General features: G+C 59.1%; 331 protein-coding genes, 2 tRNA genes and 17 pseudogenes. 167 read left to right on the forward strand and 183 right to left on the reverse strand.

Going from position 1 to position 343,412, the window contains the following annotated elements; translation table 11 throughout:
- Window positions 1–186, reverse strand: a 186-nt coding sequence (tnpB, locus tag AACY36_RS10720; RefSeq protein ID WP_275958949.1) for an IS66 family insertion sequence element accessory protein TnpB, incomplete at its 3' end; no start/stop codon positions are given.
- Window positions 187–229: 43 nt separating this feature from the next.
- Window positions 230–460 carry a hypothetical protein gene (locus AACY36_RS10725; RefSeq protein WP_339415035.1) on the reverse strand — a complete coding sequence of 77 codons (231 nt, stop codon included), beginning with the start codon at window positions 458–460 and terminating at the stop codon, window positions 230–232.
- Window positions 461–617: 157 nt separating this feature from the next.
- Between AACY36_RS10725 and AACY36_RS10730 the strand changes: the two genes are divergently transcribed.
- The gene (locus AACY36_RS10730; protein ID WP_003189251.1) at window positions 618–1,082 is read left to right on the forward strand and encodes an outer membrane lipoprotein; all 465 of its coding nucleotides are present in this window, start codon (window positions 618–620) and stop codon (window positions 1,080–1,082) included.
- A gap of 405 nt (window positions 1,083–1,487) precedes the next feature.
- Here the strand turns inward: AACY36_RS10730 and nhaA are convergent, their stop codons facing one another.
- Entirely contained in the window at window positions 1,488–2,681 is a 1,194-nt protein-coding gene (gene nhaA, locus AACY36_RS10735) for a Na+/H+ antiporter NhaA (RefSeq protein ID WP_339415034.1), read from the reverse strand.
- A gap of 216 nt (window positions 2,682–2,897) precedes the next feature.
- On the opposite strand from nhaA, the gene AACY36_RS10740 reads away from it, so the two are divergent.
- Window positions 2,898–3,992, forward strand: coding sequence for a PLP-dependent cysteine synthase family protein (locus AACY36_RS10740; protein ID WP_339497061.1), 1,095 nt, complete (start codon window positions 2,898–2,900; stop codon window positions 3,990–3,992).
- A gap of 93 nt (window positions 3,993–4,085) precedes the next feature.
- Here AACY36_RS10740 and AACY36_RS10745 read toward each other — a convergent pair whose 3' ends face one another.
- The 3 genes from AACY36_RS10745 to AACY36_RS10755 all read right to left on the reverse strand — a co-directional run bounded on the left by AACY36_RS10745 (window position 4,086) and on the right by AACY36_RS10755 (window position 7,172).
- Complete coding sequence (locus AACY36_RS10745) at window positions 4,086–5,699, reverse strand: NAD(P)/FAD-dependent oxidoreductase (RefSeq protein WP_339415032.1); 1,614 nt, start codon at window positions 5,697–5,699, stop codon at window positions 4,086–4,088.
- Between the two features lie 106 nt (window positions 5,700–5,805).
- Complete coding sequence (locus tag AACY36_RS10750) at window positions 5,806–6,477, reverse strand: COG3650 family protein (protein WP_339415031.1); 672 nt, start codon at window positions 6,475–6,477, stop codon at window positions 5,806–5,808.
- A 95-nt stretch (window positions 6,478–6,572) separates the two neighbouring features.
- Window positions 6,573–7,172: a short chain dehydrogenase gene (locus AACY36_RS10755; RefSeq protein WP_339435908.1), complete on the reverse strand. Its 600-nt coding sequence runs from the start codon at window positions 7,170–7,172 to the stop codon at window positions 6,573–6,575.
- Between the two features lie 103 nt (window positions 7,173–7,275).
- Here AACY36_RS10755 and AACY36_RS10760 point away from each other — a divergent pair, with 103 nt between their 5' ends.
- Entirely contained in the window at window positions 7,276–8,184 is a 909-nt protein-coding gene (locus AACY36_RS10760; protein ID WP_339415029.1) for a LysR family transcriptional regulator, read from the forward strand.
- Here AACY36_RS10760 and AACY36_RS10765 read toward each other — a convergent pair.
- The 9 genes from AACY36_RS10765 to AACY36_RS10805 all read right to left on the reverse strand — a co-directional run bounded on the left by AACY36_RS10765 (window position 8,181) and on the right by AACY36_RS10805 (window position 15,837).
- Window positions 8,181–8,666 (reverse strand): DoxX family protein, encoded by a 486-nt coding sequence (locus tag AACY36_RS10765; RefSeq protein ID WP_339435909.1) that lies wholly within the window; start codon window positions 8,664–8,666, stop codon window positions 8,181–8,183. The genes AACY36_RS10760 and AACY36_RS10765 overlap by 4 nt on opposite strands.
- Window positions 8,663–9,439: a DNA-binding domain-containing protein gene (locus AACY36_RS10770; RefSeq protein ID WP_339415027.1), complete on the reverse strand. Its 777-nt coding sequence runs from the start codon at window positions 9,437–9,439 to the stop codon at window positions 8,663–8,665. Before AACY36_RS10770 ends, AACY36_RS10765 begins: the two co-directional genes overlap by 4 nt.
- Window positions 9,436–10,314: an MNIO family bufferin maturase gene (gene bufB / locus AACY36_RS10775; protein WP_339497063.1), complete on the reverse strand. Its 879-nt coding sequence runs from the start codon at window positions 10,312–10,314 to the stop codon at window positions 9,436–9,438. The genes AACY36_RS10770 and bufB overlap by 4 nt, the downstream gene beginning before the upstream one ends.
- Window positions 10,315–10,336: 22 nt before the next feature.
- Entirely contained in the window at window positions 10,337–10,633 is a 297-nt protein-coding gene (locus AACY36_RS10780; protein ID WP_339435910.1) for a BufA1 family periplasmic bufferin-type metallophore, read from the reverse strand.
- Window positions 10,634–10,842: 209 nt separating this feature from the next.
- Complete coding sequence (locus AACY36_RS10785) at window positions 10,843–11,544, reverse strand: ATP-binding cassette domain-containing protein (RefSeq protein WP_122540346.1); 702 nt, start codon at window positions 11,542–11,544, stop codon at window positions 10,843–10,845.
- A 1-nt stretch (window position 11,545) separates the two neighbouring features.
- A complete protein-coding gene (gene livG, locus AACY36_RS10790) occupies window positions 11,546–12,313 on the reverse strand; it encodes a high-affinity branched-chain amino acid ABC transporter ATP-binding protein LivG (RefSeq protein WP_339415024.1) in 768 nt (255 codons plus the stop codon).
- Window positions 12,310–13,563, reverse strand: a complete 1,254-nt coding sequence (locus tag AACY36_RS10795) for a high-affinity branched-chain amino acid ABC transporter permease LivM (protein ID WP_339415023.1) — start codon at window positions 13,561–13,563, stop codon at window positions 12,310–12,312. The genes livG and AACY36_RS10795 overlap by 4 nt, the downstream gene beginning before the upstream one ends.
- Window positions 13,560–14,483 carry a high-affinity branched-chain amino acid ABC transporter permease LivH gene (livH, locus tag AACY36_RS10800; RefSeq protein ID WP_339415022.1) on the reverse strand — a complete coding sequence of 308 codons (924 nt, stop codon included), beginning with the start codon at window positions 14,481–14,483 and terminating at the stop codon, window positions 13,560–13,562. Before livH ends, AACY36_RS10795 begins: the two co-directional genes overlap by 4 nt.
- A 226-nt stretch (window positions 14,484–14,709) precedes the next feature.
- Window positions 14,710–15,837 carry a branched-chain amino acid ABC transporter substrate-binding protein gene (locus AACY36_RS10805; RefSeq protein ID WP_339415021.1) on the reverse strand — a complete coding sequence of 376 codons (1,128 nt, stop codon included), beginning with the start codon at window positions 15,835–15,837 and terminating at the stop codon, window positions 14,710–14,712.
- Window positions 15,838–16,178: 341 nt separating this feature from the next.
- On the opposite strand from AACY36_RS10805, the gene AACY36_RS10810 reads away from it, so the two are divergent.
- Together AACY36_RS10810 and AACY36_RS10815 are read left to right on the forward strand one after the other, a co-directional pair.
- The gene (locus tag AACY36_RS10810) at window positions 16,179–16,490 is read left to right on the forward strand and encodes a DUF2288 domain-containing protein (protein WP_339415020.1); all 312 of its coding nucleotides are present in this window, start codon (window positions 16,179–16,181) and stop codon (window positions 16,488–16,490) included.
- A 251-nt stretch (window positions 16,491–16,741) separates the two neighbouring features.
- Window positions 16,742–17,830: a hypothetical protein gene (locus tag AACY36_RS10815; RefSeq protein ID WP_339497065.1), complete on the forward strand. Its 1,089-nt coding sequence runs from the start codon at window positions 16,742–16,744 to the stop codon at window positions 17,828–17,830.
- 39 nt (window positions 17,831–17,869) lie between these two features.
- On the opposite strand, the gene AACY36_RS10820 is transcribed toward AACY36_RS10815, so the two are convergent.
- The 3 genes from AACY36_RS10820 to AACY36_RS10830 form a co-directional block, all read right to left on the reverse strand.
- Window positions 17,870–20,047, reverse strand: coding sequence for a hypothetical protein (locus AACY36_RS10820; protein ID WP_339437991.1), 2,178 nt, complete (start codon window positions 20,045–20,047; stop codon window positions 17,870–17,872).
- Between the two features lie 204 nt (window positions 20,048–20,251).
- On the reverse strand, window positions 20,252–22,516 hold the full coding sequence (locus AACY36_RS10825; protein ID WP_339415017.1) for a putative bifunctional diguanylate cyclase/phosphodiesterase: 2,265 nt from the start codon (window positions 22,514–22,516) through the stop codon (window positions 20,252–20,254).
- Window positions 22,517–22,654: 138 nt separating this feature from the next.
- Window positions 22,655–23,020, reverse strand: coding sequence for a YkgJ family cysteine cluster protein (locus tag AACY36_RS10830; protein WP_339415016.1), 366 nt, complete (start codon window positions 23,018–23,020; stop codon window positions 22,655–22,657).
- 250 nt (window positions 23,021–23,270) lie between these two features.
- Between AACY36_RS10830 and AACY36_RS10835 the strand changes: the two genes are divergently transcribed.
- A complete protein-coding gene (locus tag AACY36_RS10835) occupies window positions 23,271–24,617 on the forward strand; it encodes a spinster family MFS transporter (RefSeq protein ID WP_339415015.1) in 1,347 nt (448 codons plus the stop codon).
- A gap of 175 nt (window positions 24,618–24,792) precedes the next feature.
- Here the strand turns inward: AACY36_RS10835 and rapA are convergent, their stop codons facing one another.
- On the reverse strand, window positions 24,793–27,639 hold the full coding sequence (rapA, locus tag AACY36_RS10840) for an RNA polymerase-associated protein RapA (RefSeq protein ID WP_339415014.1): 2,847 nt from the start codon (window positions 27,637–27,639) through the stop codon (window positions 24,793–24,795).
- A gap of 219 nt (window positions 27,640–27,858) precedes the next feature.
- Here rapA and AACY36_RS10845 point away from each other — a divergent pair, with 219 nt between their 5' ends.
- Entirely contained in the window at window positions 27,859–28,200 is a 342-nt protein-coding gene (locus AACY36_RS10845; protein ID WP_339415013.1) for an aspartate-semialdehyde dehydrogenase, read from the forward strand.
- Here AACY36_RS10845 and AACY36_RS10850 read toward each other — a convergent pair.
- The 3 genes from AACY36_RS10850 to AACY36_RS10860 form a co-directional block, all read right to left on the reverse strand.
- The gene (locus AACY36_RS10850) at window positions 28,197–29,378 is read right to left on the reverse strand and encodes an aminotransferase class V-fold PLP-dependent enzyme (protein WP_339415012.1); all 1,182 of its coding nucleotides are present in this window, start codon (window positions 29,376–29,378) and stop codon (window positions 28,197–28,199) included. The two genes, AACY36_RS10845 and AACY36_RS10850, sit on opposite strands and share 4 nt — an antisense overlap.
- Window positions 29,375–29,845 (reverse strand): RidA family protein, encoded by a 471-nt coding sequence (locus tag AACY36_RS10855; RefSeq protein ID WP_339415011.1) that lies wholly within the window; start codon window positions 29,843–29,845, stop codon window positions 29,375–29,377. The genes AACY36_RS10850 and AACY36_RS10855 overlap by 4 nt, the downstream gene beginning before the upstream one ends.
- Window positions 29,846–29,935: 90 nt before the next feature.
- Window positions 29,936–30,802: a LysR substrate-binding domain-containing protein gene (locus AACY36_RS10860; RefSeq protein ID WP_339415010.1), complete on the reverse strand. Its 867-nt coding sequence runs from the start codon at window positions 30,800–30,802 to the stop codon at window positions 29,936–29,938.
- 130 nt (window positions 30,803–30,932) lie between these two features.
- On the opposite strand from AACY36_RS10860, the gene AACY36_RS10865 reads away from it, so the two are divergent.
- Both AACY36_RS10865 and ccoM read left to right on the forward strand, forming a co-directional pair.
- The gene (locus tag AACY36_RS10865; RefSeq protein WP_017137225.1) at window positions 30,933–31,094 is read left to right on the forward strand and encodes a hypothetical protein; all 162 of its coding nucleotides are present in this window, start codon (window positions 30,933–30,935) and stop codon (window positions 31,092–31,094) included.
- Window positions 31,095–31,237: 143 nt separating this feature from the next.
- A complete protein-coding gene (ccoM, locus tag AACY36_RS10870; RefSeq protein ID WP_305884516.1) occupies window positions 31,238–31,354 on the forward strand; it encodes a cytochrome c oxidase subunit CcoM in 117 nt (38 codons plus the stop codon).
- Window positions 31,355–31,516: 162 nt separating this feature from the next.
- On the opposite strand, the gene AACY36_RS10875 is transcribed toward ccoM, so the two are convergent.
- Both AACY36_RS10875 and AACY36_RS10880 read right to left on the reverse strand, forming a co-directional pair.
- Window positions 31,517–32,992, reverse strand: coding sequence for an inorganic phosphate transporter (locus tag AACY36_RS10875; RefSeq protein WP_049709598.1), 1,476 nt, complete (start codon window positions 32,990–32,992; stop codon window positions 31,517–31,519).
- Between the two features lie 314 nt (window positions 32,993–33,306).
- On the reverse strand, window positions 33,307–33,507 hold the full coding sequence (locus AACY36_RS10880) for a hypothetical protein (protein WP_003189295.1): 201 nt from the start codon (window positions 33,505–33,507) through the stop codon (window positions 33,307–33,309).
- A gap of 556 nt (window positions 33,508–34,063) precedes the next feature.
- Between AACY36_RS10880 and pcaR the strand changes: the two genes are divergently transcribed.
- From pcaR to pcaC, 11 genes are all read left to right on the forward strand, one after another.
- Window positions 34,064–34,906: a pca regulon transcriptional regulator PcaR gene (gene pcaR / locus AACY36_RS10885; protein WP_314564805.1), complete on the forward strand. Its 843-nt coding sequence runs from the start codon at window positions 34,064–34,066 to the stop codon at window positions 34,904–34,906.
- A gap of 142 nt (window positions 34,907–35,048) precedes the next feature.
- Window positions 35,049–36,389 carry an MFS transporter gene (locus tag AACY36_RS10890; RefSeq protein ID WP_339427812.1) on the forward strand — a complete coding sequence of 447 codons (1,341 nt, stop codon included), beginning with the start codon at window positions 35,049–35,051 and terminating at the stop codon, window positions 36,387–36,389.
- A 186-nt stretch (window positions 36,390–36,575) separates the two neighbouring features.
- Window positions 36,576–37,433, forward strand: a complete 858-nt coding sequence (locus tag AACY36_RS10895) for a CoA transferase subunit A (protein WP_339435923.1) — start codon at window positions 36,576–36,578, stop codon at window positions 37,431–37,433.
- On the forward strand, window positions 37,433–38,212 hold the full coding sequence (locus AACY36_RS10900; RefSeq protein WP_339415008.1) for a CoA-transferase subunit beta: 780 nt from the start codon (window positions 37,433–37,435) through the stop codon (window positions 38,210–38,212). The genes AACY36_RS10895 and AACY36_RS10900 overlap by 1 nt, the downstream gene beginning before the upstream one ends.
- On the forward strand, window positions 38,209–39,411 hold the full coding sequence (gene pcaF / locus AACY36_RS10905; RefSeq protein WP_339415053.1) for a 3-oxoadipyl-CoA thiolase: 1,203 nt from the start codon (window positions 38,209–38,211) through the stop codon (window positions 39,409–39,411). Before AACY36_RS10900 ends, pcaF begins: the two co-directional genes overlap by 4 nt.
- A gap of 17 nt (window positions 39,412–39,428) precedes the next feature.
- Entirely contained in the window at window positions 39,429–40,133 is a 705-nt protein-coding gene (gene pcaH / locus AACY36_RS10910) for a protocatechuate 3,4-dioxygenase subunit beta (RefSeq protein ID WP_339415007.1), read from the forward strand.
- Window position 40,134: 1 nt separating this feature from the next.
- Complete coding sequence (gene pcaG / locus AACY36_RS10915) at window positions 40,135–40,701, forward strand: protocatechuate 3,4-dioxygenase subunit alpha (protein ID WP_339415006.1); 567 nt, start codon at window positions 40,135–40,137, stop codon at window positions 40,699–40,701.
- Between the two features lie 168 nt (window positions 40,702–40,869).
- Window positions 40,870–42,165 (forward strand): MFS family transporter, encoded by a 1,296-nt coding sequence (locus AACY36_RS10920; RefSeq protein WP_339415005.1) that lies wholly within the window; start codon window positions 40,870–40,872, stop codon window positions 42,163–42,165.
- A 10-nt stretch (window positions 42,166–42,175) separates the two neighbouring features.
- A complete protein-coding gene (locus tag AACY36_RS10925) occupies window positions 42,176–43,531 on the forward strand; it encodes a 3-carboxy-cis,cis-muconate cycloisomerase (RefSeq protein ID WP_339497066.1) in 1,356 nt (451 codons plus the stop codon).
- Window positions 43,532–43,541: 10 nt separating this feature from the next.
- Window positions 43,542–44,345, forward strand: a complete 804-nt coding sequence (gene pcaD, locus AACY36_RS10930) for a 3-oxoadipate enol-lactonase (RefSeq protein ID WP_339415003.1) — start codon at window positions 43,542–43,544, stop codon at window positions 44,343–44,345.
- Between the two features lie 17 nt (window positions 44,346–44,362).
- Entirely contained in the window at window positions 44,363–44,761 is a 399-nt protein-coding gene (gene pcaC, locus AACY36_RS10935; RefSeq protein ID WP_339415002.1) for a 4-carboxymuconolactone decarboxylase, read from the forward strand.
- Between the two features lie 48 nt (window positions 44,762–44,809).
- Here pcaC and AACY36_RS10940 read toward each other — a convergent pair whose 3' ends face one another.
- The 7 genes from AACY36_RS10940 to AACY36_RS10970 all read right to left on the reverse strand — a co-directional run bounded on the left by AACY36_RS10940 (window position 44,810) and on the right by AACY36_RS10970 (window position 56,710).
- Window positions 44,810–45,709, reverse strand: coding sequence for a polysaccharide deacetylase family protein (locus AACY36_RS10940; protein WP_339415001.1), 900 nt, complete (start codon window positions 45,707–45,709; stop codon window positions 44,810–44,812).
- A gap of 321 nt (window positions 45,710–46,030) precedes the next feature.
- On the reverse strand, window positions 46,031–47,281 hold the full coding sequence (locus tag AACY36_RS10945; RefSeq protein ID WP_339415000.1) for an OprD family porin: 1,251 nt from the start codon (window positions 47,279–47,281) through the stop codon (window positions 46,031–46,033).
- Between the two features lie 142 nt (window positions 47,282–47,423).
- Window positions 47,424–49,040, reverse strand: a complete 1,617-nt coding sequence (locus tag AACY36_RS10950) for a J domain-containing protein (protein WP_339414999.1) — start codon at window positions 49,038–49,040, stop codon at window positions 47,424–47,426.
- An 11-nt stretch (window positions 49,041–49,051) separates the two neighbouring features.
- Window positions 49,052–50,749 carry a molecular chaperone HscC gene (locus AACY36_RS10955; RefSeq protein WP_339414998.1) on the reverse strand — a complete coding sequence of 566 codons (1,698 nt, stop codon included), beginning with the start codon at window positions 50,747–50,749 and terminating at the stop codon, window positions 49,052–49,054.
- 193 nt (window positions 50,750–50,942) lie between these two features.
- Window positions 50,943–52,400: an AdeC/AdeK/OprM family multidrug efflux complex outer membrane factor gene (gene adeC / locus AACY36_RS10960; protein WP_339414997.1), complete on the reverse strand. Its 1,458-nt coding sequence runs from the start codon at window positions 52,398–52,400 to the stop codon at window positions 50,943–50,945.
- Window positions 52,397–55,558: an efflux RND transporter permease subunit gene (locus AACY36_RS10965; protein ID WP_339414996.1), complete on the reverse strand. Its 3,162-nt coding sequence runs from the start codon at window positions 55,556–55,558 to the stop codon at window positions 52,397–52,399. Before AACY36_RS10965 ends, adeC begins: the two co-directional genes overlap by 4 nt.
- A gap of 3 nt (window positions 55,559–55,561) precedes the next feature.
- The gene (locus tag AACY36_RS10970) at window positions 55,562–56,710 is read right to left on the reverse strand and encodes an efflux RND transporter periplasmic adaptor subunit (RefSeq protein WP_339414995.1); all 1,149 of its coding nucleotides are present in this window, start codon (window positions 56,708–56,710) and stop codon (window positions 55,562–55,564) included.
- A 286-nt stretch (window positions 56,711–56,996) separates the two neighbouring features.
- On the opposite strand from AACY36_RS10970, the gene AACY36_RS10975 reads away from it, so the two are divergent.
- Window positions 56,997–57,629, forward strand: a complete 633-nt coding sequence (locus AACY36_RS10975; RefSeq protein WP_339414994.1) for a TetR family transcriptional regulator — start codon at window positions 56,997–56,999, stop codon at window positions 57,627–57,629.
- 362 nt (window positions 57,630–57,991) lie between these two features.
- Here AACY36_RS10975 and AACY36_RS10980 read toward each other — a convergent pair whose 3' ends face one another.
- The 3 genes from AACY36_RS10980 to AACY36_RS10990 are packed head-to-tail and all read right to left on the reverse strand — an operon-like array spanning window position 57,992 to window position 60,583.
- Complete coding sequence (locus tag AACY36_RS10980) at window positions 57,992–59,047, reverse strand: alkene reductase (protein WP_339414993.1); 1,056 nt, start codon at window positions 59,045–59,047, stop codon at window positions 57,992–57,994.
- Between the two features lie 29 nt (window positions 59,048–59,076).
- Window positions 59,077–60,243, reverse strand: coding sequence for an MFS transporter (locus AACY36_RS10985; RefSeq protein ID WP_339414992.1), 1,167 nt, complete (start codon window positions 60,241–60,243; stop codon window positions 59,077–59,079).
- 13 nt (window positions 60,244–60,256) lie between these two features.
- Window positions 60,257–60,583: an ArsR/SmtB family transcription factor gene (locus AACY36_RS10990; RefSeq protein ID WP_339414991.1), complete on the reverse strand. Its 327-nt coding sequence runs from the start codon at window positions 60,581–60,583 to the stop codon at window positions 60,257–60,259.
- Window positions 60,584–60,737: 154 nt separating this feature from the next.
- Here AACY36_RS10990 and AACY36_RS10995 point away from each other — a divergent pair, with 154 nt between their 5' ends.
- The gene (locus AACY36_RS10995) at window positions 60,738–61,322 is read left to right on the forward strand and encodes an acyl carrier protein phosphodiesterase (protein WP_339414990.1); all 585 of its coding nucleotides are present in this window, start codon (window positions 60,738–60,740) and stop codon (window positions 61,320–61,322) included.
- Window positions 61,323–61,367: 45 nt separating this feature from the next.
- On the opposite strand, the gene AACY36_RS11000 is transcribed toward AACY36_RS10995, so the two are convergent.
- Together AACY36_RS11000 and olsB are read right to left on the reverse strand one after the other, a co-directional pair.
- Window positions 61,368–62,159, reverse strand: coding sequence for a lysophospholipid acyltransferase family protein (locus AACY36_RS11000; protein ID WP_339497181.1), 792 nt, complete (start codon window positions 62,157–62,159; stop codon window positions 61,368–61,370).
- Window positions 62,159–62,914: an L-ornithine N(alpha)-acyltransferase gene (olsB, locus tag AACY36_RS11005; RefSeq protein ID WP_044272710.1), complete on the reverse strand. Its 756-nt coding sequence runs from the start codon at window positions 62,912–62,914 to the stop codon at window positions 62,159–62,161. Before olsB ends, AACY36_RS11000 begins: the two co-directional genes overlap by 1 nt.
- 185 nt (window positions 62,915–63,099) lie before the next feature.
- Here olsB and AACY36_RS11010 point away from each other — a divergent pair, with 185 nt between their 5' ends.
- Together AACY36_RS11010 and AACY36_RS11015 are read left to right on the forward strand one after the other, a co-directional pair.
- Window positions 63,100–64,173, forward strand: coding sequence for a serine hydrolase domain-containing protein (locus AACY36_RS11010; RefSeq protein ID WP_339415051.1), 1,074 nt, complete (start codon window positions 63,100–63,102; stop codon window positions 64,171–64,173).
- The gene (locus tag AACY36_RS11015) at window positions 64,170–64,484 is read left to right on the forward strand and encodes an amidase (RefSeq protein WP_339414989.1); all 315 of its coding nucleotides are present in this window, start codon (window positions 64,170–64,172) and stop codon (window positions 64,482–64,484) included. Before AACY36_RS11010 ends, AACY36_RS11015 begins: the two co-directional genes overlap by 4 nt.
- 125 nt (window positions 64,485–64,609) lie before the next feature.
- Here AACY36_RS11015 and AACY36_RS11020 read toward each other — a convergent pair whose 3' ends face one another.
- The 4 genes and pseudogenes from AACY36_RS11020 to AACY36_RS11035 form a co-directional block, all read right to left on the reverse strand.
- A complete protein-coding gene (locus AACY36_RS11020; protein WP_339414988.1) occupies window positions 64,610–64,999 on the reverse strand; it encodes a hypothetical protein in 390 nt (129 codons plus the stop codon).
- Entirely contained in the window at window positions 64,996–66,489 is a 1,494-nt protein-coding gene (locus tag AACY36_RS11025; protein WP_339497067.1) for a PAAR domain-containing protein, read from the reverse strand. Before AACY36_RS11025 ends, AACY36_RS11020 begins: the two co-directional genes overlap by 4 nt.
- Window positions 66,490–66,602: 113 nt before the next feature.
- Entirely contained in the window at window positions 66,603–66,896 is a 294-nt protein-coding gene (locus tag AACY36_RS11030; RefSeq protein ID WP_339497068.1) for a DUF3077 domain-containing protein, read from the reverse strand.
- A 292-nt stretch (window positions 66,897–67,188) separates the two neighbouring features.
- A pseudogene (locus AACY36_RS11035) lies at window positions 67,189–67,275 on the reverse strand (outer membrane lipoprotein carrier protein LolA); the annotation flags it as partial.
- Between the two features lie 59 nt (window positions 67,276–67,334).
- Here AACY36_RS11035 and AACY36_RS11040 point away from each other — a divergent pair.
- Window positions 67,335–67,925 (forward strand): YceI family protein, encoded by a 591-nt coding sequence (locus tag AACY36_RS11040; protein WP_339414985.1) that lies wholly within the window; start codon window positions 67,335–67,337, stop codon window positions 67,923–67,925.
- A 1-nt stretch (window position 67,926) separates the two neighbouring features.
- Window positions 67,927–69,084, forward strand: a complete 1,158-nt coding sequence (locus AACY36_RS11045; protein ID WP_339414984.1) for a phospholipase D-like domain-containing protein — start codon at window positions 67,927–67,929, stop codon at window positions 69,082–69,084.
- A 64-nt stretch (window positions 69,085–69,148) separates the two neighbouring features.
- On the opposite strand, the gene bglX is transcribed toward AACY36_RS11045, so the two are convergent.
- Window positions 69,149–71,440, reverse strand: coding sequence for a beta-glucosidase BglX (gene bglX / locus AACY36_RS11050; RefSeq protein ID WP_339497069.1), 2,292 nt, complete (start codon window positions 71,438–71,440; stop codon window positions 69,149–69,151).
- A 244-nt stretch (window positions 71,441–71,684) separates the two neighbouring features.
- Here bglX and AACY36_RS11055 point away from each other — a divergent pair, with 244 nt between their 5' ends.
- From AACY36_RS11055 to AACY36_RS11070, 4 genes are all read left to right on the forward strand, one after another.
- Complete coding sequence (locus AACY36_RS11055) at window positions 71,685–72,296, forward strand: LemA family protein (protein WP_049709565.1); 612 nt, start codon at window positions 71,685–71,687, stop codon at window positions 72,294–72,296.
- 18 nt (window positions 72,297–72,314) lie between these two features.
- Window positions 72,315–73,034 (forward strand): TPM domain-containing protein, encoded by a 720-nt coding sequence (locus AACY36_RS11060; RefSeq protein ID WP_339414982.1) that lies wholly within the window; start codon window positions 72,315–72,317, stop codon window positions 73,032–73,034.
- Window positions 73,035–73,062: 28 nt separating this feature from the next.
- Window positions 73,063–73,680: a TPM domain-containing protein gene (locus tag AACY36_RS11065; RefSeq protein ID WP_339414981.1), complete on the forward strand. Its 618-nt coding sequence runs from the start codon at window positions 73,063–73,065 to the stop codon at window positions 73,678–73,680.
- A 215-nt stretch (window positions 73,681–73,895) separates the two neighbouring features.
- On the forward strand, window positions 73,896–75,113 hold the full coding sequence (locus AACY36_RS11070) for a class I SAM-dependent methyltransferase (protein ID WP_339414980.1): 1,218 nt from the start codon (window positions 73,896–73,898) through the stop codon (window positions 75,111–75,113).
- A gap of 33 nt (window positions 75,114–75,146) precedes the next feature.
- Here AACY36_RS11070 and AACY36_RS11075 read toward each other — a convergent pair whose 3' ends face one another.
- The 6 genes and pseudogenes from AACY36_RS11075 to AACY36_RS11100 all read right to left on the reverse strand — a co-directional run bounded on the left by AACY36_RS11075 (window position 75,147) and on the right by AACY36_RS11100 (window position 81,945).
- The gene (locus AACY36_RS11075; protein ID WP_339414979.1) at window positions 75,147–76,046 is read right to left on the reverse strand and encodes a DMT family transporter; all 900 of its coding nucleotides are present in this window, start codon (window positions 76,044–76,046) and stop codon (window positions 75,147–75,149) included.
- A gap of 207 nt (window positions 76,047–76,253) precedes the next feature.
- A complete protein-coding gene (locus AACY36_RS11080; RefSeq protein ID WP_339414978.1) occupies window positions 76,254–78,818 on the reverse strand; it encodes a TonB-dependent receptor in 2,565 nt (854 codons plus the stop codon).
- Between the two features lie 127 nt (window positions 78,819–78,945).
- Window positions 78,946–79,914 carry a FecR family protein gene (locus AACY36_RS11085; RefSeq protein ID WP_339414977.1) on the reverse strand — a complete coding sequence of 323 codons (969 nt, stop codon included), beginning with the start codon at window positions 79,912–79,914 and terminating at the stop codon, window positions 78,946–78,948.
- Complete coding sequence (locus AACY36_RS11090; RefSeq protein ID WP_339414976.1) at window positions 79,911–80,450, reverse strand: RNA polymerase sigma factor; 540 nt, start codon at window positions 80,448–80,450, stop codon at window positions 79,911–79,913. The genes AACY36_RS11085 and AACY36_RS11090 overlap by 4 nt, the downstream gene beginning before the upstream one ends.
- Window positions 80,451–80,571: 121 nt before the next feature.
- A pseudogene (locus AACY36_RS11095) lies at window positions 80,572–80,757 on the reverse strand (dihydrodipicolinate synthase family protein); the annotation flags it as partial.
- Window positions 80,758–80,928: 171 nt separating this feature from the next.
- Complete coding sequence (locus AACY36_RS11100; RefSeq protein ID WP_339414975.1) at window positions 80,929–81,945, reverse strand: DUF4917 family protein; 1,017 nt, start codon at window positions 81,943–81,945, stop codon at window positions 80,929–80,931.
- A 125-nt stretch (window positions 81,946–82,070) separates the two neighbouring features.
- Here AACY36_RS11100 and yiaY point away from each other — a divergent pair, with 125 nt between their 5' ends.
- The 6 genes and pseudogenes from yiaY to AACY36_RS11130 all read left to right on the forward strand — a co-directional run.
- Window positions 82,071–83,219: an L-threonine dehydrogenase gene (gene yiaY / locus AACY36_RS11105; RefSeq protein WP_339414974.1), complete on the forward strand. Its 1,149-nt coding sequence runs from the start codon at window positions 82,071–82,073 to the stop codon at window positions 83,217–83,219.
- A 92-nt stretch (window positions 83,220–83,311) separates the two neighbouring features.
- Window positions 83,312–83,986 carry an NAD(P)H-binding protein gene (locus AACY36_RS11110; protein ID WP_339414973.1) on the forward strand — a complete coding sequence of 225 codons (675 nt, stop codon included), beginning with the start codon at window positions 83,312–83,314 and terminating at the stop codon, window positions 83,984–83,986.
- Window positions 83,986–84,898, forward strand: a pseudogene (locus tag AACY36_RS11115) (LysR family transcriptional regulator). The gene AACY36_RS11110 and the pseudogene AACY36_RS11115 overlap by 1 nt, the downstream one beginning before the upstream one ends.
- 113 nt (window positions 84,899–85,011) lie before the next feature.
- Window positions 85,012–86,205: a CaiB/BaiF CoA transferase family protein gene (locus AACY36_RS11120; RefSeq protein ID WP_339497071.1), complete on the forward strand. Its 1,194-nt coding sequence runs from the start codon at window positions 85,012–85,014 to the stop codon at window positions 86,203–86,205.
- Window positions 86,202–87,143, forward strand: a complete 942-nt coding sequence (locus AACY36_RS11125; RefSeq protein ID WP_339494982.1) for a hydroxymethylglutaryl-CoA lyase — start codon at window positions 86,202–86,204, stop codon at window positions 87,141–87,143. The genes AACY36_RS11120 and AACY36_RS11125 overlap by 4 nt, the downstream gene beginning before the upstream one ends.
- A gap of 136 nt (window positions 87,144–87,279) precedes the next feature.
- Window positions 87,280–87,819 (forward strand): annotated as a pseudogene (locus AACY36_RS11130) (MFS transporter); the annotation flags it as partial.
- Here the strand turns inward: AACY36_RS11130 and AACY36_RS11135 are convergent.
- Window positions 87,820–88,308 carry a DMT family transporter gene (locus AACY36_RS11135; RefSeq protein WP_339414970.1) on the reverse strand — a complete coding sequence of 163 codons (489 nt, stop codon included), beginning with the start codon at window positions 88,306–88,308 and terminating at the stop codon, window positions 87,820–87,822.
- Window positions 88,309–88,385: 77 nt separating this feature from the next.
- Here AACY36_RS11135 and AACY36_RS11140 point away from each other — a divergent pair, with 77 nt between their 5' ends.
- From AACY36_RS11140 to AACY36_RS11150, 3 genes are all read left to right on the forward strand, one after another.
- Window positions 88,386–89,303, forward strand: a complete 918-nt coding sequence (locus AACY36_RS11140; protein ID WP_445261136.1) for a LysR substrate-binding domain-containing protein — start codon at window positions 88,386–88,388, stop codon at window positions 89,301–89,303.
- A 13-nt stretch (window positions 89,304–89,316) separates the two neighbouring features.
- A complete protein-coding gene (fos, locus tag AACY36_RS11145; RefSeq protein ID WP_339414969.1) occupies window positions 89,317–89,727 on the forward strand; it encodes a fosfomycin resistance glutathione transferase in 411 nt (136 codons plus the stop codon).
- A gap of 186 nt (window positions 89,728–89,913) precedes the next feature.
- Entirely contained in the window at window positions 89,914–90,441 is a 528-nt protein-coding gene (locus AACY36_RS11150; protein ID WP_339494980.1) for a DUF4142 domain-containing protein, read from the forward strand.
- Between the two features lie 52 nt (window positions 90,442–90,493).
- Here AACY36_RS11150 and AACY36_RS11155 read toward each other — a convergent pair whose 3' ends face one another.
- From AACY36_RS11155 to AACY36_RS11165, 3 genes and pseudogenes are all read right to left on the reverse strand, one after another.
- Window positions 90,494–90,919 (reverse strand): low affinity iron permease family protein, encoded by a 426-nt coding sequence (locus tag AACY36_RS11155; protein WP_339414967.1) that lies wholly within the window; start codon window positions 90,917–90,919, stop codon window positions 90,494–90,496.
- A gap of 113 nt (window positions 90,920–91,032) precedes the next feature.
- Window positions 91,033–91,533: a methylated-DNA--[protein]-cysteine S-methyltransferase gene (locus tag AACY36_RS11160; protein WP_065874719.1), complete on the reverse strand. Its 501-nt coding sequence runs from the start codon at window positions 91,531–91,533 to the stop codon at window positions 91,033–91,035.
- A gap of 694 nt (window positions 91,534–92,227) precedes the next feature.
- Window positions 92,228–92,835, reverse strand: a pseudogene (locus tag AACY36_RS11165) (LysR family transcriptional regulator).
- A 95-nt stretch (window positions 92,836–92,930) separates the two neighbouring features.
- Here AACY36_RS11165 and AACY36_RS11170 point away from each other — a divergent pair.
- Window positions 92,931–94,094, forward strand: a complete 1,164-nt coding sequence (locus AACY36_RS11170) for an MFS transporter (RefSeq protein ID WP_339414966.1) — start codon at window positions 92,931–92,933, stop codon at window positions 94,092–94,094.
- A pseudogene (locus AACY36_RS11175) lies at window positions 94,091–94,551 on the forward strand (MFS transporter); the annotation flags it as partial. The gene AACY36_RS11170 and the pseudogene AACY36_RS11175, both read left to right, overlap by 4 nt.
- Before the next feature lie 203 nt (window positions 94,552–94,754).
- Here AACY36_RS11175 and AACY36_RS11180 read toward each other — a convergent pair.
- The 7 genes from AACY36_RS11180 to AACY36_RS11210 all read right to left on the reverse strand — a co-directional run bounded on the left by AACY36_RS11180 (window position 94,755) and on the right by AACY36_RS11210 (window position 99,886).
- Window positions 94,755–95,060 carry a DUF6482 family protein gene (locus AACY36_RS11180; protein WP_049709535.1) on the reverse strand — a complete coding sequence of 102 codons (306 nt, stop codon included), beginning with the start codon at window positions 95,058–95,060 and terminating at the stop codon, window positions 94,755–94,757.
- A gap of 23 nt (window positions 95,061–95,083) precedes the next feature.
- On the reverse strand, window positions 95,084–95,608 hold the full coding sequence (locus tag AACY36_RS11185) for a DUF3833 domain-containing protein (RefSeq protein ID WP_339497073.1): 525 nt from the start codon (window positions 95,606–95,608) through the stop codon (window positions 95,084–95,086).
- Between the two features lie 195 nt (window positions 95,609–95,803).
- Window positions 95,804–95,877, reverse strand: a tRNA-Gly gene (locus AACY36_RS11190).
- A 188-nt stretch (window positions 95,878–96,065) separates the two neighbouring features.
- The gene (locus AACY36_RS11195) at window positions 96,066–96,950 is read right to left on the reverse strand and encodes an alpha/beta fold hydrolase (RefSeq protein WP_339427819.1); all 885 of its coding nucleotides are present in this window, start codon (window positions 96,948–96,950) and stop codon (window positions 96,066–96,068) included.
- A gap of 305 nt (window positions 96,951–97,255) precedes the next feature.
- Complete coding sequence (locus tag AACY36_RS11200) at window positions 97,256–97,948, reverse strand: 16S rRNA pseudouridine(516) synthase (RefSeq protein ID WP_339414963.1); 693 nt, start codon at window positions 97,946–97,948, stop codon at window positions 97,256–97,258.
- Window positions 97,948–98,160 (reverse strand): cysteine-rich CWC family protein, encoded by a 213-nt coding sequence (locus AACY36_RS11205; RefSeq protein WP_339415050.1) that lies wholly within the window; start codon window positions 98,158–98,160, stop codon window positions 97,948–97,950. The genes AACY36_RS11200 and AACY36_RS11205 overlap by 1 nt, the downstream gene beginning before the upstream one ends.
- A gap of 85 nt (window positions 98,161–98,245) precedes the next feature.
- Window positions 98,246–99,886 carry a methyl-accepting chemotaxis protein gene (locus AACY36_RS11210; RefSeq protein WP_339414962.1) on the reverse strand — a complete coding sequence of 547 codons (1,641 nt, stop codon included), beginning with the start codon at window positions 99,884–99,886 and terminating at the stop codon, window positions 98,246–98,248.
- A gap of 245 nt (window positions 99,887–100,131) precedes the next feature.
- Here AACY36_RS11210 and AACY36_RS11215 point away from each other — a divergent pair, with 245 nt between their 5' ends.
- Complete coding sequence (locus tag AACY36_RS11215; protein ID WP_339414961.1) at window positions 100,132–100,494, forward strand: hypothetical protein; 363 nt, start codon at window positions 100,132–100,134, stop codon at window positions 100,492–100,494.
- Window positions 100,495–100,549: 55 nt separating this feature from the next.
- On the opposite strand, the gene AACY36_RS11220 is transcribed toward AACY36_RS11215, so the two are convergent.
- Window positions 100,550–101,662, reverse strand: coding sequence for an enoyl-CoA hydratase/isomerase family protein (locus AACY36_RS11220; protein ID WP_339414960.1), 1,113 nt, complete (start codon window positions 101,660–101,662; stop codon window positions 100,550–100,552).
- A 136-nt stretch (window positions 101,663–101,798) separates the two neighbouring features.
- On the opposite strand from AACY36_RS11220, the gene ung reads away from it, so the two are divergent.
- On the forward strand, window positions 101,799–102,491 hold the full coding sequence (ung, locus tag AACY36_RS11225) for a uracil-DNA glycosylase (protein WP_339414959.1): 693 nt from the start codon (window positions 101,799–101,801) through the stop codon (window positions 102,489–102,491).
- An 11-nt stretch (window positions 102,492–102,502) separates the two neighbouring features.
- Here the strand turns inward: ung and AACY36_RS11230 are convergent, their stop codons facing one another.
- The 5 genes from AACY36_RS11230 to AACY36_RS11250 form a co-directional block, all read right to left on the reverse strand.
- A complete protein-coding gene (locus AACY36_RS11230; RefSeq protein WP_339414958.1) occupies window positions 102,503–103,441 on the reverse strand; it encodes a YncE family protein in 939 nt (312 codons plus the stop codon).
- Window positions 103,442–103,603: 162 nt separating this feature from the next.
- Window positions 103,604–104,632: an AbrB family transcriptional regulator gene (locus AACY36_RS11235; protein WP_339414957.1), complete on the reverse strand. Its 1,029-nt coding sequence runs from the start codon at window positions 104,630–104,632 to the stop codon at window positions 103,604–103,606.
- Complete coding sequence (locus tag AACY36_RS11240) at window positions 104,625–106,139, reverse strand: tripartite tricarboxylate transporter permease (protein ID WP_339414956.1); 1,515 nt, start codon at window positions 106,137–106,139, stop codon at window positions 104,625–104,627. The genes AACY36_RS11235 and AACY36_RS11240 overlap by 8 nt, the downstream gene beginning before the upstream one ends.
- Before the next feature lies 1 nt (window position 106,140).
- The gene (locus AACY36_RS11245) at window positions 106,141–106,599 is read right to left on the reverse strand and encodes a tripartite tricarboxylate transporter TctB family protein (protein WP_339414955.1); all 459 of its coding nucleotides are present in this window, start codon (window positions 106,597–106,599) and stop codon (window positions 106,141–106,143) included.
- 60 nt (window positions 106,600–106,659) lie between these two features.
- Complete coding sequence (locus tag AACY36_RS11250) at window positions 106,660–107,643, reverse strand: Bug family tripartite tricarboxylate transporter substrate binding protein (RefSeq protein WP_339414954.1); 984 nt, start codon at window positions 107,641–107,643, stop codon at window positions 106,660–106,662.
- 232 nt (window positions 107,644–107,875) lie between these two features.
- On the opposite strand from AACY36_RS11250, the gene AACY36_RS11255 reads away from it, so the two are divergent.
- Window positions 107,876–108,547, forward strand: a complete 672-nt coding sequence (locus AACY36_RS11255) for a response regulator (protein ID WP_010212220.1) — start codon at window positions 107,876–107,878, stop codon at window positions 108,545–108,547.
- Window positions 108,540–109,925, forward strand: coding sequence for a sensor histidine kinase (locus AACY36_RS11260; RefSeq protein ID WP_339414953.1), 1,386 nt, complete (start codon window positions 108,540–108,542; stop codon window positions 109,923–109,925). Before AACY36_RS11255 ends, AACY36_RS11260 begins: the two co-directional genes overlap by 8 nt.
- Before the next feature lie 3 nt (window positions 109,926–109,928).
- On the opposite strand, the gene AACY36_RS11265 is transcribed toward AACY36_RS11260, so the two are convergent.
- Window positions 109,929–110,747 carry an HDOD domain-containing protein gene (locus tag AACY36_RS11265; RefSeq protein ID WP_339414952.1) on the reverse strand — a complete coding sequence of 273 codons (819 nt, stop codon included), beginning with the start codon at window positions 110,745–110,747 and terminating at the stop codon, window positions 109,929–109,931.
- A 36-nt stretch (window positions 110,748–110,783) separates the two neighbouring features.
- Entirely contained in the window at window positions 110,784–111,725 is a 942-nt protein-coding gene (gene ygfZ, locus AACY36_RS11270) for a CAF17-like 4Fe-4S cluster assembly/insertion protein YgfZ (RefSeq protein ID WP_339414951.1), read from the reverse strand.
- Between the two features lie 139 nt (window positions 111,726–111,864).
- On the opposite strand from ygfZ, the gene AACY36_RS11275 reads away from it, so the two are divergent.
- A complete protein-coding gene (locus tag AACY36_RS11275; RefSeq protein WP_339414950.1) occupies window positions 111,865–112,119 on the forward strand; it encodes an FAD assembly factor SdhE in 255 nt (84 codons plus the stop codon).
- Window positions 112,103–112,549 (forward strand): hypothetical protein, encoded by a 447-nt coding sequence (locus tag AACY36_RS11280; protein WP_339414949.1) that lies wholly within the window; start codon window positions 112,103–112,105, stop codon window positions 112,547–112,549. Before AACY36_RS11275 ends, AACY36_RS11280 begins: the two co-directional genes overlap by 17 nt.
- On the opposite strand, the gene nadB is transcribed toward AACY36_RS11280, so the two are convergent.
- Entirely contained in the window at window positions 112,518–114,134 is a 1,617-nt protein-coding gene (gene nadB / locus AACY36_RS11285; RefSeq protein WP_339414948.1) for an L-aspartate oxidase, read from the reverse strand. The genes AACY36_RS11280 and nadB overlap by 32 nt on opposite strands.
- 459 nt (window positions 114,135–114,593) lie before the next feature.
- On the opposite strand from nadB, the gene rpoE reads away from it, so the two are divergent.
- The 4 genes from rpoE to AACY36_RS11305 all read left to right on the forward strand — a co-directional run bounded on the left by rpoE (window position 114,594) and on the right by AACY36_RS11305 (window position 118,448).
- Entirely contained in the window at window positions 114,594–115,175 is a 582-nt protein-coding gene (gene rpoE, locus AACY36_RS11290) for an RNA polymerase sigma factor RpoE (protein ID WP_003172477.1), read from the forward strand.
- Window positions 115,176–115,207: 32 nt separating this feature from the next.
- Entirely contained in the window at window positions 115,208–115,795 is a 588-nt protein-coding gene (locus AACY36_RS11295; protein ID WP_339414947.1) for a sigma-E factor negative regulatory protein, read from the forward strand.
- A 15-nt stretch (window positions 115,796–115,810) separates the two neighbouring features.
- Entirely contained in the window at window positions 115,811–116,773 is a 963-nt protein-coding gene (locus AACY36_RS11300; protein WP_339414946.1) for a MucB/RseB C-terminal domain-containing protein, read from the forward strand.
- A gap of 235 nt (window positions 116,774–117,008) precedes the next feature.
- Window positions 117,009–118,448 (forward strand): DegQ family serine endoprotease, encoded by a 1,440-nt coding sequence (locus tag AACY36_RS11305; RefSeq protein WP_339414945.1) that lies wholly within the window; start codon window positions 117,009–117,011, stop codon window positions 118,446–118,448.
- A gap of 66 nt (window positions 118,449–118,514) precedes the next feature.
- Here AACY36_RS11305 and AACY36_RS11310 read toward each other — a convergent pair whose 3' ends face one another.
- Window positions 118,515–119,948 (reverse strand): M48 family metalloprotease, encoded by a 1,434-nt coding sequence (locus tag AACY36_RS11310; RefSeq protein WP_339414944.1) that lies wholly within the window; start codon window positions 119,946–119,948, stop codon window positions 118,515–118,517.
- Between the two features lie 94 nt (window positions 119,949–120,042).
- On the opposite strand from AACY36_RS11310, the gene AACY36_RS11315 reads away from it, so the two are divergent.
- Entirely contained in the window at window positions 120,043–120,282 is a 240-nt protein-coding gene (locus AACY36_RS11315; protein WP_010212198.1) for a sulfurtransferase TusA family protein, read from the forward strand.
- A gap of 31 nt (window positions 120,283–120,313) precedes the next feature.
- Window positions 120,314–121,384, forward strand: coding sequence for an AI-2E family transporter (locus tag AACY36_RS11320; RefSeq protein WP_339427824.1), 1,071 nt, complete (start codon window positions 120,314–120,316; stop codon window positions 121,382–121,384).
- Window positions 121,385–121,538: 154 nt separating this feature from the next.
- On the opposite strand, the gene AACY36_RS11325 is transcribed toward AACY36_RS11320, so the two are convergent.
- The gene (locus tag AACY36_RS11325) at window positions 121,539–122,012 is read right to left on the reverse strand and encodes a peroxiredoxin (protein ID WP_339414942.1); all 474 of its coding nucleotides are present in this window, start codon (window positions 122,010–122,012) and stop codon (window positions 121,539–121,541) included.
- Between the two features lie 10 nt (window positions 122,013–122,022).
- Window positions 122,023–122,583 (reverse strand): glycine cleavage system protein R, encoded by a 561-nt coding sequence (locus tag AACY36_RS11330; RefSeq protein ID WP_003172487.1) that lies wholly within the window; start codon window positions 122,581–122,583, stop codon window positions 122,023–122,025.
- 273 nt (window positions 122,584–122,856) lie between these two features.
- Between AACY36_RS11330 and dapA the strand changes: the two genes are divergently transcribed.
- The 10 genes and pseudogenes from dapA to AACY36_RS11380 all read left to right on the forward strand — a co-directional run bounded on the left by dapA (window position 122,857) and on the right by AACY36_RS11380 (window position 130,946).
- Window positions 122,857–123,735 (forward strand): 4-hydroxy-tetrahydrodipicolinate synthase, encoded by an 879-nt coding sequence (gene dapA / locus AACY36_RS11335; RefSeq protein ID WP_339414941.1) that lies wholly within the window; start codon window positions 122,857–122,859, stop codon window positions 123,733–123,735.
- A 17-nt stretch (window positions 123,736–123,752) separates the two neighbouring features.
- Window positions 123,753–124,868, forward strand: a complete 1,116-nt coding sequence (gene bamC, locus AACY36_RS11340) for an outer membrane protein assembly factor BamC (protein WP_339414940.1) — start codon at window positions 123,753–123,755, stop codon at window positions 124,866–124,868.
- 4 nt (window positions 124,869–124,872) lie between these two features.
- Window positions 124,873–125,631, forward strand: a complete 759-nt coding sequence (locus AACY36_RS11345) for an MBL fold metallo-hydrolase (RefSeq protein WP_339414939.1) — start codon at window positions 124,873–124,875, stop codon at window positions 125,629–125,631.
- Between the two features lie 27 nt (window positions 125,632–125,658).
- On the forward strand, window positions 125,659–126,372 hold the full coding sequence (purC, locus tag AACY36_RS11350; protein ID WP_339414938.1) for a phosphoribosylaminoimidazolesuccinocarboxamide synthase: 714 nt from the start codon (window positions 125,659–125,661) through the stop codon (window positions 126,370–126,372).
- An 83-nt stretch (window positions 126,373–126,455) separates the two neighbouring features.
- Window positions 126,456–126,545 (forward strand) — tRNA-Ser (locus AACY36_RS11355).
- A 116-nt stretch (window positions 126,546–126,661) separates the two neighbouring features.
- Window positions 126,662–126,832 (forward strand): annotated as a pseudogene (locus AACY36_RS11360) (type VII toxin-antitoxin system MntA family adenylyltransferase antitoxin); the annotation flags it as partial.
- Window positions 126,822–127,176 (forward strand): annotated as a pseudogene (locus AACY36_RS11365) (DUF86 domain-containing protein). The pseudogenes AACY36_RS11360 and AACY36_RS11365, both read left to right, overlap by 11 nt.
- Before the next feature lie 380 nt (window positions 127,177–127,556).
- Entirely contained in the window at window positions 127,557–128,477 is a 921-nt protein-coding gene (gene rbsK / locus AACY36_RS11370) for a ribokinase (protein ID WP_339414933.1), read from the forward strand.
- Between the two features lie 67 nt (window positions 128,478–128,544).
- A complete protein-coding gene (fucP, locus tag AACY36_RS11375) occupies window positions 128,545–129,876 on the forward strand; it encodes an L-fucose:H+ symporter permease (protein ID WP_339497075.1) in 1,332 nt (443 codons plus the stop codon).
- On the forward strand, window positions 129,873–130,946 hold the full coding sequence (locus AACY36_RS11380) for an aldose 1-epimerase family protein (protein WP_339414931.1): 1,074 nt from the start codon (window positions 129,873–129,875) through the stop codon (window positions 130,944–130,946). Before fucP ends, AACY36_RS11380 begins: the two co-directional genes overlap by 4 nt.
- A 20-nt stretch (window positions 130,947–130,966) precedes the next feature.
- On the opposite strand, the gene deoR is transcribed toward AACY36_RS11380, so the two are convergent.
- Window positions 130,967–131,731, reverse strand: a complete 765-nt coding sequence (deoR, locus tag AACY36_RS11385) for a DNA-binding transcriptional repressor DeoR (protein WP_370467916.1) — start codon at window positions 131,729–131,731, stop codon at window positions 130,967–130,969.
- 120 nt (window positions 131,732–131,851) lie between these two features.
- Here deoR and deoC point away from each other — a divergent pair, with 120 nt between their 5' ends.
- A complete protein-coding gene (gene deoC / locus AACY36_RS11390) occupies window positions 131,852–132,535 on the forward strand; it encodes a deoxyribose-phosphate aldolase (RefSeq protein WP_339414930.1) in 684 nt (227 codons plus the stop codon).
- A 76-nt stretch (window positions 132,536–132,611) separates the two neighbouring features.
- Here deoC and AACY36_RS11395 read toward each other — a convergent pair whose 3' ends face one another.
- On the reverse strand, window positions 132,612–133,838 hold the full coding sequence (locus tag AACY36_RS11395; protein ID WP_339414929.1) for an MFS transporter: 1,227 nt from the start codon (window positions 133,836–133,838) through the stop codon (window positions 132,612–132,614).
- Window positions 133,839–134,118: 280 nt separating this feature from the next.
- On the opposite strand from AACY36_RS11395, the pseudogene AACY36_RS11400 reads away from it, so the two are divergent.
- Window positions 134,119–134,371 (forward strand): annotated as a pseudogene (locus AACY36_RS11400) (hypothetical protein).
- A gap of 54 nt (window positions 134,372–134,425) precedes the next feature.
- Here the strand turns inward: AACY36_RS11400 and AACY36_RS11405 are convergent.
- Window positions 134,426–134,671, reverse strand: a pseudogene (locus AACY36_RS11405) (LysR substrate-binding domain-containing protein); the annotation flags it as partial.
- A gap of 1 nt (window position 134,672) precedes the next feature.
- Here AACY36_RS11405 and AACY36_RS11410 point away from each other — a divergent pair.
- Window positions 134,673–136,109: pseudogene (locus tag AACY36_RS11410) on the forward strand (methyl-accepting chemotaxis protein); the annotation flags it as partial.
- Window positions 136,110–136,231: 122 nt separating this feature from the next.
- On the opposite strand, the gene AACY36_RS11415 reads toward AACY36_RS11410, so the two are convergent.
- Window positions 136,232–136,549 (reverse strand): type II toxin-antitoxin system RelE/ParE family toxin, encoded by a 318-nt coding sequence (locus AACY36_RS11415; protein WP_339414927.1) that lies wholly within the window; start codon window positions 136,547–136,549, stop codon window positions 136,232–136,234.
- A 345-nt stretch (window positions 136,550–136,894) separates the two neighbouring features.
- On the opposite strand from AACY36_RS11415, the pseudogene AACY36_RS11420 reads away from it, so the two are divergent.
- Window positions 136,895–137,014, forward strand: a pseudogene (locus AACY36_RS11420) (LysR family transcriptional regulator); the annotation flags it as partial.
- Here AACY36_RS11420 and AACY36_RS11425 read toward each other — a convergent pair.
- Both AACY36_RS11425 and AACY36_RS11430 read right to left on the reverse strand, forming a co-directional pair.
- Window positions 137,006–137,092 (reverse strand): annotated as a pseudogene (locus tag AACY36_RS11425) (ABC transporter substrate-binding protein); the annotation flags it as partial. The pseudogenes AACY36_RS11420 and AACY36_RS11425 sit on opposite strands and share 9 nt — an antisense overlap.
- 56 nt (window positions 137,093–137,148) lie before the next feature.
- Window positions 137,149–138,456, reverse strand: coding sequence for an MFS transporter (locus tag AACY36_RS11430; protein WP_339414926.1), 1,308 nt, complete (start codon window positions 138,454–138,456; stop codon window positions 137,149–137,151).
- Between the two features lie 236 nt (window positions 138,457–138,692).
- Between AACY36_RS11430 and AACY36_RS11435 the strand changes: the two genes are divergently transcribed.
- From AACY36_RS11435 to AACY36_RS11460, 6 genes are all read left to right on the forward strand, one after another.
- On the forward strand, window positions 138,693–139,415 hold the full coding sequence (locus tag AACY36_RS11435) for a GntR family transcriptional regulator (protein ID WP_339414925.1): 723 nt from the start codon (window positions 138,693–138,695) through the stop codon (window positions 139,413–139,415).
- A complete protein-coding gene (locus tag AACY36_RS11440; RefSeq protein ID WP_339414924.1) occupies window positions 139,412–140,200 on the forward strand; it encodes an SDR family oxidoreductase in 789 nt (262 codons plus the stop codon). Before AACY36_RS11435 ends, AACY36_RS11440 begins: the two co-directional genes overlap by 4 nt.
- A gap of 67 nt (window positions 140,201–140,267) precedes the next feature.
- On the forward strand, window positions 140,268–141,200 hold the full coding sequence (locus tag AACY36_RS11445; RefSeq protein WP_339414923.1) for a 3-keto-5-aminohexanoate cleavage protein: 933 nt from the start codon (window positions 140,268–140,270) through the stop codon (window positions 141,198–141,200).
- Between the two features lie 67 nt (window positions 141,201–141,267).
- The gene (locus AACY36_RS11450) at window positions 141,268–142,146 is read left to right on the forward strand and encodes an SMP-30/gluconolactonase/LRE family protein (RefSeq protein WP_339414922.1); all 879 of its coding nucleotides are present in this window, start codon (window positions 141,268–141,270) and stop codon (window positions 142,144–142,146) included.
- 73 nt (window positions 142,147–142,219) lie between these two features.
- On the forward strand, window positions 142,220–143,542 hold the full coding sequence (locus AACY36_RS11455; RefSeq protein WP_339414921.1) for an MFS transporter: 1,323 nt from the start codon (window positions 142,220–142,222) through the stop codon (window positions 143,540–143,542).
- A 55-nt stretch (window positions 143,543–143,597) separates the two neighbouring features.
- The gene (locus AACY36_RS11460; protein ID WP_339414920.1) at window positions 143,598–144,917 is read left to right on the forward strand and encodes an MFS transporter; all 1,320 of its coding nucleotides are present in this window, start codon (window positions 143,598–143,600) and stop codon (window positions 144,915–144,917) included.
- Here the strand turns inward: AACY36_RS11460 and AACY36_RS11465 are convergent.
- Complete coding sequence (locus AACY36_RS11465; RefSeq protein WP_339497079.1) at window positions 144,895–145,074, reverse strand: hypothetical protein; 180 nt, start codon at window positions 145,072–145,074, stop codon at window positions 144,895–144,897. The two genes, AACY36_RS11460 and AACY36_RS11465, sit on opposite strands and share 23 nt — an antisense overlap.
- Window positions 145,075–145,203: 129 nt before the next feature.
- Between AACY36_RS11465 and AACY36_RS11470 the strand changes: the two genes are divergently transcribed.
- Together AACY36_RS11470 and AACY36_RS11475 are read left to right on the forward strand one after the other, a co-directional pair.
- Entirely contained in the window at window positions 145,204–146,127 is a 924-nt protein-coding gene (locus tag AACY36_RS11470) for a LysR substrate-binding domain-containing protein (protein WP_065874789.1), read from the forward strand.
- Between the two features lie 49 nt (window positions 146,128–146,176).
- Entirely contained in the window at window positions 146,177–146,539 is a 363-nt protein-coding gene (locus AACY36_RS11475; protein ID WP_339414918.1) for a 5-carboxymethyl-2-hydroxymuconate Delta-isomerase, read from the forward strand.
- 32 nt (window positions 146,540–146,571) lie between these two features.
- Here AACY36_RS11475 and AACY36_RS11480 read toward each other — a convergent pair whose 3' ends face one another.
- From AACY36_RS11480 to AACY36_RS11495, 4 genes are all read right to left on the reverse strand, one after another.
- Window positions 146,572–147,507, reverse strand: a complete 936-nt coding sequence (locus AACY36_RS11480) for a LysR family transcriptional regulator (protein WP_339414917.1) — start codon at window positions 147,505–147,507, stop codon at window positions 146,572–146,574.
- 137 nt (window positions 147,508–147,644) lie between these two features.
- The gene (locus AACY36_RS11485) at window positions 147,645–148,832 is read right to left on the reverse strand and encodes a cyanate transporter (protein ID WP_339414916.1); all 1,188 of its coding nucleotides are present in this window, start codon (window positions 148,830–148,832) and stop codon (window positions 147,645–147,647) included.
- A 163-nt stretch (window positions 148,833–148,995) separates the two neighbouring features.
- A complete protein-coding gene (locus AACY36_RS11490; protein WP_339414915.1) occupies window positions 148,996–149,610 on the reverse strand; it encodes an NAD(P)-dependent oxidoreductase in 615 nt (204 codons plus the stop codon).
- Window positions 149,611–149,644: 34 nt separating this feature from the next.
- Window positions 149,645–150,511: an MBL fold metallo-hydrolase gene (locus AACY36_RS11495; protein ID WP_339414914.1), complete on the reverse strand. Its 867-nt coding sequence runs from the start codon at window positions 150,509–150,511 to the stop codon at window positions 149,645–149,647.
- Window positions 150,512–150,615: 104 nt separating this feature from the next.
- Between AACY36_RS11495 and AACY36_RS11500 the strand changes: the two genes are divergently transcribed.
- Window positions 150,616–151,521 carry a LysR family transcriptional regulator gene (locus tag AACY36_RS11500; RefSeq protein WP_339497080.1) on the forward strand — a complete coding sequence of 302 codons (906 nt, stop codon included), beginning with the start codon at window positions 150,616–150,618 and terminating at the stop codon, window positions 151,519–151,521.
- Between the two features lie 100 nt (window positions 151,522–151,621).
- Window positions 151,622–151,798, forward strand: coding sequence for a hypothetical protein (locus AACY36_RS11505; protein WP_339414912.1), 177 nt, complete (start codon window positions 151,622–151,624; stop codon window positions 151,796–151,798).
- A gap of 34 nt (window positions 151,799–151,832) precedes the next feature.
- Here the strand turns inward: AACY36_RS11505 and AACY36_RS11510 are convergent, their stop codons facing one another.
- Together AACY36_RS11510 and AACY36_RS11515 are read right to left on the reverse strand one after the other, a co-directional pair.
- The gene (locus AACY36_RS11510) at window positions 151,833–152,711 is read right to left on the reverse strand and encodes a helix-turn-helix domain-containing protein (protein ID WP_339414911.1); all 879 of its coding nucleotides are present in this window, start codon (window positions 152,709–152,711) and stop codon (window positions 151,833–151,835) included.
- On the reverse strand, window positions 152,708–152,923 hold the full coding sequence (locus AACY36_RS11515) for a hypothetical protein (RefSeq protein ID WP_339414910.1): 216 nt from the start codon (window positions 152,921–152,923) through the stop codon (window positions 152,708–152,710). Before AACY36_RS11515 ends, AACY36_RS11510 begins: the two co-directional genes overlap by 4 nt.
- On the opposite strand from AACY36_RS11515, the gene pobA reads away from it, so the two are divergent.
- Complete coding sequence (gene pobA / locus AACY36_RS11520) at window positions 152,901–154,085, forward strand: 4-hydroxybenzoate 3-monooxygenase (protein ID WP_339415047.1); 1,185 nt, start codon at window positions 152,901–152,903, stop codon at window positions 154,083–154,085. The genes AACY36_RS11515 and pobA overlap by 23 nt on opposite strands.
- Window positions 154,086–154,150: 65 nt before the next feature.
- Window positions 154,151–155,668, forward strand: a complete 1,518-nt coding sequence (locus AACY36_RS11525) for an MDR family MFS transporter (protein WP_339414909.1) — start codon at window positions 154,151–154,153, stop codon at window positions 155,666–155,668.
- A 132-nt stretch (window positions 155,669–155,800) separates the two neighbouring features.
- Here the strand turns inward: AACY36_RS11525 and AACY36_RS11530 are convergent, their stop codons facing one another.
- The gene (locus AACY36_RS11530) at window positions 155,801–156,640 is read right to left on the reverse strand and encodes a cache domain-containing protein (protein ID WP_339414908.1); all 840 of its coding nucleotides are present in this window, start codon (window positions 156,638–156,640) and stop codon (window positions 155,801–155,803) included.
- A 40-nt stretch (window positions 156,641–156,680) separates the two neighbouring features.
- Window positions 156,681–157,451 carry a transporter substrate-binding domain-containing protein gene (locus AACY36_RS11535; RefSeq protein ID WP_339414907.1) on the reverse strand — a complete coding sequence of 257 codons (771 nt, stop codon included), beginning with the start codon at window positions 157,449–157,451 and terminating at the stop codon, window positions 156,681–156,683.
- 344 nt (window positions 157,452–157,795) lie between these two features.
- On the opposite strand from AACY36_RS11535, the gene AACY36_RS11540 reads away from it, so the two are divergent.
- From AACY36_RS11540 to AACY36_RS11570, 7 genes are all read left to right on the forward strand, one after another.
- Window positions 157,796–159,166, forward strand: a complete 1,371-nt coding sequence (locus AACY36_RS11540; RefSeq protein WP_339456439.1) for a glutamine synthetase family protein — start codon at window positions 157,796–157,798, stop codon at window positions 159,164–159,166.
- A 102-nt stretch (window positions 159,167–159,268) separates the two neighbouring features.
- On the forward strand, window positions 159,269–159,868 hold the full coding sequence (locus tag AACY36_RS11545) for a class I SAM-dependent methyltransferase (RefSeq protein WP_339438721.1): 600 nt from the start codon (window positions 159,269–159,271) through the stop codon (window positions 159,866–159,868).
- A 122-nt stretch (window positions 159,869–159,990) separates the two neighbouring features.
- The gene (rnd, locus tag AACY36_RS11550) at window positions 159,991–161,124 is read left to right on the forward strand and encodes a ribonuclease D (RefSeq protein WP_339493333.1); all 1,134 of its coding nucleotides are present in this window, start codon (window positions 159,991–159,993) and stop codon (window positions 161,122–161,124) included.
- Window positions 161,121–161,414 (forward strand): YcgL domain-containing protein, encoded by a 294-nt coding sequence (locus tag AACY36_RS11555; RefSeq protein WP_069022347.1) that lies wholly within the window; start codon window positions 161,121–161,123, stop codon window positions 161,412–161,414. Before rnd ends, AACY36_RS11555 begins: the two co-directional genes overlap by 4 nt.
- A gap of 107 nt (window positions 161,415–161,521) precedes the next feature.
- Entirely contained in the window at window positions 161,522–162,454 is a 933-nt protein-coding gene (locus tag AACY36_RS11560) for a D-2-hydroxyacid dehydrogenase (RefSeq protein ID WP_339493334.1), read from the forward strand.
- A gap of 164 nt (window positions 162,455–162,618) precedes the next feature.
- A complete protein-coding gene (locus AACY36_RS11565) occupies window positions 162,619–165,837 on the forward strand; it encodes an OspG family effector kinase (RefSeq protein ID WP_339493335.1) in 3,219 nt (1,072 codons plus the stop codon).
- Window positions 165,838–165,842: 5 nt separating this feature from the next.
- The gene (locus tag AACY36_RS11570) at window positions 165,843–170,147 is read left to right on the forward strand and encodes an SET domain-containing protein-lysine N-methyltransferase (protein ID WP_339414901.1); all 4,305 of its coding nucleotides are present in this window, start codon (window positions 165,843–165,845) and stop codon (window positions 170,145–170,147) included.
- Between the two features lie 49 nt (window positions 170,148–170,196).
- Here AACY36_RS11570 and AACY36_RS11575 read toward each other — a convergent pair whose 3' ends face one another.
- The gene (locus AACY36_RS11575) at window positions 170,197–170,781 is read right to left on the reverse strand and encodes a nitroreductase family protein (protein ID WP_339414900.1); all 585 of its coding nucleotides are present in this window, start codon (window positions 170,779–170,781) and stop codon (window positions 170,197–170,199) included.
- Window positions 170,782–170,935: 154 nt separating this feature from the next.
- Here AACY36_RS11575 and AACY36_RS11580 point away from each other — a divergent pair, with 154 nt between their 5' ends.
- Both AACY36_RS11580 and AACY36_RS11585 read left to right on the forward strand, forming a co-directional pair.
- Window positions 170,936–171,385, forward strand: a complete 450-nt coding sequence (locus tag AACY36_RS11580; RefSeq protein ID WP_049709459.1) for a YcgN family cysteine cluster protein — start codon at window positions 170,936–170,938, stop codon at window positions 171,383–171,385.
- A gap of 12 nt (window positions 171,386–171,397) precedes the next feature.
- Complete coding sequence (locus AACY36_RS11585) at window positions 171,398–172,615, forward strand: hypothetical protein (RefSeq protein ID WP_339414899.1); 1,218 nt, start codon at window positions 171,398–171,400, stop codon at window positions 172,613–172,615.
- Between the two features lie 120 nt (window positions 172,616–172,735).
- On the opposite strand, the gene AACY36_RS11590 is transcribed toward AACY36_RS11585, so the two are convergent.
- The 3 genes from AACY36_RS11590 to AACY36_RS11600 form a co-directional block, all read right to left on the reverse strand.
- Window positions 172,736–173,077 carry a YgaP family membrane protein gene (locus AACY36_RS11590; RefSeq protein WP_339414898.1) on the reverse strand — a complete coding sequence of 114 codons (342 nt, stop codon included), beginning with the start codon at window positions 173,075–173,077 and terminating at the stop codon, window positions 172,736–172,738.
- Window positions 173,078–173,145: 68 nt separating this feature from the next.
- Complete coding sequence (locus tag AACY36_RS11595) at window positions 173,146–173,613, reverse strand: RNA methyltransferase (protein WP_339414897.1); 468 nt, start codon at window positions 173,611–173,613, stop codon at window positions 173,146–173,148.
- A gap of 92 nt (window positions 173,614–173,705) precedes the next feature.
- Window positions 173,706–174,080, reverse strand: coding sequence for a YajD family HNH nuclease (locus AACY36_RS11600; protein ID WP_057723014.1), 375 nt, complete (start codon window positions 174,078–174,080; stop codon window positions 173,706–173,708).
- A gap of 98 nt (window positions 174,081–174,178) precedes the next feature.
- Between AACY36_RS11600 and AACY36_RS11605 the strand changes: the two genes are divergently transcribed.
- Window positions 174,179–175,099, forward strand: coding sequence for a ParB/Srx family N-terminal domain-containing protein (locus tag AACY36_RS11605; protein ID WP_339497082.1), 921 nt, complete (start codon window positions 174,179–174,181; stop codon window positions 175,097–175,099).
- A gap of 58 nt (window positions 175,100–175,157) precedes the next feature.
- Here AACY36_RS11605 and AACY36_RS11610 read toward each other — a convergent pair whose 3' ends face one another.
- Window positions 175,158–175,844, reverse strand: a complete 687-nt coding sequence (locus AACY36_RS11610; RefSeq protein WP_339414895.1) for a spermidine synthase — start codon at window positions 175,842–175,844, stop codon at window positions 175,158–175,160.
- A 78-nt stretch (window positions 175,845–175,922) separates the two neighbouring features.
- Between AACY36_RS11610 and AACY36_RS11615 the strand changes: the two genes are divergently transcribed.
- Window positions 175,923–176,201 (forward strand): hypothetical protein, encoded by a 279-nt coding sequence (locus tag AACY36_RS11615; protein WP_339414894.1) that lies wholly within the window; start codon window positions 175,923–175,925, stop codon window positions 176,199–176,201.
- Here AACY36_RS11615 and AACY36_RS11620 read toward each other — a convergent pair.
- Window positions 176,198–176,671, reverse strand: coding sequence for a cyclic nucleotide-binding domain-containing protein (locus AACY36_RS11620; RefSeq protein ID WP_339414893.1), 474 nt, complete (start codon window positions 176,669–176,671; stop codon window positions 176,198–176,200). The genes AACY36_RS11615 and AACY36_RS11620 overlap by 4 nt on opposite strands.
- Window positions 176,672–176,741: 70 nt before the next feature.
- A complete protein-coding gene (locus tag AACY36_RS11625) occupies window positions 176,742–178,784 on the reverse strand; it encodes a S9 family peptidase (RefSeq protein ID WP_339414892.1) in 2,043 nt (680 codons plus the stop codon).
- A 24-nt stretch (window positions 178,785–178,808) separates the two neighbouring features.
- Between AACY36_RS11625 and AACY36_RS11630 the strand changes: the two genes are divergently transcribed.
- Genes AACY36_RS11630 through AACY36_RS11640 form a run of 3 tightly spaced genes read left to right on the forward strand, consistent with a single transcriptional unit; the run spans window position 178,809 to window position 180,697 of the window.
- Window positions 178,809–179,345: an MFS transporter gene (locus AACY36_RS11630; protein WP_339414891.1), complete on the forward strand. Its 537-nt coding sequence runs from the start codon at window positions 178,809–178,811 to the stop codon at window positions 179,343–179,345.
- 21 nt (window positions 179,346–179,366) lie between these two features.
- The gene (locus tag AACY36_RS11635; RefSeq protein ID WP_339414890.1) at window positions 179,367–180,143 is read left to right on the forward strand and encodes a class II glutamine amidotransferase; all 777 of its coding nucleotides are present in this window, start codon (window positions 179,367–179,369) and stop codon (window positions 180,141–180,143) included.
- Between the two features lie 11 nt (window positions 180,144–180,154).
- Window positions 180,155–180,697, forward strand: a complete 543-nt coding sequence (locus tag AACY36_RS11640; RefSeq protein ID WP_049709451.1) for a DUF2937 family protein — start codon at window positions 180,155–180,157, stop codon at window positions 180,695–180,697.
- A 165-nt stretch (window positions 180,698–180,862) separates the two neighbouring features.
- Here AACY36_RS11640 and AACY36_RS11645 read toward each other — a convergent pair whose 3' ends face one another.
- Window positions 180,863–181,783 carry a LysR family transcriptional regulator gene (locus AACY36_RS11645; protein ID WP_339414889.1) on the reverse strand — a complete coding sequence of 307 codons (921 nt, stop codon included), beginning with the start codon at window positions 181,781–181,783 and terminating at the stop codon, window positions 180,863–180,865.
- A 175-nt stretch (window positions 181,784–181,958) separates the two neighbouring features.
- On the opposite strand from AACY36_RS11645, the gene AACY36_RS11650 reads away from it, so the two are divergent.
- From AACY36_RS11650 to AACY36_RS11660, 3 genes are read left to right on the forward strand one after another with little or no spacing between them, the layout of a single operon-like run.
- Entirely contained in the window at window positions 181,959–182,699 is a 741-nt protein-coding gene (locus AACY36_RS11650; protein WP_339414888.1) for a 5-oxoprolinase subunit PxpA, read from the forward strand.
- Window positions 182,696–183,400: a 5-oxoprolinase subunit B family protein gene (locus AACY36_RS11655; protein WP_339414887.1), complete on the forward strand. Its 705-nt coding sequence runs from the start codon at window positions 182,696–182,698 to the stop codon at window positions 183,398–183,400. The genes AACY36_RS11650 and AACY36_RS11655 overlap by 4 nt, the downstream gene beginning before the upstream one ends.
- A complete protein-coding gene (locus AACY36_RS11660) occupies window positions 183,397–184,305 on the forward strand; it encodes a 5-oxoprolinase subunit C family protein (RefSeq protein WP_339414886.1) in 909 nt (302 codons plus the stop codon). Before AACY36_RS11655 ends, AACY36_RS11660 begins: the two co-directional genes overlap by 4 nt.
- A 29-nt stretch (window positions 184,306–184,334) precedes the next feature.
- On the opposite strand, the gene AACY36_RS11665 is transcribed toward AACY36_RS11660, so the two are convergent.
- From AACY36_RS11665 to AACY36_RS11675, 3 genes are all read right to left on the reverse strand, one after another.
- Window positions 184,335–185,513, reverse strand: coding sequence for a vWA domain-containing protein (locus tag AACY36_RS11665; RefSeq protein ID WP_049709446.1), 1,179 nt, complete (start codon window positions 185,511–185,513; stop codon window positions 184,335–184,337).
- A complete protein-coding gene (locus AACY36_RS11670; RefSeq protein ID WP_339414885.1) occupies window positions 185,513–186,358 on the reverse strand; it encodes an AAA family ATPase in 846 nt (281 codons plus the stop codon). The genes AACY36_RS11665 and AACY36_RS11670 overlap by 1 nt, the downstream gene beginning before the upstream one ends.
- Window positions 186,359–186,457: 99 nt before the next feature.
- Window positions 186,458–187,534 (reverse strand): DUF748 domain-containing protein, encoded by a 1,077-nt coding sequence (locus AACY36_RS11675; protein WP_339414884.1) that lies wholly within the window; start codon window positions 187,532–187,534, stop codon window positions 186,458–186,460.
- Window positions 187,535–187,659: 125 nt separating this feature from the next.
- On the opposite strand from AACY36_RS11675, the gene cysK reads away from it, so the two are divergent.
- On the forward strand, window positions 187,660–188,634 hold the full coding sequence (cysK, locus tag AACY36_RS11680) for a cysteine synthase A (protein WP_339414883.1): 975 nt from the start codon (window positions 187,660–187,662) through the stop codon (window positions 188,632–188,634).
- Window positions 188,635–188,743: 109 nt separating this feature from the next.
- Complete coding sequence (locus AACY36_RS11685; RefSeq protein WP_339414882.1) at window positions 188,744–189,679, forward strand: aspartyl/asparaginyl beta-hydroxylase domain-containing protein; 936 nt, start codon at window positions 188,744–188,746, stop codon at window positions 189,677–189,679.
- 64 nt (window positions 189,680–189,743) lie between these two features.
- Here AACY36_RS11685 and acnA read toward each other — a convergent pair whose 3' ends face one another.
- Window positions 189,744–192,485, reverse strand: a complete 2,742-nt coding sequence (gene acnA / locus AACY36_RS11690) for an aconitate hydratase AcnA (RefSeq protein ID WP_339414881.1) — start codon at window positions 192,483–192,485, stop codon at window positions 189,744–189,746.
- Window positions 192,486–192,681: 196 nt separating this feature from the next.
- On the opposite strand from acnA, the gene rlmM reads away from it, so the two are divergent.
- Complete coding sequence (gene rlmM / locus AACY36_RS11695; RefSeq protein WP_339414880.1) at window positions 192,682–193,758, forward strand: 23S rRNA (cytidine(2498)-2'-O)-methyltransferase RlmM; 1,077 nt, start codon at window positions 192,682–192,684, stop codon at window positions 193,756–193,758.
- A 156-nt stretch (window positions 193,759–193,914) separates the two neighbouring features.
- Entirely contained in the window at window positions 193,915–194,166 is a 252-nt protein-coding gene (gene tusA / locus AACY36_RS11700) for a sulfurtransferase TusA (RefSeq protein WP_339414879.1), read from the forward strand.
- Here the strand turns inward: tusA and AACY36_RS11705 are convergent.
- A complete protein-coding gene (locus AACY36_RS11705) occupies window positions 194,163–195,557 on the reverse strand; it encodes an MATE family efflux transporter (protein ID WP_339414878.1) in 1,395 nt (464 codons plus the stop codon). The two genes, tusA and AACY36_RS11705, sit on opposite strands and share 4 nt — an antisense overlap.
- A gap of 296 nt (window positions 195,558–195,853) precedes the next feature.
- On the opposite strand from AACY36_RS11705, the gene pdxB reads away from it, so the two are divergent.
- Window positions 195,854–196,996 (forward strand): 4-phosphoerythronate dehydrogenase PdxB, encoded by a 1,143-nt coding sequence (pdxB, locus tag AACY36_RS11710; protein WP_339497084.1) that lies wholly within the window; start codon window positions 195,854–195,856, stop codon window positions 196,994–196,996.
- 52 nt (window positions 196,997–197,048) lie between these two features.
- Here pdxB and AACY36_RS11715 read toward each other — a convergent pair whose 3' ends face one another.
- Window positions 197,049–197,222, reverse strand: a complete 174-nt coding sequence (locus AACY36_RS11715) for a PA1571 family protein (RefSeq protein WP_339414876.1) — start codon at window positions 197,220–197,222, stop codon at window positions 197,049–197,051.
- 245 nt (window positions 197,223–197,467) lie between these two features.
- Here AACY36_RS11715 and AACY36_RS11720 point away from each other — a divergent pair, with 245 nt between their 5' ends.
- The gene (locus AACY36_RS11720) at window positions 197,468–199,252 is read left to right on the forward strand and encodes an ABC transporter transmembrane domain-containing protein (protein WP_339414875.1); all 1,785 of its coding nucleotides are present in this window, start codon (window positions 197,468–197,470) and stop codon (window positions 199,250–199,252) included.
- A 112-nt stretch (window positions 199,253–199,364) separates the two neighbouring features.
- Here the strand turns inward: AACY36_RS11720 and AACY36_RS11725 are convergent, their stop codons facing one another.
- Window positions 199,365–201,293 (reverse strand): transglycosylase SLT domain-containing protein, encoded by a 1,929-nt coding sequence (locus AACY36_RS11725; protein ID WP_339414874.1) that lies wholly within the window; start codon window positions 201,291–201,293, stop codon window positions 199,365–199,367.
- 213 nt (window positions 201,294–201,506) lie between these two features.
- Between AACY36_RS11725 and AACY36_RS11730 the strand changes: the two genes are divergently transcribed.
- Window positions 201,507–203,426, forward strand: coding sequence for an ATP-binding cassette domain-containing protein (locus tag AACY36_RS11730; protein WP_314563559.1), 1,920 nt, complete (start codon window positions 201,507–201,509; stop codon window positions 203,424–203,426).
- Between the two features lie 182 nt (window positions 203,427–203,608).
- On the opposite strand, the gene AACY36_RS11735 is transcribed toward AACY36_RS11730, so the two are convergent.
- On the reverse strand, window positions 203,609–204,049 hold the full coding sequence (locus AACY36_RS11735) for a universal stress protein (protein WP_049709433.1): 441 nt from the start codon (window positions 204,047–204,049) through the stop codon (window positions 203,609–203,611).
- A gap of 103 nt (window positions 204,050–204,152) precedes the next feature.
- Between AACY36_RS11735 and AACY36_RS11740 the strand changes: the two genes are divergently transcribed.
- The 7 genes from AACY36_RS11740 (at window position 204,153) to AACY36_RS11770 (ending at window position 212,540) form a co-directional block, all read left to right on the forward strand.
- Window positions 204,153–204,590 carry a hypothetical protein gene (locus tag AACY36_RS11740; RefSeq protein ID WP_339414873.1) on the forward strand — a complete coding sequence of 146 codons (438 nt, stop codon included), beginning with the start codon at window positions 204,153–204,155 and terminating at the stop codon, window positions 204,588–204,590.
- A gap of 484 nt (window positions 204,591–205,074) precedes the next feature.
- The gene (gene fadB, locus AACY36_RS11745) at window positions 205,075–207,222 is read left to right on the forward strand and encodes a fatty acid oxidation complex subunit alpha FadB (protein WP_339414872.1); all 2,148 of its coding nucleotides are present in this window, start codon (window positions 205,075–205,077) and stop codon (window positions 207,220–207,222) included.
- A gap of 29 nt (window positions 207,223–207,251) precedes the next feature.
- Window positions 207,252–208,427, forward strand: a complete 1,176-nt coding sequence (gene fadA / locus AACY36_RS11750; protein WP_026136849.1) for an acetyl-CoA C-acyltransferase FadA — start codon at window positions 207,252–207,254, stop codon at window positions 208,425–208,427.
- Window positions 208,428–208,524: 97 nt separating this feature from the next.
- On the forward strand, window positions 208,525–208,761 hold the full coding sequence (locus tag AACY36_RS11755; protein ID WP_339414871.1) for a DUF1653 domain-containing protein: 237 nt from the start codon (window positions 208,525–208,527) through the stop codon (window positions 208,759–208,761).
- Between the two features lie 114 nt (window positions 208,762–208,875).
- Window positions 208,876–211,497, forward strand: coding sequence for a type I DNA topoisomerase (gene topA / locus AACY36_RS11760; RefSeq protein WP_065874836.1), 2,622 nt, complete (start codon window positions 208,876–208,878; stop codon window positions 211,495–211,497).
- A gap of 125 nt (window positions 211,498–211,622) precedes the next feature.
- Window positions 211,623–212,144, forward strand: coding sequence for a DUF6586 family protein (locus AACY36_RS11765; RefSeq protein WP_339414870.1), 522 nt, complete (start codon window positions 211,623–211,625; stop codon window positions 212,142–212,144).
- A gap of 162 nt (window positions 212,145–212,306) precedes the next feature.
- The gene (locus tag AACY36_RS11770) at window positions 212,307–212,540 is read left to right on the forward strand and encodes a hypothetical protein (protein ID WP_010212068.1); all 234 of its coding nucleotides are present in this window, start codon (window positions 212,307–212,309) and stop codon (window positions 212,538–212,540) included.
- A gap of 189 nt (window positions 212,541–212,729) precedes the next feature.
- Here the strand turns inward: AACY36_RS11770 and sulA are convergent, their stop codons facing one another.
- Together sulA and lexA are read right to left on the reverse strand one after the other, a co-directional pair.
- Complete coding sequence (sulA, locus tag AACY36_RS11775) at window positions 212,730–213,203, reverse strand: SOS-induced cell division inhibitor SulA (RefSeq protein WP_339414869.1); 474 nt, start codon at window positions 213,201–213,203, stop codon at window positions 212,730–212,732.
- A gap of 10 nt (window positions 213,204–213,213) precedes the next feature.
- The gene (gene lexA / locus AACY36_RS11780; RefSeq protein WP_003172575.1) at window positions 213,214–213,822 is read right to left on the reverse strand and encodes a transcriptional repressor LexA; all 609 of its coding nucleotides are present in this window, start codon (window positions 213,820–213,822) and stop codon (window positions 213,214–213,216) included.
- A 263-nt stretch (window positions 213,823–214,085) separates the two neighbouring features.
- Here lexA and AACY36_RS11785 point away from each other — a divergent pair, with 263 nt between their 5' ends.
- Window positions 214,086–214,793 (forward strand): TetR/AcrR family transcriptional regulator, encoded by a 708-nt coding sequence (locus tag AACY36_RS11785; protein ID WP_339414868.1) that lies wholly within the window; start codon window positions 214,086–214,088, stop codon window positions 214,791–214,793.
- A 156-nt stretch (window positions 214,794–214,949) separates the two neighbouring features.
- Window positions 214,950–215,948 (forward strand): beta-N-acetylhexosaminidase, encoded by a 999-nt coding sequence (nagZ, locus tag AACY36_RS11790; RefSeq protein ID WP_339415046.1) that lies wholly within the window; start codon window positions 214,950–214,952, stop codon window positions 215,946–215,948.
- 94 nt (window positions 215,949–216,042) lie between these two features.
- Here the strand turns inward: nagZ and AACY36_RS11795 are convergent, their stop codons facing one another.
- Genes AACY36_RS11795 through mfd form a run of 3 tightly spaced genes read right to left on the reverse strand, consistent with a single transcriptional unit; the run spans window position 216,043 to window position 222,770 of the window.
- The gene (locus tag AACY36_RS11795; RefSeq protein WP_339414867.1) at window positions 216,043–218,733 is read right to left on the reverse strand and encodes a DEAD/DEAH box helicase; all 2,691 of its coding nucleotides are present in this window, start codon (window positions 218,731–218,733) and stop codon (window positions 216,043–216,045) included.
- Between the two features lie 9 nt (window positions 218,734–218,742).
- The gene (locus AACY36_RS11800) at window positions 218,743–219,309 is read right to left on the reverse strand and encodes a CsiV family protein (protein ID WP_339414866.1); all 567 of its coding nucleotides are present in this window, start codon (window positions 219,307–219,309) and stop codon (window positions 218,743–218,745) included.
- An 11-nt stretch (window positions 219,310–219,320) separates the two neighbouring features.
- Entirely contained in the window at window positions 219,321–222,770 is a 3,450-nt protein-coding gene (gene mfd / locus AACY36_RS11805) for a transcription-repair coupling factor (protein ID WP_339414865.1), read from the reverse strand.
- 340 nt (window positions 222,771–223,110) lie between these two features.
- Between mfd and AACY36_RS11810 the strand changes: the two genes are divergently transcribed.
- A complete protein-coding gene (locus AACY36_RS11810; RefSeq protein WP_339414864.1) occupies window positions 223,111–224,574 on the forward strand; it encodes a glyceraldehyde-3-phosphate dehydrogenase in 1,464 nt (487 codons plus the stop codon).
- A gap of 206 nt (window positions 224,575–224,780) precedes the next feature.
- Here the strand turns inward: AACY36_RS11810 and AACY36_RS11815 are convergent, their stop codons facing one another.
- Complete coding sequence (locus AACY36_RS11815; RefSeq protein ID WP_339414863.1) at window positions 224,781–225,314, reverse strand: chalcone isomerase family protein; 534 nt, start codon at window positions 225,312–225,314, stop codon at window positions 224,781–224,783.
- Between the two features lie 260 nt (window positions 225,315–225,574).
- On the opposite strand from AACY36_RS11815, the gene sthA reads away from it, so the two are divergent.
- A complete protein-coding gene (gene sthA / locus AACY36_RS11820) occupies window positions 225,575–226,969 on the forward strand; it encodes a Si-specific NAD(P)(+) transhydrogenase (RefSeq protein WP_049709420.1) in 1,395 nt (464 codons plus the stop codon).
- A gap of 42 nt (window positions 226,970–227,011) precedes the next feature.
- On the opposite strand, the gene AACY36_RS11825 is transcribed toward sthA, so the two are convergent.
- Together AACY36_RS11825 and AACY36_RS11830 are read right to left on the reverse strand one after the other, a co-directional pair.
- Window positions 227,012–227,734, reverse strand: a complete 723-nt coding sequence (locus AACY36_RS11825; protein WP_339497085.1) for a glycerophosphodiester phosphodiesterase — start codon at window positions 227,732–227,734, stop codon at window positions 227,012–227,014.
- A 44-nt stretch (window positions 227,735–227,778) separates the two neighbouring features.
- Window positions 227,779–228,357: a PilZ domain-containing protein gene (locus AACY36_RS11830; RefSeq protein WP_065889487.1), complete on the reverse strand. Its 579-nt coding sequence runs from the start codon at window positions 228,355–228,357 to the stop codon at window positions 227,779–227,781.
- A gap of 94 nt (window positions 228,358–228,451) precedes the next feature.
- On the opposite strand from AACY36_RS11830, the gene AACY36_RS11835 reads away from it, so the two are divergent.
- From AACY36_RS11835 to AACY36_RS11845, 3 genes are all read left to right on the forward strand, one after another.
- The gene (locus AACY36_RS11835; protein WP_339414861.1) at window positions 228,452–229,702 is read left to right on the forward strand and encodes a lipoprotein-releasing ABC transporter permease subunit; all 1,251 of its coding nucleotides are present in this window, start codon (window positions 228,452–228,454) and stop codon (window positions 229,700–229,702) included.
- Between the two features lie 7 nt (window positions 229,703–229,709).
- Window positions 229,710–230,393 (forward strand): lipoprotein-releasing ABC transporter ATP-binding protein LolD, encoded by a 684-nt coding sequence (gene lolD, locus AACY36_RS11840; protein ID WP_164487915.1) that lies wholly within the window; start codon window positions 229,710–229,712, stop codon window positions 230,391–230,393.
- Window positions 230,394–230,455: 62 nt separating this feature from the next.
- A complete protein-coding gene (locus AACY36_RS11845; protein ID WP_339414860.1) occupies window positions 230,456–231,700 on the forward strand; it encodes a lipoprotein-releasing ABC transporter permease subunit in 1,245 nt (414 codons plus the stop codon).
- Window positions 231,701–231,815: 115 nt separating this feature from the next.
- On the opposite strand, the gene AACY36_RS11850 is transcribed toward AACY36_RS11845, so the two are convergent.
- Window positions 231,816–233,162 (reverse strand): heavy metal sensor histidine kinase, encoded by a 1,347-nt coding sequence (locus AACY36_RS11850; RefSeq protein ID WP_339414859.1) that lies wholly within the window; start codon window positions 233,160–233,162, stop codon window positions 231,816–231,818.
- Window positions 233,159–233,839 (reverse strand): heavy metal response regulator transcription factor, encoded by a 681-nt coding sequence (locus tag AACY36_RS11855; RefSeq protein WP_339414858.1) that lies wholly within the window; start codon window positions 233,837–233,839, stop codon window positions 233,159–233,161. Before AACY36_RS11855 ends, AACY36_RS11850 begins: the two co-directional genes overlap by 4 nt.
- Window positions 233,840–233,994: 155 nt before the next feature.
- Here AACY36_RS11855 and copI point away from each other — a divergent pair, with 155 nt between their 5' ends.
- Both copI and queF read left to right on the forward strand, forming a co-directional pair.
- Window positions 233,995–234,507 carry a copper-resistant cuproprotein CopI gene (gene copI, locus AACY36_RS11860; protein WP_339414857.1) on the forward strand — a complete coding sequence of 171 codons (513 nt, stop codon included), beginning with the start codon at window positions 233,995–233,997 and terminating at the stop codon, window positions 234,505–234,507.
- A 135-nt stretch (window positions 234,508–234,642) separates the two neighbouring features.
- The gene (gene queF, locus AACY36_RS11865) at window positions 234,643–235,473 is read left to right on the forward strand and encodes an NADPH-dependent 7-cyano-7-deazaguanine reductase QueF (RefSeq protein WP_339414856.1); all 831 of its coding nucleotides are present in this window, start codon (window positions 234,643–234,645) and stop codon (window positions 235,471–235,473) included.
- Window positions 235,474–235,609: 136 nt separating this feature from the next.
- On the opposite strand, the gene AACY36_RS11870 is transcribed toward queF, so the two are convergent.
- Together AACY36_RS11870 and AACY36_RS11875 are read right to left on the reverse strand one after the other, a co-directional pair.
- On the reverse strand, window positions 235,610–235,876 hold the full coding sequence (locus AACY36_RS11870; protein ID WP_339414855.1) for a DUF4404 family protein: 267 nt from the start codon (window positions 235,874–235,876) through the stop codon (window positions 235,610–235,612).
- Window positions 235,877–235,986: 110 nt separating this feature from the next.
- Window positions 235,987–236,595: an HAD family phosphatase gene (locus AACY36_RS11875; RefSeq protein WP_339414854.1), complete on the reverse strand. Its 609-nt coding sequence runs from the start codon at window positions 236,593–236,595 to the stop codon at window positions 235,987–235,989.
- A gap of 196 nt (window positions 236,596–236,791) precedes the next feature.
- Here AACY36_RS11875 and AACY36_RS11880 point away from each other — a divergent pair, with 196 nt between their 5' ends.
- Window positions 236,792–237,481, forward strand: a complete 690-nt coding sequence (locus tag AACY36_RS11880; RefSeq protein ID WP_339497086.1) for an MlaA family lipoprotein — start codon at window positions 236,792–236,794, stop codon at window positions 237,479–237,481.
- Window positions 237,482–237,542: 61 nt separating this feature from the next.
- Here the strand turns inward: AACY36_RS11880 and AACY36_RS11885 are convergent, their stop codons facing one another.
- Window positions 237,543–237,839 (reverse strand): PilZ domain-containing protein, encoded by a 297-nt coding sequence (locus AACY36_RS11885; protein WP_339414853.1) that lies wholly within the window; start codon window positions 237,837–237,839, stop codon window positions 237,543–237,545.
- A gap of 276 nt (window positions 237,840–238,115) precedes the next feature.
- Between AACY36_RS11885 and rssB the strand changes: the two genes are divergently transcribed.
- Together rssB and rssC are read left to right on the forward strand one after the other, a co-directional pair.
- Window positions 238,116–239,297, forward strand: coding sequence for a two-component system response regulator RssB (gene rssB / locus AACY36_RS11890; protein WP_339414852.1), 1,182 nt, complete (start codon window positions 238,116–238,118; stop codon window positions 239,295–239,297).
- On the forward strand, window positions 239,297–239,779 hold the full coding sequence (rssC, locus tag AACY36_RS11895) for an anti-sigma factor antagonist RssC (protein ID WP_029293846.1): 483 nt from the start codon (window positions 239,297–239,299) through the stop codon (window positions 239,777–239,779). The genes rssB and rssC overlap by 1 nt, the downstream gene beginning before the upstream one ends.
- Window positions 239,780–239,882: 103 nt before the next feature.
- Here rssC and tal read toward each other — a convergent pair whose 3' ends face one another.
- Window positions 239,883–240,809 (reverse strand): transaldolase, encoded by a 927-nt coding sequence (gene tal / locus AACY36_RS11900; protein WP_339414851.1) that lies wholly within the window; start codon window positions 240,807–240,809, stop codon window positions 239,883–239,885.
- Window positions 240,810–241,140: 331 nt separating this feature from the next.
- Window positions 241,141–242,151: a tRNA dihydrouridine(20/20a) synthase DusA gene (gene dusA, locus AACY36_RS11905; RefSeq protein ID WP_339497088.1), complete on the reverse strand. Its 1,011-nt coding sequence runs from the start codon at window positions 242,149–242,151 to the stop codon at window positions 241,141–241,143.
- Window positions 242,152–242,254: 103 nt separating this feature from the next.
- Here dusA and AACY36_RS11910 point away from each other — a divergent pair, with 103 nt between their 5' ends.
- A complete protein-coding gene (locus AACY36_RS11910; RefSeq protein WP_339497183.1) occupies window positions 242,255–243,406 on the forward strand; it encodes a site-specific integrase in 1,152 nt (383 codons plus the stop codon).
- Here AACY36_RS11910 and AACY36_RS11915 read toward each other — a convergent pair.
- The 10 genes from AACY36_RS11915 to AACY36_RS11965 all read right to left on the reverse strand — a co-directional run bounded on the left by AACY36_RS11915 (window position 243,381) and on the right by AACY36_RS11965 (window position 249,934).
- Window positions 243,381–243,656 carry a pyocin activator PrtN family protein gene (locus tag AACY36_RS11915; protein WP_065932309.1) on the reverse strand — a complete coding sequence of 92 codons (276 nt, stop codon included), beginning with the start codon at window positions 243,654–243,656 and terminating at the stop codon, window positions 243,381–243,383. The genes AACY36_RS11910 and AACY36_RS11915 overlap by 26 nt on opposite strands.
- A gap of 193 nt (window positions 243,657–243,849) precedes the next feature.
- Entirely contained in the window at window positions 243,850–244,395 is a 546-nt protein-coding gene (locus tag AACY36_RS11920; protein WP_339497089.1) for a DUF2786 domain-containing protein, read from the reverse strand.
- A gap of 284 nt (window positions 244,396–244,679) precedes the next feature.
- A complete protein-coding gene (locus AACY36_RS11930) occupies window positions 244,680–244,943 on the reverse strand; it encodes a hypothetical protein (RefSeq protein ID WP_339497092.1) in 264 nt (87 codons plus the stop codon).
- Window positions 244,944–245,001: 58 nt separating this feature from the next.
- Window positions 245,002–245,313 carry a hypothetical protein gene (locus tag AACY36_RS11935; RefSeq protein ID WP_339497094.1) on the reverse strand — a complete coding sequence of 104 codons (312 nt, stop codon included), beginning with the start codon at window positions 245,311–245,313 and terminating at the stop codon, window positions 245,002–245,004.
- Window positions 245,314–245,375: 62 nt separating this feature from the next.
- Window positions 245,376–248,174, reverse strand: coding sequence for a toprim domain-containing protein (locus tag AACY36_RS11940; RefSeq protein WP_339497096.1), 2,799 nt, complete (start codon window positions 248,172–248,174; stop codon window positions 245,376–245,378).
- An 11-nt stretch (window positions 248,175–248,185) separates the two neighbouring features.
- Window positions 248,186–248,431: a hypothetical protein gene (locus AACY36_RS11945; protein WP_065932303.1), complete on the reverse strand. Its 246-nt coding sequence runs from the start codon at window positions 248,429–248,431 to the stop codon at window positions 248,186–248,188.
- A 70-nt stretch (window positions 248,432–248,501) separates the two neighbouring features.
- Window positions 248,502–248,876 (reverse strand): hypothetical protein, encoded by a 375-nt coding sequence (locus tag AACY36_RS11950; RefSeq protein ID WP_339497097.1) that lies wholly within the window; start codon window positions 248,874–248,876, stop codon window positions 248,502–248,504.
- Window positions 248,873–249,175, reverse strand: a complete 303-nt coding sequence (locus AACY36_RS11955; RefSeq protein ID WP_339497098.1) for an ogr/Delta-like zinc finger family protein — start codon at window positions 249,173–249,175, stop codon at window positions 248,873–248,875. The genes AACY36_RS11950 and AACY36_RS11955 overlap by 4 nt, the downstream gene beginning before the upstream one ends.
- Entirely contained in the window at window positions 249,175–249,645 is a 471-nt protein-coding gene (locus tag AACY36_RS11960) for a YmfL family putative regulatory protein (protein WP_339497099.1), read from the reverse strand. Before AACY36_RS11960 ends, AACY36_RS11955 begins: the two co-directional genes overlap by 1 nt.
- Window positions 249,646–249,685: 40 nt before the next feature.
- Window positions 249,686–249,934: a hypothetical protein gene (locus tag AACY36_RS11965; RefSeq protein WP_339497184.1), complete on the reverse strand. Its 249-nt coding sequence runs from the start codon at window positions 249,932–249,934 to the stop codon at window positions 249,686–249,688.
- Window positions 249,935–250,035: 101 nt separating this feature from the next.
- Here AACY36_RS11965 and AACY36_RS11970 point away from each other — a divergent pair, with 101 nt between their 5' ends.
- From AACY36_RS11970 to AACY36_RS11980, 3 genes are all read left to right on the forward strand, one after another.
- On the forward strand, window positions 250,036–250,452 hold the full coding sequence (locus AACY36_RS11970; protein ID WP_339497100.1) for a helix-turn-helix domain-containing protein: 417 nt from the start codon (window positions 250,036–250,038) through the stop codon (window positions 250,450–250,452).
- Window positions 250,453–250,587: 135 nt separating this feature from the next.
- Window positions 250,588–251,682: a ParB N-terminal domain-containing protein gene (locus tag AACY36_RS11975; protein ID WP_339497102.1), complete on the forward strand. Its 1,095-nt coding sequence runs from the start codon at window positions 250,588–250,590 to the stop codon at window positions 251,680–251,682.
- Window positions 251,683–251,684: 2 nt separating this feature from the next.
- Window positions 251,685–252,569 carry a hypothetical protein gene (locus AACY36_RS11980; protein WP_339497103.1) on the forward strand — a complete coding sequence of 295 codons (885 nt, stop codon included), beginning with the start codon at window positions 251,685–251,687 and terminating at the stop codon, window positions 252,567–252,569.
- Here the strand turns inward: AACY36_RS11980 and AACY36_RS11985 are convergent, their stop codons facing one another.
- The 29 genes from AACY36_RS11985 to AACY36_RS12125 form a co-directional block, all read right to left on the reverse strand.
- Window positions 252,570–253,511, reverse strand: coding sequence for a DNA cytosine methyltransferase (locus AACY36_RS11985; RefSeq protein WP_339497104.1), 942 nt, complete (start codon window positions 253,509–253,511; stop codon window positions 252,570–252,572).
- 66 nt (window positions 253,512–253,577) lie between these two features.
- Complete coding sequence (locus AACY36_RS11990; protein ID WP_339497105.1) at window positions 253,578–254,861, reverse strand: phage late control D family protein; 1,284 nt, start codon at window positions 254,859–254,861, stop codon at window positions 253,578–253,580.
- Complete coding sequence (locus AACY36_RS11995; RefSeq protein WP_339497107.1) at window positions 254,858–255,298, reverse strand: phage tail protein; 441 nt, start codon at window positions 255,296–255,298, stop codon at window positions 254,858–254,860. The genes AACY36_RS11990 and AACY36_RS11995 overlap by 4 nt, the downstream gene beginning before the upstream one ends.
- Before the next feature lie 5 nt (window positions 255,299–255,303).
- Entirely contained in the window at window positions 255,304–258,984 is a 3,681-nt protein-coding gene (locus tag AACY36_RS12000) for a phage tail tape measure protein (protein WP_339497109.1), read from the reverse strand.
- Window positions 258,974–259,093 carry a GpE family phage tail protein gene (locus AACY36_RS12005; RefSeq protein WP_082430453.1) on the reverse strand — a complete coding sequence of 40 codons (120 nt, stop codon included), beginning with the start codon at window positions 259,091–259,093 and terminating at the stop codon, window positions 258,974–258,976. The genes AACY36_RS12000 and AACY36_RS12005 overlap by 11 nt, the downstream gene beginning before the upstream one ends.
- Before the next feature lie 8 nt (window positions 259,094–259,101).
- Window positions 259,102–259,437: a phage tail assembly protein gene (locus AACY36_RS12010; RefSeq protein ID WP_339434536.1), complete on the reverse strand. Its 336-nt coding sequence runs from the start codon at window positions 259,435–259,437 to the stop codon at window positions 259,102–259,104.
- A 49-nt stretch (window positions 259,438–259,486) separates the two neighbouring features.
- Window positions 259,487–260,002, reverse strand: a complete 516-nt coding sequence (locus tag AACY36_RS12015; protein ID WP_339497111.1) for a phage major tail tube protein — start codon at window positions 260,000–260,002, stop codon at window positions 259,487–259,489.
- A 57-nt stretch (window positions 260,003–260,059) separates the two neighbouring features.
- A complete protein-coding gene (locus AACY36_RS12020; RefSeq protein WP_339497113.1) occupies window positions 260,060–261,229 on the reverse strand; it encodes a phage tail sheath protein in 1,170 nt (389 codons plus the stop codon).
- Window positions 261,230–261,334: 105 nt separating this feature from the next.
- Window positions 261,335–261,724: a phage tail assembly chaperone gene (locus AACY36_RS12025; RefSeq protein ID WP_339497115.1), complete on the reverse strand. Its 390-nt coding sequence runs from the start codon at window positions 261,722–261,724 to the stop codon at window positions 261,335–261,337.
- Between the two features lie 10 nt (window positions 261,725–261,734).
- On the reverse strand, window positions 261,735–263,621 hold the full coding sequence (locus AACY36_RS12030; protein ID WP_339497116.1) for a phage tail protein: 1,887 nt from the start codon (window positions 263,619–263,621) through the stop codon (window positions 261,735–261,737).
- A complete protein-coding gene (locus AACY36_RS12035) occupies window positions 263,618–264,319 on the reverse strand; it encodes a phage tail protein I (RefSeq protein WP_339434531.1) in 702 nt (233 codons plus the stop codon). Before AACY36_RS12035 ends, AACY36_RS12030 begins: the two co-directional genes overlap by 4 nt.
- A complete protein-coding gene (locus AACY36_RS12040; RefSeq protein WP_339497118.1) occupies window positions 264,319–265,230 on the reverse strand; it encodes a baseplate assembly protein in 912 nt (303 codons plus the stop codon). Before AACY36_RS12040 ends, AACY36_RS12035 begins: the two co-directional genes overlap by 1 nt.
- A complete protein-coding gene (locus tag AACY36_RS12045; protein ID WP_014717558.1) occupies window positions 265,227–265,571 on the reverse strand; it encodes a GPW/gp25 family protein in 345 nt (114 codons plus the stop codon). Before AACY36_RS12045 ends, AACY36_RS12040 begins: the two co-directional genes overlap by 4 nt.
- Entirely contained in the window at window positions 265,568–266,146 is a 579-nt protein-coding gene (locus AACY36_RS12050) for a phage baseplate assembly protein V (protein ID WP_339497120.1), read from the reverse strand. The genes AACY36_RS12045 and AACY36_RS12050 overlap by 4 nt, the downstream gene beginning before the upstream one ends.
- Window positions 266,147–266,227: 81 nt before the next feature.
- Window positions 266,228–266,782 carry a hypothetical protein gene (locus AACY36_RS12055; protein ID WP_339497121.1) on the reverse strand — a complete coding sequence of 185 codons (555 nt, stop codon included), beginning with the start codon at window positions 266,780–266,782 and terminating at the stop codon, window positions 266,228–266,230.
- A 51-nt stretch (window positions 266,783–266,833) separates the two neighbouring features.
- Window positions 266,834–267,292: a phage virion morphogenesis protein gene (locus tag AACY36_RS12060; RefSeq protein ID WP_339497123.1), complete on the reverse strand. Its 459-nt coding sequence runs from the start codon at window positions 267,290–267,292 to the stop codon at window positions 266,834–266,836.
- On the reverse strand, window positions 267,282–267,764 hold the full coding sequence (locus AACY36_RS12065) for a phage tail protein (RefSeq protein WP_339497125.1): 483 nt from the start codon (window positions 267,762–267,764) through the stop codon (window positions 267,282–267,284). Before AACY36_RS12065 ends, AACY36_RS12060 begins: the two co-directional genes overlap by 11 nt.
- The gene (lysC, locus tag AACY36_RS12070) at window positions 267,761–267,955 is read right to left on the reverse strand and encodes an Rz1-like lysis system protein LysC (protein ID WP_339497127.1); all 195 of its coding nucleotides are present in this window, start codon (window positions 267,953–267,955) and stop codon (window positions 267,761–267,763) included. The genes AACY36_RS12065 and lysC overlap by 4 nt, the downstream gene beginning before the upstream one ends.
- A complete protein-coding gene (lysB, locus tag AACY36_RS12075; RefSeq protein WP_339497129.1) occupies window positions 267,861–268,310 on the reverse strand; it encodes an Rz-like lysis system protein LysB in 450 nt (149 codons plus the stop codon). The genes lysC and lysB overlap by 95 nt, the downstream gene beginning before the upstream one ends.
- Window positions 268,307–268,510, reverse strand: a complete 204-nt coding sequence (locus AACY36_RS12080; RefSeq protein ID WP_057704552.1) for a hypothetical protein — start codon at window positions 268,508–268,510, stop codon at window positions 268,307–268,309. The genes lysB and AACY36_RS12080 overlap by 4 nt, the downstream gene beginning before the upstream one ends.
- Window positions 268,507–269,352: an N-acetylmuramidase family protein gene (locus AACY36_RS12085; protein ID WP_339497131.1), complete on the reverse strand. Its 846-nt coding sequence runs from the start codon at window positions 269,350–269,352 to the stop codon at window positions 268,507–268,509. The genes AACY36_RS12080 and AACY36_RS12085 overlap by 4 nt, the downstream gene beginning before the upstream one ends.
- Complete coding sequence (locus AACY36_RS12090) at window positions 269,349–269,627, reverse strand: phage holin family protein (protein WP_065932284.1); 279 nt, start codon at window positions 269,625–269,627, stop codon at window positions 269,349–269,351. The genes AACY36_RS12085 and AACY36_RS12090 overlap by 4 nt, the downstream gene beginning before the upstream one ends.
- 1 nt (window position 269,628) lies before the next feature.
- On the reverse strand, window positions 269,629–269,982 hold the full coding sequence (locus tag AACY36_RS12095) for a putative holin (RefSeq protein WP_019818195.1): 354 nt from the start codon (window positions 269,980–269,982) through the stop codon (window positions 269,629–269,631).
- A 27-nt stretch (window positions 269,983–270,009) separates the two neighbouring features.
- Window positions 270,010–270,222 (reverse strand): tail protein X, encoded by a 213-nt coding sequence (locus AACY36_RS12100; RefSeq protein ID WP_339497136.1) that lies wholly within the window; start codon window positions 270,220–270,222, stop codon window positions 270,010–270,012.
- Window positions 270,222–270,425, reverse strand: a complete 204-nt coding sequence (locus AACY36_RS12105; protein WP_339497139.1) for a DUF7415 domain-containing protein — start codon at window positions 270,423–270,425, stop codon at window positions 270,222–270,224. The genes AACY36_RS12100 and AACY36_RS12105 overlap by 1 nt, the downstream gene beginning before the upstream one ends.
- The gene (locus tag AACY36_RS12110) at window positions 270,425–270,886 is read right to left on the reverse strand and encodes a head completion/stabilization protein (protein ID WP_339497142.1); all 462 of its coding nucleotides are present in this window, start codon (window positions 270,884–270,886) and stop codon (window positions 270,425–270,427) included. The genes AACY36_RS12105 and AACY36_RS12110 overlap by 1 nt, the downstream gene beginning before the upstream one ends.
- Before the next feature lie 104 nt (window positions 270,887–270,990).
- The gene (locus AACY36_RS12115) at window positions 270,991–271,692 is read right to left on the reverse strand and encodes a phage terminase small subunit (RefSeq protein WP_057704546.1); all 702 of its coding nucleotides are present in this window, start codon (window positions 271,690–271,692) and stop codon (window positions 270,991–270,993) included.
- A 4-nt stretch (window positions 271,693–271,696) separates the two neighbouring features.
- Window positions 271,697–272,719, reverse strand: coding sequence for a phage major capsid protein, P2 family (locus AACY36_RS12120; protein WP_122484442.1), 1,023 nt, complete (start codon window positions 272,717–272,719; stop codon window positions 271,697–271,699).
- A 40-nt stretch (window positions 272,720–272,759) separates the two neighbouring features.
- A complete protein-coding gene (locus AACY36_RS12125) occupies window positions 272,760–273,590 on the reverse strand; it encodes a GPO family capsid scaffolding protein (RefSeq protein WP_303198972.1) in 831 nt (276 codons plus the stop codon).
- Window positions 273,591–273,745: 155 nt separating this feature from the next.
- On the opposite strand from AACY36_RS12125, the gene AACY36_RS12130 reads away from it, so the two are divergent.
- The 3 genes from AACY36_RS12130 (at window position 273,746) to AACY36_RS12140 (ending at window position 277,504) form a co-directional block, all read left to right on the forward strand.
- Window positions 273,746–275,503: a terminase ATPase subunit family protein gene (locus AACY36_RS12130; protein ID WP_303198974.1), complete on the forward strand. Its 1,758-nt coding sequence runs from the start codon at window positions 273,746–273,748 to the stop codon at window positions 275,501–275,503.
- The gene (locus AACY36_RS12135) at window positions 275,503–276,552 is read left to right on the forward strand and encodes a phage portal protein (protein ID WP_339497145.1); all 1,050 of its coding nucleotides are present in this window, start codon (window positions 275,503–275,505) and stop codon (window positions 276,550–276,552) included. The genes AACY36_RS12130 and AACY36_RS12135 overlap by 1 nt, the downstream gene beginning before the upstream one ends.
- Window positions 276,553–276,709: 157 nt before the next feature.
- Window positions 276,710–277,504: a DNA adenine methylase gene (locus tag AACY36_RS12140; protein WP_054919850.1), complete on the forward strand. Its 795-nt coding sequence runs from the start codon at window positions 276,710–276,712 to the stop codon at window positions 277,502–277,504.
- Here the strand turns inward: AACY36_RS12140 and AACY36_RS12145 are convergent.
- On the reverse strand, window positions 277,501–278,181 hold the full coding sequence (locus tag AACY36_RS12145) for an SOS response-associated peptidase family protein (RefSeq protein WP_339497148.1): 681 nt from the start codon (window positions 278,179–278,181) through the stop codon (window positions 277,501–277,503). The genes AACY36_RS12140 and AACY36_RS12145 overlap by 4 nt on opposite strands.
- Window positions 278,182–278,264: 83 nt before the next feature.
- Here AACY36_RS12145 and AACY36_RS12150 point away from each other — a divergent pair, with 83 nt between their 5' ends.
- The gene (locus tag AACY36_RS12150; protein ID WP_339497149.1) at window positions 278,265–278,474 is read left to right on the forward strand and encodes a hypothetical protein; all 210 of its coding nucleotides are present in this window, start codon (window positions 278,265–278,267) and stop codon (window positions 278,472–278,474) included.
- Here the strand turns inward: AACY36_RS12150 and AACY36_RS12155 are convergent.
- The 6 genes from AACY36_RS12155 to AACY36_RS12180 all read right to left on the reverse strand — a co-directional run bounded on the left by AACY36_RS12155 (window position 278,453) and on the right by AACY36_RS12180 (window position 282,886).
- Window positions 278,453–279,178, reverse strand: a complete 726-nt coding sequence (locus AACY36_RS12155) for a hypothetical protein (RefSeq protein WP_339497151.1) — start codon at window positions 279,176–279,178, stop codon at window positions 278,453–278,455. The genes AACY36_RS12150 and AACY36_RS12155 overlap by 22 nt on opposite strands.
- Window positions 279,179–280,329: 1,151 nt before the next feature.
- Complete coding sequence (locus AACY36_RS12160; RefSeq protein ID WP_236326985.1) at window positions 280,330–280,536, reverse strand: hypothetical protein; 207 nt, start codon at window positions 280,534–280,536, stop codon at window positions 280,330–280,332.
- Window positions 280,537–280,724: 188 nt separating this feature from the next.
- A complete protein-coding gene (locus AACY36_RS12165) occupies window positions 280,725–281,270 on the reverse strand; it encodes an arsinothricin resistance N-acetyltransferase ArsN1 family B (protein ID WP_339497153.1) in 546 nt (181 codons plus the stop codon).
- Window positions 281,271–281,278: 8 nt separating this feature from the next.
- The gene (gene arsH / locus AACY36_RS12170) at window positions 281,279–281,980 is read right to left on the reverse strand and encodes an arsenical resistance protein ArsH (protein ID WP_236326796.1); all 702 of its coding nucleotides are present in this window, start codon (window positions 281,978–281,980) and stop codon (window positions 281,279–281,281) included.
- Between the two features lie 12 nt (window positions 281,981–281,992).
- Window positions 281,993–282,463, reverse strand: a complete 471-nt coding sequence (locus AACY36_RS12175; protein WP_339497155.1) for an arsenate reductase ArsC — start codon at window positions 282,461–282,463, stop codon at window positions 281,993–281,995.
- Between the two features lie 75 nt (window positions 282,464–282,538).
- A complete protein-coding gene (locus tag AACY36_RS12180; protein ID WP_339497157.1) occupies window positions 282,539–282,886 on the reverse strand; it encodes a metalloregulator ArsR/SmtB family transcription factor in 348 nt (115 codons plus the stop codon).
- 419 nt (window positions 282,887–283,305) lie between these two features.
- On the opposite strand from AACY36_RS12180, the pseudogene AACY36_RS12185 reads away from it, so the two are divergent.
- A pseudogene (locus tag AACY36_RS12185) lies at window positions 283,306–283,521 on the forward strand (phage portal protein); the annotation flags it as partial.
- Window positions 283,522–283,638: 117 nt separating this feature from the next.
- Here the strand turns inward: AACY36_RS12185 and AACY36_RS12190 are convergent.
- From AACY36_RS12190 to AACY36_RS12215, 6 genes are all read right to left on the reverse strand, one after another.
- Window positions 283,639–284,040: a hypothetical protein gene (locus tag AACY36_RS12190; RefSeq protein WP_339428386.1), complete on the reverse strand. Its 402-nt coding sequence runs from the start codon at window positions 284,038–284,040 to the stop codon at window positions 283,639–283,641.
- On the reverse strand, window positions 284,033–284,638 hold the full coding sequence (locus tag AACY36_RS12195) for a hypothetical protein (RefSeq protein WP_339428387.1): 606 nt from the start codon (window positions 284,636–284,638) through the stop codon (window positions 284,033–284,035). The genes AACY36_RS12190 and AACY36_RS12195 overlap by 8 nt, the downstream gene beginning before the upstream one ends.
- Window positions 284,639–284,660: 22 nt before the next feature.
- Window positions 284,661–285,092 (reverse strand): hypothetical protein, encoded by a 432-nt coding sequence (locus AACY36_RS12200; protein WP_339428388.1) that lies wholly within the window; start codon window positions 285,090–285,092, stop codon window positions 284,661–284,663.
- Window positions 285,093–285,153: 61 nt separating this feature from the next.
- Window positions 285,154–285,882 (reverse strand): hypothetical protein, encoded by a 729-nt coding sequence (locus AACY36_RS12205; RefSeq protein ID WP_339428389.1) that lies wholly within the window; start codon window positions 285,880–285,882, stop codon window positions 285,154–285,156.
- A gap of 496 nt (window positions 285,883–286,378) precedes the next feature.
- Entirely contained in the window at window positions 286,379–286,645 is a 267-nt protein-coding gene (locus AACY36_RS12210) for a hypothetical protein (RefSeq protein WP_339428390.1), read from the reverse strand.
- A complete protein-coding gene (locus tag AACY36_RS12215) occupies window positions 286,635–287,822 on the reverse strand; it encodes an MFS transporter (RefSeq protein ID WP_339428391.1) in 1,188 nt (395 codons plus the stop codon). The genes AACY36_RS12210 and AACY36_RS12215 overlap by 11 nt, the downstream gene beginning before the upstream one ends.
- A 424-nt stretch (window positions 287,823–288,246) precedes the next feature.
- On the opposite strand from AACY36_RS12215, the gene mqo reads away from it, so the two are divergent.
- Entirely contained in the window at window positions 288,247–289,893 is a 1,647-nt protein-coding gene (gene mqo, locus AACY36_RS12220) for a malate dehydrogenase (quinone) (RefSeq protein WP_339428392.1), read from the forward strand.
- 64 nt (window positions 289,894–289,957) lie between these two features.
- Here mqo and AACY36_RS12225 read toward each other — a convergent pair whose 3' ends face one another.
- Window positions 289,958–290,629, reverse strand: a complete 672-nt coding sequence (locus tag AACY36_RS12225; RefSeq protein ID WP_339428393.1) for an NADPH-dependent F420 reductase — start codon at window positions 290,627–290,629, stop codon at window positions 289,958–289,960.
- A 31-nt stretch (window positions 290,630–290,660) separates the two neighbouring features.
- Between AACY36_RS12225 and AACY36_RS12230 the strand changes: the two are divergent.
- Both AACY36_RS12230 and AACY36_RS12235 read left to right on the forward strand, forming a co-directional pair.
- Window positions 290,661–290,951, forward strand: a pseudogene (locus AACY36_RS12230) (LysR substrate-binding domain-containing protein); the annotation flags it as partial.
- 177 nt (window positions 290,952–291,128) lie between these two features.
- The gene (locus tag AACY36_RS12235; protein ID WP_339414846.1) at window positions 291,129–291,458 is read left to right on the forward strand and encodes a hypothetical protein; all 330 of its coding nucleotides are present in this window, start codon (window positions 291,129–291,131) and stop codon (window positions 291,456–291,458) included.
- A gap of 124 nt (window positions 291,459–291,582) precedes the next feature.
- On the opposite strand, the pseudogene AACY36_RS12240 reads toward AACY36_RS12235, so the two are convergent.
- The 5 genes and pseudogenes from AACY36_RS12240 to AACY36_RS28285 form a co-directional block, all read right to left on the reverse strand.
- Window positions 291,583–291,978, reverse strand: a pseudogene (locus AACY36_RS12240) (PIN domain-containing protein).
- Window positions 291,975–292,232, reverse strand: coding sequence for an AbrB/MazE/SpoVT family DNA-binding domain-containing protein (locus AACY36_RS12245; RefSeq protein WP_339414845.1), 258 nt, complete (start codon window positions 292,230–292,232; stop codon window positions 291,975–291,977). Before AACY36_RS12245 ends, AACY36_RS12240 begins: the two are co-directional and overlap by 4 nt.
- 173 nt (window positions 292,233–292,405) lie before the next feature.
- Complete coding sequence (ppnN, locus tag AACY36_RS12250) at window positions 292,406–293,779, reverse strand: nucleotide 5'-monophosphate nucleosidase PpnN (RefSeq protein WP_339414844.1); 1,374 nt, start codon at window positions 293,777–293,779, stop codon at window positions 292,406–292,408.
- Window positions 293,780–293,929: 150 nt separating this feature from the next.
- A pseudogene (locus AACY36_RS28280) lies at window positions 293,930–294,109 on the reverse strand (aspartyl/asparaginyl beta-hydroxylase domain-containing protein); the annotation flags it as partial.
- Entirely contained in the window at window positions 294,097–294,273 is a 177-nt protein-coding gene (locus AACY36_RS28285) for a hypothetical protein (RefSeq protein WP_370467911.1), read from the reverse strand. The pseudogene AACY36_RS28280 and the gene AACY36_RS28285, both read right to left, overlap by 13 nt.
- Before the next feature lie 308 nt (window positions 294,274–294,581).
- Here AACY36_RS28285 and fabV point away from each other — a divergent pair, with 308 nt between their 5' ends.
- Both fabV and AACY36_RS12265 read left to right on the forward strand, forming a co-directional pair.
- Window positions 294,582–295,775 carry an enoyl-ACP reductase FabV gene (gene fabV, locus AACY36_RS12260; protein WP_065874890.1) on the forward strand — a complete coding sequence of 398 codons (1,194 nt, stop codon included), beginning with the start codon at window positions 294,582–294,584 and terminating at the stop codon, window positions 295,773–295,775.
- 320 nt (window positions 295,776–296,095) lie between these two features.
- The gene (locus tag AACY36_RS12265) at window positions 296,096–296,719 is read left to right on the forward strand and encodes an HAD family hydrolase (protein WP_339428394.1); all 624 of its coding nucleotides are present in this window, start codon (window positions 296,096–296,098) and stop codon (window positions 296,717–296,719) included.
- Here AACY36_RS12265 and AACY36_RS12270 read toward each other — a convergent pair.
- A complete protein-coding gene (locus tag AACY36_RS12270; RefSeq protein WP_339414841.1) occupies window positions 296,716–297,621 on the reverse strand; it encodes a LysR family transcriptional regulator in 906 nt (301 codons plus the stop codon). The genes AACY36_RS12265 and AACY36_RS12270 overlap by 4 nt on opposite strands.
- A 102-nt stretch (window positions 297,622–297,723) precedes the next feature.
- Between AACY36_RS12270 and AACY36_RS12275 the strand changes: the two genes are divergently transcribed.
- Complete coding sequence (locus tag AACY36_RS12275; protein WP_339414840.1) at window positions 297,724–298,902, forward strand: aspartate aminotransferase family protein; 1,179 nt, start codon at window positions 297,724–297,726, stop codon at window positions 298,900–298,902.
- On the opposite strand, the gene punR is transcribed toward AACY36_RS12275, so the two are convergent.
- Window positions 298,874–299,797 (reverse strand): DNA-binding transcriptional activator PunR, encoded by a 924-nt coding sequence (gene punR / locus AACY36_RS12280; RefSeq protein ID WP_339414839.1) that lies wholly within the window; start codon window positions 299,795–299,797, stop codon window positions 298,874–298,876. The two genes, AACY36_RS12275 and punR, sit on opposite strands and share 29 nt — an antisense overlap.
- A gap of 122 nt (window positions 299,798–299,919) precedes the next feature.
- Between punR and punC the strand changes: the two genes are divergently transcribed.
- Entirely contained in the window at window positions 299,920–301,104 is a 1,185-nt protein-coding gene (gene punC / locus AACY36_RS12285; protein ID WP_339414838.1) for a purine nucleoside transporter PunC, read from the forward strand.
- 42 nt (window positions 301,105–301,146) lie between these two features.
- On the opposite strand, the gene AACY36_RS12290 is transcribed toward punC, so the two are convergent.
- Window positions 301,147–301,980 carry a nucleoside-binding protein gene (locus AACY36_RS12290; RefSeq protein ID WP_339428397.1) on the reverse strand — a complete coding sequence of 278 codons (834 nt, stop codon included), beginning with the start codon at window positions 301,978–301,980 and terminating at the stop codon, window positions 301,147–301,149.
- A 158-nt stretch (window positions 301,981–302,138) separates the two neighbouring features.
- Here AACY36_RS12290 and AACY36_RS12295 point away from each other — a divergent pair, with 158 nt between their 5' ends.
- Window positions 302,139–303,641, forward strand: a complete 1,503-nt coding sequence (locus AACY36_RS12295) for a nucleobase:cation symporter-2 family protein (RefSeq protein ID WP_339428398.1) — start codon at window positions 302,139–302,141, stop codon at window positions 303,639–303,641.
- A gap of 625 nt (window positions 303,642–304,266) precedes the next feature.
- Here the strand turns inward: AACY36_RS12295 and AACY36_RS12300 are convergent.
- Entirely contained in the window at window positions 304,267–305,199 is a 933-nt protein-coding gene (locus AACY36_RS12300; protein WP_339414835.1) for a proline iminopeptidase-family hydrolase, read from the reverse strand.
- Between the two features lie 91 nt (window positions 305,200–305,290).
- The gene (locus AACY36_RS12305; protein ID WP_065889502.1) at window positions 305,291–306,055 is read right to left on the reverse strand and encodes a LuxR family transcriptional regulator; all 765 of its coding nucleotides are present in this window, start codon (window positions 306,053–306,055) and stop codon (window positions 305,291–305,293) included.
- Window positions 306,056–306,239: 184 nt separating this feature from the next.
- On the opposite strand from AACY36_RS12305, the gene AACY36_RS12310 reads away from it, so the two are divergent.
- The 6 genes from AACY36_RS12310 to AACY36_RS12335 are packed head-to-tail and all read left to right on the forward strand — an operon-like array spanning window position 306,240 to window position 312,403.
- Complete coding sequence (locus tag AACY36_RS12310; RefSeq protein WP_339414834.1) at window positions 306,240–307,127, forward strand: proline iminopeptidase-family hydrolase; 888 nt, start codon at window positions 306,240–306,242, stop codon at window positions 307,125–307,127.
- A gap of 3 nt (window positions 307,128–307,130) precedes the next feature.
- Complete coding sequence (locus AACY36_RS12315; RefSeq protein ID WP_339497159.1) at window positions 307,131–308,078, forward strand: ABC transporter permease; 948 nt, start codon at window positions 307,131–307,133, stop codon at window positions 308,076–308,078.
- Window positions 308,075–308,932 (forward strand): ABC transporter permease, encoded by an 858-nt coding sequence (locus AACY36_RS12320; RefSeq protein ID WP_339414832.1) that lies wholly within the window; start codon window positions 308,075–308,077, stop codon window positions 308,930–308,932. Before AACY36_RS12315 ends, AACY36_RS12320 begins: the two co-directional genes overlap by 4 nt.
- Window positions 308,929–309,885: an ABC transporter ATP-binding protein gene (locus AACY36_RS12325; protein WP_339414831.1), complete on the forward strand. Its 957-nt coding sequence runs from the start codon at window positions 308,929–308,931 to the stop codon at window positions 309,883–309,885. Before AACY36_RS12320 ends, AACY36_RS12325 begins: the two co-directional genes overlap by 4 nt.
- Entirely contained in the window at window positions 309,882–310,853 is a 972-nt protein-coding gene (locus AACY36_RS12330; protein WP_339414830.1) for an ABC transporter ATP-binding protein, read from the forward strand. Before AACY36_RS12325 ends, AACY36_RS12330 begins: the two co-directional genes overlap by 4 nt.
- Window positions 310,854–310,888: 35 nt before the next feature.
- On the forward strand, window positions 310,889–312,403 hold the full coding sequence (locus AACY36_RS12335) for an ABC transporter substrate-binding protein (RefSeq protein ID WP_339493346.1): 1,515 nt from the start codon (window positions 310,889–310,891) through the stop codon (window positions 312,401–312,403).
- 75 nt (window positions 312,404–312,478) lie between these two features.
- On the opposite strand, the gene AACY36_RS12340 is transcribed toward AACY36_RS12335, so the two are convergent.
- The 4 genes from AACY36_RS12340 to AACY36_RS12355 form a co-directional block, all read right to left on the reverse strand.
- A complete protein-coding gene (locus AACY36_RS12340; protein WP_339497161.1) occupies window positions 312,479–313,219 on the reverse strand; it encodes a YciK family oxidoreductase in 741 nt (246 codons plus the stop codon).
- Window positions 313,220–313,314: 95 nt separating this feature from the next.
- Window positions 313,315–313,986 carry an N-acetylmuramic acid 6-phosphate phosphatase MupP gene (gene mupP / locus AACY36_RS12345; RefSeq protein WP_339414827.1) on the reverse strand — a complete coding sequence of 224 codons (672 nt, stop codon included), beginning with the start codon at window positions 313,984–313,986 and terminating at the stop codon, window positions 313,315–313,317.
- Window positions 313,987–313,990: 4 nt separating this feature from the next.
- Window positions 313,991–314,689: a bifunctional 2-polyprenyl-6-hydroxyphenol methylase/3-demethylubiquinol 3-O-methyltransferase UbiG gene (ubiG, locus tag AACY36_RS12350; RefSeq protein ID WP_017734479.1), complete on the reverse strand. Its 699-nt coding sequence runs from the start codon at window positions 314,687–314,689 to the stop codon at window positions 313,991–313,993.
- Window positions 314,690–314,753: 64 nt separating this feature from the next.
- The gene (locus AACY36_RS12355; RefSeq protein ID WP_339497162.1) at window positions 314,754–316,085 is read right to left on the reverse strand and encodes a TRZ/ATZ family hydrolase; all 1,332 of its coding nucleotides are present in this window, start codon (window positions 316,083–316,085) and stop codon (window positions 314,754–314,756) included.
- A gap of 108 nt (window positions 316,086–316,193) precedes the next feature.
- Here AACY36_RS12355 and mtnA point away from each other — a divergent pair, with 108 nt between their 5' ends.
- From mtnA to AACY36_RS12465, 22 genes are all read left to right on the forward strand, one after another.
- Window positions 316,194–317,270 carry an S-methyl-5-thioribose-1-phosphate isomerase gene (mtnA, locus tag AACY36_RS12360; protein ID WP_339497163.1) on the forward strand — a complete coding sequence of 359 codons (1,077 nt, stop codon included), beginning with the start codon at window positions 316,194–316,196 and terminating at the stop codon, window positions 317,268–317,270.
- A gap of 424 nt (window positions 317,271–317,694) precedes the next feature.
- Window positions 317,695–320,364 carry a DNA gyrase subunit A gene (gene gyrA, locus AACY36_RS12365; protein ID WP_339414824.1) on the forward strand — a complete coding sequence of 890 codons (2,670 nt, stop codon included), beginning with the start codon at window positions 317,695–317,697 and terminating at the stop codon, window positions 320,362–320,364.
- 231 nt (window positions 320,365–320,595) lie between these two features.
- Window positions 320,596–321,681: a 3-phosphoserine/phosphohydroxythreonine transaminase gene (gene serC / locus AACY36_RS12370; RefSeq protein WP_339414823.1), complete on the forward strand. Its 1,086-nt coding sequence runs from the start codon at window positions 320,596–320,598 to the stop codon at window positions 321,679–321,681.
- Entirely contained in the window at window positions 321,681–322,775 is a 1,095-nt protein-coding gene (gene pheA, locus AACY36_RS12375) for a prephenate dehydratase (RefSeq protein ID WP_053132458.1), read from the forward strand. Before serC ends, pheA begins: the two co-directional genes overlap by 1 nt.
- A gap of 9 nt (window positions 322,776–322,784) precedes the next feature.
- The gene (gene hisC / locus AACY36_RS12380; RefSeq protein ID WP_339456484.1) at window positions 322,785–323,897 is read left to right on the forward strand and encodes a histidinol-phosphate transaminase; all 1,113 of its coding nucleotides are present in this window, start codon (window positions 322,785–322,787) and stop codon (window positions 323,895–323,897) included.
- Between the two features lie 28 nt (window positions 323,898–323,925).
- Entirely contained in the window at window positions 323,926–326,136 is a 2,211-nt protein-coding gene (locus tag AACY36_RS12385; RefSeq protein WP_339497185.1) for a bifunctional prephenate dehydrogenase/3-phosphoshikimate 1-carboxyvinyltransferase, read from the forward strand.
- Window positions 326,133–326,822 (forward strand): (d)CMP kinase, encoded by a 690-nt coding sequence (gene cmk, locus AACY36_RS12390; protein WP_012722932.1) that lies wholly within the window; start codon window positions 326,133–326,135, stop codon window positions 326,820–326,822. Before AACY36_RS12385 ends, cmk begins: the two co-directional genes overlap by 4 nt.
- A 119-nt stretch (window positions 326,823–326,941) precedes the next feature.
- A complete protein-coding gene (gene rpsA / locus AACY36_RS12395) occupies window positions 326,942–328,633 on the forward strand; it encodes a 30S ribosomal protein S1 (RefSeq protein ID WP_012722933.1) in 1,692 nt (563 codons plus the stop codon).
- Window positions 328,634–328,792: 159 nt separating this feature from the next.
- Window positions 328,793–329,077: a hypothetical protein gene (locus AACY36_RS12400; RefSeq protein ID WP_339497164.1), complete on the forward strand. Its 285-nt coding sequence runs from the start codon at window positions 328,793–328,795 to the stop codon at window positions 329,075–329,077.
- 132 nt (window positions 329,078–329,209) lie between these two features.
- Window positions 329,210–329,506 carry an integration host factor subunit beta gene (ihfB, locus tag AACY36_RS12405; protein ID WP_003189779.1) on the forward strand — a complete coding sequence of 99 codons (297 nt, stop codon included), beginning with the start codon at window positions 329,210–329,212 and terminating at the stop codon, window positions 329,504–329,506.
- Window positions 329,507–329,530: 24 nt separating this feature from the next.
- Window positions 329,531–329,761, forward strand: coding sequence for a LapA family protein (locus AACY36_RS12410; protein ID WP_339497165.1), 231 nt, complete (start codon window positions 329,531–329,533; stop codon window positions 329,759–329,761).
- Between the two features lie 499 nt (window positions 329,762–330,260).
- Window positions 330,261–331,373 (forward strand): chain-length determining protein, encoded by a 1,113-nt coding sequence (locus AACY36_RS12415; protein ID WP_339497167.1) that lies wholly within the window; start codon window positions 330,261–330,263, stop codon window positions 331,371–331,373.
- Window positions 331,374–331,673: 300 nt separating this feature from the next.
- Complete coding sequence (locus tag AACY36_RS12420; RefSeq protein WP_339497168.1) at window positions 331,674–332,894, forward strand: hypothetical protein; 1,221 nt, start codon at window positions 331,674–331,676, stop codon at window positions 332,892–332,894.
- Between the two features lies 1 nt (window position 332,895).
- The gene (locus AACY36_RS12425) at window positions 332,896–334,143 is read left to right on the forward strand and encodes an oligosaccharide flippase family protein (protein ID WP_339497169.1); all 1,248 of its coding nucleotides are present in this window, start codon (window positions 332,896–332,898) and stop codon (window positions 334,141–334,143) included.
- On the forward strand, window positions 334,140–334,928 hold the full coding sequence (locus AACY36_RS12430) for a glycosyltransferase family 2 protein (protein ID WP_339497170.1): 789 nt from the start codon (window positions 334,140–334,142) through the stop codon (window positions 334,926–334,928). Before AACY36_RS12425 ends, AACY36_RS12430 begins: the two co-directional genes overlap by 4 nt.
- Complete coding sequence (locus AACY36_RS12435) at window positions 334,925–336,022, forward strand: glycosyltransferase (protein ID WP_339497172.1); 1,098 nt, start codon at window positions 334,925–334,927, stop codon at window positions 336,020–336,022. Before AACY36_RS12430 ends, AACY36_RS12435 begins: the two co-directional genes overlap by 4 nt.
- A gap of 118 nt (window positions 336,023–336,140) precedes the next feature.
- The gene (locus tag AACY36_RS12440) at window positions 336,141–337,247 is read left to right on the forward strand and encodes a glycosyltransferase family 4 protein (protein WP_339497173.1); all 1,107 of its coding nucleotides are present in this window, start codon (window positions 336,141–336,143) and stop codon (window positions 337,245–337,247) included.
- Complete coding sequence (locus tag AACY36_RS12445; protein WP_339497175.1) at window positions 337,244–338,197, forward strand: NAD-dependent epimerase/dehydratase family protein; 954 nt, start codon at window positions 337,244–337,246, stop codon at window positions 338,195–338,197. Before AACY36_RS12440 ends, AACY36_RS12445 begins: the two co-directional genes overlap by 4 nt.
- Window positions 338,198–338,232: 35 nt before the next feature.
- Window positions 338,233–339,240, forward strand: a complete 1,008-nt coding sequence (locus tag AACY36_RS12450) for an MraY family glycosyltransferase (RefSeq protein ID WP_339497177.1) — start codon at window positions 338,233–338,235, stop codon at window positions 339,238–339,240.
- A 91-nt stretch (window positions 339,241–339,331) separates the two neighbouring features.
- Window positions 339,332–341,320, forward strand: coding sequence for a polysaccharide biosynthesis protein (locus AACY36_RS12455; RefSeq protein WP_339497178.1), 1,989 nt, complete (start codon window positions 339,332–339,334; stop codon window positions 341,318–341,320).
- A 421-nt stretch (window positions 341,321–341,741) separates the two neighbouring features.
- Window positions 341,742–342,920: an acyltransferase family protein gene (locus AACY36_RS12460; protein ID WP_339497179.1), complete on the forward strand. Its 1,179-nt coding sequence runs from the start codon at window positions 341,742–341,744 to the stop codon at window positions 342,918–342,920.
- A gap of 248 nt (window positions 342,921–343,168) precedes the next feature.
- Window positions 343,169–343,412, forward strand: a 244-nt coding sequence (locus AACY36_RS12465; RefSeq protein WP_339497186.1) for a hypothetical protein, incomplete at its 3' end; no start/stop codon positions are given.

Here is a 343,412-nt window from a genome sequence, read left to right on the forward strand (position 1 = left end):
GCGCTCCCAATAAAGTATTTTCACCCGATTACGGGGGCGATTCAGAAAAACAAAAAGCACGGGGTCGAACACCGCCACTTTGATATCCAATTCGACCAAGGCGGCGAGGCCGTCGATGGATTTTCGGAAGTCGACAGGCTTGGGGTAGAGGTAGACTTTTTCAACTTTGGCGTCGGGGCGCATCATAACTGCGGGCTCCTGATGGGAATCGGGAGCACAGCATCAGGCTTCAACGGGCAGTTTTGAATGTGTACATGGTGGATCGCTTACAATCGGACCGCCTGATTTTCAGCGCGCGAGCCTGTTCCAGCTGTCGCAGCATAAATGCGCGCTTGTGCAGATCATTGCCCGCCAGTGATAGCGCCAGGTCACGGTCGATCCAGCGCCTGATACGCAGGTACAGCCAGCCGTGAAAATACAGGCCGGCAAGCGTTGTGACTACAATGATGAAGTAATCCATGGAGGTCCTGGCTAGGCGTGGAGTGCTACCGTTCGTCGAGTTTTCTGGTACGGGCTGTCTGTACTCAGGCTGAATGAAAGCAATTTTCTGCGGCGCTTGCCGTGACAGGCGTCAAGCTGCAGCGTTTAATGAACACCTGTCCTTTGGAGTTGATGCTATGCGTAAGTCCGTTTTACTGGTTGCCTGCTTTACCACCCTGTCGTTGCTGCTGGGTGGCTGCGCCTCGAGTCTGACCGGTGACTCGTACTCCCGCGACGAAGCGCGTCGTGTTCAGACCGTGCGCATGGGGACCATCGAATCCCTGCGCCCCGTGAAAATCGAAGGCACCAAGACCCCAATCGGCGGCGCTGCTGGCGCAGTCATCGGCGGCGTTGGCGGCAGCGCTATCGGTGGCGGTCGTGGCAGCATCGTGACTGCCGTGATCGGTGCCGTTGCTGGTGGGTTGCTGGGCTCGGCCACCGAAGAAGGCCTGACCCGCACCCAGGGTGTGGAAATCACCGTACGCGAAGACGACGGCAGCATGCGCGCCTATGTGCAGGCTGTGCAGGAGAATGAAATCTTCCGCATTGGCGACCGTGTACGCATCATGACCGTTGATGGTACTAGCCGCGTTACGCGCTAAGCGCTGGTTGTAGAAATACAAAACCCCAGCCGCGTGACCGGTTGGGGTTTTTTGGTTTTATGGGGGGTGGCCGGTTTGAACTGCAAAAAATGCAGGCAATAAAAAACCGCCTTAGTAGGGCGGTTTTTTATTGCAAACCCAATTATCGACTGGGCTGCGACTTCAAAGATGCATTGACCTGCATTCAAAGGCCCACGTGTTCCGTTAAGTGCGCTGGAGGAAAGGCCTGACTTTAGGAGGGCCGAGTCTGTCGATGTTTGCACAACGTACGTGGAACCTCGTAGTGAATATCCTGCGTTTCTACCACGTGTGGGTATTTCTGCGGGACAGCTTCGATGACCTGTAGGTCTGAGAAGTGGCGCCGCCTCGGTTTAAGCCGAGGCGGCTTTTTGGTTTTCAGGGCTGTCAGTTCAAACCTGACGTTACGGCCTTCTTGCGACTCGCCATCGCTGTCACCGCATAACCAATACACGCCGCCAATATCGAACCGGTCAAAATCCCCATGCGGTCCTCACCCGCGAACTCACTGGCACCCGGCACGAATGCCAGCGAGCCCACAAACAAACTCATGGTGAAGCCGATGCCGCACAGGATCGACACACCAAACACCTGACCCCAGTTTGCGCCGTTGGGCAGGGCAGCGATGCCGGTCTTGATGGCCAGCCAAGTGAGCCCGAACACACCAACGGTCTTGCCGATCAACAGGCCCGTGGCGATGCCCATAGGCACATGGTGAGTGAAGCTTTCCAGGCTGACACCCGTCAGCGAGACCCCGGCGTTGGCGAAGGCGAACAGCGGCAGGATGGCGTAGGCCACCCACGGGTGCAGGGCGTGCTCCAGCGTGAGCAATGGCGACGACTCGGCGTACTTGGTGCGCATCGGGATGCAGAATGCCAACGTTACACCGGCGAGCGTCGCGTGCACGCCGCTCTTGAGTACACACACCCACAGGATCAGGCCAATAATCAGATACGGTCCGAGTTTGATAACACCCAAGCGGTTCATCGCAACCAAGGCGATCAAGCAGGCACCTGCACCTGCCAGGGCGGCGCCGGACAGGTCGGCGGAATAGAAAATGGCGATCACGATGATCGCGCCCAGGTCGTCAATAATCGCCAGGGTCATCAGGAACAGCTTCAGCGACACCGGCACACGTTTGCCCAGCAGGGCCAGCACGCCGAGGGCGAAGGCAATGTCGGTGGCCATCGGGATCGCCCAACCCGAAAGGGCCGCGGGATAGTCCTTGTTGATCGCCCAGTAGATCAGCGCTGGCACCACCATGCCGCCGATGGCCGCTGCGCCGGGCAGCACCACTTGCGAGGGCTTGGACAGGTGGCCGTCGAGCAGCTCGCGCTTGACCTCAAGGCCGATCAGCAGGAAGAACAAGGCCATCAGGCCATCGTTGATCCAAAGCAAGGCGGGCTTGGCGATTTTCAACGCGCCAATCTGCGCCACTACCGGTACGTCGAGAAACGCGCTGTACAGGTGCGACAAAGGCGAATTATTGATGATCAGGGCCAGGGCGGCTGCCGCGATCAACATCAGACCGCTGGCGGCTTCCAGCTGGAAGAAACGGGTGAAAGTGCTACGCAGAGGCAAGGGACGCTCTCCAATCCAAGTTCAATAGGTGGGTACCCTAACCCGTACCGTTAGCTGTTAAAACAAAATTTATATTCTTATTTGTTATAAACGGTGGTTCGCGATGACGTTACGTCGAACCCTCGCAATTGTGTCCTCAATTGAGCCGGTACTGTATCTGTGTGGTGTGTAGGAAACCCCATAAAATCAGGGCTTACACCATCAGAGAAACTCTCCATGAGCGACCAACGTCCCTGGGCCCGCGAAGCCATTCGTATCATTGAAGCAGACTTCCAGCGCAGCGCCGACACGCACCTGATTCCCTTGCCATTGCCGGGGTTGCCGGGTATCGAGTTGTACTTCAAGGACGAGTCCAGCCACCCCACGGGCAGCCTCAAGCATCGGCTGGCTCGCTCGCTGTTCCTGTATGCGCTGTGCAACGGTTGGCTCAAGCCTGGCGCGCCGGTGATCGAAGCGTCCAGCGGGTCGACGGCGATTTCCGAAGCTTACTTCGCCCGTCTGCTCGGCTTGCCATTTATTGCGGTGATGCCGGCCACCACCTCCCAGGAAAAAATCGCGCAGATTGCTTTCTACGGCGGTAAAAGCCACCTGGTACAGGACCCGACGCAGATCTACGCGGAGTCCGAGCGCCTGGCACTGGAAAGCGGTGGCCATTTCATGGACCAGTTCACCTACGCCGAGCGCGCCACCGACTGGCGTGCGAACAACAACATCGCCGAATCGATCTTCCAGCAGATGCGTTTCGAGCAGCATCCGGAACCGAACTGGCTGATCTCCAGCCCCGGCACTGGTGGCACCACAGCAACTCTCGGCCGTTATGTGCGCTATCGCCAGCATTGCACCCGTGTGTTGTGTGCTGATGCCGAGCGCTCCGTGTTCTTTGATTTCTATCAGAGTGGCGACGCGAGTTTGCGCCTGGACTGTGGCTCGCGCATCGAAGGGATTGGTCGGCCTCGGGTCGAGGCATCCTTTTTGCCAAAGGTGATTGATGCGATGGTCAAGGTGCCGGATGCGCTCTCGCTGGCGGCCATGCATTACCTTGCTGCACGGCTTGGACGGCGGGTCGGCGGTTCCAGCGGGACCAACCTGATTGGCGCGCTGGTGGCGGCCCAGCAGATGAAAGCGTCGGGGGAGTCGGGCTCGATCGTGGCGATCTTGTGTGATGGGGGTGAGCGGTATGCCACCACCTATTACGATCAAGCGTGGCTGGCGGGGCAGGGCTATGAATTGGGCGGGCTGATTGCGGCCGTTGCGGCCAGTGTGGAGCGGGGTGAGCCGTTACCGGACAGCATCCTGCGCGCAAATATCTAAGTCGCAGCGGCAAGTTGTAAGCGCCAAGCTACAAGAAAAAGCAGGTTACCTATCCGCTTTTAGCTTGCAGCTTGAGGCTTACAACGCGAAGCTTCAGCCCTGGCTGCCCAACATATCCCGCGCCAACGCCTCAGCAATCCGAATCCCATCCACACCCGCCGACAGAATCCCCCCGGCATAACCGGCGCCTTCACCGGCCGGGAACAGGCCTTTTACGTTCAAGCTCTGCATCGATTCGTTACGGGTTATCCGCAGCGGCGACGAGGTGCGCGTCTCGATACCGGTCAACACCGCGTCGTGCAGCGAATAGCCCTTGATCTGTTTCTCGAACGCTGGCAACGCTTCGCGGATCGCCTCGATGGCGAAGTCCGGCAACGCCAGGGCCAGGTCACCGAGAGCAACGCCAGGCTTGTAGGAAGGTTGCACACTGCCGATAGCGGTAGACGGCTTGCCGGCGATGAAATCGCCCACCAATTGCGCCGGGGCCTCGTAGTTGCTGCCGCCGAGGATGTAGGCGTGGGACTCCAGACGTTCCTGCAACTCGATACCCGCCAGCGGGCCACCTGGGTAATCCACTTCAGGCGTGATGCCGACCACGATGCCGGAGTTGGCATTACGTTCGTTACGCGAGTACTGGCTCATGCCGTTGGTGACGACGCGGCCCGGCTCGGAGGTCGCAGCAACCACGGTACCGCCTGGACACATGCAGAAGCTGTAGACCGAGCGGCCGTTCTTGGCGTGGTACACCAGCTTGTAGTCGGCGGCGCCGAGTTTTGGGTGCCCGGCGTATTTGCCCAGGCGCGCAGCGTCGATCAGCGACTGCGGGTGTTCAATACGGAATCCCACCGAGAACGGCTTGGCTTCCATGTAAACCCCACGGCTGTGGAGCATGCGGAAGGTATCGCGGGCGCTGTGGCCGAGGGCCAGGATCACATGCCTGGACGGGATCTGCTCGCCGCCATCGACGACCACGCCGTTCAACTGGCCGTCTTCGATCAGCACGTCGGTAACCCGCTGCTCGAAGCGCACTTCACCGCCCAGGGCGATGATCTGCTCGCGCATGTTCTCCACCACGCCGGTCAGGCGGAACGTACCGATATGCGGCTTGCTGACGTAGAGAATTTCTGCCGGCGCACCGGCCTTGACGAACTCGTGCAGGACTTTGCGGCCGTGGAATTTCGAGTCCTTGATCTGGCTGTATAGCTTGCCATCGGAAAAGGTCCCGGCGCCGCCTTCACCGAATTGCACGTTGGATTCGGGGTTGAGCACATTTTTGCGCCACAGGCCCCAGGTGTCCTTGGTGCGCTGGCGCACTTCCTTGCCGCGTTCGAGGATGATCGGCTTGAAGCCCATCTGCGCCAGCAACAGCCCGGCGAAAATGCCGCACGGGCCAAAGCCGACGACGATTGGACGTTCTGTCAGGCCTTCCGGCGCCTGGCCGACCACTGTGTAGCTGACATCCGGCGCCGGGTTGACGTTGCGGTCATCGGCGAACTTGAGCAACAGCGCCGCTTCGCCCTTCACGTTCAAGTCGATGGTGTAGATGAAACACAGCTCCGACGATTTCTTGCGGGCGTCGTAGCTGCGCTTGAACAGGGTGAAATCGAGCAGGTCATCACTGGCGATGCCCAGGCGCTGCACGATGGCGGGCCGCAGGTCTTCTTCGGGATGGTCGATAGGCAGCTTGAGTTCGGTGATTCGTAACATGACAGGATCCGGTAGGCGGCTGGCTGATTGGCCGGCTGTTTTGCAAACCGGCGATTATAAGCCCCAATGGCCGATTCCCGTCATGTTAAAACAACGCAGTGCCGAGTCAGTCGTCGCGCGAGCCGCCAAACGAGGCGCAACCGCGCTGTACCTGACCGTTGACGCGCAACTCGGCGGTCATGTGTTGCAGGCTGCCGCTCACGCTGTCGATGCAACGTTGCGGGGCCACCCACAGTTCGACGTGCTGGTTGTTGGCTTCAGTCATCAGGTTGAAGCGGCCGTCACCGATCTGCTCTTCCACATAAGGCACTGCCAGTGGCGGCTGGCCTTCACGTTCCAGCACCATGCCCTTGGCCGTCACGTTCATTGCCCAGGCCGGTTTGTGGCCGTTGGCGCGCAGGATCATGCGCTTGAAGTCCGGATCGTCGCAGGCCGAGGTCGAACGTTCAACACGATACAGTTGTTGCAGGTCCACGCTGCCTTGGGTGCCGCTGGCAACCCCCGAGAACTTGCCGCGCAGGTCGGCAAACAACGCGCCTTGCTGGCCGGCCAGGGAGGCCGCTTCCTGCAGGATGCTGGTGCCGCCGGTGTCGTTGACCACGTAGTTGCGTTTGTCGTTGCACGGCTGGAACAGCAGTTTGTCGCCGACTGCCGTGAGTTCGCCCTGCATACGGGTCAGCCCGGCGAGAGACGGCTTGGCCGGGTCGCTGTCGAACATCTGGCAGGCGGCGAACAGGGGAAGCAAGGCAAGTAGAGTTAGGGTGTGGGCGGCGCGCATTATCGGTCTCCAGACAAGTGCCGCCACGTTACGCACGCCGGCGTTGCACCACAACCCCGGCTGCCAGATTCAGTCAAATCTGACAGGTATCCGATTCAACCCACCATAAAGGTCTGACCTGTCTGTAAACCTTCAACACTTTTTGCGTAGGCCAGCGCTACGTCGGCGGCTGGAGCTGGTTTGTAGCCGCGAAAATATGGCGCGTAACTGTCCATGGCTTCGAGCAGGACCGTCGGGCTCACGGCGTTGATACGCAGGCCGCGCGGCAATTCAATTGCCGTCGCTTTGACAAAGGCGTCAATGGCGCCGTTGACCAGCGCAGCCGAGGCGCCGGTGGGGATGGGGTCGCGATTCAGAATGCCACTGGTGAAGGTAAACGAGGCGCCATCGTTGGCGTATTCACGACCGATCAACAGCAGGTTGACCTGGCCCATCAGCTTGTCACGCAGGCCCAGCTCGAAATCGCTTTCGCTCATGTCGCCCAGCGCGACGAAGTTCACGCTGCCGGCTGCGCAGACCAGGGCATCGAATGTGCCGGTCTGCTCGAACAGTTTGCGGATTGACGCGCTGTCGCTGATATCCACCTGGAAGTCGCCGCTGCTGCGGCCGATGCTGATCACTTCGTGGCGCTGAGCCAGTTCCGCCTTGACTGCCGAGCCGACGGTGCCACTGGCGCCAATCAATAGGATTTTCATGGTGCTGTTCCTCCAAGGGTAAGTGAAGGTTCAGTGTAGAGTGGCTTTTTAAGCGGATAAACGCACTAATGGGCAACCTTTGGTTTTCAAATGGAAACAATCCATGAGCGAAATGGATGACTTGGCGGCCTTCGCCGTGCTGATCGACGCCGGCAGTTTTACCGTGGCCGCGGAGAAACTGGGCTGTAGCAAAGGGCAGTTGTCCAAGCGAATCAGCCAGTTGGAAGCACAGCATTGTGTGGTGCTGCTGCACCGCACGACGCGCAAGCTCAGCCTGACTGCAGCCGGTGCGGCATTGCTGCCCCAGGCTCAGGCATTGGTGGTGCAGGTGGATCGCGCCCGTCAGGCGTTGGCCCGGCTAAAGGACGATCTGGCCGGGCCGGTGCGTATGACGGTTCCGGTCTCCTTGGGCGAAACCTTCTTTGATGGCTTGTTGCTGGAGTTTTCCAAACAGTACCCGCAGGTGCAGATCGAGCTGGAGCTCAACAACAGTTACCGGGACCTGGCGCGGGATGGTTTTGACTTGGGGGTACGCTCAGGCGCGATTGAAAACGAGCGCCTGGTGGTCAAGCCTCTGCTGGCCTGGCATGAAATGACCTGCGCCAGCCCGGCGTACCTTGAGAAGCATGGCGAACCGGAGACACCGGCCGACTTGGCCGCCCACACCTGCCTGCTCAACAGCCACTACAGCGGCCGTGAAGAGTGGTTGTACCACCAGCAGCACGAACTGCTGCGGGTGCGGGTGAGCGGTACCTTTGCCTCCAATCACTACAACTTGTTGAAAAAGGCTGCGTTAGTGGGCGCAGGTATCGCACGCTTGCCGTCCTACGTTCTGCCCGCAGAATTGGCTGACGGCCGCTTGCGCTGGCTCCTGCGTGATTATCAGACGCGAAGCATGCCGATGTACCTCGTGCATCCCTATCAGGGCGGTCTGCCGCGTCGCACCCAGGTGCTGGCTGACTACTTGGTGGACGGGTTCAAGCGCAGCGGCAAGGCCCTCGACCGACTCTAAGCGTAGCGACGCGCGATCAAGTGATCGATGGACAGGCGCCCCGGTCCTTTGGCTACGAGTATCAACAGCAGCGCAATCCAGGTGCCATGGGTCGGGTAGGCGTCCGGGTAGACGAACAGCTGAATCACCAGGGTCATGCCGATCAGGGCCAAGGCCGAGAAGCGCGTAGCGAAGCCTACCAGGATCAACACCGGGAAGAAGTGCTCGGCAAACGCCGCCATATGCGCCGCCACCTCCGGTGATAGCAGCGGCACGTGGTATTCGCTGCGAAACAACGGCAATGTCGAGGCGGCCAGTTTCGGTTCGCCCAGTTGGAAGGTGCCGCTGACCAAATCAATAACGAATCCTTCGACCTTGGTTTGCCCGGATTTCCAGAACACTGCGGCAATCGAAAAACGCGCGACAAAGGCAATCAGGCTGTAAGGGATTTGTTCGAAAAGCGCGATGACCCGATTGATCAGGCCTGATGGACGAGTGTTCATGGCGATACCTTTTGTTCTAGATGCAAATGAGTAATGGCGTTGTGGCTGATCAGCAGCGTGAGGCATTGGTGCAGGTCGAACTCGGCCGCTGCGTCAAGCGCATGCTCCACGGCTTTTTCCAAGGCATTGCCATGGGCCAGGCTGTTGATAAACGCCACTGAGCCACTGTCGGTAGCAAATACCCTGACCTCCAGCCCCTGACGTACTACCAGCGCACTCTGGGCGTGCCAGGGATTCAGGGTGGCCAGGCCGCCTTCGGTCTGGTGCGCGGCCCATACCGCCACCACCGCGTAGGCAGAATTCAAGGTGGCAAGGGATGGATGCAGTTGCAGGCGCAATTTCCCCAGGTCTGTTTGGCCTTGCAGTGCTTGAAGAACAGTCGGTTGGTCGAGTGGCTGGGTGTCCGCCGCGTGATAGGCGCGCACACGCAGTCGTTCCAAACGCGCCATATCGGCCAGGTAGGGCACGCTGGCGGCTGGCTCAAAGTCCTGGATAAATGCGGCGAGCGCACTGCCGTACTCGCTGATCAGCGGGCTGGTGGGTGGGCAAGCCCGGATAAACAGGCCGGCCATCGCACGGAAGAAGTCCTCGCCCACCAATTGCAATGTCACGGGGTAGGCCGTTGCGAGTGCGTTGATCAACGAACTGTGCACATTGTTGCGATACACCGCAAAACGGCTGGCCGGGTCGGCACCGTTGCTGCTGAACAGGCCATTGGGGCATGCCTGGTCCGGCGCCAGCAGCGCTGCGGCAAACTCGTCATGAAGGCTCATGGGCTCACCTGCGACAGACGCAGTTCGGCCTGTTGAGCCTCAGCCAGCAATACGCTGAACGCCGGCACTTGGTTGTCCCGTTCGATCAGCGTGGCTATCGGGCCTACGTGCGCCAATACTTTTTCGTAGAGCTGCCACACGGCGTTGTCGATAGGTGCGCCGTGATCGTCGATCAACAAGCGATCACCGAGGCTGTCAGTGTCTTCGGCAAAACCGGCCAGATGAATCTCGCCCACCGCATGCATCGGCAGGCCGTCGATGTAGGCAACCGGATCGCGTTGATGGTTGATGCACGACACATAGACGTTATTCACGTCCAGCAGCAAACCGCAGCCCGTACGGCGGATGATCTCACTGATGAAGTCGGTCTCATCCAGGGTTGAGCGCTGGAATTGCAGGTAAGTCGACGGGTTCTCCAGCAGCATTGGCCGCTTGAGGGTATTTTGCACGTGGTCAATGTGTTCGCACACCCGTTGCAGGGTCGCGCTGTCATAGGCCAGGGGCAGCAGGTCATTGAGAAACACCGGGCCGTGGCTTGACCAGGCCAGGTGTTCAGAAAAAGAGTGGGGTTGATAGCGTTCGATCAGCGTTGCCAACCGCGCCAGGTGCTCACGGTCCGGCGGGCCTTCTCCGCCGATGGACAGGCCTACGCCGTGCAATGACAGCGGGTACTGTTCGCGGATCAACCCAAGGTAGTGATGAAACGGGCCGCCGTCCACCATGTAGTTTTCGGCGTGCACTTCAAAAAAACCGATGTCGGGTGAGGTCTCCAGCACTGCAGTGAAGTGCTCATGCTTGAGCCCCAGCCCGACCCGGCGTGGGAGGCCGGGCGCCTGAGCCTGGGAGACGGCTTGCAGGGATGAAAGAGTCATCATCAGTACTCAGGTTTTATGAGGTTCAGGACTTGGCGGTGAAGGCCGCTTCCTGGCCGAAACCGGTCGGCGAGGTGGAGCTTGGGGTTTGGAGGCAGGTGCCGGTTGGAACCAGTTGCCAGGCGTTGGCCTGGTCCTTGGTTTTCGAGGTGCCGGCGCAGGAAGTGCCAGCGCCTGCGGCGCAATCGTTCTTGCCGGCTTCGGCGACACCGAAGCACTTTTGCATGTCGTCGGCGGCGTGGGCGGTGGTGGTCAGGGCAGACAGGCTCAGCGCGGAACCGAGGGCCAGGACGAGGGTGGCAGCGGACAGTTTGGTGGTCATGGTGTATCTCCTAGTGGGGTGGGTTGGCGGGCTTGAATGCCTGCTTGTAGCACTAGAGAGAGGGGCGTGGGGTTCGTTACAAATCAGCCGAAAATAGTTTCAAACAACGTAATTCCAGGGATCACACAAAGCAAATGTGGGAGCGGCGGTGCGACTTGCTCGCACCGCCGCTCCCACGTTTTTGATCCGGTTCATCCAGCAACCGTTTTTTAACCGCCGAGGTAGGCCTCGCGCACCTTCGGATCGGTCAACAACTGCTCGCCCGTACCCTGCATCACCACCCGGCCGTTTTCCAGCACGTAGGCCCGGTCAGCAATCTTCAGGGCCTGGTTGGCGTTCTGCTCCACCAGGAACACCGTCACACCGTCCTTGCGCAGTTGTTCGATGATGTCGAAGATCTGCTGGATGATGATCGGCGCCAGGCCAAGCGAAGGTTCGTCCAGCAGCAACAGCTTGGGCTTGCTCATCAGCGCCCGGCCGATGGCGAGCATTTGCTGCTCGCCGCCGGACATGGTGCCGCCGCGCTGGCTGAAGCGTTCCTTGAGTCGTGGGAACAGGTGCAGCACCTTGTCCATCTGCTCCTGGTAGTCGCCCTTGTCGGTGAAGAACCCGCCCATCGCGAGGTTCTCTTCCACGGTCAGGCGGGCAAACACCCGACGGCCTTCCGGCACCACGGCAATGCTCTTGCGCATGATCTCGGAAGAGGCCTGGCCCACCAGTTCCTCACCCATGTAGCGGATGCTGCCGCTGTGAGCCTGGGGCGAACCGCACAGGGTCATCAGCAGCGTGGATTTACCGGCACCGTTGGCGCCGATCAGCGTAACGATCTCGCCTTGGCGCACTTCCACGTTGACGCTGTGCAGGGCCTGGATCTTGCCGTAGAAAGTGGAAACGTTTTCGAATTGCAGCATTTTACGCTTCCCCCAAATAGGCTTTGATCACTTCAGGATTGTCGCGGATCTGCTCCGGCGTGCCGTTGGCCAACGGCGTGCCCTGGTTGATCACCACGATGTGGTCGGAAATGCTCATGACCAGTTTCATGTCGTGTTCGATCAACAGCACGGTGGCGTTGTTTTCTTCACGCAACACGCTGATCAGCGCCTTGAGGTCTTCGGTTTCCTTGGGGTTCAGACCCGCGGCCGGTTCGTCGAGCATCAGGATCCGCGGGCGGGTCATCATGCAGCGGGCGATTTCCAGGCGACGTTGCTGGCCATAAGCCAAGGTGCCGGCAGGGCGGTTGGCAAACTCGGTGAGGTTGACCTTGTCCAGCCAGTACTCCGCGTATTCCATGGCCTCGCTCTCGCTTTTGCGGAACGCCGGGGTCTTGAACAAGCCTGCGAAGAAGTTGGTGTTCAGGTGACGGTGCTGGGCAATCAGCAGGTTTTCGACCGCCGTCATGTCCTTGAACAACCGCACGTTCTGGAAGGTCCGCACCACGCCCTTGCGGGCGATCTCGTGACCGGCCAAACCCTGGATCGGCTGGCCATCCAGCAGGATGCTGCCACCACTCGGCTTGTAGAAACCGGTGAGGCAGTTGAACACCGTGGTCTTGCCGGCGCCGTTCGGGCCAATCAGCGCCACAACCTGTTTCTCTTTCACGGTCAGGGCCACGCCGTTGACCGCCAGCAAGCCGCCGAAGCGCATGCTCAGATTTTCGACTTTCAGGATCTCGCGGCTCATTTGCGCAGCTCCATGTGTGGACGTTGCATGGGCAGCAGGCCTTGAGGACGCCAGATCATCATCAGCACCATCATGGCGCCGAACATCAACATGCGGTATTCGCTGAACTCACGCATCATTTCCGGCAGCAGGATCATCACGATCGCCGCCAGGATCACGCCCAGTTGCGAGCCCATGCCACCCAGTACCACGATGGCGAGGATGATCGCCGACTCGATAAAGGTGAACGACTCCGGCGTCACCAGACCTTGGCGAGCGGCGAAGAAGCTGCCGGCGAAACCGGCGAATGTTGCCCCGAGGGTGAAGGCCGAAAGCTTGATGATTGTCGGGTTCATGCCCAGTGCACGGCAGGCAATTTCATCTTCGCGCAGTGCTTCCCACGCGCGGCCGATCGGCATGCGCAGCAGGCGGTTGATCACGAACAGTGCGGCCAGTGCCAGCAACAGCGCCACCAGGTACAGGAACACCACTTTGCTCACCGGGTTGTAGTCGATCCCGAAGTATTCGTGGAAGGTCTGCATGCCCTCTGCTGCGGTGCGGTCGAACGACAGCCCGAAGAAGGTGGGCTTGGGGATGCTGCTGATGCCGTTGGGGCCGCCGGTAATATCGGTGAGGTTACGCAGGAACAGACGGATGATTTCACCGAAGCCCAGGGTCACGATCGCCAGGTAGTCACCGCGCAAACGCAGCACCGGGAAGCCCAGCAGGAAGCCGAACGTCGCCGCCGCCATGCCCGCCAACGGCAGGCAGATCCAGAAGCCCCAACCCAGGTAGTGCGAGAGCAGCGCGTAGGTGTAGGCACCCACTGCGTAAAAGCCCACATAACCCAGGTCGAGCAGGCCGGCCAGGCCCACCACGATGTTCAGGCCAAGGCCCAGCAACACGTAGATCAGGATCAGGGTGGCGATGTCGACCGCGCCGCGCGAGCCAAAGAACGGCCAGATCAACGCGGCCACGATCAGGCCGATGATGATGTAGCGCTGGGTGCGTGGAAGGGTCAGGAATTGACTGACCTTAGGCGACACCAACGGACCACGGTTGCCCTTGAGCAAGGCGCTGACCTGCTGGGTGAACAGCACGCGCAGGAACAACAGTACCGAACACAGGGCGATGATGGTGAGGGTCACGGGACCGGTACCATGCACTTCCAGGTTGATGCCGACAATGCTCAGCTTGAGGCCGAGTACCGGGAAGGCCACTGCCCATACCAGCAAGGCGCTGAAAAACGCCGATTTAAGATATTTGCTCATACTTTCTCAACCTCCGGACGGCCCAGGATGCCGGTCGGACGGAACAACAGGACCAGAACCAACAGGCTGAACGCTACGACGTCCTTGTACTGGTCGCCGAAGATATCGGCACCAAAGGCTTCGGCCACACCCAGCACCAGGCCACCGAGCATGGCGCCCGGAATGCTGCCGATGCCGCCCAATACCGCTGCGGTAAAGGCTTTGAGACCTACCAGGAAACCGGCGTTGGGGTTGATCACGCCGTACTGCATGCTCAGCAGCACGGCCGCGACGGCCGCCAATGCGGCGCCGATCACGAAGGTCAGGGCGATGATGTTGTTGGTGTTGATGCCCAACAGGTTGGCCATCTTGATGTCTTCGGCACAGGCCCGGCAGGCGCGCCCCAGACGGGAACGGGAGATGAACAGGGTCAGGCCCAGCATGGCCACCAGGGTAACGACGAAGACCAGGACCTGCATGTACGAAATCAGCACTTCTTGTGCGCCGCCTGGGCCGAAGGAGAAGCTCCCCGGGATCAGGTTGGGAATGGACTTGTCCTTGGAGTCCTGGGACAGCAATACGGTGTTCTGCAGGAAAATCGACATGCCGATAGCAGAAATCAGCGGGATCAAACGGTTGCTGCCACGCAAGGGACGGTAGGCAACGCGCTCGATACTGTAGCCATAGGCACTGGTCACGACGATCGACGCCAGGAACGCGGCGGTCATCAACAGCGGCAGGGAGTGGATACCCAGCATGGCCAGCCCGGCAAGGGCGATGAAGGCCACGTAGGAACCAATCATGTAGACCTCGCCATGGGCGAAGTTAATCATTCCAATGATGCCGTAAACCATTGTGTAGCCAATGGCTATCAAGGCATAGGTGCTGCCAACGGTCATGCCGTTAACCAGCGTTTGGAAAAAATGATAGATCTCAGGCATTACAGCGCTCCTAAAAACCCGATACGCATTTCACTGGTGGAGTCATTTCCGGCCCGTGCCCTGTTCTGTGAGCAGGTTGCACAAAGCGTTTGCCAGCGAACCGCTGGTGACGGTTTTAAGATTTTCAGGTGAGCCAGCACCCGGATCGCGAGTGACAGGCCCATAAACCTCGTAAAACAAAGCCCACTGCTCTCACAGTGGGCTTGTTGGACCAGTAACGCCTGGCTTACTGAGGGGAAACTTCGGTTTTTGGTTTACCGAAGTGCCATTCGTAGACCACGAATTTGAAGTCCTTCAGGTCGCCCTTGGCGTCAAACGTCAGCTCGCCGGTAGGGGTCTTGAACGTGCCTGCGTGGATGGCTGCAGCCACTTTGGCGGTGTCTTCAGACTTCGCGGCAGCGATACCGCCGGCGATGACTTCAACAGCCGAGTAGGCCGGGAACACGAACGGACCGGTTGGGTCCTGCTTGTTCTTGGCGAACTCTTCAACGATTGCCTTGTTGGCCGGATCGGTGTCGAAAGACTTCGGCAGGGTGACCAGCAGGCCTTCGGAAGCGCCCTGGGCGATTTGCGAGATGGAGTCGTTACCGACACCTTCAGGGCCCATGAACTTGGCGTTTACGCCTTTTTCCTTGGCTTGGCGAAGGATCAGGCCCAGCTCAGGGTGGTAACCGCCGTAGTAGACGAAGTCGACGTTGGCTTGCTTGAGCTTCTGGATGAGGGAACCGAAGTCTTTGTCGCCAGCGTTGATGCCTTCAAAGAGGGCAACCTTGACGCCTTTTTTCTCGAGAGTCTGTTTAACGGCGGTAGCGATGCCTTCACCGTATTGCTGTTTGTCGTGAATCACAGCAACGACTTTCGGCTTCACGTGGTCGGCAATGTAGTTGCCAGCCGCAGGCCCCTGAGCGCTGTCCAGGCCGATAGTGCGGAAGATCAGCTTGTAGCCACGGGCAGTGATTTCCGGGCTGGTAGCCGCCGGGGTAATCATGATCACGCCTTCGTCTTCATAGATGTCGGAGGCGGGCTGAGTGGAGCTGGAGCAGAGGTGGCCGACCACGAACTTGACGCCGTCGTTGACCACTTTGTTGGCTACGGCAACGGCTTGTTTAGGATCGCAAGCGTCGTCGTATTCCTTGGCTTCGAGCATTTTGCCATCTACGCCGCCTTTGGCGTTGATGTCGGCGATGGCTTGCTTGGCACCCATGAATTGCATGTCGCCGTATTGCGTCACTGGGCCGGTTTTAGGGCCCGCAATACCGATCTTGATGGTATCGGCTGCGAACGAATGGCCGGCAACCCCAGCCAGGACCATAGCGGCAAACAGTTTGGAAATCTGCTTAGTAGCCTTATTCATAGTGCTCCACTCTTACTGTTGTATTTTTTATAGTTCTAGCGGCCTTGTGAGCTGCAGAACCGGATCAGATATCTCGGATATCCCCCCGGCAGTGCCCTGGCAACTGTACCGGTACAGTGTAGAGCGCCGGTTGATCGCTTGAAAAGCTGGCTGCTGGGGGCAAAACCCGGGTGTGTCGCATAAATGAAAGAAAAAGACAGAATTGCGGCGGGGTGATGCCAGAGTTCCGGGCAATCCTTGGCTTTCCTGACACTTTCAATCGGTAACTCATTTGCAACTGGGTTTTTCTACCTGATGCGTGACGTTATGATTGCGCCGATTTTTTCTTCAGGTGAAGTCCCATGACGCAAGAACCTAGCACCCTCTATGCCAAGCTGCTCGGCGAAACCGCCGAAATATCCTGGAAGGAGCTTGAACCGTTCTTTGCCAAGGGTGCCCTATTGTGGGTCGATGCCGGCCTGGATTTGATCGAGGCCGCCGAAGGCATGGCCGAAGATAACCGCGACAAAGTCTCTGCCTGGCTGGCTGCCGGGAGCCTTGGCGAAGTGTCTGCGACGCGGGCGCTGGACCTGGTGGAGCGTGATCCAGGCTTGTGGGCGGTGGTGGTTTCGCCTTGGATCCTGATCCAGGAAAGGGCAGCGCCTAGGAGGTGAGCACTAAAACGGTGCGCGTTTTGCCCGTTTAAAAGTGTGTAGCGGGGTAACCGCTGGCGTCGTGATGGCATCTTGCCGTGAAGAAAGGTCACAGCCCAGGATGACGCGCACGTCATGGGAACAGTTTTCCAAAGGCCGAAACGGCTGCAGAATTGTTTCTCGGTGTGAACAAGTACCCGGTAGCGGTGAGATCGCAGGGTAGAAAAGGGTGAAATCCGGTAGAGTTCGCCGCTTGTTATTCGGAGCTAGTCATGCCGTCAGCGCTGCCCCCTTCAGCGAAACCTTCGCACCAGTTGCTATACCTTATCTACGGTAAACAAGAGGTTTACCGGCGAGAGGCCAAGTTCAGCATTCTTACTGCCCTGGCGCAGCTCAAGCCTGGCGAGCCGCTGTGCATCCGGGTCATGACTGATCGGCCGCAGGACTTCACCGGCTGGCCGGTGGAGACCCTCGAGTTGGACGAGCAGACCCTGAGCCAATGGCAGGGCCACAACTGCTACCTCCATCGACGCAAGGCGTGTGCGATCGCCCAAGGGTTGACGTTGGCGGACAAAACCTTGTTCGTCGATACCGATACGCTGTTCCTGAAGTCGCCTCACCGTGTGTTCGAACTCATCGAGCCTGGCCAGTATGTGATGGACGAGTTTGAATACGACTGGAGCTACGTCTGCAAGCGCCCGGACTACCTCAAGCTGGGCAAGCACCTGCATGCCCATGGTGTGTCTGCCAGCAACAGCTTCAAGCTTTACAACAGTGGCCTGTGCGGTGTATGTGACACCGATGCGCCGCTGCTCGAAGCCGCGATACGCTGGATCGACGAGTGGACCCAGGGATCCTTCGACATCCACACCATCGAGCAAGTCGCGATTTCCTTTGCGATGCGTGGCAAGACGGTGCGTGAGTCCAAGAAGCTGGTCTATCACTACTACGCCGAAAAGCGCTTCTTCCATGCCATGCAAGCGCACTTTTTCAGCCTTCATGGCGAGACCTTCGGGCCTGAACTGGTCGCGCGTTGCCTGGACGTGCCACAGGTCAAGCCCGTGCCATCAGCCTGGCAGCGGCTGCTGATTAAATGGAAGCTGCGCAATCACCGCAAACATTTGAAAAGGGTCGGTCGCGACTTACTCTACGGCAGCGCGGCACCTGAGCATCCGTATTACGAGGTGTGCCGGCAGGGCTGGTGGGAGTCGGCTTCGCGTGAAATTCGCGGTTGGGATGAGGCTGAGCAGAAGAAGTTTTTCGGGACGCACGACACCGGTTGGCCGAAGCAACTGCCACGACCTGCCAAGGCTGCAGACGAACAAGCGATCGTCGATTACCTGCAACAACGAAGAGCCTAGTTAGACAGCGACGGCGCCCAGCGGCGCCGTCGCAATGCCTCAGCCGGTCTTACCGGTGTGGTTATTCAGCGAAATAACCTTGGTCTTCCCGATCCGGTGACGATAAATCTCACGCAAGTACTTGATGGCCTTCTTCACGCAGTCCCGCGACAGGCGGATGTCATTGATCGACACAAACTTGTCTTTGTCGTTGATCAACTCGCGGTACTTCTTCTCATACATCGGCTTGATCGCGTACCAGTTGGTGTCGAGGATCTTCGCCGGGTTCTCGAACTCGTTGAGTAGCTCGTCGATACGGTCTTCGTCGAAGTCCTCGTGGATGATGAAGTCCAGGATCGAGTTGTCCAGGGTGTCATCGAAACGGTACGGGTTGCGCGCAAAGCAGCGTTTGATAAACGCCACGATCAGCGTCAGGAAGTCATCCGACAGGCACGGGCTTTTCGCGATCAGGGTGGTCAGCGACAAGTTGGCTGAGGCACCGATCACCAAGGCGTAGCGCTTGAGCGTGGTGTTGGGGAACAGGCTGTTGAGGTGAGTCTTGAGCCGGTTCAGGTCCATGTAGGACAGCTTGTAGTCCTTGGGCAGGGACACGATCGAGACCACTGACGAGCAGTTCTTGAAGAAGTGCAGGTCATGCAGCGCTGCCGCGTCGTAGCCGGAGTTCTTGTACTGCTCCAGGGAGGCCTTGTAGCGTTTGGATTCGATCGGCAACAGGCTGATGCCTTCGATGGCCTGGGTGACCTTGTTGAAGTGCGGCAGGTCGATGGAACGGAAGAACAGGTCGTCGATGTTCAGGCGCTGTGGCTCTTTCTCGAATACCTTGAATTTGTCATTCGACGGTGCCGGCGTTTCCGGAACCACGGACTCGGCGTAGGCAATCGCCACCGGGCCGGCCAGGCTCATGAACAGGTCGTTGGCATCCAGGCGAATGGTTTCGCCGATGTCGATGCCGGCGCGGCGGAAGTAGTTCTGGTCGTAGTCGGTGGTGACGGCCTGGGCCGTGAGGATGTTGAAGATCTGCTGGGAAATGTACTGGTTGGCGTGTTTTTCCATGGCATTGACGTCAATGTTCTGAATATTGCCGTCATCGCTCTCTTCGGCGTAGCGCATGATGTCGTTGGAGATCAGCATCATCGCGTTCCACGGCCGGATGCGGCCCTTCACACTGGCTTCGCTGCTGTCTTCGTTGTCGAAGTTGTAAGAGAAGTCCCATTCTTCCGACAGGTATTTGCACAGCAGTCGCCCGGCGTTGATGTGCAGCGCTTCGGACATTTCGCTGCGGTGGTCGGAGATATTCGGCAGCACGCAGATGCCGCTGGTGAAGATCGGCTCGAACACAAACGCGTGGCCGCTTTTGCTGTCGTGCTCGTCGGCGGGCTTGGTGTCGAATGTCTTGTTCATGTACGAGTGTTGCTGGGCCAGACCGAATTCCGAGGCCATGCCCGAGCCGGTGCCGCCGCCGGCGCTGAAGATCGAGAAGTACAGGCGCGACTGGTTGGCCTTGATGCCGCAGGAGTCGATCAGGTACGAGTGGATCATCTTCCAGTCGGGGCTGGAAAAACGCTGGGTGTCTTTATTGAGGATGATCTTGGCCAGGTACTGGCCGAGGATCGGCGCGTTACCGGCGCCACCGGCATGGACTTCCGAGAGGTCCATGATTTTCATCTTGCTGTAGTCGCGCAGGAAGCCGCTTTTTTCGCCCTTGCGCGAGAAGCGGATGCGCCCTGCGATGTCCTTGTCCAGGTCGCCGAGCATCACCAGTGGTTCCACCAGGAACACCGGTTTGCTCGCCTTGCCGCTGCCCAGGCGCAGGTTGTTGCGGATCCACTGGGCCGGGCTGTAGCCCTTGTCCTGCGACTTGTCTTCGTTGCTGAACTCGTTCAAATAGAACTTGCGCGCGTTGTACACCAACTCCGCCACGTCCAGCGCAATGTTCGAACCGCAGCGGCCCAGGCCGATCAGGCACACCGAGGGGAATTCCTGCTCATTGCGCGGATCGCTGTCGCCTTCCTGGTGGGGCGGGCGCGGGAACACCATGTCACGCAGGCCATCGAGGTTGTCGAGGATGCGGTCGGTATTGGTTTCGGTGAAGTACAGGTATTGCTGGGTGGCCAGCGGCCGGGCGGTGCTCAATGACTTTGAACCTGAGGGTTTGTCCGCAGGAGCTGGGAGCAACACGTCGGATACCACGGTGGCAGAGCTATTTTTAGAGGTCATTTTGCGCCATGTGCCTGGACGGATGGCTGAAACAAATCAAAGGGCCATCACGGAATGGGTGTTCGCGACTTTGCAGTGCGTCCTTGTCTTGGGCGAAGGGGGATAACCCTGGTTTCTCCAGGGAAAACCTGGCCGGACTCTGATGAATCGGCCGTTTGTCGGCGTTCTTTAGGCGAATGATGGCGAAATGCCAAATATTGGGCGTCAGCGAATTGGCCTGACGATGGACTTTGAGCCGCCGCGGCTTGAGGACGTTTCTTTCGGCGAGCCTTTGTCTTTGGTGCCCACCACGCTGCGCGGGTAGATCGGGTTACGCATGTTGATGCTCTGGATCACGCCAATGATGTCACTGGCCGCCACTGCTGGGCTCAGCAGGTAACCCTGGACGAAATCGCAGTCATGCTTGAGCAGCAGCTCGAATTGCGCCTGGGTTTCGACGCCTTCAGTGATTACCTGCAAGTGCAGGGTGTGGGCCATGCCGATAATTGCCTGAACGATCTCGATATCCGTGGTGGACTTGGGAATATCCTGGATAAACGAGCGGTCGATCTTCAAGGTATTGAGCGGCAGGCGCTTGAGGTAGGCGAGGGACGAGTAGCCGGTGCCAAAGTCGTCGATGGCCAGTGACACGCCCAGCGCGCGAATTTGCCGCAGCAGCGTCAGGGTGCTGCTGATATTGCCCATCAGCGCATTTTCGGTGACTTCCAGCTCCAGGCGGTTGGCGGCGACGCCGCTGAAGCGCAGCGCATCTTCGATTTCATCCGCCAGCTCGTCACGGGCGAGGTTCAGGGCCGAGCAGTTCACCGACATCGTCAGTTCGGTATAGCCTCTGTCAGAAAGCATTCTTAGGTCATGACAGGCTTGGCGCAACACCCAGTGGTCCAACTCGGCAATCAGCCCATTGTTTTCGGCGATGCCGATAAACCGATCTGGCGCCAGCAGGCCGTGCTTTGGATGTTGCCAGCGTACGAGGGCCTCCAGCCGCGTAACTTTGCCCAGTTTCATGTCAAAGATCGGTTGATAGAACAGCACCAGTTGGTCGTGGGTGCGCAAAGCGCCGCGCAGTTCCTCTTCCAATTGCAGCTCAAGAAAGGCGCGAGCTTTCAGGTTGGAACTGAAGAAGTTCAGGTTATTGCGCCCAGTGTCCTTGGACTGATACAGCGCCAGGTCGGCAGTTTTCAGCAGCTCCTCGCAGGTGAGGCCGTCATCGGGGAACAGGCTGATGCCGATGCTGGTGGTCATTACCATGCGTCGACCGGCCAGCTCGATGGGTTCTTTCATCTGTTGCATGATGCGCTGGGCCAGGTGCCGGGCTTCGTCGCGGTGGTGGATGCTGATCAGGATGCAGAACTCATCGCCGCCGAACCGCGCAACCACGTCGGCATGGCTGCGCACCGAGCCCTTGATCTGCGCGGCCAGCACGGTGAGCAACTGGTCACCTGCGTCATGCCCGAGGCTGTCGTTGATGCGTTTGAAGTGGTCGATATCAAGAAAAATCACCGCCATCATGCCGTGGGAGGCGGTTTTTTCGGCAAGCTTCTCTGCAAAGATCTGATTGAAACCCCGGCGATTGAGCAGGCTGGTCAGGGCGTCGTAATGGGCCACTTGTTGCAATGAAGCGCGCGCCTGATCCAGTTCGCTGAGCAACGCATTAACCCGGCGCAGGTCGCGTTCCTTATGCTGCAGTTTCTTGTCGGCCAGGGCAGCACTGATGCTGCTGCCAATCACCAGCAGGGTGATGACCGCCACCGACAAGCCCAGCTGGATAGGGTTGTTACCCGAAGGCAATGAGAGGTCAGCCCCGGTGGGCACTATTAATTGCATCGCGGCCATGCCGGTAAAATGCATGCTCAGGATTCCCGCGCCCAATACCAGGCTGGCGGTGTATTTGAGCAGTTGATGAAACATGCCGGTGCCGGTGCGCAGGTAGCTCGACAGTAACAACGCAGCCAGGCTTGCGCCCATGGCGATGGCCACCGAGGCTATGAACAACTCTGTCTCAAAATACAGCTGGGCCTGGGAACGCATGGCCGACATGCCGACGTAATGCATCAAGGCGATGCTGGCGCCCATCCATAGGGAGGCCAGCCCATACTGGTGCAACCGCAGGCGAGGATGGCTGAGGGTCTGCATGGCGATCAACGAGGCGATCAGCGCGATGAGCAAGGACGCGAACGTCATCAACAGGTCGTAGTGAATCGCGATAGGCGCCTGGAAGGCCAGCATGCTGATGAAGTGGGTGGACCATATCCCGCCAGCCAGGCAACTGGCGCCGAGCCAGCGCCAATGGCGCTGCGCGGTCGGGTCCTCGACATGACCTACGCGCTCAGCCATGTCGAGCGTGCCGAAGCCTGCCGCGCAAGCGACGAGGTAGGCCAATAGCACCAAAAAGGGGTTATGACTGCAATTGAGTAATAAATGCCCGCTTTCTGGAAGCCCGGTGAAAAAATGCAGACCCAGCCATTCCATAGCATGCCCTGTCATAGCGTCACGTCACTGCCTACGGCGATGACCTATTAGGTCGAGTATAGAGGCCTTACGGAATTTGCCATGGGTGATAGCACTTTGCTCTGAATTATTTTGGCATCCTGCTCATAGCGTTTGATGCTAAGCGCTGATGGGCAGCGCCAATTCGAAGGGCGCTTGCAACGGCGCCAAGCCAAACGCGGCGCGTGCGGCATCGCAATCGACGTTCTGCAGGCCCCGGCTCCACGACGCGTCAAACTCGCGGCAGGGGCTTGAGCGTTGCTCATAGATCGAGCAACTCGTCCCTTTACCCACTTCACCTTCAAGGCTGCAGCAGCGGACGGGCTTCTTGTCGGTACCGATCATCGCCACGCGCGTTGGGTTGATTTGCACCACCAGGTCGTCGGGCACCGTGCCCCCCGATGAGGCGCACTCTCCCCAGAAGAAAGACACACGAAAGTATGAACAGCAGGCACCGCAACTCAGACACGGACTGGCTTCGGACATGGGCGTCATCAATAGGATAAGGAGAGGGGGGACTACGGGAAGGCTCGCCATTCTATCCGTGCCATGGCGGTTGGGAAGGGGGGCGCGGACTTATATTTTCGTAGCCAAAGTCCCGCAGCACCGGGTGAAATCATGCCCTATCAGCTTTACGAATCATTACAGACAACCGCCGCCCGCCTGACTATGTTGCAGGTACCGGGCAGGATGCAGCGGGCATCGCAGCTCTCATAACAATAAAAGAGACGGACCCATGCAGAACTCGACCCAAGCGGCGAATGCCTGGCGCATTCTGTTCCTGCTGTTCCTGGCCAATCTGTTCAACTTTTTCGACCGCACCATTCCGGCGATCATCATTGAGCCAATCCGTATGGAATGGCACCTGAGCGACTTCCAGCTCGGCATCATCGGCACCGCCTTCACCCTCGTCTACGCCATCGCCGGCTTGCCCCTGGGGCGTATGGCCGACACCGGCTCGCGCAGCAAGCTGATGGGGTGGGGCCTGTTCGCCTGGAGCGGGCTGACGGCGGTCAACGGCCTGGTCGGCAGTTTTTGGACGTTTTTGCTGGTGCGCATGGGCATCGGCATCGGCGAAGCCAGCTATGCGCCAGCGGCCAACTCGCTGATTGGCGACCTGTTCCCGGCGCACCGTCGCGCGCGGGCCATGGGCATTTTCATGCTGGGCTTGCCATTGGGGCTATTGCTGGCGTTTTTCACCATCGGTTGGATGGTCAAGGCGTTTGACAGCTGGCGCGCACCGTTCTTTATCGCGGCAGTGCCGGGGCTGATCCTTGCGGTGTTCATGTTCTATATCAAGGAGCCCAAGCGCGGCGCGGCGGAAACCGTGCAGGTTTCCCAGGAACGCATCGATCGCCCGGTTCGCCGCGTGCTGGCGGTGCCCACCTTCCTGTGGCTGGTGCTGGCCGGGCTGTGCTTTAACTTTGCCACCTACGCCTGTAACTCGTTCCTGGTGCCGATGTTGCAGCGTTACTTCCTGATGCCGCTGCAAGACGCCGCCGTGGCCACCGGGGTGATCGTCGGCCTGACCGGCCTGGTGGGCCTGACCCTCGGCGGCTGGATCGCCGACAAGATCCATCAACGCGTTGCCAATGGCCGGCTGTTGTTCGCCGCGTTCAGCCTGATCATCTCCACCGTGACCACCGCCTGGGCGTTGCACGCCGGGCGCATCGAGATTGGCGTATTTGTGGCGTTGTTCAGTGTGGGCTGGTTGTTTGCCTATAACTTCTACACCTGCGTGTACACGGCGATTCAGGACGTGGTGGAACCGCGCCTGCGGGCCACGGCGATGGCGCTGTTTTTTGCCGGGTTGTACTTGCTGGGTGGGGGGATGGGGCCGATCGTCGTGGGTGGGCTTTCCGATCATTTTGCCCATTCTGCGATGTATGCGGCGGGGGCGGAACAGATGACGGAGGCCTATAAAGCGGTGGGTTTGCATGACGCCATGTACCTGATTCCGGTGGCGCTGTTCTTGACCATGTTGTTTTTGTTTCAGGCGTCGCGCTGTTTTGTGCGGGATGCCAAGCGGATGAAAGAGGGGTTGGTGGCGGTGCAGGTGCCGGCTGCTGTGGCTACGGCTTGAGACCGAGTTGACCCTTTCGCGAGCAAGCCCGCATTTGGAATGCGTTCCCCTGTGGGAGCGGCGGTGCGACGATTCGACTTGCTCGCGAAGAGGCCATCACAGGCAGCAATATGCTCAAGCGAATAAAAAAGGCCCGCATTGCGCGGGCCTTCTTGTTAGCGGAGTAGGGCGGTAATCAACCCGCCACCAACACCCGAATCGCCTCCAGTCGCAGCGCCGCTTTATCCAGCATGGCCAAGCCTTGCTCGCGCTGGTTGCGCAGGGCAACCAGCTCGCTGTCACGCACGGTCGGGTTGACCGCTTGCAACGCGGTCAGGCGCGCCAGCTCTTCGTCAGTGTCCGCCGCCAGGCGACGTTTGGCATCGGCTACGCGCTCGGCGTGGCGCGGGGTGATCTTCTCTTCGCCGGCGTTGATCCGTGGCGTCAGATGGTCGCGCTGGGCCTGGATAAACTTGTTGGCGCTGGCCCGAGGCACGCTTTCCAACTGGTCGTTGAGGGTTTCGAACGACACGCGGCCCGACAGGTCGTTGCCATTGGCGTCCAGCAGACAGCGCAGTGCCGCCGGCGGCAGGTAACGACCCAGTTGCAGCGCGCGCGGCGCTACCACTTCGCTGACGTAAAGCAGCTCCAGCAACACGGTGCCCGGCTTGAGGGCCTTGTTCTTGATCAGCGCCACGGCGGTGTTGCCCATGGAGCCGGACAGCACCAGGTCCATGCCGCCTTGCACCATCGGGTGTTCCCAAGTGATGAACTGCATGTCTTCGCGCGACAGTGCCTGGTTCCGGTCGTAGGTGATGGTCACACCTTCGTCGTCGCCCAGGGGGAAGCTGGCGTCGAGCATTTTTTCGCTGGGCTTGAGGATCAGCGCGTTTTCCGAATGGTCTTCGCTGTCGATGCCAAACGCGTTGAACAAGGTTTCCATATAGATCGGCAGGGCGAACTGGTCGTCTTGTTCAAGGATGTCTTCCACCAGTGCATCACCTTCACCCGCGCCGCCGGAGTTGAGCTCCAGCAAGCGGTCGCGACCGGTGTGCAGCTCCTGCTCCAGGCGCTCGCGTTCGGCGCGGGCCTCGTCGATCAAGGCTTGCCACTCGCCGTCGTCGCCGTTTTCCAGCAGCGGCAGCAGGCGCGGGCCGAACTGGTGCTGCAAGGCGTTGCCGGTCGGGCAGGTATTGAGAAACGCGTTCAGCGCTTCGTGGTACCACTGGAACAGACGCTCTTGCGGGCTGGTTTCCAAGTACGGCACGTGCAGTTCGATCACATGCTTCTGGCCGATCCGGTCCAGACGGCCGATCCGTTGTTCCAGCAAGTCAGGGTGGGACGGCAGGTCGAACAGCACCAAATGGTGGGAGAACTGGAAGTTACGGCCTTCACTGCCGATCTCGGAGCAGATCAGCACCTGGGCGCCAAACTCTTCATCGGCGAAGTAAGCGGCGGCGCGGTCACGCTCGAGGATGTTCATGCCCTCGTGGAACACCGTGGCCGGAATGCCGGAGCGCACTCGCAGGGCGTCTTCCAGGTCCATCGCGGTTTCGGCGTGGGCGCAGATCACCAGGACCTTGGTGCGCTTGAGCATTTTCAGCTGGTCGATCAGCCACTCGACCCGTGGGTCGAAGCGCCACCAGCGGTTTTCTTCTTCGATGTCCGGCTGCGACTGGAAGCTGACTTCCGGATAAAGCTCGGCGTGCTCGCCCAGCGGCAGCTCAAGGTATTCGTCCGGGTTCGGCAGCGGGTAAGCGTGCAGCTTACGCTCCGGGAAGCCCTGCACGGCGGCGCGGGTGTTACGGAACAGCACGCGCCCGGTGCCGTGGCGGTCGAGCAGCTCACGCACCAAACGCGCGCTGGCTTCGGTGTCGCCATCGTTGACGGCGGTGAGCAGTGCTTCGCCTTCGTTGCCGAGGAAACCCTGGATGGTCTTGTGGGCTTTTGGCGACAGGCGACCTTTGTCCAACAGCTCTTGTACCGCTTCGGCCACCGGGCGATAGTTTTCGCTTTCGGCGCGGAAGGCGTGCAGGTCGTGGAAACGGTTCGGGTCCAGCAGGCGCAGGCGCGCGAAGTGGCTGTCCTGGCCCAGTTGTTCCGGGGTGGCGGTGAGCAGCAGCACGCCGGGAATCACTTCAGCCAACTGTTCGACCAATGTGTATTCGGGGCTGGCTTTCTCTTCATGCCACACCAGGTGGTGGGCTTCGTCGACGACCAGCAAGTCCCAGCCAGCCGCGAACAGTGCGTCCTGGGCCTTCTCGTCGTCCACCAGCCATTCCAGCGCGACCAGCGCCAGTTGGGTGTCTTCGAACGGGTTGGCGGCATCGCTTTCGATAAAACGTTCTTCGTCGAACAGCGCGACTTGCAGGTTGAAGCGCCGGCGCATTTCCACCAGCCACTGGTGCTGCAGGTTTTCCGGGACGAGGATCAGAACGCGATTGGCGCGGCCCGAGAGCAGTTGGCGATGGATCACCAGGCCGGCTTCGATGGTCTTGCCCAAGCCTACTTCGTCGGCCAGCAATACCCGAGGCGCGATACGGTCAGCGACTTCACGGGCGATGTGCAGTTGGTGCGCGATAGGTTGCGCGCGCACGCCGCCCAGGCCCCACAGCGAGGACTGCAATTGGCGGCTGGTATGTTCCAGGGTGTGGTAGCGCAGCGAGAACCAGGCCAGCGGGTCGATCTGCCCGGCGAACAGACGGTCGCTGGCCAGGCGGAACTGGATAAAGTTGGAGAGTTGGGTTTCCGGCAGGGTGACCTGCTCGTTCTCCCCTTTGAGGCCGTGGTACACCAGCAAGCCGTCGACATCGTCGACTTCCTGCACGGTCATCTTCCAGCCTTCGAAATGGGTGATGGAGTCGCCCGGCGAAAACCTTACGCGGGTGAGGGGCGCATTCCGTAGCGCATACTGGCGAGTGTCGCCAGTGGCCGGATAGAGCACGGTCAACAAGCGGCCGTCCTGTGCCAGAACGGTGCCTAACCCCAGCTCTGCTTCGCTGTCACTAATCCAGCGTTGCCCCGGTTGATACTGCTGCGCCATGCTGCCTGACTCCCGCCGTGAAAAAGCCGACTATCTTAACGGAACAAGGCCCTCATCCAAAGGACTCTGACAAAAACTACTCCGTTTGGTGGACGCATTCAGCGCTGAATCGACGGGTGGCGGGCACTTGCCAGTGTCGACTGGGTCACAGCCTGGCGAGCTTCTGCTCAAGTCACCCTGCAACCCGCCGACAGCCTGTTGATCAGGAGAGTAATCATTATGCTGCCACCCATGTTGCCCGTCAGCGTTGTGCCGGTGACGTCACAACTTGATCCGGTGCGCCAGAGGCCGGATATCCCGCCCGTGGTGCCCGTTCAGCCGAGCTCCAATGAGAGCACCATCGACCTGAAAAAGGGCGACGCCGAGACTTCGGCGTTTTTGCTGCGCGAAGAACAACGCCGCCAGCAGGAACAACAGAAGCGCCGGCGTGAAGCCGATGAAGATCCAGAGCAGCACCTGGCCATTCCGGGGGATGTGCTCAACGCCGACAACACCGTGCCGGTGATTCCACTGATCGAAGACGCGCCGCGCCAGGGCCTGTGGGTCGATGTCGAGGTTTAGTCGCGCAACTCGCGTAAGGCCGCTGACAGCAACGCGATATCGTCCTCGTTGTTGAGCGGGCTGACTGAAATCCGCGCCACGCTTTGCAGGCCTCGCGCTTGCATATCCAGCGGGGTATACGCCACGCCGTTAGCGCCGATATTGATGCGCTTCAAGCCCAGGCGCCGTTTGAGTTCGAAGGCGTCCCAACCGGCCAGGTTGAAAGCGATCAAGCCTGATTGACGGGCGCCCAAGTCATGCAGGGAGATGCCCGGCATCTCACGCAACGCTTCGCGAATTCGCTCACTGGTCTGCGACACTTGCTCCCAGACACGCTCGATGCCCAGTCGATTCATCTCCTGCAACGCATTGCCCAGCCCGGCCAGCAAGGCAAACGACGTCTCGCTGGTTTCAAAGCGGCGGGCATCGTTGCGCAGGTCGAACCCCTGGGCGGTCCATGGCGCTGAAAACACGTCACGCTGAGCAGGCTTCAATCGCTCGAGAAACGCCGGGCGCACATACAACAGCGCTGTACCACGTGGCCCGCGCAGGTGTTTTCGACCGGCCGACTTGAGCACATCACACTGCAGCGCCTGCACATCTACTGGCATCTGGCCGACGGCTTGGCCGGCGTCGATGAAATAAGGGATGGCGTGGCGCCTGGCGACCTCGCCGATGGCCTGGGCGGGGTTGATCAGGCCACCGTTGGCCGGCAGCCAAGTGAGGTCGATCAACTTCACATGGGCATCGATCATTGATGCCAGCGCCACTGGGCAGGCCGCTCCACTCTCATCGCAGGGGATGACTTCGATCCGTGCTCCGGCTTGCACGGCCAGTTCCATGCTCGCCAGGTTACCGCCCCACTCGTGACGGCCCACCAAAATGCGGTCGCCGGGCTGCCAGCGGCCCAAGGCCTGGAAGGCCATGCTCCAGGCGGTCGAACCGCTGCTGGCAAAGGCAATTGAGGACGCCGGCGCATTGAGTAACTGCCCGGCGGCGCTGCGGGCTTTTTCTAGCAGCGCCTCGCCGTGTTCGCCGGCCTCCATCGGACCGTCGCGGGCTTCGCGTTGCAGCTGCGCGATGATTGCGTCGAGGGTCGCCTGGCTGGGCAGCGAGGCGCCGGCATGGTTGAAATGCACGATGCCGGACTGGCAGCCTGGTGTTGCATCCCGCAATTGTTGGATTTCGCGCGGGCTCATGGGCGCAACTCAAAAATCGCATCAACCTCCACCGCCACGCCGGCCGGAAGGCTGGAAACGCCCACGGCGGTACGCACATGCCGACCTTTTTCGCCGAGGGCGTTGACCAACAGGTTGGAGGCACCATTGGCGACCACGCTCTGTTGCTTGAAATCAGCGTGGCTGGCGATAAAAACGCCCAGGCGCAGCGTGCGCATCAGGCGTGACAGGTCATCACCCAGCGCATCGTTCAACTGAGCCAGCAGGCTCAACACGGCGAGTTCCGCCGCTTGTGCGCCTTCTTCGTCACTCAAGGATTCACCCAGCCGGCCCACGTAGGCAGGTTTACCGTCCACCAGTGGAATTTGCCCAGAGATGAACAACTGGTTCTGGCTGATGACGTGGCTGATGTAGTTGGCAGCCGGTTGGCTGGGGACGGGCAGCGTGAGACCGAGCGCTTGCACGCGTTGGCGGATGGAGTCGCTCATGATGAATCCTCTTGAGTCAGGAGGTTTCAGCATGTTGGTTGCTCAGATAGGCGACAAACGGATAGATCTCACGCGACGTATCGAAATCACTCACGCGTCGGCGCAGGTTTCCTTCAGCCACTGGCTGAAACATACGGCTGCTTCACTCGTCGTGCCCTGCGGGGCGACGAGCCAGTAGCCAATGTCGCTGTGATAGGGCGGCCAATCGAAGGCTTGTACCAGGCTGCCGTCCAGGAGCTTGCGCTCGATCAGGCGATGACGGCCCATGGCGATGCCTTGGCCAGCCACAGCGGCTTCAACCACGATGTTGTAGTCGTGCAGCATCACACGGGGGTGGTTGGCGAGGTCGACGTGGTAATGCTCAGACCAATCGGTCCATTCAAACGGGCGGTGCGAAGTGGCCATCAGCAGCGGGCCGTCATGCCGGGCCTTGAACGCCGGGCTGCACACCGGGGAGAGGATTTCCGGCATCAGTCGCGTGGCCTGTACATCGGGCCAATCGCCCTTGCCATAGCGGATGGCCAGGTCGACCTCGGCGGCTGCGACGTTCGCCAGCTGGATCGCCGGCAACAACTCCACTTGGATGTGCGCGTAGCGGTTGAGAAAACCGGCCAGGCGTGGTGCCAGCCACAGGGTGGCAAAGGAGGCCAGCAAGCCGATGCGCAATACCGTGGCGCTAGGGGGCACGCGTTGGGCACGGGTAGCGGCGGCAATGGCGCCAAGGGCCGGGCTGATTTCGTCGTAGTAACGTTGGCCGTCGGCAGTCAGGTCAATCGCGCGCGTGCGTCGGATAAACAGCGGTTTGCCCAAGTGTTGCTCAAGTTTCTGTACTTGATGACTCAGGGCGCTCTGGGTCACCGACAACTCGTTCGCGGCCTTGATAAAACTCAAATGCCGCGCCACGGCTTCAAAGGCGCGCAGCGCCAGCAACGGCGGAAGGTCCTTGTGCAGTGCCACCTGAGTGCGTCTCCTGATAGGGAAAAGTACCGATTTTGTGGGATGGCCTGCCTTTTGTCGCCCGCTGATTTGCCGTTGGGCGGGGGAGGCCGCATTATTGAGCCATTCTAGCCACCACGTAAGCCAAGCCATGAGTGAAGACGACAAACTGATCGACCTGAATGCCGAACGCGCCAAGCGGGTGCACGACCTCAATGACAAGCGCTTGAATGAAGTACGCCAAGCGTTTGAACAGGCAATGCCGCTCGGCAAAGTGAAGAAGAAACCTAAGAACAAGCCCAAAAAGCGTTGAAACAGCCTGCATCCGTTGATGCAGGTCAGTTATTTCCCTTCTTTACGCCCCGTCGTGGGCGACATTGATCCCCGTCAATTTTTCAATCCGCCTTCTCCATTAACTTAGCCCTATCGCAACAGGGCAAGTGCAGGAGGCCGGTCATGTTTTTCGATAATGTGGTGTTTGCCGGAGTGCTGACAGTGAGCCTCATGGTGATGTTTTTTGTAGGGTTTGGATTTTTTATCTGGAAAGACGCGAACAAGCGTAAAAAATCATAGGTTTTTCCGGGTTACATGAGCACGCAAGGCATTTTGGGCGACTTCGGTCGCCCTTTTTTTGCCTGTTATTTGATCGCTGAAGATCAACTTTGGGTATGGAGTCGGGGCATAAAAAAAGGTGCGACCCTCGCGGATCGCACCTTTTTTATGGCTGCTAGGCTATCAGCTACCGAGTGCCCAGGAGGCCAGCCAGAACAACCCGGCCGACAAGCCCACGGTTGCCGGCAGCGTCAATACCCAGGCCATCAGGATGGTTTTGACGGTGCCGCCTTGCAGGCCGCTTTTGTTCGCGACCATGGTGCCGGCCACGCCCGAAGAGAGCACGTGGGTAGTGGACACTGGCAGCGCGAAGATGTTGGCAAAGCCAATCATGGTCGCGGTGGTGATCTGTGCCGACATGCCTTGGGCATAGGTCATACCCTGCTTGCCGATCTTCTCGCCGATGGTCAGTACCACACGTTTCCAGCCCACCATGGTGCCCAGGCCCAAGGCCAGTGCGACGGCGAGGATGACCCAGAACGGCGCGTATTCGGTGGTGGCGGTCAGGTCTTTGCGCAGCTTGTCGAGGTCGGACTTCTCACGCGCCGGCAGACCTGGCAATTTGCCGACTTTCTTTGCGGTATCGTCCAGGCAGAGCAGGTAGCGGCGCACTTCAATGCGGTGATCGGCGGTCAACGAATGGTAGTCGGAGACACCTTTCAAAGTACCCAGCAGCGCGTTGATGGTCGGCTCGGTCTGCTGCGGGTTACAACGGAACTTGCCCGGCAGGTCATCCTTCACGCTTTTACCCAAGGCCAGGAATTCACCCAGAGTCTCGTGGTTGCGCTGGTAGAACTGGTTCAGGTGCAAGGTCGCGTCGCGGGTACGCTCGATCTGGTAAGTGGTGCTGCCCAGGTCGAGTACAAACTGCGCGGGCACGATGCCGATCAGCACCAGCATGATCAGGCCGATACCTTTCTGACCGTCGTTGGAGCCGTGCACGAAGCTCACCGCCATGGCAGAAATCACCAATACCAAGCGGTTCCAGAACGGCGGGTGCTTCTTGTCATCAAGTTTGCGGCGCTGGTCCGGGGTCTTGTGCATCTTCGACAGCGGGCGCCACCACTTCAGGCCAATCAGCACAAGGGCTGCGACCAGAAAGCCGGCCATCGGCGAGAACACCAGGGAGGCGCCGATATCGATCGCCTTCTGCCAATTCACACCGTCAGCCAGGGGGATGTCGTTGATCAGCGCATTGGCCAGGCCGACACCAAGGATCGAGCCGATCAGGGTGTGGGAGCTGGACGCGGGAATACCGAAGTACCAGGTGCCCAGGTTCCAGGTGATCGCCGCAGCCAATAAAGAGAAGACCATCGCCAATCCATGGCCGGTGTTCACATTAATCAGCAACTCCACCGGCAGCAAATGCACGATGGCGTAGGCGACACCGACACCACCGAGCAACACGCCGAGGAAGTTGAACACCCCGGAGAAGAACACGGCCAGGTGCGGCGGCATGGCTTTGGTATAGATGACTGTGGCCACCGCGTTAGCGGTGTCATGAAAGCCATTGATGAACTCGAAGGCGAGGACAAAGGCCAGGGCGAGCAGCAGGCTCACTAGAACCCAAGCATCCAGTCCGCTGAATAAATCGATCATGAAGGTTTTCTGACCCGGTCGTAAGGGGGCGCGATTATGCCAGAAAACCTCAGTAATCGATGCACTAGCTGCTCATCGGTAACAATCTTCCTTGAAAAAAACCGGCGCTAGGGTGCGCATCCCAGGGATTTCGGGGCTTTGGCAAGTCTTTGATTCATAAAGCAGAGGGGTTGCGGGGTAGGGGGTTGTCACAAAAACGTCACGTCTGAAACATTTGTATGAAATTTTACAGCTGGTGGTGCAATGCAAGGTGGCCGGTTGCTGGCTATATGCCAGCAACCGAGGCCAAAACCTTGAGTGCCAAACCGAATCGCTTATGGCTCTTCGGTTTTGAGTTCCTGTTCAATCTTTTGGATTTCTTGGGCAAACGCCTGGTCGAGGAGACTGGCTCGCTTGCGCCAGGGTTTGCGTTCAGGCTCAGGCTGGGCGGCGTAGGTGGTGACTTCCCCGCCGTAAACGTCCTTGTAACGTTGCTCCTGGCGCTCAAGTTCCGCGCGCAGTTCATCTTTCGTCACATCGTTACCTAATTAAGTTGAGTGTAAATACGTTGCAGCGTTATGCCTGAATGCCGTTCCTGGCGTCTTCCAAGTTGAACCGTGAAAATGTCCGAGTTTGAAATAGGGACGGGCGGCCACACTGTTAGTGCAGTCATTCAAAGCAGGTAGTTGCGGTCGTCAATGCACAGCGTGCATCACCTGGCGAGCGCTGCTTTCGAGAGTAAACCGGGCAGACCTGTACACAGGGTGCATTATAGCGGTGCATTTGAATAACACTATCGGCATAAAGTTAAAAAGCGTCAACTTTGTGTGAGCATTTTGTTACACGGGTGTGTCGCTAATTTCGTGAATTCTGGCGTCATAAAATGAACCCAACTTCAGACCTTATTAAGTCTGACTTCATTTTACTGCGTTCCGCTGGCTGGCCAGGGGAGGGCGCCAGCAAATTGCGATAATCGAATGACTGTCCGATAATCGCACAATGTTCTCGGCCCCGCCTTGTGCACGCGGCCGACGCGACTTGTAATAGCAGCCAAACCTCCCCTGCGGTTGACAATAAGAGTAAGGACCCCACATGAACGATCAATTGCGCAACTCTTTCGCGTCAGTGGCGCCGCCGATCGTTGCGTCCCCGGCCAAGCGTATCCAGGCGTTCACCGGTGATCCGGACTTCATGACCTCCCTCGCCCGTGGCCTGGCGGTGGTGCAAGCGTTCCAGGAGCGCAAGCGCCATCTCACCATCGCCCAGATCAGTCATCGCACCGAGATCCCCCGCGCCGCCGTGCGCCGTTGCCTGCACACCTTGATCAAGCTCGGTTACGCCACCACCGACGGGCGTACCTATTCGCTGCTGCCCAAAGTCCTGACCCTGGGCCATGCCTACCTGTCGTCCACGCCACTGGCGGTCTCGGCCCAACCGTACCTGGACCGCATGAGTGAGCAGCTTCACGAAGCCTGCAACATGGCCACCCTCGAAGGCGACGACATCCTCTATATCGCCCGTTCGGCCACCACCCAGCGCCTGATTTCCGTGGACCTGTCGGTGGGTGGGCGGTTGCCGGCCTATTGCACCTCCATGGGCCGCATATTGCTCGCGGCGCTGGACGACGCCTCGCTGCAGGATTATCTCGACCACGCCGACCTGCAAACCAAGACCAGCCGCACCTTGACCACGCCGCAGGCCTTGTTCGAATGTCTGCAGCAAGTGCGTCAACAGGGCTGGTGCATCGTCGACCAAGAGCTTGAGCAGGGCCTGCGTTCCATCGCCGTGCCGGTGTATGACGCCTCGGGCCAAGTGTTGGCCGCGCTGAACGTCAGCACCCACGCCGGACGGGTCAGCCGTGCTGAGCTGGAACAGCGCTTCTTGCCGAGCATGCTGAGTGCCAGCTGCGAGCTGAGTGCGCAGCTGTTTGCCTAAGCTGTTCGGTGACCGCACAGATCCTGGTTTGATCAATTGACGGTGTTTCCTCAGGCTTATTAAGGTGCGGCAGCGCTGTCAGCGCCAAATAATAACGACGACCCCAGGTCGTCAGCCCGCCATCGGTGTGGAAATAACAATAATGACTCAGCCCTCTGTCGGTACCACGCTGGACGTCCAGTCCTTCATCAACACCCAGCCACTGTCACGCTATCAGTGGCGCGTGGTGATCCTGTGTTTCCTGATTGTCTTCCTTGATGGCCTCGACACGGCCGCCATGGGCTTTATCGCGCCTGCGCTGTCCCAGGATTGGGGCATCGACCGCGCCAGCCTCGGCCCGGTGATGAGCGCCGCGTTGATCGGAATGGTCTTCGGCGCGCTCGGCTCCGGCCCGCTGGCGGATCGCTTCGGGCGCAAGGTGGTGCTGGTAGGCGCGGTGTTGGTGTTTGGTGCGTTCAGCCTGGCGTCTGCCTACAGCGCCAACGTTGATCAGTTGCTGGTGCTGCGCTTTCTCACCGGGCTGGGCCTGGGGGCCGGCATGCCGAATGCCACCACGCTGCTGTCCGAATACACCCCGGAACGCCTTAAGTCGCTGCTGGTGACCAGCATGTTCTGCGGCTTCAACCTGGGCATGGCCGGCGGCGGGTTTATTTCGGCCAAGCTGATCCCGGCGTTCGGTTGGCACAGCCTGCTGCTGATCGGCGGCATCCTGCCGTTGATCCTGGCGGTGGTGTTGTTGGTGTGGCTGCCGGAGTCGGCGCGTTTTCTGGTGGTGCGCAATCGCGGCTCCGACAAGGTGCGCAAAACCTTGTCACCCATCGAGCCTTCAATCGTTGCCCAGGCCACCCGCTTCAGCGTGCCTGAACAAAAAACCGTCAAGGCGCGCAACGTGTTCGCGGTGATTTTTTCCGGCACCTACAGCGTCGGTACGTTATTGCTGTGGCTCACCTACTTCATGGGCCTGGTGATCGTGTACCTGCTCACCAGTTGGCTCCCGACGCTCATGCGCGACAGCGGCGCCAGCATGGAGCAGGCCGCGTTTATCGGCGCCTTGTTCCAGTTTGGTGGTGTGTTGAGCGCGGTGGGCGTGGGGTGGGCGATGGACCGGTTCAACCCTCACAAGGTCATCGGCATTTTCTACTTGCTGGCCGGGGTGTTTGCCTACGCGGTAGGGCAGAGCCTGGGCAATATCACCGTGCTGGCGACCTTGGTGCTGATCGCCGGGATGTGCGTCAACGGTGCGCAGTCGGCAATGCCGTCCCTGGCCGCACGCTTCTACCCGACCCAGGGGCGCGCCACCGGCGTGTCGTGGATGCTCGGCATCGGCCGCTTCGGCGCGATCCTCGGCGCTTGGATGGGCGCCACCTTGCTTGGCTTGGGTTGGAACTTCGAGCAGGTGCTCACCGCGCTGGTGATTCCGGCTGCATTGGCGACGGCCGCCGTGGTGATCAAAGGCATGGTCAGCCACGCCGACGCGACCTGACGCGTATTGCAAGCCAGCTCCCACATTGACCGAGTCCCTTCAGATGATTAGCAAGGCAACAATATGTTCGTTAATCGAACGCTTAGTCGATTATCGGATTGTTTGGCCCATTTCCCCAGCTTAATCTTCAAGCACTTCGGCGCCACCTCAGCGCCTTTTTCGATCCACACTGGGAGCCCGAACCCCATGGCTGAAATCCTCGCGCTGCGTGACGCGGTGAAGCAATTTGTGAACGACGGCGACACCGTCGCTCTGGAAGGCTTCACTCATCTGATCCCTACGGCAGCGGGTCATGAAATCATTCGTCAGGGTAAGAAAGACCTGACGCTGGTGCGTATGACGCCTGACCTGGTCTACGACCAGTTGATCGGTGCCGGTTGCGCCCGCAAGTTGATTTTTTCCTGGGGCGGCAACCCGGGCGTTGGCTCCCTGCATCGCCTGCGCGATGCGGTCGAGAAGCAATGGCCGCAACCGCTGGAGATCGAAGAGCACAGCCACGCCGACCTGGCCAATGCCTACGTCGCCGGTGCTTCCGGCCTACCCTTCGCGGTACTGCGTGCCTACGCCGGTTCCGACTTGCCCAAGGTCAACCCGCTGATCAAGACCGTGACCTGTCCGTTCACCGGCGAAGTGCTCGCTGCGGTGCCGTCGGTGCGTCCGGATGTCACCGTGATCCATGCGCAAAAAGCCGACCGCAAGGGCAACGTGTTGCTCTGGGGCATTCTTGGCGTGCAGAAGGAAGCGGCACTGGCGGCCAAGCGTTGCATCGTCACCGTCGAGGAAATCGTCGATGACCTCAACGCGCCGATGAACAGCTGCGTGTTGCCGACCTGGGCCCTGACTGCGGTGTGCCATGTACCCGGTGGCGCCCACCCTTCCTACGCCCATGGTTACAACGAGCGGGATAACCGCTTCTATCAGGCGTGGGACCCAATCGCACGCGACCGTGGGACCTTTACCGCCTGGATTGACGAATACATCCATGGCACCGCCGATTTCACTGAATTCCAGGCCACGCTGGCCGCCGCGCAGGAGGCCAAGTAATGGCTTACTCGACCCATGAAATGATGACCGTCGCCGCCGCGCGGCGCCTCAAGAACGGCTCCGTCTGCTTTGTTGGCATCGGCCTGCCGTCGAAGGCGGCCAACCTGGCGCGCCTGACCTCGTCGCCGGATGTGGTGCTGATCTACGAGTCCGGCCCGATTGGCGCCAAGCCCAGCGTATTGCCGCTGTCCATCGGCGACGGCGAGCTGGCGGAAACCGCTGACACCGTGGTGCCGACCGGTGAGATCTTTCGCTATTGGCTGCAGGGCGGGCGCATTGACGTGGGCTTTCTTGGTGCGGCCCAGGTCGACCGTTTCGGCAATATCAATACCACCGTGGTCGGTGACTACCACCAGCCTAAAGTGCGCCTGCCGGGTGCCGGTGGCGCGCCGGAGATCGCCGGTTCCGCCAAGAGCGTGCTGATCATCCTCAAACAGTCGGCGCGTTCGTTTGTCGACAAGCTGGACTTCATCACCTCGGTCGGCCACGGCGAAGGCGGCGACTCGCGCAAACGCCTGGGCCTGCCAGGCGCGGGACCGGTAGGGATTATTACCGACCTGTGCATTATGGAGCCTGAAGAGGGCACCCACGAATTCGTGGTTACCGCGCTGCACCCCGGTGTTACCCGTGAACAGGTAGTGGCGGCGACCGGCTGGGCGATTCGATTTGCCGACAAGGTCGACACCACCGCTGAACCGACCGATGTAGAGCTGACCGCTTTGCGTGACCTTGAAGCACGTACCGCGGCGGCCCATGGCCAAGCGCCGGGAGAAGCCTGATGCGCGACGTATTTATCTGTGACGCCATTCGTACCCCCATCGGCCGTTTCGGCGGTGGCTTGTCCACCGTGCGTGCCGATGATTTGGCGGCGTTGCCGATCAAAGCGCTGATCGAGCGCAACCCTTCGGTGGATTGGAGTGCGGTTGATGAGGTGTTCCTCGGTTGTGCCAACCAGGCCGGCGAAGACAATCGTAACGTGGCACGCATGGCGCTGTTGCTGGCGGGCCTGCCGGAGAGCATTCCAGGCGTGACGCTCAACCGCCTGTGCGCCTCGGGCATGGACGCCATCGGCACGGCCTTCCGCGCCATTGCCAGCGGTGAAATGGAGCTGGCGATTGCCGGTGGCGTCGAGTCGATGTCCCGTGCGCCGTTCGTGATGGGCAAGGCCGACGCGGCGTTTTCGCGCAACATGAAGCTGGAAGACACCACCATCGGCTGGCGCTTTATCAACCCGTTGATGAAGGCCCAGTACGGCGTGGATGCCATGCCGCAGACCGCCGATAACGTCGCTGACGATTACCACGTATCCCGCGCCGACCAGGACGCCTTCGCCCTGCGCAGTCAGCAACGCACCGCTGCCGCGCAAGCCGCTGGGTTCTTCGCCGAAGAAATCGTGCCGGTGCGGGTTGCCCATAAAAAAGGCGAGACTGTTGTCGAGCAGGATGAACATCCACGTGACACCACGCTGGAAACCCTGGCCAAACTCAAACCGGTCAACGGCCCTGACAAAACCGTCACCGCTGGCAATGCGTCGGGTGTGAATGACGGTGCGGCAGCGTTGATCCTGGCCTCCGCCGACGCCGTCAAGAAACACGGCTTGACCGCCCGCGCCCGCGTGTTGGGCATGGCCAGCGCTGGCGTCGCACCGCGCGTGATGGGCATCGGCCCGGTGCCGGCGGTGCGCAAACTGGTGGAGCGGCTGGGCCTGGCGGTCACCGACTTTGATGTGATCGAACTCAACGAAGCCTTCGCCAGCCAAGGCCTGGCGGTGCTGCGTGAACTGGGCATCGCCGACGACGCGCCGCAGGTCAACCCGAATGGTGGTGCCATCGCCCTCGGCCACCCGTTGGGCATGAGTGGCGCGCGGCTGGTGCTGACCGCCTTGCATCAACTCGAAAAAACCGGCGGCCGCAAAGGCCTGGCGACCCTGTGCGTGGGCGTCGGACAAGGCTTGGCCCTGGCGATTGAACGCATCTAACACGAGAGGATTGTTCCATGAGTGACAAGCCCGGATACCGACGCCCGCAAGCGGGCACCCAACCTGATTACCTGCACCCGGCCTACCAGTCGACAAACCTGCGCTCGCCGTCCCAGCCGTTGGTGTTCTTGCCACACTCTTTGTCGGAAATCACCGGCCCGACGATCGGCGCCGAACGGATCAATGAGAAGGACAATGACCTCACTGCCCAGCATGAGGGCGAACCCCAGGGCGAGCGCATCATCATTCACGGCCGCGTGCTGGACGAGAATGGCCTGCCGGTGCCGGGCATTCTTGTGGAAATCTGGCAGGCTAACGCCGCCGGCCGCTACAACCACCAACGCGACCTGCACGATGCACCGCTGGACCCGAATTTCACCGGCACCGGTCGCACCGTGACCGACGCTGACGGCGGGTACCAGTTCCAGACCATCAAGCCCGGTGCCTACCCATGGGGCAATCACCACAACGCCTGGCGCCCGGCGCATATCCACTTTTCGCTGTTTGGCCCGAGTGTGCTGACGCGCCTGGTCACGCAGATGTACTTCCCCGGCGACCCGCTGTTGGAATACGACCCGATCTACAACTGCGTGCCGGATACCTCGGCCAAGGAACGCCTGATCGCCCGTTTCGACCTGGAAAAAACCGTCCCGCACTACGCCCTCTGCTACCGTTGGGACATTGTCCTTCGCGGCCGCGACGCCACGCCGATGGAGAAATAAGATGACACTCAACGCGACCACGTCCCACACCGTTGGGCCTTATTACCACATTGGCCTGACCTGGCTGAACCGCGAAGACCTGACCGTGGCCGCCACCCTTGGCGAGCGTGTGGCGATCAGCGGGCAAGTGGTGGATGGCAACGGCGATGTCGTCAACGACGCCATGCTTGAAGTCTGGCAGGCCAACGCCGCCGGTAAATATGACCACCCCGAAGATGAGCAGGACAAAGCGCTGGACCCGAACTTCGAAGGTTTCGGCCGCGTGCCGGTGGATGCAGAAGGGCGATTTCGCTTTACCACCATCAAGCCGGGCGCCGTGCCGGGGTTGAAGGGCACGACCCAGGCGCCGCATCTGGTCGTGCTGGTGTTTGCGCGAGGGTTGGTGAAGCACCTGCTGACGCGGATTTATTTTGACGGTGAGCCGATGAATGGGGATGACCCGTTGTTGGCGTGTGTGGCGGCGGAGCGGCGTAGCACCTTGATTGCCAAGCCGGATGCGGCGGGTGTGCATCAGTGGAATGTGGTGTTGCAGGGGACGAATAAGGAAACGGTGTTCTTCGATTATTGATCGGTAGCAGCGGCAAGTTTCAAGCGGCAAGCTACAAGGAAAAGCAGGCGATCGCTGTCGCTCTTCTCTTGCAGCTTGCCGCTTGAAACTTGTCACTGCTTCAAATGCGGAACATGGTTGTTGCAAAGTATGTCTAGGCTATAACCGTTCCCACTGAGTGAAAAAAACATGACAACAACCACCAGTCACTACACCGGAGAAGAACGCAGCAAACGGATTTTTGCGATTGTCGGTGCTTCGTCCGGCAACCTCGTCGAATGGTTCGACTTCTACGTCTACGCCTTCTGCGCCATCTACTTCGCCCCAGCGTTTTTCCCGTCGGACGACCCCACGGTCCAACTGCTCAACACTGCGGGTGTGTTCGCCGCCGGGTTCCTGATGCGGCCTATCGGCGGCTGGCTGTTTGGTAGGGTGGCCGACAAGCACGGCCGTAAGAACTCGATGATGATCTCGGTGCTGATGATGTGCGCCGGCTCGCTGGTCATTGCCTTCCTGCCGACTTACAAAGACATCGGCGCCTGGGCCCCGGCGTTGCTGTTGGCGGCACGACTTTTCCAAGGCTTGTCAGTGGGTGGCGAATACGGCACCACCGCGACCTATATGAGTGAAGTCGCGCTCAAGGGCCAGCGCGGTTTCTTCGCCTCGTTCCAGTACGTAACCCTGATCGGCGGGCAATTGCTGGCTGTGCTGGTGGTGGTGATCCTGCAACAGATCCTCACCGAAGACGAATTGCGCGCCTGGGGCTGGCGGATTCCGTTCGTGATCGGCGCGGTGGCGGCGATGATCTCGCTGCTGCTGCGTCGCACCCTCAAGGAAACCGCCAGTAAGGAAATGCGCCAGGACAAGGACGCCGGCAGCATCGCCGCGCTGTTCCGCAACCATAAGGCGGCGTTTATCACCGTGCTCGGCTACACCGCCGGCGGCTCGCTGATTTTCTACACCTTTACCACCTACATGCAGAAGTACCTGGTGAACACTGCCGGGATGCATGCCAAGACCGCCAGCTACATCATGACCGGCGCGCTGTTCGTGTACATGTGCATGCAGCCACTGTTCGGCATGCTTTCGGACAAGATCGGCCGGCGTAACTCGATGCTCTGGTTCGGTGCCCTCGGCACCCTGTGCACGGTACCGATCCTGCTGACCCTGAAAACCGTGACCAGCCCGTTCCTGGCTTTTGTGCTGATCTCCCTGGCGCTGGCCATTGTCAGCTTCTATACCTCTATCAGCGGCCTGGTGAAAGCGGAAATGTTCCCACCGCACGTACGTGCATTGGGTGTGGGCCTGGCCTATGCGGTGGCCAATGCGATCTTCGGCGGTTCGGCGGAATACGTGGCCTTGGGCCTGAAATCCATGGGCATGGAAAACACTTTTTACTGGTACGTCACCGGCATGATGGCAGTGGCTTTCCTGTTCAGCTTGCGCCTGCCTAAACAGGCGGAGTACTTGCATCACGATCTTTAAGGGATGAGCTATGACGCTGCGCACGAGCAATCAATTGTTCGACGCTTATTTCACGGCGGACAGCATGGCCGAGGTGTTCTGCGACAGGGGACGTTTGCAGGGCATGCTGGATTTTGAGGCGGGGTTGGCCCGGGCCGAGGCTCGGGTCGGTTTGATCCCCCAGGCCGCGGTCGCACCGATCGCCCAGGCGTGCCTGGCGTCGCTGTATGACGTCGATGCCCTCGGCGTGGCGATTGCCACGGCGGGGAATTCGGCGATTCCGTTGGTGAAGGCATTGGGCAAGTTGATTGCCGCTGAAGACCCCGGCGCCGAACGTTATGTGCACCTGGGCGCGACGAGCCAGGATGTGATGGACACCGGGCTGGTGCTGCAACTGCGCCAGGCCGTGGCATTGATCGAAACGGACCTGGCGCGCCTGGGCGACATTCTTGCCACCCAGGCCCAGCGCTATGCGACCGTGCCACTCGCTGGGCGGACCTGGTTGCAGCATGCGACGCCGGTGACCCTGGGGATGAAAATCGCCGGTTGGCTGGGGGCAGTCACGCGCAGTCGGCAACGTCTCGCCGAACTGAAACCGCGCTTGCTGGTGCTGCAATTCGGCGGTGCCTCCGGAACCCTCGCAGCGCTGGGCGAACAGGCCATGCCGGTGGCCGAGGCGCTGGCAACAGAGCTGCAACTGACCTTGCCCGAACAGCCCTGGCACACCCAACGGGATCGTCTGGTGGAATTCGCGAGCGTGCTTGGCCTGATCGCTGGCAGCCTCGGCAAACTGGGCCGCGATATCAGCCTGCTGATGCAAACCGAAGCGGCGGAGCTCTTTGAGCCCTCCGCGCCGGGCAAAGGCGGCTCATCGACCATGCCGCACAAGCGCAACCCGGTGGGCGCCGCAGTGCTGATCAGCGCCGCGACCCGTGTGCCCGGGTTGGTGGCGACAATGTTCAGTGCCATGCCCCAGGAGCACGAGCGCAGCCTGGGCCTGTGGCATGCCGAATGGGAAACCTTGCCGGAGATTTGCCGGTTGGTCTCCGGCGCGTTGCAACAGGCCTTGCTGGTGAGCGAAGGGTTGGAAGTCGACCCGCAACGCATGGCGCACAACCTCGACCTGACCCAAGGCCTGGTGCTGGCCGAAGCCGTCAGCATCGTGCTCGCCCAGCGCCTGGGCCGTGAAACTGCACACCATCTGCTGGAGCAATGCTGCAAACGCGCCGTCGCAGAAGGCCGGAATCTGCGCGCGGTATTGGCGGATGAGCCGCAAGTCACCGCCGAGCTGTCAGCGGCTGAGCTGGACCGCTTGCTTGATCCCGCCCATTACCTGGGCCAGGCCCGCACCTGGGTCACCCGCGCTGTAGCCGAACACTTTGCTTGAGGAGACCACAGTGGCATTTTTACAACTCGCCGAGGGCGAACTGCATTACAAATTGGACGGGCCTGTGGACGCGCCAGTGTTGGTGCTTTCCAACTCATTGGGCACCGACCTGCACATGTGGGACATCCAGATCCCGGTCTTCACCAAACATTTTCGCGTGCTGCGTTTTGACACCCGTGGCCATGGCAAATCCTTGGTCAGTCCTGGGCCCTACAGCATCGAGCAACTCGGTCACGACGTGATCGCGCTGCTCGACGCACTGGCCATCCAACGCGCACATTTCTGCGGCTTGTCCATGGGGGGCTTGATCGGCCAGTGGCTGGGCATCAACGCGGGCGGCCGCCTGCATCGCCTGGTGCTGTGCAACACTGCGGCCAAGATTGGCACGCCCGACGTTTGGAACCCACGCATCGAGAGGGTGCTGCGCGATGGCGCAGCGGCGATGGTTGCGCTGCGCGATGCGTCGATTGCGCGCTGGTTTACCGCCGACTTTGCGGCGGCCAACCCGCACCAGGCCCGGCAGATTACCGACATGCTTGCGGCGACCTCGCCTGAGGGTTACGCCGCCAACTGCGCAGCGGTGCGGGATGCGGATTTTCGCGACCAACTGGCCTTTATCAAAGTGCCGACCCTGGCGATTACCGGCACTGAAGACGCAGTCACACCGCCTGCGGGCAGCCACTTTATCCAGAACCATGTGCAGGGTGCCGAGTACGCTGAGTTCTACGCAGCGCATTTGTCCAACGTTCAGGCCGGTGCTGCGTTCAGCGAGCGCGTTATCGAGTTTTTACGCACTACAGATCGCGTTTCCTAGTGAATCAGGAGTTTTTTGTGGACGAGAAACAACGTTATGCCGAAGGCCTGCAAGTGCGTCGCGAAGTGCTGGGTGATGCCCATGTCGACCGCAGCCTCAATGCCCTGACCGAGTTCAACAGTGAGTTCCAGGAAATGATCACCCGCCATGCCTGGGGTGATATCTGGACCCGTCCCGGCCTGCCTCGGCACACCCGCAGCCTGATCACCATCGCCATGCTGATCGGCATGAACCGCAGCGAAGAACTCAAGCTGCACCTGCGCGCCGCCGCCAGCAATGGCGTGACCCGTGCTGAGATCAAGGAAGTGCTGATGCAGAGCGCGATCTACTGCGGGATTCCGGCGGCGAATGCGACGTTCCATTTGGCTGAGTCGGTGTGGGATGAGCTGGGGGTGGAGTCGCGCGAGCAAGACTGAACCTGAAATACGATCAAATGTGGGCGCTGGCCTCTATCGCACCGGGAATCAGTGGGAATCCGCATCCCACACCCAGTGCCACACACCCGGCAGATGCACCTCTTCACTCACATCCTTCACGGTCCTTGCCAACGCCGCGCGCTGAAGCTGGGCGGTGTCGGTGTAGAACGGCGCAGCGGCCGTCTTCATGCCAGTGACGCGCGCGCTGTCCAGCAGGATCTGCAAGTACTCCTGCATATGGATCGCGGTATAGCGGTTGATGTCGTGGAACGTCACCACCACTGGTATCACGCCGTCCACGGTCGGCAGTTGCCCCAATGCGATGCGCTCGCGCACCACCGACAGTTGCCGATACACATTCGCCCGGCGCCGTGGGCTGCCGTTGAAGCCCCAGATCTTGCCGTCATTGGCGCTCAGGTCGGTCAACAACACGTGCATGCCATGGCGCTTGTAGGCGGCGAAGGTGCGGCGGTCGTAGTTCCAGAACGGTGGACGTACCAGCGTGGGCGGTGCACCGGTGATGGCGGCAATGTCGGCGGCGCCCTGGGTGAGGGTGCTTTCAAGTGTCGCGTCATTCAGCCAACGATGGTTGGTATGAAACGCCGTGGCCGTGTGGAAGGCCAGGATATGCCCGCCCGCGTATTCACGCTCCATCGTCTTGCGGCCCCGCGAACTGCCACCGGAGCGGGCTGCTTCGGTTTGCAGGAAAAACACCGCCTTGATCCCCGGCAATACCGGGTTCTGCGCCAGGTCGGCCACCACCGAACGGCTCGGGTTGTTGTAGCCCGATGCGCTGGGGCCGTCATCGAAGGTCAGTAGAAAGCGGATCGGCGCCTGAGCTTGCAGGCGTTGTTCGGTCTGCGGTGTCAGGGCGATGGGGGCGCCGATGCAGCCGCTGAGGCTCAGGGCCAGGGCTAGCATGGCGGATGCGATGGCGAAGGATTTCATGGCGGGCGCGGGCTCAAATAGAAGGCCGCTGTTGGGTGGGATCAGCAGCGGCAGGCGCGCACGATACAGCAAGATCGGCTGTGTGAGGTGACAGTCTGACAGGCGAGCGCTGATCGGCGTCAGCCCAGGTATTGGCTGTTGCTGAAGACCTCATGGCGCGCAGTCGTCGAACTGTGTGCCCCTTTGGGGTGGCTCGGGTGAGCGTGTGTAACAGGTTTTGAAACGCCCATGTATTGTCCTTTTCGCGGAGCCAGTTGCTGACCCTGTCTCTTGGAATCGGTCGGACGCGTCAGATCGTTCCCCGATACATGTCATTCGGGTTTACAGCAGACTGATCGGATAGCTGATGATCAACCGATTCTCATCAAACTCATTGTTGCTGTAGTCACGCCGCATGCTCGAATTGCGCAGGCGCACTGTCAGGTTTTTCGCGGCGCCGCTTTGCACGGTATAGCCCAATTCGCTTTCGCGGCCCCATTCCTTGCCATCAGTGATCGTCCCGGTGTGCACATTGCTGCCGCTGATATAGCGATTCATCAGGGTCAGCCCGGGCACGCCGAGGGTGGCGAAGTTGTAGTCGTGACGCACCTGCCAGGATTTCTCTTGGGCGTTGTCGTAGCTCGAGTTGTAGCTGTCGTTGGCCAGGGTGCCGCCGCTGGTGCCGTTGACGCGCATCCAGGCGCTGTCGCCGGTGAGTTTTTGCAGGCCGACATAGAAGGTGTTGCCGCCGTACTTGGCCGAGAACAGGCCGGACCAGGTCTTGTTGTCCAGCTCGCCTGCGCGGGCGCTGCCGTCGTCCTTGCCATAGAAAAAGCCAAGGTTGGCGCCCAGGGTCCAGTCGCCCAATGGCTGGCTGTGGGTCAGGTTAACGAACTGCTGGCTGTAGATGTCCTTGAGCTGCGCGTTCCACAGGCCGATCTGCGTGCGTTTGTCATTGAACGCGTACTCGCCGCCCTGGAAGTTGAAGCGGTCGGAAGTGAACGCGGTTTTACCGACCATCGACATGTCGGTCATGCTGCTGTCGTCACGCGGGCTGTTGGCGCGGAACTGGCCGCCGTAGAGGGTCAGGCCGTCGATTTCCCTGGAGGTGATCTGCCCGCCGCGCAAGGTTTGCGGCAGGGAGCGACCATCGTCCGAGCGCAGGATAGGCAGCACCGGCATCCATTCACCGACCTTCACGTCGGTCTTGGAGATGCGCGCCTTGAACGCTACACCGAGGCGTCCGAACTCATCCGCAGGGCGGCCATCATGGTCCAACGGCAGCAACTGGGTACCCCCGGTGCCGCGCCCACCGTCCAGCTTCAACGAATACAGCCCCAGTACATCCACGCCAAAACCCACGGTGCCTTGGGTGAAACCGGACTTGGCGTCGAGGATGAAACTCTGCGTCCACTCCTGCGCATTGCCCTGGGCTTTAGTGGGGTTGGTGAAGTTGCGGTTGAAGAAGAAGTTACGCAGGTTGAGGTTGGCGCTGGCGTCTTCGAGAAAGCCGTGTTCTTCGGCGACGACGGGCAGGGCAAGGCTGGCGACAGCGGTTGCCAGCAGGAGCTGGCGCGGGTGGAAAGTGCTCATGGCGTAAGGGCCTGTTGTTATTGGGTTTATGCAGGTGGCGGCCATGGTGCGGGGCGGTGCGGGGGCGATTCAATTGGGGGAGGACGGGTTGTGGGCGATGATCGAACGCAAGTTGGCGGGCGCTCAGTCCCGGCATTTCCGGTTATCGCTTGGGCAGATCGAAGTGGGTCCAGGGCACTGGCGGCAAGTAGTGCTGCGCAGCAATGATTAACGCGACCATCACCACCAGGAACACCGCTTGCAACGGGCTCCAGAAGGCCCAGTGCAAGCCGTTCAACCACGGGTAACCTTCGCTGAATTTCTGGCTCATGTGGCCGATGCGTTTTTTGTGCTGCAGGTTGATCAGGACCATACCGGCGTAGGTGAGCATGCCCAGCACGCCGAGCATCAACCCGCAGGCCACCAGCATGATCGCCTGTGGTACACCATGGCGAATCACCAGCCAGTAGTCATTGGGGTTGAGCCGCTTGGGAATCAGGTGCTGGCTCAGCCACACATCCTGAACCCGGTAGGTTGAGCTCATCCCGGACCACAGTTGGGTGACGCGGAAGCCAATGGCCGCCGGTACGAATGCCATCAGCATGAAAATGACCACCGACATCCCGTCAAGGTTGTCGGGTTTGTCGTGCGCAATACTCAGGCCAAACCCCAGCGCGAACACGGCCCACAGCCGGATAAACACCTGGGTGTAGATGGGGCGGGGCACGTACTTGCGCCAGAAGAACAGGTCGGCCTGGGGCAGGCGTTCAACCAATTGCGGGTAGCGCCAGGTCAGGGTTTGAGCCAAGTGCTGGCAGGCGTTCCACTCGTTTTCGCCAAACCCGTCGATCATGCGTTTTTGTTGGGTGGCGCTCATGGGCGTCAGCAGCAGGCGCGCGGCGAAGGCATCGGCGGACGTGCGTCGTTTGTCCTGGGCTTTGTCTTGCAGGTGAACATAGAAACTTTCCTGCTCACAACGCGACACCCATTCGCGCCACATCCACGCCGGTTCCGGGTAGACGCCTTTCTGGTCGTCCCAACCAAACACCTGGCACACCCGCTCGAACAGCGGCACGCTCCAAGTGGTGTCGTGGAGCAGGTGCAGGATGATGCGTTGCCACTGCTGTTGCAGGTCGAACACCCGCAGCCAGGGCTGGTTGTTGAACTGCGTGAGCTGGGTGATGAACTCGCGCTCGGCCTTTTGCTCCAGCAGTTCCTGCAAGGTGTGGCGGTAGTCCTGCAGCAGTTCGCTGGTCAGCGCATCGTATTGCCAAGTGGTCATTGCCACCTGCTGCCACGGGGTCAGCCATTCCAGGTTGTGTACCGCCCATTGGGCGATAGGACTGCGTTCGCCCGGTGCTTCAAAGCAGTGGCGCAGCAAGCCAACCTGGAAAGCGTCGGTGCAGTCCTGCTGATTGGCCAGGTTCCAGCGTTCGATGAAGTTGCTGACGTTGAGTCCACTGAGCAGGGCATGCGCCGGGTCGGCCTTGGGCGCTTCGAAAGAGGCAGGGTGCAGGACGCTGACGTCCATCAACTCGGCGAGGTCGTTGAGGTTACCGTAGGCCTGTTCGGCAGCGGGCGTTGCGGCGATGTTTGGCTGTTCTTCGCAGTCGGCTCGCCAGCGTGCGTAGGCCAGTGCTTCTTCATAGGCTTCGCGCAATCGCTGGAAGCCTGCGGCATCGTCATCCGGCCGGCAGCTTTTCAGCAGCCGCGCATAGCTGCGCTTGATGGTGCGCTCGTCAGCGTCTTCCGACAGTTGCAGCACGGTCCAGCAATCCATGGTGTGTTCCCTCAGCGCCAGAACCCGTTGTCGAGTTGCTCAAGTTGCCGGGTCAGTTCGCTGCGGGCTTCACGGATGCGGCGTTCATCCTGGGAATCGAGCACCTGTTGGAACTGCCCGGCCCAGTGCCCAAGCTGCTCGCGAAGTTCGCCGAGGCTTTCCTGGTAGAGCCGCTCGAGCCGCGCGGTGAGTACGGTATTGACCTGTTGGTCGCGCGGGTGAACCTTCAACTGCGCCAGGGCTTGCAGGCGTTGCTGGATCTCCTCGGGGCTGAGCACGCCAGGGTTGTTCTCGATCACCAGCGAATGTTGCTCGCCGGTCAGCGGAATGCTCACCTGGGCTTCCAGCAGGCCGTTGTTGTCGTAAGTGAAGCGCACGTCCAGCGAGACTTCACCGGCCTTGCGCTTGGGCACGGGAATTTCCAGTTGGCCCAGCTCGATGTTGTCTTTGACCAGGCGGCTTTCGCCTTGGTAGATCTTCAGCAGTACGCGGGTCTGGTCGTCAGACAGGGTGACCACGCTTTTGACCCTGCTCACCGGCACGCTGCTGTTGCGTTCGATCAGCGGCAGGTAATGGCCGCTCTCGATATGGCTACCGTACTGGTTAGAGGTTTCGATGCCCAAGGTGTAGGGGCAGACGTCGGTCAGCACCACTTCTTCCAATGCGGCGGAGCGGGCTTTGAGCGCCGCCTGGATCGCAGCGCCATGGGCGACCACTTGGTCCGGGTCGAGACTGATGGACGGGAAACGCCCGAACAACCCGGCGGCGAGTTTGCGCACCAGCGGCATGCGCGTGGTACCGCCCACCAGCAGGATTTCATCCAGGTCGCCCACACGAATCCGCGCATCACGCAGGGCCCGTTCGATCGGTGCGCGCAGGCGTTCCAGCAGCGGCGTGTAGAGCTTGGCCAGTTCCTGTTGGGTGATGGTTTTTACCCATTGCTGGCCATCGACACGCAGAGCGAAGTCGGCGCTGTCGTCCTGCCCAAGGGCCTTGCGCACGCGTTCAGCTTCGCGGCGCAGGGCTTGCAGTACGCTGCTGGTGGGCGGGAAGCCTTGGGCGTTGCGCTGGCTGTCGACGAAGTGTTCCAGCAGCAGGGTGTCGAAGTCTTCGCCGCCGAGGAAGTTGTCGCCGGCACTGGCACGGACTTCCATCACGCCGTCGAACAACTCAATGATCGACACGTCGAAGGTACCGCCACCGAGGTCAAAGACCAGGAACGAGGTTTCCTTGTCGCGCTGATGCAGGCCGTAGGCGAGGGCGGCAGCGGTGGGTTCGTTGATCAGTTTTTCGACGTTGAGCCCTGCCAGTTCACCGGCGATGCGTGTGGCCTTGCGTTGGCCGTCGCTGAAATAGGCGGGCACGCTGATCACGGCTTCGGTGACGGTATGGCCGTAGGTGCGCTCGATGTCTTCCTTCAGGCTTTTGAGCACCAATGCGCAAAGTTCTTCCGGACGGAACGAGCGGCCGCCCAGGCGCACTTCGGTGGCACTGCCCATGTAGCGTTTGAACAACGACGTGGTCAGGTGCGGGTGAGTGTGCAGGCGTTCTTTGGCAGCCTGGCCTACCAGGACACGGCCTTGATCATCCAGACCGACCACGCTTGGGGTCAGCAACTGGCCAAGGGCATTGGGCACCAATTCGGCGGTATCACCGCGCCAGACAGCGGCGAGACTGTTGGTGGTCCCCAGGTCGATTCCTACGATCATTACGACAAGCGCCCTCTGTGGTCTGTAAGAATCTGTGACCAATTTTATCCTGAAAGGTTGGGCGAAAAGCAAGGCAATGGGCGTTTGAGCCCGCTCACTACAAAAGCCGGCGGCCACCCATCAGGCATAAAAAAACCGCTTCCGGTGAGGGAAGCGGTTTTGTTTACAGCGGCGTTACTTTTTTACAACCGCATCAGAACAACTTCAGTGCCGGTGCTTCTTCTTTCAACGGCTCGTTCTTCGCGCTCTGCTCGTTCCAGCCGCCGCCGAGGGCCTTGTACAGGTTGACCTCGCTGTTCAACTGCGCCAGGCGGTCGGTGATCAGCGACTGCTGGGCACTGAACAGTTGGCGCTGAGCGTCAAGGAACGTCAGGTTGCTGTCGACACCAATGCGGTAGCGACGCTCGGCCAGGCGGTAGTAATCCTGGTTGGCCGCGACAAAGCCACGCTGGGCCTCCAGTTGCTGCTTGTAGGTCTCACGCGCGGCGAGGCCGTCGGAGACCTCCTGGAAGCCGGTCTGGATCGCCTTCTCGTAGTTCGCCACGTTGATCTCTTTCTGGATCTTCGAGTAGTCCAGGCTGGCGCGCAAGCTGCCGGCGTTGAAGATCGGGATGTTGATCTGCGGAGCGAACGACCAGGTGCCCGAGCCGCCTTTGAACAGGCCGCCGAGGTCCGGGCTCAGGGTGCCGGCGTTGGCCGTCAAGCTGATGCTCGGGAAGAACGCAGCACGGGCGGCGCCGATGTTGGCGTTGGCCGCCTTGAGGTTGTACTCGGCCTGCAGGATGTCTGGACGACGTTGCAGCAGGTCCGAGGGCAACCCGGCCGGCACTTCGCTGAGCAGGTCATCCGACAGCGGCTTGCTGGCGATATTCGCCGGCAGGCCAGTGCCCAGCAGCAGGGTCAGGCTGTTTTCGTCCTGGGCCACCTGGCGCGTATACCGGGCAAGCTGCACCCGGGCGTTTTCCACCGAGGTGCGTGCCTGGCTCAGGTCGAGGGCCGAGGTCACGCCGACTTCGTTGCTGCGCGAGGTGAGCTTGAAGCTCTGCTCGAAGGCGCCCAGGGTGTCCTGGGTCAGCTTGAGCAGTTCCTTATCGGCTTGCCAGGTCAGGTAGGCATTGGCCACGCTGGCCACCAGGCTGATCTGGGTGCTGCGGCGGGCTTCTTCAGTGGCGAAGTACTTCTGCAGCGCTTCTTCACTCAGGCTGCGTACGCGACCGAACAGGTCCAGCTCATAAGAGCTGATCCCGAGGGTGGCCGAGTATTGGCTGGTGATGTTCGCTTCGCCGGTCTGGGAGGCACGGGCCGGCACACGCTGGCGGCTGCCGCTGCCATTAGCCGACACTGCCGGGAACAGGTCGGCACGCTGGATGCGGTACTGCGCCGCGTAGGCGTCGATGTTCAGGGCCGCAACGCGCAGGTCACGGTTGTTCACCAGCGCGGTCTGGATCAACTGTTGCAGGGCAGGGTCATGGAAAAACTGCTTCCAGCCCTGTTCGGCAGCGGCCTGGCTCGGTGCCTGGGCCGACGAATACGCCGGCCCCTGCGGGAACTGCGCGGCCACTGGCGCTTCGGGGCGCTGATAGTCAGGTATCAGCGAGCAGCCACTGAGCACGAATGCCGTGACGGCTAGGGAAAGTAGCGACTTGCTCATTGGCCAGCCTCTTTAGGAGTTTGCTTGGTTTCTTTCGGTTTACGGTCGCCGATGGCGGACACGGTTGCAAAGAACAACGGCACCCAGAAGATCGCCAACACTGTGGCCGTGATCATACCGCCAATTACACCGGTACCGATCGCGTGCTGGCTGCCTGAACCTGCGCCTGAGGAGATCGCCAGCGGCAGTACGCCGAGGATGAACGCCATGGAGGTCATGATGATCGGACGCAGACGCATACGGGACGCCTCGATGGCCGCCTCGACGATGCCTTTGCCCTGTTCGTGAAGCTCTTTGGCGAACTCCACGATCAGGATGGCGTTTTTCGCCGCCAGGCCCACCGTCACCAACAGGCCCACCTGGAAGAACACGTCGTTGGACAACCCGCGCATGCTGGTGGCGATCAACGCACCCACCACGCCCAGCGGCACTACGAGTACCACCGCAATCGGGATCGACCAGCTTTCGTACAGTGCCGCCAGGCACAGGAACACCACGAGCAGCGACAAAGCGTACAGCGCAGGTGCCTGAGAACCGGACAAGCGTTCTTCGTACGACAAGCCCGTCCAGGCGTAGCCGATACCCGCCGGCAATTGCTTGGCGATGCGTTCGACTTCCGTCATGGCGTCACCGGTGCTGTAGCCCGGTGCCGGGGTGCCGAGGATCTCCATCGCCGCCACACCGTTATAGCGCGAGAGCTTCGGCGAGCCGTAGATCCACTTGCCCGAGGCGATGGCCGACAGCGGCACCATCTTCCCGGAGTCGCTGCGCACGTACCATTTGTTCAGGTCTTCAGGCGACATGCGGCTGGCGGCTTCACCTTGCACGTAGACTTTCTTCACCCGACCACGGTCGATGAAGTCGTTGACGTAGCTGCCACCCAAGGCAATTGCCAGGGTCTGATTGATGTTCGACAACGTGATGCCCTGGGCGCTGGCCTTCTCGTCATCGACGGTGAGCTCATACTGCGGCTCATCGTTCACGCCGTTGGGGCGCACACCTGCGAGGATCTTGCTCTGGGCAGCCATGCCCAGGAACTGGTTACGGGCCGCCATCAACTTCTCATGGCCGACACCGCCCTGGTCTTGCAGGAACACGTCGAAACCGGTGGCGTTACCCAGTTCCAGAACAGACGGCGGCACAATGGCGAATACCATGGCGTCCTGGAAGGTCTGCATGAAGTAACCCTGGGCGCGCTTGGCGATTTCAAACACGGAGGTGGACGCATCACGTTCATCCCACGGCTTGAGCATCACGAAGGCCAGGCCCGAACTCTGGCCACGACCGGCGAAGTTGAAGCCGTTTACGGTAAATACCGATTTCACGCCTTTGCCTTCGCCAGGCTCGCCTTCCTTGTCATTGAGCAGGTATCTACGCATGTCATCGATGACTTTCTGCGTACGTTCAGCCGAAGAACCCACAGGCGTCTGCACCTGGGCAAAGATCACGCCCTGGTCCTCATCGGGCAGGAACGCGGCAGGGATGCGCATGAACAGCCAGATCATGCCGGCGAAGATCAGTGCGTACACCAGGAACGCCGGGATCTTGTGCTTGATCATGTTGCCCACGCCGCGCTCGTAGCTCAGTACGCCACGGTCGAAGGTGCGGTTGAACCAGCCGAAGAAACCGCGCTTGGGTTGGCCGTGTTTTTCAGGGTCGATCGGCTTGAGCATTGTGGCGCACAAGGCCGGGGTGAAGATCAGGGCAACCAGTACCGACAGCGCCATGGCCGAAACAATGGTGATGGAGAACTGTTTGTAGATCACACCGGTGGAGCCGCCAAAGAAGGCCATCGGCAACAGTACCGCCGACAGCACCAGGGCAATACCCACCAAGGCGCCCTGGATCTGGCCCATGGACTTGACCGTCGCCTCTTTCGGCGACAGGTGTTCCTCGGCCATTACCCGCTCAACGTTTTCCACCACCACGATGGCATCGTCCACCAGCAAGCCGATGGCCAGGATCATGCCGAACATGGTCAGGGTGTTGATGGTGAAGCCGAACGCCGCGAGGATCCCGAAGGTACCCAGCAATACCACCGGCACCGTCATGGTGGTGATGATGGTGGCGCGGAAGTTCTGCAGGAACAGGAACATCACCAGGAACACCAGCACGATCGCTTCGACCAGGGTGTGCACCACGCCGGAGATCGATTCGGTCACTACAGGCGTGGTGTCATACGGCACCACCGCCTTCATGCCTGGCGGGAAGAACGGTTCCAGGGACGCCACTGTGGCGCGGATAGCCTTGGCGGTGTCGAGGGCGTTAGCACCCGAAGCGAGCTTGATCGCCATACCGGAAGCCGGATTACCGTTGAACTGCGCGCTGATGCTGTAGTTCTGGCCACCCAGTTCGATACGGGCCACATCACGCAGGCGAACCTGGGAGCCGTCGCTGTTCACCTTCATCAGGATGTTGCCGAATTGCTCTGCGGTTTGCAGACGGGTCTTGCCGATGATGGTTGCGTTCAGCTGGTTGCCGGGTAGGGCAGGCAGGCCGCCCAACTGGCCGGTGGCGACCTGGACGTTCTGTGCGGAGATGGCCGTGCTGACATCGACCGGGGTCAACTGGAAGTTGTTCAGCTTGGCCGGGTCCAGCCAGATACGCATGGCGTACTGCGAACCGAACACCTGGAAGTCACCGACACCCGCGGTCCGCGAGATCGGGTCCTGGATGTTGGACACGATGTAGTTGGACAAGTCGTCCTTGTTCATGCTGCCGTCTTCCGACACCAGCCCAATCACCATCAGGAAGTTCTTCACCGACTTGGTCACGCGGATACCCTGCTGCTGCACTTCTTGCGGCAGCAGTGGGGTCGCCAGGTTCAGTTTGTTCTGCACCTGAACCTGGGCGATGTCCGGGTTGGTACCCTGGTTGAACGTCGCGGTGATGGTCATGCTGCCGTCGGAGTTACTGTCCGAGGCGACATAACGCAGGTTGTCGATACCGTTGAGCTGTTGCTCGATCACCTGCACCACGGTGTCCTGCACGGTTTGTGCCGACGCGCCTGGGTAGGTCACCTGGATGTCGATGGCGGTTGGCGCGATGGCCGGGTATTGGTTGATGGGCAACTTCAGGATCGACAGTGCCCCGACCAGCATGATCACCAGGGCAATTACCCAGGCGAAAATGGGACGGTCGATAAAAAATTTCGACATGAATTACTCCCCTTTGCCCGTAGTGGCAGCAGGAGCAGCAACCGTTCCCGCAGGCTTGGCGTTATCCGCCTCCTTAACCTTGACTTCGGCGCCAGGCTTGACGTACTGCAAGCCTTCGGTGATCACACGGTCACCGGCGTTCAAGCCTTTCTCCACCAGCCAGTAGGCGCCGACGGTGCGGTTGGCGACCAGGACGCGCTGCTCGACTTTGTTGTCGGCATTGACGATCAGGGCCGTCGGGATGCCTTTGAGGTCGCGGGTTACGCCTTGTTGCGGAGCCAGGATCGCCTTGCTGTTCACGCCGGCTTTCAACTGGGCGTGTACGAACATGCCAGGCAGCAGGGTGTGGTCAGGGTTGGGGAACACGGCGCGCAGGGTCACGGAACCGGTGGTCTGGTCAACCGACACTTCGGAGAATTCCAGCTTGCCATCCTGGCCGTAGTCGCTGCCGTCTTCCAGGGTCAGCTTGACCTTGGCGGCATTGGCGCCGGCTTTTTCCAGCTGGCCGCTTTCCAGGTCGCGGCGCAGTTTCAGCATTTCTACCGAAGACTGCGTGACGTCGACGTAGATCGGGTCGAGTTGCTGGATGACGGCCATGGAGTCGGCTTGGCCGTTGCTGACCAGCGCGCCTTCGGTGACCAAAGAACGGCCGATGCGACCGGCGATCGGCGCGTACACCTTGGTGTAACGCACGTTGATCTGCGCGCTTTGAACGTTTGCTTCTGCGGTCATGCGGTTGGCGACGGCGGTGTCGTATTCCTGACGGCTCACGGCTTGCTCATCGACCAACTGCTTGTAGCGGTCGGTGATGGATTTGGTCTGGGTCAGGGTGGCTTGCGCGCTTTTCAGAGTGGCTTCATACATCGATGGGTCGATCTGGTAGAGCTGTTGCCCTTCCTTCACGTCCGCGCCTTCCTTGAACAGGCGCTTGAGAATGATGCCGTTGACCTGCGGGCGAACTTCCGCGATGCGGTAGGCGGTAGTACGGCCTGGCAACTCGGTTGTCAGGGTAAAGGCTTGCGGTTGAATGGTGACCACGCCGACCTGAGGGGTTTGAGCGGGCGGAGCCGCTTCTTCCTTTTTACATCCGCTGAGCAGCGATGCCAGGGCGACGGCAGTGACCAGAGCGGTAACAGCTGGCTTAAGTTGCATGAAGATCCTCGGGTCAGGCGCGCAGAGTGCGCACCAGCAGTGTGGAAAGGTAAAAAACAAATGGCGAGTGGATAAGTAGCTTGCTACGCAATATACTTACGTTCATGGTTGTTTGTAAACTCTTGACAGGCTTTGCGCAATGTTGACAAAGCAACGCCCAAAGCCTCGATTCCATTACGTTCGGCACCCATGACGGTGTCGTCCCACAAATATTCAGATGATCATTACCGGCGATTAATTCTGCCTTAACGATAGTCTCAAGTGTCCTGATTGAGGTTTTACTGCCATGGTTCGTCGCACTAAAGAGGAAGCTCAGGAAACGCGCAGCCAGATCCTCCAAGCCGCCGAGCAAGCCTTCTATGAGCGCGGCGTTGCGCGCACTACGCTGGCGGACATCGCCGCGCTGGCCGGTGTGACGCGGGGTGCTATCTACTGGCATTTCAGCAACAAATCCGATTTGCTGCAGGCGCTGCTCGATACCCTTCATGAGCCGCTGGACGAATTGGCCAGGGCCAGTGAAAGCGAGGACGAACTCGACCCGCTGGGCTGCATGCGCAAGCTGCTGATTCATTTGTTCCATCAAGTGGCCTTGGACCCGAAAACCCGGCGCATCAACGAGATCTTGTTCCATAAGTGCGAATTCACCGATGAAATGTGCGACATGCGCCGCCAGCGTCAGACCCACAGCCTGGAATGCAACCTGCGCATCAGCCTGACATTGCGTAACGCGGTCCATCGCGGGCAACTGCCGGAAAACCTCGACACCACCCGTGGCGCGGTGTGTATCCACGCCTACATCAACGGGCTGATCGGCCAATGGCTGCTGGTCCCCGACAGCTTCCAGCTACATCAGGAAGCCGAGCGCTGGGTGGACGCAGGGCTGGACATGCTGCGCTGGAGCCCCAGCCTGCGCAATTGAGACAACATGCGTAATTGCGTCAGGTTGTGTCACGAGTAAAGCATAAGGATGGTCAATCGTCCTTCTGCCTGATTGGTGGGATGACTTTATATACGGGCTGGCGGGTGGTTGATAGGTAGCCGGCTAAGTATTTTGTAGCGATTTTGTTGCAGGGCTGTGAAGGAATGTTACCCCTGGCTGCACACATTCGAAATGTGGGGGCTGGCTTACCTGCGATGGCGGTGGATCAGTCACTTCACCTGTTACTGAAACACCGCCATCGCGGGCAAGCCCGCACACATGGGGTCGTTGGTGTGTTCAAGGTACGAGTAAAAAAGCCCCGGTTCCTGCGAACCGGGGCTTTTTCATTTCAGCACGTTACGTCAGAGCGCCAGCGTCGGGTAGTCGATATAACCGACCGGGCCCTTGCTGTAGAAGGTGTCCGGGCGTGGCTCATTCAGCGGCGCATCCGCCTTCAGCCGCGCTGGCAAGTCCGGGTTGGCAATAAACGGCACGCCCCAGGCCACCGCATCCGCCTTGCCTTCAGCCAGCCAGGCATTGGCGCTGTCCTTGGTGAAGCGTTCGTTGGCAATGTACATACCGCCAAAGGCTTTTTTGAGTTGTGGGCCGAGGCTGTCAGCGCCTTCCTTTTCACGCGAGCAGATGAAGGCGATGCCACGCTTGCCCAATTCGCTGGCGACGTAGGTGAAGGTCTGCGCCAGGTTGTCGTCGCCCATGTCATGGGAGTCGGCGCGTGGTGCCAAGTGCACACCCACGCGACCGGCGCCCCAGACTTCGATGGCGGCGTCAGTCACTTCCAGCAGCAGGCGTGCACGGTTTTCCAGGGAGCCACCGTAGTTGTCGGTACGCTGGTTGGTGCTGCTTTGCAGGAATTGGTCGAGCAGGTAGCCATTGGCACCGTGGATTTCCACGCCGTCAAAACCGGCGGCCTTGGCGTTCTCGGCACCGGTGCGGTATGCGTCGACGATGTCGGCGATTTCAGCGGTTTCCAGCGCGCGAGGGGTCGGGTAGTCGGCCAGTGGGCGCACCAGGCTGACGTGTCCTTTAGGTTGGATCGCACTCGGTGCAACCGGAGTTTCGCCGTTCAAGTACGACTCGTGGGAAATACGGCCCACATGCCACAGCTGCAGGAAGATCTTGCCGCCTGCGCCATGAATCGCCTTGGTCACGTTGGCCCAGCCGCGTACCTGGTCGTTGGACCAGATGCCTGGGGTATCCGGGTAGCCCACGCCCAGCGGCGTCACGGAAGTGGCTTCGCTGAGGATCAGCCCGGCGGAAGCGCGTTGCACGTAGTACTCGGCCATCAGCGCGTTGGGTACGCGACCGTCGTCTGCACGGCAGCGGGTCAGCGGCGCCATGATGATGCGGTTCGACAGTTCCAGGTCGCCCAGTTTGATCGGATCGAAAATAGTCGTCATCGGGAAAATACCTTTGTCTTTGAAGTGGATCAGTTGGTCGCAGGGGCCAGGCCGGCATCGCCGCTCTGACGGAAAGTAATCAGGGTCACCACCAGCGCGAGGATCGCCAGGGCCGCTGCGGCTAACGGCACACTGGTCAGGCCGAAACCGTGGGCTATCACACTGCCGCCGACCCAGGCGCCAAGGGCGTTGCCGATGTTGAAGGCGCCGATGTTCAGGGTGGACACCAGGTTCGGTGCGGCCTTGCCAAAGGTCACCACGTTGATCTGCAACGCAGGCACGGCGGCGAACGAGGCGGTGGCCCACAGAAACAAGGTGATTTCAGTCGGGATGATGGCGACGCTGGTCCAGGTCAGCGCGGTGGAAACTACCGCCATACTGATGAACACGCCGATCAGGGTGGCCGCCAGGCGTTTGTCCGCCAGCTTGCCGCCAATGATATTGCCCACGGTGAGGCCCAGGCCGATCAGCAGCAGGGTCCAGGTCACGCCTGTGGGCGACACGCCGGTGACATCGCCGAGCAGCGGCGCAACGTAGGTGAAGAGGGTGAACATAGACGCGGCGAACAGCGCGGTCATGCTCAGCGACAGCCAGATGCCGGCGCCTTTGAGCGCGGCCAGTTCGGCGCGCATGTCGAGTTTCTCTTCATCACGCTTGGCGGGCAGGAAACGGATCAAGCCAATCAACGCCACCACACCCATCACCGTCACCGCCCAGAACGTCGAGCGCCAGCCGGCTTCTTGGCCCAGTGCGGTACCCAGTGGTACGCCAAGCACGTTGGCCAGGGTCAAACCGGTGAACATCAAGGCTACGGCCGAGGCACGCTTGTTGGCCGGCACCAGGTTGGCCGCTACCACTGAACCAATCCCAAAGAAAGCTCCGTGGCACAGTGCGGTGACGACGCGGGCAAACATCAGCACGTTGTAGTCACTGGCCAGGGCGCAGAGGAGGTTGCCGATAATGAAGATACCCATCAACGCTACCAGTGCCGCCTTGCGTGGCAGCTTGGCGGTGGCCAGTGCCATGAACGGTGCACCGATGGCCACACCCAAGGCGTAGCCGGTGACCAGCCAGCCTGCGCCGGGAATCGACACACCCAGGTCCGCCGCTACATCGGGCAGCAAGCCCATGATGACGAACTCGGTGGTACCGATGGCGAAGGCGCTGAGGGCCAGTATGAGTAGCGAGAGGGGCATTATCGTTTCCTTGTTACAACGCTACGTTTTCGTCAGCGCTGAGTTCAGTGATGAGCGCCGCAAGGAAGGCCTGGATGGTTTCCTCGTTGCGTTTGAAAAAGTGCCACTGGCCGGCCTTCTGGCTGCTGATCAAACCTGCGCGTTGCAAGGTGGCCAGGTGGGCCGACACGGTCGACTGGGACAAGCCGCAGCGCTGATCGATCTGACCGGCGCAGATGCCGTATTCGTGGTTGTGCAGTTGCTCGGGGAACTGCACTTTCGGGTCTTTCAGCCAAGTGAGGATGTCTCGTCGTACTGGGTGCGCCAGGGCTTTTATTATTTCGTCGAGGTCGATGGACATGGCAGGTGCTCGGTTTCGTAAAGCGTTATATCGCGATGAGGCGAACTTTAAATCGCTCTATCCCGATATACCAATATGATTTTGATCTGAACCTAGGCTTAATCGGTATATCGGGTTATAACGATACGTTGCTGGCAGTGATAGACTGCGCGCCATGAATTATCTCGCACATCTGCACTTGGGCGGCCAACTTCCTGCGCAATTGCTGGGTAGCCTGTATGGCGATTTCGTCAAAGGGCGCCTGCAGGGTCAGTTCGGCCCGCAAATCGAATCGGCGATCCAGCTGCACCGCTCGATTGATCGTTTTACCGACAGTCACCCGTTGGTGGGTGAGGCGTTGTCACGCTTCAGCCTGACCCGCCGGCGCTATGCCGGGATCGTCCTCGATGTGTTTTTCGACCACTGCCTGGCGCGGGATTGGGCGCTGTATGCTGACCAGCCGCTGGAGCGCTTCACGTCCCAGGTGTACCGCGTGCTGGCGGCCGAGCCGCAGTTGCCGGGGCGGCTGGCGCAGATTGCGCCGTATATGGCGGCGGATGATTGGTTGGGTTCTTACCGCGAGTTTGCGGTGATGGAGCAGGTGTTGCGCGGGATCTCGCGGCGGCTGACACAGCCCGAGGAACTGCGACATGCCATGCAGGAGTTGCAGGTGTTATATGAGCCGTTGAGTGAAGACTTTCGAGTGTTCTACCCCGAGCTGCAGAAATTTGCACAAGCCCAACTGACTATTGGGATCTAAATGTGGGGGCGGGCCCGCTCCCACATTATTTTGACCCTGCTCGCCTCAGGCCGCGAACGCCGGTCGAGCATCCACTTGTTCTGCCTCCGGCAGCGGCCCGAACAACGCTATCTGCACCGCCTGCTGCGCCTGATAAGCCAGCGCCGCACGTTCCTGCCCGGCACAGGCAATAGGCTTGAGCACGTGAATCTCCACATCACCCTGGTCATTGCCAAACAGACGCATCAGGTGCGACAGCAAATCATCATCGCCAATAAACGGTGCCAGTGGGTCCGCTTGGCCGTCGCGCAAATAACGGATCGCCACCGGTTGCAGCGACACATCCGCATCGATCGCACTGGCCAGCAAGCGCCCGTGGAACGTGCGCAGGCTGCGGCCGTCGGTGGTGGTGCCTTCCGGGAACATCAGCAGCGGGTGCTGTTGCTCCAGATGACGGGTCATCTGCTTGCGGATCAACTGGCTGTCACCCGAACCCCTGCGGATAAACAGGCTGCCCGCTTTAGCCGCCAACCAGCCGGCCACCGGCCAGGTGCGCACTTCGGCCTTGGACAAGAACGACATCGGTGCCACAGCGCCCAGCAGCGGAATATCGGTCCAGGACACGTGGTTGCTCACCCACAGCATCGGCTGCGTTGGCAACTCGCCGTGCACCGTCACGCGAAAGGGCAGGGCATTGGTCAGGCGCGCCATGAAGAGCCGCGACCAGCGCTGGCGGCGCACCATCGAGTTGGCTACGCCCAAACGCTCAAACAGGCCAAACACGCTGGCCATGCTCAAGCCCAGCGCCACCACCACCAACACGCGGGCAATGCGCCCGTAAATCCGCAGGCGGCTCATCACATGGCGGCCTTGAAGTGGCGGGCGTAACGCGGGCATAGCTCATCGCGCTTGAGCAGGATGAACACGTCGGCCACTTGGAAGTCTTCATCCCAGCACGGCTCGCCGCAGATCTTCGCACCCAGGCGCATATAGGCCTTGAGCAGCGGTGGCATCTCGGCGATTACGTTGGACGGCAGGTCCAGTGCCGGCAGTGGTTTCTTCGGTTCGGCACGCAGGTGTTCGTTGCACAGGTAGCGTTCGCGCAGACGCTGCATGATCGCGTGAGCCTGGATGCCGCCGTCGTGCATCGGGATGCTTGCGCACCCCATCAGGTAGCTGTAGCCGCCTTGGTTCAACACTTCGGCCAACTCGCCCCACAACACGGCGATCGTGCCGCCGTTACGGTAGGCGGGGTCGACGCAGGTGCGGCCGATTTCCAGGATCGGGCCCTGCAAGTGCAGTAAACCGTGCAGGCTGAACTCTTCTTCGCTGTAGAATCGTCCCAGGGTGCTGGCGGCCTGGTGATCGAGCAAACGGGTGGTGGCGACCAATCGACCGCTGTTCAAGTCCCGCACGCCGATGTGGCTGCAGTGAACATCATAGTCATCCATGTCCAGGCCCAGTTCCGCGCCTTTCAGCTTGGCGTTGAACTCGCCGCTGAACACGTTGAACCGCAGGGCCTGGGCTTCCTGCAAGGCCTTGGCGCCCACCAGGCGTTCGGCTTGCAGACGGCGTTCATTGCCTTTGTCGCTGATGCGGGCGATCTGAGTCATAGCGAGTCTCCGGGTGCCGGCCAGGTTGCGGCCAGTCGACTTTGTTGTCCAAAGTCAGGCTATGTAGGCTCGGTGTCATCTCCATGAACTTACGGTGACGGTTGGGTGACAGCCTCCGTGTAGCAAATCTGTCATTGGCCTGCGCTAGGCTCGCGGGCTTGAATGCCCTCCTTGAGTTTGCGTCCATGGTCAGAGGCCTGTTGTGCGTTGCCTTGCTACTCGTCACCGTTACCGTCCACGCCGAAACCTGGCCCGACAAAGAATGGGCCAAGGGCACACCGCTCGCAGGTCCTGCCGTCGACGCCTTGGATGCCTACGCTTTCCCTGCGCGAGACGACACCACTCGCCAAGGCATTCGCACCGACGCGTTGCTGGTGATCCGCGACGGCGAGGTTATCTACGAACGCTACGCCGCGCCCACCACGGCCAGCACGCCGCACCTCACCTGGTCCATCAGTAAAAGCCTGATGGCCACCGTGCTGGGCGTGGCCTATGGCGATAACCGCTTTAAATTGACCGACCCGGTCGCGCGCTTCTACCCGCCGATGAAGCAACACCCAACCGTGACCATGGCCGATTTGCTGCACTGGGCCTCGGGCCTGGACTGGCAGGAAGACTACGAATACGCGCCACTGAACTCTTCGGTGGTGGCGATGCTCTACACCCGTGGCCGCGCCGATATGGCTGACTTTGCAGCGGACACGGAGGCGGCCAGCGCACCCGGCCAGGCCTTTCGTTACTCCAGCGGCGACACCAACATCCTGTCCGCCGCCCTCAAAGGCATGCTCGGCCTCAAGGCTTATATGAGTTACCCCTGGGACGCACTGTTCAAGCCCTTGGGTATCCGCAGTGCCACGTGGGAAACCGACGCCGATGAAACCTTTGTCGCCTCGTCCTACGCCTACCTCACCGCCCGCGACCTGGCGCGCGTCGGCCTGCTGATGGCGCGGGATGGGCGTTGGGGGGATCAACAGTTGCTGCCAAAGGATTGGGTGACCTTCAATCGCCAGCCGTTCGATAAATACAAAGCCGGCCAGGACGAAGCCGTCCCTGGCGGCCATTGGTGGCTCAATCAAGGCACTCCACGGCCCTGGCCCGACGCCCCCGCCGACACCTTCGCCGCCCTCGGCCATTGGGGCCAGGCGCTGTACGTGATGCCCGACGAACGCCTGGTGATCGTGCGCTATGGCGACGACCGCGACGGCAGCTACCGCCACAACGAACTGCTCAAGCGCGTGCTTGCGGCGGTGCAACCATGATCCGCCGTCGTCCGTTCGCCAGCCTGTTCCTCCTGCTGCTCCTCGCCCTGCTGGGGTGGATCTGGCACGAGCGCGTCAACCTGCAAGCCTTCCCCGACATCATCGCGGCGTACACCGCCAAGGAGTATTGCTCGTGTCGGTACGTGGCGAACAACCCGGCCGAGTATTGCCGTGGGTATGTAAAGCAATACGTGCCGACCAGCGCATTCAGCGACAACCCGGCGCGCAGTGAAGTGACGGCGAGTGGGTTGGGGCGTACGCACAGTGCGCGGTGGTTGGGGGACCGCCAGGGTTGCCGCCTGACGCCCTGACGCCCCACATTACCCCTGTGGAAGCGGGCTTGCTCGCGAAGGCGGTGGGTCAGTCAACTTACGTGTTGGCTGGTATTGCGTCTGATTCTTTGCTGATGTCGGGCCTCGGGTGAGGCCCGTTTGGGTTACCTGAGCTTTGCCAGAATGTATGCAGCCGCCAACCAAATCAGAGCCGTACAGATTAGCGTTGTAACGATTATGAAAAGACGTTTTAGATAGGGTGGGAAGTTTTCAAAGTCCACTGGATCCAAGTTGCCATGCCGGATATGCACCTTTGGCATCAGGATCATTCCGGCAATTTGTGACATTTCCAAAAGAGACCAAATCAAACCGCGCTTCCCAAGGCTGTCTCCCCAAAGATAGATATAACGGCTGTTTTTCAAAGCCTCTTTTATGGCATCCATGTGACGGTGAGTAAGATATAGATTAAGCGCGAGACCAGTAAATCCAAGAAGGAATGGGCTGGCCAAAAGCCAGATTTCTAACCAGGCGTTCCAAGACTCATCCGTTGTCATGGCAAAGTTTTTTCGTACAGTTTTTCGCCTATCTGTTCTCCACGCATACCGCCGATAGTCGTACCCGCCCATGCGCCTGCCCCAACTAAAGTCGCGACACATACAACGCCTCCTATACCGGTCGTAACACCAAGTGCAAGACAGATAGCGCCACCAGCAACACCGCCGGCCGATCCGCCAAATGCGCCGCCGCCAACCGAGCCTGCGAACTGTCCACCCTCTGTGAACTTGATCTTTTCGCAATCCGCCCTGGAATCGTTATTGCAAACCTGTTGTATCGCCAGCAAGGAGGATACGCCGCCAAGCCCAATCCCGATGTAACCACCCGCCTTCATGTATCTGGTAGCGCGGCTGGTCGCTTCCACATGCGCGGAATAACCCGGAATCTGCCCCGGCGCACCGGCCTTGTCCCAATGGTGCACCAAGCTACGACTGGAAATGCCGAGGGCCGCTTTCAACTTGGGGTGATCGCCCAGGGTGGTTTGGCCACGTAAGCGCGTGGAGTTGAGCAGATGGGCATCTAGCTGGTTCATGAGACGCTGGCGATCGGTGAAGAACTGCGACGACTTGAGGTGGCCGTGCTGGCGATAATTTTCTTGATGTAAACGTTCGATAGCTTGGAGAGTGTCGCGCAGGTTGTTCATGTGCTTTTCCATCACCACAGCGCTGACGCCGAGCCAGGTTGAGGTGTGCCCGATGAAACCGGCGATTTCGGCACCGTGTCGATACAGAAAGTCGGCCTCATCAGGCGTCAGCGAATCCAGAGATTCGCTGACTTGTTGTGCAGCCTGCATCAGTTGCGCTTCCTGATAGGTGCAGGAAGTATTGTTCGGATCGCTGAGCACGATCATCGAGCCGGCTTTGACGTTGCCGGTGTTGGGATTCAGTGATTGAAACTTACGCATCACAGCCGGATCAATTGTCGAAAAAAGTGTGGCCTCCAATGCTTCGCGGGACATGCTCTTGGGCACGATATAGAAGCCTGGTTCCTGACCCAGCGCCCCGTTGAATGCCGTTGGCACTGTACGACCGGAAGGCGTGAAAGCAGATTGAGACGGCGTTTCTGGGTTGCCGTTTACAGCTGTATGATTCGGTTGAGCAACCCGCTGACTCGCTGGCGGTTCTGCTTCTCGCTTTTCGTAGGTGGCCTTTAACACCGAAGGAATCAACCGGGCTCCACAGGGGCAACTGCTCACGCTATCCAGCGTGCCGGCAACACGTTTTCCCTTGCGCCTCATATTGGTAATGCCGCCTAGGATCCGGAAGTTTCCGGCATGATTTCCGCAAGTGACCCGAGCACCTTCCAGAGCACGGTGAAGGCCATGTAACTTGAATGTTGGATCCCCCTCGAGAATTCGTCCGCCGCACGTCGTTTGGTCCCCTAAAACAACATAGTGCCCTTTGCTCATTTTCTTGCCCCATATCATCCAAGTCGTTGTTGCCACACCTTCCTCAATCGAGGTAAACGAGAACGAGTAAGTCAGTGGCAAGCCAGACTTTGGAGAGGGATTTACTTAGGGTAAAGTCGGACGATTCCGTGAGTTTCGTCGTATTAATCTGGTGGGATTGCGGCGCCCGATGCCGTACATCGGGCGCGTATTACTTATTGCACAGGTGGAGTGCCGGGCTGCATCGCCAGCAGCAGGTCATCGATGATGGCTTTGCCCATTTCGCCCAAGTAATGCGAGGCGAACGCAAACCTCTCGGCCCTTGGGTCCATGGCGGCTTCAAGGGAGAGCATTTTGGCGTAGTAGAGCACGTGGGAGGCGTGTTCGAGGGCTTCCACAAGAGGAACCCCGGCGTTGACGCGGAACAGTTTCAGGTGGTTTTTGTTTTCTCCGCAGTCTGCGAAGGTGGCGGCGCCGATGGTTTCGGCTGAGGGTATTTCGTACGGCATAAGCTTGCTCCTTTGGTACAACCAAAAAAGCTGCCAGTCACGATTCCAAGCGTGGAGGTGGCAGCTGTACGCAGGTTGGAATCCGAGAAGAAGCGACTCGGCAGGCACAAGGCCTCCCACGTACAGCCGCCATAAAGCACAAACAGCGGGCACAAAAAAGCGCCGACTGATTGCATGACGACGCTGTAGCGTCTTCTTTCTCGGGATTCCACGCCCGGTCGCTGATGAGCAGCGACGTGGCAGAGGTTAACGCTATGCGAGCGACGTCGCAACCCGGTGGCAAATGGCTTTTTGTAGGAGCGAGCTTGCTCGCGAAAAGCCCGAGAGCGCCGTTGGGTGTCAGGTTCCCCGTGTCATCGTTAACGTTTTTCGCGAGCAAGCTCGCTCCTACAGGAGGGCTTTGCTACTGTTCGCGCAGGTTTTCTTATCCGAGTCTTTATGTTCAACGCGTCTTTAATCAAGCCCCTGGCCTTCGCTCTCTTGGCCGCCTTTGCGCTGCCCGCCCACGCCGACTGGTACCTGGATAACGAATCCTCGCGCCTATCGTTCGTTACCACCAAAAACACCGAGATTGCTGAAGTCCACCGCTTCCTAGTGCTGCACGGCAAGGTCGACAGCAAAGGTGCGGCGCAGTTGGAAGTGGAAGTGGAGTCGGTCAACAGCGGCATTCCGCTGCGCGATGAGCGCATGCGCAATCAGCTGTTCGAGATCAAGACCTTCCCCGAAGCGTTGATCAGCGCACAGATCAATCTGCAACCCATCAATGATCTCGCGCCCGGAGCGCAGTTGGAATTGCGCCTGCCGCTGTCCGTGACCCTGCATGGCAAAACCCAGACCTACAGCGCCGAGTTGCTGGCCACGCGCTTGGACGACCGACGTTTCCAAGTGGTGACCCTGGAACCGGTGGTGCTGCATGCCGAAGATTTCGATCTGGCGCCGGGTGTGGCGGCGTTGCGCAAGGCGGCGGGGCTTGCGTCGATCAGTTTGTCGGTACCGGTGGGTGCGGTGCTGATCTTTACCGCGCGCTGACATGAGCGGCGCGGTGTTTCCATGGCGCAGCGCCAATCGCTTCGAGTTGCTGATCGACGGCCCGCAATTCTTCCCGCAGATGCTGGTGGGCATCGCCCGCGCCGAGCGGCAAGTGGACCTTGAACTCTATCTGGTGGAAGCCGGGGCCTGCGCCGAAGCGCTGGTGCAGGCGCTGGTGCAGGCGACCGAGCGTGGCGTGCAGGTGCGTTGCCTGTTCGATGATTACGGCAGCCTGGCGTTCACCCTCGGGCTGCGCAAACGCTTGACCGACGCCGGTGTGGCGCTGCGTTTCTACAACCGCCTGAGCTGGCGTCGCTGGATGCGTAACTTTTACCGCGATCACCGCAAGCTGTTGCTGATCGACCAGAGCATTGCCGTGGTCGGCGGCACGGGGGTGACGGATGAATTCTGGACGCCGGGCCAAGACACCGCCGACTGGCATGAAGTGATGGTGCAAATCAGCGGCCCGCTGGTGCTGGACTGGCAGGCGCTGTTCGACCGTCAATGGCACGCCAACGCAGCGCGCCGGGAGTGGAAGCCCTCCACTCACTTTGGTTTGCCGCGTTTGCCCAAGTTGCCGGCGACTGGGCCGGGCCTGGGTCGTGTGGCTTACGCCGACGCCCGTCAGCATCGCGATATTTTGCAATCGCTGATCCGCGCCCTGAATAACAGTCACCAGCGCATCTGGCTGGCCACGCCCTATTTTCTGCCGACCTGGAGCGTTCGTCGCGCTTTGCGCCGCGCGGCCGGGCGCGGGGTGGATGTGCGTTTGCTGCTCACCGGCCCGCGCACCGATCACCCGTCTGTGCGTTACGCCGGGCACCGTTATTACCCGCGTTTGCTGCGCTCGGGTGTACAGATCTTTGAGTACCAGCCGTGCTTTCTGCACCTCAAAATGGTGCTGGTGGATGACTGGGTCAGCGTTGGGTCGTGCAACTTCGATCACTGGAACCTGCGTCTCAACCTGGAGGCCAACTTGGAGGCGTTGGACCCTGAGCTGACGCTGGCAGTTAAAGAGAGTTTTGAACGAGATTTTGCCCAGAGCCAGGTGGTGAGCCTGGAGGCGTGGAAGTCGCGGCCATTGTGGCGGCGGGTGAAACAACGGGTGTGGGGATGGGTTGATCGGTTGGTGGTGAATTTGCTCGATAGACGCGGTTAAGAAGAATACCGCTAAACAAATGTGGGAGCGGGCTTGCTCCCACATTTTTTGACCGTGTCAGGCTTCAGAGCAATTCAAACGTCTGCTGCTGCACCTCCTGGGAGTCCAGGCCAATCTGCACGTTGAACTCACCCGGCTCCGCGGCGAACTTGAGCTGGGTGTTGTAGAACTTCAAGTCTTCCTCGGTGATGGTGAAGTGCAGCGTGCGCTCCTCACCCGCCTTGAGCATGACCTTCTGGAAGTTTTTCAACTCTTTGATCGGGCGGATCATCGAGCCGGCCACGTCCTGGATATACAACTGCACCACGGTTTCGCCATCCACCTTGCCGGTGTTGGTCACCGTGACACTGGCGTCGAGCTTGCCGGTCTTGTTCAGCGTGGTGGACGACAGCGCCATGTCCGACAGGGTGAACGTGGTGTAGCTCAGGCCATAGCCAAACGGGAACAGGGGCCCGGTGGTGTCATCGAAGTACTGCGAGGTGTAGTTGCCCGGTTTGCCTGGGGTGAACGGTCGGCCGACGGTCAGGTGGTTGTAGTAGGTCGGAATCTGCCCCACCGAGCGTGGGAACGTGATCGGCAGCTTCCCCGACGGGTTGTAGTCACCAAACAGCACGTCGGCGATGGCGTTGCCGCCTTCGGTGCCGGCGAACCAGGTTTCCAGGATCGCATCGGCCTGTTGGTTCTCTTCAACAATCGACAGCGGGCGGCCGTTCATCAACACCAGTACCAGCGGCTTGCCGGTGGCTTTCAAGGCCTTGATCAGGTCGCGCTGGCTTTGCGGGATGTTCAGGTCGGTGCGGCTCGAGGATTCGTGGGACATGCCACGGGATTCACCCACGGCAGCCACCACCACATCGGCATCCTTGGCGGCCTTCACGGCCTCGTCGGTCATCACGTGGGCAGGGCGGGTGTCGTCCACCACTTCCGGCGCATCGAAGTTGAGGAAGTTCAGGTAGTCGACCACGGCCTTGTCGTTGGTGATGTTGGCGCCACGGGCATAGATGATCTTGCCTTTATCGCCGATCACCGCGTTCAAACCGTCGAGCAGCGTCACCGATTGCGCAGGCCGTCCGGCGGCGGCCCAACTGCCCATCATGTCGATAGGCGCCTTGGCCAGCGGGCCGACCAGGGCGATGGTCGCGGATTTTTTCAGCGGCAGGGTGTTGTTCTGGTTTTTCAGCAACACCAGGCTGCGGCGTGCGATGTCGCGTGCGTCGGCACGGTGCAGGCGGCTTTCGGCGTAGGTGTCGGCCGGGTCATCCTCGGCCTTGCCGATGCGCAGGTACGGGTCCTTGAACAGGCCCATGTCATATTTGGCACCGAGCACTTCGCGCACGGCGTTATCGATGTCGCTCTGTTCGATCTCGCCGGACTTGAGCAGCCCCGGCAATTCCTTGGCATACAACGAGTCGTTCATGCTCATGTCGATGCCGGCCTTGATCGCCAGCTTGGCGGCTTCGCGCCCATCCTTGGCTACGCCGTGCTTGATCAGCTCGAAGATCGCGCCATGGTCGCTCACGGCCACGCCCTTGAAGCCCCAGTCCCGGCGCAGCAGGTCGTTCATCAGCCAGGTGTTGGCGGTGGCAGGCACGCCGTTGATCGAGTTCAACGCCACCATCACGCCGCCCGAACCGGCCTTGATCGCCGCGTGGTACGGCGGCAGGTAGTCCTGGTACATCTTGACCGGGCTCATGTCGACCACGTTGTAGTCGCGACCGCCTTCCACCGCGCCATACAGGGCGAAATGCTTGACGCTGGCCATGATGCTGTCGGCATTCGCGGGGCTCACGCCCTGGAACGCCTTGACCATGACGTCGGCGATGCGTGAAACCAGGTAGGTGTCCTCACCGAAACCTTCGGAGGTACGGCCCCAACGCGGGTCGCGGGAGATGTCGACCATCGGCGCGAAGGTGATGTCGAGGCTGTCGGCGGCGGCTTCCTGGGCAGCGATGCGCCCGGAGCGGCCGATGGCCTCCATGTCCCAGCTGGACGCCAGGGCCAGGCTGATCGGGAAGATCGTGCGGTGGCCGTGGATCACGTCGTAGGCGAAGAACATCGGGATCTTCAGCCGGCTGCGCATGGCCGCGTCCTGCATCGGACGGTTTTCCGGGCGGGTGATGGAGTTGAAGGTGCCACCGATACGGCCGGCGGCGATTTCCTTGCGGATCAGCTCGCGGGGCATCTCGGGGCCGATGCTGATCAGGCGCAATTGGCCGATCTTTTCGTCCAGGGTCATCTGCTTGAGCAGGTCGCTGACAAAGGCGTCCTTGTCTTTAAGCGCAGCAGGCTTTGTTTCTGCCCATACGGGGTGACTGGCCAGAGTGGCAACAAGGCCGAGCAAACACAGCTTTTTCATGAATATCCTTTTTCGGCTCACTGCACAGCATTGGGGTGAATGCTGATCGGCCAAAATGTGGGGAGCGTCTATTGTTGTTCGGGTGTTGTTCAGATAAATGCAGCACACTCTGAACTCTTGTTCGCGCTGGGCATCTTTGTAGCTGATTGGCTCGATGCATTCCAGTGGTGGCGGATTATGCCCCAAGCGCGTGGTGCATAGGGTTAGTCGTAACATTCCATCAAGATTGGGCAGGAGAAACACCATGCAAGCAGCACAAGGTTACCGCTGGGGCTTGAAAGCCGCGGTTTTGCTATTGATCAGCAGCGTGCTGAGCGGTTGTGGCATCAACAACATCCCGACCTTGGACGAACAGGCCAAGGCCGCCTGGGGCCAGGTGCAGAACCAGTACCAACGCCGCGCCGACCTGATTCCCAACCTGGTGGAAGTGGTCAAGGGCTATGCTGCCCATGAACAGGACACGCTCACCGCCGTGATTGAAGCGCGGGCCAAGGCCACGTCGATCCAGGTGGATGCCAGCACCCTCGACAATCCGGAAAAACTCAAGCAGTTCCAGCAAGCACAGGATGGCTTGAGTGGTGCACTCAGCCGTTTGATGGTGGTGTCCGAGCGCTACCCGGACCTGAAGGCCAACCAGAACTTCCTGGCCCTGCAATCGCAGCTTGAAGGCACCGAAAACCGTATTGCCGTAGCTCGCCGCGACTTTATCCAGGCCGTGCAGGCCTACAACACCGAGATCCGCACCTTCCCTGGCCGTCTGTGGCACAGCGTGATGTACAGTGACTTGCCGGTCCGCGCCACGTTTGAGGCCACCAGTGCCGATGCCGATAAAGCGCCGCAAGTGAAGTTCAAATAAAGCTGCATTGAGGTGTCGATGCGTTTATTACGGATAGGCCTGGCGCTGTGGCTGTTGGCCTGTGTGGGCGTGGCCCAGGCAGCCCTGACCTTCCCGGCGCTGACCGGGCGGGTGGTGGATAACGCCGATATGATCGACGCGGCCACGCGCCAGCAGCTGACACAGCAGCTGCAGGCGCTGGAACAGACGTCCGGCGACCAGATCGTAGTGGTCACCGTGCCTGACTTGCAGGGCGTACCGATTGAGGACTTCGGTTATCAACTGGCTCGCCAGTGGGGTATCGGCCAGAAAGGCAAGGATAACGGCGCGCTGTTGATCGTCGCCCGCGATGAGCGCAAATTGCGCATCGAAGTCGGTTACGGCCTGGAAGGCGTCCTCACCGATGCGCAGTCGTGGGTGATCATCAATCAGGTGATTGCACCGGCGTTCAAGGCCGGTAACTACAGCAAAGGCATCAGCGAGGGCGTGTCTGCGATGGTGCAAGTGGTGGGCGGAGAACCCTTGGCCGTGCCAGCCCATGTGGCGGATGGCAACTTTGCCAAGGATAATCCCGGGCTTTCCATCGGCCTGTTTGTCCTGCTGATCGGCGTGCTGTGGCTGTGCAACCGGATGGGGCTGCCGGTGGGTGCGATCCTGCTGTCGATTCTCAGCAGCAGCGGGCGCGGCGGCGGTGGCGGTGGTGGTTTCCGGGGCGGCGGCGGCGGCTTCGGCGGCGGCGGGGCCTCGGGCGGCTGGTAATGACAATAATGAGAGAGCACCTACAACCATGGCATTACTGACTGAACACGAGCAGCGCCAAGTCGCCGAAGCGATCGCCCGCGTGGAAAAAACCACCGACGCCGAACTGGTGACCGTGCTGGCCGCCCGCGCCGATGACTACGCCTATATCCCGCTGTTGTGGGCGAGCCTGATCGCGTTGGTGGTGCCGGGCGTGGTGCATTACGTGTCGGGTTACCTGAGCATGTACACCTTGCTGTTGGCGCAATGGGCGACATTCATCGTGTTGTGCCTGGTGTTCCGCTTGCCCAAGGTCACCACGCGCTTGATTCCGCGTTCGGTGCGCTACTGGCGCGCGTCCAACCTGGCGCGGCGGCAGTTCCTGGAGCAGAACCTGCACCACACGCTGGGCAGCACCGGTGTGCTGATTTTTGTCAGCGAGGCCGAGCGCTATGTGGAGATTCTGGTCGATGACGGGATTTCCAGGCACCTGGATGACAGCAGTTGGGACGCCATCGTCAAGGCGTTTACCCAGCAGGTAAAACAGGGGCAGACGTTGGCCGGGTTTATCAGTTGCATTGAGGCCTGTGGTGAATTGTTGAAGGTGCATGTGCCGGTCACCCAAACCCGTAATGAACTGCCGAATCGCTTGGTCGTACTCGAATAAAAATGTGGGAGCGGCGGTTCGACGCTTCGACTTGTTCGCGAACGCGCAGTGTCAGTCAAGACATCCGTCGACTGATACACCGCATTCGCGAGCAAGCCCGGTCCCGCATTGGATTGTGTTATCCAGTCCAATGACCGTTGATCAAATAACCCCGTGCCCTAAACCGCCATCCCCCCTAAAATGCCCGGCATTCCCTGCCCGAGGCGTTTTTGTTCATGTCTGTCACCGCTCAACCTGCCCGCCCTGCGCCGGACCATCACGCCGAGTTCATCGAACTGCTCAGCGCAAGCCTCGCGCAAAACGCCTTTATCAAGCTGGTGCTGGCCAAATACGTCGGTGAAGAAGCCGAGCTGCAGCGGCTGATCATCAAACCGGTAGTGGTCAAGGAGCAGGCATGCCTGTCCTTCGTCTACCGCTACAAGACCCGCGACATCACCAAAAACTTCCCGTTGGCAGAGGCCGTGGCGGCGATTGCCGAGCTGCTGCCGGCGCAGTTCAAAAACGCCCACCTGCTGTCGCTGACCGACGAAGCCCAGTTGGAATACAGCAAGAAGAACAAAAGCTCGCTGTTCAAAAGCAAGCCGCAGCAACTGCGTGAGGCGCCCTCGGCCGAGCATAACCGCGAGAAAAATCGCTTCTTCGACCTGAACCGGCCGTTTCTCGCCGACCTGGGTGTGACCGACGCCAAGCAGGCGCTGATCCCGTCTATGTCGCGCAAATGGAAGCAGATCAATAAGTTCATCGAAGTGTTCAGCCATGCGCTGACCTCATCCCCGTTGAAACTGGACCAGCCCGTACGCGTGGCGGACTTTGGTTCGGGCAAGGGCTACCTGACGTTCGCCATCCACGACTACCTGCGCAACACCCTCAAGGCCGAGGGTGAGGTGACGGGCGTCGAGCTGCGCGCAGACATGGTGACCCTGTGCAACACCGCCGCCGCCCGCCTGGAACACCCCGGGCTGGTGTTCAAATGTGGCGACGTGCGCAGCGTGGCGCCGAGCGAGCTGGACGTGATGATCGCCCTGCATGCCTGCGACATTGCCACTGACTATGCGATCCACACCGGCATCCGCTCCGGCGCGTCGATCATCATGTGCTCGCCGTGCTGCCACAAACAGATTCGCCTGCAGATCCAGAGCCCGGCGCTGCTTAAACCGATGCTGCAATACGGCCTGCACCTGGGCCAGCAGGCGGAAATGGTCACCGACAGTTTGCGCGCGTTGTTCCTGGAGGCCTGTGGTTATGAGACGAAGGTGTTCGAGTTCATCTCGCTGGAACATACCAACAAGAACAAGATGATCCTCGCGGTGAAGCGCGCGGAGCCGATGGACAACGCGCAGTTGCTGGAGAAAATCCAGGAACTGAAGGCGTTCTACCACATCACCGAGCACTGCCTGGAAACCCTGCTGCGCGCGGATGGGTACCTGACCTGAGCACGATGCGAATCAAAATGCGGGCTCCCATATTCAGGCCGCGCTCGGCTTGGGAGCTGGCGCAGGCTGCACCGCCGTCTTGCGCCCCAGCATCACCGTCACAATGACCCCACACGCAAATACCCAGGTAATCGGCTCGATGTGTTCACCAAAGAACAGCGCCGAGAGCGCGATGGTGAAGAAGATCTGCAACAGCTGAATCTGACTGACCCGTGCAATCCCGCCCATGGCCAACCCGGCATACCAGGCGAAGAACCCCAAAAACTGCGAGAACAGCGACACATAACCAAACGCCCACCACGTGCGCATGGAAATCGCCCCTTGATGCTGCGCTGCCAAGTACCACACCGGGCCGATCAACACCGGCGTCGACAGTACCAGCGCCCAGCAGATCACCTGCCAGCCACCCATCTGCTTGGCCAGTCGCCCGCCTTCGGCATAACCCAGGCCGCCCACGGCAATCGCGCCAAGCATCAGCAGGTCGCCCGTTTGAATACTGCCGGCCCCGGTGATCAGCGCATAACTCAACACCAGTGCACTGCCCAGCGCCGCGCAGGCCCAGAAGGCTTTTGACGGCCGCTCATGGGATAGCCACGCCGCATACAGCGCTACGCACAACGGTTGCAGACCATTGACCAGCGCGCCATGGGACGCTGGCAAGGTTTGCATGGCCCAGGCCGACAGCACCGGAAAGCCCAGAATCACGCCCGCGATCACCAGGCACAGCCCGCGCACCTGACGCCAGCTCGGCCAGCGTTCGCGCCGCCACAACAACAGCGCTGCCGCCGGGATCGCCGCGAACAGCGCGCGGCCCAGGCCGTTGAGCAACGGGTGCATTTCCTGCACCACGATGCGGGTGAAGGGCAGGGTCAGGCTGAAGATGATGACGCCCAGCAGGCCGAGGGCCATGCCGGTGTTTTCGCGCGAGCTCATAGGGAAGAACCGAAAACTGGAGGGTTTCAAGGGAAACCCATCTAGCCACAACCCCCGCTGATTGCGGGTCTACAGCTGGGTGAGGATTTATCCGTACAGTTGAGTCCCGGGTGGGGGGAGTGGGAGCTGGCTTGCCTGCGATAGCATCACTTGGGCCTACCTGTTACACCGAGGTGTCTGCATCGCGGGCAAGCCCGGCATCCACATTTAGAAGAAGCGCGTGATGCTGATCTTGGCGTTGCGCCCTTCGCTGTAGACGCCCTCGCCGCTGAGGGCCGGCTGGTAGCTGCGGTTGAACAGGTTGTCGACGGTGAAGTTGATCTCGGTGCCTTTGAGGCCGGCTTGCTGCGGTTTCCAATTGGCGAACAGACCCTGGGTGTCGTAGCTGGCGTTCTCGGTTTGGTCGTAGATAAAGTCGCCGATGCTGGAGTTGAAGCCGCCTGGGTAAATGTCGGTGGGCACGCGATCGGTCTTGCGCACGAACTGGCCCTGCCAGCCCACTTGCGCGTCCCAGCTCGGGATTTTGGTACCCAGCACCACGACCCATTTGGCCGGTGGAATATCGCGTGCCCACACATGACGGTCGGTAGCCCAAGGGTTGGTGTAGGGGTTGTCGCGTTTACCTGTAGCCCAGGAGTAAGTCACAGAGCCGAACACGTATGTCGAGTCGTAGTAGCTTTCGAGCTCGACGCCCTTGATGGTCATGCCGCCGACGTTGCGATAGTTGGTTCTGGACGCCGTGTCGGTGCACACCGAATTGATATTGCCCGGCACGGTCATTTGCCGTTCGCAGCCGATGCCGGTGGCCTTCATGATCTCGTCTTCGATGCGGTTGTGAAACAGCGTGGTGCGCAGTTGCAGGTTGTCATCGCGGGTGAAGATGCGCGAGAAGTTGGTGACGTTGCCCACGGTAATCGCCGTAATGCGCTCGGGCTTGAGGTTGAGGCTTGTGGCGCTGCGCGTGCTGGCGGCGCCTTGTACTTCATACTGTTCATCGATGACCGGCGCACGCCACGTGCGGTTCCAACTGGCGAAGAAGGCCACATCCGGGGTCACGTTCCAGAACGCGGCCAGGCGCGGTGACCATCCGGTGTAGGTGCGGTCGCTGTAGTCATGGCCGACGCGCGGGTCCGGGTTGCTGTAGTACGGCGCATCGTTGGCTTCGCCGCGGTTACGCACGTGGTCATAGCGCAGGGACGGGGTGAGGGTCACATCCCCAAGCGTGATCGCGTCCTGCAGGTAGAGCGAATTTGTGTCGACCTTGCCGTGCGGCATGAAATACGGCTGGAAATGCCCATAGTTGTATCTGGCGGTGTTGTAGGTCGCGCCCGGCATCCAGCTTTCGGTTTCGCGGTCGTGCTTGCGGATCTGCACGCCAGTGGTCACTGCGTGTTCCAGCGGGCCGGTGGTCAACAGGCTGATATTGCGCAGCTCAAAGATGCGGTCTGCGTAAGACGTTTCCATCTTGCGTCCACCGGTGCTCAGACCCATCACTGCATTTTCGGCGCGTTCGTCAGTCTGGTCGGTCTTGGAGAACGAGTAGCTGAGCTTCAAGTCGATCAATGGGTTGTTCAGCGGCTGGTACTGGTATTTGCCCGACCAGGTGGTGTCCACGGTTTCACGGTCGGCCAGGAAACGTATCAGAGCGCCTTTGTAGCCATACCGGTCGATCGCCGATTGCGTTGGCGGTGACGGGTAGGATTTAGCCGAGAACGGCGCCATGCGCTCGCTTTTGGCACGGGAGTAGGACAGGCCCATGCTGTGTTCGTCGGTAAAGTGGGCATTGACCTTGAACAACTTGCCCTCTACATCCTGTGCACTGTTGGGCAGGCGCTTGGGGTTGATCGGGTATTTATTGCGCGGGTCGGGCGGCGTGCCGGCGAGCTTCAAGTCGTCGCCGTCGCGCTTGGTCAGGTAAATCAGGCCATCCATGCGACCATCGTCGGTGCGGCCATATACCGCGCCGCTGTACACCTGCTCGTGAGTGTTGCTGGAGTAGCCATACTTGGCCATCGCCCCGGCGTTACGCCCGTCCTTGAGCAAGTCTGGCGCATCCTTGGTGGTCATGTTGACCGTGCCGCCGAAGCCGCCGTTACCGGTGAACGGCGAGTAGGGGCCTTTCTCCACCTCAATGCTTTTGATCAACTCGGGCTCGATGAAGACCGTGCCTTGTTGATAGCGCTCGAAGCCACTTTTGGTTGCGCCATCCACGCTCATCGGCACATCTTCTGCATCGCCCATGCCGCGAATGTTCATGGTCTGGCCACCTGGCTTGGGTGAGCCGCCCATGAACACACCGGGCAAAGTCTGCAGCAGTGAAGGGATGTTGTCGGGCTGATAACGGTCAATATCGGCCTGGCTCAAGGTGGAGCGGCCTACGGTGCTGGCGTCGACCTCGGTACCGGTGCCGATCACGCTCAGGGCGTCCAACTGAATCGCACCGCTCTGGGTGGTTTTCGCCTCTTCGGGCCTTACCACATAGGTGTTGCCGACTTTGATCAGCATGAATTCACCATTTTTCAGCAAGGTGCGAAGCGCCACTTCCGCGGTGAAGTCACCGTCGAGTGCCGGCGCTTGCACGTTCCTGAACAGCGCTTCATCGAACAACAGCTGGATTTTCGCCTGCTGCGCTACCTGGCTCAGGGATGTCGCCAGCGCCTGGGCGGGCAGCTTGAATGGCTCGGCTTGGGCATTGAGGCTGAATGCCAGGCAGGTGGCGATGAGGGTTGGTCGAAGCAACAGGTGCGAAGCGTGGCAAGGCGCGCGAAACATGAAATCCCCCGGTGTGGCCAAATGGCCGAAAAGGCGTGCGTGTCGAATGCAGACCGGAGGAAGACGGGGCAGATAAAAAAATCCACACCCGCAAATGAAAAATATTCTCAAATAAGAATTTGCGCGGTTATTTGCCCGGTTCGATTTTGATAATGCCGTCCGCCGACGCCACGGTTTTCACCGGTAACAGGGCGGGCAGGGCGTTGAGCAGGGCGTCTGGATCATTCACATCAAGATTGCCCGAGACCTTCAGGTGCGCCACGGCGTTGCTGACCTGCAACGGTGCCTGAGGGCGATAAAGGCTCAACTCGTCGATAAGGCTGGCAAGTTCGCGGTTGCGAAACGACAAGTGTCCACTGCGCCAGTCAGCGACCTCCTCGAAGGGAAGGGTTTGCTGCTGCAACGTACCATTGGCATAGCGGTAGATAGCACGTTGCTGGGCGCCAAGCAGCGTGACCGGGCTTTTTGCATCCGGCTCGAAAGCGACCTGGCCATGGGCGACGCTGATCACCAGTTGCTGTTGGCTGCGGCGCACGTCAAAGCCGGTGCCGACCACGCGCACGCTCGCTTCACCCGCTTGCACGAACAACGGTCGTTCCTTGTCGGCGGCCACTTCGATATACAGCTGGCCCTTGTCCAGGTGCACGATGCGCTGGTGCGCGCTGAAGTCCACACGTACGCGGGTGTTGGCATTCACATACAAGGTGCTGCCGTCGGGCAGGTTGAGGGTGCGCATGCCTTTGGCGTGCGCCGCCACTTGGGTGTGATACAGCTCGCGGGGCGCGCCGATGTGGGGCGCCAGCACCGCGCACAGCAAGGCGGCGGCCACGGCCAGGGCTGGGCGCCATACCGACGGTTTGCGCTTGGGCAGCGTCACGGGCTTGTTCAGTTGCTGTAACTGTTCCAGGTCGGCCCACAGTTGCTCGAATTCGGCATAGGCGCGGGCATGGGCGGGCTCGGCCTGCCAGGCGGCAAACGCTTTGCGCTCGGCGCGCCCCGTATCATTGCGGTTGCGGGCAAACCAGCTGGCGGCTTGGGCATCGATGGCGTCGCTGGCTTCGATGTCCAAGAGCTCGGTGTCGCTCAGGCGATTCATTCTGGCTGCTCCGTGCCGGGTTCTTGTTGAAGGCGTCGCTTGCAATGCAGCAGGGCAAAAGCGATGTGTTTTTCCACCATGCTGGTGGAAATGCCCATGCGCTCGGCGATCTGCGCCTGGCTCAAGCCTTCGAAGCGGTGCAGCATAAGGGCTTCTCGCCGGCGGGGCGAGAGTCCGGCGAGGACTTCTTTCAACTGTTCCAGCCGTTGCAAGCGTTGCGCGGCGGCCATGGGGTCGTTTTGCTCGTCGGTGACAGGTTCCGCGTCCATATCGGCCTGATCAACGTGAACGCAGTGCCGCACCTTCTGTTTGCGCCAGTGATCACGCAGCAGGTTGCGCGCCATCTGGAACAGAAACGCCCGTGGCTGCTCGACCTTGGCCCGGTCGCGGTAGTCCAGCCACTGGGTAAAGACATCCTGCGTCATGTCCGCCGCGTCGCTGGCGTTGTCCGTGCGTCTGCGCAGGAAATACAGGATATCTGTATAAAATCCGCGAAAGGCATCGGCCGACAACGGGTCGGGCTTGGGACGAGACATGGATATCCTTCTTGAGGAAGCACGATTTGGAAAAGGTCGTGAATGATATCGAGAATTATTGTTATTTGTCTCTCTGTAACAGATGTCCTCAGTCAAAAATGTGGAGACGTTCCTGTGGGAACACGATCGGCACGCCGATGCTGTCGCCAATCGCTGCATAGTGGGCGAGGATTTCCGCTTCGCTGAGCTTCCAGTAAGACGCCGACAGCACCATCACTGCATCGGCGCCATTGGCTTCGGCGTAGCGGGCGCGGCGTACGGCCTTCGCGGTGGTCAGGTCGCAGACGCTGATGAGGGTCGGTCCACGTATTATCCGCCAGGGTGTTTTGCATCTGGACCAGTGCCTGCAGGCGCAGTGCTGGTGGTCGTTCACAGCGCCGAAGAGTGACGCGATTCTGATTTGAAATGCAGTGCAATGTGGGAGCGGCGGTGCGACGATTCGACTTGCTCGCACAGTTGATCTTCTTCGTTCAGGGGATCAGCGTTCGACAGGCACTGACAGCGCCGTATTACCCAATGGATGCGTGCGCGCCGCGAAGAACTTCAGTTCAATTCCAGACCCGTCAAACAACGCTGAATACCGCCGTTTCTGCTGGCGGATAAACCCATCGCTGCGCCCCGAAACCGAGATCGCCAAAGTCGTCAGCTTTGCCTGGCGAATCGCATCCACCAGATGCTTATCCTGCGACCCCAAGTCATGGCCAAAGATGCACAGCGCGCCCTCATGCGTCAGCAACTGCTCATAGCAAAACGACAGATAGTCCGAGCTGCGGATGGTCTTGAGCTTCTCCTCAACCTTGCCTTCGCTGACAAACAGCGGCACATCATCGAGGGTCTTGATCGTGTTGTTGATGGCAAAACTGCTGAGCAACGTGCTCTCGGTGGTCGGCAATTTGCGCGCGGTGCCATCAAGGTTGCGCACCAGGTGCAGGCCGCCATGCAGGTAGAGGATGCGCGTGGCGTCGGTGCGGGTGTTGCGCAGGTCGAAGCTGGCGTCGGCGCTGCGAAACAAGTCGTCGATGCCCGGCGTGTGCAGGATCGCCCAATAGTTGAGCAAGTCGTAGTTACTGGTGAACACCGTGGCGTAATTGGCCAGTTCGCTGTTGATCGTCGCCAACGTAGACGGCTGCACCAGTCTCCACGGGATATGCACGGTGTGGATCGTATTGATCAAGGCTTCCTTGATCGCGTAATAGCGATTACGCGGCGCCGCCGAGCTCACCGCCAGGGCCTTGTTGACTCGACTGGTGGTTTTCAACGCACCCAGCGCTTGCTCGAAACTGCGGGTGTGCAGGGCATCGAACACACTGAGTTCGGAGGGGCTCAGGGGTTTTTCTTCGATGGTGCGCGCGTTTTCGAACAGCGAATCGTAGGCAAAGTCTTCCCAAATCGCTCGGCTTGCGCCGTTGCCGATCAGAATCCCGCTGAAGTCGGTGCTGCTGCGCAGTGCGCTCCAGTCTTCAAGGTGGGCGTCAATATCCTGGAAATCCTTCATTGCGGCGGGTCTACTCGAAATCGGCTGGACGGTGACTTTATCACGAGCGGGTGTTGATCCTGATCAAGATGGCGTAGGCAGGTGAGGTCGATGCTGTAGGCATAAACGTCATACGAGGATTCGCCATGAGCAGCACCTTCTTCATTCCCGCCGTCAACATCATGGGCACCGACTGCCTCGACGAAGCCATGATCGCCATCCGCAACTACGGCTTTCACAAGGCACTGATCGTCACCGACGCCGGCCTGGCCAAGGCGGGCGTCGCGAGCATGATCGCCGAGAAACTGGCGATGCAGGACATCGACTCAGTGATCTACGACGGCGCCAAGCCCAACCCCAACGTGGAAAACGTCGAGAAAGGCCTGGCGCTGTTGCAACAGAGCGACTGCGACTTCGTGGTGTCCCTGGGCGGCGGCTCGCCCCATGACTGTGCCAAGGGTATCGCCCTGTGCGCCACCAACGGCGGGCATATCGGCGACTACGAAGGCGTCGATCAGTCGAGCAAACCGCAACTGCCGCTGGTGGCCATCAACACCACCGCCGGCACCGCCAGCGAGATGACCCGTTTCTGCATCATCACCGACGAAACCCGCCACGTGAAAATGGCCATCGTCGACCGCAACGTCACACCGCTGCTGTCGGTCAACGACCCGAGCCTGATGGTCGGCATGCCCAAGGGCCTCACCGCTGCCACCGGCATGGACGCCTTGACCCATGCCATCGAAGCCTACGTGTCCACCGCCGCCACACCCATCACCGACGCCTGCGCGATCAAGGCCATCGAACTGATCAGCGCCAACTTGCGCCTGGCCGTACGCGACGGCAGCGACAAGACTGCACGGGAAAACATGGCCTACGCGCAGTTCCTCGCCGGGATGGCGTTCAACAATGCATCGCTGGGTTTTGTTCACGCCATGGCGCACCAGTTGGGTGGTTTCTACGACCTGCCCCACGGCGTGTGCAATGCGGTGTTGCTGCCCCACGTACAAAGCTTCAACGCCAGCGTCAGCGCCAAACGCCTGAGCGACGTGGGCCGCGCATTGGGCGCCGACATCAAGGGCATCACCGACGAAGAGGGCGCACAAGCCGCCATCGCCGCGATTCGTAGCCTGGCCTCGGACGTTGAAATCCCGGCGGGCCTGCGAGAATTGGGCGCCAAGTTGCAGGACATTCCGCTGCTGGCTACCAATGCGCTCAAGGATGCCTGTGGTTTGACCAACCCACGGCGGGCGGATCAGCGTCAGATTGAGGAGATCTTTCGTAACGCGTTCTGAATGGGGTAGTTATGAGCTGCAAGCGGTAAGCTACAGGCTGAACTGCATTCAACTTGAGCTTGAAGCTTGCGGCTTGCCGCTGAGGTCCCCCTATGAGAGTTCTGCTATTCGGCGCCACCGGCATGGTCGGTCAGGGCGTGTTACGCGAGTGCCTATTGGCCGCCGACGTTCAGGAAGTCATCGCCGTGGGCCGCACGCCCTTGACCCAGGAACACGGCAAGCTGCATCAGGTGTTGCACGGCGACATGCTGGATTTCCAGCCCTTGGAAAACCTGCTGCAAGGTTTTGATGCGTGCTTCTTCTGCCTCGGCGTTTCGTCGGCAGGGATGAATGAAACCAAGTACACCCGCCTCACCTATGACCTCACCCTGGTCGCGGCCAGCACCCTGGCGCGGCTCAATCCGCAGATGACCTTTATCTATGTATCCGGCGCCGGTACCGACAGTTCCGAGGCGGGTAAGTCGATGTGGGCGCGGGTCAAGGGCAAGACCGAGAATGCCCTGCTGCGCCTGCCGTTCAAGGCGGTGTATCTGTTTCGGCCGGGGGTGATCCAGCCCTTGCATGGCGTGCGCTCGAAGACGCCGTTGTACCAGACCTTCTATTCGGTGCTTGGGCCGTTGTTGTCGTTTGTCCGGCGGATAAAACCGGGTTGGGTGGTAAGCACCGAGACCGTCGGCCGGGCTATGTTGCAGGTGGCGAGTCATGGTGCGTCGCAGCAAGTGGTGGAGCAGGCCGAGATCAATCGGTTGGCCAGCGAGCGTCGCTGATGATGCACAAAGGCCTGGTGCGTCGGCTGGACCTGATCACGCTGCAATTGTTTGTCGCGGTCTTTGAGGAAGGTACGCTGACCCGTGCCGCCAACCGTGAAGCCATTGCCGTTTCGGCTGCCAGCAAGCGTTGGATGGAACTGGAACAGGTGCTGGGCGTAAGCCTGTTTGTGTGGCGGGCCAAGGGCATGGAGTTGACCGCAGCCGGCGAAACCCTGTTGCACCATGCACGGCAGATGCTGTTCAACGTCGAAAAAAATGGGCCTGGAATTGGGCGAACACAGCCACGGCGTGCGCGGCTATGTGCGGATGCTGGCCAATCTGTCGGCGATCATTCAGTTCCTTCCTGAAGGTTTGCGGGACTTTTCCGAGCAGCACCCCGAAGTGAAAACCGACTTGGAAGAGCGCCCCAGCAACGGCGTGGTGCAAGGCGTTCTGGATGGCGTGGCGGACCTGGGGATTTGCTCCATTGACACCGACACCAAGGGCCTGCCGAGCGTGACGTATCGGCACGACAAATTGGTCGTGCTGATGCCGGCGGATCATCCGCTGGCAACCCGAGAAACCCTGGCATTTGCCCAAACCCTGGACAGCGATTACGTCGGCCTGCACGCCGCCAGCTCCATCAATATGCGCACCCACGCCGCCGCGCGCGAGGCGGGCAAGATGCTGCGCCTGCGCATTCATGTGCCGGGGTTTGATGCGATGTGCCGGATGGTCCAGGCGAATATGGGGATTGGCATCCTGCCGCAGAAGGCCTATGAACTTTTCGGTCGCGCATTGGGGTTACATGCTGTGCCGTTGACGGATGACTGGTCGGATCGCAGCCTGATCCTGGTGGTGCGTGATGAGGCGCAGCTGTCACCGGTCAGCCGGCTGCTGTTTGACTATCTGCGCAAGATGCCGGTGTAAGCGAATTACAGTGTTCGCCTTTCGCGAACGCGCCTTGCCAACTGACGGTTGGATTTTTTCTGCACCGGCCCTCTAGTCTTGGCGACACATTCCAAGAATAATACGTACACCCCATGACGGCTCCCCTGAACGGTATCAAGGTGATCGAGATCGGCACCCTGATTGCCGCGCCGTTCGCCGCCCGGCTGATGGCCGAGTTTGGCGCGGAGGTGATCAAGATCGAAGCCATGGGCCAGGGTGATCCGCTTCGCAAATGGCGAAAGCTGCACGAAGGCACGTCGCTGTGGTGGTACCTGCAGTCGCGTAACAAGAAGTCCCTGGCGTTGGATCTCAAGTCGCCAGAAGGGCTGGACTTGATCAAGCAACTGCTCGGCGACGCCGACGTCCTCATCGAAAACCTGCGCCCCGGCGGCCTGGAAAAGCTCGGCCTGGGTTGGGATGTACTGCACGCCCTCAACCCCAAGCTGACGCTGGTGCGTATTTCTGGCTATGGCCAGACCGGCCCTTATCGCGACCGCCCTGGCTTCGGTGCCATCGGCGAGGCCATGGGCGGCATTCGCTACACCACCGGCAACCCGGATTCGCCGCCCGCGCGGGTCGGTGTGAGCCTCGGTGATTCCCTGGCCTCGTTGCACGGCGTGATCGGCGCGCTGATGTCGTTGTTGCGGGTCAAGACGGGGCAGGGCGATGGGCAGATTGTCGATGTGTCCCTGGCCGAAAGCGTGTTCAACCTGATGGAAAGCCTGGTGCCGGAATACGACATGCTCGGCCATGTGTGTGAACGCAGCGGCGGCGCCTTGCCCGGCATTGCGCCTTCCAATACCTACCTGACGGCCGACGGTGCCTATGTGGTGATTGCCGGCAACAGCGACCCGATCTACAAACGCTTGATGACCACCATCGGCCGCGCCGACCTGGCTGAAGCCCCAGAATTCGCCCACAACGATGGCCGCGCCGCCAAGAGCAGTTTGCTCGACGCCGCGATCACCCACTGGACCAGCAGTCTGCCCATCGACCAAGTGCTCAGCGCCCTGGAGGCCGCCGAAGTGCCGGCCGGGCGTATCTATTCGGTGGCGGACATCGTCAGCGACCCACACTACCAGGCGCGTGACATGTTGCTCACTGCCGAGTTGCCCGGCGGTGTGTCAGTGAAGATGCCCGGCATCGTGCCCAAACTCTCGCAAACCCCGGGCGGCGTGAACTGGCAGGGCCCGACCCTGGGGCAACACACTGACGAAATTCTCGGCAGCCTGGGCCTGGCCGGCGCTGATATCCAACGTCTGAAAAGCACGGGAGTGGTGCAATGATTTCTGATTATTCCGACCCGCTGATTGTGCAGGAAGTGTCCCCGCGCGACGGCCTGCAAATCGAGCCGACCTGGGTCGAGACGGCCGACAAAATCGCCCTGATCGACCAGCTTTCCCTGGCGGGCTTTTCACGGATTGAGGCCGGTTCATTTGTCTCGCCCCAGGCCATCCCGGCATTGCGTGATGGCGAGCAAGTGTTCCAGGGCATCAAGCGCAAGCCAGGTGTCATCTATGTGGCGTTGATCCCGAATCTCAAGGGGGCGCAGCGCGCTATCGCGTCTAGCGCCGATGAACTGAACCTGGTGATGTCCGCCAGCCAGACCCACAACCTGGCCAATATGCGCATGCGCTGCGAGGCGTCGTTGGCGGCGTTTGGCGATATCGTCAGCGTTGCCGCCGACCACCCGGTGAGGCTCAACGCCAGCATCGCCACCACCTTTGGTTGCCCGTTCGAAGGCAAGATCGACGAAGACCGCGTGCTGAAGATTATCGAGGCCTATCAAGCGCTGGGCATCAAGGACATCAGCCTGGCCGATACCACGGGCATGGCCAACCCGCGTCAGGTGGCGAGCCTGGTCAAGCGTGTGTTGCAGCGCATAGCTGCCAGTGACCTGACCCTGCATTTTCACAACACCCGCGGCCTGGGTTTGTGCAATGTGCTGGCGGCTTACGAGGCTGGTGCCCGTCGTTTTGACGCGGCGCTCGGTGGCTTGGGCGGTTGCCCGTTTGCGCCGGGGGCATCGGGCAATATCTGCACCGAAGATTTGGTCAACCTGTGCGAGGAAGTCGGCATTCACACCGGTATCGACCTGCCGCACCTGCTGCAAATGTCCCGCCGCTTGCCGGCCTTGTTGGGCCGCGAACTTCCTGGCCAGGTGGCGAAGGCAGGGCGCAATTGCGACCTGCACGCGCCGCCGGCCTACATCGCCACGTTGTAACGCTACACCAGACAACAAAAACAATTGGGCGCCTGTGAGCAGCCCGCTGGAGAGAAACCATGAGCACTAATACGTTGGAGGCCGGCGCGCGCCCGGCTGCTGAAATCGATGCCGAAAAAGCCCTGGTCAGCAAGGTCGCCTGGCGTCGTACGGCCTCAACTTCTGGGCACCGCAACTGATCCGCAGCGCGGGCACCCAGAGCCCGGTGATGATCGGCCTGCTCACGGCGATTCCTTATGTTTGCGGCGCCATCAGCATGGTGGTGATCGGGCGACTGTCGGACGCTACCGGCGAGCGTCGCAAGTTTGTCTGCGGCCTGGTGGTACTCGGTGCGGTGGGCTTTTTCAGCGCCGGGTTTTTCGCCGACCACACCACCTTCCTGATCATTGCCCTGGGCATGTTGGGCGCTGGCATCATCGCGTCGATCCCGACCTTCTGGACCCTGCCACCCAAGTTGCTGGCGGGCGCCGGCGCAGGCGCGGCGGGCGGTATTGCGGTGATCAATACCCTCGGGCAGTTCGGTGGGATTGTCAGCCCGGTGATGGTGGGGCGCATCAAGGACCTCACCGGCAGCACCACCCCGGCGCTGTATGTGATCGGCGTGTGCGCGTTGTTGGCGGCGGCGCTCTTGCTGTGGGGCCTGCCGCAAAAATTGCGCACCCTCGATAAGGGTTGATCAACCCGTCGTTGCCAGAGCGGGGGCGGGTGTGGCGCTGAACTGAATCAACGCCACGCCGCCGATTAACAACAACGCCCCCAGCACGCGGGGCGTTGTCAGTTGGCGCTCAGCCAGGCCGAACAGACCAAAGTGATCGAGGACCAGCGACGCAAGAATCTGCCCGGCCATGGCCAACGCGATAAACCCCGAGGCGCCGAGCTTAGGCAATAACATCAACGCCAGGGAAATAAAGCACACGCCGAACGCGCCACCCGCCCACATCCACAGTGGCGCCTGGGTGATAAACGTCAGGCTCGGCAGCGGCAGACGCATCGCCATAATCACCGGCAGCAACACGATGATGCTCACCAGCAGCGACGCCAGGGTGGCCCACAACGGGTGGCCGAGCCCGCGCCCGACGGTGGCGTTGATCGCACTCTGAAACGGCACCACGGCCCCGGCAATCACGGCCAGCGCCAATAAACCTACCCAATGTAACGTTGTCATTTCGACTCTCCCAGAGGTTTTGCTGGACTCTAGGTTATTCGTCACGCAAATTTAAATTCCAATTTCTTATGGTGAGCATGCAGTTGATGAATGATCTGCGCCGCATCGACCTCAATCTGTTGGTGATCCTTGACGCCTTGCTCAGCGAGCAACACGTCACCCGTGCCGCCGAGCGTCTGCACCTGAGCCAACCGGCCGTCAGCCATGCGCTGGCGCGCTTGCGTGACCTGCTCGGCGATCCGCTGCTGGTGCGTCAGGGCGGTAGTTTGGTGCCGACCGCTCGCGCGCTGGAATTGGCCACGCCACTGGCTGAAGCCCTGGCTCAGGTGCAAGCCCTGCTGGCGCCGAATCGCTTTGAGCCGGCATCGGCCAAGCGCAGGTTTCGTGTGGCAATGTCTGACTACAGTGCGGCGATTTTCCTACCCGATCTGGTGCGTACGCTGCGCAGTGAGGCGCCGGGTATCGATCTGCAAATCATCCAGGCCAGCCGTGAAGGCATGGTGGAGGGGGTGCTCAATGGCGACCTCGACCTGGCCGCCGGCGTGTTTCCCGACATGCCCGCCGAACTGCGTACTACGCCGTTGTTCGAAGAGCACTACACCTGTCTGGTGGACCGCAGCAGCCTGCCGGAGCGCGGCACGCTGGATTTGCCCGCCTACCTGTCACGTCCGCACGTGTTGTTGGAGATGCGCGGCAGCGGCACGCCGGAAATCGAGCGAGCGCTGACAGCGATTCGTGAGCGTCGGCATGTGGCGATCAGCCTGCCGCATTGGGGCGTGGCGCCGCAGTTGATACGGGGCACGGACCTGATCCTTACGGTGTCGTCCCGGGGCTTGCTCGATATCGATCATCAGCACTTGCTGGCGGTGCTGCCACCGTTTCATATTCCGTCGTTTGCATTTGAATTGGCGTGGCATGCGCGGCGGGGTGGGGATTCGGGGTTGCAGTGGTTGATTGGGCAGGTGCAGGGTGTATTGTCCGAAGATCACCGCTGACAGGAAAAACAACATGCTCTCAGGCTTTAACCACCTGACCCTGGCCGTCACCGATCTGGATCGCAGCGTCCGCTTCTACCATGAGCTGTTGCACCTTCAGCTCGACGCCACATGGGACGCCGGCGCCTACCTCTCACTGCCGGGTTCATGGCTGTGTTTATCGCTGGATCCATTGCGCGACGCGAATCCAGCCGCCGACTACACCCACTATGCGTTTACCGTCGCTGCGGCTGATTTCGCGGCGCTGATCGAGCGCCTGCGAACGGTTGATGTTGAAGAGTGGCGCGACAACCGCAGTGAAGGCGCTTCGTTCTATTTCCTCGACCCCGATGGCCACAAGCTCGAAGCCCATGTCGGCGACCTGGCCTCACGGCTACGCGCGTGCCGCGAAAAGCCTTATGCCGGAATGACGTTTTACCCGTAGGGCGGGCACGTGCGTAAACGCTCAAGCGCACGTGTTGGCAGGTCGTGCAGGCAGCAAACCAGCCGGATTTTAAGATGACCGTTCGTCGCACTGAAAAGTTTTTTCTAAACCTTTGCTGCCCTGAAAATTCGAATTGAGGGCGGGCTGTGTTCTCCCGCACCTATTCTTGCCCTGGAGGAACCCATCATGAGCCGCATGGCTATCCGGTTACGCACCGCCAGTTTCGCGATGCTGCTGGGCCTCGGCGCCAGCAATGCTTTCGCCCAGTCGCCTGCTGAATTCATTGAGCAGGCTTCGGCCAAAGGTATGGCCGATATCGAAACCAGTCGCATGGCCCACGCCAAGACATCGTCCCAGGAAATCAAGGACTACACCATTGAGGTGATCAACGAGCGCACCCTGGCCAACCAGCATCTGGCGGCCATCGCCAAGAAGCTCGATCTGCCTGTGGCCCCGCGGGAGAAAATCGTCGATAAAGCCGAAACGCTGATGCCTGAACTCAAGGACGGCGACTCCTTTGATGCGGCCTACACCGCGCAACAGGTGAAGGAAAACGAAGACGCCATCGCCCTGTTCAAACGGGAAGGCGCGGCATCGGATGTACCTGAAATAAAAGCCTTGGTGGACGAGACGCTGCCTAAGTTGGAGGAGCGTTTGCAGAAAGCCCGTGCATTGGCTTCGACCCATGCTAAAGGTCATCAAAGCGACGGCTGAATCCGTCACTTGAAATGAAAAACGGCGGTTGGATGTTCTCCAACCGCCGTTTTCATGCCTGGTTCAAATCAGTTTTATTCGGCCCGGCATCGTCGCCAGCATAGCCACCACTGCTGTTCAGGTTCACGGTGCCAGCCTTGCCAAGGCTGCGGTACTCCTGGCGCAGCTTTTCCAGTTCTTTACGGTCCAGGCCGTCCAGACTGAGCACAGCGTTTTGAGCATCCTTGGACACGCGTAGCAGTTCATCGATCTTGATATGCAGGATGTCGTTGTCGCGGTTCTGCGTGTTCTGGATCAGGAACACCATCAAAAACGTGATGATGGTGGTCGAGGTGTTGATGATCAGTTGCCAGGTGTCGTTGTAGTGAAAATACGGCCCGCTCAGGCTCCACGCCAGGATCAACGCCACCGCCGCGTAGAACGTGCGTGGGCTGCCCGCCCAGCGGGAGAGGGATTGGGAGACTGTGGAGAATTTCATGACCGGTTTCCTTGGTAGGGGGTGATGAAAGACTGGACCGCAGGAATTCTTTGAAATTTCTTTTTACATTTAGCCCGGTGAACAACGTTGTACGTTTTTGTCGGCGGCTGTTTTTAGAAGGCTAATTGCGCCTGGCCCGTGCCTTCCAGCGCCAGCAAATACTGCTTGGCTTGCAGCCCCCCGGCGAACCCGGTCAGCCCGCCCGACGCGCCGATGACGCGATGACAGGGTGCAATGATCGAGATCGGATTCCTGCCATTGGCAGCACCCACCGCACGTACTGCCTTTGGGTTGCCGATCTGTTGGGCAATCTGGCTGTAGCTGCGGGTTTCGCCGAAAGGAATGGTCAGCAGCGCTTGCCAGACTTGTTTCTGGAAGTCGGTGCCATCGAAGTCCAGTTCCAGCTCGAATCGGTTACGGGTACCGGCGAAGTATTCCTTGAGTTGGCGTTCGGCTTCCAACAGCACCGGGCTGTCATTGGCCTCGTGCAACTCACCCAGGCGCACACGGTTGGCGCGCTCTGTTTCCCACAGGATGGCGCCGAGTTTGCCATTGCGCGCCACCAGGGTGAGTTGGCCCACAGGGGAGGGCATGAGCTTGTATTCATAAGGCATGGGCATAATCCTTGATGCTGTATGGCGCCATTATCCGTCTTGCTAACCGTGGGGGAACCTTGTTTCTTGCGGTGTAATTCTGCGCCCGCTACAAGCGCCAGTGAATCCAATTGCCCGACCCATAGACCCAGGAGACCAGGTAGACAAACCAGGCTATCGAGGGCGTTGACAGTGCGACCAGTGAACCAAGATTGAGTAGCGCGATGATGGCCGCGCCGATTGCCAGGCCTCGACCAGCGTGCTGCCTTGCGTACCACGCGCCATAGATAGACCCGGCAACTGCCGCTATCAATACAAAACGGCCCAGGCCTATCGGGGGAATAGGCATCAGTGCGGCTAGCAATGGGATGATCAGCACCAGCCCTACGACTTTTCTAAACACCTGCGTTGACGTTTTTTGTCCGCACGGGAGCATCCTGCTTTGTCCTATTCTGGTTAAGGTTTCCCATGGTGATAGGCGAACTTTCTCGTCCCTGTAGGAATGAGCTTAATCAATGCCTCTGCTGAAGCACTTCCACGCTCCAAGCGGAGTTTTCATCGCCGGTCGATATTGCGATGGGATAGTGCATCGTTTAGCCCTCAAAAGGGTACTTACTGTAACCACCAACGTTCGGTGATCAACGCCACGATCCCCATTCGTTTTGAACGAACTTTCCGATAGCGGCGAGTGAATTAGCGTTGGAGAGTTGATGCGTTATCCAGCCCGCACCACCTCATCAATCACGCTCATAAAGGCTCGGATCGATAAGTTCTGTTTCTCCTTTCGAGTCAGCACCAACAACGGTGCATACGCATCCCCCTCCATCAACGGCCTGTACGTCACGCCTTTATTCATCAGGCTCTGCGTACACGTCGGCACCAACGCCACACCTTGCCCAGCCGCCACCAGCGCGATGATAGAGGTGATCTGCCGCCCAGTCTGCCGGAGGCGCACTCCACCAAGGTCAGCTGAACGTCGGGAAAACGCTGCGCAAACGCCTGTATCGTCTGGCTGAACAGGTCCGACAGGGCGATGGAGCTGACGTACCCCAAGGCTAGCTGCCCGGCGGTGCCCGTAGCCAGCTTGCTGGCAATCACCTGCTCCAACAAGTCGCGCGCGTAGGGCAGGAATGACCGCCCTTGAGCCGTGAGGGTGACGCTGCGGCTGGTGCGATCAAACAGCTTGAAGCCCAGCTCGGTTTCCAGCGCCGAGATCTGCCGGGTCAGCGGTGGCTGAGCCAGGTGCAGGCGAATGGCCGCGCGACCGAAGTGCAATTCTTCAGCTACCGTCAGAAAGTACCGCAGCTTGCGTAGATCGAGCATCCTGATCCTTGGGTATCGATCGGTTCGTAATCGGTATTGGTTTAAGATCCGCCGGCCATTCTATAAAGACCTCACAAAATAAAACGAGAGGTTTCATGAAACCGCGCCTGCATTGTGCCCGCCTTGCCCTGTTCCTGTGTGGCTGCGCGGCGTTCCTCAACCTCTATGCCACCCAGAGCATCCTGCAGACCTTTGCCGCGCAGTTTCAGGTCAGTGCCAGGGCGGCGGGATGGAGTATCACCGTGACGACGCTGGCCGTGGCGATCACTGCACCGTTTGTCAGCCGACTGACCGGGCGCTTTGAGCAACGCACGGTGATCAGCGTGGCGGCTTTGCTGTTGGCGGTGCCGGCGCTGATGACCGCCTACGCCGACAGTTTTGCCGAAGTGCTGGTGTGGCGGTTTGTCGAAGGTATGTTGATCCCGGTGGTGTTTGCCACCAGCGTGGCTTACATCGGCGACCGCTGGAGTGGCGGCACGGTGACGGAGGTCACCAGCCTGTATGTGGCAGGCACCGTACTGGGTGGGTTTGCCGGGCGTTTTGTCACGGGTGTGATGACTGAATACGTGGGCTGGCGCGAAGCCTTCGAGTTGCTGGCGGTGCTGAGCCTGATGGTGGGTGGGTTTATCCCGTTCTTGTTGCCGATCAGTCGTGTGCGAACGGCGAAGGTTAAAACCGCTTTCTCGGCCGTTTTTCGCAAGCCCTTGCTGGCTGCTTACGCTGTAGGTTTTTGCGTGTTGTTCTCCCAAGTCGCAGCGTTTACCTACGCCGGTTTGTACCTCGGATTACCGCCATTCAACTTGGGACCTGCGGCGTTGGGCACGCTTTACACCGTGTTCCTGCTGGCGCTGGTCGTGATCCCCATCGCCGGTCGCCTCAGTAAAGCCCGGCCTCACGCCGAACTGCTGAGCGTGGCTGCGGTGCTGGGCATCACCGGCTCAGCGCTGACGTTAGTGCCTTCCTTGTGGTGCATCGTCGTGGGCCTGGCGCTCAGCTCCACCGGCGTATTCCTCGCCCAGGCAGCCGCCAACGCGTTCACCACCGCTACCGCCCGTGACAACAAAGCGGGCGCCGTGGGCGTGTACCTCACGTGTTATTACCTGGGCGGAAGTTGCGGTGCGATTGTCCCGGCGTTGATCTGGGAACGCTGGGGCTGGGCCGGGTGCGTGGCGCTGATTATGACCTTCCAGGTATTGACCTTGCTGATTGCCCTGACCGGTTGGAAACCCCTTAAACCTGAACCGATCCCAATACCATGAACGATACCGTCGAGGTGCCTGCTGCCGCATCATCAACCCGCCGTCGCACGCTGATCGCCGGCTGCGGTGCGCATGCCGTGCATGACGGCCTTACCGATGTCATCTACGTGCTGCTGCCGATCTGGCAGGCGCAGTTCGCGCTTTCCTACGCGTAAATCGGACTGTTACGCGGGGCCTATTCCGGGATGATGGCGGCGTCCCAGCTCATGGTCAGTCACGCCGCGAAGCGTTGGGGCGTGTACCGATGCTGGTGAGCGGCACCGTGCTTGCGGGCGTGGCTTACTTGTTGGTGGGCCAGGCCCGCGGACTGGCGATGTTATTGCTGGCGCTGCTGTTGGGTGGGTTGGGCGCCAGCACCCAACAACCGCTCGCCTCCTCAATGATCAGCGACGTCTACGAGGACGGTGGTTGGATCAAGCAGGCGCTGTCTAAATACAACTTCAGCGGCGATCTTGGCGCGCGCATCGGTATAGCTGACGGAAAGCAGCACGGCGTTGCTAATCGTTGCCGCCGTGTATTTGCCACTGACCGGGTTGATGGTGATGCTGCCGGGGCCCTGCTCAATGGTGCTTGTGCGCAGGGCCGTTCGCGCACTGTATAGGCTTGCCTTCCCAGGCCGCCCATACCAAGGGGGAGGGGAGCCAAAAAATGCATAGCGCTTTAAAGAGATGAGGTCAGCGAAAACGGAATGCGCAACGCGCCAATCGGCCCTTCCCGAACACCGCACATTTCATCGTGCACGCACTGCTGCACCAGCACGCAGGGAAACGGCGGAACCCGTTGTAACAGGTCGCGCAAATGCGTGGTAGAGCCGATGCGCAGCGGCTTGGCATCATCGCCGAGCAATGTCATTTCAGCGTCATCCAGCCTGACACGCGCGATGTAGAAACCACCCTCCAGCGACAGTAACTCCAGCTCGCGAATTTCACCTTTTACCGCCAATTCAGTCAGCCTGTGCATATTCATGATTGAGCCTCACTGCGAGTTATTTATTGGCGACGAAAGAACAACGTGACCTGGCCCCATTCGACGCCGAACTTGGTCATGCTGGAGCGGTTGATCAAGGTGTTCTCGTCCATCAGGTACATCCAGTCATCAAAACTCACCTCGTAGACCGAGCCGTCCACCGGCAGGTTGAGTCGGTAGCGCCAACGCAGTGCGTTACCCGCCACTTCGCCGATTGCCTCGCCGACCACATCACCCGCTCGGCCCTTCCAGCGTCCCGGGCCATCCGGTGTCAGTGTCCACACGCGTTGTTGACGTGTGCCATCGCTGTACAGGAAGCGTTCGTCGAGAATCAGGGCGTTCCCCTCGCGTCGGCTGGCTATGTTCACTTCAAAGCGCTTGGCGACCTCCCCGGAACGCTTTTGGAAAATCCCCCAGGCCTTGACGGGCTTGCTGAAGAAACGCTCCAAATCCAGTTGCGGCTGCTGGTCAGCGTAGCGCTCGACCTCGACGTTGGCGCAACTGCTCAAACTCAATATCAGCAACAATGAAACCAGTAGACGAGTCATTGCCCGGCTCCGTGATCGCGCGCGGCGAATTGCCAGCGTGTTGAATAGATACTTGTACAGAAATATAGATTTGTACAGGTTTGCGCGACAGGAATAACGGATACCTCAAATCGCAGGCATAAAAAAACCGGCCTTACAGGACCGGTTTTTTGTTTTCCCGTCAATAAAAGACCTGACGCGGAACGAGAATTCGTGTGGAGCGGGTAGAGGGAATCGAACCCTCGTCGGAAGCTTGGGAAGCTACTGTTCTACCATTAAACTATACCCGCTCAGAGCGGCTGACTTTGTACCAGATGTTCGCCAGGATTTGAAGTTTTTCTTCAAAAATGTGTGAGTTACAAGCGCAGTTGCTGACTTGCCCGCGATACCGGCACCTCTGTGTGTCAGTCACACTTCGGTGATGCTATCGCAGGCAAGCCGGCTCCCATACAAGCTCGCGCCTACAGTGGGTCTCATTTCAGATCGCGAAGGCATGCTGCGTCTGGCCTTGGTGATACCGCAACCGGCTGACCTGCCGCTCAGGTTTCAGAAAGCCCACCACCGCATCCCGACTGTCGCGGCACGCCGCCTTGTGCTCCATATCCAGAAAATGCCCGGTCGCCTGAATGGTGCTGAAGCTGCTGTTAGCCACGTACTGACCAAATAGCTTGGCATCCTGGGCGCTGGTGTATTCGTCCCATTCGCCGTTCACAAACAACACGGGAACGGCGATTTGCCTGGCCGCTTTGACGTAACACAGCCGGTCACTGTTCAGCACGTGGCTGATGTGAAAGTGCATCTGCCCGTATTCATGCTCGGCCAGGTTGCTGACGTGTTTGTAGTTGAAGCGTTTGAACAGCGACGGCAGGTGTTTGCCGATGGTGCTGTTGACCAGATGGCCGACGCGGTCGCGGTCGAGGTTGCCGAGGTAGTCGACGCCGCGTTCAAGGTAGTCGCGCATGGGGGCGTTGATCACCGGCGAGAACGAACTGATCACGGCCTTTTCAACCCGACGAGGGCGATGGGCGAGGGCAACCAACGCGGCGGCGCCGCCCCAGGAAAATGACAATACGTGTTCGGCGGCGAAGTGGTCGATAAGCTCCAGCAGAATCTGGCCTTCGACTTCCTTTGTCAGCATCTGCTCATGGCGATTATGGATTTTGGAGCGGCCAGCGTAGGGCTGGTCGTACAAAACCACATTGAATTGCGGGTACAGGCTTTTCACGGTTTGAGCGAAGGATGCCGTGGTGGCCATGGAGCCGTTGACCAGGATGATGGTCTTTTCAGCAGCGTCCGCGCGATAGAACTCCGTGTAAACCCGATACTGACCCTGTATATCCAACACAGCGATTTCTGGCCTCATGTCGTAAGACTCCTGGCAAGCGGGTAGGGCGCGCAGGTAACTCTGCACGAGCTTTGTGACAGGTAGGCATACGCCTTGAAGTGGGAGGCCCGTGTCGATCCGATGACGGCTGGCCGACGGGTGTTGTTATGGCGGGCTGTTTGCCGGGAAGGCCCGTAGATCAAGCGCGGGCGGGGCACTGTGTTTCTTGGAGGTTATAGGCGACTCGCCAGTCATATTTAAACTGGTGATCCTGATTCAAGCAGCAGAGGTTCCACCCCGCAAGGCGATGAGAAGATTTTTTGTCACCACCGGCCGAACGGTCGTCAGACTTGTCGGATTTCGTCGTCAGTCAGCGCCCGATACTCGCCTGGCGCAAGGGCAGCATCCAGCACCAAAGGGCCCATTTGCTCGCGATGCAGGCCGATCACCCTGTTATCAAAGTGCCCGAACATGCGCTTCACCTGGTGGTAGCGCCCTTCGATTATGCTGAGACGAGCGGTTCTCGGCCCAAGCAGTTCCAGCCCTGCGGGTTGCGTGGTCAGGTCTTCGAAAGCGAAATACAGGCCTTTGGCAAAGGTAATCGCGTACGCAGGGCTGATGTCTTGCTCGGTCTCCACCCGGTAGACCTTGGGCAACTTGGTTTGCGGTTGCGTCAGTCGGCGCGACCATTGGCCGTCGTTGGTGATCAGCATCAGCCCCGTCGTGTTGAAATCCAGGCGGCCGGCGATGTGCAAGTCGGCTTTGTCGGGCTCATTCAATAAATCCAGGACGGTCGGGTGTTGCGGGTCTGCCGTGGCGCTCACACAACCCTGAGGCTTATGCAGCATGAAGTAGCGCGCGGGTTTACCCCCCTGCAACACTTCATCGTCGACGCAGACGCGGCTGAATTCGCGCACCTCATGATGAGGATCGCTGACTGCCACGCCATCGACCGACACCCGTCGTTCCACCAAGAGCAAACGCACTTGCTGGCGATTGAAGCGCGGCAGGTTACTGAGGAAACGATCAACCCGCATTACGTCGGCTCTGCCCCGCGTAATTGCTCATCCACCCTGGCACAGCGCGGGCACAAGCAGGCCTTGTTGCGCAATTCATCGGGCAGGGCCTGGAGCACGGCCGGGTCGATGGTGACGCTGTAGCACCAGCAGGCCCGGTCGACCGTACGTGGGTCAGCCAGGGTACAGTCGTTGCGGGCGCCGCAGGCAGGGCAGAGGGTTGGCGTGGTCATCGGCAGGTTCGGGCTTGGATCAGGCAAGGTTCCGGAGAATTCCGGTGTGCCTTGCACGATACAGGGCCGACCCCGCACAGGCTACTTAGAGCTGGAACTTGCTGACCAGTGCATTGAAGGACGTGGCCAGGCGCGACAGGTCCTGGCTGGCGGCATTGGTCTGGTTGGCACCGGCGGCCGTCTGGGTGGACAGGTCCTGGATATTCAGCAGGTTGCGGTCTACTTCGCGTGCCACCTGGGCCTGCTCCTCCGACGCGGAGGCGATCACCAGGTTGCGTTCATTGATCATCGCCACACTGGCGGTGATGCGTTGCAGTGCTTCACCGGCGTTTTGTGCAAGGGCCTGGGTATTGTTGGCCCAGGTCAGGCTCTTGTTCATTGCCGCGACCGCACCATCAGCGCCGACTTGCACTTCGCCAATCATTTTTTCGATGTCGACCGTGGAGATCTGAGTGCGATGCGCCAGTGCACGCACCTCATCGGCGACCACTGCAAAACCGCGACCTTGCTCGCCCGCACGGGCCGCTTCAATGGCGGCGTTGAGGGCCAGCAGGTTGGTCTGGTCGGCGATGCCACGGATCACATCGATCACCTTGCCGATTTCCCGCACTTGCCCGGCGAGATCTGCGACCGATTGCGTGGAATCGTTGATTTCACTCACCATCGAACTCATGCCGGACACGGCCTGTTCGACTTGCTGGCGACCGTCCTCGGCCTCGCTGGTGGCCTGGCGCGAAGCCTCTGAGGTCGATACGGCGTTGCTCGCCACTTCGTCTACCGCAGCGGTCATCTGGTTCACGGCCGTAGCGGCCTGTTGGATCTCATCATTCTGACGGGTCAGGCCACGGCTGCTTTCATCGGTGACCGCACTCAATTCTTCGGCGGCTGAAGCGAGCTGGTCGGAAGCGTTGGCGATTTCCATCAGGGTGCTTTTCAAGCCGCCCTGCATATCCGCCAGTGCCATCAGCAATTGCCCGGCTTCGTCGGTGCGTTCGGTGAGGATGGCCTGGGTCAGGTCGCCCTTGGCAATGCGTTGTGCGCTTTCCACAGCCTGGGCGATAGGGCGGGTGATCAGGCGGGTGATCAACACCCCAATGGTGATGGCAATGATGAAGGCCAGGACAATGCCACTGATCATCCACGCCAACGCACTGCCGCGCAGCTCATCGGCGGCGATGACGCCTTCCTTGATCTGGCGGTTATTGGATTCGATCATCACGCGGATTAACTCGCGCGCCTCACGGAAGAGTTCGTTGTTGGCGGTGTTGAGCTGGGTGCGGGCCTGTTCGACCTGGCCGCTGTCGAGCAGCGCCATGATGCGTTCGGAGCTGCTGATATAAGCGGGCCAAATCTGGTCGAGTTTATCTCCCGCTGCCCGTTCGTCATCTTCCAGCGGTGTTGCGCGGTAGGCAGCGTAAACCGCCTGGCTGTGCTTGAGTTCGTTGGCGATGTCCTGGCGCACGCGATCGCGGTCCTGGGCGGAGACGTCGCCCTTGCTTGCATCCATCAATCGGTACAGGCCCCGGTTATGCGCGACCAAGCCATTGAGGGTGGCCGCCGTATTGCTGACGGACACCAGATTGTTGGAGAACGTCTGCTCCAATGCTGTGGCGAGGCGCACCCCCCCTTTGATGCCCAGCAGGCCGACCCCGAGGGTGACCAGCGCACATAGAAGGAATGAAAGCAGCAGTTTGGTTGATATTTTTATGGGGGCGAGTCCGGTCATAGTCGCGAAAGGCGCACGGTAGAGCCTCCCTGGCTTCGAGCGATGTCATAGTAATATCATCGCAATTGGCAAAGTTTCGAGCTAGCTAAATTTACTGAAACGTTAAAGTGCGCGCAGATGTATCAAGCTGTTGCGAAAACGCACCAGATTCGGTTTTTGATGTCAGATATTTCGTCATTCAGTGAAAGCTGAATGCCGCCCTTCAGCGTCGCTGGAGGTGCTCTTCCGCGGTCCAGGAGGCCGCCATGTATCGACGACTGCTGCTCAGTGCTTTACTCGGTCTGACCCTTTCTGCCTGTGTGCCTTATTACGATGGAGGCCAGAGCTATTACCGTTCTGAGGTCTACACCTCACCGGCGCCGGTGTACTACTACGGCGGTGGCGCGGCGTATCCTTACCGCCGTGACTATTACCCTTCGCCGCGCTATTACGCGCCCCAACCGCGTTATTACTCGGCACCGCGTTATTACCAGCCTGCGCCGCGCTATTACGGGCCGCGCGCCGGTTACCGGCCTTATCCGAATCAAGGCTGGGGTAGCGACCGTTGGGGTAATGGCGGGCATGGTCGCGGTTCCGACCACGGAGGTGGTCGCGGCGGTCACCGTTGACAGACCCGCATGGCAAGCGGCGCATGAAGCGCCGCTTTTTTATGGGCGCCAATAATCAGTAATCAGACAAGTCAGCCAACGGATGGCGGCCTTCCCACGCCTTATTGAAATGCGCCTGCACCACCGTTTCTGGGACGGTATTGATATCGGGCCAATGCCAATGGGGCGTCTGGTCCTTGTCGATCAGTCGCGCACGCACGCCTTCGCTGAACTCCGGATGGCGGCAGCAATTGAGACTAAGGGTGTATTCCATCTGGAACACTTGGGCCAGGGACAAATGCCGGGCGCGCTGGATCTGCTCCCATACCAGATGGGCGGTCAGTGGGCAGCCCTCGGTCAGCGTTTTGCCGGCACGGCTGAACAACGGATCGGCGTGCTCAAGCAGTTGGCTCAAGGCGCGCCAGGCACAGCGCACATCGCCCACGTCCAACCATTCGTCGATCTGTGCGCGCCGCGGCAGCCATTGCGCTTCGGGTTTCTGATCGACGGCTTCCTGACCAAGCGCTTTGAGCAGGCTATTGAGTTGCACCGAGGTCTGTTCCTGCCAGTTCAGTTGCAGCAGGCCATCCAGCAGTTCGTCTTGTTGATCGTCGCGCAGGAAGCGGTCGGCCAGGCCAAGGTCCAAGGCGTCGCGACCGTTGATGTGCGCGCCGGTCAGGCCAAGGAACAAGCCGAGTTTGCCCGGCAGGCGCGACAGGAACCAGCTAGCGCCCACGTCCGGATACAAGCCGATACTGATCTCCGGCATTGCCAACCGGCTGCTCGGGGTGACGATACGCACCGACGCGCTTTGCAGCAGGCCCATGCCGCCGCCCAGTACATAACCGTGGCCCCAGCAGATCAGCGGTTTGGGGTAGGTGTGCAGGCGGTAGTCGAGGCGGTATTCCGCCGCGAAAAACTGCGCAGCCAATGGCGGCACCTCGCCGGGATGTTCACGGCAGGCCTGGGCCAGGCTGCGTACTTCGCCGCCAGCGCAAAACGCCTTGGGACCGTTGCCACGCAACAGCACACACACGATGTTTGGGTCCTTGGCCCAGGTGTCCAGGCGGTCGCCGAGGGCGAGGATCATTGGCAAGGAGAGGGCATTGAGGGACTGTTCAGCATCGAGGCTGGCGATGCCGATGCGGGCACCGTCGCTGCCGGTTAGCTCTTCGAAGTGCAGGTTCATCGTGACCTCAAGCGAGAAGGTGAAGGATCAGTATGATCGCTTAGTAAGAAAGTGCCGGTGGGGTGTCAGATCAATTGACAAGCGGAGTCGGCTTTCCTAGGGTTCGCCTCATTCTTTTTTACAAGACAATTCAACTATGACCGATGGCGACCGTATCAAACTCGAACCCAGCTGGAAACACGCCCTGCGCGATGAGTTCGATAAGCCCTACATGGTCCAATTGCGCGAGTTTCTGCGCCAGGAACATGCCGCCGGAAAAGAAATCTACCCGCCGGGCCCGCTGATTTTCAATGCGCTCAATTCCACGCCGTTGGACAAGGTCAAAGTGGTGATCCTCGGCCAGGACCCGTACCACGGTCCCGGCCAGGCTCATGGGCTGTGCTTTTCGGTGCAACCGGGCGTGCCGACGCCGCCGTCGCTGGTGAATATCTATAAAGAGCTCAAGCGCGACCTGAACATCGACATCCCCAATCATGGTTACCTGCAAAGCTGGGCTGACCAAGGGGTTTTGATGCTCAACACCACCATGACCGTGGAGCGTGCCAACGCCAACGCCCATGCGGGCAAGGGCTGGCAGTTTTTTACCGATCGGGTTATCGAAGTGGTCAGCGAACATCAGCCGCATTTGGTGTTTTTGCTGTGGGGCGCACATGCGCAGGGCAAGCAGAAGTTGGTCGATGCGACCAAGCACCTCGTGTTGACCTCGGTGCACCCGTCGCCGTTGTCGGCGTATCGCGGGTTCTTGGGTTGCGGGCATTTCAGCCGCACCAACAAGTTTCTTGAGCAGAATGGCGAGGCACCGATTGAGTGGCGGTTGCCGCTCGTCTGATCCGCGCGGTACTAAAGCCTGACCATCGAAACCGAGCCATTCTCGATATCAGCGACATATAGATTGCGGCCATCCGGGGCGACAACCATACCCCGCGGTTTGTCGAAACCTTCAATAGTGCCGGTGACGCGGTTCAGACGCGTGTCAATAATACTGATCCGTCGCCCGTCTGTTTCAGAGATATACGCCATTTCGCTGAGCCGATTGAAGGCAATGGCCCAAGGCCCCTCAAGGTTGCTGATTTCTTTGCTGACGTCGGGGATCAAGGCATTGCCAACGGTCACCTTTCCACTTTCGCGGTGGGTGATGTAGAGGTTTGGATAGCGCGGGCTGTAAGCGATGGCCGTGGGGGTGCCGGCGGCGATGCCGATATACGCGGTGACATTATTGCTCGCGAGGTCGACGATGGCCCAGCCGTGACTATCCGTGGCGACGTGAGCACGCGTGTTGTCCGGTGCGATCACCACGTCTTTAGGGCCATGCACCGGTGTCTCACTCACTCGTTGATAGGTGCTGGTATCAAAGGCAACCAGTTTCGAATCGCCGTGATCAGCCACATATAATCTTGTACCCGTTGAGTTCCGCGCCATGCCATTCACCGTGATGAGCCCTGTGATGGTTTTGACTACGGTGTTATTCAGGGTTTCGATGACGTTGATGGGGGTTCCAGTCGCGACACTGTTGTCACTCACATAAACCCGGGAGTCATCCGGGCTGATTACTATCCTTATGGGAGAACCCAGGCCTGTTAGGGTCTGTATCACCCGCAGAGGTTGGGTGCCGAGGACGGTGATGGATCCCGTTGTAGCGCTTGTCACATACAGACGTGTGCCTGCACGGTTCATCACCAGGCTATTGGGGTCGCCTGGTACTGCGATGGTTTCCACAATCGCTGCAGGTTTTGCGGCGTCGTCAGAGGTCGGTGGGCGTGGCTCATTGTGTTTGGTCATGATGAGCAATTCGAGTAGGCGGAAAGGGTGCAGTCATCACGTGTACTTACGCGATCTGCACCACAGATTGAGCGCTCAGTGAGTGAGGTTGACTACCTGTGAAAAATGACAGTTCAGATGAGCGGTCATGGTTCCTGGGAGACCTTTGCACAGCGGCTCTGCTCAGGGTAGGCGGTTCCAGTGTCTGAACAGCGGCTCTGCCAAAAACAACACGAATAATAAGCGCATCACCTGCATCGCCGTCACCAGCGGCACCGACAGTTGCAGGGTCTCGGCAGTGAGGCTCATCTCGGCAATGCCGCCGGGCATCATGCCCAGGGTCAGCGAGCGCAGGTCCAGATGGGTCAGGGCGCTCAAACCCACCGCCGCGAATGTCGCCAGCGCCATGGTCAAGGCCGTGCCTATCAGGGTGCGGCCCATGAACGATGGCGCACGTCGAAAGAACTGGCGATTGAAGTGGCAGCCCAAACCGCTGCCGATCAGCCATTGGCCAATCTGGCTGCCGCCGTCGGGTAGGGCGATATGCAGGTCCCAGACCACACTGGCAGTGGCGCTCACCAGCAAGGGGCCGAACAACCACGGGTTCGGCTGACGCAAACGCTGCCAGCCCCAGGCCATCAGCGCACCCATCGGAAACAGAGCTAACAACCAAGGCCAACTCACCGGTGCCGGATGAAACTGCGGCGTGCCACTTTCAAGCAAATACTTGAAGATCGCCGGCACACACAGCACCACCACCAGCACCCGCAAACTTTGCCCCGCCGCGACCCGGCTGAGCACTGCGCCATTGCGTGCGCCGAGGTTGACCATCTCACCGGAGCCACCCGGCATGCTGGAGAAAAATGCGGTGGCGCGGTCTTCACCGCTACGCCTCATCAACCACACGCCGACCACGCTCGACAGGCTGGTGACCAGCGCACCAAAAAAAATCAGCCCGAAGTGGCTCATCACCTGCTCGATCACCACCGGTGTGAAGTGCAGGCCAATGCCTATGCCCACCACCCATTGGCCGCATTTGCGCCCGCCGGGTATCTCGGCCAACTGCCAAGGCGTGAGGCAACGCACCAGAATGATCGCCAGCAACGAGCCGACCATGTACGGCAAAGGCCAGCCGACGAGGCTGGCCAGGTAACCGCCGGCCAGCCCGACCAGCGGTGTTCCCCACCAGTGTTTAAAGGTGGTCTCAGGCATCGGCCACGGCACGACGCTGCAAGGCACGTTTGCGGTAGATGCGCACCAGCGGGAGGGCCAGCATCAGCGCAGTCAGTACCCACACACCAAAGGTGATCGGGCTCGACCAGAGGATTTGCAGGTCACCGTTGGAGATCGACAACGCACGGCGTAGGTTCTGCTCCATCAAGCCGCCCAGGATAAAGCCCAGCAGCACCGGCGACAGCGGGAAGTCGAGCTTGCGCAGGATGTAACCGAAGATGCCGATACCCACCATCAGGAACAGGTCGAAGGTGGTCGCGTGAACGGCGTAGACACCAATCGCCGTGATGATCGCGATCACTGGCACCAGCGCCCAGTTTGGCACGGCCAGGATGCGCGTGAAGATGCGGATCATCGGGATGTTGAGGACCACCAGCATGATGTTGGCGATAAACAGCGAGGCGATCAGGCCCCAGACGATATCCGGTTGCTGTTGAAACAGCAGCGGGCCAGGGGTGATGTTGTACAACGACAGTGCGCCGATCATCACCGCCGTGGTGCCCGAGCCGGGTACGCCAAGCGTCAGCATCGGCACCAGCGCACCGCAGGCGGACGCTCCGATCGCGGTTTCCGGAGCGGCGAGGCCGCGCATGTCGCCCTGGCCGAATGTACCGCTGGCACCGGCCAGGCGTTTTTCGGTCATGTAGGCAACCGCCGAGGCCAAGGTCGCACCGGCACCGGGCAACACGCCCATGATGAAACCGAGCAGTCCGCAACGGATGTTTACTACAAAGACAGAAGACGCTTCCTTCAGGTTGAACATCATCCGTCCGGTCGCTTTCACAGCTTCCTGACCACGGTGGGTTTTTTCCAGCAGCAACAGGATCTCGCTGATGGAGAACAAGCCCAGCACCAACACCACAAACTGGATGCCGTCGGTGAGGTGAATGTTATCGCCGGTAAAACGGTACACACCGCTGTTGGCGTCGATGCCCACCGCCGAGAGGAACAGGCCGATCAGCGCCGCCACAAACGTCTTCAGGGGTTTATCACCCGCCATGCCGCCGAGACAGACAATCGCGAATACCATCAGTACGAAGTATTCCGCCGGGCCGAAGGCAATCGCCCATTTGGCCAGCAGCGGCGCAAACAGCACCATGCCGCAGGTAGCGATAAACGCACCGATGAATGAGCTCCAGGCCGACAACGACAGCGCTACACCCGCCAGGCCTTTGCGGGCCATCGGGTAGCCGTCGAGGGTGGTCATCACGGTGGACGCTTCGCCCGGAATGTTGAGCAGGATCGAGCTGATCCGGCCACCGTACTCGCAGCCCAGGTACACGGCTGCCAGCAGGATCAGCGCCGATTCCGGCGGCAGGCCGAGGGCGAAGGCGATCGGAATCAACAGCGCCACGCCGTTGATCGGGCCAAGGCCCGGCAACAGGCCGACCACGGTGCCGATCAGGGTGCCGCACAGCGCGGTTATCAGGTTGTAGGGGGACAGTGCAACGCCGAAGCCTTGGCCCAAGTAGCCGAAAGTATCCATATCAGTTCTCCAGAACGTCGAGCAGGCCAAGGGGCAGCGGCACATCCATGACTTTATCGAACAGCAGATAAAGCCCGACGGCCATTAGGCTGACGATCACCACACTGGGCAACCAGCGGCCGCCGTACAGGCGTGCCATCGGGATGCCGATCAGCATACTGCTGAGGATGAAGCCCAGAGGTTCGAAGGTGCCTGCGAACACGATCAACAGCGCGACGCACACGCCGATCTTGATCAAGGTGGCACGGTCCAGCGCGGGTTCTTCTTCGGTATGGCGAGTTGGCTGCGGGCGAATCAGCATGTAGATCAGCGCCAGGCTCATCAGCCCGAGCATCAGCAGCGGGAAGGCGCGTGGCCCGACTGGTTCGTATGAAAATGCGGCGTGATAGCGCCACGCCATCGCTGCGAGGCCGGCGCAGGCCAGCAGCAACACGGCGGCAAAAATGCGTTGTAAGAGCATGTTGAACTCCTGGGCCACGCCGCGTGTTTAAACGGGCGTGGCCGCGCTACAGAAGGGCGATTACTGGATCAGGCCGAACTCTTTGGCCAGCACTTTGTAGTCAGCCACCTGTTTCTTCACGTAGGTGTCCAGCTCCGGGCCGGTCATGGCAAACGGGAACAGCTCGCGCTGGTCACGCAGCTTGGCGAACTCTTCAGAGGCCAGCAGTTTGTCGAACGCGTCCTTCCACCAGGCGTAGTCGGCATCGCTGACTTTTGGCCCCAGGTAGAAACCGCGAACCACCGGCCAGACGATGTCGTAGCCTTGCTCTTTGGCGGTCGGAATATTCTTCATTTCCGGCTCATCCAGGCGCTGTTCGGAGAACACCGCCAGCAGACGCATATCGCCGCTCAAGATGTGCGGCATGGAGTCGGAGATGTCGGTACTGCCCACTTGGATGTGGCCGCCGAGCAGAGCGGTGGCGATTTCACCGCCGCCTTCCAAGGCCACATAACGCAGCTCGCGCGGGTTGATTCCGGCGGCTCTGGCGATCAGCGCGGTTTGCATCCAGTCCTGGCTGCCCACAGTGCCGCCGGAACCGATCACTACGCTGCCTGGATCTTTCTTCAAGGCTTTGACGAGATCGTCGAGGTTCTTGTAGGGCGAATCGGCTTTCACCGCGATGGCGCCGTAGCTGGTGCCGACCGCTGCCAACCAACGCACGGCGCTTTCATCGAAGCGACCGAACTTGCCTTGGGCCAGGTTCAACAGCGAACCGCTGGACCACGCAACCAGGGTGCCGCCGTCCGCAGGGCGTTGGGCGACCACCGCGTTGTAGGCCACGGCACCGACGCCGCCAGGCATGTAGGTGACGCGCATCGGCTTGCTCAGCAGCTTCTGGTTGACCAGCGCGCTTTGCGCCAGTTTGCAAGTAAGGTCAAAGCCGCCGCCAGGCGATGCTGGGGCGATACATTCCGGGCGCTTGGGTTCATCAGCGGCTAACAGTTGGCCGGCAAACAGCATGCAGCCGGCGGCGAGTGCGAATTTACGAAGGGAAGGGGTCATGCCTGTCTCCATTATTGTTCTTATTGGGACGAAAACGCTTCGAGGCGTTTTTCGGTTGCTATCACTCAAATAGCTTGGCAGGCGTAACCTGCCGTAGCTGGATGCTAAAGCGCGAAGCTTTCACTAACCTTTCAGTCACCTTTCAATGTCTTCGGGCTTCACAGGGCAGGCGGCGCCTGTAAACTGCCCGGCAATGCGTGGTGCCGACCACGCCTGAATGAGGTAGAAATCCATGCGTGTCTTGCTGGTTGAAGACCATCTGCAACTCGCTGAAAGTGTTGCGCAAGCGCTCAAGAGCACGGGTTTGACCGTTGACGTGCTGCACGATGGGGTGGCGGCGGACCTGGCCCTGAGCAGCGAGGAATACGCGGCGGCGATACTCGATGTGGGGCTGCCACGCATGGATGGTTTCGAGGTGCTCGCGCGTTTGCGCGCCCGTGGAAAAAACCTGCCGGTGCTGATGTTGACGGCACGCAGTGATGTGAAGGACCGCGTACACGGCCTGAACCTGGGGGCTGACGACTACCTCGCCAAACCTTTCGAATTGACGGAGCTGGAGGCGCGGGTCAAGGCGTTGCTGCGGCGCAGCGTGTTGGGTGGCGAGCGTCAGCAGGCCTGCGGCGTGCTGGTCTACGACCTCGACACCCGGCGTTTCACCGTGGGTGGCGAGCTGATGACGCTTACTTCCCGTGAGCAAGCAGTGCTCGAAGCGCTGATCGCTCGCCCGGGTCGGGTGATGAGCAAGGAGCAGTTAGCCTCCCAGGTGTTCGGCCTGGATGAGGAGGCTAGTCCGGATGCCATCGAAATCTACGTGCACCGCCTGCGCAAGAAACTCGACGGCCAGCCCATCGCTATCGTGACCTTTCGTGGCCTTGGGTACTTGCTGGAAGCTCGCGATGCATAAGCCCAGCAGCTTGCGCTGGCGCCTGCTGTGGAACCTGGCGCTGCTGCTGGTGTTGTTGATGTTCGCCAGCGGCATGAGCGCCTACTGGAATGGCCGCGAGGCCGCTGATACCGCCTACGACCGCACACTGCTGGCCTCGGCGCGCACTATCGCCGCTGGCTTGACCCAAGTAGATGGCACCTTGAGCGCCAATGTGCCCTACGTCGCCCTGGACACTTTTGCCTACGACAGTGCCGGGCGGATTTATTACCAGGTCAATGACATCCACCAGCAGTTGATCTCCGGCTACGAAAACCTTCCCGGCCCACCGCCGGGCACGCCGCGCACCGATGACTATCCGGCACTGGCACGTTTCTATGACGCCGTGTATCAGGGCCAGGAAGTGCGTGTGGTGAGCCTGCTAAAGGCTGTCTCTGAACCCAACATGAATGGCATGGCGGAAATCCGCGTCGCCGAAACCGATGAAGCGCGCGTAAGCATGGCTCGCAGCCTGATGGCCGACACCTTGCTGCGCCTGGGCATGCTCGGCATCGGCGCGTTGTTGCTGGTGTGGTTTGCCGTGAGTGCGGCGTTGCGCCCATTGGAGCGTTTGCGCACGGCGGTGGAGGAGCGCCAGTCCGACGACTTGCGTCCTTTGCCGTTGGTGGAAGTGCAGCACGAGTTCGGCCCGTTAGTGCGGTCCCTCAACCACTTCACCGAGCGCCTGCGCGGCCAGTTCGAGCGCCAGGCGCAGTTTATTGCCGATGCGGCCCATGAGTTGCGTACGCCGCTGGCAGCGCTGAAGGCCCGGTTGGAACTGGGCTTGCGCGCCGAAGACCCCGCCATCTGGCGCAGTACTTTGGAATCCGCGGCCCAGGGCACTGACCGTCTGACTCATCTGGCCAATCAACTGTTGTCTCTGGCACGCATCGAAAACGGTGCCCGAGCGATTGCCGAAGGCGGCGCGCAGCTACTTGACCTTAGCCAATTGGCTCGGGAGCTGGGCATGGCCATGGCGCCGTTGGCCCACGCACGCGGCGTGGCGTTGGCGTTGGAAGCCGACGAGCCGGTGTGGTTGCGCGGTGAGCCAACGCTGTTGAATGAGCTGTTGAGCAATCTAGTGGACAATGCCTTGGCTCACACGCCGCCGGGTGGCAACGTGATCCTGCGTGTAACGGCACCGGCGGTGCTGGAAGTGGAGGATGACGGCCCCGGTATTCCGCAGGATGAGCGGGACCGGGTGTTCGAACGCTTCTACCGCCGTAGCCAACAAGGCATGGGGTCAGGCCTGGGGTTGGCGATTGTCGGTGAAATCTGCCGGGCGCATCTGGCGCAGATCAGCCTGCACGATGGCGAGCAGGCCGGGTTGAAGGTGCGGGTGAGTTTTATCGCGGGCTGATCATTAGAACATCGAGCGGGCTTCATCCAACTCGGCGCGCAAGGATTCGCTGTAGGGGTCGATGCGCAGTTTCTTGATCGCCGGCAGGGTAGAGGCCGATACGCTTGCCAGGGGGTGATCGGTGCCGCGATGGCAATACAGCACGGCGACTTGCACCACATCGATGTAGTCGAGTCTGGCCGAATCGCGTTCCAGGTCCAGGTACTGGCCGGGCAGTTTCGCCAGCATTTCCGGAAAGTCCCAGCCGCTTAGCAGTTTGTCGCCCAGTAACGGGTGGATGCTCTCGATTACATGGTTGAGGCTGACCGAGTCCGACAGCAGCTCATAGTGGTCTTCTGCGTACGTCAGGATCGGCAGCACGCCGATCTGGTGCACCAGGCCGCCGAGGGCCGCCTGGTCGGGCTTGAGCTGGCTGTGACTGCGGCATAAGGCATAGCTGACGCCCGCTACTTCGAGGCTGCGACGCCACACATCACGCATTTTCTGATCAACCACATCGGAGCGGGCGTGAAAAATCTGCTCCATGACCAGGCCGATTGCGAGGTTGCTGCTGTAGTTGGTGCCCAGCCGGGTGATGGCGGTGTGCAGGTCGGTGACTTCCTGGGTCGCACGCAACAACGGGCTGTTGACCACTTTTATCAGGCGAGCCGACAGCGCGGTATCGCGACCGATCACTTTGCTCAAGTGGCTGATGCTGATTTCCGGGTCTTCAGCGGCCTGACGAATATTCAGGGCTACTTCCGGCAATGTCGGCAGAACCAGGTCATCGTTGTCGATGGCCGTCACTAAAGCCTGTTGGACTTTTTCCGCCAGCTCGTTCATTCATGCTCTCTAGCGTGTTGCAAAAAGGTATGGCGACTAACGCTGGATCTCTCGATCACGGTCGAGTGTGTAAGGCAGGTCAAGCAGCTGTAAGGCGGGACCTTCTAGCGTGCCTAAATGCACATCGCCACTATCGGCAGCTTCGGCTTGCAATACGGCCAGAAGTTCAACGTTTTGGTCAGCTTTTGCGGCAATGACCACTTCGCCGATCGAGCTGTTATGGCTGGGAGAGAACAGCGGCGTGCCTGGCTCGGGCATTTCAGCGGTATTGAGACTCAAGCGGTACAGCCGACGTTTGAGTTTTCCCAGGTACTGCATGCGCGCTACGATTTCCTGGCCGGTGTAGCAGCCCTTCTTGAAGCTGACGGCGCCCACGGCTTGCAGGTTGAGCATCTGCGGGATGAACAGCTCGCGCGTCTGCGGCATGACCTGGCCAATGCCCGCGCGGATTTGACCCAGGAGCCAATCATTCAAATCTGTTTCTTTTAATTGCTTGGCCAGTTGCTCGTGCACGGCCTCAGCATGTTCGGTGGGTACCCAGAGTTCGGCGCGCTCAGGGGACACGCGGATGGCAATCAATGCATCGCTGCGGGCGACGCTATCGGTCTCGGCCGGCAGTTCCAGGCCTAGGCTGGCCAACGCCTGATTCGCGCTCACGAGGCCGAAACGCACCCAGGCGGCGGTTTCGTCGGTGAGCTTGGATTTGGAGAACACAGCGTACTTCTTCAGGTCTGCCAACTGCGGTTCCAGCAGCTCAGTGGCCATTGCCAGTAACACGCCGTCACCTTGCAGCAGGATGCGAAAGCTCGACTGCATACGTCCTTTTTGTGTGCAGCGCGCGCCGAGGCTGGCCTGGGTCTCGCTCAGGTAATTGAGGTTGCAGGTCAGTTGGCCCTGAAGGAATTTGGCAGCGTCGGCGCCGCGGACGGCGAGAACGCCTTCGTGGGACAGGGGGCAGAAGAAAGCAGAGTCAGCCATGGGTCATCGCAGGTCAAAAAGTCATGGGTGCATCATAGAGGGGCGCCCGGCAAATGGATAGTTTCCGTATGGGCGACCAAAGCCGACTGTTCCGGTGCCGTCGGGCCTGTATACTTGCGCTCTATTTGAGGAGCGCTTCATGGTCGAAGATGTAGAAATCAATCGTCTCTACTGGCACAGCCGTCGTGGCATGCTGGAGTTGGACGTGTTGCTGGTGCCTTTCACCAAGGATGTGTATGCGACGCTCAATAAGGTGGATCGCGACCTCTATGTCAGGCTGCTGGAATGCGAAGATCAGGACATGTTCGGCTGGTTTATGGAGCGTGCTGAATCGGAAGACCCGGAACTGCAGCGTATGGTCCGGATGATTCTGGACCGTGTTCAGCCCAAGTAATACGTTTGAATGCCGCTGGCAGGCCTCACGGCTTATGCTGGCGGCGTATCTCCTCGCCCAGCTGTTCGCGTTGGGTGCGCTTTTGTTTCTTGATCTGTCTTGTTCAAGCCTGGGCATGTTGCTGTGCCTGGCGCATGCCGCCTGGGTTTTACCGCGTCATATCCTGCTCACACACCGTTCGTCGATTCGTGGCCTGCGCCGCGACGCCGATGGCTGGCAGTTGCTCAGTGCTGAGCGAGGTTGGCACAGCGTGCAGTTGCGTCCCGACAGCTTGGCGCTGCCGCTAATCGTGGTGCTGCGCTATCGGGTGCCTGGAGCGTGGTGGGTGCGTTCTATCTGTGTGCCGTCGGATGCGCAGGTCGCCGATGTGCATCGGCGCCTGCGGGTGCGCTTGAAGTTCAGCCGCCGTAGGTGGTTGGCACCAGAATAGTGTCCCGGGCTTCGGGCAGCATCTGCGGGTAGTCCAGGGTGTAATGCAGGCCGCGGCTTTCTTTGCGCTCCATGGCCGAGCGGATCATCAACTCTGCTACCTGGGCCAGGTTGCGCAGCTCGATCAGGTCGCGGCTGACTTTGTAGTTACTGTAGAACTCCTCAATCTCATCCAGCAGCAGACGCACCCGGTGCTGCGCGCGTTGCAGGCGTTTGTTGGTGCGCACGATTCCCACGTAGTCCCACATGAAGCGGCGCAGCTCATCCCAGTTGTGCGCGATGATTACGTCTTCGTCCGAGTCGGTGACCTGGCTGGCGTCCCAGCGGGGCAGGGCGGCAGGCACCGGGATGCGTTGCAGCTGCTCGAGGATGTCCGCCGCCGCGGAGCGCGCATAGACGAAACATTCGAGCAACGAATTGCTGGCCATACGGTTAGCGCCATGCAGGCCGGTGAAGCTGGTTTCGCCAATCGCATACAGGCCGGGTACGTCGGTGCGGCCATGCCTGTCGACCATCACGCCGCCGCAGGTGTAGTGGGCGGCCGGCACCACAGGGATCGGGCCTTTGGTGATATCGATGTTGAACGCCAGGCAGCGCTCATAAACCGTGGGGAAGTGGGTCTTGATGAAGGCTTCGGGCTTGTGGCTGATATCCAGGTAGACGCAGTCGATGCCCAGGCGCTTCATTTCATGGTCGATGGCACGGGCGACGATATCGCGCGGGGCCAGCTCGGCGCGCGGGTCGAAGCGCTGCATGAAGCGTTCGCCGTTAGGCAGTTTCAAGTGTGCGCCTTCCCCGCGCAGGGCTTCGGTAATCAGGAAACTCTTGGCCTGTGGGTGATACAGGCAGGTGGGGTGGAACTGGTTGAATTCCAGGTTGGCCACCCGGCAGCCGGAGCGCCAGGCCATGGCAATACCGTCGCCGCAGGCTCCATCCGGGTTGCTGGTATAGAGGTAGACCTTCGCTGCGCCGCCTGAGGCCAGGATGGTGAAGCGCGCGCCGTAAGTGTCGACTTCACCACTGACACGGTTGAGCACGTAGGCGCCGAGGCAGCGTTCGCCGTCCAGGCCCAAGCGTTTCTCTGTGATCAGGTCGACGGCGACGCGTTGCTCAAGCAGCTCGATATTGGGGCGCTGGCGTGCCTGGTCGAGCAGCGTCCTGAAAATGGCTGCGCCGGTGGCGTCGGCAGCGTGGATGATTCGGCGATGGCTGTGGCCACCTTCGCGGGTCAAGTGGAATTCAAAGCCGCCGTCGTCGCTGCCAGCGTGTTCGTCACGGGTGAACGGCACGCCTTGGTCGATCAGCCATTGAATCGCCTCACGGCTGTGCTCGACAGTGAAGCGCACCGCCTCTTCATTGCACAGGCCGCCGCCGGCATTGAGGGTGTCTTCGACGTGGGATTGCACCGTGTCGGTGTCGTCCAGCACGGCGGCGACACCGCCCTGGGCCCAGAACGTCGAGCCGTTTGCCAGGTCGCCTTTGCTCAGTACCGCAATACGCAGGTGGCTGGGGAGGGTCAGCGCAAGGCTCAAGCCGGCCGCGCCGCTACCGATCACCAGGACATCGTGTTGAAACTGTTGGCTCATTTAAAGGATTCCGCAAAAAGCGATCCGGGGTGGCGCAAACAGGACGCCTGGATCGGCGAATCAAAGGGTCACACGGACTACTAGTATATAGAGGGGTGGAGCGGCACAATAGTCGGGCATTCGTGGCAATATGAGATTACGGTGCACGGCTTCGGTAAAATCGGCGGGTTATTGAGACGGGAACTTTTTGCATAAGCCTCGACTCAATAGCAGGTTGCCCGGAAGCTGGGAAACGTTGAGTTTATTGGCCCGTCGGGAGCATTGGACGCGTCAGAAAACCGGCGACAAGATTATTCGCGCAGCCGGCGTTGCCCGTGCTGCGTTTTTCGTGTGTGCCAAATCAGTGCATGCCGGAAACTTGCTTTGAGGGGGAGAACTTTTGCGAAAAGTCCGAGTCTATGTTTGCAAGCCTGATCGTTTAGTTATGCAAGCCTCCTTCAAGTACAACGAGGAGTGTTCATGCTAACCCAGGAAGAGGATCAGCAGCTGGTCGAGCGCGTTCAACGCGGTGACAAGCGGGCCTTTGATCTGCTAGTGCTGAAATACCAGCACAAAATTCTCGGGTTGATCGTGCGGTTTGTGCACGACACCCATGAAGCGCAGGACGTTGCACAGGAGGCCTTTATCAAGGCTTACCGTGCGCTTGGTAATTTTCGCGGTGATAGTGCGTTTTACACGTGGCTATACCGAATCGCCATTAACACGGCGAAGAACTATCTGGTGTCTCGCGGACGCCGCCCGCCGGATAGCGATGTAAGTTCAGAAGATGCAGAATTTTACGATGGTGATCACGGCCTCAAAGATCTCGAGTCGCCGGAGCGTGCGTTGCTGCGCGACGAGATCGAAGGCACCGTTCATCGCACAATTCAGCAACTGCCAGAAGATTTGCGTACGGCGTTAACTTTACGTGAATTCGATGGTCTGAGTTACGAAGACATTGCGAGTGTCATGCAGTGTCCGGTGGGGACTGTAAGGTCGCGGATTTTCCGGGCCAGGGAAGCCATCGATAAAGCCTTGCAACCGCTGTTGCAAGAGAACTAAAGACAGCGGCTACAGCCAAGAGAGGAACCGCCATGAGTCGTGATGCCCTGCAGGAATCGCTGTCCGCAGTGATGGATAACGAAGCGGATGAACTGGAACTTCGTCGAGTGCTCAATGCATTTGATGATGCCGAAACCCGTGATACCTGGTCTCGTTACCAAGTCGCTCGGGCGGTAATGCACAAGGATCTTCTAATCCCTCGTCTGGATATTGCTGCGGCGGTTTCTGCTGCGCTTGCTGATGAAGCCGTTCCGGCAAAATCTGCTCGTGGTCCATGGCGTAGCCTGGGTCGCCTCGCAGTGGCTGCCTCGGTGACTGTCGCAGTGTTGGCCGGTGTTCGCCTGTATAATCAGGACGAAATCGCCGGTGCCGAACTGGCCCAGCAGACTCAGCAACCGGTCATGGCCGGTCCGCAAGTCAAAGGCCCAGCGGTACTGGCCGGCTACAAGGAAAGCTCTGACTCCACCGGTCCTATGGCCAGCGGTGTGTTGCAAGGGCAATCCGGCTGGCAAGATCAGCGTCTTCCAGGCTACCTGCGCCAACATGCACAGGAATCTGCCTTGAAAGGCACTGAGAGCGCTCTGCCATACGCTCGCGCAGCAAGCCTGGAAAACCGCTAATCCGTAAGGAGCTCTATGCGAGCCATACCGCTCCTTACGCTTTTGCTCAGTGGTTGTTTTGCACTCCCCGGCCATGCCGATGAAGCCCAAGACTGGTTGACTCGACTTGGGCGTGCAGAACAGCAGCAAAGCTTTCAAGGTACGTTTGTCTACGAACGTAGCGGCAGTTTTTCTACTCATGACATCTGGCATCGCGTCCAGAATGGTCAGGTCCGTGAGCGGCTCTTGCAGCTTGATGGTTCTGCCCAGGAAGTCGTGCGGTTGGATGGTCGAACGCAATGTGTCAGCGGCACTCTTGTCGCAGGCCTTGGCAATTCGCGCGATGCACCATCACGTGCACTTGATCCGAAAAAACTCAATCAATTCTACGAAATGGCCGTTATTGGCAAATCCCGCGTGGCCGGTCGCAATGCGGTGATCGTGTCAATCACTCCCCGTGACCAATACCGCTATGGTTTTGAGCTGCACCTGGACCGTGAAACCGCGCTGCCGCTCAAATCACTGTTACTCAATGATCAGGGGCAGTTGCTCGAGCGTTTCCAGTTCACGCGGTTGAATACGTCGCTCGTCCCTGAAGACCGCGATCTGCAGCCTAGCAGCGAATGCACATCCATCACGGTCGCCAATGATAAAGCCCCAGAGGTGCAGTCTACCGAGACCTGGCATCTGGAATGGTTGCCGCCCGGGTTTCAGCTGACCAATAGCGGTGCTCGAAAAGACACCCAGACCAAAGCGACCGTCGACAGCCTGATGTATGAAGACGGGCTGGCGCGTTTCTCGGTGTTCCTCGAGCCAATCAGCGATGTGAGCGTCACTGAAACCCGCACTCAACTGGGGCCCACCGTTGCAGTATCGCGCCGCCTGAATACGGTGGACGGCGAAATGATGGTGACGGTAGTGGGTGAGATTCCAATCGGCACCGCAGAACGTATCGCATTGTCGGTACGCGGTGAAAAAAAGCCAGTCGCCCAGCCGTGAGTCGTTAATTCTATGTTCATCCTGACGTTTCACTGTAGTTGCATGCCAGGTTGGCTGCCGAGAGACATGAAATGTCTGGATCAGCATTTTCACTTGCAAAAATCCCTCATGTTTTTTATAGGTCAGTGCTTGTCGGCTCTGGCCTTGTCTTGTTCGCGGAACAAAGATGTCGGTCGCAGTTTTCGGCGTTTCTTGAACCCTGTCGCTCAACCCTGCTCGTCGTAACGGGAGCTGTATGTCGATACCACGTTTGAAATCGTACCTATCCATAGTCGCCACGGTATTGGTGCTGGGTCAGGCCTTACCTGCGCAAGCGGTCGAGTTGCCTGACTTCACCCAATTGGTTGAGCAGGCATCGCCTGCCGTTGTGAACATCAGTACCACGCAAAAACTGCCGGATCGCAAAGTCTCCAACCAGCAGATGCCGGACCTGGAAGGCCTGCCGCCGATGCTGCGCGAGTTCTTCGAGCGCGGCATGCCGCAACAGCGCGCGCCCCGTGGCGGCGGTGGCGGCCAGCGTGAGGCTCAGTCCCTGGGCTCGGGCTTTATCATCTCGCCGGATGGCTACATCCTCACTAACAACCACGTGATTGCCGATGCCGACGAGATTCTCGTGCGCCTGGCTGATCGTAGTGAGCTGAAAGCCAAGCTGGTAGGCACCGATCCAAGATCCGATGTGGCCTTGCTGAAGATTGAAGGCAAAGACCTGCCAGTGTTGAAACTGGGTAAATCCCAGGACCTGAAAGCCGGGCAGTGGGTAGTCGCTATCGGTTCGCCGTTTGGCTTTGACCATACCGTGACTCAAGGCATTGTCAGCGCCATTGGCCGCAGCCTCCCGAACGAAAACTACGTGCCGTTCATCCAGACCGACGTGCCGATCAACCCGGGCAACTCCGGTGGCCCGCTGTTCAACCTGGCCGGCGAAGTGGTGGGGATCAACTCGCAGATCTACACCCGTTCCGGTGGCTTCATGGGGGTGTCGTTTGCCATTCCGATCGATGTAGCCATGGACGTTTCCAACCAACTGAAAAGCGGTGGCAAGGTCAGCCGTGGCTGGTTGGGCGTGGTGATTCAGGAAGTGAACAAAGACCTGGCTGAATCCTTCGGCCTCGACAAGCCGGCCGGTGCACTGGTCGCGCAGATCCAGGACGATGGCCCGGCTGCCAAGGGTGGCCTGCAAGTCGGCGACGTGATCCTTAGCATGAACGGCCAGCCAATTGTCATGTCGGCCGACCTGCCGCACCTGGTAGGCGCGCTCAAGGCAGGCAGCAAGGCCAAGCTTGAAGTGATCCGCGAGGGCAAGCGCCAGAACGTTGAGCTGACTGTTGGCGCAATCCCTGAAGAAGGGGCAGCACTGGATGCCTTGGGTAACGCTAAGCCGGGTGCCGAACGCAGCAGCAATCGCCTGGGCATTGCTGTCGCCGAACTGACCGCTGAACAAAAGAAGACATACGACCTCAAGAGCGGCGTCGTGATCAAGGAAGTCCAGGATGGCCCTGCGTCCCTGATTGGCCTGCAGCCAGGTGACGTGATCACCCACCTGAATAATCAGGCAATCGACAATACCAAGCAGTTCACTGACATCGCCAAGGCGCTGCCGAAGAACCGCTCGGTATCGATGCGAGTGCTGCGTCAGGGGCGTGCCAGCTTCATAACCTTCAAGTTGGCCGAGTAACCCGGTAAAAAGAAAAAGCCCCGCCTTCGTTTAACGAGGGCGGGGCTTTTTTTTTGGCCGCTGGATTTAGCTCATCATTCCTTTGACCAGGCGCTCCTGTTCGATCAGTTCACGCTGACGCGCGTCGATACGCGACGACAGCGGGAAATTGCTTCCAGCGCGACGCTTTGCAAAATCCAACTGCTGGATGGCCTGCTGGAAGTCACCTACCAATGCGAAGTATTCGGCGCGGGCCTGATGCAGGCCAATGATATTGCCTGACAAGCCTCGGGTTTCCGCAACCTGATACCAAACGTCGGGATCGTCGGGCCTGGATTTGAGCAAACCGTCCAAGGCCTTCTCTGCATCGGCAGTGCGGTTCTGTTTGAGCAACACGTCTACTCGGATCTGATTCAGCGGATAGTTGCCCGGATATTGGGCTAGCATCCGATCGGTACGTTGCTGGGCATCGGGCAGATGATTGTTGTCGATCTCCAACTGAATCAGCGCCAGGTTGTAGGTAATGTCGTTCGGTGCCTTGGCCAGCAACGCTGTCAGGTTTTCCCGCGCTCGCTTGAATTGGGAGCCTTTGATCTGGGCGATAGCCAAACCATAACGCGCTACATCGTTTTTCGGGTTCTCGTCCAACTGCGCCTGGAAGCGCTTGGCGGCGAGCCCTGGGGTGTCTTCGTACTGCAATTGCACCCGTGCGCGGATCAGTTGATAGCGCAAGCTATCTTCTTTGCCGCCAGGCTTGGACTGCTCGGCGCGGTTGCGGGTGTCGGCGATTCGCGATTCGGTGACCGGGTGTGTCAGCAGGAATTCCGGTGGCTTGGCATCGAAGCGGTACTGGCGCATCAGACGCTCGAACATGGTTGGCATGGAGCGCGGGTCGTAACCGGCTTTTTCCAGGTTGAGGATGCCTATGCGGTCCGCCTCTTGTTCGTTTTGCCGCGAGAACCGACGCTGCTCTTGGATTGCAGCAGCCTGTGTGCCGGCAATCGCAGCAATACCCGCGTCACCTGCACCAGCGGCTGCGGCAATGATGCCGCCAAGCAACGCTGCCATCATCGGAAGCTGCATGCGTTGTTGCGCTTCCACGCCACGGGCGAAGTGGCGTTGGGACAAGTGCGCCAGCTCATGCGCCAGCACCGAAGCGTATTCCCCTTCGGTCTGAGCGTTGAGGAACAGGCCTCCATTGACCCCCACAATACCGCCGGGTGCGGCAAAGGCGTTCAGTTGCGGGCTGTTGATCAGGATGAACTCCAGCCGACGGTCGTTGACTTGGCTGGTCTCCACCAGTTTGTAAACGCTGGTTTCGACGTAATCCTTGAGCTGCGGATCGTTGAGTTGCGAGACCTGGCCCCGCAGATAGGCCAGCCAGGCGCGGCCCAACTGGTATTCCTGTTGTGGCGAGACAATGGCAGAACTGGCGTCGCCAAGTGACGGCAGGTCGTCAGCGAAGCCTGGGGAGGCCAGCAGGCAAGCCAGCGTCAGCAGGGTGGGGCGCAAAAAAGTCATGCACATAGCCTTTCGACAAAGAGCTTACTGTAGCCGGACACTGAGCTTCGGACCAGATATTCTAAGCAGCCCAACGCGTGCCCGGAGTAAAACCATGACCGACGCTGTAGCTTTTGATGCCGAACTTGATGCCAGCGGCCTCAATTGCCCGTTGCCCTTGCTCAAGGCCAAGCTGGAACTCAATCGTCTGGCCAGTGGCGCCGTACTTAAGGTAATCGCCACGGACGCAGGCTCTCAGCGTGATTTTCGTACGTTTGCCAAGCTGGCCGGCCACACCCTGTTGCACGAAGAAGACGCCGCCGGTGTGTACCGTTACTGGTTGCGCAAGGCCTGAACTGTTTGCCCCCACCACCTGAGGTTGATTGATGTTCAAAGTGTTACGAGACTGGGTCCAGCGCTACTTCTCCGATGAGGAGGCCGTGGTGCTGGCGGTTCTGTTGTTTCTAGCGTTTACGGCTGTGCTCACCTTGGGTGGCATGTTGGCACCGGTGTTGGCGGGGATGGTGCTGGCCTATCTGATGCAAGGCCTGGTCACCGCTCTGGAACGGTTGCGCCTGCCGGGCGGGGTGTCGGTGGGGCTGGTGTTCGCCTTGTTCATGGGCGTGTTGGTGCTGTTTATCGTGGTAGTGCTGCCGTTGCTATGGCATCAACTGATCACTCTGTTCAATGAGTTGCCGGGCATGCTCGCCAAGTGGCAATCACTGTTGCTGCTGTTGCCGGAACGCTACCCGCACCTGGTGTCGGATGAGCAGGTGTTGCAGGCTATAGAAGTGGCCCGCGGCGAGATCGGAAAGTTCGGCCAATGGGCGCTGACCTTTTCCCTGTCCAGCTTGCCGCTGCTGGTGAATATCATGATTTACCTGGTGCTGGTGCCGATTCTGGTGTTCTTCTTCCTCAAGGACCGCGCCATGATCGGCCGTTGGGTAAGTGGCTACCTGCCGCGCGAGCGAGCGCTGATTACCCGTGTTGCCGAGGAAATGAACCGGCAGATCGCCAACTACATACGCGGCAAGGTGATCGAGATCATTATCTGCGGGGGCGTGACCTACATTGCCTTTATTGCCCTGGACCTGAACTACGCGGCCTTGCTGGCATTGCTGGTCGGGATTTCAGTGGTGGTGCCTTACGTAGGCGCGGTGGTGGTGACGGTGCCGGTTACATTGATTGCCTTGTTCCAGTGGGGCTGGAGCGACCAATTCATCTACTTGATGGCGGTGTACGGGATTATCCAAACCCTGGACGGCAACGTGCTGGTGCCGCTGCTGTTCTCGGAGGCCGTCAACCTGCATCCGGTAGCGATCATCTGCGCAGTGTTGTTGTTTGGTGGGTTGTGGGGCTTCTGGGGCGTGTTCTTTGCGATCCCCCTGGCGACGCTGTTCAAGGCGGTGCTGGATGCATGGCCGCGTCAAGAGCCGGTGGTTGCGCCGTTGTTGTAACGGTATGACACAAACTTGTAGTGAGCGGGCTCGCTCCGCGCTGGGGTGCGAAGCAGCCCTAAAACCTGCAGCCGCGTTTTATCTGAAAAAAACGCGGCGGCTATGTTGGGGGCACTTCGCAACTCAGCGCGGGACAAGCCCGCTTACTACAGACTCAAGGCTTGTTCAGCGCCTGCGCCGCGGCCAAAACCGCATCCACATGCCCTGGCACCTTCACACCACGCCATTCCTGACGCAGCACGCCATTCTTGTCGATGAGGAACGTGCTGCGATCCACGCCGAGGTATTCCTTGCCATACAGCTTCTTCAGCTTGATCACGTCAAACAGTTGGCAAACCGCTTCGTCCTTGTCGCTGATCAGCTCGAAGGGGAACTCCTGCTTGCCTTTGAAGTTTTCGTGAGACTTCACGCTGTCGCGCGACACGCCAAACACTTCAGTGTTGGCCGCCTTGAACGCTGCGTACTGGTCACGAAAACCCTGGCCTTCAGTGGTGCAGCCCGGCGTACTGTCCTTCGGGTAGAAGTAGAGCACCACTTGCTTGCCCTTGAGGGCTGCGAGGCTGAAGGTCTGGTCGCTGGTGGCCTGGGCTTCGAAATCGGCTATGGGTTGGTCGATGACTACGGCCATGAAAACTTCCTTACATTGGGTTCTGTGGGCGCCACGGTTCGATCAGTGCGTCGAGGTTCAGGGCATCGGCGAAATCCAGGAACTGATCGCGCAGCCAACTGATCTGCACGCCCGCCGGCAGGGTCACGGTAAACGTGGCGTTCAACATGGTGCCGCCTGTTTGCGGGGCCTGGTAGGTGTCGCAGGTCAGGTTCTCCAGCTCGACATTGTGGTCGATGAAGAACTGGCACAGCTCGTTGACGATGTCCGAGCGATAGGCCGAACTGACATACGCCACATAAGGCAGAGCCTGCGGACGATTTTCCAGGGCGGCGCTGCGTACCACATTGACGGTGAAGTCATGCTTCTTTGCCAGGCCCGGCAGGCCGGTTTCGAGGCGAGCCAGGGCATCCCAAGTGCCGGAGATCTGCAGGACCAGCGCACTGCACTCGCCATGACGAGTCAGGCGGGAGGTTACGACGGCGCAGCGGTTTTCATGGCTGGCGCGGCACAGGACGTTAGTCAGCTCCATGGGGTTGGCGCCGAGGGCACTGATAACAAGGAATTGTTCGCGAACTGTGGGGGTGGACATGCAGCCTTCCTAAAACGATGAGCGGTCGATACTGTAAGGGCGGTATCGATCAAAGGATGAAGGGTAGCGAAAAGCGTCGTCAAGGGATAGGAGGTGGCGTTTTCATTGCGTGATCGGTCCTATTTCATCGTGCTTCAGGGTGTGCTTTGGCCCGATGATGGCATTGTCCGTCGTTTAGTTACGTCAGAACGCATCCTCAGGCGGTACTTTGCTTGTGCAAGCATCTTGGCGCCAGTACCATTACGGCTCTCTTTTTCCGGCAGGAGCGGTTGCATGATTGCGGGCAGTATGGTGGCACTGGTCACACCCATGGATGCACAAGGTCGTCTCGACTGGGACAGCCTGGGCAAACTGGTGGACTTCCACCTGCAAGAAGGCACCAACGCCATCGTGGCGGTCGGCACCACCGGTGAATCGGCCACTCTCGATGTGGAAGAACACATCCAAGTGATCGAGTTCGTGGTCAAGCGTGTTGCGGGCCGTATTGCCGTGATCGCCGGCACGGGCGCCAACTCCACACGCGAAGCAATCGAGCTGACCAAGAACGCCAAGAAGGCCGGCGCCGATGCGTGCCTGCTGGTGACCCCGTACTACAACAAACCGACCCAGGAAGGCCTGTACCAGCACTTCCGCGCCATTGCCGAAACGGTCGATATCCCGCAGATCCTCTATAACGTACCGGGTCGTACCGCGTGCGATATGAAGGCTGATACCGTGATCCGTCTGTCCACCGTGCCGAACATCATCGGTATCAAGGAAGCCACGGGCGACCTGCAGCGCGCCAAGGACATCCTGGCCGGCGTGAGTGGCGATTTCCTGGTGTATTCCGGTGACGACGCCACTGCGGTCGAGCTGATCCTGCTCGGCGGCAAAGGCAACATCTCTGTGACCGCCAACGTGGCCCCGCGTGCCATGAGCGAGATGTGCGCTGCCGCCATCGCCGGCGACGCCCTGACCGCCCGCGCGATCCACGAGAAGCTGATGCCGCTCAACAAGACACTGTTTATCGAATCCAACCCTATTCCCGTGAAATGGGCGCTGACTGAAATGGGCATGATGCCGGACGGTATCCGTCTGCCGCTCACTCGTCTTAGTGAAGCCTGTCACGAACCGCTGCGACAGGCCCTGCGCCAGTCCGGCGTCCTGGTTTAATTGAGGAAGCATTACGCATGAAGCGATTGGCCGGACTTTCCGCACTTGCCTTGATTATCTCCAGCACCAGTGGCTGCGGTTGGATCTGGGGCCCGGATGGCTACTTCCGTGACCGCGGTAGCGATTACCTGGAAGCCCAACCCACCAAGCCGATGGAGTTGCCGCCTGGCGTCAATGTCGCCAAGCGCCTTGACCCCTTGCTGCCGATCCCGCGCAACGTTGCCGACGACACCACCAAGGGTGAGTACGTAGTGCCGCGTCCACAGCCGATCTCGGCCGTGGCGGATGCCAGTGACTACAGCCTGCAGAAAAGCGGTGACTCCCGCTGGATCGTGGCTCAGCGCCCGCCCGCCGAAGTCTGGCCGGTGGCGGTGCAGTTCTTCCAGGACAACGGTTTTCGCATTGATCAGCAACGCCCGCAGACCGGTGAATTCACCACTGCATGGCAGCAGGGCAGCGAGCTGTCCGCGACCATGGCCAAGCGCCTGCAGGCCGGTGGTGTAGCCGCCGACAGCGAAGCCCGAGTGCGTGTGCGCATCGAGCCAGGTGTGCAACGCAATACCAGTGAAGTCTACGTGGTCAGCGCCGAGCGTCCTGCCGGCAGCACCGCCAACGTTGATTTCACCAATCGTTCGGTTAACCCCGGTGTCGACTCGGCACTGGTCGACGAGATGTTGGCCAGCATGAGCCGTATCTCCGAGAAGGGCGGTTCCGTTTCGCTGCTCGCCGCACGTGATTACGACACCCCGAGCCGCGTCAGCCTCACTGAAGACGGCAGCGGCAACGTTGTGCTGAACCTGGGTGAAGACCTCAATCGTGCCTGGGCCAGTGTTGGCCGCGCGTTGGAACAGGGCCCTTGGCGTGTTGAAGACATCAACCGCAGCCTGGGCCTGTACTACATCAACGTGGCTGAAAAGGCCGAGCGCAAAGATGACGAACCAGGTTTCTTCAGCAAATTGTTCGGCAGCAAGCCGACCAAGGAAGAAGTCGAAACCCGCGCCGAGCGTTATCAGGTTCGTTTGAGCAAAGTGGGCGAAAGCGTGCAAGTCACCGTCGAGAAAAACATCAATACCGTTGCGCCCGCTGAAACAGCGCGCAAAGTATTGGGCGTGATTCAGGACAACCTGGGCTGATCCGATGCGTTTTGCCGTTCTCGGCAGCGGTAGCCAAGGGAACGGCACGCTGGTCGCCCATGACGACACGTATGTGCTGGTGGATTGTGGTTTCTCCTTAAAAGAAACCGAGCGGCGCCTGCTGCGCCTGGGGGTTCACCCCACGCAGTTGAGTGCGATTCTGGTGACCCACGAACATGCCGACCACGTGCATGGCGTGGGTTTGCTGTCTCGGCGCTACAATCTTCCGGTGTACCTCAGTCGCGGCACCTTGCGCGGGATGCGCAAACCCATTGAACCCGCGGGTTTCCTGGCCGGTGGCGAGCAACTGCAAATCGGTGCCCTGAGCATCGATGTGATTGCCGTGGCGCACGACGCTCAGGAACCGACGCAGTATGTTTTCAGTGACGGAGAGCGACGCTTCGGCGTGCTCACTGACCTGGGTTCCTACTGCGCCAAGGTGCTGGACGGTTACCGGAACCTCGATGCGTTGATGATCGAGTCCAACCACTGCCGAGACCTGCTGGCTCGCGGTCATTACCCCTACTTTCTCAAGCAGCGGGTGGGCGGTGAACTGGGACATTTGAACAACCACCAGGCCGCGTACCTGGTGTATGAGTTGGGCTGGCAAGACCTGCAACACTTGGTCCTGGCCCACTTGAGCAGCAAGAACAACCTGCCGACGCTTGCCCGGCAATGTTTTGTCGACACCCTTGGGTGCGACCCGGACTGGCTGCAACTGGCCGATCAAGATTCAGGGCTCGACTGGCGCCACATCGCCTAGCCCACCTCACTCAAAGCGGAGCCCATCATGGAAAAACGTGAAGAACTCTACCGCGGCAAAGCCAAGTCGGTGTACAAGACCGACGACGCCAACCGCCTGATCCTGCTGTTTCGCAACGACACCTCGGCGTTCGACGGCAAGCGCATCGAACAACTTGATCGCAAAGGCATGGTGAACAACAAATTCAACGCCTTCATCATGCAAAAACTCGAAGAGGCCGGCATTCCGACCCAATTCGACAAACTGCTGGGCGACAACGAGTGCCTGGTCAAGAAGCTCGACATGATCCCGGTGGAATGCGTCGTGCGTAACTACGCCGCCGGCAGCCTGGTCAAGCGCCTGGGCGTGGAAGAGGGCCTCAAGCTCAATCCATACACCTTCGAACTGTTCCTGAAGGACGACGCCAAGGGCGACCCGTTCATCAACGAATCCCACGTCGTGGCGTTCGGCTGGGGCACCGCTGAGCAACTGGCGCGCATGAAGGAATTGTCCCTCAAGGTCAACGATGTGCTGAGCAAGCTGTTCGACGCCGCCGGTCTGCTGCTGGTCGACTTCAAGCTCGAATTCGGTGTGTTCCACGATGGCTCCATCGTCCTGGGCGACGAATTCAGCCCGGACGGCTGCCGCCTGTGGGACAAGGACACCAAGAAGAAGATGGACAAAGACCGCTTCCGCCAGGGCCTCGGTGATGTGATCGAAGCCTACGAAGAAGTCGCCAATCGTCTCGGCGTACCGCTTTAATCGACGCAAGCATCTGATAGCACGGAAAAAAATCGCTTCGGCGCTTTGCTTTCCTGATCCACGCTGTTATGATGCGCGCCGTTGGAGAGATGCCAGAGTGGCCGAATGGGACGGATTCGAAATCCGTTGTACCTTCACCGGTACCTAGGGTTCGAATCCCTATCTCTCCGCCATTATTGAATAACGAAAACCCCCGATAACTTAATTGTTGTTGGGGGTTTTTTGTGTGGGGCAGAAATTTCAAGATGAATCCTGCTACGGTCATTTATCAGATGGCATCATGGGCCGTAACACCGTCATGCGATACCCAGTCATAACAACAGGGCGACGGCTCTGGAACAAGGACAGTCAGGCGGGTATTTTCGAGAGCTATATCCTCAGTGAAAAAACCGCGCTGGACGCTGCACGAGCGGGGCTGCTGTCCGATATTCAGAAGGGCGGAAAAGTGCATGGCCGATGATGTGCTAATCAACAACGCCTCGAGCATTGAGCGCCGTGTCGCTTGCGCCCGCGAGGAGTACGCAAAGGACCCTGCCAGTTTCGCTACTGACTTCATCCATCAGGACGCAGCGATTCTTAATATTCAACGTGCGTGCGAAGCGGCGCTGGATATGGGGCAGCATCCTGTTGACCAACCTGAAGAGCATGGTCGGTTTTCGCAATATCGCCGTGCACGAGTATCACCCCCTCCAATTGCCGATTACCGTTGCGATCATCACTCAGCATTTGGGTGATTTTTTGGCGTTCAGTTCATTTATCCTGATTAAGGATGCGAGTCAGTCAAGCGCTACCCCAGACACTTGAGTCAGATGAAGAGAAAGCCTGCAGAACTCAATGTTCAGCAGGCGTTTTAGTAGTTGCTCCTCCCTTCTGAATGTTCCCGTGATTTACTCCCCAGGGCGCTTAAGCGCCTTCGGCCTGCCATTGCGTGGGCACTGTTTTTTCAACGTTAAACCGTCAGGTTCGCTGTCGTTTTTTACACATCAGCCAAGCCTTCGAACGAACCGAGCGCCTTCGCACGGCGTCGTCCCCTCCGTTAATTCGCGCTTCCTCTCATCAGCGCATCAGCCCAACGTTTCCGCATTCACAAAAAATAGGTTGAATAGTCACAGAAAATGTTATTTAAATAACAAAAATAATAACGCTGTGGTGCCTGCCACAGCGTGCACAAGGTAAAGATATCCATGAATAAGATCGCGGTCATCGGTAGCAACATGGTGGATTTGGTTACCTATATCGACCGAATGCCCCGTCAGGGCGAGACACTTGAGGCTCCGAGCTTTGCCATGGGCTGCGGCGGCAAGGGGGCGAACCAGGCAGTGGCGGCGGCCAAGCTTGGCAGCGAAGTGTTGATGCTGACCAAGTTGGGCGATGACATGTTTGCCGATAACACCCTGGCCAATTTTCAACGCCATGCCATCGACTCGCGCTACGTCACGCGGGTGCCGGGGGTGTCCAGCGGCGTGGCGCCAATCTTTGTGCAGAGCGATTCCCACAACAGCATCCTCATCGTCAAAGGCGCCAACGCGCACTTGAAGCCGGCTGATATCGACGCCGCGGACGCGGCTTTACGCGAATGCAGCCTCATCGTCCTGCAGTTGGAAATCGACTTGGCAACCGTCTACTACGCCATCGAGTTTGCCAAACGGCACGGCATTCCGGTGTTGCTCAACCCGGCCCCTGCGGTCGCGGGTTTGAGCCGCGAGCATCTGGCGCAGCTGGATTTTTTCATTCCCAATGAAAGCGAACTGTCACTGATCACCGGCAAGTCGGTCGAGGGGCCTGAGAGTGCGTTACTCGCCGCGCGGGTGTTGGTCGCCCAGGGTATCCGCCACGTTATCGTCACCCTCGGCGAGCATGGCGCGCTGTATGTGGGCGAGGAGGGTGAGTTCCATGTGCCTGGGCGCGAGGTCGAGGCCCGGGACACCACCGGCGCTGGTGATGCCTTTATCGGTTGCTTCGCCCACTACTGGACCCAGCAGGGCGATATGCGTGCGGCCATGACCCGGGCGGTGGCGTATTCCGCCTGTTCGGTCACCGGCCTCGGCACCCAGAGTTCCTACCCCGACGTTGCCCGGTTCGCCGAGTTTTTTGACCCGTCCTGAGTCGTCTATCACCGATGTTGGCCATCCCTGTATGGCTGACGCGCCGTATACCCCACGGAGAATAACAATGACAAAAGTCCCGCTCCAACAAACTGCCGATGGTTTTTATCTCAATCGCACGCCCTGGTTCGCTTTTTTGCTGCTGTGCAGTATTTTCGCCCTGTGGGCGGCGGCGGCCAGCATGAATGACGTGCTGATCGCGCATTTCAAGAAAGCCTTTTTGCTCAGCGATTTCCAGACCGCGTTTGTGCAGTCGGCGTTTTACCTGGGCTACTTTTTCGTCGCGATTCCGGCGGCCTTGGTGGTCCGTCGCTTCGGTTATAAAAGCACGATTCTGGTGGGTTTGATGCTCTACATGGCGGGCTGCGCGCTGTTCTTTCCTGCCGCATCCAGCGCCACCTACGGCATGTTCCTGATGGCGCTGTTTGTGATCGCGTGCGGGCTTTCGTTTCTCGAAACCGCCTGCAACACCTACTCGACCTTGATGGGCCCGCGGGAGACCGGCACCCGCCGCCTGAACATCTCGCAGACCTTCCACCCGTTCGGCGCCATGGCCGGGGTGTATGTCGGCAGCTTCGTGATGTTCAAGGACACCGATGCGACCCACGAACAACTGACCCAGATGAGCGCCTCTCAGGCGGCTATCCAACAGTTGGAAATGATCCAGTCGACCCTGCTGCCGTACAAGTGGATGATCGCGGTGCTGGTGCTGATGTTTATCCTCATCGCCATCACCCGCTTCCCCGCGTGCCGGGGCAACGTCAAGGCTGATGTGAAAAAGCCCAGCCTCGGCCAGAGCCTGGCGCGCCTGTCGCGTAATCCGCGCTTTACCTTCGGCGTGCTGGCGCAGTTTCTGTATGTGGGTGCCCAGGTGGGTGTTTGGAGCTTCACCATTCGCCTGGCGATGCAGATGGGCGGGATGAACGAGCGCAGCGCGTCATGGTTCCTGCTGACGACCTTTGCCGCTTATTTCGTCGGCAAGATGGTCGCCAATCTGTTGATGCGCAAGCTGCACCCTGCCAAGGTCCTCGCCATCTACGGCGTGCTGACAATTGCCTTGCTCGCCTACACCATCCTGGTACCGAATATCAGCGCGGTGTACGCAGCGGTCGCGGTGAGCATTTTCCTCGGGCCGTGCTGGCCGACCATTTATGGCCTGACGATTGAAGGACTGGGCGAAGACACCAGTGTCGGCGGTTCTCTGCTGGTGATGAGCATCGTCGGCGGCGGGGTGATTCCGGTGTTCCAAGGCCTGCTGTCAGATGCCACTCACGGCAATATGCAGTTGGCCTACAGCGTGCCCCTGCTGTGTTTTGTGGTGATTGTGGCCTACGCCTATTCCTGCATGCGTCACAGTCGCGCCGCGCAGCCTCGGGCTGGCGCTGTGGTGGCCTCATGAAAACCTTCACGCTGGCCTTGTCTCCCGAGCAGTTCAGCGGCGTCGAAAAGACCCTGCTGCAATCGGCCGATTTTCGCGTGCTGGCCTGGACCTACCCCAGTGGGGTCAAGGCGCTGGCGTTGGAAAATGCCCGCGGACGCGTAGTGGCCTTGCCTTACCAGGGGCAGATGATCTGGTCCGCGACCTTCGACGGTTGCGAGCTGACCATGCGCAATATGTTTCGCCAGCCCAAGCCCAGTTCGACGGTGATCGGCACCTACGGCTGTTTTATGTTCCACGCCGGGCTGCTGCGCAACGGTTGCCCGGCCCCGGCCGACGACCACCCGCTGCACGGCGAAATGCCCTGCGCGCCGATGGACGCCGCCTGGCTGGAAGTGGGGGAAGACGCCGCTGGCCTTTACCTGCGCCTAGGTGGTGACTACGAGTATGTGCAGGGGTTTGGCGACCACTATCGGGCCACACCCACGCTGACCCTGCGTGTCGGCTCGGGGGTATTTGATATTGGCATGGCGGTCACCAATCTTGCGGGCAAGGCCATGGAACTGATGTATATGGCCCACATGAACTACGCCTACATTCCCGGCGCCAGCCTGGTCGAGCCCTTGGCCGGCGCCCGTGTCCGGGTTCGCAGCAGCGTGCCGGCCCACGTCAAGCCAACTCCCGAGTGGTCGGCCTATATGGCTGAGTTGAGCCAGGACCCCTTGCGCTTGAACACCCTGGACAGCCCCGCGCTGCATGATCCGGAAATTGTCTGTTTCTTCGAAGAGGTGCCCGGCGATGCTGCAGGTCATGCGCATTTTCTACTGGACCATCCCGAAGGTTCGGCGTTTTACACCCGCTATCGGCCCGATCAGTTCTCCCATGCCACCCGCTGGATCCTGCATAACGCCGACCAAGGTGTCGCCGCATTCGTCTTGCCCTCTACCTGCGAACCCGAGGGCTACCTGGCGGAAAAAAACAAAGGCAATGTGCGCTCATTGGCCGGCGGGCAACGTGCGCTGTTCAGCGTGAGCACCGGTTATTTGTCGGCTGAAGAACGTTGCCGCCTACGGGATGAATTGGGCGGCTGATGAGGCGTGGCGAGGGAGGTTCACACCACCCATTGCGCGCCGTATTGCGTGATCAGCTCACGGTATGGTTTGGGCAACTTCTTATCGGAGACCACCACGTTGAATTGTTCCAGGGTGGCGAAATGCGCGGTGCGCACGACGTCGAACTTGCTGTGGTCGGCCAGCAGCATGCGGTGCTGGGCCTGGCGCAAGACCTTCTGTTTGACCGCCACTTCATTGAAGTTGAAGCAGGTCACGCCGAAGGTTTCGCTGACGCCTGCGGCCGAGATGAATGCCCAGGTCAAGCGCACGTTGTCGAGGATGCTGCTCTCGTTGGCATGGTCGAACACTTGGTTCTTGCGATGGAAGGTGCCGCCACACAGGACGATCGTGCAGTTGGGTTTTTGCGCCAGCTTGAGCAACACGTTGAGCGAGTTGCAAACCGCGGTGAACTCAAGTTCATCGGGGATGAAATCAATCACAAAGGGCACCGTGGTACCGCAGTCGAAGAATACCGTGTCGCCGCGCTTGATAACCGCGGCCGCGAGCTTGCCGATGCGGCGTTTCTCTTCCACATGCCGAGTGCCTTGCTCCGTGACTTTGTAGTCGGGCGCGCCTTCCGGGTCGAATGCGAGCGTGATATGCCCGCCGAGTAGATGGAACTTGTCCGGGTAGCGGTTGAGATCCCGGCGCAGGGTCATTTCCGAGACTTCCAGCAACGCGGCCATCTCCCGCAGATGGATCGCCTTTTGGTCCTGCAGGGCTTGTTGGATCAGTTTGATGCGTTCTGATTGTTTGCTTTCCACAGGTATTCCGATCGGCCAGTTATGTTGTAATTACATCATTTATTGGTATTATATTAACATTCGCTGGGCGCGTCTTCTAACACATTCGCCCATCGTGCTCCTTAACCAGGAACGGATTTCATGACCTCAATCACACCCGCAGCACTTGCACCGTTTATCGATCACACCTTACTGGCGCCCGACGCGACGCGGGAGCAAATTGCAGCGTTATGCAAAGAAGCGCAGGAATATGGGTTCTATTCCGTGTGCGTGAACTCGGGCCAGGTGCCTTTTGCCGCTCAGTTGCTTGCAGGGCAGAAGGTCAAAGTCTGCGCAGTGATCGGGTTCCCACTGGGTGCGGGGCTGAGCGAGAGTAAAGCCTTCGAAGCCCAACAGGCAATTGCCGTGGGCGCGGGAGAGATCGATATGGTGCTCAATATCGGCGCACTGCGCGAAGGGCGCCTGGATACAGTGCGCGACGATATCGCCGCCGTGCATCAAGCTTGTGGTGCGGTGCCGCTGAAAGTGATTCTCGAAACCTGCCTGTTGGACGAGGAGCAAAAGATCCGGGCCTGCGAAGTCTGCCGTGAACTGGGCGTGGCTTTCGTCAAGACGTCGACGGGCTTCAGCCGCGGTGGCGCCACCGCTGAAGACATCGCCCTGATGCGCCGCGTCGTCGGCCCGCAGATGGGGGTCAAGGCGTCAGGTGGGGTGCGCGACTATGCGGCTGCAGTGGGCATGATCGAAGCCGGCGCCACCCGCCTAGGCACAAGCTCGGGGGTGAGCATTGTCAGTGGCAAGCTCGAGGATGCGGCGGGTTACTGAATTCGTTTTGTACCCGACCATTTAAAAAGCCTGCTGAACTCAATGCTCAGCAGGCTTTTTAATGGGGACTGGTCTGTCAGGCAGGTTGGGCCGCGAGGCTGTTACTCACATTACGCCCCAGCACCAACACTGTGGCAAACCCACATCCCACCAACGCCGTAGCCAAGCTTAACAACACTGAACTGCCCATCTGATCGACGATCCGCCCGCCAAAGAACGAGCCCAAGGCAATGATCACCTGGAACAAGGCGACGAACAGCGGCATGCCGCGTTCCACATCCTTGGGCGCGACCACAAACATCCAGATGCTGGCGCAGGCCGGGAAGGCGCCAAAGGCGAAACCCCAGAGCGCAATGAGTATCGCTGCGCCGGTCAAACCGGTGGCGAAGTGGGGGAACAGCGCGGTGCTGGTGCCGATCATCAGCGCGACCAGCAGCAGGGTGTAGCGCACGCTGCGGTTGGCGGCGAAGCCGGCGAAAATGTTACCCGCGACCCCTGCCACACCAAACATCAGCAGCAGCGAGCCAATTGTCGGGCCATCGAAGCCGGCGCTGTTTTTGAAGAAAGGTGCGACATAGGTATACGCGGCAAAGTGCGCCAGGCCGATCAGCAATACGGCGATCAGTCCGACCCGAGCCCGTGGGTTGATAAACAACGCCGGCAGGTCACTGACGTGAATGGCCTTTTCCGGGTTGAGCCGGGGTAGCAGGAAGACCTGCGCCAGGACCACCGGTATGCCCAACAGCGCGGTGACCAGGAAGGTCATGCGCCAGCCCATCAGGCCGCTGAGCCAGGTCCCTACGGGCACGCCCAGTACGGTGGCCAGTGTCACCCCCATCATGATGATCGATGTGGCTTTCGCTACGCCCACACCCTTGGGGGCCAGGCGGCCGCTGAGGGCAATGGCCGTCGCCCAGAAACCGCCGATGCTGATACCCAGCAAGACGCGGCCGAACAGCAGCAGGCTGAAGTCACTGGCGAAGGCCACGACTGAGTTGGCGATAATCATGACCAACGTCAGGCCGATCAGCAGATAGCGACGGTCCATGGTGCCAATGATCACCGACAGCAGGGGGGCGGCGAGGGCGGCCATGATGCCAGGCAGGGTGACCATCAGGCCTGCGTGGCCGGCAGTGATGCCCAGGTCGCTGGCGACGTCGTTGAGCACGCCCACGGGCAGAAACTCACTGGTGACCAAGGCGAACGCGCCCACGGCAACCGAGAGAATTGCCAACCACTGCTGTTTGACACTTTGTTGATTATGTTCGGGAAGGCCGCGAGGGGCCTGGCTGGCACTTGGCATGGTTGGGTTCCAGGATGAGCGTCGCCTGAAGCCAGGCGAGGGGGAGGTAATTTGGACGCGATTATAGGAATCAGTGTTGAACATCGGGCAGGCGCTCGTTTCGATAGTAATCATCAGTGCAATCGATACGACGCTCTAGCACGCACTACACGTTCAATGCACCTTTCGTACAGGCTTTCAAAATGCTGCCTACGAGCAGCGCATTGCGGTACTCCCGGCAACTTATTACTTTGTGGTAGCGCTCGAGATCGGGCGCCTCCAACCGCAAAGGAACTGCATCGTGAACAAAAATACGAAAGAAGCCACCGGCAAGATCGCGACGTTGGCGGCGGAAGTGCTCACCAGCCAAAGCGCCTCAACCATTGCCAAAAGCCTCGCCGCTTCAGCTTTAGCCCAAAAAGGCACCGGCAAGCAGACGAGTGCAGAGATGGAGCAGAAAGCTGGAAAGGTGCTGGGCAGCGATAAATACAGCGAAGATACCAAAGCGCTTGCCGCCTCGGTTGTCTCAAGCGAACAAGGAGCGCGGAAGCTAAGTCACCCCGCTAGATAGGAAAGGCCCGGTAGTCGAATCGGCTACCGGGCCTCAGTCATCGCCCAAGCCGTTCTGACAGGCTCTCGATAAACACCGTTTGCGCCCGACTCATCTTCTGTTCCCGATTCCACAGCAAATGAATATCCACGTCCGCGATCCCCTCATCTGGCGGCAGCCGCCACAGCAGCCCGTTCTTCACATCCTCTGCCACCACATGAATCGGCAAACAGCCCAAGCCAAACCCGGCAATCACCAACCGACGCACTTCTTCCGGGCTTGAAGAGGGCGCCACGATCCGTCCGCGCATTCGTACAATCTCTTTGCGCATGGCGTTGGATCCGAATCCCGCAAGCCTTCCACAATACCGCAGCCAGATGGACACCCGCAGCCAGGACCTGGTCAAAAGGCTGGCTGACCTCGAGGCGGTGATCGACACCCCTGAGGTACGCTCGCTCTATGACCAGTTCCAGGTTTCGCTGCGCCTTTACCAGCAGGGCCTGGCCCAATCTTTCGTCCTTGCCGACAAGCAGCAGGGCGCCGAACTCAACAAGCTGCTGCTGGTGGACATGAAAACGGTGATTGATGGCTCCGGTGCGCAGCTCAATGCCCTGGCCGACTGCTACAACGCGCAGATCAACCAGCAGGGACAGGTGGCCGAGGCGCAGTACGGTCGCTCGCGCACCATGGTGTTCGGCTTCGTGCTCCTGGCGGCGTTGAGCACAGTGGCGCTGGCGTGGTTGCTGACGCGCAGTATTGTCGGCCCGCTGAGCCATGCGGTGCGGGCTGCAGAAAACGTGGCCCATGGCGACCTGACCCAAACGGTGGCTGTTACCGGTGACGACGAAGTGACCCGCCTGCTTGTAGCACTCAAGACCATGCAAGCCAACCTGCGCGGGACCTTACAACTGATCCGTCAGTCGGCGGGGCAGATCGCATCATCCGCCACCGACCTGAATGGCATCACTGATCAAAGCAGCCGCAGCCTGCAAAAGCAGACCGCTGAAATAGAGCAAGCCGCCACCGCCGTCAACGAGATGACCTCGGCGGCGGATGAAGAAGCGCGCAATGCGGTTTCCACCTCAGAGTCCACCCGCCTCTCTAATGAAACGGCGCGCGAAGGCCAGCACCGTGTCGGCGAAACCGTCAGCGCCATTCAGGCCCTGAGCACAAATATTGGTGAAACCTCGACGCTGGTGCAGACCCTCGCTGAACAATCGCGTGATATCGGCAAAGTGCTCGACGTGATTCGCTCCATTGCCGAACAGACCAACCTATTGGCCCTCAATGCCGCCATCGAGGCTGCCCGGGCCGGTGAGTCCGGACGTGGCTTTGCGGTCGTGGCTGACGAAGTGCGTGCACTGGCACACCGTACGCAGCAGTCGACGCTGGAGATCGATCAGATGGTGACCGCGATGCGCACGGGGTCTGACCATGCGTTGACATCAATGCAGTCCAGTACCCAGCGCGCTGCCGCTACCTTGACCATGGCTGAAGGTGCGGGAGGCGCGTTGAGTCAGATCACCGACTCCATCGACCAGATTCACCAACGTAACCTAGTCATTGCCAGCGCCGCAGAAGAGCAGGCTCAGGTTGCCAAGGAAGTCGACCGCAACATCGTCAACATTCGCGACTTGTCGGCGCAGTCCTCATCCGGCGCCGGGCAGATCAATGGGGCGAGTCGCGAGCTGGCGCAGTTGGCAGTTTCGTTGAGCGAGGCGGTGGCGCGTTTTCAGCTATAGCGCGATTTACGGTGAAGGCGTGTGAGCATCGGGCACCCATTCCAACACCCGGTTCCTCCCGCCTTCGGCCAGCAGATAACTCCCTCGACCGGTCGGCACAATGATCACCCTTGTTGTCGGGGCTAACCCCAATCGCTTTGCAACATTGCCGTGTAGTCTTTGCCACCGTAAAACACACCCGGTATCGACACCGTTTCGGAATCGGGCCCTACCATGAACGCGATGACGGTGGTGCGTCGACAGTGAGTGATGCGCAACTCGGGTAGCAGGTCGTCACGGCAAGTGCCACGCAAGGGAAACAGGGAAAGCCTTTCGCAGTAGCCGATGAGATTGTCGATAAAGCGCGCAGCAGTAGAGGGGGGCGCGGCATCGCTGACACAGTCTTCAAGGGCGTCGAGTTGCGCCAAGGCTTGAGGCGAAAAGACGACCGTGTAGCTCACGTTTTCCCCGTGTCTTTTCGCTGACGCTGGGTCGAGCGCATTTGGAAGTCCGCCGAGGTTGGGTAGGATTCAATCCTACTGGACCATTGACGTGATGCAAGAAGCAACTGATCGATGCCGATATCCGGCGACTCGTCGTCTATCCAGAAGTGATGGGTTTCCATGAGTGTGTACGTCTCCCGTTGTGTAGGTCAGGTCGCAAGTATTGACCCATTTCAACGATTGCGTGGCCGCAGAAACCCAATAACCCACTGATATGTATGACTTTATATTTGTAGCAAGGTGATAGCGGCAAAGTCATCGGTCCCCCTGCAACGTAGCGCCCACGCGCCCACGATGATCGGGCTGGTATTGCCGCAGGTGATGCGTAATATGGGCTTGATAAAACGCCGCGGGCGGACCTTGCCGCCAGCGGCGCTGGAGTTGGAGCGGTGGGTGCGGGAGATGCCGTTTCGGTCAGCGTGACACCGGGTCCAGTCCGGTGGATTGCACCACGGGTTGCGCCTGAGGCGATGACAAATATTGAAGCAGCGCTTTGGCTTGGGCCGTCAGCGCCATCGCGCTGAGAGCCACCGCCGCCAAGGTGTTGAGCAGTGGCTTCATTGTGCAGCCTCTTGCATCACCTGCCCTCGGGCGTTGGCGTGGCGATACAGCGCCAGGGTCGAGCACAGCGCACACGCCGCAGCAAACATCATCCAGTAGGCGGGCGACGCTTTATCGCCAGTGATGTGAATGAACCACGTGGAGATCGCTGGGGTGAACCCACCAAAAATCGCCGTCGCCAGGCTATAGGCCAGGGAGAAACCCGCCACGCGCACTTCCACCGGCATGATTTCAGTGAGGGCCGGGATCATGGCCCCGTTGTACATGCCGTAGAGGAAGGAGAACCACAGCAGGGTTTCCAGCATGTGCGCGAAGCTGGGTGCGTTCACGACGTAGGACAATGCTGTATATGCCGTCAGAACGGTCAGTACAGTCATGGCGATCAGCACCGGCTTGCGGCCGAAACGGTCGCTCAAGGTGCCGCCGATCGGCAGCCAGATAAAGTTCGACACCGCCACCAACAAGGTCACCAGCAGGGCGTCGGAGGTGCTCAGTTGCAGCACGGTCTTGCCGAACGTCGGCGCGTACACGGTGATCAGGTAGAACGCCGTCGTGGTCATGGCCACCATCAGCATGCCACCGATCACCACGGTCCAGTTCTTCACCAGGGTCGCCAGCACTTCGCGCAGGGTTGGACGGTGCTTGCGATTGGCGAACTCTTCAGTTTCCTGCAGGTTGCGACGCAGGATGAAGATGAACGGGATGATCACGCAGCCGATGGCGAACGGAATGCGCCAGCCCCAATCGGCGACCACAGCGGGCTCCATCCACACGTTCAGGCCATAACCCAATGCGGCGGCGATCACGATGGAGATCTGTTGGCTGCCCGACTGCCAGCTGGTGTAGAAGCCCTTGCGTCCTGGCGTTGCCATTTCGGACAGGTACACCGACACGCCGCCCAGTTCCGCGCCGGCCGAGAAGCCTTGCAGCAAACGGCCCAGCAAGACCAACAAAGGTGCCCACAGGCCAATGGTGTGATAACCGGGCACCAACACGATCAGCAGCGTGCCGCTGGCCATGATCGACAGGGTCACGATCAGCCCTTTGCGGCGCCCGACGTCATCGATGTAGGCGCCCAGGATGATTGCGCCCAACGGACGCATCAGGAAGCCTGCGCCGAATACGGCGAAGGTCATCATTAATGACGCAAACTCATTAGCGGCAGGGAAGAACGCGGCAGCAATGTAAGTGGCGTAGAAACCGAACAGAAAGAAGTCGAACTGTTCGAGGAAGTTACCCGAGGTAACGCGAAAAACCGCGCCAACTTTAGAATGGGCAGATTCGGGCCGGTTAGGGCTAGTCATGGTTTTGTGTCTCCAGCGGTCTTTTTAAAGTGCTTGATTCGCCTATGACCGAGGATAGTGGCTGACACATTTAGAAATGAAAAGTAACAAATTTGGATGGATTGATGTTTGTTAGCTATCAATCCGCAGCGCAGTCCAAATGTCGTAGCGCACCTATGAAGCCGGGAAACTATTTGACATATTTGATTTGTGATCACATATTGGGGCCATAAGAACGACAACACAGGTTTTGCCTCATGACAGACAGTCCGCTCCTCCTGCCCACCCTGCGCCAGGTGTCCCGCGATACTTTGCAAGACCAGGTCTATCGCCAGATCCGCGAAGCACTGATGAGTGGCCGTTTTCAGCCAGGCCAGAAACTCACCATCCGCGGCCTCGCCGAAGCCCTCGGTTCCAGCCCGATGCCGGTGCGTGAAGCCCTGCAACGCCTCAGCGCCGAAAACGCCTTTGAAGTCACCGAAACCTCCCGTCTGCGCGTACGCCTGATGACGGTAGAACGTCTGCGTGAAATTCGTGATACACGGGTCGCCCTTGAAGGTTTACTGGCCGAAAAGGCCGTGCTGCTCCTGCAAAAAGCCGACCTCGACGAAATCACCGACCTCTGCCAACAGATGCAGCACGCCGCCGACGAAGTCGATGTGTCCCGCTACCTGTGGACCAACTTTGCGTTTCACCGGCGTATCTATGCCGTGGCCCAGGCCGAGTTGACCATGGCCGCCGTGGAAAACTTCTGGCTGCACATGGGCCCGTGCTTTGCGCTGGTCGCCCCGGATAAAGCTCACCTGCAACGCTCGATGGAGGCGCACACGCGCATCGTCGAAGCGTTGGCTGCCCGTGATGGCGCTGGCGCGCGCGCGGCGGTGACCGATGACATCATGCAGGCCGCCGATTCCCTGGCGCGCCTGCTCGTCAAGAACGACCGTTCGCGGTCGTCTGTTTCAGGAGGTAAACGTGCATGAGTGTCCTACAACGGCTGCAGCCCTATCCTGGGTTACGTGTGTTGATTTCCGGTGGGGCTGCCGGCATTGGTGAAGTGCTGGCGGCGGCCTATCTCGAAGCCGGTGCCCAGGTGCATGTGTGTGATGTGAGCGAGCCCGCCCTGGCAGCGTTTCGCGACAAATACCCTGGCACGGTCGGCACCCGTGCCGACGTCAGCGATGCCGCGCAGATCGAGGCGGTGTTCAAGGTGCAGCACGAGCATTTCGGCGGCCTCGATGTGCTGGTCAACAACGCCGGAATCGCCGGGCCTACTGGCGGGATCGATGCCATCAGCGACGCCGAGTGGCAAGCCACTATCAACATCAATCTCACCGCGCAATACCGCTTTGCCCACCACGCGGTACCGATGCTCAAGGCGTCGCCCCACGGCCATCTGCTGCATATCGCCTCGGTGGCGGGGCGTTTGGGCTACGCGTGGCGTACCCCGTATGCGGCGACCAAATGGGCGATTGTCGGTTTGATGAAATCCCTGGCCTCGGAGTTGGGCGAGAGCGACATCCGCGTCAACGCCTTGCTGCCTGGCATCGTCGAAGGCCCGCGCATGGACGGCGTGATCCGCGCCCGTGCCGAGCAGGTCGGTGTGCCCGAAGCCGAGATGCGTCAGGAATACCTCAACAAGATTTCCCTCAAGCGCATGGTCACCGCCGAAGACGTGGCCGCCATGGCGTTGTTTCTCTGTTCACCCGCCGCGCGCAACGTGACCGGCCAGGCGATCAGCGTCGACGGAAACGTCGAGTACCTGTAAGTCACGGAAGAACACCTCGCGCTTTACCCAGGATTTTTTTCATAAGAATAAAAGTCGGAGAATCGTCATGTCCAAAAAACGTCCTGTCATCATTACCTGCGCTGTCACCGGCGCGATTCATACGCCGTCGATGTCACCGCATTTGCCGATTACTGCGCAGGAAATTGCCGATGCCGCCATCGGTGCCGCTGAAGCCGGCGCTGCGATTGTTCACCTGCATGCCCGTGACCCGAACGACGGCCGTCCGAGCCAGGACCCCGCACTGTTCACCGAATTCCTGCCGCAAATCAAAGCCGCCAGCGAAGTAGTGATCAACATCACCACGGGTGGCGCACCGACCATGGGCGTGGAAGAACGCCTGCAACCGGTGATGCAGTTCAAGCCGGAATTGGCCTCGCTGAACATGGGCTCGATGAACTTCGGGCTGTACGAAATGCTCAACCGCTTTACTGACTTCAAGCACGATTGGGAAAGGCCATACCTGGAAGAAAGTGACGACCGGATCTTCCGCAATACCTTCCGCGACATCACTCACATTCTCAACGCCTGCGCCGAGAACCGCACCCGTTTTGAGATCGAGTGCTACGACATCGGTCACCTCTACACCGCTGCCCATTTCCTGGAGCGCGGCTTGCTCAAGCCACCCTTGTTTATCCAGTCGGTGTTCGGCCTGCGCGGTGGCATCGGCGGGCACCCGGAAGATCTGGCGCACATGCGACGTACCGCCGACCGCCTGTTTGGCGACGACTACGTGTGGTCGATCCTCGGCGCCGGACGTGGGCAGATTCCGTTGGCGACCATGGGCTTGTCCATGGGCAGCAATGCGCGGGTTGGCCTGGAAGATTCACTGTGGGACGGTCCGGGAAAACTGGCGGCGTCGAATGCCGACCAGGTACGGCGCATTCGTACGGTGATCGAAGCCCTGGGGCATCGCGTCGCCACGCCGGACGAAGCGCGGGAAATTCTTGGGCTCAAGGGGCGCGACCAGGTCAACTTCTAAACACACACACAGGGCCGCGGCAAAGCGCGGCCTGTATCCCGCACAACAACAATAAGGGGATCACACCATGCGTATCGAAGTGCTTGTCGACGTCAAGACCACCCTGGGCGAAGGCCCGGTGTGGGACGTCGAGCAACAACGTTTGTACTGGATCGACAGCGCCGACGGCCGCATCCTGCGCTGCACCGACGACGGCCGTGAATTGCGTGCCTGGGAGGTGGGCCAGAAAATCGGCTCCATGGCCCTGCGCCACAACGGTGAGAGTGCCATCGTCGCCCTGCAAAACGGCGTGCACACCCTCGACCTCAACAGCGGCGAGCTCAACCTGATCATCGACCCGGAACCGCAGTTGCCAAACAACCGCCTCAACGACGGTAAGGTCGACCGCCAGGGCCGCTTCATCTTCGGTTCGATGGACACGCTGGAGGACAGCGCCAGTGCCAAGCTCTACCGGCTCGATGCCGACCTGAGCCTGCACACCCTGGACGAAGGCATCATCGTGTCCAACGGCCCGTGCTGGAGCCCGTCGGGTGAAACCTTCTACTTCTGCGACACCTGGTCCGGCGATATCTGGGCTTACGACTACGACCTCACCACCGGCAACGTGAGCAACCGCCGCACCTTTGCCAACGTCGACACCCGCACGGGTGGCGCCGCCGATGGCTGCACCGTGGATGCCGAAGGCTGTCTGTGGCAAGCGCTGGTCTACGCCGGAAAACTGGTGCGCTACACCCCCGATGGCCAGGTCGACCGCATCATCCCGATGCCAGTGAAAAAGGTCACCAGCCTGACCTTCGGCGGGCCGAATCTCGACACCCTGTTTGTGACCTCCATGGCCAAGCCGCCGCTGCCGCGTTTCCCGGCAGACGGCCAGCAGCGCGGTGCGCTGTTCGCCATTACCGGGTTGGGCGTGCAAGGAATAGCTGAGCGAAGGTTCGCCAGCTAGCGCGTTTTTTCAATAAGGCATATTCCTTCGCAACCTTGTGTCAGTGCGCGCCTTCGCGCGCCTGGAGAGGCCCATGGCAACTATAAAAAAAGCGTCGCTGCGCAGCATTCACCGGCATTCCTGGGTGTCGCTGCTGGTCTGTTGGATGATCTGGATCCTCAACGCCTACGACCGTGAGATCGTGTTGCGCCTGGGGCCGACCATCTCCAAGCATTTCGATTTGTCCGCCGACCAATGGGGCACCGTGGCCACGGTGGTCATGCTCGCGCTGGCGCTGTTGGATATCCCCGGCTCCATGTGGAGCGACCGTTATGGCGGCGGCTGGAAACGTGCGTGCTTCCAAGTGCCGTTGGTGCTGGGTTACACCGCGATTTCGTTTCTGTCCGGCTTCAAAGCCTTGAGCGGTAACCTCGCGACCTTTATTGCCCTGCGCGTCGGCGTCAACCTCGGCGCCGGTTGGGGCGAGCCGGTCGGGGTGAGCAACACCGCCGAATGGTGGCCGGTGGAGCGTCGCGGGTTTGCTCTGGGCGCGCACCATACGGGCTACCCGATTGGCGCCATGCTCAGTGGCATTGTCGCGAGTTTTGTCATCACCGTGTTTGGTGAGGACAACTGGCGTTACGTGTTCTTCTTCGCCTTCGTGGTGGCGCTGCCGCTGATGATTTTCTGGGCGCGTTATTCGACGGCCGAGCGCATCACGGCGCTGTACGTCGACATCGCCGCCAAAGGCATGACCCCGCCCGACAGCGCACCGGCCAGCCAAGTCAAAGGCGAGGCCTGGCGTACGTTTATCGCCACCTTGCGCAACCGCAATATCGCCCTTACCGCCGGTAATACGATGCTCACGCAAGTGGTGTACATGGGCGTGAACATTGTACTGCCGGCCTACCTTTACAACATCGCCGGGCTGTCGCTGGCGGAGTCGGCGGGGATGAGCGTGGTGTTCACCCTCACCGGCATTCTCGGGCAGTTGGTGTGGCCGTCGCTGTCGGACATCATTGGCCGGCGCACCACCCTGATCATCTGCGGGCTGTGGATGGCGGCGAGTGTCGGTGCGTTCTACTTCGCCAATACGCTGACCTTGATCATCGTGGTGCAACTGCTGTTCGGCCTGGTGGCGAATGCGGTGTGGCCGATCTACTACGCCGTGGCCTGCGACTCTGCCGAGCCGTCTGCGACCTCCACCGCCAATGGCATCATCACCACTGCGATGTTTATCGGTGGCGGCCTGGCGCCGGTGCTGATGGGCAGCCTGATCGCCATGGGCGGCGGCTGGACCACGCTGCATGGCTACACCGTGTGCTTTTTCGTGATGGCCGGCTGCGCCCTCGGCGGCGCGCTGCTGCAGCTGTTTTCACATCGCCCGCCGGCGTTGGCTGTGCAACTCGACTCCTAGAACAACACTGATGCGCCCCCCAGCCCGGCTGGCGGGGCGCCAAGAGGAATTGCCGATGACTATCGCCATCCCCGCCCGCGAGCCGCAGGCGTTAAACAAACTGATGTTCGTCAAGCTGATGCCCTTGCTGATCATCGCCTACATTTTGAGCTTTCTGGACCGCACCAACATCGCCCTGGCCAAGCATCACCTGGATGTCGACCTGGGCATTTGCGCCGCTGCATACGGATTGGGCGCGGGGCTGTTTTTCCTGACCTATGCGCTGTCGGAAATCCCCAGCAACCTGATCATGCACAAGGTCGGCGCGCGGTTTTGGATCGCCCGGATCATGGTGACCTGGGGCCTGATCTCGGCGGCGATGGCCTTTGTGCAGGGCGAGACCTCGTTCTACGTGCTGCGCCTGTTGCTGGGCATTGCCGAAGCCGGTCTGTTTCCCGGTGTCATGCTCTACCTCACCTACTGGTTCAACCGTGAACAACGGGCGCGTGCCACCGGTTACTTCCTGCTCGGCGTGTGCTTCGCCAACATCATCGGCGGCCCGGTAGGCGCGGCGTTGATGCGCATGGACGGTCTGCTCGGCTGGCACGGCTGGCAGTGGATGTTCCTGCTGGAAGGTTTGCCGGCGGTGGCTTTTGCCTGGGTGGTCTGGCGCAAACTGCCGGACCGTCCGAGCAAGGCGCCGTGGCTGTCGGCCGAGGAAGCGCATGGGATCGAACAGCGCATCGCCCTGGAAACCGAAGAGGGCGCGGGCGAGGGCGGGCACTCGTTGAAAAACTGGCTGACCCCGCAAATTCTGCTGGCGATCTTTGTGTACTTTTGCCATCAGATCACCATCTACACGGTGATTTTTTTCCTGCCGAGCATCATCAGCAAGTACGGCGAACTGAGCACCATGAGCGTCGGCTTGCTGACCTCATTGCCCTGGATCGCGGCGGCTCTCGGCGCGGTATTGATTCCGCGTTTTGCCACCACGCCCGGGCGTTGCCGTCGCTTGTTAGTCACAGGGCTGTTGACCATGGCGTTGGGCCTGGGCATTGCCTCGATGTCGGGGCCGGTGTTCAGTTTGCTGGGCTTTTGCCTCTCGGCGGTGATGTTCTTTGTGGTGCAGTCGATCATCTTTTTGTACCCGGCCTCGCGCCTCAAAGGCGTTGCGCTGGCGGGCGGGCTGGGTTTCGTCAACGCCTGTGGGCTGTTGGGCGGGTTTGTCGGGCCGTCGGTGATGGGGGCGATCGAGATGAGCACCGGCAACGCGATGAACGGCTTGAAAGTGATTGCGGTGGTGTTGGTGATCGCGGCATTGGCAGCCTTGCGTTTACGTCAGGGCCAGGAGCAGGCGCCTGCGCCACAGGCAATCATGAAACCAGCAACGAAATAGGAAAGCCCGACGCCAGCACCCCATACGCCACCATCGCCGCCAGGCACAGGCCGACAAACACCCGCAGCAGTGTGCGGGCGGTGGGGTTGGCAATCAGCTGGATGACCCAGATACAAAACCCGACCAATACAATGGCCGAGGCGAGAATGACCAGCACGGTAGTGTTCCTGCGACCTTGGAGAGCTGTTTTATAGCCGCAAAGCGGCTGGATGAACAGTGTGCACATAGACGCAGGCCCCCGCGCTTTCTAAACTGCGGCTTGTCTTGGGGAAAGGGGCAGGCGCCGATGAATCGCAATGAATTACGCAAGGCCGACATCAACCTGATGGTGGTGTTCGAAGCGCTGATGCTCGAGCGCAACGTGACGCGGGTGGCGGAGAAGCTGTTTCTCGGCCAGCCGACCATCAGCTCGGCCCTCAACCGCTTGCGCACCTTATTCAACGACCCACTGTTCATTCGTGTCGGCCACCGCATGGAGCCCACCGCGCGCGCCGAGGAAATCATCCAGCACCTGTCGCCGGCCCTGGATTCATTGTCATCGGCCCTGAGCCTGACCCACGATTTCGACCCGTCCATCAGCACCATGACCTTTCGCATCGGCCTGTCCGACGATGTCGAGTTCGGCCTGCTGCCACCGTTGCTACGCGCGTTGCGCCAGGAAGCGCCGCAAGTGGTGTTTGTGGTGCAGCATGTGGACTACTGGCGCATTCCGGACCTGCTGGCCTCTGGTGATATCACCGTCGGCATCACCCAGACCCGTGGCTTGCCGGCGAATGCCAAGCGCAAGCTGCTGCGCCATATCCGCCCGCGCTTGCTGCGCGCCGATGCCTCTGACACACCGCTGACCCTCGATGAATATTGCTCGCGGCCCCATGTGCTGGTGTCCCACACCGCCAACGTGTCGGGGTTTGCCGATGAATGGCTGGCGGAAATCGGCCGCAAACGCCACGTGGTGTTGTCGGTGCCGCAGTACAGCGCATTGCCGGCGTTGCTCGCCGGCACTGACCTGATCGCCAGCCTGCCGGACTACACCGCCGAAGCCATGGCGGTGTCGGGCCACCTGTTCTGCGAGCCGTTCCCGTTCGAGACGCCGACCCTGGATTTGTCCATGGTCTGGCTCAGTCATGTGGACACTGACCCGGCTGAACGCTGGGTGCGTTCGCGGCTTGAGGCCTTCATGAGTGATCGAGGGTTGGCGACCCAGGCCTGACTCGCATGGTATACCTGCGAAACTTCCTACAATAAATTTGGAGCCCTTCATGCCACACCTGCACCTGGAATACACCGCCAACCTGACAGGCCTTGCCGTCGAGAAAGTCCTGTTGCGGCTCAACAACGTGCTGATGGTCTCCGGCCAGTTCGGTTCCGAGTTCGATATCAAAAGCCGTGCGGTCAAGGTCGAGAGTTTCCAGGTAGGCACTTCCCTCGATCCGCGTGGGTTTGTCGCGTTGAAGCTTTCGCTGCTCAGCGGGCGGTCACCACAGGTCAAGAAGCAGTTGTCGGAAAGCTTGCTGGCGGCGTTGCAGGACGCGAGCGACTGGCCGGCGGATATACAGGTTCAACTGAGTGTCCTGTTGGTGGACATGGACCGCGATGCCTACAGCAAAGCCGTCATCGGCTGACACCGCAACGATGCCACCGGCGTAGGGTCCTTTCACAGCAAGCCCTGGTCCGCGCAGACTTTTACAACCTGCTCACGAAACCAGGTATTGGCACTGTCCTGTTCACTGGTTTCATTCCACTGCATCTCCAGCGTGAACCCCGGCAAACCGTTGGGCGCCTCGCAATGGCCGAACACCGCCGCAGGCGCCAACAGCTTTTGCACGCGGCGCGGCAGGGTGACGATAAAGTCGGTGCCGGTGATCATCTTCAGCGCCGCACTGTAGCTGTTGGCGCGGGCGATCACTTGGCGCTTGTGGGCCTGGCGCGCCAGCCAGCCGTCGATCATGTTGGTGTCGGAGGTCCACGGCGTGGGGAACACATGCCGTCGCTCGACAAAGGTTTGTAGGCTGAAGGCCGGTTCGCGCGGCGCTGAGCGTTTATCGAACACGCACACCAGGTCGTCTTCGAGCAGCATCTGCGTGCGGAAGTCTCTATGGGCGCGGTGGAAGTTGGGGCCGAAACAGATCACCAGATCGAGACGGCCATCGCGCAGGTCGTCGGCGGGGATGTCGGTTTCCAGCTTCTGTACATTGACGATCACCGGCAGGTCGGCGCGGTCGAAGTGCTTCAACAGGCGCGGCAGGATCAACTGTTCGAAATATTCCGGCGCGCACACGTTGAACGTCACGGCCTTTTGCGTCGGGTCGAAAGCCTGGCCACCGGCGTGGCACAGGTTGATGCACTCGAGAATTTTCTGCACATGGCCGTACATGGTGGTGGCCTTGTACGTCGGGCGCATGCCCGCTCGTGTGTTGATAAACAACTCGTCTTCGAAACTGGTGCGCAGCTTCTTCAGGCTGTAGCTCACGGTGGACTGGCTGACAAACAGCGTTTCGGACACCTCGGTAACGCTGCTCTGATCATAGACGGCGATAAATACCATCAAGTCCTGCATGTCGAGCTTTCTGAGCAAGTTACTGTTTAACATCGGTTTCGTCCGTAAACCCGTTGTACCGAACTCAGTACAAGACAACGCAAAAGCTTAACGGAACGAGCGTGCCATTAGAAAGCTCTGTAGGGCGTTTCTATGTTTGGCGTGAGACAAATACTGTTTGCAACACGACTTCAGTGGATATGGTGTGCGTAGTGTTTTGGGTTAAAGCGCGTGACGATCAGCAGCATCACTACGATCACCGCCGTCAGCGACCACCAGGCCCATTCGAAGCTGCCCAGTTGATCGCGGATCATCCCCGCGATCAGCGGCGACAGCCCGGCTATCAAGTAGCCGATACCTTGAACAAACGCCGTGAGGCCACCGGCGCGGCGCGGGTTGTCCAAGTGGTCGAGGGACAGGATCAAGCTCATCGGGAACAGCCCGCCAATGCCCAGGCCGAGCAGGCAGGGCCACAGCAGGCTCAGGTATTGCGGGCTGAGAATCAACCCGCAGAAACCGAGGATGATCAGCACCAGCAGCACCGCAACCACACCGCGTTTATCCCGGCGACGGTTGGCGATGGCGGGGGTGATCAAGCCGGACACCACTTCCATTGCCGTCAAAAAGCCTAGCAGCAAACCGGCGTTCTGTTCGCTCCAGCCTTGCTCCACGTAGTACGGCGCCAGCCAGGCGAGTACGCAGGTGTAGGACGCAGTACCAAGGCCGAAAAAGACGGCCAGCAACCAGGCCCGGCCGTTACCGAAAAACGATGCCTGTGGGCCGGCATTGGCTTGCGGCAACGGCGGCAGCACCGAGCGCTGCGCAACCCAGAACGCCAGCGCCAGTACCGCGAGCACTGCCCAGATTGCCAGGCCAATGCGCCAACTGCCGGTCTGCACTTGCACGAAGGGCGCGAACGACGCCGCCAGCGCAGCGCCCCCCATGATCGCGGTGACGTACAGGCCCATGAACAGCGAGACGTTATTGCTGAATCGCGACTTGATCAGCGCCGGCATCAATGCCTGGATCATCGCAATGCCCACCCCGGCCGCGATGGCGCTGACGATCAGCTCCAGCGCCGAATCGAGGAACAACCGCGACAGCGTAGCGATGCCAATCACCAGCAGCGACAGCCCAATGCTGCGGTGTTCGCCAAAACGCTTTGCCAGGCCCATGCCAAAGAACATCGCCAAGCCCATGGCCATCACCGGCAACATGGTCAGCAACGCAGCGCTGCTGAAACTCAACGGCACGTCGCCGCGAATCGATGACAACAGTGGGCCCACGGCGGCCATTGATGGGCGCAGGTTGAGGGCGACCAGCACGACACTGATCATCAGCCAGAGGGCGGTGGTGGGTTTGGTGTGAACGGTTTCCATGGGCGGGCCTTGAGTGAGCAAGGGCGAATCAGGCCATGGAGGGGAGGCGTGGGGCAAATGAGAAAGTCGCAGTGCCTATTGAAAAATTGCAGCTGACTGATTCTCCGTTGATCAACATGTGGGAGCAGGCAAGCCAGCGCCCACAGTTTTTAACCGCGTTGGGTCAGTAGCCCACGGTGAAACGCTGGCGGGAGTGCTTTGGTGATTCCACTTCGTCGATAAGGGCAATCGCGTAATCAGCAAAACTGATCCAACTACGCCCTTCACGGCTCACCAACAAATCGTCCTTGCCTACACGGAATTTACCGGTGCGTTCGGTCTCAACAAACTCCGCCGAGGGCGACAGGAAGGTCCAATCCAGTTCCTTCTCCTGACGCAGCGCATCGAGAAACGCAGCCCCCGCGCTGGCCTCGGCTTTGTACTCTGCCGGGAAGCCTTCGCTGTCGATCACCCGACCGCCACCCGGCAGCAACAGCGAACCCGCACCGCCCACCACCAGCAGGCGTTTCACCCCGGCTTTTTTCACCGGCCCGATCACGGCGCTGGCGGGCAGGGTGGCGAAGTGTGCGGCGCTGATCACCACATCGCTGCCGCTGACGGCGTGTGGCAGGGCATCTGCGTCCAGTGCGTCAACCTGTTTGACGGTGACGCCAGGGCGAATGGCCAGCTTGTCGGTATTACGTGCGATGGCTACAACGCTATGCCCACGGCGCAGCGCTTCTTCCAGCAGTTGGCTACCGGCACGGCCAGTGGCCCCAATGATTGCAATCTTGCTCATGACGTTCTCCAGGACGGTTAAGGTTTGAAACGCTTCACCACTTCATTTCGCCCTTGGCGACTTTGGCGCTCAGCGCCAGCGAGCTTTCGTCGGCGAGGGTCGGGAAACGTTTTTTCATGGCCGCGATCAGGGCAGCGGAATCCTTGGCTTTGGCGGTCTCGACGTCAAAGGCCTTGATGTAGTCGGCGGTAAAGGCCACCGATTTCAGCGACGGTGTGCCCAGGTAATGGCCTGGAACCACGGTGCGAGGTTTGAGCTGTTCGATGCGTTGCAGGGTGGCGAGCCAATCTTTGTGGGATTGCGCGCTCTGGGTGTCGGCCATCCACAGGTGGATGTTTTCAGCGACGACCACACCACCGACCACGGCTTTGATCGACGGGATCCACACAAAGCTGCGATCCGTCTGCGGGCCATCCAGACCGATGACATCCAGTTGTTGGCCTTCGAGGGTCAAGCTGTGGCCTTCAAGCACCTGCGGGACGATGGTTTTGGCCGGCTTGTCGGCGCCCATTTTCGGGCCCCAGAACTCAAGCTTTCCGGCAACGGTCGCCTTGATGTGGTCGACCACCGGTTGCGGTGCAAGCACCTTGGCGTCGGGGAACGCGGCGGTGAGGGTGTCGAGGCCGAAGTAGTAGTCCGGATCGCCATGGCTGATGTAGATGGTGGTGAGGTGTTTGCCGCTGGCGCGGATCTTTTGCACCAACTGCTCGGCCTGGCCCTTGCCGAATTGCGCGTCCACCAGGATGGCGTCCTTGGCACCGCTGACCAGCACCGAGCTGACCGGGAAGATCGCGGCTTCGCCTGGGTTGTACACGTCCAGCGTCAGGTCGGCCGCAGCCGCATGGGCGGCGAAGGCCAAGGCAGCGGTGGCCAGGGTCAGGCGCTTGAAGGTTGAGAACATCGGACAGCTCCAGCATGGGTAAGGGATGCACAGAGCTTAGTTGCACAAAACCAGACTAAAAATGCGATGCTGGGACATAGTTTGTTTCTAAAATCGGGCAGATCATGGATCGTCTTCAAGCAATGCGCGTGTTTGTCACGGTGGTGGACCTGGGTAGCCAGTCCGCCGCCGCCGACCATTTGGAACTGTCGCGGCCGGTGGTGTCGCGCTACCTGGCCGAGCTGGAAGACTGGGTCGGCGCACGTTTGCTGCACCGCACCACGCGCAAGCTCAGCCTCACGGCGGCCGGCAGTGAAACCCTGCCGCGCTGTCGGCAAATGCTGGAACTGAGCGGCGATATGCAGGCCGCTGTCAGCGAGCCCGACGACGCGCCCCGCGGCCTGCTGCGCCTGAGTGTCAGTACGTCTTTCGGCCAGGCGCAATTGGCGCAGGCCATCGCCGAGTACGTCAAGCGCTACCCGCTGGTGACGGTTGACCTGCAGATGCTCGACCGCACGGTGAACCTGGTGGATGAGCGTATCGACCTGGCCATCCGCACCAGCAATGACCTGGACCCCAACCTTATCGCCCGGCGGCTGACGGTGTGTCGCTCAGTGGTCTGCGCCACGACGGCTTATCTGCTGGAGCATCCGGCCCCGCAGAAAGTCGAAGACCTGGCCGGGCACAACTGCCTCACCCACTCTTATTTCGGTAAAAGCCTGTGGCATTTCGAAGAGCGTGGCGAGCACGTTTCGGTGCCCATCAACGGCAATATCACTTCCAACGAGGCCAGCACCTTGTTGCGCGTGACGCTGGCCGGGGCAGGGGTGTCGATGCTGCCCAGTTACCAGGCCGGCGACTACATCCGCCGCGGTGAACTGGTACGCCTGCTGCCCGATGCAGAGCCTCGCCGGATGAACATTTACGCGGTATACGCCTCGCGCAAGCACATGCCATCGGCGCTGCGCAGCCTGTTGGATTTCCTGGTGGTGCGGTTCCCGGAAGAGCCCGCATGGGATGCGGGTCTCTAGGTCGACATAAGCGTGTTGAATGTCGCCTGATAATGGCAACTCGCGCGCGTTGACCTATGCTTTGGATAGCACCCTGTAGATCCGCTCAGAGGTCTGTGCCATGAGTATTAAAACCAGAAAATACCTGATGATTTTCAGCCTGTGCGCACTCGCCAGCGCGCTGTACGGGGCTGCCGCCTACCGTGTGGAGCAAACGCGTCTGCAGCCGACCTTTGCGATCAGTTGCCATCAGGACCAATGTGTTCCGCGTACCGGCAGTTTCAGTGCCTTGCGCTAAAACCGCCCGCTCCCACAAAAGCCCGCGCTTACATTCAGCTTTGCGGCGCCTCGGCCTTCAGCTGTTCGCGAAACGCCTTGGGCGAAAACCCGACCCGTCGGCGAAACAGCCGTGAGAAGTTGGTCGGGTCGGAAAAGCCCAACACCTCCGACATTTCATTAATGGTCATGCTGGTGTAAGTCAGCAGACGCTTGGCTTCCAGCAACTGGCGGTCATGCATGATCTGCAGCGCAGGCTGCCCACCCAACTCCCGACATGTTCCGTTCAGGTGTGAGACCGAGATCCCCAGCTTGTGGGCCAGGTCCTCGATCTTCGGGTGTTCGCGGTAATGCTGCTCGACCAGTTGGGTAAAGCGCCGGAAGTATTCACGCCCCCTGGGCGCCCGAGGGTGGCGATGCTGGATGGCCTGGCGGCTGATCCACACCAGCAGCACGCTGACCAGCGCATGCATCATCATGTCTCGCGCTGGCTGGTCGTCGGCGTATTCATCCTGCAGACGGGCAAACTGACTGTTCAGGTAATCACTGTCTTTGCCTGCCGGGTAACTGCCCAATGCCTGCAAGCCGTCTACCGTTGCGCCCAGCTGTGCTTGCAGATGGCTGACCAGCGGCGCTGCGAGCGTCACGACATAGCCTTCAACATCCTCGGGAAAGCGAAACCCGTGCACGCACAACGGCGGCAATACCTGCAGGGTCGCTTCATTCAAGGTGGTGCGCTGGCCTTCGATTTCCAGCTGTGCCTGGCCTTTGTGCACGTAGAGCAGTTGGCACAGATCCGCGTGCCGGTGGGGTTGGATTTCCCACTGGTATTCCCGACTGCGCCGGGAAATGGTTTCACAGTGCAACAAATCGGGGGTCGGCCATTGCTGGTCTTCCCCGTAAAGCTTGAAGACCGGAATCGCGGTTTTGGTCATGGTTTCAATCCGATACGCAGGACAGTGGTGCGGTAATCGCCCCAATTGGCAAAAAGCGCAGGCTTTGGCTCAGTTTTCACCTTCTTATGCTGCTCGCTCAAGTGAAAAATGTCAGCAACAAGACCAATGACAACTCTTTCACCCTGTCCGTTCGGGTGGAACTTGCGGGCCATAAAAATAATGAAAACGCTGAAAACCCAAGTCGCCATCATCGGCGCCGGTCCCTCTGGACTGTTGCTCGGTCAACTGCTGCACAATGCGGGTATCGAGACCCTTATCCTAGAGCGCCAGAGCGCCGATTACGTGCAAGGGCGCATTCGTGCCGGGGTGCTGGAGCAAGGCATGGTCGACCTGTTGAGGCAGGCCGGCGTCAGCCAGCGAATGGACAGCGAAGGCCAGGTGCATAACGGATTCGAGCTGGCGCTGAACGGCCAGCTCACCCATATCGACCTCAAGGGCTTGACCGGCGGCCAGTCGGTGATGATCTACGGCCAGACCGAAGTCACCCGCGACCTGATGGCCGCGCGTGCCGCCGCTGGCGCCACCACTTTTTATGAAGCCCATAACGTGCAGCCCCACGGCCTTAAAAGTGATCGACCCTGGCTGACGTTTGAGCACCAGGATGAGGCGTTTCGCCTGGAGTGCGACTACATTGCCGGTTGCGACGGTTACCACGGCGTTGCGCGCCAATCGATCCCGGCCGAATCGCTCAAGGTCTTCGAGCGGGTCTACCCCTTCGGCTGGCTGGGTATACTGGCCGACACGCCGCCCGTGCACGCTGAGCTGGTGTACGCCAAGCACGCGCGCGGCTTTGCCTTGTGCAGCATGCGCTCGTCGACCCGCAGCCGCTATTACCTGCAAGTGCCGCTGGAAGAACCTATTGATGAATGGCCTGACGCCCGCTTCTGGGACGAGCTGAAAACCCGCCTGCCCAGCCACCTCGCCGAGAACCTGGTGACCGGTCCGTCGATCGAAAAAAGCATCGCGCCGCTGCGCAGTTTCGTGGTGGAACCGATGCAGTACGGCCGCCTGTTCCTGCTGGGTGACGCGGCGCATATCGTGCCGCCCACCGGCGCCAAGGGCTTGAACCTGGCGGCGAGTGACGTGAGCACACTGTATCGGATTCTGCTCAAGGTCTACGGCGAGGGGCGCGTGGACTTGCTGGAACGCTATTCCGCCATCTGCCTGCGGCGGGTGTGGAAGGCCGAGCGGTTTTCCTGGTGGATGACCTCGATGTTGCATCAATTTCCCGAGGCGGACGGTTTCAGCCAGCGCATTGCTGAGAGTGAGCTTGAGTACTTCATCCACTCCGAGGCGGGGCGCAAAACCATCGCAGAAAATTACGTCGGACTTCCTTACGAAGCTATCGAGTAGCCTGCTATCGTATCGAGCATTCCCGCGGGCCGACTTTCCCGCGGGCCCTGCTCGAAGGTCTTGCCGTGACGCACCTCAATCAGCCCGCTCCGCCGCTTCCCGCTGTGCGCAGTATCCTCGCCTCACTGATGATGGCGATCTTCCTTGGTGCCCTGGACCAGACCATTGTCGCAGTGTCCATGCCGGCCATTTCGGCGCAGTTCCACGACGTCAACCTGCTGGCCTGGGTGATTTCCGGCTACATGGTGGCGATGACCGTGGCCGTGCCGATCTACGGCAAGCTCGGCGACCTGTATGGGCGCCGGCCGATGATGCTGATCGGCATGGGCCTGTTCACCCTGGCGTCGCTGTTCTGCGGCATGGCGCAAAGCATGGAGCAACTGGTGCTGGCGCGGATCCTCCAGGGCATCGGCGCCGGCGGCATGATTTCGGTGAGCCAGGCGATCATTGGCGACATCATCCCGCCCCGTGAACGCGGACGCTACCAAGGCTATTTCAGCAGTATGTACGCGGTGGCCAGCGTGGCCGGGCCGGTCCTCGGCGGCTACATGACCGAGTACTTGTCGTGGCGCTGGGTATTTTTGATCAACCTGCCATTGGGCGCCGGCGCCTGGTACGTGGCCCATCGCACCCTGGTGGGGCTGCCGGTGCCGCAGCGCAAGCCGATCATCGATTACCTCGGCACTGTGCTGATGATCGTCGGCCTGACCGCGTTGCTGCTGGGCATCACCGAAATCGGCCAGGGCCATCATTGGCGTGACAATGAAGTACTGGGCCTGCTGGCGTGTTCGCTGCTGGCGTTGAGCCTGTTTGTCTGGCACGAACGCCGCGCGCGTGAGCCGTTGTTGCCGATGCATTTGTTCGCCAACCGCAGCGCGGTGTTGTGCTGGTGCACGATTTTCTTCACCAGCTTCCAGGCGATTTCCCTGACGGTGCTGATGCCGCTGCGTTATCAGACGGTGACCGGCTCAGGTGCCGACAGCGCCGCCCTGCACCTGCTGCCGCTGGCAATGGGCTTGCCGATGGGCGCCTATTTTGCCGGGCGCATGACCTCGGTGACCGGGCGTTATAAACCGATGATCCTCAGCGGCGCGCTGTTGAGCCCCTTTGCGATTCTCGGCATGGCCTTGAGCGCGCCTCAGGCGGTGGGGCTGACAGCCGTGTTTATGCTGCTGTGCGGGATCGCGGCCGGCATGCAATTTCCCACCTCGCTGGTGGGCACGCAAAACTCGGTGGAACAACGCGATATCGGCGTCGCTACCAGCACCACCAACCTGTTCCGTTCCCTCGGTGGGGCAGTGGGGGTGGCGTGCATGTCGGCGCTGTTGCTGGCGCTGTTGCAGGATTCCAGCTTCGCCCACCTGGCCAGCGGCGCGCTGGCCGTTGAAGGTAGCTCCGGTAATGTGTTGCTTGATGGCCTCAACGCGGCTCCCGGCCCGGCGCAGGACGCCTTGCGCGGGGAATTGGCGGTGACGTTCCGGCATTTGCTGATGGTGAGTGCGGCGGTGTCGTTGTTGGGCTTGGCGGCGGCGATTGCGATGCCCAACCGCGTGCTGCGCGGTCGCGAAGACAAGGCAAAATAACCGGCATGATGCAGTTCAAAATGTGGGAGCTGGCTTGCCTGCGATAGCGGTGGTTCAGCTTGCACAGCTGTTACTGATACACCGCTATCGCAGGCAAGCCAGCTCCCACAGGAGATTGCATTTCAAGTCCAATCAGGGGCTGTAGTAACCCACCGCCACCATGAAATGTCCGGCCTTGCGCACATACGCATGCTTGTTCTCGACCTTGCCGGTCACCGGGTTTTTCCAGCGGTATGTGTATTCACCCTGGTCCTGCTCGGCCATCAGCTTGAGGATCGGCTCGCCCACCGGCTTGCCGTCGGGGTCCTTGATCTTGCTGAAGTCGGTGTTGATCAGCCGCAGGGTGGTGCCGTGGGCCACGTAGCGTCGGGTATTGAGGTCGACGACAAACACGTAGAGGTCATCCTGCAAGAAGCCGCCTTGCAAGGAGTTGATCGCCTTGAGCGTGCCCGACTCATCCTTGAGCAATGCGTTCACCGCCTTGTTGCGCAGGGCGCGTGCCTGTTCCGGTGTGGCCCGCGGCAAGTAATAACCCACGGCCAGGATGCGTTCGCCCACGCGCTGGTAGAACACGTGCTTGTGCTCGACCTTGCCATCGTTCCAGTTCTGCCAGCGGTAATCGGCCTGCTGGATGCCCTGGCCTTCCGGCACCTTCAGCGCGTCTTTAAATGACTGGCGCAGATCCGGTCCCAGTACGTCGGACACATCGCGTCCGATCAAGGCGGAGGAGGGCCCGCCACTGGCCAGCAGCACGCCCTGGGTATCGACCACGAACACATAGCGATCCTGATCAATAAACTCCCCCTGGCGACTGAACGCAGCAAAGGCCTTGTCGCCGTTGCTCTGGTAGTAGGCCAAGGCTTTCTCCAGCAGCGCCTTGGCCGCCTGCGCATCCTCATCCTGAGCCGTCGCGGCATGCGCCTGGCTGAAACACAACAACAGCAGCCAGGTGATTCGAAGCAATCGCGTCATAACCTATCCCTCGTTTTTATTGATGTGACAAGAGCGTAGCTCAGGGCGCCGCCAGCCATTGACTGACGATGCCGTCATACACCCCGGTGGCCACGCTCAGGTGCAACCATTGGTCGACATAGCTTTTCCATGCCACATCGTCGCGGGGCAGCATGAAGGCTTTTTCGCTGTACTGCATCTGCCGCTCAGGGTTGACCGCGCACAGCCCTGGCTTGAGCTTTTGCTGGTAACGCGCTTCGCTGGCGTCGGTGATCATCACGTCGGCCTTGCCCGCCAGCAGTTCGTCGAAGATGGTCACGTTGTCATGCAAGCGGATTTGCGCCTGGCCCAAGTGGGCGCGCGCGAATATTTCGTTGGTGCCGCCGGCGGGCTCGATCACGCGGACCTGCGGTTGGTTGATCTGCTCGACGGTCTGATAACGCTGCACATCGGCGCAGCGCACCAGCGGGATCTTGCCGTCGACGCCGAGGGCCTGGCTGAAGAAAGCTTTTTTCTGGCGCTCCAGCGACACCGAAATGCCGCCCACGGCAATATCGCAGCGTTGGGCGAGGAAGTCCGGCATCAGGGTTTTCCAGGTGGTGGGCACCCACTGGATGTTGGCGTTGAGGCTCTTGGCCAGGGACTCGGCCATGGCGATGTCGATGCCTTCGTAGCTGCCATCGGCGCGCAGGGAGGTGTAGGGCTTGTAGTCGCCGGTGGTGCAGACGCTGAGCGTGCCGCGTTGGAGCACCTGGTCTAGACGCGAAGGGGCGACGTCGGCCAGGGCGCTGGTGGCCATACCTAATACACACAGGGCAAAAAGAGCTTTCATGCGGTCGAGTCCTTGGGGCATGGTCTTGGGCGGTCATTATTTCCAGCGTTGGGCAGTGTGGCAAGGCGCTGCGAATGTTTAGCCAAGTCGCAACCAAACTCCATCAACCCTGAATTTACCCACCTGTGCAGGCGTGTGAGGCTGGCCGCTATCTTCAGCACTGTGATCCCTGCATGGACGGCTCTCTCGACACCCACCCCGCGACACTGCCGTCCGATCTCGCGTTCTGGGCCTTGTTCCACTGCCGTCACGCACGCCCACCAGATACCTCATTCCTACGTTGATCCATCCCTTGGATGGCGTGCACCTGCGCGTCTGCTTTACACAAACGTATGAGAATGCCCATGAGTGTGTTTGCCTGCCTGAACGAAGCCCAGTCTTACCTCGAACACAACCCGGACATCGAAATGTTCGAGCTGTTTATCCTCGACAACAATGGTGTGCCACGCGGCAAATTGCTGCACCGCGATGAACTGCTGGCGGTGTACGAGAGCGGCCGGCCCTTGCCCAGCACTATCCTGGGCCTGACCATCAATGGCGACGACGTGGAAAACTCCGGGCTGGTGTGGGAGGTGGGCGATATCGACTGCCGCGCCTACCCGATCAGCGGCAGTTTGCATCGCATGCCGTGGCGTCTGATCCCGACGGCGGCGGTGCAGGTCAGCATGCACCCCACCGAAGGTCTGCCCGCCACCGTGGCTGATCCCCGGCATTTGCTGGCCAAAGTGATCGACGGGCTCAAGGCCGATGGTTATTACCCCGTGATGGCGGCGGAGTTGGAGTTTTACCTGCTTGACCAAAAACCCGACAGCAATGGCCGGCCACAACCGGCGCGGGATGTGGATGGCGGGCGCCCGCGTTCGACCCAGGTCTACGGCCTGCGCGAGCTGGAACAGATCGAGCCGTTCCTCGCCGACCTCTACAGCGCCTGTAAACTGCAAGGCATCCCGGCGCGCACGGCGATTTCCGAATACGCCCCCGGTCAAGTGGAAATCACCCTGGAACACCGTACCGACGCCCTGCAAGCCATGGATGAAGCGGTGCGCTATAAACGCTTGGTCAAGGGCGTGGCGCACAAACACGGGATGACCGCCTGCTTCATGGCCAAGCCGTTCGATGACTTGGCTGGCACTGGCATGCACATGCACGTGAGCCTGGCGGACGCCGCGGGCAATAACCTGTTCGCCAGCGAAGCCACTGACGGCACGCCGCTGCTGCGCCAGGCGGTGGGTGGCATGCTCAGCACCTTGATCGATTCGCTGTTGCTGTTCTGCCCCAATGCCAACTCTTACCGTCGCTTCCAAACCAACAGCTACGCGCCGCTGGCCGCCACTTGGGGCGTGGACAACCGCACCGTCAGCCTGCGCGTGCCTGGTGGGCCGGCCAACTCCCGGCATATCGAACACCGCATCTGCGGCGCCGACGCCAACCCTTACCTGGCGGCTGCCGCAATCCTGGCCGGCATCCACCGTGGCATCCGTGAACAGCGCGACCCCGGTGCTCCGGTGGAAGGCAACGGTTACGCCCAGGCCAAGGAGCTGCTGCCGACCGACTGGCTTACCACTCTGCGCGCGCTGGAAGGTTCAAGCTGGGCGCGGGAGGCATTTGGCAGTGAATTCCTCGGCGTGTACCTGGCGGTAAAACGCGCTGAGTATCGCCAGTTCATGGGCGAGGTAGGGGAGCAGGATTGGCGCTGGTATTTGCATCAGGCGTGAGCCGGTGACAGGGCGGTGGTGGCTTCGACCTTTTTTTCACGTTGTGGTGTTTAAGCTGCCAATCAAGGTCGTTCACTACTGTTCTACTTACATGAGCCCGCGATGCCGTCACCACCACCATCCTCCATCGAGATCGAATACGCCGAGCGCTGTGACCGTGAGCACGCTCGGGTTTGCGGCGATACGCGCCCGCCGGGACTGCGGCGACGCCTGGCGTCATGGCGCGACGAGTGGCTGGTGCGCCAGGCGTTGAAGGTCGCCGGTGAACCTGGGCTGGTGCTCGATCTGGCCTGCGGTTCCGGGCGTTTCTGGCCGGTGTTGGCCGAACACGTCAACCGGGTGATCCTGGCATCGGACAATTCCCAGGACATGCTCGACCACGCACGCAGTCACCACCCGGCGTCCTTGCTCAAACGAGTCAAGACGTTTCAGGGCTCGGCATTTTCAATCGGCTTGTCGGCGAACGCAGTGGACTGCATTTTCTGCCTGGAGTTGTTTCGCCATGTCCCCAGCAGTGAAGGGCGCTTGGCGTTACTGCGCGAATTTCACCGGGTCAGCCGCGACACGGTGATCGTTTCTGTCAATTCTCGTACCGCCGTAGAGGACGAGTTTCGGCAGGCCGGCTTCAAGGTCCTGAATTATCAGGAATTCATGCCAGGCTCAAGCGTGTGGCGGGTTTACGTACTGCGTAAGAGAGGATAAGTCCCGCCTGTCGGACTATTCTTCAAGTCTTGCCTGAGTTTTCATGGTCGCCTCTGCATTGCGGATGCTCGCAAGTCCCTTTCGCGATATATACTGCGCGCCATTCTTCAAGGGAGAGCCGTGTGGCCATCGATATTCACTGGATCTGCGACAACGATAGCCTCGGCCAGCATTGCGCCGAATGGCAGCAGTTGCCATTCGTCGCCCTCGACACCGAATTCATGCGGGTCGACACCTTTTATCCTATTGCCGGGCTGATCCAGATCGGTGATGGCGTGCGCGCTTACCTGATCGACCCCCTGACCATCGACAACTGGCAACCGTTGGCCGCCCTGCTGGAAAACCCGGCGGTGATCAAGGTGGTGCACGCTTGCAGCGAAGACCTGGAAGTGTTGCTGCGCCTGACCGGCAGCCTGCCTGTGCCGTTGTTCGATACCCAATTGGCTGCCGCTTATCTGAATCTTGGCTTCTCCATGGGGTATTCGCGCCTGGTGCAAGCCGTGCTGGATATCGAACTGCCCAAGGGCGAGACCCGTTCGGACTGGCTGCAGCGGCCGTTGTCCGAGACGCAGATCAGCTACGCCGCCGAAGACGCGCTGCACTTGGCCGAGGTGTACATCCGCCTGCGTCCGCAGTTGTCCGACGATAAATACGCCTGGGTGTTGGACGATGGTGCCGAATTGGTCGCCAACCTGCGCCGCGAAGTCGACCCTTACGAGGTGTACCGCGACGCCAAGCTGGCGTGGAAACTCTCACGTGCCCAACTCGCCGTGCTGCGTGAGCTGTGTGCCTGGCGCGAGCAGCAAGCCCGCGCCCGTGACCTGCCGCGCAACCGCATCATCCGCGAACACGCGTTGTGGCCCCTGGCCAAATCCCAGCCGGATAACCTCGCCGCCCTGGGCAAGATCGAAGACATGCACCCGCGCACCGTGCGTCAGGACGGCCCGTTTCTGCTCGACCTGATCAAACGTGCCGGCAGCGTGCCGATGGACCAATGGCCACCTGCCGTTGCCGAGCCTTTGCCGGTGGATGCCGCTGCATTGATCAAGCAACTGCGCGCCTTGGGCCAAACGTTCGCCGAGCGCCTGAACATGGCTCCGGAACTGATGCTGCGCAAGAAAACCCTCGAAGCCCTGGTCAAAAGTGGCTACCCCGATGGGCCTTATAAATTGCCAGACTCGCTGCGTGGCTGGCGCCGCGAGTTGATGGGCCAGGCGCTGCTCGACAGCCTGGCCACTGCCGGAGAACAGCCTTGAAACGTATTTGCTCCATCTATCGCAGCAAGAAAAAAGACGGGATGTACCTCTACGTGCTGAAAAGTGATGCTTTGGAGCGCGTGCCTGAACCCTTGATGGACGCCTTCGGCAAGGCGCATCACGCGTTTGACATGGTGCTGACGCCGGAGCGCAAACTGTCCCGTGAGGACATCGCCGTGGTCCTGGAAAACCTCGACAAGCAGGGTTACCACCTGCAAATGCCGCCGGCCGAGGACGAGTACATCGAACACTTGCCCGAAGAGCTGCTGCGCCGTAACGACCCGATGTGATCGGTGAGTGCCCTGTTCAGGGCACAGTCTTCAATGGAATCGTATAAGTGGGCGGTGGCCGTAAGGATGCGGGCGGCCGTCCGTATTGTTTTTGAAAGGTTTGAACCATGCGTGTTCTGATTGCTGAACAGGATCACCCGCTCTACGCTCGATTGCTGGGTGACCTGGCCCCGGACCTTGAGGTGCTGACCAGCGGCGACTCCGCCCAACTGTCGCGCCTGGCCGCCGATTGCCCGGTATGGCTCGGCCAGCCCGACCTGCTGGCGACGTTGTTGCGCCAGGGCCATCACCCGCAATGGCTGCAATCGACCTGGGCTGGCATTACGCCGCTGCTGGCCGAAGGCTTGCCGCGCGACTACCGCCTGACCCGCGCGGTCGGCATCTTTGGCCAGGTCATGGCTGAATTTGTCCTCACCTATATGCTCGGCCACGAGCGCGAAGTGTTGGCGCGCCTGGTCAGCCAGGTCGAGCGCAAGTGGGACAACCGCTTGGGCCAGAGCCTGGCGGGGCGTAAGGCGTTGATCGTCGGCACCGGCGACATCGGCCAGAGCGTTGCCGGGTTCCTCGTGCCGTTTGGCGTGAAGCTGTATGGCATCGCAAGCGAAGCGCGTGAGCGGGCACCGTTTCTCGAAGTGGCTGGGCTCGACCAACTGGGCCGGCTGGTGGGGGAGGTGGACTACGTGATCAACCTGCTGCCCAACACGCCGAATACGCATGATGTGTTCGACGCAGCGCTGTTCAAACAATTCAAGCCGACGGGGGTGTTTATCAACGTCGGGCGCGGTGTGGCGGTGGTCGATGCTGACTTGGTCGAGGCCTTGAAGGAAGGGCATTTGGCGGGCGCAGTGATCGATGTCTGCCGTCAGGAGCCGCTGCCCCAGCGTCATCCGTTCTGGACCGCCTGGGGGTTGTTGTTGACTGGGCACAGCTCGGCGCCGACTTCGCCGCCGATGATGGTGGCGCTGTTCCTGGAAAACCTGCGCGCGTATCAAGCAAAGACTGCGTTGCGCGGTGAAGTGAGTTTCGAGCGCGGTTACTGAGTCGACCTGCTACTCGAGCCACATCTGCCTTTAGATCTTGCCCCCGACATGAACCCTGACAGTTGCGCTGGAACCTCCTCACTGGGTTTGTACACCCAGTGAACGCCGAGGCTGCTAATCGCGTGCCCGGCAGGACGTTCCTTCAGCTATGGACAGGTGTGCACATGATCGCCAGCAATTCCTCACGCTCCAGTTTTCCCCACGCATCCATCTCGACACAACCACCAGCATCCATCGTCGACCCCGACGCAACGAGCGTGCCCGAACCTTCGGTGGCCCTGGCAACGCAGCCGACAGCACAGGCCCCGCGCCATGCGACGGCCCCACCGCTGGGTAATTTCGGCGGGGCGCTGGCCTGGCCAGTGCCTCTGTCCAAGTCCGACGAAGATGCGATTATCACACTGTTGCAGGACCCCGACGCCACTCTACCGGGGCTGCCGCTGGTGGATGCACGCAAGGGCGCATTGGGTTATTTGCTGAGTGGCAGTTCGGTCGCCAATGCTGACCTGAATACACCCGACATCACCCTGCAAAAACTGCTCGGATCCTCTAAGGCTCAGGCGTTAGGGCAGGCCCTGCAAACCCGGGTGAACGGCATTGCGACGGCCACCAGTTGCAACGACTATTTGCTGGCCGCCATCCACCTGGGCCTGGACCCGGAGCTGCGCGTTGCGCGCCCAAACAGCGTCGCCGGGTTTGATCTTGCGGCGCGCCAATATTGGGGCAAACCTGCGTCAGAGGTGATTGACGGGCTCAGTCGTCATCTGATCGAACAGGGCAGAGCCACGGTACAAACCGCGAACCTGGCAGCCTGCCTGCTGCTGGCCAGAACCGCCCCGGAGTTATTGGTCAAAGACGTTCCCGCCAGCGTGACCTACGGCAGCCTGCTGTGGACGCAACTGGTGATAGCCACGGCCAAGGTGGAAGCCGACTCGCCCGGACGTGCGCACACGATGAGCTACGCCGAAGTCGTGGCGCATGCCGATACCCTCACTGGGCGCGGGGTTGGCGTGCAAGCGGCCGAGCAACTGGCCCTCGTGAACTGGGGGGCGGCCAACGCATTGCTGAACGTCGCTTCAGCGATGCCCAGCGAAACCGAGATGGAGCGTGTACGCACACGTTATAACCGTCAACTCAGCACGCTGACGGACGCGTGTGCCGCGGTGCAAACGCCGATACCCAGCCGACGGGCCATGGCGCTTGCCACGCTCAAGGCGCACTTTCCAACGCTGGATCCGCAGGTATTCGAACTGCCCGCCTTACAAAAGGCCTGGCTTAAACCAGGAAGGCCGGGCGCGTTTCCCGGGCTGTATTCGATGCTCGATATCGTAATGGAAGGCGGCAAACTCAATGTCCAGGAGCATTGGTTGGCGCGGGATAAGCGGGTGCCGGGCGAGGTGTTCTGCCAGCTGTATGAAACCGGCCGGCTGGACGTCAACGATGCTTTCGGTGCGCAGTATGACAAGGCCATCGCGTCACACGAACGGGGTCACGCAGGCCTGGTCCAGTATCTGATTTCCACCCTGCCCGTGGAGGATAGAAACAACTTCGAATATGGTGCGCTCGAATTTTTTCGCACCGATCAATACAAAATAGCCGGGGATCTTTTTTCGCCGCAGGCCCTGCACACTCGCGGGCATACGCTGCAGGTGAAAACCACCCTGGATGGAGCGGTCAATATTTATGAGCTGGATACCAGAAATGGCAGCATCAAAAAACAGAACTATCTGATAGCCCGCTATACACCGCCCTATACGGCAAAAAACCTGGAGTCCCGAGACGCAAATATCGTCAGCAAGACCAGCCTGTTTGATCCACCACCCGGGCAGTACACCGAAAAGCCGCTGCCCTCCGTCCACCTGCAGTCCTATGGTTCCGGCCGCAGCAAAGCCATCGGCAAGGTATTCGTCAAGGCGCTGGGGTTGGGCAATGACGACCTGTTGCAACAGGCACGCGGCGTGACGTCATTTGATCAGGGCAGAGCCACCGACCAGGCCATCGGCGAGTTTTTCCTCAACCTCATCCCACTGCGATCGGCCATCGTCAACTTTATGAACGGCAGAGTCGCCGACGGCCTGTTTGATCTGAGCCTGGATGTAATGGGTCTTGTCACCTTGGGGGCGGGCAAGGCTGCGCAGGCCGGCAAGGCACTTTCGAAAGGTATCAGCACACTCGGCGGGTTGTCGAAGGTTGCGCGATTTGTGGGCGCCGCGGCGATCGAAATGTTCAACCCGTTCAACGGCCTGGGCGATTTGGCGATGGCGGGCGGGTACGCGCTGGGTACTGTCACGCGGTTGGCGTTCGCCAAGGGACGCGAAAGCGTGAACATGCTTCGCGGTGCAACGGGCAGTTATGACGTGCTCAAGGCCGCCAGCCAACAGCACGGCGTGGCAGCCACTGGGACGTTCAAGGCCGCAGGTCAGAGCATCGAAGGCGGCGCGGTGCTCAAAGACGGCAAATGGTATGGCCTGGATGCGCGCACGCTGCAGGCCTATGGCAGCCCGCTCGAAGGGTTTTCTCCCGCCACACGGGCCGTCGACGGCGTGATAGATGTAGCGCCGGGTAATGAATTGAGCAATGCGCGGTTTGCCAATTACGGCGTCGTCGAATCGAAAATAGCCGGGGTTTCGCGCAACGCCCAAGGGGTCTATGTGGGCGCCGACGGTCACCGTTCCCATATCCGCCATACCGACAGCAGCGGCGACACCGCCGTCTATGAAGTTCGCCAGGTGACTCGCACTGAAGAGGGCGTGGTGCAGGCGCGGATTTATCATAATAACCGGCAAACCGAGCTACTGGTCCAGCACGTACAGGGCGATCAATGGCAGCGTTTGACGGCGCGGGGCGGTAACGGGTCTTCCGTGAAAGCAGACCTGGGACCAGTGATTGGCGGCGGCGGCGAGAGCACTCTTTACGCAAGCCTGGATGGCAAAAGTGTTTACAAAGACCTTCACACGAAAGCCGCCACGAAGATCCCCGATTACGCCACTTCCGAGGCGCACCGCCTGAATACCTACTATGGTGCCGGTTTTGCAGAGGCCATGGTGGAGGACGGGCGCTCCTACATCAAAATGAAAAGACTGGATGGCATCGCACTGGATGATGTGCCCAAGCGCAGCTTGCCCCCAGTGGTCCGCATCTGGCTGGATGACGCGTTGAAAGGCATGGAAGACAAAGGGATCTACCATAACGATCTGCATTTGAATAACTTTCTGTACTCGTTGAAAGATAAAAAAGTCTATCCGGTGGACATTCAGTCACTGAGCCCGGAAGTGTTGGCGAGCGACAAGTTTCTGCATGACATGACCCTTAGTGATTACGCACGCAAAAAGGCTCAGTTGCAGAGGGACTTCAACGAACTCGTGCGTGCTGGCGACAGGTAATCACTATGAACATCATTGATTTCCCTTCTCGTCAGCAGCAGGTCATCTCGTCCAGCCCGGCGGTCCAACAGACGACGCAGCCGTCTGTGGACGTCGTCGGCAAAACCCATCGTGCCTCGACGTTACATGCGTCATTGGGCGACAAGGGAAACCTTGCAACGCTGGGCCTCAAGCTCTATGAGATCGCCGCACGCCTGGCCGAAAACCCCACTGCCGACATGATCAAGACCACACTTCAAACCACGCCTATGGCCGTGCGGCCTGAATCATCCGACGCCGCAGCACTGGGTAGTACGGTCAATCTCGCGGCATTTATTCAGGGCAAGGGACTGGGCTTGCCGTATAACCTGTTTTCGCTGACATCCCTGGCCGACGCAGTGAGCGACCGGGCCTTGCAGCACCCGCTTGGCAACTTGAGCGGCGCGCTCTCATGGCCGAATCCTTTGAGCCCGGATCAACAGGGCAGGATGCGCGACATCACCCAGCGGCATGATCATGCACAGGGTGAGCAGCCGCTGGTGATGCAGACCAAAGGGGTTCTGGACTTTCTCAGTTACCCCAAAACGCTTTCCCCTGATGAGTTGGTTGACCCGGTCAAGGCGCTGAACACGCTGATCGGCTCCGCCGCAGCGCAGCGCTTGGGGCAGACGCTGCAACACCGACTGGGTGGCATCGCCACCGAGAACAGCGCGAATGACTACCTGCTCGCGGCAATCAATCTGCACCTGGACCCTGAATCAATCTCCGCGCCGCACCGCAATAAAGTGGCCGGCTTTGACTTGATGCAAGAGCAACATTGGGGCGAGCCTGCCGCGGTGGTGGTCGAGGGCCTGCGCCAGCATCTGATCACCCAGCGCAAAAGCAGCCCGCTGATGGCCAACGCTGGCGCTTATTTGCTGTTGGCAAACAAGGCCCCCGAGTTTCTGGTCAAGGACCTGCCCGGCAACCTCACGTACGGCAGCCCGGCGTGGGTCAGCCTGTCGGTGGCGGCGGCGACGATTGAGGCACAGTCGCCGGGAACGGTTGCGAACATGACATTCGCCCAGGTCATGATCCGGGCAGAACATGCGGCCATGGTCGATCCCGTGATGACCGAACGTGCCCGCAAAACGGCGCTGGCAGATTGGGGCGTGGCCAATGGTGTGATCGACAGACGCGGCGATGATCAATACTCGAGCGAACAACTGGACAGTGTCAGGGCGACGTTCAATGTCCGGCTTGGTCAGCGCTTGTCGGCTTCACAGGCATTGAATCAAGCGATGCCGATGCGCCGAGACATCGCGCTGGCCAAACTCGTCGAGCGGTTTGGCGACCTTGGCGCGTTGTTTGAAGAGAAGCTGTTAGCCACGCACAACTACGCTGGGCCGGGGCATCGCACATCGCTGGTGGGGGACCATTCGTTGCTCGATATCGCAATGATGGATTTGCCCAGCCCGGCGCCATTCGTCTCGGCGGATAATCGCCTGCCGCTGGCAGCCTTGAATGCCAATCCCAGGTTTGGTGTGACCGAGGCGTTCGATCAGCAGTTCGACACATTCATCAGCGGCAAAAAATCCGCCATCGGCATTACGGTCAAACACCTCATTGCACAATTGCCTTTGGAGCATCGACGTAATTTCGAGTTCGGCAAAATCACCCTGTTTCAGCAGACTTCCCACACGCTTGGGCTGGATTTCACCTCAAAAACGCCAGGCCCGAAGCAACCGCGGTTGCTGGTAAAGACTGAGCGAAACGGCGTGGCCTCGGCGTATGAGATCGATTTTCACAACGGCACGGTACAACCTGCACAGCTCTACAAAGCCCGCGAGCAACGCTCAAGGGACGCCAATCGGGTACAGGAGACCAAGGTATTCACACCCGCCGAAGCCGTAGGCGAGCTAAGTCGCGAGCGGACCTCGGGAACGGCGCCGCCGGACAGTTTCAACAGTGCGCGAAGTGAAGCGATCGCTGCTGCATTCGTCGAACATCTGGCGCTGGACGACCCTGCCATCAAGGAAGAGGCCAGGGGCAAGACCACCGGAGACCGCCAGCATGACAGGGCCAAGGCGTTTGAAACGTTTTTGCTGAACCTGGTGCCGCTGCGAGCGGCCATTGTCAATTTCCAGAATGGCAACTACGGCGACGGCGCGATGGACCTTGCGTTGGATGTATTTGGTTTTCTCACGGCGGGCATGGCCACCGCCGGCAAAGTCGCCAAGATCGGCGCGACGGCCATTTCCACTGCAAGCAAAGCGCTGCGTGCGACCAAGGTAATCGGCACCGCTGCCATCGGTGCGTTCAATCCACTGGGCGGGTTTGGTGATCTAGCAGTGGGTAGCGTCAGCTTCGCGGTTGCAAAAGGCAGCGCCGCGATCAATCGGCTGCGGGGTGCCACGGGCAGCTATGACGTGCTCAAGGCCATGAGCAAAGACTATGACGCTGCGGCCATTGGCACGCTCAACGTGGCCGAACGTCGGGTGGTTGGCGCGGCGGTACTCAAGGACGGCCGCTGGTACGCGTTCGATGCCGACGTAATGCAACCTTACGGCCGCCCTCTCGAAGATTTCACCGCGCATACCCGGGCCGTGGACGGCGCAGTCAGCACGGCGCATATCGAGCACACCAGCGAATTGGATAATGCGCAGTATCGGCAATTCAAGGTGGCGGAGTCGAACCTGGATGGGCTGACGCGCAATAGCCAAGGGGTGTATGTCGCCGCCGATGGTCACCGTTCCCATATGCGCCATACCGACAGCAGCGGCGAAACCGCCGTCTATGAAGTTCGCCAGGTGACTCGCACTGAAGAGGGCGTGGTGCAGGCGCGGATTTATCACAATAACCGGCAAACCGAGCTACTGGTCCAGCATGTTCAGGATGACCAGTGGCAGCACCTCGCCGCGCTGGGCGGCGCCCACATTGACGCCACGCACCTGCGCGCATGGGAGGCGCTCTCCACCCAGGAGCAGCAGCGGCTCACGCTGAAGGGGTTTGCGAGGCAGCACCGCTTGAACCTGCCGACCCTGACGTATTACGTGCAGCCCGACGGGACGTTGAGTGCTGCAGGCGTGATCGTGCGCGACCGCGCGGCAGGTGCGCCCTCGCGCACGCTGACTCCCCACCATCTGCGTGATTGGCAGGGCATGACCCAACAAGCGCGGGATGCGGCAACCATGGAAGGATTCGCCAGCCTCCATCATCTTGATGTGGGCGACTTCAAATCCTGCGTCAAACACACCGGCGGCCTGCTGCCACGCGGCGAAGCGCTGTTGTTCAGGGCCGGCGGCGGCAAGTACAACCAGCTGACTGACGATCATTTGCTGAAGTGGCACCGGGTCTCCCGGCAACCGAACAATCGGGTGACCCAAGAGGCGTTCCGGCGACAACACACGCTCAATCCAGTGGACTGGAAAACTCATGTGTATAGCGATGGCTCCTTCAACACCTCGGGGGCGCGACGTCTGAGCAGGGCGCAGGAAAACCTGGCTACCCAGCCGGCTGCCAGGTTTCCTGCCCCAGGCGCGACGCGCAAACGGCCTGCACCGGATAACATGCCCCCGGCGCAGGATGCCCCACTGGATTTGTCCAAACCCGCCGACGGCGATCCTCCGGCCGCTGCGCCGATTATCAAGACCGAGCCGGAGGTTGTCCCGTTGTGCACGTTGGCGACTCATTCGGTGGATAATACGCTGCCGATTTTACAGGACCCGGCCAACCCAAGGCTCAGCCTGACCCAGGCGATTGAAGGGCCGATCGATGATATTCGCATTGCGCATTGGTATGGGTTGCTTGACGGGTTGGAGCCGGCGCAGAAAAAGGTGGTGGCCAACCGGATCAAAGACTCGATCAAGGACTGGCTGCGAAGCGAAGGCAGCCATGGGCCGCGTTTCGACCAGATGCTTGAAGTGGTGACGCCGCTGGATGACGGCGGGCCAGCCCGTGGTGCGTCGGTATGGGCGCGGCGAGACATCGCGCAATTCGAAGTGCTCGGCCCTTACGCCGGCAAATATCATGCAACCGACGCCTCCCTGTTTCAGGAGCAGCGCAAGCAAGGCTCGCGTGCAGTGCTGACGTACCTGTTCGGCACACGCTCGGGCACGCGCTCGGTGAGTGCCTTGAACAGCGGTAATACTCTGAGCCTGGTGAACACGTCACAATTGAGGAATGGGCCCGCTTGGCAGAGCAACAACGTGATTTCCATCGCCGTGGGCAAGAACCTGTCGTTTTATGTGGCGCTCAAGGACATCAAGGCCGGCGATGAGTTGTTGCTCGACTATGGCCCGCTCTACGACGTGACGCCGGGGTTAGTGCCCAAACAGGAACCTGCCGTCTGAGGTTGTGCGGCGAGACCTTCAAGGCTCGCCGCACAACAGGGTGCCGGGCTCAGAGGCTGAAATCACCCTCCGACACCAGCTCGCTCAACGGCCGGCGCGGACTCGGCGTTTCACGCCCTTGCAGGTAATCCGGCAAGGTCGATTTATCGCCCAGCTTGCCAACCGCCACGGCCGCATGCAGCGCATAACCGTCTGGAATCTTCAGCTCTTTGCGGGTCAGCTCCTGATCGAAGCCGGCCATGCCGTGGGTGTGCCAGCCGCTGATACTGGCTTGCAACGCCAGGTGGCCCCAGGCCGAACCGGTGTCGAAGGTGTGCCACAGCGCCGGGGTTTCTTCGGTGGCGCCGGGGGCGGTGAAGTCGGTTTTCGACGCGATGATCACCAGGGCCGACGCGTGTTGCGCCCAGCCACGGTTGAATTCATTCAGCAAACCCAGGAAACGTTCCCAGTCCGGCGTGTCGCGGCGCGCGTAAAGAAAACGCCATGGCTGCGAGTTGTAGGCGGACGGCGCCCAGCGCGCGGCTTCAAAGAAACTCAGCAGGGTTTCCTGGGAGATGGTTTCGCCGGTGAAGGCGCGGGGTGACCAGCGGTCGGTGAACTGGGGATCGATCGGATAGTCGGCAACACGTGTCATGGAGCAGTTCCTGATCGTCAATTCGGCGTTCAAGGCTACTGCGCGCTCACTAGACTGACAAGTGGTGTTAGACCGCCAGTCGTAAGCGCTTGGCCCCAGGGGCCGCGGGCACTAGACTGGCGGCCTTTTCACCTACCGATACTGATGTAGAGCCATGGCCGCCAAAGTCGAACCTTTCTGGATACGCAAAACCCTTGAACACCTCGATCAGGAGGAGTGGGAGTCGTTGTGCGACGGCTGTGGCCTGTGCTGCCTGCAAAAGCTCGAGGATGAAGACGACAACAGCGTCTATTACACGCGTATCGCCTGCAAACTGCTCGACCTGAAAACCTGCCAGTGCACCGACTACCCGAACCGCCGTGCATCGGTGCCGGACTGCATCCAGCTCACCCCGGGCCAGGCGGATCAGTTCAAATGGCTGCCGCCGACCTGCGGCTATCGCCTGGTCAGCGAACGCAAGGACCTGCCACTGTGGCACCACTTGGTCTGCGGCGACCGCGATGCTGTGCACCAAGAACGCATTTCCCAGTCCGGGCGCATGCTCAGCGAAGGCAGCGTGCCCGAGGACGACTGGGAGGATTACCTGATTTTTCGTGCCGGCTGAAAAGGAGTGTGTATGAAAGGGGGGCGGTTGGGGGTGAGCCTGGTAGTGCTGGCGCTGAGCATGCCAGCGTGGAGCGCGAAGAAAGTTGACTTGGATTATCACGTCAAACTCCTGCCCCAGAGCGATCAGGCCGAGGTGCGCGTAAGCCTGTCACAGGGCTCGGCAGTGCGCAGCCTGGACTTCGACCTCGGCCACGACGGTGACTACAGCGACTTCAAGGCCGATGGCCGATGGAGCATCACTGAGCACCGTGGCCTGTGGCAACCCAGCGCCAACAAGGCCAGCCTGACCTACCGCGTGCGCCTCACCCACGCGCGCAAGCCCGGCACCTATGAAGCGCGCATGACGCCGAGCTGGGCGCTGTTTCGCGGTGAGGACCTGGTGCCGACGGCGCGGCTCGACCAGCAAGACGGTGTCGAGTTGGTCTCCCGGCTGGTGTTCGAACTGCCGGCTGGCTGGAAAAGCGTCGAAACCGCATGGCCGCGTATCGGCAAGAACAAATTCCGCATTGATAACGTCTCCCGCCTGTTCGACCGGCCCACCGGCTGGATGCTCGCCGGCACCCTCGGCAGCCGTCGCGTGCGCCTGGGCGAGACTGAAGTCAGCGTGGCCTCGCCCAAGGGCCAGGCCATGCGGCGCATGGATGTGCTGACGTTGCTGACTTTTGTCTGGCCCCAAGTAGAAGCAGCATTCCCACGTCGTCCGGCCAAGCTGCTGGTGGTGGGCGCCAGTGACCCGATGCGCCGTGGCGCGCTCGCGGCGCGCGACTCGATTTACCTCAACAGCCGCACGTCGCTGGTCGGTGAGAACGGCATCAGCCCGTTGATCCGTGAAGTGGTGCAGGCGATTGGGCGCTTCAACGATCACGACGTCAGTGACTGGGTCAGCGAGGGTTTGGGCGAGTATTACGCGATCGAACTGCTGCGCCGAGCTGGAGGTATTACCGATGAGCGGTATGAGGCCATTCAGGCACGCCTGGCGAAGGAAGGCAAGGACGTGAACAGCCTGCGCGGCGAGCATGTCAGCGGCGCGACGGTGGCACGGGCGGTGGTGGTGTTACAGGAGTTGGATCGCGAGATTCGGGTGAAGACTCATAACAAACGGTCGCTGGATGACCTGGCTCAGGCGGTGATGCGCGCGAACAGCATCACCACTGCGGAGTTCGTAAAGCTGGCTGAGAGCATTACTGGCGAGCCCTCAGTGGTGCTGGACAGCAAATTATTGCGTTGACGCAAATCATTGTGGGAACTGGCCTGCCTGCTATAGCGGTCTATCAGCTACTGAACCAGCAACCTGACACACTGCTATCGCGGGCAAGCCCGCTTCCACATTCAACCGCGTTCGGCTGGACTACTTGGTTGCTTTTTCAGCCGCCACTTCCGCCTTGGCCTTCAAGTTCTGCAACTCTTGCCCGGCCCGCTCGATCTTCGCACGCACCGTGTTCATTTCCTGGCGGCCCTGTGCAAGTTTGTCCTTGAGCGAACTGTGCCCGGTGAACCCACGCGCCAGCGCCACGCCGCCGATCGCCACTTGGATCAAGCCGAAAATCCCGCCACGGCGCAGGCCTTTGCCCACCATCATCACGCCACCGGCCACCGAGCCGATGCGCTCCCAACCGTGCACGTTTTGCTGCGGCTGCGTTTCAAACGGGGCGTGTTCGATGATAGGACGCAAGGTTTTGCTGTCGCTCATGATCTGTCTCCAACGTGGGCTAGTGATATGTAGCTGACTGCTGGCACCTGCCGGATGTTCCGGAAAAATCAGTACTTGGGGCCCGAACGGGTGTTGTTGCCCTTGGCCAGTCGATCGTAGAGCACCACGTTGACGGTGGCGGCGAGGTTCATGCAGCCGGTGGTCGGGATGTAGACCACATCTTCGCACCAGTCGCGGATCTCTTTGTCGAGGGAGCCGTCTTCCGGCCCGAAGATGTACAGCGCGCGGTCGGGGTGGGTGTATTCAGGCAGCGCGCGAGCACCTTCCACCAGCTCCACGGCGACAGGGATGCAGCCCAGCGGCAGGATCTTTTTCAGGTCATCGATGCCGATCAGCGGAATGTCGTGGTGGACTTTCTTGGTGTCGGTGATGAAATCCCGGGCGCGCGCGTAGCGCACGCCGGTGTAGAACACCGAGGCCACGCCGTAGCAGCCGGCGGCACGCATGACCGAGCCGACGTTTTCGGGGGATTTGGGGTTATACAGACCGATGCAGCTGTAGCGTTTATTGCCCACGGGGAAGGGTGCCTTAAAAAGGCAGCATTATAGCGGCAAGCTACAAGCTGCAAGTTAAAAGCGGAGCGGCTTTTTCTTGCAGCTTGATGCTTTCAGCCGTCTTTCTTCATAAGGCCAGCCAACGCCGCAAACGGGTTATGCGTCGCCTTGGCAATTGTCGGGCTGCTGGTGGAGCCTTCGCCGAAGTACTGCTGGTCGGTGTAGCGCGAGTGTTCGTTGTCGTGGCAGTACAGGCACAGCAACTCCCAGTTGGAACCGTCCTGGGGATTGTCATCATGATTGTGGTTGCGGTGGTGTACGGTCAGCTCACTCAGGCGTTTGCCGGCGAACTCACGGGCGCAGCGGCCGCACACGTGGGGGTACATTTTCAAGGCTTTGTCGCGATAGCCCATTTCCCGGTCGCGCTGGGCATCGGCGAGGATACGATCCAGCTTGGCGGTGTGGGAGGGCGGATTGGTCGAGCTCATCATGGCTCCTGGCTATTGGGTGGTTCACGGATAAGGTTGATTCTAGCCGCTTGCGTTGTAAATGACCGCTTCACTTTGTCGATAAGGAGCTCAATATCATGCGTCTGCAATCATGGACTGTTGCGTTGTTGCTGTGTGGGGTGGTTGCCCAGGCCCAAGCGTTCTCCACGCCAAAACCCGGCCAAGTGATCGAGGTTGCACTCGAACACTTGCACCCGACCCAGGCCGTGGTGGGCTTCGACCAGATCTACTACAGCCTCGGGCTGTTTGCCGACAAACCCGCCAAGGTCTTCGATGAGTACTGCGAAACCAACGGCCAGGGCGAAGCAGACAAGGTGCCCAAGGACGCAGACCTGCACAAAGCCTCCAGGTTCACCTGCAAGGACCCGGTGGGCACCCATCCCGAGGACATGAAAACCGTGGTGGTCGGTCCCGCTGGCCAGCTGTACCTGACCGACGGTCACCACAGTTTCACCACTTTATGGGAAGTGCCCGGCGGTGGCCCTCGGTTGAAGATGTGGGTCAAGGTTACCGACGACTTTAGCAACAGCCCGACTTTAGCGAGCTTCTGGCGGCGGATGGAGGCAGCGCGCAAAGTCTGGCTCAAGGACAACAGGGGGCAGACGCTGCCGCCCGAGCAGTTGCCCGCGCACCTGGGCTTCAAAAACCTGCAGGACGACACCTTCCGCAGCCTGGTGTATTTCACCCGCAAGGCGGCCTATGGCAAGCCCGAGGCTGGGGAGATCGCGCCGGAGTTCCTGGAGTTTTACTGGGGCAACTGGTTGCGTACGCAGATTGACCTGGCCGCGTTCAACCTGAACAAGAAAGGCGGCTACAAAGACGCGATTGAGGCTGTAGCCAAGCGCATGGTCAGCCTGGCGCCGGGGTCGCAGGTCGGGGATAGCGGTTTTACCTCTCATCAGTTGGGAGGCATGACCAGGCTCGACCGGGATGAGCTGGAAAAGACCTTCGACAAAAAAGTGCCGTATGTGATCGATTACCGCAATTCTCGAAACTAATGCTGATCAAAACTGTGGGAGCGGGCTTGCTCGCTCCCACATTAGATCTGCGGTGTGATCAACCCTTGAGCTTCTCCGCAATCCAGATGGTGTGCCGGGTGCCCTTGTTGCCATGGGCAAACACCTGCACTTCCTCGGCTTTGAAACCGGCCTTGCGCAGTTTGTCGCTGAACAGCTTGTCGGCGCTGGCCGACCATACGGCCAGCACGCCTTTGGGGCGCAGGGCCTTGGCGCAGGCGGCCAGGCCTCCGGCGGAGTACAGCCAGCTGTTGGCTTTTTGCGTGAGGCCTTCGGGGCCGTTGTCGACGTCCAGCATGATCGCGTCAAAGCCCTGGGGCTCGGCTTGCAGCACCTTGGCTACATCTTCCATACGGATCACCGTGCGCGGGTCCAGTAGCGGGCGGCCGGATTTTTCTCCCAGCGGCCCACGGTTCCATTCCACGACGCCCGGCACCAACTCCGCAACAACCACTTCGGCGGTTTTGCCCAGGTGCTTTAGGGCTGAAGCCAGGGTAAACCCCATGCCCAACCCGCCGATCAATACCCGCGAATCCGGGCGACCGGCGACTTTGCAGCAGGGGATTTGCGCCAAGGCATCTTCGGAACCGTGCATACGCGTGTTCATCAACTGGCCGCCGTCACCGCCCTGGATCTTGATGACAAAATCTTCACCGTATTCGAACAGGCACAAGGCACCGCCGTTGTCGGGGATCGGGGTGGTGTCGAGCAGAACGAAACGTTTCATGGAAATCTCATTGGGAAGGGCATTCTTGCGCGGTTGGGAGTAGCCTTGTGACATTCCGGTCAGGCCATGGAGCCATCGATGAAGTGCAGCATTCTAACGGTCATTGTGTTGAGCGCGCTCGCATCCGGTACAGCGCAGGCTCAGGCGTTGCAAACCGTACCGATTGCGCCGGCCCCTACGCCAGGTGCACCGGGCACGCCGACGCCGACGCTGTACCCGCAAGTCACCCCACCGGCCATGCCCAAGACTAACGGCTCGCCGCCCCTTGCGCCCATCGTGCTGCCGACGCCGCCGAAGGACCAGACGGTGCCCGGCCTGCAGCAGAACGACAGCAAACCGAAGACGCCCGGCGGTTAAAACTGTTGCGATAGCAGCTGCCCATCGGCCATGCGCAGGCGCTTGGACAGGGCGATGGCAATCGCACGGATGATCTTGGCGGCAACCCTGGGGGTTTCGTTGAGCATCTTTTCCAGGGCGTCCTTGCCCAGGTTGAGCAGCACGCAGTCACTGGCGGCCACGCAACTGGCGGAGCGCCGCTCGCCGTCAAGCACGGCCATTTCACCAAAGGCCCGGCCACTGCGCAGGGTGGCGATGGTCAGGCGTTGGCCGTCGCTATTGGTTTTTTGCACGGCCACCTGGCCGCTGTGGATGATGCACATGAAAGTACCGGCATCGCCCTCGAGAAAAATCGCTTCGTCACGGGCAATGCTGCTGATGTTGAAGTAGCCGGCGGCGACGTGAAAATCTTCCGGAAACAGCGGGTCGAACAGGCCGCAGTCCATGAGCATGTCGCGGATTTCGTCGTTGAGAAGCGTGGGTAGTGTCATGGCTGCAATCTTGATCCATCAATCATGTAGGGCGGTACTGTGTTCAGACAGAACCGCCGCACTAAGTTCCTTAAACCAGCCCCAGTACCTTGAACACAAAGCCATATTCGAGTGCTACGTCACGTAATCCCTGGTAACGACCACTCATGCCACCGTGGCCGGCGCCCAATTCGGTTTTGAGCAGCAGCAGGTTGTCGTCGGTCTTGGTAGCGCGCAGCTTGGCCACCCACTTGGCCGCTTCCCAATATTGCACGCGGCTGTCGTTGTAGCCGGCGATCACCAGCATGGCCGGGTAGGCCTGGGCGCTGACGTTTTCATACGGCGCATAGGCCTGGATGCGCGCATACACCTCGGGCTCTTGCGGGTTGCCCCACTCGTCGTACTCGGTGATGGTCAACGGCAACTCCGGGTCGAGCATGGTGTTAAGCACGTCGACGAAAGGCACTTCGGCAATCGCCGCCTGGAACAGCTCCGGACGCTGGTTAAGTACGGCGCCGATCAACAGGCCGCCGGCACTGCCGCCGCTGATTGCCAGTTGTTTGGAGGTGGTCAGGCCCTTGGCGATCAAGTGCTCGGCGCAGGCGATAAAGTCGCTGAAAGTGTTCTGCTTGTGCTCCTGCTTGCCATTGCGGTACCAGGCCTCGCCCAATTCACCGCCGCCGCGCACATGCGCAATGGCGAAGGCCACGCCACGGTCGAGCAGGCTCAGGCGTGCGTGGGAAAACCACGGGTCGAGGCTCGAACCGTAGGCGCCGTAGCCGTACAGGTACAGCGGCACAGGCTTGCCCAACTGGTCGCGCTTGACCACCAGGCTGATCGGCACCTGTGTGCCGTCCGCCGAGGTGGCCCACAGGCGCTGGCTGACGTAATCGTCGGCATTGAACACGCCAAGCACCGGGGTTTCCTTGAGCACCTGCTGTGCGCCGTTGGCCAGTTCCAGCTGGCGAACCTGGGCCGGGCGGTTAAGCGCCTCATAGCGCAGGCGAATCTTATCGCTGACAAATTCCAGGCTGTTTTGAACGTAGAGGCTGTAGGCGGCGTCGGGCAATTCCACCCGATAAGCCGGCACGCCTTGCGGGTGAACTTCGATCACGGGCAGCCCACCAATGCGCAGGCTCAGGGTCATGGCGCTGGCATTCAGGCTCACGCCGTCGAGCATGACGTCATCGCTGTGGGGGATCAGGTTTTGCCACTCAGCCTCGGTCGGCACGTCGCCAATGTCGGTCGCCACGAACAATGCGTAGTTGATGCCATCACGGTTGCTGCGGATAAACCAGGTCCATGCGCCATTCAACTGACCGTGGTCGACATCGTATTCATGGTCTTCGACCCGTGGCGCCAGGCAGGTAAAGTCCAGTTGCGGCTGGTCGGCGTCCAGCGCCCAGATTTCGCTGGTGGTCTTGCTGCCCAGGGCCAGCAGCAACTGGCGCTCGGAGCTGGAACGGTAGCAATGCAGGAAGAAACGCCCGTCCGGCTCATGGAACACTTCCTGCGCCGCCGTCCCATCCAAGCGATAGCGGTAGAGTTTGTGCGGACGGTGGGTGTCGTCCAATTCGCCGAAGAACAGGGTCAGGCTGTCATTGGCCCAAGTCATGCTGCCGTCGCAGTCCTGGAACTCCAGTTCACTGACCTTGCCGTTGGCCAATTCCTTCACGTACAGGGTGTAGACCTCTTCACCGCTGGTATCCAGGCTGTAGGCCAGGCGCTGGTGGTCGGGGCTGATGCTGAACGCGCCGAGGGAGAAGAAGCCGCCATTGGCGAGCACGTTCGGGTCGAGCAGCAATTCTTCGCTGCTGTCATCCACCTGATTGCTGTCGTCATCCGGGCGGCGGCAGCGGTAGTGGCGGGCGTATTCGTCACCGGCGGTGGTGCGGGTGTAGTAAAGATACGGTCCCCAAGGGGAGGGCAGCGACAGGTCAGTCTCGAGAATGCGCCCCTTGATCTCCTCGAACAGGCTTTCGCGCAGCGCCTGCTGGTCGGCGAGCTGGGCTTCCTGCCAGGCGTTTTCGGCCTTGAGGTAATCGAGTACCTCAGCGCTGTCACGCGTTTGCAGCCAGGCGTACGGATCTGGGCCTTGGGCCTGGCGGGCAATCGGGGGGGTCGACATAGGCATGGATTATTCTCTATCTGGCAGACGGTGGCAGGCATTGCAGCCGCGACACGCAAAAGCCGTTATCATAGCCGCCTGTTTGCCAACCTTGCCATGGACACCATGACCGAGAACGACTATCTGACTGCTTGGGGCCTTTACGCCTTCGCTGCCTTGGGCTGCCTATTGGTGTGGTGGCGCATGACCCGCTGGATCTGGCGCTGGCTGCGCGAGCCGTTGCAATTGCTGATGGCGGTGCTGCTGCTCAGCCCGACCATCGTCGATCCGGTCAAGACCCAGTTCGCGCCGGCCGTGGCGATAACCGCCCTGGACCTGTTGCTCAAGGTCGGCAACAACGCCTGGCGGGCCATTTCCGATTTGTTCATGTACACCATGATTGCCTTTGGCGTGTACCTCGTGATCGTGTTGATCCGCTGGCCCATCGAGCGCGCCGCTAACGCCCGCCGTGAGCGCAAGGCCGCCGCCGATGCGGCATTGGCCGCTGAACCTGAAAGCGATGACGATGACGTACCTTTCCGCCGTCCTGAGCCTGTGAGCGGTATGCGGGTCGAACCACGCCTTTAACGTTGTAGCGAGAGCCCTGGCATGTGTGAATTATTGGGCATGAGTGCCAACGTCCCCACCGACATCGTGTTCAGCTTTACCGGGCTGATGCAGCGCGGTGGGCGCACCGGCCCACACCGCGACGGTTGGGGCATTGCGTTTTATGAAGGGCGTGGCCTGCGCTTGTTCCAGGACCCGGCTGCGAGCAGTGAGTCGGAAGTCGCGTTGCTGGTACAGCGTTATCCGATCAAAAGTGAAGTGGTGATTGGCCATATTCGCCAGGCCAATGTCGGCAAGGTCAGCTTGGCCAATACCCATCCGTTCGTGCGCGAACTGTGGGGGCGCAACTGGTGCTTCGCACATAACGGCCAACTGGCAGACTTCAATCCCCGCGCCACGTTCTACCGCCCGGTGGGCGATACCGACAGCGAAGCGGCGTTCTGCGATCTGCTCAATCGCGTGCGCGAAGTCTTTCCTGAGCCGGTGGAGATTGAAAACGTCTTGCCGGACCTGATTGCCGCCTGTTCCGAATACCGCAGCATAGGCGTGTTCAACTGCCTGCTCAGCGATGGCGACTGGCTTTTCTGCTACTGCTCGACCAAATTGGCGCAGATTACCCGCCGCGCACCTTTTGGGCCGGCGCGCTTGAAAGATGTCGACGTGATCGTCGATTTTCAGGCCGAAACCACACCCAATGATGTCGTCACCGTGATCGCCACCGAGCCTTTGACCGACAACGAAAACTGGACCCGTTACGAACCGGGCCAATGGAGCCTGTGGCGACGCGGTGAATGCGTCAGCCAGGGCATCACCGAGTAAGGATATCGACCATGTTGCTCAGTTATCTGCGGTTGGTGCTGTTTGCCATCGGCCTGTTGGTCGGCGTGCAAGTGCCCGGGTTTATCAACGACTACGCCAAGCGCGTCGAGGCTCACCTGATCGAGGCCCAGACCGGCCTGAGCGGGTTCGAAACCACCGCACGGCAGTTCTTCAACGGTGACTTGCAGGCGTTGGTGGCGCATTACCGCGCCAGTGATGATCCCGTGTTCCAGAGCGACGCCAACAGCCTGGGCGCCATGCTTGACCGCCAAGTGGCGCTGGACAAGCAGTTCCAGGCGATGCAAGGGCCTTGGTACATCCGCGCCCTGCAAGTGGCGGTGGCGGCGGACCCGGATATTCGCCAGGAAACCTGGAATGGCTACAGCTACCAGATCCTGCTGACCCCCGAAGCCATGGGCTGGGGGTTGGGCGGGGCGATGCTGTTGTCGTTTGGCATCGAATGCCTGTTCCGCCTGATCGACTGGGTGGTGTTGGGCGGCAAGCGCCTGCGCCAGAGCCGGCCGATAGAAGAGCGTGACCTCAAAGGCCTCTAAAGACCGACGCGGTCAAATGTGGGAGCCGGCTTGCCTGCGATAGCTATTTATCAGTAACTGATACACCGCTATCGCAGCCTAGGCATAGCGAGCCTCTGCTACGCGATATCACATTTAGAATGTGTAGATACCGATGGCTATCGCAGGCAGCCAGCTCCCACAGTTTTAATCGGGTTTCGTCAGTAACATTCTGTCTTCACCGACTTCCCCGGCATAGCGGGCAACGACTTTCTGACACAACCCCACAATCTCCTCCACCAACTCCACCCCCACACGCCACGACACCACCACCTGCAAGTTCGGCAAGCGCTGCGCCATCGGCAGCATCACCAATTCCCCGCGCGCCAGCTCTTCTCTGACCAGCACCGGCGGCAACGCACCAATCCCAAAGCCATCGCGCAGCAAGCGGGTAATCGCCGACACCGAGTTCACGCAGTTCATCCGCGGCGCGGCCACGTCGTTGGCCTGCATCAGGCTGATGACGTCCTGGTGCGGGTGGGAATTTTTCGAGTAGGTGATGATGCGCTCCTGGGCCAGTTCGGCGAGGGAAGCGTAATCCCGATTGTAGATCGATTGGCTGGCGACGATCCACGCCATGGGGTGGCTGGCCAGCTCCAGGCTGCGTACGCTTTCGAGGCGCAGCAGGTCGGTTTGCAGGATCAGGTCGAGGAAGCCTTTTTGCAGTTGATCGCTGAGGTTCAGTGCGGTATCGGCGACCAACTCGATTTCTACCAATGGGAAATGGTCCATCAGTTCCGCCACCAGCGGGCTGAGCCACGTGTGGATCACCGTGTCCATGGCGCCGATGCGGATGCGCCCGACCTTGCTGCTGGTGGTCTCCAGGGACTGCTTCAAACCCTGCAGGGTCACCAGCATCTGCTCGGCATAATCGAGCACCTTCAAGCCTTCCGGGGTCAGGCTCACGCCGCGTGAGTCACGCAGAAACAACTTCACCCCCAGCTCGTTTTCCAGCACGGCGATGCGGCTTGAGATCGAGGCCTGGGTGGTGAACAACTTCTCGGCGGTCAGGCGGAAACTCTTGAGTTTGGCCACCCAGACGAAGGTTTCGAGAAACTTCAAATTCATGGGATCAACTTTTTCTTATGCATGGATCGGTTTTTATTAGTTGGACGCCGCACCGGGCCAGCGCCAAAAATCGAGCTATTCCACGATAAGCGCCGTTGGGGTGTCAGGACAAGTTGCGAGTTCTGCGTAAAAAATCCCACACTACAAAAAAACAAAGCCTACAGGAGCACCTACCGTGAGCCGTTTGCTACTGAATTGCGATATTGGCGAAAGCTTCGGCAACTGGGCCATGGGTCTGGACGCCGAGATCATGCCGTTCATTGATTGCGCCAACGTGGCGTGCGGCTTCCATGCCGGTGACCCGAGCATCATGCGCAAAACCGTCAGCCTGGCGCTCAAGCACGGCGTGCAAATCGGCGCGCACCCAGCCTACCAGGACCTGCAGGGCTTCGGCCGCCGCTCCATGGCTTACACTGCGCAGGAAATCCAGGACCTGTTGCACTATCAGATCGGCGCCCTTGAAGGTATGTGCCGGGCGCAAGGTGGACGGGTCAGCTACGTTAAACCCCACGGCGCGATGTACAACGACATGATGGCCAACCCTATGCAGTTGCGCGCCGTGATCCAGGCCGTCGCCGCTTATGGCGAGCTGCCGCTGATGCTGCTGGCCACTCGCGACAACAGCGTGGCCCAGGCGTTGGGTAACGAATATGGGGTGACCCTGTGGTTCGAAGCCTTCGCCGACCGGGCCTACGACAACAATGGCCATCTGGTGTCCCGCCAGTTGCCCGGCGCGGTGCACCACGACTCTGAGACCATCGTGCAACAAGCCCTGACCATTTCCCGTGGCGAAGCGCTCACCGCCAGCGACGGCAGCCCGCTGGCCTTACAGGCCAATACCCTGTGCGTGCACGGCGACAACGCCAGTTCCGTCGCAGCTGTACAGCGCATCCGCGAGGCCTTGAAACCAGCATGAAGCCACGTATTGAAGTGGTGGCCATCGACTGCCTGATGGTACGTCTGTTTGATGCAATCGCCGAAGCCAACATGCCCTGGATGCTCGCCGCTAGCCAGCGCCTGCGCAGCGGGTTTGGCGCGGCATTGGTGGACCTGGTGCCGTCGTACACCACCTTGATGGTGCATTACGACCTCACCGTCTTGAGCCCAGCCCAGGCACGGGAGCTGATCACTCACGCCCTCACCGACCTGCAGCCGCAAGCCCAGGGCGGCGGCCAGCGCCACGTGCTGCCGGTGTGGTACGACCTGAGCGTCGGCCCGGAATTGACCTTGCTCAGCCAACGCAGCGGGCTGGCCATCGACGACGTGATCCGCCGCCACAGCGCCCACGAATATCAGGTGTTCGCCCTTGGCTTCGCGCCTGGCTTTGCCTTTATGGGGCTGGTGGATGAAATCCTCGCCACGCCACGCCTCAACACCCCGCGCAAGCGCGTGGCGGCCGGCAGCGTGGGCATCGCCGAACGGCAAACCGCCGCCTACCCGATGGGATCCCCGGGCGGCTGGAACCTGATCGGCCGCACCCCGGCCAAGCTGTTCGACCGTGATCGCGATGGCTACAGCCTGATGCAACCGGGCGACACCGTACGTTTCGAACCGGTCGATCACGCCCAGTTCATCAAATTAGGTGGCGATGACACGCCGTTGGAGGCACAGGCATGAGCCGCTTGATCATTGAGGCCAGCACGCCGCTGTGCCTGCTGCAGGACGCCGGTCGCTTTGGCGTGCGCCACTTGGGCGTGACCCAGGGCGGCGCGCTGGATTGGGTGTCGATGTCCTGGGCCAACTGGCTGCTGGGCAACGCACTGGACGCGCCAGTGGTGGAAATCACTCTCGGCGGCTTTACCGTGCAAGCCGACGATTATTGCCTGCTGGCTCTGGCCGGTGCAGACCTGGGTGCGTATGTCGACGAGCGCGCCATCAGCCCCGGCCGCAGTTTTATCCTGCAAAAGGGCCAGCGTTTGCGCTTCACCCAGCCTTTCAGTGGTGCGCGCGCGTACCTGGCGGCGCCGGGCGGGTTTGATGCGCCGGATGTGCTGGGCAGTTGCGCCACCGTTGTGCGGGAGGAATTGGGCGGGGTAGACGGTTTTGGCAAGGCGCTGGCCGAAGGCGGGCGCCTGGTCTATTCCGGTACAGGCGGTGCAATGAAGGTGATGAATGCCCAGGAGGTGCCATCCGGTAAACCGCTGGACGTGATTGTCGGCGCGCAGATCGGTCAGTTCAGCGGCCAAAGCCTGTTCGATGCGTTCAACACCGAATGGGCCCTCGACAGCCGCGCCGACCGTATGGGCATGCGCTTGCTGGGCACGCCGTTGCAGTACCAGGGACCGTCGTTGATTTCCGAGGGGATTGCGCTGGGGGCGATCCAGGTGCCGCCGGATGGGCAGCCGATTGTGTTGCTTAATGATCGGCAGACGATTGGGGGGTATCCGCGTCTGGGGGCGTTGACGCCGCTGTCGCTGGCGCGATTGGCGCAGTGCTTGCCGGGAGAGAAGGTGAAGTTGGCGCCGGTCGTACAACCGACAGCCTACCAGCAGCACATTGAGTATTTGCGCCGATTTAACTAACGGCGCTTTTCAAAATGTGGGCGCGCCGTTTATTTGGAGAGAAACCGCATCCCTTCTTCCAACCCCCGCAGGGTCAACGGATACATCTGATCCTCCACCAACTCCCGCACAATCCCCGTCGACGCCGTATACCCCCAGGTATCCTTCGGATACGGGTTAATCCAGATCAGCTTTTTGTACTTGGCCATGAAGCGCTGCATCCACACATAACCCGGCTCTTCATTCCAGTGCTCGACGCTGCCACCCGCCTGGGTAATCTCATACGGCGCCATCGACGCGTCGCCGATAAAGATCACTTTGTAATCGGCGCCATACTTGTGCAGCAGGTCCTGGGTTGACGTGCGCTCGGACGTGCGGCGCAGGTTGTTCTTCCACACCGATTCGTACACAAAATTGTGGAAGTAGAAGTACTCCAGGTGTTTGAACTCGGTCTTGCACGCGGAGAACAGCTCTTCGCAGATTTTCACGTGGGCATCCATCGAGCCGCCGATGTCGAACAGCAGCAACAGCTTGATGGTGTTGCGTCGCTCCGGGCGCATTTGGATATTCAGCAGCCCGGCATCGCGGGCGGTGTGGTCGATGGTGCCGTCAATGTCCAGCTCTTCAGCCGCACCCTGGCGCGCGAATTTGCGCAGGCGGCGCAGGGCGATTTTGATGTTGCGCGTGCCCAGCTCGACCTGGTCGTCGAGGTTCTTGTACTCGCGCTGGTCCCAGACTTTCACCGCCTTGCCCTGGCGCTTGCCAGCATCGCCGACACGAATACCCTCGGGGTTGTAGCCGCCGGAACCGAACGGGCTGGTGCCGCCGGTGCCAATCCATTTGTTGCCGCCGGCGTGGCGTTCCTTCTGTTCTTCCAGGCGTTTCTTGAATTCCTCGATCAATTTGTCGAGGCCGCCGAGGGACTGGATCTGCGCGCGTTCCTCATCGCTCAGCGAGCGTTCGAATTCCTTGCGCAACCAGTCTTCGGGGATCAGTGCCTGCAGGTGGTCGTCGAGTTTTTCCAGGCCGTTGAAATACGCGCCGAAGGCGCGGTCAAACTTGTCGAAATGCCGTTCGTCCTTTACCAGGATTGCCCGGGCCAAGTAGTAAAACTCGTCCATGTCGGCGAAGGTCACGCGCTGTTTCAGCGCGTTGATCAGGTCGAGCAGCTCGCGCACCGACACTGGCACCTTGGCGGCGCGCATCTCGTTGAACAGGTTGAGCAGCATCAGCGATTACCGCGACGGCTCATGAACGCCAGACGCTCCAGCAACTGCACGTCTTGCTCGTTCTTCACCAGCGCACCGGCCAGCGGCGGGATGGCCTTGGTCGGGTCGCGCTCGCGCAGCACGGCTTCGCCGATGTTGTCGGCCATCAGCAGCTTGAGCCAGTCGACCAGTTCGGAGGTGGACGGTTTTTTCTTCAGCCCGGGTACTTTGCGCACGTCGAAGAACACGTCCAGCGCTTCGCTGACCAGGTCTTTCTTGATGTCGGGGTAGTGCACATCGACGATCTTTTGCAGGGTGGTGCGGTCGGGGAAGGCGATGTAATGGAAGAAGCAGCGGCGCAGGAACGCGTCCGGCAGCTCTTTTTCGTTGTTGGAGGTAATGATGATGATCGGGCGCTTCTTCGCCTTGATGGTCTCATCGATTTCGTAGACGTAGAACTCCATCTTGTCGAGTTCTTGCAGCAGGTCGTTGGGGAACTCGATGTCGGCCTTGTCGATTTCATCGATCAGCAGGATTACCCGCTCTTCGGACTCGAAGGCTTCCCAGAGCTTGCCCTTCTTCAAGTAGTTGCGCACGTCGTGCACCTTATCCACGCCCAGTTGCGAGTCGCGCAGGCGGCTGACCGCGTCGTACTCGTAGAGGCCCTGATGGGCCTTGGTGGTGGACTTGATGTGCCAGGTGATCAGTTTGGCGCCGAAGGAATCGGCCAGTTGCTCGGCAAGCATGGTCTTGCCCGTGCCAGGCTCGCCCTTGACCAGCAACGGTCGCTCCAGGGTGATGGCGGCGTTGACGGCCAGTTTCAGGTCGTCGGTGGCAACGTAGGCCTGGGTGCCTTCGAACTTCATCGGTGTTTCCTCGAATTCATCAATGGCCGGACTATACCGCGCAGCCCTGGCGACTGTGAACGCAGACGGGCTATTCAGTCTCTGAATGGTCAGTCAGGCCTAGTCCGCCGAGGGCTTGGGCTGTTCATATCGCGCATTGAATGCCTGGATGAATCCATTACGCAAAATCGAGATAAAGGCCGAGAACGCGCTGACATCTTGCTGGTGCACGCTGCCACTGAGCTCGACGCGGCTGGCGAACTGGTTTTTGCTCTGGTTTTTCAGCACTGTTTCACTGGCGCCGACCACGGCTTCCCAGATCGAGCGGAAGACGTTCTTGTCCTTGTTCTCCACGTCCTGCTTCCAGTCGAACACTTCCACGTTGCGCAGCAGCGGTTTGATGTAACCCGTCAGTTGGCCTTTTTCGGCCTGGGCTTCGATCACCACGTCGCCGGTGCCGGCCTTGAAGTCGAACTTGCCGTAGGCCGAGGCGAAGTCATTCATGCGCTTGAGCTGCAGGTCGCGAGCGCGGAAGCGGAACTCGAATTCTTCAAAGTCGCTCAGCGGATCAAACGTCGCCGTGGCCTCCAATGGCGCCTGGCCTTGCAGCAAGGCCTTGCCTTCGAAGCGCGCGTCGCGCTTGCCTTTGACGTCCACCACGTTGGTGAGGTTGTAGAAACTGGCATTGACCGAGGTGGTGTTGATGTTCACCGGCGGTTTGGAATTGAAGTTGTGGAACGAAATCTTGCCGTCTTCAATGCGCATTTCATTCAGGGTGATCGGCAGCAGTTTTCTCAACTGTTCCTGCCAGTCGGTGCCTTCACCCGTCTGTGACGCCTGCTTGTTGGCGCCGCCGTCGACGAAGTTGAGCTCCGGCTTGACGAAATGCCCCTCGGCGACCACCGCATGGTCGTACCACAACGAGTGCCAGCTCACGGCAAATTCGATCAACGGCGCGTTGACGAACGGTACGGGCACCTTGCCGTCGACCTTGACGATCTTCAGGCCATTGATGCGATAGGCACCGCGCCACAACGCCAAGTCCACATCAGTGACTTCGCCACGGTAGTCCCCCATGTCGGCGAGCTTTTCATTCAAATAGTTGCGCACCAGATAGGGCAGCGCGATGTTCAAGGCAACCAATACCACCACCAGCCCGGCGACGGTCCATAGCGGCCAACTGTAACGACGTTTCATGGTGCAGATCTCCTTGCAGTTAGGAGGTTGACTGTTTTGAATGCGCCAACGTTCCTCCGACTGGACGCTTCGAGAGGTGAGGCATACCCTTGGGGCTTTCTGGAAACTGCCAAATAGGACCCGTCATGAGCCGTATCTTTGCAGACAACGCGCACTCCATCGGTAATACGCCCCTGGTTCAGATCAACCGTATCGCACCGCGTGGCGTGACCATTCTGGCCAAGATCGAGGGGCGTAACCCAGGTTACTCGGTGAAATGCCGCATTGGCGCAAACATGATCTGGGACGCTGAAAGCACCGGCAAACTCAAGCCGGGCATGACCATTGTCGAACCCACCTCCGGCAACACCGGCATCGGCCTGGCGTTTGTCGCCGCTGCACGTGGCTATAAATTGCTGCTGACTATGCCGGCGTCCATGAGTATCGAGCGGCGCAAAGTGCTCAAGGCCCTGGGGGCCGAATTGGTGCTGACCGAACCGGCCAAGGGCATGAAGGGCGCTATCGAAAAGGCTGGCGAAATCGTCGCCAGCGATCCGGCCACTTATTTCATGCCGGCTCAATTCGAAAACCCGGCGAATCCGGCGATCCACGAAAAAACCACCGGCCCGGAAATCTGGAATGACACCGATGGCGCCGTGGACGTGCTGGTCGCGGGCGTGGGTACCGGCGGCACCATCACCGGCGTGTCGCGCTATATCAAGAACATTCAGGGCAAGCCGATTCTGTCGGTGGCCGTCGAGCCAATCGTGTCGCCGGTGATCACCCAGGCGCTGGCCGGTGAGGAAATCAAGCCGAGCCCGCACAAGATTCAGGGCATCGGCGCCGGTTTCGTGCCGAAAAACCTCGACCTGTCGATGGTCGACCGCGTGGAGCTGGTCACCGACGACGAATCCAAGGCCATGGCCCGGCGTCTGATGCAGGAAGAAGGGATTCTGTGCGGCATCTCCTGCGGCGCCGCGATGGCCGTGGCGGTGCGCCTGGCCGAGAAGCCGGAAATGCAAGGCAAGACCATCGTGGTGATTCTGCCGGACTCCGGTGAGCGTTACCTGTCGAGCATGCTGTTCAGCGATTTGTTTACCGAACAGGAAAACCAGGCTTGATGTGAATCAGCGCAGGTAAGCTAGGCCTTCTGCATACTGGCCCAAATGTTTATCATGGCCGGCTGCTACGTCTGCTGTTGGCCAGGCGCTTATTTCCAGGAGTTGCTGCATGACCTTTTCTTTGGCCGCCAAACTGTCGGTGTTGCTGTTGTTTATTGGCAGCACGCTGTATGTGCACCTGCGCGGTAAGGCCCGTTTGCCGATGTTGCGCCAATTCGTCAACCATTCGGCGCTGTTCGCTCCGTATAACGCCTTGATGTACCTGTTCTCGGCGGTGCCGTCCAAACCGTACCTGGACCGCAGCAAGTTCCCGGAACTGGACGTGCTCAAGGACAACTGGGAAGTGATCCGCGAAGAGGCCATGCACCTGTTCGACGAGGGTTACATCCGCGCTGCCGAAAAGAACAACGACGCTGGCTTCGGGTCGTTCTTCAAGAAGGGCTGGAAGCGTTTCTACCTCAAGTGGTACGACAAACCCCTGCCGTCGGCCGAGGCACTGTGCCCGAAAACCGTAGCACTGGTGAGCAGCATTCCTAACGTGAAAGGCGCGATGTTCGCGCTGTTGCCTGGCGGCAGCCACCTCAACCCGCATCGCGACCCGTTTGCCGGCTCGCTGCGTTACCACCTGGGGTTGTCCACGCCGAATTCCGACGCCTGCCGGATCTTTGTTGACGGCGAGGAATACGCCTGGCGCGACGGTGACGACGTGATGTTCGACGAAACCTACGTGCACTGGGTCAAGAACGAAACCGAGCAGACCCGTGTGATTCTGTTCTGCGACATTGAGCGGCCGCTGAGCAACCGCGTGATGACCCGCGTCAACCGCTGGGTCAGCAAGCAGTTGGGCCGCGCGACTGCACCGCAGAACCTGGATGACGAGCGGGTGGGTGGGATCAACCAGGCGTATGCCTGGAGCAAGACGTTCAGTGACACGTTCAGCGGTGTGGTGAAGCAGTGGAAGCGCAAGCATCCCAAGGCGTACCGGATTGCCCGGCCGGTGTTGGCGGTCGTCGTGCTGGTGCTGCTGTGGAAGTGGCTGTTCTGATCGGAACGCGGTCAAAAATGTGGGAGGGAGCAAGCCCGCTCCCACATTTGATCTTCAGCGTTTGTTAGGACGCGATCAGTTGGCGCAGTACGTAGTGCAGAATGCCCCCCGCCTTGAAGTATTCCACTTCATTCAACGTATCAATCCGGCACAGCACCTCTAGCTTCTCTGTACTGCCATCCTCCCGCGTAATCACCAGCGTCAGGTTCATGCGCGGCACGATCTCTGTCTCCGTCAGCCCAAGAATGTCGACCTGCTCCTTGCCCGTCAGCTTCAGCGACTTGCGGTTCTGGTCCAGCTTGAACTGCAGCGGCAGCACGCCCATGCCCACCAGATTGGAGCGGTGAATGCGTTCGAAACTCTCGGCAATCACGGCCTTCACACCCAGCAGGTTGGTGCCTTTGGCCGCCCAGTCACGGCTTGAGCCTGTGCCGTATTCCTGGCCGGCAATCACCACCAGCGGCGTGGCCGAAGCCTGGTATTTCATCGCGGCGTCGTAGATCGGCATTTTCTCGCCGGTAGGGATATACAGCGTATTACCGCCTTCCTCGCCGCCGAGCATTTCATTGCGGATGCGGATGTTGGCAAAGGTGCCGCGCATCATCACTTCATGGTTGCCTCGGCGTGAGCCATAGGAGTTGAAGTCGCGTGGCTCCACGCCTTGTTCGCGCAGGTAACGGCCTGCAGGGCTGTCGGTTTTGATGTTGCCGGCGGGGGAGATGTGGTCAGTGGTGACCGAGTCTCCCAGCATCGCCAGCACATTCGCGCCTTTGACGTCCTTGATCACCGGCAGAGGCCCGGAAATATCGTCGAAGAATGGCGGGTGCTGGATGTAGGTGGAGTCTTTCTGCCACACGTACGTCGCGGCTTGCGGCACTTCAATCGCTTGCCACTGTTCGTCACCGGCAAACACTTCGGCGTATTCCTTGTGGAACATCCCCGTGGTGACTTGAGCGACGGCGTCGGCAATTTCCTGGCTGGTGGGCCAGATGTCTTTCAGATAGACCGGATTGCCCGCTTGATCGTTACCCAGCGGTTCGCTGCTGATATCGATACGCACGGTGCCGGCCAGGGCATAAGCCACGACCAGGGGCGGTGACGCCAGCCAGTTGGTCTTGACCAGCGGATGCACGCGGCCTTCGAAGTTGCGGTTGCCGGAGAGCACCGACGCTACGGCAAGGTCAGCTTTCTGGATGGCTTTCTCGATCGGCTCGGGCAACGGCCCGGAGTTGCCGATGCACGTGGTGCAGCCGTAACCCACCAAGTCGAAGCCGAGTTTATCCAGATAGTGGGTCAGACCTGCCGCCTTGTAGTAATCAGTGACCACCTTGGAGCCCGGGGCCAGCGAGGTTTTCACCCAAGGTTTTCGGGTGAGGCCCTTTTCCACAGCCTTTTTCGCCACCAGCCCGGCCGCCATCATCACACTGGGGTTGGAGGTGTTGGTGCAGGAGGTGATCGCGGCGATCACCACGGCACCGTTTTTCAGGCGGTAAGTGTGGCCGTCGTATTCGTAGTCGGTTTCGCCCACCAGGTCGGCATTGCCCACGGCAACCCCGCCGCCGCCTTCGCTTTCGAGGCGACCTTCTTCCTTGTTGGTGGGTTTGAACTGCAGGTCGAGGAAGTCGCTGAATGCCTGGCCGACATTTGGCAGCGACACTCGGTCCTGTGGGCGTTTTGGCCCGGCGAGGCTGGCTTCGACGCTGCCCATGTCCAGCGCCAGGCTGTCGGTGAATACCGGCTCCTGGCCGGCATTGCGCCACAGGCCCTGCGCCTTGGTGTAGGCCTCAACCAGTTTTACGGTTTCCGTAGGTCGGCCAGACAAGCGCAGGTAGTCCAGCGTTACCTCATCCACCGGGAAAAAGCCGCAGGTGGCGCCGTATTCCGGGGCCATGTTGGCAATGGTGGCGCGGTCGGCCAACGGCAGGTCGGCCAGACCATCGCCGTAGAACTCGACGAATTTACCCACCACGCCTTTCTTGCGCAGCATCTGGGTCACGGTCAGCACCAGGTCGGTGGCGGTGATGCCTTCCTTCAATTTGCCGGTGAGCTTGAAGCCGATCACTTCCGGGATCAGCATCGACACCGGCTGGCCGAGCATCGCAGCCTCCGCTTCGATCCCGCCCACGCCCCAGCCGAGTACGCCGAGGCCGTTGATCATGGTGGTGTGGGAGTCGGTGCCGACCAAGGTGTCGGGGAAGGCGTAGGTGCGGCCGTCTTCGTCCTTGGTCCACACGGTGCGGCCGAGGTATTCGAGGTTGACCTGGTGGCAGATGCCAGTGCCCGGTGGCACCACGCTGAAGTTATCGAAGGCGCTCTGGCCCCAACGCAGGAAGGCGTAGCGTTCGCCGTTGCGCTGCATCTCGATGTCGACGTTTTGCTCGAAGGCGTCGGCGTTGCCGAACTTGTCGACCATCACCGAGTGGTCGATCACCAAATCCACCGGCGACAGCGGGTTGATACGCTGCGGGTCGCCACCGGCCTTGGCCACGGCGGCGCGCATGGCGGCCAGGTCGACCACGGCGGGCACACCGGTAAAGTCTTGCATCAACACCCGGGCGGGGCGGTACTGGATCTCACGGTCGGACTGACGCTCCTTGAGCCAGGCGGCAATAGCCTTGAGGTCGGTGCCAGTGACGGTCTTACCGTCTTCCCAGCGCAGCAGGTTTTCCAGCAGCACCTTGAGCGACATCGGCAGCTTATCCAGGTCGCCCAAGCGCTTGGCGGCTTCGGGCAGGCTGAAGTAGTGGTAGGTTTTACTGTCTATTTCAAGAGTTTTAAGGGTACTCAGGCTATCAAGCGATGACATGACACGACTCCTTATGGTCCGCACGGCTACGGACCTGACGGGACGAACAGAGCTATCAACTTAGCCCTGTTTTCATTAGCAGGCTAATAACTGGACTCTATCGTTAAGTCCAAGGTTCCGAACTCCGTTATCATGCGCGGGTTTTCATGACAGGCATTGCGACAGCGCAACGTCGGTTGATTCACCAGGAGAGTTGATGAACACCCTTTTTATGCACTGCCGCCCGGGTTTTGAAAGCGAAGTCTGTTCCGAGATCGCGGACCTCGCCGCGCGCCTGAACGTTTCCGGCTATGCCAAGGCCAAGACCGGCAGCGCCTGCGCCGAATTTGTCTGCACCGAAGAAGACGGCGCTCAGCGCCTGATGCACGGCCAGCGCTTTGCCGAGCTGATCTTCCCAAGGCAGTGGGCGCGCGGGGTATTCATCGACCTGCCGGAAACTGACCGCATCAGCGTGATCCTCGCTCACCTGCAGGGTTTTCCGGTGTGCGGCAGCCTGTGGCTGGAAATGGTCGACACCAACGACGGCAAGGAACTCTCGAATTTTTGCAAAAAACTCGAAGTGCACCTGCGTAAAGCTTTATTGAACGCCGGCAAGCTGGTGGATGACCCGAGCAAGCCGCGCCTGCTGCTGACCTTCAAAAGCGGCCGTGAAGTGTTCATGGGCCTGGCCGAGCCGAACAACTCGGCCATGTGGCCGATGGGCATCCCGCGCCTCAAGTTCCCGCGCGACGCGCCAAGCCGCTCGACCCTCAAGCTGGAAGAGGCCTGGCACCACTTTATCCCCCGCGACCAATGGGACGAGCGCCTGCACGGCGACATGACCGGCGTCGACCTCGGCGCAGCGCCGGGCGGCTGGACCTGGCAACTGGTCAACCGCGGCATGCTGGTGACCGCCATCGACAACGGCCCCATGGCCGAAAGCCTGATGGACACCGGCCTAGTGCAGCACTTGATGGCCGACGGCTTTACCTTCGTGCCCAAGCAGCCGGTGGACTGGATGGTCTGCGACATCGTCGAGAAGCCTGCGCGTAACGCCGCGCTGCTGGAAACCTGGATCGGCGAGGGGCATTGCCGTGAAGCGGTGGTGAACTTGAAGTTGCCGATGAAGCAGCGTTACGCCGAAGTGAAGCGCTTGTTGGAGCGCATCGAAGACGGTTTCAAGGCGCGCGGCATTCGCGTGGAGATCGGCTGCAAGCAGCTGTATCACGACCGCGAGGAAGTGACCTGCCATTTGCGTCGGCTGGTGGAGGTGAAGAAAACCAAGGCCCGCTGAGCCCTTGAGGTGACTACAGGACCAATGTGCGGGCTTGCTCGCGAAAGCGGTATAACTGTCGAAATTTATGTTGAATGTGCCCGCGTGTTCGCGAGCAAGTCGACCCGTCGCACCGCCGCTCCCACAGGTTGAGCGGCGCCGTTTCAGGAGTGATGTATGAATCAGCCCCTCGATTTGCCCGTAGACGCTGTGCTGGACGCCACCGGCCTCAACTGCCCGGAACCGGTCATGATGCTGCACCAGCACATCCGCGACCTGCCGCCTGGCGGCTTGCTCAAGGTGATCGCGACCGACCCGTCCACGCGCCGCGATATCCCCAAGTTCTGCGTGTTTCTTGACCACGAACTGGTGGATCAGCAGGCGCTGGCCGGTACGTACCTGTACTGGATCCGCAAGAAGTCCGCTTAACCCCGCGCCTGGTCTGCGCGAATGCGCCGGCGTGCACTGCGCGCCAGGCGCACCAGCAACATCCCCGCCGCGCAGCTCAGGCCCACGATCAGCCCTTGCCACAAGCCGCTTGGGCCGCTCGGTGCGCCCAGCCAGTCGGTCAGGCCCAAGGCGTAACCCACCGGCAGCCCCACGCCCCAGTACGCGAACAAAGTCAGCACCATGGTCACCCGTGTGTCCTGATAGCCGCGCAATGCGCCTGCCGCCGTCACCTGGATCGAGTCGGAGAACTGGAACAGCGCGGCGAACACGATCAACGTCGAAGCCAAGTGAATGACCACCGGGTCCGGGGTGTAGATCGCCGCAATCTGCTCGCGAAACAGCAGCATCAGGCTGCAGGACAGGCAGGCGTAGGCCAGCGCCGTGCCCATGCCAACACCGGCGGCGAAGCGCGCTTCACGCGGTTTCCCGCGCCCCAGCGCCTGGCCCACGCGCACGGTGATGGCCATGCTCAAGGAGTAAGGGATCATGAACACCATAGAGCTGATGTTCAGCGCGATCTGATGACCGGACACCACCGTGGCGCCCAAGCCGCCAAGCAGCAGGGCGATCACCGCGAAGATGCTCGACTCGGCGAAGATCGCGATGCCGATGGGCAAGCCAATCCCCAATACGCGCTTGATGACCGCCCACTGCGGCCAATCGAAACGCTTGAACAGTTCGCTGTTCTGGTAGGCCGGGCCCCAACGGCTCCAGACGGCCAGGCCGAGCATCATCGCCCACATCGAAATGGCCGTGGCCCAGCCGCAGCCCACGCCCCCCATGGCCGGCAGGCCAAGGTGACCATAGATGAAGATGTAGTTCAGCGGAATATTCAGTGCCAGGCCGAACAGGCCCATGACCATGCTGGGCAACGTGCGGCCCAGGCCATCACTGAAACAACGCAGCACGTAATACAGCGCAATGGCCGGCATACCGGCGGCGATGCCATGCAGGTAGCCCATGGTGGGCGCGATCAGGTCCGGTTCAACCTTCATCGCATGCAGGATCGGCTCGGCGCAGAGCAGCAGCAGTGCGCCGATAATGCCGACCACCAAGGCCAGCCACAATGACTGACGCACCAATGGCCCGATTTCGCTGTAGTGACCCGCACCGTAGCGTTGGGCGACTTTCGGCGTGGTGGCCAGCAGCGTACCGCTCATGAGCAGGTAGACCGGAATCCAGATCGAGTTGCCCAGGCCCACCGCTGCCAGGTCCTGGGGGCTGACGCGGCCGGCCATCACCGCATCGACAAAGCTCATCGCGGTGGTGGCCAGTTGGCCGATCATGATCGGCAAGGCGAGTGTCAGCAGGCCGCCGACTTCCCGGGTGATGCGGACGGGGCGGCTGAGGATGGCGGTGGCAGTGTTCACGTGCAGATGTCCGATCAAGGTAAGCGCAAGGACCGTGGATTCTACGCATTGACGCATCGGTCAGGAAAAAACCTGTGTTAGCGATTTGTAAGCGATCTTCCCTGCACCGCAGATCTACTGGGGGAGCGGGTTTGCCCGCGATGCATACACCTCGGTGTATCAAGTACACCCAGTCGATGCGACCGCAGGCAAGCCACACACACAGAACGCCCTCAAGGCAGTTGATAGCACCGTCGATCTGCGATGGAACGCAGAGCGCTTCCCTGTACACTGCCGGTCCGCCAAAGGAGCCTGCCATGCTGATTGTTGCCGACGAAAATATTCCGCTGCTCGATGCATTCTTCCAAGGTTTTGGCGAGATTCGCCGCGTGCCCGGCCGTTCCATCGACCGCGCTACAGTCGAGCAGGCCGATGTATTGCTGGTGCGCTCGGTGACCAACGTCAACCGTGCCCTGTTGGTGGGCAGCAAGGTACGCTTTGTCGGTACCTGCACCATCGGCACCGATCACCTGGACCTCGACTACTTCAAGCAGGCCGGCATCCAATGGGCCAGCGCCCCCGGCTGCAATGCCCGTGGCGTTGTGGATTATGTGTTGGGCAGCCTGATGACCTTGGCTGAAATCGAAGGCGTCGACCTCAATCAGCGCACTTACGGCGTGGTCGGTGCCGGTGAGGTCGGTGGGCGGTTGGTGAAGGTGCTCAAGGGCCTGGGCTGGAACGTCCTGGTCTGCGACCCGCCACGGCAGATCGCCGAAGATGGCGATTACGTCAGCCTGGCGCAGATCATCGAGCAATGCGATGTGATCAGCCTGCACACGCCGCTGACCAAATCCGGCAACGGCTCTACCTGGCACCTGCTTGACCGCCAGCGCCTTGAGCAACTCAAACCCGGCACCTGGCTGATCAACGCCAGCCGTGGTGCAGTGGTGGACAACGCCGCCCTGCGCGAGGTACTGCTGGAACGCGAAGACCTGCAAGCGGTGCTGGATGTGTGGGAAGGCGAACCGCAGGTGGATGTCGACCTGGCTGACTTGTGTGTGCTGGCTACGCCGCATATCGCGGGCTACAGCCTGGAAGGCCGGCAGCGCGGCACGGCGCAGATTTATAAGGCGTTCTGTTCGCACTTGGGCCAGGAACCGGGTATTCAACTGAGCGACCTGCTGCCACCGTTGTGGCTGGACGAGGTGCATTTGAATGCATCGACCGATCCGGCCTGGGCGCTGACAACCCTGTGCCGCAGCGTGTACGACCCGCGCCGCGATGATGCGGATTTCCGCCGCAGCCTTGTGGGAACCGTGGAAGAGCAGCGCAAGGCTTTTGACCTGCTGCGCAAGCATTATCCCGCACGCCGAGAGATCGACGGTGTAAAGGTGCGAATCAATGGGGAGTCGATGGCGCTGGCCAGTATCGTTTCCGCATTGGGTGCGAAGACGATTTAAACGCCAATAAAAAACCCGGCCATCTGGGCCGGGTTTGAAAGAGCGTGGCGCTTCAGCCTTGCTGGGCAGGCTTGACTAATTTTTCTTCCAGTTCGCTGCAGGCTTGCTGGATCATCTCTTCGGTGATCTGCACTTCACGGCCCTGGGCGTCGATGTACGAGCAAGGCAACTGCTGCGGCTGGCGGATCACTTCAATGTTGGCATCGCTGCTATTTTGCAAGGTCATGGCCTGTCTCCTCATCAGGTTGTATACCCACTTTAAGACCCCCGCGTGACCGAGCTGTTACAACTTCCTACCCGTTCAGCGGTTCAGACACCCAGTCGACCAGAAACCGATACAAATTTCCAGCCAGGCGTTAGACCGGTAGCCTCTAGGCGCAACATCGCGGGGCATAATTAACCTGACTCATTGTTATTTAGGCAAGTTCCCCCAATGTTGTGGTGTAGATAACTTTATCCCCTCCACAGGTGATGCCCTCCATGTTCTCAGCCCGTCAACGCCGTGCAATTCGCCTGGCCAGCCGTTTCATTGGGCCCTACCGCTGGCAGGCGCTCGGCGCCCTGTTGGCGCTTATCGTCACGGCCGGTATTACCTTGTCCATGGGGCAGGGCATTCGCTTGCTGGTGGACCAGGGCTTCATGACCCAGTCACCGCACCTGTTCAACCAGTCCATTGGACTGTTCATGATCCTGGTACTGGGCCTGGCCGTGGGCACGTTTGCGCGGTTTTACCTGGTGTCGTGGATTGGCGAGCGGGTGGTGGCGGATATCCGTCGGCAGGTGTTCAACCACCTGATCTACCTGCATCCGGGCTTCTATGAGAACAACCGCAGTTCGGAGATCCAGTCGCGGCTGACCACCGACACCACCTTGCTGCAGTCGGTGATCGGCTCGTCGCTGTCACTGTTCCTGCGCAACGCCTTGATGGTCATCGGTGGCATCGTGCTGCTGTTTGTCACCAATCCCAAGCTCACCAGTATCGTGGTGGTGGCGTTGCCGCTGGTGCTGGCGCCGATCCTGCTTTTCGGTCGGCGCGTGCGTAGCCTGTCGCGACAAAGCCAGGACCGCATCGCTGATGTGGGCAGCTATGTGTCCGAGACCCTCGGTCAGATCAAGACCGTGCAGGCGTACAACCACCAGGTGCAGGACGAACAGCGCTTCGCCATGACCGTGGAAGACGCATTCACCACCGCGCGTAAACGCATCACCCAGCGCGCCTGGCTGATTACCCTGGTGATCATGCTGGTGCTCGGCGCCGTGGGCGTGATGTTGTGGGTCGGCGGCATGGACGTCATCAGCGGGCGCATTTCCGGCGGTGAGCTGGCGGCATTTGTGTTCTACAGCCTGATCGTCGGCAGTGCCGTCGGCACCCTGAGCGAAGTGCTCGGCGAATTGCAGCGCGCCGCCGGTGCCGCCGAGCGGATTGGCGAGTTGTTGCAGTCGAGCAACGACATCCAGGCGCCGGCCAGCGGCACTGTTCAATTACCTGAGCGGGTCAGCGGCCGCATGGCGCTACACGACCTGCGCTTTTCCTACCCGTCACGGCCGGACAGCTTCGCCATCGACGGCTTGAACCTGACGATCAATCCCGGTGAAACCCTGGCCTTGGTCGGCCCGTCCGGCGCGGGCAAATCGACGATTTTCGACCTGTTGCTACGTTTCTACGATCCCCAGCAAGGCCGCATCCTGATTGAAGGCCACGCGCTGACCGATCTCGACCCCATGGACCTGCGCCGCCACTTCGCCCTGGTATCCCAGAGCCCGGCGCTGTTCTACGGCAGCGTCGAAGAAAATATCCGCTATGGCAACCCGATGGCCACTTCAGAACACGTCGAAGCCGCCGCGCGCATCGCCCATGCCCACGACTTCATCCTGCAAATGCCCAATGGCTACCAGACCCACCTCGGCGACGGCGGCATGGGCCTCTCCGGCGGCCAACGCCAACGCCTGGCCATCGCCCGCGCGTTGCTGGTGGACGCGCCGATCCTGTTGCTGGACGAGGCCACCAGCGCGCTGGATGCCCAGAGTGAACACCTGATCCAGCAAGCGCTGCCGCAATTGATGCAGGGGCGTACCACGCTGGTGATCGCGCATCGCTTGGCGACGGTGAAGAATGCTGACCGGATTGCGGTAATGGACCAGGGCAAGCTGGTGGCGGTAGGTACGCATCAGCAGTTGATTGCGAGCAATCCGTTGTATGCGCGGTTGGCGGCGTTGCAGTTCAGCGATGGGGTGGAAGAGCCTGCTTCACATTAAATCCCACTGAAAAAAATGCCCGCATCTCTCAATGCGGGCATTTTCATTGTGGCGGGCAAAAAGCGCGCAGCCTCTTTTTACTCGACAGCGCCTACATGACCGGCATTACCGGTCATTGATCATCAAAATACCGCTCATGCCAATCCACCAGCGGCTGCGGTGAATTGAGCTTCTGCCCGTAGATCACCGAATAAGACAGCACGTTCTGCACATACTGGCGGGTTTCGTCGAACGGGATGCTTTCTACCCACACATCGAAGCTCAAGTGGTCGGCACCGCGCAGCCATCGACGCACACGGCCAGGGCCGGCGTTGTAGGCGGCGGAGGCGAGGACGCGGTTGCCGTTGAACTGGCTGTGCACCTGGCTCAGGTAGGCGGCGCCGAGCTGGATGTTTTTGTCCGGGTCCAACACCTGGGCCTGGGAGGCCAGGGGGATGCTGAACTTGCGCGCAGTTTCCTTGGCGGTGCCGGGCATCAGTTGCATTAGGCCGCTGGCGCCGACGCCGGAGCGGGCGTCATCCATGAAGGCGCTTTCCTGGCGAGTGATTGCGAATATCCAGCTCGAATGCAGGCCGCGTACCTTGGCCTCACGCACCAGGGTGTCGCGGTGGGCCATTGGGAAGCGGATGTCCAGGTCGTCCCAGTACTTCGCCTGGCTGATGGTACGGATGGCCGGGAAGTACCACTTCATGTCGTAGGCCAGCTTGGCCTGGGCGACCATCTCGTCACGGTTGAAGTGACGGGTGACGTGGTACCACTCGCGGCGGCCATCGACGATCTGGCCGCGCGCATAGAACTCCAACGCACGGCGCACGCCAGGCGTGTTGCGCACCTTGTTGACCAGCGCCTTGCTCATCACCAGTGGCTTGTTGTTCAACTGGTAGGGCGCCTTGGAGCGGTCAGCGGCGAGAAAACCGTAGAAATCGCGCTCCCGCGACAGGTTCTTGTACAAGACCAGTGCTTGGGGGTTTTTCGGCTCGGCCAGCTCCAGGCTACGGGCCTGCCAGTAGCGCCAGCGGTTGGTGGTCGCCAGGTCTTGTGGGAGTTTGCGAGTCAACTGATAGGCATCTTCCCAGCGGGCCAGGCGCAACAGTAGGCGCAGGCGCCATTCGGAGACGGTGTTGTCGCGCAACTCAGGGTCGTACTTGGTCATTACTTCAAGCGCACGTGGGTCGAAGCGCTTGGCAAGGGTCAGGCCGATCTCTCGAGCGATCGACACTTTTTCGTCACGGGAGAAGTGCATGCTGCTGGCGTAGCCGTCGAGCAGGGCCATGGCCTTGTCCGGATCCTTGCGTGCCAGGCGTCGCAGGCCCAGCCCCACGGCGTCAGACATGGCCTCGGTGGCCGGCAGGAAGCGTGATGGGTCGCTGAGCATGTCGGGCTTTTGCGCCACATCCACCATCAAGCGGCCTTGGACGCCGAGGGTTGGCAGGGTTTTCACCAGGCTGTTGGCGAGTGCGTAGTTGCGCGCTTCGGCGGCGAGCTTGGCGCGGGCCCAGATTTTCTGTTCGGTGAGTTGGCCGTCAGCCGCCCATTGCCCGAAGGTGACATCGCAGGCCGCCGGTCGGGACTTGCCGGTCATCCAGAGTTTTTCGGCAGTCTTGTAGCCTTCTGCTTTCAGATTGTGAGTGAGCTGGTACTGGCCATGCAGGCAGTCCAGTTCGACAAAATTGAGCTTGGCGTCGTAATACTTTTCAAACGTCTGCCAGTCGTCACGTTCGGCCAGCCAACGCAACCAGCGCAGCTTCATCCAGTTGGCCTGGGGCAGGTCGCCGTTTTTGGCGAGGAACTGTTCGATCTCCTGGTTACTCGCGTTTTTCAGGCGGGCGGTCAGTTCGTCGTAGGCCAGGTAGGGCGTCAGCGGATAGTCCGCCAGGGCCTGGCTGTATTGCATGTAGGGTCCGGTATCGCCCTTGGCCAGGGCGCGTTTGGCTTCATCGTAATATTGACGTTGGGTGGTGAGGTCCACGGCCTGGGCGGATTGAGCGGCGGTGGCGGAAAGAAGCAGACAAGATAAAAAGTTGAAAAGGCGGCTGCGCATGAGACGTCCGTGCAGAGAAATCACGACTAGCACCGGCATCGCCGACACTGATTGCCCCTAGCTTAGCCTTTTGCCCGCGACCGGTGAAAGCTTTGCAGGCCGGTTGGTTCAAGTTCGTTGGAAATGTCCTACAGAACGTGTCGGTAGCGAAAATGCCAGCCGCATCCCACCCTCAACTCAGGTAGAATGCGCGCCCAGTTTTTGGAGAAGCGTATGACCCTGCTCAAATTCAGCGATGTGTCCCTTGCTTTCGGCGCTATGCCGTTGTTGGACAAGGTGTCCTGGCAGATCGCCCGTGGTGAGCGGGTGTGCATCATCGGCCGCAACGGCACCGGCAAATCCAGCATGATGAAGCTGGTAAAAGGCGACCAGAAGCCCGATGACGGCTCTGTTTGGCGCGCTCCGGGCCTCAAGATTGGCGAATTGCCGCAAGAATTGCCGGTGGCCGACGGACGGACAGTGTTCGACGTGGTTGCCGAAGGCCTGGATGGCGTGGGCGAGTTGCTCGCGCAATACCATCACCTGGCGCAGAACTGTGTCACCGAAGAAGACCTGGACAAGCTGATGCACGTCCAGCAAGACCTCGAAGCCCGTGACGGCTGGCGCTTGCAGCAACTGGTCGACAGCACCTTGAGCCGCCTGCAACTGCCGGCCGACAAGACCCTCGCCGAGTTGTCCGGCGGCTGGCGTCGTCGCGTGTTGCTGGCCCAGGCCCTGGTGTCCGAGCCGGACCTGCTACTGCTCGACGAACCGACCAACCACCTGGACATCGGCGCCATCGCCTGGCTGGAAGAAGCCATCAAGGATTTCCAGGGCGCTGTGCTGTTTATCACGCACGACCGTGCCTTCCTGCAAAGTCTGGCCACGCGCATCCTCGAACTGGACCGTGGCGGCCTGATCGACTGGAACGGCGACTACGCCAGCTTCCTGGTGCACAAAGAGGCCTCTCTGGCGGCTGAAGAAACCGCCAACGCGCTGTTCGACAAAAAACTGGCCCAGGAAGAAGTCTGGATCCGCCAAGGCATCAAGGCGCGGCGCACCCGTAACGAAGGCCGCGTACGCGCCCTCAAAGCCCTGCGCGTTGAGCGCAGCGAGCGTCGTGAGCGCACCGGCAAGGCCAACATCCAGCTGGACACCGCCGACAAGTCGGGCAAGCAGGTAATGGTCCTCGATAACGTGAGCTTCGCGCACCCGGGCGGCCCGTTCCTGATCAAGGACTTCTCGATGGTCCTGGCGCGCGGCGACCGTATCGGTCTGCTGGGTGCCAACGGTACCGGCAAGACCACCTTGCTCAAGCTGATGCTCAATGGTCTGCAGCCGACCAGCGGCAGCGTGGAAGAAGGCACGCGCATCGACGTGGCCTACTTCGACCAGTTGCGCCATCAGTTGGACCTGGAAAAGACCGTGATCGACAACGTCGCCGAAGGTCGCGACTTTATTGACATCGACGGCCAGAGCCGGCACGTACTCAGTTACCTGGGCGACTTCCTGTTCAGCCCGCAACGTGCGCGTACACCCGTGAAAGCCTTGTCCGGTGGCGAGCGTGCGCGCCTGCTGCTGGCCAAGCTGTTCAGCAAGCCGGCCAACCTGCTGGTACTCGACGAACCGACCAACGACCTCGACGTGGAGACCCTCGAGCTGTTGGAAGAAGTCCTGCTGACCTTCAACGGCACTGTGCTGATGGTGAGCCACGACCGGGCATTCCTCGACAACGTGGTCACCAGCACCCTGGTCTTCGAAGGTGAAGGCAAGGTGCGTGAATACGTCGGGGGTTACCAGGATTGGCTGCGCCAGGGCGGCTCGCCGCGTCTGTTGGGCGTGACCGAGAGCAAGTCCGGCAAGGCCGACTTGACCTCTGCCGTCGTTGCCCCGGTGGCCGCTGCTGCACCCGCTCAGGAAGCCGCACCGGCTGCCAAGAAAAAACTCAGCTACAAACTGCAGCGTGAGTTGGAAGCCTTGCCAGCGGATATCGAAGCCAAGGAAAAGCAGATTGCGGCAGTAGAAGCAGACATGGCTGACGCGGGTTTCTACCTGCGTCCGGCGGCGGAAACTGCCAAGGTCATCGCTTCCCTGGAAACCTTGAACCAAGAGCTGGAAGTGTTGGTTGAGCGTTGGGCTGAGCTGGATGCCTGAGTGATTCCAATGCATTAAAAAACCCGGTGTTCACTTAGGTGAGCACCGGGTTTTTTATAGGGGAATACAGTTAAATGTGGACGCTGGCTTGCCTGCGATAGCAGTCTGTCAGTTGATACACCTGGCGACTGACACACCGCTATCGCAGGCAAGCCAGCTCCCACAGTTGATTTTCAGTGGTATTAGGAGCTCTTCACCAGTTTCACCGCCAATACATCGCACGGCGCGCCGTGCAGGACATCATTGGCAGTAGAACCCAGCAACAACGCCAAACCGTGCCGGCCATGGCTGCCCACCACGATCAAGTCGCAAGCCTTTTCCTTGGCCAAGTGGTGGATTTCCTGGCGCGGTTGGCCGTATGTCAGGTGGCAGTCTTCCTTTTTCAGGTGCGGGTATTTGAGAATCAAACGGTCCAGGCGCTCCTTGGCCTGGTCAAATTGTTGTTGCTGCAACTGGGAAAGGTCCATCGGCACGTCACCGCCAAAGGCCATGGCCATGGGCTCGACGATATGCACCAGCGACAGTATGGCGCCATTGGCCAACGCAGATTCCTGCGCGCGCTTGATCACCGGATCGCACTCTTCGGTCAGATCGACAGCGACCAGAATATGTTTGTAGGGCATGAGGCGTTCCTCCAAGGGGCTGCAATAAATTCAGTATGGCTGCTTTCAAGCGGATGCGGTTGCGTCAGGTCAAATCCGCTCATCGAAATTCGGGAGTACACATATGACGGTCTGGATAGTGGTGTCAATCCTTGTGGTGGTTCTGAGCCCTCTGGCATGGCTGCGCCCGTCGCGCCATCAGAGCGGGCGCATGGCCCTGCGCATGGAGGCGCGCCGCATCGGCCTGGCCATGCAACTGTCGCCCCAGGCGTGGCCGCACTGGCTCAAGCATGAGCCGCCGAGCCCGTGCGCGCAGTATTGCCGGCCACGGCGCGGCAGCACGCCGGCGCTCTGGAGCTATTGGCAGTTGGAACCAGGGGTATGGGTGAATCAGTGGCGTGAAGTGTGCGTCGATGAAAAGTTGTTGCCGTATTTTGCGAAGCTGCCGGACAACGTCTACAAGATCGAGGCCGACAAGCAAATGATCGCCCTGTATTGGGGCGAGAAGGGCGACGCGAGCGTCCTGAAGGAGATTGATACGCTGCTTAAAGCCCTGGCCTGATAAACAGCCGGCCATAAAAAGCCCGACATCTCATCGGGCTGGAGTTGGCCAGGCAGGCCGGTAATCTGTGTTTTCCGCGTCGGATGTTCATCCAGGCGCGTTACGGTTGTCGCTAGCCTAGCGGCATATCCCATTCTGTGCAGCCTTTTCCCGTATGTTTTCTATTATTGATTGAGTGAATAGCTGAATATTGACGGGTTGCGGGTCTATGACTCGGGTTCTGAAATGACTGGAAAGTCGCGTTTTTCCTAGCCTTTCGAGCGATTGACAATTGCCCGGAATTGGATGAAGGTGGCATACCCAAATCAAACGGGCGTATGAATTGAGCGTTTGTCTGTCAGACGACTCATACAGAATCCCGACTATCGCATTGGCGGGTGTGCCTGGCGGATGGGCTTTAACATTGACGAAATCATCAATGCTCACGCCGTTTCGCCAGCGTTCAATGTGTACTGTTCAGCTTCCATATCGTGGAGATCAGTTGATGATTTACGAAGGTAAAGCCATCACGGTTAAGGCTCTTGAAAGTGGCATCGTCGAATTGAAATTCGACCTCAAGGGTGAGTCCGTCAACAAGTTCAACCGTCTAACCCTGAATGAACTGCGTCAGGCCGTAGACGCCATCAAGGCTGATGCATCGATCAAAGGTGTGATCGTCTCCAGCGGCAAGGACGTGTTTATCGTCGGCGCTGACATCACCGAATTCGTCGAGAACTTCAAGCTGCCCGATGCCGAGCTGGTGGCTGGCAACCTCGAAGCCAACAAGATTTTCAGTGATTTCGAAGACCTCAACGTACCGACCGTCGCCGCGATCAATGGCATCGCGTTGGGCGGTGGCCTGGAAATGTGCCTGGCAGCGGACTTCCGCGTCATGTCGGCCACTGCCAAAATCGGCCTGCCTGAAGTCAAACTGGGCATCTACCCAGGTTTCGGCGGCACCGTACGCTTGCCGCGCCTGATCGGTGCCGACAACGCCATCGAGTGGATCGCTGCCGGCAAGGAAAACCGTGCTGAAGACGCGCTGAAAGTCGGTGCCGTCGACGCCGTGGTTGCCCCGGACAAACTGGCCGAAGCGGCACTGAGCCTGATCAAGGGCGCCATCAGTGGCGAGTTTGACTACAAGGCCAAGCGTCAGCCGAAGCTGGAAAAGCTCAAGCTCAACGCCATCGAACAAATGATGTCGTTCGAAACCGCCAAAGGTTTTGTGGCTGGCCAGGCCGGCCCGAACTACCCGGCGCCGGTTGAAGCGATCAAGACCATCCAGAAGGCCGCGAACTTCGGTCGCGACAAAGCCCTGGAAGTGGAAGCGGCAGGCTTCGTCAAACTGGCGAAAACCTCGGCGGCCCAGAGCCTGATCGGCCTGTTCCTGAACGACCAGGAGTTGAAGAAAAAGGCCAAGGCCTACGACGAAATCGCCAAGGACGTGAACCAGGCTGCCGTACTCGGCGCCGGTATCATGGGCGGCGGTATCGCCTATCAATCGGCGTCCAAAGGCACGCCGATCCTGATGAAAGACATCAACGAACATGGCATCGAGCAAGGCCTGGCGGAAGCCGCCAAGCTGCTGGTCGGCCGCGTGGACAAAGGTCGCATGACCGCCGCGAAGATGGCTGAAGTGCTTAACGGCATTCGTCCTACGCTGTCCTATGGCGATTTCGGCCACGTCGACCTGGTGGTTGAAGCGGTTGTCGAGAACCCGAAGGTCAAGCAAGCCGTACTGGCAGAAGTGGAAGCCCAGGTTAAGGACGACACCATCCTGGCCTCGAACACCTCGACTATTTCCATCAGCTTGTTGGCCAAGGCCCTCAAGCGTCCGGAAAACTTCGTGGGCATGCACTTCTTCAACCCGGTGCACATGATGCCGCTGGTGGAAGTGATCCGTGGCGAGAAATCCAGCGAGCAGGCTGTTGCCACCACCGTTGCCTACGCCAAGAAAATGGGTAAGAACCCGATCGTAGTCAATGACTGCCCGGGCTTCCTGGTCAACCGCGTGCTGTTCCCGTACTTCGGCGGTTTCGCCAAGTTGGTCAGCGCCGGTGTGGACTTTGTGCGCATTGACAAAGTCATGGAAAAATTCGGCTGGCCAATGGGCCCGGCGTACCTGATGGACGTGGTCGGCATCGACACTGGCCACCACGGTCGTGACGTAATGGCTGAAGGCTTCCCGGACCGCATGAAAGACGACCGCCGTTCGGCGATCGACGCGCTCTACGACGCCAAGCGCCTGGGCCAGAAGAACGGCAAGGGCTTCTACGCCTACGAGGCCGACAAGAAGGGCAAGCAGAAGAAAGTGGCCGACCCGTCGGTGCACGAAGTGCTGGCTCCGGTCATCTACGAACAGCGTGAGGTGTCGGACGAAGACATTATCAACTGGATGATGATCGCCCTGTGCCTGGAAACCGTGCGCTGCCTGGAAGATGGCATCGTCGAAACCGCCGCCGAAGCCGATATGGGCCTGGTGTACGGTATTGGTTTCCCTCCATTCCGTGGTGGTGCGCTGCGTTACATCGACTCGATCGGTGTGGCCGAGTTCGTTGCCCTGGCTGATCAGTACGCTGATTTGGGCCCGCTGTACCACCCGACCGAGAAGCTGCGTGAAATGGCCAAAAATGGCCAGAGCTTCTTCGGTTAAGCGCCCAGACGACTAGAGCGAGAATATTTATGAGCTTGAATCCAAGAGACGTGGTGATTGTCGACTTCGGTCGCACGCCGATGGGCCGCTCCAAGGGCGGCATGCACCGCAATACCCGTGCCGAAGACATGTCGGCGCACCTGATCAGCAAATTGCTGGAACGTAACGTCAAGGTTGACCCGAACGAAGTCGAAGACGTGATCTGGGGCTGTGTCAACCAGACGCTGGAGCAGGGCTGGAACATCGCGCGCATGGCGTCGCTGATGACCCAGATCCCGCACACCGCGGCCGGCCAGACCGTGAGCCGCCTGTGTGGCTCGTCGATGAGCGCGCTGCACACTGCCGCCCAGGCAATCATGACCGGCAACGGTGATGTGTTCGTGGTCGGTGGCGTGGAGCATATGGGCCACGTCAGCATGATGCACGGCGTCGACCCTAACCCGCACATGTCGCTGTACGCAGCCAAAGCCTCGGGCATGATGGGTTTGACTGCGGAAATGCTTGGCAAAATGCACGGCATTACCCGTGAAGCCCAGGACGCGTTCGGCGTGCGCTCCCACCAACTCGCTCACAAGGCGACCGTGGAAGGCAAGTTCAAGGATGAAATCATCCCGATGAACGGCTACGACGAGAACGGTTTCCTGAAATTGTTCGACTATGACGAAACCATTCGTCCGGACACCACCCTGGAAAGCCTGGCGGCCCTCAAGCCTGCCTTCAATCCAAAGGGCGGCACCGTGACAGCCGGTACGTCGTCGCAAATCACCGACGGTGCTTCGTGCATGATCGTGATGTCGGCGCAGCGTGCCCAGGACCTGGGTATTCAGCCGCTGGCCGTGATCCGTTCGATGGCCGTGGCGGGTGTGGACCCGGCGATCATGGGCTATGGTCCAGTACCGGCCACACAAAAAGCCTTGAAGCGCGCAGGCCTGACTATCTCCGATATCGACTTCTTCGAGCTCAACGAAGCTTTCGCCGCACAGGCCCTGCCAGTGCTGAAAGATTTGAAAGTGCTCGACAAGATGAACGAGAAGGTTAACCTGCATGGCGGTGCGATTGCCCTGGGCCACCCGTTCGGTTGCTCCGGTGCGCGTATCTCCGGCACTTTGCTTAACGTGATGAAGCAAAATGGCGGCAACCTCGGGGTTGCAACCATGTGCATTGGTCTCGGCCAAGGCATTTCGACCGTCTTCGAACGCGTTTAAGCGTTGGGTTGACGGAAGCCGGGGCCCAGTGCCCCGGTTTTTGTTTTTTGGAATTTTTAATATTTTTTTTCAACACATTTTGTAAGAGGGCCAGAGCATGAAAGTCGAACCAGGGCTCTACCAACATTATAAAGGTCCGCAGTACCGTGTTTTTAATGTGGCACGGCATTCCGAGACTGAAGAAGAAGTGGTGTTTTACCAAGCACTGTATGGCGATTACGGCTTTTGGGTGCGCCCATTGAGCATGTTCCTGGAGAGCGTCGAAGTTGACGGCGAGCAGGTCCCGCGCTTTGCTCTGGTCCAGGCCGAACCGAGTCTTTTTTTCGGGCAATAACGGCAGGTCGCGCAGAATGCTGCGCTTGACCTCACCTTGTTGCCACTATATATAGCGTTGCCGCGACAGGCGCCAACTGCCTTTCTCTTCTCGAATTCAGGAATTTTCCGATCCATGGGCAAATCGCTGGTCATTGTGGAATCCCCGGCTAAGGCCAAGACCATCAACAAGTACTTGGGCAACGAGTACGTGGTGAAGTCGAGTATCGGCCATATCCGAGACCTGCCCACCAGCGGTTCGGCTAGCGCCAGCAAGGAGCCTGCCGCCAAGCGCGGCAAGGCGGCCGCGGGCGAAGGTCCGGTGCTCACGCCTAAAGAGAAAGCGCGCAAGCAACTGGTCTCGCGCATGGGTGTGGACCCGGATCATGGCTGGAAGGCCAAGTACGAAATCCTTCCAGGCAAGGAAAAGGTCATTGAGGAGCTGCGCCGGCTCGCCAAGGATGCTGACACCATCTATCTCGCGACGGACTTGGACCGCGAAGGGGAAGCCATTGCCTGGCACCTGCGGGAAGCCATCGGCGGTGATGACAGCCGCTACAAGCGTGTGGTGTTCAACGAAATCACCAAGAAAGCCATCCAGGAAGCCTTCTCCAAGCCGGGCGAGCTGGATATCGACCGCGTCAACGCCCAGCAGGCCCGGCGTTTCCTCGACCGCGTCGTGGGCTATATGGTCTCGCCGCTGCTGTGGGCGAAGATCGCCCGTGGCTTGTCCGCTGGCCGTGTGCAATCGGTTGCGGTAAAGCTGGTGGTGGAGCGTGAGCGCGAAATCCGTGCGTTCAACCCCGAAGAATATTGGGAAGTCCACGCCGACCTCGGCACTGCCAAGGGCGCCAATGTGCGCTTTGAAGTGGCCCGTGAGAAAGGCGAGGCCTTCAAGCCGCTGAACGAAGCCCAGGCCATGGCCGCGCTGGAAAAGCTCAAGGCTTCCAGCTACAGCATCGTCAAGCGTGAAGACAAACCGACCAGCAGCAAGCCGTCGGCACCGTTCATCACCTCCACCCTGCAGCAGGCCGCGAGCAACCGCCTGGGCTTTGGTGTGAAGAAAACCATGATGATGGCCCAGCGTCTTTACGAGGCCGGCTACATCACTTATATGCGTACTGACTCCACCAACCTGTCGCAAGACGCGGTGGCGATGGCGCGTACTTATATTGAAACCGAGTTCGGCAAGAAGTACCTGCCGGAGAAGCCGAACGTCTACAGCAGCAAGGAAGGCGCACAGGAGGCTCACGAAGCGATTCGTCCTTCCGACGCCAACACTGAGCCGAGCAAGCTGAGCGGCATGGAGCGCGACGCTGAGCGCCTCTACGAGCTGATCTGGCGCCAGTTCCTGGCGTGCCAGATGCTGCCGGCGCAATACCTGTCCACCACCGTGAGCGTGGGCGCTGGTGACTTCGAGCTGCGTGCCAAGGGGCGTATCCTCAAGTTCGACGGCTATACCCGTGTGATGCCGCAGATCGCCAAGCCTGGCGATGACGACGTGCTGCCGGATATGGCTCAGGGCGATACGCTGAAGCTGATCAAGCTCGACCCGTCCCAGCATTTCACCAAGCCGCCGGCGCGTTATTCGGAAGCCAGCCTGGTGAAAGAGATGGAGAAGCGCGGTATCGGTCGTCCTTCGACCTATGCAGCGATCATCTCGACCATCCAGGATCGTGGCTACGTTGCGCTGCATAACCGTCGTTTCTACTCGGAAAAGATGGGCGATATCGTCACTGAGCGCCTGTCCGAGAGCTTCTCTAACCTCATGGACTACGGCTTCACCGCCGGCATGGAAGAGAACCTCGATGACGTGGCCCAGGGCGAACGCGACTGGAAAAATGTGCTGGACGAGTTTTACGGCGACTTCAAGAAGAAGCTCGAAGTAGCAGAAAGCCCTGAGAGCGGCATGCGCGCCAACCAGCCTGTGATGACCGACATCCCGTGCCTGACCTGCGGCCGCCCGATGCAAATTCGTACGGCGTCCACTGGCGTGTTCCTCGGTTGCTCGGGCTACAGCCTGCCGCCGAAAGAACGCTGCAAGGCCACCGTTAACCTGGTGCCAGGTGATGAAATCGCGGCCGACGATGAGGGTGAATCCGAGTCGCTGGTACTGCGTGGCAAGCACCGCTGCCCGATCTGCAGCACGGCGATGGACGCCTACCTGCTGGATGAGAAACACAAGCTGCACATCTGCGGTAACAACCCGGATTGCAACGGCTACGAGATCGAAGAGGGCACTTATCGCATCAAGGGCTACGAGGGCCCGAGCCTGGAATGCGATAAGTGCGGCAGTGAAATGCAGCTCAAGACCGGCCGTTTCGGCAAGTTCTTCGGTTGCACTAACCCGACCTGTAAGAACACCCGCAAACTGCTGAAAAGCGGTGACGCGGCGCCGCCGAAGATGGACCCGGTGAAGATGCCTGAACTCAAGTGCGAGAAGGTCAACGACACCTACATCCTGCGTGACGGCGCTTCGGGGCTGTTCCTGGCTGCCAGCCAGTTCCCGAAAAACCGCGAGACCCGTGCGCCGCTGGTGCTTGAGATCGTGCCGCACAAGGATGAGATCGACCCTAAGTACCACTTCCTGTGTGAAGCGCCGAAGAAGGACCCGGATGGTCGCCCAGCCGTGATCCGCTATAGCCGCAAGACCAAGGAGCAGTACGTGCAGTCGGAAGTGGACGGCAAGCCTACCGGCTGGAAAGCGTTCTACGACGGCGGCAAGTGGAAGGTCGAAGACAAGCGCCAGGGCGCTTGATCGACTGATCCGCTAAATACAAAGGCCGCCTGCACAGGCGGCCTTTTTTTGCGCTTGCAGTGCGCTCGGCTGATCCGTAACACTGTTAAGCCAGCATCACGCTTATTCGTTGTGGAGACTGCCGCATGGCCAACGAACTCTATACCCGTACCAATCAGAAAATTTACTTCGCGGGTTTGTCCCTGGAAGCCCTTGGCCGCGCCGAGGAAGGGAAAGAGATGAATGCCATTGCGCTCGTCCAGGCGGGGCGTGAAGCCGCGTTGTTCCACCTGTACGGTGCCTTGTTGGGTCTGTGCCATGAAATCGCCGGGTTTTACCGTCTGCCGCAGGCCGGTTCGCCGCGCGCAGAAATGATCATTAGCCGCGACGTGCTCGACACAATGGCGATCCCGGAACTGGCCGAGCTGGTGGAAATGGCGCAAAGCCCCGACAGCTGGATCGCGCGCTTGCTCAAGGCGCATGCCGACATGTTCCAGCCGCCGCGTGTTCCCCACGTGCCCAAGGGTGACGTGACCCAGCCGCTGATCGTGGCGGTGGCAGTTGAAGAGGACGAACCCAAGCCGTTGAGCCGGGAAGAGTTGGAAGGCTGGCGCCAGGAGCTGAAAAAACTGGCGCTGCGCTATCGCGAAGGTCTGAGCGAGTGCTGAGAGGGCTCGATTAAAATATGGGAGGGTTGAACTGCCGCTCCCACATTCGAATCGAGTCAGCTCTGCACCGTTCATCAAGCCGTAAAGAAACCTGTCCAGATCGTCAGCGGGGTTGGGTGGATGACTGATATAATTCCCGTCTTTCGTGGAGAACAGACTTTTATGCCGACGTCCTTTCTGGAAATTGTTGAGTTGCCTGACGGCCGAATCGAGCTGCGCCGGGCTGAGGACGAAGGTTCTCTGGTTATTCTGGATTTTTCCGAGGACGCCAAGGTGTTCCTGCAGGGCCAGCACGTGGAAGTGGCTAAAGCCATGTTGAGCGTGGGTGTACAGATGGCAGGTCGCTTGGCTGAAGGCGAACCGGAGAAAGAAGATGGGCCGCGGGTGCTTCACTGAGTCCCGGCGTTGTAGTGAGCGAGCTTGCTCACGCAGGGCTGCGAAGCGGTCCAAAAACCGACCACCGTAGAATATCTGATATATCGCATCAATCTATTCAGGGCCGCTTCGCAGCCCATCGCGGGCGGTGCGACGATTTGACAAGCCCGCTCACTACACACGCCCTTCTATCAAAGGGCTGCGCGACATTTATCCCAATCGAATATTCAAGCTCTGCGCATCGCCAACGCGTGCCGCACTGATCAACTGTTGCTTGGCGGTAGCGTTCAACGGATTCAACCAGCTCACCACCGTATGGCTACGGCCCAGGCGCAAGGCTTCGCAGGTCAACTGCTGGGCACTTTGCGCACCGCGCGGTTGCAGTAACAGGATGCGCTCGCGGTTGAGGCCGGCGTCCCGCAACCAGGTCTGGGTCAGGCTGGCCGGCGGAGCGATCAGCGTCAGCCAGCGGGCGTCCTGCTCTTCGCTCAATTCGCGCAGGATCGGCGCCAGCAGGCTCAGGCAACTCCCCGCCGCACCGCGCAACGACAATTCACTGAACGCCTCAGGCTCGGCGCTCCAAGGCGCCTCGACCGTTTCCTTGAGGATGGGCGCAAGGGGTTGGGCCATGAAGGCCTCGAACAGCGACAGTTGTGTGTGTTGTGGGGTATGGGTGAGCTGCATGATGCCTCCTTTAGCGGCGAATGACGCCGACGCTCAAGCCTTCAATCACCAGGTCCTGATCTTTCAGGTTCACTTCAATCGGGGCGAACTCAGGGTTCTCGGCCAGGAGCCAGACCTTGCTGCCTTCGCGCTTGAAGCGTTTGACGGTGACTTCATCGCCGATACGGGCGACGACGATCTGGCCATTACGGGCTTCGCGGGTGGTGTGAACGGCCAGCAGGTCGCCGTCGAAGATGCCCACGTCCTTCATGCTCATGCCATGGACCCGCAACAAGTAATCGGCGCGAGGATGGAAGAAGGTCGGGTTGATGTTGCAAGATTCCTCGACGTGCTGCTGCGCCAGGATTGGCGCGCCGGCGGCGACGCGACCGATGATCGGCAGGGTCGATTCGTCGGCCTTGGCTTCGAAGCCAGGGATGCGAATACCGCGTGATGCACCTGGGGTCATCTCGATCGCGCCTTTGCGAGCGAGGGCCTTAAGGTGTTCTTCGGCGGCGTTGGGGGACTTGAACCCCAGTTCCAGCGCAATTTCCGCTCGCGTCGGCGGGTAGCCGTTGTCATCAAGGCAGCGCTTGATAAAAGCCAGAATCTCAGCTTGGCGTGGCGTCAGTTTTAGCATGTTGATCGCTCTGTCTTTTTATACAGTGACTGGGATTATATACAGTGGACTGCGCTTGGCAATCATCCTTTTCTACCACTCCGCTGGACGGTCATCGGGCATGCTTCCCACAAGGCAGAGATAGCGCTGCCTACAGACCGTTAGGGATGTGATTAAATAGCGATGAACTACATGACTGCCCGGCCGGAAAGCGAACCCGCAGGCTTGACAAGACACAGTCTGAAACGTATGTTTCAAACAAGTGTTTGTCAGGCGGAGTAGCCATGGCCCAGTCGGAAACCGTTGAACGCATTCTCGATGCTGCCGAGCAATTGTTCGCGGAAAAAGGATTTGCTGAAACTTCATTGCGGCTGATCACCAGCAAGGCTGGGGTCAACCTTGCTGCAGTGAACTACCATTTCGGCTCGAAAAAGGCCCTGATCCAGGCGGTGTTCTCGCGCTTTCTGGGGCCGTTCTGCGCCAGCCTCGACCGTGAGTTGGAGCGCCGCCAGGCCAAGGCTGATCACAAGCCTACCCTCGAAGACCTGCTGGAAATCCTGGTTGAACAAGCCCTGGTGGTTCAACCGCGCAGCGGCAACGACCTGTCGATCTTCATGCGGCTGCTGGGCCTGGCGTTCAGCCAGAGCCAGGGTCACTTGCGACGTTATCTGGAAGACATGTACGGCAAGGTATTTCGTCGCTATATGTTGCTGGTCAACGAAGCCGCCCCGCGCATTCCGCCCATCGAACTGTTCTGGCGCGTGCACTTCATGCTCGGTGCCGCAGCGTTCAGCATGTCCGGGATCAAGGCATTGCGGGCTATTGCCGAGACCGATTTCGGCGTCAACACCTCCATCGAACAGGTCATGCGCCTCATGGTGCCATTCCTCGCCGCCGGCATGCGTGCCGAAACCGGCGTGGCCGACCCGACCATGGCCGCCGCCCAATTGCGTCCGCGCAGTAAAACCACGCCGGCTGTCGCCAAGGTTTGACCGCCCCGGGTGTGCGAGGCCACTTGCATCCGCTAAGCTAGCCGCCATGCCGATTTCAGCTATTTATTCGCAACCCGTTGTGCTCACCGCGCCATTCGCGCCGCGTGAGGGCAACGGGTTGCGTGCGTTATTTAAGGAAGGTTTATGACTGCTGCCCTGCAAGGTTCTTTGATGGTCGACATTGCCGGTACCTGGCTGACGGCCGAGGACCGCCACCTGCTGCGCCAGCCTGAAGTGGGCGGCCTGATCATTTTCGCGCGTAATATCGAGCACCCGCGCCAGGTGCGTGAATTGAGCGCGGCAATTCGTGCCGTACGCCCGGATCTGCTGCTGGCTGTCGATCAGGAAGGCGGTCGTGTACAGCGCCTGCGCCAGGGTTTTGTGCGCCTGCCGGCCATGCGTGCGCTGGCGGATAACCCGAATGCCGAGTACTTGGCCGAGCAGTGCGGTTGGGTCATGGCGACTGAAGTACTGGCCGTGGGCCTCGACCTGAGCTTCGCCCCGGTGCTCGACCTGGACTATCAACGCAGCGCAGTCGTCGGCACCCGTTCCTTCGAAGGCGACCCCGAGCGCGCCGCCGTGCTGGCCGGTGCCTTTATCCGTGGCATGAACAGCGCCGGCATGGCTGCTACAGGCAAACACTTCCCGGGCCACGGTTGGGCTGAGGCTGATTCCCACGTGGCGATTCCCAATGACGAACGTAGCCTGGAAGAGATTCGCACGAATGACCTGGTGCCGTTCGCGCGCCTGAGCAAGCAGTTGGCGGCGGTGATGCCGGCGCATGTTATTTACCCGCAGGTTGACGCTCAGCCAGCTGGCTTTTCGCGTCGATGGTTGCAGGATATTTTGCGCGGCGAATTGCAGTTTGATGGGGTGATTTTCAGCGATGACCTGTCGATGGCCGGTGCACATGTGGTCGGTGACGCGGCCAGCCGGATTGAAGCCGCGTTGACGGCTGGTTGTGATATGGGGCTGGTGTGCAATGATCGGGCGGCGGCTGAGTTGGCACTGACGGCCGCTCAGCGGATGAAGGTCACCCCATCGGCGCGCATTGCGCGGATGCGGGGGCAGGCGATTGCTTCGACGGATTACAAGCAGGATCCGCGGTGGTTGGCGGCGCTTACCGCGTTGCGGGATGCTCAGTTGATCGGCTGAGAACCGCGTCGTGGCTATCGCAGGCAAGCCAGCTCCCACATGGGATTGCATTCCAAAGGTGGGAGCTGGCTTGCCTGCGATAGCGGTCTAACCGTCAACGCTTCTCTTGCTTGTGGGGCAACGGCGCAAACAACGCTTCAATATCCTCATTGCCCAACTGCCAATCCCCGGTCGTGCGCCCATCCAGCACACCCGCCGCCAAGTCTGACTTTTCCTTCTGCAGGTGCTGGATTTTTTCCTCCACCGTACCCCGCGCAATCATCTTGTAGACGAACACCGGCTTTTCCTGCCCGATCCGGTACGCCCTGTCAGTCGCCTGATTCTCCGTAGCGGGGTTCCACCAAGGGTCGTAATGGATCACCGTGTCGGCTTCGGTCAGGTTCAGGCCTACACCGCCGGCCTTCAGGCTGATCAGAAAAACCTGCAGCTTGCCACTCTGAAAGTCCTTCACCGGCGTACGCCGATCGCGGGTCTGGCCGGTCAATAGCGCGTAGGCCACGCCACGCTTTTTAAGCTCCACTTCGATCAGGCTCAACATCGAGGTGAACTGGGAGAACAGCAGAATTCGCCGTCCTTCGGCAAACAGTTCTTCGAGCATGTGCATCAAGCTATCGAGCTTTCCCGAGCTACTGCCCCTTGCGGGCAGGGCGGCGTCGTTGACCAAGCGTAAATCGCAGCACACCTGACGCAACTTCAACAGCGCTTCAAGAATGATGATCTGGCTGCGCGCCACGCCCTTGCGGGTAATCTCGTCTCGCACCTTCTTGTCCATGGCCAGGCGCATGGTTTCGTACACATCGCGCTGCGCCTCGTTGAGGTCGACCCAGTGGATGATCTCGGTCTTGGGCGGCAACTCTGTAGCGACCTGTTCCTTGGTGCGTCGCAGCAAGAAGGGTTTGATCCGACCGTTCAGGTGCTGCAATCGCACATCGCTGGCGCGCTTTTCGATGGGCACGCGGTAATCGCGGTTGAAACTTTTTACTTCGCCCAGCCAGCCCGGCAACAGGAAGTGGAACAGCGACCACAGTTCACCCAAGTGGTTTTCCAGCGGCGTACCACTCAGGCACAAGCGCTGCCGCGCATTCAGCTCGCGCGCCGCCTGGGCGGCTTTGCTATTAGGGTTCTTGATGTACTGCGCTTCATCGAGGATCAGTACATGCAGGGGCAGGGCGGCGAGCTGTTCGATGTCCTTGGGCAGCAGCGCGTAGGTGGTCAGCAGCAGGTCATAGTCCTGCAGGTTGGCGAAGTGTTTCTTGCGCGTTGCGCCATACAACGCCAATACCTTGAGCTGTGGCGTGAAGTGCGCTGCTTCATCAAGCCAGTTGGGAATCAGGCTGGTGGGCATCACGACCATGCACGGCCGGTCCAGGCGCCCGGCGGCTTTCTCAGTGAGAATATGCGCCAGGGTCTGCAGGGTTTTGCCCAGGCCCATGTCATCCGCAAGTATCCCGCCAACGTCCAGCTGACGCAGCGACTGCATCCAACTCAAGCCTTCCAGTTGATACGGGCGCAAGGTCGCGTTCAGCCCTTCGGGCGCCACGCTGGTGAAATCCTTGATATCCCGCAGGCGTTGGGCGAAGTTGCGGATCTTCTCGCCACCTTCCCATTGCAGCGGCAGGTCTTCCAGCGGGTTCAGGCGAATCGCATCAGCCTTGGCCAGGCGCAGCGTGGTGCTGCCGGCTTCTTGCAGGTAGAACTCGCCGAGGGTGGCCAGCACGGGTTTTAGCCGGCCGTAAGGCAAGGCCACTTGCAGCGGACCATGGCCATTGGGCAAGCCGGGAATGTTCACCAGGATCAGCTCATCATCGCGGCGTCGCGCGAGTTTTTCCGGATTCAGGATCTCTGTGTGTGAGCGCATCAGGTTCAGCAGGATCGGCAGCAGGCTCAGCCGTTCGCCATTGACGATAATCCCCAGCTCCAGGTCGAACCAGTCACGTTCCGGCCCTTCATCGACGGTGGCGTACCAGTCATCGACGGCGCTCAGATCGAACCCGAAATCTTCTTCGATCTGCAACTCCCAACCCTCGGCCCGCAAGGTCGGCGAGGCATTGAGGGTAAAGTTCAGCCAGGCGCTGTCATTGACCAGCTCGAACAGCTCGCCGGCGCTTTCCGGCAGGGCTTTGCTCTGACGCGTGGCGATCTTGAAACCGAGCAACCGAAGTTGCTCGCGATAGGGTTGCTCCAGCTCGGGATGCCGCTTGATGCGCAGGCTCTGGGTGTCCTGGCGCACGATGATGTCGGCGTTTTTCTGCCCGCTGACGTAATTGCCCAAGTAGTTGAAGGACAGTGCCGCGCGGTGCTGGATGTAGCGCTGCATCTTGCCGTTGCGCGGTTCAAATGCACTGAACTCGACACTGGCCAACCACAAACGCGGTACGGGCAGCACGTCTTCCATCACCACCTGCGGCAACGCCACGCGGTTTTCCAGCACGGCCTGGAGTTTTTCCAGCAACTCGGCATCCTGTGCGGCGGCCGGGTAGGCCAGGGTTTCCTGGACTTTAAGCAGCACCGCCGCGATGTGTTTGCAGTTGGTGTGCACCGGGCAGGTACAGCGGCTGTCCACCAGTATCAGCGTGCCTTTGGCCGATTCGCGCAGCGAGATGGTTTGCCGATAAACGTTGCTGCCCGAGCCTTCGCAGCTGGCGATGATGGTGCTGTCGCCGGACTCAACGATGCGCACCCGGTTCTCCAAGGCATAACGTCGCCCGCGCTCCAGGCTCTGCTCTTTGAAGCGATTGGCCCACGAAGGGGCCAGGGGTTTGGTCAGCGACGACGTCAGGGCCATGGCGCTGGATCAGTCCTGAATGTCAGGCGGTGGCGCGCTGGGTGGCTTGGCGGTGAGCGAGGTGATCTTGATCAGAAGCGCCAGGTGGCCGCCATCCAGGTAGTTGAGTTGGTTGTTCTTGGTGCGCACGTCGGTCTGGCTCAAGTGTTCGCTGGCGATCACACTGCCGTTGCTGTCGAACTGGTTGATCCAGAAGTTCGTATCGATATCGGTAAATCGGCCCAGTTGCAGGCTCAATACGCCTTCGATAGGAAACTGACCAAACTGCTCCTGGCCGTCGGAGATGGCGACGTTGACCGGCTGCTCCCCCAGGTTCTGTTCCCACGCCTTGTGTAGCAGCACCGTGTAGGAGGAGTCGGCGCGCAGCTTATCGACAATGTTGGACAAGCGCGGCGGGCTCAGTTTATCGCCCAGGCGGGCCGCCCCGGCATCCCAGTTTTCCGGGGCGGCGCGGCTGTTGAGCGGCGGCTCTGCGTTCTGGCGCACCAGGATCATTTCCACCAGGTACGGGCTATCGGCAAACGCCGCAGGTGCCACTGCCACCAACAACAAGCTCAAAATGCGGAACAGGCGCATTGGGGCGTCCTTCAAGCAGATTTCGGGATGAGGCGCTCGAACAACGCCTCCAGTGTATTAAAGCGTTCTTCAGCGCGTTCCATCGGCACCATGAACTTGAACAGCGTAGCCCCTTCGAACTTGTAGCGGTTCGGCTGGCCCTGGATCAGCTTGATCAGCACCAATGGGTCCACCGGGGTCTGTGCTTCAAATTCGATGCGCCCTCCCTGCGGCCCGGCGTCGACTTTCTTGATGCCCAACTGCTCGGCCTGCAATTTGAGCAAGGTCAGGCGCACCAGGTTCTTGGTCGGTTCCGGCAGCAGGCCGAAGCGGTCGATCATCTCCACCTGCAGGTCCTTGAGGCCTTCTTCGTCGGTGGCCGAGGCGATGCGTTTGTACAGGATCAACCGCGCATGCACGTCCGGCAGGTAGTCTTCGGGAATCAACGCCGGCAAGCGCAGGTTGATTTCCGGACCGCCGCCCAAGGGTTGATCGAGGTTCGGTTGCTCGCCTTTGCGGATGGCTTTCACCGCGCGTTCAAGCATCTCCATATACAGGGTGAAACCCACCGCCTGGATCTGCCCGCTCTGGCCGTCGCCCAGCAGCTCGCCGGCGCCACGGATTTCCAGGTCGTTGGTGGCCAGTACAAAACCGGCGCCCAGGTCCTGAGTGTTGGCGATGGCTTCCAGGCGCTTTTCCGCGTCGGAAGTGATTTGCTGGCGCGGCGGCGTGAGCAAATAGGCATACGCCTGGTGGTGACTGCGACCCACCCGGCCGCGCAGCTGGTGCAGCTGCGCCAGGCCGAATTTGTCGGCGCGCTCGATGATGATGGTGTTAGCGCTCGGCACGTCGATACCGGTCTCGATGATGGTCGAGGCGATCAGCACGTTGAAGCGCTTGTGGTAGAAGTCGCTCATCACCTGTTCGAGTTCGCGTTCGCGCATCTGCCCGTGGCCGATGGCGATGCGCGCTTCCGGTACCAATTCGGCGAGGTCGGCAGCACATTTCTCGATGGTCTTCACATCGTTGTGCAAGTAGTAAACCTGCCCGCCGCGCAGCAATTCCCGTAGCAGCGCTTCCTTGACCGTGCTTTTGTTCTGCTCCATCACAAAGGTGCGTACCGACAAGCGCCGCGCCGGTGGCGTGGCGATGATCGACAGGTCGCGCATGCCCGACACCGCCATGTTCAGCGTGCGCGGAATCGGCGTGGCGGTGAGGGTGAGGATGTCGACTTCGCTGCGCAGGGCCTTGAGTTGTTCCTTCTGACGTACCCCAAAACGGTGTTCTTCGTCGATGATCACCAGGCCGAGGTTCTTGATCTTCACATCGTCCGACAACAGCTTGTGGGTGCCGATCACGATGTCGATCTTGCCTTCCGCCAGGTCAGCGATGGCGGCGTTCACTTCCTTGGCCGACTTGAAGCGGCTCATCACTTCCACGGTCACCGGCCAGTCGGCAAAGCGATCGCGGAAGCTGTTGTAGTGCTGCTGGGCGAGCAGGGTGGTCGGCACCAGGATCGCTACCTGGCGGCCGCCGTGCACGGCGATGAAGGCGGCGCGCATCGCCACTTCGGTCTTGCCGAAGCCCACGTCGCCACACACCAGGCGGTCCATCGGCTTGGGCGCGAGCATGTCGGCGCGCACCGCTTCGATGGTGGTTTGCTGGTCCGGGGTTTCTTCGAAAGCAAAGCCGGCGCTGAAGGTGGCGTAGTCGGCTTTCGGGTCGGCGAACGCGTAACCTTCGCGCGCTGCGCGGCGGGCATAGATGTCGAGCAGTTCGGCGGCGACGTCGCGGACTTGTTCGGCGGCCTTGCGCTTGGCCTTCTGCCAGGTCTCGGAACCCAGGCGATGCAACGGCGCCAGGGCGTCGTCGCTGCCGGTGTAGCGGGCGATCAGGTGCAGGCTGGCCACCGGCACGTAGAGCTTGGCGCCCTCGGCGTATTCCATGGTGAGGAATTCGGCGGCCTGGTTGTCGATTTCCAGGGTTTGCAGGCCGAGGTAGCGGCCAACGCCGTGGTCGATATGCACCACCGGCGCGCCTTCGCGCAGCTCGGTGAGGTTTTTGATCACCGCGTCGTTGTTGGCGTCGGCGCGTTTTTCGCGGCGTCGACGTTGCATCACGCGCTGGCCGAACAGCGGGCTCTCGGCGATCAGCGCCAGGGCCGGGTCGTCCAACAACAGGCCTTCGTCCAGCGGTGCGATGGTGATCGCCAGGCGTTCTTTGCTTTTTACAAAGTCCGGCCAGCTGTCGACGGTTTTCGGTCGCAGCTTCAGGCGTTCCAGCAGCTCCAGCAGGACTTCGCGACGCCCGGCGGACTCAGCGGTAAACAGCACTCGGCCAGGGAAGTCGCCCAGGAAGTTGGACAGCGCTTCCAGCGGTTGTGTGGCTTTAGCCTGGATCGCCAGATCCGGCAGTGTCCCCGCCGGGAAGCGCTCGCGGCCACTACCCGCGTCCACATCTTGTTGGCTGGCAACTACGCGTGGCCAGTTTTTCAAGCGCGCGAAGCAATCTTCTACCGGCAGGAACAGCTCGGCGGGCGGCAATAAAGGCCGGGACGGATCAACGCGGCGCTCTTCATAGCGGTTACGCACGTCGTTCCAGAAGTTTTCTGCCGCCTGCTCGATACCCGGCAGCGAGAATACTTGCGTGTCCTGGGGCAAGTAATCGAACAAGGTAGACGTTTCGTCGAAGAACAGCGGCAGGTAGTACTCGATCCCCGCGGGTGTAATCCCGCTGCTCAAGTCCTGAAAGATCGGGCAACGACGGAAGTCGACGTCGAAACGCTCACGGAAGCGCGCCTTGAAGCGCGTGACCGCGTCTTTTTGCAGCGGGAATTCCCGGGCCGGCAGCAGCTTGATCGAGTCGACTTTGTCGATGGAACGCTGGTTTTCCGGATCGAAGGTGCGCAGGGTCTCGATTTCGTCATCGAACAGGTCGATGCGATAGGGCAGTTTACTGCCCATCGGGAACAGGTCGATCAGCGCACCGCGCACCGCAAATTCACCGTGCTCGTACACCGTGTCGACGCAGCGGTAGCCGCTGGCCTCCAGGCGCGTGCGCATCTGTTCCACATCGAGCTTCTGGCCGATATCCAGGACCAGGCTGCTGCCCAGCAGGAACTTGGTCGGTGCCAGGCGATGCAGTGCCGTGGTGATCGGCACCACCAGCACACCGTGGGCCAGTTCCGGCAAGCGGTACAGGCTGGCGATGCGCTGCGAGATGATGTCCTGATGCGGCGAGAACAGGTCGTAGGGCAGGGTTTCCCAATCGGGAAAATGCAGCACCGGCAAATCAGGGGCGAAGAAGCTCAGCTCCTGCTCCAACCGTTCGGCACTTTGGCTGTCGGCGGTGAGCAGCAGGGTAAAGCGCTTGGCTGCGCTGGCAGCCTCGGCGATGGCCAGGCTAAGGGCGGCACCGGGCAGGTTGCCCCAGTGCTGTTTACCTGCCGCGGCAGGGAGAAGCGGTAGACGCAGAACGGGCACGGAAGGTTGAGCTCCAAGCGTTGCGACAAAGTCGGTAATTGTAACGGCCAGAGGTGCCGCCTGTCAGTTTCTGACTGAGCCTATTACGGTTTGTAGGAAATGTAGTGGCTAAGACAAACAATGGCGTGTTTTGACTCAATATGTAGTGCCGAAATACGCGATTGTTTTGGAGGGTTACGGACAAGTCGGCGTTGTTGCCCAAAGAGAGGTCTTCTGTAACCCGCGTATTTACTGGGCTCCAGCGGGGTGGCTTTTTTGCGCAAAGCTTTTTTGTTGTAGGACGCGCATTGCTCCAAGGGCAGTCGGGCGGCATAATGTAGCCCCTTTTTTCAGCCCCTACATGTGGAAGGTTCCCGTGACTCAGAAGCCCGACCAGTGTCTTGGTGAATGGATCGACCGTGAAGCACTCGCAGAAGCGATGATCCCGCTTATCGGTCAGCTGTACCGCAATAACAATGTGGTGAGCTCGATCTATGGCCGCAGCCTGATCAACCAGTCTGTCATCGCGATTCTCAAAGCTCACCGCTTTGCGCGTCACCGTTCCGCCGACGACAGCGAACTCTCCGTCCACGAAACATTCCCACTGCTCAAAGCCATGAGCGAGCTCAAGCTCGGCGCGGCTTCGGTAGACCTGGGCAAGCTGGCCTATAAATTCCGCAAAGAAGGCGCAGGCCGCAGCGCCGAGCAGTTCGTGCGTGAAGAAATGGCCGATGTGGTTGGCCAGCAGAGCGCCGCAGCCCGCAAAGGCACCGACGTTGTGCTGTACGGCTTTGGTCGTATCGGCCGCCTGTTGGCGCGCATCCTGATCGAAAAAACCGGTGGTGGCGACGGCCTGCGCCTGCGGGCCATCGTGGTGCGCAAAGGCGCCGAGAACGACCTGACCAAACGCGCCAGCCTGCTGCGCCGCGATTCGGTACACGGTTCGTTCAACGGCACCATCACCATCGACGAAGAAAACAACACCATCACCGCCAACGGTAACCTGATCCAGGTGATCTACGCGAAGAACCCGTCCGAGGTGGATTACACCCAGTACGGCATCAAGGACGCTCTTCTGGTGGACAACACCGGCGTATGGCGTGACGCCGAAGGCCTGGGCCAGCACCTGGCCTGCCCAGGTATCGACCGCGTTGTCCTGACCGCGCCTGGCAAGGGCAAGCTGAAGAACATCGTGCACGGCATCAACCACGCTGAAATCACGGCTGACGACAAGATCGTGTCCGCCGCTTCCTGCACCACCAACGCCATCGTGCCGGTGCTGAAGGCGGTGAATGACAAGTTCGGTATCGTCAATGGCCACGTTGAGACGGTTCACTCGTACACCAACGACCAGAACCTGATCGACAACTTCCACAAGGGCGATCGCCGTGGCCGCAGCGCCGCGTTGAACATGGTGATCACCGAGACCGGTGCTGCCACTGCTGCTGCCAAGGCCCTGCCTGAGCTGGCCGGCAAGCTGACCGGTAACGCGATCCGCGTGCCGACGCCTAACGTGTCGATGGCGATTCTCAACCTGAACCTTGAGAAAGCCGCTACCCGTGAAGAGATGAACGAGTACCTGCGCTACATGGCGCTGCACTCCGACCTGCACAAGCAAATCGACTACGTCAACTCGCAGGAAGTGGTCTCCACTGACTTCGTTGGCTCGCGCCACGCCGGAGTGGTGGACGCTGAGGCGACCATTACCCAGGACAACCGCGTTGTACTGTATGTCTGGTACGACAACGAGTTCGGTTACAGCTGCCAAGTGGTTCGCGTGATGGAAGACATGGCTGGGGTCAACCCGCCTGCGTTTCCACGCTAAGCATTAGCGGTAAGTGAAAAAGCCCCGACTGGTTCGGGGCTTTTTCATGGCTGGGGGTTTTGTGTTGTCTGTGGGGCCGCTTCGTAGGCAAGCCAGGTCCCGCATTTGGACCGTGTACTCCCTGAAAAAACGCGGTCAAAATGTGGGCGCGGCGGTGCGGCGATTCGACTTGCTCGCGAAGGCGGCAGTTCAGTCGGCGCAAATCCTCAATTCAGCAATTTGTTGCGCAACTCCTCGGACAACCCCTTGGGCGCCAACCAGATCCCCAGGTAGGCCCTCGCCAGCGCGTCATCGCGACTGCTGAACAGCACTTGCCCATTGATCTCTAGGTTCAAGCCACGCCCTGGTCGATAATCCAGGGCATATCGATCACCGGCTTGAATGTCACGAAAGCGGGCATGCAGTTTTTCCAGCTCAGGCTTCAAGCTCGCGCTTGCTTGTTGGCGTTCCAGGGTCGTATTGGCCGCCTTGATCACGTCATTGCGGTCGATGTCGCGAAAGTAATACAGCGTCAGGCGCAGCGCCTTTTTCTGCTCCCAGGCCTGTTTGGCGCTCAATTCCGAAGGGGTATACAGCGCGGCCGCGTACACGTCGGCCCAGAGGTAGGTGAGCACAGCCTGGTTTTTCAGGGGCAGTTCCTGTGACTGTGCCGGGAAGTTGGCCTGCTTTAGCCGTTCCGCCTCATTGGCGTGTGCTGTGATCGACAGCATCAGTAATAAACAGAAAACTATATGCCGCATAATGGCCCGTCCCGAAAAGATGCGTGACTACAGGGTAATTCATTTTCCGGCAGCGGCAGGGTTCAGGGATAATCTGCGCTGTGTAGTAAAGGCAATACTGGCCTACGACGCGACCAAGGGTTAATGTGCGCGGCGTTACGCCTTATATAGACTGTGCCCCGGTTCACACACTTGAGCCAAATTGTCCTTCATGACCGCTGGCCGCGGCATGATTTAGCCCGGCGTCCAACCGTACGCCTGGCCTGTTCTGAGGAGTACGCATGGCTGTCTACAACTACGACGTGGTGGTACTGGGTTCCGGCCCAGCTGGAGAAGGTGCGGCGATGAACGCCGCGAAGGCCGGGCGCAAGGTGGCGATGGTCGATAGCCGTCGCCAAGTCGGCGGTAACTGCACCCACCTGGGCACCATCCCGTCCAAGGCCTTGCGTCACTCGGTGCGCCAGATCATGCAGTTCAACACCAACCCGATGTTCCGGGCCATTGGTGAGCCGCGCTGGTTCTCGTTCCCGGACGTGCTGAAAAGCGCCGAGAAAGTCATCTCCAAGCAGGTTGCTTCGCGTACGGGCTACTACGCCCGTAACCGTGTCGACCTGTTCTTCGGCACTGGCAGCTTCGCCGACGAGCAAACCGTCGAAGTGGTCTGCCCCAACGGCGTGGTCGAGAAGCTAGTGGCCAAGCACATCATCATCGCCACCGGTTCACGCCCGTATCGTCCGGCGGATATCGATTTCCACCACCCGCGTATCTACGATAGCGACACCATCCTGAGCCTGGGCCACACCCCGCGCAAACTGATCATCTACGGTGCCGGCGTGATCGGCTGTGAATACGCCTCGATCTTCAGCGGCCTGGGGGTGCTGGTGGAGCTGGTCGACAACCGTGACCAGTTGCTGAGCTTCCTCGACTCGGAAATTTCCCAGGCGTTGAGCTACCACTTCAGCAACAACAACATCACCGTGCGCCATAACGAAGAGTATGAGCGGGTCGAAGGCCTGGATAACGGTGTGATCCTGCACCTCAAGTCCGGCAAGAAGATCAAGGCCGACGCCTTGCTGTGGTGCAACGGCCGTACCGGCAACACTGACAAGCTCGGCATGGAAAACATCGGGGTCAAGGTCAACAGTCGTGGTCAGATCGAGGTCGATGAAAACTACCGTACCTGCGTGACCAACATCTACGGCGCCGGTGACGTGATCGGCTGGCCGAGCCTGGCCAGTGCCGCCCATGACCAAGGCCGTTCGGCGGCGGGCAGCATCGTCGACAATGGCAGCTGGCGCTACGTGAACGACGTGCCGACCGGGATCTACACGATTCCCGAGATCAGCTCGATCGGCAAGAACGAGCACGAACTGACCAAGGCCAAGGTGCCCTACGAAGTGGGCAAGGCGTTCTTCAAGAGCATGGCGCGTGCGCAGATCGCCGGTGAGCCGCAAGGCATGCTGAAGATCCTGTTCCACCGTGAAACCCTGGAAGTGCTCGGCGTGCACTGCTTCGGCTACCAGGCTTCGGAGATCGTCCACATCGGCCAGGCGATCATGAACCAGCCGGGTGAACTCAATACCCTCAAGTATTTCGTCAACACCACGTTCAACTACCCGACCATGGCTGAAGCCTATCGGGTAGCTGCCTACGACGGCCTCAACCGGCTTTTTTGAGCGGCTCCGGCCGGTGGCCTGAGCCGGCCGGGGAGACCGATTTCAGTAATTCCCGAGGGTGGCAGTGGCCAAACCGGGAAAGTCTGTAATCAGGCTATCTACGCCGAAGTCGGCGAGCCTGCGCATCAGCGCAGGTTCGTTGACTGTCCACACGGATACGTGCAAACCCTGGCGCTGGGCTTTTTCCAGACGTTCAGGGGTGCACAGCGTCCAGTTCAACGCCAGATACTCACAGCCGTAGTTTTGCGCGACCTTCAGCGGGTCGAGCCAGGCGTACTCGGCCACCAGGCCGCGTGACAGGTCGGGGGTGAGGTCAACCGCTGCTTTCAATACTTCCCTTGAGCTTGAGGTGACGGTGACTTTGTCCATCAGGCCAAAGCGCACGGCCATCTCGCGGATCGCCAGCACCGTGGTGGCGGCGCGGGTGCGTGAGGCGCTTTTGACTTCCAGTTGCCAGTGATCGAAGTCGCACTTTTCGAACAGCTCCTCCAGGCGCGGGATCGGGCACGGCTGGATCCAGCCCGGGCCGCCTTTGCGCGCATCCATCTTCATCAGGTCCGCCGCCGAATACTCGACGACCTTGCCACGCCGGTCGGCGGTGCGTTTTAGGGTCGGGTCGTGCATGACCATCAGCTCCCCGTCCATGGACAGGTGCAAGTCCAGTTCGCAACGGCGTACGCCGTGCTTGAGGCACTCCTGAAAGCTGGTCAGGGTGTTTTCCGGTGCTTCGCCTTTGGCACCGCGATGGCCGTAGATCAGGGTCACAGTTGCTCCTTCGCGCCAGGATGACTGGCGTAGTGAATACACATTCAGATGTCGTCGCTTTGTTCCCGCGCCAGGCGACGTTCCTGGGCCTGTTTCTGCAGGATGTAGCGCGCGAGCAGTTGGCGTTGGGCATCGGTCATGGATTCGAATTCCGTGCCGACGTCAAAGCCATCGCCTTTGGGATCGCAATGGGTGACGCGCGCGCGCAGCAGCAGGCCGAGCGCCTGGGGCATCAGCACCAGTTTGACCGCGAGGTGTGCGCCAGTCGCCAGGGGAGTGGGGTGTTGGAAGTCGATACCGCCTTCGGAAATGATCACCGGTTGCGGTGCGCCGACCTCATCCAGCAGGCCGCGCGCCATGATCTGGCTGAGCAGGTCCACGCGTTTGTTCTGCACGCGGAGGAAGGCGGCGAGGGTGCGATCCTTCTCGCTGAGCTGACGCAACAGGTGCTGGGCTTCGAATTCACTCAGGTGCAACTCGCTGAGCAGGTTGAACAGCGGCGAATCATCCAGCAACACTTCCTTGCTCGCCGCTTCGGGGGCAGACAGGCTTTTGATTTGGAGTGCGATCATGTCGTCGATACGGTAGTATTCGCGGCGCTCTTCTTCATCTAATGTCGACATGGCGAACCCCAGGTAACGGTAATGGTCTGAGTGTAAAGCTGCTTACCAGACCCCGCCACCGGGACGTCTTCTTTTCCTCCGAACAAGCCCCGACATGTTCAGACCTCTCTTCGTATTTATCGGCACGCGTTATACCCGTGCAAAGCGTCGCAATCATTTTGTGTCGTTCATTTCCCTGACCTCGATGATCGGGCTCGCCTTGGGCGTGGTCGTGATGATCGTGGTGCTCTCGGTGATGAACGGCTTCGATCATGAGATGCGCACCCGCGTGCTGGGCATGGTGCCCCACGCGACTATTGAGGGCGATGCGCCCATCAGTGACTGGCAAAGCCTCGCCGACAAGGTCAAGCAGAACCCCAAGGTACTGGCCGTTGCGCCGTTTACCCAGATGCAGGGGTTGCTGACCAACGACGGCAAGGTGCAGAAGATCCTGCTCAATGCCATCGACCCGGCCCAGGAACGCAAAGTCTCGATCATCGACAAGTTCATGTTGCAGGGCAAACTCGATGACTTGGCGCCGGGCAGCTTCGGCATCGTGATCGGCGACAAGGCTGCGGCCAAGCTCGGCGTGGGCCTCGGCGACAAGCTGACCTTCGTCGCGCCGGAAGTCACTGTGACCCCGGCCGGTATGTTTCCGCGCATGAAGCGCTTTACCGTGGTGGGCACCTTCCACGTGGGTGCCGGCGAGATCGACGGCTACCTCGGCCTGACCAACCTCACCGACCTGGCCCGCCTGCATCGCTGGCAGCCGGACCAGGTGCAGGGCTTGCGCCTGAAGTTCAACGACCTGTTCGACGCGCCGCGCGGTGCCTGGGAAATCGCCCAGCATTTGGGTGAGAGCCAATACTACGCCCGCGACTGGACCCGTACCCACGGCAACCTGTACCAGGCCATCCGCATGGAAAAAGCCATGATCGGCCTGCTGTTGCTGCTGATCGTCGCCGTGGCGGCTTTCAATATCATCTCCACGCTGGTGATGGTGGTGAATGACAAGAAGGGCGATATCGCCATCCTGCGCACGCTTGGCGCCACGCCGGGGCAGATCATGGCGATCTTTATGGTGCAAGGCACGGTGATTGGCGTGGTCGGCACCTTGATCGGCACCGCCGTCGGGATCCTGGCTGCGTTGAATGTCAGCGCCGCCATTGCCGCACTGGAAAACGTGCTCGGCCATAAGTTTCTCAACGCTGACGTCTACTTCATCGACTACTTGCCGTCCCAGGTGCAAACCCAGGACGTGTTGATGGTGGGCGGCGCTGCGTTGGTCCTGAGTTTCCTTGCCACCCTGTATCCAGCCTGGCGCGCGGCACGTACCCAGCCAGCACAGGCCTTACGTTATGAGTGAATCGGGCATGAGTGAAAAAGCAATCCTGAGCTGCCGAAACCTGGGCAAATCCTACGAGGAGGGCCCGGAATCGGTTGTCGTGTTGTCCAACCTGCAACTTGAACTGCACCCCGGCGAGCGCGTAGCGATCGTCGGCAGTTCGGGCTCCGGCAAAAGTACCTTGCTGAACCTGCTGGGCGGGCTTGATACGCCGTCCCAGGGCAGCGTATGGCTGGCTGGTGAAGAACTGTCGGCCCTGGGCGAAAAGGCCCGTGGCCAATTGCGCAACCGTTCTTTGGGCTTTGTGTACCAGTTCCACCACCTGTTGCCGGAGTTCACCGCCCTGGAAAACGTGTGCATGCCGCTGTTGATCGGCAAGACCGCGATCCCGCAAGCCCGCCAGCGCGCCAAGGCCTTGCTGGAACGCGTCGGCCTCGGCCATCGCCTGGAACACAAGCCGGCCGAACTGTCCGGCGGCGAGCGTCAGCGTGTGGCGATTGCCCGCGCCCTGGTGAACAACCCGGGCCTGGTGATGCTCGACGAGCCCACCGGCAACCTCGACTCCCACACTGCCCAGGGCATCAAGGACTTGATGCTGGAACTGAGCACCCAGATGCGCACCGCGTTCCTGGTGGTGACCCATGACATGAGCATGGCCCGGCAGATGGACCGCGTGTTGCACCTGCAGGAAGGTCATCTGGTCGCCATCTGACCCGTTTCAAGCCCGGTGCTTTAAGCGCCGGGCTTTTTCATTTTTTCAGGCGGTGCACGCGAATGTTCAGACCGTTATCGATTTTCATCGGCACGCGCTATACCCGCGCCAAGCGCCGCAACCGTTTTGTATCGTTTATCTCGATGACCTCGATGATCGGCCTCGCCTTGGGCGTATTGGCGATGATCGTGGTGCTGTCGGTGATGAACGGCTTCCAGCGCGAAATGAGCTCGCGCATCCTCGGCATGGTGCCCCACGCCACCATCGTCGGCGTGAACCCGATTGACGATTGGCAGCCCGTGGCCGCCGCCGCGATGAAGAATCCGGAAGTGACTGCCGCAGTACCTTTCACGCAGATGGACGGCATGTTTTCCTACAAGGGCGCGATGCAGCCGATCGAGATCAGCGGCGTCGACCCAGCGCAGGAAGGCAAGGTGTCGATCGTGGCCCAGCACATCGTGCGCGGCAAACTGGATGACCTGAAACCCGGCGAGTTCGGCGTGGTGGTCGGCGAAATCACTGCCCGGCGTTTTCGCCTGAATGTGGGCGACAAGCTGACCCTGATCGTGCCGGAAATCAGCACCGCACCGGGGGGGATCACCCCGCGCATGCAGCGCTTGAACGTGGTCGGGATCTTCAAGGTTGGCGCCGAGCTGGATGGTTCGATGGCCTTGATCCACATGGCCGACGCGGCCGAGATACAGCATTGGCAGCCGAACCAGGTGCAAAGCGTGCGCCTGGCGGTGAAAGACCTGTATGCGGCGCCCAAGGTCTCGGCGGATATCGCCGCCAGCCTGGGCGCGGCCTATAAGCCTGATGATTGGACGCACACTCAAGGCAGCCTGTTCAGCGCAATGAAAATGGAAAAGACCATGATCGGCCTGCTGTTGCTGATGATCGTCGCTGTGGCGGCGTTCAACATCATTGCTACCTTGATCATGGTAGTGAACGACAAAGGCGCAGACATTGCGATCCTGCGCACCATCGGCGCCACGCCACGGCAGATCATGGCGATCTTCATGGTGCAGGGCACGGTGATCGGTATCGTCGGTACCCTGATTGGCGGTGTACTGGGCGTGATAGCGGCGCTGAACGTGAGTGAGCTGGTGGCTTGGGTGGAGCGAGTCACCGGGCAGCACATCTTCAGTTCGGATGTGTACTTTGTCAGCAACCTGCCTTCGGAGCTGCAAGGCGGGGATGTGGTGCTGATCTGCGCGGCGGGGTTTGTGTTGAGCTTTTTGGCGACGCTGTATCCGGCGTATCGGGCGGCGAAGATAGAGCCGGCGCATGCCCTCAGGTATTCGTAGGATGTAAGACCGCTTTCGCGAGCAAGCCCGCTCCCACATTTTGACCGCATTTCACAGGATGTACTCGGTCGAATGTGGGAGCGGGCTTGCTCGCGAAAGGGCCGGCACAGCTGCATCAATCTACTGTTGGCAACTCAATCACAAACCGCGTCAACCCCACTTCAGACTCACAAAAAATCCTCCCCCCATGCGCCCGCACAATCGACTGGGTAATCGCCAACCCCAGCCCCGCGTGCTCGCTGCTGCCCTCGTGCCGCGCTGGATCAGCCCGATAGAAGCGGTCAAACAACTTCGGTAACAGCTCGGGTGGAATGCCTTCCCCTGTGTTCTCAAGCGTCAACCTCACGCCATCCGTCATCTGCACCCTTACTTCGCCGCCCGCTGGCGTAAACCGCAGCGCGTTATCCAGCAAGTTCGACAGGGCCCGGCGCAACATGCTGCGATCACCCCGCGTATGGGCAGTACCTTCGCGAATCAGGCTGACTTGGGCGTCTTCCGCCAGCAACGCGAAAAACTCCAGCAAAGCATCCACTTCATCTGCCAGCGCCAAAGGCTCGCGCTTGGGCATGAGCAAGCCATGATCCGCTTTGGCCAGGTACAGCATGTCGTTGACCAACTGCGCCATCCATTGCAGCTCTTCCAGGTTGCTGTGCAGCGCCTCGCGGTAATCCTCCAGCGGGCGTGGCTGGGTCAGGATCACTTGGGTATGGGTCAGCAGGTTCGACAGTGGCGTGCGCAGTTCATGGGCGATATCGGCGGAGAACGCTGAGAGGCGCTGGAACGCGTCGTCCAGGCGACCCAGCATGGCGTTGAAGGCCTGGGCCAGCTCGGCCAGTTCCACCGGCATGTGTTTCTGGGGCAGGCGTTGGGTCAGGGAGTGCGCGGACACACTGGCAGCCACTTCACCCATGCGTCGCAACGGCCGTAACCCACTGCGCGCGGCCCAGGCGCCGAGCAGGGCGGTGGTCAGGGCCGACAGGCCGACGGTGAGCCAGATCAGGTGCTGCATGCGCTGCAGGAAATGTTGGTGGTGGGTGATGTCGAGCATCAGCGTCAGTTGGGGTGAGTCGGGTTGGTTTGCCCTCAGCGGCGCGTTGTACACCCGATAGTCGGTGCCGGCATTTTGCAGGCTGTGCAGGCCGGGTGCGTCTGGCAAGTTCACGCTTGGCGCATCGTCCAGCCAGCGCTGGCCGGCGGCGGTGATGCGCAGCCTGAGCTCGGGTTGGCGATTGAGTTCGGCGCGCAGTTGCGCTTCACGTCTGGCGAATGCGTCTGGCGAATCGACACCCTGCAAGGTGCTGCGCAGCGCCACCAGTTGGCTGTCGAGCTGTTGCTGGTCCAACTCAATGAAGTGCGCCTCGCTGGCGTGGTTGAACAGCACGCCGGCGATCAACGACACCACTGCGGTGCAGGCGGCAAACAGCAGCGCCAGGCGGCTGGCCAGGGACAGGCGCTTGATCAATTGACGCGCTCCTCCAGCACGTAACCCATGCCGCGTACGGTGTGGATCAGTTTGGTAGGGAAGTTATCGTCGACTTTCAGGCGCAAGCGGCGGATCGCGACTTCGATGATGTTGGTGTCGCTGTCGAAGTTCATGTCCCAGACCTGGGAGGCGATCAGCGATTTGGGCAGCACTTCGCCCTGGCGGCGCAGCAGCAATTCCAGCAGGGAGAATTCCTTGGCGGTCAGGTCGATACGCTGGCCGTCCCGTTCGACGCGGCGGCGGATCAGGTCAAGGCGCAGGTCGGCCAGGTGCAGTGCGGTTTCCTGAGGCGAGCTGCTGCCACGGCGCAACAGGCTGCGTACGCGGGCCAGCAGTTCGGAAAAGGCGAAGGGTTTGACCAGGTAATCGTCTGCGCCCAGTTCAAGACCGTGCACACGGTCTTCCACCGCGTCGCGGGCGGTGAGGAACAGCACCGGGATGTCCAGGCCTGCACTGCGCACGGCGTGGAGGATTTGCCAGCCATCACGGCCGGGCAGCATCACGTCGAGGATCAGCAAGTCGTAGTCCCCGGTCAGTGCCAGGTGCTGGCCGCTGGTACCGTCGGCCACCAATTCGGTTGTAAAGCCCGCCTCGGCCAGTCCCTGGCGCAGATAATGGCCGGTTTTGGGTTGGTCTTCGACGATCAGCAGTTTCATGGGCGGCTCTTGGCAACGGTTCACGACGGCTTTATACCTTGGGTGCCAGGGCAGGGGGCCAAGCTGACAAAGTTGTAATCTAGCAGTCAGCTGGCTGGCAGCGACGTCATCTTAGAGTGCTGCCCAAGCTCGTTACACATTTTTGGAGAATAGACATGGCGTTACGTACACCCCTGTTGTTGGCGGGTTGCCTGCTGGCGTTGAGTTTCGATGCGGTGGCTGATGCGGCGCACGCCTATGCCTTCGGCCAGCCAGCCCCTGCGAGCAAAGCCACGCGCACCGTGGAAGTGACGCTGCAGGACATTTCCTTTTCGCCAAAGTCCCTGGACGTAAAAGCTGGTGAGACGGTGCGCTTTGTACTGGTCAACAAGGGCCGGTTGCTCCACGAATTCAACCTGGGTGATGCGGCCATGCATGCCGAGCACCAGAAGGAAATGTTACAGATGCAGGCCAGTGGCATGCTCACCGCCACCGGTATGGGCGAAATGGACCACAGCGCCATGGGCCATGGCGCGATGAAGCACGATGACCCCAATAGCGTATTGGTCGAGCCTGGTAAAACTGCCGAGTTGACCTGGACTTTTACTAAGGCCACGGGCCTGGAGTTTGCCTGCAACCTTCCGGGGCATTACCAAGCGGGCATGGTCGGCAAGCTTAACGTCAACTAATTCGCAGGTGGCGTCTTGAAGCGAGTCCGGTGAGGCGCTTGCCTGAGCTTCTACGGGGTGGGGCGGCGCTGTGTTTTTTAAGGGTAGGCGCAAAGGCTGGTAGACTGGCGCGGTTTATTTAGCCAGGTTTCCGCCATGCATCCCGCAGCCGAACATTCGCCGCTGGGCAAGTCCAGTGAATACATCTCCACCTACACCCCTTCCTTGCTGTTCCCGATCCCGCGTGCCGCCAAATGGGCCGAGCTGGGCCTGAGTGCCGAGACCTTGCCTTATAAGGGCGTGGATTTCTGGAACTGCTTCGAACTGTCCTGGCTGCTACCGTCGGGCAAGCCGGTGGTGGCCATCGGTGAATTCAGTATCCCGGCCGACTCGCCGAACATCATCGAGTCAAAGTCGTTCAAGCTGTACCTCAACTCGTTTAACCAGACCGCGTTTGCCGATACGGCCAGCCTTGAGGCGACTCTGCGTACCGACCTCAGCGCCGCTGCCGGCAAACCGGTGAGCGTGCGCATCCGCAGCCTGGCCGAGATTGAGGCCGAAGGCGTGATGGCGTTGCCCGGCGTGTGCATTGATGAGCTGGATATCAACGTCAGCAGCTACGAGCATCCGCGCCCGGAATTACTGCGTTGCGATGAATCGCGCATCGTAGAGGAGAGCGTGCACAGCCACCTGCTCAAATCCAACTGCCCGGTGACCAGCCAGCCGGACTGGGGCAGTGTGGTGGTGGAGTACCGTGGCTCGGCGCTGGATCACGCCAGTCTGCTGGAATACCTCGTGAGCTTTCGCCAGCACTCGGACTTTCACGAGCAATGTGTAGAGCGCATTTTTCTCGACCTGCAGCGTTTACTCAAGCCTGAGAAGTTGACGGTGTATGCGCGGTACGTGCGGCGTGGCGGGTTGGATATCAACCCGTATCGCAGCACCGAAGAAGTGGCGTTCCAGAACGTGCGCCTGGCCCGTCAGTAGCCTTCATATAAAGCCAATGTGGGAGCTGGCTTGCCTGCGATGGCGGTGTATCAGTCGACTGAAGAATGACTGAAAGATCGCTATCGCAGGCAAGCCAGCTCCCACATTGGGTTCTGCGTTTGGCTTGGGGCAGGAATCAGATCCCGATGTTGCCCAAAGTGACCATGATATTGCGCAAAGTCCCGGAAATGACCGGGTGTTCGGCGTCGAACTCGATAGCAGCTTGATTCACATCGTCAGAAATACTGGGTGTCTGGGTGGCCGGTTCCAGTTCGAGTTGTAATTCAAACTTGGCAATCAAGGCCTCCAGCGCTTCACGTTTCTCTTCCGACAGCGGCGGTTCCTGTTCCAACTGCCCGCGCAGGATCTCGACCTGTTCTTCCAGTTTTTTGCGATCAGGCATGACATGTTTCCTTTTATCGATAGGCACTGGCATAGACCGCGGCACGCCGAGAAAGGTCTACGGGCTGACCTGTAGATTAATCCACCGGCGGCGACTGTGCATGATCCGTGTCAGGGCTTTTCGCCTTTGAGCTGGCGCAGGCTGATGTCGGCCAGGCAGGTGCCGAGTTCGCCCAGGTGATCAATGACCGAGTGCACGCCCAACCCGTACAGGGCGACGGTGGCCTTGCCGCGCTTGTGTTCGCGTTCCTGTTCGGTCAGCGCTTGCCATTGTTCGGGTGCCATGCCGCACAGCGAGCCGCAGGAGGCCAGGCCGATGGTCCACAACCCGGCATTGAGCCCGGATTGCAATAGGCGCGGTTCGCCGCTGACCAACACGCAGCCTCCCAGGCGTTCGATGTTCAGCGCCATCAAGGCTTGCCAGCAGGCATGCGGCGCCGGCCAGCGGATCGAGGAAGGTGGCGTCGCCTTGACCCAGTCTGGCAGCGTGACGGCCAGGGGCGTAGTGACAGAGGGAGGGAGTTCATCCAGCCAGGCGCAGGGGACGCCTTGTTCCTTGAGGCTGCGCAGGATTTTCAGCGCGCCAGGTGTGGCTTGGGAATCGGGGGCGGTCGAATCGGTGCGCGCCCGGGAACCGAAGTCCACCAGGCAGCCACTCAAACCAAACAAAACGGCAGTCAAGGCGGGAGCACTGGCGATAGCTATTTCGGCGTGAGGCATGTCGACATCCCTGAAATAGCTCTGACGCTATCGAGGCTAGATGACAAGTCGATGACAAGATTGTTAATTGTAGGAATTTTGTCCATTTTGCGTGCGACAGCTTCCCGGAAGCTGCCTAATTGGACACTTCCGTCATATACTGAACGCCTTATTCAGGGCATAGCGCCCATGACAGACCATTCAAGGAGCAAAAGCTATGCGCTGGAGCCACTACTTCGCTCAGCTGTCGGTGTGTGCCACTGTCTTGCTGGCCCCGTTCGCCGCACACGCAGCGTCGGAAGATGATCCATGGGAAAGCGTCAACCGCCCCATCTTCACCTTCAACGACACCGTTGATACCTATGCCCTCAAGCCATTGGCCCAAGGCTATGAGTGGATTACCCCGCAATTTGTCGAAGACGGTATCCACAACTTCTTCCGCAACATCGGCGACGTCGGCAACCTGGCCAACAACGTGCTGCAGCTCAAGCCTCACAATGCCGGTGTCGACACTGCCCGTTTGCTGGTCAACACCACCTTCGGCGTGCTCGGCTTTATTGACGTGGGCACCAAAATGGGGCTGCAGCGCAGCGATGAAGACTTCGGCCAGACCCTCGGCTACTGGGGTGTTGGCAGCGGTCCATACGTGATGATCCCGCTGCTGGGCCCAAGCACACTGCGCGATGCGCCGTCCAAGTACGTGGACAGCTACACGCAGCCGTACCGCTACATGGATGATGTTTCCCTGCGCAACAGTGTCATGGGGTTGGGCATTGTTGACGTCCGCGCCAGTTTGCTCGACAGCGAAAAACTGATCACAGGTGACAAGTACACCTTCATCCGCAACGCCTACCTGCAGAACCGTGAGTTCAAGGTCAAGGATGGCAAGGTTGTGGACGACTTCTAAGCTGTGACGTTTTGAAATGAAAAAAGGCGACCCCAGCGGTCGCCTTTTTTGTGCGCGTCTTTCAGCGCATCTTCAGGATTTTGAGGCCAAGGTGCTGGTCTTCCCCTTTGGCTTTGGCCCACACCACCTCGGTGTCCGCCTCCAGTCCTTTCAGTGCGGCGTGCTCCGAATCGATGCGCACCGTCAGCAGGTCGCCGACGTTGAACTCGCGAGTCGCCTTTACCTGCATACCAGAGCTGGAAAGGTCCACGCAAACCCCGGCAATCTCCTGCCCCGCATGGATCAGAGACACATCGGCATCCACACGCATGCGGATGAAATCGCGTTTTTCAGCGTAGTCGCGCTCATGCTCGCTCATAGGTTTCATCCTTACTTTGTGTTGTGGTCGTGCCTGTTCTTATAACTCCCGGTGATTTGCGGTGTAAAGACGTCCGGCGACCATCGGCATGAGCTTGAAACCCCTGTCGGATGGGAGTACCGTCTGCGCCTTAGAAGGGCACCTCTGCTTTACCTTTGTGCATGGGCAAAATCCCAATGCTTTGTAGGACAGAGAGGCTAGAAAGCGAATCCAGTACGTGAGCCCGGCCATTGCCGAGCCGCCTACGCCAACCTAATTCTGGCGCCGTTTGCCCACATGCAAAAAACCAGTGCCACGCTGCTGATAATCGATGACGACGAAGTAGTGCGCGCGAGCCTCGCGGCCTATTTGGAAGACAGTGGCTTCAGCGTCCTGCAGGCCAGTAATGGCCAACAGGGTCTCCAGGTATTCGAGCGCGACCAGCCCGACCTCGTGATCTGCGATCTGCGCATGCCCCAGATGGGCGGCCTCGAGCTGATTCGGCAGGTGACTGAGCTCGCCCCGCAGACGCCGGTGATTGTCGTGTCCGGCGCCGGCGTGATGAATGATGCGGTCGAAGCCCTGCGCCTGGGTGCTGCCGACTACCTGATCAAGCCCCTGGAAGACCTGGCGGTGCTGGAGCACTCGGTGCGCCGTGCCCTGGATCGTGCACGCCTTCTGGTGGAAAACCAGCGCTACCGTGAAAAGCTCGAAACCGCCAACCGCGAACTCGAAGCCAGCCTTAACCTGCTTCAGGAAGACCAGAACGCCGGTCGCCAAGTGCAGATGAACATGCTGCCAGTCAGCCCCTGGACCATCGACGAATTCCAGTTTGCACACCAGATCATCCCTTCTCTGTACCTGTCGGGTGATTTTGTCGATTACTTCCGCGTTGATGAGCGGCGTGTCGCGTTCTACCTGGCCGACGTCTCCGGCCATGGTGCTTCCTCGGCTTTTGTCACCGTGTTGTTGAAGTTCATGACCACACGGCTGCTGTTCGAATCCAAACGCAATGGCACCTTGCCGGAGTTCACCCCCTCCGCGGTGCTGGGCCACATCAACCGGGGCTTGATCAGCTGCAAGCTGGGCAAGCACGTGACGATGGTCGGCGGCGTTATTGACGAAGAAACCGGTCTTTTGACCTACAGCATCGGCGGTCACCTGCCGATGCCAGTGTTATACACTCCAGACAGTGTGCGTTACCTGGAAGGGCGTGGTCTGCCCGTAGGCTTATTCAATGAAGCCACCTACGAAGACCACATCCTGGAACTGCCGCCGACGTTCAGCCTTACGCTGATGTCCGACGGCATCCTGGACCTCCTTCCAGAGCCTACACTCAAAGAGAAAGAAGCCGCTTTGCCCCAAAAGGTCAAGTCGGCGGGCGGCAGCCTGGATGGCCTGCGGCAGGTTTTTGGATTGGCCACGCTAGGGGAGATGCCGGATGATATCGCCCTATTGGTGTTGAGCAGGAATCTTTGATGAGTACCGGAAGAATCCAATTCGCCGAGCAAGACGGGACCTTCGTCCTGAAATTTGTCGGTGAAGTGCGCCTGACCTTGTGTTCGGCGCTGGATGCGACGATTGAGCGGATCTTCACAGCACTGAATTTCTCGGCGATCGTGATCGATCTGACCGAAACCCGCAGCATCGATAGCACCACCCTTGGGCTGTTGGCCAAGTTGTCCATTCTGTCTCGGCAGAAGGTCGGCCTGTTGCCTACGGTCGTCACCACCCACGAAGACATTACCCGGCTGCTGCAGTCCATGGGCTTCGACCAGGTGTTCAACATCGTTGACCGCCCCATCCCCTGCCCGGAATGCCTGACTGACCTGCCGTCGCAGGACCAGTCCGAGGAAGTGGTGCGTTTGAAGGTGCTGGAGGCACACAAGATCCTGATGGGCCTCAACGAGTCCAATCGCGAAGCCTTTCACGACCTCGTGAATGCCCTTGAACGCCACTGATCCCCAACTGCTGAAACACAGTTGAACCGAGGCCGGCTTGAGCCCGTGGGCACTAAAAAGGGCGGTACCCGCGAGGGTACCGCCCTTCTTGCAGCTGCCCGCCTTACAACTTGGCAGTCAACAGCGCCTCCAGCTTTTCCTGATCTCGCGCAAACTGACGAATCCCTTCCGCCAACTTCTCAGTCGCCATCGCATCCTCGTTGGACTCCCAACGGAACTGCGCTTCAGTCAGATGCACACGGGCTTCACCGGCATGGCCCGGCGACAGCTTACGCGCCAGCGTGCCCTCATCCGCCGCCAGCTTCTCCAGCAGGTCCGGGCTGATGGTCAGGCGATCACACCCAGCCAACTCTTCAATCTGGCTCAGGTTACGGAAGCTCGCACCCATCACCACAGTCTTGTAGCCATTGGCCTTGTAGTAGTTGTAGATACGTGTCACCGACTGCACGCCTGGGTCTTCGGCGCCGGTGTAGTCGTTGCCGTTGGCCTTCTTGTACCAGTCGTAGATACGGCCGACGAACGGCGAAATCAGGAACACACCAGCCTCTGCGCACGCCACGGCCTGGGCGAACGAGAACAGCAGGGTCAGGTTTGTCTGGATGCCTTCTTTTTCCAGCTGTTCGGCGGCGCGGATGCCTTCCCAAGTTGAAGCGATCTTGATCAGCACGCGGTCGCGGCCAACGCCGGCTTTGTCGTACAGGTCGATCAGACGGTGCGCACGCTTGAGTACGGCGTCAGTGTCGAACGACAGACGGGCATCCACCTCGGTGGAAATGCGGCCCGGTACCACTTTGAGGATCTCTTGACCCACCGCCACCGCAAAACGGTCGCTGGCCAAGCCCACGTCGCCGTTGCAGTCCTTGACGCACTCATCCAGCAGCTTGGCATAGCCTGGGATCGAAGCGGCCTTGAGCAGCAGGGAAGGGTTGGTGGTGGCGTCTTGCGGCTTGAGTTTGGCGAGGGTAGAAAAATCGCCGGTATCGGCTACGACGGTGGTGAACTGCTTGAGTTGTTCCAGCTTGGAAGTCATGGGCGTGCTCTGTCCTATGGGTCTGATGACATTACCCGAGCGCCGGCAGGCACTCAAGGGCGCAAATGCGTTCGATCGTTTGCGAGGGCAACAACCTGAAAACAGCCGTTTGAATCGCAGGTCTGGCTGCTAAATAGGAGGCCAAAACGGCCAGCAGGTTCAACCGAAGTAGCGCATGAACACCACGATAAAATGTCGGAGCCGGCTTGCCTGCGATAGCGGCACCACAGCCGCCGATATTTACCAGAGGTAAGCTAATCCAACTGTGGGGGAGGGCTTGCTCGCGAAAGCGTCAGTCCAGTCACATCCTGCCCCGACTGCTACACCCTCATCACCGTCCTTCCAACAGCTCTGCGGCCTGATCCAACAACGCCAACGGATCACTCGCCTTATGAATATCCACCGACAGCAACTGCCTGAACCTGCGAGCCCCCGGGAAACCCGTGCCCAACCCCAACACATGCCGCGTAATGTGATGCATCGTCCCGCCGGTCGCCAAATGCTCAGCGATATAAGGCCGCAACTGCGCCAACGCCTGCGCCCGGCTAATCACCGGCGCTTCACTGCCAAACAACTGCTGATCCACCTCCGCCAGCAGATAAGGATTGTGATAAGCCTCCCGCCCCAGCATCACGCCATCAAACGTCTGTAAATGCTCATGGCACTGCTCCAACGTCTTGATCCCGCCGTTGAGAATAATCTCCAACTCCGGAAAGTCCCGTTTCAACTGCGCCGCTACGTCATAGCGCAACGGCGGAATGTCGCGATTCTCTTTCGGCGACAACCCCTCCAGAATCGCAATCCGCGCATGCACGGTAAAACTGGTGCAGCCCGCCTCTTTCACCTGGCCGACGAAATCACACAGCTCGGCATAACTGTCCCGTCCGTTGATCCCGATGCGGTGCTTCACCGTTACCGGGATCGACACCGCATCGCGCATTGCCTTCACGCAATCGGCTACCAGGGCAGGGTGCGCCATCAGAATTGCGCCGATCATATTGTTCTGCACCCGGTCGCTGGGGCAGCCGACGTTCAGGTTTACTTCGTCATACCCCGCAGCCTCGGCCATGCGCGCGCACGCCGCCAGATCGGCAGGCACGCTGCCACCCAATTGCAGCGCAAGTGGGTGCTCCGCTTCGTTGTGACGCAGGAAGCGCTCGTGATCGCCGTGCAGGATCGCGCCGGTGGTGACCATTTCGGTGTAGAGCAGCGCGTGTTTGGAGAGCAGGCGCAGGAAGTACCGGCAATGGTGGTCCGTCCAATCCATCATGGGGGCAACACTAAAGCGCCGAGACAGCGTGGGCCTTGCGTTTACGGGGCTAAAGGTCTGTTTATCTAGCATTTTACTCAACGTGTTCTTGGCGTGTTTTCGGGCGTTTTCAGGCGTTTTTAAAAGCTCGGTGGTACGATGTACCACTTCAAAACTGACGCGTACCACTTTCAATATGGCGACTATCAGGGCAAGAAAACTGGCGGATGGGACTGTGAGCTACACGGCTCAGATCCGCATCAAGCGCGACGGAGTGCAAGTCTACCAAGAGAGCCAGACCTTCGCCCGAAAACAGGCCGCGCAGGCTTGGGCGCGTAAACGCGGAGCGGAGCTGGATGAACCTGGTGCGATCGAGCGCGCAAACCGCAAGGGTGCCACGGTCAAAGAGATGACAGATCGATACCTGGTTGAAGTTGAGAAAGCCAAACCGCTGGGCAAAACCAAGCGCGGCACACTCAATGCCATTGGCGAGACTTACCTGGGCAAGTTGACCGATACGGATATCAACACCCAGTGCCTGGTCGATTACGCACTTTGGCGAATGAGCGCGGACGGCGGCGGCGTTCAGCCACAAACCGCCGGCAATGACCTGGCGCACCTCGGCGCAGTGCTGGCAATTGCCAAAGACGCATGGGGCTACCAGGTCGATCCGCTCGCCATGGGCGGTGCGCGGCGTGTGCTACGCAAGCTGGGCTACAACCTGAAAAGCCGTGAGCGTGACCGCCGGCCGACGCTGGATGAACTGGGAAGCGTGCTGACGCACTATCAGGCCATGCAGGCGAGGCGGCCGACTGTCATATGTATGCTGAAGGTTGTGGGCTTTGCCCTGTTCTCCACTCGCCGGCTCGATGAGATCACCCGGATTCGCTGGGCAGACCTCGACGAGGCTGGCCAGCGAGTGCTGGTGCGTGACATGAAAAACCCAGGGCAAAAGATCGGCAACGATGTTTGGTGTTATCTGCCGGACGAGGCATGGCAGATCCTCCAGACAATGCCGAAGGCCGGTGACGATATATTCCCCTACAGCCCTGAGTCGATCTCCACGTCCTGGACGAAAGCCTGCAAGTTTCTGCAAATCCAGGACCTGCACTTCCACGACCTTCGGCATGAAGGCATCAGCCGCCTGTTTGAAATGAGCTGGGACATCCCGCGTGTAGCGAGTGTTTCCGGCCACAGGGATTGGAATTCGATGCGGCGGTATACCCATCTGCGCGGCAAGGGGGACCGTTATTTGGGTTGGGAATGGCATGAAAAGATATTGAGGGCGCCCGTCCAACTGGGCGCCGCATCAATGAAATGGCTCAAAAGGCGTGTTTTAACCCGTTGAGCTGGTTGTGCTCTTTAACCGCGGCCGCGTGCTGCAGATCCAAGTACGTGGCCAGATCGTTCAGATGGACGCCCTTGGCCGACTTCTGGCTCGGCTCGATGCGGGTGATCGGCAGCTTGATATGGCCGCTCATCACCTTACGTTGGAGCATTTCCGGCGTTAGGTGCGTGAAGTAGTCTCGGCAGATCAGCTCCAGAGGGATGATCGCCTGACCGTCGTATTGGGCCATCAGGATAAAGGCTGTGTTCATGCTGCCTCCTCGTCCATGATCTCGCAAACGAACCGATGCCGGCCCCGGTTTGTTGCAGTCATCGCATTGGTAACTTCTAGCATGACGTCAACACAGCGCTCGTAAGCGTGGGGGCCGTACCAGCTTTCCACCCTCACTACCTGACAGTTGGTTCGAGTCGCATCTGCGCACAAGTAAAGCAACAGGGCGACGGTCATACAGCCTCCTCCCGCTCTAAGCGCGGGTTAACTGCTGTTGGCCGGATAACGGATGCCATACTCATGACTCGCATGTCGCGGTCGTTCAGAGAAGGAAGCTGGCCCTCGGACGGAGTAGCTGGGAACAAATGGTTCGCCTGCACGAAAGCAGAGAAGGCATCATCGAAGTGAGTGGTGAGCGCCTTGCGCAATGTTTCGTAGTGAAGTTCGAACTCAACAGCTTCTGATGGTGTGACTTCCACGCCAATTTTCTTGAGCCTTCCCTTGCTGATATAGAGACCGGGCGATTCCGAGTCGCATATCTTCGACATGATTTGCGCCGCCAACCTTCGGTCGTAACTGGTGGAAATGGGAAACCATCGGATCTCGCGGCGGTCGTCGACCAGGTCGCCAATGGTCAATCCGTGACGCGCTAGCAACTTTTCCAGCATTCGTTGGGCGTTATCCTTTTCTCCACCTTCGCCTCGCTGTGCCAGGGCCAGCAACTTGCGTAGCTTGGCCTCTACTTTTGCATTGTCGCCTTGGTTTCTAGGTGATCGCATGGTGCTTCTCCTTTGAGGCAGTGGGGGAGTTGCAGCTCCCCGTGTCCCGCCTGTGTTAATTATCAGTGCGCGTATCGACGCGGTTTGTTCTGTCTGGCCGCTTCACGCTCAGCTATGAAAGCCGCCCATTCCGCCGTTTTGGTCTGTTGGCGAATACGGCTACATGCCTGGTGTTTGCGGGTGGAGCGTGCTTTGCCGCAGATATCGCAGCGGCTGGGCAGGTCAAGCCGATGGCTTGCCATGGTCGGACGCTCACGTTCAGGTCCAACGTGCTTAGGCATTGGTCACAGCCCTCCCATAACCATGCGTGTCAGTGCATTGGCCTGGCCTTCGGGCGTCAGCTTATCGAGGGGCTGCGTAACGCTGCGGCCGTTGGCCGCGCGCAGGGTGGCAACGTTGCCTTCGATCCCTACGATCACGCCTGTACGTGCGCTGAGGCGATATTCTCGGCCACCGCCGCTCATTGCGACGTAGCTGACCTTGTCTCCGACAGCAAGCGGGGTTGTGGTAGCCTCTGCGGTGCCGCCTTGGGGTTGATTCACTTGCATGGTGCTTCTCCTTTGGGTGGTCGGTGTCGAGGGGTTGCAGCCCCTCGGCACCACCTTCTTACTGGCTTTCGCCGTTTGGGTTTTGCTTGCGCACCAGGTGCAGGAGCAGGTTTTCATACTCGATAAAATCATCCGTTTGCGACTGCCATTCCAGCACTGCTTGGATCTGCTCCCGGCTGCACTCTAGTACCAGTAACTCTCTTTCAGTTTCCGCACGGACCTCTAGAATGGCGACCAGGCAGGCAGGGTCGTAGGCTTCGGCATGAACGATTTTCGCGGGCCGGGTGAACCAGGATTTCAGCTCTTTTATGTGCCGCAGGCGATTGTTTTCGCCGTCTGGGCCGTCACCGGTGATGACTTGTACGTGCATGGTGCTTCTCCTTTGGGTGGTGTCAGACGTTGCAGCGCCTGGCAGGTATTGCCGCTGATTAATCAGGCCTGGAAGTGCCAGCACTTCACGATGGGTTGCTTCGTGACGACGGCGTTGGTCTTATTGGCCTGGTGAGCCCGTACCGCGCTGTCAGTCGCTTTATTGACGTCGAGCAGCTTCCGCGAGCGGGAGTCCTTCAGGCGTTCGCGCAGCTCGCTGACGTCAGCGATTTTTTGTCGGTTCTCTGCGGCGCATTTCACGAAGTCGTTGAGGTTGATTGCGATGATGTGGTCTTTTTTACTGTGGTTGACCACTGGGCCTTCGGCGTCCAGACCTTCCAGGTATTCGTAAACCTCCCAGAACTCAGCCACCACCGGATGATCGGAGCTGATCGAGGCCTGGCGCTCAATTGCCATGCGGATGATCTGAGAGCGTGTGTGCTCCACCTGCGCGTCGGTGAGCGGCACCACCATGCACAGGCAGTCCAGCAGGGCGAGCATTTGGGCGTGGTTCTTGTTGATCCGCTCCACCCGGATGTAGCCGCGCAGCTTGTTGCCGCAATGGCTACATTCGCCGTGCTCATCTTTGAATGGGGTGTTGCAGGCAAAGCAGTGGGAGTGCAAATTGCGCAACTTCGCCTCGTAGCCAGCTATCCGCTGGCCGAACAGCTCCATCACCTCCAGCTCTTTACGAACTGCCTGCAATACAAAGTTGCTGAGTCTCGAACCTTCCAGCGCATTGAGCCGATCTGCCGCCGCACGGCTTTCAGCGGTGACGTTCGGACGCACAAAGTGCAGTTTGACGATCCGGGTCATGATCGCTTCTGACGCCACAACAGGGGCGTTCTGACTGATGGTGATGGTGCCGCGAAACGGTGGTTCGTAGGTTTCGTTACCGGCGGTTTTCACACCCTTGGTCGCCAGGGTGCCGCCGCCGTAGTAATCCTTGAGTTCGTCCCATTCGAAGGTCTTGGCGTGGGCCTTGTCGTCGCCGCTGCGATCTGATTCCAGCAGCACAATGGGCATGCCGGATACTTGGCCCATCAAGCGACTGCGGCCGGCCTTGGTGGATTTGGATGGGTCGAAACCTTCGTATCCGTCTCGGCCCGCGAGTTTCCATAGCAGCGTGAGCAACGTGGTCTTGCCGGCACCTGCCTCCCCAGTGGCCTCAAGGAAAGGAAACGACTGGTACCGGCCTCGGATCTGTTCGGCGAACAGCGAGCCAAACCAGAAGGTCAATGCCACGATGCCCTGGGCACCAAAGCACTGCCACAGAAGCCCAAGCCACTGGTCATCGTATTTTTTGCCGTCCTTTTCCAGATCGATCTTCACACCCTTTTGCAGAGTCTTGAGCTTCAACTTGCCCATCTCAAAAAACTCTTCCTCATTGATGTGAATTACCTGGCCCTCGCGGATGGCGACGTCGTTGAACACGTAGCAGTGGTATTCCTTGCTGTAGCCTACATAGTCGATGGTCTGAACGGTCTTGATGCCGAAAAGCTGGTCTTTCATGAGTTTGTCCAATTGCTGTCCACTCCCGGTGAACACGGCTCCGGCACCCATGCCGAGAAGTCTTTTCTTGAATTCGCTGGCAGCGGCGACCTGACCACCCGTAAAGGTGTTTTTCACAGAGCCGCCGTCGTGCGGGAAGTCGACGCGGAAGAAGTACCAGGACTCGTCGGTAATCTCGTTGCGCTGGAAATAGAGGGCTTTGGGGTAGCAGTTGGCGATCTCGACGACGCAGCCGGCGACGTTCAGCGCCTTCTCTCGAAGCTGCTTTTCATTGAGCGTCTGGGCCTCGTGGCCATCGCTCTTTTCGAGGGCCTGCTTGGCGCTGTTGTATTTCGCCAAGTCCAATTTCCACCAGTACAGGCGGGAGTCGAAACAGAAGTGGAATTCCTCACGTTCACGCCACTGGTACATGAGCAATGCCTTGTCGCTGGCACTCTCTGCAATCAGCAGGGCGCCCTGGTGACGGGCTTCTTTCAAGTCCTTTTCGATGCGATCAGCGCGGGCTTTTTCATCGTCGATAAACGCCCAGCGTTGATGCAGATCGTTCCAGTCAACCTTGCGGGCGTCAGGCTGTGTCACCTGAGCAGCCTCGCAGGTAAAACCGAGTTCGCGGGCACGGTTGACCCACATACGGGTGTACTTGTGAGCGCCTGGCTCGTTATCCAGAGCCCAAACCAGCTTTGGAGTTTTACCGCCGCGAGCCGTGATCAGGGCCTTGAGTGATTCCTCTGGAAAGGCGTTTGAAGATAGCGCCGCAACCGCAGAGATACCGTTTTGAATGAGCGCTATGGCGTCGAAGATGCCTTCAACGATCCACAGCTCAGTTACTTCCAGCAGATCCACGCACGGCGGGCACCACCAGTGCCCCCTGTAGCTCTTGAGGGGTTGGAAGCGGGCCTTCTTCTTACCGAACCGTGACGGTTGGTCAATCAAACGCTCCCAGTACCCACCGTACTCAAGGGGGAAGCGCACGGTGGCAGAGCCAATATTCAGATCGCGATCAAAGTAGCTTTCCTGGGTGTACCAACCCTCTATCAGCTCAACGCGGAAACCTCGGGCAAACGTCAGGTACGCTTTTGCGCTGGCGGCAGGCTCGTCACGGGTAGCCGGTGCGCGCTTGCTCCAGTCATCGAACAGGTCCGGGTAAAGCTCTTTGGTGGGAGCAATGTAGCGGCAATTTTTCTCGCGGCCACAGCGGATGAACCAGGGTTCATCGTGGCGCGAAAACAAACGTTTTTGATTGCACTGGGGGCAGGTGCCCTTACGCATGTAATGCGTGCCTTTCATGTGCTGAAGGCCGTAATCAGACTCCAGGCGCAGAAGCACATCAGCGCGGAGCTTGTCTTCCATGGGCTTGCGAATCACTGCACATGCTCCGCAGCCGTAACAACGAGCTGTTTTTTCAGTTCGGTGCGCGTCTTGCAGATGCCTGCCAGGTAGGGCAGGTCCTCAAGCACCTTCGGCGCACGCTGACCACTTGGCACATTTCGGTAGCGGTCGGAGTACCAAATATCAGCCATCGTGACTTCGTACTGACTGGTCAACCACAACAGGTAGTGCTGCGCCTGTTGTTCGTCCAGCTCCAGTTTTATGGTGATTTTGCTCATTTCGGCCACCAGTAAGTTGCAAATTTCCCCTACCCACGCGCTGCGGGCATCTAACAGGGAGGGTTTTGGATTAGTGCGGGAGGTTGCGAGTCAGCAGCAGGCGTGTGGGGAGTAGGCGTGCTGAAACGCGATGTCGCTGTTGAGTGCAGTTGTCGAGCAACAAGATCGCCGGCCGAAAGGGGCCGCTTGTGGGATGAATGCCAAGCCAGGCCACACGCTTACAGGTCATGCTTTCAAACTCGGCCACCGCCAGCTCAGCAATGCGCTGCACCAGGTGCAGCGGCACCTCAAGCGACTGAGTCAAGTACCGGGAGCAGTTCTCTAACAGCTGGCCGTCGCCGGCGAGATGTTCGCAACGGTGACGATATAGGTAGGCCACAGCTGCTTGTTGCATTGCGGCTCGGTAGTCACTGGCGGGGTTGGTAGTCAGGGCGATGTTGTTCATGCAGGTGCGGCCTCTATTTCCAGTTGTTCCAGCAGATCGGGTTGATCGTTTTTCGACTTGAGGTTCTGGCGTGCAAGTAGTCGAACCTTTGTGGGAGCCGTGGGCAGAACCGTCAGGGGCCGCTCAATGCCCGAGGGGCTGAGCTGATACTCCCAAACCAACGAGCCAGAGAAGGTGGCGCCGCAGAGCAAGTTGGTGCATTCCGAGTACATCGAGCGGAAGCAGGGTGTCTGCCCCTCGGAGGTACGAATGCGCATGGAACTGTTGCAGCAAGGGCATACCAGCTTGTATGTACTCACTAAACGGCTCCCTGGCTGTAAAGCTGAATGGTTGCAAAGACTTCGGCGTACCGGGCTGACATGTACCTGATCAGGGCGGCGACAATCGCGTCGGCCTCACGTTTTTCGATAACCCCGTCATCCAGCGCCGCAGCCATGATCTGGTCGACTTTGCCCCGCTGAGCCGACGCTTTGAGCGAGCGGCTGTACAACTCGACGTTGTCCAAGGTGTCCGGGAGGCTCAGGGGCACGAACATGCCGCCGTACATTGAGGCGACGTAGTCGGCCAGGTAGGTAGTGCCAGTGACCTGCTCGAGGCGGTGAATGTGTTCATCTGTCAGTGGGCGACTGCCCGCATTCTCGTAGGCTTGATTGTCGAACTTCTTAAGCGGCATACCGAGGTCGGCGGAGGCGTACATCCGACCGCCAGGGTAGGCGCCGATGACGGCCATCACGACGCTCTTTCTGCTGTCTAGAACTGGGCGTTTCATCTTCTTGTTTCTCCCTGGAGTCATCGCCCCTACAGTCGTTTCATACAGCTTGTGCTGGGATGTGCTCGGTGTTGTCTGCGAGGATTCCGGGCAGCACTTCTTTGTCGATGACCCGCGATAGGTCCCGCAGAATTTGGAACGTCAACCGGCCGCGTGGCAGCTTGTTGTGACCCGCCCAACGCTGAACCACTTGCGTCACTGTGCGCACTTCATAGCCGTGGCTTAGGGCGAACTGACGAAAGTTGCTGCCGCGCTCGATAAGCCGCGCTTGGATCTGGCGCTTTTCCATGGCTTGGCTCATGGTTGATGTGTTCCTAGTTGGTTAAGATGTACTCATTGCGCATAAGCCTATTTATTCTCTTTAAATAAATCAAGCGGTATTTATTCAAAATGCAGAAAAAGTCTCTCGACGCTGTGCTTAAACGCTTGATGACAGTCTTTGCCGTTGATAGCGATAGCGAGCTGGCGCGTAAGCTGGACGTTAACCGACAGACATTGGGAAGCTGGCGTAGCAGACAGTCCATTCCTTATGCGTTATGCGTAAATGTCAGCGAGGCTGAAGGAGTTTCGTTGGATTGGCTACTCACTGGGGAAGGTGAGATGTCACGAGGCGGATCAGTCACGCCTACTGCTGCGCCAGTCACTAGCCCTCAGGAAGACGCAATCCTGGCTTTGTTCCGGTCCTTGGAGGAGACCGACAGGCGGGAGATACAGAGTGCTGCTGAAGAGAAGAAACGCATAAGGGACATAGAGCAGCGCTTAAAGGATTTGACGGAAGCCCTTGCCGATGCCAAACGGCCAGCCTAACCTGTACCAATTAAGCACAGTTTTAGTTTTTGGTAATTCTCGTTAGTCCGGTTGGCTTCGGTATCAGTGAATTGGGATTTAACGTAGTCCGCCTACCGGCGGTTTTTTGAACTTGTTATAAGAATGAGAACTTTCATGGCTAAGTCAGCTCCTGACAAAATTGAGACAATTCCGACAAGTCTCCTACGTTTTGACCCGGAAAATCCAAGATTTTACAGGATGACCTCCCACGCGACCGATGCGCAGGTCGTGGATGAAATGTTAGAGGATGAGCGCGTTCAGGACATTATGTTGTCCATAGGCCAAAAAGGATATTTTCCAGGCGAACCCCTTCTTGTCACTGGGCCAAATGCCGATGGAACGTATCTAGTAATAGAAGGGAATAGGCGGTTAACAGCGACGAAACTTTTGAACGGTGAGTTGGCCCCTTCGAGTCGTCGAGAGAAAAGCATTGAGACTATCAGGGGGGAGGTAGTAGTAACGCCCCCTCTAGAGCTTCCGTGTCTTATCTATAAAGAGCGGAGAGATATACTTCGCTATTTGGGATATAGGCATATAACAGGTATAAAGGAGTGGGATTCTTTATCTAAGGCTAAGTATCTGGCACAGTTGCGTGATGAGTTTTATGATGAGTTGTCAACTCCTGAGCAGTTTAAGTCCCTAGCCAAAGATATAGGTAGTCGCACAGATTATGTGTCTCAGTTGCTTACGGCTCTTAATTTATACATTGTTGCTGAGCAGAAGAAGTTTTTTGGTCTGCCAATTGATGCAAACTCAATTGAATTTTCGTATATCACAACTGCGCTTAATTATAAAAAGATTTGCGAATGGTTGGGCTTGGAGAATAAGGCGGATACAGCTATGGCGAATCTAAATGAAGATCGCCTAAGAAAGCTTTTTGCATGGATGTTCTCAAAAGATTCTGGAGGCCATACAGTCCTAGGAGAAACTCGTAATCTCTCTGAGATGGCCGAAATTGTCGCAAGTCCTGACGCCGAGGCCATACTAGATGATACCGGCCGCAGAGATGAAGCTTATCTATATACTGATGGTCCTCTCGCGGCGTTGACACGAGCAATTGATGATGCTCAGGCAAAGTTAAATGTTGTATGGAAGATGTTTTCGCAACCTACGTTGGTTCTTGAGGCGGAACATTTAGAGAAATCGGAAGTGCTTTTTTCTCTAACGAAAGATATTCGTAATCATGTCCGAAATAAAGTTGAGGAATGATTATGTTTCAAGAGTTGGATTCGCCTCCTGGTAATTCAGATCCTTTTTTCTGGACCGATTTCGTAGAATTAAATGCCCTAGCGAGCCCAGATAAGTGCTTTTCGCGAGGGGATTTAGTCGGTGTAGCGCAGCGTGGCAAAGATAGAGGAATAAATTTCGACCCGGCGATCAAATGGCGGGAAATATTAGATTTTGTACTCAATCGGACTGTTTGCTTTGGAAAAGCATATCCTTTTCTAATCTCAGCTGATAACGATACGCTTCATTATGCGGGCGGAGGGTCTGAAGAGCACCTTTGTTACTCCAATTTGTTGGTTGCATCGGGGATGCGGCACTTAACCTCTGCTCAAAGAATTCCAGTTGCCAGATTTTTCGAAGAGATATGCTTCTTTGCGTTCTCCAAACTTATGCCAATTGGCAGTGAGGTTAGAGCAACTTGGGCTGGAGGTGGGTCGGGCGTAGTGTATAAAGGGACCCTATTTGAAAAAATGAAGTCCGTTGCTGATAATATTCGTTGTACCGCTAATTTTTCAGTTCAGGATTTCAAGGAGCGAGATCGGGGAGACGGTGGTATTGATCTTATTGCCTGGCATCCTATGTATGACGATCGTGAAGGCTTGCCGATAGCTTTTGCTCAGTGTGGCTGTTCTAAAGAAGACTGGAAGTTTAAACAGTTAGAGGCGTCGCCTCATAAACATATAAGAAATCTTCCCGTGATGCATCCATGGGCGACATTTTATTTTATGCCCTTAGATTTGCGGCGGACAGATGGGGACTGGGCTTATAAAAGCGACATAGGCGAAGCAATAATTGTAGATAGGCTTCGGCTTTTGAAAATTTCTGAAGATCATGATCTTTTCAAAAGCTTTCCTAAACTAGTTTTTTGACTAATCCCAGATGTCTGGTAACGCTCTTGCGACCGCCTCGAAAAGGGGCGGTGGCACTGCATTGCCCACAACCGTATATCTCTGCATCAGGGAAGCGTTTTTTGTATCTGGAAAAATTAGGTCCCCAAAACCTTGTATACGAGCAGCTTCACGATAGCTAAAGCGTCTGGCTGGCCCATCGTGTTCAAATCGCCATACATTGTGCTCCACTTTCACCATTTGAGGGCTTAAGGGGTGCAGTGGCATGTGGCGAGGATTCGCGACAATAGTCCTGGAGGTGTCGTCCCAGCCATTTCTCCTATCACGAGAAAGGTAGTACCAGTGAAACGGGAGATCATAAAACTCTCCCTCAGGCCATTCAGCCATTCCTTGAAGAGCCTGACGAATCGTGACCTTTTCTAAGGTTTTATCGATACCATGTGTTGGCTTGGGAAATTTATAGTCAATATTAAAGTCGTTTCTGATTCCAACGATAAAAATCCGTCGCCGCTCTTGCGCTACGCCAAACTCTGCCGCGTTCAATATTTCAGCGCTTACTTTGTATCCAGCATCAGTGAAAACTTTTAACTGATCTTCTAGAAGGTGTCTAAAGTTTTTACGGAACATGCCAGAGACGTTTTCAACAATGAACGCCTTTGGTTTTATTTGATTTAATGCACGTGCAAACTCAAGATAAAGGGTGTTGATCTTCCTGTCCGGGTTTCTAAGGCCACCTTGACTGAATCCTTGACAGGGATAGCACCCAACCAGAAGTTCAGCACTGGGGAAGTGTTCGATCAACGAGACGCTGGAACGGATGTAGTCCGTTTCAGGATGGTTGGCGAGATATACCTCGCGAGCATAATTTAGGATGTCATTTGCCATGAGCACGTCGAAACCCGCACGGATGATTCCTGCGTCCGACCCACCACATCCCGAAAATAGTGAAACAGCTGTTGGCATTCGTATTCCCCTTGAGCGCTGGCGATTATACGGATTCGCAACGGTTAGAACAGGCTGTGTGCAACATTAGCTGACAGATTGTGACTGGCTATGTGCCTGCATCCGACTCCATTCTCTTTCGACCGCTCGCTTGGCTGTCTTTTCAGTAGCATACAGCCAGCGCAACCGCCTCGGCCTCGTCTGATCCCCCGCAGTAATCGTCCTCTCTCTCCCGGTTTTCTGATCGCGGTAGTAGGCGATGATCCCCGTGTAATCTCCCTTGCTCTCTTCTGCCAGGTCTTCAACATTGTCCTCTGGCAGCTTGCTTTCCAGCTCCAGGCTGACGGTGTAGCCGCCATCCGGGCTCAGGCTGTGCTGCACATTGCCGCCGTACCAGATGATCTCGTCGATCTCATCCTTAACGCCCTGGAGCGTATAGGTCAGTTCGGGGATCAGATCCGGCCGGCCCATCGCCAGCGTGTAGCTGAGCGTGGCGCTGCCGCGCTGCAGGCGTCGAAATTCGGCCCTCGCGGCCCTGAGTGCTGACTGCTGGTCGCTGTAGGTGTGGCGCAGGTCTTTGAGATTGTGACCGCCGCCGGCAATCGCTTCCTGTTTCTTAGCGCTGTGCACGTCGTAAAAATATGCACGCACCCCGTCGTAGCTGTCGCGATCTGCCTGCAAGTAGCGGTGCTGGTCACCATCGGCGCGGGTGAGGGTAATGTGGGGCAGGGGGAGCCCGCTGGCCGTCTTGCCGCCACCGGCGGGGATGCACAGCAGGCACCCAGCCTTGACGCTGGCCACCGCGTCGAACTCTTCGCCCAAGCGGGTAATCAGGTTGGCATCCGACTCGTTGGCCTGGTCAAGCTGCAAGATCGGCAGGGCACCGAGCGCACCGGCCACAGTCGACGTGAGGTTGTTTCCCATGGCGATGTCGCCGATGACCTTGCCCAGCGTGGTATTGCTCCAGCTGCGTTCGCGTTTGGTCTTCAGCCCTTTACGCAGATCTGCAGATCGAGCGCGAATGCTGAGCACGTCCGGTGCGCCAGTGTGTTCCGTCTCGTCGACGGTGTAGGTGCCTTTGTCGACCAGGCCGGTGTCGCTCCACCCCAACCATAAACGTAGCACCGCGCCCTTGGGCGGTATCGACAGCAGGCCGTCATGGTCGCTCAGCGTAATCGTGAGCTGGTCGGCCTCGACGCCGCGGTTGTCTGTGAGATCGAGGTTCATCAGCCGCGGGCTCACCTTCATGGCGATATCGTTGCCGTCCACTGTGAGACGGAAGGCCGGAACTGGATAGGCGGCATCCCGAACGAAGCGTTCCGCCGTGTCCACCAGGTAACCGGTGACTTTGGACAGTGCGGCCTCTATCACAATAGCCCCCGCAGAATGCTGAGCCCGCTACTGGTCGCGGCGCCGAGCAGGTCGATACGGTCATCGTCGGTACGCTTAAGCGTAAGGGTGAACTCGATGCGCTTTGGCGTGCCGTCTCTGAAAAATACGGTTTTGGTCTCGCTCAGGCTTTCGATCACCCACAATCCATAAATCCGGCCAGTACCTTCAACCATCGGCCAGGCCTTGCCGGTGTTCGCCATCAAACGCAGAGCGTCCAAGCTGAGCACGCTGCCAGCCAGTTCCGGGAGGATGATGCCGGGGAGGGTGATGGTGTCGTCCCCACGCCCGACAAACTGCAGTGCGGGTGACGCCCCGACGCGGCTGTTGCTGGCATGGCGCCAATTGGTTTGGCGCTGCAGCTCCTGGTAAGCGAGGGTTGATAGGCTGAACACGAACATGCCGAGGCTGAGCATCATGGTGATTAATCCCGGTCCGATAACTTGCTGCGCTGACGGGCGCGTTTCTCGTTTTCAATCTTGTTGAGCATGGCGCGCAGGCTTTTCTCCATGGCTTGCATGTCCATGCCGGGGGCCGCTGCGATGGTGATTTCGTAGGTGTCGTGGCTGTCGTAAACCGTCGATGTGCCCGCGCTGCTGATCGGAGGACGATCATCGACCGCTAACGCCGGCATGGCTGTGGCGGTGAGGGCCAGGGTGCCGGCCGCAGTCAGTTGCTTGCCCATGTTTGACAACGCGTTGAGCGGCCCCTTTTGTCCGCCCTCCAGGCCCTTTGTCAGCCCTTCCATGGTGAAACCACCCAGCTCAGCGAACACCCGCGACGGGCTGTGGATGCCCAGCTTTTCCTTGAACCATCCGATGCTGGAGTCGCCGATGGAACTGATAGCACCCTTCACGGCGCCGAGCCCGGCGGTCAAGCCTCTTACCAGACCGTTGACGATCATGCCGCCGAATTCAGTGAATTTGCCCGGCAGCTCCGCGCCGAAGTAATTCATCACTCCAGCGAACGCCTGGTAGAACAGCCCGAGCGGGTTGAAGCCAGTGATCAGTTGCAGGATGCCCTTCAGGCCCAGGTCAAAGCTCACTTTGATTGTGGACCACACATTGACTACACCAGTCGCGATTGACCCGATGGCGCTTTTGATAGCGCCAAAGCCAGCGGTCAGGCCGTTGACCAGGCCGTTGATGATCATGCCGGCGAACTCTGTGAATTTCCCAGGCAGCTCCACTCCGAAGTAACTCATCACCCCGGCGAAGGCCTGGTAGAACATCCCAAGTGGACTGAAGTTGATGATCAGCTGCAGGATGCCCTTCAGGCCCTGGTCAAAGCTGGCTTTGATGGTGGTCCACACGTTGGCTGCGCCGGTTGCGATAGAGCCGATGCTCTGCAGCAGTGTCATGAGCATGTTGCCGACGGCTGCACCGAAGCGCTGGCCCATCGACTGCGCAGCACCGCCAACGTCGTCGACCGGCTTCAATAGGTCGCTGAACCAACTGATCACACCACTGATACCGGAAGAGATCATGTTGAACAGCGGGCGGACGATTCTGCCCAGCAGACGCAGTGCGAAACCGATAACCGGAATGGAGTAGGCCGCTTTGGCCAGGCTGACCAGCAAACCGCCGAACTTGCCGAACCCGGCAAGGACAGGCTGCAGGGCATCAGTGAGCCCCTGCCAGAAGCCGAGGAAGAACCCTTTAATCGGCTTCCAGTACTTGTAAATCAGCAACGCGGCGGCGACCAGGCCCGCGACAGCGGCGATCAGCCACCCGACCGGGGTTGCCAGGATGGCCGCACCGACCGCGCTGATGGCGCTGCCGAGCATTGGAAACACGCTGACTGCCGCAAGCCGCGCAGAATTGATTAGGGTTGGAATGACACTCACCATGCTGCCGGCGGCGCGACTGGCCGTGACCGTCTTCCAGATTCGTCCCATCCGGCCCACCTCTACACCGGCGCCTGCAGCTGCGATGCGGGTTCCGATTAGTTGCGCTTTGATACTGCCCAAGCGAATGCCGAACATCGCCATGCCGTACCGCAGCACTGCGAAGGGGCCGAGCATGCTTGCCATGGTCAAGGCCAGTGTGCCGAACACCACGGCGGCGGCTGCTACAGCCGCGACGACTTTGACCAGGCCCCCGGCCAATTTCGGATTTTCCCGCGCCCAGGCACCGACTCCATTGGCAAGTTCGCCCAGCGTGTTGATCAGACCCTTTAGCTCGGGCGCAACTGCGGCTCCGAACTCCGCCATGGCGTTGGTGAAGCTACCCTCTGCGGCTTCCATGACGTTGGTGAGGGTGCCGAGCTGTTCGTTGACGCGTGTACGCAGATCGGCCTGGGCTTTCAGCTTCTGTTGCACCTCTCGATAACCGGCCAGCCCCTTGTTCATCATGACGTCCAGGGTGGACATCGTCTCTGCATCGTCCCCGAACAACGTCTGTTTAACTTCCGTACGATCGATATCATTCAGCGCTTTTAGCTTCTCAATCTGCGCATACAAATTTTCCAGACCGGAAAAATTGCCTTCGTCATCAGTGAATTTGAGCGACATCCCTTTTTTCGCGAGCACTCCATTCGCTTTGTCTACTTTGTCCTGATTCAAACCTGCCTGAAAAATTTTACGGAAAGCGTTACCCGCCGAGCTGCCGTCCATGCTGGCCTGGTCCATCATGATGAGCAGCGGGGCGAGTTCTTTGGCCGCGTCGATGCCCGACTTCTTGATGACGTCCATGACAGGTGAAATTTTGCTGAAGCCCTGCATCATGTTGCTCGGATCCATACCGGCGTAGAAGCCACGCTGGATTGTGTCCATCAGCCCCATCATGTCTTTTTCAGTGGTTCTGGTGGCGTCCTGCATTTTGGCGGCGAACTCGGCCGCTTCTGTGGCTTCCATCTTCATTTGCACACCGAGATACGCAGCCGCTTCCCCGGTGCCGCCCAAGATGCTCTGCGCGCTGATGCCCTGGCGACGAAGCATCGTCATCATGTTCTGGAAGTCTGCCGTGGTACCTGGCAGTCGGTCGCCAAGCTTGGTGGCCAGGTCCGTGATCTTCTGGAAGTCGGCGGAAACCTTCCCGGTGTCGTCCATCATCGATACCTTGAGCTGAGTGGCTGAATCCTCATTCGGGGCAAAAGCTTTGATTGCCGACACCACGGGGCGGCTGGTGGCGTATCCCACCCCCATCCCTGCGGCGCCAGACACAGCCATACTGCCAGCCAGGCTCTGGGTTTTGTCGTAGGTGGCGCGGGCCTTCGCCAGGCTATCCTGCTTGCGCTTCAACGCATCCAGTTGGTCCATCTGCAACTTCATGGCCTGGGTGGCGGTGTCGATATCGCGCTTGAGCTTCAGCTCGTGCGCGCCCAGGGCATTGGTGTTTATGCCGGCGTTTTTGAGCTGCTCGCCGAGGTTCGCAAGCTTTACCTGCTGCTGGCCGTACTGCTCGCCCAAGCGTTTCGACTCGGCGGTGTGCTGTTTCAGCAGCGCGAGCTGGTCCTTGAACGGGCTTTCCAGGCGGCGGATCTCGTCGCGCAGACTGGCATGGCCCGCACGACTGGTGCGCAACTGCGCGTTGTTCAGTGTGAACCGGTCAGCCAGGGCCTTTTCCTTGGCTGCGAGCTGGTTCAGCTGGGCCTTGCGCTCCCGCTGTGCGGCTGTGAGGCGGGTGTATTCGTCGTGCTGCGCTCGGGTCAGGGCATTGCCCTTTTGCATCACGGTATTGAGCGCGGCGATCTGGCTGGCTGATTGGCGGTGTTCGTCGCTCATCAACCCCAGGGCATTGCGTGTCCCGGTGAGTTCGCGCTTGAGGTCGGTCTGACTGGTTTTGAGCGCGTCGACCTTCTGCCGGGACTTGTCGAACAGCGCCTGAGTCGGCGCGAGCTGCTGCCGGACTTTGGCCGTTTCGCGGGCGAGTTCGCCTACCTTGGTGTTGTTTGCGGCGAGCGCCTCGGATGTTGCGCGGGTTGCGGCCTGCAGTTCACGCCATGCGCCGACGTCGCGTTGCTGTGTGTTGAGTTCTTTCAGGCGGTCACGAGCAGCCTTAAGGGCGCGAGCGGTTTCCTTACTGCCGCCCGTGATTTTGTTCAGCGGACCTGTGGCTTTGTCGATGGCGCTGAGCAGCACCTGAAGTCTCAGATCATTCGCCATCGTTGGAACTCCGCACCCTGGCGCGCTCGCGCCAGTCCATCAGGTCTTGCAGGCCCAACTGATCCATATCAGCCGGTGCCCAGTGAAAAACCACGGCCAGATCGGCCATGGCGTCCTCTACGCGACGAGGGATGCATCCGTCTTCGCCGACTTCTGCAACAAAAAACCAGAGATTTTGCTGCTCAGGGCCAGCAGGTCGGCCGGGTCCATGCCGGCGACTTCGATGGCGGTGAGGCTCGGAGAGCTGATGCGCGGCAGAACCTTGATCAGACTGCCGACATCCATCTGCAGCAGCTCCACCAGGCTCACGCCGCGCAACTCACCGGAGTTCGGTTTGCGCAGGGTGATGCTCTCGATGTTGGTGGTGCCGCGACGGATCGGCGTGTCGAGGGTGACGGTATTGTCGTCGGCCAGCTGCTGCACGTCGGGCTGTTCGATGGCTTCGTTCTTCATTGGGTTTGCTCCTGGTGATTAAAGTGTGAGTCTCGATCGAGCGGGCTGGTCAGATGCCCATGGCGGTGCGGTGCTTCTCCAGCATGTCCACACCGTTGACCTTCTCGACAAAGTTGAGCAGGTCGATTTCGATGATTTCTTCGCCATCCACGGTCAGCTTGTAGTAGCTGCAGGTGGTTTTCATGGAGTGTTCAGTGTCTTCACCGGGCTTGGCTTCACCCATCTCGATGGTTTCGTGGCGACCGCGCACGACCACTTCCACGATGCTGACTTCGCCCGTGTCGTCCTGTTGGTAAGGACCAGAGAATCGCAGGGCCACGGCGGAGGCATTGACGGCGCCGAACTGGCGCAGAGAGATCAGATCGAGGCCACCGGTCTTCCATTCGAACTGGATGCCGTCGTCGGACATGCCCAGGTCAGCTTTGACCGGGCCATTCATGCCGCCGCCGCGATAGGCTTCCATCTTGCGGCCGAGGGCGGGCAGGGTGACGGACTTCGCCACGCCGAGGTAGCTGTTGCCGTCATTGAACAGGTTGAGGTTTTTGAGCTTGCGTGGCATTGCCATGGCGGTGTTCTCCGGGATACGGGGTCAGGGTGAACTCCCCTTGCGGGGAGGCCCGGTTTAGCTGTTGATGCCTTTGGCGAAGTCGATCAAGTAGCGGTCGGTGATTCGCTGGCGGAAAGTGAGGTCTTCAAGGGGCGGAACGGGGGTGTAGTCGTAATCCAACCAGAGCTTGCCGGCCTTGAGGGTGTCCTTGGTGTTGATGTCTTCCGGGTACCAGCAGCTGCCGCCGATCAGATAGCCCTGGGACTTCAACTCGCGCATCTTGGCGTTCACGCCTTCGACCACGTCGCGGACCAGGGACGCGTACATATTTCGATCAACGGCCCACATGTGCGCTTCGCCCATGGTGTCCGCAAGGATCTGCGCGGTGCGGGTGTAGTTTTCGAAGGCGAACAACTGGTCATCGCTACAGGTACGGCTACCCCAGAAGCGAAAGCCGTTTGAGTTGATTAGCGTTGTGACTTCGTTGCTGTTCAGGTAGTTGGCGTCCGTGGCCGGGTTTTGCAGATCCCAGAACACGTCGGCGCTGATACCGGTCACGCCGCTGACGGCCACGTTGGACAGGGTTTTATGCCAGCCTGTGTCCTGATCGATCTTGGCGCGCAGGCCCAGCGCACGGGCCACAGCCGAGGCGGTGGTGGTCTTGTTGGCGACGGTGTCCCAGTTCTGGAAGTCAGGCCAAATCACCATCATCTCGCGGGCGCCGAAGTTCGCGCGGTAAGCGACCACCTCTTCCTTGGTTTTGCAGCCCCAGGCGCTGACGTACGCAAAGGCCCGAAGGTCTTTGGCGATGGCGCCGAGGGCGGTGGCCACTGGCAAACTGTCCAGGCCAGGCACGCCGAGGATGCGCGGCGTCATGCCCAGACGGGACTTGGCGGCGAGCAGGGCCTTCATGCCGGTGTACTGGCCGTTCGGGGTAGTGCCGCCGATCAGGGCGCTGGTAGTGGCCGCTTCATCGGCACCTTGTTTGACCCGCACCACGATGACATAGGGCTTGGTCTGGTCGGCGATGCCTTGCAGGCTCGCGGCCAGGGTGCCCTTGACGCCGGCTTTGCCGACGGCGGTCTGCACGTTCGTGATCAGGACGGGCGTGTCCAGAGGGAAAACGAGTGGGTCCGCGTCTTCAGCCGTGCAAACCATGCCGATAACTGCGGTGGGAATAGTGCGAATGGGGCGGGTGCCGTCGTTGAGTTCGATGACCCGCACGCCGTGGAGATAATCGGCCATGGGTTGGTGCCTGCGCTGTGATGGAATGACAGTGCAGAGGTTGCCGCGCGCGCGCCGGCTGGGCGAGCGCGGCGCCTTGTAGGGTCCGCGTTTACAGGGGGAGTTTTATCGAGCCTGGTCTTTGATCCAGGCAGGCGGCACTGGACGCTTGGTGGTATCGGGGAAGCTGTCCGATTGAGGCCAGTCGCGCAGCTGCTGCATGTAGCTCAGCAATTCAGCGTATTGCTCGGTGGTGAGCGTTGTGTCGGCGCCCATCTCCGCCTGATCACGGTGGCGATCTCGCAGCCAGGCGAGGTCAAGTAGCTCTGAGTCTCGCCAGCGCCGCTCTTCATTGGCCGCTTCTTCAACGGTGAATTTGGGCAAGGTTTGGCCGCCGTCGGCAACCCATTCTAAGTAGGACACCCAGTCCTTGTTGCCCATGTCGTCCGGGACAAACACCAGGTCGGTCATTCGCTGAACGCCGGCTACCGTAAATCTGTACGCAAGATCATTCATTGTCATTACCTCAAAGTTCCGCGTCGGCGGTCCACTCGATCTGAAGGGTGAAGCCGGGAACAGAGCCGCTTGGCGGCACGCAAGACAATGCGAAGCCTGTGGCCCATAAGCTCTGGATATTGGTCTGCGTGCAGGGCCTGCCGAGCGATTGCGCCCACACTTCAGAGGTCTGCTCACCAGGGGAAAACAATCTCAGCGTAGGCACAACGCGTTTCACTTCCCGGAAGTCCATACGCAAAGCCGACTGTGAGGACTGCGCTGCTGCGGATTGCGTGAAGCTGGCGATACAGGTGGACGGCCCGTTGTTCGACTTAAGGGGGTGATCCTGCAGGAACGACTTTTCGAAGTAGCGCAGGCATGCGCGGTACTCCTCCTGGTGCGTCCTGTAATCGTACGGAGTCGCCACGCTGCCAGGCTCGATCTGAACGTTGGTAATGTCCGTGTAGTGGGAACCAGTCCCCCAGCTGGCAAAGATAACTTCCAGGAAGTCGTTGGCGACGCCTTTGTTCTTGTTCACCACCCCACCCAGATCGAGGGTAACGACGTACTTTTTGTATACCGTTGTCAGCTCCACGGAGGTGCCCACATCTACGTTCGGCTCGGGTGAATTCACCCCAAAGTTTTGACGAAGAATCACTGCGCACGTATGTGGAACGCTGGTTTTCATATAGAACGAGACGGTCACCTTCCCGCCAGCCAGCGTTTCGACGTTCTCGATGCGCTGACTCAGGTTCCAGCCCTGGCCTTCACCCTGGCGCGAAAGTCTCAGGGCAAATTTTGCCTCGTTGATATTGGCGTCCTGCTCGAGCGGCAGTTGGCTCCAGTTGCATGTGGCGTTTTTCGGGCTGTAAATCATCCAGCGGTCCGGGCCGAACGTGCTTTCGGGGTCGCCATTGGCTTTGCCAACAACGCCTGACTTGCCCCGCTGCCAAATCTGGAAGGCACCGTTGATCAACCGGTTCTTGCGGAATACGTGCACCGGGAACTGCTGGAGTGGGCTCTCGATCTGGTTGCGCACTGTCTCGGTGTTCGCCACCCGCTTCGATCGGTCATTAACCGGCGGGGTCGGGGCGTTCTGCCCACCTGCCCATTGAAACGAGAGAGGCGTGGTGCCCAACACAATCGGCGCGTCAGTGATCAGTTGCCAGAGCGTGTCGCCATTGGCGGCGCCGCGCTCAACGTGAACCAACAAACCGGGTGTCACCTCCGCGCCGATATCGGCATCCGCAGTACGGGTCCAGATTTCTGCAGTGGTGAGGTACAAACCATTGTCTTTGCCTTGGGCCTGGTCCTTCACCAGCACCCGCGAACCCACCGGTACTGCCACGCCGTCGATGGTCTGCGCACCGGCCAAGACTACTGGGCCGGTGGTCGCTACCAGCACCGACTGCTTCACATCCTGCTGATTGATGGCGTCAGTGATGGAGTCCGTCACGAACTTGCGAGTGGCGAGCACCACCGATGGATCGATCATCAGGACCACGTTTGCGGCGCTGGATACGATGAAGTTCATGCGCACAACTTGTGTGCGGCCCGAGCCTTGGGACATCAGCGGCTTGTAGCTGGGGGCGCAGTTCGCCACTGCGACCAGGTCGCCGTCACCGTCGTACAGTCCAATCTCCCGAATCCACCACCCGCCCTCGTCGGCCGGGATGATCTGCTCGGCGATGAGGATGTTGGCGTTGGCAGGATCGATCGACAGTTTGTTCAACTGCCGACGGCGGCGCTCGTTGATCAACTTCTTCTGGTTACGGTCGGGAATCGGGTCGGTGCCATTCGCATCACCCACGCCCATCTCGGTGAGTTTCCAGGGGATGCCCAGCGCGTTCGCGTTGGCCTGCTTGGCTTCACCGACAGCGGTGAGAATCGCAAAGAACTGAGAGTTGGGATCAATCATGGGTAGATGTCCAGTGTGTCGATGGAGTGTTCCCGGCCAGCGGCGCCGATATAGCACTTGAGGTTGATAACCCCTGGTACTGGCGGGTAAATGTCGAGGGTGTCGATGGTGTGTTCGCGCCCAGGTGCGCCGATTACGCCTGTGGTAACGATGTCTCGGAGGACCGGCGGATAAACGTCGATTTCATCGCCGTCGTATGTGCTCGCGAAAATGTTGATGCCACCGGTGGTTTCAAGACTGATAGCCAGGCCAGTCAGGTGGCGCGTAACGGGCCTCGCGTCGTCGATCAGCCAGGTCAGCTCCTGATACATCTCCTCGGTGATGCCGGTTTCCAGCACGCCCACCTTTATGGCAAACGTGCCCGGTACGCCGTTCGGCGTGGTTTGCCACCACTCCAGCACTTCAATCAGGTAACCGAGCGGTTCCACCACGCGACGCAGAGCGCCGATGGTGCCTTTGCGCGAGTGGACGTAGTGCGATGACCGGATAGCTGCGCGTTTCGCTGCTTCGGTCCACTTGCTGTCCCAACGATCAACGGAGAAAGCCCAAGCCAGATAGGGCAACAGGTCGACGGGACAGGTGTTCGGGTTGCAAAGCTGTCGCAACGGAATAGGGACGCGCTGGATCTGTGCGAGCGCCTGCGCCGCCTGACGTTCCAGCGGCGTAGCGTTTCCCGGTAGCAGCTGCTGCACACCCATCACTCAACGCCTCGGCTTAATGTGATGTCGGTGCAATAGGGCGCTTGAGCCTTGTTCGCGACGATGTCTACCCAGTCTTCCAGTTCGACTTTGCGCACGCCTTCGACGTGGAGCGCGGCATGGAGGGCCGATTCCGAGACCTCCATGCCCAAGCGGCGCCGTTGATGAACGTAAGCCAGCAGACGCTGTTCGGCAGCAGCCAAGATAGGTTCCGACTCCGGGCCGCTCGACAGCAAATAGAGCTTGGCCTTGACCTGGTAATTCAGGATCTGCGCGCCCTGAACGGTGAGACGGTCGGCCACCGGCCGGCGGTCATCGTCGCTCAGGTAAGCGTTGACGACGGCAAGCAGCTCGGGGGGCGCCGTGCCATCGCCCAGCAATGACTGAACCGTGACCACGGCGACGGCAGGCGAGGGGCTTTCGGCGGTGGCGTCGGCTACCCGACCGTCCGCTGCCCTGGCGTGGAAGATGTAGCTGTTGCGAGGGCCTGCGGTACTCAAGCCTTCCCAGGCCATCTGCGCACGCTCGCGCAGGCTGTCGTCGCTTTCCATCAACGTAGGGATAGGCGGGACGGCATTGGCTTTGCCTTGCTGAATCACCAGGCGCTTGACGTTGAAGTTGCCGGCCAGCTGTTCCAGGTCAGTGCCCCGCGCGGTGGCGAGCAGGTTGGCAAGCGACGCTTCGTTGACCCGCTGACGCCATACGGTCTCGCGGTAGGCGTTTTCCTGCAGCAGCTTGGTGAGCGGCTCCGACTCTATCTCCAGGCGTGCCGCGATCTGGGCCTGCTCGTCGGCTGGCCAGAGGCTGATCATGTACGCCTTTCGCTCTGCCAGTATCTGTTCGAAGTCGATCTGCTCGACGATCTGCGGCGGCGGCAGCTGGCTGAGGTCGATGGCGGCGAAACTGTTCATACACTGCCTCCCAGCTGCAGCGGCACGCTGAGGCTCAACGGCTCATTGGTATCCACCACCGTGCCCTCCAGATCGATCGAGGCCTGGCCCTGCATGTTTGCTCCCGCGAACTGCACACGGCTCAGGCTGATGCGGGTTTCCCAGCGCATAAGGGCCATGACCGTGGCTGCATAAACGCGCAGACGGTTGACGTCGTTGAAGGGGTGATCCACCAGCTCGGGTACCAAGCTGCCGTATTCGCGGCGCATTACACGCGTGCCAATGCGGGTGGTCAGGATGTCGGTGATCGCCTGACTGATGTGCTCGCGCTCGCTGATGGCGCCGCCGGTGTGTCGGTTCATGATGGGATGGGCACCCCAGATTGATCGTTGCCGGCCTTGACGCCGGTGTGCGGGTGTTTGACCAAGCTGACGCCGGCCGCGATCACATCTATAGAGACCTGGACCTGGCCGGTGACGGTCTGATTCCCGGTCTGGATGTAGTCGCCTTTGTGTGTGATGTCGCCGACCAGGTTGATGCCGCCGGTGCTGATCAGATTGGTGGTGCCACCGTCGGCCAGTGTGGCGTTGAGGTGGTGGGCCACGCTGTCGTACTCGATCACCGTGCCGTCCGCGTAGGTACGACGGTGCAGGCCTTCGCGGTTGCCGTTGGCGGGGATGTGGTCACTGAATACGCCGGTCACGGCTATCCCGTTGGCGAGCTGGCCGGATGGGCTGAGCAGGATCACCTGTTCGCCGATAGTGGGCGGGTGCCATTCACGGTCTGCTCCGGCGCGCCACGCAAGCCAGGGTAGCCAGGCGGTGGTCAGCTTTCCGGTTGTTACCTGTACGCGCGGCGGCTCCATCTGCACGGCGGCGATGACGCCGAAGCGGATGAGGTTTTCGAGCATGCGGGCGAGGGCGGCTAAGTCGTTCATGGCGCCGATGGTGGCGCTACGCGCGTGGCAATACAGCTTCGGCGTCTTGTAAGAGGTGTATTTACAGGCCGTTATCAGCTTCTATTTGAAAATTACAAGGATGGCTACAACCAAAGTGGCTACTACTGCCGCTAGAGATATCTGCAATGAAAGGTTTATTCGTTTTTCGATTCGGTTTGTGATTTGGATTAACTGATCTATATTCTTCGTGTTATCAATGGTGTTGTTGTTTGGAACCTTATGCTCATAGTCGCTTGAGCTTTTATCCGCATAATTTGCAATGATGCTACCACCTGCACCAGCACAAGCTAATGATAGTACCTGCATATAAAGGTCTAGTTGTACCGATAAATTTTCAAAGTCTGAGCTGGCCTGGTCAATGAATAAAAAATAATACTCCTTAAAGAAAACTTGGAACAGAACACCATACGCAATTAGTATTAGCCCTTTCGGAAAGCGCATTTGCTTAATGTCAAGCAGCAGGATTAGGAGTGTAAAGCCGCTGATTGCACCTGTGTAGATCCCCATTTCAGGTGAGGTGTGTTTAATGATCCACGGAGTAATGCCTAGCGTAAAAAAAGCGACTGCTACAATCGTTGCAAGCCCTAGTTTTGCTATCAGTCGTGTATTTTTCATTTTGCGATATGCGCCAGTGAGTCGGATGCGGAAGATTATCATCAACATTGGTTAATGGGACAGGTGCATTAAAATCCCATTACGTATAAGTTCAAGATCATCTTCGGTAAAGCCAAGTAATTCGCGTTGTTCGTAACGCACGTCAGGTGCACCGCGCTCCGCGCGGTCCTTCAATCCGAACTGGTGAACCCTGGCGATGCGGGAGATCCGCCCGGTAAATCCCACCGTCACGGCGTTGCTGTCGCCTCGGGCCTTCATATAGGTCCCGGTGCGCAGCTTTTTGAACATCTCAACCTTACGCCGAATACGGCCTTGCTTGCCGCGCAAATCCCGCTTTTTCCGTGGTGCGAACTTGCTGCCATCCGGGTTTTGTTGTGTCAGTACGCGCTTTTGTTGGCTGCGCCGCAGTTCCTGGCCAATGGAGCGGGCGAGCTGATTGCGGGCGCCTGGCTGGAGCTGCTCCAACAGGCCGGACGCCCAGGTCTCAAGCGCTTCCAGCTTATTTGTCATCGGGAACCATCCATTCGCTGGCGTTGCCTTCGGAACCTGGTACCCACTTCGGATCGAGGTAGCCTGCTACACGTTTCGGCTCGCCGGCATGTTTAACGGTGGTATTGCCTTCAGCGTCTCTGCCCACCACCACGCGTTCCGTCAGACGCAATGTAAGGCCCAGATCTACTTTTTCTTTATCAAGGATGTCGGCTTCGAACTGAATACCGGTTTGCATTTTTTCGTAGTTTTCCAGCAGCTCAGGTTGGTTGATGCTGATCCACCCCAGTACGGGCAGCATCACGCTGTCAGGGTGGCCCGCGAAGGCGGTAAGGATGATCTGCAGATCGTAGCTGTACTCAAAAGAAAGGGTCGCGGCAGCGGTGCAGCGCACCTTGCCGTTGTCGATGAAAATCAGCAAAAGGTCAGGGTTGTGCTGCAAGTCGGCAACGGTGGCCAGCAGGTGAGCCCGCAGGCTTTCGGGCTTGTTCATGGGTGGGCCTGCTGGTGTTTGTAGACCATGTCGACCTGGGCGGCGCACTCCGCCCAGGCGGCTTCGACGCGGTCCTGGTCGGTCAACTGGTCGCCATTAACGAGCGGGCTTGTCGCCGGCAGCTGGCACGGCACCACGGCCGGACAGCCAGTCACGGTAAGCTGCGGCGCCGGTGAGGGCGGGGCGTTCACGCACCCGGCGAGCAGCGTCAGGGAGAGGCCGAGCAGCCCAGTCGCGTAGTTCGTCGTTTTCACGTTTCAGTTCCTCTATGGTTTGTGCGCGCTTTGCCAGGGCCTGGCGCAGTTGGTCCTGCTGGGCGCGCAGGGCGGACTGGGTTTCGCGCTCCTGCTGCAGGGTGATCGTGAGAGTGTTGACGGTCGCCAGGTTGCGATTCGCGTCCTTGCGAGCGGCGTCAGCTGCGGCGGTCGCGGTAACCAACTCGATTTTCTTTTTCGCAAGTTTGATTTTCTGGTCCATGCCCCAGATCAGCACGGCCAAAACACCGATCAAGGCCACGGTGTAAACCCCATCGCGCAGCGTAATCACGCGCGGTACCAGCCGAGTTTGTTCATGGCAGCGGTGTCGAGCTGCTTAATCGGGCCGCGCACGATTACTGCCCTTGCGTTGTTCATCAGCTGGATGCACTCGGCCAGCCGCACCATGTCTTCCTGTTCGGTCGATTCCGGCACCACCAAAAGGTCACCGTCCTGTACTCTTAGTTTTTGAACCGCTTCGAAGTCGATCATGCCGCCACCCGTTTCCCGCACTCGCAGCTGGCGTGCCGCTCATAGGCTCGCTGAAGCTTGGTGTCGTAGAGATTGCGCAGGTAGTCCGGCCCGTTGTAGAGACGTGCAAACTCTGCCCATTTGCGGGCCTTCAGGGCCTTGTGCAGCACCGGGTCCGTCTCGATGAAGCGGGTGAAGGCGTCGAATTGCTGCGATTCGCCGGCGCTCATTGCCGCCACAAAGTCCTGCACGCTGGCGTAGCCAAGACGTTGCCAGTGGTAGCCCATGATTTGAAAGGCGCCCCAGGACGCCGATTCCAGTGCAGCCGTGTCGTCGATCTGGCGGGCCATGGCCAGGCGTTGGTGCTCGGCGGTGCCGCCGATGTAACCGCCGGCCTTCGGGTTGACTAGGGCGGGATTGGTCGCGGCGAGTTCATCGGCATGGCGCTTGACGTCCGCCGGATCGTCACCAGGGTGTCGAACCTTCGCGAGCTGTCGGTACATGATGTGTCGTTCGAACAGGATCACCGGCTTGCCGTTTTCCAGGAAGCCTCTGCCTTTCGATTCCACTTCGTTGACGGCGTAGATAGTCGCCAGCGGCACGCCGAGGCGTTCAGCAGCGGTTACCAGGTCGTGGTTGCGCAGCAGTTGGGCACAGTCGCCGCCTGCCAGGCTGGATTGGGTCTTGGTACCGGCAGCGCCATCGGCTACCAAGCCAACTTTCAACTGGTAGGCGCGTACGGCGATCTCGGTGGCGTCACCGTAGTGGCCGTCCGGTACCAGGTTGGCACCGTACCTGTTGAGGTTCTTTTGCAGAATAAGCACCGCCTGCGAGCGGTCGCCGTGGCGAAGGGTGGTGGTCATGCACTGGGCCTCAACAGGGCGGCGACGTTGCCGCGTGAACGGAAAATCAGGATGCAGAGCAGCACGATGGCTGCGGCCTGGCCGAAGCTCGTCGGCTGACGGTCCAGCAGGATTTCCAGACCGCAGATGCAGAGCACTCCGCCAAACAGGCTTGCCAGCAGGGAGATGCTGCGCCGGTACCGCGCATCCCCTCGGGTGTAACAGGCCAGGCGCAGGGCGCTCAGCAAGTAGGCGATTGCCGCGATCAACTGCACGGCCAGTTCGATGTTCGGCATATCAGGTGCCCCCTCGGATGCGACGCCAGATGTCCCAGATGTCCGCCTTTTCCACCCACACCATCAGTTTGATGCTGATCGGGATGACCACCAGGGCACAGAGGAAAGCGCTACCGCCGCTGGTGATGAACGGGATTGCTTGCAAGGCCATGGGTGCGAACAGGTAGCCCACCCCGGCCGATAGGAACAGAGAGCCCAGGCGCTGCCAGACCTTGAGGTCGCGCTTGGTGCTGGTGACCAGCCAAGCGCCGAGGATGGCGCCGAATAGCGCCCCGTCGTCGATGACTGGCGTAACGCTCGCCAAGCCCAAGCCAATGAGCAGGCCGGACACAACGCTGGAAGTCGGATCAGCCATGGTGTGGGTTTCCTTGGTAGCAGTGGGTCAGTCCCATAGGTTCACCATCTGCCGTTGTGGCGCGCTGGTCTGGGCTTCGGGCATGTTGATAACGAGGCCTTGTGGCAGGACGGGGCCGTGGTCGGCCAGGCCGGGGTTCGCCTGCAGCACCGCTTCGGTAACGCCCGCAGTTCGGCCGTAATACCGCCAGCAGAGGGCGTCAACTGTGTCGTTTTGGTTGGCGCGGACGGCGACTGACATCACTCAGCCCCCGGTTGTGCCGGTTTAACGGGGGAGGCGTACGCAAATTCACCGTCGGGCGACACGTACGCACCTGGGGAAACTCCGGTTTCAACCACCCTGAAAATCGCCAGGCCAAGCGGATGCATGATTTCGCGGTTGATGCGCTCGTGCAGCCCAAGACGGCTGATTTCGTTCCAGTCGATGACTTTCATGTCGCTCATCAGATCAGCTCCACGGTGGTGCGGTTTTTCCCGAGAAAATCACGGATTGCCCAGCGCAGGTCGCGGCGGTAGTCGTCGATGTTGGGTGCAACCTCTTCCGCTTTCGCGTTGCCGGTGTTGGTGGCGCTGTAGTCTCGGTGGCGCTCGCACACCTCAGCACCGGTGCCGGCTTCGATCGCGCGACGGTAGAGGTGGGCCTTAACCGATACGTCTTTGATGCGATCACCAGGGACGTCGTCCAACTTGGTGTAACCGGCGGCTTGCTGAGCCGCTCGCCAGTCACTTAACTCGCGGTTGAGGTTGATGGCGGCAGCGATCACGGCGGTTTCTAGACGGGCCGGCGTTACGCTGGCGTCGATGCGCAGGGTGGCGCGCAGGCTATCCAGATCAATCGACGGCCAGAACGGGTCGGTGTTGATGTGGCCGCTGGCGACGGTGCCGCTGGCTACAAATGCGCTCATGAGACTGCACTCAAAAATAGGTCGCCGGTGGTCGGGGCTTCACGTTCAGGAGGAGCGGCCTGGCCGATCCGCCCCGAGCCGGCGGGGTGCGTGGGGACGCTCTGTCAGCTGCCAGTGGCAGCATGTTTTTTCAGGAGGCGCTCGGCGCCGTCCAAATCTTTTTTGCCGCCGCACCCGTCGTGCAACTCGATGGCACGCTTGAGCAAATCAATGCCCGCCTGGATCTGCCCAGGTTGACCGGGTTCCTCGGCGGTGATGCCGTTCAGGGTGGCGCGGCCAGTTGCCAGGAACAGCTTGGCGCGTGCTTGATCGGGCATGTCTTCGTCTTCGGTCAGCTCTACCGTGCGGTGTAGGATCGCCAAGTCGAAAGAACCATTGGCCTTTTGAGCTTTCAGTGCTGCGGTGGCGATTTCTTCCGCCACCAGGCAACCGGTAGTGCGTTCGAAACGGTCCGGCATGATCAGCTTGTGCTTGAGCACGTAGTCCGCAATATCCAGGGCGCCTCTGTAGTCCTCGACGTCGATGCGCCAGATCATGACGGTGGTCATCACGTCGTCTTGGGCGCCGTTGCCAGCCTGGAGCACACCCTCTACATACGGGATGTACTCAGGAAGCAGTTGCAGCTTGAGCGCGGCCTTGCCTTCGTTGGACTGGATGGCCTTCAAGCGCAAGCGGTCCTGCAGCAGCTGATTCAGTTGATGCTCATAGGCGGTGGCACCGGCCATTGATTGCTGTGGTGCCGTTTTAGCTGCCTCCATGGCCGCGCGTGCGCGGCGCTGGTGGGCCTGGGCGATGCTAAGTGCCATGGGGTTAACCCTCGCTGCCGGCTTCTTCGACTGGGGTGATGTTTTCCAGCAGACAACCAAGGCCGTATTCCTCGACCACATAGGCCTCGTTCGACGATTCGAAGTTGCTGACGCGGTTCCACTCCGGCTCCTCTTTGAGGTAGCGGCGGCGCCCACCGATCTGCCAGTACACCGACAGGTTGGCGAAGGTGGTGATGAGGATGGCGCCTTCCGGCATATACGGCACTTCGTACAGAGGCAGGCCACCGACGCGGCGTTGCGAGATGATCAGATCGCTCGCCAGGGTGTTGGTCGCGTCCTGGTCCTTATTGACCAAGGCCAAGAACTTGTCGTGGACCAGCTCGCGACCAGTCAGCACTACCAGGCCGGGGTTACGGCGATACCAGGGGTCAAGCAGCTGGATGGCGTCGTAGACCAGAGCGTCGATGTTCTTAAAATCACCGGTTTTGCCGATAGTGATCTTGCCGGCGACAGCACCTTCTTTCAGCACTCGGTCAGGCGCGTGAGTGCGGTACTGCTGGAGCCAACCGATGTTGACGTCTTCAAGCAATGGGTGCGCGGTGCGGTCGGTTTGTTCAGCCGCTTGGGTGCCGTAAAAGCCGATCTGGATACGGTCGAGCGCCTGACGTTGGGCGATGGCACTGGACAGGCGGGTCTGGAAATCCGGGAACTTGGCCCAAGCGTCGAGCTGCTTATAGCTGACGAAGGTATCGAAGTCGGTTTGTTCTGCTTTGTACTTGTCGCTCGAAAGGGTACCGATGCTACGTGGTTCACGCTTCTTGACGTTGGTGTTAGTGCGGCTGGCAACGGTGCCTCCCACTCCCAGGCCGACCTTTTCGCCTTCCTGTTCATCGACGCCAATGACGTTGACCTTGGTCAGGAACTCGCTCGACTCCTGAATCTTGGTTTCCAGACGCTGCTGGATGGTTGGGTCGACGCTGAACGTGGCTGTGGCCGATTCAACGCCGTTGAGCTGTGCGACCTGGCTGAGGTAGCCGGTGAAGAGTTTTCGAGTGTCGTTACGCATGGGTGTCTCCGATAGTGGGCTGGGCGGTTATGGCCGCAGGTCAGAATTCAGCCAGGGCTTGTTTGCCGCCGCCGGTTACCGGTGGGCGCTGGGCTTGGGAGTGGTCTTGGGTGTTGCCGAGGGTGGTTTTCAGCTCGACCAGGTCTCTGCTGAGCTGCTCGACCTTGGTGCTCAGTTCTCCGGAGAATTTCTTCTCAGCGGCGAGTTGATCCGGCAGGTCTTTGACGTGGTCGGCGATCGCTTCGACCGCCTGGCCGATCTGGGCGAACTCTGCATCGTCCTTCGCCTGTTTGCCGCCCAGCAGCGCCTGGACCTTGCTGAAAAGCTGGGCGCTGAGGCTGGGCTTGTCTTCGACTTCTTCAAACCGCAGTTCCGTTTCAACGGCCTCGGTGAACATCGACGTCGCCGAGTAGTGGCGATCTTTGAATGGGCTGGATTCTGGTTTCTGCGCCGAGAAGGACAGCACGTCGGTGCCCAGACTGGCCGGGGAATCGGTCACGGCCAGGCCGACGATGTACGCCTCGCCCGTATCCGAGAAGCTGTCGTCGATCTCGATGGAGGTGTAAATCTTCTGCTTGGCCTTGTTCATAGCGATCAGGTCGGGCGTCGGCTCGACCTGTGCAAACAAGGCCAGCTTCTTTTGACCGTTGATTTCAACTTCTTCGGTCTTGACCGCGAGCACGTCGCCGTAGGCTTTGAACGGGCTGTCTGGCAGCAAACTGCGGAAGTGCTCCAGCCAGATCCGGGCGCCGTAGGTGGATGGGTTGAAGTTTTTCGCCGCCTGTTCCAGCCAACTGCGTTTGATGGTGCGCTTGTCCGAGGTAGCGCCCTCGACGGCGACACGGAACCAATTACTGCGAAATTTCTTCATGCCTGGAATCCTCAATGCGTTGGGCGCTAAGTGCGTTGCAATGAGGGGCATGGTCGTGACGCGCGCGAGTTGCGGCAACGGGACGAGATTGTAGAGGGCGGATCTACAAGGGGCGGCGCTACTGAGTCGCAGGCCAGAGCGGCAGCATCGCGGCCATGACTACGACTGAACTGCTCCCCATCGATCCCAGACGCCAATCCAAGTTCCTCTATTGGATGGGTTGGCGTATCTGCGAGATTGCCGAGGCTACGGGCGAAAAGGAAAAAACGCTACACAGCTGGAAAGCCCGGGACGAATGGGACCGGGCCGACAACGTCGAGCGGATTGGTGGCGCACTGGAAGCGCGCCTGGTGCAACTGATCCTCAAGGAAGGCAAGAGCGGCGGTGACTTCAAAGAAATTGACCTGTTGCACCGGCAGTTGGAGCGCCAGGCGCGCATTCAGCGTTTTCAGGGGGGCGGTACCGAAACCGAACTCAACCCCAACCTTGCCAAGCGCAACGAAGGGCCGAAGAAGAAGACGCCAAAAAACGACATCAGCGAAGACCAGATCGAGCTGCTGCGGGAAGCGTTTATCGATGGGTGTTTCGACTACCAGAAAGATTGGTATCGGGCGGGAAACCAGCGCACTCGCGTCATCCTCAAAAGCCGGCAGATCGGCGCCACTTACTACTTTGCTCGCGAGGCGTTCATTGATGCGCTGGAGACGGGTCGCAATCAGATCTTCTTATCGGCTTCGAAGAACCAGGCGTACCTGTTTCGCGGGTACATCCAGGCGTTCGCCCGCGAGGTCATTGGTGTCGAGCTGACCGGCGATCCCATCGTTTTGCCCAATGGCGCCGAGCTGTTTTTTCTCGGTACCAATGCGCGCACCGCCCAGGGCTATCACGGCAATTTCTACTTTGACGAATTCTTCTGGACGTTCAAATTCGAAGAGCTGAACAAAGTCGCGTCGGGTATGGCGATGCACAAGAAGTGGCGCAAAACCTACTTCTCGACGCCTTCGACCATGGCTCATGAGGCGTACACGTTCTGGACGGGGGAGCGCTTCAACAAGGGCAAGCCGGCGGCGCAGCACACCAAGGTCGATGTTTCCCATGGCGCGCTCCAGCAAGGGCGATTCTGCGAGGACCGGTTGTGGCGCCAGATCGTCACCATTCTCGACGCTGAGCAGGGCGGATGCGACCTGTTCGATATTGAGGAACTGCGCCGCGAGTACAGCCCCGAGGCGTTTGCCAACCTGCTGATGTGCGAGTTCGTTGACGACGGTGCAAGCATCTTCCCGCTGACGGTGCTGCAGCCGTGCATGGTCGATAGCTGGGTCGAGTGGGCCGAGGACTACAAGCCGTTTGCCATGCGTCCGTTCGGTGATCGCCAGGTGTGGGTGGGTTACGACCCGGCGGAAACCGGCGACTGCTCAGGCATGGTGGTGGTCGCGCCTCCGCTGGTACCGGGGGGAAAGTTCCGAGTGCTGGAGCGGCATCAGTTTCGCGGCATGGACTTCGCGGCGCAGGCCAGCTTCATCAAGTCTGTATGCGACCGCTACTGGGTGACGTACATCGGGATCGATGTCACCGGCCTGGGCAGCGGCGTGGCGCAGCTGGTGCGCCAATTCTTCCCCAACGTCACCACCTTCAGCTACTCGCCCGAGGTCAAGACCCGCCTGGTGCTGAAGGCATACGACGTGATCCACAAGGGCCGGCTGGAGTTTGACGCTGGCTGGACCGACATGGCGCAGTCGCTGATGGCGATTCGCAAGACCATCACCGCAGGCGGTCGCCAATTCACCTACACCGCTGGCCGCAACGACAACACCGGCCACGCCGACCTGGCATGGGCGCTCTTTCACGCATTGCACAACGAACCGCTGGAGGGGCAGACCTCTGCCAACACCGGGCGGATGGAGATTTTTTGATGTCGAACCGCCGAAGAAACAACAAGCACCTGGCTCAGGCTCCCTCTGTGATAACGCAGGAATTTATCCCGCGCAGTGACAGCAAGATGGAGGCGTTCAGCTTCGGCGATCCGTCACCCGTGCTGAGCGGTCGGGAGGTGTTCGATTATCTGGAGTGCTGGTTTAACGGGCGCTGGTACGAGCCGCCGCTGTCGTTGGATGGCCTGGCGCGGTCGGTGGGTTCCAGCGTGCATCTGCACTCGGGCTTGATGTTCAAGCGCAACCTGTTGAGCAAGACCTTTATCCCGCATCGGCTGCTATCGCGCGCGGCGTTCGAACAGTTCGCTTTGGACTTTCTATGCCTGGGCAATGGCTACTTGGAAGGGCGGCGCTCGATGCTCGGCCCGGTGCGCGAGCTGGTGCCGCCCCTGGCGAAGTACATGCGCCAGGGCAAGGACGGCCGGCAGTTCATGGTTCAGGGCTGGAAGGAAGAGCACGAATTTGAACCGGGCACCGTTTTTCATCTGCGGGAGGCGGATCTGCACCAGGAGGTGTACGGCCTGCCCGAATGGATCAGCGCCTTGCAATCAGCCTTACTGAACGAGTCAGCCACGCTGTTTCGTCGCAAGTATTACGAGAACGGCAGCCATGCCGGTTTCATTCTTTACATGACCGACGCCGCGCAGAACGAAGCGGACGTCGACTCCCTACGCAAGGCGCTGAAGGACTCCAAGGGGCCTGGCAACTTCCGCAACCTTTTTGTGTATTCGCCCAACGGCAAAAAAGACGGGCTGCAGATCATCCCTGTCAGCGAAGTGACAGCCAAGGATGAATTCAACTCGATCAAAAATCAGACTCGCGACGACGTGCTGGCCAGCTTGCGTATTCCACCGCAACTGATGGGCATCGTGCCGCAAAACGCGGGTGGGTTTGGATCGATCAGGGAAGCGGCGCAGATCTACGCGGCCAATGAACTGGAGCCGATTCAGGCGCGTATGGCGCAGGTGAATGAATGGCTTGGGGAGGAGGTCGTGCGCTTCAAACCTTATGAAATTCCCGTAGGGGCATAAAAACCCCTGCGCAGTAAACGAGGCGACGAGCTGGTGCGCTAACACCCGCTCGACGCTGAATCACTCGAACACGCCGAGTGCTCCAACCAAGGCCTCGCCCCACTGCGCAGGGGGTGCGAAGCCTAAGCGAATCCAATTTCCAAAACAAGGATCACTTATGAGCACACCTATTATCCCGTGGATGGGCGGCAAGCGCCGCCTGGCAGATCGTCTGATTCCACTCTTTCCACCCCACGAGTGCTATGTCGAGGTCTTTGCTGGCGGCGCCGCGCTTTACTTCATGCGTCCACAGGCTGCGCCGGTTGAGGTTCTCAACGATATCAACGGCGACCTGGTGACGCTGTACCGTGTCGTGCAGAACCATCTGGAAGAGTTCGTGCGCCAGTTCAAGTGGGCGCTCAGCTCCAGGCAGGTGTTCGAATGGCAGAAGATGACCCGTCCGGAAACCCTTACCGATATCCAGCGCGCGGCCCGGTTTTTCTACCTGCAGCACCACGCTTTTGCCGGCAAGGTCAGTGGGCAAACCTTCGGTACCGCAACGACGGGGCCGGCCATCAACCTGCTGAGGATCGAGGAGAATCTGTCTGCAGCTTGGCAGCGCTTGTCCGGTACCTACGTCGAGAATCTCGGGTGGCTTGAGTGCGCCGAGCGCTATGACCGGCCACATACCTTCCATTACATGGACCCACCGTATTGGCAGACCGCCGGCTATGGAGTGGACTTCCCCTTCGAAAACTATGAGCGGATGGCCGAGTTCATGCGGCGTTGCAAGGGCAAGGTGATGGTGAGCATTAACGATCACCCCGATATCAGGCGGGTGTTTGAGGGGTTCCATTTCGAAACGGTGGATATTCGATACAGCACGGCCAACCAACGCCAGGCGAAGGCCGAAGTCAGCGGCGAGCTGGTGATCATGAACTGGGAACCCAACGCTTTCGGCGGACTTTTCTAACTCACCGGCTGGATCAAACTGGGGCCTTTGTTTTTCACGTTGCCCACCGCAACGTCGACCTTAAACCATTCAAAGGCTTCGGCCGGCTCGCCTTGGAGCAACACCATCTGCTCGGCACGTTCCTTGGGCGTTGCCGGGTCCAGCCATTCACGGGCCAGGTCCGGGGTCAACACCACGGGCCTTCGGTCGTGAATGTCCACCATGCCGCCGGCACTGTCGGCGGTGATGATCACGAACCCGTCATGCTCGCCTGGCCCCCCATCGGAGTCAGGTAGCTGGCCGATGGATGCACATAGCACCGGCGCGCCGTCCCGTCTACGGATCAGGTAGGGCTGTTTTTTCGGCCCGCCTTCATCAACCCATTCAAACCAGTTATCTATTGGCGCGATTGCGCGATGCGGCCAGATCGAGCGGAAGAACGGCCCATGAGCGACCTTCTCAACTCGGGCATTGATTGGCGCGGCTCGGTCCTTTGCCCAGTGCGGTCGCCAGCCCCAGCGCACTGGGTCGGCGTGCAGCAGGTCGCCCTGCAAGTGCAGTAGTGCAACCTGGGTCGTAGGGGCGACGTTATAGCGGTCAAGCGGCAGATCCCCTACGGAATTAACCAGCGCGTTGGGCATGCTCAACGCCGCAACGAAGTCGTGGATGCCGCTGTACTGCGAGAGCCTTCCGCACATATCTGTTTCCGCCCGTCGATTTCAATGAACAGCCGCGCCCCGACCCCTCTCTAGAATTTTGACACCAAGCAGGGAGATTCGTCATGGCAGGGTATATTCTGAAAATTAAAGAGATTGGGGTTTTTGGTGGGAGCCGCAAAGCTTCCTCCTTTTTTTCGGCCACGCCGGAAGAAAGATACGATTTTCGTTGCCTTGTAGCCGATCACCTTGCTCAGCGAGGCCTTATCAGCAAGGTAGAGTGGCGCGAGTTAAGCGAGGAGGCGGCTGCTGCCTACGCCGATGAGCTTGGCTGATTTGGGTTCCTAGATAGAAAACCCTGACCTGAACACTTCAGACAGTCTTCCCGCAGCACGAACTGGTCCAAACAAGCGGCGCACTTGGTGAATTGGGCGCATTGCAGTAGGGGCCTGGCCTTGCGGTAACTTTCAAAATCATGCTCCTCCAAAGCGACCTGGGCGCAATCTACCACCGCCCGGTAGGTGTCAGCGTCGCAGATGATTGGATAAACCTTCCCATTGATAACTTGTGCAGTCTGCACCAAGTCGTACAGCTCACCGGATGGTGCGATAAGCAGCAGCCCCTCTATAGCCCAGGCTTTATTGCTATTGCGGAATTCCAGGCGACGGTCACGGTTGGTGCCAACCACCTTTCCATCAAACCCACACGCACCAGGGCCGGTGACTGAATAGTACGTGTTGGACATTATCCGCCCAATGCACTCCGATCCGGCTCTGCGCACTACATCGTAGTGTGCACCAAACATGTATCCCTCAACGTCGGTAGCCAGTTCTTCGACGGCATGCCAATAGGCCGCGTCAGCCAACTCGTCCATTTCCATCTTTTCCATTTGATCAATCACCCCTGCCTCCAGCATGTCATGGGTTTCCCACCTGCACATAGATCTGTGAGCCTCGGGGTTATCCATTCGGCTAAGACCGTCGTCAAGGATCAGACGCCATTTGGCGAGCCAAGCCGTTTTGAGTTCTAAGGGGGGCATGCGATTGACTGCTTATTCACACTGTATGCGCATACAGTAATCGAGGTTTGAAACGTACGCGATTTGAGGCGACGAGCTGTAGGCAGTGAGGCGGACAGGGGAGGAAAAAGTGAGCGGGGGGAGGATGAAAGTTTGCGCTTCTACGACGTGAAAAAACCCATTCCAACATAGCATTTTGGTGACGGCACGGCAATCGAAAGCAGGGCTTCAGCCAGTAAATACGGGGCGTTGACCCGTTGGCCGGCGTGTCGTGGCTCGGCGGCGTCAGGGCACGACGCCGGCCCGATGCGCACGCCCACGGTGCGGGGATGTGGCGTGCCACAAGTTTCCGGGGAAGTGACGTGCTACAGGCGGTCGGTAGGATGGTCTGCACCTGGCGCGCGCCGTCGTCCCCCCACCTCGCCTGCGGGCTAAACGGGTCGTTTTTTCTGCGCACCTGCGGACCACTCTCGGCGGCGCAGGCTGGGCGCTTGCTTGGCGTTTTCGAGGGGGCAAAAACCTGCGGAACCCTGCAAGGGTGGATGTTTTACGCAACGCTTATAAGCACGCACGAACGGCTGAAATTAGTAGGTGCCTCGGGAAAAAGGTTAGTTTTTTTTTGAGGGGGTGCTTTGGGCTTGGAAGGCCCGTGTTTGTTGGGCTTGAGACCTAACTTTGATGGGTTAGGTTGGGTTAGGTTAAAGGTTAGCAATTCGTAACTTACTGTTTTTAAAGGAATTAATATATTGAATATTTAACACTAATAAAGGTTAGGAAATAACCAGACCTAACCCAAAAGCTAACCTTGCAAAGCCTTCGAAAAGCCTTAGTAGACAAGGCTTTCAAGGCGCCTATCAAAAAACTAACCCTCCTAACCTCTTTCCCGTGGGTCAACATGAAAACGCGAGCTGTGCCGAGGGCGGGTCGCTTTTGAAGATGCGTGCGGTATTGCGCAGTAATCACGACATTTACTTCCATGCGCCCGCACTCACACGAACACGGGTCCAGATGTCGACGTTTGCAAGGGATTTTCAATTGGAGCGACAGGCACTGGCGATAAGCTACGCCCATGCTGCTGTGTTTTTATGGTTCACACGGCCTGATGGGGGGACTCGGTACCCGGACACAGGGCTACGAATTACCTGCGCCGGCTTCCATGGAAAGCTTCGTCATCAGCGATTATGAAGTCGAGCTAAGCCTTGTTTGATGTGGCCTGCATTTTCTCCAATGGTCTGAAGCGCGCCACGGATATTACCGCCCAGCTCTGCCGTGTCTTGCTGTTCGGCCCATAGCGTCAGTTCCATTATTGCCGCCTCAAGAGCCAACTGGTTCTCATAAATCCGACCCAGCATGTCTGCTAATGAGTATTCGCTCGCCATTGTCATTGTCCTAAATGGAAAAACTTTGAGCTTAGCAGGGCATATAGTCGATATTACTTGAGGGGCGAATCAATGCACCGCCCAAGGATGAGATTGTGCGGAAGCGGTACGGGATTTTCGAGGGGGCTGAAGTGCAGTATTACGATGGGGCTGGGACTTAGCAGTTCCAATCCAACCCTTACGGAGCCTCAATCTACCAGCTCCGAATACGGACAGATTTCGCTAGGCGGGCAGGCGCTCTTACCTAACTGAAGGTGCCAATAGCCCACATCGTGCCACTGACCAAGCTTGTAACCGACCTTGGGGTAGGTACCGATGTGTCGGAAACCAAGTTGTTCATGTAATCCGACGCTACCCGAATTAGGCTGGGAGATCCCCGCGTACGCAGAGCGATAGCCCTGTCGAGCTAGGATGGGCAGCAACACCTCATAGAGGTTGCGGCCCACACCTCTGCGTCGTTCGCTCTCGGCAATGTACACGGTTACATCGACTGCCCAACGGTACGCCGCCCGCGCTCGATGCTGGCTGGCATAGGCGTAGCCGACTACTTTGCTTTCTCGAACTGCAACCAGATAAGGATAGGTCTGCAGCGTCGCTGTGATGCGCTTTTGGATTTCTCCGACGCTGGGCGGCACCTCTTCAAAGGAAATTGCGGTGCCGGTCACAATCGGGGCGTAGATAGCCTGGATGGCCGATGCATCTTCAAGTTGTGCCACCCTGATTTCAAAAGACATTAATGGCCTCAGATTGATCGTTGATTCACGCGCGCCATAAGTTGCTCGGCGCTTTCCTTGCGTTCTGAATAACGGTTTACCAGAAACGCCTGGCTGTCACGCAGCAAAAGGGTGAATTTTACGAGTTCTTCCATCACATCGACCACCCGATCGTAGAAAGCAGATGGCTTCATTCTCCCGGTCTCGTCGAACTCCATATAGGCTTTGGGTACCGATGATTGATTGGGAACTGTGAACATGCGCATCCAGCGACCCAGCACGCGCAACTGATTTACCACGTTAAAGGACTGTGATCCACCACACACCTGCATTACCGCCAGAGTCTTCCCTTGGGTCGGGCGAACAGCGCCGAGTTCAAGAGGTACCCAGTCGATCTGAGCCTTGAACACGGCTGACATCGCGCCATGCCGTTCCGGTGAACACCAAACCTGACCCTCCGACCACAACATCAGATCTCGAAGTTCCTGCACCTTCGGATGATCCACCGGTGCGTCGTCGGGCAGTGGCAAACCGGTAGGGTTGAAGACGCGGGTTTCCGCACCGAAATATTCCAGTAAGCGCGCAGCCTCTTCGACCAGCAGGCGGCTGAAGGAGCGCTCGCGTGTCGACCCATAAAGCAACAGGATTCGAGGCTTTTGATCATCCGAGCGAGGCGTTACTTGTGAGGCCTCGAACAGAGAAATGTCCAGGTTGGGCAATTGTTCTGACATATGTCCTCTATCTCAGATTGTGCCGATTCGATCCAACTCACGTTTGAGTTCATCGCGGCTGAGGCTGTTGAAGGGAAGTGCTAAAAACGCTTTGCAGCGTTGTTCGATTCGAGCAAGCGTGGCGCAGAAAGCGGCGTCAATCGTTGATTCGTCACCCACGGTATCGGATGGATCTTCTAGGCCCCAATGAGATTTCACGGCCGGGCCGAAGTATACCGGGCAAGATTCACCCGCTGCTTTGTCGCATACCGTGATGACGATATCTGGTGGGTTATTTTCGAATGCTTCATTACCCTTGCTGCTCAAACCTTCGATAGAAATGCCTGACCGTTGCAAGACATACAAGCTGCGCGGTAGCACCTGCCCTTTGGGGAAACTCCCGGAACTCACGGCTTTAAACCCTTCCGGCGCCAGATTGTTAAACATGGCCTCTGAGAGAATGCTGCGGCAACTGTTGGCCGTGCACATGAACAGGACTCGCATTTATTTCTCCTTCCGGTCGTTGCGGACATCGAAGATTCAGGACAAAGCCAGCTTCGAGTGAGTTGTTAAGTGGAGTTAGCGGCAGGCAACATCGCGGCCAGGTCGTCCATCCATATTCTGTAGGCGTAAAACGTCGCCCTGCAGCCACTGAGTGTTGGCGCGCAACGTCACTTCCAGCACTTCATGCACCCAAGCCGGGAGCTCCGGGTTTAAGCGATAGTAAATCCATAGCCCTTGGCGACGGTCCAGCAGCAGGCCAGTACTACGCAAATGTGCAAGGTGTCGGCTAATTTTCGATTGGCTGTCGTCGAGAGCGCACATCAATTCACAGACGCAAAGCTCTCCTTGGGAAACGATGAGTAAGGTAGCGCGGGCGCGGGTTTGGTCTGCCAGGCTTTTGAATACTTCCTGAGGCTCTATCATGCTGAACGTTTTCATATATTCGAATAAGCGAATATACGCATATGCCTATACACGAGACAAGCCGTTCGCTGACGAACGCCAGCTTTTGGTCACATCGAGGGAACAGTGGTGGTACGAAAGTGGTACGGGGATTTTTACGGTGCGCTACAAGGCACGTATTTCAAGGCCTATGGAGTTAGCAGTTCCAATCCATCATGGGGGCAACGGAGAAGCGGCGGGAGAGGGGAGCTGTTTGTAGGGGCATTGGGGATCTGAGTCAACGAGGCGAATGGGGCGCAGTTTATCAGGGATGGGTCTAGGGTGTGGGAGGGGCTTGTGCGCTTCTCACCACCTCGCGTTGCACAGTGCTTCGTGTGGAATGTGTCGGGACCGGAGGGAGGCCAGTACGTTAGATATCGTGGTCTGACCCCGATATCCCGACGCGGGATGACGTGTTGGCAAGCCTGCGCATTCCGCCGCAATTGATGGGGATTGTTCCGCAGAATGCGGGTGGGTTTGGATCTATTCGGGAGGCGGCACAGATCTATGCGGCCAATGAACTGGAGCCTATTCAGACGCGTATGACTCAGTTGAATGACTGGCTGGGTGAAGAAATTGTTAAATTCAAAACTTATGAAATGAATAGGGATATTTGACATTTACGCGCTCAACGATAAATTTATGATTGTAGGCGTTGTAAATGTGGAGTGCTATAAAAAAGCCGCCACTAAGGCGGCTTTCTAAGTTGGAATTAATGGCTGCAAATTTATGTGCTATGCCCTTATTACAAAATCTCCGATCTGCGCGTTATGAAGCTCTTTTAAGACACTCGTTCCGGGTTTGATAGACTCAGTTACAGTATCTTGTGGGCCAAAGATCCCGACCATAGCAGACGAGGTAGTAACCTTTTTTATCTCGCGCGTGTCATTGGTTTTGATGTGTTCGCAAGAAACCAAAGTTGATACTCTTGGTTGGACATGCGTGGCCTTTGCTCTCCCGCGTACTATCTCAAGCTGCTCAAGTTGTTCACCCGAATCCGGATCCACGATCACATCACCCAATCCAACCACTAAAAAAACATCCCCAACCTGAACCCCACTTTCGGAGCCTTTTGCGATCACTACGGTGTAAGCGTCAGGGGTCGAGGCTACTCTTGAGAAGTAACGACTAGACATTTCCATTCTCCAGCGAATTTAGTTGGTTGATTGCCGTAAAAGGTACAACCGGACGAATAACTAAATTTTTTAGCTCTTCTTGAGTGGTTGGTATTTTTTCAAAAATATCGAAGTCTGCAATTATTTTAACTTGTATTATTTTTTCTTGGATTAGATGTACTACTGCCAAATATGCCAGTCGATCTATCTCATCAATTTGTGCGTAACACCCAAGGACTATATTATTTATGAAGTTTTCATTCCTTCGAATTATAAAGGTTTTTTCTTCGGGTATAAATTTTATAGGAGATTCATAAGGTGGTGGCGGAGTTTTTTCATTGGATAAATCGTAAGTTATTTTTATGAGTGTGAGAATGATTATGCCAGAAGTTGCCAGGGCGAAGAGCAGCCATTTGACGCTGATTAGGTCGCTGACATTTACAAACATTGTAACTATGCCTGAAAGAAATCCAATGAATCCTATTGCGACGGAAAGGCCTGATATGCTGAAAAAACCACTCAATATCTTTTCTTTCATTTTTGTATGCTCAAATCCTTGGCTTAAATCCCACAAAGTTGGTGCCACGAGCAATGAGGCGATTTGTAGGTAGCTTACCAAAAAGCCTACTTACGCGCTGGCACTACTCTGCCAAGATGACCGGCTTGCTAAGCCCTTGACGAACAAGATTGAGGATATATAGGGTTTGAAGACTGCTGAAATCACTGGTTGGGATCAGAGGCTTTCGCGCCAGTGTCATCACAAATTTTGAGTTTATAAGAAAACGCTCTATCGCAGTTTTCTTCTGGCCAATAGTCTCACCAAATTCGACATGCCCAATAAGTTCTTTGTCGATAATGAGTGGGGAGAGTGTAGCGAAGAATTTTCTCTGAAAAGCGTTGATTTCGCAGGTCCCTGCCGACGCGTTTAACTCCACTGACATTCCCGCGATTTGTAGTGTGTCAGGGTTGAGGTTGGCGAAGAATTCTTCGAAGCTTTCGCGGATCTTTGTAAATCTCCTCTGATAGCCAGCAAAATCGCTCACCGCCTCGTGTATATCGTCATACAATTCCATCGCTATATTCCTTGTGTTCGTTGCCGAGTGAGCGAGAGGCTATCACTTCGAGGCGGCAGTTTCAGCTCTGATCTGACGCCATCGATTTCATCACAAACCCTCTCCCCGTGCAGGTTAGGCAATCCTCTCTTTGTCCGAAGTGATCAAGGCAGCTCGGGCAGGTGCAAAATTTAGCGAGTTCGATGAATGGACGTAAACGTTCAAAGGCTTGAATGTCACGACGTTCCAGGGCGACCTGTGCCATATCGATTAGAGTTAGATACGTCTTTGGTTCTGGCAGTAGTTCGTAGGTTTTCCCATTTATAACGCGTGCTGTCTCTATCAACCTGTACCGCTGACCGTTCGGCATCGTCAGCGAGAGGCCGGCGATGCTGCCTTTTTCCCCTGCCATGCTCAGGGCCAAATCTGCACCGTTTGCGTTGGAACACACCTTCCCGTCATAGGTGTGGGGCGACCCCGTAGGCTCGTCCGTAATTTCATTGAAGATTGAGCGGTTGATGGTGCCCAGCATTTCATTCGTTCCGACATTCACAACGTCATAATTCGAAGATCCTCGGGAGCAATCAGGGGGGCTTTGAAGTTCCTCTACGGCGTGCCAGTACGCCGAATCGGCCATCTCCTTCATATCGAACTGCTGAACCTGATCTATTAAACCCTCGCTAGCCAACGCTGCGACCATAGCGTTTAGCGTCTCCCGGTGCGCCTCTGGGTTCTGCATTCGGAAGTCCTGGTCGTTAAGGATCGAGCGCCACTGCTGAAGTCTGAACGCCTTAGTCTGGTCGACATTCATGGGTTTCAATCATTTTACGAGTGCTGGTTCTTTGTACAGTAATCGAGCTTCGAAGAGGACTCTAGCGCTGGGCGACGAGCTGCCTAAAATTCGGGGAAATGGCGTGCCACAAAGTGCCCTCTGCGAGGCCTGTTCTACTTTGGCGCGCGCTGTCGTCCCCCCACCTCGCCTGCGGGCTAAATGGGTCTTTTTTTCCGCAGTCCTGCACCTAGCCAAGCGCCCCCACAGCCGGGTGCTGTAGTAGTGGCGTCGAAGGTCAAAAAGCCTGCGGATCCCTGCAAAGGGGGGCCGTCTGATAGGGCGGATCTGGCAGAGCGGGAGGCGGGTAGACAAAACCATGCGATGCGTGTTTTCCAGGAACGCCATCGGAAAGAAGTAATGTGGTAATTCGAATATCGTAACTCCGGTGAAAGCCCCGGAATCATTGGCTTTGCTGGCTTACTTCTGAAAGTAATTTTGAGTAATGAAAAAGGTAATGTGGCGCTAAGTGACTGATCTATAAGGGAGGTACAAAACGGAATGCATACTTTTTGGTGTTCTTAGTGGTGGACGTTTTGATTTCATCCAGGGTATTGAATGCCTTTAGCGTGTTGCTCGCAGCCAGCGCTGCCGTGGTCGCAGTGGTGCGAGCGATATAAAGAACAGGGTCACTTCCACCTGGCTTGGGAGGAGTGTCTTTCAGGGCAACGGAATTGGCTGTCATGACACCCATGGCGGAATAGAAAATATCATTTTGTAGGGTGCTGTACGGCTCAGTGCCCACCCTGCATCCGTCGCGCTATCAGGTAAACGCCCAGCCCGACCAGTGCGGTGACCGCGCCGATATACCCGGTGCTCGTCCACCCCAACCCAGACGTAATCGCCATCCCACCCAACCACGGCCCCAGTGCATTCGCCAGGTTGAACGCCGCATGGTTGGACGCCGCCGCCAGGCTCGGGGCTTCGTGCGCGATGTCCATCAGGCGGATTTGCAGCGGCGCAGCCAGGGCCACCATGGTGCCGATGAGGCCCATGCTCAGCAGGACGCCCCATAGCGAGGACGCCGCGAAGGGGAAGAACAGCAGCACGGCCATCGACCAAACCAATATCAAACCCACCGCCCGAAACTGCATGCGGTCGAACAGCTTGCCGCCGGCGATGTTGCCGATGATGCCGCCCACGCCAAATGCGGCGAGGCCGAAGGGGATCCACTGCGGCGATACTTTGGTCACTTCGAGCATGGTTGGCGCCAGGTAGCTGAATACGCAGAACATCCCGGCAAAACCAATGGCGCCAATGGACAAGGCCATCCACACCTGGGGTTTGGTAAACGCGCGCAATTCTTTGCGCGGGTCGCTGCGTTGTTCGTCGTGGCGGTGGGGGACGAATTGCCAGACCAGCGCGATGGTGCATAGGGCGATCACGCTGACCAGCGCGAACGCGGAGCGCCAGCCCAGGTGTTGGCCGAGAAAGGTGGCGATGGGGTTGCCCAGCAGCATGGCGAGGGTCAGGCCCATCATTACGCGGGCGACTGCGCCGGCGCGTTTGTCGTTGGGCACCATGCTTGAAGCCACCACGGCGGCAATGCCGAAGTAGGCGCCGTGGGGCAGGCCGCTGATAAAGCGGAAGGCGATCAGTGAGCCGAAGGACGGGGTGAAGGCGGTGGCGAGGTTGCCCAGGGCGTACAGGGCCATCAGTAACAGCAACATGTGTTTGCGCAGCAATTTGGCGCCGAGGATGGCGAGGAGTGGCGCGCCGACCATCACGCCGAGGGCGTAGGCGCTGATGGCGTGGCCGACTTGCGGTTCGCTGAGGTTCAGGTTGTGGGCGATGTCCGGCATCAGGCCCATGATCGCGAATTCGCCAGTACCGATAGCGAAAGCGCCCACGGCCATGGCAGCTTCCATTTTGGCGGCACTGCGCGCGGGCAGCACGTGCCCGTGTGTTTGCTGGATAGTCATGGGTAACTCTGTTTGGATGGATCGCACGAAGGACAGCCGCCGATGCTACGCAAGCAGCGACAAAGGTGTCTAGAACAGCCTTTTGTGTGAGAGTTCCTGCCCTGTGACCCCACGTCGCGCCTGCCAAGCTTGACACCGGTGAGTTAAAACCCTCGATTTAGAGCTGTCAATTGGCCAAACGGCGCATAAACGCTGTTTGCCGTGATATTCTGCGCGCCGTCCTGGTCTAGCCTTTCCTGGGTACGTACATCCGTATACGTCCCAGCGATTGGGTGTCGCCCAGGTAGCTGAAGCCAATAATGATAAGAAGTCAGCGCAGAAGGGACTAAAAGTAAGGTCGATACGTCGGTCTTGTGTGCTCACCCTGCGACCTTGAAGACTCAGGGGCGGTAGGGCGGATGGCGTTTTATCATAGGTGCTACTGATGTTTAAAAAAGTAAACACTGCCCTGCTGGGGCTGGCTTTGTCGATGGGGATCACGTCCGTTCACGCGGAAGAGGCAAAGAAAGTCGATGTGCTGCTGGTCGGCGGCGGCATCATGAGTGCGACCCTGGGTGTATGGCTCAATGAGCTGGAGCCGGGCTGGTCGATGGAAATGGTCGAGCGCCTTGATGGCGTTGCCGAAGAAAGCTCCAACGGCTGGAACAACGCCGGTACCGGTCACTCGGCCCTGGCTGAGCTGAACTACACCCCGGAAGACAGCAGCGGCGTCGTTCAGATCCCGAAAGCGGTCGAGATCAACGAAGCGTTCCAGATCTCCCGTCAGTTCTGGTCCTGGCAGGTCCAGCAGGGCGTGCTGAAGAACCCGCGTTCGTTCATCAACTCCACACCGCACATGAGCTTTGTGTGGGGCGATGACAACATCAAGTTCCTGAAAAAACGCTACGAAGCCCTGCAAGCGAGCCCGCTGTTCGCCGGTATGCAGTACTCCGAAGACCCGGCGCAGATCGCCAAGTGGGTTCCGTTGATGATGGAAGGGCGTGACCCGAACCAGAAAATCGCGGCCACCTGGAGCCCGCTGGGTACCGACATGAACTTCGGCGAGATCACCCGCCAGTTCGTCGCCCACCTGCAAACCACGCCGAAGTTTGACTTGAAACTGTCGAGCGAAGTGCAGGACATCACCAAGAACGCCGACGGTTCGTGGCGTGTGAGCTACAAAAACCTGAAAGACGGCACCAAGACTGAAACCGACGCCAAGTTCGTGTTCATCGGCGCCGGCGGCGGTGCACTGCACCTGCTGCAAAAGTCGGGCATTCCTGAAGCCAAGGAATACGCGGGCTTCCCGGTGGGCGGCTCGTTCCTGGTGACCGATAACACGGCCATCGCCGAGCAGCACATGGCCAAGGCCTACGGTAAGGCTTCGGTTGGCGCGCCACCGATGTCGGTTCCGCACTTGGACACCCGCGTGCTGGATGGCAAGCGCGTCATCCTGTTTGGCCCATTCGCGACCTTCTCCACCAAGTTCCTCAAAGAAGGCTCGTACCTGGACCTGCTGACCAGCACCACCACCCACAACATCTGGCCCATGACCAAAGTCGGTATTCGTGAATACCCGCTGGTCGAGTACCTCGCTGGTCAACTGATGCTGTCGGATGACGACCGCTTCAAGGCGCTGCAAGAGTACTTCCCGAACGCCAAGCAATCCGACTGGCGCCTGTGGCAGGCCGGCCAGCGCGTGCAGATCATCAAGCGTGACGAAGAGCTGGGCGGCGTCCTGAAACTCGGAACCGAAGTGGTCAGCTCTGCCGACAACACCATCGCGGGCCTGTTGGGCGCATCGCCAGGCGCGTCGACCGCGGCTCCGATCATGCTGACCGTGCTGCAGAAAGTGTTCAAGGACAAGGTTGCGACCCCTGAGTGGCAGGCCAAACTGCACCAGATCGTACCGAGCTACGGCACCAAGCTGAACGACAGCCCAGAAGCGGTTGCCAAGGAATGGGCCTACACCGCCGGTGTCCTGCAACTGCCTACACCGCCTGTGATTCCGCAAGCGGCTGCTCCAAAGGCGACCGAGGCTGCCAAGCCTGCGGCTGAGCCGAGCAAGCCAGCGTCTGACCTGGCGCTGTAAGTAACGGCTAAGAAAAAGCCCGCTGAACCGGTTACGGTCAGCGGGCTTTTTTGTGGTCGGGTGTTTATGGGTGGCGCTGGGTTCGCTCGACCGCAGGCAGTTCAACCGTACGTTCGGCCGCCGCTAACGCTGCCTTTAAACCAGCCTGGTCCAGCGGGATGCAATAAGCAGGCTTGGCTCGCTCAAACCGCCAGCTTTCGTCCAGCCCACCTGCGTCTATGGCATCGAAACCCAGCTCATCGAGCAACGTGATCACGCGTGCCTTGGCCGTCGCGTCATCCGCTGCCACCGGCAGTGCGCGGCGGTCAGGTGCACCGTGAGGGCGGGCATCTTGCGTCAGGTCCGGCGCAAAGATCGCATTGAACACTTTCACTACATGTGAGTGCGGCAAATGGTCAGCAAGCAGCCGGCTGGTGGTGGTTTCAAAACGGTCCAGTTCCGGGATATGCCCGTCGCGGTCGGGATAGTAATTGTTGGCGTCCATCACCGTTTTACCCTCTAACCACTGCGCAGGTACGCTGCGGTAATGTTCCAGGGGAATCGCCACGAGTACCACATCGCCAAATTGTGCGGCATCGTCTGCACTGCCCACTTTTACGCCAAGTATGCCGCTCAGCACACTGCTCATGGTTTGTGGGCCACGGGAATTGCTCAACATCACTTCGTGCCCGGCCGCCAGTGCCAACTGCGCCAGGGCACGCCCGATAAAACCTGCTCCAATCACGCCAATCTTCATGTGCTTGCTCCAGTGAAGGTATGAAGTGGCTAAATGGGTGTTTTACGAAGGCGCTGTGCCGCACAACGTGCAGGTAAGCAGCCGCTTGCAGATCAACGAAAGCAGGGCGTTGATGTCGGCCGCCCTGGATGGTTTCGGCATTGTGCTCGGTCCGGAAGGCTTCCTGCGTACGGCGTTAGCGAGGGGCGACTTGGTGCGGGTGCTGCCGGACTTTGACGCGCCCAGCCGGGCCATGCATTTGGTCTACACCGCGAATCGGCAACGTACTGCTAAGTTGCGAGGTTTTGTCGAGGCTGTGCTGGGGCGTTTTGGCCCGACTTGAGGGGGGTAAATGCGCACTGTGCCTTTCGTCTGCGCTGATAAGCGCAACGTCCTCAGGTTCAGCAACCTGACAGACACTACCTGTTAAAAAATACCCATGGCCGATCAGGAGAGCGGCTGGCAAAGGGGGCATTTTCAATTTTGCAGGTGTTTGGGCGTCAGCGCCCGAGGGGTATATATGTTGCTACGTTATGCCGCATTGGCGGCCATGGTTGTCGCCGCATCCGGGTGTGTGCAAGAGCGCGTGGTGCATGAGCGCAGGCCGGTTCAACGTGAGTATGTGGAAGTCGTTGCGCCGCAACCGCCGCCGGTGCAGGTGGTCGAGGTCGAACCGCCCGTGCGCTACGGCTATGTATGGTCACGGGGTTACTGGCGCTGGGAAGGTGGGCGCTACGTCGCGGTACATGGTCATTGGGAGCCGGTACGCGAGGGTTACCGCTATGTGCATCCACACTGGGTGCAACGTAATGATGGGTATCACTGGCAGGGCGGTGGTTGGGTTCGCTGAGCCTTGGCTGGATCGGCGTCCTGGTGCCTGGCAGCCGAACCTCGCGCAACAGCGCCGAGCTTAGTTGTTCGGTGCCCGGCTCTTTATAGCGTTCGCTTTGACCTGAGTGCCGCTGCAACGGCACTCAGGTCAGTCGCTTCATGCCGGCCGCCGTCGCAGCCTTCAGGTCAAAGGTGGCGGTATATTCGCAGCCAGCGGCATGGGCACAGCGTTCTATCAGGCAGTCCGCAAAATCGGCCTTGCTCGCCGTGAAACGTCGCAGGGCCTGCCAGATGATCTCAGCGTGCTCAATGGTCAACTCACGGGTGCGCAACAGCGTTTCCAGAACAGTTACCACATCACTCTTGGCTGACGGGTAACAACTTTGTAAAACCCACACCAGTTCCACCACGGACACCAAACTGACAAAACCTGGTGAAAAGGTGGTGAGCGATTAGATCAGCTCGGATGCCTTGGGCGATTGGACGGGATCATTCTGGGTGACGTAGCGCACCAGCTCATTGGTATCCAGCGCGATCATCCAGCTTTCGCTCCTTGTGCCGCGATGGCGCGGTTCATTTCATCCAGTGAGACGGCGTTGGCGGGTTTTCGGATCAGGCCTTTGAGGTCGTGTACGGTGTTGCTCGCTGCCATGATGGAAAATTTACCGTCCTCCATTTCAACGAATTCAACGCGGTCTCCTGTTTCCAGACCCAAGGCGGTTCTGACCTGAAAGGGAATGGTGATTTGCCCTTTCGAAGTAAGTGTGGCGGTGGCCATGTTGAAGATCTCCATCGTGATGCTCCTCACCTTAGGGTAAGGATCGATGGTGGACAAGATCCGTTGGTCCATAGGTTGCTCCCTGGTGTGTGTGAGTCGGGACACGTAAAAACCTTAGCCCGACTCACGCCACCTGCACGCTCCAAAAAGCCCTTAAAGCGCTACAACTTATGACTGAAACCGGCGGTTTACTGCGCCACGCGATAGCACGGCACATACGCCGCACCGCCTGGTAGCTTCATACGGTGTTGGGCTACAAACGCCTTCAACAATTCGTCCAGCGGTTTCATGATGGCCGGGTCGCCATGGATCTCATAAGGGCCGTTCTGCTCGATCAGACGGATGCCCTTGTCTTTCACGTTACCCGCCACGATTCCCGAGAAAGCACGGCGCAAATTGGCGGCGAGTTCGTGGGGTGGCAGCGAATGGCTCAATTGAAGGCTTGCCATGTTTTCGTGGGTCGGGTCGAACGGGCGCTGGAAGCCCTCATCGATTTTCAGCAGCCAGTTGAAGTGGAAGGCGTCGTTACGTTCGCGACGGAACTGCTTCACCGCCTTGAGGCCAATGGTCATCTGGCGGGCCACTTCGGCCGGGTCGTCGATGATGATCTGGTAGTGCGCCTGGGCGGCCTCGCCCAGGGTGGCGCCGACAAATGCGTGCAGTTGTTGCAGGTACGGGGCCGCGTCTTTTGGCCCGGTGAGGATGACCGGGAACGGCAGGTCGCGGTTGTCCGGGTGCATCAGGATGCCCAGCAGGTACAGGAACTCTTCGGCCGTGCCGGCGCCGCCCGGGAAGATGATGATGCCGTGGCCTACACGGACGAAGGCTTCCAGGCGCTTTTCGATATCCGGCAGGATCACCAGCTCATTGACGATCGGGTTCGGCGCTTCGGCGGCGATGATGCCCGGCTCGGTCAGCCCCAGATAGCGCCCACCGGTGATGCGTTGCTTGGCATGGGCAATGGTCGCGCCTTTCATCGGGCCTTTCATCACGCCAGGGCCGCAGCCGGTGCACACGTCGAGACTGCGCAGGCCCAGCTCGTGGCCGACCTTCTTGGTGTATTTGTATTCTTCGGTATTGATCGAGTGCCCGCCCCAGCACACTACAATCTTCGGCTCGACACCCGGGCGCAGCGTACGGGCGTTGCGCAGCAGGTGGAATACGTAATCGGTGATGCCCTGGGAATTGCTCAGGTCGATGCGCTGGCTGTCCAGTTCATTCTCGGTATAGACGATGTCACGCAGGGCGCTGAACAGCATTTCGCGGGTGCTGGCGATCATTTCGCCATCGACGAATGCGTCGGCAGGGGCATTCAGCAATTCCAGGCGAACACCGCGGTCCTGCTGGTGGATACGAACCTCAAAATCCTTGTAGGCGTCGAGAATGGTCTTGGCGTTGTCGATGTGCGCGCCAGTGTTGAGGATAGCCAGGGCACACTGTCGGAACAGGGTGTAGATGCTACCGGAACCGGCTTCGCTCAGTTGCTGCACTTCACGTTGGGACAGGGTTTCGAGGCTGCCCTTGGGGCTGACGGAAGCATTGATGACTTGACGTTGGGGCATTCTTAATCCTTGAAAGCACAGCCACCGCACCCGCACAGGGCCGCGATGGCTTGAGAATGGTGGGCGCCGAATTCGAACGCACGAGACGGATGTTTACCTCAGGCGCGAGGCCAAGCGCAAACACCGTCCAGCACCATAATGCCGCAGAACTTACTGAATCAGCTTCCAGTTTTTGTAGAAAACCCGACGCAGGGTAAAGACCATCCCGGCAAATCCAGCGATTACCGCATTGAGAACCAAGGGCAGCGGGGTCGGCCGCAGAATATCGATAAGCAGGCAGTAACGCTTTGCATCGTTTTTGTTGAAAGACGCATGCATTACCGTGTCATCGAGGGCGCGTCATACAAGCCATTACGCAGTAAATCGTAAAGGCCGCAGATCACTACCAGGCCGAGAAATACCAGGGTGGTCTCGGGGAAAATATCAATAATCAGCAGCACGCCGAATACCCAGGCGACCGATACTGCCTTTTTACGCAAAGCAGGCTTGTTCATCTAACTCAGATCCAGCACGACGCCATTCGACAGGTCCGGATCCGTGGCCGCGAGTGGTGGGTGTTTGACACATATCGAAACAGCTGCGTCATGATAAGGCGTTCGGCGTCTGTTGGCGTTTTAAATAGTGCGAAATTGTTAAGGCTCTACACAGTTTTTAACCCTGGCTGCACTGTGTGGATTGGATTTTGTAAACGGAAGATTTGCGACTATCGTGACGCTTCGGTTTTTCGGACGTCATAGACCGGTACGATTGAAGTTGAATGGCCACCACTGGCCTTCGGCACCTTGGAAGAGGCAGAAATTTTATGATCATCAAACCGCGGGTTCGTGGCTTTATCTGTGTGACCGCTCACCCTGTAGGCTGTGAAGCGAACGTCAAGGAACAGATTGACTACGTCACTGAGCACGGCGCCATCGAAGGCGGCCCGAAGAAGGTGCTGGTTCTCGGCGCATCCACCGGCTATGGCCTGGCCGCGCGTATCAGTGCTGCGTTTGGCTGCGGCGCCGACACCCTGGGCGTGTTTTTTGAAAAAGAAGGCGAAGAAGGCAAGCTGAGCTCCGCTGGCTGGTACAACAGTGCCGCGTTTGAGAAGTTCGCTGTCGAAAAAGGCCTGTACGCCAAGAGCATCAACGGCGACGCGTTCTCCAACGAGATCAAGCGCCTGACCATCGAAACCATCAAGAAAGACCTCGGTAAGATCGACCTGGTCGTCTACAGCCTGGCCGCGCCACGCCGTACCGACCCGCAAGGCGTGGTGCACACTTCCACCCTCAAGCCGATTGGCAAGGCCGTGACCCTGCGCGGTATCAACACCGACAAGGGCGTCGTGGTCGACACCACCCTGGAGCCTGCGACCCAGGAAGAAATCGACGGCACCGTCAAAGTGATGGGTGGCGAAGACTGGCAGCTGTGGATCGACGCCCTGCGTGACGCCGACGTCCTTGCCGAAGGCGCCAAGACCACCGCGTTCACCTACCTCGGCGAGAAGCTGACCCAGGATATCTACTGGAACGGCTCCATCGGCGAAGCCAAGAAAGACCTGGATAAAAAAGTCCTGACCCTGCGCGACAACCTTGCGGCACTCAAGGGCGACGCCCGTGTGTCGGTGCTCAAGGCTGTGGTGACCCAGGCCAGCTCGGCAATCCCGATCATGCCGCTGTACCTGTCGTTACTGTTCAAAGTGATGAAAGAGCAGGGCACCCACGAAGGTTGCATCGAACAAGTATACGGTCTGTTCAAGGACAGCCTGTACGGCAGCCAGCCGAAACTCGACGCAGACGGCCGCCTGCGTGCCGACCTTGCCGAGCTCGAACCTAAAGTCCAGGACGCCGTCGCTGCACTGTGGAACCAGGTCACCGACGACAACGTTAACGAGATCAGCGATTTTGCCGGCTACAAGGCTGAATTCCTGCGCTTGTTCGGCTTTGAAATCGACGGTGTGGACTACGACGCTGACGTCAATCCGACCGTGAAGATCAACGGTCTCATCTCAGCATAAGACGGCTTAGACAGTAGCCTCGATAACCCTGTTATGAGGCTGCTGTTTGTAAGCGCACAGAGCGTCAGCCTTGGCGAAAGGCTGACGCCAGCCGCTCTTGGGCATGGGTGAAACCAGAGCGCTTGATACCGACCACTTCTCTCTCCCAAAGTGGATTGAGTGGCACGTGATAGCCACTGTCCTTGGCCGTTTTTATCAGTTCCGCCATTTTTTTGCTGTGCGCGACCCGTGAAATTATCAGAGCTGTCCTACGCTTGTTTACGTGCGGCGTGGTTTCGCTGGCATGCGAGACTGGCGCATCACACTCAGGGGAGGGACGTATGACAATTCGCGCAGTGGTTTTTGATTTCGGCGGTGTCCTGTTCGATTGGAGCCCGCAGCACCTGTACCGCAAGCTGATTGCCGACGATCACGAACGGCAGTGGTTTCTTGAGCACATTTGCACCCAGGCCTGGAACACCGAGCAAGATGCCGGTCGCACACTGGCTGAAGGCACCCGCAGCCTGATCGAGCAGTACCCGGATCATGAGCGTCTGATCCAAGCCTATTACGACCGTTGGCACGAGATGCTGCGCGGCCCGCTACCGGAAGGCGTGGCGATCCTCAAGGCGTTGCACCATGTTGATATGCCGCTGTTCGGACTCACCAATTGGTCCGCCGAGACGTTCCCCTATGCACGGGCCAATTACCCGTTCCTGCAGTACTTTCGCAACATTGTGGTGTCCGGCGAACTGAAGATGATCAAGCCTGACGCAGCGATCTACCATGCCAGCCTCAGCCAGGTACGGGCCCACCTGCCGAATATCCAGCCGGCTGAAGTGGTGTTTATCGATGATGTCGCCGGCAATATCGACGCGGCCGTCGCCCTCGGTTGGCAAGGTATCCACCACGTATCGGCTGAGCGCACTGCCGCGCGATTGCGTGAGTTGGGCGTGGGCTTCTAGCGTGCCCACTTTTCCATAGCGAAATCGACGAAGGCGCGTAACTTGGGCAAGCGATAACGGTCCTGACCGTAGAGCAGGTGCATCGGGCGGCTGGGCAGTCGATAAGTGGTTAACAAGGCCACCAGCTTGCCACTCTCCAGATCCGGCTGCACCAGTGCATCGGCCAGCATGATGATGCCCATGCCGTTGACAGCCGCCTGGCGCAAGCCTTGCGAGCTGTTGATGGTCAACGAGCCGGACACCGGAACCTCCACCTCGACGCCATCGCCGGTCATGCGCCACAGTTTGTCGGTGTCGCGCCAGTTGTCACTTGCCGGGTAGGCGAACGCCAGGCAGTCGTGCTGGCGAAGGTCATCGGGCGTCTGCGGCGTGCCACGTCTCGCCAGGTAGGCCGGTGACGCGCAGAGCGTGAGGGTGTAGGCCTGCATCGGCCTGGCGATCAGGCTGGAGGTTTCCAGTTCGCCAAGTCGGATCGCGACATCGAAGCCGCTGTCGACCAGGTCCATCCGCTCATTGCTCAGCACCACGTACAGGTTGATCAGCGGGTAGCGTCGGGAAAATTCGCTCAAGGCCGGTGTAAGTTGTTCGGTACCGAACACGGGTGGGGCGGTGATGCGCAGGGTGCCTTTGGGGATGTCGCTGTTGGCTTGCTCGGCGAGCTGCTCGGAGTCGGCCACCAGCCCCAACACTTCCAGACAGCGCTGATAATACTGCCCGCCAAATTCCGTAAGGCTTTGTTTGCGCGTGGTGCGCTTGAGCAGGCTGACGCCCAGTCGCTGTTCCAGGGCTCGCAGGTGGTTGCCGACCATGGTGGTCGACATGCTGCAGGCCTGAGCCGCTGCGGTCATGCTGCCGGTCTCGACCACCTTAACGTACACCGACATCGCCTGGAACAGGTCCATTATCAAGCCTTGATTTAAAGTCATTGCACGAATGCACAGTTTATCCAGCTCAGGTGGCTAACGATACTGCAGCCATCACAACGAAGTACTGGAGCCCGCACCATGACCGCCGCCTGCCTGATGACCACTTACCAACCCTTGGCCCTGAGTTTTACCCGTGGCCTGGGCACACGCTTGTGGGACCAGCAGGGCCGCGAATACCTCGATGCGGTGGCCGGAGTGGCGGTGACCAATGTCGGCCACTCGCACCCCAGGCTGGTGACGGCGATCAGCGAACAAGCGGGTTTGCTGTTGCATACATCCAACCTCTACAGCATTGGCTGGCAACAGAAGCTGGCCCAGCGCCTCACCCAGTTGTCTGGCCTGGACCGTGCCTTTTTCAACAATTCCGGGGCCGAGGCCAACGAAACAGCGCTGAAGTTGGCGCGGCTGCATGGCTGGAAAAAAGGCATCGAAGCGCCGTTGGTGGTGGTGATGGAAAATGCCTTTCATGGCCGTACGCTGGGCACGATGGCCGCCAGCGATGGGCCATCGGTGCGCTTGGGCTTCCAGCGTTTGCCGGGGGACTTTCTCAAGGTGAGCTTTGGTGATATCGCCGCGATCGAGGCGGTCACAAAAGCGTTTGGCACGCGCATCGCGGCGGTCCTGCTGGAGCCGATCCAGGGCGAAAGTGGCGTACTGCCGCCGCCGCCTGGCTACCTCAAAGCCCTGCGCGATCACTGCACACGCCACGGCTGGCTGATGATGCTGGATGAGATCCAGACCGGCATCGGCCGCACGGGCACCTGGTTTGCCTTCCAGCATGAAGGCATTTTCCCGGACGTGATGACCCTGGCCAAAGGTCTCGGCAATGGCGTACCCATCGGCGCCTGCCTGGCACGGTCCGCCGTGGCGCAATTGTTTACACCGGGCAGTCACGGCAGCACCTTCGGCGGCAACCCATTGGCGTGTCGGGTGGGTTGCACGGTGCTGGACATTATCGAGGAGCAAGGCTTGCTGCAGAACGCGGCGCAGCAGGGTGAGCGCTTGCTCGCGCGGTTGCGGGTGGAGTTGAGTGAGCACTCGCACGTGCTGGCGATTCGCGGGCTGGGTTTGATGATCGGTATAGAGCTGGCCAGTCCTTACCGCGACCTGGCTCTGCGTGCGGCCCAGGAACACGGCCTGCTGATCAACGTGACGCGGGGCAAGGTCATTCGCCTGCTGCCGCCGCTGACCCTGGATGCCAAGGAAGTCGAGATGATCGTGCGCGCCATCACCCGGTTACTGGGTCAGGCCCATTGAGCCATTCCTGGTTCATGGTTTCAGTATCTCCCAGGTACTCCAACAACCACGCCATGGCCGGGGACAGTTTGCTCTGCGCCCAAGCCACACACGACGGGCTGGCCGGAAACGGCCGGCTCAATTGCAGCGCCACCAACTCGCCCCGTTCGATCCACGGCAGCACTTGATGCGCCGGCGCCATGCCAACGCACAGGCCATCGCGCAGGCAATCGATCGCCGAGGCCCAGTTCGGCACCACCAGACGCCGCTGGTTATCCAGGGTCCACGTGTCGCGCTTGGGCAGGTTGCGTGAGGTGTCGGTCATGCACAGCGAGGCGAAGGGGCGCAGCTGGTCGTCACTCAGCAACCCTTCGACGCTCGCCAACGGGTGCCGCGCGCTGACCACGCACAGCCAGTTCAACAAGCCCATGTCGCGGAAAGTGAAGTGACTGGCCACTGGCACTGCACTGGTGGCACCGATCACGATGTCAGTGCGCTCATCCGCCAGGGCATCCCACACACCGTTGTACACCTCGTATTCCAGCAGCAATTCCACCTCGGGAAACTGCCGATAGAAATCCAATACCAACTGTCGGCAACGCTGGGGTTTGACGATGGAATCCACCGCCACCTTCAGTTGGCCGCTCCAGCCGTTGGCCACCTGCTGGCACAGCCGCCGCGTGCCGAGCATTTTTTTCATCACGCTCCGGGCCTCGTCTATAAATAAACGGCCGGCAGGTGTCAGTTCTACATCCCGATGGCGTCGCACGAACAGTGGCACCGCCAGCCACTCCTCGAGCTGACGCACGGTGTAGCTGATGGCCGACGGCACCCGGTGTAACTCCTGGGCCGCGGCGCTGAAGCTGCCATGGCGCGCCACGGCATCCACAACATCCAGGGAGTATTCGGACCACATAGCGGCTGCCTTCAAATTTATTGATAAGAATGTCCAATTATTATCGCTTCACACAGAAACTGTCAGCTTCATAATGGGTGCCAGTCAGCAAATAGTTTGATGGCAAGATTAACAAGGCTTCAATGAAAAATTCTTTTGGTTTCATTTGGTATCTGGCGGGGCTGAGCATGCTCGGTTATCTCGCCATGGACATGTATTTGCCAGCGTTCGGCGCGATGGGCGAGCAGTTGCAGATTGGCGCCGGTGCAGTGGGCGCCAGCTTGAGTATTTTCCTCGCCGGCTTTGCGGTGGGGCAGTTGCTGTGGGGGCCGCTGTCGGACCGGTTGGGGCGCAAGCCGATCCTGCTCGCAGGCCTGAGCCTGTTTGTGCTGGGCTGCGCAGGCATGTTCTGGGTCGAGACGGCGCCGCAACTGCTGGCGCTGCGCTTTATGCAGGCGATTGGCGTGTGTGCCGCCGCGGTGAGTTGGCAGGCCCTGGTGATCGACCGTTACCCGGCCGACAAGGCTCACCGCGTGTTCGCCAGCATCATGCCGCTGATGTCGCTGTCACCGGCGTTGGCGCCGCTGTTGGGCGCAATGGTTTTGAATCATTTTGGCTGGCAGGCGATCTTCGGCGTATTGCTGGGGGTGTCGTTGTTGTTGCTGTTGCCGACATTGTTCCTGCGCACCGTGCCGAAAGGTCAGGCAGAGAAGAGCGAGCCTTCGCGCCTCGGCTACGGGCAGTTGCTGACTTCTCGCGTGTTTACCGGCAACGTCATGATCTTCGCCGCGTGCTCGGCCAGCTTCTTCGCCTGGCTGACGGCTTCGCCTTTCATCCTTGGCGACATGGGCTACAGCCCGAATGACATCGGCCTGAGCTATCTGCTGCCCACATTAGCGTTTCTGGTGGGTGGCTACAGTTGCCGCAGCGCGCTGCAGCATTTTCAGGGCAAGACGCTATTGCCATGGTTGCTGCTGGCGTATTGCATCAGCATGGTGGCGCTGTACCTGGTTGCCACCTTGACTGTGCCGACGCTGACCACCTTGCTGATGCCGTTCTGCTTGATGGCCCTGGTCAACGGTGCCAGTTACCCCATCGTGGTGGCGAATGCGCTGATGCCGTTTGCGGAAAATTCCGGCAAAGCCGCGGCACTGCAAAACACCCTGCAACTGGGTCTGTGCTTTCTCGGCAGCTTGATCGTGTCATCGATGATCGACCAGCCGCTCCTGATTACCGCCATCGTGATGCTGGCAACCGCGCCGCTGGCGGTGCTGGGGTACTGGTTGGCGCGGCCCAAAAAGGGTAATTCGGCACTGGCACAAGCCTGAAGTGACAGTCGGATCCCACACTTGATCGGATTGCTTCAGGTATTAAAAGGTGATTTCCAGATTCACCGTCGGCGTCGATGTGCGGCTACCCCGGCCGCCGTCCACGCCGAACTTGTTATGCCAGTACTCGTAACCCACCCCGAGATACAGGTTTGGCTTCACATTCTTACCCGGTCGCACCGCCACCATCAGCGCCGTGCGCATCAGGGCTTCGGGCGCGGTGTCGCGGCCGTGGTAGTCCTCACCTTTTTCCCCGACATAATTGATAAAACCCTGGAATTTCGCCGCGTGATTGGCGATCTCGAACGGTCGCATCCAGGTCAGGTTGAGCATGTAGGTATCGTCGAAGGTGTGGTTCGACTCCTGCGCACCGGGGATGCCGGTGTGGTTCCTCTCCTTGTAGTACATCAGGCTCAGGTCCAGCACACCGACGGTGTTGAACTTCAAGGTGGGGCCGATCACCAGCGCGCGTTTTTTTGCTGAAGCGAAGTTGTTGTTGCGGTTGGCATCGAAGCCCAACGTCAGCGCGTAATCCTTGACCAGGCCGGTACCCAGCGGCACATCGAATACCCGCGATGCGTACAGCTGGTGGCGGTACACCGCGTACACCTCACTCCCCCCATGATCAGTGCCCTTGCGCGGGTCGCGGCTGTCGGACAGGAACACATCGAGGTTGAGGAAATTGCTGCCGTATCGGTAGCCGCTGGCGTGGGTGAAGCTGTAGATGCGCTTGCTGAATTCGTTGGGGTTATTCGGATTGGTGAACTGCTGGCCGTAGCGAAACCCTACGCTGTTGTTCATCCATTCCACCGCGACGGCCTCCCCGCCGCCGAGCAGGGTGAGTGCAACGGTGGCGCCCTGTAATGCCTTTTTCATTGTCCTGGGTCCTTTGGCGTTCTGGCTCATCACGGCCGAATTGTTTTTGTAACGCCGGCGGAGGGTAACTTGTTCGGGTGATTGTATACAACTCTATGGACATCCAGTCCGGACATTGCATACAGTGACCGCACAACAAAAACAGAGAACCCCTCACCATGACTAACCCGAAGGCGTCACCGCAGCGGCCAGAAGATGAGAATCTCGGCGTCGCCGCTAACATGGCTTACGGCCTGCAACATGTACTCACCATGTACGGCGGCATCGTCGCGGTACCGTTGATCGTCGGCCAGGCGGCCGGGTTGTCGCCGGCGGATATCGGCTTGTTGATTGCCGCATCGTTGTTTGCCGGTGGCCTGGCCACGCTGTTGCAGACCTTGGGCCTGCCGTTATTTGGGTGTCAGTTGCCGCTGGTGCAGGGCGTGTCGTTTGCTGGCGTGGCGACCATGGTGGCGATTGTCGGCAGTGATGGCGCCGGCGGGATACCGGCGATTCTCGGGGCGGTGATGGCCGCGTCGCTTATCGGGTTGCTGATAACCCCGGTGTTCTCTCGGATTACCAAGTTTTTCCCGCCGTTGGTCACGGGCATTGTGATCACCACCATCGGCCTGACCCTGATGCCGGTCGCGGCGCGCTGGGCCATGGGCGGCAACAGTCGCGCTGCGGATTTCGGCAGCATGCCCAATATCGGCCTGGCGGCATTGACCCTGGTGCTGGTGTTGCTGCTGAGCAAAATCGGCAGCGCTACCATTTCACGTTTGTCGATCCTACTGGCAATGGTGATCGGTACGGTGATCGCGGTGTTCCTCGGCATGGCTGACTTCTCCGGGGTGACCCAGGGGCCGATGTTCGGCTTCCCTGCGCCATTCCATTTCGGCATGCCTACCTTCCATGTGGCCGCGATCATCTCCATGTGCATCGTGGTGATGGTGACCTTGGTCGAGACCTCGGCGGACATCCTGGCGGTGGGTGAGATCATTGACACCAAGGTCGATTCCAAACGCTTGGGCAACGGCCTGCGCGCCGATATGTTGTCGAGTATGTTCGCGCCGATCTTTGGTTCGTTCACCCAGAGCGCCTTCGCCCAGAACGTCGGTCTGGTCGCGGTTACCGGGGTGAAGAGCCGTTTTGTAGTGGCCACGGGCGGGCTGTTTCTGGTGATTCTCGGCTTGTTGCCGTTCATGGGGCGGGTGATTGCGGCGGTGCCGACATCCGTACTGGGCGGGGCGGGGATTGTGTTGTTCGGTACCGTGGCGGCGAGTGGTATCCGCACTTTGTCCAAGGTGGACTACCGCAACAACATGAACCTGATCATTGTTGCCACCTCCATCGGTTTTGGCATGATCCCCATCGCGGCGCCCAGTTTTTACGATCAATTCCCCAGCTGGTTCGCGACCATCTTTCACTCGGGGATCAGTTCGTCGGCGATCATGGCGATCCTGCTGAACCTGGCGTTCAACCACTTCACCGCTGGTAACTCGGACCAGCAGTCGGTGTTTGTGGCAGGCACAGACCGCAGTTTGAGCGCCCGAGATGTGTCATCACTGCGTGAAGGGGACTATTTCAGGGGCGGCAAATTGTTTGATGCCGAGGGTAAGGAGATTCCGTTGGTGGCGGATGTGGCGAGGAAAGCGCCGAAGACAGAAACCACCGAGGTCTGACGCCGAACAGGGGGGCAGTGTGGGAGCTGGCTTGCCTGCGATAGATAGCAAGGGTGAATTCACCGCCGTCATCGCAGAATAGGTATCTACACAAATATTGGTCGATACCCAAATTTGGCTGCGATGCCGCTTTGGCTTTTGATCTGGCTTGTGATTTTGATCTCAGGCGCCCCGTCAACCACGCTGGCCGAACGCAGGCTTGAATCCGTGGGTAACACGGCAGGACGCCGGGTTAGCCGCACTGGGCCAAGGATGGCCCATTGCGGCGGCCCACGGATTCAAGCCTGCGTTCTGGCACACCGAGCCTGGGCGAGGTGCCGAGTGGTGGGGCGAGGACCTTTTGGTTACTTTTGGGTCCTTCCAAAAGTGACCCGCTGTAAGAGCGGAACCCTAGGAGGCCGTTACCGCAGCAATGGATATGTTCCCCGACCAAAAAACTCTAGCGCCTGACACATAGCCTTCGCGAGCAAGCCCGCTCCCACACTGTGATCGATTTACACCTGATAAGGCTCGATCGACTATCAGGTCGCCACGGGAACAAGCTCCCTCGCCACAGGTTTAACACAGTCCTCAAAAATGTGTAGATACCTATGGTCATCGCAGGCAAGCCAGCTCCCACATTGATTTAGCCAGCTTTGAGTTCTTTGTACTGCGCTGAACACACCTCGTCCAAAAACTTCACCACGGTCCCCATGCACGCCTGGCGTTCTTCCACATGGGGCATGTGGCTGGAGTCTTCAAACAGCGCCCAGCGCACATCGGCAATCTCATCCAGGAACGGTTTGACCACCAGCGGCGTGGCCTCGTCATGGCGACCGGAAATGACCAGAGTGGGTACATTGATCGCCGACAGGCGGCCAATGGATTTCCAGTCCTTCAAGCTGCCGATCACGTGGAACTCGGTTGGGCCGCTCATCGCGTGGTACACCGTCGGGTCTGCGTCGACCTGGGCGAACGTGCGCGCCACTTCTTCCGGCCACGGGTTGACCCGGCACACGTGATGGTCATAGAACACTCGCGAGGCGGCGAGGTATTCCGGGTCATGGTAGGTACCGGCGGCTTCATGCTTGAGCAGGGTTTCATGCACGCCTTCGGGCAACAATTTGCGCAGGCGGTTGGCTTCGCTGACCCAGGTGCGCATGCACGTCGGCGAGTTGGCCGGGATGAAGGCACGCAAGCCTTTAGGCTGCAAAATCGCGTGTTCACTGCCAAGCATGCCGCCCCAGGACTGGCCGAGGATCGCGTAGTTATCGCTGATTTGCAGATGATTCAGCAGGTTGTTCAGTTCTTCCAGGAACAGGCCCACGGTCCAGAAAGACGGATTTTTTTCGGGCAGGTGGGTGGAGCGACCGTTGCCCAGTTGGTCGTAATGGATCACGGCGTGGCCGCTGGCGGCGACGTCCTTGAACGCATCAACATAATCATGGGTGCATCCGGGGCCGCCGTGGATAACCACCAGGGGCGTGCGGCCGCTGCAGAGGTCACCTGTGACGCGGAACCAGGTTTGGTAGGCGCCAAACGCCGCATACCCTTCGCGGATTTTTTCGATGAATTCCATTTCGTACCTGCTCTGAAAAAATGATCAGGCACACGATAAAGCGTGGAAGAAGTTTAAGTAACTAGCAAAACAGCTAGGTTTTGCCGAGGGGTCAGTCTTCCAATAGGCGGTAATGGGTGGCGCGCACCACCGCCTGTACGCGATTCTTGGCCCCCAACTTGTGCATTGCCGAGGCCAGATGCAGGGTGACCACCGCCAGTGAACGGCTCAATTGCGTGGCGATTTCAGCGGCGGTCAGGCCGTCGGCGGCCCATTTGAGGCACTCGCGTTCACGTTTGGTCAGGTGGATATGCGGGTAAGTGCGCAGCTCTTTGCTGAACAGCGGGTAGGCCGCTTCCTGCAGGGCGTGGGAAATCAGGCTGAAATCCGACAAGGTCTGCTGCGCATCCTGCAGGACGTTGCCGGCTTTACCGGTACGCAGGCCGGTCAGCGAGGCGAAGCCGCCACGGGGCAGGTGAATGGGCACGCTTACGCCGCAGGTCAGTTGTTGGTCGTGCAGATAGGATGAAACGGGGGCGTGGCAGGGATCGATGATCTTTTGCAGAGGGGTATCGGCCTTGATGTCGTAGGACCAAACAAACGGCGACACCGTGCTCAGGGCCAGGTGTTGCACCGGGTCGATCTGGTAGAACCCTTCGCTGCACCACAAGCTATGCCAGCCCGGCGGGGTATTGCGCAGTTCGAGCACCGAGGGGGTGATCAATGCACCATCCTGGTCGATTGGCACCGGGGTGTAGTCATACACCAGTGCATCGAAACCCAACTGCTGGGCGAGGATGAATGTGTTGTCCATCTGCTCATCCAGGCTCCTGCCCGGCATCAGACGGTGATTTAAGGCAGTCAGCTTGGCCAGCATCCGTTCTGCTCCCGAATTCATTTGAATCTCGACTTGCTGCAAGTAGAATGCCACGCCCCGGCGAAGGACTGCCAGGCCCAAACCTATAAGAAATGCTAGGTTATGGACGCGCGGCATCCTCGGTAGTGTTGGCCTGATAAACGGCCGCTACCTGCCAGGCCGACACAACACAAGGAATGTATGCATGTGGCGTGAAATTGCCCCCGACCAGCAGTACAACGTGCAAGTCGACGGCCATGACCTCGTGGTCTACAGCTTCGGCGAAGGCGATGAGGTGCTGTTGTGCCTCAACGGCGGGCCCGGCCTGCCGTGTGACTACTTGCGCGACGCCCATGGCTGGCTCAAAGACCATAACCTGCGAGTGGTTGCATTCGACCAGCTTGGCACGGGCGCATCAGCCAGACCGACCGACGTTTCGCTGTGGGAAATCGGCCGTTATGTCGAAGAAGTCGAAACCGTGCGCCAGGCACTGGGCCTGGGCCGCGTGCATTTGCTCGGGCATTCATGGGGCGGCTGGCTCGGTATCGAATACGCCATCCATTACCCCGATGTGCTGAAAAGCCTGATCCTCGAAAACACCGTGGGTGACATTCCACACCTGTCCCAGGAACTGGAACGCCTGCGCGGCGCCCTTGGCAGCGAAACCGTGGCGATGATGCAACGCCATGAAGCCATGGGCACCCTCGACCACCCGCAGTACCAGGCCGCGATCACCTTGCTCAACTATCGCCACGTGTGCCGTCTCGACGAATGGCCCGCGCCGGTCAAGCGTTCCCTCGACGACTGGAACATGGGCCCCTACGAAACCATGCAGGGCCCCAACGAATTCCTCTACATCGGCAACCTCAAGGATTGGAACCGCATCCCTGAGATGGCCGCGTTCAAGATGCCCATGCTGATCACCACCGGCCAGCACGACGAACTCACCCCGGCCTGCGCCCTGCGCATGAAGATGGCGGCCAAACACGCCGAATTGCACGTATTTCCCAACAGCAGCCATATGCCCTTTTATGAGGAACCCCAGGCGTATTTCCCGGTGTTGCTGGACTTCCTCACGCGTCACCGAGGCTGACGGATGAACCTGGCACGTTATCGTTTTGTGCTGTCCCGGCCGCTGCAATTGCTGCCGGTGCTGTTTGGCATCAGCCTGATCACCTTTGTGCTGGTGCGCTCGATCCCCGGCGACCCGGCGCGCGCGCTGCTGGGTTCGCGCAGCACGCCCGACGCCTTGCTGAAAATCCGCGCCCAGTTCGGCCTCGACCAACCTGTGTGGCTGCAATATTTCTACTTCCTGAAAAACCTGCTCAAGGGCGACCTCGGTCAATCGCTGCTGTACAAGGTCGACGCGCTCAAGCTGATCGTCACGCGCATCGAGCCGACGCTGGTGCTGGTGCTCGGCAGCGTGGTGCTGGCGCTGCTGATCGCGATGCCGCTGGCCACCGTGGCCGCGCGTAACAAAGGTGGCTGGGCGGATAAGCTGATCCGCGTGTTCACGACGGTCGGCCTGGGCATGCCGGCGTTCTGGCTGGGCTTGATGTTGATCTTGTTGCTGAGTGTGCAGTGGGGGCTGTTTCCGGTATCGGGTTACGGGCGGACCTGGCTGGACAAGGCGCACCACATGGTTCTGCCGTGCCTGACGATCGCCCTGGCCCTGTCGGCGGTGCTGGTGCGCAACCTGCGGGCGAGCATGTTGATGGAGTTGCAAGCCGACCACGTCACCGCCGCCCGGGCGCGCGGGTTGTCGGAAGCTGCGGTGTTTCGCCGCCATGTGCTGCCCAATTCGCTGGTACCGGCCGTCAACCTGCTGGCGGTGAATATCGGCTGGTTGATCAGCGGCACGGTGGTGATCGAAAGCCTGTTTGCCATCCCCGGGATCGGCCAGTTGCTGGTGCGCGGGATCTTCACGCGCGACTACATGGTCGTGCAGGGCGTGGCCATGGTGCTGGCGTGCGCGACCGTGGTGGTCAACTTCCTGGCTGACGTGGCCACTGTCGCCCTCGACCCACGGGTGAAGATGCAATGAGCACTCGCCCCTTGATTGCGCCATGGCGTTTGCGTCTGCGGTTTGGTTTTCGCAACGGCCGGCTGACCGCTGCCTGGGGTTTGTTGATTCTGCTGCTGTGGTTGGCGCTGGCGCTGTTTGCGCCGTGGATCGCGCCTTATGACCCGATTGCGCAAAACACGGACTTCAGTTTGCTCGGCCCAAACCTTGCCCATCCATTCGGCACGGACAACTATGGTCGAGACATTCTTTCGAGGGTGATCTGGGGCGCGCGCATCGATTTGCAACTGGCGATCGTTGGGGTGATCTTCCCGTTCCTGATCGGCACCTTTGTCGGCGCGGTTTCAGGCTATATCGGTGGGCGTTTCGACAGCTTCTGCATGCGCCTGATCGATGTGATTCTGGCATTCCCCTTCCTGGTGCTGATGCTGGCAATCATGGCCATCCTCGGTCCGGGCTTGAAGAGCTTCTATATCGCCATGGCGCTGGTGGGTTGGGTGTCTTACGCGCGGCTGATCCGCTCGCAGATCCTGGTGCTCAAGGAGAGCGACTTCGCCCTGGCCGCCAAGAGCCTGGGCTTTGGTCACGGGCGGATTCTGTTCCGGCATCTGCTGCCGAATGCGATGTTCGGCTCGATTGTGTTTTCCATGTCTGACGCGGTGCTGGTACTGCTTAATGGCGCCGCTGTGAGCTACCTGGGCCTGGGCGTTCAACCGCCGACCGCCGAATGGGGAACGATGGTGGCCGAGGGGCAAGCCTTTATCACAACCGCTTGGTGGATCTGCACCTTTCCGGGGCTGGCCATCGTGACGCTGGCCATGGGCTTCAGCTTGCTGGCTGATGGCGTGGCGCAAGTGCTGGGGGATCGCTCATGAGCCTGCTGCAAGTACGCGACCTCAGCGTGATTGCCAACAATACCGGGCGTGATGTAACCCTGGTCGACCGTGTGTCCTTCGACCTGGCTGAAGGTGAAATCCTCGGCCTGGTCGGGGAGAGTGGCTCAGGCAAGACCATGGCGTGTCGCGGCCTGATGCGCCTGTTGCCGTCGCCTGCGCTGCGCGTGCAAGGTGGCGCGGTTCGGTTGGCCGGCCAGGATCTGCTGCCACTCGATGACGCCGGCATGCGTGCCGTGCGCGGCGGCCAACTGGGCATGATCTTCCAGAACCCCAGCAGCCACCTCGACCCGCTGATGCGTATCGGCGAGCAGATTGCCGAGGGCATTCGCCTGCACCAAGGCGTGTCGAAAAAAGACGCGCGGCTGCAAGCCATCGAGGTGTTGCGCCAGGTTGGCATCCCCGATCCCCAAGCGCGGGTCGACAACTACCCCCACGAGTTTTCCGGCGGCATGCGCCAGCGCGCGATGATCGCGGTGGCGCTGGGCTGCAACCCGAAAGTGCTGATTGCCGACGAGCCGACCACGGCCCTGGATGTAACGGTGCAGGCGCAAATCCTGCGGTTGCTGCTGGAGCTGCGTGATAAACGCGGTCTGTCGATCATCATGATCACTCACGACCTCGGCGTGGTTGCGCAAACCTGCGACGCCATCGCCGTGATGTACGCCGGGCGCCTGTGCGAACACGGCAGCAAATACGAACTGCTGGCGCATCCGCAACACCCGTACACCGCTGGCCTGATCGACTGCCAGCCCGCCCACAGCAGCGGCCACGCCTTGCTGCGCACGATTCCCGGGCAGCCGCCGTTGCTGGACGCCTTGCCCGCCGGCTGCCGGTTCAACCCGCGTTGCCCGCAGGTCGGCGCCTTGTGCACCGAGGTGCTGCCGGAAGGCGCGCGAGTCGCCTGTCATTACCCTTTGGGAGCGCACCCATGAGCCTGTTGCAGATCAAGGACCTTGAGGTGAAGTTTGCCGCGTCCGGCACGGGGTTGTTCGGCCTGAACAAGCAGTGGGTGAGGGCGGTGAACGGCGTGTCGCTGGACCTGGCGGCGGGTGAAACCCTGGGGTTGGTCGGCGAGTCCGGCAGCGGCAAGAGCACCTTGGGCCGGGCGGTGTTGCACCTCAACCCGATCAGCGCCGGACAGGTGTTGTTTGACGGCATCGACATGGCCCACGGCAGCGCCATCGATATCACTCGCCTGCGCCATGAAACCGCGATGATCTTCCAGGACCCGTACGCCGCACTGAATCCACGCCACACCATCGGTGAAACCATCGCCGAAGTGTTGCGCGTGCAGCGCAAGGTGGCGCCGGATCAGATCCCCGCTCGCGTCAACGAGCTGCTCGACCTGGTCGGGCTGCGCCCCGAACTCGCCAGCCGCAGACCCGGCTCCCTCAGTGGCGGCCAATGCCAGCGCGTCGGCATTGCCCGGGCATTGGCGGTAGAGCCACGGCTGATCATCGCCGATGAATGCGTGGCGGCGCTGGACGTGTCGATCCAGGGCCAGATCATCAACCTGCTGCTGGAACTGCAACAGCGTATGAACCTGGCGATCCTGTTTATCGCCCATGACCTGGCCATCGTGCGGCGCCTGTGCAACCGCGTTGCGGTGATGTACCTGGGCAAGATTGTCGAGGAAGGACCGGTGGAAGCGGTCTTCACTTCGCCACGGCATCCTTACACGGCGGCCTTGATCCAGGCGATTCCAGAGATTGATCCGCATCGGCCGTTGCCTACGGAGCCCTTGCCGGGTGAGCCACCCAGCCCGCTGAATTTGCCTACCGGTTGCGCCTTTCACCCGCGTTGCCGGCACGCTCGAGCCATGTGTTCCGAGGTGTTGCCGCCAACGCATTTCCTGCACGAGCATCGATACAGTTGCGTGCTTGAAGAACCTTTGCTTTGACCCTTACCTGCCATTCATTAACAAGGAGTTGTGATATGCAAACGCGCCACTTGAAGTTGCTCGCCGCCGCTACGTTGACCGCTTGGTCCCTGACTGCTGGGTTGGCACACGCCGCCGGCGTCCTGACCATCGGCTGCCGCGAGGACAGCACCACGTTCGACCCGATCAAAAGCGCGCAAAACCGCGACACGTGGGTATTCGCCAACGTCTACGACACCCTGGTGCGCGTCGATAACCTGGGCACCAAGATGGAGCCGGGGTTGGCAGAAAGCTGGGATATTTCCAAGGATGGCCTGACCTACACCTTCAAGCTGCGCGACGCGAAGTTCTCGGATGGCTCGCCGATTACCGCTGAGGATGCGGCGTTCAGCCTGTTGCGTATCCGCGACAACAAAGCCTCGCTGTGGGCTGATCCGTTCAACTTGATCAACACCGCCAAGGCGGCCGATCCGAAAACCCTGGTGGTCACCCTCAAGACGCCGGCTGTCGCTTTTCTCTCGCAACTGGCGTCGCCGACGGTGTCGATCCTGTCGGAAAAGGCCATGACCAAAATGGGTGAAGACGCCTACTCGGAAAACCCGGTGACGTCCGGCGCGTTTACCGTAGACGAGTGGCGCAAGGGTGATCGCGTCATCCTGAAAAAGAACCCGAACTTCTGGCAGGCCAAGAACGTCAGCCTCGATGGCGTGGAGTGGGTCTCCGTCACCGACGACAATACACGCATGCGCATGGTGCAGAACGACGAGCTGGACACAGCGATCTTCGTACCGTTCTCGCGGGTTGAAGAGCTGAAGAAAGACAAGAACGTGGTGATCCACTCCGACCCGTCCACCCGCGAAGATCACCTGTTGATCAACCACGCTCACGGCCTGCTGGCCAAGCATGAAGTACGCGAGGCGCTGGACATGGCCATTGATAAACAATCGCTGGTGAAAGCCGCCACTTACGGTCAAGGCACCGTGGCCTATTCATACATCCCGAAGGGCTCGCTGTTCCACTACGCCAACAACTTGCAACGCCCGTATGACCCGACGGCCGCCAAGAAGCTGCTGGAGGCTGCGGGTGCCAAGGACTTGAAGCTTAACTACGTGGTCAACGCCGGCAACGAAGCCGACGAGCAGATTGCGGTGATCATCAAGGACCAGCTGGCCAAGGTCGGCGTGACCGCCAACCTGCAAAAGGTCGACCCGACCCAAAGCTGGCAGATGCTGGTGGACGGGGAATACGATATTTCGGTGATGTACTGGACCAACGACATCCTCGACCCGGACCAGAAGACCACCTTCGTACTGGGCCATGACACCAACCAGAACTACATGACCCGTTACAAGAACGACAAGGTCAAGGAGTTGGTGGCGGCCGCGCGGATCGAGGCCGACCCGGCCAAGCGTGAGCAGATGTATGTCGAACTGCAGAAACTGGCGAAACAGGACGTGAACTGGATCGACTTGTACTACAGCCCGTACATCAACATCTCACGCAAAAATGTTAGCAACTTCCTGCAAAACCCGCTGGGCCGTTTCACTCTCGAAGAGGTGGTGAAAAACTAAAGAGCGCTGCAATACCAATGTGGGAGCGGCGGTCGCACCGCTGCTCCCACATTTGGTTCTGTGTTGTGTCAGATATTATTGCGCGTCAAACGCTTGCCCATTGATCCCCGCACTGTCCGGCCCCATCAGGTACAAATACACCGGCATGATCTCTTCCGGCGCAGGCCGTTCGATCGGGTTTTCCCCCGGGTACGCCTGGGCCCGCATGCTGGTGCGCGTACCGCCCGGGTTGATGCTGTTAGCGCGTACCGCCGCCACGTCTTCGAGCTCGTCGGCCAAGGTCTGCATCAGGCCCTCAGTGGCAAACTTCGACACACCGTAAGCCCCCCAATACGCCCGGCCTTTACGCCCGACGCTGCTGGAGGTGAACACCACCGACGCATCCTGGGACAGCTTCAGCAGCGGCAGTAGGGTGCTGGTCAGCATGAACATCGCGTTGACGTTCACGTGCATCACGCGCATGAAATTCTCACCGGACAACTGCTCGATCGGCGTGCGTGGGCCGATGATCGACGCGTTGTGCAGCAGGCCGTCGAGGTGGCCGAATTCGTTCTCGATCATCGCGGCCAGCTCATCGTATTGATGGGGCAGGGCAGTCTCCAGGTTGAACGGAATCACCACCGGTTGCGGGTGGCCCGCGGCTTCGATTTCGTCGTAGACCTGGGCCAGGTTGGCCTCGGTCTTGCCCAGCAGCAGCACGGTCGCGCCATGGGCGGCGTAGGTTTTTGCCGCCGCCGCGCCAATCCCGCGACCGGCACCGGTCACCAGGATTATCCGGCCTTTGAGCAGTTCTGGACGTGCGGAGTAATCAAACATAAATAGCCTCGACAGAATTCAAGGTGATACAGCTCTCAATGTGGAATCCAATTCCTGTGGGAGCTGGCTTCAGTGTTTGCAGGGGCGGCAAACAATCAGCAACTGCACAGCGCGTTATCCAGCACCTTGCGCAGCTCCAGCGGGTGATCCACCACGACATCGGCGCCCCAATGACGCGGGTTGTCGTCCGGGTGGATGTAGCCGTAAGTGACCGCCGCCGTGCGGGTGCCGGCATCACGGCCGGATTCGATATCGCGCAGGTCATCGCCCACGAACAACACGCTGGCCGGGTCCAGGCCGAGCATCTTGCACGCCAGGATCATCGGCTCCGGGTCCGGCTTGCTGTGTTTCACATGGTCCGGGCAGATCAGCAGGGCCGAACGCTCGGCCAGGCCCAGTTGCTGCATGATCGGCTCGGCAAAGCGCAGCGGCTTGTTGGTGACCACGCCCCAGATCAGATGGGCCTTCTCAATGTCTTCGAGCAACTCGGCCATGCCATCGAACAGTTTGCTATGGATCGCGCAGCCCTTGACGTAGCGATCGAGGAACTCCAAGCGCAATTCTTCAAAACCTGGGGATTCCGGGTCCATGGAAAAGGTCACGGCGACCATCGCCCGCGCACCGCCGGAGATTTCATCGCGGATGTGCTGGTCGTTGATCGGCGCCAGGCCGCGGTCGGCGCGCATGGCCTGGCAGATGGCGATAAAGTCCGGCGCGGTGTCCAGCAAGGTACCGTCCATATCGAAGAGAACCGCTCGCAACTTCACAGGCTTACTCCTCGCGCAGGGTCTGGATCATGTAGTTGACATCGACATCGCTGGCCAGCTTGTAGTGCTTGGTCAGCGGGTTGTAGGTCAGGCCGATGATGTCCTTGACGGTCAGCCCGGCCTGGCGGCTCCAGGCACCCAGCTCGGACGGGCGGATGAATTTCTTGAAGTCATGGGTGCCGCGCGGCAGCAGCTTCATGATGTATTCCGCGCCGATGATCGCGAACAGGTAGGCCTTGGGGTTGCGGTTGATGGTGGAGAAAAACACCTGGCCGCCCGGCTTGACCATACGGAAGCACGCGCGGATCACCGAGGACGGGTCCGGCACGTGCTCGAGCATCTCGAGACAGGTGACCACGTCGAACTGCTCGGGCATTTCTTCGGCTAGGTCTTCGGCGGTGATCTGGCGGTATTCGACGTTGACGCCGGATTCCAGCTGGTGCAACTGGGCCACGGCCAATGGGGCTTCGCCCATGTCGATGCCCATCACGGTCGCGCCGCGCTGCGCCATGGCTTCGCTGAGGATGCCGCCGCCGCAACCTACATCCAGAACCTTCTTGCCGGCCAGGTTGACGCGCTCGTCAATCCAGTTGACGCGCAGCGGGTTGATGTCGTGCAGGGGTTTGAACTCGCTCTCGCGGTCCCACCAGCGGTGAGCCAGGGCTTCGAATTTGGCGATTTCGGCGTGGTCGACGTTGCTCATGGTGAATCCTCTAAATCTGATAAATCGGTTGGCCGTTTCTGAACGTCAGGGTTCAAAACCGGCGTTATTCGCTGTGCCCGCTGATGCGTTGGCCCCAGGCAATGGCCGTGGCGGTCAACTGTTGTTCATCCATGCAGGTCAATTGCCGGTCGTCGAGCAACTGCTTGCCGGCGACCCAAAGGTGTTTCACACAATCGCGTCCGGTGGCATATATAAGTTGTGAGACCGGATCGTAGATCGGTTGTTGCGCCAGCCCCGACAGATCGAAGGCGACCATATCCGCCGCCTTGCCCACTTCCAGCGAGCCAATCTCGCTTTCCAGGCCCATGGCCCGCGCGCCATTGAGCGTCGCCATGCGCAGGGCGCGGTGGGCATCCAGCGCGGTGGCTGAACCGGCGACGGCCTTGGCCAGCATCGCGGCGGTGCGGGTTTCGCCCAGCAAGTCGAGGTCATTGTTGCTGGCGGCGCCATCGGTGCCGATGGCCACATTGACGCCAGCCTGCCATAACCGCTCCACCGGGCAAAAGCCGCTGGCCAGTTTCAGGTTCGATTCCGGGCAATGGATGACGCTGGTGTTGCTTTCTACCAGCAAAGCCAAGTCGTCCTCGCTGATTTGGGTCATATGAACGGCCTGGAAGCGCGGGCCCAGCAGGCCGAGTCGACCCAGGCGTGCCAGGGGGCGCTCGCCGGTCTGCTCAACCGCTTGCTGCACTTCAAAGGCGGTTTCGTGAACATGCATATGAATCGCTGCATCCAGCTCCTCGGCGATTACCCGGATTTTTTCCAGGTTGTCGTCGCACACCGTGTAGGGCGCGTGCGGGCCGAAGGTGATTTTGATGCGCGGGTGGTGCTTGAGGTCGCCGAACAGCTCGACACCCTGGCGGATCGCCTCATCGGCGGTGCTGGCGCCGGGGATCGGGAAGTCGAGGATCGGAATCGCGATCTGCGCGCGCATGCCGCTGTTGTGCACGCAGTCACTGGCGACCTTGGGGTAGAAGTACATGTCGGAAAAGCAGGTAATGCCACCTTTGAGCTGTTCGGCGATGGCCAGGTCGGTGCCATCACGTACGAAGGCTTCATCGACCCACTTGGCTTCGGCGGGCCAGATGTGTTTTTCCAGCCAGGTCATCAGTGGCAAATCGTCGGCCAGGCCGCGAAACAGGCTCATCGCCGCATGCCCGTGGGCGTTGATCAGGCCGGGGCTGAGCAGCATGCCCGGCAGTTCGCGCACCTCAACGGCCGAAAGCTTCAAGGCCGCGGCCCGTGGCCCGATAAAGGCAATGCGCCCATGGCGGATGCCCAGACCATGCTCCTTGAACACCACGCCGGCAGGTTCGACAGGTACCAGCCAGGTTGGCAGCAACAACAAGTCGAGCGGGGCGGCAGTGGCGGTCATCGCAGGCTTCTTCCCAGGCAGCTATAAAAGAAGGGCGAAGTATACCCGAGCGTCCTGGCTGGCGGATCGCTATAATCGGCGGCTTTGTTCATGAGTGCGGAGTAAGGGATGCGCGATCGACTGTTGGCAGCGGAGAAAGTGAAGGCCATCAATTGGCGTGATGGCGCGCTGTACCTGCTCGACCAGCGTGCCTTGCCGTCCCGGGAAAGCTGGGTGGCCTGCGTTACGGTCGATGAGGTGGCTGCAGCCATTCGTTCGATGGTGGTACGCGGTGCGCCGGCTATTGGTATCAGTGCTGCGTATGGCTTGGTGCTGGCGGCCCGCGAGCGGATCGCCGAAGGCGGTGATTGGCAGGCCGCATGGGAAGAAGACTACGCATTGTTAGCCGATACCCGATCGACCGCGTCGAATCTGTTCTGGGCACTGAAGCGCATGCGCGACCGCCTGGACCGCGTCAAGAAGCACGCCGATCCGCTGGCGGTGCTGGAAGCCGAGGCGATTGCGATCCACGAAAGCGACCGCGAAGCCAACCTGACCATGGCCCAACTGGGCGTTGAGCTGATCCGCAAGCACCAGGGCAATGCCCAGGCAATCCTCACCCATGGCAACGCTGGCGCCCTGGCGACCGGTGGTGTCGGTACGGCCCTTGGCGTGATTCGTGCGGCCTATCTGGAAGGCATGGTCGAACAGGTTTACGCCAATGAAACCCGGCCCTGGCTGCAAGGCTCGCGCCTGACCGCCTGGGAACTGGCGGGCGAGGGCATCCCGGTGACGGTGAATGCCGACTCGGCCGGTGCACATATCCTGAAGACCAAAGGCGTGACATGGGTAATCGTCGGTGCCGACTGCATCGCCGCCAATGGTGATGTGATCGGCAAGATCGGCACCTACCAGCTGGCGGTGTGCGCGATGCATCATGGCGTGCGTTTTATGGTGGTGGCGCCGAGTTCGACGCTGGACAGGATGATGGCCACTGGCGATGACGTTGCGCTGGAAGAGCGTGATGCGGGTGAGCTGCTGGAAGTTGCGGGCCAGCGTTTCGCGGCCGATGTGACAGCTTATAACCCGGTGTTTGATGTGACGCCGGCTGATCTGATCGATGTGATCGTGACCGAGAAAGGCGTCGTTGAGCGGCCGGATACGGCCAAATTGGCCAGGTTGATGTGCCGTAAGCGGTTGCATTGAGGGCTTTGGCGCCTGTCCGATTGCTATCGCAGGCAAGCCAGCTCCCACCTTGGATAATGGTCACAGATCTACGTGTGGGAGCTGGCTTGCCTGCGATTGGCCATTTAAGTCAATAAAATCCTTGGATCCACGCTCGAAAAATAGCACCACCCCACTTCTGAGCCCCTCTCGTCCCCCTCAAGCCTGTCATCCGTCAACTTACTATGCTCCATGCGCATCAGGGGGATAGGTGCGTGGCGGCGATTGTGATAACATCCGGCGGTTTCCAGGGCTGCCCCAAGCGGTGGCCTATAACGTGCAGATCCGTGTCATAACTCGTTGATTTGTCGTAAGTCGTTGTCAGGCACTCTGCCGGCAGCGGCGAGCTTCGTTCGTCCCATATGGATGTGACGAGGTTTCACCCGAAAAAGGAATCAGGCTTCTCATGGGCGAACTGGCCAAAGAAATCCTCCCGGTCAATATCGAAGACGAGCTGAAACAGTCCTACCTCGACTACGCGATGAGCGTAATTGTCGGTCGGGCACTGCCTGATGCGCGCGATGGCTTGAAGCCCGTGCACCGGCGTGTGCTGTTCGCGATGAGCGAGCTGGGTAACGACTGGAACAAGCCGTACAAGAAATCTGCCCGTGTTGTCGGTGACGTGATCGGTAAGTATCACCCTCACGGCGACACTGCGGTGTACGACACCATCGTTCGGATGGCCCAGCCGTTTTCCCTGCGCTACCTGCTGGTAGACGGCCAGGGTAACTTCGGTTCGGTCGACGGCGACAACGCCGCGGCCATGCGATACACCGAAGTGCGCATGACCAAGCTGGCGCACGAGCTGCTGGCCGACCTGCATAAAGAAACCGTGGACTGGGTGCCGAACTACGACGGCACCGAAATGATCCCGGCGGTCATGCCAACCCGTATTCCCAACCTGCTGGTCAACGGTTCCAGCGGTATTGCCGTGGGCATGGCCACCAACATCCCGCCGCACAACCTCGGTGAAGTCATCGACGGTTGCCTGGCGCTTATCGACAACCCTGAGTTGACCGTCGATGAGCTGATGCAATACATCCCCGGTCCGGACTTCCCGACCGCCGCGATCATTAACGGTCGTGCCGGCATCATCGAAGCTTACCGCACCGGTCGCGGCCGCATTTACATGCGCGCCCGCTCGATGATCGAAGACATCGACAAAGTCGGTGGCCGCCAGCAGATCGTCATCACCGAACTCCCGTACCAGCTGAACAAGGCGCGTCTGATCGAGAAGATCGCCGAGCTGGTCAAAGAGAAGAAGCTTGAAGGCATCACCGAACTGCGCGACGAGTCCGACAAAGACGGTATGCGCGTAGTGATCGAGCTGCGTCGTGGCGAAGTGCCTGAGGTGATCCTCAACAACCTTTACGCCCAGACCCAGCTGCAAAGCGTATTTGGTATCAACGTAGTTGCACTGATCGACGGTCGCCCGCGCATCCTGAACCTCAAGGATCTGCTGGAAGCGTTTGTCCGTCACCGCCGCGAAGTCGTTACCCGCCGTACCGTATTCGAACTGCGCAAGGCCCGCGAGCGCGGCCACATCCTGGAAGGCCAGGCTGTTGCGCTGTCGAACATCGACCCGGTCATCGCCCTGATCAAAGCCTCGCCGACCCCGTCGGAAGCTAAAGAAGCACTGATCAAGATGCCGTGGGAATCCAGCGCCGTAGTGGCGATGGTTGAGCGCGCCGGCGCCGATTCGTGCCGCCCTGAGACCCTGGACCCGCAATACGGTCTGCGCGACGGCAAGTATTTCCTGTCGCCGGAACAGGCCCAGGCCATCCTCGAACTGCGCCTGCATCGCCTGACCGGTCTGGAGCACGAGAAGCTGCTGGCCGAGTACCAGGAGATTCTCAACCAGATCGGCGAGCTGATCCGCATCCTCAACAGCGCCGTGCGCCTGATGGAAGTGATCCGCGAAGAGCTGGAAGTGATCCGCGCCGAATACGGTGATGTGCGCCGCACCGAGATCCTCGATGCGCGCCTCGACCTGACCCTGGGTGACATGATCCCGGAAGAAGAGCGCGTCGTGACCATCTCCCACAGTGGCTACGCCAAAACCCAGCCATTGGCTGCGTACCAGGCCCAGCGTCGTGGTGGTAAAGGTAAGTCGGCTACCGGCGTCAAGGATGAGGACTACATCGCTCACCTGCTGGTCGCCAACAGTCACACCACGCTGTTGCTGTTCTCCAGCAAAGGCAAAGTGTACTGGCTGAAAACCTACGAAATTCCGGAAGCCTCCCGCGCCGCCCGTGGTCGCCCACTGGTCAACCTGCTGCCGCTGGACAGTGATGAATACATCAGCACCATGCTGCCGGTCGAGGAATACACCGAAGGTCACTTCATCTTCATGGCGACCGCCAAGGGCACCGTGAAGAAGACCCCGCTGGAATCCTTCAGCCGTCAACGCAGCGTGGGCCTGATCGCCCTGGAGCTGGATGAAGGCGACGTACTGATCTCCGCGGCCATCACCGATGGTGAGCGTGAAGTCATGCTGTTCTCCGACGGCGGTAAAGTAACGCGCTTCAAGGAATCCGACGTTCGCGCCATGGGCCGTACCGCTCGCGGTGTGCGCGGCATGCGCCTGCCGGAAGGGCAGAAGCTGATTTCGATGCTGATCCCGGAAGAAGGCAGCCAGATCCTCACCGCTTCCGAGCGTGGTTATGGCAAGCGTACCGCTATCAGCGAGTTCCCGGAGTACAAGCGTGGCGGCCAAGGCGTGATTGCCATGGTCAGCAACGACCGCAACGGCCGTCTGGTCGGCGCAGTCCAGGTGCTCGATGGCGAGGAAATCATGCTGATTTCCGACCAGGGCACCCTGGTACGTACCCGTGTGGCTGAAGTGTCGAGCCTGGGCCGTAACACCCAGGGCGTGACCTTGATCAAGCTGGCCAAGGACGAAAAACTGGTCGGCCTGGAGCGTGTCCAGGAACCGTCGGAAGTGGAAGGCGAAGAGCTGGAAGGCGACGAGCTTGAAGGTGAAGGCTTCGATGGCGAGGTGATCGCAGCCGGCGATGACAACGTCGACGAGCCAACCCTCGATGCAGCCGCAGACGAAGAAGAGCCGCAGGAATAAGCGGACACACAGGGGGCGGATGAAGATTCGCCCCCTTGTTGTTTGTCCGGATGGAAATGTTGATACCCAAGCAGATTCCTTGTGGGAGCGGGCTTGCTCGCTAAGGCGGACTGACATTCACTACAAATGTCGGCTGTTAGATCGCTTTCGCGAGCAAGCCCGCTCCCACATTGGATCGGGTGTCGCCTGATATGTTTGCGTGACTACCACCAGATCAGAGTGAGATTGGATGTGAGCAAGAGAGCCTATAACTTCTGTGCCGGTCCCGCGGCGCTTCCTGAAGCAGTCCTGCAGCGTGCGCAGGGTGAACTCCTCGACTGGCATGGAAAAGGCCTCTCCGTGATGGAAATGAGCCATCGCAGCGATGAGTTCGTGTCCATCGCCACCAAGGCCGAGCAGGACCTGCGCGACTTGCTGGGCATCCCATCCGACTACAAAGTGCTGTTCCTGCAAGGCGGCGCCAGCCAGCAATTCGCCCAGATCCCGCTGAACCTGCTGCCGGAAGGCGGCACGGCCGACTATATCGACACCGGTATCTGGGGCCAGAAGGCGATTGAAGAGGCCTCGCGTTACGGTCACGTCAATGTGGCGGGCACCGCCAAGCCCTACGACTACTTCGCGATTCCCGGTCAGAACGAGTGGAAGCTGTCGAAGGACGCTGCCTACGTGCACTACGTGCAGAACGAGACCATCGGCGGCCTGGAGTTCGACTGGGTGCCGGAAGTGGGTGACGTGCCGCTGGTGTGCGACATGTCTTCGGACATCCTCTCGCGCCCGATCGATGTGTCCAAGTACGGCATGATTTACGCCGGCGCGCAAAAGAACATCGGCCCGAGCGGCATCGTGGTCAACATCATCCGCGAAGACCTGCTCGGCCGTGCCCGTTCGCTGTGCCCGACCATGCTCAACTACAAGGTCGCGGCGGATAATGGCTCGATGTACAACACCCCGCCAGCGTTCGCCTGGTACCTGTCGGGCCTGGTTTTCGAATGGCTGAAAGAGCAGGGCGGTGTGGCTGCCATGGGCAAGCGCAACGAAGAGAAGAAGCGCACCCTGTACGACTTCATCGACGCCAGCGGCCTCTACAGCAACCCGATCAACCTCACTGATCGCTCGTGGATGAACGTGCCGTTCCGCCTGGCGGACGACCGTCTGGACAAACCGTTCCTGGCCGGTGCCGACGAGCGCGGCCTGCTGAACCTCAAGGGCCACCGTTCGGTCGGTGGCATGCGCGCCTCCATCTACAACGCTGTCGACATCAACGCGATCAACGCGCTGGTTGCCTACATGGCAGCGTTCGAAAAGGAACACGGCTAATGTCTGAGCAAGAACTCAAGGCCCTGCGTGTACGCATTGACAGCCTGGACGAGAAAGTCCTGGAGCTGATCAGTGAGCGCGCGCGGTGCGCGCAGGAAGTGGCACGGGTGAAAATGGCGTCCCTGGCAGAAGGCGAAGTGCCGGTGTTCTACCGGCCTGAGCGTGAAGCCCAGGTGCTCAAGCGTGTGATGGAGCGCAACAAGGGCCCGTTGGGCAATGAAGAGATGGCGCGGTTGTTCCGTGAAATCATGTCGTCATGCCTGGCGCTGGAGCAACCGCTGAAAGTGGCGTACCTCGGCCCGGAAGGCACCTTCACGCAAGCGGCGGCCATGAAACACTTCGGCCACGCGGTGATCAGCAAGCCGATGGCTGCGATCGACGAAGTGTTCCGTGAAGTGGCGGCCGGTGCGGTGAATTTTGGCGTGGTCCCGGTGGAAAACTCCACCGAAGGCGCGGTCAACCACACCCTGGACAGCTTCCTCGAGCACGACATGGTGATCTGCGGCGAAGTCGAGCTGCGTATCCACCACCATCTGCTGGTGGGCGAGAGCACCAAGACCGACAGTATCAGCCGCATCTATTCTCACGCCCAGTCCCTGGCGCAGTGCCGCAAGTGGCTGGACGCGCATTACCCGAATGTTGAGCGCGTGGCAGTCTCCAGCAATGCCGAAGCCGCCAAGCGGGTCAAGGGTGAGTGGAACTCGGCGGCCATCGCCGGTGATATGGCGGCGGGCCTATATGGCCTGACGCGCCTGGCCGAAAAAATCGAGGACCGCCCGGACAACTCCACGCGTTTCCTGATGATTGGCAGCCAGGAAGTGCCGCCGACCGGCGACGACAAGACCTCGATCATCGTCTCCATGAGCAACAAGCCCGGCGCGCTGCATGAGCTGCTGGTGCCGTTCCACGACAACGGGATTGACCTGACGCGCATCGAGACTCGTCCTTCGCGCAGCGGTAAATGGACTTACGTGTTCTTTATCGACTTCATCGGCCATCACCGCGACCCACTGGTCAAGGGCGTGCTCGAGAAAATCAGTCAGGAAGCCGTGGCACTCAAGGTGCTGGGCTCTTACCCGAAAGCGGTTTTGTGAGGCGTTAACATGAGTGGCAACTTTCTCGCCCTGGCTCAGCCGGGCGTGCAACAACTGTCGCCTTACGTTCCGGGCAAGCCTGTGGACGAGTTGGCGCGTGAGTTGAATCTGGATCCTTCCAAAATCGTCAAATTGGCGAGTAACGAAAATCCGCTGGGCCCGAGCCCTAACGTGCTCGCGGCGATTCGCGAAGAGCTGGCCGAGCTGACGCGTTATCCCGACGGCAATGGCTTTGCTCTGAAGTCGCTGCTGGCGCAGAAGTGCCGCGTCGAGCTGAACCAGGTGACGTTGGGCAACGGTTCCAATGACATTCTCGAGCTGGTCGGCCGTGCCTACCTGGCGCCGGGCCTGAATGCGGTGTTCAGCGAGCACGCGTTCGCGGTGTATCCAATTGTCACGCAGGCTGTTGGCGCGGATGCGCGCATCATTCCTGCGAAGGACTGGGGCCACGACCTGCCGGCCATGTTGGCGGCCATCGACGCCCAGACCCGCGTGGTGTTTATTGCCAACCCGAACAACCCGACCGGTACCTGGTTTGATGCTCAAGCGCTGAACGACTTCCTGCAAGACGTGCCTGAGCACGTACTGGTGGTGCTGGACGAAGCCTACATCGAATACGCCGAAGGCAGCGACTTGCCGGACGGCCTGGACTTCCTGGCGGCCTACCCGAACCTGCTGGTATCGCGCACGTTCTCCAAGGCCTATGGCCTGGCGTCGTTGCGGGTCGGCTACGGTCTGTCCACTGCGGTGGTTGCCGATGTGCTGAACCGCGTACGCCAGCCGTTCAACGTCAACAGCCTCGCGCTGGCCGCGGCCTGTGCGGCGGTTAAGGATACCGAGTACCTGGAAGAGAGCCGTCGCGTCAACGAAAGCGGCATGCTGCAATTGCAGGCAGGCTTTCGTGAGATGGGCCTGGGCTGGATTCCGTCCAAGGGCAACTTCATCTGTGTCGACCTTGGCCAAGTGGCTGCCCCGGTGTTCCAGGGTTTGTTGCGCGAAGGCGTGATCGTGCGTCCGGTGGCCAACTACGGCATGCCGAATCACCTGCGTATCACCATCGGTTTGCCGGCTGAAAACAGCCGCTTCCTGGACGCGCTGGCCAAGGTTCTGGCCCGTGGTTGATGTCACCGCATTGCAACCTGCTGTGCCTATGATCGGTCGCCTGGTGGTGGTCGGTCTGGGCTTGATCGGCGGCTCCTTCGCCAAAGGCCTGCGTGAAAGCGGGCTGTGTGGCGAAGTAGTCGGTGTGGACCTTGACCCCAAATCGCGTCAGTTGGCGGTTGAGTTGGGGGTGGTGGATCGCTGTGAAGCGGACCTGGCGCTTGCGTGCCGCGGCGCTGACGTGATCCAGCTCGCGGTGCCAATCCTGGCCATGGAGAAATTGCTCGGTATGTTGGCCGGCATGGACCTTGGTCAGGCGATCCTGACGGACGTCGGCAGTGCCAAGGGCAATGTGGTGCGTGCGGCGCAACAGGCGTTTGGCGGCATGCCGGCGCGGTTCGTGCCGGGCCATCCGATTGCCGGTTCCGAGCAGAGTGGGGTAGAGGCGTCGAATGCGCAGCTGTTCCGTCGCCACAAAGTCATCCTCACACCGCTGGAGCAAACCGACCCCGCTGCATTGGCGGTGGTGGATCGTCTGTGGCGTGAGCTGGGCGCGGATGTCGAGCACATGCAGGTTGAGCGTCACGACGAGGTGCTGGCGGCGACCAGTCATTTGCCGCATTTGTTGGCATTTGGCCTGGTGGACTCCCTGGCCAAGCGCAACGAGAACCTCGAGATATTCCGTTATGCCGCCGGCGGCTTCCGTGACTTCACGCGGATTGCCGGCAGCGACCCGGTGATGTGGCACGACATCTTCCTTGCCAATCGCGAAGCGGTGTTGCGCACCCTGGACACCTTCCGCAGTGACCTCGACGCCTTGCGCGATGCGGTCGACGCGGGGGACGGCCATCAATTATTGGGCGTGTTCACCCGCGCACGGGTGGCGCGTGAACATTTCAGCAAGATCCTGGCGCGCCGGGCCTATATGGAAGCCGCTGTGAGCGCTGATGAACTGACCTTTCTCGCCAACCCGGGGGGGAGCTTGAGCGGGCGCATTCGGGTGCCGGGCGACAAGTCGATCTCCCATCGGTCGATCATGCTCGGTTCGTTGGCTGAAGGTGTGACCGAGGTCGAGGGTTTCCTCGAGGGCGAAGACGCCCTGGCGACCTTGCAGGCGTTTCGCGACATGGGCGTGGTGATTGAAGGCCCGCACCATGGGCGTGTGACCATTCATGGCGTGGGTTTACATGGCTTGAAACCGGCGCCGGGGCCGATTTACCTCGGTAACTCTGGCACCTCCATGCGCCTGCTGTCCGGCTTGCTGGCAGCGCAGCGCTTTGACAGCGTGCTGACGGGCGACGCGTCCCTGTCCAAGCGCCCGATGAGTCGCGTGGCCAAGCCGCTGCGGGAAATGGGCGCGCTGATCGAGACCGGGCCGGAAGGGCGTCCGCCGCTGACCATTCGTGGTGGCCAGTCGTTGAAAGGAGCGGCGTATGACATGCCGATGGCCAGCGCCCAAGTCAAATCCTGCCTGTTGCTGGCGGGCTTGTATGCCGAGGGCAAGACCGCGGTGACCGAGCCCGCACCGACCCGTGACCACACCGAACGTATGTTGCGCGGCTTTGGTTATCCGGTGGCGGTGCAGGGCGCGACGGCTTCGGTTGAGTCGGGGCATTCGTTGACGGCTACCCATATAGAAGTGCCAGGGGATATCTCTTCTTCTGCGTTCTTCTTGGTGGCGGCGTCGATTGCCGAGGGTTCCGAGTTGTTGCTGGAGCATGTCGGTGTCAATCCGACGCGTACCGGGGTGATCGACATCCTGCGGCTGATGGGCGCAGATATAACGCTGGAAAACCAGCGCGAAGTCGGCGGTGAGCCTGTCGCGGACCTGCGGGTGCGCGCGGCGGCGCTGAAGGGGATCGAGATTCCCGAAGCGCTGGTGCCGTTGGCAATCGATGAGTTTCCGGTGCTGTTTGTCGCGGCGGCCTGTGCCGAGGGGCGCACGGTGTTGCGCGGGGCTGAGGAGCTGCGCGTGAAGGAGTCTGACCGTATCCAGGTGATGGCCGATGGTCTATTGGCGCTGGGGGTGAAGTGTGAACCGACCCCCGATGGGATTATCATTGACGGTGGCCTGATGGGGGGTGGCGAAGTGCATGCCCATGGCGATCACCGCATTGCCATGGCGTTCAGTGTGGCTTCCCTAAGGGCGGCGGCGCCGATTCGTATCCGCGACTGCGCCAATGTTGCTACGTCTTTTCCGAATTTTCTTACACTGTGTGCCCAAGTCGGCATCCGTGTTGCCCAAGAGGCTCAATTGTGAATATCAAAGCACCGGTGATTACCATCGACGGGCCAAGCGGTTCGGGCAAAGGCACGATAGCCGGCATCCTGGCCAAGCGCCTGGGTTGGTGCCTGCTGGATTCCGGCGCGCTTTACCGCCTGTTGGCGTTTGCCGCTCGCAACCATGGCGTCGACCTGACCAACGAAGAATCCCTGAAGCTGCTGGCCGCACATTTGGATGTGCAGTTCGTCGGCGCGACGGAAGGTCATCCCCAGCGCATCATCCTCGAAGGCGATGATGTGACCGATGATCTGCGCAACGAACAAGTCGGCTCCTGGGCGTCCCAGGTCGCCGCGCTGCCTGCGGTGCGTGACGCTCTGCTGCAGCGTCAGCGGGCGTTTCAGGAACCGCCGGGCCTGGTGGCCGATGGCCGCGACATGGGCACCGTGGTATTTCCAGAGGCGCCGTTAAAGATTTTCCTGACCGCCAGTGCCGAGGAGCGGGCTCGCCGCCGTTACTTGCAGTTGAAGGGCAAAGTCGATGGTGTTAGTCTGTCGAGTCTGCTAGATGAGATCCGTGCACGCGATGAGCGTGATACCCAGCGCGCAGTAGCCCCGCTAAAGCCGGCGGCTGATGCCATACAGCTGGATTCCACGGAGTTGTCCATCGAGCAGGTGCTGGAACGCATCATGAGCGAGATCGCTATTCGCGATATCGCCGGGTGACCAAGAAGGCCGCAGGGGACCAGTCATAGTCCTGTGGTGCTTCTTTTAATTGAAACTGACCCACACCGTCTGGGGTGTGGAGATGGGCGTATTCTTCGCCCTTATCAACAGGAATTAAAATGAGCGAAAGCTTTGCGGAACTCTTTGAAGAAAGCCTAAAAACCCTGAACCTTCAGGCAGGCTCCATCATCACCGGTGTTATCGTTGATATCGATTACCAAGCTCGCTGGGTAACCGTTCACGCTGGTCTGAAGTCTGAAGCTCTGATCCCGCTGGAACAGTTCTACAACGATGCTGGCGATCTGACAATCAATGTCGGTGACGAAGTTCACGTTGCTCTGGACTCGGTTGAAGACGGTTTCGGTGAAACCAAGCTGTCCCGTGAAAAAGCCAAGCGCGCTGAATGCTGGATTGTTCTCGAAGCAGCCTTCGCAGCTGAAGAAGTGGTCAAGGGCGTTATCAACGGTAAGGTTAAAGGCGGCTTCACTGTCGACGTTAACGGCATCCGTGCGTTCCTGCCAGGTTCTTTGGTCGACGTTCGTCCTGTGCGCGACACCACGCACCTGGAAGGCAAAGAACTCGAATTCAAGGTCATCAAACTCGACCAGAAACGCAACAACGTTGTCGTTTCCCGTCGCAGCGTCCTGGAAGCAGAGAACTCCGCCGAGCGTGAAGCTCTGCTGGAATCCCTGCAGGAAGGCCAACAAGTCAAAGGTATCGTCAAGAACCTCACCGATTACGGCGCATTCGTCGATCTGGGTGGCGTCGATGGCCTGCTGCACATTACCGACATGGCTTGGAAGCGTATCAAGCATCCTTCCGAAATCGTCAACGTTGGCGACGAGATCGATGTCAAGGTTCTGAAATACGATCGCGAACGCAACCGTGTTTCCCTGGGCCTGAAGCAACTGGGTGAAGATCCATGGGTCGCTATCAAAGCCCGTTACCCAGAAAGCACTCGCGTTACCGCGCGTGTTACCAACCTGACCGACTACGGCTGCTTCGCTGAGCTGGAAGAAGGCGTGGAAGGCCTGGTGCACGTTTCCGAAATGGACTGGACCAACAAAAACATCCACCCTTCGAAAGTCGTACAAGTCGGCGACGAAGTGGAAGTTATGGTTCTGGACATCGACGAAGAGCGTCGTCGTATCTCCCTCGGCATCAAGCAGTGCAAATCTAACCCATGGGAAGATTTCTCTGGCCAGTTCAACAAGGGCGATAAAATCTCCGGCACCATCAAGTCGATCACCGATTTCGGTATCTTCATTGGTCTGGACGGCGGCATCGACGGCTTGGTTCACCTGTCCGACATCTCCTGGAACGAAGTGGGCGAAGAAGCTGTTCGTCGTTTCAAGAAGGGCGACGAGCTGGACACCGTTATCCTGTCGGTTGACCCAGAGCGTGAGCGCATCTCCCTGGGCATCAAGCAACTGGAAAGCGACCCGTTCTCTGAATACGTTCAGGACAACGACAAAGGCGCAATCGTTAAAGGCATCGTGAAAGAAGTTGACGCTAAAGGCGCCATCATCACTCTGGCCGACGATATCGAAGCGACTCTGAAAGCCTCCGAAATCAGCCGTGACCGCGTTGAAGACGCGCGCAACGTTCTGAAAGAAGGCCAGGAAGTAGAAGCCAAGATCATCAGCGTTGACCGCAAGAGCCGCGTAATCCAGCTCTCCATCAAGTCGAAAGACGATGCTGAAGAGAAAGAAGCCATCCAAAGCTTGAAAGACAAGCCTTCGGATAGCATCGCTGCTGGTCCTACCACTCTGGGCGACCTGTTGCGTGCACAAATGGAAAAACAGAACTAAGTTCTGTCAGACCCTAGAAAAAGGGCGACTTCGGTCGCCCTTTTTTGCGCCTGAAATTCGTTGAATCAACACCGAGAACCAAGATGCACAGCTCAGTGTCAGAACTGACTATAGTCTTAAAAAAACAGTTCTCGCGTTGTTGCTTCAATAAGGATTTGAATGAACAGGCTTATCGTACTAACCGCAGTGCTGGTACTTGCAGGCTGCTCCACCACCAGCGCCAAGACCCACGCCAAGCGAGGTGTCAGCGGCATCGAGATCGATTGCTCGGGCCTGGGCAACAACTGGAGCAAGTGCGACAAACGCGCGGCTAGAGAGTGCAAGATGCAGGGTTACAAGGTCATCACCAAGTCCAGTGACGCCACGGACGAAGAGGGCGACTATCCATTCGGCTGGAACCCCGCCGGCGCGGTAACGCGGACGATGTTGGTGATCTGCAATTGAGTGCGAGGTCCATCCGCAACAGGTGTTTATTCAGTCCACAGATAAGTTTATGCATGGGCTGTTCAAATTCATCAAGTCATGCTAAAACCTTCGAAGCGCTTTTCCTAGCTGCTTGAAAAAGAAGGGAAAAATATGACGAAGTCGGAGTTGATCGAACGAATTGTCACCCATCAAGGGCTGCTCTCATCCAAGGATGTCGAGCTGGCTATCAAGACCATGCTCGAACAAATGTCGCAGTGCCTGGCGACCGGGGATCGGATTGAGATCCGTGGGTTTGGGAGTTTTTCGCTGCACTACCGCGCGCCGCGCGTGGGGCGGAACCCGAAGACAGGGCAGTCGGTTAGCCTTGATGGCAAGTTCGTACCTCATTTCAAGCCTGGGAAGGAGTTGCGGGATCGGGTGAACGAAGAAGAGGAAGAAGGCGTCTGAGTGTTTTTGGGGTAGGAGAAGGTTATGCGTGGGGTTAAGCGCCTTGTTGCGGTATTGATTGCAGTGCTGGCAGCGTTGGTGGTTTTGGCATTTGTGCTTGAGAATCAGCAGGGTGTTGCGCTGTCGTTCCTGGGTTGGAGTACTGCGCAGATGCCGGTGGCGGTGTTTGTGGTGGTGGCTTTGATTGTTGGGATGTTGATTGGGCCAGTGTTGGGAGTGTTTGTGCGTAGGCGTCAGAATAAGCCGATTGCTTGATTGTCTTAGGCGGGGATTGGATAAGCGGTGATCGTGACCGCTTGTCAGAAATCTCATGCCGATCAAGGATTATGAATGGCTGCGGGTGCCTATTGGCGCAACCCCGTAGATTGCGACAGTTCCTTGGCAAACTCAGAGTCGCCCTACATACATGTCAAGACTTGTAAAATGCCTGAGAGATGGCAAAATGGAATCTGTTGTCGATAACAGGCATTTTGTGCTCTCGAAATTCGGCGGAGACGCAGGGTTTTACTATAATGCAATTAGAATAAGAAAATACACAATCTGTTTTGCATAACGAGCCCGCAGTTTCTCTTTGAAGGCAGGTTTTTGTTGTGAGTAGTAGCTTACGCTCCGTTCTCATCCCCAGCATAAAAAATTTGACTCGCTAGCGCTTGTAACAAGTCTCTGGCGTCAAAAGATCATTATTTTTTCAGTTGGCGCACTTATTTCTTCAGTTTTTGCGATTTATGCATTTTCGGTCACGCCAGAATACAAGGTGAGCAGTGCGCTTAGGCCTGCTGCGATTAATGAATTGGATGCGCTTAACCGCTCGGAAGTTTACGTTTTACCTCCTGGTGAAGCATTTGTAAGGGTAGGTATGGCTTTAGAGTCATACGAGATTCGCATAGGTTTTTTTAGATCCAATCAAAAGCTCTTTGAGAGGTTTGTGCGGCCTGAACGTAATCTTCAGCAGACGTTCGAAGAGTTCAATAAAAAATCTATAAGTTTGATATTGTCCGATAAAGATAAAGCTGATTCGCTTAGTTCTTGTCTGAAATTTGAGTTGACCTACCCAAAGGGAATTAATGGCGTTTCAATACTCAATGGTTTTGTAGAGTATGCAATAGCGAATGAGCGTGATTATATATCGGCCGACTTGACGGTTATTATCAATAACCGTTTAAAGGAGGTCGACGGCAGGTTGGCCGCAGCCCGCTCAAACTGTGACACGTGGAAAGAAGCACGAATTGCATCCCTTTCCGAGTTAGATAGAATTCGCCGAGCTCAGCTACAAGACGAGCTTCAAGGGCTGCGGACGCAGCTTCATAGCTTAAATTCGAATCGAATTGCCGAGTTTAATGAGGCAATAACAATTGCCAAGAAATTGAATATTATGATGCCTGCTTCAGCTACCTCCGTGGGTGATGATGCACATTCCGGTTCTGTCAGCATGAGAACGGAAATTAACAATCAGCAGATCCCACTGTATTTTATGGGTGTCAATGTGCTTGAAGCTGAGCGCGCAGTCTTGCTACAGCGAAAGTCTAATGACTTCACTGAGCGACGGATCTCTCAAGTTGCCAAAGAATTAAAGTTTTTGGAGTCCAATAGAGAGATTGAGGTGTTGACGAGTCGCGTGAAGGATGAATTGTTTCTGACAGATGTGCAGCCATTACGCGCAGAGAAAGCACGATTGCTGAGTGTGAATAAGGATATGAGTAATCTTAAGCTTGTGGCCATTGATAAAGAAGCACTAGAGCCAACTTCCCCGATAAGCCCGAATGGTCCCTTGCTGATAATCTGTGGATTACTGCTTGGTCTTGTTGTTGGGTTTGCAATCGCTTTCTTCAGGATAATAAAGCACGCATTGCGCGAGCCGGATCTTTAGCAAATTTTTCAATTATACAATATAGGCAGTTGTTTGTATGGGTGGGTTTCGATCAGGGGCAAGCGTAAAAAACGCGACACCTTATCCTGGAGGCAAATTGCCACTGGTTGTAGTGTTGGTTTTCTGAGCCTTGATCCAGCAGAAGATCCTAGATAGAAGCCTCGATTGCAGTGTAAAATTGTTTTTACTCGCTGTCGGGCCTATGGCTTGCTCTAGTGGTCCCCTTCATCTAATCGGTTTCTGAGAATGGCTCGATTGGCAACCGGCGCATGCTTCAACTGAGCGTATTCTGAGGTCAATATGAAAACTAATAAGCGTTACGCCTTCCTGGCCGTGCTGGCAGCCAGCGTACTCGTGACCTTGGGTGACACTAGGAATATTATTGGTTCGCTTAACTACTGGTTGCTGTGGGGTGGAGTACTAGTATTTGGGATTTATGGTAGCGGCGGCAGAGTGAAGTTGTCGCCAGAAGTAAGCTCTATTACCCTAGGTTTTACGTTGATGACACTAGCTTTTATGATCTCCGGAGTAATTAATTCGGATATCTATACCGCTTACCAAGGTGTCAAATTCATAGCTATTTATATATTGTTTTTAGTGATATATAGCTGTTCGGGTTTGCTGGAGTTAAACGACTTTTATAAAATTGCTTCGATTTCGATTGTGGTGAGTCTTGTTGTATTTATGTTATCGAAGTTCTTTTTTACCGACCTCTATATTCAATTGGGGGACGGTCGGCAAGGTAGTGAATTTGCCTACCCAGGGGTGATGTGGAAGGTGTGTGCTTTCTTTGCACCCTACATTATTGCGATGTTACTCACGACTCGTATTAAAAATGCACTTTTTGCTGGCCTCATTTTAATGGCGTCGGTGTATATATTGTTGGCGGACTCCAGTCGCACCGGTTTTCTATGGTTTGCGATCGTTGTATGTTCCTTTTTTCTTCTGCGCTTTTTTATTTTCCCTATCAGAACGCTACTGCTCGCAATACTTTGCTTGATCGCTGGGGGTTGTGTGCTGCTCTCTTCAAATATTGACCTGACGAATCATGATTCATTGTTGGTCTTGAATCGTTTGTTTGAGGGCGATCCAGTCAGGTCGGCTATGATACAGGATGGAATATCAAACGTCCAAAAATGCTTTCCATTCGGGTGCGGATTCGGCAGTTCATTTAGCGTGGTGGATGGGGAAAATATTGTTATCCATAATGTGTATTTGGGCATGCTGGGTGATGTGGGCGTACTGGGTGAGTTGGCACTTTTATTTTTAATGCTAATGCCGTTTGTGTTTTTCTTGTTGTCGCTGGTGGATGCTTCTGATTTAAATAATAATATATTCATTAAGTTTGCCGCAATGTTGGGCGTTCTTTGTTATATTTTTATTATGCTCTTTCATCCGCTGAGTACTGAGATGTCAGAGTGGGGCTATTGGATTCTGATGGTGTCCTGGTTGTCTCGTATTTATAGGTATGACAATGCCGGGGTGGTGAATATTATGTATGACAGGCAGATAGGGCGATAACGTGTTTACCGTATTTAAAAATATGAGCCTGCTTTTTGTTGTACAGCTCTTTGGTTATTTGGTGCCTATTCTGGAGATTCCGGTACTGGCGCGCTCATTGGGTGTACAGGAATACGGCAAGGTGGTACTGGTCCAATCAATTGCCTTACTCTCTTCACTTGTTGTTGAATACGGTTTTTCTTTGAGTGCTGCTAGGCAAGTCTCTTTGGCGAAGACTGATGTGACGGTACTGTCTAGGGTCTTTGGTGAAGTGCTGTCTGCAAAGCTGATAATTTCATCGGTTATCAGTATCGCGGCATTATGTTTTTATATGTTTATCAATTCACAGGCCTTCGAGCTTGAAGTAATCGGCTTGGGTGTTTTGTACTTTATAGCGTTTGGGTTTAGCCCGTTTTGGTTTTTTCAAGGGCTTGAGAAAATTGCGCTTGTGGTCTTTTTAGAAGTAGGTCTGCGGGTCGCAAGCCTTATATGCTTATTTATTTTTGTTCACGACCCAGGTGACGCTTTGGTGGCGTTATCGATTTTAGCCACATTTGCATTGGCAAATACATTGCTCGGGAATTATTTGTGCTACCGAAATGGGTGCCGCGTACGGTTCAGCTTCTCAGGTGGATGGCTTCAGATTTGCAAAGGGTTTCACGTTTTCATCTATAAGAGCTCAAACAATATTCTGCTTAGCGCTGGGCCTGCTCTTGTAGGACTGCTCTGCGGAAAAATCGCCGTTTCAGGATATGTCCCTGCTGAAAAAATCATAAGAGGATTTGTGGGTTTTATAAATCCAGTCCTCATTGGTTTTTTTCCGTATTTGAATAGACAGTACCTTTCCTCTGCAAAATCAGCATCAAGGCTATCCTGGATCATTGTCGGATTGATGTTCTTGCTGGGGTGCGCAAGTGCACTTTCCATTTCCGTAGCTGGTGGGTTCCTGATAAACAAACTATTGGGGGCTGATTTCGAGCAGGCGACGATGACTTTGCAGGTTTTTGTATGGATAATCCCCTTTAGAATGACTAATCAAGCATTGGGTTTGTGCATGCTTATACCTCGCGGTATGGACAAAGTTGCGAGCTCTGCAATGCTTTTGTTCTCGGTAGTGTCGATACTTCTGGCAAGTCTGTTGTCGATTAGCTATTACGTCAATGGTATCGTGCTTGGGTTTATTTTGGCGGAAGTCATGTTGTGCGTGACGTTTCTTGTATTGTCTTACCGATATAAGCCGGTCACTTATCTTGAGGGGCGCACTGAGTGATAACAATTTTAACAGCGACATATAATCGTTACAGTACTCTACCTCGGCTGCTCAAGAGCTTGCTTGAACAAAGCTCAAAAGAGTTTGAGTGGGTGCTGATAGATGACGGCAGCTCAGATGGAACTCAGAACTTCATTGATGAGTTAAAAAAGAAAGACCTAGGCTTCACGCTGACAGCGGTACGGCAAAGTAATGCTGGAAAGCACGCAGCTATCAATAGCGGGGTAGCAGCTGCGAAAACGAACTGGATCTTTATAGTCGACAGCGATGATGCACTGGTGCCTGACGCCGTTGAAACGATAAATACCTCAATCGCAACGGCGACTGATAAAACAGTGGGCTTGTGCTATCGAAAGGCGTATTTCAGCGGTGAGCTGCTTGGTAATGACTTGAGCACGGTCGAGCAGAGCTTTGTCTCGACGCCGACGGAAGCTGGCAAGTTATTCAAGGGTGACTTGGCTTACATATTTAGAACTGACGTGATATCAGCTTTTCCGTTTCCCATATTCAAGAACGAAAAATTTGTTCCAGAACTATATATCTGGAATAAGTTGGGGGATGCGGGCGATATCATCTTTTTTACACGAAGAATAATTTACCTCTGCGATTACCTGGAAGATGGATACAGTCGTAACTTTTCACGCCATTTAAGAGCTAATCCCAAAGGGTTCTTTACTTATTACTGGTCGCAATTTTTGCGTGAAAAAACAGTATATTATAAGTTGAAGAATTTAATCAGGTCCGTGCAGTGCCTTTTGTATATGCTTCTAGGGCGGCCTCGATGAATATATTATATTTTATCACTGGGTTGGGTATGGGTGGGGCCGAGAAGCAAGTCGTAAATCTGGCTGACCGGATGAGCGCACGAGGACATAACGTCGTGATTGCTTATTTGACGGGCGACGCGGATGTGCTTCCAGAGAAGTCCGATGTAACGGTGGTGGCTCTAAACGGTAATAAAACCATCTTCGGGATGGCGCGTGCAATTAATAATCTGGTCAAATTAATTAAGCGATTTAAACCAGATGTATTGCACAGCCACATGGTGCATGCGAATTTAATAGCCAGAATGGTTCGTTCAGTTGTAAGAATTTCCAGGCTGATTTGTACGGCACATAGTTCAAATGAAGGAGGTAAGCTGAAAATGCTGGCTTACCGTCTGACTGATTTTTTGGCGGATATCACAACGAATGTAAGCCAGGAAGCGGTTGATATACTTATTGCAAAAGGCGCTTCGCCTGTCGGGCGTATGGTATTTGTACCCAATGGTATAGATACTGAACGTTTTGTATTTGATGAGTCGGTGCGGAATCAAGTTCGTGCCAGAGAGTCTGTGGATCCTTCTATTAAAGTTCTCTTGGCAGTCGGCCGCCTGGTTGAAGCCAAAAACTATCCCTGTCTATTAGATGCATTCACGCTGGTTTCACAAGATCACAACAATGTACGTCTGTGGATAGTAGGCGACGGCCCTTTGGCTGCTGATCTCGCGCTACACGCTAACAAAGCGAACCTGAGCGAAAAGATAATTTTTTTCGGGCGGCGCGACGATGTTCCGTCATTCTACAGTGCTGCAGATGTCTATATTTTGTCTTCTGCATGGGAAGGCTTTGGGCTAGTCGTTGCTGAAGCTATGTCATGCGAAACGTTAGTGGTTGCCACAGACTGCGGAGGGGTGAAGGAGGTGCTGGGGGGTAGCGGCTATCTTGTTGAACCATTCAATCCTGAGGCGCTACGTCAAGCTATCAACTCGGCACTTGATCTACTTCCAGAGCAAAAAAACTCAATCGTCACTTCGGCAAGATCAAGAGTACTTGATAACTTTTCCATGGAGTCCGTGATTTGTAGGTGGGAGGAGTTATATGCCCAGCCCAAGGCCTGAGGATCTTGTTTGTCAGCAATTCTCGAGCGGTTTTTAGTTTGATCATCTCGATGAGAAATAGCCAATCTCTGGACTCGGTAAGTTGGGCTTGGGTAAGTTATTTGAAAAGGTGCGTAGTGTGAAAATTGTTTATGTTATAACTCGTTCGGATGTTATAGGTGGCGCCAGTGTGCATCTCCTTGATTTGGCGCTGGGCTCATCTAAAGCAGGTCATAGCGTTGATATCCTCGTGGGTGGCGAGGGCATCTTTAACTCTCGAGCGCGGGATCTGGGGCTCTCGTGCTATTCATTGAAATATCTCGTTCGTGAAATCAGTCCTAGAAAGGATATTCGCGCCTTCTTTGAGTTGAGAGCAATGCTTTCCAAGCTAAAACCCGATCTCGTCCACTTGCACTCCTCCAAGGCTGGAATCCTCGGCAGGCTGGCCGCTAAGAGTCTTGGTTTACCAGCGATCTTTACCGCACATGGTTGGGCTTTTACGGAGGGCGTGTCTGAAAAGCGCCGTTTCGTGTACCGTAATATTGAGAGGGTAATGGCTCGTTTCTCAGACCAGATCCTTACGGTTTCCGAGTTTGACAGGCAACTTGCCTTGAAGGCCAAAGTTGGCGACGGAGATACTGTTCTGACCATCCACAATGGTATGCCCGAGGTCTGTTCCAATAGCGTCGGCTTTACCGAGTCTGATCAAATACGCTTGATTATGGTTGCAAGGTTCGAAGTACCCAAAAACCAAAAATTCCTATTGGAAGCGCTTGCAAAAGTGGAAGCCAAAAACTGGGTGCTTGAATTGGTGGGCGACGGCCCTTCACTTGCGAACGCCCGGAAGTTGGCAGCACAGCTGGGAATTGGCGAGAAGGTGGTGTTTTCCGGGGCTTGTGATGACGTTCCGATCAGGCTTTCACGATCTGACATTTTCGTCTTGATTTCTGACTGGGAAGGACTGCCGCTGACTATATTGGAAGCTATGCGCAGTGGACTTGCAGTCATCGCCTCTAACGTCGGAGGGGTGTCCGAGCTGGTTGCGAATGGTGATAACGGTTTCGTGGTAGAACGTGGGGATCAGCAAGGGTTGATCGACGCATTGACGCAATTGATTAAATCCGCTGAGCTTCGAAAAAAACAAGGCATTTCAGGTCAATACAGATATCGCACAAATTTTACTTTCGATATTATGTTGGATAAAATTCTGAAAATTTACCAGAAAGTGTTAGACAGGACTAAATGAAAATCCTTATTACTGGTGCGAATGGCTTTATTGGGCGGGCGTTATCCGGGCACCTCGTCAGTTTAGCCAAATACTCAGTTGTCGGCTCTTACCGCAGGCCCTCTACTGATGTGCCATCTGATATCCAGATGTTTTCGACCGGTGAGGTAGACGGTAATACTGACTGGGATCGTGCCCTGCAAGGCGTTGATACCGTTATCCATCTGGCCGCGCGCGCGCACGTGTTGAATGCGGGGAGCGAAGATCCAGTTACGGAGTTTGAACGAATAAATGTCGAAGGTGCCGTTAATTTAGCAAAGCAATCGATAAAAGCAGGTGTCCGTCGGTTTATATTCATTAGCTCTATTGGAGTAAATGGTGCGGAGACGGATAAGTGTGGTTTTACTGAGAGCTGTGAGCCCCGGCCGCATGCAGAATATGCCGGCTCGAAATTAAAAGCAGAGCAAAAGCTAGCAGAGTTACTTGCTGCAGAGGCAATGGAGTTGACAGTTATCCGGCCTCCTTTAGTGTATGCCGCTGAAGCGCCAGGTAATTTTAATCGTCTCCTGAAGCTGATAGCGTCTGGATTGCCGTTACCCTTCGCCGCCGTGAAAAATAAGCGCAGCATGATAGCGCTGGATAATCTGGTGGATTTCGTTGAGCTGTGTATTGAGCACCCTTTGGCTGCAAACGAACTATTTTTAATTTCTGACGGAGATGATTTTTCCATTGGTGAAATTATCAAACTTCTCGCCTCGGGCATGGAGCGAAAAGAAAAATTGTTCAGCCTTCCTGACACTTTAATACGTTCGGTCGCCAGCGCACTCGGGAAGCGATCGTTATATACGCAGTTGTGTAGATCATTGGTTGTGGATGCTGCCAAAGCTCAAACATTATTGAATTGGGTTCCTGCGAAAGAAGCCAGTAATGCTTTGGTCGAAACAGGCCGAAAGTTCCGTTTATTAAAGTGATTCACTTCGAAATTATTGCAGGTAGGGATAGGCAGATGGCGTTCTGGATAGCGATTATTTCAATAGCGAGTTCCATTTTTTTCACAGGATTATTGCGTCGGTATGCGCTCCAGCGCAATGTATTGGATATTCCTAACAACAGAAGTTCACACTCTGTACCGACCCCTCGTGGTGGTGGACTGGCAATTGTGCTGGGATTTCTGATATCCCTGGGGTTGATGCGTTCCTTTGATTTGATCGATAACGCCTTTTTCCTTGCATCGTTCCTGGCGGGTATAACGGTAGCCGCGTTAGGTTTCATGGATGACCACGGGCATATTCCTGCACGCTGGCGCCTGTTAGGACATTTTCTCTCTGCGATATGGGCGGTGTATTGGATCGGCGGGCTACCGTCTGTCACGATTTTTGGATTACACGTCAACCTAGGCTGGATTGGCGGGGCGTTAGCCGTTTTGTATGCGGTGTGGATGTTGAATCTTTATAACTTCATGGATGGTATTGACGGCTTGGCAAGTGCTGAAGCCATCTGTGCGTGCTCTTCTGCCGCTCTCATCTATTGGATGTTGGGGTATGAGGAGTTGTTATGGCCGCCTATTTATTTAGCGTTGGCAACGGTAGGCTTTTTCTACTGGAATTTTCCAAAAGCACGAATTTTCATGGGCGACGCGGGCAGCGGATTCCTGGGAATCACGCTGGCCATTATTTCTCTAAAAGCGGCTTATTTTTCCTCTACCCTGCTATGGGTCTGGCTGATCTTATTAGGACTATTTATCGTTGACGCGACATTTACCTTGATGCGCAGGCTACTACGCGGCGAAAAAGTGTATGAGGCACATCGCAGTCACGCTTATCAATACGCCTCACGGCGTTTTAATGCCCACGTCCCTGTCACACTGTGCGTAATCTTGATAAACCTAATTTGGCTCGCACCGATTGCATGGTTTGTTGCATTTGACAGAATTGATGGTGCTGTCGGTATGTTGATCGCCTATGTTCCACTCGTTGTCCTGGCTCTGAAATTCAAGGCCGGGGTTAAAGAGTGATGTTGTTAGGGTTCGGAGTGGCGAGAGCGTAATCGTGATGTACGTCTATTTAGATTTTAGATTGTTAGAACTGCGAGAGGTTTAGAAATATATGAACTCACTAAGATCGCGCTTATTAAGCCTCCCGCGCAGGTATAAACGTATTTTGCAGGTGATTACTGACGTCTTCTTAGTTTGGTTTGCGCTTTGGTTGGCTTTTGTCGTGCGGATAGGTCTCGATGAAATGACAAATCCGTTTATGCTGCACACCTGGCTTTTTTTGACCGCGCCGATCGTGACTATTCCGCTGTTTATACATTTTGGTATGTATCGGGCGGTTTTGCGCTATTTCGGAAATGATGCGTTAATTGCTATCGTCAAAGCCGTCAGCCTGTCTTCGCTAATTATTGGTGTGGTCGTTTATTGTTACAGTAATCACCAGAATGTAATTCCGCGTTCTATCATCTTTAACTATTGGTGGCTCAGCCTGATCATGATTGGGGGCTTGAGATTAGCGCTGCGCCAATTCTTCCTGGGCGATTGGTTTACCGCTGCTCAACATGTGCCTTTCACCAACCGTGACGATGGTTTGCCGCGTGTAGCTATCTACGGTGCCGGGTCTGCTGGAAATCAGCTAGTCGCGGCATTACGCATGGGCCGCTTGATGAGACCCGTTGCGTTCATTGACGATGATTCCACTATTTCTGATCGGGTAATCTCGGGGCTGCAGGTTTATAAGCCCAAACATATCCAGCGTATGATCGATGCCACAGGGGCTCAAGAAATTTTATTGGCGATACCTTCATCGACGCGCGGGCGTCGTCGGGAAATACTCGGATTTCTGGAAGGTTTTCCTTTACATGTGCGTAGTGTGCCGGGCTTCATGGACTTGGCCAGCGGGCGTGTCAAAGTTGATGATATTCAAGAAGTGGATATTGCCGACCTGTTGGGGCGCGATCCTGTACCCGCCCAAGAAGATCTGTTGGAGCATTGCATACAGGGCCATGTGGTGTTGGTTACCGGCGCTGGTGGGTCGATTGGATCTGAACTGTGTCGCCAGATCCTTGAATTGCAACCTACCACCCTGATTCTCTTTGAGCACAGTGAGTACAATTTATACAGCATTATGTCCGAATTGGAGGCACGCATACTCAGGGATTCATTGGCGGTAAAATTGCTGCCGATCCTGGGCTCAATACGTCACCAGGATAAATTGGTTGATGTGATGAAAACCTGGCATGTAAATACCGTCTATCATGCGGCCGCTTATAAGCATGTGCCGATGGTAGAGCATAATATTGCGGAAGGTTTTCTGAATAATGTTATTGGTACGTTAAATACCGCTCAAGCGGCCATTATTTCGAATGTTGCTAATTTCGTACTTATTTCGACTGATAAGGCGGTTCGCCCTACCAATGTAATGGGAAGCACCAAGCGGCTCGCTGAGATGACGTTGCAGGCGCTCAGCCGTGAGCTAGAACCTGCTCTCTTCAACGGTGCAGCTACCCCTCAAAATCGCACACGCTTCACAATGGTTCGGTTTGGAAATGTTCTGGGTTCTTCTGGTTCCGTCATTCCTCTATTTCACAAGCAGATCAAATCAGGTGGGCCGATAACAGTGACCCACCCGAAAATCACTCGATATTTCATGACCATCCCTGAGGCAGCTCAACTTGTTATCCAGGCAGGCTCAATGGGCCAGGGAGGAGATGTTTTTGTATTGGATATGGGGGAGCCAGTTAAAATCACGGAATTGGCAGAGAAAATGATTCATCTGTCTGGCCTGAGTGTTCGTTCAGATAAAAAACCGCTGGGCGATATCGCCATCGAGTTTACAGGGCTTCGGCCCGGGGAAAAACTCTACGAGGAATTACTCATCGGTGATAATGTCGATGCCACACAACATCCAATGATCATGAGTGCAAACGAAGATTATTTATCGTGGAGCGTATTGAAACCGAGGTTGTCCGAGTTGTTATATGCTATTGAAAGCCATGACTACAGTAAAGTGCGTCAATTGTTGCGCGAAACTGTTAGCGGCTATGCCCCCGATGGTGAAATTGTAGACTGGTCTTATCAACAAAGGCGGCTGGAGCCATAATGTAAGGTCTTGGAGGAAGATAACAGTACGCCGGTGCTGTTATCTATGCTTTAAAAACGTTCGGTCTGTTAAATAATTTAATTAATTACAGCGCACTCACGTCAATCAACATCTATTGATCAGAAGGCTTTGTTTGCCGACACGTTGAAATACTCAGCTATCAGCTTCATTGTCTGTAACGACGTGCATTTAGAGCGTTTTTTGGCATAACCTCCCCCTTTTTACGGAGCGTTCGCGCTTTACATTTTCTTCCCCTGCACACCGCTTACGGAATACAATCCGCTTGGGTCGCTGCACGATGACATTTTCATTGGGCGCTGCCTCGTGATAAGCCGCCGGGCAGAGCCCGCGGCTTGATCACCCATGAAGCTTTTTCAACATAGCCCAAAGCAGGATGGCATTGCATGAGTGATTTTTCTAAATGAAAACCGAATATTCACTTGAAGTAATTACACTTACACTATTGATAATATTGATGTTTATTACTTTTTCGTCGATATTCAGTTCGAAAATAGAAAGTGCAGAAGTTCAGCATGAATATAAATTCATCAATGGCCTGCGTGGTCTTGCGGCTATATTTGTTTTTATTAATCATGCGCCGTTTGTACTAATAAATTTGGGTGTGAAAAATACAGTTTTTTCTGCGTGGGGACAAATTTACCCGAACCTTGGATCTTTTGGTGTGCAGATTTTTTTCTGCATAACGGGTTTTCTTTTTTTTGACAAAGTCATGAAGAGCAAGCATATAGATTGGGGTGATTTTTTTGTAGCCAGAATCAGGAGAGTGGCTCCGCTTTACTATCTGGCATCGTTCTTGGTATTTATTATTGCAACTTCTTTTGCAGGGTTTGATTTCCTGGATAAAGAGTCTATTACCGCTATCGCTGGTCTGGTAACGTTTAATTTCATAGATAACCCAATGAAAATTGGCGGCGTATCGCTTGTGCCTCTGAGTTCCGTGACATGGACGTTGGTTCATGAATGGCGTTTTTATGCAGTGCTGCCAATGGTGGCAATTTTTTACAGGTCGCGCTATAGGTCCATTATTATGACGGTGGCGATACTGATTGCTGCCATTGACCTGGGCACCTCTGCCGTGGTGTGTTGGGCCTACTTTCTGTCAGGCATGGTGGCAGCGGTTGTTCATAAAAAAAATATCACGAATAAACCGGTTAAATTCTTTTCCATGTTAATTGCAGTGGGTATATTTGTTTGGGTGTGCGGGCTGGTTGATGTCCCCGGCTACGGAGCGTTGAGATTCGCTCTGGCAACAATATTCTTCATATGCATTACAATTTCAAATCCGTACTTCTTGCATTACCAGTTCCTGAACAGGCTCAGTGATATCAGCTACAGTGTTTACCTGCTCCACTTGCCGGTATTGTTTTTAACCTTCAAGCTCCTGTCTGTATTTTTTGATCTTGCTGCTCTTGATAAATTAACTTTTTGGGTGGCAAATTTCGTGACCATTCCAATCATCGTCGCCTTATCGACCATTACTTTTGTTCATGTAGAGAAAAGGTTTATGCGCAAGAAACGAGTGGAGCAGACCAACGCCCCCACGGTTGCCTACTCGGAAAAAACAAACCCTGTGATATGAAGTGTGCGGTGCTACTGCATGGGCCTCTTTGTTCCGCCTACTGTCCATCGGTAATGCCGGGGCCGCCGAGTTTGCTGCGGACCTTGATATTATCGATGGTCATTAGGAAAGTGGTTGGATATTCCAGGCACCGCCCGCGACTTCAATTTGCGATTCTGTGCGAAGATTTATCGGGTGATCGTCGGCACCAACCGTGAGACTGTCAGAAATTTTGTGTTCGGGCATAACATGTAGCTAGAGGTGCATGTATGCCGACAAAAAAGAAGCCCGCCAATGCAGCAGCGAGGGAATTACCCTCGATCCCCCAAGAACTGATCGAGCAGTTTGTTAAAGGCCCGATGAGTGCCGAAGCCATTCAAGAGTATCGTAAGCGATCCACCAAGCACACCTACAATCAGGTACGGTTTCCGTTTACCGTGGCATTTCCGGTGAGCAGTTCCACGGTAACAACGCTTCGTAGTCTTCTGCCGTGGATGCATGCGGCAACCGCTC

Origin of the sequence: Pseudomonas sp. EA_15y_Pfl1_P101 (assembly GCF_963970835.1) — a bacterium.
In the GTDB taxonomy this organism is placed as follows: Bacteria; Pseudomonadota; Gammaproteobacteria; order Pseudomonadales; family Pseudomonadaceae; genus Aquipseudomonas; species Aquipseudomonas tritici.

What these genes read in the sequence shown, in the direction of transcription:
- AACY36_RS10970 (WP_339414995.1), bottom strand. Translation starts at nt 56,710, where the DNA reads ATGCAACTTAAGCCAGCTGTTACCGCTCTGGTCACTGCCGTCGCCCTG.
- ygfZ (WP_339414951.1), bottom strand. Translation starts at nt 111,725, where the DNA reads ATGGCTGACTCTGCTTTCTTCTGCCCCCTGTCCCACGAAGGCGTTCTC.
- AACY36_RS10855 (WP_339415011.1), bottom strand. Translation starts at nt 29,845, where the DNA reads ATGAGCGACTCCATCCGCCAACGCGTGCAAGCGCTCGGTCTCACGCTG.
- AACY36_RS10845 (WP_339415013.1), top strand. Translation starts at nt 27,859, where the DNA reads ATGCTGCCACCCATGTTGCCCGTCAGCGTTGTGCCGGTGACGTCACAA.
- AACY36_RS11135 (WP_339414970.1), bottom strand. Translation starts at nt 88,308, where the DNA reads ATGACAACGTTACATTGGGTAGGTTTATTGGCGCTGGCCGTGATTGCC.
- livH (WP_339415022.1), bottom strand. Translation starts at nt 14,483, where the DNA reads ATGCCTGAGATCTATCATTTTTTCCAAACGCTGGTTAACGGCATGACC.
- AACY36_RS11110 (WP_339414973.1), top strand. Translation starts at nt 83,312, where the DNA reads ATGAGAGTTCTGCTATTCGGCGCCACCGGCATGGTCGGTCAGGGCGTG.
- AACY36_RS12095 (WP_019818195.1), bottom strand. Translation starts at nt 269,982, where the DNA reads ATGGCTGATCCGACTTCCAGCGTTGTGTCCGGCCTGCTCATTGGCTTG.
- AACY36_RS12055 (WP_339497121.1), bottom strand. Translation starts at nt 266,782, where the DNA reads ATGAAAAATACACGACTGATAGCAAAACTAGGGCTTGCAACGATTGTA.
- hisC (WP_339456484.1), top strand. Translation starts at nt 322,785, where the DNA reads ATGAGTGGCAACTTTCTCGCCCTGGCTCAGCCGGGCGTGCAACAACTG.
- ubiG (WP_017734479.1), bottom strand. Translation starts at nt 314,689, where the DNA reads ATGAGCAACGTCGACCACGCCGAAATCGCCAAATTCGAAGCCCTGGCT.
- ccoM (WP_305884516.1), top strand. Translation starts at nt 31,238, where the DNA reads ATGTTTTTCGATAATGTGGTGTTTGCCGGAGTGCTGACAGTGAGCCTC.
- AACY36_RS11205 (WP_339415050.1), bottom strand. Translation starts at nt 98,160, where the DNA reads ATGACCACGCCAACCCTCTGCCCTGCCTGCGGCGCCCGCAACGACTGT.
- AACY36_RS12235 (WP_339414846.1), top strand. Translation starts at nt 291,129, where the DNA reads ATGTTGCTACGTTATGCCGCATTGGCGGCCATGGTTGTCGCCGCATCC.
- AACY36_RS10835 (WP_339415015.1), top strand. Translation starts at nt 23,271, where the DNA reads ATGCAGAACTCGACCCAAGCGGCGAATGCCTGGCGCATTCTGTTCCTG.
- bglX (WP_339497069.1), bottom strand. Translation starts at nt 71,440, where the DNA reads ATGAAAAAGCTGTGTTTGCTCGGCCTTGTTGCCACTCTGGCCAGTCAC.
- AACY36_RS12135 (WP_339497145.1), top strand. Translation starts at nt 275,503, where the DNA reads ATGTCGAACCGCCGAAGAAACAACAAGCACCTGGCTCAGGCTCCCTCT.
- AACY36_RS12290 (WP_339428397.1), bottom strand. Translation starts at nt 301,980, where the DNA reads ATGAAAAAGGCATTACAGGGCGCCACCGTTGCACTCACCCTGCTCGGC.
- AACY36_RS11030 (WP_339497068.1), bottom strand. Translation starts at nt 66,896, where the DNA reads ATGCCGTACGAAATACCCTCAGCCGAAACCATCGGCGCCGCCACCTTC.
- AACY36_RS11000 (WP_339497181.1), bottom strand. Translation starts at nt 62,159, where the DNA reads ATGAGCCGCCTGCGGATTTACGGGCGCATTGCCCGCGTGTTGGTGGTG.
- AACY36_RS12355 (WP_339497162.1), bottom strand. Translation starts at nt 316,085, where the DNA reads ATGACCGCCACTGCCGCCCCGCTCGACTTGTTGTTGCTGCCAACCTGG.
- AACY36_RS11305 (WP_339414945.1), top strand. Translation starts at nt 117,009, where the DNA reads ATGTCGATACCACGTTTGAAATCGTACCTATCCATAGTCGCCACGGTA.
- AACY36_RS11755 (WP_339414871.1), top strand. Translation starts at nt 208,525, where the DNA reads ATGAAAGTCGAACCAGGGCTCTACCAACATTATAAAGGTCCGCAGTAC.
- AACY36_RS11670 (WP_339414885.1), bottom strand. Translation starts at nt 186,358, where the DNA reads ATGAAGTTCGAAGGCACCCAGGCCTACGTTGCCACCGACGACCTGAAA.
- topA (WP_065874836.1), top strand. Translation starts at nt 208,876, where the DNA reads ATGGGCAAATCGCTGGTCATTGTGGAATCCCCGGCTAAGGCCAAGACC.
- AACY36_RS11685 (WP_339414882.1), top strand. Translation starts at nt 188,744, where the DNA reads ATGACCTTTTCTTTGGCCGCCAAACTGTCGGTGTTGCTGTTGTTTATT.
- AACY36_RS11875 (WP_339414854.1), bottom strand. Translation starts at nt 236,595, where the DNA reads ATGCCTCACGCCGAAATAGCTATCGCCAGTGCTCCCGCCTTGACTGCC.
- AACY36_RS12120 (WP_122484442.1), bottom strand. Translation starts at nt 272,719, where the DNA reads ATGCGTAACGACACTCGAAAACTCTTCACCGGCTACCTCAGCCAGGTC.
- AACY36_RS12060 (WP_339497123.1), bottom strand. Translation starts at nt 267,292, where the DNA reads ATGACAAATAAGCTGGAAGCGCTTGAGACCTGGGCGTCCGGCCTGTTG.
- AACY36_RS12410 (WP_339497165.1), top strand. Translation starts at nt 329,531, where the DNA reads ATGCGTGGGGTTAAGCGCCTTGTTGCGGTATTGATTGCAGTGCTGGCA.
- AACY36_RS10900 (WP_339415008.1), top strand. Translation starts at nt 37,433, where the DNA reads ATGGCTTACTCGACCCATGAAATGATGACCGTCGCCGCCGCGCGGCGC.
- AACY36_RS11795 (WP_339414867.1), bottom strand. Translation starts at nt 218,733, where the DNA reads ATGGCCCTGACGTCGTCGCTGACCAAACCCCTGGCCCCTTCGTGGGCC.
- AACY36_RS10780 (WP_339435910.1), bottom strand. Translation starts at nt 10,633, where the DNA reads ATGACCACCAAACTGTCCGCTGCCACCCTCGTCCTGGCCCTCGGTTCC.
- AACY36_RS11480 (WP_339414917.1), bottom strand. Translation starts at nt 147,507, where the DNA reads ATGTTAAACAGTAACTTGCTCAGAAAGCTCGACATGCAGGACTTGATG.
- AACY36_RS10725 (WP_339415035.1), bottom strand. Translation starts at nt 460, where the DNA reads ATGGATTACTTCATCATTGTAGTCACAACGCTTGCCGGCCTGTATTTT.
- AACY36_RS11810 (WP_339414864.1), top strand. Translation starts at nt 223,111, where the DNA reads ATGTGGAAGGTTCCCGTGACTCAGAAGCCCGACCAGTGTCTTGGTGAA.
- AACY36_RS12320 (WP_339414832.1), top strand. Translation starts at nt 308,075, where the DNA reads ATGAGCACTCGCCCCTTGATTGCGCCATGGCGTTTGCGTCTGCGGTTT.
- gyrA (WP_339414824.1), top strand. Translation starts at nt 317,695, where the DNA reads ATGGGCGAACTGGCCAAAGAAATCCTCCCGGTCAATATCGAAGACGAG.
- AACY36_RS11180 (WP_049709535.1), bottom strand. Translation starts at nt 95,060, where the DNA reads ATGAATATGCACAGGCTGACTGAATTGGCGGTAAAAGGTGAAATTCGC.
- deoC (WP_339414930.1), top strand. Translation starts at nt 131,852, where the DNA reads ATGACCTCAATCACACCCGCAGCACTTGCACCGTTTATCGATCACACC.
- AACY36_RS12340 (WP_339497161.1), bottom strand. Translation starts at nt 313,219, where the DNA reads ATGTTTGATTACTCCGCACGTCCAGAACTGCTCAAAGGCCGGATAATC.
- AACY36_RS11275 (WP_339414950.1), top strand. Translation starts at nt 111,865, where the DNA reads ATGGTCGAAGATGTAGAAATCAATCGTCTCTACTGGCACAGCCGTCGT.
- AACY36_RS11970 (WP_339497100.1), top strand. Translation starts at nt 250,036, where the DNA reads ATGCAGAAAAAGTCTCTCGACGCTGTGCTTAAACGCTTGATGACAGTC.
- AACY36_RS12050 (WP_339497120.1), bottom strand. Translation starts at nt 266,146, where the DNA reads ATGAACGACTTAGCCGCCCTCGCCCGCATGCTCGAAAACCTCATCCGC.
- AACY36_RS11195 (WP_339427819.1), bottom strand. Translation starts at nt 96,950, where the DNA reads ATGAGGCCAGAAATCGCTGTGTTGGATATACAGGGTCAGTATCGGGTT.
- AACY36_RS11920 (WP_339497089.1), bottom strand. Translation starts at nt 244,395, where the DNA reads ATGCGATCACCTAGAAACCAAGGCGACAATGCAAAAGTAGAGGCCAAG.
- AACY36_RS11915 (WP_065932309.1), bottom strand. Translation starts at nt 243,656, where the DNA reads ATGAACACAGCCTTTATCCTGATGGCCCAATACGACGGTCAGGCGATC.
- AACY36_RS11660 (WP_339414886.1), top strand. Translation starts at nt 183,397, where the DNA reads ATGAGCCGCTTGATCATTGAGGCCAGCACGCCGCTGTGCCTGCTGCAG.
- AACY36_RS11490 (WP_339414915.1), bottom strand. Translation starts at nt 149,610, where the DNA reads ATGAGCAAGATTGCAATCATTGGGGCCACTGGCCGTGCCGGTAGCCAA.
- arsH (WP_236326796.1), bottom strand. Translation starts at nt 281,980, where the DNA reads ATGTCAGAACAATTGCCCAACCTGGACATTTCTCTGTTCGAGGCCTCA.
- AACY36_RS11510 (WP_339414911.1), bottom strand. Translation starts at nt 152,711, where the DNA reads ATGACCAAAACCGCGATTCCGGTCTTCAAGCTTTACGGGGAAGACCAG.
- fadB (WP_339414872.1), top strand. Translation starts at nt 205,075, where the DNA reads ATGATTTACGAAGGTAAAGCCATCACGGTTAAGGCTCTTGAAAGTGGC.
- AACY36_RS11450 (WP_339414922.1), top strand. Translation starts at nt 141,268, where the DNA reads ATGCGTATCGAAGTGCTTGTCGACGTCAAGACCACCCTGGGCGAAGGC.
- pdxB (WP_339497084.1), top strand. Translation starts at nt 195,854, where the DNA reads ATGCTGATTGTTGCCGACGAAAATATTCCGCTGCTCGATGCATTCTTC.
- pcaG (WP_339415006.1), top strand. Translation starts at nt 40,135, where the DNA reads ATGACACTCAACGCGACCACGTCCCACACCGTTGGGCCTTATTACCAC.
- acnA (WP_339414881.1), bottom strand. Translation starts at nt 192,485, where the DNA reads ATGTCATCGCTTGATAGCCTGAGTACCCTTAAAACTCTTGAAATAGAC.
- AACY36_RS11655 (WP_339414887.1), top strand. Translation starts at nt 182,696, where the DNA reads ATGAAGCCACGTATTGAAGTGGTGGCCATCGACTGCCTGATGGTACGT.
- AACY36_RS10730 (WP_003189251.1), top strand. Translation starts at nt 618, where the DNA reads ATGCGTAAGTCCGTTTTACTGGTTGCCTGCTTTACCACCCTGTCGTTG.
- AACY36_RS11210 (WP_339414962.1), bottom strand. Translation starts at nt 99,886, where the DNA reads ATGACCGGACTCGCCCCCATAAAAATATCAACCAAACTGCTGCTTTCA.
- AACY36_RS12090 (WP_065932284.1), bottom strand. Translation starts at nt 269,627, where the DNA reads ATGCCGAACATCGAACTGGCCGTGCAGTTGATCGCGGCAATCGCCTAC.
- AACY36_RS12030 (WP_339497116.1), bottom strand. Translation starts at nt 263,621, where the DNA reads ATGATTGATCCCAACTCTCAGTTCTTTGCGATTCTCACCGCTGTCGGT.
- AACY36_RS10850 (WP_339415012.1), bottom strand. Translation starts at nt 29,378, where the DNA reads ATGAGCCCGCGCGAAATCCAACAATTGCGGGATGCAACACCAGGCTGC.
- AACY36_RS11040 (WP_339414985.1), top strand. Translation starts at nt 67,335, where the DNA reads ATGTTCAACGCGTCTTTAATCAAGCCCCTGGCCTTCGCTCTCTTGGCC.
- rssB (WP_339414852.1), top strand. Translation starts at nt 238,116, where the DNA reads ATGCAAAAAACCAGTGCCACGCTGCTGATAATCGATGACGACGAAGTA.
- AACY36_RS11575 (WP_339414900.1), bottom strand. Translation starts at nt 170,781, where the DNA reads ATGACACGTGTTGCCGACTATCCGATCGATCCCCAGTTCACCGACCGC.
- AACY36_RS11090 (WP_339414976.1), bottom strand. Translation starts at nt 80,450, where the DNA reads ATGTCTCGTCCCAAGCCCGACCCGTTGTCGGCCGATGCCTTTCGCGGA.
- AACY36_RS12455 (WP_339497178.1), top strand. Translation starts at nt 339,332, where the DNA reads ATGAACTCACTAAGATCGCGCTTATTAAGCCTCCCGCGCAGGTATAAA.
- AACY36_RS12270 (WP_339414841.1), bottom strand. Translation starts at nt 297,621, where the DNA reads ATGGACCTGTTCCAGGCGATGTCGGTGTACGTTAAGGTGGTCGAGACC.
- AACY36_RS11250 (WP_339414954.1), bottom strand. Translation starts at nt 107,643, where the DNA reads ATGACCCCTTCCCTTCGTAAATTCGCACTCGCCGCCGGCTGCATGCTG.
- AACY36_RS11855 (WP_339414858.1), bottom strand. Translation starts at nt 233,839, where the DNA reads ATGAAACTGCTGATCGTCGAAGACCAACCCAAAACCGGCCATTATCTG.
- AACY36_RS12450 (WP_339497177.1), top strand. Translation starts at nt 338,233, where the DNA reads ATGGCGTTCTGGATAGCGATTATTTCAATAGCGAGTTCCATTTTTTTC.
- AACY36_RS11085 (WP_339414977.1), bottom strand. Translation starts at nt 79,914, where the DNA reads ATGAATCGCCTGAGCGACACCGAGCTCTTGGACATCGAAGCCAGCGAC.
- AACY36_RS11565 (WP_339493335.1), top strand. Translation starts at nt 162,619, where the DNA reads ATGATCGCCAGCAATTCCTCACGCTCCAGTTTTCCCCACGCATCCATC.
- AACY36_RS10795 (WP_339415023.1), bottom strand. Translation starts at nt 13,563, where the DNA reads ATGAGCAAATATCTTAAATCGGCGTTTTTCAGCGCCTTGCTGGTATGG.
- AACY36_RS11620 (WP_339414893.1), bottom strand. Translation starts at nt 176,671, where the DNA reads ATGACACTACCCACGCTTCTCAACGACGAAATCCGCGACATGCTCATG.
- AACY36_RS11835 (WP_339414861.1), top strand. Translation starts at nt 228,452, where the DNA reads ATGTTCAGACCTCTCTTCGTATTTATCGGCACGCGTTATACCCGTGCA.
- AACY36_RS11815 (WP_339414863.1), bottom strand. Translation starts at nt 225,314, where the DNA reads ATGCGGCATATAGTTTTCTGTTTATTACTGATGCTGTCGATCACAGCA.
- AACY36_RS11585 (WP_339414899.1), top strand. Translation starts at nt 171,398, where the DNA reads ATGAAAGGGGGGCGGTTGGGGGTGAGCCTGGTAGTGCTGGCGCTGAGC.
- punR (WP_339414839.1), bottom strand. Translation starts at nt 299,797, where the DNA reads ATGTGGTCCGAATACTCCCTGGATGTTGTGGATGCCGTGGCGCGCCAT.
- AACY36_RS11720 (WP_339414875.1), top strand. Translation starts at nt 197,468, where the DNA reads ATGCCCTCCATGTTCTCAGCCCGTCAACGCCGTGCAATTCGCCTGGCC.
- yiaY (WP_339414974.1), top strand. Translation starts at nt 82,071, where the DNA reads ATGAGCAGCACCTTCTTCATTCCCGCCGTCAACATCATGGGCACCGAC.
- AACY36_RS10955 (WP_339414998.1), bottom strand. Translation starts at nt 50,749, where the DNA reads ATGATCGTAGGAATCGACCTGGGGACCACCAACAGTCTCGCCGCTGTC.
- AACY36_RS11150 (WP_339494980.1), top strand. Translation starts at nt 89,914, where the DNA reads ATGAGCCGCATGGCTATCCGGTTACGCACCGCCAGTTTCGCGATGCTG.
- AACY36_RS12100 (WP_339497136.1), bottom strand. Translation starts at nt 270,222, where the DNA reads ATGTCAGTCGCCGTCCGCGCCAACCAAAACGACACAGTTGACGCCCTC.
- AACY36_RS12160 (WP_236326985.1), bottom strand. Translation starts at nt 280,536, where the DNA reads ATGGCGAGCGAATACTCATTAGCAGACATGCTGGGTCGGATTTATGAG.
- AACY36_RS10745 (WP_339415032.1), bottom strand. Translation starts at nt 5,699, where the DNA reads ATGTTACGAATCACCGAACTCAAGCTGCCTATCGACCATCCCGAAGAA.
- pcaR (WP_314564805.1), top strand. Translation starts at nt 34,064, where the DNA reads ATGAACGATCAATTGCGCAACTCTTTCGCGTCAGTGGCGCCGCCGATC.
- rapA (WP_339415014.1), bottom strand. Translation starts at nt 27,639, where the DNA reads ATGGCGCAGCAGTATCAACCGGGGCAACGCTGGATTAGTGACAGCGAA.
- AACY36_RS11845 (WP_339414860.1), top strand. Translation starts at nt 230,456, where the DNA reads ATGTTCAGACCGTTATCGATTTTCATCGGCACGCGCTATACCCGCGCC.
- AACY36_RS10975 (WP_339414994.1), top strand. Translation starts at nt 56,997, where the DNA reads ATGGTTCGTCGCACTAAAGAGGAAGCTCAGGAAACGCGCAGCCAGATC.
- fadA (WP_026136849.1), top strand. Translation starts at nt 207,252, where the DNA reads ATGAGCTTGAATCCAAGAGACGTGGTGATTGTCGACTTCGGTCGCACG.
- dapA (WP_339414941.1), top strand. Translation starts at nt 122,857, where the DNA reads ATGATTGCGGGCAGTATGGTGGCACTGGTCACACCCATGGATGCACAA.
- pheA (WP_053132458.1), top strand. Translation starts at nt 321,681, where the DNA reads ATGTCTGAGCAAGAACTCAAGGCCCTGCGTGTACGCATTGACAGCCTG.
- AACY36_RS11910 (WP_339497183.1), top strand. Translation starts at nt 242,255, where the DNA reads ATGGCGACTATCAGGGCAAGAAAACTGGCGGATGGGACTGTGAGCTAC.
- AACY36_RS12205 (WP_339428389.1), bottom strand. Translation starts at nt 285,882, where the DNA reads ATGAATGTCGACCAGACTAAGGCGTTCAGACTTCAGCAGTGGCGCTCG.
- AACY36_RS10785 (WP_122540346.1), bottom strand. Translation starts at nt 11,544, where the DNA reads ATGCTGCAATTCGAAAACGTTTCCACTTTCTACGGCAAGATCCAGGCC.
- rbsK (WP_339414933.1), top strand. Translation starts at nt 127,557, where the DNA reads ATGAATAAGATCGCGGTCATCGGTAGCAACATGGTGGATTTGGTTACC.
- AACY36_RS12400 (WP_339497164.1), top strand. Translation starts at nt 328,793, where the DNA reads ATGAACAGGCTTATCGTACTAACCGCAGTGCTGGTACTTGCAGGCTGC.
- AACY36_RS11930 (WP_339497092.1), bottom strand. Translation starts at nt 244,943, where the DNA reads ATGCAAGTGAATCAACCCCAAGGCGGCACCGCAGAGGCTACCACAACC.
- AACY36_RS11045 (WP_339414984.1), top strand. Translation starts at nt 67,927, where the DNA reads ATGAGCGGCGCGGTGTTTCCATGGCGCAGCGCCAATCGCTTCGAGTTG.
- bufB (WP_339497063.1), bottom strand. Translation starts at nt 10,314, where the DNA reads ATGATGACTCTTTCATCCCTGCAAGCCGTCTCCCAGGCTCAGGCGCCC.
- AACY36_RS11870 (WP_339414855.1), bottom strand. Translation starts at nt 235,876, where the DNA reads ATGCCTGATCGCAAAAAACTGGAAGAACAGGTCGAGATCCTGCGCGGG.
- AACY36_RS11515 (WP_339414910.1), bottom strand. Translation starts at nt 152,923, where the DNA reads ATGATGGCGACTTGGGTTTTCAGCGTTTTCATTATTTTTATGGCCCGC.
- AACY36_RS11495 (WP_339414914.1), bottom strand. Translation starts at nt 150,511, where the DNA reads ATGTTCTCAACCTTCAAGCGCCTGACCCTGGCCACCGCTGCCTTGGCC.
- AACY36_RS11435 (WP_339414925.1), top strand. Translation starts at nt 138,693, where the DNA reads ATGACAGACAGTCCGCTCCTCCTGCCCACCCTGCGCCAGGTGTCCCGC.
- AACY36_RS12145 (WP_339497148.1), bottom strand. Translation starts at nt 278,181, where the DNA reads ATGTGCGGAAGGCTCTCGCAGTACAGCGGCATCCACGACTTCGTTGCG.
- AACY36_RS11440 (WP_339414924.1), top strand. Translation starts at nt 139,412, where the DNA reads ATGAGTGTCCTACAACGGCTGCAGCCCTATCCTGGGTTACGTGTGTTG.
- AACY36_RS11830 (WP_065889487.1), bottom strand. Translation starts at nt 228,357, where the DNA reads ATGTCGACATTAGATGAAGAAGAGCGCCGCGAATACTACCGTATCGAC.
- AACY36_RS11185 (WP_339497073.1), bottom strand. Translation starts at nt 95,608, where the DNA reads ATGACTCGTCTACTGGTTTCATTGTTGCTGATATTGAGTTTGAGCAGT.
- AACY36_RS12125 (WP_303198972.1), bottom strand. Translation starts at nt 273,590, where the DNA reads ATGAAGAAATTTCGCAGTAATTGGTTCCGTGTCGCCGTCGAGGGCGCT.
- ihfB (WP_003189779.1), top strand. Translation starts at nt 329,210, where the DNA reads ATGACGAAGTCGGAGTTGATCGAACGAATTGTCACCCATCAAGGGCTG.
- AACY36_RS12435 (WP_339497172.1), top strand. Translation starts at nt 334,925, where the DNA reads ATGAATATATTATATTTTATCACTGGGTTGGGTATGGGTGGGGCCGAG.
- AACY36_RS10750 (WP_339415031.1), bottom strand. Translation starts at nt 6,477, where the DNA reads ATGCGCGCCGCCCACACCCTAACTCTACTTGCCTTGCTTCCCCTGTTC.
- AACY36_RS12150 (WP_339497149.1), top strand. Translation starts at nt 278,265, where the DNA reads ATGGCAGGGTATATTCTGAAAATTAAAGAGATTGGGGTTTTTGGTGGG.
- AACY36_RS12015 (WP_339497111.1), bottom strand. Translation starts at nt 260,002, where the DNA reads ATGGCAATGCCACGCAAGCTCAAAAACCTCAACCTGTTCAATGACGGC.
- AACY36_RS11960 (WP_339497099.1), bottom strand. Translation starts at nt 249,645, where the DNA reads ATGAAACGCCCAGTTCTAGACAGCAGAAAGAGCGTCGTGATGGCCGTC.
- queF (WP_339414856.1), top strand. Translation starts at nt 234,643, where the DNA reads ATGCATCCCGCAGCCGAACATTCGCCGCTGGGCAAGTCCAGTGAATAC.
- sulA (WP_339414869.1), bottom strand. Translation starts at nt 213,203, where the DNA reads ATGCAGCTCACCCATACCCCACAACACACACAACTGTCGCTGTTCGAG.
- AACY36_RS12045 (WP_014717558.1), bottom strand. Translation starts at nt 265,571, where the DNA reads ATGAACCGACACACCGGCGGCGCCATCAGCGAGCGCGAGCACATCAGT.
- AACY36_RS11645 (WP_339414889.1), bottom strand. Translation starts at nt 181,783, where the DNA reads ATGAATTTGAAGTTTCTCGAAACCTTCGTCTGGGTGGCCAAACTCAAG.
- AACY36_RS12155 (WP_339497151.1), bottom strand. Translation starts at nt 279,178, where the DNA reads ATGCCCCCCTTAGAACTCAAAACGGCTTGGCTCGCCAAATGGCGTCTG.
- AACY36_RS12180 (WP_339497157.1), bottom strand. Translation starts at nt 282,886, where the DNA reads ATGATAGAGCCTCAGGAAGTATTCAAAAGCCTGGCAGACCAAACCCGC.
- fos (WP_339414969.1), top strand. Translation starts at nt 89,317, where the DNA reads ATGCTCTCAGGCTTTAACCACCTGACCCTGGCCGTCACCGATCTGGAT.
- ung (WP_339414959.1), top strand. Translation starts at nt 101,799, where the DNA reads ATGACCGATGGCGACCGTATCAAACTCGAACCCAGCTGGAAACACGCC.
- lexA (WP_003172575.1), bottom strand. Translation starts at nt 213,822, where the DNA reads ATGCTAAAACTGACGCCACGCCAAGCTGAGATTCTGGCTTTTATCAAG.
- AACY36_RS11625 (WP_339414892.1), bottom strand. Translation starts at nt 178,784, where the DNA reads ATGCCTATGTCGACCCCCCCGATTGCCCGCCAGGCCCAAGGCCCAGAT.
- AACY36_RS12385 (WP_339497185.1), top strand. Translation starts at nt 323,926, where the DNA reads ATGATCGGTCGCCTGGTGGTGGTCGGTCTGGGCTTGATCGGCGGCTCC.
- AACY36_RS10770 (WP_339415027.1), bottom strand. Translation starts at nt 9,439, where the DNA reads ATGAGCCTTCATGACGAGTTTGCCGCAGCGCTGCTGGCGCCGGACCAG.
- AACY36_RS10875 (WP_049709598.1), bottom strand. Translation starts at nt 32,992, where the DNA reads ATGATCGATTTATTCAGCGGACTGGATGCTTGGGTTCTAGTGAGCCTG.
- AACY36_RS11235 (WP_339414957.1), bottom strand. Translation starts at nt 104,632, where the DNA reads ATGCCTGAGACCACCTTTAAACACTGGTGGGGAACACCGCTGGTCGGG.
- AACY36_RS12325 (WP_339414831.1), top strand. Translation starts at nt 308,929, where the DNA reads ATGAGCCTGCTGCAAGTACGCGACCTCAGCGTGATTGCCAACAATACC.
- AACY36_RS12295 (WP_339428398.1), top strand. Translation starts at nt 302,139, where the DNA reads ATGACTAACCCGAAGGCGTCACCGCAGCGGCCAGAAGATGAGAATCTC.
- AACY36_RS10830 (WP_339415016.1), bottom strand. Translation starts at nt 23,020, where the DNA reads ATGTCCGAAGCCAGTCCGTGTCTGAGTTGCGGTGCCTGCTGTTCATAC.
- AACY36_RS11785 (WP_339414868.1), top strand. Translation starts at nt 214,086, where the DNA reads ATGGCCCAGTCGGAAACCGTTGAACGCATTCTCGATGCTGCCGAGCAA.
- AACY36_RS11020 (WP_339414988.1), bottom strand. Translation starts at nt 64,999, where the DNA reads ATGACAACGGATGAGTCTTGGAACGCCTGGTTAGAAATCTGGCTTTTG.
- mqo (WP_339428392.1), top strand. Translation starts at nt 288,247, where the DNA reads ATGTTTAAAAAAGTAAACACTGCCCTGCTGGGGCTGGCTTTGTCGATG.
- AACY36_RS11885 (WP_339414853.1), bottom strand. Translation starts at nt 237,839, where the DNA reads ATGAGCGAGCATGAGCGCGACTACGCTGAAAAACGCGATTTCATCCGC.
- AACY36_RS12020 (WP_339497113.1), bottom strand. Translation starts at nt 261,229, where the DNA reads ATGGCCGATTATCTCCACGGCGTGCGGGTCATCGAACTCAACGACGGC.
- AACY36_RS12310 (WP_339414834.1), top strand. Translation starts at nt 306,240, where the DNA reads ATGTGGCGTGAAATTGCCCCCGACCAGCAGTACAACGTGCAAGTCGAC.
- AACY36_RS12190 (WP_339428386.1), bottom strand. Translation starts at nt 284,040, where the DNA reads ATGTCTAGTCGTTACTTCTCAAGAGTAGCCTCGACCCCTGACGCTTAC.
- AACY36_RS12130 (WP_303198974.1), top strand. Translation starts at nt 273,746, where the DNA reads ATGACTACGACTGAACTGCTCCCCATCGATCCCAGACGCCAATCCAAG.
- AACY36_RS11170 (WP_339414966.1), top strand. Translation starts at nt 92,931, where the DNA reads ATGAAACCGCGCCTGCATTGTGCCCGCCTTGCCCTGTTCCTGTGTGGC.
- AACY36_RS11310 (WP_339414944.1), bottom strand. Translation starts at nt 119,948, where the DNA reads ATGACTTTTTTGCGCCCCACCCTGCTGACGCTGGCTTGCCTGCTGGCC.
- AACY36_RS11505 (WP_339414912.1), top strand. Translation starts at nt 151,622, where the DNA reads ATGAGTATTAAAACCAGAAAATACCTGATGATTTTCAGCCTGTGCGCA.
- AACY36_RS12040 (WP_339497118.1), bottom strand. Translation starts at nt 265,230, where the DNA reads ATGAACAGTTTCGCCGCCATCGACCTCAGCCAGCTGCCGCCGCCGCAG.
- AACY36_RS11260 (WP_339414953.1), top strand. Translation starts at nt 108,540, where the DNA reads ATGCATAAGCCCAGCAGCTTGCGCTGGCGCCTGCTGTGGAACCTGGCG.
- AACY36_RS28285 (WP_370467911.1), bottom strand. Translation starts at nt 294,273, where the DNA reads ATGAACAAGCCTGCTTTGCGTAAAAAGGCAGTATCGGTCGCCTGGGTA.
- AACY36_RS10965 (WP_339414996.1), bottom strand. Translation starts at nt 55,558, where the DNA reads ATGTCGAAATTTTTTATCGACCGTCCCATTTTCGCCTGGGTAATTGCC.
- lolD (WP_164487915.1), top strand. Translation starts at nt 229,710, where the DNA reads ATGAGTGAAAAAGCAATCCTGAGCTGCCGAAACCTGGGCAAATCCTAC.
- AACY36_RS12460 (WP_339497179.1), top strand. Translation starts at nt 341,742, where the DNA reads ATGAAAACCGAATATTCACTTGAAGTAATTACACTTACACTATTGATA.
- adeC (WP_339414997.1), bottom strand. Translation starts at nt 52,400, where the DNA reads ATGAGCAAGTCGCTACTTTCCCTAGCCGTCACGGCATTCGTGCTCAGT.
- copI (WP_339414857.1), top strand. Translation starts at nt 233,995, where the DNA reads ATGGCGTTACGTACACCCCTGTTGTTGGCGGGTTGCCTGCTGGCGTTG.
- AACY36_RS11300 (WP_339414946.1), top strand. Translation starts at nt 115,811, where the DNA reads ATGCGAGCCATACCGCTCCTTACGCTTTTGCTCAGTGGTTGTTTTGCA.
- AACY36_RS11315 (WP_010212198.1), top strand. Translation starts at nt 120,043, where the DNA reads ATGACCGACGCTGTAGCTTTTGATGCCGAACTTGATGCCAGCGGCCTC.
- AACY36_RS11240 (WP_339414956.1), bottom strand. Translation starts at nt 106,139, where the DNA reads ATGGATACTTTCGGCTACTTGGGCCAAGGCTTCGGCGTTGCACTGTCC.
- AACY36_RS11140 (WP_445261136.1), top strand. Translation starts at nt 88,386, where the DNA reads ATGCAGTTGATGAATGATCTGCGCCGCATCGACCTCAATCTGTTGGTG.
- AACY36_RS12245 (WP_339414845.1), bottom strand. Translation starts at nt 292,232, where the DNA reads ATGGAGATCTTCAACATGGCCACCGCCACACTTACTTCGAAAGGGCAA.
- AACY36_RS12085 (WP_339497131.1), bottom strand. Translation starts at nt 269,352, where the DNA reads ATGACCACCACCCTTCGCCACGGCGACCGCTCGCAGGCGGTGCTTATT.
- AACY36_RS11735 (WP_049709433.1), bottom strand. Translation starts at nt 204,049, where the DNA reads ATGCCCTACAAACATATTCTGGTCGCTGTCGATCTGACCGAAGAGTGC.
- AACY36_RS11065 (WP_339414981.1), top strand. Translation starts at nt 73,063, where the DNA reads ATGGCATTACTGACTGAACACGAGCAGCGCCAAGTCGCCGAAGCGATC.
- mtnA (WP_339497163.1), top strand. Translation starts at nt 316,194, where the DNA reads ATGCGCGATCGACTGTTGGCAGCGGAGAAAGTGAAGGCCATCAATTGG.
- AACY36_RS10755 (WP_339435908.1), bottom strand. Translation starts at nt 7,172, where the DNA reads ATGAAAATCCTATTGATTGGCGCCAGTGGCACCGTCGGCTCGGCAGTC.
- AACY36_RS11540 (WP_339456439.1), top strand. Translation starts at nt 157,796, where the DNA reads ATGAGTGTGTTTGCCTGCCTGAACGAAGCCCAGTCTTACCTCGAACAC.
- dusA (WP_339497088.1), bottom strand. Translation starts at nt 242,151, where the DNA reads ATGCTAGATAAACAGACCTTTAGCCCCGTAAACGCAAGGCCCACGCTG.
- AACY36_RS11475 (WP_339414918.1), top strand. Translation starts at nt 146,177, where the DNA reads ATGCCACACCTGCACCTGGAATACACCGCCAACCTGACAGGCCTTGCC.
- AACY36_RS12300 (WP_339414835.1), bottom strand. Translation starts at nt 305,199, where the DNA reads ATGGAATTCATCGAAAAAATCCGCGAAGGGTATGCGGCGTTTGGCGCC.
- AACY36_RS12065 (WP_339497125.1), bottom strand. Translation starts at nt 267,764, where the DNA reads ATGAACAAGCCCGAAAGCCTGCGGGCTCACCTGCTGGCCACCGTTGCC.
- AACY36_RS11975 (WP_339497102.1), top strand. Translation starts at nt 250,588, where the DNA reads ATGGCTAAGTCAGCTCCTGACAAAATTGAGACAATTCCGACAAGTCTC.
- AACY36_RS10940 (WP_339415001.1), bottom strand. Translation starts at nt 45,709, where the DNA reads ATGAAATCCTTCGCCATCGCATCCGCCATGCTAGCCCTGGCCCTGAGC.
- AACY36_RS11330 (WP_003172487.1), bottom strand. Translation starts at nt 122,583, where the DNA reads ATGTCCACCCCCACAGTTCGCGAACAATTCCTTGTTATCAGTGCCCTC.
- AACY36_RS12315 (WP_339497159.1), top strand. Translation starts at nt 307,131, where the DNA reads ATGAACCTGGCACGTTATCGTTTTGTGCTGTCCCGGCCGCTGCAATTG.
- bamC (WP_339414940.1), top strand. Translation starts at nt 123,753, where the DNA reads ATGAAGCGATTGGCCGGACTTTCCGCACTTGCCTTGATTATCTCCAGC.
- AACY36_RS11015 (WP_339414989.1), top strand. Translation starts at nt 64,170, where the DNA reads ATGATCCGCCGTCGTCCGTTCGCCAGCCTGTTCCTCCTGCTGCTCCTC.
- AACY36_RS10980 (WP_339414993.1), bottom strand. Translation starts at nt 59,047, where the DNA reads ATGACGACTATTTTCGATCCGATCAAACTGGGCGACCTGGAACTGTCG.
- AACY36_RS11445 (WP_339414923.1), top strand. Translation starts at nt 140,268, where the DNA reads ATGTCCAAAAAACGTCCTGTCATCATTACCTGCGCTGTCACCGGCGCG.
- AACY36_RS12215 (WP_339428391.1), bottom strand. Translation starts at nt 287,822, where the DNA reads ATGACTATCCAGCAAACACACGGGCACGTGCTGCCCGCGCGCAGTGCC.
- AACY36_RS10820 (WP_339437991.1), bottom strand. Translation starts at nt 20,047, where the DNA reads ATGACCTCTAAAAATAGCTCTGCCACCGTGGTATCCGACGTGTTGCTC.
- AACY36_RS11640 (WP_049709451.1), top strand. Translation starts at nt 180,155, where the DNA reads ATGTTGCTCAGTTATCTGCGGTTGGTGCTGTTTGCCATCGGCCTGTTG.
- AACY36_RS12165 (WP_339497153.1), bottom strand. Translation starts at nt 281,270, where the DNA reads ATGTCTTTTGAAATCAGGGTGGCACAACTTGAAGATGCATCGGCCATC.
- tal (WP_339414851.1), bottom strand. Translation starts at nt 240,809, where the DNA reads ATGACTTCCAAGCTGGAACAACTCAAGCAGTTCACCACCGTCGTAGCC.
- AACY36_RS12420 (WP_339497168.1), top strand. Translation starts at nt 331,674, where the DNA reads ATGAAAACTAATAAGCGTTACGCCTTCCTGGCCGTGCTGGCAGCCAGC.
- AACY36_RS11060 (WP_339414982.1), top strand. Translation starts at nt 72,315, where the DNA reads ATGCGTTTATTACGGATAGGCCTGGCGCTGTGGCTGTTGGCCTGTGTG.
- AACY36_RS11120 (WP_339497071.1), top strand. Translation starts at nt 85,012, where the DNA reads ATGACGGCTCCCCTGAACGGTATCAAGGTGATCGAGATCGGCACCCTG.
- AACY36_RS12265 (WP_339428394.1), top strand. Translation starts at nt 296,096, where the DNA reads ATGACAATTCGCGCAGTGGTTTTTGATTTCGGCGGTGTCCTGTTCGAT.
- cysK (WP_339414883.1), top strand. Translation starts at nt 187,660, where the DNA reads ATGAGCCGTATCTTTGCAGACAACGCGCACTCCATCGGTAATACGCCC.
- AACY36_RS10925 (WP_339497066.1), top strand. Translation starts at nt 42,176, where the DNA reads ATGACGCTGCGCACGAGCAATCAATTGTTCGACGCTTATTTCACGGCG.
- AACY36_RS10865 (WP_017137225.1), top strand. Translation starts at nt 30,933, where the DNA reads ATGAGTGAAGACGACAAACTGATCGACCTGAATGCCGAACGCGCCAAG.
- AACY36_RS11485 (WP_339414916.1), bottom strand. Translation starts at nt 148,832, where the DNA reads ATGGAAACCGTTCACACCAAACCCACCACCGCCCTCTGGCTGATGATC.
- ppnN (WP_339414844.1), bottom strand. Translation starts at nt 293,779, where the DNA reads ATGCCCCAACGTCAAGTCATCAATGCTTCCGTCAGCCCCAAGGGCAGC.
- AACY36_RS11455 (WP_339414921.1), top strand. Translation starts at nt 142,220, where the DNA reads ATGGCAACTATAAAAAAAGCGTCGCTGCGCAGCATTCACCGGCATTCC.
- AACY36_RS11075 (WP_339414979.1), bottom strand. Translation starts at nt 76,046, where the DNA reads ATGAGCTCGCGCGAAAACACCGGCATGGCCCTCGGCCTGCTGGGCGTC.
- AACY36_RS11215 (WP_339414961.1), top strand. Translation starts at nt 100,132, where the DNA reads ATGTATCGACGACTGCTGCTCAGTGCTTTACTCGGTCTGACCCTTTCT.
- fucP (WP_339497075.1), top strand. Translation starts at nt 128,545, where the DNA reads ATGACAAAAGTCCCGCTCCAACAAACTGCCGATGGTTTTTATCTCAAT.
- AACY36_RS11610 (WP_339414895.1), bottom strand. Translation starts at nt 175,844, where the DNA reads ATGAAACGTTTCGTTCTGCTCGACACCACCCCGATCCCCGACAACGGC.
- AACY36_RS11500 (WP_339497080.1), top strand. Translation starts at nt 150,616, where the DNA reads ATGGATCGTCTTCAAGCAATGCGCGTGTTTGTCACGGTGGTGGACCTG.
- AACY36_RS11155 (WP_339414967.1), bottom strand. Translation starts at nt 90,919, where the DNA reads ATGAAATTCTCCACAGTCTCCCAATCCCTCTCCCGCTGGGCGGGCAGC.
- AACY36_RS10740 (WP_339497061.1), top strand. Translation starts at nt 2,898, where the DNA reads ATGAGCGACCAACGTCCCTGGGCCCGCGAAGCCATTCGTATCATTGAA.
- AACY36_RS12175 (WP_339497155.1), bottom strand. Translation starts at nt 282,463, where the DNA reads ATGCGAGTCCTGTTCATGTGCACGGCCAACAGTTGCCGCAGCATTCTC.
- AACY36_RS10895 (WP_339435923.1), top strand. Translation starts at nt 36,576, where the DNA reads ATGGCTGAAATCCTCGCGCTGCGTGACGCGGTGAAGCAATTTGTGAAC.
- AACY36_RS11055 (WP_049709565.1), top strand. Translation starts at nt 71,685, where the DNA reads ATGCAAGCAGCACAAGGTTACCGCTGGGGCTTGAAAGCCGCGGTTTTG.
- AACY36_RS12005 (WP_082430453.1), bottom strand. Translation starts at nt 259,093, where the DNA reads ATGGCCGATCTGGCCGTGGTTTTTCACTGGGCACCGGCTGATATGGAT.
- rssC (WP_029293846.1), top strand. Translation starts at nt 239,297, where the DNA reads ATGAGTACCGGAAGAATCCAATTCGCCGAGCAAGACGGGACCTTCGTC.
- AACY36_RS11765 (WP_339414870.1), top strand. Translation starts at nt 211,623, where the DNA reads ATGGCCAACGAACTCTATACCCGTACCAATCAGAAAATTTACTTCGCG.
- AACY36_RS10990 (WP_339414991.1), bottom strand. Translation starts at nt 60,583, where the DNA reads ATGTCCATCGACCTCGACGAAATAATAAAAGCCCTGGCGCACCCAGTA.
- AACY36_RS11345 (WP_339414939.1), top strand. Translation starts at nt 124,873, where the DNA reads ATGCGTTTTGCCGTTCTCGGCAGCGGTAGCCAAGGGAACGGCACGCTG.
- AACY36_RS11770 (WP_010212068.1), top strand. Translation starts at nt 212,307, where the DNA reads ATGCCGACGTCCTTTCTGGAAATTGTTGAGTTGCCTGACGGCCGAATC.
- AACY36_RS10945 (WP_339415000.1), bottom strand. Translation starts at nt 47,281, where the DNA reads ATGAGCACTTTCCACCCGCGCCAGCTCCTGCTGGCAACCGCTGTCGCC.
- AACY36_RS11430 (WP_339414926.1), bottom strand. Translation starts at nt 138,456, where the DNA reads ATGACTAGCCCTAACCGGCCCGAATCTGCCCATTCTAAAGTTGGCGCG.
- AACY36_RS11980 (WP_339497103.1), top strand. Translation starts at nt 251,685, where the DNA reads ATGTTTCAAGAGTTGGATTCGCCTCCTGGTAATTCAGATCCTTTTTTC.
- AACY36_RS10920 (WP_339415005.1), top strand. Translation starts at nt 40,870, where the DNA reads ATGACAACAACCACCAGTCACTACACCGGAGAAGAACGCAGCAAACGG.
- AACY36_RS11320 (WP_339427824.1), top strand. Translation starts at nt 120,314, where the DNA reads ATGTTCAAAGTGTTACGAGACTGGGTCCAGCGCTACTTCTCCGATGAG.
- AACY36_RS11295 (WP_339414947.1), top strand. Translation starts at nt 115,208, where the DNA reads ATGAGTCGTGATGCCCTGCAGGAATCGCTGTCCGCAGTGATGGATAAC.
- AACY36_RS10985 (WP_339414992.1), bottom strand. Translation starts at nt 60,243, where the DNA reads ATGCCCCTCTCGCTACTCATACTGGCCCTCAGCGCCTTCGCCATCGGT.
- purC (WP_339414938.1), top strand. Translation starts at nt 125,659, where the DNA reads ATGGAAAAACGTGAAGAACTCTACCGCGGCAAAGCCAAGTCGGTGTAC.
- AACY36_RS12105 (WP_339497139.1), bottom strand. Translation starts at nt 270,425, where the DNA reads ATGAGCGACATGAAAGTCATCGACTGGAACGAAATCAGCCGTCTTGGG.
- AACY36_RS12110 (WP_339497142.1), bottom strand. Translation starts at nt 270,886, where the DNA reads ATGAGCGCATTTGTAGCCAGCGGCACCGTCGCCAGCGGCCACATCAAC.
- AACY36_RS11255 (WP_010212220.1), top strand. Translation starts at nt 107,876, where the DNA reads ATGCGTGTCTTGCTGGTTGAAGACCATCTGCAACTCGCTGAAAGTGTT.
- AACY36_RS11380 (WP_339414931.1), top strand. Translation starts at nt 129,873, where the DNA reads ATGAAAACCTTCACGCTGGCCTTGTCTCCCGAGCAGTTCAGCGGCGTC.
- AACY36_RS12445 (WP_339497175.1), top strand. Translation starts at nt 337,244, where the DNA reads ATGAAAATCCTTATTACTGGTGCGAATGGCTTTATTGGGCGGGCGTTA.
- AACY36_RS11245 (WP_339414955.1), bottom strand. Translation starts at nt 106,599, where the DNA reads ATGCTCTTACAACGCATTTTTGCCGCCGTGTTGCTGCTGGCCTGCGCC.
- AACY36_RS11395 (WP_339414929.1), bottom strand. Translation starts at nt 133,838, where the DNA reads ATGCCAAGTGCCAGCCAGGCCCCTCGCGGCCTTCCCGAACATAATCAA.
- AACY36_RS10760 (WP_339415029.1), top strand. Translation starts at nt 7,276, where the DNA reads ATGAGCGAAATGGATGACTTGGCGGCCTTCGCCGTGCTGATCGACGCC.
- AACY36_RS11605 (WP_339497082.1), top strand. Translation starts at nt 174,179, where the DNA reads ATGCGTCTGCAATCATGGACTGTTGCGTTGTTGCTGTGTGGGGTGGTT.
- AACY36_RS11635 (WP_339414890.1), top strand. Translation starts at nt 179,367, where the DNA reads ATGTGTGAATTATTGGGCATGAGTGCCAACGTCCCCACCGACATCGTG.
- AACY36_RS11200 (WP_339414963.1), bottom strand. Translation starts at nt 97,948, where the DNA reads ATGCGGGTTGATCGTTTCCTCAGTAACCTGCCGCGCTTCAATCGCCAG.
- AACY36_RS11160 (WP_065874719.1), bottom strand. Translation starts at nt 91,533, where the DNA reads ATGCCTTATGAATACAAGCTCATGCCCTCCCCTGTGGGCCAACTCACC.
- tusA (WP_339414879.1), top strand. Translation starts at nt 193,915, where the DNA reads ATGAATCAGCCCCTCGATTTGCCCGTAGACGCTGTGCTGGACGCCACC.
- AACY36_RS11460 (WP_339414920.1), top strand. Translation starts at nt 143,598, where the DNA reads ATGACTATCGCCATCCCCGCCCGCGAGCCGCAGGCGTTAAACAAACTG.
- AACY36_RS11230 (WP_339414958.1), bottom strand. Translation starts at nt 103,441, where the DNA reads ATGACCAAACACAATGAGCCACGCCCACCGACCTCTGACGACGCCGCA.
- AACY36_RS11940 (WP_339497096.1), bottom strand. Translation starts at nt 248,174, where the DNA reads ATGGAAGACAAGCTCCGCGCTGATGTGCTTCTGCGCCTGGAGTCTGAT.
- AACY36_RS11935 (WP_339497094.1), bottom strand. Translation starts at nt 245,313, where the DNA reads ATGCACGTACAAGTCATCACCGGTGACGGCCCAGACGGCGAAAACAAT.
- AACY36_RS11570 (WP_339414901.1), top strand. Translation starts at nt 165,843, where the DNA reads ATGAACATCATTGATTTCCCTTCTCGTCAGCAGCAGGTCATCTCGTCC.
- AACY36_RS10805 (WP_339415021.1), bottom strand. Translation starts at nt 15,837, where the DNA reads ATGAATAAGGCTACTAAGCAGATTTCCAAACTGTTTGCCGCTATGGTC.
- AACY36_RS11715 (WP_339414876.1), bottom strand. Translation starts at nt 197,222, where the DNA reads ATGACCTTGCAAAATAGCAGCGATGCCAACATTGAAGTGATCCGCCAG.
- AACY36_RS10995 (WP_339414990.1), top strand. Translation starts at nt 60,738, where the DNA reads ATGAATTATCTCGCACATCTGCACTTGGGCGGCCAACTTCCTGCGCAA.
- punC (WP_339414838.1), top strand. Translation starts at nt 299,920, where the DNA reads ATGAAAAATTCTTTTGGTTTCATTTGGTATCTGGCGGGGCTGAGCATG.
- AACY36_RS11590 (WP_339414898.1), bottom strand. Translation starts at nt 173,077, where the DNA reads ATGAGCGACAGCAAAACCTTGCGTCCTATCATCGAACACGCCCCGTTT.
- AACY36_RS11950 (WP_339497097.1), bottom strand. Translation starts at nt 248,876, where the DNA reads ATGAACAACATCGCCCTGACTACCAACCCCGCCAGTGACTACCGAGCC.
- AACY36_RS12035 (WP_339434531.1), bottom strand. Translation starts at nt 264,319, where the DNA reads ATGGGTGTGCAGCAGCTGCTACCGGGAAACGCTACGCCGCTGGAACGT.
- AACY36_RS11730 (WP_314563559.1), top strand. Translation starts at nt 201,507, where the DNA reads ATGACCCTGCTCAAATTCAGCGATGTGTCCCTTGCTTTCGGCGCTATG.
- rpsA (WP_012722933.1), top strand. Translation starts at nt 326,942, where the DNA reads ATGAGCGAAAGCTTTGCGGAACTCTTTGAAGAAAGCCTAAAAACCCTG.
- AACY36_RS12025 (WP_339497115.1), bottom strand. Translation starts at nt 261,724, where the DNA reads ATGAATGATCTTGCGTACAGATTTACGGTAGCCGGCGTTCAGCGAATG.
- AACY36_RS10765 (WP_339435909.1), bottom strand. Translation starts at nt 8,666, where the DNA reads ATGAACACTCGTCCATCAGGCCTGATCAATCGGGTCATCGCGCTTTTC.
- AACY36_RS11220 (WP_339414960.1), bottom strand. Translation starts at nt 101,662, where the DNA reads ATGAACCTGCACTTCGAAGAGCTAACCGGCAGCGACGGTGCCCGCATC.
- AACY36_RS11070 (WP_339414980.1), top strand. Translation starts at nt 73,896, where the DNA reads ATGTCTGTCACCGCTCAACCTGCCCGCCCTGCGCCGGACCATCACGCC.
- sthA (WP_049709420.1), top strand. Translation starts at nt 225,575, where the DNA reads ATGGCTGTCTACAACTACGACGTGGTGGTACTGGGTTCCGGCCCAGCT.
- AACY36_RS12080 (WP_057704552.1), bottom strand. Translation starts at nt 268,510, where the DNA reads ATGATCGACTTCGAAGCGGTTCAAAAACTAAGAGTACAGGACGGTGAC.
- AACY36_RS12010 (WP_339434536.1), bottom strand. Translation starts at nt 259,437, where the DNA reads ATGAAGAACGAAGCCATCGAACAGCCCGACGTGCAGCAGCTGGCCGAC.
- fabV (WP_065874890.1), top strand. Translation starts at nt 294,582, where the DNA reads ATGATCATCAAACCGCGGGTTCGTGGCTTTATCTGTGTGACCGCTCAC.
- AACY36_RS11265 (WP_339414952.1), bottom strand. Translation starts at nt 110,747, where the DNA reads ATGAACGAGCTGGCGGAAAAAGTCCAACAGGCTTTAGTGACGGCCATC.
- AACY36_RS10950 (WP_339414999.1), bottom strand. Translation starts at nt 49,040, where the DNA reads ATGGATTGCTGGACCGTGCTGCAACTGTCGGAAGACGCTGACGAGCGC.
- AACY36_RS11325 (WP_339414942.1), bottom strand. Translation starts at nt 122,012, where the DNA reads ATGGCCGTAGTCATCGACCAACCCATAGCCGATTTCGAAGCCCAGGCC.
- AACY36_RS11600 (WP_057723014.1), bottom strand. Translation starts at nt 174,080, where the DNA reads ATGAGCTCGACCAATCCGCCCTCCCACACCGCCAAGCTGGATCGTATC.
- AACY36_RS11675 (WP_339414884.1), bottom strand. Translation starts at nt 187,534, where the DNA reads ATGAAACGTCGTTACAGTTGGCCGCTATGGACCGTCGCCGGGCTGGTG.
- AACY36_RS11725 (WP_339414874.1), bottom strand. Translation starts at nt 201,293, where the DNA reads ATGCGCAGCCGCCTTTTCAACTTTTTATCTTGTCTGCTTCTTTCCGCC.
- AACY36_RS11615 (WP_339414894.1), top strand. Translation starts at nt 175,923, where the DNA reads ATGAAGTGCAGCATTCTAACGGTCATTGTGTTGAGCGCGCTCGCATCC.
- rlmM (WP_339414880.1), top strand. Translation starts at nt 192,682, where the DNA reads ATGAACACCCTTTTTATGCACTGCCGCCCGGGTTTTGAAAGCGAAGTC.
- AACY36_RS11995 (WP_339497107.1), bottom strand. Translation starts at nt 255,298, where the DNA reads ATGATGCTCAGCCTCGGCATGTTCGTGTTCAGCCTATCAACCCTCGCT.
- AACY36_RS12275 (WP_339414840.1), top strand. Translation starts at nt 297,724, where the DNA reads ATGACCGCCGCCTGCCTGATGACCACTTACCAACCCTTGGCCCTGAGT.
- rpoE (WP_003172477.1), top strand. Translation starts at nt 114,594, where the DNA reads ATGCTAACCCAGGAAGAGGATCAGCAGCTGGTCGAGCGCGTTCAACGC.
- AACY36_RS11470 (WP_065874789.1), top strand. Translation starts at nt 145,204, where the DNA reads ATGAATCGCAATGAATTACGCAAGGCCGACATCAACCTGATGGTGGTG.
- AACY36_RS10810 (WP_339415020.1), top strand. Translation starts at nt 16,179, where the DNA reads ATGACGCAAGAACCTAGCACCCTCTATGCCAAGCTGCTCGGCGAAACC.
- AACY36_RS12200 (WP_339428388.1), bottom strand. Translation starts at nt 285,092, where the DNA reads ATGGAATTGTATGACGATATACACGAGGCGGTGAGCGATTTTGCTGGC.
- AACY36_RS11535 (WP_339414907.1), bottom strand. Translation starts at nt 157,451, where the DNA reads ATGAAAGCTCTTTTTGCCCTGTGTGTATTAGGTATGGCCACCAGCGCC.
- AACY36_RS12140 (WP_054919850.1), top strand. Translation starts at nt 276,710, where the DNA reads ATGAGCACACCTATTATCCCGTGGATGGGCGGCAAGCGCCGCCTGGCA.
- AACY36_RS12335 (WP_339493346.1), top strand. Translation starts at nt 310,889, where the DNA reads ATGCAAACGCGCCACTTGAAGTTGCTCGCCGCCGCTACGTTGACCGCT.
- AACY36_RS11740 (WP_339414873.1), top strand. Translation starts at nt 204,153, where the DNA reads ATGACGGTCTGGATAGTGGTGTCAATCCTTGTGGTGGTTCTGAGCCCT.
- AACY36_RS10825 (WP_339415017.1), bottom strand. Translation starts at nt 22,516, where the DNA reads ATGGAATGGCTGGGTCTGCATTTTTTCACCGGGCTTCCAGAAAGCGGG.
- AACY36_RS11965 (WP_339497184.1), bottom strand. Translation starts at nt 249,934, where the DNA reads ATGGAAAAGCGCCAGATCCAAGCGCGGCTTATCGAGCGCGGCAGCAAC.
- AACY36_RS11560 (WP_339493334.1), top strand. Translation starts at nt 161,522, where the DNA reads ATGCGTGTTCTGATTGCTGAACAGGATCACCCGCTCTACGCTCGATTG.
- AACY36_RS12115 (WP_057704546.1), bottom strand. Translation starts at nt 271,692, where the DNA reads ATGGCACTTAGCATCGCCCAGGCCCACCAGCGCCGCGCACGCGCGGCC.
- AACY36_RS11880 (WP_339497086.1), top strand. Translation starts at nt 236,792, where the DNA reads ATGCGCTGGAGCCACTACTTCGCTCAGCTGTCGGTGTGTGCCACTGTC.
- AACY36_RS11580 (WP_049709459.1), top strand. Translation starts at nt 170,936, where the DNA reads ATGGCCGCCAAAGTCGAACCTTTCTGGATACGCAAAACCCTTGAACAC.
- AACY36_RS11125 (WP_339494982.1), top strand. Translation starts at nt 86,202, where the DNA reads ATGATTTCTGATTATTCCGACCCGCTGATTGTGCAGGAAGTGTCCCCG.
- pcaH (WP_339415007.1), top strand. Translation starts at nt 39,429, where the DNA reads ATGAGTGACAAGCCCGGATACCGACGCCCGCAAGCGGGCACCCAACCT.
- AACY36_RS11100 (WP_339414975.1), bottom strand. Translation starts at nt 81,945, where the DNA reads ATGAAGGATTTCCAGGATATTGACGCCCACCTTGAAGACTGGAGCGCA.
- AACY36_RS11080 (WP_339414978.1), bottom strand. Translation starts at nt 78,818, where the DNA reads ATGTTTCGCGCGCCTTGCCACGCTTCGCACCTGTTGCTTCGACCAACC.
- livG (WP_339415024.1), bottom strand. Translation starts at nt 12,313, where the DNA reads ATGAGCCGCGAGATCCTGAAAGTCGAAAATCTGAGCATGCGCTTCGGC.
- AACY36_RS12330 (WP_339414830.1), top strand. Translation starts at nt 309,882, where the DNA reads ATGAGCCTGTTGCAGATCAAGGACCTTGAGGTGAAGTTTGCCGCGTCC.
- AACY36_RS11010 (WP_339415051.1), top strand. Translation starts at nt 63,100, where the DNA reads ATGGTCAGAGGCCTGTTGTGCGTTGCCTTGCTACTCGTCACCGTTACC.
- AACY36_RS11800 (WP_339414866.1), bottom strand. Translation starts at nt 219,309, where the DNA reads ATGCGCCTGTTCCGCATTTTGAGCTTGTTGTTGGTGGCAGTGGCACCT.
- AACY36_RS11545 (WP_339438721.1), top strand. Translation starts at nt 159,269, where the DNA reads ATGCCGTCACCACCACCATCCTCCATCGAGATCGAATACGCCGAGCGC.
- AACY36_RS10815 (WP_339497065.1), top strand. Translation starts at nt 16,742, where the DNA reads ATGCCGTCAGCGCTGCCCCCTTCAGCGAAACCTTCGCACCAGTTGCTA.
- olsB (WP_044272710.1), bottom strand. Translation starts at nt 62,914, where the DNA reads ATGACTCAGATCGCCCGCATCAGCGACAAAGGCAATGAACGCCGTCTG.
- AACY36_RS12225 (WP_339428393.1), bottom strand. Translation starts at nt 290,629, where the DNA reads ATGAAGATTGGCGTGATTGGAGCAGGTTTTATCGGGCGTGCCCTGGCG.
- nadB (WP_339414948.1), bottom strand. Translation starts at nt 114,134, where the DNA reads ATGAGCCAACAGTTTCAACACGATGTCCTGGTGATCGGTAGCGGCGCG.
- AACY36_RS11665 (WP_049709446.1), bottom strand. Translation starts at nt 185,513, where the DNA reads ATGCTGCTCAACCTGTTCAACGAGATGCGCGCCGCCAAGGTGCCAGTG.
- AACY36_RS11530 (WP_339414908.1), bottom strand. Translation starts at nt 156,640, where the DNA reads ATGACGCGATTGCTTCGAATCACCTGGCTGCTGTTGTTGTGTTTCAGC.
- AACY36_RS10890 (WP_339427812.1), top strand. Translation starts at nt 35,049, where the DNA reads ATGACTCAGCCCTCTGTCGGTACCACGCTGGACGTCCAGTCCTTCATC.
- AACY36_RS11985 (WP_339497104.1), bottom strand. Translation starts at nt 253,511, where the DNA reads ATGCCAACAGCTGTTTCACTATTTTCGGGATGTGGTGGGTCGGACGCA.
- AACY36_RS11945 (WP_065932303.1), bottom strand. Translation starts at nt 248,431, where the DNA reads ATGAGCAAAATCACCATAAAACTGGAGCTGGACGAACAACAGGCGCAG.
- AACY36_RS12000 (WP_339497109.1), bottom strand. Translation starts at nt 258,984, where the DNA reads ATGGCGAATGATCTGAGACTTCAGGTGCTGCTCAGCGCCATCGACAAA.
- AACY36_RS12305 (WP_065889502.1), bottom strand. Translation starts at nt 306,055, where the DNA reads ATGCTGGCCAAGCTGACTGCCTTAAATCACCGTCTGATGCCGGGCAGG.